Annotated in this window: 435 protein-coding genes, 4 tRNA genes and 6 pseudogenes (2 of these 445 cut by a window edge); 168 read left to right on the forward strand and 277 right to left on the reverse strand. The window is 69.0% G+C overall.

Annotated elements, in window-relative coordinates; translation table 11 throughout:
* The 3 genes in view from U0R18_RS04310 to U0R18_RS04320 are tightly spaced (at most 45 nt apart) and all read right to left on the reverse strand, a layout consistent with a single transcriptional unit that may run on beyond the window.
* A protein-coding gene (locus tag U0R18_RS04310) for a LutC/YkgG family protein (RefSeq protein ID WP_526366269.1) crosses the window boundary here: on the reverse strand, positions 1-531 show its 5' portion. 99 nt of this gene lie to the left of the window's left edge; the window shows 531 of its 630 coding nt (coding positions 1-531); its start codon is at positions 529-531; the stop codon falls past the left edge of the window.
* Positions 532-576: 45 nt separating this feature from the next.
* Complete coding sequence (locus U0R18_RS04315) at positions 577-2073, reverse strand: lactate utilization protein B (RefSeq protein ID WP_526366271.1); 1497 nt, start codon at positions 2071-2073, stop codon at positions 577-579.
* A complete protein-coding gene (locus U0R18_RS04320) occupies positions 2070-2810 on the reverse strand; it encodes a (Fe-S)-binding protein (RefSeq protein ID WP_526367421.1) in 741 nt (246 codons plus the stop codon). Before U0R18_RS04320 ends, U0R18_RS04315 begins: the two co-directional genes overlap by 4 nt.
* Before the next feature lie 113 nt (positions 2811-2923).
* Here U0R18_RS04320 and U0R18_RS04325 point away from each other — a divergent pair, with 113 nt between their 5' ends.
* Both U0R18_RS04325 and U0R18_RS04330 read left to right on the forward strand, forming a co-directional pair.
* A complete protein-coding gene (locus tag U0R18_RS04325) occupies positions 2924-3298 on the forward strand; it encodes an ATPase (RefSeq protein ID WP_526366273.1) in 375 nt (124 codons plus the stop codon).
* 51 nt (positions 3299-3349) lie between these two features.
* A complete protein-coding gene (locus tag U0R18_RS04330; RefSeq protein ID WP_526366275.1) occupies positions 3350-3841 on the forward strand; it encodes a hypothetical protein in 492 nt (163 codons plus the stop codon).
* On the opposite strand, the gene U0R18_RS04335 is transcribed toward U0R18_RS04330, so the two are convergent.
* Positions 3838-5100 (reverse strand): sulfotransferase, encoded by a 1263-nt coding sequence (locus U0R18_RS04335; protein ID WP_526366277.1) that lies wholly within the window; start codon positions 5098-5100, stop codon positions 3838-3840. The genes U0R18_RS04330 and U0R18_RS04335 overlap by 4 nt on opposite strands.
* Positions 5101-5179: 79 nt before the next feature.
* Between U0R18_RS04335 and U0R18_RS04340 the strand changes: the two genes are divergently transcribed.
* Positions 5180-6325 (forward strand): DUF1214 domain-containing protein, encoded by a 1146-nt coding sequence (locus U0R18_RS04340; protein WP_526366279.1) that lies wholly within the window; start codon positions 5180-5182, stop codon positions 6323-6325.
* Here the strand turns inward: U0R18_RS04340 and U0R18_RS04345 are convergent.
* From U0R18_RS04345 to U0R18_RS04420, 16 genes are all read right to left on the reverse strand, one after another.
* The gene (locus U0R18_RS04345) at positions 6318-6944 is read right to left on the reverse strand and encodes a TetR/AcrR family transcriptional regulator (RefSeq protein ID WP_526366281.1); all 627 of its coding nucleotides are present in this window, start codon (positions 6942-6944) and stop codon (positions 6318-6320) included. The genes U0R18_RS04340 and U0R18_RS04345 overlap by 8 nt on opposite strands.
* Positions 6945-6957: 13 nt before the next feature.
* Positions 6958-9753, reverse strand: a complete 2796-nt coding sequence (ppc, locus tag U0R18_RS04350) for a phosphoenolpyruvate carboxylase (protein WP_526366283.1) — start codon at positions 9751-9753, stop codon at positions 6958-6960.
* 50 nt (positions 9754-9803) lie between these two features.
* Positions 9804-10166, reverse strand: coding sequence for a hypothetical protein (locus U0R18_RS04355; RefSeq protein ID WP_526366285.1), 363 nt, complete (start codon positions 10164-10166; stop codon positions 9804-9806).
* A 10-nt stretch (positions 10167-10176) separates the two neighbouring features.
* Positions 10177-10413, reverse strand: a complete 237-nt coding sequence (gene secG / locus U0R18_RS04360) for a preprotein translocase subunit SecG (protein ID WP_526366287.1) — start codon at positions 10411-10413, stop codon at positions 10177-10179.
* A gap of 114 nt (positions 10414-10527) precedes the next feature.
* Positions 10528-11313, reverse strand: a complete 786-nt coding sequence (gene tpiA / locus U0R18_RS04365; protein WP_526366289.1) for a triose-phosphate isomerase — start codon at positions 11311-11313, stop codon at positions 10528-10530.
* Between the two features lie 9 nt (positions 11314-11322).
* Positions 11323-12534 carry a phosphoglycerate kinase gene (locus U0R18_RS04370; RefSeq protein ID WP_526366291.1) on the reverse strand — a complete coding sequence of 404 codons (1212 nt, stop codon included), beginning with the start codon at positions 12532-12534 and terminating at the stop codon, positions 11323-11325.
* A gap of 33 nt (positions 12535-12567) precedes the next feature.
* On the reverse strand, positions 12568-13590 hold the full coding sequence (gene gap / locus U0R18_RS04375) for a type I glyceraldehyde-3-phosphate dehydrogenase (protein ID WP_526366293.1): 1023 nt from the start codon (positions 13588-13590) through the stop codon (positions 12568-12570).
* A gap of 82 nt (positions 13591-13672) precedes the next feature.
* Positions 13673-16456 carry a winged helix-turn-helix domain-containing protein gene (locus U0R18_RS04380; protein WP_526366295.1) on the reverse strand — a complete coding sequence of 928 codons (2784 nt, stop codon included), beginning with the start codon at positions 16454-16456 and terminating at the stop codon, positions 13673-13675.
* 177 nt (positions 16457-16633) lie between these two features.
* On the reverse strand, positions 16634-17617 hold the full coding sequence (gene whiA, locus U0R18_RS04385) for a DNA-binding protein WhiA (RefSeq protein WP_526366297.1): 984 nt from the start codon (positions 17615-17617) through the stop codon (positions 16634-16636).
* On the reverse strand, positions 17608-18642 hold the full coding sequence (yvcK, locus tag U0R18_RS04390; RefSeq protein ID WP_526366299.1) for a uridine diphosphate-N-acetylglucosamine-binding protein YvcK: 1035 nt from the start codon (positions 18640-18642) through the stop codon (positions 17608-17610). Before yvcK ends, whiA begins: the two co-directional genes overlap by 10 nt.
* A gap of 16 nt (positions 18643-18658) precedes the next feature.
* Positions 18659-19579, reverse strand: a complete 921-nt coding sequence (gene rapZ, locus U0R18_RS04395) for an RNase adapter RapZ (RefSeq protein WP_526366301.1) — start codon at positions 19577-19579, stop codon at positions 18659-18661.
* Complete coding sequence (gene uvrC / locus U0R18_RS04400; RefSeq protein ID WP_526366303.1) at positions 19576-21612, reverse strand: excinuclease ABC subunit UvrC; 2037 nt, start codon at positions 21610-21612, stop codon at positions 19576-19578. The genes rapZ and uvrC overlap by 4 nt, the downstream gene beginning before the upstream one ends.
* A gap of 72 nt (positions 21613-21684) precedes the next feature.
* Positions 21685-22146, reverse strand: coding sequence for a PH domain-containing protein (locus U0R18_RS04405; RefSeq protein WP_526366305.1), 462 nt, complete (start codon positions 22144-22146; stop codon positions 21685-21687).
* On the reverse strand, positions 22143-22631 hold the full coding sequence (ribH, locus tag U0R18_RS04410) for a 6,7-dimethyl-8-ribityllumazine synthase (protein WP_526366307.1): 489 nt from the start codon (positions 22629-22631) through the stop codon (positions 22143-22145). The genes U0R18_RS04405 and ribH overlap by 4 nt, the downstream gene beginning before the upstream one ends.
* On the reverse strand, positions 22628-23941 hold the full coding sequence (locus U0R18_RS04415) for a bifunctional 3,4-dihydroxy-2-butanone-4-phosphate synthase/GTP cyclohydrolase II (RefSeq protein ID WP_526366309.1): 1314 nt from the start codon (positions 23939-23941) through the stop codon (positions 22628-22630). Before U0R18_RS04415 ends, ribH begins: the two co-directional genes overlap by 4 nt.
* 72 nt (positions 23942-24013) lie before the next feature.
* Positions 24014-24619 (reverse strand): riboflavin synthase, encoded by a 606-nt coding sequence (locus tag U0R18_RS04420; protein WP_526366311.1) that lies wholly within the window; start codon positions 24617-24619, stop codon positions 24014-24016.
* Positions 24620-24663: 44 nt separating this feature from the next.
* On the opposite strand from U0R18_RS04420, the gene U0R18_RS04425 reads away from it, so the two are divergent.
* Genes U0R18_RS04425 through U0R18_RS04435 form a run of 3 tightly spaced genes read left to right on the forward strand, consistent with a single transcriptional unit; the run spans position 24664 to position 27492 of the window.
* Positions 24664-25383, forward strand: a complete 720-nt coding sequence (locus U0R18_RS04425; protein ID WP_526366313.1) for an LppX_LprAFG lipoprotein — start codon at positions 24664-24666, stop codon at positions 25381-25383.
* Positions 25383-26930, forward strand: a complete 1548-nt coding sequence (locus U0R18_RS04430) for an MFS transporter (RefSeq protein ID WP_526366315.1) — start codon at positions 25383-25385, stop codon at positions 26928-26930. Before U0R18_RS04425 ends, U0R18_RS04430 begins: the two co-directional genes overlap by 1 nt.
* Positions 26920-27492 (forward strand): type 1 glutamine amidotransferase domain-containing protein, encoded by a 573-nt coding sequence (locus U0R18_RS04435; protein ID WP_526366317.1) that lies wholly within the window; start codon positions 26920-26922, stop codon positions 27490-27492. Before U0R18_RS04430 ends, U0R18_RS04435 begins: the two co-directional genes overlap by 11 nt.
* 98 nt (positions 27493-27590) lie before the next feature.
* On the opposite strand, the gene ribD is transcribed toward U0R18_RS04435, so the two are convergent.
* The 8 genes from ribD to U0R18_RS04475 are packed head-to-tail and all read right to left on the reverse strand — an operon-like array spanning position 27591 to position 36777.
* The gene (gene ribD, locus U0R18_RS04440) at positions 27591-28604 is read right to left on the reverse strand and encodes a bifunctional diaminohydroxyphosphoribosylaminopyrimidine deaminase/5-amino-6-(5-phosphoribosylamino)uracil reductase RibD (RefSeq protein ID WP_526366319.1); all 1014 of its coding nucleotides are present in this window, start codon (positions 28602-28604) and stop codon (positions 27591-27593) included.
* On the reverse strand, positions 28601-29287 hold the full coding sequence (gene rpe / locus U0R18_RS04445; protein WP_526366321.1) for a ribulose-phosphate 3-epimerase: 687 nt from the start codon (positions 29285-29287) through the stop codon (positions 28601-28603). The genes ribD and rpe overlap by 4 nt, the downstream gene beginning before the upstream one ends.
* 47 nt (positions 29288-29334) lie before the next feature.
* Positions 29335-30732, reverse strand: a complete 1398-nt coding sequence (locus U0R18_RS04450; protein WP_526366323.1) for a transcription antitermination factor NusB — start codon at positions 30730-30732, stop codon at positions 29335-29337.
* Positions 30729-31652 carry a methionyl-tRNA formyltransferase gene (gene fmt / locus U0R18_RS04455; RefSeq protein WP_526366325.1) on the reverse strand — a complete coding sequence of 308 codons (924 nt, stop codon included), beginning with the start codon at positions 31650-31652 and terminating at the stop codon, positions 30729-30731. The genes U0R18_RS04450 and fmt overlap by 4 nt, the downstream gene beginning before the upstream one ends.
* A 53-nt stretch (positions 31653-31705) precedes the next feature.
* A complete protein-coding gene (locus U0R18_RS04460) occupies positions 31706-32242 on the reverse strand; it encodes a LemA family protein (protein ID WP_526367423.1) in 537 nt (178 codons plus the stop codon).
* 7 nt (positions 32243-32249) lie between these two features.
* On the reverse strand, positions 32250-34082 hold the full coding sequence (locus U0R18_RS04465) for a DUF2207 family protein (protein ID WP_526366327.1): 1833 nt from the start codon (positions 34080-34082) through the stop codon (positions 32250-32252).
* A gap of 5 nt (positions 34083-34087) precedes the next feature.
* Positions 34088-36085 carry a primosomal protein N' gene (locus tag U0R18_RS04470; protein WP_526366329.1) on the reverse strand — a complete coding sequence of 666 codons (1998 nt, stop codon included), beginning with the start codon at positions 36083-36085 and terminating at the stop codon, positions 34088-34090.
* Positions 36082-36777: a lysoplasmalogenase family protein gene (locus U0R18_RS04475; protein ID WP_526366331.1), complete on the reverse strand. Its 696-nt coding sequence runs from the start codon at positions 36775-36777 to the stop codon at positions 36082-36084. Before U0R18_RS04475 ends, U0R18_RS04470 begins: the two co-directional genes overlap by 4 nt.
* Positions 36778-36837: 60 nt before the next feature.
* Here U0R18_RS04475 and U0R18_RS04480 point away from each other — a divergent pair, with 60 nt between their 5' ends.
* The 3 genes from U0R18_RS04480 (at position 36838) to U0R18_RS04490 (ending at position 40938) form a co-directional block, all read left to right on the forward strand.
* Positions 36838-37794, forward strand: coding sequence for an alpha/beta hydrolase (locus U0R18_RS04480; RefSeq protein ID WP_526366333.1), 957 nt, complete (start codon positions 36838-36840; stop codon positions 37792-37794).
* Positions 37795-37869: 75 nt separating this feature from the next.
* Entirely contained in the window at positions 37870-40494 is a 2625-nt protein-coding gene (locus U0R18_RS04485; RefSeq protein ID WP_526366335.1) for a helix-turn-helix transcriptional regulator, read from the forward strand.
* 273 nt (positions 40495-40767) lie between these two features.
* Entirely contained in the window at positions 40768-40938 is a 171-nt protein-coding gene (locus U0R18_RS04490; protein ID WP_526366337.1) for a hypothetical protein, read from the forward strand.
* A gap of 148 nt (positions 40939-41086) precedes the next feature.
* Here the strand turns inward: U0R18_RS04490 and metK are convergent, their stop codons facing one another.
* The 5 genes from metK to mihF all read right to left on the reverse strand — a co-directional run bounded on the left by metK (position 41087) and on the right by mihF (position 44943).
* Positions 41087-42292, reverse strand: a complete 1206-nt coding sequence (metK, locus tag U0R18_RS04495) for a methionine adenosyltransferase (RefSeq protein WP_526366339.1) — start codon at positions 42290-42292, stop codon at positions 41087-41089.
* Between the two features lie 67 nt (positions 42293-42359).
* Positions 42360-43598 carry a bifunctional phosphopantothenoylcysteine decarboxylase/phosphopantothenate--cysteine ligase CoaBC gene (coaBC, locus tag U0R18_RS04500; RefSeq protein ID WP_526366341.1) on the reverse strand — a complete coding sequence of 413 codons (1239 nt, stop codon included), beginning with the start codon at positions 43596-43598 and terminating at the stop codon, positions 42360-42362.
* Positions 43599-43616: 18 nt separating this feature from the next.
* Entirely contained in the window at positions 43617-43925 is a 309-nt protein-coding gene (gene rpoZ, locus U0R18_RS04505; protein WP_526366343.1) for a DNA-directed RNA polymerase subunit omega, read from the reverse strand.
* Positions 43926-44019: 94 nt separating this feature from the next.
* On the reverse strand, positions 44020-44613 hold the full coding sequence (gene gmk / locus U0R18_RS04510; RefSeq protein ID WP_526367425.1) for a guanylate kinase: 594 nt from the start codon (positions 44611-44613) through the stop codon (positions 44020-44022).
* Between the two features lie 12 nt (positions 44614-44625).
* Entirely contained in the window at positions 44626-44943 is a 318-nt protein-coding gene (gene mihF, locus U0R18_RS04515; protein ID WP_099022083.1) for an integration host factor, actinobacterial type, read from the reverse strand.
* An 813-nt stretch (positions 44944-45756) separates the two neighbouring features.
* Here mihF and U0R18_RS04520 point away from each other — a divergent pair.
* On the forward strand, positions 45757-46107 hold the full coding sequence (locus U0R18_RS04520) for a hypothetical protein (RefSeq protein WP_526366346.1): 351 nt from the start codon (positions 45757-45759) through the stop codon (positions 46105-46107).
* A 15-nt stretch (positions 46108-46122) separates the two neighbouring features.
* On the opposite strand, the gene pyrF is transcribed toward U0R18_RS04520, so the two are convergent.
* The 7 genes from pyrF to pyrR form a co-directional block, all read right to left on the reverse strand.
* A complete protein-coding gene (gene pyrF, locus U0R18_RS04525) occupies positions 46123-46935 on the reverse strand; it encodes an orotidine-5'-phosphate decarboxylase (protein ID WP_526366348.1) in 813 nt (270 codons plus the stop codon).
* On the reverse strand, positions 46932-50276 hold the full coding sequence (gene carB, locus U0R18_RS04530) for a carbamoyl-phosphate synthase large subunit (protein ID WP_526366350.1): 3345 nt from the start codon (positions 50274-50276) through the stop codon (positions 46932-46934). The genes pyrF and carB overlap by 4 nt, the downstream gene beginning before the upstream one ends.
* Before the next feature lie 79 nt (positions 50277-50355).
* A complete protein-coding gene (gene carA / locus U0R18_RS04535) occupies positions 50356-51477 on the reverse strand; it encodes a glutamine-hydrolyzing carbamoyl-phosphate synthase small subunit (protein ID WP_526366352.1) in 1122 nt (373 codons plus the stop codon).
* Positions 51474-51998 carry a PH-like domain-containing protein gene (locus U0R18_RS04540; protein WP_526366354.1) on the reverse strand — a complete coding sequence of 175 codons (525 nt, stop codon included), beginning with the start codon at positions 51996-51998 and terminating at the stop codon, positions 51474-51476. The genes carA and U0R18_RS04540 overlap by 4 nt, the downstream gene beginning before the upstream one ends.
* A 13-nt stretch (positions 51999-52011) precedes the next feature.
* Entirely contained in the window at positions 52012-53322 is a 1311-nt protein-coding gene (locus tag U0R18_RS04545) for a dihydroorotase (protein ID WP_526366356.1), read from the reverse strand.
* Positions 53319-54275, reverse strand: a complete 957-nt coding sequence (locus U0R18_RS04550) for an aspartate carbamoyltransferase catalytic subunit (RefSeq protein ID WP_526366358.1) — start codon at positions 54273-54275, stop codon at positions 53319-53321. The genes U0R18_RS04545 and U0R18_RS04550 overlap by 4 nt, the downstream gene beginning before the upstream one ends.
* The gene (pyrR, locus tag U0R18_RS04555; RefSeq protein ID WP_526366360.1) at positions 54272-54847 is read right to left on the reverse strand and encodes a bifunctional pyr operon transcriptional regulator/uracil phosphoribosyltransferase PyrR; all 576 of its coding nucleotides are present in this window, start codon (positions 54845-54847) and stop codon (positions 54272-54274) included. Before pyrR ends, U0R18_RS04550 begins: the two co-directional genes overlap by 4 nt.
* 118 nt (positions 54848-54965) lie before the next feature.
* On the opposite strand from pyrR, the gene U0R18_RS04560 reads away from it, so the two are divergent.
* Entirely contained in the window at positions 54966-56180 is a 1215-nt protein-coding gene (locus tag U0R18_RS04560; RefSeq protein WP_526366362.1) for a serine hydrolase domain-containing protein, read from the forward strand.
* A 32-nt stretch (positions 56181-56212) separates the two neighbouring features.
* On the opposite strand, the gene U0R18_RS04565 is transcribed toward U0R18_RS04560, so the two are convergent.
* The 4 genes from U0R18_RS04565 to U0R18_RS04580 are packed head-to-tail and all read right to left on the reverse strand — an operon-like array spanning position 56213 to position 58609.
* A complete protein-coding gene (locus tag U0R18_RS04565) occupies positions 56213-56428 on the reverse strand; it encodes an Rv1893 family protein (RefSeq protein WP_526366364.1) in 216 nt (71 codons plus the stop codon).
* A gap of 21 nt (positions 56429-56449) precedes the next feature.
* Positions 56450-56953, reverse strand: a complete 504-nt coding sequence (gene nusB, locus U0R18_RS04570; protein ID WP_526366366.1) for a transcription antitermination factor NusB — start codon at positions 56951-56953, stop codon at positions 56450-56452.
* Positions 56946-57509, reverse strand: a complete 564-nt coding sequence (gene efp, locus U0R18_RS04575) for an elongation factor P (RefSeq protein WP_526366368.1) — start codon at positions 57507-57509, stop codon at positions 56946-56948. Before efp ends, nusB begins: the two co-directional genes overlap by 8 nt.
* 11 nt (positions 57510-57520) lie before the next feature.
* On the reverse strand, positions 57521-58609 hold the full coding sequence (locus U0R18_RS04580; RefSeq protein WP_526366370.1) for a M24 family metallopeptidase: 1089 nt from the start codon (positions 58607-58609) through the stop codon (positions 57521-57523).
* Positions 58610-58642: 33 nt separating this feature from the next.
* On the opposite strand from U0R18_RS04580, the gene U0R18_RS04585 reads away from it, so the two are divergent.
* On the forward strand, positions 58643-59185 hold the full coding sequence (locus U0R18_RS04585; protein ID WP_526366372.1) for a B-4DMT family transporter: 543 nt from the start codon (positions 58643-58645) through the stop codon (positions 59183-59185).
* On the opposite strand, the gene aroB is transcribed toward U0R18_RS04585, so the two are convergent.
* The 9 genes and pseudogenes from aroB to U0R18_RS04630 all read right to left on the reverse strand — a co-directional run bounded on the left by aroB (position 59186) and on the right by U0R18_RS04630 (position 68300).
* Positions 59186-60271, reverse strand: a complete 1086-nt coding sequence (gene aroB, locus U0R18_RS04590; protein WP_526366374.1) for a 3-dehydroquinate synthase — start codon at positions 60269-60271, stop codon at positions 59186-59188.
* 131 nt (positions 60272-60402) lie between these two features.
* A pseudogene (locus tag U0R18_RS04595) lies at positions 60403-60915 on the reverse strand (shikimate kinase); the annotation flags it as partial.
* 2 nt (positions 60916-60917) lie between these two features.
* Positions 60918-62123, reverse strand: a complete 1206-nt coding sequence (gene aroC, locus U0R18_RS04600; RefSeq protein WP_526366376.1) for a chorismate synthase — start codon at positions 62121-62123, stop codon at positions 60918-60920.
* Positions 62098-62592: a prepilin peptidase gene (locus U0R18_RS04605; RefSeq protein WP_526366378.1), complete on the reverse strand. Its 495-nt coding sequence runs from the start codon at positions 62590-62592 to the stop codon at positions 62098-62100. Before U0R18_RS04605 ends, aroC begins: the two co-directional genes overlap by 26 nt.
* Positions 62593-62601: 9 nt before the next feature.
* Positions 62602-63414 carry a shikimate dehydrogenase gene (locus U0R18_RS04610; RefSeq protein WP_526366380.1) on the reverse strand — a complete coding sequence of 271 codons (813 nt, stop codon included), beginning with the start codon at positions 63412-63414 and terminating at the stop codon, positions 62602-62604.
* The gene (gene mltG, locus U0R18_RS04615) at positions 63404-64642 is read right to left on the reverse strand and encodes an endolytic transglycosylase MltG (RefSeq protein WP_526366382.1); all 1239 of its coding nucleotides are present in this window, start codon (positions 64640-64642) and stop codon (positions 63404-63406) included. Before mltG ends, U0R18_RS04610 begins: the two co-directional genes overlap by 11 nt.
* The gene (ruvX, locus tag U0R18_RS04620; RefSeq protein ID WP_526366384.1) at positions 64635-65141 is read right to left on the reverse strand and encodes a Holliday junction resolvase RuvX; all 507 of its coding nucleotides are present in this window, start codon (positions 65139-65141) and stop codon (positions 64635-64637) included. The genes mltG and ruvX overlap by 8 nt, the downstream gene beginning before the upstream one ends.
* Positions 65142-65145: 4 nt before the next feature.
* Entirely contained in the window at positions 65146-67836 is a 2691-nt protein-coding gene (gene alaS, locus U0R18_RS04625) for an alanine--tRNA ligase (protein WP_526366386.1), read from the reverse strand.
* A 62-nt stretch (positions 67837-67898) separates the two neighbouring features.
* Positions 67899-68300, reverse strand: coding sequence for a secondary thiamine-phosphate synthase enzyme YjbQ (locus U0R18_RS04630; RefSeq protein ID WP_526366388.1), 402 nt, complete (start codon positions 68298-68300; stop codon positions 67899-67901).
* A gap of 39 nt (positions 68301-68339) precedes the next feature.
* Here U0R18_RS04630 and U0R18_RS04635 point away from each other — a divergent pair, with 39 nt between their 5' ends.
* Entirely contained in the window at positions 68340-68990 is a 651-nt protein-coding gene (locus U0R18_RS04635; RefSeq protein WP_526366390.1) for a hypothetical protein, read from the forward strand.
* Positions 68991-69063: 73 nt separating this feature from the next.
* Here the strand turns inward: U0R18_RS04635 and U0R18_RS04640 are convergent, their stop codons facing one another.
* Positions 69064-70596 carry an HNH endonuclease signature motif containing protein gene (locus tag U0R18_RS04640; protein WP_526366392.1) on the reverse strand — a complete coding sequence of 511 codons (1533 nt, stop codon included), beginning with the start codon at positions 70594-70596 and terminating at the stop codon, positions 69064-69066.
* Positions 70597-70674: 78 nt separating this feature from the next.
* On the opposite strand from U0R18_RS04640, the gene U0R18_RS04645 reads away from it, so the two are divergent.
* On the forward strand, positions 70675-71343 hold the full coding sequence (locus U0R18_RS04645; RefSeq protein ID WP_526366394.1) for a LysM peptidoglycan-binding domain-containing protein: 669 nt from the start codon (positions 70675-70677) through the stop codon (positions 71341-71343).
* Between the two features lie 9 nt (positions 71344-71352).
* On the opposite strand, the gene U0R18_RS04650 is transcribed toward U0R18_RS04645, so the two are convergent.
* Positions 71353-72675 carry a replication-associated recombination protein A gene (locus tag U0R18_RS04650; RefSeq protein ID WP_526366396.1) on the reverse strand — a complete coding sequence of 441 codons (1323 nt, stop codon included), beginning with the start codon at positions 72673-72675 and terminating at the stop codon, positions 71353-71355.
* Between the two features lie 71 nt (positions 72676-72746).
* Here U0R18_RS04650 and U0R18_RS04655 point away from each other — a divergent pair, with 71 nt between their 5' ends.
* A complete protein-coding gene (locus tag U0R18_RS04655; RefSeq protein WP_526366398.1) occupies positions 72747-73337 on the forward strand; it encodes a hypothetical protein in 591 nt (196 codons plus the stop codon).
* Here the strand turns inward: U0R18_RS04655 and U0R18_RS04660 are convergent.
* The 5 genes from U0R18_RS04660 to U0R18_RS04680 all read right to left on the reverse strand — a co-directional run bounded on the left by U0R18_RS04660 (position 73334) and on the right by U0R18_RS04680 (position 82308).
* Positions 73334-74182, reverse strand: coding sequence for a DUF3097 family protein (locus U0R18_RS04660; protein ID WP_526366400.1), 849 nt, complete (start codon positions 74180-74182; stop codon positions 73334-73336). The two genes, U0R18_RS04655 and U0R18_RS04660, sit on opposite strands and share 4 nt — an antisense overlap.
* A gap of 55 nt (positions 74183-74237) precedes the next feature.
* Complete coding sequence (locus tag U0R18_RS04665; protein ID WP_526366402.1) at positions 74238-75305, reverse strand: zinc-binding metallopeptidase family protein; 1068 nt, start codon at positions 75303-75305, stop codon at positions 74238-74240.
* Positions 75298-76206 (reverse strand): transglutaminase-like domain-containing protein, encoded by a 909-nt coding sequence (locus U0R18_RS04670; RefSeq protein WP_526366404.1) that lies wholly within the window; start codon positions 76204-76206, stop codon positions 75298-75300. The genes U0R18_RS04665 and U0R18_RS04670 overlap by 8 nt, the downstream gene beginning before the upstream one ends.
* Positions 76203-78884 carry a circularly permuted type 2 ATP-grasp protein gene (locus tag U0R18_RS04675; protein WP_526366406.1) on the reverse strand — a complete coding sequence of 894 codons (2682 nt, stop codon included), beginning with the start codon at positions 78882-78884 and terminating at the stop codon, positions 76203-76205. Before U0R18_RS04675 ends, U0R18_RS04670 begins: the two co-directional genes overlap by 4 nt.
* 100 nt (positions 78885-78984) lie before the next feature.
* Positions 78985-82308, reverse strand: coding sequence for a transglutaminase family protein (locus U0R18_RS04680; RefSeq protein WP_526366408.1), 3324 nt, complete (start codon positions 82306-82308; stop codon positions 78985-78987).
* A gap of 93 nt (positions 82309-82401) precedes the next feature.
* On the opposite strand from U0R18_RS04680, the gene U0R18_RS04685 reads away from it, so the two are divergent.
* On the forward strand, positions 82402-84969 hold the full coding sequence (locus U0R18_RS04685) for an alpha/beta hydrolase fold domain-containing protein (protein WP_526366410.1): 2568 nt from the start codon (positions 82402-82404) through the stop codon (positions 84967-84969).
* Here U0R18_RS04685 and U0R18_RS04690 read toward each other — a convergent pair.
* Together U0R18_RS04690 and aspS are read right to left on the reverse strand one after the other, a co-directional pair.
* Positions 84966-85376 carry a nitroreductase family deazaflavin-dependent oxidoreductase gene (locus U0R18_RS04690; RefSeq protein WP_526366412.1) on the reverse strand — a complete coding sequence of 137 codons (411 nt, stop codon included), beginning with the start codon at positions 85374-85376 and terminating at the stop codon, positions 84966-84968. The two genes, U0R18_RS04685 and U0R18_RS04690, sit on opposite strands and share 4 nt — an antisense overlap.
* Positions 85373-87151 (reverse strand): aspartate--tRNA ligase, encoded by a 1779-nt coding sequence (gene aspS / locus U0R18_RS04695; protein ID WP_526366414.1) that lies wholly within the window; start codon positions 87149-87151, stop codon positions 85373-85375. The genes U0R18_RS04690 and aspS overlap by 4 nt, the downstream gene beginning before the upstream one ends.
* Positions 87152-87211: 60 nt before the next feature.
* On the opposite strand from aspS, the gene U0R18_RS04700 reads away from it, so the two are divergent.
* The gene (locus tag U0R18_RS04700; protein WP_526366416.1) at positions 87212-87721 is read left to right on the forward strand and encodes an SRPBCC family protein; all 510 of its coding nucleotides are present in this window, start codon (positions 87212-87214) and stop codon (positions 87719-87721) included.
* On the opposite strand, the gene U0R18_RS04705 is transcribed toward U0R18_RS04700, so the two are convergent.
* Positions 87711-89234, reverse strand: coding sequence for a carboxylesterase/lipase family protein (locus U0R18_RS04705; RefSeq protein ID WP_526366418.1), 1524 nt, complete (start codon positions 89232-89234; stop codon positions 87711-87713). The two genes, U0R18_RS04700 and U0R18_RS04705, sit on opposite strands and share 11 nt — an antisense overlap.
* A 64-nt stretch (positions 89235-89298) precedes the next feature.
* Between U0R18_RS04705 and ypfJ the strand changes: the two genes are divergently transcribed.
* The gene (gene ypfJ, locus U0R18_RS04710; protein WP_526366420.1) at positions 89299-90204 is read left to right on the forward strand and encodes a KPN_02809 family neutral zinc metallopeptidase; all 906 of its coding nucleotides are present in this window, start codon (positions 89299-89301) and stop codon (positions 90202-90204) included.
* 190 nt (positions 90205-90394) lie between these two features.
* On the opposite strand, the gene U0R18_RS04715 is transcribed toward ypfJ, so the two are convergent.
* A complete protein-coding gene (locus U0R18_RS04715; protein ID WP_526366422.1) occupies positions 90395-91288 on the reverse strand; it encodes an acyl-CoA thioesterase in 894 nt (297 codons plus the stop codon).
* A gap of 234 nt (positions 91289-91522) precedes the next feature.
* Between U0R18_RS04715 and U0R18_RS04720 the strand changes: the two genes are divergently transcribed.
* From U0R18_RS04720 to U0R18_RS04745, 6 genes are all read left to right on the forward strand, one after another.
* Positions 91523-92140 (forward strand): TetR/AcrR family transcriptional regulator, encoded by a 618-nt coding sequence (locus U0R18_RS04720; protein ID WP_526366424.1) that lies wholly within the window; start codon positions 91523-91525, stop codon positions 92138-92140.
* A 139-nt stretch (positions 92141-92279) separates the two neighbouring features.
* Positions 92280-93512, forward strand: a complete 1233-nt coding sequence (locus U0R18_RS04725; protein WP_526366426.1) for an amidohydrolase family protein — start codon at positions 92280-92282, stop codon at positions 93510-93512.
* A gap of 90 nt (positions 93513-93602) precedes the next feature.
* Positions 93603-94742 carry an acyl-CoA dehydrogenase family protein gene (locus U0R18_RS04730; protein ID WP_526366428.1) on the forward strand — a complete coding sequence of 380 codons (1140 nt, stop codon included), beginning with the start codon at positions 93603-93605 and terminating at the stop codon, positions 94740-94742.
* The gene (locus U0R18_RS04735; protein ID WP_526366430.1) at positions 94739-96010 is read left to right on the forward strand and encodes an acyl-CoA dehydrogenase family protein; all 1272 of its coding nucleotides are present in this window, start codon (positions 94739-94741) and stop codon (positions 96008-96010) included. The genes U0R18_RS04730 and U0R18_RS04735 overlap by 4 nt, the downstream gene beginning before the upstream one ends.
* Before the next feature lie 97 nt (positions 96011-96107).
* Positions 96108-96536, forward strand: a complete 429-nt coding sequence (locus U0R18_RS04740; RefSeq protein WP_526366432.1) for a nuclear transport factor 2 family protein — start codon at positions 96108-96110, stop codon at positions 96534-96536.
* A gap of 32 nt (positions 96537-96568) precedes the next feature.
* Positions 96569-97033, forward strand: a complete 465-nt coding sequence (locus tag U0R18_RS04745; RefSeq protein WP_526366434.1) for a hemerythrin domain-containing protein — start codon at positions 96569-96571, stop codon at positions 97031-97033.
* On the opposite strand, the gene U0R18_RS04750 is transcribed toward U0R18_RS04745, so the two are convergent.
* The 3 genes from U0R18_RS04750 to U0R18_RS04760 form a co-directional block, all read right to left on the reverse strand.
* On the reverse strand, positions 97030-98028 hold the full coding sequence (locus U0R18_RS04750; RefSeq protein WP_526366436.1) for an Rv2578c family radical SAM protein: 999 nt from the start codon (positions 98026-98028) through the stop codon (positions 97030-97032). The genes U0R18_RS04745 and U0R18_RS04750 overlap by 4 nt on opposite strands.
* 37 nt (positions 98029-98065) lie before the next feature.
* Positions 98066-99130 (reverse strand): class I SAM-dependent methyltransferase, encoded by a 1065-nt coding sequence (locus U0R18_RS04755; protein ID WP_526366438.1) that lies wholly within the window; start codon positions 99128-99130, stop codon positions 98066-98068.
* A gap of 85 nt (positions 99131-99215) precedes the next feature.
* The gene (locus U0R18_RS04760; protein ID WP_526366440.1) at positions 99216-99686 is read right to left on the reverse strand and encodes an Rv2576c family protein; all 471 of its coding nucleotides are present in this window, start codon (positions 99684-99686) and stop codon (positions 99216-99218) included.
* A gap of 188 nt (positions 99687-99874) precedes the next feature.
* On the opposite strand from U0R18_RS04760, the gene urtA reads away from it, so the two are divergent.
* From urtA to U0R18_RS04790, 6 genes are all read left to right on the forward strand, one after another.
* Positions 99875-101146: an urea ABC transporter substrate-binding protein gene (urtA, locus tag U0R18_RS04765; RefSeq protein WP_526366442.1), complete on the forward strand. Its 1272-nt coding sequence runs from the start codon at positions 99875-99877 to the stop codon at positions 101144-101146.
* Between the two features lie 62 nt (positions 101147-101208).
* The gene (gene urtB, locus U0R18_RS04770) at positions 101209-102093 is read left to right on the forward strand and encodes an urea ABC transporter permease subunit UrtB (protein ID WP_526367427.1); all 885 of its coding nucleotides are present in this window, start codon (positions 101209-101211) and stop codon (positions 102091-102093) included.
* On the forward strand, positions 102090-103193 hold the full coding sequence (gene urtC / locus U0R18_RS04775) for an urea ABC transporter permease subunit UrtC (protein WP_526366444.1): 1104 nt from the start codon (positions 102090-102092) through the stop codon (positions 103191-103193). Before urtB ends, urtC begins: the two co-directional genes overlap by 4 nt.
* Before the next feature lie 38 nt (positions 103194-103231).
* Positions 103232-103993: an urea ABC transporter ATP-binding protein UrtD gene (gene urtD, locus U0R18_RS04780; protein ID WP_526367429.1), complete on the forward strand. Its 762-nt coding sequence runs from the start codon at positions 103232-103234 to the stop codon at positions 103991-103993.
* Positions 103994-104686 carry an urea ABC transporter ATP-binding subunit UrtE gene (gene urtE / locus U0R18_RS04785; protein ID WP_526366446.1) on the forward strand — a complete coding sequence of 231 codons (693 nt, stop codon included), beginning with the start codon at positions 103994-103996 and terminating at the stop codon, positions 104684-104686.
* A gap of 87 nt (positions 104687-104773) precedes the next feature.
* The gene (locus U0R18_RS04790) at positions 104774-105301 is read left to right on the forward strand and encodes a hypothetical protein (RefSeq protein WP_526366448.1); all 528 of its coding nucleotides are present in this window, start codon (positions 104774-104776) and stop codon (positions 105299-105301) included.
* 3 nt (positions 105302-105304) lie between these two features.
* On the opposite strand, the gene U0R18_RS04795 is transcribed toward U0R18_RS04790, so the two are convergent.
* Positions 105305-106096: a maleylpyruvate isomerase mycothiol-dependent enzyme family protein gene (locus tag U0R18_RS04795; RefSeq protein WP_526366450.1), complete on the reverse strand. Its 792-nt coding sequence runs from the start codon at positions 106094-106096 to the stop codon at positions 105305-105307.
* Between the two features lie 83 nt (positions 106097-106179).
* Here U0R18_RS04795 and U0R18_RS04800 point away from each other — a divergent pair, with 83 nt between their 5' ends.
* Positions 106180-106839, forward strand: coding sequence for a PadR family transcriptional regulator (locus tag U0R18_RS04800; RefSeq protein WP_526366452.1), 660 nt, complete (start codon positions 106180-106182; stop codon positions 106837-106839).
* Here the strand turns inward: U0R18_RS04800 and U0R18_RS04805 are convergent.
* Genes U0R18_RS04805 through U0R18_RS04815 form a run of 3 tightly spaced genes read right to left on the reverse strand, consistent with a single transcriptional unit; the run spans position 106836 to position 109504 of the window.
* A complete protein-coding gene (locus U0R18_RS04805; RefSeq protein ID WP_526366454.1) occupies positions 106836-107609 on the reverse strand; it encodes a bestrophin-like domain in 774 nt (257 codons plus the stop codon). The genes U0R18_RS04800 and U0R18_RS04805 overlap by 4 nt on opposite strands.
* 13 nt (positions 107610-107622) lie before the next feature.
* Positions 107623-108894 (reverse strand): histidine--tRNA ligase, encoded by a 1272-nt coding sequence (hisS, locus tag U0R18_RS04810; RefSeq protein WP_526366456.1) that lies wholly within the window; start codon positions 108892-108894, stop codon positions 107623-107625.
* The gene (locus U0R18_RS04815) at positions 108887-109504 is read right to left on the reverse strand and encodes an MBL fold metallo-hydrolase (protein WP_526366458.1); all 618 of its coding nucleotides are present in this window, start codon (positions 109502-109504) and stop codon (positions 108887-108889) included. The genes hisS and U0R18_RS04815 overlap by 8 nt, the downstream gene beginning before the upstream one ends.
* A gap of 91 nt (positions 109505-109595) precedes the next feature.
* Between U0R18_RS04815 and U0R18_RS04820 the strand changes: the two genes are divergently transcribed.
* Complete coding sequence (locus U0R18_RS04820; protein ID WP_526366460.1) at positions 109596-110492, forward strand: peptidylprolyl isomerase; 897 nt, start codon at positions 109596-109598, stop codon at positions 110490-110492.
* A gap of 1 nt (position 110493) precedes the next feature.
* Here U0R18_RS04820 and U0R18_RS04825 read toward each other — a convergent pair whose 3' ends face one another.
* Positions 110494-111060: a TetR/AcrR family transcriptional regulator gene (locus U0R18_RS04825; protein ID WP_526366462.1), complete on the reverse strand. Its 567-nt coding sequence runs from the start codon at positions 111058-111060 to the stop codon at positions 110494-110496.
* A gap of 67 nt (positions 111061-111127) precedes the next feature.
* On the opposite strand from U0R18_RS04825, the gene U0R18_RS04830 reads away from it, so the two are divergent.
* Positions 111128-112012: a lysophospholipid acyltransferase family protein gene (locus U0R18_RS04830; protein WP_526366464.1), complete on the forward strand. Its 885-nt coding sequence runs from the start codon at positions 111128-111130 to the stop codon at positions 112010-112012.
* A gap of 94 nt (positions 112013-112106) precedes the next feature.
* Here the strand turns inward: U0R18_RS04830 and U0R18_RS04835 are convergent, their stop codons facing one another.
* The 6 genes from U0R18_RS04835 to yajC form a co-directional block, all read right to left on the reverse strand.
* Positions 112107-114419 (reverse strand): RelA/SpoT family protein, encoded by a 2313-nt coding sequence (locus U0R18_RS04835; RefSeq protein ID WP_526367431.1) that lies wholly within the window; start codon positions 114417-114419, stop codon positions 112107-112109.
* A gap of 128 nt (positions 114420-114547) precedes the next feature.
* Positions 114548-115090 carry an adenine phosphoribosyltransferase gene (locus U0R18_RS04840; RefSeq protein ID WP_526366466.1) on the reverse strand — a complete coding sequence of 181 codons (543 nt, stop codon included), beginning with the start codon at positions 115088-115090 and terminating at the stop codon, positions 114548-114550.
* 8 nt (positions 115091-115098) lie between these two features.
* Positions 115099-116757: an ABC transporter substrate-binding protein gene (locus tag U0R18_RS04845; RefSeq protein ID WP_526366468.1), complete on the reverse strand. Its 1659-nt coding sequence runs from the start codon at positions 116755-116757 to the stop codon at positions 115099-115101.
* A gap of 10 nt (positions 116758-116767) precedes the next feature.
* Positions 116768-118012 carry a protein translocase subunit SecF gene (gene secF / locus U0R18_RS04850; RefSeq protein ID WP_526366475.1) on the reverse strand — a complete coding sequence of 415 codons (1245 nt, stop codon included), beginning with the start codon at positions 118010-118012 and terminating at the stop codon, positions 116768-116770.
* A 3-nt stretch (positions 118013-118015) separates the two neighbouring features.
* Positions 118016-119869: a protein translocase subunit SecD gene (gene secD / locus U0R18_RS04855; RefSeq protein WP_526366478.1), complete on the reverse strand. Its 1854-nt coding sequence runs from the start codon at positions 119867-119869 to the stop codon at positions 118016-118018.
* A gap of 104 nt (positions 119870-119973) precedes the next feature.
* Positions 119974-120336 carry a preprotein translocase subunit YajC gene (yajC, locus tag U0R18_RS04860; protein ID WP_526366480.1) on the reverse strand — a complete coding sequence of 121 codons (363 nt, stop codon included), beginning with the start codon at positions 120334-120336 and terminating at the stop codon, positions 119974-119976.
* A 158-nt stretch (positions 120337-120494) separates the two neighbouring features.
* On the opposite strand from yajC, the gene U0R18_RS04865 reads away from it, so the two are divergent.
* Both U0R18_RS04865 and U0R18_RS04870 read left to right on the forward strand, forming a co-directional pair.
* Positions 120495-121187, forward strand: a complete 693-nt coding sequence (locus U0R18_RS04865) for a nitroreductase family protein (RefSeq protein WP_526366482.1) — start codon at positions 120495-120497, stop codon at positions 121185-121187.
* Positions 121184-121609: a serine/threonine protein kinase gene (locus U0R18_RS04870; RefSeq protein ID WP_526366484.1), complete on the forward strand. Its 426-nt coding sequence runs from the start codon at positions 121184-121186 to the stop codon at positions 121607-121609. The genes U0R18_RS04865 and U0R18_RS04870 overlap by 4 nt, the downstream gene beginning before the upstream one ends.
* A gap of 6 nt (positions 121610-121615) precedes the next feature.
* On the opposite strand, the gene U0R18_RS04875 is transcribed toward U0R18_RS04870, so the two are convergent.
* Positions 121616-125887, reverse strand: coding sequence for a WD40 repeat domain-containing protein (locus U0R18_RS04875; protein WP_526366486.1), 4272 nt, complete (start codon positions 125885-125887; stop codon positions 121616-121618).
* Positions 125888-126015: 128 nt separating this feature from the next.
* Between U0R18_RS04875 and gabT the strand changes: the two genes are divergently transcribed.
* Entirely contained in the window at positions 126016-127356 is a 1341-nt protein-coding gene (gabT, locus tag U0R18_RS04880) for a 4-aminobutyrate--2-oxoglutarate transaminase (RefSeq protein WP_526366488.1), read from the forward strand.
* 70 nt (positions 127357-127426) lie between these two features.
* On the opposite strand, the gene U0R18_RS04885 is transcribed toward gabT, so the two are convergent.
* The gene (locus U0R18_RS04885; protein ID WP_526366490.1) at positions 127427-128245 is read right to left on the reverse strand and encodes an alpha/beta fold hydrolase; all 819 of its coding nucleotides are present in this window, start codon (positions 128243-128245) and stop codon (positions 127427-127429) included.
* Positions 128246-128355: 110 nt separating this feature from the next.
* Between U0R18_RS04885 and U0R18_RS04890 the strand changes: the two genes are divergently transcribed.
* The 3 genes from U0R18_RS04890 (at position 128356) to U0R18_RS04900 (ending at position 133345) form a co-directional block, all read left to right on the forward strand.
* Positions 128356-128766: a MarR family winged helix-turn-helix transcriptional regulator gene (locus tag U0R18_RS04890; RefSeq protein ID WP_526367433.1), complete on the forward strand. Its 411-nt coding sequence runs from the start codon at positions 128356-128358 to the stop codon at positions 128764-128766.
* Positions 128767-128883: 117 nt separating this feature from the next.
* Entirely contained in the window at positions 128884-132381 is a 3498-nt protein-coding gene (car, locus tag U0R18_RS04895) for a carboxylic acid reductase (RefSeq protein WP_526366492.1), read from the forward strand.
* Between the two features lie 58 nt (positions 132382-132439).
* Positions 132440-133345, forward strand: a complete 906-nt coding sequence (locus U0R18_RS04900) for a lytic transglycosylase domain-containing protein (protein WP_526367435.1) — start codon at positions 132440-132442, stop codon at positions 133343-133345.
* Positions 133346-133348: 3 nt separating this feature from the next.
* Here U0R18_RS04900 and U0R18_RS04905 read toward each other — a convergent pair whose 3' ends face one another.
* The 4 genes from U0R18_RS04905 to ruvC all read right to left on the reverse strand — a co-directional run bounded on the left by U0R18_RS04905 (position 133349) and on the right by ruvC (position 136054).
* Positions 133349-133735, reverse strand: coding sequence for a DUF1304 domain-containing protein (locus U0R18_RS04905; RefSeq protein WP_526367437.1), 387 nt, complete (start codon positions 133733-133735; stop codon positions 133349-133351).
* 113 nt (positions 133736-133848) lie between these two features.
* Positions 133849-134913 carry a Holliday junction branch migration DNA helicase RuvB gene (gene ruvB, locus U0R18_RS04910; RefSeq protein WP_526366494.1) on the reverse strand — a complete coding sequence of 355 codons (1065 nt, stop codon included), beginning with the start codon at positions 134911-134913 and terminating at the stop codon, positions 133849-133851.
* On the reverse strand, positions 134910-135503 hold the full coding sequence (ruvA, locus tag U0R18_RS04915) for a Holliday junction branch migration protein RuvA (protein WP_526366496.1): 594 nt from the start codon (positions 135501-135503) through the stop codon (positions 134910-134912). The genes ruvB and ruvA overlap by 4 nt, the downstream gene beginning before the upstream one ends.
* Positions 135500-136054: a crossover junction endodeoxyribonuclease RuvC gene (gene ruvC / locus U0R18_RS04920; RefSeq protein WP_526366498.1), complete on the reverse strand. Its 555-nt coding sequence runs from the start codon at positions 136052-136054 to the stop codon at positions 135500-135502. The genes ruvA and ruvC overlap by 4 nt, the downstream gene beginning before the upstream one ends.
* A 96-nt stretch (positions 136055-136150) precedes the next feature.
* Here ruvC and U0R18_RS04925 point away from each other — a divergent pair, with 96 nt between their 5' ends.
* Complete coding sequence (locus U0R18_RS04925) at positions 136151-136549, forward strand: nuclear transport factor 2 family protein (RefSeq protein WP_526366500.1); 399 nt, start codon at positions 136151-136153, stop codon at positions 136547-136549.
* 63 nt (positions 136550-136612) lie between these two features.
* Here U0R18_RS04925 and U0R18_RS04930 read toward each other — a convergent pair.
* From U0R18_RS04930 to U0R18_RS04940, 3 genes and pseudogenes are all read right to left on the reverse strand, one after another.
* Positions 136613-141650, reverse strand: a pseudogene (locus tag U0R18_RS04930) (ATP-binding protein); the annotation flags it as partial.
* A 179-nt stretch (positions 141651-141829) separates the two neighbouring features.
* Positions 141830-142585: a YebC/PmpR family DNA-binding transcriptional regulator gene (locus U0R18_RS04935; protein WP_526366502.1), complete on the reverse strand. Its 756-nt coding sequence runs from the start codon at positions 142583-142585 to the stop codon at positions 141830-141832.
* Positions 142586-142628: 43 nt separating this feature from the next.
* Positions 142629-143225: a TetR/AcrR family transcriptional regulator gene (locus U0R18_RS04940; RefSeq protein ID WP_526366504.1), complete on the reverse strand. Its 597-nt coding sequence runs from the start codon at positions 143223-143225 to the stop codon at positions 142629-142631.
* A 98-nt stretch (positions 143226-143323) separates the two neighbouring features.
* On the opposite strand from U0R18_RS04940, the gene U0R18_RS04945 reads away from it, so the two are divergent.
* Positions 143324-145057, forward strand: a complete 1734-nt coding sequence (locus tag U0R18_RS04945) for a CocE/NonD family hydrolase (protein ID WP_526366506.1) — start codon at positions 143324-143326, stop codon at positions 145055-145057.
* Here U0R18_RS04945 and U0R18_RS04950 read toward each other — a convergent pair.
* Positions 145051-145806: a hypothetical protein gene (locus tag U0R18_RS04950; protein WP_526366508.1), complete on the reverse strand. Its 756-nt coding sequence runs from the start codon at positions 145804-145806 to the stop codon at positions 145051-145053. The genes U0R18_RS04945 and U0R18_RS04950 overlap by 7 nt on opposite strands.
* Positions 145807-145842: 36 nt before the next feature.
* On the opposite strand from U0R18_RS04950, the gene U0R18_RS04955 reads away from it, so the two are divergent.
* Positions 145843-147477, forward strand: a complete 1635-nt coding sequence (locus U0R18_RS04955; RefSeq protein ID WP_526366510.1) for an amidohydrolase — start codon at positions 145843-145845, stop codon at positions 147475-147477.
* A 79-nt stretch (positions 147478-147556) separates the two neighbouring features.
* Here U0R18_RS04955 and pdxT read toward each other — a convergent pair whose 3' ends face one another.
* The 11 genes from pdxT to U0R18_RS05010 all read right to left on the reverse strand — a co-directional run bounded on the left by pdxT (position 147557) and on the right by U0R18_RS05010 (position 157579).
* Positions 147557-148141 (reverse strand): pyridoxal 5'-phosphate synthase glutaminase subunit PdxT, encoded by a 585-nt coding sequence (gene pdxT / locus U0R18_RS04960; protein WP_526366512.1) that lies wholly within the window; start codon positions 148139-148141, stop codon positions 147557-147559.
* Positions 148138-148986 (reverse strand): acyl-CoA thioesterase II, encoded by an 849-nt coding sequence (gene tesB / locus U0R18_RS04965; protein ID WP_526366514.1) that lies wholly within the window; start codon positions 148984-148986, stop codon positions 148138-148140. Before tesB ends, pdxT begins: the two co-directional genes overlap by 4 nt.
* 3 nt (positions 148987-148989) lie before the next feature.
* A complete protein-coding gene (pdxS, locus tag U0R18_RS04970; protein ID WP_526366516.1) occupies positions 148990-149898 on the reverse strand; it encodes a pyridoxal 5'-phosphate synthase lyase subunit PdxS in 909 nt (302 codons plus the stop codon).
* A gap of 156 nt (positions 149899-150054) precedes the next feature.
* The gene (locus U0R18_RS04975) at positions 150055-151044 is read right to left on the reverse strand and encodes an NUDIX hydrolase (protein ID WP_526367439.1); all 990 of its coding nucleotides are present in this window, start codon (positions 151042-151044) and stop codon (positions 150055-150057) included.
* Between the two features lie 56 nt (positions 151045-151100).
* A complete protein-coding gene (locus U0R18_RS04980; RefSeq protein ID WP_526366518.1) occupies positions 151101-152231 on the reverse strand; it encodes a glycosyltransferase family 4 protein in 1131 nt (376 codons plus the stop codon).
* Positions 152231-153193 (reverse strand): phosphatidylinositol mannoside acyltransferase, encoded by a 963-nt coding sequence (locus tag U0R18_RS04985; RefSeq protein ID WP_526367441.1) that lies wholly within the window; start codon positions 153191-153193, stop codon positions 152231-152233. Before U0R18_RS04985 ends, U0R18_RS04980 begins: the two co-directional genes overlap by 1 nt.
* Before the next feature lie 5 nt (positions 153194-153198).
* A complete protein-coding gene (pgsA, locus tag U0R18_RS04990) occupies positions 153199-153852 on the reverse strand; it encodes a phosphatidylinositol phosphate synthase (protein WP_526366520.1) in 654 nt (217 codons plus the stop codon).
* Positions 153849-154463: an ATP adenylyltransferase gene (locus U0R18_RS04995; protein ID WP_526366522.1), complete on the reverse strand. Its 615-nt coding sequence runs from the start codon at positions 154461-154463 to the stop codon at positions 153849-153851. The genes pgsA (U0R18_RS04990) and U0R18_RS04995 overlap by 4 nt, the downstream gene beginning before the upstream one ends.
* Positions 154400-156505, reverse strand: a complete 2106-nt coding sequence (gene thrS, locus U0R18_RS05000) for a threonine--tRNA ligase (protein ID WP_526366524.1) — start codon at positions 156503-156505, stop codon at positions 154400-154402. The genes U0R18_RS04995 and thrS overlap by 64 nt, the downstream gene beginning before the upstream one ends.
* Positions 156506-156563: 58 nt before the next feature.
* A complete protein-coding gene (locus tag U0R18_RS05005; protein WP_526366526.1) occupies positions 156564-156968 on the reverse strand; it encodes a TIGR02611 family protein in 405 nt (134 codons plus the stop codon).
* The gene (locus U0R18_RS05010) at positions 156965-157579 is read right to left on the reverse strand and encodes a PaaI family thioesterase (RefSeq protein WP_526366528.1); all 615 of its coding nucleotides are present in this window, start codon (positions 157577-157579) and stop codon (positions 156965-156967) included. Before U0R18_RS05010 ends, U0R18_RS05005 begins: the two co-directional genes overlap by 4 nt.
* A gap of 94 nt (positions 157580-157673) precedes the next feature.
* Here U0R18_RS05010 and U0R18_RS05015 point away from each other — a divergent pair, with 94 nt between their 5' ends.
* The 3 genes from U0R18_RS05015 to U0R18_RS05025 are packed head-to-tail and all read left to right on the forward strand — an operon-like array spanning position 157674 to position 159733.
* Complete coding sequence (locus U0R18_RS05015) at positions 157674-158327, forward strand: GAP family protein (protein ID WP_526366530.1); 654 nt, start codon at positions 157674-157676, stop codon at positions 158325-158327.
* A 5-nt stretch (positions 158328-158332) separates the two neighbouring features.
* Entirely contained in the window at positions 158333-158833 is a 501-nt protein-coding gene (locus U0R18_RS05020) for a DUF1990 domain-containing protein (RefSeq protein WP_526366532.1), read from the forward strand.
* Positions 158834-158842: 9 nt separating this feature from the next.
* Complete coding sequence (locus U0R18_RS05025; protein ID WP_526366534.1) at positions 158843-159733, forward strand: hypothetical protein; 891 nt, start codon at positions 158843-158845, stop codon at positions 159731-159733.
* Here the strand turns inward: U0R18_RS05025 and U0R18_RS05030 are convergent.
* Positions 159730-161373, reverse strand: a complete 1644-nt coding sequence (locus U0R18_RS05030) for an AMP-binding protein (protein WP_526366536.1) — start codon at positions 161371-161373, stop codon at positions 159730-159732. The two genes, U0R18_RS05025 and U0R18_RS05030, sit on opposite strands and share 4 nt — an antisense overlap.
* A 25-nt stretch (positions 161374-161398) precedes the next feature.
* Positions 161399-163633 carry a molybdopterin-dependent oxidoreductase gene (locus U0R18_RS05035; protein WP_526366538.1) on the reverse strand — a complete coding sequence of 745 codons (2235 nt, stop codon included), beginning with the start codon at positions 163631-163633 and terminating at the stop codon, positions 161399-161401.
* A gap of 61 nt (positions 163634-163694) precedes the next feature.
* On the opposite strand from U0R18_RS05035, the gene U0R18_RS05040 reads away from it, so the two are divergent.
* From U0R18_RS05040 to U0R18_RS05050, 3 genes are all read left to right on the forward strand, one after another.
* Positions 163695-164477, forward strand: a complete 783-nt coding sequence (locus tag U0R18_RS05040; RefSeq protein ID WP_526366540.1) for an SDR family oxidoreductase — start codon at positions 163695-163697, stop codon at positions 164475-164477.
* Between the two features lie 50 nt (positions 164478-164527).
* Positions 164528-165052 (forward strand): hypothetical protein, encoded by a 525-nt coding sequence (locus U0R18_RS05045; RefSeq protein WP_526366542.1) that lies wholly within the window; start codon positions 164528-164530, stop codon positions 165050-165052.
* Positions 165053-165624: 572 nt separating this feature from the next.
* Positions 165625-166674 carry a hypothetical protein gene (locus U0R18_RS05050; protein WP_526367443.1) on the forward strand — a complete coding sequence of 350 codons (1050 nt, stop codon included), beginning with the start codon at positions 165625-165627 and terminating at the stop codon, positions 166672-166674.
* A gap of 158 nt (positions 166675-166832) precedes the next feature.
* Here U0R18_RS05050 and U0R18_RS05055 read toward each other — a convergent pair whose 3' ends face one another.
* The 3 genes from U0R18_RS05055 to U0R18_RS05065 form a co-directional block, all read right to left on the reverse strand.
* The gene (locus tag U0R18_RS05055) at positions 166833-167525 is read right to left on the reverse strand and encodes a hypothetical protein (RefSeq protein WP_526366544.1); all 693 of its coding nucleotides are present in this window, start codon (positions 167523-167525) and stop codon (positions 166833-166835) included.
* Positions 167526-167531: 6 nt separating this feature from the next.
* Complete coding sequence (locus U0R18_RS05060; protein ID WP_526366546.1) at positions 167532-168239, reverse strand: MspA family porin; 708 nt, start codon at positions 168237-168239, stop codon at positions 167532-167534.
* A gap of 63 nt (positions 168240-168302) precedes the next feature.
* Positions 168303-169031 (reverse strand): MspA family porin, encoded by a 729-nt coding sequence (locus U0R18_RS05065; RefSeq protein WP_526366548.1) that lies wholly within the window; start codon positions 169029-169031, stop codon positions 168303-168305.
* 396 nt (positions 169032-169427) lie between these two features.
* Between U0R18_RS05065 and U0R18_RS05070 the strand changes: the two genes are divergently transcribed.
* Entirely contained in the window at positions 169428-169985 is a 558-nt protein-coding gene (locus U0R18_RS05070; protein WP_526366550.1) for an Rv2240c family protein, read from the forward strand.
* A gap of 7 nt (positions 169986-169992) precedes the next feature.
* On the opposite strand, the gene U0R18_RS05075 is transcribed toward U0R18_RS05070, so the two are convergent.
* Positions 169993-171012: a phosphotransferase gene (locus U0R18_RS05075; RefSeq protein WP_526367445.1), complete on the reverse strand. Its 1020-nt coding sequence runs from the start codon at positions 171010-171012 to the stop codon at positions 169993-169995.
* A gap of 149 nt (positions 171013-171161) precedes the next feature.
* On the opposite strand from U0R18_RS05075, the gene U0R18_RS05080 reads away from it, so the two are divergent.
* On the forward strand, positions 171162-172355 hold the full coding sequence (locus U0R18_RS05080; protein WP_526366552.1) for a sensor histidine kinase: 1194 nt from the start codon (positions 171162-171164) through the stop codon (positions 172353-172355).
* An 11-nt stretch (positions 172356-172366) separates the two neighbouring features.
* Here the strand turns inward: U0R18_RS05080 and U0R18_RS05085 are convergent, their stop codons facing one another.
* Positions 172367-173002 (reverse strand): VldE C-terminal domain-containing protein, encoded by a 636-nt coding sequence (locus tag U0R18_RS05085; protein WP_526366554.1) that lies wholly within the window; start codon positions 173000-173002, stop codon positions 172367-172369.
* A gap of 531 nt (positions 173003-173533) precedes the next feature.
* Between U0R18_RS05085 and U0R18_RS05090 the strand changes: the two genes are divergently transcribed.
* Positions 173534-173977 (forward strand): XRE family transcriptional regulator, encoded by a 444-nt coding sequence (locus U0R18_RS05090; protein ID WP_526366556.1) that lies wholly within the window; start codon positions 173534-173536, stop codon positions 173975-173977.
* An 88-nt stretch (positions 173978-174065) separates the two neighbouring features.
* On the opposite strand, the gene U0R18_RS05095 is transcribed toward U0R18_RS05090, so the two are convergent.
* Entirely contained in the window at positions 174066-175307 is a 1242-nt protein-coding gene (locus U0R18_RS05095; protein ID WP_526366558.1) for a PE-PPE domain-containing protein, read from the reverse strand.
* Between the two features lie 493 nt (positions 175308-175800).
* Here U0R18_RS05095 and U0R18_RS05100 point away from each other — a divergent pair, with 493 nt between their 5' ends.
* Positions 175801-176970 carry a Fic family protein gene (locus tag U0R18_RS05100; RefSeq protein ID WP_526366560.1) on the forward strand — a complete coding sequence of 390 codons (1170 nt, stop codon included), beginning with the start codon at positions 175801-175803 and terminating at the stop codon, positions 176968-176970.
* A gap of 16 nt (positions 176971-176986) precedes the next feature.
* On the opposite strand, the gene U0R18_RS05105 is transcribed toward U0R18_RS05100, so the two are convergent.
* The gene (locus U0R18_RS05105) at positions 176987-177109 is read right to left on the reverse strand and encodes a hypothetical protein (RefSeq protein WP_526366562.1); all 123 of its coding nucleotides are present in this window, start codon (positions 177107-177109) and stop codon (positions 176987-176989) included.
* Between the two features lie 134 nt (positions 177110-177243).
* A tRNA-Val gene (locus tag U0R18_RS05110) sits at positions 177244-177315 on the reverse strand.
* 136 nt (positions 177316-177451) lie between these two features.
* Here U0R18_RS05110 and U0R18_RS05115 point away from each other — a divergent pair.
* The 6 genes from U0R18_RS05115 to U0R18_RS05140 all read left to right on the forward strand — a co-directional run bounded on the left by U0R18_RS05115 (position 177452) and on the right by U0R18_RS05140 (position 179755).
* Positions 177452-177862, forward strand: coding sequence for a DUF6636 domain-containing protein (locus U0R18_RS05115; RefSeq protein ID WP_526366564.1), 411 nt, complete (start codon positions 177452-177454; stop codon positions 177860-177862).
* Positions 177863-177971: 109 nt separating this feature from the next.
* Positions 177972-178044, forward strand: a tRNA-Gly gene (locus tag U0R18_RS05120).
* A 28-nt stretch (positions 178045-178072) separates the two neighbouring features.
* Positions 178073-178146 (forward strand) — tRNA-Cys (locus U0R18_RS05125).
* Between the two features lie 12 nt (positions 178147-178158).
* Positions 178159-178230 (forward strand) — tRNA-Val (locus U0R18_RS05130).
* Positions 178231-178592: 362 nt separating this feature from the next.
* Positions 178593-178856: a hypothetical protein gene (locus U0R18_RS05135; protein ID WP_526366566.1), complete on the forward strand. Its 264-nt coding sequence runs from the start codon at positions 178593-178595 to the stop codon at positions 178854-178856.
* Positions 178853-179755, forward strand: a complete 903-nt coding sequence (locus tag U0R18_RS05140) for a site-specific integrase (RefSeq protein ID WP_526366568.1) — start codon at positions 178853-178855, stop codon at positions 179753-179755. Before U0R18_RS05135 ends, U0R18_RS05140 begins: the two co-directional genes overlap by 4 nt.
* A 702-nt stretch (positions 179756-180457) precedes the next feature.
* On the opposite strand, the gene U0R18_RS05145 is transcribed toward U0R18_RS05140, so the two are convergent.
* From U0R18_RS05145 to U0R18_RS05170, 6 genes are all read right to left on the reverse strand, one after another.
* Positions 180458-180778 carry a hypothetical protein gene (locus U0R18_RS05145; RefSeq protein WP_526366570.1) on the reverse strand — a complete coding sequence of 107 codons (321 nt, stop codon included), beginning with the start codon at positions 180776-180778 and terminating at the stop codon, positions 180458-180460.
* The gene (locus tag U0R18_RS05150) at positions 180775-184119 is read right to left on the reverse strand and encodes a tape measure protein (RefSeq protein ID WP_526366572.1); all 3345 of its coding nucleotides are present in this window, start codon (positions 184117-184119) and stop codon (positions 180775-180777) included. The genes U0R18_RS05145 and U0R18_RS05150 overlap by 4 nt, the downstream gene beginning before the upstream one ends.
* A 359-nt stretch (positions 184120-184478) precedes the next feature.
* A complete protein-coding gene (locus tag U0R18_RS05155; RefSeq protein WP_526366574.1) occupies positions 184479-185249 on the reverse strand; it encodes a hypothetical protein in 771 nt (256 codons plus the stop codon).
* A 10-nt stretch (positions 185250-185259) separates the two neighbouring features.
* A complete protein-coding gene (locus U0R18_RS05160; RefSeq protein WP_526366576.1) occupies positions 185260-185484 on the reverse strand; it encodes a hypothetical protein in 225 nt (74 codons plus the stop codon).
* 1229 nt (positions 185485-186713) lie between these two features.
* Entirely contained in the window at positions 186714-186893 is a 180-nt protein-coding gene (locus tag U0R18_RS05165) for an excisionase family DNA-binding protein (protein ID WP_526366578.1), read from the reverse strand.
* Positions 186894-187271: 378 nt separating this feature from the next.
* The gene (locus U0R18_RS05170) at positions 187272-188450 is read right to left on the reverse strand and encodes a site-specific integrase (RefSeq protein ID WP_526367447.1); all 1179 of its coding nucleotides are present in this window, start codon (positions 188448-188450) and stop codon (positions 187272-187274) included.
* 235 nt (positions 188451-188685) lie between these two features.
* Between U0R18_RS05170 and U0R18_RS05175 the strand changes: the two genes are divergently transcribed.
* Positions 188686-188916 carry a hypothetical protein gene (locus U0R18_RS05175; RefSeq protein WP_526366580.1) on the forward strand — a complete coding sequence of 77 codons (231 nt, stop codon included), beginning with the start codon at positions 188686-188688 and terminating at the stop codon, positions 188914-188916.
* Positions 188917-189072: 156 nt separating this feature from the next.
* On the opposite strand, the gene U0R18_RS05180 is transcribed toward U0R18_RS05175, so the two are convergent.
* Positions 189073-189576, reverse strand: a complete 504-nt coding sequence (locus U0R18_RS05180; RefSeq protein WP_526366582.1) for a GNAT family N-acetyltransferase — start codon at positions 189574-189576, stop codon at positions 189073-189075.
* Positions 189573-189845 carry a type II toxin-antitoxin system TacA family antitoxin gene (locus tag U0R18_RS05185; RefSeq protein ID WP_526366584.1) on the reverse strand — a complete coding sequence of 91 codons (273 nt, stop codon included), beginning with the start codon at positions 189843-189845 and terminating at the stop codon, positions 189573-189575. Before U0R18_RS05185 ends, U0R18_RS05180 begins: the two co-directional genes overlap by 4 nt.
* A gap of 292 nt (positions 189846-190137) precedes the next feature.
* On the opposite strand from U0R18_RS05185, the gene U0R18_RS05190 reads away from it, so the two are divergent.
* The 4 genes from U0R18_RS05190 to U0R18_RS05205 all read left to right on the forward strand — a co-directional run bounded on the left by U0R18_RS05190 (position 190138) and on the right by U0R18_RS05205 (position 191984).
* Positions 190138-190449, forward strand: a complete 312-nt coding sequence (locus tag U0R18_RS05190) for a hypothetical protein (RefSeq protein WP_526366586.1) — start codon at positions 190138-190140, stop codon at positions 190447-190449.
* A gap of 216 nt (positions 190450-190665) precedes the next feature.
* Positions 190666-190914, forward strand: a complete 249-nt coding sequence (locus U0R18_RS05195; protein ID WP_526366588.1) for a hypothetical protein — start codon at positions 190666-190668, stop codon at positions 190912-190914.
* A gap of 48 nt (positions 190915-190962) precedes the next feature.
* Entirely contained in the window at positions 190963-191469 is a 507-nt protein-coding gene (locus U0R18_RS05200; protein ID WP_526366590.1) for a DUF1942 domain-containing protein, read from the forward strand.
* Positions 191457-191984, forward strand: coding sequence for a GNAT family N-acetyltransferase (locus U0R18_RS05205; RefSeq protein WP_526366592.1), 528 nt, complete (start codon positions 191457-191459; stop codon positions 191982-191984). Before U0R18_RS05200 ends, U0R18_RS05205 begins: the two co-directional genes overlap by 13 nt.
* Here U0R18_RS05205 and zapE read toward each other — a convergent pair.
* On the reverse strand, positions 191966-193003 hold the full coding sequence (gene zapE / locus U0R18_RS05210; protein WP_526366594.1) for a cell division protein ZapE: 1038 nt from the start codon (positions 193001-193003) through the stop codon (positions 191966-191968). The genes U0R18_RS05205 and zapE overlap by 19 nt on opposite strands.
* Positions 193004-193038: 35 nt before the next feature.
* Between zapE and U0R18_RS05215 the strand changes: the two genes are divergently transcribed.
* The 4 genes from U0R18_RS05215 to msrB all read left to right on the forward strand — a co-directional run bounded on the left by U0R18_RS05215 (position 193039) and on the right by msrB (position 197132).
* A complete protein-coding gene (locus U0R18_RS05215; protein ID WP_526366596.1) occupies positions 193039-193809 on the forward strand; it encodes a pyrimidine reductase family protein in 771 nt (256 codons plus the stop codon).
* A gap of 31 nt (positions 193810-193840) precedes the next feature.
* On the forward strand, positions 193841-195403 hold the full coding sequence (locus U0R18_RS05220; RefSeq protein WP_526366598.1) for an alpha/beta hydrolase: 1563 nt from the start codon (positions 193841-193843) through the stop codon (positions 195401-195403).
* A 77-nt stretch (positions 195404-195480) separates the two neighbouring features.
* Complete coding sequence (aftC, locus tag U0R18_RS05225) at positions 195481-196701, forward strand: arabinofuranan 3-O-arabinosyltransferase (protein WP_526367449.1); 1221 nt, start codon at positions 195481-195483, stop codon at positions 196699-196701.
* Positions 196701-197132 carry a peptide-methionine (R)-S-oxide reductase MsrB gene (gene msrB, locus U0R18_RS05230; protein WP_526366600.1) on the forward strand — a complete coding sequence of 144 codons (432 nt, stop codon included), beginning with the start codon at positions 196701-196703 and terminating at the stop codon, positions 197130-197132. The genes aftC and msrB overlap by 1 nt, the downstream gene beginning before the upstream one ends.
* 6 nt (positions 197133-197138) lie before the next feature.
* Here msrB and hemQ read toward each other — a convergent pair whose 3' ends face one another.
* From hemQ to hemE, 3 genes are read right to left on the reverse strand one after another with little or no spacing between them, the layout of a single operon-like run.
* Entirely contained in the window at positions 197139-197831 is a 693-nt protein-coding gene (gene hemQ, locus U0R18_RS05235) for a hydrogen peroxide-dependent heme synthase (RefSeq protein ID WP_526366602.1), read from the reverse strand.
* 4 nt (positions 197832-197835) lie between these two features.
* Positions 197836-199197 carry a protoporphyrinogen oxidase gene (locus U0R18_RS05240; protein WP_526366604.1) on the reverse strand — a complete coding sequence of 454 codons (1362 nt, stop codon included), beginning with the start codon at positions 199195-199197 and terminating at the stop codon, positions 197836-197838.
* The gene (gene hemE / locus U0R18_RS05245) at positions 199194-200279 is read right to left on the reverse strand and encodes a uroporphyrinogen decarboxylase (RefSeq protein WP_526366606.1); all 1086 of its coding nucleotides are present in this window, start codon (positions 200277-200279) and stop codon (positions 199194-199196) included. Before hemE ends, U0R18_RS05240 begins: the two co-directional genes overlap by 4 nt.
* 132 nt (positions 200280-200411) lie before the next feature.
* Between hemE and U0R18_RS05250 the strand changes: the two genes are divergently transcribed.
* Together U0R18_RS05250 and U0R18_RS05255 are read left to right on the forward strand one after the other, a co-directional pair.
* Entirely contained in the window at positions 200412-200960 is a 549-nt protein-coding gene (locus tag U0R18_RS05250) for a DUF3000 family protein (RefSeq protein ID WP_526367451.1), read from the forward strand.
* 2 nt (positions 200961-200962) lie between these two features.
* Positions 200963-202231: an HRDC domain-containing protein gene (locus U0R18_RS05255; protein ID WP_526366608.1), complete on the forward strand. Its 1269-nt coding sequence runs from the start codon at positions 200963-200965 to the stop codon at positions 202229-202231.
* On the opposite strand, the gene U0R18_RS05260 is transcribed toward U0R18_RS05255, so the two are convergent.
* The 6 genes from U0R18_RS05260 to U0R18_RS05285 form a co-directional block, all read right to left on the reverse strand.
* Positions 202228-203136, reverse strand: a complete 909-nt coding sequence (locus tag U0R18_RS05260; RefSeq protein WP_526366610.1) for an alpha/beta fold hydrolase — start codon at positions 203134-203136, stop codon at positions 202228-202230. The two genes, U0R18_RS05255 and U0R18_RS05260, sit on opposite strands and share 4 nt — an antisense overlap.
* Positions 203137-203145: 9 nt before the next feature.
* A complete protein-coding gene (locus tag U0R18_RS05265) occupies positions 203146-204258 on the reverse strand; it encodes an alpha/beta hydrolase family protein (protein WP_526366612.1) in 1113 nt (370 codons plus the stop codon).
* Between the two features lie 97 nt (positions 204259-204355).
* Entirely contained in the window at positions 204356-206272 is a 1917-nt protein-coding gene (dxs, locus tag U0R18_RS05270) for a 1-deoxy-D-xylulose-5-phosphate synthase (RefSeq protein WP_526366614.1), read from the reverse strand.
* A gap of 28 nt (positions 206273-206300) precedes the next feature.
* Positions 206301-207596 (reverse strand): Na+/H+ antiporter NhaA, encoded by a 1296-nt coding sequence (gene nhaA / locus U0R18_RS05275; RefSeq protein ID WP_526366616.1) that lies wholly within the window; start codon positions 207594-207596, stop codon positions 206301-206303.
* A gap of 24 nt (positions 207597-207620) precedes the next feature.
* Positions 207621-208802: a class I SAM-dependent RNA methyltransferase gene (locus U0R18_RS05280; protein WP_526366618.1), complete on the reverse strand. Its 1182-nt coding sequence runs from the start codon at positions 208800-208802 to the stop codon at positions 207621-207623.
* Positions 208799-210793 carry an amino acid permease gene (locus U0R18_RS05285; RefSeq protein WP_526366620.1) on the reverse strand — a complete coding sequence of 665 codons (1995 nt, stop codon included), beginning with the start codon at positions 210791-210793 and terminating at the stop codon, positions 208799-208801. The genes U0R18_RS05280 and U0R18_RS05285 overlap by 4 nt, the downstream gene beginning before the upstream one ends.
* Positions 210794-210883: 90 nt before the next feature.
* Here U0R18_RS05285 and U0R18_RS05290 point away from each other — a divergent pair, with 90 nt between their 5' ends.
* Both U0R18_RS05290 and U0R18_RS05295 read left to right on the forward strand, forming a co-directional pair.
* Positions 210884-211564, forward strand: a complete 681-nt coding sequence (locus tag U0R18_RS05290; RefSeq protein WP_526366622.1) for a potassium channel family protein — start codon at positions 210884-210886, stop codon at positions 211562-211564.
* Positions 211565-211658: 94 nt separating this feature from the next.
* On the forward strand, positions 211659-212321 hold the full coding sequence (locus tag U0R18_RS05295; protein WP_526366624.1) for a potassium channel family protein: 663 nt from the start codon (positions 211659-211661) through the stop codon (positions 212319-212321).
* On the opposite strand, the gene U0R18_RS05300 is transcribed toward U0R18_RS05295, so the two are convergent.
* Positions 212318-212899, reverse strand: a complete 582-nt coding sequence (locus U0R18_RS05300; protein WP_526367453.1) for a DUF3159 domain-containing protein — start codon at positions 212897-212899, stop codon at positions 212318-212320. The genes U0R18_RS05295 and U0R18_RS05300 overlap by 4 nt on opposite strands.
* A gap of 44 nt (positions 212900-212943) precedes the next feature.
* The gene (locus U0R18_RS05305) at positions 212944-213315 is read right to left on the reverse strand and encodes an OB-fold nucleic acid binding domain-containing protein (protein ID WP_526366626.1); all 372 of its coding nucleotides are present in this window, start codon (positions 213313-213315) and stop codon (positions 212944-212946) included.
* Positions 213316-213431: 116 nt separating this feature from the next.
* On the opposite strand from U0R18_RS05305, the gene U0R18_RS05310 reads away from it, so the two are divergent.
* Positions 213432-214130, forward strand: coding sequence for a serine aminopeptidase domain-containing protein (locus tag U0R18_RS05310; RefSeq protein ID WP_526366629.1), 699 nt, complete (start codon positions 213432-213434; stop codon positions 214128-214130).
* A 15-nt stretch (positions 214131-214145) separates the two neighbouring features.
* Here the strand turns inward: U0R18_RS05310 and U0R18_RS05315 are convergent, their stop codons facing one another.
* Both U0R18_RS05315 and dut read right to left on the reverse strand, forming a co-directional pair.
* Positions 214146-214955: a DUF3710 domain-containing protein gene (locus U0R18_RS05315; RefSeq protein ID WP_526367455.1), complete on the reverse strand. Its 810-nt coding sequence runs from the start codon at positions 214953-214955 to the stop codon at positions 214146-214148.
* Complete coding sequence (dut, locus tag U0R18_RS05320; RefSeq protein WP_526366631.1) at positions 214952-215416, reverse strand: dUTP diphosphatase; 465 nt, start codon at positions 215414-215416, stop codon at positions 214952-214954. The genes U0R18_RS05315 and dut overlap by 4 nt, the downstream gene beginning before the upstream one ends.
* Before the next feature lie 25 nt (positions 215417-215441).
* Between dut and U0R18_RS05325 the strand changes: the two genes are divergently transcribed.
* Positions 215442-215918 (forward strand): DUF3093 family protein, encoded by a 477-nt coding sequence (locus tag U0R18_RS05325; protein WP_526366633.1) that lies wholly within the window; start codon positions 215442-215444, stop codon positions 215916-215918.
* A gap of 161 nt (positions 215919-216079) precedes the next feature.
* Here U0R18_RS05325 and U0R18_RS05330 read toward each other — a convergent pair whose 3' ends face one another.
* Complete coding sequence (locus U0R18_RS05330; protein ID WP_526366635.1) at positions 216080-216382, reverse strand: DUF4193 family protein; 303 nt, start codon at positions 216380-216382, stop codon at positions 216080-216082.
* Between the two features lie 179 nt (positions 216383-216561).
* On the opposite strand from U0R18_RS05330, the gene cei reads away from it, so the two are divergent.
* Positions 216562-217212, forward strand: coding sequence for an envelope integrity protein Cei (gene cei, locus U0R18_RS05335; protein WP_526366637.1), 651 nt, complete (start codon positions 216562-216564; stop codon positions 217210-217212).
* Here the strand turns inward: cei and U0R18_RS05340 are convergent.
* Positions 217209-218084 carry an inositol monophosphatase family protein gene (locus U0R18_RS05340; protein ID WP_526366639.1) on the reverse strand — a complete coding sequence of 292 codons (876 nt, stop codon included), beginning with the start codon at positions 218082-218084 and terminating at the stop codon, positions 217209-217211. The two genes, cei and U0R18_RS05340, sit on opposite strands and share 4 nt — an antisense overlap.
* A gap of 125 nt (positions 218085-218209) precedes the next feature.
* Between U0R18_RS05340 and ppgK the strand changes: the two genes are divergently transcribed.
* From ppgK to U0R18_RS05365, 5 genes are all read left to right on the forward strand, one after another.
* Positions 218210-218974, forward strand: coding sequence for a polyphosphate--glucose phosphotransferase (ppgK, locus tag U0R18_RS05345; protein WP_526366641.1), 765 nt, complete (start codon positions 218210-218212; stop codon positions 218972-218974).
* A 196-nt stretch (positions 218975-219170) separates the two neighbouring features.
* Positions 219171-220724: an RNA polymerase sigma factor gene (locus U0R18_RS05350; protein ID WP_526366643.1), complete on the forward strand. Its 1554-nt coding sequence runs from the start codon at positions 219171-219173 to the stop codon at positions 220722-220724.
* Positions 220725-220734: 10 nt separating this feature from the next.
* Positions 220735-221826 (forward strand): methyltransferase, encoded by a 1092-nt coding sequence (locus U0R18_RS05355; protein ID WP_526366645.1) that lies wholly within the window; start codon positions 220735-220737, stop codon positions 221824-221826.
* Positions 221827-221854: 28 nt separating this feature from the next.
* Positions 221855-222517 carry a VTT domain-containing protein gene (locus U0R18_RS05360; RefSeq protein WP_526366647.1) on the forward strand — a complete coding sequence of 221 codons (663 nt, stop codon included), beginning with the start codon at positions 221855-221857 and terminating at the stop codon, positions 222515-222517.
* Positions 222514-222912: a RidA family protein gene (locus U0R18_RS05365; RefSeq protein WP_526366649.1), complete on the forward strand. Its 399-nt coding sequence runs from the start codon at positions 222514-222516 to the stop codon at positions 222910-222912. The genes U0R18_RS05360 and U0R18_RS05365 overlap by 4 nt, the downstream gene beginning before the upstream one ends.
* On the opposite strand, the gene U0R18_RS05370 is transcribed toward U0R18_RS05365, so the two are convergent.
* On the reverse strand, positions 222864-223226 hold the full coding sequence (locus U0R18_RS05370) for a DUF952 domain-containing protein (protein WP_526366651.1): 363 nt from the start codon (positions 223224-223226) through the stop codon (positions 222864-222866). The two genes, U0R18_RS05365 and U0R18_RS05370, sit on opposite strands and share 49 nt — an antisense overlap.
* Positions 223227-223354: 128 nt before the next feature.
* Between U0R18_RS05370 and U0R18_RS05375 the strand changes: the two genes are divergently transcribed.
* Together U0R18_RS05375 and U0R18_RS05380 are read left to right on the forward strand one after the other, a co-directional pair.
* Positions 223355-223546, forward strand: coding sequence for a DUF7455 domain-containing protein (locus U0R18_RS05375; RefSeq protein WP_526366653.1), 192 nt, complete (start codon positions 223355-223357; stop codon positions 223544-223546).
* A 67-nt stretch (positions 223547-223613) separates the two neighbouring features.
* Positions 223614-224576: a YhjD/YihY/BrkB family envelope integrity protein gene (locus tag U0R18_RS05380; RefSeq protein ID WP_526366655.1), complete on the forward strand. Its 963-nt coding sequence runs from the start codon at positions 223614-223616 to the stop codon at positions 224574-224576.
* On the opposite strand, the gene U0R18_RS05385 is transcribed toward U0R18_RS05380, so the two are convergent.
* Positions 224563-224802, reverse strand: coding sequence for a DUF3039 domain-containing protein (locus U0R18_RS05385; protein WP_526366657.1), 240 nt, complete (start codon positions 224800-224802; stop codon positions 224563-224565). The two genes, U0R18_RS05380 and U0R18_RS05385, sit on opposite strands and share 14 nt — an antisense overlap.
* 146 nt (positions 224803-224948) lie before the next feature.
* Between U0R18_RS05385 and U0R18_RS05390 the strand changes: the two genes are divergently transcribed.
* The 3 genes from U0R18_RS05390 to U0R18_RS05400 all read left to right on the forward strand — a co-directional run bounded on the left by U0R18_RS05390 (position 224949) and on the right by U0R18_RS05400 (position 227298).
* Positions 224949-225362 carry a DUF3099 domain-containing protein gene (locus tag U0R18_RS05390; RefSeq protein ID WP_526366659.1) on the forward strand — a complete coding sequence of 138 codons (414 nt, stop codon included), beginning with the start codon at positions 224949-224951 and terminating at the stop codon, positions 225360-225362.
* Positions 225363-225479: 117 nt separating this feature from the next.
* Positions 225480-226469 carry a sigma-70 family RNA polymerase sigma factor gene (locus tag U0R18_RS05395; RefSeq protein ID WP_526366661.1) on the forward strand — a complete coding sequence of 330 codons (990 nt, stop codon included), beginning with the start codon at positions 225480-225482 and terminating at the stop codon, positions 226467-226469.
* Between the two features lie 136 nt (positions 226470-226605).
* Positions 226606-227298, forward strand: coding sequence for an iron-dependent transcriptional repressor DtxR (locus U0R18_RS05400; protein WP_526366663.1), 693 nt, complete (start codon positions 226606-226608; stop codon positions 227296-227298).
* A 1-nt stretch (position 227299) separates the two neighbouring features.
* Here U0R18_RS05400 and U0R18_RS05405 read toward each other — a convergent pair whose 3' ends face one another.
* Positions 227300-228352 (reverse strand): DUF4192 family protein, encoded by a 1053-nt coding sequence (locus U0R18_RS05405; protein ID WP_526366665.1) that lies wholly within the window; start codon positions 228350-228352, stop codon positions 227300-227302.
* Here U0R18_RS05405 and U0R18_RS05410 point away from each other — a divergent pair.
* From U0R18_RS05410 to U0R18_RS05425, 4 genes are read left to right on the forward strand one after another with little or no spacing between them, the layout of a single operon-like run.
* On the forward strand, positions 228351-228623 hold the full coding sequence (locus tag U0R18_RS05410) for a hypothetical protein (protein WP_526366667.1): 273 nt from the start codon (positions 228351-228353) through the stop codon (positions 228621-228623). The two genes, U0R18_RS05405 and U0R18_RS05410, sit on opposite strands and share 2 nt — an antisense overlap.
* 43 nt (positions 228624-228666) lie before the next feature.
* Positions 228667-229641 (forward strand): proteasome assembly chaperone family protein, encoded by a 975-nt coding sequence (locus U0R18_RS05415; RefSeq protein WP_526366669.1) that lies wholly within the window; start codon positions 228667-228669, stop codon positions 229639-229641.
* A 55-nt stretch (positions 229642-229696) separates the two neighbouring features.
* Positions 229697-230719 carry an alpha/beta fold hydrolase gene (locus tag U0R18_RS05420; RefSeq protein WP_526366671.1) on the forward strand — a complete coding sequence of 341 codons (1023 nt, stop codon included), beginning with the start codon at positions 229697-229699 and terminating at the stop codon, positions 230717-230719.
* Between the two features lie 26 nt (positions 230720-230745).
* Positions 230746-231453, forward strand: a complete 708-nt coding sequence (locus tag U0R18_RS05425; protein ID WP_526366673.1) for a PhzF family protein — start codon at positions 230746-230748, stop codon at positions 231451-231453.
* On the opposite strand, the gene nrdR is transcribed toward U0R18_RS05425, so the two are convergent.
* Positions 231436-231903, reverse strand: coding sequence for a transcriptional regulator NrdR (nrdR, locus tag U0R18_RS05430; protein ID WP_526366675.1), 468 nt, complete (start codon positions 231901-231903; stop codon positions 231436-231438). The two genes, U0R18_RS05425 and nrdR, sit on opposite strands and share 18 nt — an antisense overlap.
* 107 nt (positions 231904-232010) lie before the next feature.
* Positions 232011-232547 (reverse strand): LysM peptidoglycan-binding domain-containing protein, encoded by a 537-nt coding sequence (locus U0R18_RS05435; RefSeq protein ID WP_526366677.1) that lies wholly within the window; start codon positions 232545-232547, stop codon positions 232011-232013.
* Positions 232548-232748: 201 nt separating this feature from the next.
* Here U0R18_RS05435 and lexA point away from each other — a divergent pair, with 201 nt between their 5' ends.
* On the forward strand, positions 232749-233438 hold the full coding sequence (gene lexA, locus U0R18_RS05440; RefSeq protein ID WP_526366679.1) for a transcriptional repressor LexA: 690 nt from the start codon (positions 232749-232751) through the stop codon (positions 233436-233438).
* 26 nt (positions 233439-233464) lie between these two features.
* Here the strand turns inward: lexA and U0R18_RS05445 are convergent, their stop codons facing one another.
* The 13 genes from U0R18_RS05445 to U0R18_RS05505 all read right to left on the reverse strand — a co-directional run bounded on the left by U0R18_RS05445 (position 233465) and on the right by U0R18_RS05505 (position 248536).
* Positions 233465-233692: a hypothetical protein gene (locus tag U0R18_RS05445; RefSeq protein WP_526366681.1), complete on the reverse strand. Its 228-nt coding sequence runs from the start codon at positions 233690-233692 to the stop codon at positions 233465-233467.
* A gap of 154 nt (positions 233693-233846) precedes the next feature.
* The gene (locus tag U0R18_RS05450; protein WP_526366683.1) at positions 233847-236045 is read right to left on the reverse strand and encodes an LGFP repeat-containing protein; all 2199 of its coding nucleotides are present in this window, start codon (positions 236043-236045) and stop codon (positions 233847-233849) included.
* A gap of 158 nt (positions 236046-236203) precedes the next feature.
* The gene (locus U0R18_RS05455) at positions 236204-237376 is read right to left on the reverse strand and encodes an acyl-CoA dehydrogenase family protein (protein WP_526366685.1); all 1173 of its coding nucleotides are present in this window, start codon (positions 237374-237376) and stop codon (positions 236204-236206) included.
* A gap of 112 nt (positions 237377-237488) precedes the next feature.
* Positions 237489-238079, reverse strand: coding sequence for a TetR/AcrR family transcriptional regulator (locus U0R18_RS05460; RefSeq protein ID WP_526366687.1), 591 nt, complete (start codon positions 238077-238079; stop codon positions 237489-237491).
* A complete protein-coding gene (locus U0R18_RS05465; RefSeq protein WP_526366689.1) occupies positions 238076-240304 on the reverse strand; it encodes an acyl-CoA dehydrogenase family protein in 2229 nt (742 codons plus the stop codon). Before U0R18_RS05465 ends, U0R18_RS05460 begins: the two co-directional genes overlap by 4 nt.
* A gap of 10 nt (positions 240305-240314) precedes the next feature.
* Complete coding sequence (locus tag U0R18_RS05470) at positions 240315-240725, reverse strand: Zn-ribbon domain-containing OB-fold protein (RefSeq protein WP_526366691.1); 411 nt, start codon at positions 240723-240725, stop codon at positions 240315-240317.
* Between the two features lie 4 nt (positions 240726-240729).
* On the reverse strand, positions 240730-241935 hold the full coding sequence (locus U0R18_RS05475) for a thiolase family protein (protein WP_526366693.1): 1206 nt from the start codon (positions 241933-241935) through the stop codon (positions 240730-240732).
* Between the two features lie 105 nt (positions 241936-242040).
* Positions 242041-242637 (reverse strand): TetR/AcrR family transcriptional regulator, encoded by a 597-nt coding sequence (locus U0R18_RS05480; protein ID WP_526366695.1) that lies wholly within the window; start codon positions 242635-242637, stop codon positions 242041-242043.
* 55 nt (positions 242638-242692) lie between these two features.
* Entirely contained in the window at positions 242693-244846 is a 2154-nt protein-coding gene (locus U0R18_RS05485) for a CocE/NonD family hydrolase (protein ID WP_526366697.1), read from the reverse strand.
* Positions 244847-244919: 73 nt separating this feature from the next.
* The gene (locus tag U0R18_RS05490) at positions 244920-245837 is read right to left on the reverse strand and encodes a 1-acyl-sn-glycerol-3-phosphate acyltransferase (protein WP_526366699.1); all 918 of its coding nucleotides are present in this window, start codon (positions 245835-245837) and stop codon (positions 244920-244922) included.
* 7 nt (positions 245838-245844) lie between these two features.
* Positions 245845-246483: a TetR/AcrR family transcriptional regulator gene (locus tag U0R18_RS05495; RefSeq protein ID WP_526366701.1), complete on the reverse strand. Its 639-nt coding sequence runs from the start codon at positions 246481-246483 to the stop codon at positions 245845-245847.
* A gap of 71 nt (positions 246484-246554) precedes the next feature.
* Positions 246555-247574, reverse strand: coding sequence for a 4-hydroxy-2-oxovalerate aldolase (gene dmpG / locus U0R18_RS05500; RefSeq protein ID WP_526366703.1), 1020 nt, complete (start codon positions 247572-247574; stop codon positions 246555-246557).
* Entirely contained in the window at positions 247571-248536 is a 966-nt protein-coding gene (locus tag U0R18_RS05505; protein ID WP_526366705.1) for an acetaldehyde dehydrogenase (acetylating), read from the reverse strand. Before U0R18_RS05505 ends, dmpG begins: the two co-directional genes overlap by 4 nt.
* 113 nt (positions 248537-248649) lie before the next feature.
* On the opposite strand from U0R18_RS05505, the gene U0R18_RS05510 reads away from it, so the two are divergent.
* Genes U0R18_RS05510 through U0R18_RS05525 form a run of 4 tightly spaced genes read left to right on the forward strand, consistent with a single transcriptional unit; the run spans position 248650 to position 253121 of the window.
* Entirely contained in the window at positions 248650-250212 is a 1563-nt protein-coding gene (locus tag U0R18_RS05510; RefSeq protein ID WP_526367457.1) for an FAD-dependent oxidoreductase, read from the forward strand.
* The gene (locus tag U0R18_RS05515) at positions 250209-251087 is read left to right on the forward strand and encodes an alpha/beta fold hydrolase (RefSeq protein ID WP_526366707.1); all 879 of its coding nucleotides are present in this window, start codon (positions 250209-250211) and stop codon (positions 251085-251087) included. The genes U0R18_RS05510 and U0R18_RS05515 overlap by 4 nt, the downstream gene beginning before the upstream one ends.
* On the forward strand, positions 251080-252081 hold the full coding sequence (locus tag U0R18_RS05520) for a VOC family protein (protein ID WP_526366709.1): 1002 nt from the start codon (positions 251080-251082) through the stop codon (positions 252079-252081). Before U0R18_RS05515 ends, U0R18_RS05520 begins: the two co-directional genes overlap by 8 nt.
* An 11-nt stretch (positions 252082-252092) precedes the next feature.
* A complete protein-coding gene (locus tag U0R18_RS05525; protein WP_526366711.1) occupies positions 252093-253121 on the forward strand; it encodes an amidohydrolase family protein in 1029 nt (342 codons plus the stop codon).
* Positions 253122-253271: 150 nt separating this feature from the next.
* Here U0R18_RS05525 and hflX read toward each other — a convergent pair whose 3' ends face one another.
* Genes hflX through U0R18_RS05550 form a run of 5 tightly spaced genes read right to left on the reverse strand, consistent with a single transcriptional unit; the run spans position 253272 to position 258075 of the window.
* On the reverse strand, positions 253272-254684 hold the full coding sequence (gene hflX, locus U0R18_RS05530) for a GTPase HflX (protein ID WP_526366713.1): 1413 nt from the start codon (positions 254682-254684) through the stop codon (positions 253272-253274).
* A gap of 46 nt (positions 254685-254730) precedes the next feature.
* Positions 254731-255600, reverse strand: a complete 870-nt coding sequence (dapF, locus tag U0R18_RS05535) for a diaminopimelate epimerase (RefSeq protein WP_526366715.1) — start codon at positions 255598-255600, stop codon at positions 254731-254733.
* A gap of 4 nt (positions 255601-255604) precedes the next feature.
* Positions 255605-256519: a tRNA (adenosine(37)-N6)-dimethylallyltransferase MiaA gene (gene miaA / locus U0R18_RS05540; RefSeq protein WP_526366717.1), complete on the reverse strand. Its 915-nt coding sequence runs from the start codon at positions 256517-256519 to the stop codon at positions 255605-255607.
* On the reverse strand, positions 256516-257199 hold the full coding sequence (locus U0R18_RS05545; RefSeq protein WP_526366719.1) for a class III extradiol ring-cleavage dioxygenase family protein: 684 nt from the start codon (positions 257197-257199) through the stop codon (positions 256516-256518). The genes miaA and U0R18_RS05545 overlap by 4 nt, the downstream gene beginning before the upstream one ends.
* Before the next feature lie 21 nt (positions 257200-257220).
* Entirely contained in the window at positions 257221-258075 is an 855-nt protein-coding gene (locus U0R18_RS05550; protein WP_526366721.1) for a DMT family transporter, read from the reverse strand.
* Positions 258076-258251: 176 nt separating this feature from the next.
* Between U0R18_RS05550 and U0R18_RS05555 the strand changes: the two genes are divergently transcribed.
* From U0R18_RS05555 to U0R18_RS05565, 3 genes are all read left to right on the forward strand, one after another.
* Entirely contained in the window at positions 258252-259586 is a 1335-nt protein-coding gene (locus tag U0R18_RS05555) for a DUF349 domain-containing protein (protein WP_526366723.1), read from the forward strand.
* A gap of 238 nt (positions 259587-259824) precedes the next feature.
* On the forward strand, positions 259825-261168 hold the full coding sequence (locus U0R18_RS05560; RefSeq protein ID WP_526366725.1) for a hypothetical protein: 1344 nt from the start codon (positions 259825-259827) through the stop codon (positions 261166-261168).
* A gap of 125 nt (positions 261169-261293) precedes the next feature.
* The gene (locus U0R18_RS05565) at positions 261294-263573 is read left to right on the forward strand and encodes a PGRS repeat-containing protein (RefSeq protein ID WP_526366727.1); all 2280 of its coding nucleotides are present in this window, start codon (positions 261294-261296) and stop codon (positions 263571-263573) included.
* A gap of 54 nt (positions 263574-263627) precedes the next feature.
* Here U0R18_RS05565 and U0R18_RS05570 read toward each other — a convergent pair whose 3' ends face one another.
* Both U0R18_RS05570 and miaB read right to left on the reverse strand, forming a co-directional pair.
* On the reverse strand, positions 263628-264221 hold the full coding sequence (locus U0R18_RS05570) for an Rv2732c family membrane protein (RefSeq protein WP_526366729.1): 594 nt from the start codon (positions 264219-264221) through the stop codon (positions 263628-263630).
* A complete protein-coding gene (gene miaB / locus U0R18_RS05575; RefSeq protein WP_526366731.1) occupies positions 264218-265723 on the reverse strand; it encodes a tRNA (N6-isopentenyl adenosine(37)-C2)-methylthiotransferase MiaB in 1506 nt (501 codons plus the stop codon). The genes U0R18_RS05570 and miaB overlap by 4 nt, the downstream gene beginning before the upstream one ends.
* Positions 265724-265835: 112 nt before the next feature.
* Here miaB and U0R18_RS05580 point away from each other — a divergent pair, with 112 nt between their 5' ends.
* The 4 genes from U0R18_RS05580 to U0R18_RS05595 are packed head-to-tail and all read left to right on the forward strand — an operon-like array spanning position 265836 to position 268987.
* Positions 265836-266564, forward strand: coding sequence for an amino acid ABC transporter ATP-binding protein (locus U0R18_RS05580; RefSeq protein WP_526367459.1), 729 nt, complete (start codon positions 265836-265838; stop codon positions 266562-266564).
* 21 nt (positions 266565-266585) lie between these two features.
* Positions 266586-267407, forward strand: coding sequence for a glutamate ABC transporter substrate-binding protein (locus U0R18_RS05585; RefSeq protein ID WP_526366733.1), 822 nt, complete (start codon positions 266586-266588; stop codon positions 267405-267407).
* Between the two features lie 21 nt (positions 267408-267428).
* Positions 267429-268109: an amino acid ABC transporter permease gene (locus U0R18_RS05590; protein ID WP_526366735.1), complete on the forward strand. Its 681-nt coding sequence runs from the start codon at positions 267429-267431 to the stop codon at positions 268107-268109.
* Complete coding sequence (locus U0R18_RS05595; protein WP_526366737.1) at positions 268106-268987, forward strand: amino acid ABC transporter permease; 882 nt, start codon at positions 268106-268108, stop codon at positions 268985-268987. The genes U0R18_RS05590 and U0R18_RS05595 overlap by 4 nt, the downstream gene beginning before the upstream one ends.
* A gap of 72 nt (positions 268988-269059) precedes the next feature.
* Here the strand turns inward: U0R18_RS05595 and U0R18_RS05600 are convergent, their stop codons facing one another.
* The 5 genes from U0R18_RS05600 to U0R18_RS05620 all read right to left on the reverse strand — a co-directional run bounded on the left by U0R18_RS05600 (position 269060) and on the right by U0R18_RS05620 (position 274429).
* Entirely contained in the window at positions 269060-269884 is an 825-nt protein-coding gene (locus tag U0R18_RS05600) for a TIGR03560 family F420-dependent LLM class oxidoreductase (protein ID WP_526366739.1), read from the reverse strand.
* A gap of 337 nt (positions 269885-270221) precedes the next feature.
* Positions 270222-270770 carry a recombination regulator RecX gene (recX, locus tag U0R18_RS05605; RefSeq protein WP_526366741.1) on the reverse strand — a complete coding sequence of 183 codons (549 nt, stop codon included), beginning with the start codon at positions 270768-270770 and terminating at the stop codon, positions 270222-270224.
* Positions 270739-272880, reverse strand: a complete 2142-nt coding sequence (gene recA / locus U0R18_RS05610; protein WP_526366743.1) for an intein-containing recombinase RecA — start codon at positions 272878-272880, stop codon at positions 270739-270741. The genes recX and recA overlap by 32 nt, the downstream gene beginning before the upstream one ends.
* A 180-nt stretch (positions 272881-273060) precedes the next feature.
* Positions 273061-273255 carry a DUF3046 domain-containing protein gene (locus tag U0R18_RS05615; protein ID WP_526366745.1) on the reverse strand — a complete coding sequence of 65 codons (195 nt, stop codon included), beginning with the start codon at positions 273253-273255 and terminating at the stop codon, positions 273061-273063.
* 10 nt (positions 273256-273265) lie between these two features.
* Positions 273266-274429 carry a glycosyltransferase gene (locus tag U0R18_RS05620; protein WP_526366747.1) on the reverse strand — a complete coding sequence of 388 codons (1164 nt, stop codon included), beginning with the start codon at positions 274427-274429 and terminating at the stop codon, positions 273266-273268.
* Positions 274430-274470: 41 nt separating this feature from the next.
* Here U0R18_RS05620 and U0R18_RS05625 point away from each other — a divergent pair, with 41 nt between their 5' ends.
* Together U0R18_RS05625 and U0R18_RS05630 are read left to right on the forward strand one after the other, a co-directional pair.
* On the forward strand, positions 274471-274899 hold the full coding sequence (locus U0R18_RS05625) for a limonene-1,2-epoxide hydrolase family protein (RefSeq protein ID WP_526366749.1): 429 nt from the start codon (positions 274471-274473) through the stop codon (positions 274897-274899).
* Entirely contained in the window at positions 274899-275315 is a 417-nt protein-coding gene (locus tag U0R18_RS05630) for a DUF5313 family protein (protein WP_526366751.1), read from the forward strand. Before U0R18_RS05625 ends, U0R18_RS05630 begins: the two co-directional genes overlap by 1 nt.
* Before the next feature lie 34 nt (positions 275316-275349).
* Here U0R18_RS05630 and U0R18_RS05635 read toward each other — a convergent pair whose 3' ends face one another.
* A complete protein-coding gene (locus U0R18_RS05635; RefSeq protein ID WP_526366753.1) occupies positions 275350-276651 on the reverse strand; it encodes an amidohydrolase family protein in 1302 nt (433 codons plus the stop codon).
* 230 nt (positions 276652-276881) lie between these two features.
* Between U0R18_RS05635 and U0R18_RS05640 the strand changes: the two genes are divergently transcribed.
* A complete protein-coding gene (locus U0R18_RS05640; protein ID WP_526366755.1) occupies positions 276882-277679 on the forward strand; it encodes a FadR/GntR family transcriptional regulator in 798 nt (265 codons plus the stop codon).
* 63 nt (positions 277680-277742) lie between these two features.
* On the forward strand, positions 277743-279086 hold the full coding sequence (locus U0R18_RS05645) for a lipocalin-like domain-containing protein (RefSeq protein ID WP_526366757.1): 1344 nt from the start codon (positions 277743-277745) through the stop codon (positions 279084-279086).
* A 187-nt stretch (positions 279087-279273) separates the two neighbouring features.
* On the opposite strand, the gene U0R18_RS05650 is transcribed toward U0R18_RS05645, so the two are convergent.
* Entirely contained in the window at positions 279274-280461 is a 1188-nt protein-coding gene (locus U0R18_RS05650) for a thiolase family protein (RefSeq protein ID WP_526366759.1), read from the reverse strand.
* Between the two features lie 126 nt (positions 280462-280587).
* Here U0R18_RS05650 and U0R18_RS05655 point away from each other — a divergent pair, with 126 nt between their 5' ends.
* Positions 280588-281013, forward strand: coding sequence for a Zn-ribbon domain-containing OB-fold protein (locus tag U0R18_RS05655; RefSeq protein WP_526367461.1), 426 nt, complete (start codon positions 280588-280590; stop codon positions 281011-281013).
* On the opposite strand, the gene U0R18_RS05660 is transcribed toward U0R18_RS05655, so the two are convergent.
* The gene (locus U0R18_RS05660; RefSeq protein WP_526366761.1) at positions 280970-281926 is read right to left on the reverse strand and encodes a Rieske 2Fe-2S domain-containing protein; all 957 of its coding nucleotides are present in this window, start codon (positions 281924-281926) and stop codon (positions 280970-280972) included. The two genes, U0R18_RS05655 and U0R18_RS05660, sit on opposite strands and share 44 nt — an antisense overlap.
* Before the next feature lie 297 nt (positions 281927-282223).
* Here U0R18_RS05660 and U0R18_RS05665 point away from each other — a divergent pair, with 297 nt between their 5' ends.
* The 7 genes from U0R18_RS05665 to U0R18_RS05695 all read left to right on the forward strand — a co-directional run bounded on the left by U0R18_RS05665 (position 282224) and on the right by U0R18_RS05695 (position 290985).
* Entirely contained in the window at positions 282224-283414 is a 1191-nt protein-coding gene (locus U0R18_RS05665) for an MCE family protein (RefSeq protein WP_526366763.1), read from the forward strand.
* Positions 283411-284436 carry an MCE family protein gene (locus tag U0R18_RS05670; RefSeq protein WP_526366765.1) on the forward strand — a complete coding sequence of 342 codons (1026 nt, stop codon included), beginning with the start codon at positions 283411-283413 and terminating at the stop codon, positions 284434-284436. Before U0R18_RS05665 ends, U0R18_RS05670 begins: the two co-directional genes overlap by 4 nt.
* Positions 284436-285518, forward strand: a complete 1083-nt coding sequence (locus U0R18_RS05675; protein WP_526366767.1) for an MCE family protein — start codon at positions 284436-284438, stop codon at positions 285516-285518. The genes U0R18_RS05670 and U0R18_RS05675 overlap by 1 nt, the downstream gene beginning before the upstream one ends.
* Positions 285515-286897, forward strand: a complete 1383-nt coding sequence (locus U0R18_RS05680; RefSeq protein WP_526366769.1) for an MCE family protein — start codon at positions 285515-285517, stop codon at positions 286895-286897. The genes U0R18_RS05675 and U0R18_RS05680 overlap by 4 nt, the downstream gene beginning before the upstream one ends.
* Positions 286894-288189, forward strand: coding sequence for an MCE family protein (locus tag U0R18_RS05685; protein WP_526366771.1), 1296 nt, complete (start codon positions 286894-286896; stop codon positions 288187-288189). The genes U0R18_RS05680 and U0R18_RS05685 overlap by 4 nt, the downstream gene beginning before the upstream one ends.
* On the forward strand, positions 288189-289712 hold the full coding sequence (locus tag U0R18_RS05690; RefSeq protein WP_526366773.1) for an MCE family protein: 1524 nt from the start codon (positions 288189-288191) through the stop codon (positions 289710-289712). Before U0R18_RS05685 ends, U0R18_RS05690 begins: the two co-directional genes overlap by 1 nt.
* 70 nt (positions 289713-289782) lie before the next feature.
* Positions 289783-290985 (forward strand): cytochrome P450, encoded by a 1203-nt coding sequence (locus tag U0R18_RS05695; RefSeq protein WP_526366775.1) that lies wholly within the window; start codon positions 289783-289785, stop codon positions 290983-290985.
* On the opposite strand, the gene U0R18_RS05700 is transcribed toward U0R18_RS05695, so the two are convergent.
* Genes U0R18_RS05700 through U0R18_RS05730 form a run of 7 tightly spaced genes read right to left on the reverse strand, consistent with a single transcriptional unit; the run spans position 290982 to position 296827 of the window.
* Complete coding sequence (locus tag U0R18_RS05700; RefSeq protein ID WP_526366777.1) at positions 290982-292490, reverse strand: AMP-binding protein; 1509 nt, start codon at positions 292488-292490, stop codon at positions 290982-290984. The genes U0R18_RS05695 and U0R18_RS05700 overlap by 4 nt on opposite strands.
* 2 nt (positions 292491-292492) lie before the next feature.
* The gene (locus U0R18_RS05705) at positions 292493-293362 is read right to left on the reverse strand and encodes an enoyl-CoA hydratase/isomerase family protein (protein ID WP_526366779.1); all 870 of its coding nucleotides are present in this window, start codon (positions 293360-293362) and stop codon (positions 292493-292495) included.
* A gap of 32 nt (positions 293363-293394) precedes the next feature.
* Positions 293395-293631, reverse strand: a complete 237-nt coding sequence (locus U0R18_RS05710) for a lipoyl domain-containing protein (protein WP_526366781.1) — start codon at positions 293629-293631, stop codon at positions 293395-293397.
* The gene (locus U0R18_RS05715) at positions 293624-294631 is read right to left on the reverse strand and encodes an alpha-ketoacid dehydrogenase subunit beta (RefSeq protein WP_526366783.1); all 1008 of its coding nucleotides are present in this window, start codon (positions 294629-294631) and stop codon (positions 293624-293626) included. Before U0R18_RS05715 ends, U0R18_RS05710 begins: the two co-directional genes overlap by 8 nt.
* A complete protein-coding gene (locus U0R18_RS05720) occupies positions 294628-295623 on the reverse strand; it encodes a thiamine pyrophosphate-dependent dehydrogenase E1 component subunit alpha (protein ID WP_526366785.1) in 996 nt (331 codons plus the stop codon). Before U0R18_RS05720 ends, U0R18_RS05715 begins: the two co-directional genes overlap by 4 nt.
* On the reverse strand, positions 295623-295952 hold the full coding sequence (locus U0R18_RS05725) for a hypothetical protein (protein ID WP_526366787.1): 330 nt from the start codon (positions 295950-295952) through the stop codon (positions 295623-295625). The genes U0R18_RS05720 and U0R18_RS05725 overlap by 1 nt, the downstream gene beginning before the upstream one ends.
* An 11-nt stretch (positions 295953-295963) precedes the next feature.
* Positions 295964-296827 carry a mycofactocin-coupled SDR family oxidoreductase gene (locus U0R18_RS05730; protein WP_526366789.1) on the reverse strand — a complete coding sequence of 288 codons (864 nt, stop codon included), beginning with the start codon at positions 296825-296827 and terminating at the stop codon, positions 295964-295966.
* 102 nt (positions 296828-296929) lie between these two features.
* Between U0R18_RS05730 and U0R18_RS05735 the strand changes: the two genes are divergently transcribed.
* From U0R18_RS05735 to U0R18_RS05750, 4 genes are read left to right on the forward strand one after another with little or no spacing between them, the layout of a single operon-like run.
* Entirely contained in the window at positions 296930-298087 is a 1158-nt protein-coding gene (locus tag U0R18_RS05735) for an acyl-CoA dehydrogenase family protein (protein WP_526366791.1), read from the forward strand.
* Positions 298088-298103: 16 nt separating this feature from the next.
* A complete protein-coding gene (locus U0R18_RS05740; RefSeq protein ID WP_526366793.1) occupies positions 298104-299189 on the forward strand; it encodes an acyl-CoA dehydrogenase family protein in 1086 nt (361 codons plus the stop codon).
* 1 nt (position 299190) lies between these two features.
* On the forward strand, positions 299191-300411 hold the full coding sequence (locus tag U0R18_RS05745; protein ID WP_526366795.1) for a CaiB/BaiF CoA transferase family protein: 1221 nt from the start codon (positions 299191-299193) through the stop codon (positions 300409-300411).
* Positions 300408-301262: an enoyl-CoA hydratase/isomerase family protein gene (locus U0R18_RS05750; protein ID WP_526366797.1), complete on the forward strand. Its 855-nt coding sequence runs from the start codon at positions 300408-300410 to the stop codon at positions 301260-301262. The genes U0R18_RS05745 and U0R18_RS05750 overlap by 4 nt, the downstream gene beginning before the upstream one ends.
* On the opposite strand, the gene U0R18_RS05755 is transcribed toward U0R18_RS05750, so the two are convergent.
* Together U0R18_RS05755 and U0R18_RS05760 are read right to left on the reverse strand one after the other, a co-directional pair.
* Positions 301225-303006, reverse strand: coding sequence for an FAD-dependent oxidoreductase (locus tag U0R18_RS05755; protein WP_526366799.1), 1782 nt, complete (start codon positions 303004-303006; stop codon positions 301225-301227). The two genes, U0R18_RS05750 and U0R18_RS05755, sit on opposite strands and share 38 nt — an antisense overlap.
* A complete protein-coding gene (locus U0R18_RS05760; protein ID WP_526366801.1) occupies positions 303003-304379 on the reverse strand; it encodes an aromatic ring-hydroxylating oxygenase subunit alpha in 1377 nt (458 codons plus the stop codon). Before U0R18_RS05760 ends, U0R18_RS05755 begins: the two co-directional genes overlap by 4 nt.
* A gap of 162 nt (positions 304380-304541) precedes the next feature.
* Between U0R18_RS05760 and U0R18_RS05765 the strand changes: the two genes are divergently transcribed.
* The 5 genes from U0R18_RS05765 to U0R18_RS05785 are packed head-to-tail and all read left to right on the forward strand — an operon-like array spanning position 304542 to position 309848.
* A complete protein-coding gene (locus U0R18_RS05765) occupies positions 304542-306350 on the forward strand; it encodes a flavin-containing monooxygenase (RefSeq protein ID WP_526366803.1) in 1809 nt (602 codons plus the stop codon).
* The gene (locus tag U0R18_RS05770; RefSeq protein ID WP_526366805.1) at positions 306347-307939 is read left to right on the forward strand and encodes an SDR family NAD(P)-dependent oxidoreductase; all 1593 of its coding nucleotides are present in this window, start codon (positions 306347-306349) and stop codon (positions 307937-307939) included. The genes U0R18_RS05765 and U0R18_RS05770 overlap by 4 nt, the downstream gene beginning before the upstream one ends.
* Positions 307936-308823 (forward strand): amidohydrolase family protein, encoded by an 888-nt coding sequence (locus U0R18_RS05775; protein WP_526366807.1) that lies wholly within the window; start codon positions 307936-307938, stop codon positions 308821-308823. The genes U0R18_RS05770 and U0R18_RS05775 overlap by 4 nt, the downstream gene beginning before the upstream one ends.
* Positions 308824-308826: 3 nt before the next feature.
* Positions 308827-309321 (forward strand): hypothetical protein, encoded by a 495-nt coding sequence (locus U0R18_RS05780; protein ID WP_526366809.1) that lies wholly within the window; start codon positions 308827-308829, stop codon positions 309319-309321.
* A gap of 11 nt (positions 309322-309332) precedes the next feature.
* Entirely contained in the window at positions 309333-309848 is a 516-nt protein-coding gene (locus U0R18_RS05785) for an Rv2253/PknI dimerization domain-containing protein (protein WP_526366811.1), read from the forward strand.
* 1 nt (position 309849) lies between these two features.
* Here U0R18_RS05785 and pspM read toward each other — a convergent pair whose 3' ends face one another.
* The 4 genes from pspM to pgsA (U0R18_RS05805) form a co-directional block, all read right to left on the reverse strand.
* The gene (gene pspM / locus U0R18_RS05790; protein ID WP_526366813.1) at positions 309850-310671 is read right to left on the reverse strand and encodes a phage shock envelope stress response protein PspM; all 822 of its coding nucleotides are present in this window, start codon (positions 310669-310671) and stop codon (positions 309850-309852) included.
* A 15-nt stretch (positions 310672-310686) separates the two neighbouring features.
* A complete protein-coding gene (pspA, locus tag U0R18_RS05795) occupies positions 310687-311496 on the reverse strand; it encodes a phage shock protein PspA (protein WP_526366815.1) in 810 nt (269 codons plus the stop codon).
* Between the two features lie 134 nt (positions 311497-311630).
* A complete protein-coding gene (gene clgR, locus U0R18_RS05800) occupies positions 311631-311963 on the reverse strand; it encodes a transcriptional regulator ClgR (RefSeq protein WP_526366817.1) in 333 nt (110 codons plus the stop codon).
* Between the two features lie 82 nt (positions 311964-312045).
* Positions 312046-312552, reverse strand: coding sequence for a CDP-diacylglycerol--glycerol-3-phosphate 3-phosphatidyltransferase (pgsA, locus tag U0R18_RS05805; protein WP_526367463.1), 507 nt, complete (start codon positions 312550-312552; stop codon positions 312046-312048).
* Between the two features lie 135 nt (positions 312553-312687).
* Between pgsA (U0R18_RS05805) and U0R18_RS05810 the strand changes: the two genes are divergently transcribed.
* Both U0R18_RS05810 and U0R18_RS05815 read left to right on the forward strand, forming a co-directional pair.
* A complete protein-coding gene (locus U0R18_RS05810; RefSeq protein WP_526366819.1) occupies positions 312688-313197 on the forward strand; it encodes an amino-acid N-acetyltransferase in 510 nt (169 codons plus the stop codon).
* 16 nt (positions 313198-313213) lie between these two features.
* On the forward strand, positions 313214-313462 hold the full coding sequence (locus U0R18_RS05815; protein WP_526366821.1) for a hypothetical protein: 249 nt from the start codon (positions 313214-313216) through the stop codon (positions 313460-313462).
* Between the two features lie 2 nt (positions 313463-313464).
* On the opposite strand, the pseudogene U0R18_RS05820 reads toward U0R18_RS05815, so the two are convergent.
* Positions 313465-316085 (reverse strand): annotated as a pseudogene (locus U0R18_RS05820) (DNA translocase FtsK 4TM domain-containing protein).
* Positions 316086-316193: 108 nt separating this feature from the next.
* On the opposite strand from U0R18_RS05820, the gene U0R18_RS05825 reads away from it, so the two are divergent.
* The 3 genes from U0R18_RS05825 to U0R18_RS05835 are packed head-to-tail and all read left to right on the forward strand — an operon-like array spanning position 316194 to position 318536.
* Positions 316194-316517, forward strand: a complete 324-nt coding sequence (locus tag U0R18_RS05825) for a putative quinol monooxygenase (RefSeq protein ID WP_526366823.1) — start codon at positions 316194-316196, stop codon at positions 316515-316517.
* A 1-nt stretch (position 316518) separates the two neighbouring features.
* Entirely contained in the window at positions 316519-317337 is an 819-nt protein-coding gene (locus U0R18_RS05830) for a mycofactocin-coupled SDR family oxidoreductase (RefSeq protein ID WP_526366825.1), read from the forward strand.
* Between the two features lie 47 nt (positions 317338-317384).
* Positions 317385-318536, forward strand: coding sequence for an LLM class flavin-dependent oxidoreductase (locus U0R18_RS05835; RefSeq protein ID WP_526366827.1), 1152 nt, complete (start codon positions 317385-317387; stop codon positions 318534-318536).
* Here U0R18_RS05835 and U0R18_RS05840 read toward each other — a convergent pair whose 3' ends face one another.
* From U0R18_RS05840 to U0R18_RS05865, 6 genes are read right to left on the reverse strand one after another with little or no spacing between them, the layout of a single operon-like run.
* Positions 318537-320213: a ribonuclease J gene (locus tag U0R18_RS05840; RefSeq protein ID WP_526366829.1), complete on the reverse strand. Its 1677-nt coding sequence runs from the start codon at positions 320211-320213 to the stop codon at positions 318537-318539. It lies immediately after the preceding gene.
* Positions 320214-320222: 9 nt separating this feature from the next.
* Entirely contained in the window at positions 320223-321125 is a 903-nt protein-coding gene (gene dapA, locus U0R18_RS05845; RefSeq protein WP_526366831.1) for a 4-hydroxy-tetrahydrodipicolinate synthase, read from the reverse strand.
* 35 nt (positions 321126-321160) lie between these two features.
* Entirely contained in the window at positions 321161-321913 is a 753-nt protein-coding gene (gene thyX / locus U0R18_RS05850) for an FAD-dependent thymidylate synthase (protein ID WP_526366833.1), read from the reverse strand.
* Positions 321914-321946: 33 nt separating this feature from the next.
* Positions 321947-323146, reverse strand: coding sequence for a winged helix-turn-helix domain-containing protein (locus U0R18_RS05855; RefSeq protein WP_526366835.1), 1200 nt, complete (start codon positions 323144-323146; stop codon positions 321947-321949).
* Positions 323143-323622 carry a dihydrofolate reductase gene (locus U0R18_RS05860; protein ID WP_526366837.1) on the reverse strand — a complete coding sequence of 160 codons (480 nt, stop codon included), beginning with the start codon at positions 323620-323622 and terminating at the stop codon, positions 323143-323145. The genes U0R18_RS05855 and U0R18_RS05860 overlap by 4 nt, the downstream gene beginning before the upstream one ends.
* Positions 323619-324419, reverse strand: coding sequence for a thymidylate synthase (locus tag U0R18_RS05865; protein ID WP_526366839.1), 801 nt, complete (start codon positions 324417-324419; stop codon positions 323619-323621). Before U0R18_RS05865 ends, U0R18_RS05860 begins: the two co-directional genes overlap by 4 nt.
* A 42-nt stretch (positions 324420-324461) precedes the next feature.
* Between U0R18_RS05865 and U0R18_RS05870 the strand changes: the two genes are divergently transcribed.
* On the forward strand, positions 324462-325199 hold the full coding sequence (locus tag U0R18_RS05870) for a dienelactone hydrolase family protein (protein ID WP_526366841.1): 738 nt from the start codon (positions 324462-324464) through the stop codon (positions 325197-325199).
* 5 nt (positions 325200-325204) lie between these two features.
* On the opposite strand, the gene U0R18_RS05875 is transcribed toward U0R18_RS05870, so the two are convergent.
* The 5 genes from U0R18_RS05875 to dapB are packed head-to-tail and all read right to left on the reverse strand — an operon-like array spanning position 325205 to position 328070.
* Entirely contained in the window at positions 325205-325660 is a 456-nt protein-coding gene (locus U0R18_RS05875) for a hypothetical protein (protein ID WP_526366843.1), read from the reverse strand.
* A 28-nt stretch (positions 325661-325688) separates the two neighbouring features.
* Entirely contained in the window at positions 325689-326435 is a 747-nt protein-coding gene (locus U0R18_RS05880) for an alpha/beta fold hydrolase (RefSeq protein WP_526366845.1), read from the reverse strand.
* Between the two features lie 8 nt (positions 326436-326443).
* A complete protein-coding gene (locus tag U0R18_RS05885; protein WP_526366847.1) occupies positions 326444-326896 on the reverse strand; it encodes a flavodoxin family protein in 453 nt (150 codons plus the stop codon).
* The gene (locus tag U0R18_RS05890; RefSeq protein ID WP_526366849.1) at positions 326893-327336 is read right to left on the reverse strand and encodes a hypothetical protein; all 444 of its coding nucleotides are present in this window, start codon (positions 327334-327336) and stop codon (positions 326893-326895) included. Before U0R18_RS05890 ends, U0R18_RS05885 begins: the two co-directional genes overlap by 4 nt.
* Entirely contained in the window at positions 327333-328070 is a 738-nt protein-coding gene (gene dapB, locus U0R18_RS05895) for a 4-hydroxy-tetrahydrodipicolinate reductase (protein ID WP_526366851.1), read from the reverse strand. The genes U0R18_RS05890 and dapB overlap by 4 nt, the downstream gene beginning before the upstream one ends.
* Before the next feature lie 131 nt (positions 328071-328201).
* On the opposite strand from dapB, the gene U0R18_RS05900 reads away from it, so the two are divergent.
* On the forward strand, positions 328202-329806 hold the full coding sequence (locus U0R18_RS05900; RefSeq protein ID WP_526366853.1) for an HNH endonuclease signature motif containing protein: 1605 nt from the start codon (positions 328202-328204) through the stop codon (positions 329804-329806).
* 12 nt (positions 329807-329818) lie between these two features.
* Here U0R18_RS05900 and aldR read toward each other — a convergent pair whose 3' ends face one another.
* Entirely contained in the window at positions 329819-330331 is a 513-nt protein-coding gene (gene aldR, locus U0R18_RS05905; RefSeq protein ID WP_526366855.1) for an HTH-type transcriptional regulator AldR, read from the reverse strand.
* A gap of 67 nt (positions 330332-330398) precedes the next feature.
* On the opposite strand from aldR, the gene ald reads away from it, so the two are divergent.
* On the forward strand, positions 330399-331514 hold the full coding sequence (ald, locus tag U0R18_RS05910) for an alanine dehydrogenase (RefSeq protein WP_526366857.1): 1116 nt from the start codon (positions 330399-330401) through the stop codon (positions 331512-331514).
* Between the two features lie 132 nt (positions 331515-331646).
* Entirely contained in the window at positions 331647-332336 is a 690-nt protein-coding gene (locus U0R18_RS05915) for a maleylpyruvate isomerase family mycothiol-dependent enzyme (protein WP_526366859.1), read from the forward strand.
* Between the two features lie 8 nt (positions 332337-332344).
* Here U0R18_RS05915 and U0R18_RS05920 read toward each other — a convergent pair whose 3' ends face one another.
* The 5 genes from U0R18_RS05920 to U0R18_RS05940 form a co-directional block, all read right to left on the reverse strand.
* Entirely contained in the window at positions 332345-333358 is a 1014-nt protein-coding gene (locus U0R18_RS05920) for a nitronate monooxygenase (RefSeq protein WP_526366861.1), read from the reverse strand.
* A gap of 3 nt (positions 333359-333361) precedes the next feature.
* Positions 333362-334720 carry a M16 family metallopeptidase gene (locus U0R18_RS05925; protein ID WP_526366863.1) on the reverse strand — a complete coding sequence of 453 codons (1359 nt, stop codon included), beginning with the start codon at positions 334718-334720 and terminating at the stop codon, positions 333362-333364.
* Positions 334662-336911 (reverse strand): polyribonucleotide nucleotidyltransferase, encoded by a 2250-nt coding sequence (locus U0R18_RS05930; RefSeq protein WP_526366865.1) that lies wholly within the window; start codon positions 336909-336911, stop codon positions 334662-334664. The genes U0R18_RS05925 and U0R18_RS05930 overlap by 59 nt, the downstream gene beginning before the upstream one ends.
* A gap of 302 nt (positions 336912-337213) precedes the next feature.
* Positions 337214-337483 carry a 30S ribosomal protein S15 gene (gene rpsO / locus U0R18_RS05935; protein WP_526366867.1) on the reverse strand — a complete coding sequence of 90 codons (270 nt, stop codon included), beginning with the start codon at positions 337481-337483 and terminating at the stop codon, positions 337214-337216.
* Positions 337484-337584: 101 nt separating this feature from the next.
* Positions 337585-338559: a bifunctional riboflavin kinase/FAD synthetase gene (locus U0R18_RS05940; RefSeq protein WP_526366869.1), complete on the reverse strand. Its 975-nt coding sequence runs from the start codon at positions 338557-338559 to the stop codon at positions 337585-337587.
* 93 nt (positions 338560-338652) lie between these two features.
* Here U0R18_RS05940 and mntR point away from each other — a divergent pair, with 93 nt between their 5' ends.
* On the forward strand, positions 338653-339348 hold the full coding sequence (gene mntR / locus U0R18_RS05945) for a manganese-binding transcriptional regulator MntR (protein ID WP_526366871.1): 696 nt from the start codon (positions 338653-338655) through the stop codon (positions 339346-339348).
* A 110-nt stretch (positions 339349-339458) separates the two neighbouring features.
* Positions 339459-340151 carry a cutinase family protein gene (locus tag U0R18_RS05950; protein WP_526366873.1) on the forward strand — a complete coding sequence of 231 codons (693 nt, stop codon included), beginning with the start codon at positions 339459-339461 and terminating at the stop codon, positions 340149-340151.
* A gap of 57 nt (positions 340152-340208) precedes the next feature.
* Here the strand turns inward: U0R18_RS05950 and U0R18_RS05955 are convergent.
* The 6 genes and pseudogenes from U0R18_RS05955 to U0R18_RS05980 form a co-directional block, all read right to left on the reverse strand.
* Positions 340209-340568, reverse strand: a pseudogene (locus tag U0R18_RS05955) (AMP-binding enzyme); the annotation flags it as partial.
* Positions 340569-340655: 87 nt separating this feature from the next.
* Entirely contained in the window at positions 340656-341573 is a 918-nt protein-coding gene (locus U0R18_RS05960; RefSeq protein WP_526366875.1) for an alpha/beta hydrolase, read from the reverse strand.
* The gene (locus tag U0R18_RS05965; RefSeq protein ID WP_526366877.1) at positions 341573-343069 is read right to left on the reverse strand and encodes a flavin-containing monooxygenase; all 1497 of its coding nucleotides are present in this window, start codon (positions 343067-343069) and stop codon (positions 341573-341575) included. Before U0R18_RS05965 ends, U0R18_RS05960 begins: the two co-directional genes overlap by 1 nt.
* Positions 343056-343553, reverse strand: a pseudogene (locus U0R18_RS05970) (SDR family NAD(P)-dependent oxidoreductase); the annotation flags it as partial. The gene U0R18_RS05965 and the pseudogene U0R18_RS05970, both read right to left, overlap by 14 nt.
* Positions 343511-343681, reverse strand: coding sequence for an SDR family NAD(P)-dependent oxidoreductase (locus U0R18_RS05975; RefSeq protein ID WP_526366879.1), 171 nt, complete (start codon positions 343679-343681; stop codon positions 343511-343513). The pseudogene U0R18_RS05970 and the gene U0R18_RS05975, both read right to left, overlap by 43 nt.
* 83 nt (positions 343682-343764) lie before the next feature.
* Positions 343765-344853, reverse strand: coding sequence for a helix-turn-helix transcriptional regulator (locus U0R18_RS05980; RefSeq protein WP_526366881.1), 1089 nt, complete (start codon positions 344851-344853; stop codon positions 343765-343767).
* Between the two features lie 36 nt (positions 344854-344889).
* Between U0R18_RS05980 and U0R18_RS05985 the strand changes: the two genes are divergently transcribed.
* Positions 344890-345750, forward strand: coding sequence for an SDR family oxidoreductase (locus U0R18_RS05985; protein ID WP_526366883.1), 861 nt, complete (start codon positions 344890-344892; stop codon positions 345748-345750).
* A 56-nt stretch (positions 345751-345806) separates the two neighbouring features.
* Here U0R18_RS05985 and U0R18_RS05990 read toward each other — a convergent pair whose 3' ends face one another.
* Positions 345807-346232 carry a CBS domain-containing protein gene (locus tag U0R18_RS05990; protein ID WP_526366885.1) on the reverse strand — a complete coding sequence of 142 codons (426 nt, stop codon included), beginning with the start codon at positions 346230-346232 and terminating at the stop codon, positions 345807-345809.
* Between the two features lie 122 nt (positions 346233-346354).
* Entirely contained in the window at positions 346355-347941 is a 1587-nt protein-coding gene (locus tag U0R18_RS05995) for a hypothetical protein (protein WP_526366887.1), read from the reverse strand.
* Positions 347942-348411: 470 nt separating this feature from the next.
* Between U0R18_RS05995 and U0R18_RS06000 the strand changes: the two genes are divergently transcribed.
* Positions 348412-349656 (forward strand): hypothetical protein, encoded by a 1245-nt coding sequence (locus U0R18_RS06000; protein ID WP_526366889.1) that lies wholly within the window; start codon positions 348412-348414, stop codon positions 349654-349656.
* Between the two features lie 3 nt (positions 349657-349659).
* On the opposite strand, the gene truB is transcribed toward U0R18_RS06000, so the two are convergent.
* Genes truB through pptH form a run of 3 tightly spaced genes read right to left on the reverse strand, consistent with a single transcriptional unit; the run spans position 349660 to position 352207 of the window.
* Positions 349660-350592 (reverse strand): tRNA pseudouridine(55) synthase TruB, encoded by a 933-nt coding sequence (gene truB, locus U0R18_RS06005; protein ID WP_526366891.1) that lies wholly within the window; start codon positions 350590-350592, stop codon positions 349660-349662.
* Complete coding sequence (pptT, locus tag U0R18_RS06010; protein ID WP_526366893.1) at positions 350589-351251, reverse strand: 4'-phosphopantetheinyl transferase PptT; 663 nt, start codon at positions 351249-351251, stop codon at positions 350589-350591. The genes truB and pptT overlap by 4 nt, the downstream gene beginning before the upstream one ends.
* Entirely contained in the window at positions 351248-352207 is a 960-nt protein-coding gene (gene pptH, locus U0R18_RS06015; protein WP_526366895.1) for an ACP phosphodiesterase PptH, read from the reverse strand. The genes pptT and pptH overlap by 4 nt, the downstream gene beginning before the upstream one ends.
* Positions 352208-352330: 123 nt before the next feature.
* On the opposite strand from pptH, the gene U0R18_RS06020 reads away from it, so the two are divergent.
* A complete protein-coding gene (locus U0R18_RS06020; RefSeq protein WP_526366897.1) occupies positions 352331-352912 on the forward strand; it encodes a DUF3558 domain-containing protein in 582 nt (193 codons plus the stop codon).
* Between the two features lie 12 nt (positions 352913-352924).
* On the opposite strand, the gene U0R18_RS06025 is transcribed toward U0R18_RS06020, so the two are convergent.
* Genes U0R18_RS06025 through U0R18_RS06035 form a run of 3 tightly spaced genes read right to left on the reverse strand, consistent with a single transcriptional unit; the run spans position 352925 to position 355639 of the window.
* Positions 352925-353365, reverse strand: a complete 441-nt coding sequence (locus U0R18_RS06025; protein ID WP_526366899.1) for a TIGR03618 family F420-dependent PPOX class oxidoreductase — start codon at positions 353363-353365, stop codon at positions 352925-352927.
* A gap of 29 nt (positions 353366-353394) precedes the next feature.
* On the reverse strand, positions 353395-354468 hold the full coding sequence (locus U0R18_RS06030) for a DUF7064 domain-containing protein (RefSeq protein ID WP_526366902.1): 1074 nt from the start codon (positions 354466-354468) through the stop codon (positions 353395-353397).
* On the reverse strand, positions 354458-355639 hold the full coding sequence (locus tag U0R18_RS06035) for a sulfotransferase (protein WP_526366904.1): 1182 nt from the start codon (positions 355637-355639) through the stop codon (positions 354458-354460). Before U0R18_RS06035 ends, U0R18_RS06030 begins: the two co-directional genes overlap by 11 nt.
* Before the next feature lie 4 nt (positions 355640-355643).
* Between U0R18_RS06035 and U0R18_RS06040 the strand changes: the two genes are divergently transcribed.
* Both U0R18_RS06040 and U0R18_RS06045 read left to right on the forward strand, forming a co-directional pair.
* Positions 355644-356267 carry a TetR/AcrR family transcriptional regulator gene (locus tag U0R18_RS06040; RefSeq protein WP_526366906.1) on the forward strand — a complete coding sequence of 208 codons (624 nt, stop codon included), beginning with the start codon at positions 355644-355646 and terminating at the stop codon, positions 356265-356267.
* Between the two features lie 9 nt (positions 356268-356276).
* Positions 356277-357947: a CocE/NonD family hydrolase gene (locus U0R18_RS06045; RefSeq protein WP_526366908.1), complete on the forward strand. Its 1671-nt coding sequence runs from the start codon at positions 356277-356279 to the stop codon at positions 357945-357947.
* On the opposite strand, the gene U0R18_RS06050 is transcribed toward U0R18_RS06045, so the two are convergent.
* The gene (locus U0R18_RS06050) at positions 357897-358442 is read right to left on the reverse strand and encodes a DUF1802 family protein (protein ID WP_526366910.1); all 546 of its coding nucleotides are present in this window, start codon (positions 358440-358442) and stop codon (positions 357897-357899) included. The genes U0R18_RS06045 and U0R18_RS06050 overlap by 51 nt on opposite strands.
* Complete coding sequence (locus U0R18_RS06055) at positions 358439-358705, reverse strand: DUF2277 domain-containing protein (RefSeq protein ID WP_526366912.1); 267 nt, start codon at positions 358703-358705, stop codon at positions 358439-358441. Before U0R18_RS06055 ends, U0R18_RS06050 begins: the two co-directional genes overlap by 4 nt.
* 46 nt (positions 358706-358751) lie before the next feature.
* On the opposite strand from U0R18_RS06055, the gene U0R18_RS06060 reads away from it, so the two are divergent.
* Genes U0R18_RS06060 through U0R18_RS06070 form a run of 3 tightly spaced genes read left to right on the forward strand, consistent with a single transcriptional unit; the run spans position 358752 to position 360455 of the window.
* Entirely contained in the window at positions 358752-359510 is a 759-nt protein-coding gene (locus U0R18_RS06060) for an enoyl-CoA hydratase (RefSeq protein WP_526366914.1), read from the forward strand.
* 4 nt (positions 359511-359514) lie between these two features.
* A complete protein-coding gene (locus U0R18_RS06065; RefSeq protein ID WP_526366916.1) occupies positions 359515-359898 on the forward strand; it encodes a hypothetical protein in 384 nt (127 codons plus the stop codon).
* Positions 359895-360455, forward strand: coding sequence for a methyltransferase domain-containing protein (locus tag U0R18_RS06070; protein ID WP_526366918.1), 561 nt, complete (start codon positions 359895-359897; stop codon positions 360453-360455). Before U0R18_RS06065 ends, U0R18_RS06070 begins: the two co-directional genes overlap by 4 nt.
* A gap of 94 nt (positions 360456-360549) precedes the next feature.
* On the opposite strand, the gene U0R18_RS06075 is transcribed toward U0R18_RS06070, so the two are convergent.
* Together U0R18_RS06075 and U0R18_RS06080 are read right to left on the reverse strand one after the other, a co-directional pair.
* Positions 360550-361878: an MATE family efflux transporter gene (locus U0R18_RS06075; protein WP_526366920.1), complete on the reverse strand. Its 1329-nt coding sequence runs from the start codon at positions 361876-361878 to the stop codon at positions 360550-360552.
* Positions 361871-362860, reverse strand: coding sequence for a DHH family phosphoesterase (locus U0R18_RS06080; RefSeq protein ID WP_526366922.1), 990 nt, complete (start codon positions 362858-362860; stop codon positions 361871-361873). The genes U0R18_RS06075 and U0R18_RS06080 overlap by 8 nt, the downstream gene beginning before the upstream one ends.
* Before the next feature lie 144 nt (positions 362861-363004).
* Between U0R18_RS06080 and U0R18_RS06085 the strand changes: the two genes are divergently transcribed.
* Positions 363005-363814 carry a sulfotransferase gene (locus U0R18_RS06085; protein ID WP_526366924.1) on the forward strand — a complete coding sequence of 270 codons (810 nt, stop codon included), beginning with the start codon at positions 363005-363007 and terminating at the stop codon, positions 363812-363814.
* A gap of 54 nt (positions 363815-363868) precedes the next feature.
* Here the strand turns inward: U0R18_RS06085 and U0R18_RS06090 are convergent, their stop codons facing one another.
* The 6 genes from U0R18_RS06090 to rimP form a co-directional block, all read right to left on the reverse strand.
* A complete protein-coding gene (locus U0R18_RS06090) occupies positions 363869-371194 on the reverse strand; it encodes a beta strand repeat-containing protein (protein WP_526366926.1) in 7326 nt (2441 codons plus the stop codon).
* 280 nt (positions 371195-371474) lie between these two features.
* Complete coding sequence (rbfA, locus tag U0R18_RS06095) at positions 371475-371960, reverse strand: 30S ribosome-binding factor RbfA (protein ID WP_526366928.1); 486 nt, start codon at positions 371958-371960, stop codon at positions 371475-371477.
* Positions 371961-371990: 30 nt separating this feature from the next.
* A complete protein-coding gene (infB, locus tag U0R18_RS06100; RefSeq protein ID WP_526367465.1) occupies positions 371991-374744 on the reverse strand; it encodes a translation initiation factor IF-2 in 2754 nt (917 codons plus the stop codon).
* 104 nt (positions 374745-374848) lie between these two features.
* On the reverse strand, positions 374849-375085 hold the full coding sequence (locus U0R18_RS06105) for a DUF448 domain-containing protein (RefSeq protein WP_526366930.1): 237 nt from the start codon (positions 375083-375085) through the stop codon (positions 374849-374851).
* 185 nt (positions 375086-375270) lie between these two features.
* Positions 375271-376326 (reverse strand): transcription termination factor NusA, encoded by a 1056-nt coding sequence (gene nusA, locus U0R18_RS06110; RefSeq protein WP_526366933.1) that lies wholly within the window; start codon positions 376324-376326, stop codon positions 375271-375273.
* 2 nt (positions 376327-376328) lie between these two features.
* The gene (gene rimP / locus U0R18_RS06115) at positions 376329-376835 is read right to left on the reverse strand and encodes a ribosome maturation factor RimP (protein WP_526367467.1); all 507 of its coding nucleotides are present in this window, start codon (positions 376833-376835) and stop codon (positions 376329-376331) included.
* Positions 376836-376961: 126 nt separating this feature from the next.
* Here rimP and U0R18_RS06120 point away from each other — a divergent pair, with 126 nt between their 5' ends.
* A complete protein-coding gene (locus U0R18_RS06120) occupies positions 376962-377489 on the forward strand; it encodes a hypothetical protein (protein WP_526366935.1) in 528 nt (175 codons plus the stop codon).
* The gene (locus U0R18_RS06125; RefSeq protein WP_526366937.1) at positions 377486-377965 is read left to right on the forward strand and encodes a ferritin-like domain-containing protein; all 480 of its coding nucleotides are present in this window, start codon (positions 377486-377488) and stop codon (positions 377963-377965) included. The genes U0R18_RS06120 and U0R18_RS06125 overlap by 4 nt, the downstream gene beginning before the upstream one ends.
* A gap of 17 nt (positions 377966-377982) precedes the next feature.
* Here the strand turns inward: U0R18_RS06125 and U0R18_RS06130 are convergent, their stop codons facing one another.
* The 11 genes from U0R18_RS06130 to mqo form a co-directional block, all read right to left on the reverse strand.
* Positions 377983-379728: a proline--tRNA ligase gene (locus U0R18_RS06130; RefSeq protein WP_526366939.1), complete on the reverse strand. Its 1746-nt coding sequence runs from the start codon at positions 379726-379728 to the stop codon at positions 377983-377985.
* 6 nt (positions 379729-379734) lie between these two features.
* Entirely contained in the window at positions 379735-381288 is a 1554-nt protein-coding gene (locus tag U0R18_RS06135; protein ID WP_526366941.1) for a PE-PPE domain-containing protein, read from the reverse strand.
* A gap of 131 nt (positions 381289-381419) precedes the next feature.
* Positions 381420-382139 (reverse strand): TetR/AcrR family transcriptional regulator, encoded by a 720-nt coding sequence (locus U0R18_RS06140; RefSeq protein WP_526366943.1) that lies wholly within the window; start codon positions 382137-382139, stop codon positions 381420-381422.
* A gap of 23 nt (positions 382140-382162) precedes the next feature.
* Positions 382163-383647 (reverse strand): MFS transporter, encoded by a 1485-nt coding sequence (locus U0R18_RS06145; RefSeq protein WP_526366945.1) that lies wholly within the window; start codon positions 383645-383647, stop codon positions 382163-382165.
* 61 nt (positions 383648-383708) lie between these two features.
* On the reverse strand, positions 383709-385286 hold the full coding sequence (locus tag U0R18_RS06150; RefSeq protein ID WP_526366947.1) for an MFS transporter: 1578 nt from the start codon (positions 385284-385286) through the stop codon (positions 383709-383711).
* Between the two features lie 60 nt (positions 385287-385346).
* The gene (cobA, locus tag U0R18_RS06155; protein ID WP_526366949.1) at positions 385347-386555 is read right to left on the reverse strand and encodes a uroporphyrinogen-III C-methyltransferase; all 1209 of its coding nucleotides are present in this window, start codon (positions 386553-386555) and stop codon (positions 385347-385349) included.
* Entirely contained in the window at positions 386552-387919 is a 1368-nt protein-coding gene (locus tag U0R18_RS06160; RefSeq protein ID WP_526366951.1) for a cobyrinic acid a,c-diamide synthase CobB, read from the reverse strand. Before U0R18_RS06160 ends, cobA begins: the two co-directional genes overlap by 4 nt.
* A gap of 88 nt (positions 387920-388007) precedes the next feature.
* Entirely contained in the window at positions 388008-388622 is a 615-nt protein-coding gene (gene cobO, locus U0R18_RS06165; protein WP_526366953.1) for a cob(I)yrinic acid a,c-diamide adenosyltransferase, read from the reverse strand.
* Between the two features lie 14 nt (positions 388623-388636).
* Positions 388637-390523 (reverse strand): magnesium chelatase subunit D family protein, encoded by a 1887-nt coding sequence (locus U0R18_RS06170; protein ID WP_526366955.1) that lies wholly within the window; start codon positions 390521-390523, stop codon positions 388637-388639.
* The gene (locus U0R18_RS06175) at positions 390520-390990 is read right to left on the reverse strand and encodes a GNAT family N-acetyltransferase (RefSeq protein WP_526366957.1); all 471 of its coding nucleotides are present in this window, start codon (positions 390988-390990) and stop codon (positions 390520-390522) included. Before U0R18_RS06175 ends, U0R18_RS06170 begins: the two co-directional genes overlap by 4 nt.
* A complete protein-coding gene (gene mqo, locus U0R18_RS06180; protein ID WP_526367469.1) occupies positions 390987-392417 on the reverse strand; it encodes a malate dehydrogenase (quinone) in 1431 nt (476 codons plus the stop codon). The genes U0R18_RS06175 and mqo overlap by 4 nt, the downstream gene beginning before the upstream one ends.
* Positions 392418-392568: 151 nt before the next feature.
* Here mqo and U0R18_RS06185 point away from each other — a divergent pair, with 151 nt between their 5' ends.
* The gene (locus U0R18_RS06185; protein ID WP_526366959.1) at positions 392569-393564 is read left to right on the forward strand and encodes an alpha/beta hydrolase; all 996 of its coding nucleotides are present in this window, start codon (positions 392569-392571) and stop codon (positions 393562-393564) included.
* 12 nt (positions 393565-393576) lie between these two features.
* Entirely contained in the window at positions 393577-394980 is a 1404-nt protein-coding gene (gene mtr / locus U0R18_RS06190; RefSeq protein WP_526366961.1) for a mycothione reductase, read from the forward strand.
* A 234-nt stretch (positions 394981-395214) separates the two neighbouring features.
* Here the strand turns inward: mtr and nicT are convergent, their stop codons facing one another.
* Positions 395215-396285: a Nickel transporter NicT gene (nicT, locus tag U0R18_RS06195; RefSeq protein ID WP_526366963.1), complete on the reverse strand. Its 1071-nt coding sequence runs from the start codon at positions 396283-396285 to the stop codon at positions 395215-395217.
* A gap of 101 nt (positions 396286-396386) precedes the next feature.
* On the opposite strand from nicT, the gene U0R18_RS06200 reads away from it, so the two are divergent.
* Both U0R18_RS06200 and U0R18_RS06205 read left to right on the forward strand, forming a co-directional pair.
* Positions 396387-396920 carry a hypothetical protein gene (locus U0R18_RS06200; RefSeq protein WP_526366965.1) on the forward strand — a complete coding sequence of 178 codons (534 nt, stop codon included), beginning with the start codon at positions 396387-396389 and terminating at the stop codon, positions 396918-396920.
* A gap of 126 nt (positions 396921-397046) precedes the next feature.
* A complete protein-coding gene (locus tag U0R18_RS06205; protein ID WP_526366967.1) occupies positions 397047-398408 on the forward strand; it encodes a PepSY domain-containing protein in 1362 nt (453 codons plus the stop codon).
* Between the two features lie 3 nt (positions 398409-398411).
* On the opposite strand, the gene U0R18_RS06210 is transcribed toward U0R18_RS06205, so the two are convergent.
* The 6 genes from U0R18_RS06210 to U0R18_RS06235 all read right to left on the reverse strand — a co-directional run bounded on the left by U0R18_RS06210 (position 398412) and on the right by U0R18_RS06235 (position 403784).
* Complete coding sequence (locus U0R18_RS06210; RefSeq protein ID WP_526366969.1) at positions 398412-398735, reverse strand: ArsR/SmtB family transcription factor; 324 nt, start codon at positions 398733-398735, stop codon at positions 398412-398414.
* Positions 398736-398744: 9 nt separating this feature from the next.
* Positions 398745-399467, reverse strand: coding sequence for a FadR/GntR family transcriptional regulator (locus U0R18_RS06215; protein WP_526366971.1), 723 nt, complete (start codon positions 399465-399467; stop codon positions 398745-398747).
* An 11-nt stretch (positions 399468-399478) separates the two neighbouring features.
* A complete protein-coding gene (locus U0R18_RS06220; RefSeq protein ID WP_526366973.1) occupies positions 399479-400252 on the reverse strand; it encodes a 3-oxoacyl-ACP reductase in 774 nt (257 codons plus the stop codon).
* The gene (locus tag U0R18_RS06225; protein WP_526367471.1) at positions 400253-401614 is read right to left on the reverse strand and encodes an aldehyde dehydrogenase family protein; all 1362 of its coding nucleotides are present in this window, start codon (positions 401612-401614) and stop codon (positions 400253-400255) included.
* A 15-nt stretch (positions 401615-401629) separates the two neighbouring features.
* Positions 401630-402355: a gamma-glutamyl-gamma-aminobutyrate hydrolase family protein gene (locus tag U0R18_RS06230; protein ID WP_526366975.1), complete on the reverse strand. Its 726-nt coding sequence runs from the start codon at positions 402353-402355 to the stop codon at positions 401630-401632.
* Between the two features lie 79 nt (positions 402356-402434).
* The gene (locus U0R18_RS06235) at positions 402435-403784 is read right to left on the reverse strand and encodes a glutamine synthetase family protein (protein WP_526366977.1); all 1350 of its coding nucleotides are present in this window, start codon (positions 403782-403784) and stop codon (positions 402435-402437) included.
* A gap of 181 nt (positions 403785-403965) precedes the next feature.
* Between U0R18_RS06235 and U0R18_RS06240 the strand changes: the two genes are divergently transcribed.
* The 3 genes from U0R18_RS06240 to ngg all read left to right on the forward strand — a co-directional run bounded on the left by U0R18_RS06240 (position 403966) and on the right by ngg (position 409260).
* The gene (locus tag U0R18_RS06240; protein ID WP_526366979.1) at positions 403966-405534 is read left to right on the forward strand and encodes an amino acid permease; all 1569 of its coding nucleotides are present in this window, start codon (positions 403966-403968) and stop codon (positions 405532-405534) included.
* A gap of 142 nt (positions 405535-405676) precedes the next feature.
* Positions 405677-407482: an N-acetylglutaminylglutamine amidotransferase gene (locus U0R18_RS06245; protein WP_526366981.1), complete on the forward strand. Its 1806-nt coding sequence runs from the start codon at positions 405677-405679 to the stop codon at positions 407480-407482.
* Positions 407479-409260: an N-acetylglutaminylglutamine synthetase gene (ngg, locus tag U0R18_RS06250; RefSeq protein WP_526366983.1), complete on the forward strand. Its 1782-nt coding sequence runs from the start codon at positions 407479-407481 to the stop codon at positions 409258-409260. Before U0R18_RS06245 ends, ngg begins: the two co-directional genes overlap by 4 nt.
* Positions 409261-409265: 5 nt before the next feature.
* On the opposite strand, the gene U0R18_RS06255 is transcribed toward ngg, so the two are convergent.
* The 4 genes from U0R18_RS06255 to map form a co-directional block, all read right to left on the reverse strand.
* Positions 409266-409817 carry an alpha/beta hydrolase gene (locus U0R18_RS06255; protein WP_526367473.1) on the reverse strand — a complete coding sequence of 184 codons (552 nt, stop codon included), beginning with the start codon at positions 409815-409817 and terminating at the stop codon, positions 409266-409268.
* Between the two features lie 52 nt (positions 409818-409869).
* A complete protein-coding gene (locus U0R18_RS06260; RefSeq protein ID WP_526366985.1) occupies positions 409870-410484 on the reverse strand; it encodes a hypothetical protein in 615 nt (204 codons plus the stop codon).
* Positions 410485-410710: 226 nt separating this feature from the next.
* Positions 410711-412207 (reverse strand): cobyric acid synthase, encoded by a 1497-nt coding sequence (locus tag U0R18_RS06265; RefSeq protein ID WP_526366987.1) that lies wholly within the window; start codon positions 412205-412207, stop codon positions 410711-410713.
* A gap of 79 nt (positions 412208-412286) precedes the next feature.
* A complete protein-coding gene (gene map, locus U0R18_RS06270) occupies positions 412287-413144 on the reverse strand; it encodes a type I methionyl aminopeptidase (protein ID WP_526366989.1) in 858 nt (285 codons plus the stop codon).
* 94 nt (positions 413145-413238) lie between these two features.
* Here map and U0R18_RS06275 point away from each other — a divergent pair, with 94 nt between their 5' ends.
* Together U0R18_RS06275 and U0R18_RS06280 are read left to right on the forward strand one after the other, a co-directional pair.
* A complete protein-coding gene (locus tag U0R18_RS06275; RefSeq protein WP_526366991.1) occupies positions 413239-413628 on the forward strand; it encodes a PaaI family thioesterase in 390 nt (129 codons plus the stop codon).
* A 126-nt stretch (positions 413629-413754) separates the two neighbouring features.
* Complete coding sequence (locus U0R18_RS06280) at positions 413755-414924, forward strand: sulfotransferase (protein ID WP_526366993.1); 1170 nt, start codon at positions 413755-413757, stop codon at positions 414922-414924.
* 9 nt (positions 414925-414933) lie between these two features.
* Here U0R18_RS06280 and U0R18_RS06285 read toward each other — a convergent pair whose 3' ends face one another.
* From U0R18_RS06285 to dxr, 6 genes are all read right to left on the reverse strand, one after another.
* Positions 414934-415536 carry a DUF1707 domain-containing protein gene (locus U0R18_RS06285; RefSeq protein WP_526366995.1) on the reverse strand — a complete coding sequence of 201 codons (603 nt, stop codon included), beginning with the start codon at positions 415534-415536 and terminating at the stop codon, positions 414934-414936.
* 42 nt (positions 415537-415578) lie between these two features.
* Entirely contained in the window at positions 415579-417357 is a 1779-nt protein-coding gene (locus U0R18_RS06290) for a penicillin-binding transpeptidase domain-containing protein (protein WP_526366997.1), read from the reverse strand.
* 170 nt (positions 417358-417527) lie between these two features.
* Positions 417528-418382, reverse strand: a complete 855-nt coding sequence (locus tag U0R18_RS06295; RefSeq protein WP_526366999.1) for a GNAT family N-acetyltransferase — start codon at positions 418380-418382, stop codon at positions 417528-417530.
* A gap of 35 nt (positions 418383-418417) precedes the next feature.
* Positions 418418-419581: a flavodoxin-dependent (E)-4-hydroxy-3-methylbut-2-enyl-diphosphate synthase gene (gene ispG / locus U0R18_RS06300; RefSeq protein ID WP_526367001.1), complete on the reverse strand. Its 1164-nt coding sequence runs from the start codon at positions 419579-419581 to the stop codon at positions 418418-418420.
* Positions 419582-419591: 10 nt separating this feature from the next.
* Positions 419592-420836 (reverse strand): M50 family metallopeptidase, encoded by a 1245-nt coding sequence (locus tag U0R18_RS06305; protein ID WP_526367003.1) that lies wholly within the window; start codon positions 420834-420836, stop codon positions 419592-419594.
* A complete protein-coding gene (dxr, locus tag U0R18_RS06310) occupies positions 420833-422011 on the reverse strand; it encodes a 1-deoxy-D-xylulose-5-phosphate reductoisomerase (protein ID WP_526367005.1) in 1179 nt (392 codons plus the stop codon). Before dxr ends, U0R18_RS06305 begins: the two co-directional genes overlap by 4 nt.
* Positions 422012-422075: 64 nt before the next feature.
* On the opposite strand from dxr, the gene U0R18_RS06315 reads away from it, so the two are divergent.
* Genes U0R18_RS06315 through U0R18_RS06330 form a run of 4 tightly spaced genes read left to right on the forward strand, consistent with a single transcriptional unit; the run spans position 422076 to position 425458 of the window.
* Entirely contained in the window at positions 422076-423185 is a 1110-nt protein-coding gene (locus U0R18_RS06315) for an oxygenase MpaB family protein (protein WP_526367007.1), read from the forward strand.
* A complete protein-coding gene (locus U0R18_RS06320; protein WP_526367009.1) occupies positions 423182-423799 on the forward strand; it encodes a TetR/AcrR family transcriptional regulator in 618 nt (205 codons plus the stop codon). The genes U0R18_RS06315 and U0R18_RS06320 overlap by 4 nt, the downstream gene beginning before the upstream one ends.
* 38 nt (positions 423800-423837) lie before the next feature.
* Positions 423838-425169: a cryptochrome/photolyase family protein gene (locus tag U0R18_RS06325; protein WP_526367011.1), complete on the forward strand. Its 1332-nt coding sequence runs from the start codon at positions 423838-423840 to the stop codon at positions 425167-425169.
* A gap of 34 nt (positions 425170-425203) precedes the next feature.
* Positions 425204-425458 carry a DUF2631 domain-containing protein gene (locus U0R18_RS06330; protein ID WP_526367013.1) on the forward strand — a complete coding sequence of 85 codons (255 nt, stop codon included), beginning with the start codon at positions 425204-425206 and terminating at the stop codon, positions 425456-425458.
* A gap of 179 nt (positions 425459-425637) precedes the next feature.
* Here the strand turns inward: U0R18_RS06330 and rlmN are convergent, their stop codons facing one another.
* The 9 genes from rlmN to rpsB all read right to left on the reverse strand — a co-directional run bounded on the left by rlmN (position 425638) and on the right by rpsB (position 434158).
* A complete protein-coding gene (gene rlmN / locus U0R18_RS06335) occupies positions 425638-426732 on the reverse strand; it encodes a dual-specificity RNA methyltransferase RlmN (RefSeq protein ID WP_526367015.1) in 1095 nt (364 codons plus the stop codon).
* Between the two features lie 35 nt (positions 426733-426767).
* Entirely contained in the window at positions 426768-427622 is an 855-nt protein-coding gene (locus U0R18_RS06340; protein ID WP_526367017.1) for a phosphatidate cytidylyltransferase, read from the reverse strand.
* A gap of 18 nt (positions 427623-427640) precedes the next feature.
* The gene (gene frr, locus U0R18_RS06345) at positions 427641-428198 is read right to left on the reverse strand and encodes a ribosome recycling factor (RefSeq protein WP_526367019.1); all 558 of its coding nucleotides are present in this window, start codon (positions 428196-428198) and stop codon (positions 427641-427643) included.
* Entirely contained in the window at positions 428195-428968 is a 774-nt protein-coding gene (gene pyrH / locus U0R18_RS06350; RefSeq protein ID WP_526367021.1) for a UMP kinase, read from the reverse strand. Before pyrH ends, frr begins: the two co-directional genes overlap by 4 nt.
* A gap of 101 nt (positions 428969-429069) precedes the next feature.
* The gene (locus U0R18_RS06355) at positions 429070-430011 is read right to left on the reverse strand and encodes a membrane protease subunit, stomatin/prohibitin (protein ID WP_526367023.1); all 942 of its coding nucleotides are present in this window, start codon (positions 430009-430011) and stop codon (positions 429070-429072) included.
* Between the two features lie 62 nt (positions 430012-430073).
* Positions 430074-431474, reverse strand: coding sequence for an amidase (locus tag U0R18_RS06360; RefSeq protein WP_526367025.1), 1401 nt, complete (start codon positions 431472-431474; stop codon positions 430074-430076).
* 21 nt (positions 431475-431495) lie between these two features.
* Positions 431496-432347 (reverse strand): LLM class F420-dependent oxidoreductase, encoded by an 852-nt coding sequence (locus U0R18_RS06365; RefSeq protein WP_526367027.1) that lies wholly within the window; start codon positions 432345-432347, stop codon positions 431496-431498.
* A gap of 176 nt (positions 432348-432523) precedes the next feature.
* Positions 432524-433339: a translation elongation factor Ts gene (gene tsf, locus U0R18_RS06370; protein ID WP_526367029.1), complete on the reverse strand. Its 816-nt coding sequence runs from the start codon at positions 433337-433339 to the stop codon at positions 432524-432526.
* A 12-nt stretch (positions 433340-433351) separates the two neighbouring features.
* Complete coding sequence (gene rpsB, locus U0R18_RS06375) at positions 433352-434158, reverse strand: 30S ribosomal protein S2 (protein WP_526367031.1); 807 nt, start codon at positions 434156-434158, stop codon at positions 433352-433354.
* 346 nt (positions 434159-434504) lie between these two features.
* Between rpsB and U0R18_RS06380 the strand changes: the two are divergent.
* A pseudogene (locus tag U0R18_RS06380) lies at positions 434505-434948 on the forward strand (M23 family metallopeptidase); the annotation flags it as partial.
* A gap of 125 nt (positions 434949-435073) precedes the next feature.
* Here U0R18_RS06380 and U0R18_RS06385 read toward each other — a convergent pair.
* A complete protein-coding gene (locus U0R18_RS06385) occupies positions 435074-435976 on the reverse strand; it encodes a tyrosine recombinase (RefSeq protein ID WP_526367475.1) in 903 nt (300 codons plus the stop codon).
* 75 nt (positions 435977-436051) lie between these two features.
* Positions 436052-436912, reverse strand: coding sequence for a siderophore-interacting protein (locus U0R18_RS06390; protein ID WP_526367033.1), 861 nt, complete (start codon positions 436910-436912; stop codon positions 436052-436054).
* Positions 436913-436972: 60 nt separating this feature from the next.
* On the opposite strand from U0R18_RS06390, the gene U0R18_RS06395 reads away from it, so the two are divergent.
* Positions 436973-438013, forward strand: a complete 1041-nt coding sequence (locus U0R18_RS06395) for a CobW family GTP-binding protein (protein WP_526367035.1) — start codon at positions 436973-436975, stop codon at positions 438011-438013.
* On the opposite strand, the gene U0R18_RS06400 is transcribed toward U0R18_RS06395, so the two are convergent.
* Complete coding sequence (locus U0R18_RS06400; protein WP_526367037.1) at positions 438010-438678, reverse strand: class I SAM-dependent methyltransferase; 669 nt, start codon at positions 438676-438678, stop codon at positions 438010-438012. The two genes, U0R18_RS06395 and U0R18_RS06400, sit on opposite strands and share 4 nt — an antisense overlap.
* A 46-nt stretch (positions 438679-438724) precedes the next feature.
* On the opposite strand from U0R18_RS06400, the gene U0R18_RS06405 reads away from it, so the two are divergent.
* Positions 438725-439303 carry a helix-turn-helix domain-containing protein gene (locus tag U0R18_RS06405; protein WP_526367039.1) on the forward strand — a complete coding sequence of 193 codons (579 nt, stop codon included), beginning with the start codon at positions 438725-438727 and terminating at the stop codon, positions 439301-439303.
* Here the strand turns inward: U0R18_RS06405 and dprA are convergent.
* From dprA to U0R18_RS06420, 3 genes are read right to left on the reverse strand one after another with little or no spacing between them, the layout of a single operon-like run.
* Positions 439300-440445, reverse strand: coding sequence for a DNA-processing protein DprA (dprA, locus tag U0R18_RS06410; RefSeq protein WP_526367041.1), 1146 nt, complete (start codon positions 440443-440445; stop codon positions 439300-439302). The genes U0R18_RS06405 and dprA overlap by 4 nt on opposite strands.
* Entirely contained in the window at positions 440442-441956 is a 1515-nt protein-coding gene (locus tag U0R18_RS06415; protein ID WP_526367043.1) for a YifB family Mg chelatase-like AAA ATPase, read from the reverse strand. Before U0R18_RS06415 ends, dprA begins: the two co-directional genes overlap by 4 nt.
* Positions 441956-442333, reverse strand: coding sequence for a YraN family protein (locus U0R18_RS06420; protein ID WP_526367045.1), 378 nt, complete (start codon positions 442331-442333; stop codon positions 441956-441958). The genes U0R18_RS06415 and U0R18_RS06420 overlap by 1 nt, the downstream gene beginning before the upstream one ends.
* A gap of 117 nt (positions 442334-442450) precedes the next feature.
* Between U0R18_RS06420 and U0R18_RS06425 the strand changes: the two genes are divergently transcribed.
* From U0R18_RS06425 to U0R18_RS06440, 4 genes are read left to right on the forward strand one after another with little or no spacing between them, the layout of a single operon-like run.
* Positions 442451-443194, forward strand: a complete 744-nt coding sequence (locus tag U0R18_RS06425; protein WP_526367047.1) for an SDR family oxidoreductase — start codon at positions 442451-442453, stop codon at positions 443192-443194.
* Positions 443195-443197: 3 nt separating this feature from the next.
* Complete coding sequence (locus U0R18_RS06430) at positions 443198-444016, forward strand: hydroxypyruvate isomerase family protein (RefSeq protein ID WP_526367049.1); 819 nt, start codon at positions 443198-443200, stop codon at positions 444014-444016.
* 34 nt (positions 444017-444050) lie between these two features.
* Positions 444051-444833: a hypothetical protein gene (locus U0R18_RS06435; protein WP_526367051.1), complete on the forward strand. Its 783-nt coding sequence runs from the start codon at positions 444051-444053 to the stop codon at positions 444831-444833.
* 51 nt (positions 444834-444884) lie between these two features.
* Positions 444885-445142 carry a hypothetical protein gene (locus tag U0R18_RS06440; RefSeq protein WP_526367053.1) on the forward strand — a complete coding sequence of 86 codons (258 nt, stop codon included), beginning with the start codon at positions 444885-444887 and terminating at the stop codon, positions 445140-445142.
* A gap of 124 nt (positions 445143-445266) precedes the next feature.
* Here the strand turns inward: U0R18_RS06440 and U0R18_RS06445 are convergent, their stop codons facing one another.
* The 4 genes from U0R18_RS06445 to rplS form a co-directional block, all read right to left on the reverse strand.
* On the reverse strand, positions 445267-445572 hold the full coding sequence (locus U0R18_RS06445; RefSeq protein WP_526367055.1) for a DUF2469 family protein: 306 nt from the start codon (positions 445570-445572) through the stop codon (positions 445267-445269).
* 47 nt (positions 445573-445619) lie between these two features.
* A complete protein-coding gene (locus U0R18_RS06450) occupies positions 445620-446288 on the reverse strand; it encodes a ribonuclease HII (protein ID WP_526367477.1) in 669 nt (222 codons plus the stop codon).
* A complete protein-coding gene (gene lepB, locus U0R18_RS06455) occupies positions 446285-447085 on the reverse strand; it encodes a signal peptidase I (protein WP_526367057.1) in 801 nt (266 codons plus the stop codon). Before lepB ends, U0R18_RS06450 begins: the two co-directional genes overlap by 4 nt.
* A 61-nt stretch (positions 447086-447146) precedes the next feature.
* Entirely contained in the window at positions 447147-447488 is a 342-nt protein-coding gene (gene rplS / locus U0R18_RS06460) for a 50S ribosomal protein L19 (protein ID WP_526367479.1), read from the reverse strand.
* Positions 447489-447770: 282 nt separating this feature from the next.
* Here rplS and U0R18_RS06465 point away from each other — a divergent pair, with 282 nt between their 5' ends.
* Positions 447771-448718 (forward strand): serine hydrolase, encoded by a 948-nt coding sequence (locus U0R18_RS06465; protein WP_526367059.1) that lies wholly within the window; start codon positions 447771-447773, stop codon positions 448716-448718.
* On the opposite strand, the gene trmD is transcribed toward U0R18_RS06465, so the two are convergent.
* The 5 genes from trmD to U0R18_RS06490 form a co-directional block, all read right to left on the reverse strand.
* Positions 448715-449422, reverse strand: a complete 708-nt coding sequence (gene trmD, locus U0R18_RS06470) for a tRNA (guanosine(37)-N1)-methyltransferase TrmD (RefSeq protein WP_526367061.1) — start codon at positions 449420-449422, stop codon at positions 448715-448717. The two genes, U0R18_RS06465 and trmD, sit on opposite strands and share 4 nt — an antisense overlap.
* A 13-nt stretch (positions 449423-449435) precedes the next feature.
* Positions 449436-449975 carry a ribosome maturation factor RimM gene (rimM, locus tag U0R18_RS06475; protein ID WP_526367063.1) on the reverse strand — a complete coding sequence of 180 codons (540 nt, stop codon included), beginning with the start codon at positions 449973-449975 and terminating at the stop codon, positions 449436-449438.
* Positions 449976-449981: 6 nt separating this feature from the next.
* The gene (locus U0R18_RS06480; RefSeq protein WP_056548932.1) at positions 449982-450224 is read right to left on the reverse strand and encodes an RNA-binding protein; all 243 of its coding nucleotides are present in this window, start codon (positions 450222-450224) and stop codon (positions 449982-449984) included.
* Positions 450221-450730 carry a 30S ribosomal protein S16 gene (gene rpsP, locus U0R18_RS06485; protein ID WP_526367065.1) on the reverse strand — a complete coding sequence of 170 codons (510 nt, stop codon included), beginning with the start codon at positions 450728-450730 and terminating at the stop codon, positions 450221-450223. The genes U0R18_RS06480 and rpsP overlap by 4 nt, the downstream gene beginning before the upstream one ends.
* Before the next feature lie 239 nt (positions 450731-450969).
* Positions 450970-451407, reverse strand: coding sequence for a nuclear transport factor 2 family protein (locus U0R18_RS06490; protein WP_526367067.1), 438 nt, complete (start codon positions 451405-451407; stop codon positions 450970-450972).
* A gap of 79 nt (positions 451408-451486) precedes the next feature.
* Between U0R18_RS06490 and U0R18_RS06495 the strand changes: the two genes are divergently transcribed.
* The 3 genes from U0R18_RS06495 (at position 451487) to U0R18_RS06505 (ending at position 455065) form a co-directional block, all read left to right on the forward strand.
* The gene (locus U0R18_RS06495) at positions 451487-453079 is read left to right on the forward strand and encodes a diflavin oxidoreductase (RefSeq protein ID WP_526367069.1); all 1593 of its coding nucleotides are present in this window, start codon (positions 451487-451489) and stop codon (positions 453077-453079) included.
* Between the two features lie 200 nt (positions 453080-453279).
* Positions 453280-454149: a D-alanyl-D-alanine carboxypeptidase family protein gene (locus tag U0R18_RS06500; protein ID WP_526367071.1), complete on the forward strand. Its 870-nt coding sequence runs from the start codon at positions 453280-453282 to the stop codon at positions 454147-454149.
* A 70-nt stretch (positions 454150-454219) separates the two neighbouring features.
* Complete coding sequence (locus U0R18_RS06505) at positions 454220-455065, forward strand: D-alanyl-D-alanine carboxypeptidase family protein (protein WP_526367481.1); 846 nt, start codon at positions 454220-454222, stop codon at positions 455063-455065.
* A gap of 84 nt (positions 455066-455149) precedes the next feature.
* Here the strand turns inward: U0R18_RS06505 and U0R18_RS06510 are convergent, their stop codons facing one another.
* Genes U0R18_RS06510 through ffh form a run of 3 tightly spaced genes read right to left on the reverse strand, consistent with a single transcriptional unit; the run spans position 455150 to position 458445 of the window.
* On the reverse strand, positions 455150-455803 hold the full coding sequence (locus U0R18_RS06510) for a cyclase family protein (RefSeq protein WP_526367073.1): 654 nt from the start codon (positions 455801-455803) through the stop codon (positions 455150-455152).
* Positions 455800-456885: an amidohydrolase family protein gene (locus U0R18_RS06515; RefSeq protein ID WP_526367075.1), complete on the reverse strand. Its 1086-nt coding sequence runs from the start codon at positions 456883-456885 to the stop codon at positions 455800-455802. The genes U0R18_RS06510 and U0R18_RS06515 overlap by 4 nt, the downstream gene beginning before the upstream one ends.
* A complete protein-coding gene (ffh, locus tag U0R18_RS06520; RefSeq protein ID WP_526367077.1) occupies positions 456886-458445 on the reverse strand; it encodes a signal recognition particle protein in 1560 nt (519 codons plus the stop codon).
* A gap of 124 nt (positions 458446-458569) precedes the next feature.
* Between ffh and U0R18_RS06525 the strand changes: the two genes are divergently transcribed.
* Positions 458570-459019 carry a hypothetical protein gene (locus U0R18_RS06525; protein ID WP_526367079.1) on the forward strand — a complete coding sequence of 150 codons (450 nt, stop codon included), beginning with the start codon at positions 458570-458572 and terminating at the stop codon, positions 459017-459019.
* Between the two features lie 77 nt (positions 459020-459096).
* Here U0R18_RS06525 and U0R18_RS06530 read toward each other — a convergent pair whose 3' ends face one another.
* Positions 459097-459286 carry the final stretch of a [protein-PII] uridylyltransferase gene (locus U0R18_RS06530; RefSeq protein ID WP_526367081.1) on the reverse strand. It continues 2309 nt past the right edge of the window, so only the last 190 of its 2499 coding nucleotides appear in the window; its start codon lies beyond the right edge, outside the window; it ends in the stop codon at positions 459097-459099.

The following is a 459286-nucleotide window of genomic DNA, read 5'->3' on the forward strand; positions in this document are numbered from 1 at the left end:
CAACGGCCTGATGTTGCTGCCGGCTTGGATCAGCCGTGACACGGCCTGCGGGACGTCGCTGACGATGTGACCGGTTTCGATCACGCACACATGGACGTCGGGTACCAGGCTGAGCGCTCGCCGCCCCTGGCCCGGTCCGTGGTCGAGAATGATGGTTCCGGTATTGGCGATGCCGACCGTGGCGGTGGTCACCACAGCGTCGATCCCGTCCAATTCGGCTGCCCCGAGCCCCGTTTCGGCCACCCAGGCAACGTCGGCGCCCGAGGCCCACCGACCCTGCACGACGTCGTCGGCGACGACGGTGACCGCCCCCGCAGCGGCCAGTGCCGCACCGATCGCCGCGGCCGCACCATCGGAGGGCACACGCTCGACGACGGCGTGGTAGTCGGCAGTTCGTTCGATGAACCGCTCGACGAGGTCGAGGTCGCCGGTGCTCACCGGCTGCCCGTAGGTCCACGGCACCGGCGGCGGCTCCGGTCGGTCGGCCAGCGCGGTACGGATGCGGGCCAGGATCTCCTCACGGGCACTCATTGCTCGCTCCTCCTCGGCGCTCCTGCCTCGCGCCGCATCGTCGACTCACGGGCGCTCATCGGCGCCGCCGTTCGTCCGCTCCCACCACGACCGGAACGACTCGGCCGGCGGCACCGGGACATCGCGCGAACCCGACCACACACTCGCCGGCCACGGCAACCATCGCATCACCTTCTTGCTGCCGAACAGCTTGCTGCGCAACGTCTTCCCGCCAGCACCGGCCACCGACTCGGCGGCCTCGAATCGGCGATGGTCGGCGAACATCCAACTGGCCCCCTTCATCGCCAGTTCCTCCGCGGACGGCAGGCCGCCGCGGTGCTCGTCAACGACCCGGGTCCGCAGATGCACCAGCAGCGAGGGGATGTCGATGCGCACGGGGCATACGTCGAAACAGGCGCCGCACAAGCTGGACGCGTACGGCAGCGACTTGTCGACATCGCTTGCCGTGCCCCGCAATTGCGGCGTCAGCACTGCCCCGATCGGTCCGGGATACACCGACCCGTACGAGTGGCCGCCGGCCCGTTCGTAGACCGGACACACATTCAGGCAGGCCGAACACCGGATGCAGCGCAACGCCTGCCGGCCCACCGTGTCGCCCAGCGCGTTCGTGCGACCGTTGTCGAGCAGCACGATGTGCATCTCGGCGGGCCCGTCACCCGCCGAGGGACCGGTCCAGATCGAGGTGTACGGGTTCTCCCGCTCCCCGGTGCTCGATCGCGGCAGCACCTGCAGGAAGACTTCCAGGTCGCGCCACGAGGGCAGCAACTTCTCTATGCCCACCACGGAGATCAGGGTCTCCGGCAGGGTCAGGCACATCCGCCCGTTACCCTCCGACTCCACCACCACCAGGCTGCCCGTGTCGGCGATGGCGAAGTTGGCCCCCGAGACCGCGACCTTGGCGCGCAAGAACTTCTCCCGCAGGTGCAGCCGGGCGGCCTCGGCGAGCCGTCGCGGCTCGTCGGTCAGGTCCGCCGGCGCCGCACGGCCGACCTTGCCCATCTCGCGAAGGAAGATCTCGCGCACCTCGGCCCGGTTGCGGTGGATCGCCGGCACCAGGATGTGGCTGGGCCAGTCGTCACCGAGCTGGACGATCAACTCCGCCAGATCCGTTTCCCAGGCGTCGATCCCCGCGGCGGCCAGCGCCTCGTTGAGTTCGATCTCCTGCGTCGCCATCGATTTGACCTTGACGACCTCCGTCGCGCCCTTCGCGGCGACCAGATCCACCACAATGCGGTTGGCCTCGGCGGCGTCGCGCGCCCAGTGCACCGTGGCGCCGGCCGCGGTGGCGTTGGCCTCGAACTCCAGGAGGTACTGGTCGAGGTGCGCCAGCGCGCGATTCTTGATCGCTTCGGCGGCCAGTCGTAGTTGCTCCCAATTGTCCAGTTCGCCAACCACATCCGCGCGTTTGGTGCGGATGATCCCGGTCGCGTGGGCGAGGTTGCGCCGTTGGACCGAGTTGCTCAGGGCCTCGCGTGCGGCGACCTGGAACTTGGGCATGCCGATGAACTCGTCGGTCACGCCGACGTGCGGATGCCCGGTCATGTGGGATGCCCCTCGGTGGATGCCAGGATCTCCGCCAAGTGCAATACCCGCATGCCGCTGCGCTGCCGGGACAGCATCCCGCCGATGTGCGCCAGGCACGAATTGTCGCTGGCGACAAGGACTTCAGCACCGGTTTCGCGGACGTGGCGGACCTTGTCCGAGCCCATCGCCACCGAGGTGTCGGCGTTCTTCATCGCGAAGGTTCCGCCGAACCCGCAGCATTGGTCGGCGCCGGGCAGCTCGACCAGGTCCAGGCCGCGCACCGCGCGCAGCAGCTGCAGGGGCCGGTCCCCCACCCGCAGCATTCGCAACGAGTGGCAGGTGGGGTGATACGTCACGCGGTGCGGGAAGTACGCCCCGACGTCGATGACGCCGAGGACGTCGACCAGGAATTCCGAGAGCTCGTAGACCCGCGGTGCGAGCGCGTCGACGGCGGCGCGCAGATCGGGATCCCCGGCGCGGGCGGCCACGTCGTGGTGCTGGTGGCGCACCGATCCGACGCACGAGCCCGACGGGGCAACGATCGCGTCGTAGCCGGCGAAGGCCTCGACGAAGGTACGCACCGCGGGGACCGCTTCGGCGGCATAGCCGGTGTTGGTGAACATCTGCCCGCAGCACGTCTGCGCCACTGGGAATTCGACGGCACACCCGAGTCGGCGCAGCAACCGCACCACCGACTTGGGGGTTTCGGGCCACATGATGTCGTTGAAACAGGTCGCAAACAGGGCGACCTTCAACTCGGCGCGGGCTGGTGCGCTCACTCCCGAAGCATCCCCGACACCGGGGTCGGCCGCAGCGCAATGCGCTGAACCCGCCGACCGTGCCTGTGCCACCCCGCTAGTCTCGTCCCATGGTTGACAAGAGCGACTATCGGCCCACGCGCCCCGCCAAGAAGCGCCTCCAGACCCTGGCGCAGGCGGCGCTGAACGCCGACGTCACGGTCGGCCAGGTCGAGGAAGTCCTCGGCGGCCTCGGCGAGACGCTGACCGACCTGAACCGCTCCACCGACGGCCTGGACGCCACCCTGGCGCGGTTCAACGAGACGATCACCAGGATCGACGAACTGGCACCGCGACTGATCGGTGTGGTGGAGCGGCTCGAGAAGATCGTCGACCGCGTGGAACGGATCGTCGACGTCGGCGAGACCGTCGTGTCCCCCCTTTCTGCCACCGAGAACGCGGTTCGCGGAGTGATCTCCGCAGTGCGCAGCAGGACCGGGATGTAGGCCTGTGGATAACTGGGCGCCGAGTCTGGCGCCCGCCGGTAATCTGCACACATGGCCGACGACGAAGACCTCGAATCTCGCGTGACGGCGCTCGAGGGCCAGGTGCGGGATCTGTCCGTTCGTACCAATGCGAATTCGCATGACGCTGCGGCGGCACGCATCCTCGCGGGGGCCGCGGACCGCGCCGTGAGTGAAACCCGTGCCGAGATTCGTGAGTTCCGCGCAGACGTCCGCCAGGAGTTCGAAGCCGTGCGTACAGAGGTCAGCCAGGAATTCGCCGACATGCGCACAGAGGTCAGCCAGGAATTCGCCGACATGCGGTCCGAGTTCGGAGAATTCCGGGCGGCCACGACCGCGACCTTCAACGCCCAGCGCCAGGACTTCATCGACCTGCGTCAGGACTTCATCGATCTGCGAAACCACGTGAACGACGGCTTCGCACGGATGGACAACGGATTCAGCGAGATTCGCGGCCGGCTGGACGGTACGGCCGCGGGGCTGCAGCGGATCGCCGACACGCTGCAGGCGATGAACCAGGGTTAGCCCGAGCCGGTCACGAACCGTTCGACGTAGGGGGCAAATCGCCGGCGCAGATCGTCGCGATCGAGGCCGAGATCCTCGGCGCGGTAGTCGACCGTGCCCAACCGGCCCCGCGTGTGCCCGGTCAGATACGCGGCGACGGCCCGGCGAGACTCGTCGGACGGGGCGTACCCGGCGACGTCCCACACGCGTTGCACCATGGCCAGATCGTCGGCCATGAATTCGTCGAACCGAACGTCGATGGTCCGCTCGGGGGGCAGCTTGTCGTGGTCGCGCAGACAGCAATTCAACATTTCCTCGATGCGGCCGATCCAGTAGTTCGCCACCGTCGGCACGTCAACCTCGTCGACGCTCATGCGCATCGTGTACGTCATCATCGTGGCCATCGAGACCGCGACGTCGACGGGGTCTCGATGGGTGACGATCATCGTCGCATCGGGGAAGACATCCATGATCGGCACGAACTGTTCGAGGTGCTGCGGGCTCTTGAGCACCCAGCGCCGGCCCTGGAGGTTCGGGCCGTCCTGGTGCTGCAAAACCTGCAGCATCATCCGCAGGAACTGATAGCCCGGCGTCTGATCGTGGTCGCGCAGATAGTCCGACCAGCGGGGCAGGTGCGTCAGCGTGGTGAAGAACCCGCTGGCGAAGTCCTGCACCATCAGACCGATGTCCTCGTGGATGTGGTCGATCGTCATCTCGTGCATCAACTGGAAGTAGGGCATCAGGGTGCTGGAGATGTTCAGCGCGTCGCCGGTCCGTTGCCGGCGCGGTTCGATGGTTCCTTCCTCCCCCGGCGGCGGCAGCGGCTCCTGGGCCTCCCAATACGGCAGCGACCGCAGGGCGGGGTCGGCGGCGAGCAGACTGTGCAGGTGCGTCGTCCCGGTACGGGGCAGCCCCGCGATCACCAGCGGCGCGTCGATCTCGACGTCGAAGACCTCGGGGTGCCGCTTCAGGTGGTCGATCACCCGCAGCCGGCCGTTGAGGAAGGTCAGCATCAGCGAGAACGCGTACGTGCGGCCGAACTTGGTGAAATGGGGAAGTTCGTCGAAAGCCTGAAGCAGGACTGCCATCCGCTCGCGGTAGTCCTGCGCCCCGAAATCGGTCAATCCGGTTTGCGCCGAGGCCTGTTCGTGCAGCCCCTCGACCGTCAGCGGGCAGTAGTCGGCCATCGCGGCCATCCCGTCGATGATCGCCTGTGCGTCCGGGGTGAACGTCGGCCGGGCCAGATCGCTGATGTGGATCGCGGAGGTGTCTGATGCCATGGCCGGGACGCTACGCCGACGTTACATATTTTACAATAACTGTTGCGTTGTAAGTTGACTGGCGCCTATGCTTCGCACCATGTCTACACCCGAGAGCTCGGCAGCCTGGCACGAATTGCTCACCGCCTTCGCCGATTTCGACAAGCTCTTCCTCGAAGGTGATCGTGCGGTCCGTGGCGAGACCGCGGTGTCCGAGGGCTACCGATGGTTGGCCGCACTGCTGGGGCAATCGCTGGACATGACGCTGTTCGCCGATCCGGTTGCCCCGCGGTTCGCGGATCTGACCACACCGTTCCGCCAGGATCGCCGTCTCGGCGGTGACAATACGGACTGCTATTACAGCTACGCGGTGATCGATCCCCGGCGCACCTATCGGGTCAGCGGTGCACCCAACGATTCCGATATGTATTCGCTGACCGTCTACAACGAACCCGAACCCGGCGCGTGGCCCAACAAGACGGTGGGCCTGCTCTACGACCAGGACATGCCGCTGGCCGACGGTCGATTCTCGTGCCTGCTGGGACCCCAGCGACCGCACGGCTACGACGGGCCCTTCATCGAGCTCTCCGAGGACGCGCACGGGATCCTGACGCGCGACTACCACCGCAATCCGGCCGCCGGCCGTCGGGTGGACTGGGACATCGACGTGGTCGACCACGCGGGCCTGCCCGAGGGCCCGGACAAATCCGACGACCGCGTGGCCGCGGCCCTGCGGGCCGCGCTGCGTGGCGCGCAGGCGACGCTGGCGATCGCCCCACTCGTCCTACAAGAGCGAAAGCCGGCCGAACTCGCTGACGGACAAGCGCTTTCGCACAATGTGCTCGCAGCCCCGTACCGCACCGGCGGCGCCACCTATGGCTATTCGATGCAGGACGCGGTCTACTGCCTGGGCGCGTTCGCTCTCGACGCCGACGAAGCGCTGATCGTCACGGTGCGACATCCGCAGTGCCGGTTCTGGAACCTGACCCTATGGAATCAGTTCATGGCCGCCTTCGACAGCGAGTACGGCCGCAGCGGTATCAATGGCGGATCGGCGGTCACCAACAGTGACGGGTCGACGACCATCGTCATTGCCCGGGAACTCCTGGATCACCCGAATGCATTGTCGACCAAGGACCACCCCGAAGGGCTGATGGCCTTCCGCTGGTTCTTCGCCGAGGACATGCCCGAACAGCCTGCCACCGTCGTGGTCCCCGTGGAACAGGCGCCACGCACCGTCAGCTGACGTCGGGCTCCGCCCTGTCCGACGCATCGCGCAGAACCGGTGCGATCCACTGCCGCAGATAGTCCCGCAGCGCCGCGGGTGAGCGCGGGGGGTCCGACGGCGCAATCACCATGGACTGGATCATCCGCAGCAGATACTCCACGAGGTCGTTCATTGCCGCGCCACGGAAACCCATTGCCGTCCAGTTGATCCCGGAATGCTCCAGCATGATGCGCGAACGCGCAATCGCGTCCGGCAACACCATCCGGCGGCTGACCAACCGGCCGCGGTCGGTGTCCAGCAGCAGCGCGAGCAACGGCTCGTCGGGAAGGCGCTCCACCAGATGGGCGACGGCCTGCACCAACAGCTCCACCGGATCATCGATGCCCGCGGTCAGCTCCCCGATCCGGGCCGTCCAGCCGCCGAGCGCCGATTCCGCTGCGGCGTCGAGCAATTCATCGATCGACGGGAAGTAACGGTAGATGGTCGGGCGGGTGACACCAAGGTCGCCGGCAATCTCCGACAGTGTGGTGTTCTGCAGTCCGCGCCGTTCGATGCTGCGGGTCGCCGCGGCGACGATCCGCGACCTCGCGTCGTTGTCGTCGGCCGGTGGTGACCCGCGCCAGCCCTTGCGTCCCATAGCAACTGCTAGTCTAACCGCTGTTGCGCAGCGCGGTCGCGAGCCCGCTCATGGTGAGCAGGATGCCCCGCTGGGTCTTCTCGTCGGTGGCACCGGCCCGATACTGCCGCAGCAATTCGACCTGTAGGTGGTTCAGCGGCTCGAGGTACGGGAACCGGTTGAACACCGAACGCGCCAGCGCCGGGTTGTCCGCGAGCAGATCATCCTGTCCGGTGATCAGCTTGTGCATCGCGATGGTGCGCTGGTGTTCGGCGAGGATCTTGTCGAACACCCGGGCCCGCAGTTCGGCATCCTCGACCAGCTCCGAGTACTGGGCCGCCAGGCCCATGTCCGACTTCGCCAGCACCTGGGCCATGTTCGAGAGCACGGTGCGGAAGAACGGCCAGCGCTTGTAGAGGTCCTGCAGGACGGCCAGCCGGCCCTCGCCGGCGGCGATCCACTCCTCGAACGCGGTTCCCGTGCCGTACCAGCCCGGCAGCATCACCCGCGACTGACTCCAGGCCAGGACCCACGGGATCGCCCGCAGATCGGAGATCGACGTCGTCGGCTTCCGCGACGTCGGCCGGCTGCCGATGTTCAGCGAACCGATCTCGCTCAGTGGTGTGGACGCCTTGAAGTAGTCGACGAAACCCGGTGTGTCGTGGACCAATTCGGAGTACGCGCGTTGCGCGCGAGCGGCCAGATCATCGAGGACCTCGTACGCGGATTCGGCCAGACCGCCCAGTCCTTCGGTGTCCAGCAGTGTCGACTCCAGGGTGGCGGCCACCAGGGTCTCCAGATTGCGATGGGCCATCAGGGGTTCGGCGTACTTGGCCGCGATGATCTCGCCCTGTTCGGTCAACCGCAGCGATCCGTTGACGGCCCCGGGCGGTTGCGCCAGGATCGCGTCGTAACTCGGGCCGCCGCCACGGCCGACCGTCCCGCCACGACCGTGGAAGAGCCGCAACCGGATTCCCGTCCTGGCAGCCATCTCGACGAGGTCCAGTTCGGCCCGGTACAGCGCCCAGTTGGCGGCCAGATATCCGCCGTCCTTGTTGGAATCGGAGTAGCCGAGCATGATCTCCTGGCTGTCCCCGCGCGCGGTGACGATACCGCGATACAGCGGCAGACCCAGGACCGACTCCATGATCGCCGCCCCACTCTGCAGGTCGTCGATCGTCTCGAACAGCGGCACCACCCCGACCGGGCAGTAGGGCGTCGCGCCGGAGGCGTCCAGCAGGCCGGCCTCCTTGAGCAACAGCGCGGCCTCGAGCATGTCCGACACCGATTGGCACATCGAGATGATGTAGTTCGGCACGGCCAACGGCCCGTACAGATCGACGGCGCGCGCGGCCGCCCGGACGATGTCGAGTTCCTTGTGGGCCAGTTCGGACAACTCGGCGTCCGCGGTGGTCAGCGGCCGGCGGGTGGACAGTTCGCGCACCAGGATCTCGACGCGCTGATCCTCGGGCAGCGAGGCGTAATCGGGATGCACGCCGGCCCACGCCAACAGCTCGGCGACCACCTGTTCGTGCATCTCCGAGTTCTGCCGCAGGTCCAGGCCGCACAGGTGAAAACCGAAGACGCGCACGGCTTCTCGTAGCCGGGCCAACCGGTCATCGGCCAGCAGGGTGCTCCCGTTCGCACGCAACGATGCGTCGACGACATCAAGATCGGCCAAGAACTCGCCCGGCGTGTCATAGCGCGGGAGCCCGCGATCCAGTTCATGTTCGGGCTGGCGATCCAGGATCGCCAGCGCGGTGGCGGTCAGCCGGGCGTGAATGCCGCGCAGCGCACGACGATAGGGCTCGTCGGCGCGCGCCGGCTCGTCGAGTGCGTCGGCCAGGGTGTCCAATTGGGCGCTGACATGCACCAGCCGGACCGACATCGACAGCTCCTCCTCGAGCGCGGTGAGCTCGCGGAAGTAATGTGCGAACGCGGTGTGCGCGGCGCTACCGCTGGCCAGTCGCACCACCTCGGCCGTCACGTTCGGATTGCCGTCGCGGTCGCCGCCGATCCACGATCCGGGGCGCAGGATCGGCTCGCTCAGCAGTTGCGCATCGGGCCAGCGCGCCGCCAGCGCGTCGCGGACCTCGGCGTTGACCTGCGGGATGACCTCGAAGAAGGCCGCCGGGTAGTAGCGCAGTCCGGTCTCGATCTCGTCCTGGATCTTCAACCGGGACAACCGGATCAGCGCGGTCTGCCACAGGGTCAGGATCTGGCGGCGCAACTCGGCCTCGATGCTGCGCCCGTCGTCGGTGTGCGTGTGGCCGCGTGCGTGCAGCCGCATCAGCTGGGTGATGTGATGCTGGGTGTCGAACACGGTCCGTCGCCGCGTCTCGGTCGGATGCGCGGTGATGACCGGGGCGACCAGCGCGCCGCGCAGCGCGGCGGCCACGGTCTGGGCGTCCAGGCCGGCGCCGTCGAGCTTCAGGTAGGTGGCGTCCAGGGTGCTTTCCTGCGGCGGTTCCCCCGCTGCGACGTGAACGGCGCGGCGGCGCTCCCGGTGGATGTCCTCGGCGACGTTGGCCAACAGCGCGAAGGTGGTGAAGGCGCGGATGACGGGAATCGCGGTGGCGGCGTCGATCCCGTCGAACATCGCGGCAAGGTCGGCCCGGTCGATCTCGGAACGACGGACCCGGAACGATTCGACCCGGGCGCGCTCCACCAGGTCGAAGATCTCCGCCCCGTTCTGCTCCCGGACGGTGTCGCCGAGGATCCCGCCGAGCAACCGGATGTCCTCGCGCATCGGTTCGGTGGCTTCGCGGCCGACCTTCGTTCGCAGGACGGCGCCGATCGGTTCCAGGGCGGTGTCGGGGGCTTCTGCCATTTCTCCAGTATCCCGGCACCGCCAGGTGACCGCATGACGAGAGCCGCTGATCAGCCCGAGTTGCGAGGTCCCACCCAGCCCGGCGCGGAGCCGCCACGCGGCGCGCGGTACCCCAGTTCGGTGAATGTGCCCGCCGTCACCGTGGCGGTACATTCGGCAGCGCCGACGCGACGGGTTCCGAACAGCGGGATATCCACCTGGATGTGGTGTTCTCCGGGCGCCGCCGGGATGATCACCCGGCCCCAGCCGACCACCGGCACCGGGCACCCGTCGACCAGGATGTTCGGCGTGCACAGCGCATAGCCGAACATCAACGGGTGGTAGCGCGTGGTGACGGCGACACCTTCGGGGGCGGGAACCACGTCGTCGTCGAGGTCGTCGTCCTCGTCGTCCCCGGGCAGGCCCAGACGCACGGGCCGGGCGCTAGGCGCCGTACTTGATCTGCAGGCCCATCGCGATGATGGAGACCAGCCAGATACCGGTGATGAACAGGGTCAACCGGTCGAGGTTCTTCTCCACGACGGTGGAGCCGGACAGGCTGGACTGCACACCGCCGCCGAACAGGGTCGACAGACCGCCGCCCTTGGCGCGGTGCAGAAGAACGAGCAGAACCACCAGGAGACTGGTGATCACCAGCACGATCCGCAGGGCCAATTCCATGCCGGCCAGCCTACACGGAGGTGATTTGGGGCTCTAAATCCACCGCGAAGGTGCACCCATATGCGAATACAGGGCCGTATTCGCATATGGGTGCACGCTCGCGGCAAGAACCGGTCAGGGCAGCGGTCCGCCCGCGGCGATGGCGCTCAGGGTGGCGAACTGCTCGCCGTCCAGCGACGCCCCGCCGACCAGTGCGCCGTCGACGTCGGCCTGCCCGACGATCTCGCCGACATTCTTGGCGTTCACGGATCCGCCGTAGAGCACCCGCACCGTCGCGGCGATCTCCGGGGTGGCCAACTGCGCGAGCTCGGCACGGATCGCCGCACACACCTCCTGCGCATCGGCCGCACTGGCCACCCGGCCGGTGCCGATGGCCCAGACCGGCTCGTAGGCGATGACGATGGTGCCGATCTGCTCGGCGCTCAGCCCGGCCAGGGACCCACGCAGCTGTTCGACGTTGTACTCGACGTGGTTGCCCGCCTCACGGATCTCGAGACCCTCGCCGATGCAGACGATCGGCGTGAGGCCGTTCGCCAGTGCCGCGGCGGTCTTCGCGGCCACCAGTTCGTTGCTCTCGCCGTGGTAGGTGCGCCGTTCGGAGTGCCCGATGACGACGAACGTGCAGCCCAGCTTGGCCAGGAACGCACCGCTGATCTCGCCGGTGTAGGCGCCGGACTCGTGCTGCGAGAGATCCTGCGCGCCATAGGTGAGACGCAGTTTGTCACCGTCGACCAGGGTCTGCACGCTGCGCAGATCGGTGAACGGCGGGATGACGGTGACGTCGACCTTGTCGAAGTACTTGTCGGGCAACGAGAAAGCGATCTTCTGTACCAGGGCGATGGCCTCGAAGTGATTGAGGTTCATCTTCCAGTTACCGGCGATGAGCGGCTTACGGGACACGTTCAGCTCCTAGGTTTCCAATACCGCGATACCGGGAAGTTCCTTGCCCTCCAGGTATTCCAGCGACGCGCCGCCACCGGTGGAGATGTGACTGAAGCCATCCTCGGGCAGGCCCAGGGTGCGTACCGCGGCCGCCGAGTCGCCGCCACCGACCACGCTGAAGGCGCCCTTGGCGGTGGCACCGATGATGGCCTCGGCCACCCCCTTGGTGCCTGCGGAGTACGACGGGAATTCGAACACGCCCATGGGGCCGTTCCAGAAGATGGTCCTGGCGTTCGACAACAGCACCGTGAATCGCTTGACCGATTCGGGTCCGATGTCCAGGCCCATCTTGCCCTCCGGAATGCTGTCGGCGGCAACGGTTTCCGGTGGTGAGTCGGCCGCAAACTTCTCGGTGACCACGAAGTCCACCGGCAGGTGGATGACGTCGCCGTAGTCCTCGAGCAGCTTCTTGCAGGTGTCGACCATGTCCTTCTCGAGCAGCGAGGTGCCCACCGGAAGTCCTTGCGCGGCAAGGAAGGTGAAGCACATTCCGCCGCCGATCACCAGACTGTCGGCCTTGGTGGCGAGATTCTCGATGACCTTGAGCTTGTCGGACACCTTGGAGCCGCCGAGCACCACGGCGTACGGCCGTTCGTGCGACTCGGTCAGCTGGCGCAGCACGCCGACCTCGGTGGCCACCAGCGTGCCGGCGTAGTGCGGCAGCAGCTTGGCCACGTCGTAGACCGAGGCCTGCTTGCGGTGCACCACACCGAACCCATCGGACACGAATGCCGCATCATCACCGACCAGTTCGACCAGAGCCTTGGCCAGGGAGTCCCGCTCGGCCTCGTCCTTGGACGTCTCCCGCGGGTCGAAGCGGATGTTCTCCAGCAGCAGGATGTCGCCGTCGGTGAGGCCTTCCGCGCGAGCCAGCGCGTCGGTGCCCACCACGTCGCCGGCCAACTGAACGTGCCTGCCGAGGCGCTCACCCAGATCCTTGGCCACCGGGGCCAGCGAGTACTTCGGGTCCGGCGCCCCGTCGGGCCGGCCGAGGTGAGCGGTGATGATGACCTTGGCGCCCGCGTCCGAGAGCGCCTTCAGGGTGGGCAGCGAGGCGATGATCCGCCCCGGATCGGTGATCTTCGTGCCGTCCAGGGGGACGTTGAAGTCGGAGCGCACCAGCACGCCCCGACCTTCAACACCCTCGGTCAGCAGATCGTCAAGTGTCTTGACGCTCATGACGTTTCGTATCTCCCGTCGCTGCGCTCGCCCCTACAGCGACTTGCCGACCAGACCGACCAGGTCGACCAGGCGGTTCGAGTAGCCCCATTCGTTGTCGTACCACGAGACGGCCTTGGCCTGGTTGTCGATCACCTTGGTCAGGCCCGCGTCGAAGATCGAGCTGTGCGGGTCGGTGACGATGTCGCTGGACACGATCGGGGCGTCGTAGTACTTCAGGATGCCCTTCAGGGGGCCCTCGGCGGCGGCCTTCATCGCGGCGTTGATCTCGGCGGCGGTGGCGGCCTTCTTCAGCTCGACGGTGAGGTCGGTGCAGGAGCCCGTGGGGATCGGCACCCGCAGCGCGTATCCGTCGAGCTTGCCCTTCAGTTCGGGGAGCACCAGACCGATGGCCTTGGCCGCACCCGTAGAGGTGGGCACGATGTTCAGCGCGGCGGCGCGGGCGCGACGCAGATCGCTGTGGGGGCCGTCCTGCAGGTTCTGATCCTGGGTGTAGGCGTGCACGGTGGTCATCAGACCCTTGACGATGCCGAATTCGTCGTTGAGCACCTTGGCGAACGGCCCGAGGCAGTTCGTGGTGCACGACGCGTTGGAGATGATGTTCTGGCTGCCGTCGTACTTGTCGTCGTTGACGCCCATCACGATGGTGATGTCCTCGTCGGTGGCCGGCGCGGAGATGATGACCTTCTTGGCCCCGGCGGCCAGGTGGCCCTTGGCCTTCTCGGCCTTGGTGAAGATGCCGGTCGACTCGACCACGACGTCGACGCCGAGGTCACCCCACGGCAGGGCCGCCGGGCCTTCCTTGACCTCGAGCGCCTTGATCTTGGTGTTGCCCACGACGATGGTGTCGTCACCCTCCAGGCTGACGTCGTAGGGCAGCCGGCCCAGGATCGAGTCGAACTTCAACAGGTGCGCGAGCGACGCGTTGTCGGTCAGGTCGTTGACCGCGACGATCTCGATGTCCTTGGCCTTGCCCGCGGCCTGCTGCGCGTCCAGAGCGCGGAAGAAGTTGCGCCCGATACGCCCGAATCCGTTGACGCCTACCCGGATGGTCACTTGTGTCTCCTTGGTCGATTCCAGTGCTCGCCGATCAGCCTAGTGCGGTCGCCTTGTCGCTGTGCTGTTTGGTCGTCAAACGTCAACCATTGGTCAGCGCGTAGGACACCGCCTCGTCCATCGACAACGCGGCGCCCTCGATCCGCAGTTCGCGTTGACGCTCCCGGCCCAACGCAGCGGTGACGATCTCGCCGGTCTCCCGCAGGGCTTCGAGCACGAAGTTGAAATGCGCTGTGTCCGCGGCCGGTGATGCGTTGGGCGCATCGATCGGGCTGGCTGCGTGATATGCGGCGTAGGCGGCCCCGCGCAGCACGCCGGCTACCTCGGCGTGTTCCTCGGCCAGCGCCCGTGCACACAGGGACAGGCACGGCGCGGTCTGCATCAGGGCGGCACTCCAGCGCCAGAGCCGCATGGTCTGGGTCGCCAGCGCAAGGGTGAGCTCCCAATCCCGCAAGCGGGCCGCCACCATGGTCGCGGTCAGCAGGCCCGAGGACACCTCTTCGCCCGGGCAACTGCCGAGGGCCAGGCTCTCGGTCAGCAACTCCCGCGCGAGCGGTGGATCCTGAGCGGCGAGAGCGAACGCCCGAGCGTTGAGTCCGAGCACGATGGCGCTCGGCATTCCGGAGCGCCGGGCCAGCCGGACCGACCGCTCGGCAGTCTGGATCGCCCGTTGCTCGTCGCCGCCCAGCACCGCGCAGCTGACCCCGTAGGCGAGGAAGATGGCGGCCAGTCCGACATATCCCGCGGCGCGGGCCAGATCAGCAGAACGCATATAGGCCTCGAGACCCGCGACGTAGTTGCCCCCGGCCAGGTAAGCCTGGGCCTGCAGGCTGCACACATCCATCTCGACGCGGTCGCTGCGCTGCGCCACGGGCAGCCGCCGGTCGGCTTCGACGGCGCGATCGCAGAATTCGTTCACCGCGTCCCAATCACCGGTGTGCTGAGCGACATACGCGGCCATCACCAGCACTTGCGGATATCCCGGTTCCCGTTCTGCGCCGGGCAGATCCAACACCTGCGATACCGGCACGTTGACGACCTCCCCGGTCGGGCCTTCGGCCCGCTCCTGATGGGGTTGGTTGGCGACGAGTTCGACGGCGAGCTCAGCGTCACCGGCGTCGATGGCATTCGCCAGTGCCGCGCGCAGATTGTCGCGTTCGGCGTTGACCTGCCGCGCCCACACGAGTTGTTCGGGACCGTAGAAGTTCTCATTGGCCCGCGCGCACAGCGCGGCGTAACACCGCGCGTGGCGGGTGCGCAGCACCTGGAGGTCCCCCGCGCCGGCCAGGCGTTCCTCGGCGTACTGCCGGATCGTCTCGAGCAAGCGATAGCGCGTTCCCAGGATCGTGTCCTCGGCGACCACCAGCGAACGCGCCACCAGTCCCGTGACGCCGTCGAGCACCTCTGCGGGTTCGACGCCGTCTCCACTGCACACATCCTCGATCGCGTTCAGCGTGCAGCCCCCGCTGAAGATTGCCATCCGTGCCAGCAATCGCTGTTCGGCGGGGCTGAGCAACTCATAGGACCAGTCGATCGCGGCGCGCAGTGTCGCGTGTCGATCGACCGCCCCGCGGCGCCCGCCGGCGAGGACCTGGAATCGCCGATCCAGCCGTTGCGCGAGTTCGGTTGGGCTCAAGGCGATCACGCGCGCGGCGGCCAGCTCGATCGCCAGCGGCACACCGTCGAGTCGCTGGCAGATCTCCACCACTGCTGCGGCGTTGTTGGACGTCATCGTGAAGTCGGCGCGCCCTTGGCGGGCACGTTCGACGAACAGCGTCACCGCATCGGTGCGCACGAGTTCCTCGATCGCCTCCCCCGGCTCGCCGGTCCGCAGCGGTGGCAGGGCGATCAGTTGCTCCCCGTCGATCGCCATGCCCTCGCGGCTGGTCGCCAACACGACGACGCCCGGGCACCGACGCTCGATACGACCGGCCAGCCGCGCCACCGCCCCCAGCAGGTGTTCACAGTTGTCCAGCAGCAGCAGGAGTTGCTTGCCGGTCAACTGATCGATCAGCGAATCCTCGATGGATCGACCGGCGCGCGGAGTGAGGCGGAATGCCTCGGCCACGACGTCGGCCAGACCGTCCGGATCGCGCGTGGCGGCCAGTTCGATCAACCACACACCGTCCGGGTAGCGCGGCAGCCGTCCGGCAGCCACCTGGATCGCCAATCGGGTCTTACCGACACCTCCGACGCCGGTGATCGTGACGATCCGCGAATCATCCAGTGCCGCATGAACTCTCGCTACATCTGCGGTCCGTCCGACGAACGAGTTCACCTGCGCCGGCAGATTACCGGCGAAGGAGTCCAGACTGCGTAGCGGCGGGAACTCCTCGCGCGGCCCGGCATGACCGAGCTGGAAAATCCTGACCGGACGGCCGAGATCCCGGAGCCGATGCTCCCCGAGGTCGATCAGTTCCAGGCCATCTGGAAGTTCGTCGCGCACCAGGACCTCGGTTGCGCCCGAGATGACGACCTGGCCACCGTGCGCGGCCGTCATCAGCCGGGAACAGCGGTTGACCGGCTGGCTGGCGTAGGTGTCGTTGACGACGACGCCCTCGTCGGTGTGCAGCCCGACCCTCGCCCGCAACGGGCCCGTCGTCGGCCAACGTTCGCCGGCCAGCGCCGTGCGGATGCCCGCGGCGGCCGCGATCGCGTCGCCCGCGGTAGCGAAGGCCGCGGCCATCCCGTCGCCCATGCGCGCAAAGACATAGCCACGGTTGGCGGCGATGGCGGATTCCACCAGCACGTCGTGGCGGACCATCGCCGCCTTCATCGCCTCGGGGTCCTGTTCCCACAGGCGCGTCGATCCCTCGAGGTCGGTGATCAGGAACGTCACCGTGCCCGTCGGTGGCCTCACCGCCATGCCCCACCCTCCCCTGAGCGGACGCTATCCGGGGATTCTCGCGGATGTTCGAGCCGGAGGCGGCGGGTTCGGCGAATCGGGTCGACCGCGAAAGTGCACTCAGGAACGTCGCGCCGCGGCGTGTTGCGTACCGACACGCACACTCGCGGAGGAAGGGTGGTGGTTCTCCGCCGGCCGCTACGCCTCGTCGAGCAGTTCCGGGGTCACCGCCGACTCGGTGTCGGGGATCCCGTCTTGTTTGGCCTTGCGGTCAGCCATCGACAGCAACCGCCGGATGCGCCCTGCCACAGCATCTTTCGTCATCGGCGGTTCGGCGAGCCGGCCGAGCTCCTCCAGCGAGGCCTGCCGGTGCTCGACGCGCAGCTTGCCGGCCGCGGCCAGATGGTCGGGCACGCCATCGCCGAGGATGTGCAGCGCCCGCTCCACCCGTGCGGCCGCCGCCACCGCCGCCCGGGCCGAACGCCGCAGATTGGCATCGTCGAAGTTGGCCAGCCGGTTGGCCGTCGCCCGGACCTCCCGGCGCATCCGGCGCTCCTCCCAGGTCAGCCGGGTGTCCTGGGCGCCCATCCGGGTCAGCAGCGCGCCGATGGCCTCACCATCGCGCACCACCACCCGGTCGGCGCCGCGGACCTCGCGCGCCTTGGCGCTCACGCCGAGCCGGCGGGCCGCACCGACCAGCGCCAGCGCCGCCTCGGGACCGGGGCAGCTGACCTCGAGCGCCGAGGAGCGGCCCGGTTCGGTCAGCGAACCGTGCGCCAGGAACGCCCCGCGCCAGGCGGCCTCGGCGTCGGCGACGCTGCCGCCGACCACCTGGGCCGGGAGGCCGCGCACCGGGCGACCACGCAGATCCAGCAGTCCCGTCTGGCGCGCCAGCGCTTCGCCGTCCTTGGCGACGCGTACGACATACCGCGTGCTCTTTCGGATTCCGCTGGCGGACAGCACATGCACGACGGCGTTGTAGCCGTACAGATCGAAGATGTCCTTACGCAGCCGGCGCGCGATGATGCCCAGATCCACCTCGGCTTCGACAACCACCCGGCCGGCGACGATGTGCAGGCCCCCGGCGAAGCGCAGCAGGGCTGCCACCTCGGCGCGGCGTGCGCTGACGGAATTGACCACCAGCCGGCTCAGCTCGTCCTTGACCTCGGCCGTCATCGCCACGGATCGTCACCTCTCGGTCGGCTAGGGCTCGGTACGTCAGCGCCCGGCGCGGGCGTCGGGATGGTGGGTGCCGCGGGCACGGAGCCGGGCGCACGGACACCGTCGAGCGCCGCCGCCAGCTTCGCGGGGTCATGTAATGGTGTACCAGGTCTCGAGACGTCGGCAAACCTGACGTCGGCCTGGAGTATCGCGGCCGCTCGGCGCAACTGCTCACGTTCACGCTCGCCGGCCACCCGGCCCGCGTCGATGATCACGTCGTGGACGGTGAAGTCCGGGGCGTGCTGGGCAAGCACGTGCAGGTGCCGTTCCGCGGAGAATCCCGCCGTCTCCCCCGGCTCGTCGGCCAGGTTGAGCACGATCGCCCGGCGCGCCGACGTGGCCGCCAGGGCGTTGGCCAGCCCGGGCACCAATACGTGCGGGATCACACTGGTGAACCATGAGCCCGGCCCCAGCACGACGAGGTCGGCGTCCATGATGGCGTCGACGGCCTGGCGGGTGGCCGGCGGATTGCCGGGCAGCAGACGCACCCGGCGGACCTTGCCCGGGGTGGTCGCGATGGCAACCTGCCCGCGGATCGCCCTGCTCATCCTCGGGTCCGATTCCAGCCCGGCCACATCGGCCTCGATCTGCAGGGCGATGGGGCACATCGGCAGCACGCGGCCGCGGACCCCGAGGATGCGGCCCACCTCGTCGAGCGCGGCCACCGGATCACCGAGGACCTCGCTGATGCCGGCCAGCAGCAGATTCCCGATGGGGTGGCCGGCGAGGGCCCCGTTGCCGCCGAAGCGATGCTGCATGATGGTGGCCCACAGCCGACCGTGCGGACTGTCGGATGCCAACGCCGCCAACGCCATTCGCAGATCGCCGGGCGGCACGACGTCGAGTTCGCTGCGCAGCCGGCCCGACGAACCGCCGTCGTCGGCGACCGTCACCACCGCGGTGACGTGCGGGGTCAACCGGCGGGCGGCCGACAACGTGGCGTACAGGCCGTGCCCACCCCCGAGCGCGACGATGCGGCGACTCAACGCTCGACTCCGAAGCTCATTCGCGACCCAGATCCCGGTGCAGGGCCCGCACCGCGAGATTGGGGTCGGCCGACAGCAACCCGGTCAGCGCCTCGGCCATCGCGACACTGCGGTGCTTGCCGCCGGTGCAGCCGATGGCAACCGTCATGTACCGCTTTCCCTCCCGCCGATACCCGTCCACCACTAGTCCCAGCAGCTCATGGTAGGTCGACAGGAAGCGCTGCGCGCCGGGTTGACCGAGCACGTAATCCCGCACGGCCGGATGCTGACCCGAGTGCGGTCGCAGCTCGTCCACCCAGTGCGGGTTCGGCAGGAACCGGACGTCCATGACCATGTCGGCATCCATCGGCAGGCCGTACTTGAAGCCGAACGACTCCACGGTGACGCTGGTGGTCGGTGCCGACTCGGCGCCGAAGGACCGTTCGACGATCTCGCGCAACGCCGGTACCGACAGCGCCGAGGTATCGATCACCAGGTCCGCGGCCGCGCGCACCGGCGCCAGCAGGGCGCGTTCGGCCGCGATGCCCTCGGCCAGCGTCGTCTCCCCCTGCATGGGGTGGCTGCGCCGGTTCTGTTCGTAACGCCGGACCAGGATCTGGTCGGAGGCCTCCAGGAACAGCACCCGTGGGCGGATGCCGCGGGTGGCCAGCTCCGAGCGCACCGAGTCCAGGTCGCCGGAGAATCCCCGCGACCGCACGTCCATGACGACGGCCAGCTGGGTGATGCGCGATCCGGCGGCCAGACCCAGATCGACCATGCGGGTGATCAACTCCGGCGGCAGATTGTCCGCCACGTACCAGCCCAGGTCCTCGAGCACCTTGGCGGCCGTTCCGCGGCCGGCACCCGAAAGTCCGGTCACCAGAACGACATCGATACCCGAACCCGGTTCCAGTGCCCCGAATTCGTCGTAGGTCACTTCGTCTGCTCTGTCTGTCATCGCGTCACCTGTTCCGCAACGTCATCATTGCCGAGCGTCGGCTCGCCTGCCGCCGATCCCGCAGAATCCGCGGCCGACGGCCCGGCGCCGAGCGCGGTCAGGACTGCCGTCGCGGTGGCCACGCCGATACCGGGAACCGAGGTGATCTCCTCCACCGAGGCGTCGCGCAGCCGCGCCACCGATCCGAAATGCGTCACCAGCGCCTTGCGCCGGTGCTCGCCCAGACCCGGGACGGCATCCAGCGCCGACGCGGTCATCCGCTTCGAGCGCTTGCTCCGGTGGAAGGTGATGGCGAATCGGTGCGCCTCGTCCCGGATGCGTTGCAGCAGATAGAGACCTTCGCTGTTGCGCGGCATGATGACCGGGTCCGGCTCGCCCGGCACCCAGACCTCCTCGAGCCGTTTGGCCAATCCGATCACCGCCACATCGGTGACCCCGAGGTCGGCCAGCGCCGCCGCGGCCGCGTTCACCTGGGGCGCGCCGCCGTCGACGACGTAGAGGTTGGGCGGGTAGGCGAATTTGCGTGACCTGCCCTCCGGCGCCAGTTCGCCGGGATCCTTGGCGTCCTGCACGTGCCGCCAGAACCGGCGGCGGGTGACCTCGGCGATAGAGGCGACGTCGTCGGAGCGCCCGTCGCCGGCTGCCTCCCGGATCGAGTAGTGCCGGTAGTCGGATTTGCGCGGCAGACCGTCCTCGAAAACCACCAGCGAGGCCACGACGTCGGTGCCCTGCACGTGGCTGATGTCCACGCATTCGATGCGCAGCGGTGCATCGGCCAGCCCGAGGCAGTCCTGAATACTCTGCAGCGCAGCGGATCTGGCGTTGAAGTCACCAGCCCGGCGCATCTTGTGTTGCTGCAGCGCTTCGGCCGCGTTGCGCTGCACGGTTTCGGCCAGCGCCCGCTTGTCGCCGCGGCGCGGGACCCGGAGAACCACGCGCGACCCCCGCAGCCCCGACAGCCACGCGGCGAGCTCGTCGGAGTTCGGCGGCAGGCAGGGCACCAGCACCTCACGCGGGACCGGGTTGGTGGCCTCGTCGCCGGTGAAGCCGCCCTCATCGGCAGCGCCGCCCAGTTCGGCCTGTTCGCCATAGAACTGGGTGAGGAACTGCTCGACCAGCTGCGCCTCGACGGACTCATCCGGATCACTTGGCCCACTGGGCTTTTCGACCACCCAACCGCGCTGACCCCGGACCCGGCCGCCGCGTACGTGGAACACCTGAACGGCGGCCTCGAGCGCGTCCTCGGCAAAGGCCACCACGTCGGCGTCGGTGCCGTCGCCGAGGACCACCGCCTGCTTCTCGAGCGCCCGGCGCAACGCCGACAGGTCGTCGCGCAGCCGGGCGGCGCGCTCGAAGTCGAGCGCCTCGGCGGCCTCCGTCATCTGCTGCTCGAGCTCGCGGGCGTAGCGGTCGGTCTTGCCCGACAGGAAGTCGCAGAAGTCCTCGACGATCCTGCGGTGCTCGTCGGCACTGACCCGTCCCACGCACGGCGCCGCGCACTTGTCGATGTAGCCGAGCAGGCAGGGCCGGCCGATCTGGTTGTGCCGCTTGAAAACTCCGGCCGAACAGGTACGGGCCGGGAAGACGCGGGTGAGCAGGTCCACCGTCTCGCGGATCGCCCAGGCATGCGAGTACGGACCGAAGTACCGCACCCCCTTGCGCCGGGCACCGCGGTAGACGAACAGGCGCGGGTACTCTTCGCCGACGGTGACGGCCAGCACGGGGTAGGACTTGTCGTCGCGGTAGCGGACGTTGAACCGCGGGTCGAACTCCTTGATCCAGTTGTATTCGAGCTGGAGCGCCTCGACCTCGGTGGTGACCACCGTCCACTGCACGTTCGCCGCCGTGGTAACCATCTGGCGGGTCCGCGGATGCAGTCCGGCGATGTCGGCGAAGTACGACGTCAGCCGGCTGCGCAGATTCTTGGCCTTGCCCACGTAGATGACGCGGCCGTGCTGATCGGAGAACCGGTAGACGCCCGGCTCCACCGGGATGGAACCGGGTGCCGGACGGTACGTCGCGGGATCAGGCACGCGTTCCAGCCTAGTGGAGAGGGCAGACACGACCGCCGCGCCGGAGTGGCCGACGCCGTCGTGGACCGGACCTCACGCAGGAGCCGGCGGCTGATACTCGGCCATCAGCGCGCGCACGGTGTCCATCGCGTGCACCGCGCGACCCTTGTCGACCGCCTGGATCGCCATCAGCGGGACGTATTCGTCGTGCGGCAGGTCGACGCGGGCCCACCGCGCTCCCGCCGGGAACGACACGTCCACCACGGCCGCCCAGGGAACCAGCTTGTCGCCCAGCAGATTACGCACCGACAACCCGGCCGGCCCGACGCGCAGCCGGGGCCGGGTGAACAGCAGCACCACGCCGGCCAGCACGACGCCGAGCAGACCCATCGCCACCTGGTCGGCGGTCTGGAAGACCACGCCGGTGGAACCGATCTTCAGCAGGAACCCGACGGCCACATGGGCGGCCGCGATGACGAACGCGGCGCCGTAGGCGAAATACGGTGTCAGGCGGGGGCGCAGCGTGACATCCCAGCCCGGCTCGGACGGGCTCATTCGGCCGCGCGCAGAACCCGCAAGGTCAGCGCGGTGCTCAGCGCGGCTGCCGCGGCCTGTTCGCCCTTGTCCTCCGCCGAGCCCGGCAGCCCGGCCCGGTCGAGCGCCTGTTCCTCGGTGTTGGTGGTCAGCACCCCGTTGGCGACCGGGGTCGCCGCGTCCAGCGACACGCGCGTCAAACCCTGGGTCACCGCATCGCAGACATAGTCGAAATGCGGTGTCCCGCCGCGGATCACCACGCCCAGGGCGACGACGGCGTCGTGGGTGCGCGCCAGCTCCTGGGCCACCACCGGGATCTCGATGGCACCCAGCACCCGGACGACGGTCGGTTCGGCGACACCGGCGGACTTGGCCACCCGCAGCGCGCCGTCGAGCAGCGCGTCGCAGATCGTGGAGTGCCAGGTGCTCGCGACGATGGCCAATGACAGGTCCGCTGCGTCGTCGGCAAACTCGGGCATCTCCGGGATGCCGGCGCCACCACTCATTCGCTCACTCCCGGGCGGTGCCGCTCACCCAACAGGTACGCCGCCTCGTCGTAGCTCTCCATCGTGTTGGACTCGTGGTACTCGTCCAGCCCGGTCAGCTCATGGCCCATCCGGTCACGCTTGGTCATCAGGTACTTGATGTTCTCGGCGTTGGCCCGCACCGGCAGCGGAACCCGCTCGATGATGTGCAGGCCGTAACCGTCCAGGCCGACCCGCTTGGCCGGGTTGTTGGTCAGCAGGCGCATCGACCGGACGCCCAGATCGACCAGGATCTGCGCACCGATCCCGTAGTCGCGGGCATCGGCGGGCAGTCCGAGCTCGAGGTTCGCGTCGACGGTGTCCGCTCCGGCGTCCTGCAGCTGATAGGCCTGCAGCTTGTGCATCAGCCCGATGCCACGGCCCTCGTGCCCACGCATGTAGAGCACCACGCCACGGCCCTCACGGGCCACCATCGCCATCGCCGCGTCCAGCTGCGGCCCGCAGTCGCAGCGCCGGGAACCGAAGACGTCGCCGGTCAGACATTCGGAGTGCACCCGGACCAGGACGTCCTCACCGTCGCTGTGCGGTCCCGCGATCTCGCCGCGGACCAGGGCGACGTGCTCGACGTCGTCGTAGACGCTCTTGTATCCGACCGCACGGAAATCGCCGTGCCGGGTCGGGATGCGCGCCTCGGCGATCCGCTCGATGTGCTTCTCGTGTTTGCGCCGCCACTCGATGAGGTCCGCGATGGAGATCAGCGCCAGATCGTGGTCGTCGGCGAAGACCCGCAGCTCGTCGGTCTGCGCCATCGCGCCCTCGTCCTTCTGGCTGACGATCTCGCAGATCGCGCCGGCCGGCTGCAGGCCGGCCAGCCGGGCCAGGTCGACGGCGGCCTCGGTATGCCCGGGGCGGCGCAGCACGCCGCCGTCCTTGGCGCGCAGCGGCACGACGTGCCCGGGTTTGGTGAAGTCCTGCGCCACGGCCCCGGGGTTGGCCAGCGCGCGCATCGTGGTGGCGCGGTCGGAGGCCGAGATACCGGTTCCCACACCGTTTTTCGCATCGACGGTGACGGTGTAGGCGGTGCCGTGCTTGTCCTGGTTCACCGCGTACATCGGAAGCAGTCCGAGCCGGTCGCAGATGTCTCCGTCCAGCGGCACACACAGATAGCCGGAGGTGTAGCGGACCATGAACGCCACCAGTTCGGGAGTGGCCATCTCGGCGGCGAAGATGAGGTCGCCCTCGTTCTCGCGGTCCTCATCGTCGACCACGACGACGGCCTTGCCCGCGGCAATGTCGGCCAGCGCCCGTTCGACGCTATCCAGCCTCGTCATTGGAGCCACCTTGTGCGTTAAGTGAACTGTGAGCCTTGGTGAAGGGTCCAACCAGTATGAACCACCGCGCCACTAACCTTGCTTCCCCTGTTCACCCAGCAGCCGCTCGACATATTTCGCGATGACGTCGACCTCGAGGTTGACCGTGGTCCCCACCGGCGCAGAACCCAGCGTCGTCATCGCCAGCGTGGTCGGGATCAGGGACACCTCGAACCAGTCCGAACCCAGGTCCGACACGGTCAGCGAGATGCCGTCGACGGTGATCGACCCCTTCTCCACCAGGTAGCGCGACAGTGGTTCCGGCAGGCCGATGCGCACCACCTCCCAGTGCTCCGAAGGTGTGCGGGAGATCACCGATCCGGTGCCGTCGACATGCCCCTGAACGATGTGACCGCCGAGCCGGCTGTTCAGCGCCGCGGCACGTTCGAGGTTGACGGGCGAACCGACCGACAGTCCGGCCAGGCTCGAGCGGTTGAGCGTCTCGGCCATCACGTCGGCGCTGAACCGGCCGTCGGGCAGCACCTCGACAACGGTCAGGCAGACCCCGTTGACGGCGATCGAGTCCCCGTGGCCGGCATCGGCGGTCACCACGGGGCCACGAATGACGAAGCGCGCGGCATCCACCAGCTCGTCCTTGCCGACGACCTCACCCAACTCTTCGACGATCCCGGTGAACACGCCTGTAAACCTAGCTGTCCGGCACGGCCACTACGATGCAGGGCATGCAGACACGCCAACGCAGGTATTCCGCCCTGACCCGCACGATCGGCGCGGCCGCGCTCTGCGCCGCCGTGGTCGCGGGATGTTCGGGCGGATCGTCCGGTGGCGGGTCGACAGCCTCGCTGCCGGATGCCGCGACGCTGTTGCAGCAGTCCGCCCAGACCACCAAGGGCCTCGAGAGCGCGCACGTGGAGATCACCGTCGAGGGCAAGATCGAGGGCCTACCGGTCAAGAGCCTGTCGGGTGACCTGACCAACGTGCCCGCCACCGCAGCATCCGCCAAGGCCACCATCACCATGGGCGGCTCCGATCTCGACGCCGATATCGTCGTCACCGACGGCACCCTGTTCGCCGCGCTGTCGCCGAACAACTGGCTGGACATGGGCCCGGCGGCCGACATCTACGACCCTTCGACCATCCTGCGTCCGGACACCGGCCTGGCCAATGTGCTGGGCAACTTCTCCGATCCCAAGTCGGAGACCACCGAGAAGATCAACGGCATCGACACCGTCAAGGTCACCGGCCAGGTCAGCGCCGAGGCCGCCAACCAGATCCTGCCGCAGCTCAAGGTCACCGGCCCGATTGCGGGCACCGCCTGGATCCAGCCGGACGGCGACCACAATCTGGTCCAGGCCCGGCTGCAGCCCAGCGGCGGGAGCGCGGTCCAGATGACGCTGTCGGATTGGAACAAGCCGGTCACCGTCGCCAAGCCCCAGCTCTGATGCGGGCAGAGACCAGGCGCTGGACCGCGATCAGCGCCGGCGGTCTGGCCGTCCTGCTCGGGGCCGTCGACACCTACGTCGTGGTGTCGATCATGACCGACATCATGAAAGACGTCGGCATCCCGATCAACAAGATCCAGCAGGTCGCGCCGATCATCACCGGCTACCTCCTGGGGTACATCGCGGCAATGCCGCTGCTCGGCCGGGCCTCCGACCGCTTCGGCCGCAAGCTGGTGCTCCAACTCGGGCTCGCCGGCTTCGCCGTGGGCTCGGTGGTCACCGCGCTGTCGGACGATCTGACGACGCTGGTGGTCGGCCGGGTCATCCAGGGCACGGCCAGCGGGGCGCTGCTGCCGGTGACACTGGCCCTGGCCGCCGATCTGTGGTCGGCCCGCAACCGGGCCGCGGTGCTCGGCGGGGTGGGTGCCGCGCAGGAACTCGGCAGTGTGCTGGGCCCCCTGTACGGCATCGCCGTCGTTGCGGTGCTCAACACCTGGCGCGACGTGTTCTGGATCAACCTGCCGCTCACCGCGATCGCCATGCTGATGATCCACTTCAGCGTGCCCGCCCACGACCGCGGCGCGGGACCGCGCGAGCGCGTCGACGTGATCGGCGGTGTGCTGCTTGCGATCACGCTCGGGCTGACGGTGGTCGGGCTGTACAACCCGGCGCCCGACGGCAAGCAGGTGCTGCCGCACTGGGGCCTGCCGGTGGTCGCGGCGGCGGTGGTCGCGGGCATCGCGTTCTTCGCCTGGGAGCGATACTCCCGCACCAAACTGATCGACCCGGCCGGCGTCGCGTTCCGGCCGTTCCTGGCGTCGCTGGGCACCTCGGTCTGCGCGGGCGCGGCGCTGATGGTCACCCTGGTCAACGTCGAACTGTTCGGGCAGGGCGTCCTCGGCCTGGACCAGGTGGACGCCGCGCTGAAACTGACCTGGTTCCTGGCGGCGCTGCCCGTCGGGGCGTTGATCGGCGGTGCGATCGCCACCCGCATCGGAGACCGCGCCGTGGTGTTCGTCGGGATGCTCATCGCGGCCCTCGCCTACTGGCTGGTGTCCCACTGGGGCGTCAATGTGCTTACCGCACAACATGATCTGGGTTTCATCACACTGCCGGCATTCAGCACCGATCTGGTGCTCGCCGGCTTCGGCCTGGGCCTGGTGATCGGCCCGCTGACATCCGCGGCGCTGCGGGTGGTGCCCGCCGTCCAGCACGGCATCGCGTCGTCGTTGGTGGTGGTGGCGCGGATGACCGGCATGCTCGTCGGCGTCGCGGCGCTGTCCGCCTGGGGCTTGTACCGCTTCAACCAGATCCTGGCCACCAAGCCGGCGCCGCACGCCGACTCACTGCCCGCGAAGATCGCGGCCGAGGCCACCCGCTACCGGGAGGCGTTCGCCGACCAGTACGGCGAGATGTTCGGGATCACCATGATCATCTGCATCGTCGGCGCGTTCGTCGGGCTACTGATCGCCGGCCGGCACACCCACGCCGAATCCCCCGACGTGTATTCACCCAGGCCGTGGGTACCCGTCGCGGATGACGAATGAGCTGAACAATGAGAAGGTCGCGTTCCTGGTGGCACCCGAGGGCGTCGAGCAGCGCGAACTGACGGATCCGTGGCAAGCCGTCGAGAGAGCCGGCGGAACGCCCATCCTGGTGTCCACGGTGGCGGGCAAGGTGCAGGCGTTCGAGCACCTTACGGCGGCCGACGTGTTCGATGCCGATATCGCCGCAGACGACGCCGACGTCACCGGTTTTATCGGCCTTGTGCTCCCCGGCGGAGTGGCCAATCCCGATCAGCTGCGCACCGACCGGGCCGCGGTCGGCTTCACCAAGGCGTTCTTCGACTCGGGCAAGCCGGTGGCGGCGATCTGCCACGCGCCGTGGACCCTGGTGGAGGCGGACGTGGTGCGCGGACGGATGTTGACCTCCTGGCCCAGCCTGCGCACCGACATCCTCAACGCCGGAGGAAACTGGGTCGACGAAGAGGTCGTGGTGTGTTCGGCCGGACCGAACACACTGATCTCCAGCCGAAATCCCGGCGATCTGCCGGCGTTCTGCCGCACCACCGTAGCGGTCATGGGCGCTCACCTGACGTCGTACGCCTGATCGACCGGAACGTCGCGATTTGGTTCGCGAAAATCGTTGATGGACTTCGTGATTCACTCGCCCAATGCAGGCGCACGGCGCGGTGGTTCCGGCACCCCTCAGCCCCGGGCGTCGGGAATGATCGACAGCAGCAGATCGGGGCCGACCTGCTCGACGCCGTCGAACCGCCACCGCAGCGCCCGCGCAATGCTGGTCACCCCGACGTCGTCGACGGCGGAGATCGGCCCGCCCAACAGGATCGGCGCGACGTAGGCCAGGATCCGGTCGACCACGCCGGCGCGCAGGAAGGCTCCGGCCAGTACCGGCCCGCCCTCGAGCAGGATGTCGGTCCGGTCGCGCAGCGACTGGATCACCTCGTGGGGGTCGTGCGTGCGGATCACCATGGTCCGCGAATCGTCATTGAGAATTCTTGATTCCGAGGAGATCTCACGCATGCCGACCACGACGCGCAGCGGCTGGCGGTCGGCCAGGCTGCCGTCGGGCAGCCGCGCGGTCAGCACCGGATCGTCGACGAAGACCGTGCCCGTTCCCACCACGATGGCGTCGGCGGCCCGGCGCCGGCGGTGGACGTCGACCCGGGCGGCCTCCGACGTGATCCACTGACTGGATCCGTCGGCGGCAGCGCTGCGGCCGTCGACGCTGGTGGCGTACTTCCAGGTGACATGCGGCAGACCGGTGCGCTGCTTGTGCAGCCATTCCCGCAGCGGACCGCCGGCGACCAGGTCGGCCTCGACGCCCGAGACGACCTCGATACCCCCGGCGCGCAGCCGGTCGGCGCCACCGGCCGCGATCGGGTTCGGGTCGGCGACGGCGAAGACCACGGTCGAGACGCCGGCCGCCAACAGCGCGTCCACACACGGCGGCGTGCGACCGTGATGGTTGCACGGTTCCAGGGTGCACACCGCGGTGCCGCCCGCAGCGCGGGTCCCGGCCCGGCGCAGGGCCACCAGCTCGGCGTGCGCGCCGCCCGGGGGTTCGGTGGCTCCCACGCCGGCGATCTGGCCGGCCGCATCCAGGATCACCGCTCCCACAGGGGGATTCGGGTAGGTGTCGCCCTTGACTCCGTCGGCCTGTTCGACGGCGAGCCGCATGGCGACCGCGAGGTCCGTCATACCGTCAGATGCGGCGACACCGCGGCGGCCCGATGACGCAGGGCCGTCACCGCCGCCGCCGGGTCCTGCGCACCATAGACCGCCGAACCGGCGACGAAGCAGTCCACCCCGGCCTCGGCGGCGGCCTCGATGGTGTCGGCGTTGATGCCGCCGTCGATCTCGACCAGGATGGTCAACTCCCCCGCGTCGACGAGTCGCCGCGCGGTGCGGACCTTGTCGAGCACGTCGGGGATGAACGACTGCCCGCCGAATCCCGGCTCCACCGACATCACCAGCAGGGTGTCGAAGTCGCGCAGGATCTCCAGGTAGGGATCCAGCGGTGTGCCCGGCTTGACCGACAGACCCGCCTTGGCGCCGGCGGCCCGGATGTCGCGGGCCACGCCCACCGGGTTGTCGGTCGCCTCGACGTGGAACGTGACATTGTGGGCGCCGGCTTCGGCGTACGGCGGTGCCCAGCGGTCGGGGTCGTCGATCATCAGGTGGCAGTCCATCGGGATGTCGGTGACCTTCAACAGGCTCTCCACCACCGGAAGGCCCAGCGTCAGGTTCGGCACGAAGTGGTTGTCCATCACATCGACGTGCAGCCAGTCGGCGCCTGCCGGACCTTCGACGGCGGCAACCTCCTCGGCGAGCCGCGCGAAGTCCGCGGCCAGGATCGACGGGGCGATCAGCGGGCGATTCATGCGCTCACCTTAATCATTTTCGCCCGCCGCGAGTCCCACCCCGCCAGTCATTGCTCCCTGCGCAGGGCCGCGGCGAACATCGCGTCGGTGCCGTGCCGGTGTGGCCACAACTGGGTGTATGACCCGTCGCCGGCCGCCAGGTCGGCCGCCGGCGCGAACAGCGGACCGGTCGGCAACGCCGTCACCGGGTGGCGGCGCAGGGCGTCGGCCACCACCCCGACGGTCTCGGCGAGGTGCGGGGAACAGGTGGCGTAGACGATGACGCCGCCGGGACGGGTCAGCTCGATCGCCGCGGTCAGCAGCTCGCGCTGGAGCCGGGTCAGCTCGGGCACATCGGTGGGCTGCCGGCGCCAGCGGGCCTCCGGCCGGCGGCGCAACGCGCCGAGGCCGGTGCAGGGTGCGTCGACCAGGACACGGTCGAAACCCGGCTGCAGTCCCGAGTCGCGGCCGTCGACCCGGACCACGTCGACCGGTAGTCCGGCGGTGTTCTGTTCCACCAGGTCGGCGCGGCGCGGCGCGGGCTCCACCGCGGTGACGCGGGCGCCCTGCCCGGCGCCGATGCCGGCCAGGGTGGCCGTCTTGCCGCCCGGGCCCGCGCACAGGTCAAGCCAGCGTCCACCGTCGGCACCGACCAGCGGCGCCTCGGTGAGCGCCCGGGCCACTAGTTGGCTGCCCTCGTCCTGCACCAGCGCGGCGCCGTCGCGCACCGGCGCCAGTCGGCCGGGATCCCCGCCCGGCAGGTACACCGCGAACGGGGAATACCTGCCCAGCTCGCCCCCGACCGCCTCGGCGAGTTCGGCCGCGGTCAGCACGCCCGGGCGGGCGGCCAGGTGCACGAGCGGACGCTCGTCGTCGCTGCGCAGCAACGCCTCCAGCTCACCCGCGCGCCCGCCCAGCGCGTCGGCGAATGCCTGCGCGATCCAGCGGGGATGTGCGTGGGTGAACGCCAGGTGTCCGACGGGATCCCCGGCCGTCGGGGGCGCCAGTTCGGCGACCCAGGAGGCTTCGTCGCGCCCGGCGATGGTGCGCAGCACGCCGTTGACGAAACCGGCTCGCGCCGAATCGAATTCGATGGCCGCCTGCTCGACGGTGGTGGACACCGCGGCATGTTGTTCGACGCGGGTGCGCAGCAGCTGATAGGTCCCCAGCCGCAGCAGGTCGAGCAGGACGGGGTCGATGCGCTCGACGGGCCGGCCGGCGGCGGCCACAATGACCGCATCCAGCAGGCCGCGGGTGCGGCAGGCGCCGTAGGTCAGCTCCGTGGCGAATGCCGCGTCCCGCCCGGCGATCCCGCGTTCCCTCAGCAGTGCCGGCAGCGCCAGGTTCGCGTAGGAATCGCGTTCGCTCACCGCGCGCAGCACGTCGAATGCGGCCCGCCGGGCCGGGTCCAGCGGTGTGCGCTGCGGACGCCGGCCCGGCCCGCGGGTGGGCCGCCGATCGCTCACGAGGCCCTCGGCACGTCGAGGCGGGCACCGCGCGCCCAGTCGGCCGCATTCATCGGCTTCTTCCCCGGCGGTTGAACTGTGCCCAATTGCACTGCGCCCGAACCGGTTCCGATCAGTACCCGGTTGCGTTCGACCCGGATCTCCCCCGCCGCCAGGTCGGCCTCCTCGGCCAGGGTCACCGGACCGAGCTTGATCCGGGTGTCACCGATCATCGTCCACGCACCCGGGTTCGGGGTGACCGCGCGCAGCCGCCGCTCGACGACGTGCGCGGGCAGCTCCCAGCGCACCCGCGCCCCGTCGACGGTGAGCTTCGGCGCCACACTGATGCCCTCGGCGGGTTGCGGCGCCGGGGTCAACGAACCGTCCTCGATCCCGTCGAGCGTCGCCTCGAGCAGACCCGCACCCGATTCGGCGAGCCGGCCCAGCAGATCGCCCGCGGTGTCATCGGGCCTGACCGTCTCGGTCACCACGCCGTACACCGGCCCACTGTCCAGACTGCGCTCGATCTGGAACGTGGTGGCCCCCGTGACGGTGTCCCCGGCCGCGATCGCGGCCTGCACCGGCGCGGCACCCCGCCACGCCGGCAGCAGCGAGAAGTGCAGGTTCACCCAGCCGTGGCGGGGCACCGCGAGCAATTCGTCGCCCAGCAGCGCGCCGTAGGCCACCACGGGACAGCAGTCGGGGGCCAGCGCGGCCAGTTCGGCGACGAATTCGGCGGTGTTCGGCCGCGGCGGCTTGAGTACCGGGATCCCGTGCTCGGCCGCCAGTGCCGCCACCGGCGACGGGGCCGGTTTACCGCGCCGGCCGGCGGCCGCGTCCGGTCGGCTCAGCACGGCGACGATGTCGTGGTGCGGGGAGGCGATCAGGCGGTGCAACGACGGCAGTGCGGGTTCGGGGGTACCGGCGAACACCAAACGCATCCGGCCAGTCTAGGGGTGCGTCGCGCACCGTCCTCGCACGCCGCGACCGCCGGTCAGCTCGGGACCTTGTAGTACTCGCGTTCCCTGCCCCCGGCCATGCCGGCGGCGAACATCCACGGGATGGTGGTGACCAGCCGGTTCAGCGTGGCGACCGCATCGTTGTAGTACTGCCGGGCGAACGCCAGCTTGTCCTCGGTGTCGGCGAGGTTGCGCTGCAGGTCCAGGAAGTTGTTCGACGAGTTCAGTTGCGGGTAGCTCTGGCCGAGCGCCATCACCTGTCCGACTGCGTTGTCGAACTGCTGCTCGGCGGCGCTGCGCTGCGCGACGGATTTCCCGGCGGTAGCCGACGTCAGCGCTGCCCGGGCATCCGACACGTGATCCAGGATCGCCTTCTCGTGCGCCGCGAAAGTGCCCACGGTGCTGATCAGTGCCGGGATCAGTGACGCCCGCCGGGTCAACTGCACGTCGATGCCGCCCAGCGCTTCGTCCACCCGGACGTCTGCCGACCGGATCTTGTTGTAGCCCAACACGAATCCGACCGCGATGGCCACCACCACCAGCAGCGCCAGCACCAACACGAATCTCATCATGAGCACCTCACCAGGAACCTCCTCCTCCGCCGCCGCCACCACCGCCACCGCCGCCACCCCCGCCGCCACCGCCGCCACCACCACTGGAGGACGACGACTGCGACGCGGTGTAGGCGCCGATGGACGACGACAACGCCGACTCGAAACTGTCGAAACTCACCGAACCGGACGAATCCCCGCCGAACCACGACGAGGACCTATCCGACGAGTGGTACCAATCCGGTTGCGGGGCAGGCGTTCCCATCATCGCCTGGTACTTCTTGGCCCACAGGGCGGCGGCGCCGGCAGCCAGCGCGAACGGCAGGTAGGCGGCATAGAGATCCTTGCGGGCGGCGAAATCGAACCGCGCCTCCGCCGAATCGGTGACCAGCATGCGATGGAAACCGCCTGCCCGCGACCACAATTCGCGCCCCGCAGGGGTGCGCCGAGTGCCCACCCCCGAACGCCACGACAGTGCCGAACACAGGAAGAAGGCCGCAAACGGCAGCACCCACATGGTGGCCGGGAACAGCCAGCGGATCGCCGCGGTGACCGCCAGTACCAGGGCGACCAGATTTGCGACCCGGACCCAGTGCTCCACCCGGTGCGGCGCGGTGAACCCACCCGAGCGGGCCCAGGTGTGCACCGTCGCACCGATGGTGCCCTTCGCCTCGGTAAGGCGTTCACCGGCCTTGACACCGCCGCCGGCGTTGAACTCCCCACCGGGTCGCTCGATGCCGAGGGTGGCAGCCACGGCGCCGGCGACCGGGTCGACCGACGCCCACTCCGGGCTCGGCAGATAGCGCAGCGTCCACTTCTTCTTGCTCGTCTGGCGCAGGTCGATCAGCTGCCGGTCGGCCAGGTGGAACAGCGTGGCCGTCAGCGCCTGCGGGCCAACCGATTCGGTCCGGATGTACTCGCTCTGCACCGGACCGATGCCCGCCGGCGGCTCGTACTGCAGCGGGAACGGGGGCGGCTTCTCCACGGTCGAGCGGTACATCAGGAGCCCGGCGGCCGCGCCGGCCAGCGTCAGCGCCGCCACCCAGATGACGCCGCGCATCGACCGGCCCAGGATCCGGTCCCACTTGTACGACCACGGCAACTCCACCCGCGCCGGGGTGGCCATGTCGACGCCGGCGCGAACGGTGACCGGGGTCCGCGGCGCGAGGTCGGTCGCGCTGACCGTCAACGTCCGTCCGGCGTCGCCGCCGATCGTCAGGTCCGTGCACGCACGCCCGACCCCGCTGCCGACCGAGCACTGGGCCCCGGTGATCGGCGCGGGCAGGGTGACGGTGATATCGGCGTGCTCGATCTGGTTGTTCCACGACGGTGCGATGACGTTCCAATAGAAGACCGAGGGAGACTGCCGCCCGGTGTCGCCGGTCGAACCGGCGAACTCCTTGTGCTCCCCGGTGGTACCGGGATCGATGACGCCGGGAATGGTGTAGCGGATCTCGAAGACGTGTGTGCCGTAGTCGAGGTAGCTGCCCGGATCGCCGATCTTGGCGACCCGGAACCGATCCCCGTCCTCCCACAGCATCTTGTACTGCATCGGCGCTCCGTCCATCAGCACCGAGATGACGTTCGGTTCCTGCCGGACCCCGGAATCGTTGGGGTTGGCGACATCCCAGTACCGGAAGATGCCGTGCCGGTCGCCGGGGAACTCACCGGTGATGGTTTCGACGGCATCCAGGTTGCCGGCCGCATCGATGCGGAAGTCGGCCTGGAAATCGGAGATGGTGACCGGATCGCTGGCCGGCCCGGCCTGCGACAAACCGGAGAACGGCAACGGCCACAACACCCCGACGACGACGAACAGCGCCGCGATCGTCAACCAGATCGCCCTGCGGACCCCCGACATGCCCATCACCCTATGTGCAGCGGGTCGATCTGGACGCGCACCGGCACATTCTCCCGACGCGCGCTGAGGACGGCCGTCGCGCGGCGCAGGGCGGCGGCCAGCGCCAGGCCCTGCCCCCGCGGAACCCGGACCAGCATCCGAACCACCTCGAGCTGCGCATCGACGCCGGCGGGCCGGCGCACCCCGACCGGCAGGTCCACCGGCCCGAGCACCTCGACATCCCCGGCGAAGCGGCACTCCCGCAGCAACCCGTCGGTGGCCGCGGCCGGTCCGTCCAGCACCGCCAGATGCACGGCGGGTGGCAGACCGACCTCGGCCCGGGCATCCAGTTCGGCCTCGGCGTGCCCGACCGGATCCCACCGGATGAGTGCCTGCACGGTCGGGATGGCCGACTCCGCGACCACGGCGACGACTCCGCCGTCGGCGCGACTGCGCACCAGGGCGGCCGCCGACAGCCAGCGCCGCAACGTGTCCTCGGCGGCGCGCAGATCCTGCCGGCCCAACAACGCCCAGCTGTCGAGCAGCAGTGCCGCGCCATATCCCGACGGTGCCCGCGGCTCGGCGCCGGGCGTCGCCACCACCAGCGCCGGGCCCGCACCGATCTCACCGACCATCGACTCACCCGACGACGTGACAACCTGCGCCCCGGCGAACGCGCGACCGAGTTCTTCGGCCGTGCGCCGGGCGCCGGTCACCACCGCGCGCACCTCGGCCGAACCGCAGCGCGCACACCGTAGGGCGGCGTCGGCCCGCCCGCACCACCGGCACTGCGCCGAACTACCGGCCGCGCTCAGCGCCAGCGGCCCTGTGCAATGCCGGCAGCGGGCAATGTTCCGGCACCGGTTGCAGGCCAGCGACGGCACGTAGCCGCGGCGCGGTACCTGGACCAGCACCGGATGGCCGTCGGCCAGGGCCTGCCGGGCCGCCCGCAACGCCACCGACGGCAGCCGGGCGGTGCGCGCCGCGGGGTCCCGCTCGTCGGCGTAGCCACCGTCGTCCAGCGGTACGACACGCGGCGCGCGGGCCCGCACGGTCTGCCGGGTGGCCACCACGTCGTGCGCCCAGCCGCTGCGGACCAGCGCCTGTGCCTCCGCGGTGCGGGCGTACCCGCCGATCAGCGCCGCGCAGCGCAATTGGTGCGCGCGCAGCATCGCCACTTCGCGGGCGTGCGGGTAGGGGGCCCGCGGTTCGGCCAGCGTGTCGTCGCCGTCGTCCCAGACGATCACCAGGCCCAGGTTCTGCACCGGTGCGAAAACCGCACTGCGGGTGCCGATCACCAGGCGCGCCTGCCCCCGCAGCACGGAGAGCCAGCGCCGGTAGCGTGCCGCGGGCCCCAGCCCGGCCGAGAGCGCGACGACGCCGTCGGGGCCGCAGCGCGGCAGCGCACTGGCCGACAGCGCGTCGACGTCCCGCTGATCGGGAACCACGACGAGCACGCTGCGCCCGCCGCTGATGGTGGCGGCGGCCGCCTCGGCCAGCCGATCCGTCCATCGCTCACCGGGCAGGGCCTGCCAGATGGCCCGGGCCGCCCGCCCGGAGTGCAGCGCGTCGAGCAGCTGGCCGCCTCGGGCATACGAATCCCAGCCCGACACGTCCGGCATCGGAAGATCGGCAAGTATTGGTGGCGAAACACTTTCACGTTCCACCTTGGCGTGCCGCGGTGGCACGGCCAACCGCAGCACATCGGCGCGGGTACCCGCGTACCGGGCCGCCACGGCGTCGACCAGGCGGCGCACATCCCCGGTGAGCACCGGCTCCGGCGACACCACCCGGTCCAGCCAGCCCAGCCGACCGTCGTGGTCGGTGTCGTTGCGCCGTTCCAGCACGAACGCGTCCACCAGTCGGCCGTGGAACCGCACCCGGACCCGCACCCCCGGCTGGGCGTCGTCGGACTGCTCGGCGCTCACCAGGTAGTCGAACTCGCGATCCAGGTGCGGCACACCGAGCATCGGCAGCACCCGCACGATCGGCTCGTGCTCGGCCGCCTGCCGCTCGGTGGTCACGTGGACGGTGTAGCAGAACCGACCGACGAACGCCGGAAGATCAGGCCCGCGACGATCAGCACCATCGCGGCCGCGTACGCCCACCAGATCGGCACCGCCAGCGCCTGGTCCCGCCGGATGAACTCGCTGATCCCGATCATCGCGTCCGAAACGGCGAAGCACAGCGCCCCCAGCGCCGTCCACGGCGTGGGCAGGCGCGCCAGCAGCGCGGAACCGACCATCGCGGCCAGCACCAGCATGTAGACGGTGACCGGAACGGTCAGGCCGTCAGCGGCCAGATGGGGCCAGAACCACACCAGCAGGCCGACACACGCCGCCACCACGACGGCACCCAGGACCACCCGCGGCCGGGTCGGCGCGGCCAGCGGCAGCAGCGCACCCAGGAAGCACAGGTGCGCCAGCAGGAACGCCGACAACCCGCCGACGAACGACGGCGGCCACCACGGGATCGCCAGCAGGAAATCGCCGGCCGCGGAGAACAGCAGCGCGGGCAGCAGCCAGCGACGCTCCCGGGCGATGGGATGGGCCAGGACGGCGACCGCCAGCAACACCGCCATCGCCGACTTCAGCGCGGGCTGGGCCCAGAACTGACCCGTCAGCGCAGCGCCCGGGGCCACCCTGGACCAGATGGCGACCAGCACGACCCCGTACACCGCGCCGACGACGGCCGCGGCCAGCCACCACCTGTGCATCTGCCGAAGGTACTGCACGCGCGCGCCCGCGCCGGCGGGCGCCGCACCTATGGTGAATGCATGACACGCCCGGGCATCGATCCCGTCATCAAGAAGGTCATGGACGCCGTACCGCTGGAATTCTCCATCGACGACGGTGCCGTGGTGGCACGCGAACGGCTGCGGGCCGTCAAACCGCCGGCCGAATTGCTACCGCAGATGCGCATCGAGGAACGCGTCGTCGGCCACGGCGACATCGACGACATTCCGGTCCGGATCTACTGGCCGCCGATCGAGCAGCACAGCGACCTGCCAGTGGTGGTCTTCTACCACGGGGGCGGCTGGTGCATCGGCGACCTGGACACCCATGACCACGTCGCACGCGCCCATGCCGTCGGCGCCGAGGCCATCGTGGTGTCCGTCGACTACCGGCTGGCTCCCGAACATCCGTATCCGCAGGGCGTGCAGGACGCCTGGGCTGCCCTGCAGTGGGTCGGCGAGAACGTGACCGACCTCGGCGGCGACCCGAAACGCATTGCCGTTGCCGGTGATTCGGCCGGCGGCAACCTGTCGGCGGTGATGGCGCTACGGGCCCGGGACAACGGCGGGCCACCGCTGATCTTCCAACTGCTGTGGTACCCCGTGGCCGTCGGCGACCTGTCCCTGCCGTCGTTCACCGAGAACGCCGGCGCGCCGATGCTCGGCGAGGACGTCAGCGCCGCGTTCCTGCACTGGTACGTACCGGACTTCGATTTCGCCGACCCGGGGTCGCTGCCCACCGACCTGGCACCGGCCAACGCGGAATCCCTGGCCGGGTTGCCGCCCGCCTACATCGGCACCGCCGAACACGACCCGTTGCGCGACGACGGCGCCAAGTACGCCGAAATGCTCACCGCCGCAGGCGTTCCCGTCACACTGAGCAACGAGCCGACGATGATCCACGGCTACATCAGCCTGGCACTGGTCTCGCCCGTCGCCGCCGAGGCGTTCGACCGCGGCCTGGCCGCCCTGAACCGCGCTCTGCACCCCGGTGTGTAGACTTTGCTGACCAACCATCGTGCGAGTGCCGATGGGGACATCACCCGAGGGCGAGCTGTGTCGGAGTGGCCTTTCGTGGCACGGTCCGAGGAGTTTCGGGTTGCGTTGGGGGCGCTGGTAACTCACTCGGAGCACAGTGGTGTCATCCTGCGGGGCGATGGCGGTGTCGGCAAGACCACCCTGGCTCACCTGTTGGCCGAGCGGCTGGTCGCCGACGGCTGGAACAAACGGACCGTGCTCGGCACCAAGACCGGCCGCGCCGTGCCCCTCGGCGCATTCAACCCGGTGGTCTTCATCGAGGACGCCCGCGAGCCCGCCGTTATGCTGTCCACGGCATACCGCGAACTGGCCGCCGGCGAGAAGACGCTGCTCGTCGTCGACGACGCCCAGTACCTCGACCCCCTGTCGGCCCTGCTCGTCTCACAGCTCGCGATGGGCGGCCGGCTGCGGCTGATCGTCACCTGCCGCTCGGGGGAACCCGTGCATGACGCCATCGCCGCGCTGTGGAAGGAAGACCTGCTACAGCGCGTCGACCTCGAGCCCTTCAGCCGGTCGGAGACCGCCGAACTGGTGTCGTCGGTGGTGGACGGCGAGGTCGACGACCTGGCCGTGGACCGGCTGCAGCACCTGTCCTCGGGCAGCCCGCTGATCCTGCGCGGGCTGGTCACCGCCGCCCTGTCCGACGGCGCCCTGGCCCAGCGCGACGGCCGGTGGGCCATGAATTCCGAGTTCCACTTCGACCCCGACCTGACCGAGGTCGTCGAGTCACAGCTCAACACGCTGACTCCGGCACAGCGCGAGGTGGCCGAGATCGTCGCGACCGCCGAGGTATTGGACTGGCGGATCCTGCGCGAGCTGTGCGACAGCGAGGACATCGCCGGCGCCGAGCGCGCGGGTGCGGTGCAGGTGGTCAGCGACGGCACCCAGACCCTGGTCCAGATCGCCAACCCCATCCTGGGCGAGGTCATCCGCCAGCGGTGCGGGCTCGCGCGCACCCGGGTGCTCAATACGATGCTGGCGCAGAGCTTTTCGAAGCACCTCGAGCGCACCCGGGCGGTATCGGGCACGGAGCGCACCGACGTGCGCACCACCATCCAGCTCGCGCAGTTCACCATCCACAGCGACAACCCGGCCGACCTCGGACTGGTGGTCAGCACCGCCGCGAGTGCGGTCACGATGGCCAACCTCACCCTCGGCGAGGAACTCGCCCGGTTCGCCTGGGACCAGGGTGGTTCCATCGACGCCGCCATCGTGCTGGCCGACTCGCTGGCCTGGCAGGGCCGCGGCCCCGAGGCCGAGGCGATCCTGGCCGCCCTGGACCCCGACGGCACCGACATCTGGGCCACCCTGCGGTGGGGCGGCGTACGCGCGGCGAATCTCTTCTTCGGTTGTGGCCGACCCGACGCGGCGCGTGAGGTCCTGGCGACGGTGAACCGGCGCGTTCCCCCGGGCCAGGACATGTATGCGATGGCCGCCATCGAGGCGGCGTTCGCCTTCTTCGGCCGGGATCTGCCGACCGCCGTCGCCGTCGGTCAGGACGCCCTGGGTTCGGAGATCCTGCCCACCGCGGCGGTGTGGGCGGCCCTGGCCACCGGGGGCGCCCTGGCCCTGTCCGGCAGGTTCGCCGAGGGCATCGACGTCGCCGAAATCGGTTCCCGCGCAGCCGAATCCTGCGAGTCCGGGCCACAGCGCTACGCGCTCGGCTTCATCGAGATCTTCGCCCTGACCGGCAGCGGCGACCTGGCGGCGGCCGAACAGGTGTGCCAGCACTACACCGCGATGACGTCCGGGGTGCCGCAGGCCGAGGCCATCGTCGCCGCGCTCAACGGGCGGCTCCAGCTCGCCCAGGGCATGCTCGCATCGGCGTGCGAACAGCTGCAGCGCTCGCTGTGGGCGATGTCCGGCTCGCTGCCACCGACCTGGGTGATGCTGGTGGCCGCCTGGCTGGCCCAGGCCGAAGGAGCGCGCGGCGACGCCGAAGCCGCCGCCGCGGGACTGGCCAAGGCCGAGGAGGCCAACGGACCGCACGTCGCCGTCTTCGAGCCCGAGCTCGCCCTCGCACGGGCCTGGGTGTGCGCCGCCGGCGGTCAGACCACCACGGCACGTGAGCACGCGGTGTCGGCGGCACGCATCGCCCGGGCCGCCCAGATGCACACCATGGAGATCGCCGCCCTGCACTGCGCCATCCGGCTGGGCGACCGCTCACAGGCCGCGCGGCTGGGCCAGTTGAGCCGGCTCGCACCCAGCCTCATGACGACGGCCGTGGCGGCCCACGCCCGCGGTCTGGGCGACCGCGACGGCGATGTCCTCGACGACGCGTCCCGGCAGTTCGAAGGATTCGGCGCCCTCGGGCTCGCCGCCGACGCCGCCGCGCACGCCGCGGGCGAGCACGACCGGGCCGGAGCGCGTGCGAAGGCGTTCGAGTCGTCGTCCCGGGCACAGCGGCTGGCCACCCGCGGCAGTGTCCACACGCCCGCCCTGGATGCGCTCGACACGCCGCTGCCGATCACCGAACGGGAACGGGAGATCGCGACACTCGTCGGTGACGGCCTGACCAACCGGCAGGTCGCCGACCGGCTCGGGGTCTCCGTCCGGACCATCGACGGGCACCTGTACCGGATCTTCGGCAAGCTCGGGATCGACGACCGCGACCAGCTGGCCCAGCTGATCCGCGCCGGCCGGCACCCGGATGGTCGTTGAGGTAGGTACCTACCCCAACGCGGCGCGCTGACCGGGGTAGGACGCCCGAAAGCCCAGACAGCGATGCGAAAGCGCTGAGAAACACCTGATAACGGGACCCGGAGCGGCGATTTCAAGGCTCGACGGGCGACTTCCGGGTGCGCCGGCCGCCGCCGACCACGCCCTTTTCGGGTAGTCGCCTACCCTAGCCGCGCTTGCGTCGACCTCCGGATACTGGATACCAACAGCGGCCCTCACCGAGGCGGGCCGAGAAAGAGAAAGGCAGGCCACCCGATGGCTACCACCACCCTGAACCGGACCGTCATCGCCGCACTCCACGCGGACGCCGAAGCCCATCCACACGAGATCGCGGAGTCGGCGCTGTTCGACATGATCCTGCGCGCCGAAGGGCTGCAGATCGACGGCTTCGAAACCGATACCGTCACCATCGCCCACGCGGCATAACCGCGTCACGCGCATCGCGCGCGAACAGACGGAAAGGGCCCCTACTCCATCCCGGAGAGGGGCCCTTTCCGTCTGTTCGTCAGGTCGGTCAGACCGATCCCCATTGTCCGACTCCTCAACGGCGCTCGTCCCTCGCGCCGCATCGTCGTCAGACCGACGCCTTGAGCTCCTCGACCTTGTTCAGCTGCTCCCACGGCAGATCCACATCCGTGCGTCCGAAGTGGCCATACGCCGCGGTCTGCGCGTAGATGGGGCGCAGCAGGTCCAGATCGCGCACGATCGCACCGGGGCGCAGATCGAAGACGCTGGTGATGGCCTTCTCGATGCGGGCCGGGTCGACGGTCTCGGAGCCGAAGGTCTCGACGAACAACCCGACCGGGGCGGCCTTGCCGATGGCGTAGGCGACCTGCACCTCGACCCGCTCGGCCAGGCCGGCGGCGACGACGTTCTTGGCCACCCAGCGCATCGCGTACGCAGCCGAGCGGTCCACCTTCGACGGATCCTTGCCGGAGAACGCACCGCCGCCGTGGCGCGCCCAGCCGCCATAGGTGTCGACGATGATCTTTCGCCCGGTCAGGCCGGCGTCACCCATCGGGCCGCCGACGACGAACGTGCCGGTCGGGTTCACCAGCAGGCGGAAGTCCGAGGTGTCCATCGTGTCGTGGCCCAGGTCGGCCAGCACGGTGTTGACGACCTTCTCGCGGATGTCGGGGGCCAGCGTCGCCTCCAGGTCGATGTCGGCGGCGTGCTGGGTGGACAGCACCACGGTGTCCAGCCGCACCGGCGTATTGCCCGAGTATTCGATGGTGACCTGGGTCTTGCCGTCCGGCCGCAGGTAACCAAGGATGCCGTCCTTGCGGACCTTGGTCAGCTGCCGGGACAGCCGGTGCGCCAGCGCGATGGGCAGCGGCATCAACTCCGGGGTGTCGTTGATGGCGTACCCGAACATCAGGCCCTGGTCGCCGGCACCCTGCGAGTCCAGCGGGTCCTTCTCGCCCTCGACCCGCGCCTCGTAGGCCGTGTCGACACCGACCGCGATATCCGGGGACTGCGCGCCGATGCCGATGTTGACACCGCAGGTCGCGTAGTCGAAGCCCTTGTCGGAGTGGTCGTAGCCGATCTCCTTGATGCGGTCCCGGACGATCAGCGGGATGTCGGCGAACGCTTCCTTGGCCGACGTGGTGACCTCACCGATGACGTGCACCTGGCCGGTGGTCACCGCCGTCTCGACCGCGACGCGCGACTTCGGGTCACCCGCGAGCAGCGCATCCAGGATGGAGTCGCTGATGGCGTCACAGATCTTGTCGGGATGTCCTTCGGTCACCGACTCACTGGTGAACAGCCGACCACTCACGTTGCAGTTTCCTTCCGGATAAGAGGCAAATCTTCGTTCATCGAAGCACAGGGCAGAACACGGGACGTCAATCGCCCCGGACGATGCTCGCGATCGCATCCACAATACGGCTGGCCATCAATGTCTTCGACCCGAGCTCCAGCGCAGCCTCGGTACCGTCGGCCGACAGCAACCAGCCGGCATTGTTGTCGACCTCGAACGCGCGGCCCTCGCCCACCGCGTTGACCACCAGCAGATCGCAGCCCTTGCGGCGCAGTTTCGCCCGGGCGTGGAACAGGACATCGCCGTTGGCGTCGCCCGTTTCGGCCGCGAAGCCGACGATCGCGCGCATGTCGGGCAGCTGACCGGCCGCCCGGGACCGCACCGCCCCGGCCAGCACGTCGTCGTTGCGCAGCAGGTCGATGGTGCTGGGTTCGCTGTCGGCACCCTTTTTCATCTTCGTGGTTGCAACGTGGGCGGGCCGGAAGTCGGCCACGGCGGCGGCCATCACGAGGACGTCGGCGTCCGGGGCATGCTTGGAGACCGCGTCGGCCAGCTGGGCGGCCGATCCGATGTGCACCACCTCGACGCCGGCCGGATCGGCCAGCGCAGCGGTGTTGCCCGCGATCAGGGTCACCTCGGCGCCGCGCTGGGCGGCCACCCGGGCCACCGCGTAACCCTGTTTGCCCGAGCTGCGGTTACCGATGAACCGGACCGGATCGAGGGGTTCGCGGGTGCCGCCGGCGCTCACCAGCAGCCGGATTCCGGACAGGTCGTACGGCAGGGCGTCGCCGCGCTCGAGCAGCAGCTCGGCGAAGGCGGTGATCTCCTCGGGCTCGGGCAGCCGGCCCGGACCGGTGTCGGCGCCGGTCAGCCGGCCGGACGCCGGTTCGAGGACCACCGCGCCGCGGCTGCGCAAGGTGGCCACGTTGGCGCAGGTGGCCGGATGCTGCCACATCTCGGTGTGCATCGCGGGCGCGAACAGCACCGGGCAGCGCGCGGTCAGCAGTGTCGCGGTCAGCAGGTCGTCGGCACGGCCGGCGGCGGCACGGGCCAGCACGTCGGCGGTGGCCGGCGCGACGATGACGAGATCGGCCTCCTGGCCGATCCGGACGTGCGGAACCTCATGGACGTCGTTGAAGACCCCGGTATGGACGGGGAAACCGGACAGCGCCTCGAACGTGGCGGCGCCGACGAACTTCAGCGCCGATTCGGTGGGAACCACCCGCACCTGGTGGCCCGCCTCGGTCAATTGGCGGACGACCGAGCAGGCCTTGTAGGCGGCAATGCCGCCGGCGACGCCGACGACGATGCGCTTACCGGTCATGGGCGGCGCGGTTCCCGGCTACTCGCCCTCGGTGTGCTCGAGGAGGTCGCCGTGGATCTCGCGCATCGCGATCGACAGCGGCTTCTCCTGCAGGCCCGGCTCGACCAGGGGACCGACGTACTCGAGGATGCCGTCACCGAGCTGGTTGTAGTAGTCGTTGATCTGGCGGGCGCGCTTGGCGGCATAGATGACCAGCGCGTACTTGCTGGACGCGCGGTCGAGCAGCTCGTCGATCGGCGGGTTGGTGATGCCCAGCGGAGTGTCGTAGGAACCGATGCCATCGGCTGCCGAATCGGCGGGCAGGGTGTCGGCGTGCGAGTTGGTCACAGTGCGGTTCTCCGGGGTCTCTCGAATTTCGTGGGGGTCTCAGGGGCAGTTCTGGTGGGCCGTCTCAGGGCCTGGGCGGCGGTTCCGGACGCCATCAGGGCGCGTCGGGCGTAGTTCCCACCAGCAAGGATACCAATTCAGCGCAGGCAGACTCCAATTGGCTGTTCACGACGACCACGTCGAAGTCATCCTGGGATGCCAATTCGGCGCGGGCGGTGGCCAGCCGGCGTTCACGCACCTCAGCGGTCTCGGTACCGCGGCCGAGCAGGCGCGCTTCCAGGGCTTCCCAGCTCGGCGGTGCCAGGAACACCGCCACCACCTCCGGCAGGGCCGCCTTGACCGCCCTGGCCCCGGCGAGGTCCACCTCGATGAGAACGGGGCGACCGGCGGCCATGGCCTGCCGAACCGGCTGCGCAGGGGTGCCCGAACGATGCAGACCGCCGTGAATTTCCGCCCATTCGAGCAGTTCACCGCGGTCGATCAGATGGGAGAAGGCGTCCGGCGTCACGAACTGGTAGTCGACACCATCGATCTCACCCGGGCGGGGTGCCCGGGTGGTCGCCGAGACGCTGAAGTACAGGTCGGGGACGCGTTCGCGCAGACAGCGAACGACCGTCGACTTCCCGACCGCGGAGGGACCGGCCAGCACAACCACCCGGCCGTGCCGGTCCGGTCCCCCGTCAGCGATCGCGGACCTCTCTCAGGAGGGGTCGAACTTTTCCAGCAGGGCCTTGCGCTGACGATCGCCCAGGCCGCGCAGGCGGCGGGTGGGAGCGATCTCCAGCTCGGTCATGATCTCCTGGGCCTTGACCTTGCCGACCTTGGGCAGGGCCTCCAGCAGAGCGGAGACCTTCATCTTGCCCAAGACCTCATCGGTCTCGGCATCCTTGAGGACCTGCTTGAGGTTGGTGCCGCCGCGCTTGAGCCGATCCTTGAGCTCAGCCCGTGCACGACGCGCGGCAGCAGCCTTCTCCAACGCAGCTGCACGCTGTTCGTCGGTCAACTGGGGAAGTGCCACGGTTCCTCCGTCTCATTGCGATTTTCGGTGCTTGTTGGGGTGTTCCCGCCGAAGGCTATCGGCTCCCTCGGACATTCCCACCGCAACGCTGCACCGATCTTTACTTGTCTCGGCCGGGGTACTCCAGCCAGCGACGACGACCGTACCCAGGCTGACGGACGAAATCTAACCCCACCCCCTGCTTTCCTCGGCGAAGACCCAGCGTGTAGGGCTCCGGGAAATCCGTCGGCACTCGCGCACCCGATTGCGCCAACAGGTCCCCCGCGACGCCGACCGCCACCGCCGGGCGCGCTGAACATGCAGTTCAGAGGCCGTTTAGCGGGTTGCCGGGCAACTCCGTCGAACGTCCCGGGTCGCCGTCGCGGACGCGTCGGGACGTCCCAGGATGGCCGCCGAATCGGCCCAAAGTCCCCGCGGCGTGTCGCGCGTGTCGGGATCGGCCGCAACACTGCTGGAAGTTCTCAGGTTGTCGATATGCCTGGCACAGGTTCGGTCCTTAGGTTGGGTATCGATGCGGCTGGTTCACCCGGCTCCCCCCAACCGGCAGCCAACCGCAGATGTGCGCCAACCCCCCGACCCGGCGCGCTGCAAGGGCCGACGGAGCATTACTCCGCCGGCCCTTTGCACGTCTGCCCCCGGGCGCATATCCAGGCCTGATCCTGTTGTTACCAAACGGTTTTCGTCTCGTAGTTGCCCCGTACCCGGATGCACAGCCGGCGCCCAGTGCGGGCACGGCGCCGACCCAGAACCGGCCCATAGCGTCGCTCGGTGTGGGGATCGACCCCACGAATTCGACCGAACGGAGTTGACCGGATGAATATCAGGCGCATCGCGTGCGCATCGACGCTCACCGCAGGAATCGGACTCGCCGGACTGCTCGGCGTCGGCATCGGCACCGCCGGCGCCGATCCCGGCCAGCCCTGCGGCGCCCCGAACGCCCCGCAGTGCCAGAACCATGATCCGCACGGTGATCAGGGCCGGCAGGGCAATCAGGGCCCGCAGTGGCAGCCCGACGCACCGGTCGACTGGCAGCACCGCGGCATTGACCAGGGCCGTCAGGATCACCAGCCGTTCACGTGGAACGGCCAGCGCGTCGAACCGCTGCGGGCCGGCAACGGCGATGGCTGGGGCTTCTGGTTCCTGGGGCAGTGGATCCGGCTCTGACGCCGGATTCCCACGTCAGGCGAGGTGAGCCACCGCATCGCGCAGCCGTTCGGCGGCTGCGCGCACGGCGGCCACCTCGGGTCCGGCCCGCAGCACCTCGCGGGATACCGCGGGCAATAGCTGGCCGGGGCGCGCGCCGCCCAGGCCGGCCAGGGTCTCGGGACGGCCGCCCTGGGCTCCCACTCCGGGCACCAGGACCGGCCCGCCCAGACCGCTGACGTCGGGCACCTCGGTCAGGGTGGCGCCGACGACGACGCCCACCAGCCCAGGATCGGCGGCGTTGACGGCGGCCGCGGCGTCCACGACGGACTGCGCGACGGTCCGGCCGTCCGCCCGGACGGCGCGCTGGACTCCGGCGCCCTCCGGGTTGGAGGTGGCGGCCAGCACGAACACACCGCGGTCGTGCGCCGCAGCGGTGTCCAGCAGCGGCTGTAGCGAGCCGAAGCCGAGGTACGGCGAGGCCGTCACCGCATCACACGCCAGCGGGCCATCGGCCGCCCATGCGGCGGCATAGGCGGCCATAGTGGTACCGATGTCGCCGCGTTTGGCGTCGGCGAGTACCAGGACGCCGTTGGCCCGCAGTTCGGCCATCGTGCGCTCGAGGACGGCGAAGCCGGCCGACCCGTAGGTCTCGAAGAACGCCACCTGGGGTTTGACGATCGCGAATCCGGCGAAGGCGGCCACGCACACATCACAGAAGGCGGCCAGACCATCGGCGTCGGCCGTCAGCCCCCACGCGGCGAGCAGTTCCGGATGCGGGTCGATCCCCGGGCACAGCGGCCCCCGGCCGGCGACCGCGGCCGTCAGCCGGGAACCGAATCCGCTCACGGCCGGCGGTCCAGCGCGTGATGCAGTTCCTGCAGCGACTGCACACCGATGTCACCACGGATGCCGGCCTCGATCCCCTGCACGGCCGCCGAAGCGCCCTGCACGGTGGTCACGCACGGGATGTTCATCTGCACGGCGGCCGAACGGATCTCGTAGCCGTCGATGCGCGGCCCGGAGTTGCCGTAGGGCGTGTTGATCACCATGTCGACCGCGCCGGCCCGGATCGCCTCGACCGCCGACATCTCCGGCCGGCCGCCGCCCGGCTGCTCGAAGTGCTTGCGCACCACCTCGACAGGAATCCCGTTGCGCCGCAGCATCTCCGCCGTACCGTCGGTGGCCAGCACCCGGAACCCGAGGTCGGCCAGGCGTTTGACCGGGAACACCAGGGAACGTTTGTCCCGGTTGGCCACCGACACGAAGATGGTGCCCGAAGCGGGCAGTGAACCGTAGGCGGCGGTCTGACTCTTGGCGAACGCACTGCCGAAGTTCGAGTCGATTCCCATGACCTCGCCGGTGGACTTCATCTCCGGACCCAGCAGCGAGTCGACGTTGGAACCGTCGGCGCGGCGGAACCGGTGGAAGGGCAGAACGGCTTCCTTGACCGCAATCGGCGCATTCGGGGCCGGGGTGGCACCGTCGCCCTCGGCGATCAGGATGCCCTCGGCGCGCAGCTGGGCGATGCTCTCCCCCAGCATGATCCGCGCGCAGGCCTTGGCCAGCGGCACCGCGGTGGCCTTGGACACGAACGGCACGGTCCGGCTGGCCCGCGGGTTGGCCTCGAGCACGTAGAGGACGTCGTCCTTCAGGGCGTACTGCACGTTCAGCAGTCCGACCACGCCGATACCGTGCGCAATGGCCTCGGTGGCCCGGCGCACCGCGGCAATGTCGCTGCGGCCCAACGTAACCGGTGGCAGCGCGCAGGCCGAGTCGCCGGAATGGATGCCGGCCTCCTCAATGTGCTCCATCACGCCGCCGATGTACACCTCGGTGCCATCGCAGAGCGCGTCGACGTCGATCTCGATGGCATCCTCGAGGAACCGGTCGACCAGGACCGGGTGTTCCGGGGACAGTTCGGTCGCGCGCTCGATGTAGCCCTTCAGATTCTCCTCGTCGTACACGATCTCCATGCCCCGGCCACCGAGCACGTAGGAGGGCCGCACCAGCACCGGATACCCGATGTCACCGGCGATCTTGCGGGCCTGCTCGAAACTGGTCGCGGTGCCGAACCGCGGAGCGGGCAGCCCCGCGCCGATCAGCACCTCACCGAACGCGCCGCGATCCTCGGCCAGGTCGATCGCCCGCGGACTGGTGCCGACGATCGGGACACCGGCCCGCTCGAGGCGTTCGGCCAGTCCCAGCGGGGTCTGCCCGCCCAGCTGCACGATCACACCCACCACACCGGGTCCGCCGGCCCCGGAGCCCTGTTCGGCGCGGTAGACCTCGAGCACGTCCTCGAACGTCAGCGGTTCGAAGTACAACCGGTCGGCGGTGTCGTAGTCGGTGGACACCGTCTCCGGATTGCAGTTGACCATGACGGTCTCGAATCCGGCCTGGCTCAACGTGGTTGCCGCGTGCACACAGCTGTAGTCGAACTCGATGCCCTGACCGATGCGGTTGGGCCCGGATCCCAGGATGAGCACCTTGGGCCGGTCGGTCTGCGGGGCCACCTCGGTCTCGGCGGCGGGATCGAGTTCGTAGCTCGAGTAGTGGTACGGAGTGCGGGCCTCGAACTCGGCCGCGCAGGTGTCGACCGTCTTGTACACCGGGTGGATGTTCAGCCGCTCGCGCAGTGTCCGCACTCCGGCCTCGCCGGCCAGTTCCGGTCGCAGCGCGGCGATCTGACGATCCGACAGGCCGCTGTGCTTGCACCGCCGCAGCAGGTCCTCGTCGAGAACCGCCGCCTGCAGCAGTTCGGCGCGCAGCGCCACCAAGGAGTTGATCTGGTCGACGAACCACGGGTCGACGCCGGAGGCCGCGGCCACCTGCTCGACGCCGGCGCCCAGGCGCAGCGCGTACTCGATGTCGTAGAGCCGGCCGTCCTTGGCCGTGCGCAGCCGGTGGAGAACGTCGTCGACGGAACCCTCGGGATCGGGCCCCGTCCAGAAGCCGGCCCGTTTGGTCTCCAGCGACCGCATGACCTTGCCGAGCGCCTCGATGAAGTTGCGGCCCAACGACATCGCCTCACCGACGGACTTCATGGTGGTGGTCAGGGTGTCGTCGGCGCCGGGGAACTTCTCGAATGCGAACCGTGGCGCCTTGACCACCACATAGTCCAGCGTCGGCTCGAAGCAGGCCGGGGTCTCCTTGGTGATGTCGTTGACGATCTCGTCGAGGGTGTAGCCGATGGCCAGCTTGGCGGCCATCTTGGCGATCGGGAAGCCGGTGGCCTTGGAGGCCAGGGCGCTCGACCGCGAGACCCGCGGGTTCATCTCGATGACGATCAGCCGGCCGTCGCGGGGATCGATGGCGAACTGGATGTTGCAGCCGCCCGTGTCGACGCCGACCTCGCGCAGGATCGCGATGCCCAGGTCGCGCATGTCCTGGTATTCGCGGTCGGTCAGCGTCATCGCGGGAGCCACGGTGACCGAGTCCCCGGTGTGCACGCCCATCGGGTCGAAGTTCTCGATCGAGCAGACCACCACCACGTTGTCGTGGTGGTCCCTCATGAGCTCGAGTTCGTATTCCTTCCAGCCGTAGATGGACTCCTCGATCAGCACGTTGGCGCTGGGCGATGCCGCCAGGCCGTCGCCGGCCATCCGTTCGACGTCCTCGACGGTGGCGGCCATGCCCGAGCCCAGGCCACCCATGGTGAAGCTGGGCCGCACGACCACCGGCAAGCCGAGTTCGGCCACTGTCTCGCGGACCTCGTCCATGGTGAAACACACACGGCTGCGGGCGGATTCGCCTCCCACCTTGGCGACGATGTCCTTGAAACGCTGCCGGTCCTCGCCGCGCTGGATGGCGTCGAAGTCGGCGCCGATCATCTCCACGCCGTAGCGTTCCAGCGCGCCGTTCTCGTGCAGCGCCACGGCGGTGTTCAGCGCCGTCTGCCCGCCGAGGGTGGCCAACAGCGCGTCGATCTTGTGGCCGTTGGCGGCCTGCTGGGCGATCACCTTCTCGACGAAGGCCGGGGTGATGGGCTCGACATAGGTGTGGTCGGCGTACTCCGGGTCGGTCATGATGGTCGCCGGATTCGAGTTGACCAGGCTGACCTCGATGCCCTCGGAGCGCAGGACGCGGCAGGCCTGGGTGCCCGAGTAGTCGAACTCGCAGGCCTGGCCGATGACGATGGGCCCGGACCCGATCACCAGAACGTGGTTGATGTCGGTGCGACGTGGCATTACTTCCCCACCTTGTGCGCGACCGTGCACCCTTGTGCATTTGTCAGGGGCAGATCTGCATATGGGTGCACGCTCGCGATCACTTGTCTCCCGCCATCAGGTCGACGAACTGGTCGAACAGGTACTCGGCGTCGTGCGGGCCGGCCGCCGCCTCGGGGTGGTACTGGACCGAGAAGGCCCGGCCATCGAGCAGTCGGATGCCTTCCACCACACCGTCATTGGCGCAGGTGTGGCTCACCACCGCCCGACCGAACGGTGTGTCGAACTCCTCGCCGGCCTCCCCCTCGAGGGCGAAGCCGTGGTTCTGCGCGGTGATCGCGACCCGCCCCGTCGCATGATCCATGACCGGGATGTTGATCCCGCGGTGGCCGAAGGTCATCTTGTAGGTGGACCGGCCCAGCGCGCGACCGAGGATCTGGTTGCCGAAACAGATTCCGAACAACGGGATCCCGGCACCCAGCACCTCACGGGTGACCGCGACCATCGCGTCGGCCGTCGCGGGATCGCCCGGCCCGTTGGACAGGAACACCCCGTCCGGCTTCAGGTCGGCGATCTGGGCGAAGGTGGCCGAACTGGGCAGCACGTGGCTGCGGATACCGCGCTCGGCGAAGTTGCGCGGTGTGTTGGTCTTGATGCCCAGGTCCAGCGCGGCGACGGTAAACCGATATGGCCCTTCGGGTTCCACCAGATACCCGGCATCCGTGCTGACCTGCCCGGCCAGATCGGCGCCCAGCATGGAGTCCTGCCCACGCACCCGGTCCAGTAGCTCGTCCTCGGTGGCCAGCGCCGGGCCCGAGAACACGCCGGCCTTCATCGAGCCGCGGGTGCGCAGGTGCCGCACCACCGCGCGGGTGTCGATCCCGGCGACGCCGACGACACCCTGGCGTACCAGTTCGTCGTCGAGCGTCCCGGTGGCCCGCCAGTTCGACGCCCGCGGCGACGGATCGCGCACCGCGTAGCCGGCCACCCAGATCTTGTCGTCGCGGCTCTCGCTGTCCTCACCGTTCCAGCCGGTGTTGCCGATCTGGGGCGCGGTGGCGATCACGATCTGGCGGTGATAGCTGGGATCGGTCAGCGTCTCCTGGTAGCCGGACATGCCGGTGGAGAACACCGCCTCGCCCAGAGTCTGGCCGACGGCTCCGAATTCACGGCCGGTGAACATCCGGCCGTCCTCGAGCACCAGTACCGCCTTGCCGGTCATGCCGCCCCTCCCTGTTCGGCGCCCTCGGACGCCGCGATCCATCTGTCGTGGTCCGCACGCTCGTCGGCGCGGAAGCCGGTGTCGATCTCGGTACCGCCGGGCAGTCGCCAGCGGATGGCCAGGATGCCGTCGTGCGTGAGCACCTTCCCGGCGATACCGCGTTCGGCCCGGATGGCCGTGACGGCGTCGGCCGGGATCCAGATCGGGCGACCGCCGCTGCGCTGCAGCATGATTCCCTCCGGATAGCGGGTCAGCACGCCCTTGGTGCGGTAGCCCAGATCGCCGACGGCGATCCGGTCCTGCCAGCTGGGCGCGATGGTGCTGCCGACGTAGAGGCCCTTGATGCCCGGAATCACCGCCTGGCCCACCGTATCCGGCAGCGGCGGGAGTTGCCCGATGGTCGAGATCTGGCGCTGGGCACGATGGCGCCAGCCGCGCAGCATGAGATGGATGACGAGGGCGATCACCACCACCAGGGTCCCCGCGAAGACCAGCGACCCGACCAGGGTTCCGGTGTTCATCCGCGTCCCGGGCTCACCGGGCGACCTTCCCGTCGCGCGTGGTGATCTTGCCGCGCAGCAGGGTGGCGGTCACCGTCGCCGGCAGGGTCATGGCCTCGTACGGGGTGTTCGCGGACGGCCCGGCGAGCTGATCGCCGGCCACCGTCCAGGAGCCGGCGGGATCGACCACGGTGAGATTCGCCGGCTCACCGACCTCGAGCGGCCGGCCCTGATCCGGCAGCCCGACGATGCGGGCCGGGTTCTCGCTCATCACCCGGGCCACGTCGCGCCAGGTGAACAGCCCGGAGGCGACCATCGCCTCGGCGACCACCGACAACGCGGTCTGCAGCCCCATCATGCCGGGGCGGGCATTCGCGAACTCCACACATTTCTCGTGTTCGGCGTGCGGGGCGTGATCGGTTGCCACACAGTCGATCACACCGTCGGCCAGGGCCTGCCGCAGCGCGGCGACGTCGGCGGCCTCCCGCAGCGGCGGGTTGACCCGGTTGACGCCGTCGTAGGTCTCCAGCCGGCCGTCGTCGAGCAGCAGGTGATGCGGGGTGACCTCGGCGGTGATCGAAATGCCTTGCGCCTTGGCCCATTTGAGGATCTCGACGGTGCCCGCGGTGGAGGCGTGGCAGATGTGCACCCGGGCGCCGGCATCCCTGGCCAGGATGGCGTCCCGGGCCACGATCGACTCCTCGGCCGAACGCGGCCAGCCGGCCAGGCCCAGCCGGGCCGCGTTGGGTCCTTCGTGCGCTACCGCGCCCACCGTCAGCCGGGGCTCCTCGGCATGCTGAGCGATCAGCACACCCAGCCCCGACGCGTACTCCAGTGCCCGGCGCATGATGAGCGGGTCGTCGACGCACTTGCCGTCGTCGGAGAACATCCGGACCTGCGCGGCGCCCTGGGCCATCAACCCCATCTCGGTGAGCTTCTTGCCCTCGAGGCCCACCGTGACCGCACCCACCGGGTGCACGTCGACCAGGCCGACATCGCGGCCGCGCTTCCAGACATGGTCGGTGACCACCGGCGAATCGGCCACCGGATCGGTGTTGGCCATCGCGAACACGGCGGTGAAACCGCCCAGAGCCGCTGCGGCCGAACCGGTTTCGATGGTCTCGGTGTACTCGCGGCCCGGCTCGCGCAGATGCGTGTGCAGATCGACGAAGCCGGGTAGCAGCACCTGCCCCTCGGCATCGATCACCTCGACCAGATCCAGATCGGCCACCAGGCCGGTACCGATCTCGGCGATCTGCCCGTCGGTGACCAGGACATCGACCTGATCGCCGTCGCCGTAGAGCCGGACGCCCTTGATCAGAATGCTGTTGCTGGATAGCTTCACGCGTCCACTCCCGTCTCGGCCGGCTGGGCCCCGATCAGCAGATGGAACAGCACCGCCATCCGCACGTGCACACCGTTGGTCACCTGCTGCAGGATCGCCGCCTGCGAAGAATCGGCCACCGACGACGCGATCTCCATGCCCCGCAGCATCGGCCCGGGGTGCATCACCACCGCGTGCTCGGGCAGCATCGCCTGCCGTTTGGCCGACAAACCGTAGGTGGCCGAGTACTCCCGTTCGGACGGGAAGAATCCGCCGTTCATCCGCTCGGCCTGTACCCGCAGCATCATCGCGGCGTCGGCGGCCGGCAGTTCGGCGTCCAGGTCGTTCGACACCCGCACCGGCCACTGCTCCACCCCCGCCGGCAGCAGCGTGCGCGGCGAGACCAGCACGACGTCGGCCCCGAGCGTCGAGAGCAGCAGCACGTTGGACCGCGCTACCCGGCTGTGCAGCACATCGCCGACGATCACGACGCGCTTACCCTCGAACCCGCCGAGCCGCTGCCGGATGGTCAGCGCGTCCAGCAGCGCCTGGGTGGGATGCTCGTGCGTGCCGTCACCGGCGTTGATGACGGCCGGTCCGGCACCGTCGGGCTCCCTGGTCCATTCGGCCAGCTGGTACGCCGACCCCGAGGCCGAGTGCCGGATAATCAGCGCATCGGCACCGGCCGCGCGCAGGGTCAGCGCGGTATCGCGCAACGACTCGCCCTTGGCCACCGAGGATCCCGACGCGCTGACGTTGATGGTGTCCGCGCTCATCCACTTGGCGGCCACCTCGAAGGACACCCGGGTCCGGGTGGAGTTCTCGTAGAACATCGTGATGACGGTGCGCCCGCGCAGGGTGGGCAGTTTCTTGACCTCGCGACCGGTCAGGGCCTGGGCGAACCGGTCGGCATTGTCCAGGATCGCGGTGGCATCCGCCCGGGTCAGATCGGCCGCGCTGAGCAGGTGTTTCACCGGGTGGGACCTCCGTGCGGGGCGATCTTGACGCTGTCGTGCCCGTCGGACTCGACCAGCCGGACCTTGACGTTCTCCGCGCGTGACGTCGGAACGTTCTTGCCGACGTAGTCGGCGCGGATCGGCAGTTCGCGGTGGCCGCGATCCACCAGGACCGCCAGCTGTACGGCCCGGGGCCGGCCCAGATCGCGCAGCGCGTCGAGGGCACCGCGGACCGAGCGGCCGGTGTAGAGCACATCGTCGACCAGGATCACCAGCGCCCCGTCGATGCCGCCCGCGGGGATGGTGGTGTCCTCGAGCGCGCGCGGCGGCTTGGTGTTCAGGTCGTCGCGGTAGAGCGTGATGTCCAGGGAGCCGTGACCGACGGCCACACCGGAGAACTCCTTGATGTTGGCGGCCAGCCGGGCCGCCAGGACGGGCCCGCGGGTGGGGATGCCGAGCAGAACGACGCGGGGCGCGTCGGGACCGTCCAGAGCGGTCTTCTCGATGATCTGATGCGCAATACGGGAGATGGTCCGGCCGACGTCCGCATCGGACATCAGTTCCCGGTCACTATCTGAGGCGCTCGTCACAGAGCCTGACCTCCTTCTCCGCCTCTCTGGACGGCTCGTTAAAGGATGTCGAACTGCCGGGCAGCTTAACAGGCCCACAGCCGGGAAGGCGAACACGGGCGCTGAGTACGCTGACCGGGTGAACCTCGACGGTAACCAGGCATCCATCCGGGAAGCGGTCGACAACGGCGTGCTGTCCGGAGCGGTGACGCTCGCCTGGCAGGCCGGAAAGGTGTTGCAGGTCAACGAGATCGGCTACCGCGACGTCGACGCCGGCCTGCCGATGCAGCGCGACACGATCTTCCGGATCGCCTCGATGACCAAACCGGTGACCGTCGCCGCCGCCATGACGCTGGTGGAACAGGGCCGGTTGGCACTGCGCGACCCGGTCACCCACTGGTTGCCGGAGCTGGCCGACCGGCAGGTGCTGGTGGACCCTCGCGGCGCCCTGGACTCGACGGTCCCGGCGATCCGCCCGATCACGGTCGAAGATCTGATGACCCACCGCAGCGGCCTGGCCTATGCGTTCTCGGTGCTGGGTCCGATCGCACGCGCCTACGCGGGCGTGTCGTTGCGCCAGGACGCCGACCACTGGCTGGCCGACATCGCCGGGCTGCCGCTGCTGCACCAGCCCGGTGAGCGACTGACCTACAGCCATTCCACCGAGCTGCTCGGGATCCTGCTCTCGCGGCTCGAGGGCAAACCGCTGCAGGACGTGCTCGCCGAGCGGATCCTCGGCCCACTGCAGATGACCGACACGGGCTTCTGGCTGACCCCCGAGCAGCGCCGGCGGGCCGCCACGATGTACAAGCTGGACGCCCACGGCCGGCTCAGTCACGACGTGATGGGTCCGGCGCCGATCTCCCCGCCGCGGTTCTCCCAGGGCGGCGGCGGATTGTGGTCCACCGCCGACGACTACCTGCGGTTCGCCCGAATGTTGTTGGCGGACGGGCAGATCGACGGTGTCCGGGTGCTGTCGGCCGAATCGGTCCGGCAGATGCGCACCGACCGGCTGACCGACGCCCAGAAGCGCATCCCGTTCCTGGGCATGCCCTACTGGCAGGGCCGGGGTTTCGGCCTGAACCTCGCGGTGGTCACCGATCCCACGCAGTCGACGCCGCTGTTCGGCCCCGGTGGGGTGGGTTCGTTCACCTGGCCCGGCGCGTTCGGCACCTGGTGGCAGGCCGATCCGACCGCCGACCTGATCCTGATCTACCTGATCCAGAACGCGCCCGACCTGGGCGCTCAGGCCGGTGAGGCCGCAGCAGCCATAGCGGGCAACACCTCGGTGGCCAAACTGCGTACCGCGCAACCGAAATTCGTCCGCCGGACGTATCAGGCGCTGGGCCTGTAGGTCGATGCCGAGCTTGTCCGACGGCTGGCCCGTCAGTCTTCGGAGTCGCGTCCCGTGGCGATCTCCTTGACCTTCTCCACGGTGTGGCTGGCGATGTCCATCGAGTCCTGGACGATGTTGCTGGCACCCTCGGCGACGTTGCCCTTGAGGATGTCCACGGCGTTGTCGACGATGTCGGCCGACATCTCGACCGCATAGGTGGCGATGTCACGAGCCGAGTCGATGGCGTCCTTCGGATTGAATCCCATGGGCAGTGAGTGTACGGCGATCTACTGCGACTGTTCCGGCCTCAGTGCATTTGCGGCGGCCCGGATCTGCGGGGTCACCAGCATGACCTGGCCCAGCACGCCGTTGACGAACCCGGGCGAATCGTCCGTGGACAGCTCCTTGGCCAGCTCGACGGCCTCGTCGACGGCCACCGGCTCGGGCACGTCGGTGGCGTGCAACAGCTCCCACACGGCGACCCGCAGGATGGCCCGGTCCACGGCCGGCAGCCGCTCGAGGGTCCAGCCCTGCAGGTGCGAACTGATCAGGTCGTCGATGTGGGCCGCGTTCTCGGTGACACCGCGCGCCACGGTCTCCGTGTACGGGTTCAGCGGTTCGATGCCGGCCTTCGAGTTGGCCAGCAGGGTGCGTGAATCGGCCACCTCGGCGGCGGTCAGACCCCGCGCCTCGGCCTCGAACAGCAGGTCGATGGCGCGTTTGCGGGCAGCGTGCCTGCCCCCCGACCTGCCGACCCGGCCTGGCTTCCCGTCCGCCCTGCCGTCAGGCATTCACGCGACCCAGGTAGCTTCCGTCGCGGGTGTCGATCTTGAGCTTGTCCCCGGTGTTGATGAACAGCGGCACCTGGATCTCCGCGCCGGTCTCCATGGTGGCCGGCTTGGTGCCCGCCGACGATCGGTCGCCCTGCAGGCCGGGCTCGGTGTGGCTGACCAGCAGTTCGACCGACACCGGCAGCTCGAGGTAGAGCGCCGCGCCGTTGTTGAAGGCGATCTGCACCGGCATCGACTCCAGCAGGAAGTTGGCGGCGTCACCGACCAGCGACTCGGACAGCGGATGCTGCTCGTAGTCCTCGGAGTCCATGAACACGAAGTCGCTGCCATCGCGGTAGAGGTAGGTGGCGTCGCGGCGGTCGACGGTTTCGACCTCCACCTTGACCCCGGCGTTGTAGGTCTTGTCGACGACCTTGCCCGAGACGACGTTCTTGAGCTTGGTCCGCACGAACGCCGGACCCTTACCGGGCTTGACGTGCTGGAACTCGACGATCTGCCACAACTGGCCATCGATGTTGAGGACGAGGCCGTTCTTGAAATCGGCAGTCGATGCCACGATAGGTACTCCTAGTTCAGGATCTGCAGTTCCTTGGGGAACCGGGTAAGCAGGTCTGGGCCGTGCTCGCCGATGACGAGCGTGTCCTCGATGCGGACTCCGCCGCGATCGGGCAAGTAGACGCCTGGCTCCACGGTGACCGCGGAGCCAGCAAGCAGTGTACCGGCGGCGGTGGCGTTGATTCCCGGCGCTTCGTGGATCTGCAACCCGACGCCGTGACCGAGTCCGTGGCTGAATGTCTCCCCGTAGCCGGCCTCGGCGATCACGCACCGCGCCGCATCGTCCACGCCGGCCAGCTCCACACCCGGGGCCAGCGCATCCCGGCCGGCCCGTTGCGCGGTGGCCACCAGCGAGTAGATCTCGCGCTGCCAGTCCTGCGCGGCGCCGAGCACGAAGGTGCGCGTCATGTCCGAGTGGTATCCGCCGACGAGTGCGCCGAAATCGATCTTGACGAAGTCGCCGTGGGCCAGCACGGCGTCGGTCGGCCGGTGGTGCGGGACCGCGGAATTGGGACCGGCGGCGACGATCGTCTCGAACGACGGGCCGTCGGCGCCCTGCGCGAGCATCAGCGCCTCGAGCTCGTTGCGGACCTCCTTCTCGGTGCGCCCCGGTCGCAGGCCGCCGTGCTCGATCAGGTCGGCCAGCGCGGCGTCGGCGGCCTCGCACGCCAGCCGCAGCAGGGCGACCTCGCCGGCATCCTTGACCTCGCGCAGTCCCTCCACCGTGCCCGATGCGCGGACCAGTCGGGCAGTCCCGCCGAGTTGCTTCTCGAGCGCGTCGAAGGCGTCCACCGTCACCACATGACCCTCGAAACCGATCCGGCCGGCGCCGGCCGTCACGGCGCGGGCCGTCAGCCGCGGACCGCAGGCGCGTTCGATGACCGTCTGCAGATCGGGCGCCTGGCGTGCCGCCTGCGTGAGGTATCGGCCGTCGGTGGCCAGCAGCGCGGGCCGGTCGTCCGCGAAAACCAGCAGTGCCGCGTTGGAACCGGTGAACCCCGACAGATAGCGCACGTTGTTGAGGTCGCTGACCAGCATCGCGTCCAGATCCGCGGCCTGCAGCCGGTGACTCAGAGCGTCACGTCGCTGGATATGTGTCACGGCCCACGACGCTACTCGCTACGCTGTGGCCCCATGGGTAAGTGGTTGCCGCGCGGCCTGGCGTTCGCGGCGTTGATGGTCGTCGTCCGCGTGGTGCAGGGCACCCTGATCAACCAGTTCGAGACGCACGCCGTGATGATCAGCGTCGCGCTGTGCGCGGTGCTCGTCGTCCTGGCGTTGGTGTGGGGCTGGGTCGACGGCCGCACCGACGCGCGGACCAATCCCGATCCGGACCGCCGCGAGGACTTCGCGATGACCTGGCTGCTGGCGGGTCTGGTGGCCGGCCTGTTGTCCGGGATCGTGTCGTGGGCCATCGCCATGGTGTACAAACCGCTCTACACGGCCGGCCTGATCAGTGAGCTCAGCACATTCGCGGCGTTCACCGCCCTGATGGTGTTCCTGCCCGCGGTCCTGGGCGTGGCGATCGGCCGGTGGCTGATCGATCGCAACGCGCCGGAGGTGACGCGGCACGGCAGCGCGCACGACGCCGCCGACCTGGACCGGGCCGACACCGATGTGTTCGCCGCGGTGCGTGACGACGCCACGGCGACGGCCGAGACCCCGCGCGCCGAGTAGCTACCCGGTGATCTCGGAGTAGGCCGCGGCGATCAGCGCCGGATCCGGACCCTCGAGGCGGCCCGGCTTGGCCAGACCGTCGAGCACCACGAAACGCAGCACGCCGGCGCGGTTCTTCTTGTCGCCGGCCATGTACTCCAGCAGCTGAGGCAGCGCGTCGGCCTCGTAGGTCACGGGCAGCCCGAGCGCGGTGAGCACGCTGCGATGCCGGTCCGCGGTCTCGTCGTCGAGCCGGCCGGCCAGCCGGCCCAGTTCGGCGGCGAACACCAGGCCCACCGACACGGCCGCGCCGTGCCGCCAGCGGTAGCGCTCGCGGCGCTCGATGGCGTGGGCCAGGGTGTGCCCGTAGTTGAGGATCTCCCGCAGTGCGGATTCCTTCTCGTCGGCGGCCACCACCTCGGCCTTGACGGCGATCGCGCGCCGGATGAGCTCCGGCAGCACGGCGCCCGACGGGTCCAGGGCGGCCTGCGGATCGGCCTCGATCAGATCGAGGATCACCGGATCGGCGATGAACCCGGCCTTGACGATCTCCGCCATCCCGGCGACCAGCTCGTTGCGCGGCAACGTCGCCAGCATCGCGAGGTCCACGAGCACCGCCCGCGGCTGGTGGAACGCGCCCACCAGATTCTTGCCGGCGTCGGTGTTGATCCCGGTCTTGCCGCCCACCGCGGCGTCCACCATGGCCAGCAGAGTGGTGGGCACGTGCACGATGTCGACGCCGCGCAGCCAGGTGGCGGCGATGAAACCGGCGACGTCGGTGGCGGCGCCGCCACCGAGGCTCACCACAACGTCCTTGCGGCCCAGCCCTATTCGGCCCAGCACCTCCCAGACATAGCCGACGACGGGCAGGTCCTTGCCGTTCTCGGCATCCGGGATCTCGATGCGATGCGCGTCGATGCCCTTGTCGGACAGGAACTTACGCACCGACTCGGCGGTCTGGGCCAGGGTCGGCTGATGGAGCACGGCCACCTTGTGGGTGCCGTCGAGCAGGTCGCCGAGCTCACCGAGCAGACCGGTGCCGATGATGACCGGATACGGCGGGTCGACGGCCACCTCCACGGTGACGGGTTCTGGGTGTTCGCTCACTGTCCTGCCTTGGAACGTTGTCCTGCCTTGGTGCGGCGCGCCGCCAGGGCGGCCGGGATCGCCGGGGTCGGTACGGACGAGCCGGGTAGCACGTTGGCGCGCCACGGCGGCCGGCGTCGGCGTCGCGGCGGCGGCCCCGGGTTCTCCAGCCGGTGGATCAGGTGGTGCACCACCGCGCCCGGGTTGCGCCGGTTGGTGTTCACCCGCATGGTGGCGACCTCCCGGTACAGCGGGACCCGCTGCCCCATCAGCTCGCGGTATTTCTCGGCCGGGTCGTCGCCGGCCAGCAACGGCCGCGGCGCACCCCCGGTGGTACGCCGAACCCCTTCGGCCGCACTGATTTCCAGATACACCACGGTGTGTCCGGCCAGCGCCTCGCGGACACCGGGACTGGTGATGGCGCCGCCGCCCAGCGACACGATCCCCTCGTGGGAGGACAGGGCCGCCTTGACGACCTCCTCCTCGATCCGCCGGAACTCCTGCTCGCCGTCGTTGGCGAAGATGTCGGCGATGGTGCGGCCGGTGGTCTCGACGATTGCGGCGTCGGTGTCCAGCAACGGCAGGTCCATGGCCTTGGCCAGCCGACGCCCGATGGTGGACTTACCCGATCCGGGCATCCCGACGAGAACCGCCTTGGGCGCCATGGCTATCCCGACACCCGGGCCGGTTCGCGCTGCGCCACCGACTCCAGATACGCCTGGACGTTGCGACGCGTCTCGGCCAGGGAGTCACCGCCGAACTTCTGCAGGGTGGCGCGCGCCAGTACCAGGGCGACCATGGCCTCCACCACCACCGCGGCGGCCGGAACGGCACACACGTCGGAGCGCTGGTGGATGGCCACCGCTTCCTCACCGGTGGCCATGTCCACCGTCGAGAGTGCCCGCGGCACAGTCGAAATGGGCTTCATGGCGGCGCGTACCCGCAGCGGTTGTCCGTTGGTCATCCCACCCTCGAGGCCACCGGCCCGGTTGGTGGAGCGCACGATTCCATCAGCACTCGGGTACATCTCGTCGTGGGCCTGGCTGCCCCGGCGCCGCGCGGTCTCGAAGCCGTCGCCGATCTCGACGCCCTTGATCGCCTGGATGCCCATGACGGCGGCGGCGAGCTGGCTGTCGAGCCGGTTGTCGCCGCTGGTGAACGATCCCAGCCCGATCGGCAGGCCGTGCACGACGACCTCGACGACGCCGCCGAGGGTGTCGCCGTCCTTCTTGGCGGCCTCGATCTCGGCGATCATGGCGGACTCGGCCGCCTGGTCGAAGGCGCGCACCGGACTGTCGTCGATGGCGGCCAGATCCGCGGCGACCGGCGGCGGTCCGGCGTAGGGCTGCGAGGCGCCGATCGACACGACGTGCGAGACGACGTCGACGCCGAGCGCCTGCGCGAGGAACTGGCGGGCGATGGTGGCGGCGGCCACCCGGGCCGCGGTCTCCCGCGCACTGGCGCGCTCGAGCACCGGGCGGGCGTCGTCGAAACCGTACTTGAGCATGCCGGCGTAGTCGGCGTGCCCGGGGCGCGGCCGGGTCAGCGGCGCGTTGCGCGCTGCGTCCTTTTCGGCAAGTACCCGCTCCGGAACCGGATCGGAGGCCATCACGGTCTCCCACTTGGGCCACTCGGTATTGCCGATCTCCACGGCGATCGGGCCACCCAGCGTCAGCCCGTGCCGGACACCGCCGAGGATGGTCACCTGGTCCTGCTCGAACTTCATCCGCGCGCCGCGGCCGTAGCCCAGCCGACGGCGGCGTAGTTGTTCGGCGATGTCTTCGGAGCTCACGGCGACGCCGGCGACCATGCCCTCGACAAGGGCCACCAGAGCGCGGCCGTGGGATTCACCGGCAGTGGTCCAACGCAACACGTGTCCCATCCTCCCACGCACCGGTTGTCCTGCCGAAATCCGGCACCGCACCCTGAACCGGCGCCAGCGCCATCACCAGCGCGGTCGCCGCGCACATCGCCGGGCCGTGCGGGAGGGTCCGGCGCCTCGACGCGATCGCGAACAGCACCGTCAGTACGGGTGCGCCGATGGCGGCCACCATCCAGGGCAGGGGCCCCAATGCTCCCGTCAGCGCGCCGGTGCCCAGTGCGAGTTTGACGTCGCCCGCGCCCATCCCGGCCGGCGACAACAGGTGGATCAGCAGATAGCAGCCCGCCAGCGCGGCAGCACCGGCCAGCGCGGGCAGCCCGCGTCCGCAACCGGCGGCAATGGTCAGGACGACGGCCGCGCCGGGCAACGTCAGCGCATTGGGGAGCCGCATCTCACGCAGGTCGACGACCGTCAGCGCGACGAGCCACAGCGCCACCAGAACCCCAGCACAGGCCACCATCGGCGCAGGCTAACCGAGCGCGGCCGCCATCTGTGCGCGCGGAGCGGGCCGGCCTGTGAATTGTTCGACCTGTGCGTAGGCCTGGTGCAGCAACATCTGCAGGCCGCTGATGACGCGACCGCCCGCCGCCTCGACCGCCGCCGCCAGCGGTGTCGGCCACGGATCGTAGATCGCGTCGAGCAGCACGGGGATCGGCGCGACCGCGGGCGCGAACGGCGCCGCGGCATCGGCGGGCACCGTGTTGATCAGCACGGCGGCCCCGGCCACCGCGGCCGACAGCGGTCCCAGTTCGAGATCGACGTGGCTGGCCGGCACCCCGAGCGCGTCGGCCAGCTCGAGCAGCTCGGCCGCCCGGGCGGAGTTGCGGGCCGCGACGACGACCTCGGTGATCGAGCCGCCGCCGAGCGCGGCCAGACCAGCGACCACCGCCGGCGCGGTACCGCCGGACCCCAACACGATCGCGCGACCCGACACCGCACCCAGGGCGCCCACCACACCGTCGATGTCGGTGTTGTCGGCCCGCCAGCCCGTCGCCGTCCGCACCAGGGTGTTGGCCGAACCGACTTGTTCGGCGCGGGCGGTGCGCTCGTCGGCCAGTGCCAGTGCCGCGAACTTGCCCGGCATCGTCACCGACAGGCCGACCCACTCCGGGCCGAGACCCTCGACCAGTGCCGGCAGCTCCTCGGCGCCGCAGTCGATGCGGTCATAGGTCCAGGTGTCCAGCCCCAGTGCGCGGTAGGCCGCCAGATGCAGTTGCGGAGAACGGGAATGAGCGATCGGCCGGCCCACCACAGCGGCGCGGCGGACGCCGTTATCTGACACTGTCCAGGACGCCGTTGTGCTTGGCGAGTTCGATGTTCGCCAGATGCTGCTGGTAGTCATGGGTGAACAGGGTGGTGCCGTCCATGTCGATGGTGACGAAATACAACCAGTCACCGGCCTCGGGATGTTCGGCCGCGTTCAGGGCCTGCTCACCCGGTGAGCCGACGGGCGTCGCCGGCAGCCCGTCGGAGGCATAGGTGTTCCACGGGGTGACCCGGGCGCGGTCCCCGTCGGTGGTCGCCACCTCCTGGCGATCCAGCGGATAGTTGACCGTCGAGTCGAACTCGAGCCGCTGCGGCTGGTTCAGCCTGTTGTAGATGACCCGCGCGACCTTCGCGAAATCGGTTGGCTTGGCTTCCTTCTGGAGCAGCGAGGCCACCGTGACGATCTCATAGGGCGACATGTTGGCGGTCTGCGCGGCCTGCACGAGACCGTTGCTCGCATAGTGGTCGGCACTGGTGCCGATCAACGAAGCCAGGATCTCCTGCGGCGTGCCCGTCGGGTCGAAACTCCAGGTGCCCGCCTCGATGAGACCTTCGAGGCGGCGGTGGTCGTTGCCCATCTTGGTGACCGGCTCCAGTGCCCACTCCGGCACATTGAGGTCCTGGGGGCTGGCGGTGGCGGCGGTGTTCTTCAGATCCGTTGCGGAGACGCACTTCTTGTCGCCGTTGAGGGTGACGCAACTCGCCTGTGCGATCAGGGTGAAGACGCCCTCGGTGACCTTGTTGTTGCGCAGATCGGTGATGTCGTCGAGCTGGCGGCCCTCGGGGACGGTCAGTTTGCCCATCCGGTTGGCCGGATCGTTGAGCTTCTCGATGGCGCTGTCGGCCGAGATCTCGGTGCGCAGTTTGTAGAAGCCGGGCTGGATGGCCTGAATACCCGAGTTCTTCAACCCGGCTGTGACGAACGGCTTGGCCTCGGCGATCACGTGCTGTTCGACCAGCGTCTGGCCGATCGCCCCCGTGGTGTCACCGGGGTGCACCTCGATGAGCACATCGCTCTTGCCGTCACCGGCGAAGTCCGCCGACTTTCCGCCGAACAGCTTGCCGCCCAGCATCACGATCCCGGCGATGACCACGCCGAGGACCATCAGTGTCAGCAGACCCATGGTGCGGCGGCGCCGCCGGAGGCGGACCGCACGCGCCCGGGCGGTCCGGTCCATCCGGCGCCGGGGCGGGCGCTCGACGGGTTCGGACCCTCGGTCGTACTCGTCGTCGAACTCAACCATCGCCTGTCTCCCGGTACTGCGGCAGCTGCGCACGCCGCTGATCGAGCCAGCCCTGCAGTATTGCGACCGCGGCCGCCTGATCGACGACGGCGCGCTGCCCCTTCGCCCGCACGCCGGCGTCCCGCAGCGAACGCTGCGCGGTCACCGTGGTGAGACGTTCGTCGGCCAGCCGGACCGGCACGGGCGCAATGCGTCCGGCCAATCGGTCGGCGAGTTCGACGGCATCGGCGGCCGACGAGCCGGCGCGGTTGGCCAGGGTGCGCGGCAGCCCGACGACCACCTCGACCGCCTCGTACTCACCGATCAGGTTTACCAGCCGGCGCAGGTGCCCGTTGTCCTTGGCCCGGCGCACGGTTTCGACCGGTGTGGCGAGCACGGCGTCCGGGTCGCTGACGGCCACCCCGATGCGAACCGTGCCGACGTCGATTCCGATCCTGCGGCCCCGGCCGGGGTCATCGGGGCCGGGGCGGTCCGGCACCCGCGCTTCGCAAGAGGTCACGCGGTCAGCTCCGGGCGACCTCGGCGCGCAGGGCGTCGAGTGCGGCGTCGATCCCCGAAGCGTTCTTACCCGAGCCCTGCGCCAGATCCGGCTTGCCGCCGCCTCGACCATCCACAGCCGTCGACACCGCGCGAACCAGATCGCCGGCCGACAGACCGAGCTCGCGCGCAGCGTCGTTGACGGCGACGACGTAGGGCACCGAACCGTTGTCGCCCTCGGCAATCAGCGCGACCACACCGGGTTCGGCGCCGAGCTTGCCCTTGATATCCCCCACCAGCGAGCGCAGGTCGTTCGCCGACATCTCGCCCGACATCCGCTGCGCCACCAGGCGGACATTACCGACCCGCTCGGCTCCGGCGGCCGCATTCACCGCAGCCGCGCGCGCCGTCGCCAGCCGCACCCGTTCGAGTTCCTTCTCGGCGACCTTGAGCCGCTCCACCAGGTTCGCCACCCGGGCCGGCACCTCTTCGGACGGCACCTTGAGCGACGAGGCCAGACCGGCCATCAGCGCGCGTTCCCTGGACAAGTGCCGGAACGAGTCCAGCCCCACGTAGGCCTCGACGCGCCGCACACCGGAACCGACCGACGACTCGCCGAGGATGGTCACCGGACCGATCTGGGCCGAGTTGTGCACGTGGGTGCCACCGCACAGTTCCAGCGAGAACGGTCCACCGATCTCGACGACGCGGACCTCGTCGGGGTAGGACTCGCCGAACATCGCCATGGCTCCCATCGCCTTGGCCTTCTCCAGCTTCTCGTTGAAGGTGTGGACCTCGAAGTCGGCCTGCACAGCCTCGTTGGCGACTTCCTCGACCTGTGCGCGCTGCTCGTCGCTCAACGCGCCCTGGTAGTTGAAGTCGAAGCGCAGGTAGCCCGGACGGTTCAGCGAACCGGCCTGGACAGCGTTGGGCCCCAACACCTGTCGCAGCGCGGCGTGCACCATGTGCGTGCCGGAATGGCCCTGCGTGGCGCCGTGGCGCCAGTTCGCGTCGACGGCGGCGGTGACGGTGTCCCCCTCGACGAATTCGCCGGACTCGACGTTGACCCGGTGCACGAAGAGCGTCTTGGCGATCTTCTGCACATCGGTGACCTGCGCCCTGGCAGCGCCACTGGCTCCGGTCAGCGTTCCGATGTCGGCGATCTGACCGCCCGATTCGGCATACAGCGGGGTGCGGTCGAGCACGATCTCGACCCGGTCGGCGGCCTGATCGCGACCACCGTGCGCCACCACCGGCACCCGCTTGCCGTCCACGAAGATGCCGAGAATCCTTGCCTGCGAGGTCAATTCGTCGAAGCCGGTGAACTCCGTCGGTCCGGCATCGACCAGCTCGCGGTAGGCAGTCAGGTCGGCGTGGGCATGCTTGCGCGCGGCCGCGTCGGCCTTGGCCCGGCGCCGTTGCTCGGCCATCAGCTCGCGGAAGCCGAGTTCGTCGACGGAAAGCCCTGCCTCCGAAGCCATTTCGAGAGTGAGGTCGATCGGAAAGCCGTAGGTGTCGTGCAGCGCGAACGCGTCGCTGCCGCTCAGCATCGACTTCCCGGAAGCCTTGGTGGCCTGCGCGGCGTCGTCGAACAGTTTCGAGCCGGCGACCAGTGTGCGGTTGAACGCCGTCTCCTCGGCCACCGCGATGCGATTGATCCGGTCGAAGTCGTTGACCAGCTCGGGATAGGACGGGCCCATCGCGTCGCGGACCGTTGCCATCAGATCGGCCATGACGGGGCGTTCGACGCCGAGCAACTTGGCGGCCCGGATGATGCGGCGCAGCAGCCGGCGCAGCACGTAGCCGCGGCCCTCGTTGCCGGGGGTGACGCCGTCGCCGATGATGATGGCCGCCGTGCGGCTGTGGTCGGCGATGATGCGGTAGCGCACGTCATCGGCGTGATTGCCCTGGTTGTAACCGCGCGGCGCGATCCCGGCGATCAGGTCGATCGCGGGCCGGACCAGGTCCGTCTCGTAGACGTTGTCGACGTTCTGGAGCAGGCAGGCGATGCGCTCGACACCCATGCCGGTGTCGATGTTCTTGCGCGGCAGCGGTCCGAGGATCTCGAAATCGTCCTTGGAGGTGCCCTCGCCGCGCTCGTTCTGCATGAACACGAGATTCCAGATCTCGATGTAGCGGTTCTCGTCGGCCTCCGGGCCGCCCTCGACCCCGTAATCGGGCCCGCGGTCGTAGTAGATCTCCGAGCACGGGCCGCACGGCCCGGGGATGCCCATGGACCAGTAGTTGTCTGCCATTCCGCGGCGCTGGATCCGTTCGGGCGGCAGGCCGGCGACCTCCTGCCAGAGCTGGGCGGCCTCGTCATCGTCGTAGAAGACTGTGGCCCAGAGCTTTTCGGGATCGAAGCCGTAGCCGCCGTCGGCGACCGGTTTGGTCAACAGCGCCCATGCCAGCTCGATGGCGCCGCGCTTGAAATAGTCGCCGAAGCTGAAGTTGCCCGCCATCTGGAAGAAGGTGTTGTGCCGGGTGGTGATGCCCACCTCGTCGATGTCAGGGGTGCGGATGCACTTCTGCACGCTGGTGGCGGTGTCGTACGGCGGGGTCCGCTGACCCAGGAAGAACGGCACGAACTGAACCATGCCGGCGTTGACGAACAACAGGTTGGGATCGTCGAGGATCACCGATGCGCTGGGCACCTCGGTGTGGCCCGCGTTCACGAAATGATCGAGGAACCGTTTCCTGATCTCGTGTGTCTGCACTTGGTTTCCTGGTCTCTTCCTGGATCTTGTTGATCGACCGCCCCACCCTACCGGTCTGCTGGTCAGCCCTTCACAAAGCTCAGGCGTACCGAGCGGCGTGGGTTGTCGCTGTTCAGATCAACGAGCACGATCGACTGCCAGGTTCCCAGCAGCAGCCCGCCCGCCTGCACGGGAACGGTGATCGACGGGGCGACGATCGCCGGCAGCACATGGTCGGCGCCGTGCCCGTAGGAGCCGTGGGCGTGGCGGTAGCGGTCGTCGCGCGGCAGCAGTCGTTCCAGCGCGTCGAGCAGGTCTTCTTCCGAGCCCGCACCGGTCTCGAAGATCGCCACGCCGGCGGTGGCATGGGGCACGAACACGTTGCACAGGCCGTCCCCCTGCCCGGTGCAGAAGCCTTGGACGTCGCGGGTCAGATCGACCAGGCGGCGACGGCTGGTGTCGATGTCGAGGGTGTCGGAGCGCACCCATCCAGCCTAGGAGCCGCTGCGCTTATTGTCGGTGGCGTGCGAATCGCCTGCTGGGGTTGCGCCGGAGCGGGGCTCGCCGCTGTCGGCGTCGTTGCCTGGAGGTGGCGTCTCCGCCGCTGGGCTTACACCTGGGGGGCGACCGTCGACGAGGTCCGTGCCGTCCTGCCAGGCGACGAGCTCGTCGATCACGCCGACACTGCGGCCCGCACCACCCGCGCGGTGACGATCGCGGCGCCGCCGGAACGGGTGTGGCCCTGGCTGGCGCAGATCGGTGAGGACCGCGCGGGCTTCTACAGCTACGACATCCTGGAACGGGCGGTCGGTGCCCGGATCCACAACGCAGACCGGGTGCACCCGGAATGGCAGGAGCTTGCGCCCGGAGACACCGTCTGGCTGGCGCGGCGGTTCGGGGAGGTGGCCCGCCAAGTGGTGACCGCCGTTGAACCTGGCGCCGACCTGGTGCTGATGTCAGCGGCCGACCATGCGCGGTGGCGGGCCGGCCGACCGGCACACGGGGTGTGGTCGTTTCATCTGCGCGGCGACGGGGACGGAACTCGGCTGCTGGCCCGCGGTGTTGGCGGCTCGGCAGGCGGATTGGCATTCGACGTGGCGCACTTCGTAATGGAGCGCGCCATGCTCCTCGGAATCCGCAATCGCGTGCTGGCCGACCTCGCCACCGGCGGATGACGGCCCGCGGCTCATCAGTGAATACTGTTACGCTGCAATGTCTCCCAGCGCGTATGTACACGCCGGCGCGCGCTCAGCTCGAATCGTTGTGGGCGCGGCGGTTCTTGATGCGGGCCGCAAGGTCGGCGGCGCGGGTGCGGCGGCGTTTGGGCATCTGCAGGCCACGGTTGGCCGGTACGGGGGTATCGGCGGGTGGTTCGGGCAACGGCGCAGTGGTGATGTCCCAGCCGGGGAAGGCCACCCTCGCCCCGGGATGGGTGGTGTAGGTCCGCCCGGTCGGCGCCGTCCACACGATCCGCCCATCCGGATACTGCCGATCCGACCAGCCATCATCGCCGACGTGGAACGTCTTGAGCAAGTGATGCTTTCGGCATAGGCAGCGTAGGTTCGACGGATGCGTCGGACCGGCCGGGTAGGCGATCGCATGATCGATATCGCACACCTCGGCCGGCGCGCTGCAACCCGGAAACCGGCACGTCATGTCCCGGCACCGCACGAACCGCGCCAGCCCCACCGAGGGCCGATACCGGTCCTCGGCCTCCTGGCACGGGGTCTTCAACGGGACCAACGTGGCGCCGTTGCGGATCAAATGCGCCAACAACGGCGTCGGGATGATCCCTCCAACGGTCAGCTGCGCCGGCGCAACCCGCTTCGAGTTGGCCGGTGCCGATGAAGGTTCCTCGGTGCCGGACTCGGCCGGCGCTTTGGCGGGTGGCGCCGCCTCCGCAGCCCCAGCAACGCTCTGGGCATCGCGATCCGCCCCTGGGCCGCCCACACCGGCCGCCTCGACGGTGGCCTGCTCAGCGACCACTGTGATCACCACCGTGGCGGCCAGCGCAGTGTTGGTCGGGTTCGGACAATCCGGCGCCCCACACTCACAGGCAATCCGATCCGCCCCGGAGAACACCGCCCCCACCGCCGCCGAACGACGTTGCCCCACCGTGCGCGGATCCGCATCACACACCGACCGGGCGATCTGGGTCAACCGCCGCTCGGCCAACTCCGCATGCACCTTGAGCAACCGACCCCACACCGAACACGTCCCCGTCGCATCATCCGGTTTGCCGAACTGCACATCCACCCCACGCGCGGCCGCCTCGAACCACTCCTTGGCCTTCGGGTCGTGCTTTTCCACCAACGCATCGATCGCGTCGTCCACCTTGGCATCCGAGAGCACCCCCCACTTCTCGGCCGCCTCCGCGATCCCCGCATCAATGGCCGCCATCGCCGCATCGTCGACCACCAGATGCGTCCGCCACGAAATCGTCGACACCAACCGCGCCGCCACCCGACCCGCCAAGAACAACGCATTCACCCGCGGCAGCCGCTCCCGCAACGACCGCGCCAAGAACATCTGCGACGACGCCCGGCGCATCGACATGTTCAACGCCGCCCCCACCTCCGCAGCCGTGGCATCCCACACATCACACGTCCAGAACTCCCGCTCATCGCCATCCGGAGCACACCGACGCTCCACCAACTCCCCGATTGCCGCCAACCGCCGCGCCGCCCCCGCCGCCTCCGCCCGCGCCCAACCCTCCACCGCACCCACCACACCACCGTCATCAGCAGCAGCCAGATCCGACGGACCAAGGTGATCGAACATGTGTTCTAGTCTGCCACCACCCACCGACAAGCCCGCCAGTCCAGTTCAGGACCCTTCAACTGGATGAAACGTGCCTGGATGGGACGCAACCAGCGGTTCGGTTCGAGTAGCGGCCTACCCGCGCCGTGCCGTGTCGGCGTCCCTACCATCAGCTCACCACCAGCGGATGGAGGAGTGATGGCACGGAAGTACACGATCAAGACCGGCGGCACTTTGTCGGGAATCGCACAGCTCTTCTACGGCGACAGCTCGCTGTTCCCATTGATCGCCGGCGCCAACGGAATCACCAACCCCAACGTGGTCGCAGTCGGGCAGGTGATCGCGATACCCGACCTGCCGCAGCATTGGGAGCCGTTCACCACGTTCGGTGAATTCGACGACAATGGCGAGAGCATCGGGCGGTTCAAATTCCCGAACAGGGTCCCGCCGGGAAAGCGGCTTGTAATCGAGACCGTCACTGGGTGTTACTACGGCGACGGCGCCGTATTGGGTCCGGCCGTTCTCAGCGTCGAGCAGAGCGACGACCGGCTGGCCAATTATTCGTTTTCGTGGGTCGAGGGTGGGGCGATGAGCGACCTAGAGCAGGACCGGCGCTTCTTCGGTTTCAACCACTATGTGCGGATTTACGTCAATGGCCCGAATTCAATACAGTTCGATGCGTTCGGCGGCTCCTTCTACGGAGGCGACAGCAGCTTCTCCGGTCGCTACACCGTGTCAGGATTCTTGGAGGCACTCCCGGTCGGCTGACGCTCGCCCCTACCGCCGCCGCCGGATGATCGCCCGCAGCTTCTCGAGCCGCCCGCCGATCTCCCGTTCACCTCCGTGGGGTGTGGGCGTGTAGTAATCGACTCCGACCAACTCATCGGGCGGATATTGTTGCGCCGCAACGCCTCCCGGTTGGTCGTGCGCATAGAGGTACTCCTGGGCGTTGCCCAGCGCGGCCGCGCCCGAATAGTGGCCGTCGCGCAGATGTGCCGGCACCATCCCGGCCTTACCGGCCTTGATGTCGGCCATGGCCGCGCCCAGCGCCATGGTGACCGCGTTGGACTTGGGCGCCGTGGCCAGGTGCACGGTGGCGTGCGCCAGGGTCAGCTGCGCCTCGGGCAACCCGATCAGCTGCACGGTCTGGGCGGCCGCCACCGCCAGCGGGAGTGCCGAAGGGTCCGCCATCCCGATGTCCTCGCTGGCCAGGATCATCAGCCGGCGGGCGATGAACCGGGGATCCTCCCCCGCGGTCAGCATCCGCGCCAGGTAGTGCAGCGCCGCGTCGACGTCGGACCCCCGGACCGACTTGATGAAGGCACTGATGACGTCGTAGTGCTGATCGCCGTCGCGGTCGTAGCGCACCGCGGCCTTGTCCAGGGACTGTTCGACCACCTCGACGGTGACCCGATCACCCGCCTCCGCGGACACCTCCAGTGCGGTCAGGGCCCGGCGGGCGTCGCCGGCGGACAGTCGCACCAGCAGATCCAGCGCGTCGTCGTCCACCGTCACGGCGCCGTCCAGCCCGCGCGGGTCGGCCACCGCCCGCTGCAGGACGGTCTTGATACCGTCGGCGCTCAACGGCTGCAGCTGCAGGATCAGCGAGCGCGACAGCAGCGGAGCCACGACCGAGAATGACGGGTTCTCCGTGGTGGCCGCCACCAACAGCACCACCCGGTTCTCCACGGCGGCCAGCAGCGCGTCCTGCTGCGTCTTGGAAAAGCGGTGCACCTCATCGATGAACAGCACCGTCTGGTCGCCGTACGCGGCGGCCGTCCGGGCGCCCTCGATCACGGCGCGAACCTCTTTGACACCGGCCGACAGCGCCGAGAGCGCCTCGAAACGGCGGCCCGTGGCGCCGGAGATCAGCGAGGCCAGCGTGGTCTTGCCGGTGCCGGGCGGGCCGTACAGGATGACCGACGCCGCGCCGGAACCGTCAACGAGACGGCGCAGTGGTGACCCCGGGCCGAGCAGATGTTCCTGGCCGACCACCTCGTCGAGCGATTCCGGCCGCATCCGGACGGCCAGGGGTGAGCCAGCGGGCGGCGCCCCGCCGGGCGTGGCACCGCTGGACAGGTCGAACAGACCGTCGGACACGGTTCAGGCTTACCACGGCGGCCGGACACATACGATGCTGGAGTATCCCGATCAACGATGAGGAGTTCACCGTGCGACGTCTGGTCGTGATGATGCTGGGAATCGTCCTGACCGCCATCGCACTCGCGGCGCCGGCGGGAGCGATCCTGCCGCCCGTCGACGGGTACTACACGTTCAACCAGCCCGGGGTGCCGTCCGCCAACTGGGAGCTGCAGAGCATCTGCATCCAGCCCAACGGCACCCGCGCCCAGGCCGACTACACCGACGAGACGATCCAGACCCTGGGCTGCACGGTCCTCGTCACCGCCAGCACGCCGTCGTTGGTCACCCGCGAGGAGAAGCTGGTGAACTTCTCCGGTCGGGCACGGCTGACCGGTGGCCTGTGGACCTTCCAGGTCGAGCAGCCCGAAGGGCTGACCTGCCCCGACGGTAGCTACGCGGCCCGCACCGAAACCTTCGCGTTCACCGCGCCCGATCCGAACGGTCCGCCGAACCTGACCGGCACCCGCACGTCGGTCAACGCCGCGGCGTGCGGCATTCCGGCCGCCGTGACGAAGACCCCGTTCACCCTGACCTTCAACGACGTGCTCGATCCGGGGGTGATCGCCCGGTTCCCGGCGATCTGCAACTACCTGGCCGGTCGGCCCAGCATCTGCAGCTAGGCCTGACCGGGCTCGGTCACGAAGTCGATCAGCTCCTCGACCCGGCCGATCAGCGCGGGCTCCAGGTCGGTCCAGTCCCGCACGCGCGAGCGGATCTTCTGCCAGGCCCGAGCGATGTCGGCCTGCGAACCGTGCGGCCAGTCCAGGGCGTCACAGATGCCGTGCTTCCACTCGATGTTGCGCGGGATGACGGGCCACCGCTCGAGGCCCAGCCGCTCGGGTTTGACGGCCTGCCAGATGTCGACGTAGGGATGACCGACCACCAGCGTGTGCGCGCCGGCCGGTGAGCGCCGGACCTGCTCGGCGATCCGGGCCTCCTTGGACCCGGCGACCAGATGGTCGACGAGCACGCCGAGACGGCGCTGCGGTCCCGGTGCGAACTCGGCCACGATGCCGGGCAGATCGTCGACACCGCCGAGGTACTCGACGACGACGCCCTCGATCCGCAGATCGTCGCCCCATACCTGCTCGACGAGCTCGGCGTCGTGGCGGCCCTCGACGTAGATGCGGCCGGCCAGCGCGACCCGAGCGCGGGCGCCGGGCACCGCGACCGAACCCGAGGCCGTGCGCGCCGGGCCCTTGGCAGCGGGCTGCAGCGGCGGCGCGGTCAGGATGACGGGCTTGCCGTCGATCAGGAAGCCGGGGCCCAGCGGGAAGCCCTTCACCCGGCCGTTGCGGTCCTCGAGGTCGACGCGGCCGAGTTCGATGCGCACCACCGCGCCGACCCAGCCGCTCTGGGCATCCTCGACCACCAGGCCCGGTTTGGCGGCATGCTCGGTCGACCGAGTTCGCCGGTCGCCGTGCGGGTTTCGGGCCAGAATGTCGGAGCCGTAGCGATCATCCACCCGGGAGATCCTAGGGATGCCGGTGCGTCGGCGCGGGCACGCCACGCCGGGGGCGTCAGAGGGTCGCCGCGTCCGGCTTGGCCAGTTTCGCGGTCACCTCATCGATCACGGTGTGGATGAAGCGCATCTTGTCCAGCACCGGCCCAGGCAGCACGAACGGGTACAGGTCGTCGCGGCCCATCGACCGGTTCACCATGTTCAGCGACCACGCCAGCGGCAGCCACATCTCGATGATCGAGTCAAAGCCACTGGGGCCCAACGCCCGTCGGTCGAACGTCGCTCCCGCCGGGGCCAGGCCGAACGCCGCCGAAGTGTCCAGGGTGTCGCGGATGTGCAGGTAGTGCGCGAACGTCTCGGCCCAGTCCTCGGCCGGGTGCATGGTGGCGTAGGAGGAGACATAGTTCTGCTCCCAGCCCTCGGGCGGGCCGTCGTTGTAATGCCGGTCCAGGGCCGCCTGGTAGTCGGCGTTCGGATCGCCGAACAGCTGCTGGAACTGCTCCCGGTAGGCCGGCGACGGATCCACCAGGCGGTAGTAGTAATAGTGGCCGATCTCATGGCGGAAGTGCCCGAGCAGCGTGCGGTAGGGCTCGTCCATGGCCTTGCGCAGCTGCTCCCGGTGGACGTCGTCACCCTCGGCGAGATCCAGGGTGATCACACCGTCCTCATGGCCGGTGAACACCTGGTCGAACTCACTCGAGAGTAGATCGAACGCCAGCCCGTACTGTGGGTCGGCGTCCCGCCCGGTGATCGGCAGGTCGAGTTCGGCCAGCTCGGCGATCAGCCGGCGCTTTGCCTTCTCGGCCACGGCGAACGCGGCCAGGGCCGTGGTGTCCGCGTCGTTGGGCCGGGTGCGCGTCAGGCGGCACGACGCGCACAGCTCGCCCTGCACGGTACTGGCGGGGTCCAGCTTGACCAGCCAATTGCATTCGGCCAGATGCAGATTCGCGCACAACCGATACTGGCTGGCATCCACCGCGCCGCCGTGTTCGCTGTCGGGACCGGAGGCGATCACCAGCATCGCCGCGTCGGGCAGCGAGAAGCCGACCGGGCTGCCGCACGACAGGCAGACCGAGTTCTCGAACGTCAGATGCTGGCCGCAGTTGGGGCACAGGAAGTCACGCATGGAGGATTCCCCCTTCGAAGGGTGCAACGTCGACCGACACGTCGATCACGCTGCTTTCCGAGTCCGTATAGATGATCCCGCGCAGCGGCGGAACATCCGCATAGTCTCTACCCCATCCCACGACGATGTAACGCTCGTCGATCATCTGATCGTTGGTCGGATCCAGTGCCAGCCACTGGTTCTGCGGCGTCCACACGGCTGCCCACGCGTGCGTGGCGTCCACCCCGAACATCCGTTCCTTACCCGGGGGCGGGTCGGTGGCCAGGTATCCGGACACATAGCTGGCGGCCAGGCCGTTGGCCCGCAGGCATGCGATGGCCAGCCGGGCGAAGTCCTGGCAGACCCCTTCGCGCGCGGCCAGCACCTCCGACACCAGGGTCGACACCGTCGTCGATCCCGACCGGTAGGTGAAGTCGTCGAAGATGCGGTGGTTCAGGTCGTTGAGCACCTCGATCAGGGGCCGGCCCGGCACGAAGCTGGGTGCGGCGTACTCCCGCACGGCGTCGGTGATCTCGGGGAACTCGAGGTCCAGGGTGAACTCGACGGCCAGCGCGCCGGCGGAGCCGGCCGGCCGGGCGATCTCCCAGGGCGCCACCGCCGATCCGGACCGGTAGAGATCCGCCGGCGGCGGATCCACCTCGACGACGGACGAGCTGATGACGGTCAGCTCCCGGTGCGGGTGCGTGACGTGGAAGTACGAGCTGATGTTGCCGTAGGCGTCGCGACTGGTGGACTGGTCGGCCGGGGCCGGATCGATGTCGACGGTGTACGACAGGCAGCGCTGGACCGGGGAGTCCCGCGGCGTGAGGAAGCCCCGGCCGTACGAACTGGTGACGACGTCGGAGTAGCGGTAGTCGGTGCGATGCGTGATCCGGTAGCTGCGAGCGGTTTCCAGGTTCACGGCAGCACCCGCAACTGATCCGGGCCCCACAGCGGTTGCATGCCGCCGGGCAGCGAGAGCTGGGTGTCGGTGATGACGGTGGACAGCTCCCGCAGACCCGAGTGCACTCCGTCGAGCAGGCCGCCCAGCTCGGCGCGCCGGCCGTCGTCGTCGACGTGTTCGAGATCCTGCGGGTCCAGCCGCCGCACCCGGGTCATCATCTCCTCGGCGAGGCGCTCAGGCCGCGACGAACCCGACGCGCCGGGCATGGCGCGCAGATTGGCGCGCAAGCGGTCGAGCTGGAACACCAGGGACCGCGGATTCTCGGCGTCGAAGAGCAACAGGTCGGCCACCGCAGCGATGCTGACCTTGCCCAGGTTGCGCCGCCGGTAGATGACCGACGATTCGCAGGCCACCAGGACGGCCTCGGTGATGGCCTGCTCGGCCTCGGGGCTGCGGACGGTGGTCATCGTCGCGCGCAGCAGGGCCGACAGCCACAGGCCGCGCTCGATCCGCTTGCCCGAGTCCATCGTGATCCAGCCGACGTCTCGGACCATCGATTCCCCCGCCACCCCGGCCAGCGCCAGCATCCCGGACAGGGTGCGGGCGTGCGCGGAGGCCATCAGCGCGTCGGCGCGCACCAGGGATTCCGGCGGCCGGGCCGGCTGGTTGAGCACGGCGCGGTCGACCGCGGCCAGCACCATCCAGGTGTCGTTGGACATCTGGTCGCGCACGGCGCGCGCGGCCAGGCCCAGGCGTTCGACGGATTGGGCCAGTGAGCCGGACCGGGTCCGGTCGGCGGTCAGCGCCCACAGCGTGGTCGGGGCCACCGCGATGGTTTCGGCGTGGTCCGCTGCGTTGTCGGGGGCACCCACGCCCGTGTCGGTGCCGGTGATCCCGCCCAGGGCAGCCAGCAGCACCGGCACGCATTCACTGGCGTCCAGATACTGCCGGTGCCGATATTCGTGATAACGCTCGCGGGTGATGGTGAGCAGCCGGGCCATGCCCTCGGCGCGCTCGGCGTAGCGGCCGGTCCAGAACAGATCGGACAGCACACGGGGTGAACTGACGGCGCGGGTGCCGCTGGCCGTGATCACCGGCAGGTCGATCGGCACCGGTGCCACGGCCCGTGCCCGGGTCAGTGGCTGCACCCAAACATCTTTGGCGGCAATCGTTTTCATCGAATAGGCGTCGACGCCGGGAGCCAGCACGTAGCCCAGGCCGCCGATCATGGGCGCGTAGCCGCCCCGCTGCGACACCGTGAACAGACGCATGCCGACGCTGCCGGCCCGCAGGCCGCCGCTGTAATGGTCGGTGGGAGCGACCGAGAACTGCGGCAGTTCCTGGCCGACGAACTGCCATGGCCTCGCCTCGATACGGGCCGCCAGGTCCGACCGCTGCTCCGAGGACAGCATCGGACCGACCATCGGTGCCGCCCCGACCGCGGACCGGATCAACAGTGAGTCCAGGTGACTCAACAGGTGCGAGCGTTCGGTGCCGATACCGCCCCAGTACATCGGCGCCGTCGCCAGCAGCGGGGTCTCGCCGAGCAGTCGTTGGGCCAGCTCCGGCAGGAACCGGGCCAGTCCGGGACTCTCCAGGATGCCGCTACCCAGGCTGTTGACCACCGTGACGGCGCCGCGCCGCTGCGCCTCGACCAGGCCGACCACCCCGAGCCGGGACTCGGCCCGCAGGTCGAGCGGATCGGCGTACTCGGCGTCGACACGACGTAGCACCACGTCGACGCGCTTGAAGGTACCCAGCGAGCGCATCCAGAGTTTGCCGTCGCGCACCACCAGGTCGGCGCTCTCGACCAGCGGGAAGCCCAGCAGCGACGCCAGGTAGGCCTGGTCGAAGGCCGTCTCGGAGTGGCTACCGGGTGAGAGCACCACCACGACGGGATCCTCGGCGGTCTCGGGTGCGGCCTCGATCAGCGACAGCCGCAGCGCCTGGGCGAACGGCGATGTCGCGCGCGGGGCGATGCGCTCGTAGATGTCGGGGATGGTGTGTGCGACGACGCGGCGGTCGGCCAGCGCGTAACCGGCCCCGGACGGGGCCTGGGTCCAGTCGGCGTTGACGGCGAAGCTGCCGTCGGCGACCCGGCTGACGTCGCAGCCGTGCATGAAGAGCTGATGCCGGCCGGGCACCGTGATCCCGCGTGCCGCCCGGATGTAGCCGGGGTGGGCGAACACCAGTTCCGGGGGCAGCACCCCACCGGTGATCGACTGGCGCGGCCCGTACAGATCCGTCAGCACCGCGTCGAGCAAGCGGGACCGCTGCACGAGGCCGGATTCGAGCGCCTCCCAATCGGCCGCCGAGACCATCAACGGCATCGCGTCCAGGTGCCAGACGCCGGGTGCCGTGCCGTAACGGTCGGCCTTGGCCCTGTCGTCCACCGGGATGTAGGTGATGCCGTCGTTGTCGACGAGGCCGCGAACGTCGGCGCGCAACCGGTCCAGGCCGGCCAGGCCCCGTTCACCGACCCCCTCGGCCAGCGACCGCCAGGCGGGGCGGACCCGGCCGGTGGCGTCGACGAATTCGTCGTAGGCCCCCGCTCGGCCCGCCTGGCCGGTGTGGTCGTCGAACAGGTCGGCCTGGGTGCGGGCGGCGCGGTAGCCCGCCAGCAACTGGTCGGGGTCGTACGGGCCGGGGTCCGCCGGGCCCAGGTCGGGATCCGAGGCAGGCAGCGGCGCGGACAACGGGCTACCTCCTGTCTCGGGCCTGCCGGCACTGGATCATCCGGACACGGCAGTTTGCCGCACCCCGTGCCCGGCGGGCAATGTGCGACGGCTCACGCCGTCAGTGCAGCACGGTACGCACCCGGCGCAGATCGAGGATCCCCGGTGCGCCGACGTCGGTGGACTGCCGCGCCTGCTTCTCCCTGATATCCGACAGATCCAGCGCGCCCGCGGTGAACCCGGTGGCCTCGAACCGGCGGCCCCGGCGGGACTCGGCCTCGACGGCGTTGACCGGCGGCGCGTCGTAGGACCGGCCACCGGGATGCGAGACGTGGTACGTGCAGCCGCCGCGGGACGTGCCGGTGGCCATGTCGACGAGCTCGAACCGCAGCGGGCCGTCAACGGTGATGGTCGGGTGCAGCGCGCTCGGCGGTTGCCAGGCCCGGTACCGCACCCCGCCGACCTGGATGTCGGGATTGCCGGTGGCCAGCATCGGAATCGGATGGTCGTTGCAGGTGACCACGTAGCGCTGCCGGTCGGCGCCGATCAGCCGGACCTGGATCCGTTCCACCGACGAGTCGACGTAGCGCGCGGTGCCGCCGGCCGTCGACTCCTCGCCCAGTACGTTCCACGGTTCGATCGCCCCGCGCAGCTCCAGTTCCACGCCGTCGAACACCGCCGTGCCGATCCGCGGGAACCGGAACTCGGTGAACGGGTCCAGCCAGCTGGTCTCGAAGTCGACGCCGTGCGCACGCAGATCGGCCGCGACATCGGCGATATCGTGAATCAGGAAGTGCGGCAACAAATATCGGCCATGCAGGTTGGCGCCATGCCGGATCAGCGGAGCCCGCAGCGGCTCCTCCCAGAACCACGCCACCAGTGAGCGCACCAGCAGCGACTGCACCATGGCCATCTGGTAGTGCGGCGGCATCTCGAACCCGCGCAGCTCCAACAGCCCGAGCCGGCCGCGGTTGCTGTCGGGGCTGTAGAGCTTGTCGATGCAGAACTCGGCGCGGTGGGTGTTGCCGGTGATGTCGGTCAGCAGGTGCCGCAGGGCCCGGTCGGTGACCCACGGCTGCGATGCCTTGCCCTCGGACAGCCGGGCGATCTCGGCGAACGCGATCTCCAGTTCATAGAGCGCCTCGGCGCGGCCCTCGTCCACGCGCGGTGCCTGCGAGGTGGTCCCGATGAACCGGCCCGCGAACAGGTACGACAACGCCGGATGCCGCTGCCAGTACGTCAGCAGCGAGACCAGCAGGTCCGGCCGGCGCAGCAGTGGCGAGTCGGCCGGGGTGATCCCGCCCAGCGTGATGTGGTTGCCGCCGCCGGTGCCACCGTGGGTGCCGTCCACGTCGAACGACTCGGTGGACAGCCGGGCCAGCCGGGCCTGTTCGTAGAGGATCTCGAGCTGCGCACGCTGTTCGGCGAAACTGGCCGTAGGTGCGACGTTGACCTCGATGACACCCGGGTCCGGGGTGATCGTCATGGACTGCAGGCGCGCGTCGCCGGGCGGGCCGTAACCCTCGATGATCACCGGACAACCCGTGGCCGCCACCGCCGATTCCAGCCGGGCGATCAGGTCCACGAAGTGGTCGGCCTCCTCGGTGGGCGGCATGAAGACGTACAAGAACTCCCCGCCGCCGTCGCTGCGGATCTCGGCGACCATCGCGGTGGTCGGGGCGTCGGGCGTGTCATCGATCTCGGCCGGGTTCTCCTCCTCGATGCCGAGTTCACCCTTGACGGCCAGCGGGTCGCCCTCGGGAGTCGGGCGCGCCGGCCGCCAGTTGATCGAGTTCAGCGGCAGCCGCAGACCGGCCGGGGAATCGCCGTCCAGCAGCACGATCCGGCCGCGCCGCAGCCGCCAGTCGGCGCTCGCCCAGCCGGTGCCGTCCTCGCGGCGGTGCAGCGGCAGCACGTAGGCCCGCGGTTCGGTGACCACCGCGTCGAGGCGGGCCAGCAGCTCCGCGCGTGCGTCGGTGGAGTCCGCGGCCAGATCGTCGTCGTCGGACACCGGGTCGCCGGCCGGCAATCGGACGGCGGCGCCGAGCCTGCTCAGTGGATCCTCGTGGGCCGGGCGCACCTGGGTGGGCGGCAGGCCCAGGCTCTCGGCGATGCCGGCAAGCACCGCCCGGGGCACGTCGGGGTCCACCGCACGCGGCTGCGGATGCTCGGGCCACGGATCGGCCAGCAGGCTCGGATCACGCCACAACGGTTGACCGTCGGTGCGCCACAGCAGCCCGATCTGCCAGCGCGGCAACGGTTCTCCGGGATACCACTTGCCCTGGCTGCGTTGCACCAGCCCGCGCGGTGCCCATATCTTCTTGCAGCGCGCGGCCAGCACGGAGGCGCGGACCCGCTTGTCCGGGCCGTCGGCGTCGGTGGTCCACTCCGGGTCCACCTGGTTGTCGATCGACACGAAGGTGGGCTCGCCGCCCACCGTCAGTCGGACGTCGCCCTCGGCGAGTCGTTTGTCGACGCGCTCGCCGAGTTCGACGATGGTCGCCCAGGCCGCGTCGGTGTAGGGCAGCGTGACGCGGGGGTCCTCGTGGATGCGGGTGACGGTGTTGGAGAACTCGAGCGTGGCCTCGGCGACCCCGGTGGAACCGGTGATGGGCGCCGACGAGGCGGGGTGCGGCGTGGCCGACAACGGGATGTGGCCCTCGCCGGCGAACAGACCCGACGTCGCGTCCAGCCCGATCCAGCCGGCCCCGGGGATGTAGACCTCGGCCCAGGCATGCAGATCGGTGACGTCCGCCGCGACCCCGGACGGGCCGTCGAGCGCCTCGACGTCGGAGGTCAACTGCACCGAGTAGCCCGACACGAACCGGGCCGCCAAACCCAGTTGCCGCAGCACGGACACCAGTAGCCAGGTCATGTCACGGCAGGATCCGACTCCGGTGCGCAGCGTGAAGTCCGGGGTCTGGACGCCGGGTTCCATCCGGAGGCTGTACCCGACGGCGGCGTTCACCGCCTGGTTGAGCGACACCAGGAAGTCGATGGTCCGGGTGCCGGGGATGACGGCGAAGTTGCGCACCCATTCTCCGACGAGCGGGCCCGGCCCACTGCCTTCCTCGCCCTCGTCGACCGGACGCAGGTAGGGCTCGAGGTCGTCGAGGAGCGCCTTGGGGTATTCGAACGGAATCGCTTCCGCGTATTCCTCGATGAAGAAGTCGAACGGATTGATCACCTTCAGGTCGGCGATCAGACCGACCGTGATGCTCAGCCGGCGGGCACGGTTGGGAAACACGAGTCGGGCCACGAAGTTGCCGAACGCATCCTGCTGCCAGTTGATGAAGTGGTCCGCCGGTTCCACCTCGAGGGAGTACGCCTCGATCGGGGTGCGCGAATGTGGCGCCGGACGCAGCCGGATGACGTGCGGGTACACCTCCACCAGACGGTCGAAGGTGTAGCTGGTGCGGTGCTCCAGCGCCACTTTGATTCCCATGCGTCTCATCCCAGCACACGGCGCCGGACCGCGCATCGCGCGCGGAATCGGGAAAGCACCCTGAGGTGCTCCACGACACGGAATACTCGCTGCATGGACGCTGTGGGGGCCGTCGACGTCGTGGTGGTGGGGGCCGGTTTCGCCGGGCTCGGGACGTTGCACCGGCTGCGGGAGCTCGGGCTGACGGCGTGCGCCTTCGAGGCCGGCGCGGACGTCGGCGGCACGTGGTACTGGAACCGGTATCCGGGTGCGCGGGTGGACATCCCGAGTGTCGACTACATGTTCAGCTTCGACCCGGACTGGCGCAGCGACTGGCAGTGGTCGGAGAAGTACGCCACCCAACCGGAGATCCTTCGTTACCTCGAACACGTCGCCGACAAGTTCGGGCTGCGCCGCGACATCCGGTTCAACACCCGGGTCACCAGCGTCGCCTGGGACGACGCGACGTCGACGTGGCGGGTGCACACCGACCGCGGTGACGAGGTGACCTGCCGGCACCTGGTGATGGCGACCGGCTGCCTGTCGATGCCCAAGGATCCCGACGTCGAGGGGCTCGACAGGTTCGGCGGTGAGGTCTATCTCACCGGCCGCTGGCCGCACGAGCCACCGGACTTCACCGGTGAGCGCGTCGCGGTGATCGGTACGGGATCGTCCGGCATTCAATCGATTCCGTTGATCGCCCAGCAGGCCCGGGAGGTGCTGGTGTTCCAGCGCACCCCGTGCTTCTCCATCCCGGCGCACAACGGACCGCTGTCGGAGAACAAGATCGCCGCGCTCGAGGACGAGCCGGCCTACCGCGCCGCCGCCCGCGAATCCTTCGGCGGTGTGCCTGTCGAGCGCACCCAGACGTTCGCGTTCATGGCCACACCGGACGAACGCCGGGCCCGATACGAGCGGGCCTGGCAGCTGGGCGAACTGCTCGAGGTCTTCAACATCTACGCCGACCTGATGACCAACCCGAGGACCAACGACGAACTCGCCGACTTCTTGCGCGCCAAGATCCGTGCGGCCGTGCAGGATCCCAGGACCGCTGACGCGCTGAGCCCCACCGGGTATCCGGTCGGGGCCAAGAGACTCGCCCTGAACACCGACTACTTCGAGACGTTCAACGCACCACACGTGCGACTGGTCGACCTGCGCGCGCAGCCGCTGCGGACCGTGACCGAGACCGGGATCGACACGGCCGGTGAGTCATTCGAGGTGGACGCGATCGTGCTGGCCACCGGCTTCGATGCGATGACCGGTGCAGTGCTGGCCGTGGACATCACCGGCCGCAACGGCCTGACCCTGAAAGACAAATGGGCACAAGGTCCTTCGACGTATCTGGGGCTGACGGTGGCCGGGTTCCCGAACCTGTTCCTGATCGCCGGACCGGGCAGCCCGTCGGTGCTGTCCAACATGGCCGTTTCCATCGAACAGCACATCGACGTCGTCGCCGACGTCCTGGCCCACCTGCGCACACAGGGCCTGGACACCATCGAGCCCACCGCTACCGCGGAAACCGGCTGGATGCGGCACCTCGCCGACGGCGCCGCGATAACCCTTTTCCCCCAGGCGAATTCGTGGTACATGGGCGCCAACGTCCCCGGCAAACCACAGGTCTTCATGCCGTACACCCCGGGGGTCGACGCCTACGCCGCAGTGTGCGCCGACGTCGTCGAACAGGGCTACCTCGGGTTCCGGCTGACCGGTCCGGACCGGACGGTGTGCAACGATGGCCTGGTGCGACGCTTGCAACCCGACATCCAGGCCGTGCTCGAGCAGATGGCCGAGCTGAACCTGCCGCCCATGGAATCGCTGCCCGTCGACGACGCCCGCGGGCTGTGGGCACTGTCCGTCGCCGCCTACCCACCGGGCCCCGAGGTCGGCGAGGTGCTCGACGGAAAGCTCCCGGGCCCCGCCGGTGAACTGGCCTACCGGCTGTACCGGCCCGCCACGCCCGGCCCGCATCCGGTGATCGTCTACTGGCACGGCGGCGGTTGGGTGCTGGGCGACGAGACTTCCGACGACTCGCTGTGCCGGGACCTGTGTGTGCGCACCGACGCGCTGGTCGTCTCGGTGAACTACCGGCACGGCCCGGAACACCCGTTCCCCGCCGCGGTCGACGACGGTTACGCGGCACTGCGCTGGGTCGCCGAGCACGCCGCCGAACTGGGCGGGGTTTCCGACCGGCTGGCCGTGGCCGGCTGGAGTGCGGGCGCCAACATGGCGACCGTGATGTGCCACCTGGCCCGCGAGCAGGATGGCCCGCGGATCGCCGGGCAGGCGCTGCTGACCCCGCCGACCGACACCCGGCGCTACCCGTCGCACACCGAGAACGCCGTCGGTTACGGGCTGACCACCGGGGTGATGGACTGGTTCCGGCTGCACTACTGTGCCGGCGACGATCCAGCCGATCCGGACGACCCACGGCTGGCGCCGTTGCGCGCCGCCGATCTGTCCGGCCTGCCGCCGGCTGTGGTGATCACCGCCGAGTTCGACCCGCTGCGCGACGAGGGCGACGCCTACGCCGAGGCGCTGGCCGCCGCCGGCGTACCGACGCGGCACGTCCAGGCGCGCGGCCACACCCACCTGTCGCCCACCATGGTCGACCTGGTGGTCTCCGGTGCGCCGATCCGGGCCGAGATGGCCGAGGCGTTGCGCGGGTTCCTGTCGAGTTAGCCGAGTTCGAAGATCGGGATGACCCGGGAGGTCTTCGACTGGTAGTCCGCGAAATTCGGTGCCTGCGCGATGACTGCCGGGTACACCGTGTCCCGTTCGTCGGGGGGCAGTTCGCGGGCGAGCACCTCCCGCTCGACGATTCCGTCCGGCGTGGCGGCCTCGATCCGCGCCCTCGGCTGGGCCCGCAGGTTGTGCGCCCAGGCCGGATCGCTGGGGGCACCGGCGTAGGACGCGATGATCAGCATCCGCCCGTCGACGGTGACGTACACCAGCGGTGACAGCCGGGGCTCACCCGAGCGGGCACCCGTGGTGTGCAGCAGCAGCATCGTGCGGCCCGCGAACGGTCCGCCGACCACGCCACGGTTGGCGCGGAACTCCTCGACGACGTTGGCGTTGAAATCGGTCACGGCGCGGCCGGTTCCGGTTTCGCGTCGATGCCGGATTCCTTGCGCTGCTGGGCGGTGATCGGCGCCGGTGCTTCCGTCAGCGGGTCGACACCGCCGCCGGTCTTCGGGAAGGCGATCACCTCACGGATCGAGTCCTCGCCGGCCAGCAGCGCGGTGATCCGGTCCCAGCCGAACGCGATGCCGCCGTGCGGCGGGGCGCCGAACGTGAAGGCCTCCAACAGGAATCCGAACTTGTCCTGGGCTTCGTTGTGATCGATGCCCATCATCGCGAACACCCGCTCCTGCACGTCGCGGCGGTGGATACGGATGGACCCGCCGCCGATCTCGTTGCCGTTGCACACGATGTCGTACGCATTGGCCAGCGCGCTGCCGGGGTCGGTGTCGAAGGTGGCCTCCGAGCCGGGCTGGGGTGAGGTGAACGCGTGGTGCACCGCCGTCCACGCGCCGGAGCCGACGGCGACGTCGCCGGATGCGGTGGCGTCGTCGGTGGCCTCGAACAGCGGCCAGTCCACCACCCAGGTGAACGCCCAGGCGGCGGGGTCGATCAGGTCCAGCCGCTTGGCGATCTCGATGCGGGTGGCACCCAGCAGTGCGCGGGCATTCTTTGCGGTGCCGGCGGCGAAGAAGACACAGTCGCCCGGCGCGGCGCCGACGTGGGCGGCCAGCCCGGCGCGCTCGGCGTCGGACAGGTTCTTGGCCACCGGGCCGGTCAGCTCGCCATCCTCACCGATCAACACATAGGCCAGGCCCTTGTGGCCGCGCTGCTTGGCGAACTCCTGCCAGCCGTCCAGCGTGCGGCGCGGCTGCGACGCCCCGCCGGGCATGACCACGGCCCCCACGTAGGGCGCCTGGAACACCCGGAACGGCGTGTCGGTGAAGTAATCGGTGCATTCGACCAGTTCGACGGCGAACCGCAGGTCGGGCTTGTCGCTGCCGAAGCGGCGCATGGCGTCGGCGTAGCTGATCCGCGGTAACGGCAGGGGCAGGTCGTAGCCGATCAGGGACCACAGTGCCCGCAGCACTTCTTCGGAAACGGCGATCACGTCGTCGGGTTCGACGAAGCTCATCTCCATGTCCAGCTGGGTGAACTCCGGCTGCCGGTCGGCGCGGAAATCCTCGTCGCGGTAGCAGCGGGCGATCTGGTAGTAGCGCTCCATCCCGGCAACCATCAGCAGCTGTTTGAACAGCTGCGGGCTCTGCGGCAGCGCGTAGAAGCTGCCGGGTTGCAGGCGCGCGGGCACCAGGAAGTCCCGGGCGCCTTCGGGCGTCGACCGCGTCAGCGTCGGCGTCTCGATCTCCACGAAATCGTGGTCGGCCAGCACCGCGCGTGCGGCGGCATTCACCTTGGAGCGCAACCGGATTGCGTTGCCCGGCCCCTCGCGGCGAAGATCCAGGTAGCGGTATCGCAGGCGGGCTTCCTCGCCGGCGGTCTCGTCGAGCTGGAACGGCAACGGCGCGCTCTCCCCCAGCACCGTCAGCGCCGTCGCATTGACCTCGATCTCACCGGTGGCAATCTCGGCGTTGGCGTTGCCCTCCGGCCGGATCTCGACGACGCCGGTGACGGCGACGCAGAACTCGGCGCGCAGCCGGTGCGCCTGCGCCAGCACACCCTCGTCGCGGAACACCACCTGGGCAACGCCGCTGACGTCGCGCAGATCGATGAAGATGACGCCACCGTGGTCACGCCGTCGGGCCACCCAGCCCGCCAGCGTCACCGTCTTTCCGGCGTCGGCGGCCCGCAACGACCCGGCATCGTGACTGCGCAGCACAAACACTCCTAGAGCTCTGGGGAAGACGACTGCCCAGTCTAGAGGGGTCCCAGTAGGCTGGCGCCCATGCCCAAGCGCTATCCCTGCCAGCGGGTCGGCCTCGACTTCACCGAGACGGCGCCGTTCCGGTTCGTCAGCACGGTCGACCTGGCGATCACGCCCGAGCAGTTGTTCGACGTGCTGGCCGACGCCGAATCCTGGCCGCACTGGGCATCGGCGATCACCAGGGTCACCTGGACCTCGCCCGAACCCCGCGGCGTGGGCACCACCCGCACCGTGGACATGCGCGGCGGCATCACCGGCGATGAGGAGTTCCTGGCCTGGGAGCCGTTCACGCACATGGCTTTCCGGTTCAACGAGTCCACCACCCGGGCGATCACCGCGTTCGCCGAGGACTACCGGGTGGTCCGGACGCCCACTGGCTGCCACCTGACCTGGGTGATGGCCATGAAACCGAACGGTCTGGCCGGCCGGCTCGGGATGACGCTGGGCCGGCCGGTGATGGGCTGGCTGTTCCAGCGATTCCTGTACAACCTGCGCAGCTACGGCGCCGCCCGGTTCGCCGTCAACCGCTGACGCCCAGAGGCTGAAAACCCTCAAACCCGTTGCCGTGCAGGCCCTCCCAGGCGAGGCGGCGCACCGCGTCGGGATCGTCGACGGTGGCGTCGCGCGTCGTGCCGATGATCCGGACAGCCCGGCGCGGAACCCGATACTGCGGCCAGTCCGGGCCGGGCGGGTTGCCGCCGACGAACTCCAGCCAGTACCGCTGCATGCGCCGCCCCACCGCTGGCGGCACGTGCCGGCCCAGCGGGTGCAGCTTGCGGCCGAGGTAGGAGCCGTAGCTGTGGTGCACGTGCACGATCTCACTGCCGTGCGTGGCGCCCAGGCCCAGCGCCCGCAGCGTCGACGTGACGTGGTCGAAGCGATAGACAAAAGTCGGCGCGCACGCGCTGTAGGCGTCGGCGAACGCCCATGTCGGGGCACCGAACATGACGTCGGAGCCGAACGTCACCAGCGCGCGCCGGCGCGGATAGCCCGGGTACGCCGCCAGCATCCGCTCGCGGTCGTCGGGAGCCACCCGGGCGAAGTAGTCGTCGACCAGCGGTGCGGTGGTGGGCAACATCGGCGGGCGCGACCAGGCGAACATCGAGGCCTCATGACTGTTGGTGCCGACGATCAGCGGCAAGGGTGCCATGGCGCCGGCGCGTGCCGCCGGGACCGGATGGTGCGGCAGCAGCTCGGTGCCGTGGGTGAGCCCGTAGGCCAGCGTCGGCGAGGTCCCGACGCTGCGCAGCTGTTGGCGCCCGGCCGCCCGGCGCAGGTCGCGCTGCGGCAGCTCCTTGAGTTCGGCCGGCGCCACGCCCAGGTCGGCGACGAATCGCTGCGCCTGTTCAGCCCGGGTGTCGTGGTCGGCGATCAACGGCAGGGCCGGAGACTGCGCGATGGCGCGGCCGAACAGTCCCTGGGCCGCGGGGCTGGCCAGCAACGCCAGCACCGACGTCGCACCCGCCGACTCCCCGAACACCGTCACCCGGTCGGGGTCACCGCCGAACGCGGCGATGTTGTCGCGCACCCACTCCAGTGCCGCGATCTGGTCACGCAGGCACAGGTTGTCGTCGAAACCCTCTCCGAGGGAACCGAGTTCGAACCCACCGAACACGCCGATCCGGTACGTCACATTGACCACCACGACGTTGCCGTTGGCTGCCAGCCGCGACCCGTTGTACAGCTGGAACTGACCGGCCCCGAACACGAACGCACCGCCGGGGATCCACACCATGACGGGCAGCGCGGCGCCCGGATCGGGCGACCACACCGTCAGCGTCAGGCACGCCTCGTCGCGATGTTTGGGATCGTCGCGGCCGGCGCCGACGAATGTCTTGCCCTGCGGTGGCAGCGGACCGTGCCGGGTGGCGTCGCGAACGCCCTCCCACGACGGCAGTGGGCCGGGCGCCATGAAACGCCGGGCACCGACGGGCTGCTGTGCGTACGGCACGCCGCGCCACACCGCGACCGCCCCTTCCCGCGTCCCGCGGACCGCACCGGTCCGGGTGACGACGGTGGTCTCAACTCGAGCAACGACGGCCACGGCAAAATCGTAGTGTGCAAAGCTGTACGGCAAAGCGATGCAGCGTGACCTCGAAGGGGCCAGCATGACCTTCAACGAAGGTGTCCGGATCGACACCAGCCGCACCTCGACCAGCGGGGGCGGTGGCGGCTTCCCGGGGGGTGGCGGCGGTATCGCTGTCGGCGGCGGCATGGTCGGGCTGGTGATCCTGCTGCTCACGCTGTTCCTGGGCGGCGATCCCGGTTCGGTGCTCAGCCAGCAGGCCATCGAACCGCAGGGCGGCGTCGACGCACCCGGTTTCGACCTCAACCAGTGCCGAACCGGCAAGGACGCCAACGAGAAGATCGAGTGCCGGATGATCGCTACCGGCAACTCCGTCGACGGCGTGTGGAGTCAGCTGATGAAGGGCTACACGCCTCCCCACATGAAACTGTTCAAGGGCCAGACCAATACCGCGTGCGGGGCGGCCACCTCCGACGTCGGCCCGTTCTACTGCCCCGCCGACCAAGTGGCGTATTTCGACACCGACTTCTTCGATGTGCTCACCAAGCAGTTCGGTTCCAGTGGTGGCCCGTTGGCCCAGGAGTACGTGGTGGCCCACGAATACGGCCATCACGTCCAGAACCTGCTGGGCGACATCGGAAAGGCGCAGCAGGGTCCGCAGGGCGCCGAGGGCAACAGCGTGCGCACCGAGTTGCAGGCCGACTGCTACGCCGGGGTGTGGGCGCACTACGCCGCCATCACCAAGCAGCCCGGCACCGACGTGACCTTCCTGCAGCCGTTGAGCGACAAGGACATTGCCGATGCGCTGTCGGCGGCGTCATCGGTGGGCGACGACCGGATCCAGAAGCAGGCCACCGGCCGGGTCAACCCGGAGTCCTGGACGCACGGCTCGTCGTCCGAACGTCAGGCGTGGTTCACCGTCGGCTACCAGACCGGTAACCCGAACAAGTGCGACACCTACAACGCCCGCGACCTCGACCACCCGTAGGGCTGACTTTTTTCCGTGAGCGTGCGTGTCGGTACGCGACACGCCGCCCCGCCGCGAACTTTTCGGCACCCTCGCACCGCGCCCGACGCGAACGATGCACCCGCCCGTCCGGCTACGAGGGTGCACAGAAGTACAGGTATCCCCGGCGAGTCGCGGACCTACACGCACACTCGCCGGGGAGATCGACCACCTACAGGCGGGACTGCGCCTTGATCGCGTTGTCGGTGGTGCGCAACGGGCGGATCAGCGCGTCCTGCGTGAACGACGCGAGCAGCCGGCCGTCCTCGGTGTGCACGGTGCCGCGCACGTAGGACATCCCGCCACCCACCTGGGTGCTCTCATGGGTGTAGAGCAGCCAGCCGTCCCAGTGGAACGGTTCGTGGAACGACACAGTGACGGTCATCGGTGCGGTGGAGACCGTCAGGTGTGCCTGCGCGGTTCCGATGCCCTCGTGAGCCCGCATCGTCGTCGAAATACCAAGGTGCCCGGTGAAATACGCGACCAGCGCTTTGGCCAGATCGTCGCGGGCCGGCACCGGGTCGTAGTGCAGCCAGGCGTACAGCTCGGGCGGGCCGACCTCGTCGGGGCTGTTGACGTCGACCACGTCGACCAGCCGCAGCTGGCGCCCCGTCATCGGCATCTCGGAGACGTTCGCCTGGTCCGGGCCGGCCACGGCCGGCTTCGGCAGCTCGTGACGGATCACGTCTTCGGACGGCACATCGGCGAGCACCGTGACGGTGATGCAGCGCTTCCCGTTCTGGGTGGCGGTCACCAGCGCCGTGGCGGTGGAGCGGCCTTCATGGAACACGTCGATCCCGAGTTCGACCGGCGCACCGACCATCACCGCGCGGCTGAACACCGCCGTAGCCGTGCGGACCGACTTGTCCGGAAAGCGTTTGGCCACAGCCACGATCGCCTGCGCCAGTACCTGGGTGCCCTCGACCACCTGCCGGTCGTCCTGGCCCGCCAGGCCGGTCTCGGCGAGCACGACATCATCGCCGTCGCTCCTCCCGCTGAACGGCACATCGAACAGGTCGAGCAAACCCTGCAGCGTCCACACCGCGCTGCCCGATTCGGTTGTCATTCTGCTTTCGCCCTTCTCCCACGATTCATGTTGGTACACAACGGATCACACACAGCAGTCAGATGCCGGCGGGTCAGGGTGCGCCATCGCGCGAGGCCTGCGGCCCGCCTTGGGTTCCACACAGTAGTCCGCGGCGCACGTCGCGGCCAACCCTCCACACCCGGGCGTCCGAGCTGTACCCTCGTGCTCCAACGGCGCGGACATCTGCACCGCGCACGACCTTCAGGGGACGCCATGGCCAAGCCCAACGGCTCCGGCGCGAACTCGCCGGTGGCGGAGTCGCGCGCCGAGAGCTTCATGCGCTCGGCCCTGGACATCCTGGGCGAGACGGGCGGCACCGACTTCACCGTGCTGGACGTCGTGCAGCGCTCGAAGACCTCCCTGCGGGCCTTCTACCAGCACTTTGCCACCAAGGACGAACTGCTGCTGGCGCTGGTCGAGCGGATCATGATCGACGCGACGACGCGCTGGCGTGCCGAGACCGCGGAGATGTCCGCCACCGACGCATTGCGGCGGCTCGTCGAACGGATCAGCGCCCCAGCGCATTCGAGCACCCAGGACAGCATCAACCGGGGCCTGAGCTACTACAACGACCACCTGCTGCAGACCCGGCCGCGCGAGTTCGCGCTGGTCCTGCGGCCATTGCACGAGCTGGTGGTAGAGATCCTGCGCCGCGGCGTGACCGAGGGCGCCTTCCGCGCCGACCTGGATCTCGACGCCGACGCGGCGGTCCTGACGCAGAGCATCCTGGGCGCCCTGCGGCTACGCGGCCTCGGCACCGACCTGACCGGAACGGTCATTGAGAGCGATCACGTCTTCACGTTCTGCCTGCGCGGCCTGACGGCCGTCTGAGCTGCGAAAACAACCGCACCGAACCGCCCCTGGCCCCGCACCGGCCTCTCATGGTAATCTTGTTACCACCGAGCGGTAATGCCATTACCAGCGCCGCCCACCCAATGCCCACAGTCAGCCATCCCAGGAGTTCGTCACCATGCCGTCACGCATCCTCGACTATCCGGTCTTCGACGCCGACAACCACTTCTACGAGCCCAAAGAGGCGCTCACCAAGTTCCTGCCGGCCAAGCACAAGGGCGTCATCGACTACATCGACGTGCACGGCCGCACCAAGATCGTGGTGCGCAACCACATCAGCGACTACATCCCGAATCCCACCTTCGAGGTGGTCGCGCGACCGGGCGCCCAGGAGGAGTACTTCCGGCACGGTAGCGGCGGCAAGAGCTACCGCGAGGTCATGGGCAAGCCGATGAAATCCATTCCGGCGTTTCGTGATCCGGCCGCCCGGCTCGAGGTGATGGACGGGCTGGGCCTGGACTACACGCTGATGTTCCCGACGCTGGCCAGCCTGGTCGAGGAGCGCCTCAAGGACGATCCGAACCTGATCCACGACATCATCCACGCCCTCAACGAGTGGATGTACGAGACCTGGCAGTTCAACTACGAGGACCGCATCTTCTCCACCCCGGTCATCACGCTGCCGATCGTCGACCGCGCACTCGAGGAGCTCGAGTGGTGTCTCGAGCGCGGCGCGAAGACCGTGCTGGTGCGCCCGGCCCCGGTACCCGGCTTCCGGGGAACACGCTCCTTCGGCACCGAGGAGTTCGATCCGTTCTGGCAGGCCTGCGTGAAGGCCGGCATCCCCGTCGCAATGCACGCCTCGGACTCCGGCTACGCGCAGTACCTCAACGACTGGGAGCCGGCCGACGAGTTCCTGCCGTTCAAGCCCACCTCGTTCCGGATGGTGGCGATGGGCAAGCGGCCCATCGAGGACACCATGGCCGCGCTGGTCTGCCACGGCACGTTCACCCGCAACCCCGACCTGCGCATCCTGTCCGTCGAGAACGGTGCATCCTGGGTGCCCTACCTCTTCTACCAGTTCAAGGACGTCTTCTCGAAGATGCCGAACGAGTTCCCCGAGGATCCGGTGGAGGCCTTCCGGCGCTGCGTGTACGTCGCTCCGTTCTGGGAGGACGACTTCAAGAAGATGGCCGAGCTGTGCGGCATCGACCGCGTGATCTTCGGTTCGGACTGGCCGCACCCCGAGGGTCTGGCCGACCCGATCAACCTGGTCGACGACCTGGTGGCGCACGGCCTCGACGACGAGGGCGTGAAAAAGGTGATGGGACGCAATATGGTCGACCTGTTCAAGGTCGACAACAAGGTGGTCTACAAGCCGGACGTCCCGGCGCTCGTCCTCCCCGCCTGAGATCGCCCGACGCTCCGGCGCGAGCGTGCGCACAAGTGTGCGGCACGCCGCGCGGGAGCGGACCAACACGCACACTCACCGAGGACCACGATGACCGACGTCGCCAATCCCGAACAGATGCTGTTCGCGTCGACCACGCAGGCTTTCCTGGACAAGGAAGCCCCGCTGACGCGGGTACGCGAGCTGCACGCCGCCGACGAATCGTACGACCCCGGCTGGTGGCAACGCGCCGCCGAGCTGGGCTGGGCCAGCCTGCTGGTCCCCGAAGAACTTGGCGGAGGCAGTGTTTCGGGTGACGGCGTGGCCGATCTGGCGCTCGTCGCCGAGCAGGTGGGGCGCTCGGTGGCACCCGGGCCGTTGCATCCGGTGAGCGTGGTGCTCGCCGGTCTGGTCGAGGCGCCCGAGGGCCACGGCGACACCATCGAGGCCCTGGTGGCCGGTGAACTCGTGGCGTCCTGGGCGGTCTACGAACCCGGCCGGCCCTTCGACCCGACCGCGTCGGCAACAACGGCCACCCAGACGGCGTCCGGCTACCGCATCGACGGCGTCAAGGACCGTGTCGAGGCCGGCGACCGGGCGGGCGCGCTACTGGTCACTGCCAACTGCGACGGCACGCTGCGTCAGTTCGTGGTGCCGGCCGACACCGCCGGCGTCACCGTCACCCCGCAGCGCTCACTGGACATGGTCAAGATTTACGCCCGAGTGCAGTTCGACGGTGTCGAGATCGGCAGCGACGCCGTCGTCGGCAGCGCCGAGCAGACGCCGGCCATCATCGAGCGACAGCGCCAGGTCGCACTGATACTGCAGTGCGCCGAACTCGTCGGCATCCTGGACACCGTGCTCGGCTTCACCACCCAGTGGCTCACCGACCGGCACAGCTTCGGCCGACCGCTCTCGTCCTACCAGGCGCTCAAGCACCGCTTTGCGAACGACAAGATGTGGTTCGAGGCGGCCCGGGCCACCACCGCCGGTGCGGTGGCCGCGGTGGCCGGCCGCTCGCCCGACGCCCCCAAACTGGTCAGCATCGCGAAAGCCTATGTGGCCGAACGAACCCCGGTGATCCTGCAGGACTGCGTGCAGCTGCACGGCGGCATCGGCGTCACCTGGGAGCACGACCTACATCTGTTCCTGCGCCGCGCGGCGCTGTACCGGGCGATGTTCGGCTCCCCCGAGGACCACTACCGCACCGTGTACGAACTCAGCCGGAAGCAGGAGGACGTCCACGCATGACCGAGACCGTGACAACGGCCACCGAGGTTGGCGAAATGCCGGAATCCGTAACAGAATTCGCGGCCCGGGCCCGAACCTGGCTGGCCGAGAACATGACCCGCATCGACCCGGACAACCCGCCGTTCTTCGTGCGGGCCGAGCAGTCGTCGTGGGACCGCGCCACCGAAATGCAACGCAAGCTGCACGCCGGCGGCTTCGCCGGCATCTGCTTCCCCCGCGAATACGGCGGCCTGGGGCTGGACCTCGCGTACCAGCAGGCCTTCGACGCCGAATGCCGCACCTACGAAATGCCGCTGATCCTCAACGTCCCGAGCTTCACCATCTGCGCGGCAACCATCCTCGACATGGGCAGCGAACAGCAGAAGCGCGACCGCATCTCGGCCGCCATCCGCGGCGAGGAGATCCTCTGCCAGCTGCTCAGCGAGCCCAGCGGCGGCTCGGACCTGGCCGGCGTCATCACGCGCGCCGACCGCCAGGGCGACAAGTGGATCATCAACGGCGCCAAGACCTGGAGCACCAGCGCCTTCGCCGCCGACTATGGCCTGATGCTGGCCCGCACCGACTGGAACGTGCCCAAGCACGAGGGCCTGACCATGTTCTTGGTCCCGCTGAACTCCCCCGGCATCACGATGCGCCGGATCAAGGAGGTCAACGGCAACGAGGAGTTCTGCGAGGAGTTCTTCGACGGCCTCGAGCTCGGTGACGACGCCGTGGTGGGCGAGGTCAACGGCGGCTGGGCCGTGGCATCGCGGCAGCTGCACCATGAGCGGCGCGCGGTCGGCGGCGGTTCGGAGTTCGCCAGCGGACGCGGCGCCGAGAACGCGTCCGAGATGCCGCCGGACTATGTGGCGATCGCCGAGGCCACCGGTCAGTCCGACGAGCCACGGGTCCAGGAGCTCGCCGGGCGGGCGCTGGTGCACCGCGAGGTCAAGGAGCAACTGATCCAACACGTGTCGACGTCGATCGCGACCGGAGCGCTGCCGCCCAACGCCGGCACCCTGATCCGGTTGTTCCACGCCGACACCACCGAACTCGAGGTCGACACCGCGCTGGCCATCGCCGGAACCGCGGGCGTCATCGACGAGACCGGCGACGGCGGAGTGTTCGACGTGGGCGTGCGCTACCTGTCCCGGCAGACGGGCTCGTTGGGTGGCGGCAGTTCCGAGATGGCCCGCAACGTGATCGCCGAGCGCATCCTCGGCTTCCCCCGCGAGTTGGCCGCCGACCGCGGAGTCCCCTTCAACCAGGTCAAACGCGGCCGCCAGTAACCCCGAAACGTCCGTTTGGGCGAAAAAGTGCGAGAGCCCGCCACCATTTCGTCGGTCTCGGCGAAGGCAGAGTGAACACTCTGGCTAAGGTGTCCACATGACGAGCCAACCCGCCATCGACACCTCCCCCGCCCTCGCCGCTTCACGGGCGTCCTGGGCCGCCGTCAACGCCGGCGACAAGGCGGCCTGGCTGGCCCTGATGGCCGACGACGTGCTCATCGAGGATCCGATCGGCGAGGCCCCCACCAACGCCGACGGCACCGGCATCCGCGGCAAGGCCGCGGTCGGCGTCTTCTACGACGACACCATCGGCAAGACCACGGTGCGCAGCGTCAAGGCCGAGGAAACCTTCCCGTCCAGCTCGCCCGACGAGATCGCCCACATCCTCAATCTGCACTTCGAGTTCGACGGCGGATTCACCACCGACGTCCGCGGGATCTTCACCTACAAGGTCGACGCGGCCGGGCTGCTGACCAACCTGCGCGGCTACTGGAACATGGATTCCATGACGTTCGGCCAGGCCTAGGAACCACTGCGGCGGGCGGGGACAATGGACCCGTGTGCCACTACTGCGGCTGTCGCGAGATTCCACTGCTTCGGGATTACATCGCCGAGCACGAGCGGGTGATCAACCACGGCGGTGCCGCCGTGCGGGCTCTCGACCAGGGCGACCCCGCACGGGCCCACGCCGAGGTCGCGTCGATGTACGACGAGCTCCGCGCGCACTGGCAGGGCGAGGAAGACGGTCTGTTCGCGGTGATGATGTCCGACGAGCTGTTCGCCGAGCACATCACGCCGCTCATCGCCGAGCACCGCGAACTGGCCACCCTGCTGGAGTCCGTCGACCTGACCTTCGCCGCGGATCAGGACCGGTTCCGGGCAGCGTTCGACGAACTCTACGAGCACATCGCCAAGGAGGAGGACGGGCTGTTCCCGGCGTCGCTCACCGCACTGGACGGCGACGCGTGGGACACCGCGATCCTGGCCTGGCGGCGGGCACATCCAGGTGCCGAGCCGCTCTAGAAAAGCGTGGGCTGCAACAGTTCTGGAGCCGCCAACGGCGGCTCCAGCCGGCGCTGCCGACCGCTCAACCCGTACCGGGCGATCAACGGGGCGGCCCGTTCCCGCAGCGTCCGCCGGTACTCCTCCGGCAGATATGCGCCCCGCCGGTACAACCGCCGGTAGGGCCCGACCAGGTCGGGCCGGGCGCGCGCCAGCCACTCCATGAACCACGGCCGCGTCGCACCCCGCAGATGCAGCCCGAACACGGTGACGCCCGTTGCCCCCGCGGCACTGATCCGGGCCAGCAGATCGTCGAGGTGCGCAACCGAATCCGTCAGATACGGCAGCACGGGAGCGACCATGACGTGGCAGTCCAGGCCGGCGTCGCGGATCGCGGTGATCAGCTCGAGCCGGGCAGCGGGTGTGGGCGTGCCCGGTTCCAGATCACGGTGCAGATCGGCGTCGCCGACCGCCAGGGAAACCGCCACCGAGACCGGAACCTCCGCGTCGACCAGCAGGGGCAGGTCGCGTCGCAGCAGCGTCCCCTTGGTCAGTATCGACATCCCGGTTCCCGAATCACGCAGCGCCGCAATGATTCCCGGCATCAGTGCATACCGACCCTCGGCCCGCTGATAGGGGTCGGTGTTGGTGCCGAGCGCAACGGTCTCGCGACCCCACGACGGCCGGTGCAGTTCGCGGCGCAGAACGTCGACCACGTTGGTCTTGACCACGATCTGGGCGTCGAAGTCGGCCCCGGCGTCCAGATCGAGGTACTCGTGGGTGGGCCGCGCGAAGCAGTATCGGCAGGCGTGCGAGCATCCGCGGTAGGCGTTGACGGTGAACCGGAAGGGCAGGACGGCACTGTCGGGCACCTTGTTCAGCGCCGATTTGCACAGCACTTCATGGAACGTGATGCCCTCGAACTGCGGGGTGCGCACGGTGCGCACGAATCCGATCCGAGCGAGGCCGGGCAGGGCGCCGTCGTCCACCCCGATCCGTTGAGCTTCCCAGCGCATGACCTATGCGAACATGTGTTCGATCCGGTGTCAAGTGTCAGGGGCGGGCTTCGAAGACGAGGTTGAACGGCGTCTCCGCCACTCGGCCGAACCGGCTGAAGCCACCCTGGGCGACCATCACCTCGGCGAGCCGGTGTTCGCCGGCCTGCGCGCCCAGCGCCGGTCCCTGCCGCGCGAGCGATACCGGAACGCAGATCATCGTGGAGGCGCCGTAGAAGATCCGGCCCACCGGGTTGAGATTGTCCGCGACGCTGTCACCGGCTGCCGGTTCGACCAGCAGGCAGTGGCCGTCCGGTTTCAGCGCCGCCCTGGCGTGCCGGGCCGCACCGGCTGGATCGGCCATATCGTGCAGGCAGTCGAAGAACGCGATCAGGTCGTAGCCGTCGCCGGAATAGGACCCAGAATAGGAAACGGCGTCCGCGACCTCGAAGCTCGCGTTGGTCACCCCCAGTGCGGCCGCGTGCTCGCGTGCGGTGACCACCGATGGTTCGTGATAGTCGATGCCCACGAACTCCGAACGCGGAAACGCCTGTGCCATCAGGATTGTCGTCACCCCGTGTCCGCATCCGACATCGGCGACGGACCCGCCGGCGGCCAGTTTGTCCACCACTCCGTCCATGGCCGGCAGCCATTCGGCGAGCAGGCTGGCGTTGTAACCGGCCCGGAAGAACCGCTCGGCGGCCCGGAACAGACAGGGGTGATGCTCGCCCCATTCCATTCCGGCGCCGCTGCGGAAATTTGCGACGGCCCGATCCCTGACGTGGAACAGGTCCTCGACGATGGAGTAGGCCGCCGGCAGATCGATGGGGCCCGAATCGTCGGCGAGACAGAGCGCCTGCTCGGCGTTCAGGTAATAGACGTCGCGCTCGGCGTCGTATTCGACGTAGCCGCCCGCGGCCTGATTCGCCAGCCACTCCCGGACATATCGTTCGTTCGTTCCGGTGTTCGCGGCCAGCTCAGCGGAGGTCGACGACCCGGCCGCCAGCGCGCGGTACAACCCGAGCTCGTCACCGATGAGCACCAGCGCGGCGCCCACCGCGGCGCCCAAGTCTCCCAATGCCTTGCCGATGAAGGCATTCAGCTTGTCTTCGTCCAGGGCCATTGCTCACTTCACCCCGAATCACGCCTGACCGAGCAACTCCCTCGAAACTACACCTCGACGCAAGGGGTGACGGTGACGACGAAGGTCACCAGTTGGACAGCTGGCACCGCGGGTTGTACGGCTGCTGATCGTGGGCCACCGAGTGCCCGTCGACAGCGATGTCGCACGAGACGTTGGGGGCGGCCTGACCGCCGTGCGTGGTGCTGCTGACGGTCAGGATCGCCCACTGCGGATCGGCCAGGTTCGCCGAGAATGTCCAGGGCACGCCCGGGGCCAGTGCCACGGGAACCCGCTGGACGAATGAATAGGCGTCCGCGTTGTAGGCGGCCTTGCTCGGCGGCTGGTTCACCAGGTAGAAGAGCTCGACCTGGCCGGGACCGTCGGCGGTCACCGTGTAGACGACATTGCCGCCGGGGGCCGGAGCCGGCGCGGGGGCGGGCTGCTCGGGAGCCGGGGCGGGCGCCGGCTCGGGATCGGCATATGCCGTGCCCTGACCGAGTACGACGGCGGTGGCGGTCAGCGCGAGGGCAGCCGCAAGTCGGTGTGTGGTGGCCATGTACCTCATATCTGCCCACGCTACCGAAGCGTTACGGCACCGCGCCGTTCCGATTCGCCGGAATACCGATCGAGCGGCAGGTTTACCGGGACGTGACACACAGATATTTCCCAGAAACACGAACGCCCTAGCGTCCGCCTTGGCGCCCATGGTTGCGCGCCCGATCCCACCTCCACGAAAGGCTGTCGATGCCCAGTTCTGCGTGTCCCCCACTGAGAAGGCCGGCCCTGGCGGCAGGCAGCGTCCTCGCCACGGCGGCGCTCCTGCTCGCCGGCTGCGGCAGCAAGGCCACCGAGGAGTCCACCGGCGCCGCCGGATCCGAGTCCTGCGTCGACACTTCCGGCTCGAAGATCAAGGTGGGATCGCTGAACTCGCTGTCGGGCACCATGGCCATCTCCGAGGTCACCGTGCGCGACGCCATCAAGCTGGCCGTCGACCAGATCAACGAAAAGGGCGGCGTGCTGGGCAAGCAGATCGAACTGGTCGGCGAGGACGGCGCATCCGATCCCGCGGTCTTCGCACAGAAGGCCGAGAAGCTGATCAAGGACGACTGCGTGGCCGCGGTGTTCGGCGGGTGGACGTCCTCGAGCCGCAAGGCGATGCTGCCGGTCTTCGAGTCGAACGACTCGCTGCTGTACTACCCGGTGCAGTACGAGGGCCTCGAGGCGTCGAAGAACATCTTCTACACCGGTGCCACCACCAACCAGCAGATCGTGCCGGCGCTGGACTACCTCGAGCAGAAGGGCGTCAAGTCGCTCTACCTGGTGGGCAGCGACTACGTGTTCCCGCAGACCGCCAACCGCATCATCAAGGCCTACGCCGCGGCCAACGGGATCGAGATCAAGGGAGAGGACTACACCCCGCTGGGCTCCACCGACTTCTCCACGATCGTCAACAAGGTCCGCGCCTCCAATGCCGGGGCGGTGTTCAACACCCTCAACGGCGACTCCAACGTGGCGTTCTTCAAGGAGTACACGAATGCGGGCCTGACGCCGGAGAAGATGCCGGTGGTGTCGGTGTCCATCGCCGAGGAGGAGGTCACCGGCATCGGCGCGGACAACATCAAGGGCCAGCTGACCGCGTGGAACTACTACCAGACCGTGGACAACCCGGTGAACAAGGCGTTCGTCGACGCCTACAAGGCCAAGTACGGCGCCGACAAGCCGACGTCGGACCCGATGGAGGCCGCCTACGTATCGGTGTACCTGTGGAAGAACACCGTCGAGAAGGCGAAAGCCTTTGACACCAAGGCAATTCAGGACAACGCCGGCGGTGTCACGTTCGACGCACCCGAGGGTCTGGTCACCATCGACGGCGAGAACCACCACATCACCAAGACTGCGCGGATCGGCGAGATCCATCCCGACGGCCTGATCTACACGATCTGGGAATCACCCGGGCCGATCGAGCCGGACCCCTTCCTGAAGTCCTACCCGTGGGCCGCCGGGCTGTCCGGCTGACGTATGCCCGACTGCCTCGCTCCTCCTCACCCGCCTACGGCGGCCGCATCGTCGGCTCGGCGATGGAAATACTGATCGGACAGCTGGCAACGGGATTGAGCCTCGGCTCGATCCTGTTGCTGGCCGCCCTCGGTCTGGCCCTGACCTTCGGCCAGATGGGCGTCATCAACATGGCGCACGGCGAGTTCATCATGGCCGGCTGCTACACGGCCTTCGTGGTGCAGAAGTTCATCGCCAATGCCGGTGTCTCCCTGCTGGTTTCGCTGGCCCTGGGATTCCTGGTCGGCGGACTGCTCGGCGCGCTGCTCGAGGTGACGCTGATCCGGCGGATGTACCACCGGCCACTGGACACCCTGCTGGTGACCTTCGGCGTCGGGCTGATCCTGCAGCAGGTCGCCCGTGACGTCTTCGGCGCGCCGGCGGTGAACGTCACCGCACCGGCCTGGCTGTCCGGCGGGGTGGAGATCCTGGGCGCGGTGGTGCCCAGGACCCGCATCTTCATCCTGGTGCTGGCCATCGTCTGCGTGACGGTGCTGGCGGCGGCGCTGAAGCACTCCCCCATGGGACGGCGTATCCGCGCGGTGGTCCAGAACCGCGACCTCGCCGAGACCAGCGGCATCTCGTCGCGCCGGACCGACATCACCACGTTCTTCATCGGGTCCGGCCTGGCCAGTGTCGCCGGTGTGGCGCTCACGTTGATCGGCTCGACCAGTTCGACCACCGGTCAGGCCTACCTGATCGACGCATTCCTGGTGGTGGTAGTCGGGGGCCTCGGTCAGATCAAAGGCACCGTCATCGCGGCCTTCGCGCTGGGCATCCTGAATTCGTTCATCGAGTACAGCACCACCGCGTCACTGGCCAAGGTGATCGTCTTCGTCATCATCGTGATCTTCCTGCAGGTCCGTCCGCAGGGGTTGTTCACCGTGCGCACAAGGAGTCTCGTATGAGAACGTTCGTGGGGCGATGGCAGACCTGGGCGGGTTTCGCGGTCGCGGCCGTCCTGCTGTTCGGGGTGGCACCGGCCGTCCTGAGCAGCTTCCGCCTCGGACTGCTGGGCCAGTATCTGTGCTACGCGATCGTCGCCGCCGGCATCGGGCTGGCCTGGGGCCGCGGCGGCATGCTCGTGCTGGGTCAGGGCGTTTTCTTCGGGCTGGGCGCCTACATGATGGGCATGCACCTCAAGATCGCCGACGCGGAGGTCCGCAAGCAGGCGGTACCGGATTTCATGCAGATCGCCGGCACCACGAAACTGCCCGCGTTCTGGGAGCCGTTCAGTTCGGTGGCGTTCACACTGCTGGCCATCGTCGCGTTACCCACGGTGATCGCCGTCCTGCTGGGCCTGGGCGTGTTCAAGCGCCGCGTCAAGGGCGCCTACTTCGCGATCCTGTCGCAGGCGCTGGCGGCGGCGCTGGCGATCCTGCTCGTCAACCCGTCGTTCCATCTCGGTGGCAGCAACGGCCTCAACGGTTTTCGGACGTTCTTCGGTTTCCGGCTGTCGGATCCGGTGAACCGGCAGATGCTGTACTTCATCGCCGCAGGAATGCTGCTGATCGCGGTGGCGGTGGTGCGGCAGTTGATGCAGAGCCGGTACGGCGAACTTCTGGTGGCGGTCCGCGACGGCGAGGAGCGGGTGCGCTTCCTGGGTTACGACCCGGCCAACGTGAAAGTGGTGGCCTACACCGCGGCCGCACTGTTCGCCAGTGTCGCCGGCGCGCTCTTTGCGCCCATCATCGGCTTCATCACGCCCGCGCAGGTGGGCGTCGTGCCGTCGATCATGTTCCTGATCGGCGTGGCGATCGGCGGGCGCACCACGTTGCTGGGCCCGGTCCTCGGCGCGATCGCGGTCGCCTGGGCGCAGACCACGTTCTCCGAGCGTTTCCCGTCGGGGTGGACCTACGCCCAGGGGTTGCTGTTCATCGTGGTGGTGGGCTTCCTCCCGGCCGGCCTCGCCGGCCTCGGCACGCTGCTGAAGCGCTGGCGCCGACGTGACACCGAACCTGCTCCGGCACCCGAACCTGAACCCGAGAAAGTGGGGGCGAGCACGTGAGTACCGACGTCGAGCCCGTCGCCGGCGGCAATGTCGGCATGGGCAGCGAGTATCTCGAAGTGCGTGGCCTGACAGTCGATTTCGACGGATTCAAGGCGGTCAGCGAGGTCGACCTGACCCTCTTCCAGGGCGATCTGCGCTTCCTGATCGGCCCCAACGGCGCCGGCAAGACCACCGTGATCGACGCCATCACCGGCCTGGTGGGGGCCACGGGTTCGGTCAACAAGTCCGGGGTCGAACTGCTGGGCAAGAAGGTGCACCAGATCGCCCGATTCGGGGTGGGCCGCACCTTCCAGACCGCCTCGGTGTTCGAACAGCTCACCGTGCTGCAGAACCTGGACATCGCCGCCGGGGCCGGCCGGTCGTGGTGGACCCTGCTGCGACGGCGGCACGGCGTGCTGCCGGCCATCGAAGAAGCACTGGAGACGATCGGGCTGGCCGGGCTGGCCGACAAACCTGCCGGTGTGCTGGCGCACGGGCAGAAGCAGTGGTTGGAGATCGGGATGCTGCTCGTGCAGAACGCCGATGTGCTGCTGCTCGACGAGCCGGTGGCCGGGATGAGCGCCGAGGAACGCGAGGAGACGGGAAACCTGTTGCGCCGCATCGGTGCCGAGCGCACCGTGGTGGTCGTCGAACACGACATGGACTTCATGCGGGCGTTCGCGACGTCGGTGACGGTGCTCGCGCGGGGCCGGGTGATCGCCGAGGGCACCGTGGCCGACGTCCAGGCCAATCCGAAGGTGCAGGAGGTCTACCTCGGTACGGCGGCGGCGGGAACCGAAGATCTGGAGGCGTCCTAGATGCTGCAACTCGCGGATGTCCGCACCGGCTACGGCCGCTCCGAAGTGATCCACGGGGCGAGCATCGAAGTGCCGTCCGACGGGGTGGCCGCCGTGATGGGCCACAACGGGGCAGGCAAGACCACTTTGCTGCGGGCGGCGGTCGGATTGCTCAAATGTTCTTCCGGCGCAGTGCTTTTCGACGGCGAGGACATCACCCGGCTGCGCCCGTCCGCGCGCGTGAGGCGTGGGCTGGCATACGTGCCGCAGGGCCAGCAGTCCTTCGGGCAGCTGACCACGATGGAGAATCTGCAGGTAGTGGCCGACGGCCGGCGGGGCGGTGCCGCGCTGATCGACGAACAGCTCGACCTGTTCCCGGCCCTCAGGGAACTGCTGACCCGCCGGGCCGGTCTGCTGTCGGGCGGCCAGCGCCAGCAGCTCGCGATCGCGCGGGCCCTGATCACCTCCCCGAAGGTGCTGATCCTCGACGAGCCGACAGAGGGCATCCAGCCGTCGGTGGTCGCCGAGATCGAGGCCACCATCACGGAGTTGACCCGCCGGGGCGATCTGGGCGTGCTGCTGGTCGAGCAGCACATCGGCTTCGCACTGGAGGCCGCGCAGCGCTACTACATCCTGGAAGCCGGCCGGGTAACCCATTCCGGCGCAGGCGGTTCCGCCTCGGAATCCGATGTTCGTGCGGCCATGGCGATCTAGATCCCATCCCCGGTGACCGTGCGTGTCGGTCCGCATTCGCACGGCGTGTCGTGCACTTTTGCGCACCCTCGCGGGCAGACTCACCTCATGACCGAGGCGCACCCTCCACGCATCCTCGCCGACACCGGTGGTCTGCTGGTCACCGACGACGGCCGTCGTGTCGTGGTCATCGACCGGCGCACCGGCGCGCTGTCGACGCTGGCGTTCGTGCTCGGTGTCATCACACTGGTTGTGGCGGGCTTCGGATTGGTCGCGACGCTGACCGACATGCCATCCCGACCGCTCGGCATCGCGTTCCTGGGTGCCGGACTGCTCGCGGCGGTGCTGACCTTCCTGACGGTTCGTGCGATCCGCGCGCGCCGGGCCCGGCCACCGGGCGAGTGCCGCCCGGTGGCGGTGCTGGACCGAAAGCTCGGCCTGTTCAGCTATCCGAACAGCCCGCTGCTCCCCCTGGACCAGGTTCGCTTCGAGCGCCGGATCCAGATCGGTTCCAGCTCACCGAAACTCATCGCGGTCAGCCCGGCCGGCACCTATGTGATCAAACGCGGTAACCCGTTCGACGGTGGGATCGGGCGGATCGACGAGATGCTCGACACTGTGGCGCGAGGCGGCTAGGGGTCAGACACGCTCGATGCACGATTGCACCTTGAGCGCGCGCCACGGCCGGCGGCCACCGACGATCAGCAGGCCGCGGCGAGCCGCCGTCAGCGGGCCGATGCGTTGATAGAGCATGCGCGTGAAGGTCGACGCGGGCAACCGCAGCACCGCATCGGCACGATCGTCGGACCGGCGCGCCCGCGCGTCGACCGTATCGTCGTGCAGGTGCATGAAATACGGCCGCGCCCCGGGCACCAGGAAGATGGTCCGGATGCCGTCGCCCGGGCAGCTGCCGGGACGGACGAAGCCCGGGGCAATCTGCATGAGCCCCCTTGCGACCAACAGCATGTCACGCTCGCTGATCTCCCAGGGGCGCCCCACCGCGCGGGCGATGTCTTCACCGTGCAGGAGCAGCTCGCCCAGCCAGTTGGTCTGCGTGGTGATGCCGTCGATACTGACACCCCCGTGGAACGGCAATACCTGGCCGTGGCCGGACACGGTGTCGAAGAAATCACTCATCTCTGGCTCCAGTTCGCGGATGCGGTCCGCGATCTCGGGTAGCGATCCTGAGACTGATTGCAGCTCATCATCATTGAGACTTGGAATGCCCGACCGATCCGCCATGCGGAATCCGCCGGTCCGAGCGATCGAACTGTATCGCTGGACGATGGTCACCATATGCGCACCGACCTGTGCGACGGTCCAGTCCATGCCGCGCGGACGATCGTGCGGACTGGCTGTCCTGATCAACTGGTCGAACCGATCCTGGGCCTCTGCGATCCGCTCGCGAAGTTCGTCGCGATCGGTGTCCACCAGACCGACGTATTCTGTCACCACCCCAACCCCCTTGCTCCAATGTGGAGTAACATTACTCCACATTGGAGTAGAGTCAAGGGGTGGCTTCCACTCCGAGCGCCTCCTCCTTCGCCGTGCTGGGCCTCCTGGCCGTCCAACCGTGGTCGGCGTATGAACTTGTCGCACAATCCAAACGCAGCCTGCACTACTTCTGGCCGCGCTCGGAGGCGCATCTCTACGCCGAACTCAAGAAGATCGTCGAACGGGGGCATGCGACCGTCGAGGTGGTCGAGAACGGAAACCGCCAGCGCTCGCGCTACTCGATCACCGACGCCGGGCGCGCCGCACTGGCCGACTGGCTGGGGACCGCTCCTGCCCCACCGACCGTCGAGGCCGAGATGCTCGTGCGCACGCTGCTCGCCGACCAGGGCACGATCACGGACTTCCGTACGGCCCTGGAGAACACGACCGACCGAACTCTCGAAACACTCAGCGCCGCTGTGGCACTGGGTGAGGATCTACTCGAGACCGGCGGACCGTTCCCCCAACGCCTACACCTGACGGAGCGTGCGGTCGCTTTCTATGGCGAGTTCCTGAAGCTGGTGATCGATTGGTGCGATGAGACCATGGCGGTGACATCCACCTGGCCCGACACCCAATGCATCGGCCTCGACGACGCCGCGCGGCGACGGATGGCGACGCTGGTCGCCGAGGGACACGAGCGGATCGGGCGTGCTCAGCGGCACGCCCGCGCCGACTAGGTGCCGTTGTCGACGGAGTCGAACACCTGCACCGACTGTTCGAACGGCGCCGGGGTGACGCCGACCTGGTAACCGAACGGGTGGTCCAGCCAGTAGACGATGTAGAGCAGCAGGCAGAGCAGGGTCGCGACGGCAGTGGTCAGCACCAGGTGGCCGCGCCGGCTCTCCATGGGCGTGAACCCCGTCAGGCCGATCAAAACGATCCCCCCGAACACCAGCCCGGTCCACAACAACCCGGGGATACGCGGACGCGCATCCAGGACCCGGATGTTGCGCTGCGACGTCAACGTGGTGACCTGGGCCAGGATCTCACCCTCGATCGGGCTGGCCCCTTCGTCGGTGGGCCGGCTGCCCAGGACGCGGTACAGATCGGTGATGGTCGTCCGCGCGGTGGCGCTGGCGTCGTCCCGGCCCTGAGCGGTCCACTCCCCCTTGGTTGCCGTCGTGTAGGTGCGCAGCATTTCCCGAACCCTGGCCTGCTCCGGCGCAGGCAGCGCCACGGTCTGCCGGTACATCGTCGCCAGCGTGGACGCCTCGTTGGCGACGTTGGCCTCGGCGGACGAGAACTGTTCCCAGGCAACGACGACGGTAAAACCCAATAGCGCTCCGTATACCAGTGCGACGGTGGTGATGAACGGAGCCAGCGGAGATTTCAGTTCACTGCCCCTGGACCGCTTGAATCTGTGGGCCAGCCAGATGCTCACCACCGACAGGCCCGCTGCCACCGCGACCACCAGCACAACGGACAACCAGAGCGCTGTCACTCCCATCGACGCCATCGGGCTACCGATCCGCTCCGGCCAACCGCGAAAGAACCTCTGCGACAACCGAATCAGCTGCCACATCGACCTGCTCACCGGTCGCCAGATCCTTTACGCCCACGGTGCCGGCCTCGATGTCGCGATCACCGGCCACCAAGGCCAGCGCCGCGCCGGAGCGGTCGGCCGCCTTCATCGCGCCCTTCATGCCGCGATCGCCGTAGGCCAGATCCACCCGAACACCGGCCGAGCGCAGCTGCGCGCCCAGCACCGCCAACGACCGTTTTGCCTCGTCCCCCAACGGAACACCGAAGACCTCGACCCGCGAGCCGGGACCGGCCGTCACACCCTCGGCCTTCAGGGCCAGCAGGGTGCGGTCGACGCCCAGGCCGAAACCGATACCGGAGAGGTCCTGACCGCCCAGTTCGCGCATCAGGCCGTCGTAGCGGCCGCCGCCGCCGATCCCGGACTGCGCTCCCAGCCCGTCGTGCACGAACTCGAAGGTGGTCTTGGTGTAGTAGTCCAGTCCGCGCACCATGCGTGGATTGATCACGTACGGCACCCCGAGCGCATCCAGATGCGTCAGCACGGTGTCGAAATGGGTGCGCGACTCCGGGGACAGGTGATCGAGCATGACCGGCGCGTCGGCGGTCAGCTCCCGGACCTCCGGGCGCTTGTCGTCGAGCACCCGCAGCGGGTTGATCTCGGCGCGCTGACGGGTGGCTCCATCGAGATCGAGCCGAAACAGATACTCCTGCAACAACTCCCGATAGGCCGGGCGGCAGGTGTCATCGCCCAGCGAGGTGATCTCCAGCCGGAACCCGGTCAGCCCCAGGGACCGGAACCCGGCGTCGGCGATCGCGATCACCTCGGCGTCCAGCGCCGGATCGTCGACGCCGATCGCCTCGACCCCGACCTGCTGCAGCTGCCGGTAGCGCCCGGCCTGCGGGCGCTCGTACCGGAAGAACGGGCCCGAGTAGCACAGCTTGACCGGCAGTGCGCCGCGGTCCAGACCGTGCTCGATCACCGCGCGCATCACCCCGGCGGTGCCCTCCGGGCGCAGCGTCACCGATCGATCCCCACGGTCGGCGAACGTGTACATCTCCTTGGACACCACGTCGGTGGACTCGCCGACGCCCCGGGCGAACAGCGCGGTGTCCTCGAAGATGGGCAGCTCGACGTCGCCGTAGCCGGCGCGCCGCGCCGTGGCCAGCAGACCGTCCCGCACCGCGACGAACTGGGCCGACTCCGGCGGCAGGTAGTCGGGCACGCCCTTGGGCGCTCTGAACTCAGTCACGGGACAGATCCTTGCAGTACGGGTTGAATCGGCGTTCGCCGCCGATGGTCGTCGAGGTGCCGTGCCCCGGTAGTACCACGGTGGCGTCCCCGAGCACCAACAGTTTTGCACCGACGGACCTCAGCAACGCCGCCCGGTCGGCGTCCGGCGCGCCGCGGCCCACCCAGCGGAAGCCCAGGGTGTCACCCGTGAACGCCACCTCCGCCGGGCCCTCGTCGGTGTCCGCGGTGACGCGGTAGGTGACCGAGCCCGGCGTATGCCCCGGCGTGTGGTCGACCGCCACGTCGATCCCCGCGACCGACAGCACGGCCCCGTCGGCCACCGCGCGGACGTCCGTGGGCGGCTCGTCGAGCAGGTCGACGTCGGCGGGATGCAGGTAGACCGGGACGTCCCAGCCCGTACACAGGTCGAATACGGCGCCGCTGTGACCGGGGTGGCCGTGGGTCAGCAGGACCGCCGCCGGAGTGAGGTCGTTGACGGTGAAGTAGTACTCGAGCGTGCCGACTGCTTCGTCGCCCGGGTCGATCACGATCGCCGGACCCGACGCCCGAGCGGCCACCAGATAGCAGTTGGTCTCGTGCGGGCCGACGGCAAAACCGGTTATCAGCACGCCGACCAGTGTCCACCCCGCTCAGATTCACCTCAGAATCGGCTGGCAGACTCCTTGCGGACCGCACTACCGACCGTGGAGGACAGCACCGGTGCCCACCAACGAACAACGGCGCGAGACCGCCAAGCGCAAGCTGGAGCGTCAGCTGGAACGCCGGGCGGAGAAGGCCCGCCGGCAGCGGCTCGCGGCGATCATCGGATCCGTGCTCGCCGCGCTGGTGGCCGTGGCCGTGGTGGTCGGCCTGGTGTGGATGAACAAGAGCAAGGACGACAAGGGCGGCGCGGGCACCGCGACGGCCTCGGCCGCCCCCGAGACCACCGCCAACGCCGGCCCCAGCACCGCGCCGGCCGCCGACGGCAAGCTACCGCCGTTCACCGCGTCGGCCAATCTCGGCGCCAACTGCCAGTACCCGGCAGAGGGCACCGCGTCCAAGCCGGCCACACCGCCGAAGGCCGGCAAGGTGCCGACCGATCCCGCGCAGGTCAGCGTCAGCATGTCCACCAGCCAGGGCAATATCGGGTTGCAGCTGGACAACGCCAAGTCGCCCTGCACGGTGAACAGCTTCGCCAGCCTGGCTCAGCAGGGGTACTTCAACGACACCCCGTGCCACCGGCTCACCACCGCACCCGGTCTGGGGGTGCTGCAGTGCGGCGACCCGACCGGGCTGGGCACCGGGGGCCCCGGCTACAAGTTCGACAACGAATACCCGACCGACCAGTACCCCGCGGACGCCCCGGAGGCCCAGCAGCCGGTGACCTATCCGCGCGGCACCCTGGCGATGGCCAACGCCGGCCCGGGCACCAACGGCAGCCAGTTCTTCCTGGTGTACAAGGAGTCCCAGCTGCCGCCGCAGTACACGGTGTTCGGCACGATCGACGAGACCGGTCTGGCCACCCTGGACAAGATCGCCGGCGCCGGGGTCAAGGGCGGCGGCGACGACGGCGCCCCGAACGTCGACGTCCGGGTGAAGTCGATCCAGCTGGACTGAGTCAGCGCGCCGCGACGACGCGGGCGGCGGCCTCGACGGCAGCGGCCCGGCGCGCGGCGAGAAGTTCCGCGTCGTCGGTGACGGCATCCGGGTGCGGGGACTGCGCCCAGGCCAGCCCGATCCCGAACAGCAGGGCCAGCAGATCGAGCGGTGACCACATCGGGTCGACCAGCCCGACGGCCTGCGCGCTCTCGATCGCCGCGACGGCGTGTGCGGGCGGCGCGTCGGCCTCGAACTGCGGTTCGGTCAGCGCCAGCCCCTCCAGCCGGGCCCAGGTGATCATCCGCAGCAGCGCGGGGTGCTCGATGGCGAGATCGTGGACCTCGCCGGCGAACTCGGCGATGTTCTCCGGGACCAGGCGGACGGACGCGAAGTAGGCCTGCCCATCGGCGGCCACCACCTCGCGGAACAGCGACTCCTTGTCGCCGAAGTGGGCGTACAGGCGTTCCTTGCTGGCGTGCGCCGCACGGGCGATTCGGTCGATCCGGGATCCGGCGAGCCCGTACTGCGCGAACTCGGCCCGGGCGGCGTCCAGGATCTCGTCACGTAGCTGGGTCGTCGATCTCACAGCGTCATCATAGCCAGACGAACTAGTTCGTTCGGTATGGTGGGGGAACCGTTGAAAGGACAACACCATGAGGTTCGGACCGCCGGAACCGCGGCCGCTCACCCCGGCGGACATCGACGCGATCATGGCTCCGCCCGACCGGATAAAGACGTTGCGGGCCGTCGCCGGCGCGGCCGGTGATGCCCTCGACCCTGTCGTCGACCTCGCCAAACCGTATGTCGACGGACTCGAGCATCTCCCCCGGGATGGCCGATTCCTGTTGGTGGGCAACCACACTCAGTTCGGCACCGAGACCCTGCTGATCCCGTACTACGTGCGTCGCGAACTCGGTCGCTGGATCCGTCCGCTCGCCGACCGCGGATTCGGGCAGCTGCCCGGCCCGGCCGGCGACCTGCTGGCGGCAATGGGTGCGGTGGTTGGTCACCCGGATACCGCGCGAGAACTCATGCGGCACGACGAAACCGTCCTGGTGTTCCCGGGCGGCGGGCGGGAGATCCCGAAGTTCAAGGGCGAGGAATACCAGCTGCGCTGGGACGGTCGCAGCGGGTTCGCCCGGGTCGCCATTGCGCACGACTATCGCATCGTGCCGGTCGGGCTCGTCGGCGGCGACGACGTGTACCGGCCGATCATGCAACGCGACGGCGTCTGGGGCCGGCTCAGCACGTCCTTCGGCGAGCGGTTCGGTGGCCGCAGGGAGATGGCCATGCCGCTGGTCCGCGGCATCGGCCCGACACTGATCCCACGTCCGCAGCGGATGTACCTGCGGTTCGGGCCGCCGATCGACACCGGCAAGCCGTCCCGTGTCCGAGCGATGGCCTGGGAGCAGCAGGTCAAGAGCGCCACCCAGGACGCCCTCGAACAGATCCTCGCCGACCTGCGGGAACTGCGCACCGAGGATCCGTTCCGCAACCTCAATCCGCTGGCGTGGCGGGCGGCGGTGCAGCCGGCCTGACGGCGTTAGGCCCCTCATCCCGTTCGCGAGGGTGCATCCTTGTGTGCTTTCCGGCTGCCGAAATGCACAAGGGTGCACCCTCGCGAAAGGGTCGTCAGGCGGCGGACGTCACGCGGTAGACGTCGTACACGCCCTCGACGTTGCGGACCACGTTGAGCACATGACCCAGATGCTTGGGGTCGCCCATCTCGAAGGTGAAGCGGCTCACCGCAACCCGATCATCCGAGGTGGTCACCTGCGCCGACAGGATGTTCACCTTTTCGTCGGCGAGCACCCGGGTGACATCGGAGAGCAACCGGTGCCGGTCGAGCGCCTCGACCTGGATGGCCACCAGGAACACCGACGACGGCGACGGCGCCCACTTGACCTCGATGATTCGTTCGGCCTGCTGCTGCAGTGAGGACGCGTTGGTGCAGTCGGTGCGGTGCACGCTGACCCCGCCGCCGCGGGTGACGAACCCCATGATCGCGTCGCCGGGCACCGGCGTGCAGCACTTGGCCAGCTTGGTCAGCGTCCCCGGCGCCCCGGGCACCGATACCCCGACGTCCTCGTTACTGCGTTGGCGCACCGGGATGTTCGACGGCGTCGACCGCTCGGCGATCTCGTCCTCGGCATCCTCGGCGCCACCTAGCTGAGCGATCAGCCGCTGCACCACGTGCCGCGCCGAGATGTGGCCCTCGCCGACCGCGGTGTAGAGCGCCGACACGTCGGCGTAGCGCAGTTCACGCGCCAGGGCGCCCATGGAGTCCGCACTCATCAAGCGCTGCAACGGAAGTCCGCCACGACGCACCTCGCGGGCAATGCTGTCCTTGCCGGCTTCGAGGGCCTCCTCGCGGCGCTCCTTGGCGAACCATTGCCGGATCTTGGCCTTGGCCCGCGGTGAGACGACAAAGGTCTGCCAGTCGCGTGACGGCCCGGCATTGGCGGCCTTGGAGGTGAAAACCTCCACCACTTCACCGTTCTCGAGCTTGCGCTCCAGCGCCACCAGCCGGCCGTTGACCCGGGCACCGATGCAGCGGTGGCCCACCTCCGTGTGCACGGCGTAGGCGAAGTCGACCGGCGTTGAGCCGGCGGGCAGCGTGATCACGTCACCCTTCGGCGTGAACACGAAGATCTCGGCGACGGCCAGGTCGTAGCGCAGCGACTCCAGGAACTCGCCCGGATCGGCGGCCTCCCGCTGCCAGTCGAGCAGCTGGCGCATCCACGCCATGTCGTCGATCTCGGCGGCCGCGTAGTTCGCCGGGACGCGGCCCTTGCCCTCCTTGTAGCGCCAGTGCGCCGCGATGCCGTACTCGGCGGTGCGGTGCATATCGCGGGTGCGGATCTGCACCTCCAGCGGCTTGCCCTCCGGGCCGACGACGGTGGTGTGCAGTGACTGGTAGACCCCGAACCGGGGCTGGGCGATGTAGTCCTTGAACCGGCCGGCCATCGGCTGCCACAGCGAATGCACAACGCCCACAGCGGCATAGCAATCGCGGATCTCGTCGCAGAGAATGCGGACCCCGACCAGGTCGTGGATATCGTCGAAGTCACGGCCCTTGACGATCATCTTCTGATAGATCGACCAGTAGTGCTTGGGCCGGCCCTCGACCACCGCGTTGATGCGCGAAGCGTTCAGGGTGGCCGTGATCTCGGCCCGCACCTTGGCCAGGTAGGTGTCGCGCGACGGGGCCCGGTCGGCCACCAGCCGGACGATCTCCTCGTATTTCTTGGGATGCAGGATGGCGAACGACAGATCCTCGAGCTCCCACTTGACCGTCGCCATACCCAGCCGATGTGCAAGGGGCGCAATCACTTCCAGCGTCTCGCGGGCCTTGCGGGCCTGCTTCTCCGGGGGCAGGAACCGCATGGTGCGCATGTTGTGCAATCGGTCGGCCACCTTGATCACCAGCACGCGCGGATCGCGCGCCATTGCGGTGATCATCTTGCGGATGGTCTCGGCCTCGGCCGCGCTGCCGAGCACCACGCGGTCGAGCTTGGTCACCCCGTCGACCAGGTGGCCGACCTCCTCACCGAAATCGGCGGTCAGCGCCTCGAGGGTGTAGCCGGTGTCCTCGACCGTGTCGTGCAGCAGCGCGGCCACCAGGGTGGTGGTGTCCATCCCCAGCTCCGCCAGGATGCTGGCGACGGCCAGCGGATGGGTGATGTAGGGATCGCCGGACTTGCGCATCTGTGTGGCGTGGCGTTCCTCGGCGACCGCGTAGGCGCGCTGTAGCAATGCCAGGTCCGCCTTGGGATGGATCTCGCGGTGCACCGCCACCAGCGGCTCGAGCACCGGGTTGAGGGCGCCGCGCTGCGACGTCATCCGCCGCGCCAGCCGGGCCCGGACCCGCCGGGAGGCGCTGGTGGCGGCCGCTGTGGTCACGGCGGCCGCCGCCTTCGTCTGATCGGGCGCGTCGCTGTGCACCGTGTCGAGCGGCGGCACCGTGGATGCCGGCGCGACCGCGCCCTGCTCGTCCGCCACGTCCGTCACCTCCCGATGTGCCGCCGTCCCAGGAACTCCAAGGGTATCGCCGAGTATTGCCGATCGTCCGGTCAGATGGAACGCAGGCTGGTCACCGCCAGCGGGGCCACGACGTCCCGCCCGCCCAGGTCGGTCAGCTCGAGAACCACCGCGCCGACGGTCACATGCGCCCCGCCGTCGACGAGCAGCTTGCGGGCCGCCGCCATGGTGCCTCCGGTGGCCAGCACGTCGTCGATGAGGGCGATGCGCAGCCCGGTCAGGTCGATGCCCTCGGCGGGGATCTCGAGAACCGCCGTGCCGTACTCGAGGGCATACTCCTCGCGGCGCACCGGCGGCGGCAGTTTGCCGCCCTTGCGGATCGCCAGCACTCCGGTCCCGAGTTTGGTGGCCACGGCGGCGCCAAGCAGGAAGCCGCGGGCATCGATCCCGGCGATCAGGTCGGATCCCTCGGCGATGTCGGCCAATGCGCCGGTGACGACGGTGAGGCCGCGCCGATCGGCCAGCAGCGGCGTCAGATCCTTGAACTGCACGCCCGGTTCGGGGAAATCCGGCACCTCTCGGGTCAGTTCCACAACCAGTTCGGTGACCTCGGGGTCGACCGCAGGGTGGGCCACGTATTCCCTCACTTCCCCCGCTGCCAGCGGTCCATGTTCCAGCCCGCGCCCCAGCGCGCCGGGCCGGCATCCACCGCCTGCATCTCCGTGGATGTCAGCAGGGTGCGCTGTTGACGGTAGAGCGGCAGCGTCGGAACGTCGGCCCACAGCACCGGTGCGCCGGCGGCAATCTGCCGGGTCTGCTCCTTGGGATCGACCGTCACCGCCAGGGCGCTGATGATGCCGTCGATCTGACCGTTGCCGTAGTTGGGCAGGTTGTTGCCGTTGCCGGTGAACAGCGAATAGGCGTCCAGGGCCGACGATCCCGTCGAGCCGCTGCCGGTGGCACCGCCGGTGCTGGCCAGCAGCACGTCGATGATGCCGTCCCGCAACGCCTGCGGACCGATGGTGTCCGAGGCGGCATCGGACACCGTGATGCCGGCCGGGGCGCAGGCCTTGGCGATCGCGCCGACGGCGGCGGCCAGCCGCGGGTTCGGAGTCTGATAGCCGATGCGCACCGAAAGCGGCGCCCCGGCCAGCGCGGCGCGCGCCGCGTCGGGGTTGGACACGGCGAACTGCCCGGCCTCGGCCACCACCTCGGCCTGGCCGAACGAATTGTCGGCCGCCGGGTTGAGCCGGGCGTCGCTCACCGGGACCTCGGCGTTGCGGGCGATGACGTCGCGCGGCGTGCACAGTGCCACCGCCCGGCGCGCCGGCGGCGCCGCGAGGGGTCCCCCCGGGGCGAAGATGAGCTGCTCGATCCCGGCCGACGGGTAGTCCGTGCGGGTGTAGCCGTCGGGTGTGGTCAGGGTGCCCGACGACCCCGTCGCGATGTCGACGACGTTGAACGTGCCGGCGTTGATCCGGTCCTGCACGTCGACCCCGCGCGGCCACACGGTGATCCGGTCCGTCACCGGCTTGGCGCCCCACCAGCGGTCGTTGGCGACCAGTTCGACCGCGCCGTCGGCGCGGACCGAGGCGATCTTGTACGGGCCCGACGACGGGAACCGCTTGGCGTCGAGGCCGGGGTGCAGGTCCCAGGTGGTGTTCCACACCTGGGCGATCTGGGCCAGCTTCTGCGGATCGTTCTGCTGGACCGCGACGGTGGTGCCGCCCTCGCCCAGCCCGAGCTCATCGGAGATCACGTGCGACGGCATCAGCGAGGTGGCCGTGAACAGCTGTGGGTAGTCGGCGATCGACCGGCCCGGCGCGAAGGACACCCGGGCCTTCTTCTGACCGGGTTGGCAGTCGATCCCGGTGATGTCGATGTAGCCGGCCTTGCTGGCGGCGTCGAAGCCGGGGAATCGCCCGGATTGGGCGGCCCAGGCGAGCACCATGTCGTCACAGGTGATCGGTTTGCCGTCGGAGTACACCGCGTTGTCGGCGATCTGGTAGTCCAGCACCAGCGGTTCCCGGCCGACCACGGCGACCGACCCGAAATCATGGTCGCCGACCACCTGGCCGTCCGGGCCGTGATAGCCGAATCCGGTCAGCACCCGCGCGAAGGCCTGCGGCCCGCTGGATGCGGCCCCCGCGACGGTGTTGGTGTTGTAGGTGAGCAGCGTGCCGTCGACGGCGTAGTCGATGTGGTCGGCCGCACCATGCCCGCACGACGTGACCGCGAAACTCGCGGCGGTCAGCACGGCGGCGCCGACCACGGTGGCCCGGCGGCGGATGGCGGGACGCATCAGTCGACCTCTAATGCCGGCGTTTACCCGTGGGGCGGCCGGTGCGGCTGGCGGTGGGCCGGAGCGGCTTGGCCCCCGGGGCGGGCTTGCTGCCCGCGACGGTGGTCAGTGCCTCGGGCCCGGCGCCCTCGGTCACATCGCTGATGTCCGACGCCCCGGCGCCCGATCCGTCGCCGGCCGACGCCGCTTCGGCGCCGCCGGCCCGGGCCCGCCGCTTGAGGACGCGGCGGGTGTGGGTGCGCACCAGTTCGGTGCGTTCGCGCAGGGTGACCAGCAGCGGGGTGGCGAAGAAGATCGACGAGTAGGTACCGACGATGATGCCGACCAGCTGGACCAGCGCGAGGTCCTTCAGCGTGCCCACACCCAGCAGCCAGACCGCGACGACGATCAGCGCGATGATCGGCAGCAGCGAGATGAGGCTGGTGTTGATCGATCGCATGAAGGTCTGGTTGACCGCCAGGTTGGCCTGCTCGGCGAAGGTGCGCCGGGTGGTGTGCTCGAAGCCGTGGGTGTTCTCCTCGACCTTGTCGAACACGATGACCGTGTCGTAGAGCGAGAAGCCCAGGATGGTCAACAGACCGATCACGGTGGCCGGGGTGACCTCGAAGCCGACCAGCGCGTAGACCCCCGCGGTCACCAGGAGGTCGAAGAACATGGTGGCCAGGGCGGCGATCGCCATGTAGCGCTCGTAGCGGACGCCGATGTAGATGGCGACGATCACGACGAACACCAGGAGCGCGACCAGTGCCTTCTTGGTGATCTGCCCGCCCCAGGTCTCCGAGACGGCCGAGTCGCTGATCGCCTGTGCGCTGGGCTGGCCGTCCGATCCGCGGGGCGAGAACTTGGCGAACAGCGCCTCGCGGAGTTTGGCGGTCTCACCGCTGTCCAGCGTCTCCGAACGGATCTGCACGGTGGCCGCCGAGCCGTTGCCGACGATCACCACCGATTCGGGCGCCTTGCCGAGCGTCTGGCTGAAGACGTCCTCGACCTGTTGCGAGGTGGCCTCGCCGGCGGGCATGGAAACCTTGGTGCCGCCCTCGAAGTCGATACCGAAGGTGAAGCCGCGCAACAGGATCGCGGCGATCGAGATGAGCAGAATGGCACCGCTGATGGCGAACCACAGCTTGCGCTTGCCAATGACCTCGAACGCCCCGGTGCCGGTGTAGAGCCGGTTGAGGAAGCCGTGCTTGGGCAGTGTCGCCTCGCCGGCTTCGAGAGCCTCGGTGGTCACGGTCAGATCGGGAGTGTCAGTCATGGCCTATCCCCGTCCCGTCGAAGTTGCGGCGGCGCGACGCTCCCGGGCCACCTGCTGGACCGCGCCGAGACCGTTGTAGGCCGGTTTGGCCAGCGTGGTCGACTTGCTGGCGAGGTACACCAGCGGCCACGTCACCAGGAACACCACGACGACGTCGAGGATGGTGGTCAGGCCGAGGGTGAACGCGAAGCCCTTGACCTGTCCGACCGCCAGCAGATACAGCACCAGCGCGGCGATGAAGGTCACGGCGTTGCCGGACAGGATGGTCTTGCGGGCGCGGGCCCAACCGCGAGGCACCGCGGAGCGGAACGACCGACCCTCACGGATCTCGTCCTTGATTCGTTCGAAGAACACCACGAAGGAGTCCGCGGTGGTGCCGATGCCGATGATCAGACCGGCGATGCCGGCCAGGTCCAGGGTGTAGCCCATGTACCTGCCGAGCAGCACCAGGATGGCGTAGACCATCGCGCCGGAGGCGACCAGGGACAGCGCCACCAGCAGACCGAGGACCCGGTAATAGAGCAGTGAGTACAGCAGCACCAGCGCCAGGCCGATCGCACCGGCGATCAGGCCGGCCCGCAGCGAGGTCAATCCCAGTGTGGCCGAAACGGTTTCGGCCTCCGACGACTCGAACGACAGCGGCAGCGAGCCGTACTTGAGCGAGTTGGCCAGTTCCTTCGCCGAGTCGGCGGTGAACTGCCCGGTGATCTGCGTGCGGCCGCCCGGGATGGCCTCCTGGATGGCCGGCGCCGAGACCACCTGCGAGTCCAGCGTGAAGGCGGTCTGGGTGCCGATGTTGGCGGCGGTGAAGTTGGCCCAGGTGTCGGCCGCGTCGCCCTTGAACTGCAGATCGACCACGTAGCGCGAGCCCTGCTGGTCGAAGCCGGAGGTGGCGTTCTCGATCTGATCACCGCTGATGATCGACTTGTCCAGCAGGTAGACCGACTTGCCGTCCTGCGAGCACGTCACCAGGGGCAGGTTCGGGTCGTCGTTACCGGCCAGGACGTCCTTGTCGCCGCAGCGGCCGGCCTGGTACTGCAGGGCCAGGATCTGGATGTTCTGGTTGGGGCTCTGCCGTAGCTGCTTCTCGAACGCGATGCGGTCGGCGAGATCCTTCTTCGGGTCCGGCGGCTTGGGGGCGCCCGGCGGTGCGGGCGCCGGGGCCGGGCTCGGGGCCGGCGCGGGCGTGGGCGCTGGGGTGGGCTCGAGCGGAAAGGGCCGGGGCTGGGCGGGTGGGGGCGAACCCGGCTGGGCGGGTGGGGGCGAACCCGGCTGGGCGGGTGGGGCGCCCGGTTCGGGCTGATCGCCCGGAGCCCCACCGAGCATGGGCGGCAAGGGCATTCCGGGCATTCCCGGGGCGGGCGCTCCCGGGTTTCCTCCCGGTGCGGGGGCTCCGGGCGCACCCGGCGCTCCCGGGCCACCGGGGCCTCCCGGCGCACCGGCCTCGGCACCCTGCGGGGCGCCCTGCTGGGACGCCATGGCGTGGATGACGGGACGAACATAGAGGCGCGCCGTCTGGCCCAGGTTGCGGGCCTCGCTCCCGTCGTTGCCCGGGACCGTGATCACCAGGTTGTCGCCGTCGATCACTACCTCGGAACCCGACACACCGAGGCCGTCGACGCGCGAGGTGATGATCTCCTTGGCCTTCTCCAGCGACTCGCGGGTCGGTGACGAGCCATCGGGTGTGCGCGCGGTCAGGGTCACGCGCGTTCCACCCTGCAGGTCGATACCGAGCTTGGGCTTGGCCTGCTTGTCACCGGTCAGGAAGACCAGCAGGTAGGCGCCGATCAGCAGGACCAGGAACAGCGTCAGGTAGCGGTACGGATGCACTACATTCCTGGCCGTAGGCGATGCCACGTTGGTGTTTCTCCTCGGAAGTTCTCAACCGCGCCGTCGCGCCTGTCTCGTGAAATATCTCGAAAAGGGTACGTGCCGGACCTGGGAGCCGGACCGGCGGGCGGTCAGGGCCGATCAGGGTTGGCGGCGTCGATGATGCCGGTGGATTCGGTGATCTCGCCGGGCGTCGAGGAGGTCGCCGGGGCGTCCGAGGAACCCGGCTCGTCCAACGCGGGCTCGATGCGGTCGCGGATCGCCAACTTCATCCAGGTGGTGACCACGCCGGGGGCGATCTCCAGGTCAACGGTGTCGTCGGCGAGGGCGACGATGGTCGCCTGCAACCCGGCCGTGGTGTGGACGCGATCGCCGACCCGCAGGGAGTCGTGCAGGTCGATCGTGGCCTGCATGGCTTTGCGCTGACGCCTTGACGCGAAGAACATGAACGCGCCGAGGATGATCAGCATCGGCAGGAATGCGACTAGATCCATGACAGTTCCTAACGTCGAGGCAGGTTGCGCAGGCGCCGGGGACGGCGGGCCGACCGCGCTTCATCGGGCTCCAGTGTGCCAGTTCGCCCAGACACACTGGTCGCCACACCGCACGCAACCCGATTGCCAGCATCTGGGTACGGGCCCAAGATGAGCGTGTGGAGCTGATCGACGCGCTGCGATCAACCGGCGCCGTGCGCGAGTTCACCGCCCAGCCGGTGCCCGACGAGACGCTGGCCCGGATCCTGGACGCCGCCCGATTCGCCCCCAACGGCGGCAACGCACAGTCCTGGCATGTCGTCGTCGTGCGCGACCCGGACCGCCGACGCCGGATGGCCGAGCTCTACCAGCGGGGCTGGTACGACTATGTCGCGATGCGCGAGGCCGGCCTGCGCCCCTGGGCCCCCACCAACGACCGCGCCGACGAGCGTGCCGCCGTCACGGTCGCGGACCAGGTGGCGGCGCGGGGACGGGCCGACCCCGGGTTCGCCGAGAACTTCGCCGACGTGCCCGTGATGCTGGCACTGTTCGCCGACGTGTCGTTGTTCGCGGCCGTCGACCGCGATCTGGACCGCTACACCTATGCGGGCGGGGCCTCGATCTACCCGTTCGCGTGGAGCATCCTGCTGGCGGCGCACGCCGAAGGGCTCGGCGGCGTCCTGACCACCATGTCCGTACACGCGGAGGACGCCGTACAGGAACTGCTCGGCGCTCCCCCGCAGTTGACCCTGGCCGCCGTCATCACCCTCGGTCATCCGGTGCACCGGGCCCGGCGGCTGCGCCGGGATCCGGTCGACCGGTTCACCACGATCGACACGGTCGACGGGCCGACGCTGAACGGACCGCGGTGAACCGCCCGTCCGCGCAGGGCGTGCTGCGCTCGGTGGCCGCGGCGGCCTGCGCAGCCGGCGTCGCCGGCGGGACGTATGTGTTGGTGGCGCCGGAGTCGACCGGCGCGCAGGCTGCCGGTACCGCGGCCGGGGCCGCACCGACGGTGCCGGGGTTGCCCCCGGGGGCCACTCGGTGCCCTCAGGTCTATCAGGGCATTCCACCGCTGACGGCCTCGGCCATCGGGACACCATTCACCTCGTGCGGATTCGCCGAGGAGGTCCGCCGCGCCTACGGCGCGCCGTCCGGTGATCCCCGGCGCGTGGTGCAGGCGGCCAGCACCGTCACCCGCAAGTCGTACGAGATGTACTGCATCCCGACCGACGGCTTCATCACCTGCTCGGGCGGCGGCGACGCGGTCGTCTACCTGTTCGGCGACCGCTGAGCCCACTCACCCGCCGGCCACCGGCAATCCCGGGCAGGACGGCACGTAGTCGACGAATTGGACACGGCGTCGCCACTCGGCCGGATCCATGTTCTCGGTGAGCTTGTCGCACAGCAATCTGGACAGATCCGACGCCGCGGGCACCGTCCACAACCGCAGGGTGCCGTCCGAGCTGCTGGACACCAGATGGTCACCGCGGGAGCTGAACGCGACGCTGGCCACCCCGGAGTCGTGGCCGGGCAGCGGATCGCCGATCGGATCGATGGCCGTCCGGCCCGGTGCGACACGCCACAGGGTGACGAACCGGTCGAACCCTCCGGTGGCCAGCCGCCCGCCGTCCGGGCTGACGGCCACCGCCGCCAACAGCCCCGAGTGGGTGGTGTGCTCGGCCAGCACCCGGCGCCCGGCCACATCCCAGAGCCGCACCACACCGACCGGTTTACCGTCGGCGCCTGCCTGCGTACCGGCGGTGGCCAGCGTGCCATCGGGGCCGAACGCGACGCCGGTGATCACCCCGGGCCGTCCGATCAGCGGCGGCCGGCCGGGCGCTTCGCCGTCGACGTCCCAGATTCGCAGCTGCCCGTCGACGCCGCCGGAGGCGATCTGGTCGCCGTCCGGACTGAACGCGACGGTGAACACCACGCCCCGGTGGGCGTTCGGCCAGTGCCGGATCAGCTCGAGGGTGTCGGCGTCCCAGACCCACACCGAACCGTCGGCGGTCGCCGCGGCCAGCCGGTCCCCGCGCGCGCTGAACGCCACCGCCAGGACCGCCGCGCCGTCGGTGTGCAGCAGGGCGGGTTGTGTGCCCAGCCCCGGAGAACCGTCGGGTGAGTGCACGACGGGCCAGATCCCGACCGTGCCGTCGGCGCTGCCGGCACCGACGCGATCACCCGCCGGACTGAACGCCGTCGCATTGACCACCCCGGGCAGCAGTGCCGGGTCGCCGAGTGGCTGCCCGGTGTCGGTGTCCCACATCCGGACCGCGTGGTCGCTGCCACCGGACACGACAGCGCCGCCATCGGGGCTGAACGCGGCACCGGTGAACCGTTCGCCGTTGCCGACCACCGGGCGTGAAACAGGTTGCGGCGTATCGGCATTCCAGATTCGTATCGACTTGTCGTCGATCCCGGCGCCGCTGACCACCGTGTGCCCGTCGGGGCTGAACGCCACTCCCCAGACAGTGTCGTGGTGACCGGTCATCGGGTCGCCGATCGGCCGGCCGGCACCGACGTTCCACAGCCGAACCGTCTGGTCCACACCGCCGGAAACCAGTCGGTCACCGGCGGGATCGAAGGCCAGACTCATGACAGCGTCGGTATGACCGGCGAAGTCGACAACCGGGCCGCCCGGGCCGGGTGCCAGACTCCACATCCGGACGACGCCACGGGCGTCGCCGGCCGCGATCCGCCCGGCACCCCCGGGGCCGGCCGCGCTGATCGCGACACTCATCGCACTTCCGTTGGGCACCTTGAATTCCCGCGTCAGGCGGTGAGCGTCGAAGTCCCACAGCCGCACCACCCCATCAGCACCGGCGGACGCGATGAACCGGCCGGCGGGGTCGACGGCGAGGCCGAACACCTGACTGCCCGTGTCGATATCGGCGACCTGCCGGCCGGTACGCGCGTTCCAGACTCGCACGGTCCGGTCTGCTCCGGCCGACACGATCCGGTCGCGGGAGACCGCGACCCCGACCACGGTGCCCCGATGCCCATACATCTCCGGCAGCAGTCGGGCCCCGCTGTCGGCATCGAACAGCAACACCCGGCCGTCCCGCCGCCCGACCACCAGTCGCGAACCGTCCGGATCGTAGGCAACCGCGCTGTAGTCCGCCGCTGGCGTGGCCGGCACATCGAGCGGGGTGGCGATCGGGGTTCGATCCGAATTCCATTGCCGCACTGTTCCATTCGCGAGCGCAGCCGCGAAGCGACGGCCGTCGGGAGTGTACGCGACCGCCGATACGCCGGCCGCGGTCGGCATGATCTTCAACGTCCGGGGGCGCTCCAACAGAGCCTCCAACAGCGGCGCGTCGTCGTGGTGACCGCTGAGCGCAGCAGCCGCCAGCAACCCCTGGAACGCGGCCACGTCGCTGCCCGGCAGCGTCCCGCTGAGCATCGCCCTGGCCTCCTGAACCAGCTGCAGCGCGCGCGCCTCGCGCGTGCGTTCCTGGGCCTGCCCGCGGGCCACCATGGCGTAGACGAATCCGGCCGCCGCAACCAGGGCGACCACCACCGCGACGGCCACCGCCACGCGCAGGACCCGGGAGCGGCGGCGCAGCACCCGGGCATATTCCTCGGCCGTCTTCTGCTTCTCCCGGGCCGCTGCGGCTCGTTCACGGGCGGCCTGCAATTCGGCCTCGTGATGTTGGCGTTCGAGTTCCACCCGCTCCTGGTCGTAGGCCCGCGAGGCGGCCAGATAGTCAGCGGCGGGAGTCAGCCGCTGGGCGAAACCCGGTGCCGTGGTGAGCTTCTCGGCCTCCGCCAGGCGTGTTCCGGCCAGCAGCCAGGACTCGTCGCGGCCACTGGAGCGCCAGCCCTCGGCGTTACGCTCGACGTTGTCGGCGGCCTTGAGGTCATCGCGGTGCTCACGCAGCCAGCCCGCCAGGTCGGCCCACTGCCGGAACAAACTCTCCAGGGCAACCTCGACCACCCGTTCACCGTCGCGAACATCGCTCACGAGCAGCCGTCGACCGACCAGGCGCTCGACCAGCGGACGGCTCGGCAGCGGCAGATCGGCCCACCGGGCGACCCGGCGCAACGGCTGGTCGTTGATCGGGTTCACCGTTGCCAGCCACGGGACGAAAGCACTTCGCAGCAGCGCCAATTCACCTGCCCGGACGTCGGGATCCCCGGACAGTAGATCGTCGATCTCGGTCTGCACGATGCTGGCCATCCCACCGCCGGCGTCGTACGGCGCCAACGTGATTCGTCCCGTGGAGCCGTAGTCGTGATAGAGCCGGGCCAGTGTCAGCGAGAGCAGGGGCAGTGCGTCACCACCGTCGGCGCCCCCACCGGCGTCGGACAGCAGCCGCTCCACCAGGTCGTCGTCCAGGGTGAATCGGTGCCGGCTCCGGGCCGACCGTGCCGCCGGCCCGGTGATCACCTCCTTGAACTGGGTCGGCCGCATCGGCTTCAGCTGATCGAAGACCACACTGCCGACACCGGCCAACTCCGGCGCCGTCTGCATCACCTCGTAGCGGTCGGTCCGGATCGTGACCGTGACGATCAGCGCGATCCCGGCATCGGCCAGATCGCGCAGCATCGTCATGAACACCGTCGCCTGGTCGCCGGCTTCCGTCGAGAACAACTCCTCGGCCTGATCCAGTGGCAGCAGCAGGGTCGGCGGCTCACCATGTGGGCCGTCGAGCATGCGCGTCGTCGCGGCGTCCTGGCAGTCCCGCAGCCAGCCGCCGACGCTCCGGGCGTCGCCGGCCATGCAGGCCGCCCGGATATCGCCGAGCGACGGCCCGGTGAGGTCCAGCCGGGTGCGGCTGTCCCAGATCGCTTGGGCCAGACCGGACTCACCGGTGAGCACGTTGCGCTCCGGGCGGACCACGTCGAGCACCACGTAGGACCGGTCGTCCTTGCGCAGTCGCGGCAGCACCCCGGCACGCAGGAACGACGACTTGCCCGCGCCGGACGGGCCGAGCACGACGAAGAGCATGCTGGTGCGCAGGATCCTCATCTCCCGCAGGGCTTCGGTGGCGCGCAGAATCTGGGTGTCCCGGCCGAAGAACACCCCGGCGTCGACCGGCTCGAACGGCTCCCAGCCCCGGTACGGCGCCCGATCCGGTTCATCCGCAGGTGGCCACGGAAACGACTGCGCCCCGATACCCGCCGCCCACAGGCCGTCGCGCAACCGGCGCAGTCCCGATGCGATGAAGGAGATCGGCGGGCCGTCGTCGCCGATGTCGATATCGATCTGCGGGCCAGACCCGAAGAGGTCGACGTGCTGCCAGTCGGAGGTCGGGTCGGAATCGCTGATGTCCTCCAGTCGGGCGGCGAAGATCTGTTTCTTGTGCAGTTCGGCGGCCCGGAACTCACCGACGCACCAGGACGAGTTGCGCCAGTTCTTCGAAAGCAGACACACCACGGCCTCGCACCGGTCGCTGGCCTGGATCAGGGCGTCCTTCCAGCGCACACCCGCGCCGATGCCGGTGTCAGGGTCCAGGTCGAGAAAGATGTCGTCATCGAGCGACGGATCCTGCCCGACGAGCCACTGTTTGACCGCCACCGCCGCGCGCGAGTCGGCGCTGGAGTGGCTCAGGAAGATGCGCGACATATCTGCATCACCCCGCCTGCCCCGCGTACCTCTGCTGCGCAGCGTAACCCCCGCGATGTCGCGCCGTCGCCCATTCGCGTGCCCGCAGAAACGGGGTGACGGACCGCACCGCGGACTACGCTCACCGTGTGACCGACCTGGAACAGAGCCGCCTGCTCGCCACCGACATCCCCGGCCCCCGCTCGAAGGAACTGGCCGCGCGCAAGTCGGCCGCGGTGTCCAGCGGCGTGGGCGTGACGATGCCCGTCTACTGTCAGCGGGCCTTCGGCGGGATCGTCGAGGACGTCGACGGGAACCGGCTGATCGACCTGGGTTCGGGGATCGCGGTGACCACCATCGGCAACTCGTCGCCGCTGGTGGTGGAGGCGGTGCGCGAACAGGTGGCCGAGTTCACCCACACCTGCTTCATGGTGACCCCGTATGAGGAATACGTCACCGTCGCCGAGCACCTCAACAGGCTGACGCCGGGTACCGGGCAGAAGCGGACCGCGCTGTTCAACTCCGGCGCCGAGGCCGTCGAGAACGCCGTCAAGATCGCGCGCTCCTACACGAAGAAGACCGCCGTGGTGGCGTTCGACCACGCCTATCACGGCCGCACGAACATGACGATGGCCCTGACAGCCAAGTCGATGCCGTACAAGAGCGGGTTCGGACCGTTCTCCCCGGAGATCTACCGCGCGCCCATGTCCTACCCGTACCGCGACGGCCTGATCGACAAGGAGATGGGCACCAACGGCGAGCTGGCCGCCGAGCGGGCGTTGAGCATCATCGACAAGCAGATCGGCGCCGCCAACCTGGCGGCCCTCATCATCGAACCGATCCAGGGTGAGGGCGGATTCATCGTTCCCGCACCGGGTTTCCTGCCCGCGCTGCTGCAGTGGTGCCGGGACAACAATGTGGTGTTCATCGCCGACGAGGTGCAGAGCGGCATCGCCCGGACCGGTGCGATGTTCGCCTGCGAGCACGAGGGCATCGAGCCCGACCTGATCGTGATCGCCAAGGGCGTGGCCGACGGACTGCCGCTGTCGGCGGTGACCGGGCGCGCGGAGATCATGGACGCGCCGCACGTGTCGGGCCTGGGCGGCACCTACGGCGGCAACCCGATCGCCTGCGCGGCCGCGCTGGCCACCCTCGAGACCATCGAGACCACGAACCTGATCGACCGGGCGGGCGAGATCGAACGCCTCATGAAGGACCGGCTGGGCCGGCTGCAGGCCGACGACGACCGCATCGGTGACGTCCGCGGCCGTGGTGCGATGATTGCCGTCGAGTTGGTGAAATCGGGCACGGCAGAACCGGATTCCGAGCTGACGAAGAAGCTCTGCGCCGCCGCACATGCCGCCGGGGTGATCGTGCTGAGCTGCGGCACCTACGGGAACATCCTGCGGTTCCTGCCGCCGTTGACCATCAGTGACGAGTTGTTGCTCGAGGGCCTCGATGTGCTGGCGCTGATCCTGGCGGACCTGTAGGTCCCGGTGCCGAGCGTCGACTCATGCTACGGCGCAGACGATTTCGCGTGACATACGGCAACGCTCGGCGCTATCTCCAGAACGCCTGCAGCTGATCGAACACGGTGCCGGGGTCGATCAGCAGCGGAGCCAGGTGCCCCTGACCGGCGACCTCGGCGACGCGGGCGTCGGACATGGTGTCCGCCACGGCCCGGATGTCCGCCGGGCTGGAACCCATGCCATCGCCGTGCACGGGCATCATCAGCACCGGCAGCCGCAGTCCCGCCGCGTCGCCGGCCATTCCCGGACGGTTCAGCATCATCGATCGCATGGCGCTGTGCATGGCTGCACGCGGCGCGGAACTGAACGACTCCATCAGCTGTGCCGCCGGACCTGGTTGGGCGGCGATGGCTGCGGGCCCGATGAGGATGTCCGCCAGGATCTTGCGCAGCCATGGCTGCGGCCCGGCCAGTCGGTAGATCTGCACCAGGGGCCAACACATGGTCCAGTGTTCACGGGCGGTCAATCCGCGCACCGGCGTGCCGACGGCGGCCAGTGTGCGCAGCCGGTCGGGATGGCGGGCAGCGACCTGAATCCCGACGTGGCCACCCCAGGCGTTGCCCACCCAGTCGACCGGTGTGTCCAGTCCCAACCGGTCGAGCACCGTCACCGCCGCGTCGGCCACCTCATCGAAGCCGAAGTGGCGCAACACCGCACCGCTGCGACCGTGGCACGGGCCGTCGACGGCGATGACACTGCGCCGTTCGGCCAATCGGTCGAAGAGCGATCCCCACGAACGCGAGTCGACGAACAGGCTGTGCCAGAGCAGCACCGGCGGACCGGAACCGGCGCGACGGACATGAATGCGGCACAAGTCGGTGCTGATGGACTCGGAACTCTCGGTGATCATCGGCCGGCCTCATTTGCTTCGGAATCCGAAATTTCGGTATCCGTAGTATTCTCTGGGCGCATGGCGGCTCAAGACCATCCCCCGATCGACAGGCCGTCGGGCAGTTGCTGATCAGACTGCTGAGCGAGTTCCGCATCGAACTGGCCGCCCCGCGGGCCGAACTCGGCTACGGCGACATCCGCAACCCACACCTGCAGATCCTCGGCAATCTGCGCATGGGCGGCATCCGCCTGACCGACCTGGCCGGCCGGGCGCAGCTGAGCCTGGCGGCCACTTCGGAACTGGTCAACGATCTGGTTGACCTCGGATACCTCGTGCGACGGCCCGACCCCGCCGACGGGCGCGCCAAACTCATCGACCTGACAACCCGCGGCAACGCGCTCATGACGGCAGCCGGCGCGCGCGTCATCGACATCGAGAGGCGCTGGGCCGACATGGTCGGCGCCAGGAATTTCGCAGTGATGTGCGACACCATGCAGCGCCTGCTCGACGAGCTCAACCCGGACGACTCCCGGGCCTGATTCACAGCGATCCGGCAGAGGCGGAGTTGGCGGGAATATAATTAGTTTTGCTAACGTAGTTTTCGGATGGTGGCGCTGTGCCGCCGGAACTTGCATAACGCTCAAAGGATTTGCCCCATGCTCACCGATACCCGCGACCAACGGCTGCAACGCCGGATCGCCTCGCTCTACGACACCGATCCCCAGTTCGCCGCGGCGGCTCCCGACCCGATCGTGAGCGCGGCCGCCGACGATCCGGCGCTGTCACTGCCCGAGATCATCCGCACCGTCATGACCGGCTACGCCGACCGGCCTGCCGTCGGACAGCGGGTTGTCACCTACCGCCGGGATCCGGACACCGGCCGCACCACCGCGGTGCTGCAACCGCAGTTTGAAACGCTGACCTACGGCCAACTCTGGGATCGCGTGCAGGCGGTGACGGCCGCGCTCGCCGATACGGTGCACCGCGGCGACCGGGTGGCGATCCTCGGATTCACCAGCGTCGACTACACCACCATCGACATCGCACTCACGCAGTTGGCCGCGGTGGCCGTACCCCTGCAGACCAGCGCGCCGCTGTCCGTGCTGTCCCCCATCATCACCGAGACCGAACCCACGGTGATCGCCACCAGCATCGACTTCCTCGACGACGCGGTTGCGGTGATCGAAACCGGCCCGTCGCCGGCGCGTCTGGTGGTCTTCGACGTGTACGACGGCGACGACGACCACCGCGACGCCCTGGCCGCCGCAACCGCACGACTGGCCGGCAGCGCCATCGAACTGACACGCCTCACCGAACTGATCGCCGCGGGTACGGATTCCGTTGTGCCACTGCGGGTTCCGCAGAGTGAGGACGACCTGGCCCTGCTGGTGTACACCTCCGGCAGCACCGGGGCGCCCAAGGGTGCGATCTATCCGGCGCCCAAGGTCGCCGACCACTGGCGGGTGGCGACGGCTGCCCACTGGAACGAGCAGCAAGGGTTGTTGCCCTCGATCGTGCTGAGCTTCCTGCCGATGAGCCACGTGATGGGGCGAGGGATCCTCTACGGCGCACTGTCCACCGGCGGCACGGCGTATTTCGCCGCACGCAGCGATCTGTCGACCCTGATCGAGGATCTCGCCCTGGTGCACCCCACCCAACTGAACTTGGTGCCCCGGATCTGGGACATGCTCCACCAGGAGTACCTCGGTGAACTCGACCGCACCGACGGCTCCCCCACCGATGTGATGGCCGCCGTCCGGCGCCGCACCCTCGGCGACCGCTATGTCGCCGCGCTGACGGGGTCGGCCCCCATCTCGGGCGAGTTGCGGTCCTGGGTCGAGGATTTCCTCGGCATGCACCTGCAGGAGGGCTACGGGTCGACCGAGGCCGGGGCGGTATTCGTCGACGGCGTGATCCGGCGACCGCCGGTGCTCGACTACAAGCTGGTGGACGTCCCCGAACTCGGCTACCTCCGCAGCGACCAGCCGTATCCGCGGGGCGAACTGCTGCTGCGCTCCACGCAGGTGTTCCCGGGCTACTACGAGCGGCCCGAGCTGACCGCCGAGATGTTCGACGCCGACGGGTTCTACCGCACGGGTGACATCGTGGCCGAGCTCGGACCCGACCGGGTGGAGTACATCGATCGTCGCAACAACGTGCTCAAGCTCTCCCAGGGTGAATTCGTAACGGTGTCCAAGCTCGAAGCCGCCTTCACCGCCAGTCCGCTGGTGCACCAGATCTACCTGTACGCCAACAGCACCCGGCCCTACCTGCTGGCCGTGATCGTGCCGACCGAACATGCTCTGGCCCAACATGATCCGGATGCGCTGCGCAGTGCGCTCGCCGACTCCCTGAAGAGGGCCGCGCGGACCGCCGACCTGCAGTCGTACGAGGTCCCGCGCGACTTCCTGGTCGAGACCACCCCGTTCAGCGTGGAGAACGGTCTGCTGACCGGCATCCGCAAGCTCGCCTGGCCCAAGCTCAAGGAGCGTTACGGCGCGCAGCTGGAAGACCTCTACACCGAACTGGCCGGCGCGCAGGCCGGTGAATTGCGCCGATTGCGCCGGACCGGGTCCGCCGGCCCGGTGCTGCCGACCGTCGTCCAGACTGCCGCCGCGCTTCTGGGCGTTTCGGCCGCCGAGGTGTCCGGCACCGACCACTTCACCGATCTCGGCGGAGATTCGTTGTCCGCGTTGACCTTCGCCAACCTACTGCGGGAGATCCTCGAGGTCGACGTTCCCGTCGGGATCATCGTCAGCCCGGCGACCGATCTGTCTGCCATCGCCGACCGCATCGAGGCCGAACGCTGCGAGGACACCGGTCGCCCGACGTACGCCGCCGTGCACGGCCGGGACGCCGCCGAGGTGCGCGCCGCCGATCTGACCCTGGACAAGTTCATCGACGCGCCGACACTGGCCGCCGCACCGTCGCTGCCCGGACCGCGATCCGAGATCCGCACCGTATTACTCACCGGCGCAACCGGCTTCCTCGGTCGATACCTGCTGCTGGAGTGGCTCGAGCGGATGGCACTTGTCGACGGCACGGTCATCTGTCTGGTTCGGGCGAAGTCCGACGACCAGGCCCGGACCCGGCTCGACGCCACCTTCGATACCGGTGATGCGGCCCTGATCGCCCACTACCGGGAACTGGCGCCGCACCTGGTCGTCATCGCCGGCGACAAGGGTGAGCGCAACCTCGGACTGGACCCCGCTACCTGGCAGCGACTGGCCGACGAGGTCGATTTCATCGTCGACCCCGCGGCCCTGGTCAACCATGTGCTGCCGTACCGGGAGCTGTTCGGGCCCAACGCGGTGGGCACCGCCGAACTGATCCGGATCGCACTGACCACCCGCATCAAACCGTTCGCCTATGTCTCGACGATCGGCGTCGGCGCGGGTATCGAGCCCGGGAGGTTCAGCGAGACCGGGGACATCCGCGCCATCAGCCCGGCGCGCCGCGTCGACGACACCTATGCCAACGGTTACGGCAACAGCAAGTGGGCCGGCGAGGTCCTGCTACGCGAGGCCCACGACCTGTGTGGTCTGCCCGTTTCGGTGTTCCGCTGCGACATGATCCTGGCCGACACCAGCTATGCCGGCCAGCTCAACCTGCCCGACATGTTCACCAGGATGATGCTGTCGCTGGTGGCCACCGGGATCGCGCCGGGGTCGTTCTATGTGCTCGACGCCGACGGCGCCCGGCAACGCGCACACTACGACGGCCTGCCGGTGGAGTTCATCGCCGAGGCGATCTCGACGCTGGGTGAGCGCGTTGCGTTGGAGTCGGGCGGAAGTTTTGAGACCTACCACGTGATGAACCCCCATGACGACGGCCTCGGGATGGACGAGTTCGTCGACTGGCTGGTCGCGGCGGGATACCCGATCACCCGGGTGGCCCGCTACGACGAATGGCTGGGCCGGTTCGAGACCGCGCTGCACGCACTACCCGATCGGCAGCGACAGGCGTCACTGTTGCCGCTGCTGCACAACTACCAGCAGCCCGGGGTGCCGATGAACGGCTCGATGGCGCCCACCGACGCCTTCCGCGCCGCCGTCCAGGACGCGAAAATCGGCCCCGACAAGGACATTCCGCACATCTCCCGCGCAATGATCGTCAAGTACATAACCGATCTGAAGCTACTGGGTCTGCTGTAGCGTTGGCGCCGTGATCCGGGGCGTGGTTCAGGGCGCAATGCGCGGCGGAGCGCCGCTGATGCTGGCCGCCGGTCTGCTCGGCATGATCGGCTGCACCGACTCGACCGCGGCACCGGGCCCGGTGACGGTGATCGCGGAGTCCCCTCCGGTGCTCGCCCCGGTCCCGGCTGCTCCCCCGCGGCCCGTACCCACCGGCATCCAGCCCGTCCTGGCCACCGACCCGGCTGCGCTGGCCGATGATCTGGTGGCCGACGAACGCGTCGTGCGTGACCCGGCCACGCCGCCGGGCGAACTGGCGACGGCCGCGAAGCGTCAGCAGGCGGCCTACCGCGCGCTCGGCAATCACCCCGAGTGGGATTCGGTCGTCCGTCCGCGCATACCACCGGAACTGCTGGACGGCTACGATCACAACGTCGCCGCGCGCCGCGCGCTCAATGCGCTGGCGCCGATCCGGGATACGTTGCCCGCGTGGCGGATTCAGCCGCCGGCACCCGCCGGAGAGCTGCTGGGCTACTACCACGAGGCCGAAGCCGCCACCGGTGTCGCGTGGAACTACCTGGCCGCGATCAACCTGATCGAGACCCGGCTGGGCAGCATCAACGGGGACAGCACGGCGGGGGCGCAGGGTCCGATGCAGTTCCTGCCGGAGACGTTCGGCGCCTACGGCCAGGGTGACATCCACGCGCCGCGGGACGCGATCATGGCGGCCGGCCTGATGCTGGCCGCCAACGGTTTTGCCGGCGATCCGTACCGGGCGGTGTTCGCGTACAACCATTCCGACGCCTACGTGCGGGCTGTCCAGGAGTACGCCGCCGTGCTCGCTGCCGACCCGACCGCATTCGGCGGGTACTACAACTGGGACGTCTACTGCAAGACCACCGCCGGCGATGTGCTGCTGCCCATCGGGTACGCCGCGACGGCGCCCGTGCCCGCCGCCGAGTACGTGGCCGGCCACCCGCAGTAACAGCTAGCCGCGTAACCCGATGAGCAGCAGGATGATCCCGATCACCGGCAGGGTGCCCTGCACCACCGCGGCCCGCAGCTTGTCGCGCGCCGAGGCCATCAGGACCAGCGCGGCGGCGGCCATCGACCCGATGCCCGCGAGGATCAGCGCGGTCCCGACCCCGGTGTGCCCCAGGGCCAGGGCGACGATTCCGACACCGGTGACGATCGCCAGGAACAGGTTGTAGAAGCCCTGGTTGAACGCCAGCAGTTTGGTGGTCTCGGCCTCCTCGGCCGTGGTGCCGAAAGTCGCCCGGGTGCGCGGCGACGTCCATGTCAGCGATTCCATCGTGAAGATGTAGACGTGCAGCAGCGCGGCCAGCGCTGCGATGATCAAGGCGGCGGTCAGCATCACGCGACCAGGTTATAGATCAACAGCCCGATCATGATCGCAACCACCACAACCGAAACGACCCACCGAATTCTTCCTGATACCCCAGACACTTTGGCATCCTCCCACGAGAGCTATTCGAAGAGACCCTGCTGGCCCAGCCCAGTGACCTGCGGTGGGGTCAGACCCAGATGCGTCCAGGCCGCCCGAGTGGCGACGCGGCCGCGCGGGGTGCGCGCGATCATCCCGGCCCGCACCAGGAACGGCTCGCAGACCTCCTCGACCGTGGTGGCCTCCTCGCCGACCGCGACCGCCAGCGTCGACACCCCCACGGGCCCGCCGCCGAAGCTCCGGGTGAGCGCGGACAGCACCGCGCGGTCCAGCCGGTCCAGCCCGAGTTCATCGACGTCGTACACCGCGAGTGCGGCCTTGGCGATGTCGCGGGTGATGACACCGTCCGCGCGCACCTCGGCGTAGTCGCGGACCCGGCGCAGCAGCCGGTTGGCGATGCGCGGCGTGCCCCGCGAACGTCGCGCGATCTCGGCGCCCGCCTCCTGGCCGAGTTCGATGCCCAGGATGCCGGCCGAGCGCGACAGCACCAGTTCCAGTTCGAGGGGCTCGTAGAAGTCCATGTGCGCGGTGAACCCGAACCGGTCGCGCAGCGGCCCGGTCAGCGCGCCGGACCGGGTGGTCGCCCCGACCAGCGTGAACGGCGCCACCTCCAGCGGGATGGATGTCGCACCGGGGCCCTTCCCGACGACGACGTCGACGCGGAAGTCCTCCATCGCCAGGTACAGCATCTCCTCGGCCGGCCGGGCAATCCGGTGGATCTCGTCGATGAAGAGGACGTCGCCCTCGACGAGGTTGGACAGCATCGCGGCCAGGTCGCCCGCGCGTTCCAGCGCGGGTCCCGAGGTGACCCGCAACGCGGAGCCCAGCTCGGCGGCGATGATCATCGCCAGCGAGGTCTTGCCCAGGCCCGGCGGCCCGGACAGCAGGATGTGATCCGGTGTCCCGCCGCGGTTCTTGGCCCCCTCGATCACCAGCTGCAGCTGCTCGCGCACCCGCGGCTGGCCGATGAACTCCTGCAGCGAGCGCGGCCGCAGGCTGGCGTCGATGTCGCCCTCGCCGACCGTCAGTGCGGGCGAGACGTCCCGCTCGTCCTCAACCTCGGGATCGTCCCCGTCGAAGCGGCTCACTTGTTCTTGCCCAGCAGGTTCAGGGCGGCCCGCAGCACGGCGGAGGTGCTGGCGTCCGGGTCGCCGGCGAGCACCTTGTCGCAGGCGTCCTCGGCCTGCTTCTGGGCGAAGCCGAGGCCGACCAGGGCTTCGACCACCGGGCCGCGGACCCCGTGGCCGCCGGCCACGCCCGTCCCACCGGCGGCCGGGGTGGCGCCGATCTTGTCCCGCAGTTCGAGCACCATCCGCTCGGCGCCGCGCTTGCCGATACCGGGCACCCGCGTCAGGGCGGTGACATCGCCGTCGGCCAGGGCCTGCCGCAGCGTCGGGGCGTCGTACACGGCGAGGGTGGCCAGCGCGATCTTGGGCCCGACCCCGGACACCCCGAGCAGCGTGCCGAACAGGTCGCGGGCGTCGGCGTCGGCGAAGCCGTAGAGGGTCTGGGAGTCCTCGCGCACGATCATCGCGGTGACCAACCGCGCTTCGGTGCCGCGGCGCAGGGTGGCCAGGGTGGCCGGGGTGCACATGACCTTGTAGCCCACGCCGCCCGCTTCGACGACCGTGTGGTCCAGCGCGACGTCGAGGACCTCACCGCGCACCGAGGCGATCACCGGACGGCCTTGAGCCGGGCCTGGTACTTGCGGCGCTGCTCGGCGGCCATCGCCTCGGCAGCGGCCATCCGGGCGATCATCGGCGCCCGCCAGCAGTGACAGATCGCCAGCGCCAGCGCATCAGCAGCATCAGCCGGCGTCGGCTTGGCCTGCAGCGCAAGGATTTTGGTGACCATGGTGGTGACCTGAGCCTTGTCGGCCCGGCCGTTTCCGGTGACGGCGGCCTTGACCTCGCTGGGGGTGTGGAAGTGCACGTCGATGTCGCGGCGGGCGGCAGCAAGCGCGATGACGCCGGCGGCCTGCGCGGTGCCCATGGCGGTGTTGGCGTTCTGGTTGGAGAACACCCGCTCGATGGCGATGACGTCCGGCACGTGGGTGTCGAGCCAGTGCTCGACGGTGTCGCTGATGGTCAACAGCCGCTTGGCCAGGGGTTGGTCGGCCGGGGTGCGCACCACGTCGACGTCCAGGGCGGTGACGTGACGGCCCTTGCCGGTCTCGATCACCGACAGGCCGCAGCGCGTCAACCCGGGGTCGACTCCCATCACGCGCACGCCCCAACCCTTCCGTCTACGAACAGCTGTTCGATACCTTAGCCGCGGACGGCGACAATCCGACGCAGGACACACCCCGACCGTACGATCGCCCGCATGGCCTTCTCCGGACCCGCCGAGGACCGTGAACTGATCCGTGAACTCCTGGCGGGCTACGCCGATGCGGTCACCAGGCAGGATCTCGACGGCTACCTGTCCTGCTGGACCGAGGACGCCATCCGCACCGGACCCGGGGGTGACTGCCACGGCAAGGACGAACTACGCGCGCAATGGCACGGCGTCTTCGAGGCCGTCGCGCAGATGGCGTTCTTCGCACAGGCCGGCGCGATCGAGGTCGACGGCGACGCGGCCGACGTGCGGTCGCACTGCCTGGAATACATCGGCCTGCGCGACGGAACCAGCCGGCGGGTCGTCGGCGAGTACACCGACCGGTTGGTACGGATGGGCGGGCGCTGGCTCTTCGCCGAGCGGCACTATCGCGTGCTGATGAGCTAACCCGCACCCGCCAGGCCGCTAATTCTCGGCGCGTTCGGCGGCAGCGCCGGAACCGTCGAGGTGAAGTTCGTCGAAGCGGGCGAGCGCGGCGTCCAGGTCTGTCTCATCGAAGACTTCACAACGGCTGACCATCTTCTCTGCAACGGTCAGGACAGCGATGCCCCGCCATTCGGCGTCGAAGCCTTCTCGTAAGGTCTCGTTCGCCGCGTATGTGACGACGGCTCCGCGGCGGTCGAGCCGATGCACGGCCTCGATGTACGTCGTCGTGGCCTGGTCACCATCACGCCCGGCGCGCAGATATGCGGACAACTCGTCCGGTCCGAACGCCAGCTCGCCTCGGTGGTCGACAGTCACGCAGTCCGGCGTCATCAGCGGCATCTGGAGCCGGTTGATCGCGGTGTAGGCAGATGCGACAGCCGACCACGTCTGCGCGTGGGCGGCTGCCTCTCCCCCGCGATACCGGGAGTCGAGTTCGGCGATGGCGGCGTCGAAGTCCTCGACGTCGTACACCACGTTCGCCCCACTCCGCCCCGTGGTATCGGTCTCGACGGCAACGATGAAGTCACTTTGGAACGCTTCGAACCGCTGATCGTGACTCGAGAAGTGGATATGAACGAGGGCAAGGCGCTCGCCGCGGGTCGCGATGGTCGTCTGCGATACATGCGCGACGCCCGTATCGGCCCCCACCCTGAGACTTTCGACGACTGAATCCCGGCCCTGCATCAGGCCGTAATTCACCACGGGACGACGATCCTCGACGGTCGCATCGTCGGCCAGGATCTCGGCCAACGCTTCCCAGTCGCGGGCCAAGAAACACGTCCAGAAGCGCTGGCTCACTCCGCTCGCCGCATTCTCGAGGCGTCGCGCCGGTGGATGCGCCTCCGCGGATCGAGCGTGGAGCGCGTCGAGTTCGGCGAGCGCGGCAGCCATGTCGTCGAGGTCGAACCACACCTGCAGCGCTATTCGCCCCTCGTCGTTGACGCCGTACACCTGCAGAAATTCGTCGCGCGGCGCCCCAGGGGTCGAGTCGGCGGTGCTCAGCACCACGCGGGCGAGCGCGAGCCGCTCGCCTCGCACAGCGATAACGACGTGGTCGGCCCGCATGGCCCCGTTCTCCAGGTCGCACCTCGTCTGATGTATCACGTCGTGCGCGGCGAATTCGTTCGGTTCGAAGCCGACGACCTTCCGCCGACTCTCGATGGATGCTTCCGGCGGTACGCACAGCCGCTCGAGCTCGTCCCAGTCCCCGTGGTCGATAGCGGCCACCACACACTTACTTGCCCGGACGGCCGCGGTGTCATACTCGACGCTCGGGGGTGCGGGTGGTGCCGGGGCGGGCGATGGCTTTGCACCGACAACACGGAACGCGTTGTCGGCAAGTGCCGCAGCGCCTTTGGTGTCATACAGACCCACCGCGCGCTGGGCGGCGGCGCGCGCCCCGGCGACATCGCCGGCGGCGTCCAACACCACCGCCAATGCGAGGCACGCGTCGCCGTGATCGACCAACAAGTCGGTGGTCTCGGCCAGGCCGACAGCGGCCTCGGCGATACGCCGCGCCTCGACATGATCACCACCGCGCCCCAGCAGCTGGGCTCGTACCGTGCGCCAGGCGATCGACGCCTTGAGCGCATGTCCCGCGAGACGTTCGCTCTCCGAACATAATTCGTCGGCCTCGGCATCCCGGCCGAGTTCGAGGCAGGTACGCGCCAACAACGCCGCCGTCTCGGCGATGTCGGCGTCGAGGTGCATGCGACGAAAGCCGTTGTACGCCTGGCGCAGATGGGGCTCGGCCGCGGCGGGATCGCCGCACACCAGTTCGACGATGCCGGCAAAGTGCTCGACCTCGAGAAGCGCATGACGCAAGCCGAGCTCGGTGACCACCCGCCTAGCGGATTCGATCATTCGCCGGGCGGCCGCTGCACGGCCACGAAAAGCCTCCAACACCGCCTGACACCGCGTCGACGTCGCCTCGACCGCGGGTGAGTCGGTGGTGATACGAAGGAGCCGCACGACGTCGAGACACCGCCCCCCGGCCCGCGATACCGGGCTCGGGCCCCACAGCGCCGCTAGTGGCGCGCCGGCGAGAACCGCATTCACCCGCCGGTGTTCGCGCGCACGCCGTGCCGCGGTGAGAGCATTGTCCAGCGTGATCTCACAGTCGCCGATTCGGCCGAGTCGGGCGAGGCACGCGGCACGGACGGTGTGCGCCTTGGCTTCTCCCGCGGCATCGTGCAATTTGGCGAGCTTCTCTGCGGCCACCGCAACAGCGGTTTCGACGTCGTCCAGCCGCTCGGGATGGACGAGCATCGACAGCTGGCCGTCGAAGCACGTGGCCCACGCCGCGAGACGGACAGAATCCCGCGCGGCCCCTTGCAGTTGCGTCACCGCATCCACCGCGGACGCCACGTCGCCGGCGGCCAACAGAGCCTCGCAGCGCGCCACCAGGAGTTCGGCGGCCTGGTCGGCGCGGTCGGGCAATTCGTCGTCGAGTTCCTCCAATGCATGCAGGGCGCGGTCGTAGAGTTCGGCCGCTCCTTCGTAGGCGAGGCGGGTCATCGCCTGGTCCGCCGCGCGCCGGCAGTATTCGACGGCCTTGGCCGCGTTACCGGCCCAGGCACATTCGAAGTAGTGGTGAGCCAGTTCGTCCAAGAGCTCATCGTCGGCACCGGGCGCGTTCTCGAGCGTCGTGGCGATGCGCTGGTGCAGCCGCATCCGCCGCACGGACGCCAACTCGGCGAGCAGCGACTGTCGGACGATGGCATGGTTGAACCGGTATCGACCCCCGGGCTCTTCGACCACGATGCCGGCTTGGCACGCATCGTCGAACGCGTCGACGAGATCTTGGTCGACCACCCGCTCGACGAGATCCAGCGCGAACCGGCTGCCGACAACCGCGGCTGCCGCGAGGGCCTTGTTGGTCGCCGCCGGAAGCCGGGAAAGCCTGCGGCTCACGGCTTCCCGAACTCCCTGCGGCAGGGTGCCCGCATCCCAGTGGCCGCCGCTCTCTGCCACATGGCGCAGTGCCTCGATGAGGAAGAACGGATTGCCACCGGTGACGGATGCCAGTGCGCGAGCCAACTCTTCGTCCTCGTAGCCGGCCTCGGTGACATACGCCGTCACGTCGCTCTCGTTCAGGCCGCTGAGCGCAATCCGGCCGGCGGTGCCGTCACGGTGCAGGTCGGCGAGCATCGCCGCCAGCGGATGCGATCGGTCGAGGTCGGTGCTGCGGTACGTGCCGACGATCTGCACCCGGGCGTGCTCGCCGAAGCGCAGCAGATGACGCAACAGGAGCAGCGTAGGTTTCGCGGCCCATTGCAGATCGTCGAGAATCAGCACGACGGGTGCGTTCGCCGAAGCCATTCCCAGCACGGCGACCACGGCGTCGAAGAGCGCATACCGTTCGGTGTCCGGGTCGGCGCGCGTCGGGGCGGCGATGTCAGGTACGACATCGGCCAGCCCGGGAACGAGCGGAAGCAACGCTTCGACGCCGCGCATCCCCCGGAGCCGGTCGGCACCGAGGCTGGGCACGAGCGATCGCAGGGCTTCCGTGAACGCCTGATAGGGCGCCCCGAGGTCCTCGTCGCAGCGGCCGTAGATCACTACGGCCCCGTGCCGGTACGCCTGCCGGGACCATTCGCCCGCCAGCCGGGTCTTGCCCACACCGGGTTCACCGGCGATCAACACGGCATGCATGCCATCGGTGAGCGCGGTCTGCCACGTGGTCAGGAGCGCCTCCAACTCGCGCCCGCGCCCGACGAATGGGCCGGGACCGGCCAGCACCGTGGGCAGGGGCGGCCGTTCCATCGGTGGCTCAGCTGTCGGCTGTCGGAGAATGTCATCGGCGTCTTCCAGGCGCAACGCGAAAACGTGCTCCGGGCGCGCCAGGTTCTTCAGCTGGCGCAGTCCCAGGTCGGCGAGCACGACGTCGTCGGGCAACGAGTCGATGACGAGTTCGGCCGTCGCACCGGAGCACAGAATCTGGCCACCCTCGGCCAGCGACCGCAGCCGCGCGGCGCGGTTCACGCCCGGCCGAAATAGTCGCCGTCGCGAAGCTCGACCTCGCCCGTGTGCAACGCCACGCGGATTCGCATGGGCTGCATCAGTTCCCACGGCTCATGCCGGATCGCGTCCTGCACCTCGATGGCAGCAGCGGCCGCCGCAGAAGGCCGCTCGAAAACCGAGAACGTGGCATCGCCCTCGCCGCGGGTCTTGATCAGCCGTCCACCGCGGGACGTGACGATCTGCTCGATGACCTCGTCGTGACGCGCGAGCGCAACGGCCATGGCGTCGGCTTCGGCCTCCCACGCGGCGGTCGATCCCTCGATGTCGGTGAGCAGGAAGGTCACTGCACGCATCACCGTCGCAAGTTGTTGTGTCGCAGGTATTTCCAATGTCACATCCTGCGCGACGATCGCGGCCTCGAGCCGTCGAAGATCCGGCCCCGGGTCGACGCCGAGCTGGTCGGCGAGCAGCGACCGGGCGCGTTGATAGGCGCCGAGCGCCTCGCCCTGCCTGCCGGCGCGGTACAGGGCGAGCATCAGCTGGCCCCAACGCCTCTCGCGCAGCGGTGCGTCGGCCACCGCGGCCTCGAGCTCGCCGACGATCTCTGCCGCACGGCCCGTCGCGAGCAGTGCGTCGGCGCGGTCCTCGACCAGCGCGGCATGGCCCTCCGCCCAGCGGGTCTTCTCCGACGCCCCCCGGGCGGTGTCGGGCAGTTCGGGGATTCCGCGCCACAGGGCCAGCGCCTCGTCGAACCGGGCCACCGCCGCGCTGGTGTCGCCGGCGGCACGCCCCGTCCTGGCGGCCAGTTCGTAACGCGCCGCATCGATCTCGGTGGTGCTCAGGGTCCAGCCGGTTCCCTCGGTCACCACGAAACCGTCACCCAGGGTGCGGCGGAGCGACGATATGTGGGTCTGTAGGGCCTTGTCGGCGGTGCGCGGCGGGTCGTCACCCCAGAGCAACTCGACCAGCGTGCCGGCCGCGACGATCGATCCATGATGCAGGCCGAGCATCGTGAGGATGGCGCGCGGTTTCGCGCCCGGTATCGCGACGGGCGCGCCGTCCATCCGAACCTGGAGCGGCCCAGAACCCCCAGCTCCACCGAAAGAAGCGTAGTCACATGATCGATACTCGGTGGGACGATTCAACACGCGGTCAAAGGCGAGTAAAGGCACCGACGCACGGCTGGACCTCATCGACGAGGGTGCACAAAATCCAGTCGCCGGCGGGCGTGTCGCCGTACCGACGCGCACGCCCGCATAGAAACGGAGGAACCGAGAACTACTCGGCGTCGAGTTGTGCGGCGACGTCGTCGGGAATGTCGATATTCGTGTAGACGTCCTGCACGTCGTCGCTGTCCTCGAGCGCGTCGATCAGCTTGAGCACCTTGCGGGCACCCTCGAGATCCACCGGCACGGTGACCGACGGCTGGAAGCTCGCCTCGGCGGAGTCGTAGTCGATTCCGGCGTCCTGCAATGCGGTGCGCACGGCCACCAGATCGGTCGGCTCGCAGATGACCTCGAAGGCCTCGTCGAGGTCGTTGACCTCCTCGGCACCGGCCTCGAGGACGGCCAACAGCACGTCGTCCTCGGTCAGACCGTTCTTCTCCAGGGTGATGACACCCTTGCGGGAGAACAGGTAGGACACCGAACCGGGATCGGCCATGTTGCCGCCGTTGCGGGTCATCGCGACGCGGACCTCACCGGCGGCGCGGTTGCGGTTGTCGGTCAGACACTCGATCAACACCGCGACACCGTTGGGCCCGTAACCCTCATAGGTGATGTTCTGCCAGTCCGCGCCGCCGGCCTCTTCGCCGCCGCCGCGTTTGCGCGCCCGCTCGATGTTGTCGTTGGGCACCGAGGACTTCTTGGCCTTCTGGATGGCGTCGTACAAGGTGGGGTTGCCGGCCGGGTCACCACCGCCGACACGCGCCGCGACCTCGATATTCTTGATCAGCTTGGCGAACATCTTGCCGCGCTTGGCATCGATGACGGCCTTCTTGTGCTTGGTGGTGGCCCACTTGGAATGGCCGCTCATGCAGGTACTACCTCTTGTTCTCGCCGTATCTGACCCGACGAGTCTACTGGTCCAGGTTTCCGCTGACGTAGCGCTGGAGATTCGGCGCCACCGCGGCGACCAGTTCGTCGTCGGTCATGGACGCCACGGGTTCGATCTTCCAGACATACCGCATCATGGCCAGACCCATGATCTGCGACGCGATCAGGCCACTGCGCACCGAACGTTCATCGTCGGTAAGCGAGGACACCCCGATCAGCTGGCCCTCCACCACCCGGCGCAGCTTCTCGCGGGTGGCCGGTTCGTGCGCCGCCGTCTGCAGCACGGCCCGCAGCACGCGTCCGGTCTCCTCGTCGGCCCACGCACCGAGCATCAGGCGCAACAGCGCCTCACCCAGATCGTCCACCGGGGCGGTCCACGTCCTGGCGACGTTCTCGAGCCAGCGCGCCGGCGGGTTGGTGGCGGCGTCGAGCAGCCCCTCCTTGGAGTCGAAGTAGTGATAGACCAGGGCCGGATCGACGTCGGCGGCCCGCGCGACGGCTCGGATGGTGGTGCCCGCCCAGCCCGTCTCCGCGAAGGCCTGGCGAGCCGCATCCAGGATCCGGCCGGCCAGCACGCCGCGTTCGTCCCGCGGTCCCGGAGTTGTCGGCTTCCTCGACATGAGATTCATCCTCGCACGAATTTCCTCTTGCGTTGAGACTTGTCTCATCGTAGCGTGAGACTAGTTTCAACAGACCGTGAATTACTTGAGGAATCGCCATGCCCGCACTCAGTTCCCATCTCAATGGCCCCCAGACCACCGGCCGGCAGTACCGCAACCTCACCGAACCCACGCACTCCGTTCGGCACGACGTCAACGTGGGTGTCCCGGTCCGCGACGGCACCACCCTGCTGGCCGACGTGCACCGGCCCGACGCCGACGGGCGTTTTCCCGCGCTGATCGCGGCCTCGCCCTACCCGCGCCAGATCCAGGACCTCGGCGCGCCGATGGGCTTCATCGAGGCCGGCAACACCGAGTTCTGGGTCTCCCGCGGCTACGTGCACGTCATCGCCAACGTCCGCGGCACCGGCGGGTCGGGCGGCACGTTCGGTTTCTTCGACGCCCAGGAACGCCACGACATGTACGACCTGGTCGAGTGGGCCGCCGCCCAGCCCTGGTGTGACGGCACCGTCGGGATGATCGGCATCAGCTACTTCGCCATGACGCAACTGGAGGCCGCCGTCGAGAAGCCCCCGCACCTGAAGGCCATCTTCCCCGTGGCCGTCACCGCCGACCTGTTCGAGGCGGCCAGCCACCACGGCCTGGTGAGTTCGTCGTTCCTGACGCCCTTCCTGTCGATGATGGGCCTGACGTCGGGACGCAGCGACGAGTTCTGGCGCAGCCTGCCGCTACAGATCGCCCGAAAGGTGCTGAACACCGGCCCGCTGCATCGCAAGTTCGGCACCATGAACGGCGAGGCCGCCGTCACCGTCATGCGCCAGGTGCTGAAGCTCCCCCACGATCCGCATCCGTGGGACGAGCTGTGGCTGGACGCGTTCGTGAGACATCCACTGCGCGATTCCTGGTGGGAAGAAAGGGATCTCACTCCCCTGCTATCCGATATCGACATCCCGGTCTACCTGGGCTGCGACTGGGAGAACGTCCCACTGCACCTGCCGTCGACATTCGCGTGCTGGAAAGCGCTGGCGCACAATCCAAATGTCCGGATGGGCCTGCTCGGCCAGTACGGATTGACCTGGCCGTGGGAGAGCCTGCACACCGAGGCGCTGGCCTGGTTCGACCACTGGCTCAAGGGTGCCGACACCGGGATCCTGGACGGCCCGCCCATCCGGTACGTGCTGCCCGGCGCCGAGGGTTGGCACACCGCCGAGCAGTGGCCGCCGGCCGGCACCGCGCACCGGGAGCTGGCGCTACGCGCCGACGGAGCACTGGCCGCCGACGAGGGCGACCCGGGATCCCGGTCGTTGATAACCCTGGGATCGGGCACCGGCCGCGTCAGGGCCAGCGCGATCGACCCGCCCGCGCTGCTCGACTGGACCTCTGCCCCAATGGAACACGACCTGGACGTGGTCGGCGACATCGAACTGCGGCTGACAGCCTCGGCGACCGCGACGGACACCGCGTGGCTGGCCACACTGCAGGACATCGCCCCCGACGGCACCGCGGCCGACGTCACCGCCGGCTATCTGCGGGCCGGACTGCGCACGGTGGACGATGCCGCCAGCACCCCCGGGGCCCCGGTGTTGCCCTGCCGCACGGCGGTGGCAGTTCCGGTCGGCCAGCCGATCGAATACCGAATCCCGTTGGTGCCCAACGCCCGCCGATTCGCCGCCGGGCATCGCATTCGCGTCGTGCTGACGAGTGACGACCAGAACCCGGAGACACCGGCCATCATGAACTTCCGGCACGCGTCGGTGGGCACCAGCAGCATCAACACGGTGTTCTCGTCGTCGCGGCTGCTGCTGCCCGTGCTCCCGGGCCAGAACTACTGAGCCGGGTCCGGCACCGACGGCGTCCCGCCGATGAGGTCGTCCCAGTGCCGCCGGATCGGCGCCCAACGCTCGTCGAAGTCGTCGGCGCGGGTCCGGGCGCTCTCCAGCTTCTTCTGGTCGTACCACTTGCGCGCCCAGGGGGAGGTCGGGCGGGCCAGCCGGATGGCGGCCACCCAGGCGACCGGTGAGACAAACAGGCTGATCAACGCCGTCGGGTACTTGCCCTTCAACGCCACGACGGCCACCACCAGGAAGTGCAGCAGCAGGGCCACCACGGCCGCGTAGCGCCAGGCCGCGACGCCCGCGGGCAGATCGTCGGTGTGGATCGGCGAAACTCCGGCGGCGGCCAGGCCGACGCACGCGCCGGCCAGCGTCACGATGTTGACCGACAGCTGGCCCTCCTGGGTCCAGTAGACGTCCTGCAATCGGAAGATCATCGCGAACTCGTCGAGCACCAACGACGAGCCGACCCCGACCAGCAGCGCCGCCAGGTACGACCACACCGACAGCGGCGGGCAGCCCACGGCGGTGAACGCGCCCGCGATCAGCAGGATGATGCCCGGCGTCGAGTGGTGCATGTGCACTCCCCCGGCGCTGACGTTGTGGAACGGCCCCTTGCCCGCCCGGATCATCCGGGTGATGGTGCGGGTGGTCAGGAAGGTCACCACGAACGCGACGAAGCTCAGCAGCAGCGGCCCCTTGTAGCCGTCCACGACGTCGTGCTGCCACCATTGCGAAACCCATTCCACGGCCCGGAGTCTAACGGCGAACCTAGACTCGGTCGGGTGTCAGCAGCGGCCACCATCTATGTCGGCGCAAATGTCATCACCATGGACGACGCACACCCGACCGGCGAGGCCGTCGCGGTGTACGACGGCCGGATCACCGCCGTCGGGACGCGCACGGACGTGCTGGCCGACCAGCGTGGCCCCACGACCGCCGTCGTCGAGCTGGACGGCGCCACCCTGGCGCCGGGATTCGTCGACCCGCACAGCCATTACATCAACGCACTGAGCGTGGCAAACCAGGTCAACGTGTTCGCCCCGCCGGCCGGCCCGGGTGCCGATGTCCCCGCGATCATCAACGCGCTCGAGCGCTTTCGAGACGCACACCCGATCACGCCGGGCGAGATGCTGGTGGCCTACGGCTACGACGACACCCTGATGCCCGGTGGCCGCACGCTGTCCAGGGCCGACCTGGACGTCGACTTCCCCGACACTCCCGTGCTCGTGGGCCATGTGTCGATGCACGGCGCCGTCCTCAACGGCGCCGCCATGCGCAAGTTCGGGATCACCGCGGACACGCCGACGCCACCGGGTGGGGTGATCGTGCGCCAACCGGGCAGCAACGAGCCCGACGGCCTGGTGATGGAAACCGCGTTCCTGCCGATCTTCGCGGCGATGCCCAAACCCACTGCCGCCCAGGAGGTCGACTGGAGCAGGGCGGGGCAGCTGCTCTACGCCGCGGCCGGGATCACCACGGCCCACGAGGGCGCCTCGCACGCCTCCGACGTCGCGTTGATGCAGCGCGCCGCGGCGGGCGGGGCCGCGCTGATCGACATCGTCGCCTATCCGTTCATCCTCGATCTCGCCGAGGTGCTGGCGGACAATCCGCCGGAGACCTTCGGCCGCTACGTCAACCGGCTCAAACTGGGCGGGGTCAAGGTGACCCTGGACGGTTCACCGCAGGGCCGCACCGCGTACTTCACCACGCCGTATCTCACCGAAGGACCTGACGGACAACAGAATTGGTGCGGCGAGTTGCCGTTCACCCAGGACACCGTCAACGGCTGGTTCAAGACGGTGTACGACCTCGGGCTGCCGCTGGACATCCACGCCAACGGCGACGCGGCCATCGACGTCGCGCTGACCGCACACGAATTCGCCGCCGCCGGCGATCTGTCCCGGCCGCGGCGCACCGTCATGGTGCACTCGCAGTTTGTTCGCCGGGATCAGTTGCGGCGGTACGTCGAATACAACATCATCCCGTCGTTCTTCACCGAGCACACCTTCTATTTCGGCGACGCGCACGTCGCGCTGCGCGGCAGACAGCAGGCCGACTTCCTGTCCCCCATGCGCGCGGCGCTCGACCTCGGGCTACAGCCCACCAATCACACCGATTTCGTGGTCACCCCGCTGGATCAGATGTTCCTGATGTGGACGGCGGTCAACCGGGTATCGCGCAGCGGCGCGGTGCTCGGCGCCGATCAGTGCATCACGCCGGCCGAGGCGCTTCGGACCATCACGATCAACGCGGCCGCCCAATACGGCGAGGCCGACCAGAAGGGCTCACTGACCCCCGGCAAATTGGCCGATCTGGTTGTGCTGGATGGCAATCCGCTGACCGTCGATCCGATGGCGATCAAGGACATCAGGGTCCTGGAGACCATCAAGGAGGGCCAGAGCGTCTACCGGGCGTGAGGGTTCCCCGCCGAACGTGCGCAGAAGTACGCTCCACCGCGGCGTGTCGGGTACCGACACGCACACTCGCCGTGGAAGGTCAGAGCCCGTCGACGAACAGCTGGTGCACCCGGCGGTCCCCGGTGACCTCGGGATGGAAGGCCGTTGCCAGCGCGCTGCCCTGCCGCACGGCGACAGGATGACCGGCCGCGGTGGCCAGCACCTCCACCAACGGCCCCACCCGCTCGACCCACGGCGCCCGGATGAAGACGGCGTGCACGGGCTCGGCGAGTCCGGCGAAGTCCAGGTCGTCCTCGAACGAATCCACCTGTCGCCCGAAAGCGTTGCGCCGCACCGTCATATCGATGGTGCCCAGCGGTACGGCCTCGCGGCCCTGATTACCGGCATCCAGGATCTCCGACGCCAGCAGGATCATCCCGGCGCACGATCCGTACACCGGCAGCCCACCGGCCAGCGCGGTCCGCAGCGGCTCGAGCAGCTCGAAGACCCGCAGCAGGTGACTGATCGCGGTGGACTCCCCGCCCGGGATCACCAGTCCGTCAACCGAATCCAGTTCGCCGGCGCGGCGCACGGTCACGGCCTCGGCGCCGCACGCATGCAACGCGGCCAGATGTTCGCGGGTGTCGCCCTGCAACGCGAGTACACCGACGCGCGGGGCGTTCACTTCCCCGGGCCCGAGTAGTCCCGCTGATAGCGGGTCAGCCCCTCCTGCATGACGGCCGCGACCATCTCGCCGTACTGGTTGTAGATCTTGCCCTGGGTGAGTGACCGGCCGCCGCACGCCGACGGTGAGGACTGGTCGTAGAGCAGCCACTCGTCGGCCCGGAACGGCCGCATGAACCACAGCGCGTGGTCCAGGGACGCCACCATCAGGTGCTTGCGCTCCTCGATGTGGTTGACCTGCGCCGAACCGAGCAGGGTCAGATCGCTCATGTAGGCCAGCGCGCAGATGTGCAACACGTGGTCGTCGGGCAGCGGATCACGGTGCCTGAACCAGACCTGCTGCTGGGAGGCCTTGCCGGGGGTCAGTTGCAGCTGTTCGCGGGGCACCATCCGGACGTCCCACTCGGCGAACTGGGAGAAACTCGCGTCGTCGAACACCCCGCCCTTCTTGATGAAGCTGGGCAGGTCGTCGGGCGCCGGCGCCGGCGGCATCGCGTCCTGGTGCTCGATGCCGCTCTGATCACTCTGGAACGACGCCGACATGCTGAAGATGGTCTTGCCGTGCTGGACCGCGCTGACCCGGCGGGTGCAGAACGACCCGCCGTCGCGGATCCGGTCCACCAGGTACACCGTCGGGGCGCGGGCATCACCGGGACGCAGGAAATAACCGTGCAGCGAATGCACCTGGAACTGCGGTTCGACGGTCCGAACCGCCGAGACCAGTGACTGACCCGCCACGTGCCCGCCGAAAGTCCTTTGCAGGAACCCCGATTCGGGACTGAACACGCCACCGCGGTAGATATTGACCTCGAGCTGTTCCAGATCGAGGATCTCTTCGATGGCCAAGGGTTACCAGCCGCGCGAGGCGAGGCGGTGCGGCTGCGCGATGTCCTCGACGTTGATCCCGACCATGGCCTCACCCAGCCCGCGGGACACCTTGGCCAGCACGTCGGGGTCGTCGTAGAACGTGGTGGCCTTGACGATCGCGGCCGCCCGCTGCGCCGGGTCGCCGGACTTGAAGATCCCCGACCCGACGAACACACCCTCGGCGCCGAGCTGCATCATCATCGCCGCATCTGCCGGGGTGGCGATGCCGCCCGCGGTGAACAGCGTCACCGGCAGCTTGCCGGCCTGCGCCACCTCCGCCACCAGTTCGTAGGGCGCCTGCAGTTCCTTGGCGGCCACGAACAACTCGTCCTCGGACAGCGATGTCAGGCGCCGGATCTCGGCACCGATCTTGCGCATGTGGGTGGTGGCGTTCGAGACGTCACCGGTGCCGGCCTCACCCTTGGAACGGATCATGGCCGCGCCCTCGGTGATGCGCCGCAGCGCTTCGCCCAGGTTGGTGGCGCCGCAGACGAACGGCACGGTGAAACGCCACTTGTCGATGTGGTTCTCGTAGTCAGCCGGGGTGAGCACCTCGGACTCGTCGACGTAGTCCACCCCGAGGCTCTGCAGGATCTGCGCCTCGACGAAATGACCGATGCGGGCCTTGGCCATCACCGGAATGGTGACGGCTTCGATGATGCCCTCGATCATGTCCGGATCGCTCATCCGCGACACCCCGCCCTGGGCGCGGATGTCGGCGGGTACGCGTTCGAGCGCCATGACGGCGACGGCCCCCGCTGCCTCGGCGATGCGGGCCTGTTCGGGGGTGACGACGTCCATGATGACGCCGCCCTTGAGCATTTCGGCCATGCCGCGCTTGACGCGCGCGGTTCCGGTCCGGGGGGCCGTCCCGTTGGTCTGGGCGTCCACAGTTATCTCTCCTTGGCTGGTTACCCGCCCATTCTAAGGGTGCGCACCAAACCGATTGTCCAGGCGATCAGCGCACGACCATCACGAATGTGCAGCCATACGCATTTGCGGTGATCGGAATTACATACGGCTGCACGCTCGCGCGAAAGAACAGTGTCAGCGGATGGCCTGCGGCTCCGCGGGGGCCGCCCAGGTCTCCGGGGCGCCCGTCAACCGCTGAGCGGTATCCAGCAGCTCCCCCAGCTGCAGCGGATACACGGTCTGCCCGGCCCGGGCCAGATTCGCGATGTCTGCCGCGTCACACCAGCGGTGCCCGTGGATGTAGCGGCGTTCCAGCGCCGTGCGGCCGGCCTCCGACGGATCGAACCGGGTGGTGCGGTGGACGAAGAAGAACTCGCGGCTGCGCATCACCGACCCGTTGAAGTCGATCATCGCGTCACGCCGCCAGACCGGGCCGAGGAGTTCGTCGGGATGCACCCGCAACCCCGTCTCCTCGGCCAGCTCCCGGACGGCGGCCTGCACCAGCCGCTCCCCGGCCAGCGCCTGACCACCGACGGTGAACCACCACTTGCGTGCCGGCCCGGCGGAATCTTTGGCCGGATCGGATCCGCAGAACAGCAGCACCGCCCCGGTCTCGTCGAGCAGCACCACCCGCGCCGACGTCCGCAGCAGGGGCTCGTCGGTCTCGGTGTCCGGATTCGTCACCCGTTCGGCGATCTCGAAGTACGTCGGCAACGGTGCGTGCCCGCCGAGACGCAGCAATCGGACGATGGGACGCTCCCGCAGGGACAGCGTGTCCCGGACGGCGTCGTTGTGGAACCGCCGGGCCAGCACCACCCGGGCCTCGGCGTCGGCAAGTTCGGCCACCAGCGGGGTGGGCAACCTGGTCATGTCGACCCGCGCCAATGCCGTCGACAGTTCGTTCTCGGCGGTCTCGCGGCCCGCGCGCGGCGAGCGCTCAGCGGCGTCGGCCAGCGCGACGAGACGGCGGCCGACAGCCAGGTCGCCGTAGCTGTCGGCGGCCACCGCGCGGGCCACCACCGCGCGGCGGGCCAGCGCGCTGTCCAGCGCCTGCCAGGACAGGTCGTAACGGACGTGCAGGCGATCCAGCCGGTTGGCGGTGCCGAACGCCCACACCGCGCCCATCGCCAGCACGAAGGCCACCAGCGTGCCCAGGGCGAGCAGCACCGTCAACCCGGCGCTCACGGGACCACCTGGACCTTCACCCCGGCGCCGGCCACCGTCTCGTACACCCGGATGATCTGATCGGCCACCACCGACCAGTCGTAGCGCTGCACGGCCTCGGCGGCCGCGGCGACGTAGCGCTGCCGAGCCGCGGGGTTGTCCAGCACGCCGATCAGCGCGACCGCGAGCGCATCGGAGTCACCGACCGGCACCAGCCGTCCCGCGGCGCCGTCGGCCAGCACCCGGCGGAATGCGTCGAGGTCACTGGCCACCACCGGGGTGCCGGCGGCCATCGCTTCCACGAGCACGATGCCGAAACTCTCGCCGCCCAGATTCGGCGCGCAGTACACGTCGGCGCTGCGCAGCGCCGACGCCTTCTCGGCATCGTCCACCTGACCGAGGAACCGCAGATGACCGGCGAGTTCGCCTGCCGCACTGCGTAATTCGTCCTCGTCGCCACGGCCGACGATCAACACCTCGAGATCCGGGAAGTGCGCGACCAGCGCGGGCAGCGCCCCCAGTAGCACGCTCATGCCCTTGCGGGGCTCGTCGTAGCGGCCCAGGAACAGGACCGACCGTCCCGCGCGCGGATAGCCCGGCAGCGTCGGCGCGGACGCGAATGCCGCGACGTCGACACCGTTGGGGATCTCCACCGCATCCGACCCCAGGGCTTCCATCTGCCAGCGCCGCGCCAGGTCGGAGACGGCGATGCGGCCGACGATCTTCTCGTGGGACGGCCGCAGGATTCCCTGGAAAACACTGAGCGTCAACGACTTCGTGGTCGAGGTGTGGAACGTCGCCACGATCGGACCCTCGGCGGCCTGCAACGCCAGCATCGACAGGCTGGGCGCGTTGGGCTCGTGCAGGTGCAGCACGTCGAAATCGCCCTTCAGCAGCCACTTCTTGACCTTGCGCAGTGTCGCGGGCCCGAACCGCAGCCGCGCCACCGACCCGTTGTACGGGATCGGCACGGCCTTGCCGCCGGACACCACGAAGTCGGGCAGGTGCGCGTGCGCGTCGGCGGAGGCGGGCGCCAGCACGCTGACATGGTGCCCGCGTTCACGCATCACCTCGGCCAGTTGCAGCACGTGTGCCTGGACCCCGCCAGCGACGTCCAGCGAGTAGGGGCACACCATGCCGATACGCATCAGGTCCCCCGGTGCAATCGGGCCCGTTTCTCCGCGCTCAGATCGGCAATCCACTGGGGCTGCAACATGTGCCAGTCCTCGGGGTGCTCGGCGATGGCCCCGGCGAACACGTCCGCGAGCGCCTGCGTGATGACCCCGACGTCACCGGAATCCGTGTCGAGGGCATCGAAGATGTGCACCACACAGTCGGCGCCGTCGTAGTGCACGTGGGCCGGATGCAGCGGCGCCCCGGTCTGCAGCGCCAGTTTGGCCGGGCCGGCCGGCAGCCGGGTGGCTTCGCCGAAGAACTCGACCTCCACGCCGCGTGAGGTCAGGTCGCGGTCCGACATCAGACAAACGATTCCGTTGCCGCGCAACCGATCCGCGAGCACCTCGAACGGTGGCTGGGCGCCGCCGGTGAGCGGGATGATCTCGAAGCCCAGCGACTCCCGGTATTCGACGAAGCGCCGGTAGAGCGACTCCGGCTTCAGCCGCTCGGCGACGGTGGCGAACCGGCCGTAGTGCTGTACCACCCACACGCCCGCCAGGTCCCAGTTCCCGCTGTGCGGCAACGCGATGATGGCGCCGCGACCGGCCGCCTTGGCGTTGGCGAAATGCTCGGCACCGATGAACACCTCATCGAGGCGGCGGGCGACCTCGGGCAGATTCATCGACGGCAGCCGGAACGCTTCCCGCCAGTACCGCGCATAGGACTCCAGCGACGCGCGGATCAGGTCGCCGGGGACATCCCTCGGCGCCACCCCGATCACCCGCGCCAGGTTGCGGCGCAATTGGTCCGGGCCGCCGCCCAGTGAGGCATACCAGGCGCCGGCGTCAAAGGTGTTGCGGGCGACGAATTCCGGCATGGCCCGCACCAGCCGCCAGCCCGTCGCGTAGCCCAGGTCCGAGACCCGGCCGGTCAGCGGCACCCGCAGGCCGCCGAGCGCCGGAACGTTGGGAACCCCGCCGGGCGTGGACATCATTGACATCACTGGCCCTCGGGCACGTCCGGGCGCAACGGGTCGATGGCACCCGGCGAGCACCGGACCGAATGCAGCCGCTGCGCAACGGTGAGCAGGCTCAGCGCCGCCAGGACCCACATCGCCGCGGGCAGCAGCCACGGCAGCGGGAAACCCGGGATGTCGGAGAGGCCGGCGCCGGCCAGCACGAGGATCAGCCGTTCCGGGCGTTCGATCAGGCCACCGTCGCCGCTGAGGCCGTTGGCCTCGGCCCGCGCCTTGATGTAGGAGATCACCTGCGAGGTGACCAGGCAGATCAGGGTCGCGACCGCCAACGTGGCGTCGTGCAGCCCGAACGCGGCCCACCACAGCAGGCCGCAGAAGATCGCCCCGTCGGCGATCCGGTCACAGGTGGCGTCGAGCACTCCGCCGAACTTCGTGCCGTAGCCGCGTTCTCGCGCCATCGCGCCGTCGAGCATGTCGGCGAGCACGAAGAACCAGATCACCAGGAATCCCGCGAACAGCCGGCCCGTCGGGAACAGTGCCAGCGCACCGAGCACCGTTCCGGCCGTTCCCACGATGGTGATGGCGTCCGGAGTCAACCCGGCGCGCAGCGCCACCCGGGCCACCGGCGCCGACAGCTTGGCGTAGGCCGCACGGGTGAGCAGGTAGAAGTTGCTCACGGGAGATCCCGGGCCCACTCCGTGGCCAGCAGTGCGCGGGTGTCGCTGAGCAGTTGCGGGACCACCTTGGTGTCGCCGATCACGGTGATGAAGTTCGCGTCCCCGCTCCAGCGCGGCACGACGTGCATGTGCAGATGTTCGGCCAGCGAGCCGCCGGCGCTGCGACCCAGGTTCAGCCCGACGTTGAAGCCGTCCGGGTTGGACACGCCCTTCATCACCCGGATCGCCTTCTGCGTGAACGCCATCAGCTCGGCGGTCTCGGCCGCGGTCAGGTCCTCGAGTTCGGACACCTGCCGGTAGGGCACCACCATCAGGTGACCCGGGTTGTACGGGTACAGGTTGAGCACGGCGTACACCAGCTCACCGCGGGCCACCACCAGACCGTCCTCGTCGGACAGGTTCGGAATGTCGGTGAACGGCCGCTTGGAGCCGGCCGACCCCCGTTGATCCTCCGTGGGATCGCTTCGGTTCTCCTTGACCTCGCCGATGATGTAGCTCATCCGGTACGGCGTCCACAGCCGCTGCAACCGGTCCCCCGTGTCCTCCGTCACGCCGAGCTCACCTCCATGAGTTCGGCTGTGGGCGTTGCGTTCTGGCGTTGGCCAATCCATTCGGCGATGGCGGCGACGGCCGCGTCCCGCGGCACCCCGTTGATCTGGGTGCGGTCGCCGAACCGGAAGGACACCGCCCCGGCCTCGACGTCCCGGTCACCCGCCAACAGCATGAACGGCACCTTGAGGTTTGTCTGGTTGACGATCTTCTTGGCCATCCGGTCGTCACTGGCATCGACCTCGGCCCGGATCCCGGCCGAACGCAGTTGCGCGGCAACATCTTCCAGATACGGAACATGCCCGTCGGCGACCGGGATACCGACCACCTGTACCGGCGCCAGCCACGCCGGGAACGCCCCGGCGTAGTGCTCGGTGAGCACGCCGATGAACCGCTCGATCGAACCGAACAACGCACGGTGGATCAGCACCGGGCGCTGCCGGGTGCCATCGGGCGCGGTGTACTCCAGCTCGAACCGGTCGGGCATGTTGAAGTCGAGCTGGATGGTCGACATCTGCCAGTTCCGGCCCAGGGCGTCCTTGACCTGGACGGAGATCTTGGGCCCGTAGAACGCCGCCCCGCCCGGATCCGGAACCAGTTGCAGGCCAGAAGATTCCGCCACCTCGCGTAGCGTCTCGGTGGCCTCCTCCCACAGCTCGTCGGAGCCGACGTACTTCTCGGGGTCCTTGGTGGACAACTCCAGGTAGTAGTCGTCGAGGCCGTAGTCGGACAACAGGTCGAGGACGAACTGCAGCAGCGAGGTCAGCTCGTCGCGCATCTGCTCGCGCGTGGTGTAGATGTGCGAGTCGTCCTGGGTCATCCCGCGCACCCGGGTCAGGCCGTGGATCACGCCCGACTTCTCGTAGCGGTACACCGAGCCGAATTCGAAGAGCCGCAAGGGCAATTCGCGGTAGGACCGGCCACGGGAACGGTAGATCAGATGATGCATGGGGCAGTTCATCGGCTTGAGGTAGTAGTTCTGCCCCGGCTTGCGCAGCGCGCCGTCGTCGGTGTACTCGGCGTCGATGTGCATCGGCGGGAACATGCCGTCGGCGTACCACTCCAGGTGCCCGGAGGTGACGTACAGCTGTTCCTTCGTGATGTGCGGGGTGTTGACGAACTGGTAGCCCGCCTCGACGTGCTTGCGCCGCGAGTAGTCCTCGAGCTCCTTGCGCAGGATCCCACCGCGCGGATGGAAAACCGGTAGGCCCGAACCCAATTCGTCGGGAAAGCTGAACAGGTCCAGTTCGACACCGAGCTTGCGGTGGTCGCGGCGCAGGGCCTCCTCGATCAGCTCGAGGTGCCGGTCCAGGGCCTCCTGCGACTCCCACGCGGTGCCGTAGATGCGTTGCAGGCTCGCGTTGTTCTGGTCACCGCGCCAATACGCCGCCGACGAACGGGTCAGCTTGAACGCCGGGATGTACTTGGTGGTCGGAATGTGCGGACCCCGGCAGAGATCGCCCCAGATACGTTCGCGGGTCCGGGGATTGAGGTTGTCGTAGGCGGTCAGCTCGTCGCCGCCCACTTCCATCACATCCGGGTCGCCGGACTTGTCGTCGATGAGTTCGAGCTTGAACGGTTCGGTCGCCAACTCCACGCGCGCCTGTTCCACGGACTCGAACACCCGGCGGTCGAAGAGCTGACCGTCCTTGACGATCTTGGCCATCCGCTTCTCGAGCTTCTCGAGATCCTCCGGCGTGAACGGCTCGGCGACGGAGAAGTCGTAGTAGAAGCCATCGGTGATCGGCGGGCCGATACCGAGCTTGGCGGCCGGGAAGAGCTCCTGCACGGCCTGCGCGAGCACGTGGGCGGCGCTGTGCCGGATGACACTGCGCCCCTCCTCGGTGTCGGCGGACACGGGACGCACCTCGGTGTCGGCGGCCGCCACCCAGCTCAGGTCGCGCAGCTTGCCGTCCGGGTCGGCCACCACGACGACAGCGTTCGACTCCCCGCGCCCGGGCAGGCCCGCTTCGCGAACCGCCGCACCCGCCGTGGTGCCCGCGGGGACCCTGATCAGGGCGCGCGGCGATCGCAAGCCCGGCGTAGCCGGATGCTGCGGGTCGCCGCCGTCATGCCCGGATGCGGGCTGTGCGGCGGTGGTCATCGGGATTCTCCTCGAACGGGCAGGTGCTTGGTCGCGACCATGCTATCGGGGTGGGCGGTCAGGACCCGAGACCGATCGGGCTTTGCAGCCAGGGCCGGTCGACACCCACCCAACCGGCCATCAGGTCCATCGCGCCGATCATCCACAGCGTGCCGAGCACCACCACCGTCGTCAGCACCATGCCGGCGCCGCGCAGCCACGGCGACTGCCGACCGAACCACTCCATGAAACCGTCGTAGCGGCCCTTCACGAACCGCAGGGTGTGATGGGCCCAGGCGAACTCGCTGGCCAGGATGGCCAGGCCGATGAACACGATGGCCCAGCCCGGACCCGGATAGGGAATGGCGACGATGCCGCCGGCCAGCACGACGGCACCGGTGATGCCGACCATCGTCCGGTACACCAGATTGGTGGTGCGCCGGCTGCGCAGGCGCTCCCGCCACCGGGTCAGCCGGCGCTTCACGGCTGACCCGGTTTGAGCTTGACGAACAGGGCGTGCGCCTCGGTGAGCAGGGTGTCGCCGTCCCAGATACTTCCCTGCACCGTGATCTTGCGGCCCTCCTCGCCGGTCAGCTCGCCGGTGACGCGCAGGGTCTTCTCGATGGGCACGATCGCGCGGTAGTCGATGTGCAGGAATGCCGTGCGCTGCGCGCGCTGTCCCGACAGGACGAAGGCGCTGTAGCCCAGCAGCGAGTCGAAGAACAACCCGATGGCCCCGCCGTGTACGGCGCCGTTGCGGCCCAGGTGGAAGCGGGCGAATCGGACGGTGCCCTCGATCCGGTCATCGGGGGTGCGGGCCAGGTCGGACGGCACGCCCAGCACGTTGCCGCGGTTGGGCAGATCGAAGCGCCGGCCGGACGGCGAATGCCATTCGTCGGCGTCGTAGGGGGCCAGCAGTGTGCCGACCTTCTCCAGCAGATCGGCGGCCTCGGTGATCACCCTGTCGGGGGCGTCGACGGCCCGCGCGTGGTCCTGCAGCTCGCGCACCGCCGCGATGAACCGCCCGTAATCGGGGCCGCCCTTGCTGGTCGGTTCGACCGGGTTGAAGCCGCCGCCGCGGTGAGTACTGCTCACCACGACACCGTAGCGGCTGTGCCAGACTGCGATTTCGGTGCGGTGACCGTCGCCTGACGACGGCGGATGCACCGAAATCGCCTGAAGGAGGAGAGTGCTCGGCGAAATCACGGCGCTGGCGATGGTGGTCGCGCTCTCACCGTTCACAGTGCTGCCCGCGATCGCACTGGTGGTGCACAGCGACCGGCCCCGCGCCACCGGACTGGCGTTCATCAGCGGCTGGCTGGTGGCCAAGGCCGCCATCACCACGCTGTTCGTCGGGGTACCGCGCCTGATGGGCGGACTGCAGGCCACCCCGCCGCACTGGACGGCCTGGCTGCGGGTGGCGGCCGGGGTGGCGTTCATCCTGGCCGCGCTCTGGTACTGGCGCCGGCCCGGCGCGGCCGCAGCGGAGGCGACCTGGGTCGATCGACTCGAGCACATCACGCCGGCGGCCGCCGCCTTCGTCGGCGTGGCGCTGACCTTCCTGAATCCAAAGCTGGTGTTCGCTTGCGCCGCAGCAGGATTCGCGATCGGATCGGCCAACCTGGGCGCGCCGGCGACCGGCGCGGCGATCGCCTACTTCACCCTGCTGGGCGGGTCGACGGCGGTGCTGCCGATCCTGGCGTACATGATCTGGTCGCACCGGGTGGACGCGGTCCTGGCCCGGTTCGCCGACTGGGTGCGCCGTCACCAGGTGGCCATCACCGTCGCCGTACTGCTCCTGCTCGGCGTCGCGCTGTTGACGAACGGATTGCGCGCACTGTGATCGGAATGTCCCTGGCGGATCTCGAGGGCCGTCCGCTGACCTATTCGGAGGTCGGCGCGACGGCCGACGACCCACTGCCGCCGGGCTACCACCACGTCCGCGTCAGCGCGCGCATCGGAACGGGCCGCGAGCGCTTCGAGGAGGCCGCCGAGCGCGTCATGCGCTACGGCATGCTGCGCGGCGCCGGTGTCCGCGTCGACGCGACCACCGAGGTCGCGCGGGTGGGCACCCTGGTGCTCGGCCGACTCGGGCCGATCCCGGCGCCGTGCCGGGTGGTCTACACCGTCGACGAGCCCGACCAACGTGGCTTTGCCTACGGCACCCTGCCCGGGCACGCCGAGTCCGGCGAGGAACGGTTCGCGGTGCGTTACGACCCCGCCGACGGGTCGGTGCACGCCGAGGTGGTGGCGTTCTCCCGGCATGCGACCTGGTGGAGTCGGCTCGGCAGCCCGGTGACCGCGTTTGTCCAGCGTGTCGTCACGAAGCGATACCTGCACGCGGTCTAGATTCGCGCTGTGGCGCCCCGACTGTCGCTGACCCGAGCCCGCTCGGTGCTGCGCGCCGAGGTCGCCTCGATCCGGCGCCACGATCCCGACGTCGACGCCGGTGAGATCGCCGGATTCACGCTGCCCCTGCTGCTGCGGGTGGTCGGCGTGGGCGCGATCGGCGTGGTGCCACTACTAGTGGTGCGCAACGGGTCCGACGACAACGCCGAACTGATCCCGATCCTCGGCTCGTTGGCGCTGGTGCTGATCTGCGCGGCGGTGGTGTCGTGGTTGCTGTCGGTGGTGATCTCGGGGCTGGTGGTGATGGTGCTCTATCAGACCCGGCCGGCGGCGTCGTCGAAGCTGGTCACCCGCATCCTTACCGAATCGTTCATGCGGGTCGACGACATCGTCTCGGCGTTGATGCTGCTGGCCCTGCTCGCCGGGCTGGTGTCGCTGGCGTTCGGCCTGCCGATCCGCTCGGGTGACGAGCAGGCCAACCCGGTGATCGACGATCTGCTGACGGCGCAGGTCGGCGTGTTCATCGTGACGCTGGGCATCATGTTCATCGGCGAGTCGATCCGCTCGGCCGCCGACATCGTCGACGACCAGTCCCTGCTGTTGGCCTGGCCGTGGGCACTGCTGATCGGTTGTGCCAGTTGGGTACTGGCCACTGTCGCCGGGCCGTTCGAGGCCACCCGGATGCTGACGCTGCTGCTGCACGACTGGCTGCCGGCCTACGTCGACGGCACGTCCCGCGACGAGGTGATCCGCGGGCTGGTGCCGCCCGGCGCACGGTGGTGGGTGGCCTTCGGCGCGCTGCCGGTGATCACCCTGATCTGGGCGTACCAGGCCTGGCGGCACGAGGGCTTCAGCTACCTTCGCGGTTTCGTCCAGGACGAGAAGCCCGCGACCGATTAGCTCACTTCCGCCCTGGCCCACCGGTAGTCGGCCTTGCCGGACGGCGAGCGCAGCACCCTATCCCGGAACAACACATCCTTGGGCAGCTTGTAGCGCGCGATGTGCCGTCCCGCCTCGGCGATGATCGACGCCGCGACCTCCGGGCCGGCCGCGGTGCCCTCGGCCAGCTGGACCAGTGCCACCACCTCGCTGCCCCACCGGGCGCTGGGCCGCCCGACCACCACCACGTCGTAGACCGCGGGATGGTGGCCGACGGCGGCCTCGACCTCCTCGGCGAAGATCTTCTCGCCACCGGAGTTGATGGTCACCGAGTCCCGGCCCAGCAGTTCGATGCTGCCGTCGGCATCCCAGCGGGCGCGGTCCCCCGGGATCGAGTGTCGGACGCCGTCGACCAGCGGGAAGGTCCGCGCGCTCTTGTCGGGGTCGTCGAGGTAGCCCAGCGGTACCAGGCCCCGCTGCGCCAGCCAGCCGATCTCGTCGTCACCCGGCGCCAGGATGCGGGTCATGGTGGCATCGACGACGACGGCGCCGGGGTTGGGCGCGAACCGGCCCGTACCGGAGCCGCCCGCGGTGGAGATCTGACCCATCTGCGACCCGGTCTCCGAGGATCCCCCGGCGTCGAGGATGCGCAGCTGCGGCAGCGCGGCCAGGAGTCGCTGCTTGACGCCGGCGCTGAACAGCGCCCCGCCGCTGCCGATGGTCTGCAACCCACTGAGATCCCAGCGCCCCGGATTGGCCTCCAGCGCATCGGCCAGCGGGCGGGCGAACGCGTCACCCACGATCAGGATCATCGCCACCCGCTCCCGGGCCGCCAGTTCCCAGATATCGATGGGATCGAAATGGCTTGTGACAGAGGACATCACGCACGGACGCCCGGCGAGGATGCAGCTGAACGCCGACCACTGCGCGGCGCCGTGCATCAGCGGTGCGCACGTCAGCGACCCCGCGCCGCCCAATTTCGCGCGGGCCACGATCTGCTCGAGGCTGGTCATCTGATCGGTGCTGCCGAACAACCGACCGCCCATGGCGTTGAGATAGATATCGTTCTGGCGCCACAGCACCCCCTTGGGCATCCCGGTCGTGCCGCCGGTGTAGAGGATGTAGAGATCATCCGGCGACAACGCCAGGTCCAACGGCTCGGGCGAGGCAACCGACCTGAGCAGGTTCTCGTACCGCAGCGCACCCGGGAGCGGCGGCACCCCGGATCCGTCGTCGACGTGGATGAGGTGCATGTCGGGTGCCGGGCCCAGCGCCTCGGCCAGCGTCGGACCGAACTGCGCGTCGTACATCACCGCAGACGCCCCGGCATTGTCCAGCACGTAGGCCAGTTCCTCGGCGACGTAGCGGTAGTTGACGTTGAACGGGGCCACCCGGGCCTTGTAGGCGCCGATCATGCCTTCCAGATACGGGTTGCCGTTGGTCATGTAGAGCGCGAGGTGGCTCTGCCCGGACTGGTGCCCGGCCAGCGCGGCGCGTTCGGTGTGCGCGCCCAGCCCCCAGTCCCGCAGCACCCGGGCGAGCCGGTTGGTCCGGTCGTCGACCTGCCGGTAGGTGAAGTGGCGCCGCCCGGCCACGATGCAGTCGGCGTCGGGCACGGCGGCGGCCACCGCGGCGAAAATCTCGGCCAGGTTGAACTCCACCCGGCCACGCTACGTCAGTCGACGTTCAGACCGAGAGCGCCTCGATACGCGCCGGGACGTGCTTGTGCCATGGGGTACCGGCGAATTCGTCCCGCCAGTCCGAGGAGGTGAGCGTGTTGGGGGCAACCCCCGGAACCAGCGTCGCGCCGTCGACGTCGCGGTAGTCCAGGCCGTATCCGTTGGGCAGCGCCGCGTGGCCGGCCTGCATGGCGTCGCTGACCTCGACGGTGGCCTCCACGCTGCCGGCCCGGGTGGTGATCCGCGCCCGACCGCCGTCCACCAGGCCCAGCGTCTGCGCATCGTCGACACTGACCCGCAGGGCACCGTCGGCGTCCCGTTTGCGCCAGCTCGGATCGCGGAAGATGTCGTTGGCGGTGTAGGCCCGGCGTTCCCCGGCGGCCAGCACGATGGGGAATTCGGCGGTGGTCAGCTGGGCCGCCGTATCGGGCAGCGCTCGGACGGCGTCGATCATCTCGGGCAGGTCCAGGTGGATCTTGTGATCCTGATGGCCGATCAACGCGAAATCGTCCGGATAGTCGTGCACGGTGAACGTGACTCCGGACGGGCTGGCCAGGATGGCCTCGAACAGCGCATTGCCGCTGGCGTGGCCGGCCCGGGTGACGGCCTCGGGATAGGTCAGGAACGCCTTCTGGGCCAGGCCCCACAGCGCCGCAGCGCCGGCCAGCCCGTCGGGCAATGTCGGGCCGAGCGTCTCGTAGAGCACGTATGGCAGCGTCTTGGCGATCATCGGGCTGGTGGCCGCCGAGGTGAAGAATTGTTCGGCGTAGGCGTCGAGCCCCTCGGCGGCGGCCCGGCGCAACGGGGCCAGGTCGGCCTCGTCGACCACGCCCAGTGCGCGGACCAGCCGGGACCAGATCTCGGGTTCGTCCAACGTGCCCTCGACCGGCTCGAACAGCGGGTGCCGCAGCTGAAAGGTGTTGTGCGGGAACTCCAGATTGAAGAACGTCGCCTCGGGCTTCTCGAACTGAGAGGCGGCGGGCAGCACGTAGTGCGCCAGCCGCGCGGTCTCCGTCATCGCGACGTCGACCACCACCAGCAGCTCGAGTTGCTCGAACGCCGCCCGGCAGGCGGCCGAATCCGCCAGTGAGTGCGCCGGATTGCTGCTCTCGACGATCATCGCCCGGAACCGGTCCGGGTGGTCGGTCGCGATCTCCTGCGGGACGGCATTGCCGGGGATCAGCCCGGAGATGATCGGCGCGCCGGTGACCGGGGTGCGCCCGACGCCGCCGGTGTAGCGCATCAACGGCGCGAATGCCGAATGCAGATGCTGCGCACCACGTTTGGCGAAGTTGCCGGTGAGGATCCACAGCAGCTTGTTCAGATAGGAACACACCGTGCTGTTGGGTGCCTGCTGCACGCCGAGATCCTCGAACACGGCCACGCTGTCCGCGCCGGCGATCCGGCGCGCGGCACGGCGCAGCAGGTCGGCGTCGACACCGCACCGGATCGCGTAGTCGTCGACCGGCACCTGTGCCAGCACCTGCCGCACGGTGTCGGCGCCCGTCACATGCTGGGCCAAAAATGTTTCATCGCAAAGGTTTTCCTGCACCAGCACGGCGGCCAGGGCGGCCAGGCACCAGGCATCGGTACCGGGCCGCACGCGCAGGTGGAAGTCGGCCATCTTCGCGGTGTCGGTGATCACGGGGTCGATCACGAGCATCGAGCGGGCCGGGTCGCGGGCGATCTCGTTGAGCACGGTGCGGGCCCGCGGGAAGCTCTGCGACATCCATGGGTTCTTGCCGACGAACACCGAAACCTCGGCGTGCTCGAACTCGCCACGGGTGTGCCCGGCGTAGAGGTGGGCGTCGACCCAGGCCTCGCCCGTCTTCTCCTGGGCGAGTGCGCTGGACCGGTAGCGGGACCCGATGACCTTGAGGAATGCGCCGCTGTAGGCGCCGCCGAGATGGTTGCCCTGGCCGCCGCCGCCGTAATAGAAGATCTTGTCGCCGCCGTGCGCGTCGCGGATCGCCGCGAGGCCCTCGGCGATCTCGGCGATCGCGGTGTCCCAGTCGATCTCCTCATAGGTGCCGTCCGGGCGCCGGCGCATCGGGCTGGTCAGCCGGGTCCGGTTGTTCTGATAGTGGTCCAGCCGCAAGGCCTTGTTGCAGGTGTAGCCGCGGGTGCCGGGATGATTCTTGTCGCCGCGGATCCGGGCCAGTGTGCGGTCCTCGGTCTGGACGACGATGCCGCAATTGCATTCGCAGAGGATGCAGGCCGTGGGCTGCCAGTCATCGGTCATCCTACGTACACTAATCGGTTTACTTCGATGCGGTCAACGGCGCGTGGTCTACATTCGGCCCATGGGACCCGACCTGTTCTCCATCGCCGGCAAGACCGCCCTGATCACCGGCGGCACCAGCGGCATCGGCCTGATGATCGCCGAGGGCTACCTGCGTGCCGGCGCGCGGATCATCGTCTCGTCGCGCAAGGCCGACGCGTGTGCCGCGACCCGAGAGGCGTTGACCGAGTTCGGCGAGGTGCACGCCATCCCCGCCGACGTCAGCCGCGAGGACCAGTGCGCCGAACTGATCGACGCCGTCGGCACACACACCGACCGGCTCGACATCCTGGTCAACAACGCCGGAGCGACCTGGGGAGCACCGTTCGACGACTTTCCCGCGGCGGCGTTCGACAAGGTGCTCACCCTGAACGTCAAGGCGCCGTTCCTGCTGACCCAGCTGGCCCGCCCGCTGCTGGAGGCCGCCTCCACCGCCGACGACCCGGCCCGCGTCATCAACATCGGCTCGATCGATGGCATCGTGGTACCCCGCATGGGCACCTACTCCTACTCGTCGTCGAAGGCCGCGGTGCACCAGCTGACCCGGCACATGGCCCACGCGCTGGCACCCACGATCCTGGTGAATGCCATTGCGCCCGGGCCCTTTCCGTCCAAGATGATGGCTGCCACGCTGGACGCCGTCGGCGACCGGCTGGCAGCCGGCACCCCGGTCGGACGGCTGGGCCGCGGTGAGGACATGGCCGGCGCGGCGATCTATCTGGCCTCGCGCGCGGCCAACTACGTGACCGGCGCCGTGATCCCCGTCGACGGCGGGCTGAGCACCACGGTGGGCCTGAGCATCTGATTCGGTTGCGCTCCAACGGTGTTCCGGCGGGGCTGGTTAGAATCGCCGCCATGGCCAAGCCCACTGAGAACCCGACCTCCCCCGCCGCCAGAACCCGGGGCGGACTGGTCGCCCCGGTCGCCCTCGCGGTGGCACTCGTCGGCACCGGTCTGGCCGGCGTGGCGCTGCACCGCTCCGGGGCACCCGACAGCGCGGCGCGCAGCACCGCCACCACCGCTCCGGCTCCCGCCGCCGACGCGGCCGCCGCGAAGGCCCGTGCCTGCGCGGCGTTCAAGACCGTGCGGGATGCGGTGACGAGGCAGACCCACGCCGACCTGGGCAACAACCCGGTTGCCGTGCAGGCGGTCTCCGCCAACGCCCGCCTGGCGATGATCGGTGGCGCCGACTACCTGCTGAGCCTGACCGATCCGGCAGTACCCGCCGATCTCACCGCCACCATCCACACGTTCACCGACGGACTGCGGGCGATCGCCATGAACCTGCTCGCCGGTGTCGGCGACGACGACAACGCCCAGACCGGCCGACTCCGCGACACCCAGGCCGCGGGCGACCACATCACCGAACTCTGCAAATAGCACTCCGCCGGCAATTCATTCAAACCGATTCAAATTGCCGTTCGCCCATTCTTCACATACCGTGAACACTCGAATAACGGTCATCGGTCCACCACCACGAAAAGGCCGGATAACCGGCTCCAACAGGCCTATTCCCCGGGCACTGGGCAGCAAATACTGTGCTACGTTTCTGATGCCAAATGGCCCAATTCTTTTCAGGGGAAGGTATTCACGTGTCCAAACACCGCAAATTCCCGGATCGCGCGCCACATCTGCGCGTCGGCATCGCGGGCGCCGCACTGTTCGGGAGCGGCCTGTTCGTCGCACTCACGGAGGCCACGACGGCATCCGCGGCACCCGCCGAATCCAGCCCCGGCTGCGTCACCGATGCGCTCGGCACCTGCACGACCGGCGATCTGTTCGGTGCGGGTGCGGCCGCCGCACCGGCCGTTCGGTTGGCGGCCGACGAACCATTCAACATCTTCTTCGGCAACGGCACGGCCGCCCACCCCGACGCGGGCTGGTTCGGCGGCAACGGCTTCAGCTATGACGCCGCCACCTGCGCCAGCACCTGCAAGGGCGGCAACGCCGGCCTGTTCGGCAACGGCGGCAACGGCTGGGGCGGCGGCGACGGCGGCAACGCCAGCCTCTACGGCAACGGCGGCGCCGGCGGTGCCGGCACGGCGGCGCATCCCGACGGCGGCAACGGCGGCAAGGGCGGCGACTGGGGCGGCACCAGCAGCACCGGCACCCTGGCCGGCACCGGTGGCGCCGGCGGCGCGGGCTACAGCGTGACCGCGGCCTCCCCGGCCGGGGCCACCGCCGGCAACGGCGGCGACGGCGGCAGCGCCGGGCTGAACGCCGGTTCCGGCGGGGCCGGCGGCGCCGGCGGCAATAGCTCCACCGGCAATGCCGGCAACGGCGGCAACGGCGGCAACGGCGCCCAACTGCCCACATTGGCCCAGGGTGGCGGTGGTGCCGGCGGCGTGGGCGGTTCGTCCACCGCGGCCGGCGGCAAGGGCGGCAACGGCGGTGACGGCGGCAACGGCGGCCTGACCGGTTCGGCCAACGGCGGCGCCGGTGGCGCGGGCGGATCCGGTGGCGCCGGTGGCGCCGGCGGTGAAGGCGGCGACGGCGGCAACTCGGGCACCTTCGGCGGCAACGGCGGAAACGCGGGCGCCGGTGGCGCCGGCGGGACCAACGCTGCGGGTGCCGGCGGCGCGGGCGGCAACGGTGGCGAGGGCGGCAACGGCGGCCTGTTCGGCGGCGGGAGCGGCGCCGGCGGTGCCGGTGGCCTCGGCGGCGATGGTTCGACCAGCGGCGGCAAGGGCGGCTCGGGCGGATCCGGCGGCTCGGGCGGCGCACTGGGTGGCGGCGGCGGCACCGGTGGAGCCGGTGGCGCGGGCGCGACCACCGGGGCCGGTGGCGGCACCGGTGGCGACGGCGGCAACGGCTCGCAGATCGGCGGCAAGGGCGGCAACGGCGGCAAGGGTGGCAACGGCACCGCACCCGGTACCGGTGGCAACGGCGGCAAGGGCGGCAACGGCGGCTTCGGCTCCGGCTCGACCGGCGGCACCGGTTCCGCGGGCTCCGGCACGACCGGCGGCGCCGGCGGCACCGGTGGCGCCGCGGGCGGTTTCTGACCCGCTGCCGATATCAGGACGGAGGGGTTGCCCGGAATATCCGGGCAGCCCCTCCGTTTGCTTTCCCGAATGGCTCCGTTATTTCGATGGCGTCGGCGTCGACGCACAAATTCGTCCACCCGCCCGAGCGGGTGGACGAATTTGAATTGAATGCGACGCTATCCGGTCGGCGGAATCAATGGTTGCGGGACGGCTGGCGGAATTGCCGGATCAATTTCCGGCGGGGGCGGGGGCAGCACGAGGCCGGGCAGCGCGCCGGGAATGTCCGGCAGGTTCTGCACCGGACCGGCCGGCAGCACCGTGCCCACCGGCGGGGCCGTCCCCGGCAGCGGCTGGCTGAGGTCGCCGATCGGCATCCGGCCCAGCGCGCCGTGCAGGATTGCGTGCTGGCCCTTCATCGCCTCGACCCTCGCGAAGGGGCCCGGATCCGTCGCCGGCGCCAGCTGATACGGCGAGACCTGGTCCGGCACCCGTTCCGGCGTCGGCACCCGGTAGTTCAGCGGATTGAGGAACTGACCGGCGTTCAGCACGTTGACATCCGGCGCTACCGCGGGCCCCGCCCCCGGCAGCGACGGAGTCTGGTACTGACCCAGCAGGAAATCGGTGATGCCGATCGGCGTCGCGCCACTGGTGGCACCCAACGGGCCCAGTGCCAATGGCGCCGGTGCCGGCGGTGGACCGGCGACGACGGGCGCCCCCGGCTCCACCGGTACGGCCGGATCGACCGGCGGCGCCGCGGGGTCGGCCGACGCGGTTGCCGCCAGACAGAGTGCTGTCCCGACGGCGACCACGCCGAACGCGGCGGCTGCGCGAATCTCCGAACCCGGTCGGAATGCTATGCGGGGCAGCATCTTCGCTCAGAAGACCTTCGCGACGCCGTAGTAGGCGACGATGTCGTCCGCGTCGGTGCCGGAGCTGGTCAGCACCGCGTAGGAGCGCAACGACGATGCGCCGACGCAGTTGTCGACCTTGATGTGCACGTCCTTCACGGTCACCCGGGTCGCGTCACCCTTGAACGACTTCTTGTCCACCGCGACGTTGGTGATGGTGCCCGGCCGGGGCTCGACCTCGATCTGGCCCTGGATCGGAACCGTCAGCGAGCCCAGGCCGACGGGGGCCGCGGCGGTCGGGTTGAGGCTCAGGGAACCGGCTCCGATACCGATCGAGCCGTTGAGCTTGATCTTGTCCATCTCGATGCCGCAGCCGATCTGGTAGCCGACCTCGAGGGTGCCGCCCTTGACCTCGCCCATGCCCGAACCGGTGAACGTCCCCCCGACGAGCCACTCCCGCGAGGACAACGAGGTGGTCAGCGGCGCGACGGGCAGCTGGGTCTCGTTCTTGGCCGCGACGGTCAGGGTGCGGCCGTCGGGGGTGTGTGCGATACCCGGGACCTCCGAGGCCACCACGCCCGTGTCGACCGGCGGTGGCGGCGGCGCCGCGTCGGCGGCAGGAACGGCGGGCGCGGCGGCGGGGTCGGCCGGCGCAGGGTCGGCGAACGCGGTGGGTGCGGCGCTCAGCGGTGCGAGCACGCACACGGCGGCCAGGGTGGCGAATCGATGCATCATGTCGTACTAAGACCTTTCGAGTCTCGGGGAACGTGTGGGCGTAACCGGTCCGCAGCGTCCGGCTCAGACGGCCTTGGTGACGCCGAGGTAGGTGACCACGTCGTCGGTGTTGTCGGTGGAGCTGGTCAACGTCGCGTACGACCGGATGAAGGACTGACCGGCGCAACCGTCGATCTTGATGCGGAATCCGGTGATCGAGACCCGCGGGTTGGTGCCCTTGAAGGACTTCTTGCCCACCGGGACGATGTTCACGGTGCCGGGCTTCAGCGCGATCTTGATCTGCTGGCTCAGCGACGGGGACAGCGTCACCGGGAAGATCGATCCGTTGATGATCGGAATGCCGATACCGGGAGTGATGCCGGCCGAGGTGATCGACTCGATGTCGTCCTGCGTGATGCCGCAACCGATCTGGTATCCGGCCTCGAGGGTCCCGCCGGCGAGCTTGGTGCTGCCCTTGCCGGTGACGCCGCCGATGAAGGTTCCGTCCACCAGGTACTCACGGGAGGTCGGAGCGCCGGTGAGGGAGGCGACGGGCTCCATCGACTCGTCCTTGCCGGACACGATCACCTGCCAACCGTCCGGGGTGGTCAGCACGCCGGGGGCTGCTGAGGGAACCGGGCCGGCGGGACCACCGGGGACCGGCGGAGCAGCCGCGTCCGGCGCGGGCGGGGCCGCGTTCGCGACCGGAACGACGGCGGGGTCGGCCGGCGGATCAGCCAGCGCAATCGGCGACGACCCCAGCACTGGGAGCAACACGCATACAGAAGCCACGGTGGCAATACGATGCAACATGGAAGGGGTTGTGCCTCTCGTTGTTGTGACCCCGGCGGGATCTGTCCCGTCGAACTATTGAGGGACCGGGTGTCCAAACGGTAAACGCAGCAACAACTTTGGCGGCGAATTGTTATCAGGGTGATTCTTGGGGCGCGTATCCTTCGCGCAACGCGGGCGCACAGCGGTTTGGCAGGATTCAATCTCTTCCGCATTCGCCGAGCCTCCGATAAGCTGTCCGGCCCGGTGCTGGCCAATGGTGATTTATTCAGTCGGAGTTCAACTTTCGGCAACCCAACTGACCTGTTGATTCAAGGTTCCGGTGCGAGTTTCGAGCGACCTGCGTGTCGCGAACACCGGTAGAGTCCTGCCACTGCGGCCGTTCTGGCTGGTGATCGAGTGAATGAGAGGGATCGGATGAACCCCATCGTCATGCGTCGGATGATCGCGTCGTCGGTCATGTCGGCCGGTGTGATGCTTCTCACCGCCACCGGCGCGGGCGCCGAGCCCGATGTCGCCCCCGCTCCTGCACCACCCGGCCCCAGCGCGGACACGACCATCGTCGCGGCGGATCCGGCGGCCCCGGTCGATACCGACAGCCCGTCCTCCGTTGCCTGCAAACAGTTCTCGGCCGCGCTGAGTTATGCGGCCACCAACTACGAGGACTTCGCCTACGCCACCGCCGGCGGCGGTAACTATGTCGACTACGGCAACCCCGAGGTGCAGAACTCCAACGTCGTGGGCCGCACCGCACTGCGCGAGGCCGCGTCCACCGCATGGGGCGCCGCGGCGACACCCGGGCTGGCCGGCGACATCTCGGCACCCATGCAGTCCTGGTCGCTGCGGGCCACCAAACTGCTCCTGGTGATGGGAGTGCACGGCGGCGGGAACACCCTCAATGACACCGCGGACGGGATGAACACCGACGCGCACAACGCGCAGATGGCCTGCGCACTGGCCGGCACGCCGGCCTGAGTCCGCTTCAGCCGCAGTCGATCTCCGCGATCGCCTGGGCGGTTTGCAGATCTCCGTACGCCATCGAATAACGTTGCGCCAGGGCCAGGGCGATGTCGGGTCGCTGCCACAACTCCCCCGCGCTGGCGGTCGCCAGCCAGGTGCACAGCCCGTGCGCCACCGATGCCCGGTAGCGCAGCCGGATCTCGTCCAGGTCCGGCAGTTCGGCCGCCGGCAAACCGAGTGCGTCGCGGTACTCCACGAGCAGCGCATCCTCGTGCACGCGACGGTCCGCGGTGGTCAGCGCGCCCTGCAGGAAATAGCCGAGGTCCAGTGACCAGTTGCCGCGCCGCAGCACCTGCCAGTCCAGGAATCCGACCTCGCCGTCGGGCAACAGGTAGGTGTTGCCAATGTGCGGATCGCCGTGCAACAGCGTCTGCGGGGCCCGGATCAGACTCCGGATGTAGGGCTTCCAGATGTCGTCGACCAGTTGGTCGATGGTCAGTGCGAGCACTTCGGCCGGGGTGTCCGCCGAGAGCCTTTCCTGGGCCGCCGGCAACGGTGCGTACTGCATTCCGTCCCATGGCAGGAACGGCACGACCCAGTCGAGCTCCGGGCTACTGGAAAGCCTTTCACCCCAGTACTTTCCATGCATGCGGGCCAATCCCCGAACCGCACTGGCAGCCTGTTGCGGCGTGAGCGGGCGGGTGGCGTCCCGCGGATCGGCACCGCGAGCCGTCAGGTCCTCCATCACGATGACGAAGTCCTCGGCGGCCTCGTCGATGGCCGTCGCGTAGACCACCGGATGCTCGAGAGGCAGCTCGATCCCGGCGGCGAAGAGCCGGGGCTCATGGAACAGGCCGCTGGTCATCTTGATCAGTTCGCGGTGGTCGGGATCAACGCCCTTGACGAAAACCGTTGCCGGACCGGTTCCTTCGGCATAGGTCAGCGCCAACCGGGCGCGGCGGTTGGTGCCGTCGTCGCGCATCTGCACCGTCACCGCGTCGATGACCACCCCGGCCCGGCCGACCGACAGGGCGGCCGTCATCCACTCCGGAGTGATGTCGTCCCAGGTGGCGGGAGGTGCGAGCGACGGTGAGGGCTGGGTCACGATCGTGAGCCTAGCGTGGCGTTTCCCACAGTCGGCGACGCACCTACTCCTATACTCGGACCACGCCGAGCCGACGGGAGACACCGATGTCCGATGCCGACGGGCACCTGATGGGCATCGCTCTGCAGTGCGTCCTGCGGGTCGTGTTGGTGATCTTCATCGCGATCACGCTGCTCCTCGAGCCACCCAACGCCCAACGGTGGGTTTGCCTGGCGGTGCTGGCCGTCTACGCGGTGGCGGTGACGGTCTGGTGCAGCGTGGCGCTGCACCCTCGGTCACGGGCCGGTGTCAGCAGGGGGCGCGCCCTGGCCCTGCTGATGCTGGGGGCGGATCTGACTGTGGTGGCGACACTTTCGGTGCTGACCGGATTGGCGTCGCCGATGAGCTGGACCTCGGACGTGTTGAGCACCGGGCTCTTCCTCATCCCCCTGATCGCTGCGGCGCAACTGGATCCGTATGTCAGCGGGTTCATCGCCGTACCGACACTGGCGACCTACCTGGCGGTGTCCCTGATCAATCAGTCCGCCAACGAGGAGCCGTGGGGCTCGATCCTCATGCGGCTGGTGGCACTGGCCGGCGTGGCCGGCGGCTCGGTGGCCCTGTCCCGGATCCAGCGGTCCAAGGTGGAGGCCATCGCGGAGCTGGCGTCGCAGCGCAGCCACCTGCTCGACGAGCTGAGGAATCTGGAAACACAGGAGCGTCAGGCACTTTCGGAACGCCTGCACGACGGCGCCCTGCAGTATGTCATCGTCGCGCGCCAAGATCTCGATGATGTCCGCACCGGTTCGGCCGGGGCCGCCGACCGGGCCGACTCCGCGCTGACCGAAGCCACCCATCTGCTGCGCGACGTCGTCCGCGAACTGCACCCCGCGGTGCTGGCCTCGGCCGGCCTGCCGGCCGCGCTGGCTGCACTGGTCGAGGGTATCGGCTCCCGGTCGGGAATGGCGGTCCACTTCGACGCCGGCATCTGGGGGGATTCCGGCCCCACCCCCGCCGACGGACTGCTCTACGGCGCGGCGCGTGAGATCACCACCAACGCGGTCAAACACGCACGCGCGCAGAACCTTTGGATCGAACTCGGACGCTCCGATGACGATGCCTGGGTGCGGATCTCCGATGATGGAGTGGGCATCGATCCCGATGCAGTGGCGCGCAGCGTGCGGGGCGGTCATATCGGGATGGCGTCGACGCGTGCCAAGGTGCAGGCCGCCGGTGGCACGTTCGCGGTGCGCCCCACCACGCCCGGCACGGAGGTGGAGATCTCGGTACCCGTGGGTTGACCGCCCCCGGGTCAGCGGTAGTAGACCTCGGAACCGTCCGGATAGCCGCCGCCGGTGGTGGTGACATGTACGTGGTCGTAGTGACCGTAGCCGGACCCGCTGGGGCCGCTGGGCGTGTAGTAGGTGCCGCGCCAGATGGCGTCCTGGATGCCGATCCGGTCGGCATTACGCAGTACATACGCCACGATCCGGTCGCCCAGTGCGATCCCCGCCGAGCTCGACGCGTTCGGGATCATGACGTCGAGCGCCAGTCCGTTCGGATGCCAGCGCAGCGCGTCGGGCCGGACACCGCCGATGTTCTGGATCTCCGGGAACACCGCGCTGATGATGCGCGAGGCCAGGATCGTCCTGACCTGCAGGCCCCGCTCGGGCGCCCGGCCGATCGGCAGCACCTGCGGATTGGGCACCACCCGCAACCGGGCCGCCGCCAGAACCTCGGCGGCAGGCGGATTCGCGTCGTTCTGGACGATGGTGCGCACCGCCGGAGCGCCGGGCAGCAACGCGATGAGCTGCGCGCCGGATTCATTCACCATCGGACCAGCGGCGGCGGGTGCAGCGGTGGACGGTTCGGCGTCGGCGCCGACCGCCACGACCGTCGCGAGCGCGCCGATCAGCACCGCGGCAACCCGAGAGCCACGTCGGCTCATGTGCGACCCCTCGAACACCATCCGGGGTGGAAATCCACCGTTATCAGACCGTGATTTTAGCGGGCCACTCGGCGGCCTCGACCAAGACCAACTCATTCGTCCACGTCATGAGGGGAATCGGCGGGACGACCGCCGTGCGACGCCGATTGCCGTGGCACCCCGTGTAGATCCCTGCAACGACTGACAATTCTTTGCTGAATTTAAACCGCGGGGCACATCAGTTCGGTCAGTTGATTGCTGACGATCCTTCAGGGCATCCCCTGAGCGCACCTCGGCACCGTGGGCGGAGCGGCGCAGAGGGATACGACGAGGCCGTTCGATGGCGAACATCGGGATCATTCGAACAGGGAATTCGCAAGCCGCCATGGTTTTTTGCAAGTCCGACGCCTCTCGGCCGGTCGTTACCGCAGGTAAGGACAGACGCGAGACGCCCAGTCTTCGACGCATACGTCAAATAGCGCCCTGCCGTTTGCCTCACGCTAAACTGACAACTCATGTCGCGGTCATTTAATTTGCCATCGGGGATGTGAAATGGGACGACGAGCCGCCGCGCCACTGGCATTCGACGCCAACGAAACCTTCGCGATGCGCCTCAACAGGCTCTTCGACACCATCCGCGCCCCCGGGGCCGACCGCCCGTACTACAGCAGCGAACTGTTGGACTTCCTGGCGGCTCGCGGTTTCAAGTTCTCCGCGCCCTATCTCTCGCAACTGCGCAGCGGGGTGCGGGCACGGCCCTCCACCCGATCGCTGGAGCTGATCGGCGAGTTCTTCGGCGTCGACCCCAACTATCTGGCCGGCACCGCCGACATCGCCTACACCAAACTGCTCGACGACGACCTCGACTGGCTGGCACTGACGCACAACTCACGGGTGCGCAGGATCACCACCGCGCTGATCGGCCTGCCCGAACCGGTCCGCGAGCAGCTACTGCACGCCGCGACCCAATCCCCATCGGCAACCGGTGACAGGTAGCTGCCCGATCACCCTCTGCGAGGACAACTCTCGCTCCTCGAGCCAGATCTGATCGCCGTCGACCCTGCGATCCGACGCGCCTCTGGCGTTAGGAGCTCGCCGCCGACGTGCTCGTGCCACTCGCGGCGGAGTCGGAGGAACTGTTGGACCTGGCGCCGGCGGTGGTGTCCGTTGCTTTCGCCGGTTCGACATCCGCCCGCGACGGCGTCGCGGTATCGCTCTTGACGTCGGAGTCTGACTCGGCAGCATCGGCCTTGGAATCAGCCTCTGATGCGGCGGATGTATCGGCCACGGCGTCGGTCTCGATGGCCTGTGCCACAGTAGTTTTCGGCTCCACCACATCGTCGCTGTCGGCCGCTGACTCAGTCGGGGCGGCAGCGTCGGCCGGCTCCGGCGACCTCGTGCTACTAGCGGTGGTGACCAGTGCCGCGGCTGTCTTGGCGGCGGCCGCGGCCAACGTCGTCGTAGCCGTGGCGGGCGCCGTCGATTTGGTAGCGGCCGGGCCGCGCAGCGCGTCGTCGACCGCCTGCTGCGCTGCGGTGGGATCGGTGATGACGCCGGGATAGTCGCGGTGGTAGGCCGAATCGACGATGTTCTTCAGCGGTGCGTTGAGGGCATCGGCCACAAAGCCCAGCCCGATGTACCGCAGTGGATCCAGCAGCGGCAGGTTCGCGGTGCGCACCAGCACGTAGGTGGTGTTGCCTTCCGTCCACACCAGCTTGTCGTCGTTGACGAGGTCAATGTTCGAGTAACTGGTGTGCACGAAGAAGTAGCCGGCGAGCGAATTGAGCACGGCGAGAAGGTTCGTCGGATCGTCGGGGACGTCGGACACCCCGTCGTATTCGCGGCTGATGTCCAGGACGGTGTACTGGGTGTTGGGCGTCGTCGGGGTACTGGTGTACTCCGTGGTCGACCCGCCGTACTTGCGCTTGGGATTCCCGATGAAGATGAACGACACATTGTCGGCCGACGGGGCATCTGCGTCCGAAGCGTGCTCGGAAAGCCATCGCGACGCCACGACCGCGCCCGCGGAGTAGCCGAAGACGATCTGCGGTGTCGAGGCGGCGTCCAGTGCCTTGTCGAGGAGGTTCTCACCCACGATGACCCCAATGTCACCGGTCACCTCCGGGTACTGGAGGTTGGTGCAGGTGTTGCCGCTGGCTGCGCCGCACACCGCGCCGTTGAGCGTCGCGTCGATCGACCACGGCACCGAACCCTTGAGAGTGCGAACCTCGGTGGCCAGCGAGACGGCTGCTCGGCGAGCAGCGTGGTCGTCGGCCGTTCCGGCGCACACTCCGGCAATCGTCGAGCTGGCGACTATGGCACTCACCGTCAAAACTTTGCCCATCCGGGGCAGGCGATCGGCTTCAGTGTGGTCGTTAGCACGCAGATGAGCACGATTAGTTGCACGATTCATGCTTGGTCTCCCCCATCGTTCGACTTGGAGGCGACCCTAAGCAAGACGTTGCTGAAGTTCTAGTTGACTGAATCTGGCAAACATTCGCGAGGGACGTTGTCTCTGCTCAGAGCAGGTGACCTGCCCGAAAAGAGGGAGCAACGCAGTTTCCGCTACCCGCTTCGGAATCGAACAGCGCCGGCCCAGCGGACTGCATCCGCCGGTTGATCAAGAACCCCACCGCGCTGGTTGCCGACACATCGGCTCCGGCGGGCGGCGGGAATTTCTGTTCCCGCAGCGCGGCCGGTCAAGGTACGGGTAAGCGCGTTCAGGCAGGGTCCCCACGCATCTGCGGTGCCGACATCACGTGTCGCTATCCCTGAACAATAGCGACACTTATGTCGATAAGTGTCGCTATCGTAGGATCGTGACGACACTTGCGCCCCTGTCCTACGAGACTCTGCAATGGGCGCCGCACTACGACGGTCCACACTCCCGCGCGTCGAGCAGTGGCGGCCCGTACCAGGCGGCGATCCCGGCCTCCATCACCGGCTTGGAGCTCACCGTGGACCCGACGATCCGCGCGCACGCCGAAGATGCGAGCCATGAGATCGCCCGCTTCGACGCCGAACTGGGAGCTGAGATCGCGCCGTTCGCCGCGGTGCTGTTGCGCTCGGAATCGGCCGCCAGCTCGCAGATCGAGAACCTGTCCGCTTCGGCGCGATCGATCGCCGAAGCCGAACTGCCCGGCGGCAAGGGCAAACCCAATGCCAAAGCGATCGTCGCCAACACCGCGGCGATGACCGCGGCGGTCGAGCTGTCGCGGCGCATCGACGTCGCGGCGATCCTGGCCATGCACGCCGCACTGATGACCGGCCAGTCGCGCCACACCCCCGGGCAGTGGCGCACCGAGCCGGTGTGGATCGGCGGAAACTCTCCACGCTCAGCGGTGTTCGTGGCACCCGAACATACCCGGGTGCCTGCGGCCATCGACGACCTTCTTGCCTTCGCCGCTCGTGACGATGTGGCACTGCTCCCCCAGATCGCCGTCACCCATGCACAATTCGAAACGATCCACCCGTTCACCGACGGCAACGGCCGCACCGGCCGGGCACTCGTGCAAGCGATGTTGCGAAACAAAGGCCTCACCCGGCAGGTGACAGTGCCGGTGTCCGCAGGGCTGCTGGCCGACACTAACGGCTATTTCGCCGCACTGACCGCCTACCGCAATGGAGATGCCGCCCCGATCATCGCGGCGTTCGCCGCGGCGGGAATGCGGGCGGTCACCAATGGGCGCGCCCTGGTCAAAGAGCTCCGAGACATCCGCGCGGACTGGAACCAGCGAATCACCGCACGCTCGGACTCGGCGATATGGCGAGTGGCCGACCTACTGACTCGGCGCCCCGTCGTCAACGGTGTGCTGCTGAGGCAGGAACTGGGCATCCCGACCGACCATCCCCGCCGCTACATGGATCCGTTGACAGAGGCAGGGATCGTCGTCGAGTTCACCGACAAGTCACGCAACCGTGCGTGGCGGGCACCGCAGGTGCTGGCCGCTCTCGACGATTTCGCCGAACGAGCCGGCCGGCGGAACTGACCGCGACCGTTGCGGCTCACCGGCGGCGCGTCGGCGGGTCGGCGCGTCGTCGAGTCAGTCCGCGGTCTTCGAGGAACTCGATCTCGAGGATGCCCCACGCCGACAACGCTGCGGTGTCCCACGTTTCGGTGAACGGCATGACGCACTGGATCCAGACCGTTGAGTCCGGTTTGTCGCGGGTGGCCCTACCTCTTGGAAAATCCCGATGTGTCAACCCGGTGCCAAGCCCGTTTTTCGCTCTAACGCAAAAAGCCCCTGATCAGGGCTTTCTTGTGGTCCCGGCTGGGTTCGAACCAGCGACCTTCCGCGTGTGAGGCGGACGCTCTTCCACTGAGCTACGAGACCGTCGCGACGTGTTCGACCCCGGTTCAACGACATCGAACGAGGTCGAACACTAACACGGCGACCCCGACGGACTGGAATCCGTCTCGCCCACCCACTTGCCCCACGAGCGACGTCGTCAGGGAGTAGCTTCGGCCGGATGAGGCCTCTCTCGTTGCTGGTCGGCTCGGCTGCGCTCGGGGTGTTCGCCGCACCGGTCGCGGCCGCGGATCTGGAGTCGTTCACCTCACCGAGCGGCAACATCGGCTGCATCATGGACGCCGAATACCTGCGCTGCGACATCGCGGAACGCGAATGGTCGCCGCCACCGCGACCGACGGACTGCCCGAGCTTCACGGGCTACGGCCAGGGCATCTCGATGGATCCACACGGGCCGGCGGCGTTCGTGTGCGCCGGAGACACCACGCTGCACGCCGGGCCGGCCCTGGGTTACGGACAGACGCAACGAGCCGGTGGATTCACCTGCGCGAGCGACGAGGCCGGGGTGCGTTGCGCCAACGCCGACGGGCACGGTTTCCGGCTGTCCCGACAGAGCTACAGCATCTTCTAGACCTCGTCGGAGCTTTTCCAGTCCGCTTGCGCGACCAGGGATTTGTGCACGCCAGCCCGCGTGGACTATCGTCGTGCATCGCGACGGGCGACGATCTCGCCCGTGGCACGCGGATGTAGCGCAGTTGGTAGCGCATCACCTTGCCAAGGTGAGGGTCGCGGGTTCGAATCCCGTCATCCGCTCGAAGGTGCGATTCGCATCAACCCCAGCGGTGGAGTGGCCGAGTGGTGAGGCAACGGCCTGCAAAGCCGTGCACACGGGTTCGATTCCCGTCTCCACCTCCAAGTTCTAACCCGGCGCGATTAGCTCAGCGGGAGAGCGCTTCCCTGACACGGAAGAGGTCACTGGTTCAATCCCAGTATCGCGCACAGACTGTATAAGCAGGTCAGGCCCGGTTTTCGAACCGGGCCTTTTCTGTTGTTTGCGGAATGTTTACGGAATGCAGCTCAGGCGGGACCGAATGAAGTCGGCCCCGCCTGGTGCTCACAACACCCGCGGGGCCTCGACCCACGGAGGCGACCGTGAACCGTTCCGAAACCATACCGCCGCACCCTGACGCCGCGCCGCTGCGCACAGGTCAGCGAGTCCGGTACGTCGGCATCACGGGTTGTGCCGACGGCCCTGTGGGCCGCGTGTCACGGGTGTGCAAGGCGTATGTGCGGGTCCGTTGGGATGACGGCCGGATCGACCAGGTGCATTCCGAGGACCTTCGTGTAATCGAGGCCGGACGGTGAGCCGTCTCGCCCGTGTCGCCGACCTTGAGTTCGAGCGGGCGCTGCGCCGGTGTGCAGTGGCCGCGGGTTGCCGGCGGCGGGCCACGGCGCTGCTTGCGTTGGCGTGCGGGTGCGAGATGGGTGCGGTGTGCGGCCTGCACTTGTTGGCCTGGCTGGACGCGGGCGCCGCTCGGGAGTTAGCCGACGAGGTGCCGCGGTGCGCGTCCTGCGGGCATGTGTTCGGATCTTTCGGTGAGTCGCACGTGGTGGTTTCGCTGTGACCGCGCCGGGCGCGGTGTTGGTCCTGGGCCTTGAGGACTGGGAGTTGTGGCAGCACGCTCAGCGGTTGTCGGTAAACACGATCAGCGAACGGGTGCGAGTGTTGGCCCAGTTCCACGCCGAAACCGGTGTGCAGCCGGTGCGTGCCGCACCAATCGACATCGTGCGCTGGATCGCCGGCCACGACGCTGATTGGTCGGATTCGACAGCAGCGACGTACCGCAGCTATCTGGCGGCATGGTTCAAGTGGTTGCAGATCACCGACCGGCGCACCGATGATCCGATGATCAAGGTCGGTCGGGTGAAGGTGCCCGAGCGGGTTCCGCGGCCGATTGCCGACGTCGATGTGCCCAAGTTGTTGTCTGCGCGGATGTGGTCGAGCACGCGGGCGATGATCCTCCTCGCACTGTTGGCAGGCTTGCGGGTCCACGAGATCGCAAAGGTACGTGGTGAGGACGTGGACCTGGCGGCTCGGCTGCTGTGGGTGAAGGGCAAAGGCCGGCGGTTGAAGTCGGTGCCACTTCATCCGCTGCTGATCGAACTCGCCGCGACGATGCCAGCAACCGGCTGGTGGTTCCCGATGCGCGGCTACCCGAGTGAACACGTATTGAGCAAGTCAGTCTCCGACATCGTTGGCCGCACGATGCGCCGGGCCGGGGTGGCTGGCACGCCGCACAGTCTGCGGCATTGGTATGCCACGAGCCTGCTCGACGACGGCAACGATTTGCGAACAGTGCAGGAATTGTTGCGCCACAAGTCAATTCAATCGACCCAGATCTACACGCGTGTCTCAGACAGTCGGCAGCGTGACGCCATCACGGCACTGAACCTGGGTCGCTGGCGGCAGCAGCACGCCGAGCGTCGAGTCCTCGCCCTTCGGGGCTACGCAAAGCAGAAGTAGCAACAAAGGAGAGGTCCCAAGCGCTGACGTCGCTATTGCCAGGGTCCGACGTGAACCGACCAGGCGGCACGTAGCCCAATCCCCCACCGTGCCTGGGGGTCACGGCCCGATCGTTTGATCACCGGCGGGCCGTGCCCATAGCTCAGACTGGCCGAAAACCGGCCGGTCTACAAGTCGTGGGCCCGATCCGGTGAGGGGCGTTTGGACCGGGGGTTGCTTGGGGAGGGGTCAGACAAGCCCGCACCCCGTAGGGGTTCCGCACTCGCGTCAGGGCAGCAGCCCGAACGGCACGCCCCCCGGTACGATCTGGGGATCGTGAATTTGAATGAACTCGGTAGCCGCCTACTGCACTTTGTTCCGGCATGAGCTGAGCACTCCGGCGGTCAACACCCTTCGAGAACAAATCTCGCTGCCGGAGAAGCCTGGCTGGCCGTTTATGACCTGATCAACTGGGCCATCGACACCAATCGCGGCGTGCCGGCTGATTACCTCCAGGTCGCCCTGGACGCCACTGAACGCCGCGCCTACGGGGAAGCGCTCACCGAGCCGTTCCGAGCAACGCTGCTCACCCACAGCTCGATGCCGCGAGTTTAAGTTATGGTGGGTCGGGGGGCGCCCCTCCGTCTCACGGAGGCATTGCGCCCCCACCCCCAGTTTCAATCACAAATCACGGTGTGCCGTCAACGAGGGGTTGACGCTGGATCAATCGGACGGCGGCTTTTGCGCGCCGGCCTCGATCGCTGCGAGTTCCAGTTCGTAGGCCATCAGGATGTCCGGGTTGTGCGCTTGCATGGACGCGGTGGCGATGCCGGCCATTGTGCCGACGAGGGCCACGGTGCACTTAAAGCAGCAGCCACCGCTTTGTTCGATATCCTCTACCGTTGCGGCCGTGATGATTTCGCTGAAGTCAGACAGCCATCCGCCGTCGTTCTTCAGCACGCCGATGAGTAATCGGAGGACGCGCGAGTAGGTGACGGTGCCGCCCCTGGGGTCTGGGTCAGGATCGCATTGATGGGTCGTCATTTTCCGGGCCTGACCGCGGACATGTTGCGGCGCCACGCTTGGTTGTGCGCGGAGTCGAATCGTTGTGTCAGTGCGCGGGGATCCATGCCCACGTTCCCCTGGACCACATAGGTGGGTCCGCCGGCCGGGCCGGGTGCTGCGCCGCTGCCTGGGTGCGGTTCGTCGGGCCGGCTGATCGGGGTGAGCGCTTGCGGGGGTTCGATTGGGTTGATGAAGTCGCCGACGCCGCCCCCACTCCCGGCGCCGGCGCTCTCAGCCGCCATAGCGTTCTGGAGTCGCCCACCGGCCCAGTTCGCCACTGCAAGAACGGATTTCATGTTTGGCCAGTCGAAGAGATTGGAGAACACTGATCCGTCGAGGCCTACGCCTTGGAACAGGCCGGCAACGAGGGACTGCCCGAAGGAGGACGCATCGTTGCCACCACCGCTGTCCTTGATCTGTTGGAGTGCGGTTTCCTTGCCCTTGGTCTTGAGGTCGGCTTCGTCCTGCTGTGCGGTGGTGAGCTTGTCGGTGGCGTTGGTCTGGCGGTCGCGGGCGTCGGCGAGTTCGCGGTTGGCGACGTCGAGGCTGTGCTGGGCGTCGGTGGTGTCCTTGCCGGCCGCGGCGGCGTCGTCGAGGCGCTGCTGAGCCTTGTCCCGGCGATAGGTCGCGTCGTCGACGCCTTGGTCAGCGTTGCGTTTCGATGTGGCCGCACTGCTGGTGCGTCCGGCGGCGGCGGTGAGTTCCTTACTGGTGGCGGCGCGGTAGCCGCCGGTGAAGCTCGAGGAGGCTGACGGGTCGTCGCCGCCGGCCAGGGCGATCCAGGCGCGGCTGGGGAAGTCGGCGGCGCCGGCGGCGCCGGATCCGTATTGTCCGGACCCGCCGCGGCCGCCCATCTCGACGTTGACGTTGCCGCCGAGCGGGTCGACGATCGTGCCGGCGGTGTGGCCGCCGCCGGGGCCGCCGTTGCGCCAGCCGACCCAGTAGGCGGCGATGCCGGCGGGCGGGTCGCCCTGCTGGAAGCCGCGGGACAGCAGGGCCGTCGCTTCGTCGGCGGTGCCGAACCGGCCCTGGCCGCCGGTGATGAAGTTCGCGACGGTGGATTGCGCCCCGGAGCAGTCGGTGTCGAAGGTGTCGCCGTTGCCGGCCCCCCAGCTGTAGGTGCGTCCCCCGAGGCCGGAGGCGAACTCTTTGAGTGCCTCGACGGTGATGCCGCCGTCGGCCATGACGGTCATCCCGAACAATCGGGCCACCTCGGCCAGGATCCGGCGGGAGCGACCGCGCTTCCCGGGGGCCAGCGGAATGTAGGCCTCCCCGCCGGTCTCCTCCTCGGCGAAGATGGTGCCCGCGCCGCGGCCGGCGAAGATGTCTGCGACGGTCGGCTTTCGGATCTGCCGAAGTCCGCCGTCGACCATCGGAACGATCGCGCCGGCCGCGCGGTAGGGCACCAATAGCGGGTTGCCAGACGCCGGGGGCGTAGCCGGCCCGGCCGAGGGCGTGACGTTGGTGTTGATCTGCGCGAGCATTGAGATGGTCTTCGGTGCATCGGCCACCAGGCGATCGAGTGCTTCGCGGGCGCGCTGCGTTTGGATGTCGAGCGGGATCTCCAGCGGGGTGCCGCCCTGCTTGGCGCGCCACGCGTTGGCTTTGCGTTCGGCTTCCTCGGTGAGCGCGGTGATAGTGACGGTGCCGTCTTCGAGGTGATCGATGCGGTATTGGGTCGTGTCGATGCGGTCGATGACTTCGGGGCTGTTGTCGGTGAGGACGATGGTCTTCTTATCCGGCAGCAGCTCGATACTGTCGCCGAGGTCTTTGGTGAATTGCATTGCATCGGAGGCACGTTGACCCCAGGCGATGACGTCACCGGCAGCGTTGTGGAGGTTCTCGCCGGCCTTGTCCACGGTGGTCGAAAAGTTCCGTAGGCCGTTGATGACGTCGTCACTGGCCATGGTGTCGCCGATCGTCTGCAGCGCTTTGCCGGCGTCTCCGATCTCGGGGAACAACTTGCCCACGATCGGCATGCCGCCGATCTTTGTGAGCACGCCCCCGAATCGGGCGACCATCGGGCCGGCCTTCTCGAGCACATTGGCGAAGCCGCGAAGCAACGACGCGAATGCTTCGGCGGCGGTGCCGGCCATGTCGGTCAGCTTTGAGGCGATAACGCTTGCGACGCTAACGATTTCGGGCTGGTGCTCTTTGACCGCGGCGGTGAGTTTGTCGATGTATTCGGTGGCCTTGCCGAGTGCGTCTCCGCTGAGACCGAAGAACGGTTCGAGGATCGATGCGCCGAGCCTGCTGATCCCTGCGCTCAGGTTCTTTATCGAGCCGCTGAGCGATTGACCCATGCCTTTGGCGGCGCCGCCGATGTTGGCGGCGACGACACGTTGGAAGGTGGCGGCATCGACTTTGCCGTTCTCGACCATTTTCGACAGCTCGGCGCCGGAAACCTTGTATTCGTTCTGCAGCCAGGTGAAGATCGGCAACCCACGGTCGGCGAGCATTTGCAGGTCGTCGGTCATGGCTTTGCCGTTGGTCTGGACCTTGTTGAAGATCGAGCCCATGTCCGCGAGGGACGTCTGACCGATAGCAGCGGCGTCGGCGACCTCCGTCAGATACTTCGTCAGGTCCTGGCCGGGTTTGATGCCGGCGGCCACCGCCGTGGCAGCCGTGTTGGCGGCTTCGTCCATGCCGAAGGCGGTGCCCTTTACCGATTCGAGCGCCGATTTCATGATCTGGTCAACAGTTCTGGTGTCGTTGCCCAGTGACCGGAGTTTGAATCTCGCGTCGTCAATCGCCTGGAGGCGGTCGAACCCGGCCGAGAGCACCTTGAAGGCGCCGGCGGCGGCGATCACCGGCGGCGCGATCTTCGCGACGTCGGCGATGACCCCGGTGATCATTCCCCCCTTGCCACCGAGGCTCGTCAGACTGTCCAGTGCGCCTGTGAGCACCCCACCCTTGCCGCCGGAACCGCCGCTCAGCACTGCGGCGGCGGTGGGCGGGGTGCGGACCTTGGCGGTCGCTTCGAATCGGCGAGAGAAGCTTCTGCCGGCATCAGCGCCGGCCTTGTCCATCAGTGCGACGACACCGCGGATCGCGGGCGAGAGAGGCCGGACGACGCCGACAGCGATCGCAGATCCGACGGCCGTGCCGACCTTGGCGCCCAGCCGTTCTGACAGTTTGCCCTCGACCTCGCGGACGGCCGTTGTCGCCGACTTGCCCACGGCACGTTCGAGCTGCTGGCCGATGCGCCGGCCAACGCCGCCGGCGGTTCGGTCGAGGTGGTCGAACTCGCGGGTGATGTCGCGGCGCATGTCGTCGGCGCTGACGGCCAGGGTGATCCACGCGGTGAGAAGTTCTGGCATGGCTATGATCCCTTCGTTAGTGGACGCCGGGCAACGGGCTGACGGTCGCCGTCCGAAATGCATTGCGGTGTAACGTCATATGGCCCCTGAGCTGTCCGCGCCGCTGCAGGCGACCAGCTACCCCGATCTCTCCCCGGAAGCGACCTGTTACCCCCCGAAACGCACGGCCTCGGACCCCCGAGCTGGGAAAACAGTCCACTTTGCGTTGCATTACTCGGTGCATTTCTGTCCTGTGTGTGAAAAAGAAGCTTGGGGAGAGAAGGCCCGCCTATGCCCTGAGGGGCGGCGGCGAGGGGGTGCCGGAGACCTCCCCCAGGGGGAGGTTGGTCGCAACCGCGCGGGACACGAGTGAGAACCAACTATCGCCGGTAGCTATCGCTGAGCGCCTGTTCGTTCCGTGCTTCCTGTTCACTGCGCAGTCGGGCGTATTCCGCTTCGAGCGTTCTGACACGCTGCCGGTACTGCGCGAAGGTGGCCAGTTGCAGTGGTTCGTCGGTGAGTCTGGTCAACATCCATGCGTCGGGCTTGTCGACGCTGTTGATTTCGGTCAGGGTGAGTGAGGCAAGGATGAGCGGTTCGGTACCGGCACCACGCTGAACCCCCGCGACGACGGCCAGCATGTTCCAGCCTTCGGTTGCGATGTGGAAGCGCTCGACTGCGGTTCGCGCGTCGGCCCACACGTCGACGAGGCCGCGCCGGGCCAGCGCGAGGGTGTCCGCTCCGTCGAGGTCATCGATATGGAGTTTGTCGTAGCCGGCGGTCAGTGCCGCAGCATCGTCGGCCAGGACGGCGCGCCATGCTTCGACGATGCCGTCGGCGTTCTCGATAAGTGCTGCCTTGACGATGATTTCAGCTTCGGCGGCTGCGGCTTCTCGAATTCCGTTGGCCGCGACCACGCGGTCGAGCACGAGCGCCTGGAGTTGCTTGTCGGTATGCCAATCGACACCCCGTTTGAGGCAGTCGATGATGCGGGCGTTGACGGCTTCAGCACTGCCTTCGATCCTGTCGGCGGCCTCACGGAGGCCAGAAGCGGCAGTGAACGCGGTGTCAAGCGCTGGCGGCAGTGCTGCCCCGAGCTGGCTCGTCACCCGATTGATGACCGCCATGTAGGCGCGTGCGGCGATTTGCATTGCTTACTCCTTAGTCTTTGATCGGGGTGTCACCGAAGAGGCGTTGCCTCAGGTCTGTGAGGTCGTCCTGTTCCTGTTGCTCATTGGGTTCGTCCTCGGTGCTCGGGCCGTCACCGAGGAGTTGGCCGTCGTCATTGGGTTCGCCGAACCGGTCGAACAGGCGGCCCCTGAGTTGCCGTAGTTCGTCTTCGGTGCTGCTCATCACGATGTCGATCTGTCTGTCCCTGGTGTTCATTGCTTTGATCCTTCGATGTGTTCGCGTACGGCCGCACTGTCGAGAAGCCAACGGCCGCCGATCTTTTGGCCACCGAGCCGCCGGGCAAGGCGACGAGTTTGTCGTTCACTGAGCCCTAGCTCGCGGGCCGCCTCGGCGAGTGGCATGTCTGGTGACAGTTGCACGGGTGCAGCATCGCAAGTTCCGGGTTGGCGGCCGTCCGATTGTCCGGTTGCGGACATTGCGCCGGCGAGCTGATCGGCGAGAGCCTGATAGCTTCGGGTGGGTTGGCCGTTCCGTTGACGAGTTCTGATCGCGATGACAGCGCAGTCCAGGGCCGCGCGAAGCGCGTCACCGCTGAGGACCACGACTCCACTAACGGCGAGGAGTCCGGCCGGCGCGGGTTTCATGGTCACGCTTCCCCCATCCCGTCCTTGCCGTCTTTGGAGGCGAGTCGGTGCAAAACTTTTGCGGCCCAACTCTTGTCGGCATCCCTCATGGGTCGCCGGGTGCCATCGTGGAGGCACACGTACGGACCTCGCGCCGGGGCTCCGTCGGTGCTTAGGACGATGTCGGTATCTCGACACGTCAGGCATCGCCACGGTGGGCGAGGCGGTCTCGCGTGCCGCGCAGCCTCCGCGCGAGCCGTCTCCCAGCGTTTGTGGACATCCCTATGCCAACCGCACGCGGGGCAACGCTTCGGCGTGCCGTCCGGCATGTGCTCGTTGCAATACCGCTGCGGTTCAACGCTCGGATCGATTTGCAGGGCGGGTCCGTTTGCCGAATCGGGGACGCCGGCCAAGGCGGCGGGCCGGTCGGTCTGGCCCGCGCCTTCTCCCTCCTTCTCTACTTTCTCTATAAGAGGTACTGAGCACGTTTCGGTGCTGACCTCCGCACGTTTCGGTGCAGGGGTCGGCACCGTTTCGTGCTCAGCTTCCACGGCCGAGCACATATCGGTGCTCGGCCGGTATGCCCGGGATGGGTTTGCTAGCGGCTTGAAATGTTCTGCCACGACGGCATCGCCAAGTCGGTCTAGCGCCGTTTGGACGGCGCGCCGGGATAGGCCAATCTCGTGCCCGAGATCAGCCATAGACACCCGCCACCACCGCAAGCCATCGACCACGATGCAGTCAGGGGCGTCCGACCCGCACCGATAGCGGATATGCGCGAGAACATCCGCGGCAGCGGGTCCGTACCGCTCGTTGTCGTCCGGTGTTTTCTGCATGAACTTCGGTCGCCGCATTTTGGCCCTACACCGCGCCGCCGAATGGCTTCATCTGAGCGTCGATCTCGTCCAGGTCGACGCGCATCAGGCGGGACCCGTTGCGATAGCCAGTCAGCCGGCCAGCAGCTATGAGCCTGCGTATCGTGCGTGGGTGAACGCCGAGGTAGTCGGCAGCTTGTTGAAAAGTCGCGTAACGACGCGCCATGTCGTGCAGTCCTTCCAAACCCGTGGTCAGTCGTCAGAAGCCAAGGGCCTGAGAGGTATTGGGACGATCTGGGCGTTTCGCCCGAACGATTCCGAAAACCCCGTAAGCCCATGCTTGGACTGCTCCAGCGGGCCAGGGACATTGCGTCCCCGCAAAGCTCATGGGACCCGAGATTTCCTCGGGACCGAGGGTGCCTCGGTGTGCCCAGTCACTGCTTTGGTGGCTGCGACACTAGCCCAGTCAGGGGCGGGGGTGCCTCATGTTGTGGCCCCCCGGCGTGTCACTCGGTAGCATGAGTGGACAGAGCAGGGCGCGTCCCCGTGCCAGCGGTTAAATGATCCGCCGTCAGAAAGCGGGGGATTGGCGCGCCCTGCTCTACTAGTCGCGGTAGGCCTGGGCCAGCGCGGAGAGTTGTTCGGCGATTTTGCGGTCGCGCCCTTGAGCGGCCCACTGGTATCGCATCGCGGCCTCGGGGGTTGAATGCCCAAGGCGCGCCATGAGTTCGGCGAGGGTGGCTCCCGACTGCGCTGCGAGAACCGCGCCGGTATGTCGTAAGTCGTGGAACCGCAAGTCTTTTCGGTTCGAGGCAGCGCGCGCTTTGTAGTAGTTGCGGGTGAACGCCGATGGTTGGAGGTGGGCGGTGGGGTCGGTGATTGCTGGGAACAGCAGTGCGGTGGTCGGTTTTCCGACGTGCTGGTCGAGGTGGGATTTGAGCATCGGGACGAGGTGGGGCGGGACTGTCACGTCGCGGATGCCAGCGTCGCTTTTGGGCGGTCCGACGTGGTAGGTGCCGCCGACGCGGACGGCTTGGCGCGTGATGTGGATGATTGCACCGTCGCCGTCGTCAGTTGTGTAGAAGGCGATATCGCCGCGGCGCAGCTCGACCAGTTCGCCGAATCGGACTGCGCACCAGGCGGCGAGCCAGATCATGGGGCGGAGCTGCGGGGGTTCCATCGCGGCGGCGATTGCTTCCAGTTCGGGGATAGACGCGGGTTTGGTTTTGGTCGCCCGTCTGGCCACGGACGCCCCGACGATCTTGCAGGGGTTGGCTGCGATCACCTCCTGCCGGACCGCCTCGTTGAGGATCGTGCGAAGCAGGCTGTATGTGTGGGCCCGCATTGTGTCCTTGTGGGGAAGGAGTTTCGCGTACCAGAGCCGCACGGCGTCTGCGCTGATCGCATCGAGTCGGGCGGCGCCGAACGCTGGGATCAGGTAGGCGTCGAGGATCATCTGGTAGTGCGCGCGAGTTCTGGGCCGGATGGGATTGCCTCGGACAGTTCGCGTTTCCAGCCAGGTCTTGGCGTAGTCCTCGAATAGCGGTGCGGGTTCGCTGTCGTTCTCGATGTGCGGACTCCATAGGCCGCGGTCGATTTCACGCCGACGATCGGTCAGCCACGCCTCGGCATCGATCTTGTCGGCGAACGTCCGTGGGGCCTTATGAATGTTTCCGTCCGGACCGGTGTAGTTCGCCTGCCAGCGACCCGCCCGGCCGGGCACACGTGTTGGGAGCTGGCGTAGGCCGCCGAAGCTGCGTTTCCCCTTGCCTGCCATGCTCAGTACCCAATCTTTGCGGGATATTTGCGGAATGAGTGTATCCGCGTGCCGCCATGAGTCACTGAATTCGTCTGGTACTGTCTGGCTTGCCACCGGCTGAACAGTAGTTTTTGCAGGTGGACGCCTGAACTGCCGACCGTCGCGATAGATAGTTCAATCCCAGTATCGCGCACCAGCATCACTGCAGTTCAGAGCAGTTTCTCACTCCGAGAACGGCCTCTGCACCACATTTGCACACATGGTCGGCAACCTAGTCATACATCCGGTGATTGCTGTCGTTGCCGATGGGGACCTGCTGACGCTGGCCGTTTCCATCGACACCGAGGCATCTATTGCCGATGTGCCCGCGCAGGTCGTGGGCATTCGCGCTGCTATCCATTGCCTCGGTCATGGCACGCCGGGGTGGCCCGAGCCCGTCACCATCGATGACATCCGGCAAATCAAGGTGCTTGCGCCCGCGCACTGCTGACCGACGTGCCGCGATGAGCGGCGGTCGCGGCGGCTCCCTTGCCTGTAGAAGGGGGAACTGGGCGAAACACCGAGGTGTCGTCGTCTCTACCTGCGTGTTTGGCCACTGCCTGTAGCGCGATGCGCGACTGCTAGAGGCCAAGCGGGGCAACAGACCTCAGGCAATTCCGAGCCCGACTCGTGCAGTCTCGACTTTCATGTACAGCCGGTTAGGCGTGTTCTCTACCGGTATGAAATCCAGCCTTTGGTAAACGCCGGCGGTCGCCTGATCGATCGCGTCGACAACAATCAGGCGACCGCCGCCAAGCTGAGCCGCTCCTACGATGCGGGTAATGGCATCGAACACCAAATCCATACCAGCACCCTGACCCTGTATCGATTTATCAACCGCCAGCTTCGCAATCATGAACGCCGGGACCCGATCGAGTTTGGCAGCGGATTTACTGATCCCGTCCTCATGCCGGTCAACCGTGGTCGGGGTTATCGCAAAATAGGCCAGGACCTTGCTCTGGCCGCGCTCGGTCCACACATACACACGAGCCGTGTCCTGCTTGTTTGCTCGTCGCGCGTTGTTGGTCAGCCACTGATTCATGGACTCGACGCCGCAGTCGAACGTGTCGAGCTCGTGGTGATCGGCCAGCCCGCCCGTGACCCAGGTCATTGACGAGAAAACAGCCTTGGCTGTGCAGCGAGCTTCTCCAGGTTGGGTGCGTGATCGGGAACGTCCAGTGCCTTGATCATCGAGTCAAACTGGTCCGCAGGCATAAGCGTTCGACTGGACAGCGCCAAGATCTTGTCGGCACGATCCAGCGCTGCGTTCCGCATGAACTCAGAGGTGGACTCGTTTACGACCTCGGCTGCGGCGCTAATCTGCTCGTGGGTCTGTCGAGCCACGCGGACCTCTACACGGTCCGTCTTGGTCGTAGCCATCGTTTTTCTCTCCCGTGTCGACCTACGTCAACGTATGTCATCACTGTACGGCGTTTGTACGGGATGGCAATAATGATTTCGATCACGTCACCATGAAGTCTTGAACACGCGACATGGAACATGTCCTGACCTGCGCCGATCCAACTGGAGCTGTTCGACCAGAACAGCCCTCGTGCAGCACGCGAAGCCTCTGGGCGCGGGCCGCATATCCAGTAGCGCGCCGCCCGGGATTCGACCCGATCGCAAACGTTCCCCTGGCACAATTGCGGTGTCACCTCGTGAGGGGGATCCCGTGAGCCAACGCCGTCGATACGGTCGCTGCGGGGCAGCGATCGGCGTGCTGGCGTTGCTCTTGCTCATCGGACTGCTCACCGAACACCTCTGGTGGGCCGTCGGCGCCGTCGCGGTGCTGGTCACGGCCTGGCTGGTGATCGCGACCGTCCGGACCAGTCGCGACCTGGACGCCGAACTCGAGCGCAGCAACGCTCGGGTCTCCGCCGCCGAACCGAAGAAGACCGCCCGGATCAGCACCGAGCCGCATTCCGGCGATGCTCCGGAGCATGGTCGCGGACCGTTCGGAACGGCGACCACCGGCGAGGAGTGACCAGGACTCAGGCTTTGCCCGGCCGCCATACCGCGAAGATTGCGACGCCACGGCGAATCCACGCCCGTGCGCGGTCGGAGCACCTTTTCTGCCCGGATTTGACTACCGCTGTGTCACAGATAACAATTTCACAGCCAAGCCAGTGTTTGTTGCCAGCAGCGCATGGCTATAGGTGAACAATGGAGTTCGCCCCGCGTTGAGGATGTGATGACAACGATGTCAACCACCATGATGGTCGTTCTGTACCTGGCCTGCGGCCTGGTCTGCACCACGCTGGCAGTCGACGCGGCCGATCATTTCTCCCAGCGCCGGCCCGTCCCACATCGCACGACGTATGCCGTCGTCTTCGGACTGCTCTGGCCGGTCGTCCTGATCGGGCTGGTTCAGCTCGGCGTGATCGTCGCCGTAGCGCGCCAGATCAGCCGCAGCCGCCTGCGCACCGCACGCACCCTGATCCCCTCCTGACACCGGCAACCCGCCGATCCCCGAACCGTCGTGTGCCATCATGCGAACATGCGCCGTTGGCTGATGATCCTGATCGCGGTCCTCCCGATACTGGCCCTGGCCACCACACCGGCCAGCGCGGCCCCCGCCCAGACCGCCGTCGAAACGCCCATCGGCCGCCTCGGTGACACCCTGCGCATCCACGACGGCAACGTGATCGCCGACGTCACCGTCGTCAACGTGACGCCGTCGGAGATCCCGGCCGGCTGGGGCTATCCGCCCCGCCCACCGCGTGAGCAGGTCTGGCGCGCCAACGTCGTCATCCATGCGGTCAGTGCGCCGACACCGGGGGCCATTCCCGTCAGCTTCCAGTTCCGCGGGGTGACGCCCACCGGTGATGCCTACGAGCCCCGCGCCACCGACGACCCCGCCGACCTCAGGGCGGCGATGGCCAACGCGACGCCCGGGGCCACGGTGGCGGGCGCGGTGTTCTGGGACTGCTACCGCGACCTCGTGTCGCACGTGGTGCTCATCAACAAGAGGACCGGGATCCACCTGGCCCAGTGGAACCTGTAGTCGTCAGCGCGGCCGCTCCCACGGATCTGCCCGAGCTGGCCGCCGTCGCTGCCGCGACCTTCCCACTCGCCTGCCCGCCGTCGTCCACCGCCGAGAACATCGCCGCGTTCGTCGCCGAGAACCTGTCCGCGGCGCGGTTCGCCGAATACCTCGCCGACCCGGACCGTGCGGTGTTCGTCGCCCGCGACGGCACTCGAATCCTGGGCTACGCCATGCTGATTCACGCCAGACCGACCGATCCCGACGTACTCGCGGCGCTGCCCGAGGGTCCGATGACCGAACTGTCCAAGATCTACGTCGCACCCGAGGCGCACGGTGGCCCGGTCGCGGCCGCCCTGATGCGCGCGGCCATCGACGACGCCCGGGACCGCGGCACCGGCACGTTGTGGCTCGGGGTCAACCAGCAGAACGAGCGGGCCCAACGGTTCTATCGCAAGCACGGTTTCACGATCGGCGGCACCAAGACGTTCCGGCTCGGCGACACCCTCGAGAACGACTACGTGATGACGCGCTGACCCGCGTCGATACCGGCGGCGGTCAGCGCCAACAACCGTGAGGTGGCCCGCAGGTACTTCTTGCGGTAGCCCCCGGCGAGCATCTCGTCGGTGAACACGGTGTCGAGCTTGTCCCCGGACGCCACCACCGGCACGCCCGCGTCGTAGAGCCGGTCGGTCAGCGACACCAGCCGCAGCGCGACCGCCTGATCATCCAGCGCGTGCACCCCGGTCAGGAACACTTCGCGCACACCTTCGATCAGCGTCAGGTACCGCGACGGATGCATCGTGGCCAGGTGCGCGCACAGCTCGTCGAAGTTGTCGAGGGTGGCTCCGGGCACGGCAGCGGCCGCCGCAGTCACCTGCTCGTCGGTCATCGGTTCGGGCGCCGGCGGTAACCCGCGGTGCCGGTAGTCCGGTCCCTCGATCCGCACCGTGGTGAAAATCGCTGCGAGCGTGTTGATCTCGCGCAGGAAGTCCTGCGCCGCGAAACGGCCCTCACCGAGTTGTTCGGGCAGCGTGTTCGACGTGGCCGCAATCGACACACCCCGCTGGACCAGGGCCGACAGCAGGCGCGAGACCAGCGTGGTGTTACCCGGGTCGTCGAGCTCGAACTCGTCGATGCAGACCACCACGTATTCGGCCAGCAGGTCGATGCACTCGGTGAACCCGAACACCCCGGCCAGCTGGGTCAGTTCGCCGAACGTCGCGAACGCCGCCGGCCCGGCACCGGCGCCGGCCAATGAGTAGTAGGCGGACGCCAACAGGTGCGTCTTGCCCACGCCGAACCCGCCGTCCAGGTAGAGCCCGACCCCCGGCAGCGTCTCGCGTTTCCCGAGCATCTTGCGTTTGCCCTGCTTGCGCTTGACCGCTTCCGCGCAGAACCGCCGGCAGAACTCCACCGCCGCGCCCTGGGTGGGCTCGCCGGAGTCGGGCCGGTAGTTGTCGAAGCTGACGTCGGCGAACGTCGGCGGCGGCACGAGCTGGGCGATCAGCCGCTCGGGCGACACCGTCGGATGACGGTCCACGAGACGTTGCATGCGCAGAACTGTAGCGACGTGTTGCAATCGAACTCATGGGCCAAGCCGACGCTGGGATACAACTCACACTGCTCGACACCGCTGAGGTTGTTCCCGAATCCCGATTACCCGAGCTCTACTCCTACCCCGCCGACCTGACGCGGTGCTGGGTGCGGTCCAACTTCATCGCCAGCCTCGATGGCGGCGCGACCGCCGACGGCAAGTCCGGCGGCCTGGCCGGACCCGGCGACAAGGCGCTGTTCGGATTGATGCGCGAACTGGCCGACGTGATCGTCGTCGGCGCCGGCACCGTCCGCGTCGAGAACTACGGCGGCGCCCAGATGTCCGCCGCGGCCCGTCAGGCCCGCCGCGACCGCGGGCAGTCGGAGGTCCCGCCGATCGCGATCGTCACCCAGTCCGGACTCCTCGACCGCGACATGAAGGTGTTCACCCACACCGAGGTCCCCCCGCTCGTGCTGACCACCGCGGCCGGAGCGGACGACGCCGCCGAGCGACTCGGGCCGGCGGCCGAGGTGCTGGCCTGTTCGGCGACGGACTCCGCCGGCGTGGACATCGCGACCGTCCTGCGCGTGCTGGCCGACCGCGGGCTGCGCCGGGTGCTCACCGAGGGTGGCCCGAGCCTGCATTCCACCTTCATCGATGCCGGCCTGCTCGATGAGCTGTGCCTGACGCTGGCGCCGATGCTGGTGGGCGGGCAGGCGCGCCGGATCTCCACCGGCGCGGGCCAGGTGCAGACCGGGATGCGGCGCGCGCACCTGCTGGCCGACGAGACCGGCTATCTGTACGCGCGCTACGTGCGCGGGTGAGCAGTCGGCCCGGCTCGCTACTGTGGTCTGCGTGAAACGGTCCGTCCCGTTCGTGGCGACTCTGGTCGCGGCCACCGCCCTGCTCTCGGGTTGCGTGCCGTTGTTGGGCGCGAACCCGCGCTACGCATCCGACTCCGGGCACTCGGGCGGGTCCGGGCCCAGCCCGACCACCGCGCCACCCGAGGGACCACCGGAGATCGCGGCACCCAAGAAGGACTTGGCCTGGAGCCCGTGCACCACGCAGGTCTTCGGCGACGCCGGGGTGCCCGCCCCGGCCGGGGTCCTGCTGGACTGCGCAACCTACGACGCCGACCTCGACCCGATCAGCGGCGCCAGCGGAACAGTGTCGATCGGTGTCGTCCGCGCCAGGACGGCCGCCACCCCGGCCGACGCCGGTCCGCTGGTGATCACCACCGGCTCGGACATTCCGACCTCGGTGCAGCTGCCACAGTGGCTGTCCCGCTCCGGCGCTGATGTGCTGAAGGCCCGGCCCATCGTCGCCGTCGACCGCCGCGGCATGGGCCGCTCCAGCGCCGTGGACTGCCGCGACCTGTTCGACCGGCAGGAGATGCAGAACCAGGCCCAGTTCGAGTCGGGCGACGACCCGGTGGCCAATCTGGGCGCCATCACGCTGACCGCCACCACCAGTTGCACCGACGCGCTGGCGCCCGGCGATTCGGCCTACGACAACGCCCGCGCGGCCGAGGACCTCGAACGTCTGCGCAGCAGCTGGGATGTGCCGCGGCTGGCCGTCCTGGGCATCGGCAACGGCGCCCAGGTGGCGCTGGCGTTCGCCGGCTCGCATCCGGACAAGGTCGCCCGGCTGGTGCTCGACTCCCCCATCCCGTACGGCATCGGCGCCGAGATGGCGGCCGACCAACAGGCCAAGGGCCAGCAGGCCGCGCTCGACGCGTTCGCCACCCAGTGCGCGGCGACCAATTGCCCGCTCGGGCCGGATCCCAAGGGCGCCGTGAACGCCCTGCTGGCCGATGCGCGGGCCGGCCGTGGGCCCGGGGGCGCCTCGCTGGCCGCCCTGGCCAACGGATTGATCACCGCCCTGGGCTTCCCCGTCGGCGATCGGGTGGCCAGCACCAACCGGCTGGCCCAGATCCTGGCCTCGGCCCGCTCCGGCGACAGCGGACCGATCATGGACCTCATCACGCAGTCGGACTCGCTGCGCGAAACCGACGGCCAGTTCATCAACCGGTGCAGCGACGCACTCAACCGGCCGACCCCCGACCGGGTCCGTGAACTCGTCGTCGCTTGGAACAAGACCTACCCGCAGTTCGGCACCGTCGCCGCCCTCAACCTGGTCAAGTGCCTGAACTGGCCCAGCGGCACCGCACCGCAGGACCCGAAGAACCTCAAGGTCGGCGTGCTGTTGATGGGCGTGCAGAACGATCCCATCGCCGGCAACGAGGGGGTGGCGGCCACCGCGGCGACGGTCATCAACGCGAACGCGGCCAGCAAACGGGTCATCTGGCAGGGCATCGGCCACGGCGCCTCGATCTACTCGAGCTGTGCGCTGGCCCCGCTGATCGCCTACGTCGACTCCGGCAAGACGCCGGAGACGGACACGTACTGCCCCGCCTGAGCCATGCGCTCTCGTCCACGGGGTACGGTTCCGGCGTGACGGCTGTCCTTCGCGCCTTCCGGCCCCGATCCGCCCCCATGACCACCGCCGAGGTGTTTCGCGTGGCGCTGTGGCCGATCGCCATCATGTCGATCATCCACCGCAGTTGGGTGCTCACCAGCAACGGTTACATCACCGATGACTGGGCCCCGGTGTACCGCGCGGTCCGCAACTTCCGCGCCGGCGTCGACATCTACAACGAACACCTGGACTACGTCGACCCGCACTACCTGTACCCACCGGGCGGCACCCTGCTGATGGCCCCGTTCGGCTACATCAACACGATCTTCGCCTCGCACAACTGGTTCGTCGCACTGAACACCGTCGCGATCATCGCCGCGGCCTGCCTGCTGGTGCGCATGTTCGGGTTCGCGCTGACCTCAGTGGCCCTGCCCGCCGTGCTGGCGGCCATGTTCGTCACCGAATCCGTCACCAACACACTGGTTTTCACCAACATCAACGGCTGCATCCTGCTCGCCGAGGTGGTGTTCCTGAAGTTCCTGCTGTCCGGCAAGGTCGGCCATCAGTGGTGGGCCGGCATTGCGATCGGCCTGTCGCTGGTGGTCAAACCGGTGCTCGGGGTGCTGCTGCTGATCCCGCTGCTCAACCGGCAGTGGCGCACGCTGGCCGCGGCGTTCGCGGTGCCGATCGCCGTCAACGCCGCGGCCTGGCCGCTGGTCTCCGACGCCGGCAGCTTCGTGCACAACACGCTGCCCTACATCCTGGGCACCCGGGACTACTTCAACTCCTCCATCCTGGGCAACGGCACCTACTACGGTCTGCCGCTGTGGCTGATCATGGCGCTGCGGGCGCTGTTCGTGGCGCTCGCGGCCGCCAGCCTGTGGCTGCTGTACCGGTACTACCGCGAGCGCGATCAGCGGTTCTGGATGCTCACGTCGTCGGGCGTACTGCTGGTGACGTCCTGGCTGGTGCTGTCCCTGGCGCAGGGCTACTACTCGATGATGCTGTTCCCGTTCCTCATGACGGTGGTGCTGCCGAATTCCGTGCTGCGCAACTGGCCGGCCTGGCTGGCCACCTACGGCTTCCTGACGATGGACCGCTGGCTGATGTGGCGCTGGCCCACCACCGGACGTTTCCTCGAGTACATGAAGATCACCTACGGCTGGTCGCTGATCCTGATCGTGGTGGTCTGCGTGCTCTACTTCCGCTACCTCGACGCCCGATCGGAGGATCGTCTGGCCGGGGGAATCGACCCGCCCTGGATGACGCCGCCGCCCGACCGCGCTAGCGTGTGCTGATGACGACCCGCAGCCAACGGGAGCTCCCCCCGGCCAAGGTGCAGTTGACCGATGACGAGTGGCGTTCGAAGCTGACACCGGAGGAGTTCGCGGTCCTGCGCCGGGCCGGCACGGAACGCCCGGGTGTCGGCGAGTACACCGACACGCGTACCGAAGGTGTGTACAACTGCCGCGCCTGCGGAGCCGAATTGTTCCGCAGCACAGAGAAATTCGACTCGCACTGCGGATGGCCGTCGTTCTTCAACCCGAGCCAGTCCGAAGCGGTCCTGCTCCGGCCCGACGACACGCACGGCATGCGGCGGGTCGAGGTGCTGTGCGCCAGCTGCCACAGCCATCTGGGCCACGTGTTCTCCGGCGAGGGCTATCCGACCCCGACGGATCAGCGGTACTGCATCAATTCGATCTCCCTGAAGCTGGCACCCAACTCCTAGGCGGGCCTACGGCAGCGCGGCGATCAGATCCTCGACGCTGCGACGCGGCCCGGTGAAGAACGGCGTCTCCTCGCGGGCGTGCCGGCGGGCGCCGGTGTAGCGCAGCTTCCACATGAGTTCGACGATGCGGCCCAGATCGGGCCCCTCGAAGGCGAGGATCCACTCGTAATCACCGAGTGCGAAGGCGGGCACGGTGTTGGCCCGGACATCGGCGTATTCGCGGCCGGCCATGCCGTGCTCGACGAGCAGGTGGCGGCGCTCGTCGTCGGGCAGCAGGTACCACTCGAGGGACCGCACGAACGGGTACACGCACACGTAGTCACCGGCGGGTTCGCCGGCGATGAACGCCGGGACGTGACTCTTGTTGAACTCGGCGGGACGGTGCAACGCGGCGGCGCTCCACACCGGCTCGGACACCCGGCCCAGCCGGGTGCGGCGGAAACCGGTGTAGGCGGCCTGCAGGTCCTCGATGCGCTCGGCGTGCGTCCAGGTCATGAAGTCCGCGTCGGCGCGCATCCCCGCCACGTCGTAGAGCCCGCGCAGTACGACGCCTCTCTCCTCCTGCTGTTTGAAGAAGGTGGCGACGTCGTCGACCACATCGGCACGATCGTCGTCCAGCTCGCCCGGGTTCACCGCGAACGCCGTGATCATCATGTAGCGGGTGGTGGAGTTGAGTTTGTCGTAGTCCAGCTTGGCCATGCCTCTATCGTCCCACGGCACCCGACAGCGCCTGCACGGCCAGTCCGGCCGCACCCACACAGGCCGGCACCCCGATGCCGTCGAGATAGTTGCCCGCCACCGCCAGGCCCGGCGGCAGCCCGGCCCGCAGTTCGGCAACCAGGCGGCCGTGGCCGGGCGCGTACTGCGGCATGGCGTCCAGCCAGCGGTGCACCCGGACGTCCACCGGCTCGACGTCGATGCCGAAAACCGTGCGCAGGTCCTCCAGCGACCAGGCCAGCAGCGTGTCGTCAGAGGTATCGCGCGCGATCGTGTCGCCGGACCGGCCGAACGACAACCGCAGCAGCTCCGCGTTACCCCGCGACCCCCACTTGCGTCCGGACAGCGTGATCGCCTTGGCGTGCAACGGTTCTCCGGTGGCCACCAGCACGCCGGAGTTCTGCGGCAACGGCGTTCCGCCGGGCACCGCCAGCGCCACCACCACCGACGACGCGACCTCGATGCGCCGCGCAGCGGCCGCGGTGCGCGGCGCCGGCCCGGCCGTCAGCGCGGCCAGCCGCGGCGCGGGCAGCGCCAGGATCACCCCGTCGGCGGGCCAGCAGGTGCCTTCGTCGTCGTAGACGTTCCAGCCGCCGCCGTCGCGCAGGAGTTCCACCACCGCGGTGCCCTGCCAGCGCAGCCCGCTCTGGGCCACCAGCGCATCCAGCACCACCTGGTAACCGCCGTCGACCGCCCCGAACACCGGACCGGCGGGACCCGGCGGCAACACCGCCCGCACGGCCTCGGTCAGGTTCGGCGCGCCGCGGTCCAGGGCCGCGGCCACCGTCGGCACCGCCGAACGCAGACCGATGCCGGTGGCCGTACCGGCGTACACCCCCGAGAGCATCGGATCCACCGAGCGGGCCACCACCTGCGCGCCGAACCGGTCCGCGACGAGGTCACCGACCGAGGGATCGGCCCCGGCGTGCCAGGACAGCGGGCGCGACGGTTCGGCGCCCATGTGCGCCAGCGTCGCCGCGTCCACCAGATCCGTCATCGGGGCGGCGGCGCTGGGGATGCCGTTGACCGTCCCGGCCGGCAGCGGATGCAGCCGCGCGCCGGCGTAGATCAGCGGCCTGGCGCCCGTCGGGGAGATTCGCCGCCCGGCCAGGCCGAGGTCGGCGAGCAGTCCGGGCATCTCGGGCCGGCGGGCCACGAACGCTTCGGCGCCGATGTCCATCGACTGGCCGCCGACCCGTTCGGTCCGCAGGATTCCGCCGAGCCGGTCAGCCGGGTCGAAAACGGTGATGGTGGCGTCGGGACCCACTGCGCGGCGCAGCCGGTAGGCCGCCGCCAGGCCCGAAATGCCGCCCCCCACAACACAATACGACGGACCCCTGGGCATCACAACGAATGCACCAACGCCACCAGGTCGGTCAGCACAGCGGGATCGGTGGCCGGCATCACGCCGTGGCCGAGGTTGAAGATGTGCCCGGCCGCACCCGCGGCGACGGCGGCCCGGCCGTCCTCGACAACGGCCCGCGCCCGGGCTTCCACGATGTCCCAGCCGGCCATCAGCACGACGGGATCGAGGTTGCCCTGCAGGGCCGTGCCCGGCCGGACGCGGGTGGCCGCATCCGACAGCGTGGTGCGCCAGTCCACCCCGACGACGGTGGCGCCCGCCTCGCCCATGGCCCCGAGCAGCTCCGCGGTGCCCACCCCGAAGTGGGTCATCGGGATGCCCGCGCCGGCCATCGCCTGGAACACCCGCGTCGAATGCGGCAGCACCAGCTCGCGGTAGTCGGCCAGGGACAGCGTGCCCGCCCAGGAGTCGAACACCTGGATCGCGTCCACTCCGGCGTCGACCTGCAGGCGCAGGAACGCGATGGTGATGTCGGTCAGCGCGGTCATCAGCGCGTGCCACGTCGATGGATCGGCCAGCATCATCGCCTTGGTGCGCTCATGATGCTTGCTCGGGCCGCCCTCGACCAGATACGACGCCAGGGTGAACGGCGCGCCGGCGAACCCGATCAGCGGTACCTCGCCCAGGGCGTCGACCAGCAGGGAGACCGCCTCGGAGACGGGTTGTACGGCCGCCGGATCCAGCACGCCGATGCGGGCGACGTCGGCGGCGGTCCGGACGGGCGAGGCGATCACCGGACCGACGTCGGGCACGATGTCCAGGTCGATGCCCGCGCCGCGCAGCGGCACCACGATGTCGGAGAACAGGATCGCCGCGTCCACATGGTGGCGCCGGATCGGCTGCAGGGTGATCTCGCAGACCAGGTCGGCGTCGAAGCACGCGTCGAGCATGCGGTGGTTGGCGCGCAGCGCGCGGTATTCGGGCAGGCTGCGGCCGGCCTGCCGCATGAACCACACCGGCGTCCGGGCGGGCGTGCGACCGGCCGCGGCGGCCAGATAGGACGAGTCGGGCAGGTCACGACGGGTGTTCGGGCGCGCGTCCTGGGGGACGTCCTGGGGCACGTTCATCGGCGTCCATGCTGCCATCACCGGCACCCGGGCCAAAAAACGGCGCGCCTGCGCCCGTCGCTGCTCAGATGGGGCTAGCGTCGATTCGTGACCTCCGCCGAACCGGCCGAATTCCACGATGCCGTGGAGGCGATGAACGCCGCGACGGTCCGGCCGGAGATCGAACTCGGCCCGATCCGCCCGCCACAGCGGCTGGCGCCCTTCAGCTACGCGATCGGCGCCGAGGTCAAACATCCCGAGCTGGTCTCCGATCTCGCGGTGGTGCCCGAGCAGTCCGACGGTGACGCGTTCGGCCGGCTGATCCTGCTGCACGACCCCGAGGGCTCCGAGGCGTGGGACGGCACCATGCGGCTGGTGGCCTACATCCAGGCCGATCTGGATTCCACCGAAGCCGTCGACCCGCTGCTGCCCGAGGTGGCCTGGAGCTGGCTGGTCGACGCGCTCGAGACACGGTCCGAGCACGTCACGGCCCTCGGCGGCACCGTCACCGCCACCACGTCAGTGCGCTACGGCGACATCTCCGGTCCGCCGCGCGCACACCAGCTCGAACTGCGGGCGTCCTGGACGGCCACCACACCGGAACTCGGGGTGCATGTGCAGGCGTTCTGCGAGGTGCTCGAACATGCCGCGGGCCTGCCGCCGGTGGGGGTGACCGACCTCGGTTCACGGTCGCGCGCCTGACTATGAGCCAGACCGACGACCAGGTCGCCGCCAGCGAGGAGGCCGCCCCCGAACCGGAGCCGCTTCCGCTCCTCGAACCCGCCGACGGGGTTCCGCCGCTGTCGGTCTACACGCGCGAGATCGCCGCGGCGGCCGACCTCCTGGCGTCGGGGACCGGCCCGTTCGCGGTGGACGCCGAGCGCGCGTCGGGCTTTCGGTACTCCAACCGGGCCTATCTGATCCAGATCCGCCGCGCCGGCGCGGGCACCGTGCTGATCGACCCGGTCAGCCACGGCGGTGATCCGCTGACCGTGCTCGCACCGGTGGCCGAGGTACTGGCCACCGACGAGTGGATCCTGCACGCCGCGGACCAGGATCTGCCGTGTCTGGCCGAGGTCGGCATGCACCCGCCCAGCCTCTACGACACCGAGTTGGCCGGTCGGCTGGCGGGATTCGACCGGGTCAACCTGGCCGCGATGGTGCAGCGGATGCTGGGCCTGGGACTGGCCAAGGGACACGGGGCCGCGGACTGGTCCAAACGGCCGCTGCCGCCCGCGTGGCTCAACTACGCCGCACTGGACGTCGAGGTGCTGCTCGAACTGCGCGAGGCCATCTCGGTCCTGCTCACCGAACAGGGCAAAACCGATTGGGCCGCACAGGAATTCGAGTTCGTCCGCACTTCCGAGGCCACCCCGACGCGTCGGGACCGGTGGCGGCGCACCTCCGGCATCCACAAGGTTCGCAACCGGCGCGCGCTGGCCGAGGTACGCGAACTGTGGAACACCCGCGACCATATCGCCCAGCGCCGCGACATCGCGCCGGGCCGGATCCTGCCCGATTCGGCGATCATCGACGCCGCCCAGGCCGACCCGAAGACCGTCGAAGAACTACTGGCGCTGCCCGTGTTCGGCGGGCCCAAACAGCGCCGCAGCGCCAAGATCTGGCTGGATGCGCTGGCCGCCGGCCGGGCCGACCCCGATCCCCCGCATGCGTCCGAACCGCAGAACGGGCCGCCCCCGGCCGTGCGCTGGAGCAGGCGCAAACCCGAGGCGGCCGCGCGCCTCGAGGCCGCGCGCAACGCACTGAGCGAGGTGTCCGAACGCGTGCATGTGCCCACCGAGAACCTGGTGTCACCGGAACTGGTCCGGCGCCTGTGCTGGGACTGGGCGCCGACAACCGACAGCGCCACGGCGGTGGCCACCGTCGAAGCGGTGCTGCGCGACGGCGGCGCACGGACCTGGCAGCGCGAGTTGGCGGTGCCCGCCCTCGCCGCGGCGCTGACCGGCGGCTAGATCAGCGTCGTCACGAATTCGAGGAAGTGCGCCGACACCTGTTCGGGCGCTTCGATCTGCGGCCAGTGACCAATGTCGTCGCCGAGCATCACCACGTCCGCGTTCGGGATGACGTCGCGGTACCGCGCGGCCATATGGGCACCCGAGTTGGGGTCGACGGGGCCGTCGATCAGCCGCATCGGCACGGCGGTCTCCCGCATCGCCCGCACCCACCTGTTGCGGTGCCGGTACCGGTCGTCGAGGAAGCGGCCGACCTTGTGCAGCACCCGCTTTCCGTCGTTGTACTCCAGAATCTGATGGAACTTCGCCATCAGCTCCGAGTCCGGTTTGGTGTGCGGCCCGAACATCTCGGCCAGCGTGGGTTCCAGCAGCCTCCGCGACAACGGGCTGCCCTGCAGCGGACTCATCAAGTCGCCCATGGGAGTTCGCGACATGAGCTTCTGCATCGCACGCGGGGTATACGCCTCGTTGAACAGGCCGCCGTTGAGCCAGGTGATCGAGTCGATGCACCAGTCGCCGTAGCTCTGTTCACCGAAATGCATGCGCGCCAACAGTTCCTGACCCACCGAGTCACCCAGATCGTGGGCCAGGATGTGCGCGTGCTCGACACCGAGGTGCCTCAGCAGCGCCTCGTGCATATCGGCGTGGTCGGCCACCGAATACTCGTACGCGCGCGGCTTGTCGGAGAAACCCATACCGATCATGTCGGGGGCGATCACCGTGAACCGCTGCGTGATCGCCGGCCAGATCAGCGACCAGTCCCACGAATTGAACGGGTAGCCGTGGATCGCCAGCAGATAGGGACCCGAGCCGGCGGGCGGACCGTCGACGCGGTAGAAGATGTCGAAACCCAGGTAGTCGAAGACCTGCCCGGCGGCTTTCCATCCCTCCAGTTCGGCGTCCATGGGCGCACCCTACCCGGCGAACCGGGCGGCCAGGAATGGTGTCGAATCCGCCATCGACGCGAGGACGGTACTGCTGTGATCGTCGTCGGGATACACCTTCAGGACCACCGGTTGACCGTTGGCCACCAGCCGGTCGTGGAAACGCAGCGTCAGATCCGGGGGCACGTCCCGGTCCTGCAGTCCGACACCCAGGAAGATCGGCCGGTCGAAACCGGCATCGGGGATGCCCATGAACTGGTCGACCGCTTCGAGATAGCCGGGGATGCCGGCCAGTGGGCCCGAGAAGAAACCGGGCACCGTCATATCGGCCAGTGCCGCGGCCAGTTCATGGACGCACACCGACTCGGCCCGGTCGGCCGCGGCACGCCCGGCCGGGGTCAGCGCCGAGTCGAGGTTCAGGTCGGGACGGGCCTCGCGCAGCGCGGCCACGATGTAGGCGGCGTAGGCGTTGGCGATCGGATCCAGGTTGGGCGGCACCGTCATCTGCGGGCCGGCCTGGCCCACCATTGCTTCGACGCCGGCCGGTGTCCCGGTGGCGACGACGCCGCGGTAGTCCAGCCCGGACCCGGCGCTGAACTCCGTGGCCCAGCGGGCGGTGGCCACGGCTGCACCCCCGCCCTGCGACTGCCCGACGACCGCCCACCTGGGCGACAGCGGCAAATCCATGTGGTGTGCCGCGATCACCGCGTCGACGATGCCGTGCGCGGTGGTCCGGGCGTTGAGGTAACTCATCAGCCCGGGGGTGCCCAGGCCGACATAGTCGGCGGCGACGACGGCGTAGCCCTGGTCGAGCCAGTGGCTCAAGTACTCGTTGTCGCGTGGACTGCGCGCGTTCGCGGACGGGGTGCAGTCGTCGCCGAGTCCGACGGTGCCGTGCGCCCAGGCGATCACCGGCCAGCCACCCTGTGGCGCTGCGGTTCTCGGTGTGAACACCGCGGCCGTGCCGACGGCGGGCCGGTCGTGCTGATCGATGCTCGCGTAGAGGATGCGATACGCCGCGGACGCGCCGCGCACCGACAGCGCGGGGTCCAGCGGCACCGTCTCGATCAGAGTGCCGGGAGGTCCGATGGGTCCGGCGTAGACCGTGGCATTCAACCCGGACCAGCTCGGCGGTGTGGCCATCGCCACACCCGTCGTCGCCAGAGCGACCAACAGGCAGATCAGCAGGGCACCAATACGTTTCAGAGGTCCTCCTGATGCCGTCGAACCGATTCGACCGTCAGTCGAGGCGTTCGCTGATCTCGGGCTCGGCCGCCGCAGCGCCCTGCGCGGCAACCCATCCGGTGATCCGCCGCGCCACATTCTGGTCGGTGAGCCCGATCTCGGCGAAGATCTCGCCGCGCGAGGCGTGCGCCAGGAACCGCTGCGGTACGCCGATGTCTCGACAGGGCACATCGATCTCGGCACGCCGCAGCGCCGCCGACACCGCCGACCCGATCCCGCCGGCCACGCCGTTGTCCTCCAGCGTCACCACCAGCTTGTGGGCGGCCGCCAGTTCCACGAGGCCGTCCGAGACGGGCAGCACCCAGCGCGGGTCGACGACCGTCACCCCGATCCCCTGGTTACGCAGCCGCTCGGCGCTGCCCAGCGCCATGCCGGCCAGCGCGCCGACGGCCACCAGCAGTACGTCGTTGCCCAGTCCGTCGGCCGGGGTGGCCAGCACATCGAGGCCGCCGGCCACACGATGCAACGCCGGAATATCCTCGCCCACATCACCTTTGGGGAAACGCAACGCGGTGGGGCCGTCGCCGACGGCGAGCGCCTCGGCCAGTTCCTCACGCAGCCGGGTGGCATCGCGCGGTGCGGCGACCCGCATGTCGGGCACGATGCCCAGCATCGCCAGGTCCCACATCCCGTTATGGCTGGCGCCGTCGGGGCCGGTGACGCCGGCCCGGTCGAGCACGATCGTGACCGGCAGCCTGTGCAGCGCGACGTCCATCATCACCTGGTCGAAGGCCCGGTTGAGGAAGGTCGAGTAGATGGCCACCACCGGGTGCAGTCCACCCATGGCCAGGCCCGCGGCCGAGGTCAGCGCGTGCTGTTCGGCGATGCCGACGTCGAACACGCGATCCGGGAACCGCTTTCCGAATTCGGCCAGACCGGTCGGTCCCGGCATCGCGGCGGTGATCCCGACGACGTCGCGGCGCTTGCCGGCGATGCGGATCAGCTCGTCGGAGAAGACGGTGGTCCAGCCCAGCGCGGCCTCGGAGGTGGCCAGGCCCGTTGCCGGGTCGATGACGCCGCAAGCGTGCATCTGCTCGTCCTCGTCGGCCTCGGCCGGACCGTAACCCATGCCCTTGCGGGTGACCACGTGCACGATCACCGGGGCGTTGAAGTCCCGCGCGCTGCGCAGCGCCGACTCGACGGCGTGCTCGTCGTGGCCGTCGATGGGCCCGACGTACTTCAGGCCCAGGTCGGTGAACATCGCCTGGGGCGACAGGGCATCCTTGAGTCCCGCCTTGACGCTGTGCATGCAGTGGTAGCAGAACTCGCCGACCATCGGAACGCCGCGGACGAGATCCCGGCCCTTCTCCAGCAGCTTCTCGTAGCCCGGCTGCAGGCGCAGGGTGGCCAGGTGGTCGGCCAGCCCGCCGATGGTGGGTGCGTAGCTGCGGCCGTTGTCGTTGACGACGATCACCACGGGACGGTTGGCGGCGGCGATGTTGTTCAGCGCTTCCCAGCACATGCCACCGGTCAGGGCGCCATCGCCGACGACGGCCACCACGTGCCGGTTGCGATGCCCGGTCAGCTCGAACGCCTTGGCCAGACCGTCGGCATAGGACAGCGCCGTCGAGGCGTGGCTGGACTCGACCCAGTCGTGGTCGCTCTCCGCGCGCGACGGATATCCGGACAGACCACCCTTGCGGCGCAGCGAGTCGAAATCGCCCATCCGCCCCGTCAGCATCTTGTGCACGTAGGCCTGATGGCCGGTGTCGAAGATGATCGGGTCGTGCGGCGAGTCGAACACCCGGTGCAGAGCCAGCGTCAGTTCGACCACACCCAGGTTGGGACCGAGGTGCCCGCCGCTGGCAGCCACCTTGTGAATCAGGAAATCCCTGATCTCGTGAGCCAGATCATCGAGCTGGGATTGGGAAAGGTGCTGCAGATCTGCGGGTCCGCGGATCTGTTCAAGCATCCGACCAGTGTACTCGAGCAACCTGGGTTCAGCCGGATGGCGGCCCGTGCGTCCCGTAGACATCGGGGATGCCGTCGTTGTCTGTGTCGGCGGTCTCGGCGGCGTGTATCCGCCGGTACGCGGCGTTGCGGCCGAGCAGAACGAGCGCGGCCAACAGCCCCGCGGCCAGCGACCCGAGCAGCACGGCGACCTTGACGTCCTCGCCCTCCGGCGTGCCGTGGCCGAACGCCAATTCGCCGATCAGCAGTGAGACGGTGAAGCCGATCCCCGCCAGCAGCGCGACCCCGAGCACGTCGCGCCAGGCCAGGTCGTCGTCGAGGCGGGCGTGGGTGAACCGGGCCGCCAGATACGTGGTGAGGAACACGCCCACCGGTTTGCCCACCACCAGTCCCGCCAGCACCCCGAGGGTCACGGGATCACCCATCGCGGCCAGCAATCCCGCCCAACCGCTGACGGTCACACCGGCGGCGAAGAAGGCGAACACGGGAACCGCGACGCCGGCCGACAGCGGCCGCATCCGGTGCTCGAAGTGTTCGGCGGCGGCGTGCGGACCCAGCACCGGTACGGCGAAACCCAACAGCACCCCGGCGACCGTCGAATGCACGCCGCTGGCGTGCATGAGCGCCCACGCGACGACGGCCAGTGGAACCAGGACCCACCACATTCGGACCCCGCGCCGCACGGCCAGTCCGAAGACGGCGATCAGCGCCAGCGCGCCGATCAGTGGCAGCGGCGCCAGATGGTCGGTGTAGAACACCGCGATCACGATGATCGCAAGGAGGTCGTCGACCACCGCGAGGGTGAGCAGGAAGGTCCGCAGCGCCGCCGGCAGGTGGGTGGAGATGACCGCGAGCACCGCCAGCGCGAACGCGATGTCGGTGGCCGTCGGGACCGCCCATCCGTCCAACGTGTCCGGGGAACCGGCCGCCAGGTTGACCGCGACGTAGACCGCCGCGGGAACGACCATGCCGCCGACCGCGGCCAGGATCGGCAGCGCCGCGCGGGCGGGGTCGCGCAGATCCCCGGCAACGAACTCGCGCTTGAGCTCCAGCCCGACCACGAAGAAGAAGATGGCCAGCAGACCGTCGGCCACCCATGCCGACACCGACAGGTCCAGGTGCAGCGCACGCGGACCGATCACGGTCTCCGAGACCCGGTGGTAGGCAGCCGAATACGGGGAGTTGGCCCACAGCAGGGCCGCACCCGCCGCGATCAGCAGCAGGATGCCGCCCACCGTCTCCTTGCGCAGGATGTCGGTGACGCGGCGGGTCTCCGGCCAGGATTCCCGGGTGAGCAGGCGCCCACCGAAGATCGGTCGTGCCATCGATCGAACCTAACAGGGCTGCGGTCAGCGGGTGAGCAGGGCGATGCACTCGACGTGGTGCGTCAGCGGGAAGGCGTCGAACACCCGCAGGCGCTCCACGGTGTAGCCCTGCCCGAGGTAGAGCCCGATGTCCCGCGCGAAGGACGCTGCCTCACAACCGATGTGGATCACTCGCGGCACGCCGGCCGACGCCACCTGCTCGACAACCTCGCGGCCGGCGCCCGCGCGCGGCGGGTCCAGCACGGCGACCTCTATTTTCGCGGCTGCACCGGTCAGCGCCGGCAGCGCCTTGCGGACCGAATCGGTGACGAAACGCACCTGCGGCAGATCGGCCAGTGCCGCCCGGCCCGCCCTGGCGCCGGACCGCGAGGTGTCCACGCTGACCACCTGCCCGGCGGGTCCGGCGCGCTCGGCCAGGGCCGCCGCGAACAACCCGGCTCCGCCGTAGAGGTCCCATGCGGTTGCGCCGGGTTCGATTGCGGCCCAGTCGGTCACGAGTTGGCTGTAGACACCGGCGGCGTCGCGGTGCGACTGCCAGAACGCGGTCACCGGAAGCGTCCAGCGTCGATCCCCGACCCGCTGTACCGCGGCGTACTCGCCGGCCAGCACCCGCGGCCGGCGCTCCCCGCCGCTGGCCACGACATGCCGCGCACCATCGTCGTCGAGCACCACGTGCAGCTGGTCTCCCACCCGCGCGCCGTCGACGGGCAGATCATCGAGCATGCCGGCGGACAGCTGGGCACAACGCAGGTCGGTCACCAGTTCAGCGCTGTGGTAGCGGTGGAAGCCGGGCCGGCCGTCGGCACCGACCTCGAGACGCACCCGGGTCCGCCAGCCGGTTGCCCCGCCGGGGCCGACGGGCTCGGCCGCGCCGGTCCAGGCGAACCCGCCGAGGCGCTGCAGCTGATTGGCCACCACCTCGCCCTTGATCGTGCGCAACGCGACGGGATCCGCGAACGCCATGTCGCAGCAGCCCGCACCGTCGACGCCGGCGATCGGGCACAGCGATTCGATGCGCTCGGACGCGGGTTCCAGGATCTCCACCGCTACGGCGTGCCAATAGGATCCGCGTTGATCGACGACCCGGGCCCGCACCGTCTCGCCCGGCAGCGCGTAGCGCACGAACACCACTCGGCCGTCGTCCCCGCGCGCCACGCAGCTGCCGCCGTTGGCGGGCGCACCGGCGGTCAGTGTCAGCAGACTCAATCCAGGATTCCCCGTCTGGCATCGCCCGGCGCCGACTGGGGCTGCAACGTCTTCAGTCGCTCGGACGAATTCAATTGCCACGGAACGGAAGTCACCATGACGTTGGGCTCGAACAGCAGCCGGCCCTTGAGCCGCAGTGCGCTCTGATTGTGCAGGATGCCCTCCCACCAGTGCCCCACCACGTATTCGGGGATGAACACCGTCACCACCGTGCGCGGTGAGTCCTTGGTGATGCGCTTGACGTAATCCAGTACGGGGCGGGTGATTTCGCGGTACGGCGAGGCGACCACCTTGAGCGGCACACTGATGTCGCTCTCCTGCCATCTGTGCACCAGTTGTTTGGTCTCACCGTCGTCGACGCTGACCGTGATGGCCTCCAGGACGTCGGGCCGGGTGGCCCGCGCGTAGGCCAGCGCCCGCAGCGTCGGCAGGTGCAGCTTGGACACCAGCACCACGGCGTGGTTGCGGCTGGGCAGCACGATGTCGTCGACCTCGGACTCCTGGTTCGCCAACTCCCGGCTCACGGCGGCGTAGTGCCGGTGGATGAGCTTCATGATGACGAACAGTGCGGTCATCGCCACGATCGCGATCCACGCCCCGGCGAGGAACTTGGTGACCAGCACCACCAGCAGAACCGTTCCCGTGCAGAGGAATCCGATGGTATTGACCACCCGCGAGCGAATCATCTGTCGGCGCACCGCCGGGTCGGTCTCGGTCTTCAGGTGGCGGGTCCAGTGCCGCACCATGCCGATCTGGCTGAGCGTGAACGACACGAACACCCCGACGATGTACAGCTGGATCAGCGCGGTGACCTCGGCCTTGAACGCGACCACGAACGCGATGGCGGCGAACGCCAGGAACAGGATGCCGTTGGAGAACGCCAGCCGGTCACCGCGGGTGTGCAGCTGCCGGGGCAGATAGCTGTCCTGGGCCAGGATCGACCCCAGCACCGGGAAACCGTTGAACGCGGTGTTGGCGGCCAGCACCAGGATCAGCGCGGTCACGACGGTGATCAAGATGAATCCGAGATGGAAGCTGCCGAACACGGCCTGCGCCAGCTGGGCCACCAGCGTCTTCTGGTGATAGCCGGCCGGCGCACCCTCCAGCTGGGTCGCGGGGTCGTCGACGATCTGCACACCGAGTTTCTCGGCCAGCACGATGATGCCCATCAGCAGCGCCACCGCGATGGAGCCCAGCATCAGCAGCGTCGTCGCGGCGTTCTTGGACTTCGGCTTCTGGAAGGCCGGGACGCCGTTGCTGATCGCCTCCACGCCGGTCAGCGCCGCGCAGCCCGACGAGAACGACCGGGCGACCAGGAAGACCAACGCGAAGCCGAGCACGTCGCCGTGCTCGGCGTGCATCGTGAAGCCGGCCGACTCCGCGCGGATCGGATCGCCCAGCACGTAGATCCGGAACATCCCGTAGCCCAGCATGATGAACATGCCGACGATGAAGGCGTAGGTCGGGATGGCGAACGCGGTGCCCGATTCGCGGATACCACGCAGGTTCATCGACATCAGCAGCAGGATCGCCACCACCGCGAACCACATCTTGTGCTGCGCGATGTACGGTACCGCCGAACCGATGTTGGACATCGCGGAAGCCATCGAAACCGCAACGGTCAGAACGTAATCCACCATCAGCGCACTGGCCACCGTCAACCCGGCCGTCGGCCCCAGGTTGGTGGTCACCACTTCGTAGTCACCGCCGCCGGACGGGTAGGCGTGCACGTTCTGCCGGTAGCTGGCCACCACCACCAGCATCACGAAGGCGACCGCCAGCCCGATCCACGGCGTCAGTGCGTAGGCCGACAGCCCCGCCACCGAGAGCACCAGGAAGATCTCCTCGGGCGCGTAGGCCACCGAGGACATCGCATCGGAGGCGAACACGGGCAGGGCGATGCGCTTGGGCAGCAACGTGTGGCCCAATTTGTCGCTGCGGAACGGCTGTCCCAGAACAAGGCGTCGAGCGGCCGTCGATAATTTGGACACGAGGACCAAGGGTATGCCTAAGCCATCACGCCTGTAGCGTTCCGCGTACGGTCTTCATACGAGCGAGCGGCCGAGCCGAAAGGACACCTGGTGCGCGTAGTGGTGATGGGGTGCGGTCGGGTCGGCGCGTCGCTGGCCGGCGCCCTGGACCGGATCGGCCATGAGGTCGCCGTCATCGACCGTGACAGCAGCGCATTCCAGCGCCTGAGCCCCGATTTCACCGGCGAGCGGGTGCTGGGCATGGGCTTCGATCGCGACGTGCTCCTGCGGGCCGGCATCGAGGGCGCGGGCGCGTTCGCGGCGGTTTCCTCGGGCGACAATTCCAACATCATCTCGGCCCGGGTGGCGCGCGAGACGTTCGGCGTACAACGCGTGGTGGCGCGCATCTACGACGCCGGCCGCGCACAGGTCTACGAACGGCTGGGCATCCCCACCGTGGCCACCGTGCCGTGGACCACCGACCGTCTGCTCAACGCCCTCGTGCAGGAATCCGAGACCGCCAAATGGCGGGATCCGACCGGGAATGTCGCAGTCGCCGAGGTGGTGCTGCACGACGACTGGTTCGGCCACCGCGTCACCGACCTCGAGACGACCACCGGGGCGCGGGTCGCGTTCCTGATCCGGTTCGGCGCGGGGGTGCTGCCCGAGGCCAAGACCGTCATCCAGGCCAGCGATCAGGTGTACATCGCCGCGGTGTCCGGGCACGTCGCCGAGGCGGTGGCGATCGCCGCGATGCCGCCCCCGGCGGACCTCGGCGAGGAGGCCCACTGATGCCCATCGTTTTCTCCGCGAGCGTCCGTGTTCGTACGCGACACGCCGGGCTCCCGTGTACAAAGCCGGACACTCGGGCCGTAGGAGTGCGCTCATGAAGGTCGCCATCGCCGGAGCCGGAGCGGTCGGGCGATCCATCGCCCGCGAACTGATCGAGAGCGACCACGACGTGTCGCTCATCGAACGCAACGCCGATCACATCGACGTCGACGCCATCCCCGGCGCGCACTGGCGCCTGGGCGACGCGTGCGAACTCAGCCTGCTCGAGTCGGTCAAACTCGAGGAGTTCGACGTGGTCATCGCCGCCACGGGCGACGACAAGGCCAACGTGGTGCTGTCGCTGCTGGCCAAGACCGAGTTCGCCGTGTCGCGGGTGGTGGCCCGGGTCAACGACCCGCGCAACGAGTGGCTGTTCGACGAATCCTGGGGCGTCGACGTCGCGGTGTCGACACCGCGCATGCTGGCCTCGCTGGTCGAGGAGGCGGTGTCGATCGGCGACCTCGTGCGCATCATGGAGTTCCGCAAGGGTGCGGCCAACCTGGTGGAGATCACGCTGCCCGACGACACCCCCTGGGGTGGGCGTCCTGTCCGCAAGCTCGAATTGCCCAGGGACGCAGCGCTGGTGACCATCCTGCGCGGCAACCGGGTGATCGTGCCCGAGCCCGACGAGCCCCTCGAGGGCGGCGATGAACTGCTGCTCGTCGCCGCCGCGGAGGTCGAGGACGAATTGCGGGCGATCCTGCTGCCGACGGTCTAGTCCGGAAAGGCGGCGTGCACGGCGCGCTGCGCCGACTTGATCGCGAAATACGTTGCCAGTGCTGCCACTCCGGTCAGCGGCCAGCCCATCGCGATGCGGGCGGCGGCCAGCCAGCCCGTCCGGTCCATGTCATACAACTGGTGCTGGACCAGGAACCGCGCGGCGAACACGACCACCCAGGTGAAGGTCGCCACGTCGAAGGCCGTGACGGCGCGGCGGACCGATCGCCAGCGGTAGCCGTGTCCGTTGACCCAGCTCCAGACGTAGCCGACGACCGGCCGGCGGATCAGGATCGACAGCCCGAACACCGCCGCCCAGAACAGCGACATCCAGATCCCCAGCAGGAAATAGCCCTTGGCCGCCCCGACGTACCAGGCGATCAGCGCGCAGAAGCCGACCCCGATGAAGCCCGATACGGCGGGCTGGACGGACTCATGCCGGACCAGCCGCCAGGCCAGGATCAGCGCGGCGACGATCAGCGCGGTGATGATCGCCGGCAGCAGACCGAACATGGAAGAAACGGGAACGAACACCACCACGGGCAGTGACGAGTAGATCAGTCCGGCGACGCCGCCCATCTGAGCCAGCAGGGCCTGCCCGCCGGTTTGGTCGTCCGCCAAGATCAGCGCTGAATTTCGTAGTGCGGGTTGTAGATCGCCTTGGCGCCGTTCTCCAGCTTGCCCAGCCGGCCGCGCACCCGCAGCGTGCGTCCGGACTCGATGCCGGGGATCCGGCGCTGACCCAGCCAGACGAGCATCACCGCGTCGGTGCCGTCGAACAACTCGGCGCGCACGCCGCCCGCACACCCCTTGGCGTTGGCCTCCACGCTGCGCAGCGTGCCGACCATCGTGACCTCCTGGCCGCGCTCGCAGTCGATGGCCCGGTGGGCGCCGGTACAGGCGGCCTTGTCGGTCAGTTCCTCGACATCACGCTGTTCAGGATCCTCCGTCAGGCGACGGGTGAGCCGGCGCAGATAACCTTCGGCCGTGGCCATGGCTTCTCCTGAAAAACTCAACGGATCCCGGGTTAGCGGATCACCGCTTTCCGCGATGACGTTAGCCACGGTAGACCCGTTCGTTCCGGAATGCACATGCGGTGCACGATCGTCCTATGAGTGTTGAACTTCGCGGGGTGCCGACCGTTCTGCTGCCGGGCACCGGCTCCGATGACGACTACGTCTACCGGGCGTTCGCGCCGGCGTTGCACTCCGTCGGCGCGGTGGTGATCCCGCACACACCGCAGCCGGCCGGACTGATCGCCGGTTATCACCGGGCGCTCGACGACGCGTCCCGCGACGGCCCGATCGCCGTCGCCGGCGTGTCATTGGGAGCCGCCGTGGCCGTCGCCTGGGCGATCGCGCATCCGTCGCGCACGGTGGCCGTGCTGGCCGCGCTGCCCGCCTGGACGGGGAAACCCGACGCCGCCCCGGCGGCGCTGGCCGCGCTCCACACGGCCGGCGAATTGCGGCGCGACGGCCTGGTGGCCACCACGACGCGGATGCGCGAATCCAGCCCGCCCTGGCTGGCCGACGAGCTGACCCGGTCATGGCTGGGTCAGTGGCCGGATCTGCCGGACGCCATGACGGAGGCGGCGGGGTTCGTCGCACCGACCACCGCGGAGCTGTCCGCCATGACCACACCGATGGGGGTCGTATCGGCCTCCGACGACCCGGTGCATCCGCTGGAGGTAGGGGTCGAGTGGGTGGCCGCGGCCCCGAATGCATCGCTGCGGACGGTCACGCTCGACGACATCGGCGCGGACGCCGGCGCGCTGGGTGCGGCCTGCCTGGCCGCCCTGGCCGACGTGTGACGGCGCGGGCCTCGGTCAGCCCCCGGTCACACCGCGGAACTGCTGCATGGCCGAACCCTGGCTGCGCCGTGCGACCGGTTCGGAAGCGGGTTCGGTCGGCACCGGCGGAACTGGCGGACCGGCCGGCGCAGCGGTGGGTGGCTGGCCCTGCTGCGCCTGGGCGGCGGCTTGTGCGGCGGCGGCCCGCAACTGCTCGAGCATGGGCTCGGGCAACTGCACCGGCAGCGGCGTACGCACCGGAAGTGGCGTGCTGTCGCGCCGAACGACGGTGTCCACCAACGTCTTCCGCGCTTCGGCGGCCAGCGCGTTGAACGTCTCCCGCGGACCGTTGACCACGCACCTGATCATCCAGCGGTAGCCGTCGACGCCGATGAACCGCACCGCACCCTCGCTCAGGCCGACGACCTCACGGCCCCACGGTCCGGTTTCGATCGAGACGTTGGGCGTGTCCTTGCGCAACGCATCCGCGAGCTCGGACGCCACCTCCCGCCACAGCCCGGCGCTCTTGGGCGCCGCGTAGGCGGCCACCGTGAACCGGCCGTTGGGGGTGATCACCCACACCGCACTGGGTGCGCCCGTCTCGTTCAGCTCGACCTGCACCTGGCCGGCGTCGGGCATCGGGATGAGCACCGATCCCAGATCCAGCCGCCCGACGGCCGCGGTTTCCGGGTCGTCGAAGTCCTCGAGGTCGAAGGGGCCCTCGAGCTCCCCGCCGGCGGCGGGCTCGTCGCCCTGGACGTCCCCGCGGCCGACCGGAACGACGGCGTCCGTGCCGTCGGCCTCGTTGTCCTGCTTCGAATGTTTCTGCTTACCGAACGCCATCAGAGACTCGCATGTCCTCCCGATGAGCCGTGGCCTCCGTCGCCACGGGTCGTGCCGCCCAGCCCGGCCTCGTCGAAGGATTGCACCTCGACAAGTTCCGGAAGTTCGACACGCTGAACCAATAATTGTGCGATCCGATCCCCCCGGCTGATCCGGATGGGCTGGGTCGGATCGAGATTGATCAACGACACCTTGATCTCGCCGCGATAGCCGGCATCGATGGTGCCGGGACTGTTCACGATCGAAAGTCCCACGCGCGCCGCGAGTCCCGACCGCGGGTGCACCAGGCCCACCATTCCCTCGGGAATCGCCACCGCGAGTCCCGTCGGCACCAGCTCCCGGTGACCCGGGCCCAGTTCGACGTCGACGGCACTGAACAGATCGACACCGGCGTCGCCCGGATGGGCGCGCGCCGGCAACGGCAGCTCCTGGTCGAGGCGGACGACCGCGAGACGGGTGGACACGAGGCCACAGACTACCCTTGGCCGCGTGCCCGATTCGCGTGTCGCCCCGCAGACCGTGCGGTACCGCGAGCGGCTGTGGGTGCCGTGGTGGTGGTGGCCGGCCGGATTCGGCGTGGCAGCGGTGATCGCCGCCGAAGTGAACATGGGTGTGCGCACGCTGCCCGACTGGCTGCCCTACGCCATCCTGTTCGCGGTCGCCACCGGCGTGTTGCTCTGGCTGGGCCGCTCGGAGGTGCGCGTCACCATCGGCGCCGACGACACCGAGTTGTGGGCCGGGCAGGCGCACCTGCCCGCCTCGGTGATCACCCGGTCCGCCTCGGTGCCCGCATCGGCGAAATCAGCGGCGTTGGGCCGTCAGCTCGACCCGGCAGCTTTCGTGGCGCACCGCGCCTGGGTGGGGCCGCTGGTGTTGGTGGTGCTCGACGATCCCGATGACCCGACGCCGTACTGGCTGCTCAGCACCCGACATCCGGACCGGGTGCTCTCCGCGCTGCGGAGCTGACCCAGCTCCTCCGCGCCTCGTACCTCGGCGCTGCGTCGACGCGACTCAGCCCGAATCGTCTCGCTCCTCCGCGCCTCGTACCTCGGCGCTGCGTCGACGCGACTCAGCCCGAATCGTCTCGCTCCTCCGCGCCTCGTACCTCGGCGCTGCGTCGACTCGACTCAGGCCGCGCAGTCGGTGCAGATCATCACGCCGTTCTTCTCGGTGGCGAGTCTGCTGCGGTGTTGGACCAGGAAACAGCTCGAACAGGTGAACTCGTCGGCCTGCTTCGGGACCACCCGCACGGAAAGCTCTTCACCGGACAGATCAGCACCGGGTAGTTCGAAGTTCTCGGCGGATTCGGACTCGTCGACATCGACGACGGCGGACTGCGCTTCGTTGCGGCGGGCCTTCAGTTCTTCGAGTGAATCCTCGGAAACATCGTCGGTCTCGGAGCGCCGTGGGGCGTCATAGTCGGTAGCCATCTCGTCTTCCCCTCTGGAATCCCCGCGCGCAAGTCCTTGCGACAGAGCTTTGTACCAGTGCCGAACGTCATCACCAAACGATTCGTGCCCGGAACCTGCGGTCTTCAAGTGTGATTTACGTCACATATGGAGACATTTCGCAATCCCCCAGTTCAGGACGGGTGCTCTAGAGTGCAGGCGTGGTTGCGCACATCACAGAAGGCACGGCCTTCGACAAGCGGGGATTGCCGTTCCGGCGGCGGAACATCTGGCCGGGCGTCATTGCTGCGGTGGCACTCACCGTCGTCACAGGGATCATCTGGCTGATCGCCCTGACCCGGCCGGCCGAGGTCCATCAGGCCGCGGTGTGCAACGAGCCGCCGCCTGCCGCCGACGCCAACGCCCCAACCCTGGGCAAGCAGGTGTCGCCCACCACCATGGCCTCGGTGACCCCCGCCAAACTCGCCTCCACCAAGATCCGCGTCCTCAACGCCAGCGGTCATGGCGGCCAGGCCGCCGAGGTCTCCTCGGCGCTCCGCGATCTCGGCTTCGCTCAGCCGACAGCGGCCAACGACCCCGTCTACAACAACACCAAGCTGAGCTGCCAGGGACAGATCCGCTTCGGCGACAACGGCAAGGCCGCCGCGGCCGCGCTTTGGCTGGTCGCCCCGTGTACCGAACTGTTCTCCGACGGGCGCGACGACGATTCCGTCGACCTGGCCGTGGGCACCGACTTCACCACGCTCACCCACAACGACGACATCGACGCGGTACTGGCCGGCCTGCGGCCCGACGCCACCGAGCCCGCCGACCCCGCGCTGATCGCGAAGATCCACGGGGCCAGCTGCTAGCTGCCGGCCACTCCCGGCAGCGGCCCCAGGGCGCCGCAGCGCGCCAGCGCCGCGCACAGCGCGTCGGCGACCCCCGGCGCGGCGGCCAGCGTCAGACCGAGCGGTTCACCGGGCGCGGGCAGCCGGACCACCGCACCCGCCTCGGCCGCGATCAGCGCGCCGGCGGCCCAGTCCCACACGTTGAGTCCGTGCTCGTAGTGCGCATCCAGGCGGCCCGCGGCCACCATGCACAGATCCAGCGCCGCCGAGCCCAGCCGCCGCACGTCGCGCACCTGCGGCAGCAGCTGCGCCAGCAGTCGGCCCTGGGCCGTGCGGCGGGCGGGTGCATACCCGAATCCGGTGCCCAGCAATGTCATTCCCAGATCGGTCGCCCCGGTGCAGGACAGTCGCCGGCGGCCCGCGGGGCCCCGGACGTGGGCACCGCCGCCCAGTGCGGCCGAGTAGATCTCACCGGTGCTCACGTCGGCGACCGCGCCGGCCAGCGACACCCCGTCGACCTGAGCGGCCACCGACACCGCGAAGACCGGGATCCCGTACACGAAGTTGACGGTGCCGTCGACCGGGTCGACCACCCAGGTGACGGTTCCGGCGCCGATGGCGCCCGGGCCACCGCGCTCCTCCCCCAGCACCACGTCGCCGGGCCGCAGTTCGGCGACCCGGCGGCGCAGCAGTTCCTCGGTCTCGGTGTCGACCACGGTGACCGGGTCCGTCGGGGTGCTCTTGGCGGATACCGCACCGCTCACCCCGGGACCGTCGGGCGACTCCGCCCCGAACACCTCCCGGCGGCGGGTCGCCACATAGCCGGCCGCCTCGGCGGCCAGCTGTTCGGCAGTGATGCGCAGGGTCTCCGGTTGTCCGGTGGGGGCGGTCACCGCACCATCGCACCACAGATCGGCGCCCGAATCGCCCGGCAGCCCACCAAGATTGCGGCCACGCACTAGGGTTTTGTCGCACTCAGGTTTCAGTCGCTGACCACCCGCCCCGCCGAGGAGCCACCATGACCGAATCCAGCCCGATGAACCGCAGCTTCGGGATCGACGTCGGCGGCAGCGGCGTCAAGGGCGGCATCGTGGATCTGGACACCGGCCAGCTGATCGGCGACCGGTTCAAGCTGCCCACCCCCCAGCCCTCGACCCCCGACGCGGTCGCCGCGACGATCGCCAAGGTGGTCGAGCACTTCGACTGGACCGGCCCGCTGGGCGTGACCTACCCCGGCGTCATCACCCACGGCGTCGTCCGGACCGCCGCCAACGTCGACAAGACCTGGATCGGGACCGACGTCAACGCCGTCTACAGCCGAGCGCTGGGGGGCCGTCCGGTGACGGTCCTCAACGACGCCGACGCCGCCGGCCTGGCCGAGCAGCGGTTCGGCGCCGGCAAGGACGTCGACGGTGTGATCGCGCTGCTGACCTTCGGAACCGGCATCGGCTCGGCGGTCATCCACCACGGATTGCTGCTGCCCAACACCGAATTCGGCCATATCGAGGTCGGCGGCAAGGAAGCCGAACACCGCGCCGCGTCCTCGGTCAAGGAGAACAAGGACTGGAGCTACGAGCGCTGGACCCGGGAGGTCACCAAGGTGCTGGTAGCGGTGGAGAACGCGATCTGGCCGGATCTCATCATCGTCGGCGGCGGCATCAGCCGGAAGGCCGACAAGTGGGTCCCGCTGTTGAAGAACCGCACACCGGTGGTCGCCGCGGCCCTGCAGAACTCGGCGGGCATCGTCGGTGCGGCGATGGCCGCCGTGGACGCCGGCCACTGAGCCGACCGGATTCCCGCGCCGAATCGACCAGCTTGGCGCGGAGCGGGCTGTTTCTGTCGTTACAATGGTCGAGGCGGCCGCAACACGGATAGCGGCGAAGCTCCCCGCAGAGATCACCCGCCGACAGTCCACATAGCCGACCCTGTGGTGGCGCGCGCCCATGCCCACTGCAGCCCCGCAGACCGAAAGGGTGTACGTGGCAGCCACGAAGGCAAGCCCGGCGACCGAAGAGCCGGTGAAGCGCACCGCCACCAGAGCAACCCCCGCCAAGCGGGCCAGTGCAGAACCGAAGGCAGCGGCCAAGGCCCCGGCCGCGCCGGCCAAGCGCGCCACCAAGGCCGCCGCCGCAACCGCTGGCAAGGCCCCGGCCAAGGCCCCCGCGAAGCGCGCCACCAAGGCAGCCGCCAAGGCCCCGGCCAAGGACGGCGCCGCACCCCGGACACGTGCGAAGAAGGCCACCGCCGCCGATGGCGCCGCCGAAGGTGTCGTCGAGGAAGATCTCGACAACGACGTCGAGGATCTGGACTCCGAGCCCACCGAGCTCGAGGACGATGCCGATCTCGACGTCGAGGACGATCTGGAAGACCTCGAGGACGACGCCGAGGAGGCCGGCGCCGGATCCGACGACGAGGAATCCGACGATGCGGGCGATTCCGACGAGGCCCCCGAGGCCGGCGCGGCCGCCAATGGCAAGCCGGCCGGCGCGGCAGCCGGCGACGAGGAGGAGATCGCCGAGCCGTCCGAGAAGGACAAGGCCTCGGGCGATTTCGTCTGGGACGAGGAAGAATCCGAGGCGCTGCGCCAAGCCCGCAAGGACGCCGAGCTGACGGCCTCGGCCGACTCGGTACGCGCCTACCTCAAGCAGATCGGCAAGGTGGCGCTCCTCAACGCCGAGGAGGAGGTCGAGCTCGCCAAACGCATCGAGGCCGGCCTGTACGCCACCCAGCTGATGGGCGAACTCACGGAGAAGGGCGAGAAGCTGCCCGCCGCCCAGCGCCGGGACATGATGTGGATCTGCCGCGACGGCGACCGCGCCAAGAATCACCTGCTCGAGGCCAACCTGCGCCTGGTGGTGTCCCTGGCCAAGCGCTACACCGGCCGCGGCATGGCGTTCCTGGACCTGATCCAGGAGGGCAATCTCGGCCTGATCCGCGCCGTCGAGAAGTTCGACTACACCAAGGGCTACAAGTTCTCCACCTATGCGACCTGGTGGATCCGCCAGGCCATCACCCGCGCGATGGCCGACCAGGCCCGCACCATCCGCATCCCGGTGCACATGGTCGAGGTCATCAACAAGCTCGGCCGCATCCAGCGCGAGCTGCTCCAGGACCTGGGTCGCGAGCCCACGCCCGAAGAGCTGGCCAAGGAAATGGACATCACGCCGGAGAAGGTGCTGGAGATCCAGCAGTACGCGCGTGAGCCGATCTCACTGGACCAGACCATCGGCGACGAGGGCGACAGCCAGCTCGGCGATTTCATCGAGGACAGCGAAGCCGTGGTGGCCGTCGACGCCGTCAGCTTCACGCTCCTGCAGGACCAGCTCCAGTCGGTGCTCGAGACGCTGTCCGAACGTGAGGCGGGTGTGGTCCGGCTGCGGTTCGGTCTGACCGACGGTCAGCCGCGCACCCTGGACGAGATCGGCCAGGTCTACGGGGTCACCCGTGAACGGATCCGCCAGATCGAGTCGAAGACGATGTCGAAGCTGCGGCACCCCAGCCGGTCGCAGGTCCTGCGCGACTACCTCGACTAGCGGCGCCGACGTGGCCAAGACACCACCGCCGGCGCTCATCGCCGCCGTCAACGCGTTCCGGGCCGGGCTCGACCGGCTGCACAAGGCGACCGTTCCCAACAGCGTCGCGGCCATGGAGTTGGGATTCGGCGCGTGGCTGACCCAGGCGCTGAACGCCGCCGTGCGGCTGGGCATCCCCGATGAACTCGCGAACGGTCCGCTGACCGCGGACGAGGTGGCGCGCCGGGTGGGCGCGGATCCGGATGCCACCTACCGGCTGATGCGCGCACTCGCCAGTCGCTCGGTGTTCAAACTGCGGCGCGACGGCCGATTCGCACTGACCCGGATCGGCCGTGCCCTGGTCTCCGGCGAGGCGACCAGCATGGCGCCGATGATCGCGTTCATCGGCAGCCGGCCGCACTGGGAGCACTGGGGCGATCTGGAGCACTCGGTGCGCACCGGCCAGACGGCGGTGTCGCGGGTGCGCGGGATGGAGTTCTTCGACTATCTGGACACCGAACCCGACTTCGCCCGGGTGTTCAACGACGCGATGACCGGAACGTCCACCGTCGCGATCGAAAATGCCGTTCCCGCATACGATTTCAGTAACTTTCGCCGGATCGTCGACGTTGGTGGCGGACATGGCGCGCTGCTGTCGGCGGTGCTGCGGGCCGCGCCCGCCGCCCGCGGAGTGCTGTTCGACCTGCCGTCGGTCGTGGCCGACGCCTCCGACACCGACGGTCCGCTGACGGTCGCCGGTGTCGCGCAGCGATGCGATGTCGAGGGCGGGTCGTTCTTCGAGTCGGTGCCCGCCGACGGCGACGCGTACCTGCTCAAGACGATCATCCACGACTGGGACGACGAACGCGCCCTCGAGATCCTGCGGAAGATCCGCGGCGCCATCGCCCCCGGCGGCAAGGTGCTGCTGTTCGAGATGGTGCTGCCCGAGGGCGCGCCCGGCCATCTGGGTCTGCTGCTGGATCTGGAGATGCTGGTGTCCGCCGGCGGCAAGGAGCGCACCCAGCGCGAGTACGCCGACCTGCTGGCACGCGCGGGCTTCCGGCTCAACCGGGTGCTGCCCACCCCGACCCCGCTGGCGATCATCGAAGCAATCCCGGCCTGACATTCCCCGATAGGGCAAGCTGAGCGGCGTGAACGTCGATGCGCTGCTGCAGACGATCCCGCCGGTTGCGGTGTATCTGGTCGTCGGGCTGGTGATCGGGCTGGAAAGCCTCGGCATCCCGCTGCCCGGCGAGATCGCGTTGGTCAGCGCCGCGCTGCTGGCATCGCGTCACACGCTCGACATCAGCCCGGTCGCGGTGGGAGCGGCCGCGACGGTGGGCGCGATCGTCGGCGACACCATCGGATATTCGATCGGCCATCGCTACGGGCTGGGATTGTTCGAACGTCTCGGACGCCGGTTCCCGAAACACTTCGGGCCCGGGCACGTCGCGCTGGCCAAGCAGCTGTTCGCCCGCTGGGGCGGGTGGGCGGTGTTCTTCGGCCGCTTCGTCGCGCTGCTGCGGATCCTGGCGGGGCCGCTGGCCGGCGCGCTGAAGATGCCCTATCCGAGGTTCCTGGTCGCCAACGCCTCCGGCGCGGTGCTGTGGGCCGGCGGCACCACGGCCGTCGTGTACTACCTGGGCCTGGCCGCCGAACGCTGGCTGGCGCGGTTCTCCTGGATCGCCCTCGTGGTGGCCGTGCTGGTCGGCGTCGCGGGGACGTTGCTGCTGCGCGAACGCACGCGAAACCTGATCGCGGAGCTCGAAGCCGAGCACGACTGGGACTCACTGCGGCGGCAGCACCACGAATGACCGTGCGGAGGGTCTCGTCGGGTTCGGAGTACGAAGACATTGTCGGCTATTCACGGGCGGTGCGTCAGGGACCTTTCGTCGCGGTGGCCGGCACCACCGCACCGGGCCCCGACGTGGCGGCCCAGACCCGAGAGGTGTTGCGGCGCATCGGATCAGCACTGCAGGAGGTCGGGGCGGAGCTGTCCGACGTGGTTCGCACCCGCATCTTCGTGACCGACATCGGCCAGTGGGCGGCGGTCGGATCGGCACACCGCGAGGTGTTCGGCGACATTCGTCCCGCGGCGACCATGGTCCAGGTGGCGGCGTTGATCTCCCCCGATCTGCTGGTCGAGATCGAGGCCGATGCCTATGTCGCCGACAGCGGCGAGAAGGTCCCGTCGGGCCCCGAAACGTAGTCTGTGACAGCAATCACAGCGGCCGTCGGCAGCGGTCCGTAGAGATGTGGGAAGAGCATCCCGGACGGGTCCGTGGGCACGCCGGGCTCCCAGCGCAGCGGCGCATTCAGCGCATCGGGATTCAGGTACAGCAGTACCAGATCCCGTCGGCCGGCAAACAGCCGGTTGGCCGGCAGGTGTACCTGCTCAACGGTCGAAAGATGAACGAAACCGACGTCGGACAGTGATGCCGGACGGTGCTCCCCAGCAGACGAGGCGGCCTGCCATTCGGCACGGCCGCACAGGTGCACCAGCGTGGGTGGAGAAGCTGCCATAGGACCAGCGTGCCCGATCCGCAAATTGTGCTCTCGGTGAAACACGACACACCCGAGAACGGATGGGGAACAACGCCGAAACGCCGAACGTCTGACACAGTAGTAACCACCCGAGGAACGGAGGCGCCATGACCGCAACTCTGATTAGTCCCGAACTGACCCGGGCTGATCGCTGCGACCGCTGCGGTGCCGCCGCCCGCGTGCGCGCGAAGCTCCCCTCGGGAGCCGAACTGCTGTTCTGCCAACATCATGCGAACGAGCACGAGGCCAAGCTGGTCGAACTGGCCGCCGTGTTGGAGGTCAGCCCGGCGGACGCCTGAGCGGCGCCGCCACGCCGGGCCTGCGAAACTGGGCACATCGCTCCGTTTCGGGGATGCTGGTTAGGCCATGACCGACCAGCCCGTGAAGCCCACCCGCCATCACGCCTGGCGAATCTTCAAGCGAACCCTGTCCAAGGCGTGGGATGACTCGATCTTCTCCGAGTCCGCGCAAGCGGGTTTCTGGTCGGTGCTGTCGCTGCCGCCACTGCTGCTCGGCATGCTCGGCAGCCTGGCGTTCATCGCCCCGCTGTTCGGGCCCGACACGCTGCCGACCATCCAGGCCCGGCTGATCTCCACGGCAAACAGCTTCTTCTCCAAGAACATCGTCACCGAGATCATCGAACCGACGGTGCACGACATCGTGATCGGGGCCCGCGGCGAAGTCGTCTCCATCGGGTTCATCATTTCGCTGTGGGCGGGCTCGTCGGCCATCTCCGCGTTCGTCGACTCGATCGTCGAGGCACACGATCAGACGCCGCTGCGCCATCCCGTGCGGCAGCGGTTCTATGCCCTGGGGCTGTACGTCGTCGGACTGGTGATCATCATCGCCAGCGCGCCCTTCATCGCATTGGGCCCGCGCAAGATCGCCGAATATCTCCCGGACAGCTGGGACAACATCCTGCAGTACGGCTACTACCCGCTCATGGTGTGCTCGCTGGTGCTCACGATCACGGTGCTCTACCGGCTGTCGCTGCCCAAACCGCTGCCCACCCACCGGCTGGTGATCGGCGCGGTCCTTGCTTCGGTTTTCTTCGTGGTGGCCACGGGTGGACTGCGCGTCTACCTGACCTACATCACCCGCACCGGCTACACCTACGGCGCACTGGCCACGCCCATCGCGTTCCTGCTGTTCGCCTTCTTCCTCGGCTTCGCCATCATGCTCGGCGCCGAGTTGAACAACGCCATCCAAGAGGAATTCCCGGCGCCGGACACCCACGCCGACCAGCTGCGGTCGTGGCTGGAATCACGAAATGACGGGCCGGACAACGAAACTGCGGAATCCGAGCCGCAGGGCGTCAGCCCTTCTTGAGCGTCTCGTAGATCTTCTTGCAGTCCGGGCACACCGGTGAGCCGGGTTTGGGTGAGCGAGTGACCGGGAAGACCTCCCCGCACAACGCCACCACATGGGTTCCCATGACCGCGCTCTCGGCGATCTTGTCCTTCTTGACGTAGTGGAAGAACTTCGGGGTGTCGCTGTCGGTGCCGTCGTCGGCCCGAACGTCGGCGTCGGTGCGCTCGAGGGTGTCGGTCTGCATGGCGTCCATTGTGCCGGGTGGATCGACCGACCGAGCCCGACGGGGTCGACATAGTGGATCGCCCGATCCCGACGGGCTCGACATAGTGGATCGCCCGAGCCCGAAGGGGTCGACATAGTGGATCGCCCGATCCCGAAGGGGTCGACATGTGGAAGAGTGGTGCCATGAAGCACAGCCAGGAGCTGGGTTTCGACGACGAGGGCCGGCCCGTACTGATCACCAGAGCGGCGCTGCCCTACGAGGAGGAGCACCGGCAGCGGGTCCGCAAGTATCTGACCCTGATGTCGTTCCGAATTCCCGCGCTCATCTTCGCGGCAGTGGCCTACAACATCTGGCACAACGGCTGGATCTCCCTGGCGATCATCGCGGTGTCGATACCGCTGCCCTGGATGGCCGTGCTGATCGCCAATGACCGCCCCCCGCGCCGGGCCGAGGAGCCCCGCCGATTCGACGACGCCCGGCGGCGCACTCCCCTGTTCCCCACGGCCGATCGGCCGGTGCTGGAAGCGCATCGGGCGACGCCCGAATCGGAACACGACCCCCGCCGTCACGACGGCTGAGCAACGTCTTTCCCGATTCTCAGGCCATTCTCAGGTCAACGGCCTATTTCTGCACGTCAGAGTGTGTGAAGTGACGGAATCCCGGGAACTCTTCGGCGCAATGGAGCGTTGTACGCCGTGAACGCTCGAGCCAACGAGGAGGCCGAAATGGCGAATGCCACCGCATACCGGGTCGACAGCGATCTGGACGCTCAAAGTCCTGCCGCAGACCTGGTGCGGGTGTACCTGAACGGCATCGGTAAGACGGCGTTGCTGACGGCCGCGGACGAGGTCGAACTCGCCAAGCGCATCGAGGCGGGCCTGTACGCCCAGCATCTGCTCGACACCCGCAAGCGTCTCGGTGATGCCCGCAAGCGGGATCTGGCGACCGTGGCCCGCGATGGCCGGGCCGCCCGGAGCCACCTGCTGGAGGCGAATCTTCGCCTGGTCGTGTCGCTGGCCAAGCGCTACACCGGTCGCGGCATGCCGCTGCTGGACCTGATCCAGGAGGGCAACCTGGGCCTGATCCGCGCGATGGAGAAGTTCGACTACACCAAGGGATTCAAGTTCTCCACCTATGCCACGTGGTGGATCCGGCAGGCCATCACCCGCGGTATGGCCGACCAGAGTCGCACCATCCGGCTGCCCGTCCATCTCGTCGAGCAGGTCAACAAGCTCGCCCGGATCAAGCGCGAGATGCACCAGACGATGGGCCGCGAGGCCACCGATGAGGAACTGGCCGAGGAGTCCGGTATTCCGGCCGAGAAGATCGCCGATCTGCTCGAGCACAGCCGGGACCCGGTGAGCCTCGACATGCCGGTCGGCAGCGACGAGGAGGCTCCCCTGGGCGACTTCATCGAGGACGCCGAGGCACTGTCTGCGGAGAACACCGTCATCGCCGAGCTGTTGCACACCGACATCCGGTACGTGCTGGCCACCCTCGACGAGCGCGAACAGCAGGTGATCCGCCTTCGCTTCGGTCTCGACGACGGCCAGCCCCGCACCCTCGACCAGATCGGCAAGCTGTTCGGTCTGTCCCGTGAGCGGGTCCGTCAGATCGAGCGCGAGGTCATGGTCAAGCTGCGCCACGGCGACCGGGCGGATCGGCTGCGCTCGTACGCCAGTTGACCTGGAAATACGTGATTCATGAGTGTGCCCGCCGTCCCCCTCCGGCGGGCACACTGCTGTGCGCGCAACGCCGGGAACGTTGGGCGACCGTAAGCACCACCCGCCAAGTAGACTCGGACCGGATGGAGGGCACCCTATGAACGACCTGGTCGATACCACCGAAATGTACCTACGGACGATCTACGACCTCGAAGAAGAGGGCGTGGTTCCGCTGCGGGCGCGCATCGCCGAACGCCTCGAGCAGAGCGGTCCGACGGTCAGCCAGACCGTCTCGCGCATGGAACGCGATGGGTTGCTCCACGTTGCGGGTGATCGCCATCTGGAACTCACCGACAAGGGTCGCACCCTGGCCGTCGCCGTGATGCGCAAGCACCGGTTGGCCGAGCGGCTGCTGGTGGATGTCATCGGTCTGCCCTGGGAAGACGTCCACGCCGAGGCCTGCAAGTGGGAACACGTGATGAGCGAAGAGGTCGAGCGCCGCCTGGTGGCCGTCCTCGCCGACCCGACGGTGTCCCCGTTCGGCAATCCCATCCCCGGCTTGTCCGAGCTGGGCCTTGACCCGCAGCGGTCCGCCGAGGAGGCCCCGTTGGTGCGGCTGACCGAGCTGCCTCCGGGGTCGCCGGTCGCCGTGGTGGTCCGGCAGCTCACCGAACACGTTCAGGGCGACGTCACATTGATCGCTCGACTCAAGGACGCGGGCGTGGTGCCCAATGCGCGCGTCACCGCCGAGATCAACCAGTTGGGCGGCGTGACGATCGTGATGCCCGGCCACGAGAACGTCGATCTGCCGCACGAGATGGCCCACGCGGTCAAGGTCGAGAAGATCTGACTCACCCGGCCCGCCGGCCCGATCCCTGGTAGGGCGGCAACTCGACGCCGACCCGGTCGGCCACCCGGTAACCGCTGAGTGCGAGCTCCCGAATCTGGGCGGGCCGCATCCCGGACAACAGCGCCTCGTCGAGCATCCGGGCCATTCGATGTGCCGGTTCGCACTCCAGGGCTTCGGCCAGGGCGATCCCGGCCAACGGCCCGTCGCTGCGGACGTAGGCCGAAAATGCCAGCAGCACAAGGGCTTCCAGTCGCCATGGTTTTGGGAGGCGACGGGCCAGGAGCGTCCACAGCGCTTCGGCGCGGGCCGCGTGGAACCCGACGGCCAGGGCATAGAGCGCATCCCGGGCAGCAGAGTCGGTGAGGTGGTGGGCCAGGCCGGCCAACGCGGCATCGGAGAGTTGCCGGCCGGCCTCGAGGCGTTTGGCGGCGTCGATCGCGGCGAGGACGCCACGGCGGGTGTGGCCATCGGGGTCGGCTTCCTGTTCGGGCCGGCTGTCATCGGCGACGGCACGGATGCGGTCCACCAGCGCCTCGGAGCCGTCCTCGGCCGCGATCACCTGCGTCAGGTCCGCCCGGCTGCTGTAGAGCCGTCGACCATCCACCACGGCCTCGACCGCCAGCGGCGAGACATCCGGATCGTCGATCATGCCGTGCTGCCCGCAACCATCCGCGCAATGCCAACGACCGCCGGCCTGCACTCGGTCCACCACGTAGAGCGCGCAGAGGTCGATGCCCTGCTCGTCCAGCGCCCCGGCCAGGTCCAGACCGAGCAGCCGGTAGTCCTCGTTGCACTCCGAACAATCGGCGCAATCGGCCTGCACGACGACGGCGATGATCCCCTCGGGCGACGCGGCGGCCAGGATGTGCGCGATCTGCTCGAGGCCGCCCTCGAGCGCATGGCACAGATCGACGCGCATGACCGCGCCGAGCTGGCCGTTCTCGATCGAGGCCAGGACGAGAGAATCCGCCGGGGTGAATCCCAGGACGGCGGGCAGCGCGGCGATGAGCGCACCCGGCCGGTTGAGGCTGAAGACGATTCGGTGGTGTGTCATGGCGCAGACGCTCCCCGGCGAGTCCGTCATCGCGTCGCCGCCGGCGGCGCTCGACGGCCCCGGCTGTGGATGGGGATGCGACTGTGGATGGAATCAGCAGTCGTGCGCCCCGGCCGGACCCAAGTCGGCCGCGGCCTGCACGAAGGTGCTGCCGCTGAGCGCCCGACAGACAGTGGGCCGCGGCGAGGACAAGATCGCCGGTGCGCAATTGCAGCACCGACGCCGTGCACGCGTCATCCTGCCCGAGCGCCCTGGGAATCGCCGGTCGTGAGTCGGACGTTCGGGCTAGTGGGACACTGGTGGGCGAAGGAGGTATGGCGATGGCTGATCATCACCAGCACTACGAGCCCGATCACAGCGGGATGTACGAACTGGAGTTCCCCGGTCCGCAGCTGGCGTCGGCGGACGGCCGGGGCCCGGTGTTGGTGCACGCCCTGGAGGGATTCTCGGACGCCGGACATGCCGTCAAGCTGGCCGCCGCCCACCTCCGCGACTCGCTGGACACCGAGCTGGTCGCGTCCTTCGCGATCGACGACCTGCTCGACTACCGCTCACGGCGCCCCACCATGACGTTCAAGACCGACCGCTTCACCGGTTACGAGGACCCCCAGCTGGGCCTCTACGCCCTGCACGACACCGTCGGCACACCATTCCTGCTCCTGGCCGGGATGGAGCCGGACCTCAAATGGGAGCGGTTCGTGACGGCGGTACGGCTGCTGGCCGAACGGCTGGGTGTGCGCCGGACGATCGGCCTGGGCGCCATCCCGATGGCTGTCCCCCACACCCGGCCGATCACGCTGACGGCGCACTCGAGCGACCGCGAGCTGATCTCCGATCACACCCCGTGGGTCGGCGAGGTCCAGGTTCCGGGCAGCGCGTCGAGTCTGCTCGAGTACCGGCTGGCCCAGCACGGCCACGAGGTCGTTGGCTACACCGTGCACATCCCGCACTACCTGGCGCAGACCGACTATCCGGCGGCCGCGCAGGCGCTGCTCGAGCAACTCGCCAGGATCGGTTCGTTGGAGCTCCCGATGACCGCCCTGACCGACGCGGCGGTGTCGATCCGGAACCGGATCGACGAACAGGTCGAAGGCAGTGCGGAGATCGCCCAAGTGGTGACGGCGCTGGAGCGACAGTACGATGCGTTTGTCACTGCCCAGGAGAACCGCGCCCTGCTCAGCGACGAGGATCTCCCCAGCGGGGACGAACTCGGGGCCGAGTTCGAGCGTTTCCTCGCCCAGCAGACCGACGAGAAGGGCGACCTGCGCGACGACAACGGCGGTGGTTGACGGCAATACCGGATAGCGCCCCGCCGGGACATCGCACTACGACGGGAGTTGGCCAATGGCGGTACGTCAGACCAGATTGCGTCCGGTGCGCGAGATCGTGCCCAGGCTCGAGTTCCAGATGATCCACGGCTACCGGCGTGCTTACCGGATAGCCGGGTCGGGGCCGGTGGTATTACTGATCCACGGCATCGGCGACAACTCGGCCACGTGGAGCACGGTGCACTCGAAGCTGGCGCAGCGGTTCACGGTGATCGCGCCGGATCTGCTGGGCCACGGTCAGTCCGACAAGCCCCGGGCCGATTACTCGGTTGCCGCCTACGCCAACGGCATGCGCGACCTGCTCAGCGTGCTCGACATCGAGAAGGTGACGGTCGTCGGGCACTCTCTGGGCGGCGGCGTCGCCATGCAGTTCGCCTATCAGTTCCCCCAGCTCGTCGAACGGTTGATCCTGGTCGGCTCCGGAGGTGTCACCAAGGACGTGCACGTCGCGCTGCGGGTGGCCTCACTGCCGATGGGCGGCGAGGCGCTCGCGCTGCTGCGCCTGCCCATGGTGCTCCCGGCGGTGCAGTTGGCCGGACAGGTCGTCGGCGCCGTGCTCGGCTCGCGGGGGCTCGGCCGCGACCTGCCCGACGTGCTGCGCATCCTGCGCGACCTTCCCGAGCCGACCGCTTCCTCGGCCTTCACCCGGACACTTCGCGCTGTGGTGGACTGGCGCGGCCAGGTGGTCACCATGCTGGACCGCTGTTATTTGACCGAATCCGTTCCGGTGCAACTCATCTGGGGCGAGAACGACGTGGTGATCCCCGTCGCGCATGCCCAGATGGCGCACGCCGCGATGCCCGGCTCGCAATTGGAGATCTTCGAGCGGTCCGGCCATTTCCCGTTCCATGACGACCCGGACCGTTTTGTCGAGGTGGTCCAGCAGTTCGTCGATTCGACCCGCCCGGCCGAATACGATCACGTGGCACTGCGCCAGCTGCTGCGTGCCGGCATCAGCGAGGGCGCCCTGTCCGGTTCGGTCGATACGCGGGTCGCGGTGCTCGACGCCATGGGCGCCGACGAACGCAGCGCCACCTGAGGCACCGCCCGACGTAAGGTCGGGTCATGGCTGTCGACGTCACGGTGCTCCGGGTGTTCACCGACCCCGCGGGCAATTTCGGAAATCCATTGGGCGTGGTGGACGCGGGCGCGGTTGCACCGGAGCGCCGCCAGCAGCTGGCCACCCGATTGGGTTACAGCGAAACGGTTTTCGTGGAGCCGCCGGGACCCGGCGCGACATCCACTGCCGCGCACATCTTCACACCGGCCGTGGAGTTGCCGTTTGCCGGTCACCCCACGGTCGGCGCTGCCTGGCACCTGGCGTCGGCCGGCACGCCGGTGCGCACGCTGTCCGTTCCGGCGGGAATCGTCGCGGTCAGCAGTGACGGACCGTTGACGACCATCACCGCGCGAGCCGAGTGGGCGCCTGAATTCGCCATCCACCAATTGGGCTCCGTCGACGAACTGCTGGCCGCCGATCCCGACGATTACGCCGACGGTGACGAGGTCTACCTGTGGGCCTGGATCGACGAATCCGCGGGCGCGATCCGATCCCGGAGTTTTGCCCCGCACCTCGGCATCCGGGAGGACGAGGCGACCGGTGCCGCCGCGGTGCGGATGACCGATTACCTGAGCCGAGATCTGGTCATCATCCAGGGCCGTGGATCGCAGCTCGAGACCAAGTGGAACGCGGACGGTTGGGTTCGGGTGGCCGGCCGCGTGGTCAGCGACGGAACCACACCGGTCGAACTCGAATCAGCCGCCGGGGGTTGAGATCTCGCGGTGTTCGCGCAGTGCCCGGATCTCGCGTTCGAAATCATCGGCCGAGGTGAACGACCGGTACACGGACGCGAATCGCAGATATGCCACCTCGTCGAGTTCGCGGAGCGGGCCCAGGATCGCCAGCCCGACCTCGTTACTGGGCACCTCCGGCGATCCGGCGGCGCGCACGGAGTCCTCGACCTGCTGAGCGAGCAGATTCAGCGCGTCATCGTCGACCTGCCGGCCCTGACAGGCGCGACGGACACCGCTGATCACCTTCTCGCGACTGAACGGCTCGGTGACGCCACTTCGCTTGACGACCGCCAGGATCGCCGTCTCGACGGTGGTGAACCGCCGGCCACACTCGGGACAGGAGCGCCGGCGTCGAATCGCCTGGCCCTCATCTGTCTCGCGCGAGTCGACCACGCGGGAGTCCGGATGCCGGCAGAAAGGACAATGCATGACCTCTCCTTCGCGGCGGATGCGACCCGAGCCGAACGACACCGAGCCTACCTGCGCGATCGGCGCACGGACCAGCACGCCCGCCGGTGCGCCGCAACGGGGCATCGTCAGTTCACCGGCGCGATGAGCGTCTGCCCGGCCTCGATCGAGTTCGAGCCGAGGGTGTTCAGCTGCCGGATCTGGTCGACCACCTGGCCGACGGGCAGGTCCGGCGCCACCCGGGCGGCCACGTGCGCCAGCGTTTCGCCGGAATGCACCTGAACGACCGCGAGCCGGCCGGGTACCGCCGAGGCGTCACTCGCGGAGCCACCCAGGTGACCGAGCACCCCCAGCCACAGCGTGACGAGCCCGGCCAGCAGGGCCAGTCCGACGGTGGCCGCGGTGGTGGTCACCGTGTGGCGCCGGTTGGTACCCGCCGCGCGGGAGAACCGGACTCCGGTGCCGGCGTGGGTCAGCGGAGCTCCACCGGGCCGGGCCGGACCGCGCTGCGCACGCACCCGCTGCGGGCGGGCCGAGCGGCGCTGCCGTTCGGACGGTGCGGTCATCAGCTGCTCCCAGAGCACCAGGTCCTCGAGGTCCCAGGCGTGCAGGGCGGTGCTTTCAGAGATACCGGTGCCGGCCATGTCGATCCCTTTCGTCGTCATTGTGGTTCGCTCCTATGTTCGAAACCATATCGATCACTTGTTCGATCGTATAGCCCAATCCGAACATGTGATCGATTCGTAGCCGAAGGATAGATCCGGCCACCGACAAGTTCGGGCCGGCCGCCCGCGCCATCCACGCGAGCGACACGCAGATCGAACACATGTTTGATTCTTGTCGGCCCGCGGACTACATTCGGCTGCATGGCCGCTACCAAGGATCCCGACGCCGCACCGTCATCCGGACCGTCGGACAACGCACTGACCGAACGTCAACGGACCATCCTCGAGGTCATCCGGGCGTCGGTGACGTCCCGCGGCTACCCGCCCAGCATCCGCGAGATCGGGGATGCAGTGGGGCTGACCTCGACGTCGTCGGTGGCACACCAGCTGCGCACTCTCGAACGCAAGGGCTATCTGCGCCGCGACCCCAACCGCCCCCGCGCGGTCGACGTCCGCGGGGCCGACGATGCGGTCAATCCCGTGCTGACCGACGTCTCCGGATCCGACGCGCTGCCCGAGCCCACGTTCGTGCCGGTGCTCGGCAGGATCGCCGCCGGCGGCCCGATCCTGGCCGAGGAGGCCGTCGAGGACGTCTTCCCGCTGCCGCGCGAACTGGTCGGTGAAGGCTCGCTGTTCCTGCTGAAGGTGGTCGGCGAATCAATGGTCGACGCGGCGATCTGCGACGGCGACTGGGTGGTGGTGCGTCAGCAGAACGTCGCCGACAACGGTGACATCGTCGCCGCGATGATCGACGGTGAAGCCACCGTGAAGACGTTCAAGCGCACTAGTGGACAGGTCTGGCTGATGCCGCACAACCCCGCGTTCGACCCCATCCCGGGCAATGATGCGGTGATCCTCGGCAAGGTCGTCACCGTCATTCGCAAGATCTGATCACGCACCCGACCGGTGGGAACGCGTCAGCGGACGTAGTGGTGGCCACGGTTGGGGTGCTGGAAGTGCTCCGGGGTACCGGGGGTGGACGGGGTCCAGCGCGGCGCGGCGTGCTCGGCGGGCGCGCTGATCGAGGGGCCGTGATGCTCCGGGGTGGCCGACGCATTGCCGGCAGTGGCGGTGGCGACGGCGATGATGGCCGGGGCGATGGCCAGGGTGGCTCCGGCGGCGATGCGGCGGGCGATGATGTTCATGTGAATCTCCTTGTGTGAGTGCGCTCTTCGGCGATGACTCAACAATGCCGCGGCACAGGGAGATTCAGTATCGGGTGACCGGCGGATGCACCGGACGAACCGGTGGTCCCCCGATCGGAGGACGCCCGGACTCGCCGGAGACCGGTCGGTGGGGTCAGTACGCCCGGACGAAGCCGTTCGCCTCGGCGTGCTCCGCATCGGCGAACCAGATCTCGGCGACCACATCGCCATAGTTCGGGCTATCCGGGGTGTAGTAGACGCCGGCCGTGATGCTGCCCTTGACCGGGTAGCCCTCCGGCATCGCCGCGGGATCTTCGAGCGGCAGATGGATCGCCGGCGGCGTCGGTTGGACGGCGGGCTCGACGTGTTCGGACTCGGCGGGCTCGACGGACTCGACCGGTTCCGGCTCGACGTACTCCTGCTGCAGATAGGACTCGTCATCGACGGCGTCCTCCACGTCGGCATCCAGCCATTCGGCCGGTTCCGGCTCGGCATCGACGGCGAAATCCTCGGCGGCTGCGGCTGCAGGAGCGGGCTCGGGCCCGGGATGGTCGTCGCCGTACACGTCGGCGACATGCTCGACGCCCTGGTACCGGGGTTCGAACAGCGAGGCCTGTGCGGACGCCCAGGGATCCTCGGGATACGGGCTCCACGCCGGGCGGTCGATCGCCGCGTGCCGCCCGGTCGGGCTATCGACGGCATCGCCGTCGGCGTGCACCCGGGTGGGCGCCGTGTCCACCGCGTCCTGATCGTCGGCGGCCTGGTGCGCGCCGCGGTGGGTGAACAGTTCGTGGTCGGCCGAGATGGGCTCGGCGATGCCGGATACCCCGGCCTCGGGAACCTTCGGGACGTCCCAGTGGCTCGCCGGTGCGGCGGGTGCCTCCGGCTCCGTCCATACGGGCGCGGGGACCCCCGGCTGGTCGGTGTCGACCGCGCGCCAGCGGGCGTCGTCGGCCACCGCATCGGCGGGCTCGGGGGTCGCCCGCCGGCGCCGGCCGGACAACAGCGCGAGCAGGGAGCCCAGGAGCAGCAGGGCCAGCGGAATGATCCACCACAGCCACCAGGTGTGGAAGCTGAATGCGTTGTCCTTCGGCGGGTTTGGCATCTTCGGCGCCTCGGACGTCGGCGGCACGGTGGCGGCCGGCGGGGCGGCGGGCACTTCGAGACCGCCGAGGGAGTCGGCGAGGTTGGCCGGATCACTGGTGAACGAATTGTTCTTGGAGTCCCACGTCAGCTGCCCAGCGCTGAATTTCTGCGTGACCTTGTCGCCGTCGGTGCTCTGGTCGGAGACCGGCACACCGAGCGAGCCGGCGGCACCGCCGAGTTTGTCCCAGGCCGCCTTCATCGCGCCGCGAACAATCACCGCGCCGTGCTCGGTGGTGGCAAAGATGACGGGATTATCTTGTGCGGCAAACGAACTCACCCGGCTGCCGGGAACTCCCCCGTCTGCCTCCGGTGCATTCGGCAGCCCCAGATCGCCGGTCGGTCCGCCCGCCGCCTCGTATTTCTCCAGGATCGCGCCGGTGACCGCGTGCGCGCCGGTACCCGGACCGTAGAAGATCTTGCCGCCGGCGAACGCCTGACCGGCGCCGTCGGGCGGGATCGCGAACTGGTCGCCCGCGCGCGCGCCGAGCGGGCCGGCGACGCCGCCGGCCGCCCGCAGGGCGGCGTTGATGGCCGAGGTGGCGTCGCCGGGGATGGTCAGATCACCCAGCTGGCCCGCCAGGTCCGGCGGGTCAGTGGTGAACGTCTTGGTGCGCCCGTCGAAGCTGAGCTGGCCGCCGGTGAACTTCTGCGTCACCACCGCGCCGTCGTAGGTCTCGTCGGCGGTCGGCACCCCCAGGACGCCGGCCGAGCCACCGAGCCGGTCCCATGCCGCATTGATGGCACCGCGAACCACCCACGCGCCGGTGTCGGGCGTCCAGAAGATCACGGGCTGGTCGGCCGCACTGAACGTGGAGTTGCGGCTGTCGGGGCTGACCCGGCCGGGGCCTTCGTCGATGGTCGGAAATCCGAGATCGCTATCGGCGGGGCCGCCCAGCGCACGGTATTTGTCCAGGATCGCGCCGTACATGATCTTCGCGCCGGTGTCCGGCGTGTAGAAAATTGCGCCACCGGCGAAGTTCTGGCCGAAGCCGGGGCCGGCCGGGTAGAGATCGCCGTCCTTTGCACCCAGCGACGACGCGTCGCCGCCGGCCGCTGTCCAGGCTGCCGTGATCGCGTCCGTCGCATCGCTGTCGGGGCTGGCCGTCGCAACGGGAGCCGTCAGCGTCAGCGCCGCGGCCACTGCCACGACGGCGCCGCCAATCAGGCCAGAGGCCCAGTGGCGCGTCGCATGTCGCCGTATTCTCATGCACCCTCCCGCAATTCCAACCCGTTGCGCAATGCGAACATGCCGGAGCCAACACACACTCGATTTCGGACAATACAGATCCGCTACCGAAATGACGTGTAGCCGCGACGGGCACGGCGCATATTCATTTCCGCGCGCGGCCCGCCGAATACCGTGGATCAGATGCCCAGGGAGCGTCCGATGATCTCCTTCATGATCTCGGTGGTGCCGCCGTAAATGGTCTGCACGCGGGCATCCAGATACGCCCGGGCAACCGGATATTCGCGCATATATCCGTAGCCGCCGTGCAATTGGAGGCAACGGTCGATGAGGTGAACCTGCTTCTCCGTGCTGTACCACTTGGCCATTGCGGCCTGTTCGACGGTGAGCTTCTCGTCGAGATGGAGCCTGAGGAACTCGTCGATCATCATCCGGACCGCCGTGGCTTCGGTGGACAGTTCGGCCAGCAGGAATCGGGTGTTCTGGAAACTGCCGATCGGCTTACCGAATGCCTTGCGCTCCTTGGTGTATTGCACGGTCTGCTCGAGCACCGTCTCCATCGCCGCGGCCGCCACACTCGCGATGCTGATTCGCTCCTGCGGCAGGTTCTGCATCAGGTACACGAATCCCTGCCCCTCCTCGCCGAGGAGGTTCTCCACCGGAACCTTGACGTCGGTGAACGAGAGTTCGGCGGTGTCCTGGGCGTCCAGGCCGATCTTGTCGAGGTGGCGTCCGCGTTCGAAGCCCGGCATGCCGCGCTCGACCACCAGCAACGAAAAGCCCAGTGCCCCCTTGTCGGGATCGGTTTGCGCCACCACGATCACCAGGTCGGAATGGATGCCATTGGTGATGAACGTCTTGGCGCCGTTGAGGATGTAGTGGTCACCGTGTTTGACCGCGCGGGTCTTGATTCCCTGCAGGTCGCTGCCAGTGCCGGGCTCGGTCATCGCGATGGCGGTGATCAGTTCGCCGCTGCAGAATCCCGGCAGCCAGCGTTGCTTCTGCTCGTCGGTGGCCAATCTGAGCAGGTAGGGCGCGACGACGTCGTTGTGCAGGATGAAACCCAGCCCGCCGAACCGGGCCGCGGTGGTCTCCTCGTTGAGGATGACGTTGTACCGGAAATCCGGGTTGCCACCGCCGCCGTACTCCTCGGGCACCGCCATGCCGAGGAATCCCTGCTTTCCGGCTTCCAGCCAGATCCCCCGGTCGACGATCTTGTCCTTCTCCCACTGCTCGTGGAAGGGCGCGACGTGTTTGTCCAGGAATGCGCGGTAGGACTCCCGGAACAAGTCGTGTTCCGGTTCGAACAGTGTGCGGTTGTACTTCACCACCGAGGTCGCTGCTGCGGCCATCGTCACCTCCATGTCGTGGGTTGTGGCCCCGACGATAACCGACCGAGCGGTTGGTCGATACCCCCGGTATCGGGTAAATCCGCCGCCGGCTCGCCGAGCGCCGGTCAGACCTCTAGCGCCGCGGGGCCGCCGATCTCACCACCAGGTCGATGAAGGCGTCGACGATGCGGTAGGCATCGGCCATCGGATGCCCGTGCAGCACATGCCCGCTCAGCATCGTGTTGATGATCCCCCACAACATGACGGCCACATCGTCGGGCGCCGTGATGCCCAGGGCCGCAAAGTCCCCGGCCAGGGTCTGCTGCGCGGTGTCGGCGAACTGCCGCATGATCTGTCCGGCGTTGGGATCGGTGGTGTTCTGCAGCATGATGCAGGCCTTGAAGAACGCCGGCCGGCGCTCGAAGCTGTCGATGATGCCGCGGACCTTGTCGCGCAGGCCTTGTTCGTCCAGGCGCGAATCAGCCTGCCCCGCAATGAAGACCGGTTGCGCCCACTCCATCAGGACCGCCGCGTACACGTGCTCCTTGGAGCTGAAGTACCGGTACAGAGTGCCGAGGGCGACGTCGGCGGCCTCGGCGACATCGCGCATCTGGATCTGCTCGTACTCGCCGCGCTTGAGTGCGTCCATGGCGGCGCGGACGATCTGCGCCCGCCGCACCCGCTTGTAGTCGGGCAGGTCCGCAGGCGCACCGGTGGTGGTCATCGGCGGGGCAACCCGAGGATCATCGTCGCGATGATGTTGAGCTGGATCTCCATCGTGCCGCCACCGATCACCTCCGCGGGCATGAAGAGACTCTGCTGGACCGCCGGTTGGTCGGGGCCGCCGACCATGGCCGCACGGCCGGACAGTTCGAGCGCGGCGGCGGTCACCCGGCGCGTCAGTAGCGCGGTGGCCACCTTGCCGACGCTCGACGCCGGACCCGGGCCGTGTCCGGCCAGCCGGCCCAATGTGTCCCGAACCGCCAGAGCACCAATGGCATTGGAATGCGCGCGAACCTCCCCGAGTGCCCGCCGGATGTCGCCACCCTCGGCCCCGGCCCGCTCGGCCAGAGCGCGCAGCTCACGCTCCTTGTCCAGCTTGACGTAGGCGCCGATGGCCACCCGCTCGTTGGCCATGGTCGACAACGCGTGCGACCAGCCCGCGGTCGGTTCACCCACCAGCATGGCGTCCGGCACGAAGACGTCGTCGAAGAAGACCTCGTTGAAATGCGCGTCACCACTGGCGGTCCGCAGGGGCCGGATCCGGATGCCCGGGGTGTTCATGTCCACCAGGAAGTAGCCGATGCCCTTGTGCTTGGGGGCGTCCGGGTCGGTGCGGGCCAGCAGCGCGCCCCAGTCGGCGAGCTGCGCCGAGGACGTCCACACCTTCTGGCCCCGGATGGTCCATCCGCCGTCGACCTTGGTGGCCCGGGTGGACAGTGACGCCAGGTCCGAGCCCGCGCCGGGCTCGGAAAAGAGCTGGCACCAACAGGTTTCACCGCGCAGCGTCGACTCGGCGAAGCGCGCCCGCTGCTCCGGCGATCCCCCGTTCAGGATCGCCGGCAGGATCCATTCGGCAATGCCCAGCGACGGCCGGATCAGGAATGGACGCTTGTCGAATTCCTCGTCGATGATCAGCTGCTGCGCCGGGGAGGCCGCCAGCCCCCAGGGCTCCGCGAAATGGGGTGCCACCAGACCGGCTTCGGCCAGTTGGGTGCGCTGCGGCCCGGTCCGGAACTTCGGGTACTCCGGGTTCTGCTTGCCGGGGTGTTCGTTGTGCAGCGCCGCCGCGGCGTCCAGCGCGGCGGCGATCCGGCCGCGGAACTCGGCATCCTCCAGTTCGCCGAGGTCGATGCCGAAATCGCGGGCCGGGCTGTCGAGGTCGCCCAGGCCCCGCGACCACCCGGCGGTGGGCCCGGTGGCCGCAGCCAGGCTGATGGCCCGCTTCCAGTACAGATGCAGGTCGTGCTCCCACGTGTAACCGATGGCGCCGAACATGGTCATGGTGTCGACGACGAGTTCGGGAAGTGGCCCCAGTGCGACGATCGCGGCTCCTGCCGCGGCGACCCGCTGCTGGGCCGGGGCCTGCGACATCGCCCGCACGGCGTCCCAGGCCGCGGCGGTCGCCAGTTCGCTGTGCACGAACAGTTGCGCGGCCTTGTGCTGCAGCGCCTGGAACGACCCGATCGGGCGGCCGAACTGCTCCCGGACCTTGAGGTAGGAGACCACGGATTCCACGCACCAGCGCAGCATTCCGGCGGCTTCGGCAGCCCTGAGCGCGATCGTGATGCATTGTGCACCAACGATATCCAGCCCAGTGATCTCGTCGGCGTCGGAGACCGCCGCACCGTCGACGCGCAGGGTGCCCGCCGCGCGGGTCAGGTCGGTCGGGGTGTCGGCGACTACCTGCACACCGGGGCGGTCGCCGGCCAGCGCGAACCAGCGCACCCGGCCGTCCTGCTCGCGGGCACTGATCAGAATCTGACCGGCCCCCGGCAGACCGATCTCGGGCCCGGCCGAGCCGTCGAGGATCCAGCCGGAGTCCGTTGCCGTGCAGCGCAATTGACCGGCGTCGGGGGCCACGGTGACCGCCGGCCGACCCTCGGCGATCGAGCGGAGCAGCCGGTGCGCCGCTGGGCCCGGGTCGGCGGCGGCGGCGACCGCACCGGTGATGAGGGTGGGCAGCAGCGGCCCGGCGAGCAGCCCGTAACCCGCGGCGTCGAGCACGCAGGCGGCGTCGGCGAGCTCGCCGCCCTGTCCGCCGAATTCCTCGGGCACCTGTACGGCCTGCCAGCCCTGCGCGACCAGCTCGGTCCAGAACGGCGGCAACTCCCCTGCCGCGCACGCCTCCAAGTGCGGTCGCAGCTGTTCCAGGGTGGCGTGCCGTTCGATGAATCGTGTTACCGCGTCGGTGATCTGGATCTGTTCGTCGCTCAGCGCCATAACCATGCGCGTGGTCCTATCGCTGTGCGGTGTAGCGCAGCAGCGTCACACCGGCCTCGGGGTGGTCGGTGAATACCGGCGCCACGGGCATGCCGACCAGCAGCTCGGCAGGGTCGACGTCCACCAGCTCGGTGGCGAAACGGGGGCCTTCGGCCCACTCGACCACCGCGGGGATCTGCGGGACGGTGTCGGCGAACTGCGGCGCCACCGGGCGCTCGGCGACGGTGAAGCTGACGAGCGTGCCGGCCCCGGAGATCTGGCGCCACTCCAGATCGTCGGCCAGCGTTCCGGGTGCCAGCACCCGCGGGTAGAACACATAGCGGCCGAGCGACGGGGAGAACTGGATCCAGACCTCGTGACGGCTCAGGCGGTCCCAGTAGGGCTGGGTGGTCGGTGTCGGCAACGGAAGCGGCCGGGTCATGTTCATGTCTCTAGTCCCCCACCAGGATCAGGGCTTCTTGTTCACTGAGCACACCGCCGTTGCCAGAGACGAACGCGCGGTTGCAGTCGGGAACCTGGGTCTGGCCCGCGCGGCCCATGAGCTGACGGGTGGCGTCGCACACGTGATGCATGCCGCCGGCGTTGCCCGGCTGGCCGTAGCCCAGCTGCCCGCCGGCGGTGTTCATCGGGAAGTCGCCGCGGAACGTCAGGTCGTGGCCCGAGACGAACTGCATGCCCTTGCCCTTCTCGCAGAAGCCGGCGTCCTCGAGCGTGAGCAGCGCGGTGATGGTGTAGCAGTCGTAGATCGAGACCATGTCGACCTCCGCGGGCGTCAGTCCGGCCATCCCGAAAGCCTTGGGCGCGATGTCGGACATCGGTGTACGCAGTGGATCCGGCGCGTACACCGGCGACTTGTAGGGCACCTGTTCGCCGAAGCCGCGGATCCAGACCGGGCGGTTGCGGGCCCGCCGGGCCAGCCGCTCGCTGGTGACCAGCACCGCCGATCCACCCATGCAGGGCATGACGATCTCGAGCATGTGCAGCGGTGACGCGATGACCGGGCTGGCGAGTACGTCGGCGATGGTGATCGCCTTGTCATGGAACACCGCGCCCGGGGTGTGGTTGGCGTTGACCCGCTGGTCGACAGCGATCTTGGCCATCGCGCGTTCGTCGTAACCGTAAGCGGCGCCGTACATCTGGGCGACCTGCGCATAGGGCCCGTTCTGCCCGAGGTAGCCGTAGGGAATCTCGAATTCGGCCTGCGGCGAGCCGAAGCGGATGCTCGATGCACCGAAATACATGGCCTCGGTCATGTCCAGCGGCCTGTCGGGATGCGTCGGGGTCAGGAAATTGGCCGGGATGGCGCAGAGCACGGCCTCGCAGATCCCCAGTTCGATCGCGGCCGCGGCGCGCCAGATCATCGCCGCGGCACTGGCCCCGCCGAGGTCGACATATTCGGCGAAGTTGACCTTCAGGCCCAGGTACTCGACCACCGTCGACGGCACGAAGATGTTCGACTCGAAGACCCCCGTCGTGACCAGTCCGTCGACGTCCTCGACGGACAGGCCGGCATCGGCCACCGCGGCGGCCGCCAGCCGCGCCCACTGTTCGATGGTGAATTCCGGCGTGCCCGTCGGCATCCGCACGCACGGCAGTTCATGGAAGCCGACGATCGCGGCTTCGCCTCTGAGACCCATGCCCGGCACATTACAAGAATTAGATCCTAATTTCTATTTTAGCCCCGCCCCGCCCCGCCCCTGCCACCGTCGGGTCACCGACCCCCGCCGGCTGGCGCAACAGCGCTACGGCAACGAATCATGTTGCCGCGCAACACCCGCGACGATGCCCGCGAGAATGCGATCCAGCTCGGCTGCCGTGCGCACCCCGTCCCCGCCGCTGGAACGGGTCAGCATCACCCCGCTGATGAACATCATCACCGCATAGGTCTGCGCGTCGACCACCGTCGGGCTGATCTCACCGCCCGCCGGTTGCAGCCGCAGCACGTCGGCCCGGATCAGCTCGAAGAACCTCTCGGTATTGGCACGCAGGGCGTTCGCGAGGGCCGGATCACGGGCGGCCTCCAGCGCGAGTTCGGTGCGGGCCTTCGTCCTGGTCCGGCGCCGACCGGTGGCCGAGCGGGCCACGAGGTCGGCCAGTCCGGAGGGCACCGACGTCGCGGCGGTCAGATCCTTCAGGTCCAGCTCGGCGACACGCTCGGCGACGGCCCGGAGCAGCGCCGCGCGAGTGCGGAAATAGAACGACGTGGTGCCCTCGGGCACGCCGGCGCCGCGGTCCACCTTCAGATGACTGACGCCCTTGAGCCCGTCGCCGGCGATCAGTCGAATCGCCGTGTCGCAGAGTTCGCGACGTCGTTGCTGCGGGTTCGGCTTCCGTCGCACGAGCCGGAAGTCTAGTCCCGGCGCTCTCTACATCCGTAGTGAACGCGGCGCGCGCTCACCGCAGGGGGTCGCTGAGCGGGATACTCACCCAACTCGGTGCGGCCGGGTCGATATCGAGATGTTCCGGATAGAACGTGTTGCCCGGTGTGAACAGCAGGACCGCGTCGCGGACATCGTAGGGCGGCGGGGTGAGCCCGGCCCCGATCATCATCGGCATTGGCGGCAACGCCGACGGGTAGTTGCTGCTGTAGAGGCTGACCCGCAGCCGGTGCCCCGGTTGCAGCACCGCGTCCAACGGGTACGTCCCGAAGTCCATGACCGTCGGCCGGCCGGGCGTCACCGGCTGATAGCCGCCTGCCAGATCCAGGGCCTGGATCGGATCGACGTAGTCGCCGTTGGGGCCCCGCTTGCTACGGGCTTCATCGACCTTGCGCATCGAGGAGACCACCCAGCCACTGCTGAGCGGCAGCGAGTTGCCGGAGTCCGGATCGACGTCGCTGACCGTGGCCATCCAGAAGCCATCGGTCCCCTCGTGGTGCGTGTTCAGGTGCACGGCAACGGGTCCCGAGATCACCGTCGGCACGGTGACCGGCGCGCTGGTGAAGGTCAGGCCGTCGATCTCGTGCGGCCGCTCGTCCTGCGCGCACGCCATCAGGATCGCGCTGATCCCGAGATACTGGGTGTTGGTCATGTCGGAACACAGGCTGGCAACCCCGACCCGGACGGTCAATTGGTCGGGCTGGACCGGTGGCGCCGCCGACAGCGAACCGTCGTGCTGCGTCCGGAACGCCGTTCCGCTGATATCGCTGCTGAAATACATCCGCTGGTTGGTCATCCCGGGCCGCGGCAATTGTGAGATTCGTTGCCAGCCCTGCGCTCCGGGCATCTGCTCGAGAACCGGGCCCAGGTTCTCGACACCGTTGTCGATCCCCTTGAGCCAGTGGTCGAACCACGCTTTCTGCAGCACGTCCAGTCGCGGCGGGGCGTCGCGCTTCCCGAACCCACCGGCCGCCGTGATGTGGTAGCCCGGTCCGAGGATCAGTTGCTTCTTACCCGGCTCCAGGCCGGTCAGATCCTGATAGGACCGAAACTCCGCGTTGCGGAACAGATCTCCCCACGCACCGGTGATCATGGTCGGGACGTTGATGTTGGCCATGTCGGTGCGCGTCGCCCGCCGCCACGGCCCGTCGGCGTCCAGGAGCATCGACGCCCCGGGCGAGGCACGCAGTTCGTCGACGGTCCGGGCGTTCAACGCCGTATAGAGCGCCTCGGACATCGTCGTGGGGTCCGCGGCGCGGTCATCGATCCACTGCCGGTAGACCTGCTCGTAGTTGCCCTGCAACATCGCCTGCACATCGGGAATTCGCTTGGTCCCGTTGACAACCCACAACCAGAACGGCAGGAACCCGATGTTCAGCGCACCACCGCGGCCGGCCACGTCCTGGACCAGGTCGGTGGCCGGGCTACCCGCGAATACCGCGCCGAGTGCCGGCGGCCGGTGCGAGGCGGCCTGCAGCGCGCTGATCGCGTCGTAGGAGTATCCGGTGAGCCCCACCTTGCCGTTGCTGAAGTCCTGCTTGCTGATCCAATCGATGACCTCGAGCGCATCCTGCTGTTCGCGCGGTCCGGTCAGCTGCCACATCCCGTCGGAGAACCCCGTGCCACGGACGTCGACGTCGATCCAGACGTAACCGCTGCGCACCAACCGCTTGTCGGCCCCCACGAGTTGCACCAGGCCGCTGTCCAGCGTCTGCAGCAGTTGCATGAGGTTCTTCAGCGCCGGGTCCGAGCTCTCCAGGCTGCCGATGCCGCGCAGGATGCCGTCCTGGATCCCGGGGGCGTTGACCACCTTGGCGGCCACGGCCATCAACCACTTGGTGTACGGCGTGATGTTGAGGATGACGGGGAGCCGATCCGTGACCACCGTGCCGCCGCCCGCGGCCCGCTCGGCGGGGCCGGCTACGTCCATCGGGCGATAGACGTTCGCCTTCAGGACGGTGCCGTCGCTCATCGTGATCGGCACATCCCAGTCGATGTGCACCTCGTTGTGCGGGAGCGGGCCATCCTTCTCGGCGGTCCAGGCGCCCTCCATGCCGGTGAAATCATTGACATACGGCTGGTAGTAGCCGGCGCTGCCGGGCGGGGGCGGCTCCGCGTGGGTGACGGGCGAGCCGACGACCATGATCAGCAAACACAACACCGACGTCACCGCCATCATGCGACGGCGAAGCCGACCCCCCGGGCAAACGCGCATCGCCAGAAAGTAACAGACGGCCCGCGGCTCAGCCGATGAGTGGCTTTCGGTTCACGGTCATTTCGGTGAGTGCGCGTTGCATGGCCGTCTCGACCCGCGCCGCGAAGTCCGTGGCGTCCTCACCGTCGCCGGCCACCTGCGCCGGCAGTACCCGGGTGACGATCTTGGACGGCAACGGCAGGTAGGGCAGCAGGCCGACGGCGCCGACGTTGATCCCCCACGGCAGCGACACGCTGATCGGGGCCGCCTTGAGGCGCAGGAGTTTGTCGATGCGGGTGGCGCGGGCCAATCGTTCCCCGCTGGAGATGACGAACAGTGACTCGCCGGCGCCCGCGGTCACGATGGGCACGATGGGCACGCCGTTGTCGATGGCGAGGCGGGCGTAGCCGTGGCGTCCGCCGAACATGATGCGGTTGCGGTCATCCCATGCCTTCGCCGCGTCGAGGTCACCCCCGGGGTACACCACCACGTGCTCGCCGCGGGCGAACGCCTCCTCTGCGGATCGGCGGCTGGCCACCCGCGCACCGACGGGTTCGATCAGGGGCCCGATTCCCATCGTCCATGCCAGCTGGTGGGTCAGGATGGTCACCGGACGGTCGAGCTGCATCTGTTCCATCGCGGCGCCCGTGGCGAACACGTTCAGGTCGAAGATGCCCCCGAACCCATGATTGGCCACGAAAAGGACTGGCCCCGAGAGGGTTTCGGGCTCGACGGTGACCTCCAACCGGTTGTACCGGCGCATGAAGTCGATGCCGAGGCGCCGCAGCGCGAATGCCGCGTTGCGCCAGACCTCGGAGACCACCTCGCCGGGCCCGGGGTCGTTGGTGGCGCTGTCCTCGGCGGCGGCCAGCAGAGCGTCGGCGAGTTGCTCGACGTCGGCCTGGTCGTCGTTGTCGTTGTCGTTGCTGTCCGGTCCGGTCATGGCAACCCCATGATCGCGCAGCATCGGGTGATCATGTGCCGTCTTGGGCGTTCATCCGCTGCGCCAGCCCGTAGACGGCCCGGGCATGCAGCTCGAACATGGCCACCAGGTCGACCGCGTCGCCGCCGATCTCCTTGGCCACCATCAGTCCGTCGGCTCCGGCGATCGCGTAGGTCGCCAACTGATGCACGTCGGCCTCGGTCAACCCGGGTGCCAACTGGCGAACCGCTCCGAGCAGCCGCTGATTGACCCGGTCGCGCACCTGCACGAACATCTCCCGCCCGCGGGGCTCCACGGGGCGTCGTTCCAGCGCCAGCATCAGGCCGATCCGGATGAAGTCGGGAGAATCCAGGAACGCCTTGGCGATCCGCGCGGCCATCTCGGCGAAGGCCTCTTCGGGATTCGTCAGATCCGTCGGCAGCTCCCACGCGGCCAACCACGAACCGAAGCTCCGCTCGATCACCGCGGCGATCAGGTCGTCCTTGTCCTTGAAGTGCCAGTAGATGGAACTGGCGGGCAGACCGCACTTGGCGCTCACGGCCCCGATGCTGGTGCCCTCGTAGCCACGTTCGGCAGCAATCTCGGTGGCCGCGTCCAGGATGCGCTGACGGGACAGTTCGCCGTCCGGGCGGCGCCGCCGGCCGGCCTGCGTGGTCTTGTCGGCGCTCACGTCCACTCCCTTTCTCCGTGCCGATCACTATTGCCCAGGATTCCAGTACACCGCCATCGGACGCCGCCGGGTCAGTTCGGGCGGGCGGCGGCCGCGGTCAGGTCGAGCGCGATGGCGACCAGCATGTCCTCCTGACCGCCGACCATGCCGCGCCGGCCGGCCTCCTCGAGCAGGCTGCGGGCGTCGACGTCGTAGCGGGCAGCGGCGGCTTCGGCGTGGCGCAGGAAGCTGGAGTAGACACCGGCATATCCCAGCGTCAGCGTTTCGCGGTCCACCCGCACGGGCCGGTCCTGCAGCGGCCGGACCAGGTCGTCGGCGGCATCCTCGAGCGCATGCAGATCGCAGCGGTGCCGCCAGCCGAGTTTGGTGGCCGCCGCGATGAACACCTCGAGCGGGGCGTTGCCCGCCCCGGCGCCCATCCCGGTCAACGACGCGTCGACGCGGGTTGCGCCGTGCTCCACGGCGACGATCGAGTTGGCCACGCCCAGCGACAGATTGTGGTGCGCATGGATCCCGATATCGGTTGTTGCCGTAAGGGTTTGGCGGAGCGCATCGACACGTTCGGCAATGTCACGCATCGTCATCGCGCCGCCGGAGTCCACCACGTAGACGCAGGTGGCGCCGTAGCTCTCCATGAGTTTGGCCTGGGCGGCCAGCGCATCCGGGGTTGTCATGTGACTCATCATCAGGAAGCCCACGGTGTCCATGCCGAGCTCGCGGGCCGCCTCGATGTGCTGGGCGGAGATGTCGGCCTCGGTGCAGTGGGTGGCGACCCGGACCACCCGAGCCCCCGCCCGGTAGGCCTCCGTCAGGTTGTGCACCGTGCCGATGCCGGGCAGCAGCAGGGTGGCGACCTTTGCGCGACGCACCGCTCCCGCGACGGCCTCGATCCACTCGAGGTCGGTGTGCGCACCGAAGCCGTAGATGCAGCTGGAGCCCGCCAGGCCGTCGCCGTGCGCGACCTCGATGGAATCCACGCCCGCCTCATCGAGTGCGGTGGCGATCGCCACAGCCTGCCCGACCGAGTACTGGTGCCGGATCGCGTGCATGCCGTCGCGCAGCGTGACATCGCTGACATACAGATCAATCATCGTGCGACTCCGAGCTTTTCGGTTTCGTGTACGGCGATGCGTTCGGCGGTCGCCTTGGCCGCCGAGGTCATGATGTCCAGGTTCCCGGCGTAGGCGGGCAGGTAGTGCGCGGCGCCGGTGACCTCCAGCATCACGGTCACCCGGGTGCCGGTGAACTTCCCGGTCTCGGGGATGTAGAGCGGCGCGTCGGCGGTGAAGGTCTCGAACTGGACGCGCTGCTCGAGCCGGTAGCCCGGCACGTAGGCGCTGACCCGGTCGACCATGTCCAGGATCGAGGACTCGATGGCGCCAGGGTCGGGATCGCCGCCGGAGTCCGGGACCAGACAGTAGACCGTGTTGCGCATCATGATCGGCGGATCGGCCGGATTGAGGATCATGACGGCCTTGCCGCGCTGCGCTCCGCCGACGGTTTGCAGTGCGGCCGAGGTGGTTTCGGTGAATTCGTCGATGTTGGCCCGGGTTCCGGGCCCGGCCGACCGCGCCGAGATGGAGGAGACCATCTCGGCGTAGGAGACGATCCCGGCTTCCGACACCGCGGCGACGATCGGAACGGTGGCCTGGCCGCCGCAGGTGACCATGTTGAGGTTCGGCGCGTCGAGGCATTCCTCGACGTTGACCACCGGCACGCAGTAGGGCCCGATCGCGGCGGGGGTGAGGTCGAGCATCCGCACCCCGGTCGGTGCCAGCTTCGCCCAGTTGGCCCGGTGCGCGCCGGCGGAGGTGGCGTCGAAGACCAGCTTGATGTCGGCGAACTCCGGCATCGCGAGCAGTCCGTCGACGCCGCCGGCGGTGGTGGGGACCCCCAGACGCGTGGCCCGGGCCAACCCGTCGGAGTTCGGGTCGATGCCGACCATGGCGGCGACGCGCAGGGGCCCGTCGCTGCGCCGGATCTTGATCATCAGGTCGGTGCCGATGTTGCCGGAGCCGATGATGGCCACCGGGTAATCGCCGGGATCGGTCATTGATTCTTCCTCACTGGCATGAGTTCGAGCCGGACTATTGACTCTGTAGCGATCGCTACATTACCGTATTGATCACTACAGAACAACCCCACGCCGGCACCGGCGCCGAACGAATGGATGAAGAAGTGAGCGATACGACCTATGACGTCGCGATCGTTGGCTACGGCCCGACCGGCGCCACCGCGGCCAATCTCCTGGGCCAGTTGGGCCTGCGGGTGCTGGTGATCGAGCGCGATCCCGACATCTACGGCCGCGCCCGCGCGATCTCCACCGACGAGGAGGTGATGCGGATCTGGCAGTCCGTCGGCCTGGCCGACCGGCTGCAGCAGGACATGCTGCCGGACCGGCCGGTCGCGTGGGTCGGCGCCGACGGCAATGCGTTCTACGAGACCACCATCGCGGGCCGCGGGTGCGGGCATCCGCCCCAGCAGTTCATCTACCAACCGGCGATCGATCAGGTGCTGCGCGAAGGGGTCGCCCGGTTCGGCAATGTGGAGATCCTGCTCGAGCACGAATCACTGCGGGCGGCCAACAAGGCCGATCACGTCGAACTGCTGTTGGCCGACCTGCGCGCCGACACCGTCCGCAAGGTCCGGGCGTCGTATGTGATCGCGGCCGACGGCGGCTCCTCCCCCACCCGCGGCCTGCTCGGCGTCGGCTACTCCGGCAAGACCTACAGCGAACGCTGGGTGGTGATCGACACCAAGGTGCTGCAAGAGTGGGATGCCCACGACCGCTTGCGTTTTCACTGCGATCCCGCACAGCCGGTGGTCGACTGCCCGACTCCGTTGGGGCACCACCGCTGGGAGTTCCCGGCGCCGGCGGGCATCGACGACAAGACCCTCGTCAGCGACGAATCCGTGTGGAAGGTGTTGCACGGCCAGGGCATCACCGAGGACAACGTGAAGGTCCTGCGGGCGGTGGTCTACAGCCACCACGTCCGGACCGCCGACCGGTGGCGGGTGGGCCGGGTCTTCCTGGCCGGCGATGCCGCCCACGCCATGCCGCCCTGGATCGGGCAGGGCATGTCGGCCGGTGTGCGCGACGCGGCCAACCTGTGCTGGAAACTGGCCGCGGTGCTCACCGGCCGGGCACCCGAGACCCTGCTGGATTCCTATGAGGCCGAACGCAAACCACACGTCACCGAGGTCACCCGGCGCGCGGTGCTGGTCGGTCGGGTGATCACCGAACGGCGCCGGGCCGTCGCCGCGGTACGCAACTTCGTACTCGGCACCGTCACCCGGATCCCCGGCTCCGCCGTGGCGGGTCAGAAGGTGTTCTGGATTCCCGACGCTCGGTACGGTGACGGCTTCTTCGCCCGCGCGCGCCGTACGGACCGCGCCGTGGGCTGGCTCATCCCGCAGCCCTGGGTCACCGCCGACGGCCGGCGCGAACGGCTCGACGACGTCCTCGATCGGCAGTGGACCATCCTGCACATCGGTGCCGCCCCCGCGGGCGCAGCAGCCTGGGCCGGTGCTCCGATCATCGAGATCGGTCGCGACGTCGACGATCACACCGGTGCGCTGACCGCCTGGCTGCGCAGCAAGAACGCCAGGGCCGTCGTCGTCCGTCCGGACGGATTCATCTACGCCGCAGCAGATTCCGGCCAACTCCTACCCGCTCCGCCCGCAGGAGTGAGCATCCCCACCCCCGCCCGAAATGGAGTTCCCGCATGAGTAGCACCACCACCCTGAGCGAACACACCGTCACCGTCGACGGCCGGCCCATCTTCTACGCCGAGGCCGGCACCGGGCCAGCGGTGGTGCTCCTGCACGGCGGCGGCCCCGGCGCCTCCGGCGTGAGCAACTACTCCCGCAACATCGGCGCGCTGGCCGCGCACTTCCGGGTGATCGTTCCCGACATGCCCGGCTACGGCCGATCCACCAAGAAGCTCGACCAGTCCGATCCCTTCGGCGGTCTCGCCGACACCATCCGCGGCCTGCTCGACGTCCTGGGCATCGACACCGCCCACCTGATCGGTAATTCCTACGGCGGCGCCGCCGCTCTGCGCCTGGCGCTGGACAGCCCGCACCGCGTCGGGCGGCTGGTCCTGATGGGCCCCGGCGGCATCGGCACCACCCGCGGTCTGCCGACCGCAGGCCTCAACAGCCTGTTCGGCTATTACGGCGGCGACGGGCCCAGCCGCGCCAAGCTGGAGGCGTTCATCCGGACCTACCTGGTGTACGACGGCGCCGCGGTGCCCGATGATCTGATCGACGTGCGCTATCAGGCGTCCATCGATCCCGACGTCGTGGCCAATCCACCGCTGCGCCGCCCGTCCGGACCGCTGGCGCTGCGCACCCTCTGGCGGATGGACCTCACCCGGGACCCGCGCCTGAAGGCTCTGCCGAACCCGACGCTGGTCCTGTGGGGCCGTGACGACAAGGTCAACAAGCCCGCCGGCGGTCCGCTGCTGCTGAACACGATGCCCAACGCGGAACTGGTGATGACCTCTCACACCGGGCACTGGATGCAGTGGGAGCGCGCCGAACTGTTCAACCAACTCGTCCTGGACTTCCTGGGATCGGACTCGAGGCTGGCCCATGCCTGACATCTTCGGCCGCACGCGCCTGGGCTACGTCGTCATCGAGACCGAGAAGTTCGCCGACTGGCGCCGGTTCGGCCGCGACGCCATCGGTATGCACTACGACGACGCGCTGCCCGACGTCACCCGGTTCCGGCTCGACGACCACCGGTGCCGGTTCCTGCTGCAGCGCGGACCCGCCGAGGACGTCACCGCACTCGGGTGGCAACTCGACGACCACACCACCTTCGACGACGTCCTGGCCCGGGTGACCGGTCACGGCGTCCCGGTGACCACCGGGACCGCCGAGGAAGCCGCGCTGCGCGGTGTCGAACGCCTCGCCCGATTCCCGGGGCCCAACGGCCTGAACCAGGAGATCTTCGTCCGGGCCGAGATCGCCGACGCCCCACTCGACATGGTCAGCCGGGGCGGATTCGTCACCGGCGCTTCGGGAATGGGCCACGTGGCGCTGACCACCAAGAAGCCGCACCAGGTCCGCGGCTATTTCAACACCGTCTTCGACGCCCGGTTGAGCGACTTCATCGACGAGACCATCAGTGGACTGAAGTTCAAGATCAGGTTCCTGCGGGTCAACGAACGGCACCATTCGGTGGCCATCGCGGCGGTGAACCGGTTGCCGCTCAACCCGATTCGCACCCGCGTCCAGCACCTCAACATCCAGGTCGCCGAACTCGACGACATGACCACGTCGTATCAGCGGGTCCGCGAACTCGGCTTCGAGATGGCGCTCGGCGTCGGGCAGCACACCAACGACAAGGAGCTGTCGTATTACGCGATGACGCCGTCCGGTTTCGAATGGGAGGTCGGGTGGAACCCGATCGTCGTCGACGAGACCACCTGGGAGCCCACCACCCATCAGGGGATCAGCATCTGGGGGCACACCAGGGAGGGGCAGACCGTCATCGCCAAGCTGGAACAATTCAAGACCGGCGCCGCGTCCCTGCTGCACCGGGAGGACGTCGTGCCCGCGCTGGCCGGGACCGGTATCCCCGACAACTGAAAGGCACCCACGTGTCCCGAATCGATACCCATCACCACGCGATCCCCGCCGACTATCGCGCAGCCCTCCGCAGGGCCGGCGTCGACGCGGCCGGCGGGCGCGAGCTGCCCGACTGGAGTCCGGAGGCATCCCTGGCCGCGATGGACGCCCTGGAAGTCAGCACCGCGATCCTGTCGGTGTCGACGCCGGGCACCACCTTCCTGCCCGCGGCCGCCGACGCCGCCGCACTGGCCCGCGACGTCAACGACCAGCTGGCCGGTGTGGTGTCCGAGAACCCGGACAGGTTCGGCCTTTTCGCGACGGTTCCACTCCCGCACGTCGACCGCGCGGTGGCCGAAGCCGTCCGCGCACTCGATGATCTGCAGGCCGACGGTGTGGTGCTGCTGGCCAACAACGCCGGGACCTACCTCGGCCAGGACGGCCAGGACGACCTGTTCGCCGCCCTGGACGCACGCGCAGCCGTGGTGTTCATCCACCCCGCCGAACTGCCCGGTCCGGTGGTTCCCGGCGTGCTGCCGTTCGCCGCCGATTTCCTGCTCGACACCACACGTGCGGCATACCTGTTGGTGCGCAACGGGATCCGGCGCCGGTACCCGAACATCAGGTTCATCCTGAGTCATGCCGGCGGCTTCGTGCCGTATGCCAGCCACCGGATGGCACTGTCGATCTTCGGCGACACCGGCGCCAGCCTGACCGACAATCTCGACGACTTCGCCTCGTTCTACTTCGACACCGCACTGTCGTCGAGCCCGGCCGCGCTGCCGTCGCTGCTGGCGTTCGCCCGACCCGGGCACGTCACCTTCGGCTCCGACTTCCCCTTCGCACCTCTTCCGGCGTCCCAATTGTTCGCCGGGGAACTCGAGAACTACTCGCTGGACAGCGCCACCCGCGCCGCGATCGACCGCAACAACGCCCTGGCGTTGTTCCCCCGCCTCGGCACCGCTGCAGCACCGCCGAAGCCGTCGCGGGTCGATGCGGCCAAGCACACCGTCAGCCGGATCGTGATGCGCGGCGTCGCGAAGCTGGTCTCTGTTCGGTAGCCACCTCGACCGCGAGCGTCCGCATTTGTACAGCACACCACGGCGTGTCGCGTACAGACACGGCCGCTCGCGGAGGGGTGAGCTCGCGGAGGGGTGAGCTCGCGAGCGGGTGAGCTCGCGAGCGGGTGAGCTCGCGAGGGGGTGAGCGGGTTACGAGGTGAACTCGCGCAGCGCGGCGGCCATCGCGACGGGCACCTGCGCCTTGATCCGGGTACCACCCTCGGTGTGTTCGGTGGCATCCACCCGGCCCACCTCGTGCACGCGCGCCACCAGGTCTCCCCGGTCGTAGGGAATGGTGACGTCGACGGCGACGTCGGTGGGCTCGACCATCTCGCCGAGCCGCTGGCGCAGCCGCTCCAGACCCTCACCCGTGCGCGCCGAGACGAATACCGCACCGGGGAGTGCCCGCCGGAGCTTCGCCAGCGCCAGATCCCCGGCCGCGTCGATCTTGTTGACCACCAACAACTCCGGCGCGGGCTTGGTGTCATGGGTGGCGATGACGTCGTTGACGACCTCGCGCACGGCGTTGATCTGGCCCAGCGGATCCACATCGGAGCCGTCCACCACATGCACCAGCAGGTCGGCGTCGACGACCTCCTCCAGGGTGGACTGGAACGCCTCGACCAGTTGGGTCGGCAGGTGCCGCACGAAACCCACCGTGTCGGTGAGCACGAAGGGCCGGCCGTCGTCGAACTGCCCACGGCGCGTGGTGGGTTCGAGCGTGGCGAACAACGCGTTCTCCACCAGCACCCCGGCCCCGGTCAGCGCGTTGAGCAGACTGGACTTGCCGGCATTGGTGTAGCCGACGATCGCGATCGACGGGACCTCGCTGCGCCGGCGGCCGCTGCGCTGGGTGTCACGGATCTTCTTCATGTCGCGAATCTCACGGCGCAGCTTGGCCATTCGCTCACGGATGCGCCGGCGGTCGGTCTCGATCTTGGTCTCGCCCGGCCCGCGGGTACCCACTCCGCCGCCCGCACCGCCGGCCCGGCCACCGGCCTGCCGCGACATCGACTCACCCCAGCCACGAAGCCGCGGCAGCATGTATTCCATCTGGGCCAGCGATACCTGGGCCTTGCCCTCGGCACTGGTCGCGTGCTGGGCGAAGATGTCCAGGATCAGCGCGGTCCGGTCGATGACCTTGACCTTGACCGCCTTCTCCAGCGCCGTCAGCTGGGCCGGTGACAGTTCGCCGTCGCAGATCACGGTGTCGGCGCCGGTGGCCAGCACCACCTCACGCAACTCCTGGGCCTTGCCGGACCCGATGTAGGTCGACGGATCCGGCTTGTCGCGCCGCTGGATCAGGCCCTCGAGCACCTCCGAGCCGGCCGTCTTGGCCAGCGCGGCCAGCTCGGCCAGGCTCGCATCCGCGTCAGCGGCGCTGCCCTGGGTCCAAATACCCACCAGCACAACGCGTTCCAGCCGAAGCTGTCGGTATTCGACTTCGGAGATGTCTTCGAGTTCGGTGGACAGCCCGGCGACGCGGCGCAGCGCGGCGCGATCTTCCAGGGCCAGTTCACCGAGCGTCGGGTCTTTGTAGGTGGGATCCGAGTAATCAGTCATGCGGTTTCCGATGGTGTCACGGCCGCCGCGCCGGCGCGAACGAATTTCACGCCTGGGACCGCCACCAGCCGTCGTCGATGTCACCGTGGGCCAGGATCACCGACGGTCCACGCAGATAGCTGGTGGCCTCGGTCACGGTGACCTCGACCTGCCCGCCCGGGATCCGCACCGTCAGGGCGCCCGTGTCGGCATCCAGCGAGTGCAGGGCGGCCACCGCGGCCGCCACCGTGCCGGTGCCGCACGACCGCGTCTCCCCCACGCCGCGTTCGTGCACCCGCATGTCCACCGAACCGTTGCGGGGAGCCGTCAGCACCTCGACGTTGACGCCGTGCGGGAACTGGGCGGGGTCGAACTCCACCGGAGCCGCGACATCGAGGGCGGCCAGCGCTTCGACCGTCAGGCCGGGATCCACGCAGGCCAGGTGCGGGTTGCCGACATCAACGGCCAGTCCGCTGAACCGCCTGCCGCCGACCGTCGCGACCCCGTCGCCGAGCCGGGCGGCCTTGCCCATATCGACGGTGACCTCGGCCTCGACGGGCTCGTAGTGCTCCATGACCACGGGGCGCGCCCCGGCCCGGGTGCCGACGACGAATTCCGTGCGCCGCTCCAGGCCCGCGGCCCACAGATAGTGCGCGAACACCCGGACCCCGTTACCGCACATCTCGGCAACCGAGCCGTCGGCGTTGCGGTAGTCCATGAACCAGTCGTCGGCGCCGACCCCCTCGGGCAGGGTGTCGAACACCCCGGCGTCGAGGGCCGCTCCGGCGACGGTGACGCGCAGCACCCCGTCGGCGCCCAGGCCGCGGCGCCGGTCGCACAGGGCCGCCACTGCCGCCGGCGTCAGGTCGACCCCGGCGGGTGTGTCGAGCAGCAGGACGAAATCGTTCTGCGTGCCGTGGCCCTTGGCGAACTTCACCTGATCAGGATACGTGCCGCCACGCGGCGACGGTCGCGCTCAGCAGGTCGCCGGCCGCGCCGTCGAGCCAGCGGACGCGGTGGTCGCGGCGGAACCAGGACCGCTGCCGGCGCACGTAGCGCCGGGTCCCGACGAACGTGGGCTCCTCGGCCTCACGGCCGTCCGAACCGGCGTCGAGGGCCTCGAGCACCTGCGCGTACCCCAGCGCCCGCGCGGCCGTCACCCCCCTGCGCAGGCCGGCCATCTCGAGGGTGCGGACCTCGTCGACCAGGCCGTGGCCGAACATCGCCTCGGTACGGCGCCGCAGCCGGTCGTCGAGAATCGCAGTGTCCCAATCCAATCCGACGATCAGGGTGTCCCAGCGCGGGGCCGCGCCGATCACCGGGGCCGAGGCCGCGAACGGCGCGCCGGTCAGTTCGATCACTTCGAGAGCGCGCACGACGCGGCGGCCGTCGGTCGACAGGATGGTCGCGGCCGCGTCGGGATCCCGGCGGGACAGCTCGGCGTGCAGGGCCGCCACCCCGACCTCGCCCAGCCGGGCCTCCCAGCGGGCCCGCACATCCGGATCGGTCGCCGGGAACGCCCAATCGTCCAGCAGGGACTGCACGTAGAGCATCGATCCGCCGACGATCACCGGGACCGCGCCCCGCGCCGCGATCGACTCGACGTCGGCCGCGGCGGCCTGCTGATAACGCGCCACCGTCGCCGTCTCGGTCACGTCGAGGACGTCGAGCTGATGATGCGGGATGCCGCGGCGTTCGGCGGGAGCCAGCTTGGCGGTGCCGATGTCCATGCCGCGGTAGAGCTGCATGGCGTCGGCGTTGACGATCTCGCCGCCGAGGTGTTCGGCCAGCTCGAGCGCCAGCGCCGACTTCCCGGTGCCGGTGGGCCCGATGACGGCGATCGGCCGGGTGCTCACGGCTGCCAGACGCCGACGAAGTAGCCGACGCCGTACGGCGCGCCCCGGTAGAGCTCACGCGCCGCCGCCGGGCCGTTTCCGGCCAGGCCGGCCAGCACCGCGAACGCGACCCGGCCGATCACCCCGGCCGGCAACCCGGCCAGGGCCCCGGTGTCGCCGGTGGCCAGGGCGTCGTCCAGCGCGGTCTGCACGGCGACCGAGTCGGGATCGTGGCCGCCCGGCGCGGACGGAGTCAACGTGTTCGCCCCGTCGGCCACCACCAGCACACCCACCGGTTCGCCGCACTCGTCGATCTCCGCGCGCAGCGCCCGTCCGCACGCCATCGCCAACGGCAGCTCCAATGATATTGGATAACAACGTGTTTCGGATACCGCTCGCGGAGCGATCTCTCCGCGCAGCCAGCCGGTGATCAGCGCGCACAGCGGCATCGCCGTCGTGGTGTGCGCATCGGGCGACATCGCGACGGGTACGTCGGTGCCGTATCCCGCAAAAGTGCCCACCGCGTCGGGACCCACCCGATCCTCGGCCCGGTCGGCGCCGATGCCGATCCACCGCTGCGGGAGCGTCGCACCGGCGGCGCGCACCGCGGCATACAGGTCGGTCAATTCGGCAGCGGCCGCCCCGGCCAGTCCGGGCACCAGGACCGGCGCCGACGGAATGATCGCAACGGCGCTCAACACGCAGGACACGCTAGCCCACGGTCAGGCCGCCACGGCCTCCGTGCGCGCCAGCCCGACCACCGAGGCCACCAGCGCGACGACGGCCACCGTCAACACCGCCCAACCCGCGTCCCCGGGGCGCAGGGTCTCCCCGAGCACCACCACCCCGAGTACGGAGGCCACCACGGGTTCGGCGATCGCCATCGTCGGCAGCGAGGCGGTCAGGGCGCCGGCCCGGAAGGACGACTGCTGCCAGGCGGTGCCGGCGACGGCGACCGCGGCCCAGGCGTAGAGCTCCGGGGAGCGCAGCAGCGGCCCGATGCCGTCGCCGAGCAGGTGCACCACACCCTTGGTCAGCACCGCGAACACTCCCCACAGCGCACCCGACACCATCGCCAGCAGAACCGCACTGAGCGGGCCGCCGACGGCGTTGGCAGCCGCCACACACACCACCAGCACGATGCCCAGCACGCCGGTCACCACCGCCCAAGTCGCCAGCGACGCCCGCGAATGACCGGCGGTGGGATTGCCGACCGTGACGACCACCAGCACCGATGCCGCCAGCAGCATCGCCCACGTCCACTCCGCGCGGGTCAGCCGCCGGTGTTGCTGGTGCGCGTTGATCGGCAGCGCGAACAGCAGCGAGGTCACCAGCAGGGCCTGCACCAGCAGCACCGAACCCAGTCCGAGGGCCGCCGCCTGCAACCCGAAGCCGATGGCGGACACCGCCGAGCCCAACCACCACCGCCGGTCGCGCAGCAGCCGGAGGAACAGCTCGACGTGCCCGACGGGTTCGTCCGTCACCTCATGGGCCTGGCGCTGGTGCATCACATCGCCGATCGCGATGAACACGGCCGCGCCCAGGGCGAGCACTGCGGCGATGCCGGCTGATCCCATGACTGCAGACCTTCTCATCCATCCGGCGGTGCCTGTGATCGACCCCGGACAGAACCAGGGACATGGCCGCGTGCGGACGCCCGACCTGTTTGAATACTCTCGAGACTGCAATCGACAGGCGCCGCGTCGCGCGGCAGGTGCGGGAGGGCGACCTCCGCGTGGAGGGTAGGTGTTTCATGACAACGCAAGATCCCGCTCCCGGCGAGGTGCCCCTCCCCTCCGCGGTACCCCGGCCCGGGCCTCGTCCCGGCCCACACCCCGGCCCCAGCGCCGCCGCCCCTCCGGTCGCCCCCGCCGCCCCGGCGTCGGATCCGCACCGGTTCGGCCGGGTGGACGACGACGGCACGGTGTGGTTGATCAGCAGCGCGGGTGAGCGCGTCATCGGATCCTGGCAGGCCGGCGATGCCGAGGCCGCCTACGCCCACTTCGGCCGCCGGTTCGACGACCTGTCGACCGAGATCGCGCTGATGGAGCGGCGACTGCAATCAGGCACGGGCGATGCGCGCAAGATCAAGGCCGCGGCGGCAACGCTGGCCGAAACCCTGCCCACCGCAAGTGTTCTCGGTGATATCGATGCCCTGGCCACCCGGCTGTCGGCCATCGCCGACCATGCCGAGACGGCGGCCGCCGAGGAGAAGGCCCGGCGCGATGAGCACCGCGCCGCCCAGATCGCACGCAAGGAGGCGCTGGCCGCCGAGGCCGAAGATCTTGCCGCCAACGCCACGCAATGGAAGTCCGCCGGCGACCGGATGCGCGCGATCCTCGACGAGTGGAAGACCGTCAGCGGTCTGGACCGCAAGACCGACGATGCGTTGTGGAAGCGCTATTCGGCGGCGCGCGAGACGTTCAACCGCCGCCGCGGCTCCCATTTCGCCGACCTGGACCGTGAGCGGGCCGGCGCGCGCGCCGCCAAGGAACGGCTCTGCGAGCGGGCCGAGGAGCTGACCGGATCCACCGACTGGGCGGCCACCAGCGCGGCCTTCCGTGCCCTGCTGGCCGAGTGGAAGACCGTGGGCCGGGCCGCCAAGGACGTCGACGACAAACTGTGGCACCGGTTCAAGGCCGCCCAGGACGCCTTCTTCTCGGCACGCAACGCCGTCAGCGCCGAGCGGGATGCCGAGCTGACCGCCAACGCCACCGCGAAGGAGGCACTGCTGGTCGAGGCCGAGCGGATCGACACGACCGACCACGACGCGGCCCGCGCCGCGCTGCGTGCCCTCACCGACAAGTGGGACGCGCTGGGGAAGGTCCCGCGCGAACGCACGGACCTCGAGCGCCGACTGCGTGCGGTCGAGAAGAAGGTGCGCGACGCCGCCGACGCGGACCGCACCGACCCGGAGGCGGCCGCCCGCGCCCAGCAGTTCGTGACCCGTGCCGAGCAGTTCGAGAGCCAGGCCGCCAAGGCCGAGGCGGCCGGCCGCACGAAGGAGGCCGCCGAGGCCCGCGCCAGCGCGGCGCAGTGGCGGGAATGGGCCCAGGCCGCGGCCGGGGCCCTGGAGAAAAAGCGCTGACGGCCGGTTCCCCAGCCGTTCGGCACCACGTCGGGTAGCCCACTACTCGGGCGTTCGAAATCATCATCCGGCATGCTGTACGGATGAAGCGAGGGAATTCACCCGAGATTGCTGGAAAAGAACGGGTGCGTCGTAGATCGCACCTCCAGGCTGTGCCCGCCCATTCCGACGATATTGCTATCTTCGATCAGGGCGAACCGGTCGACGAGCCAACGGACACCGGACCCATTCTCCTGGCGTGGTGATGCGCCGGTTCGCGCACCTCGCTCATGCGGCCTGCGCGCCGGACGCGGCGTCGGAGGCGGTGATCCGGCGAGCGCACCAGCTGCTCCTGACGCAGCGCAACGCCGAGGCCGAAGAACTGCTGCGTGACGTCGACGGCGACGCGTTGCCCGTCCCGGCCCGGTCGCAGGTGCTCAGCATGCGCGCGACGAACCTGTTCTGGCCGTTGGCCAACCCGGCCGCCGCCGCCGAACTCGTCGACAACGCGCTGCACGCCACCGATCCGGTGATGGCCCACCCGGCCCGGGCGAACAAGGCGTTACAGCTGGCGCTGTCCGGCCGGCCGCGCAAGGCGCTGCACGTGCTCGAGCGTGCCGACCCCACCCTGCTCGACGACATTTCCGCCGTCTGCCGTTGCCGGGCGGCCGCGGCGGCCCTCGGCGATCGCGGGCAGGTCGATGCGGCGATCACCGCATCCCGGGACGCGGCACGGATCGCCGCCCGCAATCCCCGGGCCGCCGCGCACGCGATGGGCGTGGCCGAGCACGCCGTCACGGCGGCCGTCGCCGTGGGCCGCCTCGCCGATGCACACACCATCGCGGCCGAGCTACTCGAACAGACCCGGGACTCGCCGGGAATCGCGCATTCGGTGGCGCTGGCGGTCAGCGCCATGGCCGACCTCGGATCGGGGCGGGCCGCCACCGCCCGGCACCGGCTCACGGCCACGCTGGACCGGCTCGAGGAGTTCCGGGACAACTTCGGCGTGAGCTATCGATTCCGGATCGTCGCAACCCAGGCGCTCGCCCGTTCCGGAGACCTGGCGGCCGCCCGTACCACCGAGGCCCGGATGCGCCGGACCAGACATCCCGCCTACGGGTTCACCGACCCGGATGCGGTGCTCGCGAGCGCGGCCATCGCCGCCGCCGGCGGCCGGTTGGAGCGGGCGCGCATCCTGAGCCGAACCGCGGCCCACGTTGCGCACGGCCGCGGTCAGCTCGCGCGCGAGGTCGTCTGCCTCCAGGCGGCCGCCCAGTTCGGTGATCGCGAGGTGGCCGCCGCCCTCGGCGCGCTGACCGGTCAGGTCGAGGGACCGCGTATCGCTGCGGCCACCACGATGGCAAGGGCCGTAGCCGCCGATGATGCTCACCAGTTACTCGCTGCAGCAACACAATTCGAAGATTTCGGCGATACCATTGCGGCAACTGACTGCCTGACCCGGGCCGCGCGGCTGTTCCGCGGGACGGGTCAACGGACCCGGAGCGTGATGCCGCTGCGCGGGCCCGTGAACTGCGCGCCGCATCCGGCGCCGTGGCGCTGCCCCCGCAAGCGGGTGCGTAGGCCGGCGACCGGCTTCGAGTAGTCACTACGCAGGAGTGGTGCACCGCCAGGCCCCTAGCGTCGGGATCGACCCCCCACCTCATTGTTCGGCCTTCACATCCGGGGCGCCGCGACGGGGGTTCGGTGCCCTCCGAGGGGAGTAGGAACATGTCCACCCGAAATTCAGCACGAGGTCGTCGCGGCAACACGCACCGCGCCGGCCGGCAGCCGAGCTGGTACACCCGAACGACCGTCGCGGGCAGCGTGCTCGCGCTCGCCACGACCGGCCAGCTGTTGTTCAGCTCGCCGATCACGTCCACGCTGTCCGCGACGCATCCGACTCCGATTCGCCTGGCGCTCAGCACGATCGGCGCAGGCATCCAGCCGGCCCCGGTTCGGCCGGCGGCCGCCGAGTCCTCCGGCGCCCTGGTGCCGACCGGCAACCAGGTGGCCGCCGCCCAGAGCACACTGCAGCAGATTCTGCGCCAGCATGGGATCGACGTCAGCCAGGCCGTCGGCCCTGCGGGCACCTCCCAGCGCGCGGCGGCGGAGGCAGAGGCGGCAGAGCAGAGCATGGATGCCGCATCGGCACAGGATCTTCTGAACCAGGCGATGGGGATTCGCTCCAGCACGGGACACTCGCGGGCAGTTACCGGGGCAACCTCGGAGGCGACGCTGCTGGCCACGTCCGCGGACGCCTCGACGGGTCTGCTGACCACCACGGCGACCGGCTTCACGATCCACTTCTTCTTCACCCTGACCGTCGACAGCAAGACGGGCCTGACGTTCATCGATCCGCTCGGGTTGATGTGGGTGGGCAACGGCGCCGACGGCGCCGCCGGTGAGAACGGTCAGAACGGCGGAATCCTCTGGGGCAATGGCGGTAAGGGCGGCGACGGCACGGCCGCCGGAATGGCCGGCGGCAAGGGCGGCACCGGTGGCATCTTCCTCGGTGACGGCGGTGACGGCGGCAAGGGCGGCGCCGGGGCCACCGGCGGTGACGGCGGCGACGTCGGCTTCTTCTCGTTGATCGGCAGCGGTGGCGACGGCGGTGCCGGCGGCAACGGTATCGCCGGCGTCACGGGCGTCAACGGGGTCGACGGCTCAAAGGGCGCTCAGGGCGTCGCCGGCGCCAAGGGTGCCGACGGCGCCAACGGGGCGGCCGGTGCGAACGGTCTCGACGGGCGCGACGGTGTGAACACCGGAACGGCCAGCAGCTCCACGGCGGCCAACGGCAGCGGGACCACCACCAGCACCACGTCCGACGGTGTGCTGGTACTGCACGGCAATCCGGGCGACAACGGAACGCTCGGTGCGGCCGGCGGTGATGGTGTCCCGGTGGTGATCACCCAGAAGAAGGACGACAGCTGGCTCGACGACGTGCTGGCCAACCCGTTCCTGCAGAATCCGCTGAACCCGATCTGGGCGGCCGAGATCAAGCTGATCACCTCGGTGCTCAAGACCGACGACCCGACATTCGCCTACGGCGGCGCCGGCGGCAACGGCGGCGACGGCGTGGGCACCGGAGCCCCCGGCGGCGACGGCGGTGACGGCGGGTTCGCCATGAACACCGGCGGCACCTACGCCTTCGGCAGCATCGGCGGCCAGGGCGGTAAGGGCGCGGCGGGCGCGGCCGGCGATGCGGGCACCGACGGCACCGCGGGCGCGGCCGGAGCGGCCGGCTCGAAGGGTGGCACCGGCGGAGCCGGGCAGGCCGGCACCGCGGGCAGCGCCGGTGGCCAGGGCCTGGCGGGCGCTCCGGCGGGCAACGGCGGAAAGGGCGGCCGTGGCGGCCTGATCGGCGATGGCGGGAAGGGCGGCGACGGCGGAACCGGCGGTGCCGGCGGCGACGGGGGAACCGGGGGCAGCGGCGGGGCCGGCGGAACCGGCGGGACCGGCGGGACCGGGGGCACCGGCGGCACGGGCGGTGTCGGTGGCAACGGCGGCAACGGCGGGGCCGGCGCGCAGGGCGGCACCGGCGGCCGGGGCGGCAACGGTGGCCACGCGCAGGCGAAGACCGCCGAGGGGACCTATCAGGGCATCGGCGGTTCCGGCGGCCTGGGCGGCGCCGGCGGAGCCGGTGGTGCAGCCGGCGACGGCGCCGATGGTGGCGCCGCTGGCGCCGCTGGCGCGGGCGGCGACGGTGGGTCGGGCGGCATCGGCGGTTCCGGTGGCGACGGTGGCGACGGCGGGGCCGGCGGCCTCGGCGGTAAGGCCGGCGCGGCAGGATCCGGCGGTCTGCTGGGCAAGAAGGGCGCTGCCGGGTCGGATGGCGCCGACGGGGCCACGGGCAAGACCGGCGCGGCCGGCGACGACGGGGCCGACGGGGCCAAGGGAGCCACCGGCGCCAGCGGGAACGCCGGCAAGACCGGGAACAGCGGCTCCGACGGCAGCAAGGGTAAGACCGGGGCCAACGGCGCTCAGGGCGCCGACGGCGCCGACGGCTGACACCCCCCATCGAGCGGTCGTCGCGGACTCATCCGCGGCGGCCGCTCTCCCCTGTTATCGGGCGTCCGACTCCGGCTCGTCGGGAGCGGGCGGGTCCAGGGTTTCCAGCAGACCCTTGGACTGCTGGTCACCGGCCAGTCGCCGGCGGTGTTCCTCGGCGGCCAGTTGCGCCGCGGTTCTCGTCCAGACCACGCGTGCCCAGTGGAACGCCAGCGCAACCACCGTTATCCAGGCGAGCACCAGGCCCACCCCGGGTCCGGGATGCCCCACCGACGTGGTCTGGCGCGACCACACCGCCAGTAGACCGGTGGCGCCGGCCAGCCAGGAGCCCGCCAGCGCCAGCCAGGCCACGGCCCACCGCCGGGTCAGCAGCGCCAGCATCGAGAATCCGATCGTGAGCAGGGTGACCCAGCAGAAGACCCGCGACGGGAGCGCGATCGCGGCGTCGCGGGCGGCCGGATCGTAGGTCAGCACGTCGACGCCCCGGGCGTGCCCGGTGTGCGGCAGCACGAACGTCAGCAGCAGCACGAATACCAGGATCGCGACCACCAGCGCCCGGGGACCGGGATCGATCTCCCGCGCGACGCGGCGTTCGGCGGACTCGATCTCGTCTCGGTAGGCGCCGAATTCGTCTTCCGGAGTGCTCACCGAGCGCACCCGGCGGTCACCGGCACCGTCGCGGGCGTGCCGACACCCGGCATGCCGAGGCCGACCGTGAGCGGCCGCCGCCCCGCCTCGTGGGCGTCGCCGGCACGGGTGCGCCGGTGCGTCAGCGGAGCACCATCGGCAATCAGGTGATGCGGCGCGGCGCCCGTGACCACCGTGGTCACGATGTCTCCGGGTCGTGCGCCCATGGTGCCCGGCGCGAAGTGCACCAGGCGACCGTCGCGGGCGCGTCCGCTCATCCGCGCGGTCGCGCTGTCCTTGCGGCCCTCGCCGACGGCGACCAGCAATTCCACCGTCCGGCCGATCTGGTCCTGGTTCTCCGCCAGTGAGATGTCCTCCTGCAGCGCCAGCAATCGCATATAGCGTTCCTGCACAACCTGTTTGGGCAGCTGGTCGGGAAGCTCCGCCGCCGGGGTGCCCGGCCGCTGGGAGTACTGGAACGTGAACGCCGAAGAAAATCGCGCGGAGCGAACCACATCCAGGGTGGCCTGGAAGTCCGCTTCGGTCTCGCCCGGGAATCCGACGATGATGTCGGTGGTGATGGCGGCATGCGGCATGGCGGCACGCACCCGGTCGATGATGCCGAGGTATTTCTCGGCGCGGTAGGAGCGCCGCATCGCCCGCAGGATCCGGTCCGACCCGGACTGCAGCGGCATGTGCAGGTTCGGGCACACATTGGGCGTCCCCGCCATCGCGTCGATGACGTCGTCGGTGAACTCCGCGGGGTGCGGCGAGGTGAACCGGACCCGTTCCAGGCCGTCGATACGCCCGCAGGCGCGCAACAGACCCGCAAAAGCCCCTCTGTCACGCGGGATCTCGGGATCGACGAATGAGACGCCGTAGGCGTTGACGTTCTGGCCCAGCAGGGTGACCTCCAGGACGCCCTGGTCCACCAGGGACTGCACCTCGGCCAGGATGTCGCCGGGACGCCGGTCCACCTCCCTGCCCCGCAACGACGGAACGATGCAGAACGTGCAGGTGTTGTTGCACCCCACCGAGATGGAAACCCATGCGGCGTAAGCGGATTCGCGCGCAGCCGGCAGCGCTGACGGGAACTCCTCGAGCGCCTCGACGATCTCGACCTGGGCCTCGCGGTTGTGCCGGGCCCGGTCCAGTAGCGCAGGCAGCGACCCGATGTTGTGGGTGCCGAACACGACGTCGACATAGGGCGCGCGGCTCAGCACCGCGGCGCGGTCCTTCTGCGCCAGGCAGCCGCCCACCGCGATCTGCATCCCCGGGTCGGCGTTCTTGCGGGGCGCGAGATGGCTCAGGTTGCCGTAGAGCTTGTTGTCGGCGTTCTCGCGAACGGCGCAGGTGTTGAACACCACCACGTCGGCGTCGGCACCCTCCTCGGCGCGCCGGTAACCGGCCGCCTCGAGCAGCCCGGCGAGGCGCTCGGAATCGTGCACGTTCATCTGGCAGCCGTACGTCCGGACCTGGTACGTCCTGGGCGGCCGTACCGTGGTGGAAGAACTGCGACTCACCCGACCATGGTACGGACGGCATCGGTGCTCACCCAATTCGCGGATCGGAGTTCCCGGCAGGCTGTGCAATTACTGGGTAAGGTCAGGCCGTATGGCCGCCCCCGAAGTGCCCATGGTCGCGATGCGCGGGGTCAACAAGCATTTCGGCGATCTGCACGTGCTGCGCGATATCAACCTCGAGGTGGCCCGCGGCGAGGTGATCGTGGTGCTCGGGCCGTCCGGCTCGGGCAAGTCGACGCTGTGCCGCACCATCAACCGGCTCGAGACCGTCGACTCGGGCAGCATCAGCATCGACGGCCAGGAGCTGCCCGCCGAGGGCCGCAAGCTCGCCGAACTGCGGTCCGACGTCGGCATGGTGTTCCAGTCGTTCAACCTGTTCGCCCACAAGACCATCCTGGAGAACGTCACACTGGCGCCGGTCAAGGTGCGCAAGGTGGCCGCCGACAAGGCCCGGGCGGATGGGCTCGCCCTGCTCGAACGGGTGGGCGTGGCCAATCAGGCCGACAAGTATCCGGCCCAGCTCTCCGGCGGCCAGCAGCAGCGGGTGGCCATCGCCCGGTCGCTGGCGATGAACCCGAAGGTCATGCTGTTCGACGAACCGACCAGTGCCCTGGATCCCGAGATGATCAACGAGGTGCTGGCCGTGATGACCTCGCTGGCCGAGGGCGGCATGACGATGATCGTGGTCACCCACGAGATGGGGTTCGCCCGCCGCGCCGCACACCGGGTCGTGTTCATGGCCGACGGCGCCGTCGTCGAGGACGCCGAACCGCCCGAATTCTTCGACAACCCGCGCTCGGACCGGGCCAGGGACTTTCTCAGCAAGATCCTCGAGCACTGACCTAGTGAAAGGAAACACCCGGTGAGCATCCCGAAGTTGCGCATCCTGGCTGCCGTCGCACTGGCCGCCGTCCTACCCCTGTCAGCGACCGCCTGCGGCGGTGGCGGCGGCAGCAGCTCGGCCGACAAGATCGTCATCGGGACCAAGTTCGATCAGCCCGGGCTCGGGATGAAGAACCCCGACGGCACGATGAGCGGCTTCGACGTCGACGTGGCCACCTACGTCGCCAAGGAACTCGGCTACTCCCCCGACAAGATCGAGTGGAAGGAATCGCCGTCGGCCCAGCGGGAAACGCTGATCCAGAACGATCAGGTGAAATTCATCGCGGCCACCTATTCGATCACCGACTCCCGCAAGGAGAAGGTCGATTTCGCCGGCCCGTACCTGATCACCGGGCAGAGCCTGCTGGTGCGCAGCGACAACACCGACATCACCGGCGCCGATTCGCTGCAGAACAACAAGAAGCTGTGCTCGGTCTCGGGTTCCACTCCCGCACAACGCATCAAGGACAAGTACCCCGGCGTTCAGCTGCAGCAGTACGACACCTACTCCGCGTGCGTCGAGGCGCTGAAGAACGGCGCCATCGACGCCGTCACCACCGATGAGGTCATCCTGGCCGGCTACGCCGCGCAGAGTCCCGGCACGTTCAAGATCGTCGGCAAGCCGTTCTCGGAGGAGAAGTACGGCATCGGCCTGAAGAAGGGCGACTCCGAGTTGCGCACCAAGATCAACGACGCCCTCGAGAAGATGGCCAAGGACGGCGCGTGGAAGGCAGCCTTCGAGAAGAACCTCGGCAAGGCCGGTATCGCCACGCCGAATCCGCCTGCGGTGGACCGGTACTGACCGAACGTCACGTAGACCGTCATGCAGATCCTCACCGAGCACAGCGCGGAGATCCTGGCCGCGTTCTGGGTGACCATCAAGCTGACGGTCTACGCGGCGGTGGGCGCGCTGATCCTCGGCACCGGCCTGGCCGCGATGCGGCTGTCTCCGGTGCCGATGCTGAACTGGATCGGCGCGACGTACGTCAACATCGTGCGCAACACGCCGTTGACGCTGATCATCCTGTTCTGCTCCTTCGGTCTGTCGCAGACCCTGGGCATCACCCTGGCCGATCCCAACTCGCCCACGTCGATCGACGACAGCAACTTCCGGCTCGCGGCGCTCGGGCTGACGGTCTACACCGCCGCGTTCGTCTGCGAGACGGTGCGGTCCGGAGTGAACACCGTTCCGCTGGGCCAGGCCGAAGCGGCCCGGTCGCTGGGCTTCACCTTCGGTCAGAATCTGCGAATGGTCCTGCTGCCGCAGGCTTTCCGGGCGGTGATCATCCCGCTGGGCTCGGTGTTGATCGCCCTGACCAAGAACACCACCATCGCCTCGGCCATCGGTGTGGCCGAGGCCGCGCTGCTGATGAAGGAGCTGATCGAGAACACCGCGGCCCTGCTGGTGGTCGGGTCGATATTCGCCGCCGGATTCGTGATCCTGACGCTGCCGCTGGGGCTGCTGTTCGGCTGGCTGGGTAAGCGGTTGGCGGTGGCGCGATGAGCTCGGTACTGTTCGACGCCCCGGGCCCGCGCGCCCGGCTGCGTAACCATGTCATCTCCGCGGTCACCGTCGTCGTGGTGGTGCTGGCGGCGTGGCTGGTGTATTCGAAGCTCTCGGCCAGGGGCCAGCTGACCGCGGCCAAGTGGGAGCCGTTCCTGACCGCCAATCTCTGGAAAACCTATGTGCTGCCCGGCATTCAGGGCACGCTGACGGCCGCCGCGATATCGATCGGGCTGGCCGGGATCCTCGGTGTGATACTCGGGGTTGGCCGGATGATCCCCAATGCCGCTGTGCGATGGGCGTGTTCAACGTTCGTCGAGTTCTTCCGGGCCGTGCCGGTGCTGATCATGATGATCTTCGCCTACTTCCTCTACGCCCAGTACGACCTGTTCCCGCCGAAGCATCTGGCCCTCGCCGGTGTGGTGACCGGCCTGACGCTCTACAACAGCGCGGTGATCGCCGAGATCCTGCGCGCGGGCATCACCGCGCTGCCGCGCGGCCAGTCCGAGGCGGCGGCATCGCTGGGCCTGCGTTGGGGGCAGACGATGCGCAGCATCCTGCTGCCGCAGGCGATCACGTCGATGCTGCCGGTGCTGATCTCGCAGTTGGTGGTGGTGCTCAAGGACACCGCGATCGGATACCAGATCACCTACGTCGAGATGGTCCGTCAGGGCACCGTCGTCGGCTCGTCCTACGGCAACTACATTCCCGCGCTGATCGTGATCGCGCTGTTGATGATCGCCGTGAACTTCACCCTGTCCTCGTTGGCGGTGCGGTTGGAGCGCCGGTTGCGGCGCTCGCAGCGGGCCCCCAGACCGCTGGATGCCCAGGCGATCGAGCAGGAGGGTGCGCCGGGCGCGAGGGTCATCGGTACGTAATCTGTTCAGCCCTGGCTGCGACGTTGTTCGAGTAGGTCTCGCACGGGCCGCTGAACAGATCCCGCATTGCCGCTATGCCAGCACCGCGCAGCGCTGCAGCAGTTCGGCATCCGGCGGCTGGTAGAACGACAGCACGACGTGCTGACAGCCGACCTTCCCGTACGCGGCCAGGGTGTCCAATTCCTTGTCGATCTGCTCGGATTGCTTTGGATGCAGGAACAATTGGACACCGCGGCGGATCTCTTCGCGGGGTCGTCTGACCTCGGCGCAGGCCGCGTCCAGGTCGGCGTTCACCTTGGCCCACTCGTCCGGGGTCTGGCCGCCGGCCATGTTCCATTCGTCGGCGTGCCGCGCGATGACGCGCAGCATCCTGGGCTTGGATCCGCCGATCACGATCGGCGGGTGCGGGTGCTGTAGCGGCTTGGGGTTGGCCACCGCGTCCCGCAAGGTGAAGAAGCGCCCGCTGTGGGTGACCGAATCCTCGCTCCACAGCCGCTTGATGACGGTCAGTGCCTCGTCGAGCATCTCGACCCGCGCCCCCGGGGCCGGAAAGTCGATGCCGTAGCCGAGGTGCTCGGGTTCGTGCCAGCCGGCGCCGAGCCCGAATTCGGCTCGGCCGCCGCTGATGTGATCGATGGTGACGGCCATCTTCGCCAGGAGTGCCGGATTGTGGTAGGTCACCGACCCGACCAGGCAGCCCACCCGGCTGTTGGTGGTCTGCGCCGCCATGGCGGCCAGCGTCGTCCAGCCCTCGTAGGTGGGTTGTTGCGGGTCGACCAGACCGTAGAAGTGGTCGTAGTCCCAGATGCCGTGGAAGCCGAGCTGATCGGCGGTGCGCCAGAATTCGGCGAGCACCGGGTAGTCATAGGTGGGCGCAAGCTTGACCGAGATCAGCATGGCCGCAATCTACTCGCCGCCAGGCGGTCGGCTATCCCGGGTCCGGCAGCACCAGGACGTTCGCTCCGGGCCGGGCGGGTGTCTCGGGATGGCTCACACCCCAGCACGACGGATGGCGGCGCATCGCGGCGGCGATGTCATTCGACCGACGACGATTGGCCCGCCATGTGGGGTGGGATTCCAGGGAAACAACCGTCGCCGTAGTGGGCGTCATCCTCATCGCGTCCTCCCGCTGATCTCAGCGTTGTTCACCGTTGAGTGTGGTTCACCGACATGAGCTGCACCGATGCCGAAGCCATGAATTAGCTGAGAAATCTATGCCCAGGTCGGGGGCCTGCTAGACGCGGCGCCGCTCGCGTTCGGCGCCCAGTTCCACCGTGACCACGTCGAAGGCCATGCCCCGGCCGTAGCCGCGGCGGGCCAGCATGGCGACGAGTCTGCGTAGTACCTTCTGGTCGTCCCCGTCGTCGAGGCGTTCGCGCCGCAGCTTGGCCCGGACGAGTTCTTCGGCCCGCTGCCGCTCGGCCCCGGCGTCAATGCCGGCCAGCGCCTGGTCGATGACGGTGTTGTCCAGGCCCTTGTTACGCAGCTCTACGGCCAACGCGCGCTTTCCCTTTCCGGCGTTGACGCGGCGGCTGTGTACCCACTGCTCGGCGAAGTCGGCGTCGTCGAGCAGACCGACCTGGGTCAGACGGTCGAGCACCTGCGTGCTCACCTCGCCGGGGTAGCCCCGCTTGTCGAGGTGTGTCTGCAACTCCGAGCGGGTCCGGGCCCGAGCGGTGAGCAGGCGCAGGCATAGCGCCCGCGCCTGCTCCTCGCGCTTGACCGGATCGACCGACTCGGCCTCAGCGGGCTCAGAAATCGACGGGCGCCGGGAGCGGCTCATTGGGTGCCTCATCGGTCATCACCGCGCCGATACCGAGCTTCTCCTTGATCTTCTTCTCGATCTCGTTGGCCACGTCGATGTTCTCCATCAGGAAGTTACGGGCGTTCTCCTTGCCCTGACCCAACTGCTCGCCCTCGTAGGTGAACCACGAACCGGACTTGCGGATGAAGCCCTGATCGACGCCCATATCGATCAGCGAACCCTCCTTGGAGATGCCCTTGCCATACAGGATGTCGAACTCGGCCTGCTTGAATGGCGGGCTGACCTTGTTCTTGACCACCTTGACACGGGTGCGGTTACCGACTGCGTCGGTGCCGTCTTTCAGGGTTTCAATTCGCCTGACATCCAACCGAACCGATGCGTAGAACTTCAATGCCTTTCCACCCGTGGTGGTTTCAGGCGAGTTGTGCACCATCACACCGTCGACAAAATAGTTGTGCGAACCCTCGATCTCGATGTCGAAGCGGTTCATCGACCGAGTCTGCGGCTTGACATGAACATCGAGCACCCGGGCTGGCACCAGCCGCGAAGTGGGCTCGACGAACTCCGGCACCACCGTGCCAAGGCCGCGGAACCGGGGCAGCAGCTTGTACTCCATCGACGGTGCCATGTAGGGCGCCACTAATTCCTGGAACTTGGCCGTGGCTGCAGTGGAGAACACCAGCACCGACTTGCCGGCGGTACCGGCGGAGCGCAGGCGCACATCCAGACCGTGGGTGTCGCGCAGGTAGCCGCTCAGACGCTCCCGCGATCCCTCGCTCATGGCTTCGACGCAGATCTCGATGCGGCCGCTGCCGCCCTGGGTGCGCTGCTGCAGACCCTTGGACCGCACGGTGAAGGAACCGTCGTCCATGTACCAGATGGCCAATGCCAGCGGGGTGAGCGCCTTCAGATAGTCCTCGGAGAGGAACTTCTTGCCATCGCCGAGGTAGACCGCTTGGCGCAGCTCACCGAGCTCCGGCAGCGGGGTGAAGTCGACGAACTCAGCGCCCTCGTCGTTCTTGCGAACCGTGTGCTTGATGTTGCCCAGCAGATCGGTCTTCCACTGCAGGTAATCGACCTGCTTGGCGCCGTGACCCAGCCGGAACCGAACACCGTTGCGGTCGCGCCGATTCGGTGACAGATTGCCATCACCCATCAGCGAACCGAGCACCACCTGGAACTGCTGTTCGCTGAGCAGGTGCGGCTCGGAGGCCATCACGCGATCACCGGCGATGATGTCGCCGGCCTCGGTCCAGCCCGCCGGGGTGCGGATCAGGTGGTTGGGCGTGGCGGCGAACTGCGAGCGGCCGTTGCCGCCGGACTTCTCGACCGTGAATTGCAGGAACTGCTCGGCCGGACCGTTGTTGAACCAGTTCACCACCTTGCGAGGTGCGATCTGATCGCTCACGGGGTCGTAGGACAGCACCTCAACGTCCATCTTCTGGTTGACGATCTTGCCGATCTTCTCGGTGCTGCCGTCGGCCAGCTGGACCCGGGTGTCGTAGGAAAAGCACCCGAACATGACTCCGATCTTCTCGCGCAACTGGTTGATGAAGATCGCGGTGGTGCCCGAATTGTTCAGTGCGCCGGTCATTTTCCGCAGCGCCTGGCTCATCAGCCGGGCCTGCAGGCCGACATGGCTGTCGCCCATCTCGCCCTCGATCTCGGCGCGCGGCACCAGCGCGGCCACCGAGTCGATGACCAGGATGTCCAGCGCGCCCGACCGGATCAGCATGTCGGCGATCTCGAGGGCCTGCTCCCCGGTGTCGGGCTGGGACACCAGCAGCGCGTCGGTGTCCACACCGAGCGACTTGGCGTACTCGGGATCCAGCGCGTGCTCGGCGTCGATGAACGCCGCGATGCCACCGGCGGCCTGCGCGTTGGCCACCGCGTGCAGCGCGACCGTGGTCTTGCCCGAGGATTCCGGGCCGTAGATCTCGACGACGCGGCCGCGCGGCAGACCCCCGATGCCCAGCGCCACGTCCAGGGCGATGGATCCGGTGGGGATGACCGAGATGGGCTGGCGAACCTCTTCGCCGAGGCGCATCACCGAGCCCTTGCCGAAATTCTTCTCGATCTGGGCCATCGCCAGGTCGAGGGCCTTCTCGCGATCGGGAGCCTGAGCCATGCTGATACCTCTTCCGGGTAGTCGGTGACCGGGATTCCGGTCGGTTGGCCCGACGGTAAACCAGGGGTGTGACAAGTCCGAGCCAAGTTGGCGCGGTCGAACGATCACCACAGTAGCGAACAGATGTTCGAACGCAAGGAGGCGCGCCGCCCGCGTGTCGAGCGTGTCAGCAGCGAATGCTCACCATTGGTCGCGGGGTACATCGAAGTCGGCGCACAGTGCCCGCCATACCTCGCGGGGCTCCACACCCTCCTCGATGGCCTGCGCGGCGGTCCGCCCGCCGAACCCGGTCAGCACGTGGTCGACGAGCATGGAACGGCCCCGCATCACGCCGAACCGGCCGTCGACGAGTTCGTGGAATTCGGTCAGCCGCACGGGCACCAACCTACCCAATCGCGTCGTGGCACACCTGTACCGGATCGGTCACCCCGGACACCGACTCCCCGGCCGCCCGGGCCGCCGCCCGGTACCGCGGCGACGACAGCACCTCGGTGACGGCGGACACCAGAGCGTCACCACCGAGCGGCCGGATCAATCGGCCGGAGCCTTGGCGCACAACACGATTCGCGATCTCCCACTGATCGCCGCCGCCGGGCACCAGCACCAGCGGCACGCCGGCCAGCAAGGTCTTCGACACGATGCCGTGCCCGCTGCCGCAGATCATCAGATCCGCCCCGCGCAGCAGCACGTCCTGGCGCCCCAGGGCGGCCACCGCGTACGGCGGCAACGTCAACGCCGGCCCACCCAGCCGGGACACCGCCAGCCGGGCGCCCGCGGGCAGCGTCTCCCCCGGCACCAGGCTCTGCAGCGCCACCTCGGCCAGCCCAGCGGTTCCGGTGGTGGCCGTCGAGGGTGCCACCACCACCAGCGGGCCCGGTCCCGGTGGCACCTCGAGCACCGCGGTCGTCGGTTCGAAATGCAGGGGGCCCACGACGACCGCCTCGGCCGGCCAGTCGGGCCGCGGCACCTCGAGGGCGGGCAGTGTGGCGATCAGCCGGCGCCGCGGTCCCGGATCATCGGGGGGCAAGCCGATGCCCAGCCGGGCCTGGGCGCGCTGCCGGTCGCCCTGGCGGATCGACCGGTCCGTCAGTGTCCGCATCAGTGAGTCCCGCAGCCGCCCACGAAGACCCGTCCCCGGCGCCAGCCCGCTGCCGACCGGCGGCAGTCCCCGCGACGGCCGATACAGCGGATGCGGGCAGAGTTCGACCCAGGGCAGCCCCAGCAGTTCGGCCGCCAGCCCACCGCACACCGTGATGACGTCGGACACCACCAGATCCGGCGCCAGCTCCCGGATGACGGGCACGTTGAGCACCGCCATGCGCGCCGCGCGCCGGTGCAGCTTGGCGCCGTCGTCGGCGTCGTCGTCGGAGTCATCGGGGTCCAGGCCCAGTAACTCGGCGGCATCGACCCCCGCCGCGCGGGCGGTGTCCAGCCATTCGACGCCGGTCAGCAGGGTGGGCCGGTCGCCGGCCGCGAGCAGGCGCAGGCACAGGGCGATGGCCGGGAAGGCGTGGCCGGGATCGGGACCGGCGACCACGGTGACGCGCATCGGGTCAGCGTGCCACAGGTCACGAGGTCTAGGCTGGCCGCATGACGGAGCAAGTCACCCACCTCAACACGGCAATCGTGGAGAAGTTCCTCTACGCGCTTCGCGACAAGGACTTCGACACCGTGGAATCCATGCTGGCCGACGACGCGGTCTACGAGAACTACGGCTACACCCACGCGCGCGGGAGCCGCCGGATCGCCAACATGTTGCGCGGTATGGAACGGCCCAGCATCGGATTCGACGTCAAGTTCCACCGCAACGTGGCCGAGGGCGACAACGTCCTCAACGAGCGGACGGACGTCATCAGGGTCGGCCGGGTGCGCGTCCTGATCGGCGTGTGCGGCGTGTTCGAGGTGCGCGACGGCCGGATCGTGTTGTGGCGCGATTACTTCGACGCCTTCGACGCCGTCAAGGGTTTGGTGCGCGCACTGGCCGGGGCCGTGGTCCCGTCGCTCAACCGGAAGTTCTAGTGGCCAACCAGAATCGCCCGCGGCCGAATCCCTGGCAGTACCTGAGGTACTGCTACGGCGGCCGACTGCCGGCTTCGATGCGCGACTGGGTGGTCGAGGACGTCACCGGCAAGGGCGCCATCGCCCGGTTGATGGTCCGCATGGTCATCCCGGCATTCCTGATCCTGCTGCCGTTCTGGTTCATCCCCGCCAGCTTCGTGGTCCACCTGAGCATGACGGTGCCGATCCTGATCCCGTTCATCTATTTCTCGCACTCCCAGAACAAGGTCTGGCGCCGGCATGTGCTGCGCAAGCACGGCCTGGACCCGGGCCTGGTCGACCAGCGGGACCGGGAGAAGAGGGCCCACGTCCACGACTCCTATGTCGCGCGGTTCGGACCCCGGGACCCGAATTCGACGGGCACACACGACATCTGAGCGGAACTGCACCGCTCGCCGAACCCGCCTGGCGCTACGTGCCCGAGCCCGATCGGGCCGCCATCTTCACCAGATCGGCGGCGGCGGTGGCGGCGCTGCCGCCCCCCTGGCCCGCGCGCTTCTGCGATCTGATGGTGACGTCGTGGCCCTCGACCTGGACACGCAGCGCGCCCACGGTGCAGTTGTCCCGCCCGCCGAGGATCGGGAACGGGTCGTACTGGAAGTGCCGCATCGCGTTGAGGTGGCCGACCTTGTCGATCTCGAGGTCGCTGAGACCGCTCACCGATGCCGCGAAGATCTCGGGTGACTCGGGCCAGTTCGAGTCGGAGTGGGGGTAGTCGCACTCCCAGGTCACCATGTCCATGTCCAGCGAATCCTTGCTGAGCATTCCGAACTTGTCGTCGATGAAGCAGGTCAGCACATGTTCGTTGAACACCTCGCTGGGCAGCCGGTCGCCGAAATCCTGTCCGGTCCAGGCGTGGTGGCGGTCGTAGTTGTAGTCGATACGCTCCAGAAAGTAAGGGATCCAGCCGATTCCACCCTCGGACAGCGCGAACCTCAGATCCGGGAACCTGCGCAGGGTGGTCGACCACACCAGGTCGGCGGCCGCCTGCACGATGTTCATCGGCTGCAGCGTGATCATCACATCCATGGGCGCATCGGGCGAGGTGATGGTGAGCTGCGAGGAGGATCCGATGTGCATGCACACCACGACGGATTCCTCGCTGCAGGCCCGCCACACCGGGTCCCAGTGCTCCGAATGGATCGACGGCCAACCGAGTTTCGACGGGTTCTCGCTGAATGTCAGTGCATGACAGCCCTTCTGGGCGACCCGGCGGATCTCGGCGGCCATCACCTCGGGGTCCCAGATCGCCGGGATCGCGCACGGGATGAACCGCCCGGGGTGACTGCCGCACCACTCGTCGATGTGCCAGTCGTTGTAGGCCTGCACCATCGCCAGGGCGATGTCCTTGTCCGCGGTGCGGGCGAAGAGCTGACCGCAGAACTGCGGGAACGACGGGAAGCACAACGAGCCGAGGACGCCGTTGGCGCTCATGTCCTTGACCCGTTCGTTGTGGTCGTACGTGCCGGGCCGCAGCTGCGTGAAGGATGTCGGCTCGATCCCGTATTCCTCCTTGGGACGCCCGGCCACCGCGTTGAGCGCCACGTTGCCGACCGTTTCGCCGTTGTACTCCCACACGTTGGTGCCGTCGTCCCGGGTGATGAATCGGGGTGCGTGCTCGCGGTATTTCGCCGCGACGCGGCCCTCGAAGACGTCGGGTGGCTCCACGACGTGGTCGTCGACGCTGACCAGAACCATGTCGTTGACATTCATCGCGGGGGCTGCCTCTCGAGGAGCGGCGCCCAGGGTCGACCCCGGGTCGCCATTGTTGCCACTATAGCTATTTATATAAAAACAGAGCTACATATCGGCGGGCTCCCGACGGCAGTGCTGGACCACCGCCGAGGGGTCTATCAGTGTTAAAATTGCCACTCACAACCAAGTGCGTACGGCCGGCAGCGCCCCGAAGCACTCACCGCGTCAGCTGCAGAAGGCACGGGACCATGCTCGGGATCGGGACTGAGGCACATCGTCGGCTGTCGTCACGCAGGACCGCGGAGATCGTCGCCGACGAATTACGTCAGCAGATCGTCGACGGCAGCCTCCGCGACGGCGACCTCCTGCCCGGTCAGAAGCAACTCGTCGAGTACTTCAACGTCAGCCTGGTCTCCGTCCGCGAGGCCCTGCGCATCCTGGAGACCGAGGGGCTGGTGTCGGTGCGCCGGGGCAATCGGGGCGGGGCCGTCGTGCACGCACCCGCCAAGAACAGTGCCGCCTACATGTTGGGGCTGGTGCTGCAGAGCGATTCGGTTCCCGTCACCGACCTGCGGACCGCGCTCGCCGAACTCGAGCCGTCGTGCGCGGCGCTGGCCGCGCGCCGCCCGGACCGCGCCAAGACCCTTGTTCCGCAACTGATCAGCAGCAACGAGGCCCTCGCCGAGAACCTGGCGGATCCCGACAAGTTCTCCGAGATCGGCCGCGAATTCCACCACATCCTGGCGCTCGGCTGCGGCAACCACACCATGCTCGTGGTGATGGGCAGCCTCGAGGCACTGTGGACCAGCCAGGAGGGCCAGTGGTTCGAATCGGCCAAGGAGGCCAACATCTACCCCACCCTGGCCAAGCGCCGGTCCGCGCTCAACGCCCACATCAAGCTCACCGAGGCGATCGCCGACGGCGACGTGGACCGGGCCCGCCGCTTGGCCCACAAGCACATCGCCGAGGCCCACACGCATGCCTCGACGGACTCCGATCAGCGCATCCGGGCGCACTCGCCGCAGGTCCTGACCCGCCGCAAGTGAACCCTCGCCACTGAATCAGTTGCGGCAGAACACTTCTCACTCAACGACGAGAGCAGGAGCACGGTGGTCGAATTGCAGTACCCCTTCGAACTGGTACCCGGGGATCCCGAATTCGACTTCCCCGCCGCGGAGGGAGTGCACCCGCACTGCCAGTCCGACACCTGGTTCCTGGCCGGCGAACTGACCGCGACGTCCGGGCGGCGCTTCGCGTTCCTGACCATCTTCAACCAGAACCGACCGGGTGGCGATCTGGTCGCCGACTTCCACACGCTGGCCTTCTTCGACCTCGACGACGGCACGTACGGCACCTTCACGGACTACGACATGCCGCCGAAGAACATGGCCGCGGGGACGATTCACAAGATGTCCGCGGAAACCGGGCTGATGGACCTCGCTTTCGACAGCCGCGCCGGACGGTCCTCGTGGACGGCCCGTCGGGACGCCGAGGGTGCGCTGGTCCCGTTCGGCTATGACGTCACATTGATGGGTGTCGACCAGTCGGGCGCGGAGATGGAACTGCGGTTGACGGTATCGGCCAGTCGCCCACCGGTGCCGGTCGGCGCCTCGACCTACAACGGCCGGTTCTGCTGCCTGGCCCAGCCCGAGACGTTCTCCTACTTCCAGACCGGAATGCACATGCACGGATCCCTGCGGTGGGGCGCCGAGACCGAGGAGGTATCGGGGTCGGGCGGACACATCGACCGGCAGTGGTTCCCGCTACCCGCCGGTGGCGGCGGAACCGATGGCGACGCCCGGGCAGTCTCCTATGAATGGCGCACGATCCACCTCGACAACGGTGCCGACGTGGTGGCGTGGCGGCAGTTCGACCGACGGCACCGCAACGCGCAGCGGGGATTCACCGGCGCAACGGTCGCCTACGCCGATGGCCGGGAACCGGTGTGCGTGGAGGACATCGAGGTCGACACCGAGAACTACGTGCGCTGGCCCGAGGAGGTACGCCAACTCATCAAACCCCCGGTCAGCGCGCGCTACCTGCCGGACCGGCACGTCTTCCGGTCGAAATCCCTGGGCCTCGAACTCGCCGGCACGCCACTGGTGCCCGTGCCGGCGCACGCGCTGCCGGTGGAGTACATGGAGGGGCCGTTCCACTTCGTCGGCACCATGCACGGACAACCGGTTCAGGGTTTCGGTATCTCCGAGAAATCCTTTGCGCTGTACCGGGATTGGGAGCTCGTCGATGTGCTGTCCACCATGCTGGAGGATCGCGGCGCCGACCATGAGGCGGGGCTGGTGGAGGCCCTGCGCCCGGTCGTGGACGACGGCCGCACCGGCGAGGCGCTGACCTACCTGGCGGGCACGGTGCGGCCCGCGGTCACGGCGCTGGGCGACACGGACCTGGTTCAGATCGTCGACGACCTGACTGTGTCCCTGTCCGCCGGCGGCTGACCCCTCGCCAACCACGCCGAAACGTACGTTTCGGCGTGGTTGGCGAGTTGCCCACACCATTGCGTTGATCTCGGCACAGGACCGTCGATGCGGTCGGACACGATACTTCGGACGCGGCCGAGCGCGAGATCGACGAAGTGGTGACACGCTCTCGACCTTCTCCGCCCAAACGTGCGTCTCGGCGTCTTTACCGAGTGAGCAGCAGGCAGCCCGCGATGGGGCCGCCGCCGGCGGCCACCAGCGCGGTCCGCGGCTGCCGCGCGAGCTGACGGTCACCCGCTTCACCCCGCAGTTGCAGGCATGCTTCGTGCAGCGTCCAGTACCCGTGCATGCGGCCTGCCGACAGCTGGCCCCCGTAGGTGTTCAGCGGCAGCTCACCGTCCCGCGCGATGCGCGCCGCCCCCTCCACGAACGGGCCACCCTCCCCCGGCCCGCACACCCCGAGGGCTTCCAGCCAGGCGATGGTCAGGAAGGTGAACCCGTCGTAGAGTTCGGCGACGTCCACGTCGCCGGGCGTCAGATCGGTGCGCGACCACATCTGCGCGGCCGCCTCCGTGGACGCCATCTTCGGGAAGTCGGGCCGATGGAACCAGCCGCCCGTCCCGTAGGCCCCGCCCACCGCCTCGATGCCCACCGGTGCCGTCGGACAGTCCGGCGCATGGTCGCGGTGTGACACCACGACGGCGATCGAGCCGTCCACCGGCACGTCGCAGTCGTTGAGCCCCAGCGGCGAAGAGATGGGCCGGGCAGCCAGATAGTCCGCCATGGTCAATGGATCCCGGTATGCGGCAAGGGGATTGAGCGCCGCGTTCGCACGGCTGTTGATGGCCAGCCAGCCCAGTTGTTCCTTCGTGGTGCCGTAGAGTTCCATGTGCCGGCGGCAGTGCATCGCCACCCAGTTGGACGCCGAGTAGGCGTGCGCGGCCATCAGTTCGCCGACGTCATCGTTGGCGCCGATGCCGTGTGACCGGGGTTCCAGCGGCGGTGCGGTCAGCGCGTTGGGCTCCGGCGGCAGGTTGGCCGAGGAGTCGATCATCGAGCCACCGAGCATCGCGACGGTGCGGTAGACCAGGACGTGACGCGAACGTCCCTCGGCGACCGCGAGAATGGCCGAGGTCAACGGGCTGAAGATGCCCGCGGTGTCGAACCCGGTGCTGCGATCCGTGGCGTGCAGGCCCAGCGCTTCGATCACCTGCTGGCGCGGGGTGTCCCCGAGGGTCGCGATGCCGTCGATGTCGGACGGCTCGAGACCGGCGTCGGCGATCGCCGCCCGGGTGGCGTCCAGGGTCAGCTCGAGCCCGGGGATCCCGGTTCGCCGGCCGATGTGCGAAATGCCGATCCCACTGAGGATCGCGTCCTTCTCGAAGTACGACACACCCGGTCTCCGTTCCGTATCGTCATGCCCGCCCTATCATTACAAAAACAGCCCAGCTGGCTGCGCAGCAGATCCCGTGAGGAGAGAACACGCACCATGTCAGGTGACCCCGGCGCTCCGGCGCGGATGCTGCCCGAGATCACCGAGCGCAATCGCGCGTTCTGGACCGGCGGCGCCGACGGGCAGTTGCACATCCCCTACTGCCGGTCCTGCGCCCGGTGGGTGTTGCCGGCCGAATCACGCTGTCCCGCCTGCGATACCGCACTGATCAGCCGCCCGGTGTCCGGCGCCGGCACGGTGTTCACCTTCACCGTCAACGGGCACCCGTTCAATCCTGCGGTACCGCCCCCGTACGTCATCGCGATCGTGGAACTGGCCGAGCAGGCCGATCTGCGGTTGGCGGCTAACATCGTCGATTGCGATCCCGATTCGGTGGCCGTCGGCCTGCCGGTCACCGTTCGGTTCGAACGACAGACGTCCGGGCAGGAGGCGGTCTTCGTGCCGGTGTTCACGCCGGATACGACTGCTGTGCCCAGTCGCGGAAGTTCGTGACGGCCCCCTCCCCGCCGGCCAGTTGCGGCCTCCCGCAATAAATTCTTGTTCGGCTGGGTATGTCCTGGGTGATCTGCTTCATGAAGTCCTTCATCATCCCCACCCCCAGCCGTGACATCCCGCCCGCGCCGCCGTCCCGGTCGCGCTGCACCAGGAACGTGTAACGGGCGTCGACGTATTCACCGTCCACCGGGGTGGCCGCCAACAGGGTGCAGGACGCCCCCAGTCCGCGATGCCGCACGATGTCGACACCCAGTCCCCACAGTTCGGAGTCGACCGCGCCCGGCACCGGCCCACGCGGGGTGGCGAAGCTGACCTCGGAGACCGCCCGGAACATGGGGCCGTCACGGGTGACCTCGACCGCGCCGAAGTTCGACACCCCGTGCACGGTCGCGAAATGAGCTGCGTCCACGGTGTTCTCGTAGATCTCCTGAACGTGGGTGCGAATCTGCCAGCGCGCACCGTCGGGCACGTGCCAGACGAATCCCGGGTCATCGAATTCCGGCACCAGGGGCAACTCCCAGGCCGGCGCACCACCGGCCGCCGAGTGCCAGACGAAGATGCAGCCGGCGCGTTCGACGGTCGGCCAGCGCCGCAGGCGGGCCGTGCGGTTGACCGAGCGGGCATACGGGATCTCGACGTTGGCACCAGTACGGTCGAACAGCCAACCGTGGAACGGGCACTTCACACAGTCGCCCTCCACCGTCCCGCCGACGCCGATGTCGGCGCCCTGGTGCGGGCAGTAGGCGTCGAGCACGATCGCCTCGCCGGTCGAGTCGCGGTAGCAGATCAGCTGCTCACCGAAGTAGTGCAGCGACACGACCGCACCTGCCGCGACCTCATGGCCGTAAGCGACCTGGAACCAGCCGTCGGGAAAAGCCGGCATGGGAAACCGGTCGCTCGCCAGGGCCATCACTGCACCGCCACCTCGATCTGACACGCACGCAAATTTTCTATCAGCACAATAATAGATAGTTGAACAGCACCCAGCATGACACCTGATTCGTGCCGGTGGCCAGGTCAAGCCAGTTGCCAACCCGCGCAACGAGTCCGGACGCGTCGGAGCCCTAGGTTTGCTAACCAATCTCCATCACGCCAACTAGTGACTTCGGTCACGGTAAGGCGTACGGTAACGATCGTCGCTAATTTTGCAATGAAAGACATTTAGCTCGGCGCACCGGTTAGCGCGGCAGCCCACGAGGAGACGATCTTGCCGAAGCCCACCGCGCTTCGCGTTCTCCTCGGCATCGCGGCCGTCGCCGTCGCCCTGGCCATCGTGATCCTGGCGCTGAGTGCCTACCGTGGATCTTTCACCCGCACCGTGGGGCTGACGGTCATGTCCCCACGTGCCGGCCTGGTGATGGACAACGGCGCCAAGGTCAATCTGCTCGGTGTGCCGGTCGGTCGGGTCTCCTCGATCGAGGACCGGCCCGACGGACAGGCTGCGATCCACCTCGAGGCGGACCCGGATCAGCTGGCCCAGATTCCCGACAATGTCGTCGTCGACATCTCGTCGCCGACGGTGTTCGGCGCCAAGTCGGTGAACCTGGTGCCACCCGCCGACCTATCCGGGCACGCACTGCGGCCCGGCCAGGTGCTCGACACCGACCACGTCACCGTCGAGTTCAACACGATCTTCGAACAGCTCTCGTCGGTGCTGTCGCAGATCCAGCCCGACAAACTCAACGAGACACTCAGCGCAATCGCACAGGCCGTCGACGGCCGCGGGCGCCAGTTCGGTGCGACGATGGATCAACTCGATCGGTACCTGGCGAAGCTCGAGCCGACGTTGCCCAGCCTGCGCCGCGACCTGTCGGACACCCCCGTGGTGGCCGACGCCTACGCCGACGCCGCCCCGGATCTCATCGCGATCACCAACAACGCCACGACCATTAGCGACACCGTGTTCGAGGAACGCCAGAACCTGGATGCCCTGCTGGTCAGCACCATCGGGCTGGCCGACATCGGCACCGACGTCATCGGCGGGAATCGCCAGGGTCTGGCGGACCTGGTCCACCTGCTGGTCCCCACCCTGGATCTGACCGAGCGCTACCACCAATCCATCAACTGCGGTCTGGCCGGCCTGCTGCCCCTGGCACTCTCGCCCCCGCTGGACAAGCCCGGCATCGTGGACTCCATCGCCTTCCAGTACGGCCGGGAGCGCTATCGCTACCCGTCCAACCTGCCGAAGGTCGCCGCCACCGGCGGACCGCACTGTCTGTCACTGCCCACCGTCCCATACAACTCGCGTCCGCCGTTCGTCGTGGCCGACGTCGGCTCCGACCCCTCGCAGTACGGCAACCAGGGCCTGCTGCTCAACTCCGACGGGCTCAAGCAGCTGCTGTTCGGTCCGATCGACGGGCCGCCGCGCAACAGCGCCCAGATCGGGCAACCCGGGTGAGGCGGGGCGGCCGCCGGACCTACCTCGAGTTCGGCATCTTCGCCGTGGTGATGTCGATGCTGACGGCATTCCTGCTGCTGATCTTCGGCCAGTTCCAGATCGGCAGCGCCAGTCGGTACTCGGCGGTCTTCACCGACATCTCGGGCCTGCGCACGGGCGACTCCGTGCGCGCCGGCGGACTTCGGGTCGGCACGGTCGGCAATCTGTCGATACAACGTGACCACAGCGTCGTGGTGACATTCGACGTCGACCGCGCCGTCTCGATCAGCGGGGGCACCAAGCTCGCGGTCCGCTACCTGAATCTGGTCGGTGACCGTTACCTCGAACTGATCGACGGCCCCGGCGCCACAGCGCTGTTGCCGGAGGGTTCGCGCATCCCGGTCGACCACACCACACCGGGGCTCGATCTGGACACGCTGCTGGGTGGCCTCAAACCCGTGATCCAGGGCCTGAACCCGCGGGATGTCAACGCGTTGTCCGCGGCCCTGGTACAGGTGTTCCAGGGGCAGGGCGGCACGGTGGATTCCCTACTCTCCCAGACCTCTTCGTTCACCACCGGGCTGGCGGACAACAGCCAGGTCATCGAGGACCTGATCGACAACCTCGGCAAGGTGGTGGACATCCTCGCGGACAATGGCACGCAGTTCTCCGCGACCCTCGACCGACTCGAGAAACTGGTCACCCAGCTCTCGGCGGACCGCGATCCGATCGGCTCCGCGATCGAATCGCTGGACCGGGGCACCGCGTCATTGACCGACCTGCTCGGCCACACCCGCGCTCCGCTGACCGCCGACATCAGCCAACTGGGCCGGCTGGCTCCCCTGCTCGACGACGACAAAGCGCTGCTCGACGGTGCGCTGCAGCGCGCACCCGGCAACTACAAGAAGCTGATTCGGCTGGGCTCCTACGGCAGCTGGCTCAACATCTACATCTGCGGACTGTCCGTCCGCATCAGTGACCAGTCGGGGAACACCGCGGTGTTCCCGTGGTTCGAACAACACACCGGCAGGTGTTCCGAATAATGTTGAGATACCACGGATCCCACCTCGTCCGGCCCGGCTTCATCGGTGTCGTCATCACGCTGCTGATCATCGCCGTGGGCCTGCAACCCACCGTGATCACCCAGTCGGCCAACACCGTGGGATACCAGGCGCTGTTCACCGAGGCCGGCGGTCTGGTCACGGGCAACGACGTTCGGCTCTCCGGCATGAAAGTAGGCTCGGTGACCGGGGTTTCACTGGACAAGGGCAAGGCGCACGTGAGGTTCCGGGTGGACAGCGCCATCGCGCTCGGGTCGCAGACCACCGCGCACATCCGCACCGCGACGCTGCTCGGTCAGCGCATCCTGACGCTGGAATCGGCGGGCGGCACGGCGCTGCACCCGAACGACGTCATCCCCGTTTCGCGCACCTCCTCGCCGTACTCGCTCACCGAAGCCGTCAGCGACCTCACCACCAACACCGCCGGCACCGACACCGCCGGCGTCAATGAGGCGCTCGACTCGCTCTCGGAGACCATCGACCGGATCGCACCGCAGCTGGGGCCGACCTTCGACGGCGTCACCCGACTGTCGCGTGCCCTGAACAACCGCAATGACGCGCTGCGCGGCCTGCTGGAGAACGCCGGCCGGGCCAGCGGCGTACTGGCGCAACGCAGTAGCCAGCTCAACGCACTGCTGCTCGGCGCCGACGACCTGATCGGGATGCTCAACGATCGGCGCCAGGCGATCGTCAACGTCCTGACCAGTGTCTCGGCCCTGTCCAAGGAACTGTCGGCGCTGGTCGCCCACAACGAGAAGACCCTCGCGCCGGCCCTGCAGAAACTCAACTCGGTGATCGCCATGCTGGAGCGCAACCGCGACAACATCGGCCAGGCGCTGCCGGGTCTGGCCAAGTACCAGATCACCCAGGGCGAGGCCGTGGCCAACGGATTCTTCTACGAGGCGTTCGTCGCCAATCTGCTGCCCGGAACCCTGGCCCAGCCCTTCTACGACTACGCGTTCGGGTTCCGCCGCGGAAACAACTCGGGGCAACCGCCGGACACCGCCGGACCGCGGGCCGAACTCCCGTTGCCCTACAACGGGATTCCGGGGGGACGGCGATGAGGGGCCGGCGCACCGCGGTGCTGCTGGCGGCAGCGCTGGTCGCACTGCTGATCGGCGGGGTGGCCGTCGTGGTGCGCAACACCCTGTCCGCACCGGCCACCATCACCGCCCACTTCGTCAGCGCGACCGGGATCTATCCCGGCGACGAGGTCCGGGTGGCGGGCGTCAAGGTCGGCACCATCGGCGCCATCGAACCTCGCGGCGGACAGGTCACGATGACACTGCGCATCGACAACGGCGTCCCGATCCCGGCCGACGCCAAGGCGGTGATCGTCGCCCAGAGTCTGGTCGCCGCACGCTACGTACAACTCGCGCCCGCGTACGAAACCAGCGGACCGACGATGCACGACGGCGCCGTGATCCCGGTGGAGCGGACCGCGATCCCGGTCGAATGGGATGAAGTCAAGGCCCAATTGACCAAGCTGGCAACCGATCTCGGCCCGCGCAGCGGAGTATCGGGCACCTCGCTGTCCAGGTTCATCGACAGCGCGGCGGCCGCGATGGACGGCAACGGCGACAAGCTGCGCCGGACCCTGACCGAACTGTCCGGGGTGGGACGGATCCTGGCCGACGGCAGCGGCGACCTGGTCGACGTCATCAAGAATCTCCAGACCGTGGTCACCGCACTGCGCGACAGCAACCAGCAGGTCGTGGAGTTCCAGGACCGGTTCGCCACCCTGACCGCGGTCCTCAACGACCGGACCGACGTGGGGACGGCGCTGTCGGACCTGTCCTCGGCGATCGGCGACGTCCAGCGGTTCGTGGCGGGCAGCCGCGACCAGACCTCCGAACAGGTCCAGCGCCTCGCCAACGTCACGCAGAACCTGGTCGATCACCAGCTCGACATCGAGAATCTGCTGCACGCCGCGCCCAACGCGGTGTCCAACGGCTATTCGATCTACGACCCCGACTCCGGCAGCCAGATCGGCCGGTTCACGCTGAGCAACTTCTCCAACCCGGTCGGCCTGCTGTGCGGCGCGGTCGCGGCGATCTCCGACATCACCTCGGCGGAGTCGGCGAAGCTGTGCGCCCAGTACCTGGGGCCGGGGCTGAACACCGCCACCTTCAACGAGGTTCCGTTTCCCGTCGACCCCTACCTGCAGAAGTCGGTCAACCCCGACCGGCTGATCTACACCGAGCCGCGACTGGCCCCCGGTGGCAGCGGTCCCACCCCCGCACCGCCGGATGATCCCCCGTCGGTCTCCGCATACACCGGCTTCCAGGGCGACCAGGCGCCACCACCCGGTTTCGGCCAGCCGCCCGCGGTCGCACCGGGCCCGTCGGCACCCGATCACCTCCCGGCGGTCCCGTCACCCGCGCTGTATCCGGGAGCGCCACTGCCCAACCTGCTGTTGCCGGCCCAGGGGCCGCCGTCATGACCATCCACGGCCGATGGCGCGCAGTGGGCGCGCTGATGCTGAGCACCGCACTGGCCGTGTCCGGCTGCGGGTTCGGCGGGGTCAACTCGCTGCCGCTGCCCGGCGCGGTCGGACGCGGGCCCGGCGCCAGCACCTATCACCTCCAATTCACGAATATCGGTACCCTGGAACAGAATTCGACGGTGCTGATCGACGACGTGGTGGTGGGCAGCGTCGGGAAGATGTCGTTCGACAACTGGCACATCAATATGGACGTATCGCTGCGGCCCGACGTGGTCGTGCCCGCCAACGCCGTCGCCACCATCGGGCAGACCAGCCTGCTGGGCTCGATGCATGTCGCGCTGGATCCGCCCCTGGGCCAACAGCCGCACGGCCGGCTCACCCCAGGGTCCACCGTCGGCGTCGCCGACACCAGGACCTCGCCGTCCACCGAGCAGACGCTGTCGTCGTTGGCCGCCGTGATCAACGGCGGAGGCCTCGGCCAGATCGGCGACATCATCCACAACCTCAGCACCGGCCTGTCGGCCAATCCGCAGGCGGTCCGCGACGTGCTGTCCAGGCTGGACACCCTGGTCGGCACGCTGGACCAGCAGCGCGACGACATCCTGGCGTCCATCCAGACCCTGAACCGGCTCTCGATCACGTTCGCCGGGCAGCGCGACACCCTGACGCGGGCCCTGATCAGCGTCCCACGGGCACTGGACGTGCTGATCGCCGAACGGCCGAGGTTCACCATGGCGCTGGACAAATTGCGGGTATTCAGCGACACGGCAACGGAATTGGTGAACGACACCCAGGCCGATCTGGTGCGCGACCTGCAGAACCTGGAACCCACCCTGAAGTCGCTGGCCGACGTCGGGAAGGGACTCGACACCGCACTGGCGTACACCACCGTGTTCCCGTTCGGCCAGACCATCATCGATCGCGGCGTCCGCGGCGATTACATCAACTTCTACGGCGAACTGGATTTCACCGTTCCCCGTCTGAAGCGCTCACTGCTGCTGGGTACCCGCTGGGGCGATGAGAACGCCACACTGGTGCCCGCCCCCGGTGAGCCCTACACCCAGCGCTACACCTACGACCCGCTCGGCATGCCGCTCGCGCCGCCACCGACGGGCGGACCGCTCGGGGCGGTGCCGGGCAACCCGGGCATGCCGCAACTGAACGCCCTGCCGCCCGGAATTCCGATCCCGCCGGAGAATCCGCCGCAGCCCAGCGGTTCGCAGCAGGTGTTCGCCGGCCCCTACGGGTCCCCGGTGAGCCCACCACCCGCAGTGCAGGGAGGCGGCTGATGCTGACGCGCATGATCCGAATCCAGTTGGTGCTGTTCGTCGTCGCCGCGCTGGTCGGCATCGCCGCCATGGCGCTGGTCTATCTGCAGGCCCCCACGATGCTGGGAATCGGCCGCATCAACGTCAAGCTCGAACTGCCCGCGTCCGGCGGTCTCTACAAGTACAGCAACGTCACCTACCGCGGCGTCCAGGTCGGCAAGGTCACCGATCTGCAGGTGGTCGACGGCCGCCGCGTCGTGGCGACCATGTCCCTGCCGACGTCGCCGAGGATCCCCGCCGATCTGGTCGCCAAGGTGCGCAGCGTCTCGGCCGTCGGTGAGCAGTACGTCGACCTGCAACCGGCGGCGGGCACCCCGCCGTACCTGCACGACGGATCGGTCATCGATGCCGCGCGGGCCGCCATCCCCGAACCCGTCGGCCCGATGCTCGACCAGCTCGACGCCCTGGTCGGGTCCATCCCGAAGGAGAAGCTCGGGCCGTTGCTCGACGAGACGTCGAAGGCGTTCGGCGGCGCCGGCTACGACATCGGGTCACTGCTGGATTCCTCGTCGACGGTGCTGCAGCGTCTCGACGAGGTGGCCGACCAGAACCGCGCACTGGTCACCGACAGCGTCCCGCTGCTGGACGCACAGGCCGCCGGCACCGACTCCCTGCGGCAGTGGGCGCACGGGCTGGCGGGGGTCACCGGCGACCTGGCCCAGCACGACGCGGGGCTGCGGACCTTGCTGCAGACCGGTCCCGGTGCCGCCCAGGAGGTTTCGCGACTGCTCGAACAGGTGAAGCCGACGCTGCCGGTCCTGCTGGCCAACCTCACCTCGCTGGGCCAGGTGTTCGTGACCTACAACAAGTCGATGGAACAACTTCTCGTGCTGTTCCCGCCCTACGTCGCCGGGATCCAGTCGGTCGCGCCGATCAACAATCCGACCGGCAAACCCATGGGCGACTTCGCCGTGTCCGTGTCCGACCCGCCCTCGTGCACGGTGGGCTTCCTGCCGCCCTCGCAGTGGCGCTCACCCGAGGACACCACCGACATGGACACCCCCGACGGCCTCTACTGCAAGCTGCCGCAGGACTCCCCCATCGACGTGCGCGGCGCGCGGAACTTCCCGTGCGTCGAACATCCCGGCAAGCGGGCCGCCACCGTGCAGGACTGCAACAGCGACAAGCCGTTCCAGCCGCTGGCGATGCGCCAGCACGCCCTGGGACCGTATCCACTCGATCCCAACCTGATCGCCCAGGGTATCCCCACCGACAGTCGGGTCGACGCGAACGACCGGATCTTCGGGCCGACGCAGGGTTCCCCCCTGCCGGGCCCGCCGCAGCAAGCACCACCTGTGGCACCGGACGGCATCGTGGCGCCGAGTTCGTTCAGCGGCCCGACAGCCGGACCTTCGGTCGCCACGGCGACCTACAACCCCCGCACGGGGGCCTACCTCGGGAGCGACGGCCGACTGTGGCGACAGTCGAATCTCGCCGCCGAGCCGGCCGGCTCGTGGACGGACCTGATGCCGGTGACGGGATAGTGATAGCAATGATGGATCGACGGCCGCAGCCGCTGCACCAGGCCGTCCACCAGCCGTGCAGGAGGCACCGGTGACCACAGATCTCGACCCGCAGGATCAGCCGGGTGCACCCGACCTGGCCGCCGACCCGTACGGCTTCTTCGCCCACATGCGCCGAACCGCGCCCGTCTGGCGTGGCGGCATCATGGATATGTCCTCGGCCCCGCCCGAGTTCGTCCCGGACGACGAGTGGACCTTCTTCGACTTCGCCAGTGTGTTCGCCGCGTTCCGCGACGACCAGACATTCAACTCCGACTTCCACAACAGGACCATCGGTCTGGTGTTCGGCCCGACCATCCTGGGCATGCACGGCAAACAACATCATGACCACCGCTCACTGGTGTCAAAGGCGTTCCGGCAGAGCGCACTCACGGCCTGGGAGCCCGCCGTCATCGACCCGATCTGCAACGCGCTCGTCGACGAGATCGCCAACGACGGTGCGGCCGACCTCATCCAGGCGCTCACGTTCGAGTTCCCCACCCGGATCACCGCCGCCCTGCTGGGTCTGCCCCAGGAGGACCTCGACATGTTCCGGCGGCTGTCGCTGGACCTGATCTCCATCCAGACGGACATCGAGGCCGGCCTCCTGGCGTCGGTCGAACTGGGCACCTACTTCCAGAACCAGGTCGACCTGCGCCGCGACCACCCGACCGACGACATCATCGGCGATCTGGTGACCGCGGAGATCGATGGCGAGAAGCTGACCGACGAGGCCATCATCTCGTTCCTGCGTCTGCTGCTCCCGGCCGGCCTGGAGACCACCTACCGCTCCTCCAGCAACCTGCTGTACCTGCTGCTGACGCATCCCGAGCAGCTCACGGCCGTGCAACGCGATCGTGGCCTGATCCCGGCGGCCATCGAGGAGGCCCTGCGGTTCGAGACGCCGCTGGTCATGGTGCCGCGGACCGCCAGCTACGACGTCGAGGTCCAGGGCATCACCATCCCGGCCGGTGCGCAGATCAACCTCTGCATCGGTTCGGCCAACCGGGACGAGGCCCGGTGGGAGAACCCCGAAGTGTTCGACATCGGCCGGCCGCGACACTCCCATGTCTCGTTCGCCGGCGGCATCCACAGCTGTCTGGGCATGCACCTGGCCCGCGTCGAGACCACGGCCATGCTGAACGCGCTGTTCGACCGACTCACCGACCTCACGCTGGTGGATGCGGGCGACGGGATCGTCGGCATGCCGTTCCGCTCGCCCGCCACCCTGCCGGTGACGTTCCGTACTTCTTAGAGCACGCGCGAGTCGCGCCCGGCCCAATAACGTTCTCGGACAATCCTCTTGTACAACTTCCCGTTCGGATCGCGGGGCAGCTCGGGGTCGAAGTCCACGGACCGCGGGCACTTGTAGGCGGCCAGGTTGGCGCGGCAGTACGCGATCAGTTCGGCCTCCAGTCCGGCGCCGGTCGCCACTCCGTCGGCCGGTTGCACCACCGCCTTGACCTCCTCACCGAACTCGGCATTGGGCACACCGAAGACCGCGGCATCGACCAGCTTCGGGTGCATCAGCAACAGGTTCTCCGCTTCCTGCGGATAGATATTCACCCCGCCGGAGACGATCATGAAGTTGGCCCGGTCGGTCAGGTAGAGGTAGCCGTCCGCGTCGACGTAGCCGACGTCACCCAGTGAGCGCCAACCCCGCTCGTTGGCGACGGAGGCCGTCTTCTGCGGATCCTTGAAGTACTCGAACGACGGTCCGCCCTCGAAGAACAGCTCACCGGCCTGCCCCGGCGGTAGCTCGATGCCGTCCTCGGCCAGCACGTGCACCGGATGCAGGGGCCGGCCGACCGAGCCGGGATGCGCGAGCCACTCGTCCGGCCCGATGACGGTGCCCGCGAAACCCTCGGTGCCACCGTAGTATTCGTGGATGATCGGGCCGAACCAGTTCATCATCCGGTGCTTGACCTCCACCGGGCACGGGGCGGCGGCGTGCAGCACGCACCGCAGGCTGGACAGGTCATACGCAGTGCGAACGTGTTCGGGCAGTTTCAGCATCCGGACGAACATCGTCGGCACGAACTGCGCATGGGTCACCCGGTGCTCGGCGATCAGTCGCAGCACGTCCTCCGGATCGAACCTGCGCATCAGCACCGCGGCCGCACCCACCCGGTGCACGGCCATCGTGTAGTTGATCCCGGCCGCGTGGTAGAGCGGCGCCGGTGAGAGGTACACATCGTCCGGGGTCATCCCGTAACGCACGACGAGTGCCTGCTCGAGTACCGACTGCGCCCACGACCCGTTCCCGTCGGCGGGCAGGGGGCGGCGCACCGCCTTGGGCCGTCCGGTGGTGCCCGAGGAATACAGCATCTCGGTGCCGTCCGCCCGCGGCGGTGCGTCACCGGCGTCGGCCACCGCCTGTTCGTAGGGGCGCCAGCCCGGGAGTTGGCCGGGCCCGATCGCCACCCGGATCGGCGCATCGATCCGTTGCCCCAACTCCGTCATCGACGTGTCGACGAACACCGCCGCGGCATCGGAGTCGTCGACCACGTACCGCACTTCGTCCGCGGTGAAATGGGTGTTCATCGCGCTGTAGTACAGCCCGGAAAGCTGGCAACCCCAGGCGATCTCGAAGAACTCGGGGCAATTGGGCAGGACCAGCGCGACCCCGTCGCCGGGTCGCAGGCCGGCGTCGTGCAGCAGGGCCGCCACCCGCTGGCTGCGCCGGTACAGCGTGACGTAGGAGATCACCGCGCCGTCGGCGAGGATCAGCGCCGGCGATGGCCCTCGGTCGGCGAGCATCCTCAGGGCGTGGCGGCGCCGTCGCTCGCGGCCGCGGCCTGCCGGGCCGCCATCTCCGCGGGCTTGATCCGTCCGGCCAGCACCTGCCCGATCAGTTCCTGCACGTCGCTGCTCATCGACGCCAGGACCACCAGATCGTTGGACGTCTGCCAGTGCACCCGCATCCCCATCATCTCCCAGGCCCGCTTGATGTTGGCCTTGGTCGCCATCAGGGTGGTCAGCGGGGCCTGCGCGATGTGCCGGGCGATCGATTCGACCCGGTCCTCCAGCTGGTCGCGGGGCACGACCTCGTTGACCAATCCGTACTCGAGCGCCTTGGGGGCATTCACCACCTCGGCGGTGTACAGATAGTAGGAGGCCCGCCGCCAGTTCATGAAAACCCATGGCTCGATGGAACATTCACCCGACGGCATACCGAAGCCCTGCAGCGGAGGGTAGGAGAAGTAGGCGTCGTCGGCCGCGATCACGATGTCGGTGGTCAGTCCGTAGTGGGTGCCGCCACCGAGGCAGTAGCCGTGTACCTGGGCGATGGTCGGCTTGGAGAACTCCCACAGATTCAGGGTGGGCTTCACGAACAGATCCGTCTGCGCCTTCCACGGCGTGCCGGTCCGCTGGGCGCCCTCGGCGAAACTCGGGTAGTCGCGGGCGTTGTTCCCGATGGCGTGCCCCGAACAGAAGCCCTTGCCGTTCGCGCGCAGGATCAGGACCTTGACGTCGTAGTCACGATCGGCGTCGAGCAGGGCGGCATCGACCTCCTCGGCCAGCTTCTGGTCCTGCGCGTTGGCCTTCTCCGGCCAGTTCAGGGTGATGCGGGCGATGGGGCCCGACTTCTCGTAGATGATGCGTTCGCGGGTGTCCGGTCCGAAATCCACTGCTTCTCCCTACTGACTGACTGTTACGCGGATCAATGTGTGATGACGCCGATTTCGGCGCCGATCTCGTAGGTCTCGCCAACCTGCCCGGTCCACCGCACGGTGCCCGATGCGCCGGCCTCGATCTCCTGTTCCACCTTCTCGGTGGCGATGACGTAGATCGGCGCGCCCTCGTCCACCTGATCCCCGGCGTCCACCAGGAACGCGACGAGTTCGGCCTCCGACACCGCCACCGAGACGCGGGGAATGCGAATGACGAAGTCAGCCACGGGAACTCGATTCCGCCGGACGCAGCGTCCGCAGAGCCGCGTCCACCACGCGCTGCGGCGTCGGCAACGCAGCAGCTTCCAGTTCCGCGGCGGCCGGCGTCGGGACGAAGCTGCCGCCCACCCGCTCGACCGGCGCCTCGAGGCGTCCGAACAGTTGCGCGTGCAGGATGGCCGCAACCTCCGCGCCCGGTCCCGCGAACTGCACGGCGTGGTGCGCGATCACCGCCCGCCGGGTGCGTCCGACGCTCTCCACCAGGCCGTCGACGTCGAGCGGAACCAGCGTGCGCAGATCGACCACCTCGGCGCTGACGCCGTGCTCGGCCGCCAGGGTCTCGGCCGCGGCCAGCGCGTCATGCACACCGCGCCCGTAGGCGATCAGGCTGACGTCCGTTCCGGGCCGCTTGATGTCGATCCGGCCCAGCGGGATCGAGAAGCCGGGATCGGCCGGGACGGGACCCTTGATCCCCTGCAGTCGGATGGTCTCGATGAACAGGCACGGATCCGGGTCGAAGATCGCCGACGTCAACAGGCCCTTGGCATCCCGCGGGGTGGACGGCACGATCACCTTCAGTCCCGGCACGTGCATGAACCACGCCTCCAGGGACTGGGAGTGGGTGGCGCCGGTGGCCAGCCCGCCGTACACCTGGGTCCGAATGGTCAGGGGCGCAGTGGTTCTGCCCGCCGTCATGAACCGCAGCTTCGCGGCGTTGTTGATCAGCTGGTCGGCCGCGAGGCCGATGAAGTCCATGATCATGATCTCGGCGACCGGCAGCATGCCCTCGATGGCCGCACCGACCGCGGCACCCACGATCGCGGCCTCGGAGATCGGGGTGTCGAGCACGCGGTCGTGGCCGTGCTTGCTCGACAGTCCGGCCGTCGGCCCGGTGGCGCCCGGATCCGCGATGTCCTCACCGAGCAGGAAAACCCGCGGATCGGTTTCCAGCGCGTGATCGAGTGCGAGGTTCAGCGCCTCCCGCATCGACATCCGCTGCTCGGTCATGGGTGACCCGCCGTGCTCGGATATCCGATGGGGACGGCGTACACCTCACGGTCCAGTTCGTCGAGGCCGGCCGGCGGCGCCGCCAGCACCGCCCGGAGCGCGGATTCGACTGCGGCCTCGGCGGATTCATCCATGGCGTCGAGCTCTGCGGCCGAACACACCCCGGTATCGGCCAACCGCTGCCGGAACACGGGGACCGGATCGGCAGCCAGCGCCGCCTCGAGTTGCTCCTTCGGGATGTACTTCATCCGGTCGCCGAAGTAGTGCCCGCGGAATCGGAAGGTGACGCACTCGAGCAGGGTGGGGCCGCCGCCGCCGCGAGCCCGGTCCACCGCCTCGCCGAGCGCCGTCGTGACGGCCAGCGGGTCGTTGCCGTCGACGCGGACACCGGGCATCCCGTACCCCGCGGCGCGCTGCGCGACGTGTTCGATCTTCATGGTGTCGGAGGTCGGCGTCATCTCGGCGTACTGGTTGTTCTGGCAGACGAACACCACCGGCAGATCCCACAGCGCCGCCATGTTGGCGGCCTCGTGGAACGATCCGGTGTTGGTGGCGCCGTCACCGAAGCTGACCACCGTGACGCGATCGGCGCCCTGGCGCTGGGCCGCCATCGCCAGACCCACCGCCACGGGGGGCCCCGCCCCCACGATGCCGGTCGACAGCATCACTCCCACTTCGGGATTGGCGATATGCATGGTGCCGCCCTTGCCGCGGCTCGCGCCGACGGTGCGGCCCATCATCTCGCCGTAGATCTCCTCGAGCGGCACGCCCTTGCCGATCAGGTCGTGCAGTCCGCGGTAGGTGGTGACGAGCCGGTCGTCGGGACGCAGCGTGACCCCGATACCGGCCGCCACCGCCTCCTGCCCACGCGACGGCCAGTACACACAGAGGAATTCGCCGGTTCCGATGCCCTTGCTCAGCCGGTCGTCGGCGGCCTTCATCAGAACCATCAAACTGTAGAGGCGCTTCTGGAGATCGGGCGTCGCCGTCATTACCGGGCTGATCTTCGATAGGACCCGATCTCGCGGTACACCTTCGGGACGGGCGGCGGATCCATGCTCAGGTATCGCAGCGACGACATCTTGCCGCTGGCGCCGAATTCCTGTAGCCGGCCGACCACGGCATCGAGGTCGTCGCAGTCGAGTTCATAGATGGCGATGAAGGGTCCCTGGCCATCGATCGGCGCGAATCGCCGTGCGGCGGTGATGCCCTCGACCGAGCAGATCTCCGCGAGGTGGGTGTCGTTGTACCAGTCGTGGTATTCGGCCTCGCAGTCCGCCGAGGACGGTCGGGTCTCGAGATAGATGATGCCCCTGGCCATGCCGGCTCCTCTCACAGTCCCCGGAAGGCCCGGGCCTTGACCCCGCATCCCGCGTCGACTGCGATCTGCTGTCCCGTGACGTACCGGGCCGCATCGGAGGCCAGGAAGAGCACCAGCTCGCTGATGTCCTCGGGCTCCACGAATGGGATCGGCATGGCCTGCAGCACCGGGAAGACCAGCTCGGCATCCTCGCGGGTCGGTTCGGTCAGGTCCGGCCGGAACGCCCGGTACATCGGCGGGCTGTGCAGCATGTCGGTGTTGACGTTGGTGGGATGGACGGCGTTGACGCGGATGTTCTTCGGCGCCATCTGCAGCGCCAGATCGTTGACATAGTGTGCGACAACCTGTTTGGCGAACCCGTAGCCCGCTCCCCCGGCGCCCGCGTCGATGCCGCCGCTGTTGGCGGCGCTGAGCGCCGCGGCCATCGAGCCGGTGACGACGATCGACGCACCGGGGCCCAGATGTTTGACGCTGCAGTGGACCAGGTTGAGCACGCCCACCAGGTCGACGTCGACGGCGTCCACGAATGCCTCGATGCCCGAACCCGCCGTCAACGGCGCGATGCCCGCGTTGGCGACCACCACGTCGAGACGACCGAGCTCGGCCACCCCGCGGTCGATCGCCGCGGACAATGCCGCCCGATCCCGGACGTCGGCGATCTCCGTGTAGGCGCGCCGGCCTTCCTTCTCCACCAGCCGGGCGGTCTCGTCGAGATCCTCGGGCCGCGACAGCGGGTACTCGTTGGTGTCGATGTCCGCGCAGATGTCCACCGCGATGATGTCGGCACCCTCGGCCGCGAGCAGCTGTGCGTGTGATCGGCCCTGGCCGCGGGCGGCTCCACTGATCAGGACCACCTTGTCGGCTACTCGACCCATGACCGCCCTCTCGGAGTACGTTGTTGCTACCGTATCGCCTACGGTAACTATAGTTCCTAAAATAACAAAGATACCGATCCAGCCCGCCCGACAGGACGCACAGTGGACTTCTCGTACCCGCCACACGTGGAGCAACTCCGCGGCGAACTGCGCGCATGGCTGGGCGCGAACCTGACCGACGAGATCGTGCGGGCCGGTCGCGGCCGCGACATGTCCGATGCCGAGTTCGAGGTCCGTCGCGCCTGGGATGCCACGGTGGCCGACGCGGGCTGGGGGGCGATGTCCTGGCCGCAGGAATACGGCGGACGTGGGGCGTCGGCACTCGAACAGCTGGTGCACGCCGAGGAGATCACCCGGGCCCGGACTCCGTTGCCGCTGAACGTGATCGGGATCAACAACATCGGCCCGGCGATCATGCAGTACGGCACCGAAGCCCAGAAGCGTGAGCTGCTGCCGCGGATGGTCCGTGCCGACGACATCTGGTGCCAGGGCATGTCGGAGCCCGAGGCCGGGTCCGACCTGGCGTCGCTGCGCACCAGGGCAGTGCGGGAAGGCGACCACTTCATCGTCAACGGCCAGAAGGTCTGGACCTCACTGGGCCACCGGGCCGACTGGTGCCAACTCTATGTCCGCACCGACCCGGACGTCCCGAAGCACAAGGGCATCTCCTGCCTGATCGTCGACATGCGCCTGCCCGGCATCGAGGCCCGTCCCCTGCTGACCCTCAACGGTGCGGCCGATTTCGCGGAGGTGTTCCTGCACGAAGTCCGCGTTCCGGCGGACGCCCTGCTGGGTCCGCTCGACGGCGGCTGGCAGGTCGCTACCACTACGCTGAGCCATGAACGTGCCGGAGCGGCAAGGCTTTACGCCGCCCAGCAGCTACAGTTGGCCGACCTGGTCGCCGATCTGGCCGGGCACCGGATCGATGGGCGTCCCGCGCTCGAGGACACCGCGACGTTACGCCGACTCGGTGAGCTCGCCGTGCAGGTCGACTACCTGGAGCTGCTCTGCAAGCGTTCGATCTCGGCGGCCATCCACGGCGGCGACGCACTCGGCTCGTCCAGCCTGGCCAAGAGCGTGTGGGCCGAGGTCGGTCAGGCGATGGCCGAGTTCGCCTTCGACGTCCTGGGCCCGCGGCAGGTGACCGACCGATGGAGCCGGCAACGCCTGGCCTCGCGATCCCTCACCATCGCCGGTGGCACCACCCAGATCAACAAGGGCGTCACCGCCACCCGGGTGCTGGGGCTGCCGAGAAAATGAGAACCGCAGGCGGACAATGAATCTCGAACTGAGTGCGGAACAGACGCAGCTGCGGGACACGGTGCGGCACTGGTGCGCCGAGCGGGCCGGCATCGCCGAGCACGTCCGCCCGCTGCTCGACGACCCGACCGGCACCACCGCAGCGGTGTGGCAGGAGTTGGCGGGGCTGGGCGCCACCGGGGTGCTGGTCGCCGAGGAGCACGGTGGCGCCGGGCTGGGCATGGTGGAGGCCGGCGTCGTCGCCGAAGAACTCGGAGCGGGTCTGCACCCCGGCCCGTGGCTGTCGACCGCTGTCACCGCCCCCCGGACCCTGGCCCGACTGGGGGCCGCGGATCGGGCCTACGTCGACAAGCTGCTCGCCGGGATCGCCGACGGGACCACCATCACGACGGTCGGCCCGTTGCGGGGAGACCGGCCACGCGCCGACGGCGCGACGCTGCACGGCACGATCACCGCGCTGCCGGACGCGGCGGCCAGCGGCGTCCTGCTGGTCCTGGCCGACACGAATGACGAAATCGGTTTGTTCACCGTCGATCCCACCGCGGCCGGCGTCACCGTCTCCCCCCGACCGCACATCGACCCGACGCACAAGTTGTTCGACGTCGAACTGGACGGCGTGGCCGCCCAGCGCCTCGGCACGCTGTCGGCAGCCGATCTCGAAGCGGTCGTGGCCGACGTGCTCATCGTCTCGGGCGCCGACGCGCTCGGGGCCGCGCGGGCCGTGCAGGACTCCGCCGTCGAGTACGCCAAGGTGCGCCGGCAGTTCGGTGCGCCCATCGGCAGCTTCCAGGCTGTCGCCCACCTGTGCGTCGACATGTACGAGACCGTCGAACTCGCCCGCGGCGGGGTGATCCACGCACTCTGGGCCGCCGACGGTGGTGCCCCCGCCGACGCGCGATTGGCCGCGCAGCGAATCCGGGCGTTCGCCGGCCGGCTGGCCACGGTCGGCGACACCGCGATCCAGGTGTTCGGCGGCATCGGTTTCACCTGGGAGCACGACGCGCACCTCTACCTCGAGCGCCTGCTCGGCTTCAGTGCGCTGTTCGGCGCGACCGATCACTATCTGGAGGCCGTCGGCCGACAGCTCGCGGAAGGGAACTGACGTGTCGGAGGTACTTCGCGGTGTGCGCGTCGTCGAACTCGCATCCTGGACCTACGTACCCTCTGCGGGCGCGGCACTGGCGGACTGGGGGGCCGACGTCATCAAGGTGGAGCCGGTCCAGGGCGGTGACCCCGGCCGTGCGCTGGTGGTCGGCGGTTTCACCAAGGAGGCGGCGCGGGCCAAGATCGACTTCATCCTCGAGATCGGCAACCGCGGCAAGCGCAGCATCGCCATCGACGTGAAATCACCCACCGGCCGTGAGTATTTCGGCAAACTCCTCGCCACCGCCGATGTGTTCCTGACCAACTGGCTGCCCGGTCCCCTGGAACGCGCCCGGTTGACCGTCGACGATATTCGCGGGTTCAACCCGAACATCATCATCGCCCGCGGCACGGCCACCGGCGTCCGCGGACCCGACCGCGACCGGGGCGGTTTCGACGCCGCGACGTATCTGTCCCGCGGCGGTGTGTCGTACACGATGACCCCGTTCGGCACCGAGACCCCGGCAGTACAGGGCCCCGGGTTCGGTGACCTGCAGGGCGGGATCACCCTGGCCGGCGGCGTGTGCGCCGCGCTGTTCCACCGGGAACGCACCGGCGAACCGACCATCGTCGACTCCTCGCTGCTGGCGCAGGCCATGTGGACCATCGCGCCGTCCATCTCCGTCGCCGACCTGTTCGACATGGACGGCATCCCCGGCGCCCCGCCCGGTCTGGCGATCAATCCCCTGGTGAACCGGTACCGGACGAAGGACGGCCGCTGGCTGCAACTGGTCTTCCTGCAGCCGGACCGGTTCTGGGCCGGATTCTGCGAGCGGATCGGCGTGCCCGCACTGGCCACCGACCAGCGGTTCGTGCCGTCGAGCAACCTGATCGCCAACGCGGCCGAGGCCACCGCCCTGGTCGGCGAGGCCATCGCCGCACACGACCTGGCGCACTGGCACGATGTGCTCGCCGACGAACCCGGCGTGTGGGCAGCCCTGGCCACCCCCCGCGAAACCCTCAACGACCCGCAGGTCCGGCCCAACGGGTACGTCGTACCCAACGTCGACGATCACGGCAACGAATACCAGATCGTGGCCGCCCCAGTGCAATTCGACGAAACCCCGCCGGCGGCCGCCCGCGCGCCCGAACACGGCCAGCACACCGAGGAGATCCTGCTCGAGCTCGACCTGGACTGGGATGACATCTCGGCGGCCAAGGACGCGGGGGCAATCCTATGAGTGCCGAGCGCCGCGTCCTGAATGCCGTGATCTACGAACGGGAACCGCCGATCGCGCGGATCATCCTCAACCGTCCCGACAAGGCCAACACCAAGGACGCCCAACTGGTCGAGGAGGTCGACGCCTGCCTGCACGAGGCTGACCGGGACCGCGAGATCAAGGTGGTCATCCTCAAGGCCAACGGCAAGGGATTCTGCGGCGGCCATGTGGCCCGCTGGGGTCCCGACGAGAATCCGTACCCCGACTTCGGCGACACCTTCGAGGACCTCTACAAGGGCACCGCCGACCTGTTCCTGTGGCCGACGCTGTATCTGTGGGAGTTCCCCAAGCCGACCATCTCGGCCATCCACGGCTACTGCATGGGCGGCGGGATCTATCTGGGCCTGCTGACCGATTTCTGCGTGGCCTCCGAGGACGCCCAGTTCCAGATGCCGCTGGCGCAGAGCCTGGGCGAACCCGGCGGGCACACCATGATCGAGCCCTGGTTGCTGATGAACTGGCACCGCACCATGGACTGGCTGCTGCTGGCGCCGACGCTGTCGGCGCAGGAGGCCCTGGACTGGGGACTGCTGAACAAGGTGGTGCCGCGGGAGGATCTCGAGTCGACGGTCGAGGACATGGCCCAGCGCATCGCCCAGATCCCCCTGACCACCCTGATGGCCGTGAAGAACAACGTCAAACGGGCCTACGAACTGATGGGGATGCGGGTGCACCTGCAGGTCAGCCACATCCTGACGAATATGGTGGGTGCGGCCACCGACGTTCAGGCGCGCCGGGCCGAGCTGATCCAATCAGGGCTCAAGCCAAGGCATTTCACCGAGCGGGCGGCCGGCGAACAGCCTCCACCGTAGCGGAGCCCACCGGCCGACCCGCGGCGTGCAACGCGGCGACGTAGCCGAAGATCATGGTGTTGGCGATGCTGCCGCCGGCGCCCAGGTACGTGCGGCCCATCACCGTCGCGGTGATGTTGCCCGTGGCGTACAGCCCGTCGATCACCTTGCCCTGCTGATCGAGCACCTGGGCGAACTCGTCGGTGATCAGGCCGCCGCACGTCCCCACGTCACCCGGGAACACCCGGGTGGCGTAGAACGGCGCCCGGTCCAGCGGCCCGAGCGCGGCGTTCGGCCGGTATCCGGGATCGCCCAGGCAGGCGTTGTACGCCGACTGGCCCCGGCCGAAGTCGGGGTCGAGCCCGCGCGCCGCGAATTCGTTGAACCGCGCCACCGTACGCTCCAATTCGGTTGCCGGAACTCCGATCTGGCCCGCCAGCTCGGCCACCGTCCCGGCACGCTTCACCGGCCCCTTACCGGTCCCGGGGTCGATCAGCGACTCCGGCAGGCGGCGCTTCCTCAGCGGGTTGGCACCGGAGACGTACCGGCGCAGGTAGCCCTCGTCGAAGATCTGCCAGCACGGCACCGCGTGATCGGCGTACATGGCCTTGCCGACCTCGACGTACGAGTTGGACTCGTTGCAGAACCGCCTGCCGTTGCCGTCGACGTAGATGGCGCCGGGCCGCTGCCGCCCCGAACCGATCGACACCGCCACCGGGTCGTTGATGAACGCCATCGGCAACCACCAGGCCTCGTCGAGCAGGTCGGTTGCCGCACCGAGGTCCATGGCCGTCTGCAGCACCTCACCGGTGTCGCCCGCATTGGCGATGGACCACTTGGCCTCGTTGGGCTGATCGCCGCTGTAGCACCGCCGCATCTCGGGATTGCGGCCGAAACCGCCGGCGGCCAACAGCACGCCCCGGCGGGCCCGCACGTTCAGCGCCCGGCCGTCGCGCAGCACCCGCGCGCCGACGACTCGGTCATCCTCGACGATCAGGTCGTCCATCGCCGAGTCGAGCCAGATCGGTGGCTTACCAACAGCTTTGCCGTCGGGCCTCATGCTCGCGGAACTACTCCGCTCGCCGAACCCGCCGGCGGAGTTCATCAGGGCGCACAGGATCTGTCCGATCAGCGACGCGCCGTTGGTCAACACCTCCCGGCGGCGGGCCCGGGCCAGGAGCGTGCGGGCGAACACCCGGGTGGCGACGGCGAAGGCGCGGGCCGACCGGTTGAAGTACTGCACCGACCGCAGTTCGTTGGTGGCCAGCACGAACCCGTAGTTCTTGGCCATGGCCGGCTGGAGCTTGTCGCTCCAGACGCCGAGCGCGGCCGCGTCGAAGGGCACGCCCTCGACGGCGCGGCCCGCGACGTTGCCGCCGGGATGATTCGGGTAGTAGTCGGCCCACCCCGGGCAGCGCACCAGCCGAACGCCCATGCGCTGCAGGAAGGTGATCATCTCCGAACCGGCGGCCAGGAACATCTCCCGGCGCGCGGGTGACGACCCCGGCCCGCCGTGCTCGCCGACCACGGCGTCGAAGTAGGCCAATGCCTCCTCGCGCGAGTCCGCGATCCCGGCCGACCGCATGAGCGGGTTGTCGGGCAACCAGATCATGCCGCCGGACAGTCCCGTGGAGCCGCCGAGCAGACCCTGCTTCTCGATCACCAACGGTTGCAGGCCCGCATCGACCGCGGCCAGCGCGGCGACCATCCCGCCACCGCCGCTGCCCGCGATCAGCAGGTCGACGGATTCGTCCCAGTCGGTCATGTCGGGGCGTCCGTCCCGACCCGGACGCCCGGGCCCAGATCGGCGATCGGGACATCGATGGTGGTGTTGGTCTGCTGGATGGCCGGCACCAGCCGGTCGGCCGGAACCCCGGCCAGGAACCCGTCGATCACCCGCTCGAAGTTGGAGATCAGACCCTCCACCCGTTCGGAGAGCCGCATGAACTCGAAGCCGCGGGCGTGCAGCCCCCGCTGCTGCCGGGGCAGGTTGGAGAAATCCTGCGCCGGGATCATCGGCCAACTCGGGTCGTCGGGCGGCAGCGGTACCGGCGGGATGGGCCGCCCCGGCGAGCGGTCGCCCGGGAACCGGGTCAGCGACCAGATCTCGAACAACGTGCTCTCGGGGCCCAGTGGGCGGATCCGGTACGACGACGCGCTGCTGTACTGCGGCAGCAGGAAGTAGTGCGGGAAGCCGAACCCGATCGGGTCGATGACCTTGCGGCGGTCCAGGTCGTTGAGGTCGGGGAAGTCGCATCCGCGGGCCCGGTGCCATGCCGTGACGGCGTCGTTGACGGCGACCTGCCAGGCCTTCATCGCCTCCCTCGGATCATCGGGCAGTGAGAGATGTTGCAGCCCTTCGGCAATCCGCACATCGTTCTCGTGGGTCATGCCGCCCATCCCGGAGCCCAGGGTGCGCATGTAGTGCAGGCTGGTCTCGATCACCGGATGCACCCCGGTGCGTTCGGCGGCGCGCGTCATCAATTGTGGATGCGTCTGCGGCACGTGGTAGCCCTCCATGAAGGCGGCCGCGGCGAGCTTCCAGTTCACCGGCAGCACGCAGGACTTCCACCATTCGGTGCGCAGCGCGCCGACGTTCCACTCGTCATGTCTGGACGCGAACGGTTCGAGTTGGTCGCGCAGGGGCGGCGCATCGTCGTCCAGATTGATCCACGCACACCCGCCCCACAGTTCACATCGGACGGGTGTCAGGCGCAGGTCACCGGCATCCAGGTTGGCCTCGCCGAACAGTTCCGGACGCAGCACGAAGGTGTTCGTACCGTCGAGGTCCCAGCACCAGCCGTGGAACGGGCACACGAACGAGCGTCGCGAGCCCTGGCCCTCGACGAGCTTCATCCCGCGGTGCCGACAGGAATTGTGGTATGCGCGAACATGATCGGCGTCCACCCGGACCACGATGACCGACTGATCCAGGATCTCGTATTCGACGAAGTCGCCGGGGTTGGGCAGTTCCTCCAACCGGCACGCCATCTGCCACACCCGCGGCCACAGCAGCTCGGCCTCGAGCGCGTAGAACTCCGGATCGTAATAGCGCTGCTTGGGTATCCGGTCGGCCGTGCGGACCGCCCACGGCACGGCGCGCGGAGTCGGGTGGTCGGGGTGCGCGCGACTGACCAACGGGGCGATCCTTCCGGCTCGACACTGAGCACCTGCAGATGCCGGTATCTTAGCAATAATAGCTATTTTTGTCCTGGGCCGATGCGGACCAATACCGTGACATTTCGGTCGGAACTTGTAACACTGGCAGGGCTGCCCGCCGACTGCCCCGAACGGAGGACCTTGAGTACCCAGAGGGCCTTTGACCCCGATGTCGTACACGCCAAATATCGTGCCGAGCGCGATCGACGGCTGGTCGCCGGCCGGACCGCGCTGCGCGACATGGCCCACGACCGGAAGGTCGCCGACTACCTCACCGATCCGTTCACCCCGTACACCGAACGTCCACCGGTCATCGACGATCCCGATGTGGTGATCCTCGGTGGCGGCATCGCCGGCCTGCTGGCCGGCGCGCAGCTGCGCCGGGCCGGCGTCCAGCGGATCCGGATCGTCGACCATGCCGGCGGCGTCGGCGGAACGTGGTACTGGAACCGGTATCCGGGCGTGATGTGCGACGTCGAGTCCTACCAGTACCTGCCGCTGCTCGAAGAGCTCGACTACCTGCCCACCGAACGGTACGCGTCCGGCGAGGAGATCCGCCTGCATCTGCAGGCCGTCGCCGACCGGTTCGACCTGGTGTCCGACGCGCTGTTCCACACCGGGGTCACCCGCGCCGTGTGGGACGAGGGCGCCGGCCGCTGGACGGTGCACACCGATCGCGGCGATCAGCTGTCCTGCCGGTACTACATCCTGGCGGTCGGAATCCTCAATCTGCTGAAACTGCCGGCGATTCCGGGGATGGACGACTTCGCGGGCCGGGCGTTCCACACCGCCCGCTGGGACTACGCCCACACCGGCGGCGGCCCCGGCCAACCGATGACGAACCTGGGCGACAAGGCGGTCGCCCTGATCGGGACGGGCGCCAGCGGCCTGCAGTGCCTGCCGCCGCTGGCCCGCGACGCCAAGCACGTCTACGTGTTCCAGCGCACCCCGTCGGCCATCGGTGTGCGCGGCAACCGCCGGACCGATCCCGACTTCGGCGCGAGCCTGCAGCCCGGTTGGCAGAAGGCCCGGATGGACAATTTCCAGGCCATCATGCTCGGCAAGCAGGTCGACGCCGACCTGACCGACGACGGCTGGACGCACCACTACGCCGCGGTCCAGAACCCGCCGCGGCGAGACAAGGACGGCCAGGCTCTGGCCATTGCGGAGTTCATGCGGAACGCCGAGGAACTCGACTACGCGATCATGGAGGAGCACCGCCGCCGCGTCGACGAACTGGTGAGCGACCCCGCGGTCGCGGCGATCCTCAAGCCCTACTACCGGTACCTGTGCAAGCGACCCTGCTTCCACGACGAGTACTACGGCGCGTTCAACTCGCCCAACGTGACGCTGGTGGACTGCCCGGCCGGGATCGATCGGATCACCGCCGCGGGGCCCGTCGTCGGGGGCACGCAGTACGAGGTCGACTGCATCGTCTACGGCACCGGCTTCGAGGCCGAGGTCACCCCGCTGCAGCGTCGCGCCGGGCATGAGATCGTGGGCCGCGGCGGCGTCACACTGGCCGAGAAATGGGCGGACGGCGCGGCCAGCCTCTTCGGCATGACCAGCAGCGGCTTCCCGAACATGTTCGTGATGCCCGCGCCGGGACAACAGTCCGTGGTCACCGTGAACTACACCCAGATCGCGGTGCTGGGAGCCGAATTCGTCGCCGGCACCATCGCGGCGCTCGAGGACAAGGGCGTCCGGGTCTTCGATGTCGACGCCGGTGCGGAGGCCGACTGGATCCAGCAGATCGTCGACACGTACGTCGACCCCAGTGCCGTCATGTCCGCCTGCACACCGTCGCGGCTCAACAACGAGGGCGACCCCGGCGCCATCCGCGCCCGCGACACCAACTACGGCCGCGGGTTCGGCGACTACTTCGGTTACCGCGATCTGCTCGAAAAGTGGCTCGCCTCAGGCGAATTCGAAGGGCTAACCCTGCAATGAACGACCGGCAGCGGGTTGCCGTGGTCACCGGTGGTGGCGGCGGCATCGGTGCCGCGATCGCCGAATCACTCGGCCGGACCGGAACTTTCGTCGTCACGGTCGACCCGCTGGTCTCGGTCGACGGGTCCGAGCGGCTGCCCGAGCCCGAGCAGACCACCGCCGGCCGGATCGTGGCGGCCGGCGGCCGGGCGCGCGCATCCGGGACGTCGGTCACCGACGGCGCCGGCGTGCGCCGACTCTTCACCGACCTCGCCGACGAATTCGGCGGACTCGACGCCGTGGTCAACATCGCCGGCATCACGCGGCCCACCAGTTTCGGGAAGGGCTCGGACGACGACTGGCGCGACATTCTGTCCGTGCACCTCGACGGCTACCTGAACGTGCTCACCGCGGCCCTGCCGCTGATGGCCGCGGCCGGTCACGGCCATATCCTCGGCGTCACGTCGGGATCGGGGTGGCGCTCGGCCGACGCCGGTGCCTACGGCTGCGCGAAACGCGCGGTGGCGGCACTGACATGGCAACTGGGCCGGCATGCGCCGCCCGGGGTGGTCGTCAACGCCATCTCCCCCATCGCCGCCACCCGCATGGTGACGGCGGCGCTGGGCCGCGCACCGGTGCGCGCACAGGGTCCGGCCGGGCCGGCGACCGGCGGGCTGTCCCTGGACGCGATGCCCGCCCCCGAGGACCTCGGTCCGCTCGGTGCCCACTTGGTCGGCAGCTCATTCGCGGCGTGCCGCGGACGGGTGCTCTTCGGCGGCGGGTCGGAGGTCGCCGTCGTCGACGAGCCCCGGCTGCTGGAGGTGATCCGCGGCGATGACGTCGCCTCACCGGCTCATGTGCTGGAGTCCACCACCTCGGCGCTGAGCGGCGTCGAGGCCCGCCAGGCGACCGGGGGCGGGAGCAATGCCCGGTTCGGCAGGCTCTTCGACGCGAAACCTGATGCGGCCCTGCCGGACCCGGCGATCCGGCGCTGTGTCATCGCGACCGACCGCGCAGATTTCTCCGCCGCGCTCGGCTCGGCCCTGGCGGCCCGCGGCGTCACCGCGCAGGTCGTCGCCTCCCCCGCCGAACTGGCCGCCCTGGACGCACCCGATGCGGTGGTGGTCGCCCTGACGGGCTCGTCGGCAGCCGGCGCGGCGGGCACGGAGTGGGAGCGCATTCTGGCCGAACACGACGGACTCGCCGAGAAGATCCATGCTGACGCCACCTGGACCCGGACCGTCACCGACCTGGCCAGGTCGGCGGACCGGGCGCTACGCCTGGTGACGGTGACCGCGGCCGGGTCCGCCGGTGGGCGCAGCCGCGCGCAGGCCGCGGCGCAACTGGCCCGGGCCGGCCGCCGGGCGACCGGGGATCTGGTCACCCCGTTCGCCGTCAGCACGGAAACCGACTGTCTGCCAATAGAACTCGTCAGACATCTGGTGTGCAGCCCCGCGGCGGCCGATCTGGCCGGTGCCGAACTGGTGGCCGGTTCCGGGTGGTTCGGGCTGCGCGCCCACCCCCACCCCATCGGCAGCATCAGCTTCGGCGGACCGGCCATACCGGCCTGGTTCGACGATGTGCTCACGGAAATGGTTGCACCGCAATGACGTCGAGCAGCGCAGCCCGGCCGTCGCGGGTGGTGGATGCCCACGTGCACCTGTGGGATCCCGCCCGCACCGACTGGTATCCCTACCTGTCCAGCGGCCAGGCGGGCCTGAACATGGGTGACGTGACGGGCATGTCCCGCCGGTTCGACGTCCCCACCTACCGGTCGGAGGCCGCGGGCTGGAACGTCGAGAAGCTGGTGAACGTGGCCGCCGCGACGGGCCGGCACTCCGTCGAGGAGACCCTCGAGCTCGATGGGCGAGCCGCGACCGACGGACATCCCGATGCCATCATCGGCGGGCTGCCACCGGGATCGACGGCGGACGTGATCGCGGCCATCGACCGCCAGTGTGCGGCCGCCCGCTTCCGCGGCGTCCGGCCGATGGGCGCCGCGGAGGCCGGTCTGCCCGCCCCCGACATCCTGCGCGCGCTGCAGGACCGCGGGCTGGTGTTCGAACTGATGGCGCACCCCGATCAGCTGGTCGAGGCCGCCGGCGGCCTCGAAGGGCACCCCGACCTGGTTGTCGTCGTCGAACACACCGGCTGGCCGCGCAACGACGGTGCCGATGAACAGGAACTCTGGCGTCACGGTATCGATGCGCTCGCCGGCGTCGGGGAGAACGTGCTGTGCAAGCTCTCCGGCCTGGCCATGCCCCTGCACTCGATGGCGGCCGACGTGCTGGCGCCGTGGGTGGAGTACGCGATGGAGGCGTTCGGCGTCGACCGCTGCCTGTTCGCCAGCAACTTTCCGGTCGACGGCCTGCACGGCAGCTTCGACCAGCTGTACACCGCGTACGCGGACATCACCGCCGGCCTCGACGACGACGTCCGCGACAAGCTCTTCGCCGCCAACGCCGAGCGCGTCTACCGACTGTCGGAGAACTGACCCATGAGGACCGCATCCGCCGTCGCACCGGCAGTGGCGCTGGGGCTGCTGTGTGCCGCCGTCACCGCGGCACCCGCAGCCTCCGCCGCCGGGATGAGCATCGGCAACTACCAGGTCCACAGCGACCGCTGGAACGACGTCGCCTGGGTCTGGCTGGTGAACCATTCCTGCGGCGGCGGCGATCCGCGTTGCGGCACCCCGTTCTCCGATCCAACGGTGACCACACCGACCGACGACCTCAGCGTCACCGCCGTGCCACGGCCCAGCCGCAACGGCACGACATTCCAGAACACCGCGTACTACGCCGACGGCCGGTACACGTTGAGCGTCGACGTGGTCGACGGCGTCCGCTGCTTCGGCCAGGCGCTGCCGTCGCACGATGTCTACTCCTGGGACGCCATGTCGCTGCAGGGCACGGTCACGTCGACGTTCGAGACGGGCTGTTTCGGCGCCCCGGGCGGTACCAACGTGTTCAACTTCGCATTGGAGCCGATGTGAAGGAGCGGCACATGCGTAGCGGCATGACGACACTGGGGACCACCGTCGCCGCGGTGGCGCTCGCGACCGCCGCCGGCGCCCCGGTGGCCGGCGCCCAGTTCGACGAATACGCGATGAACGGCACCTTCTCGGTCGTGTCGAACGGCGAATGGGCCCAGATGAACGAGCGCTACCAGGACCAGCCGACGGTGCGCAGCACGTGGACGGTGGACACCGTGTGCTCATCGGCCCTGGCCTGCTCCGGCACGGTGACCAGCAGCCTGGGCTGGACCGCGAACATATACACCGTCAACGGCGGCATGTGGTACGTCAAACACGATGTCCCCGAATGGATTCCGTGCGACGACGGCACCCGGGCCCCGGGTCTGCAGGTGTACTCGTTCTATTCCGCCGCACCCGACGGCACGTCGCAGCGGTTCTCCGACCTGTGGCTCGGCAAGGACGAGACCACCGGCGCCAGCGGGAACTGCGGCCGAAACCTGCCGCTGGTGCTGACGATGCCGGTGAAGATCAGCCGGACCGGCTGAGTCAGATCCGGATGGGCGGGCCCAGTTCGTCGAAGGCCTGCGCCCACCCCAGCAACCGATCGGTGGCCGAGGTCAGCTCGCTCCGGTAGTGATGCTGCGGCAGCGGTACCGGCGCTCCTCCGGTGCCATTGGCGGCCGAGACCAGATGCGCTGCGGCAGTGACCATTTCGTTGTACTGCCGAACCCCGGCCGACAGCTGCGCGGTGAACGCGTTGATGGTGGGGGCCAGATGTGCGCGCGCCTGCGGCGAGGCGCCCGCCGCGCGTTCCATGGACACCACTTCGTCGGCGGTCGCGGCCATGGCCGCCGCCGACCGGTGCGCCGCCGCGCCGACCTCACCGACCTCGTCGGCCGGGAGCAACTCGCCGCGCTCGATCACCCCGATCAACGACACCAGTCCGCGCTCGGAGGCGCCCAGCGCGGACATCGCCGGCCGCGCGGCCGACCCGGGTGGCGGGAGCCGGCGGCCGCTGGTCACCCGCTCGTGCGGCAGCGGCTCGGCCCGCAGCCAGCGGTAACGCAGGAACAGCAGCGCGGCCGGGAAAGCCGCGCCCGCACCGATCAGCCCGGTGATCAGCAGCGCCCAGACCGGGGTGTTCCAGGTGGCCAGCAGGCCGGTCACCAGTACCCAGAAGACGGTCGCGAAGCCGAAGAACCCGGCCAGCCGCAGCGCCCACCTACGTTTGCGCAGCAGCCGGGCCCGCGGGTCCGCCGCGGCCGCCAGGCGGCTGGCCACCACGTCGACCGCGGCACTGGCCGCGTCGACGCCGCGCTGCAGCGCACCTCGGCGGGCGGCGCGGGCCGCGGACCTGACTGCTGACATGGGACTCCCTCGGACCTACTGGCTCAGCGGCTCGTCGGGCGCGGCCGTGACCTCGGGAGCCGCCGCGGCCGGGGTGACCGTGGCGCCGCCGGCCGGCAGCGCGTCCCCGCGCATCGAGGCCTTGATCTGCTCGAGGCGGTCGTGGCCGGCCATCTGCACGCTGGCCTGCTGGACCTCGAGCATGCGGCCCTGCACCGAGTTCTGTGCCAGCTCGGCCGAGCCCATCGCATTGGCGTAACGGCGCTCGATCTTGTCGCGGATCTCTTCCAGGCTCGGGGTGTTCCCCGGTGCCGCGATCTCGCTCATCGACCGGAGCGAGGCGCTGACCTGTTCCTGCATCTTGGCCTGCTCGAGCTGGGACAGCAGCTTGGTGCGCTCGGCGATCTTCTGCTGCAGCATCATGGCGTTCTGTTCGACCGCCTTCTTGGCCTGTTCGGCGGCCTGCAGCGCCTGATCGTGCAGCGTCTTGAGATCCTCGACGCTCTGCTCGGCGGTGACCAGCTGGGCGGCGAACGCCTCGGCGGCGTTGTTGTAGTCGGTGGCCTTGGCCGCATCGCCGGCGGCGGTGGCCTGGTCGGCCAGCGTGAGTGCCTGGCGCACGTTGGCCTGCAGCTTCTCGATGTCGGCGAGCTGACGGTTCAACCGCATCTCGAGCTGACGCTGGTTACCGATGACCTGCGCCGCCTGCTGGCTGAGCGCCTGATGCTGGCGCTGCGCGTCCTCGATGGCCTGCTGGATCTGGATCTTCGGGTCGGCGTTCTCGTCGATCTTGGAGTTGAACAGCGCCATCAGGTAGCGCCATGCCTTGACGAACGGGTTGGCCATGAGTTGATTCCGCCTTACGTCGTTGAAGTCCCTGTTGATGTCTCGGTCTTGTCCGTGCGTGGCACGTGCCGCCGCCCAATTTATCGGGCCGCCTCCGGATGTACACCCGGTCCGGGCCGGAGACCGAGATTTCCCTAGGCGACCGCCATCGCGGTGACCGGCGGGATGACGACCTTGGTGCTCATGTCGATGTTGGCGGTGCCCACGGCCTGCTTCTGGCCGACGGGCTGTTCGGCACGGGCCAGTTGGCCACCGGCGTCGATCAGCACCCGGGACAGCGGGATGTCCAGGGCTCCGCAGATCGAGCCGAGCAGCTCGCTGGACGGTTCCTTGCGGCCACGTTCGACCTCGGAGAGGTAACCCAGGCTCACGCGCGCCGAATCGGACACTTCGCGCAGTGTGCGGCCCTGGTCGATGCGGGCGCGGCGCAGGACGTCACCGATCACCTCGCGCATCAGTACCGTCATCGGTTCTCCTTTGGAATGTCGCGAAAGCTCGTGTTGAGTGTCAACGTCACCGGGCCGTCGGAAGGTTCCCGAACCCCGCGGGTCACTCTGCCGGGCGGGAGTTCCGGATCGCCGACACCACGTAGTCGATCCCGGTCAGCACGGTCAGCACGACGGCCATCCACATGATCACCCAGGCCACGGTGTGCCACCCGCCCGTCAGCGGCAGGATGAACAACCCGATCGCCACGGCCTGGACCAGGGTCTTGAGCTTGCCGCCGCGGCTGGCCGGGATGACACCGCGGCGCAGCACCGCGAACCGCAGCACCGTCACGCCGACCTCACGAACCAGGATCAGCACCGTCACCCACCACGGCAGGTCGCCGAGGATCGACAACCCGATCAGGGCCGCGCCCACCAGCGCCTTGTCGGCGATCGGGTCGGCGAGCTTGCCGAACTCGGTCACCTCGCCACGGCGGCGGGCCAACTGGCCGTCGACCCGGTCGGTGAGGACCGCGACGGCGAAGATGCCGAACGCGACGATGCGGGCCACGTTGTCGTGCCCGCCCCCGGCGAAGAGCGCCACGACGAACACCGGGACCAGCAACATGCGCAACCCGGTGAGCAGATTGGCGATGTTCAGCACGGGTGGATGGGGGGCTGCTGGTTGATGAATATCCGGCCCCGACACCGGGACAGGATAAGCCAGGCGGTGTCCGGCGCCTGCAACCGATACTGTGCTCCCGTGAACGCGGGTGCCCAGGAGCCGACGGTACGACGCGCCCGGACCACGGACGTGCCCGCGATCAAGCGCCTCGTCGACACCTACTCCGGCAAGATTCTGCTGGAGAAGAACCTCGTCACGCTCTACGAGGCGGTCCAGGAGACGTGGGTGGCCGAGCTGGACGGCGAGGTCGTCGGGTGCGGCGCACTGCACGTGCTCTGGTCGGATCTGGGCGAGGTGCGCACCGTCGCGGTGGATCCGGTGGTCAAGGGCCGCGGCATCGGCCATGCCGTCGTCGAACGGCTCATCGAGGTGGCCCGCGATCTCCAGCTGCAGCGGCTGTTCGTGCTGACCTTCGAGACCGAATTCTTCGGCAGCCACGGCTTCACCGAGATCGAGGGCACCCCCGTCACCGCCGAGGTGTACGAGGAGATGTGCCGGTCCTACGACATCGGCGTGGCCGAATTCCTCGACCTGTCATACGTGAAGCCGAACATCCTCGGCAACACCCGGATGTTGCTCGTCCTGTAGTCGTAGGGTCGACGCCATGGCACGCGCGATCGCCATGCTCGCGGCGCTGTTGGGCGCCGGTGTCATGGTCGCCGCACCGGCCGGCGCCACCCCGCAGTGCCGCTTCGGCCCGCAGGCCACCGCCGACTGCCCGAACGGCTGCCCCGACGACCCGGCCGGGCAGGCCGCAACGTGCACCGGACCGCTGTTGGAGCCGATGTGGCCCGAGCCGCTCACCCCGTTCGAGATCGAGCTGGGCGGCGGTTCCGGGAGCGGCGGGATCTGACGTCAGAAGTCCGGTTCGTCGTCGTCGGGATCGCCCGAGCCGCCCGATGCATCCGAACCGCCGCGGATCAGGGTCAGCGTCGCGGCCAGCTCGTCGGGCTTGACCAGAACCTCGCGCGCCTTCGAGCCCTCGGACGGCCCGACGATGTTGCGGGTCTCCATCAGATCCATCAGGCGGCCGGCCTTGGCGAAGCCCACGCGCAGTTTGCGCTGCAGCATCGAGGTCGACCCGAACTGACTCGACACCACCAATTCGACGGCCTGCAGGAAGACGTCCATGTCGTCGCCGATGTCGGGGTCGACGTCGGTGCGCTCGCCGGTGGGCTTGGCCGTGGTGACACCGTCGGTGTACTCCGGTTCGGCCTGATCCTTGCAGGCTTCGACGATGGCGTGGATCTCTTCGTCGGTGATGAACGCGCCCTGCAACCGCAGCGGCTTGGACGCACCCATCGGCAGGAACAGTCCGTCGCCCATGCCGATGAGCTTCTCGGCACCGGGCTGATCCAGGATGACGCGGCTGTCGGTCAGCGATGACGTCGCGAACGCCAGCCGGGACGGCACGTTGGTCTTGATCAGGCCGGTGACGACGTCGACCGACGGGCGCTGGGTGGCCAGCACCAGATGGATGCCGGCGGCACGGGCCTTCTGGGTGATCCGCACGATGGCGTCCTCGACGTCGCGCGGCGCGGTCATCATCAGGTCGGCGAGCTCATCGACGATGGCCAGGATGTAGGGATACGGCTTGTACTCCCGGTTGCTGCCCAGGGGCGCGGTGATGTCCCCGGAACGCACCTTCTCGTTGAACACGTCGATGTGCCGGACCCGGGATGCCTGCATGTCCTGATAGCGCTGTTCCATCTCCTCGACCAGCCAGGCCAGCGCGGCGGCGGCCTTCTTGGGCTGGGTGATGATGGGGGTGATCAGGTGCGGAATGCCTTCGTAGGGCGTCAGTTCCACCATCTTGGGGTCGATCAGGATCATCCTGACCTCTTCCGGGGTGGCCCGGGCCAGCAGCGACACCAGCATCGAGTTGACGAAGCTGGACTTGCCCGAACCGGTCGAGCCGGCCACCAGCAGGTGCGGCATCTTGGCCAGATTGGCCGAGATGAAGTCGCCCTCGATGTCCTTGCCCAGCCCGATCACCAACGGGTGGTGATCCTTTCGGGTCTCCGGTGCGGTGAGCACATCGGCCAGCCGGACCATCTCACGATCGGTGTTGGGCACCTCGATCCCGACCGCGGACTTACCGGGGATCGGCGCGAGCATGCGCACGCTCTCGGTGGCCACCGCGTAGGCGATATTGCGTTGCAGCGCAGTGATCTTCTCGACCTTGACGCCGGGGCCGAGCTCGACCTCGTAGCGCGTGACGGTCGGCCCGCGGGTGCAGCCGGTGACCGCGGCGTCCACCTTGAACTGTTGCAGCACCGAGGAAATGGCATCGGCCATCTGCTCGTTGGCGGGGCTGCGGCGCTTGGGCGGGTCACCGGCGACCAGCAGCTCCAGCGACGGAAGCACATACGGGCCCTCGATCACCCGGTCCAGAACCTTGGTGTCGGTCTTCGGTTTTGCCGGGCTCTTGCGTGGCTTGCGCGCCGGTCGGGCCGCCGGCTCGGGGACCGTCGGGGCGTCCGCGAGGCCCTCGGTGAGCGGATAGTTCTCGTAGGGGCTGCCGCCCGGCCAGGCCGGCAGCCCGTCGTCGTCGGCAACGGCGTTGTCGTAATAGCCGTCCGAGAAATCGTCCTGGTAACCCTGTGCGGCAACAGGATTCGTGTCGTGTTCGCCGCGCTCGTCGTAGTCGTCATCGCCGTCGTAGTCGCGCCGGAACATTGCCGTGCCGAACATGGCGTTCAGGGTCTCGGGCACCTCGCGGATGGTGGTCCCGGTCATCAGCAGCACCCCGAAGAGCACGCCGATGAACAGCAGCGGCACCGCGATCCAGGCGCTCAGCCCGTCGGCCAGCGGTCCGCCCAGCACATGACCGACGAACCCGCCGGCATGCCGGCGACCCGCGGGCGTATCGGGCGAGCCCGACCACAGGTGCCACAATCCCAGGGCCGGAAGCGTGATCATGGCCGCGCCGAGGATCAACCGGGGCCGGGCCTCCGGGTTGGGTGCGGTCCGCATCAGGGTGACGGCGATGGCCACCAGGGCGATCGGCAGCAGCACGACCGCGCCACCGATCACGGTGCGCAGCATCTCGTCGATCCAGGCTCCCACCGGGCGGGCCGCGTCGAACCATGAGCTGGCGGCGACGACAACCGCCACGCCCAGCAGCGCCAGGGCGATCCCGTCGCGGCGGTGGCCGGGATCGATGTCGTGGGCCCGGCCGACCGACCGTGCGGTTCCCCCGACGCCGCGGGCGACCATCAGCCAGGTTGCCCGCGCCGCGCGTCCCGCTCCGGCACCGGCCGAGGCCACCAGGGACGGATTGTTGCGGCGGGCCGCGGGGCTGCTCGGCTTCTTGGCCGGCTTGCGGGCCGGCTGTCGCGAACCCGCTCGTGACCTGCTGGTTTTGGCTGCGCCGGAACGCGTCGCGGTCTTCGGAGGCATGCGGCAAGCCTAATCGCATCAACCCCAGCTGCACCATCCGCCACACCAGCCACACAGCCCCTGAACTGGCCCATTGGCCCGGGCCGTGGCCGAATTGTTACGCCGCGAAGGCCGCGCGAAGCCGGAACGCCGCCGTCGTTAGGGTGAATGGCGTCACACGAACGTCCCCCGAGGGAGAGCAGATGCCCCAGAACGCTGTCGTCGTCGTCGCCACCATGACCGCCAAACCCGAGTCCGTCGACGCCGTTCGCGACGCGTGCACGGCCGCCATCGAAGAGGTGCACGGCGAGCCCGGCTGCCAGCTGTACTCGCTGCACGAAACCGGCAACACCTTCGTGTTCGTCGAGCAGTGGGCCGACGAGGAGGCGCTCACGGCGCACAGCACCTCTCCGGCGATCGGCAAGCTGTTCGGGGCGGTCGGCGAGCACCTCGACGGCGCACCCGACATCAAGATGCTGAAGCCGATCGTCGCCGGCGATCCCGCCAAGGGTCAGCTGCGCGGCTGAGATGGGTGCGCTGACCGGCAGGACCGCGTTCATTACCGGTGCGGCGCGCGGTCAGGGCCGCGCGCACGCGCTGAAACTCGCCTCCGAGGGCGCCGACATCATCGCCGTCGACCTGTGCGACCAGATCGCGTCGGTGCCCTATCCGATGGCCACCCCCGACGACCTGGCCGCCACGGTCAAATTGGTCGAGGAGACCGGCGCTCGGATCTTCGCGACGGAAGCTGATGTGCGCGAACGGGATTCACTGAAGTCCGCGTTGCGCGCCGGCACCGAGGCGCTGGGTGACCGACTCGACATCGTGGTCGCGAACGCCGGGATCGCACCGATGGCCGACGCCGGCGCGTGGCAGGACGTCCTCGACGTCAACCTGACCGGCGTCTACCACACCGTCGACGTGGCCATGAAGCCGATGATCAAGTTCGGCAACGGCGGCGCGATGGTGCTGACCAGTTCGGTCATGGGCCTGGTCGGGGTGGGCACACCGATCGCCGGGTCGGTGGGCTACGCGGCGGCCAAACACGGCGTCGTCGGGTTGATGCGGACCTACGCGAATCTGTTGGCCCAGTTCAACATCCGGGTGAACTCGATCCATCCGGCCGGGGTCAACACCCCGATGATCGACAACGACTTCACCCGGTCGTGGCTCGAGGGCATTGCGCAGGAGACCCAGGGGGGTCCGGACATGGGGAACGCGTTGCCGGTGCAGACCCTGGAACCCGAGGACATCGCCAACGCGGTGTTCTACCTGGTGTCCGACGCCGGGCGCTACGTCACCGGGGTCGCGCTGCCCGTCGACGCCGGCTACGTCAACAAGCGCTGATTCCCGAATCCAATCCGCCCGATGGGGTTTGGGCCCAGACTGGTCCGATGCGCTTCGGAAACTTCTTGGCACCGTTCCACCCCACCGGGCAGAACCCGACGCTGGCCATCGAACGCGATCTCGACCTGATCGTCGCGATGGACCGGCTCGGCTTCCACGAGGCATGGATCGGCGAGCATCATTCGGCCGGCTTCGAGCTCATCGCCTCCCCGGAAGTGGTGATCGCTGTGGCCGCCGAACGCACCAAGCACATCAAGCTGGGTACCGGAGTGAATTCCCTGCCGTATCACAACCCGTTGATGCTGGCCGACCGCATGGTTCTGCTCGACCACCTGACCCGCGGCCGCGTGATGCTCGGCTGCGGTCCCGGCCAGCTGACGTCCGACGCACACATGCTCGGGATTCCCGCCGACGACCAGCGACCGCGGATGGAGCAGTGTCTGGACGCGATCATGCGCCTGCTGCGCGGCGAGACGGTCACCATGCATACCGACGGCTTCACCCTGCAGGATGCGCGGCTGCAACTGGCGCCCTACACCGATCCCTGTTTCGACGTCGCGGTGGCCGCCTCGTTCTCCCCGACCGGTCCGCGCGGCGCGGGCCGGCACGGCGTCGGGATGCTGTCCATCGCGGCCACCGCCCGACAGGGCATGGACCTGCTGGCCCAGCACTGGTCGACGTGGGAAGAGGTCGCCGCCGAGCACGGTCACGTCGCGGACCGGTCCAAGTGGCGCCTCGTCGGCCCGATGCACCTGGCCGAGACCCGCGAGCAGGCGGAGCGGGACGTCGAATACGGAATCGTCGAGTTCTCACAGTATTTCAGCCATCTGCTGCCGGGCGGACCGGTGCAGGGCGACACCGTCGAAGAGATTCTGGCCAACAACAACCAGTCCGGCTTCGCCGTGATCGGCACGCCCGCGGACGCCATCGCCAAGATCGAGGAGCTCGTCGAGGCGAGCAACGGCGGGTTCGGCGCGTTCCTGCTGCTGGACCACAACTGGGCCCGGCCGGCGGCCAAGATGCACAGCTACGAACTGTTCGCCCAGTACGTCATGCCGCACTTCACCGGCCAACTCGCGGGCCCGGCCGCCTCCTGCGACTGGGTGCGCGGCAGCGGGACCATGTTCATGGAGCGTGCCGCGCACGCCATCGGAAAGGCGATCGAGGACCACGCGGCGGAGCGGGCCGGACGTTCCTGATCAGACCTCGAGCACGGTGGGCACGATCATCGGTTGGCGCCGGTAGGTCTCGCCGACCCACTTACCGACCGTGCGCCGGACCGCCTGGGCGATCCGTCCCGGGTCGGTGACATTGCCCGCCGCCAGCGTCTCCAACTCCTCCTGCACCTTCAACGCGACGGGCTCGAGCGCCTTGGGATCCTCGCTGAACCCCCGGGAGTGCAGGTGCGCCGGTGCGATCGGACGGCCGGTGCCGCGCTGCACGACGACGGTGACCGCGACGAAACCCGAAGAGAGGATGAGCCTTTCCCCCAGCGTGGCATCGCCCACGTCGCCGGTGATGAGACCGTCGACGAACATCTTGCCCACCGGCACGGCCCCGGCGATGGTCGCGACACCGTTCACCAGATCCACGCTGACGCCGTTCTCGGCCAGCAGGATGTTATCCGGTGGCACGCCGGTGCCGGCGGCCAGCTTGGCGTTGGCCCGCAGGTGCCGCCAGGTGCCGTGCACCGGCATCACGTTGCGGGGCCGCACGCCGTTGTACAGGAAGAGCAGCTCCCCGGCGTAGGCGTGACCCGAAACATGCACGCGCACTTGAGCGTTGGTCACGACCCGGGCACCGATCTTGGCGAGCGAATCGATGACGCCGTAGACCGCTTCCTCGTTGCCGGGGATCAGCGAACTGGACAGGATGATCAGGTCGCCCGCGGTCAGGGTGATGCTGCGGTGCTCCCCCCTCGACATCCGGCTCAGCGCCGCCATCGGCTCGCCCTGGGTGCCCGTCGTCACCAGCACGACCCGGTCGGGCGGCAGCATCTCGGCCGCGCCGATGTCCAGGACATCGTCCTCGGCCACCGTCAGGAATCCCAGCTCGCGCGCGATGCCCATGTTGCGGACCATCGACCGGCCGACGAAGGACACCTTGCGGCCCAACGCAACGGCGGCGTCGATGATCTGTTGCACGCGATCGACATTGGACGCGAAGCAGGCGACGATGACGCGGCCGTCAGCACCGCGGATCAACCGGTGCAGGTTCGGCCCCACCTCGCTCTCCGACGGGCTGACCCCGGGATGTTCGGAGTTGGTCGAATCGCACAGGAACAGATCGACGCCGGCGTCACCGAGCCGGGACATGCCGGGCAGATCGGTCGGCCGGCCGTCCAGCGGCGTCTGGTCCAGCTTGATGTCACCGGTGTGCAGGACCGTTCCCGCACCGGTGTGGATGGCGATGGCCAGCGCGTCGGGAATGGAATGATTGACCGCGAAATACTGGCATTCGAACACACCGTGCGTACTGCGTTGTCCCTCAGCGACTTCGGTGAACTTCGGTTTGATCCGGTGTTCGCGGCACTTGGCGGCGACCAGCGCCAGGGTGAACCGCGATCCCACGACGGGGATGTCGGGCCGCAGTTTGAGCAGGAACGGGATGGCGCCGATGTGGTCCTCGTGCGCGTGGGTGAGCACCAGCGCCTCGATGTCCTCGAGCCGGTCCTCGATGTGCCGCAGATCCGGCAGGATGAGGTCGACGCCGGGTTCGTCGTGGGTGGGGAACAGCACGCCGCAGTCCACGATCAGCAGACGGCCCAGATGCTCGAAAACCGTCATGTTGCGGCCGATTTCGCCGATCCCGCCCAGCGCGGTGACCCGCAGCCCACCGGGGGCCAGCGGCCCGGGCGGTGCGAGTTCGGTATCCATCGGCAAGGCCTACCCCAGAACGCCGGCGGCGCGAAGATCCGCGGCCAGCGCATCGACCTGCTCGGGCGTTGCCGGCACCTGCGGCAGTCGGGGATCGCCGGCGTCGAAGCCCTGCAGCCGCAGCGCGGCCTTCGACATGGTCACGCCGCCGAGCCGGGACTGGGCGGCATCCAGCGGGGCCAGCCCCACCGTGATCTTGCGGGCCGTCGCGATGTCGCCGGAGTTGAACGACGACACCAGGTCGCGCAGCTGGCCGGCGGCGACGTGGCCCCACACGCTGACGACGCCGGTCGCGCCGACCGCCAGCCACGGCAGATTCAGCGAATCGTCACCGGAGTAGTACGCCAGGCCGGTCTCGGCCATGATCTGTGCGCCGCCGTGCAGGTCGCCCTTGGCATCCTTGACCGCGACGATGTTCGGGTGCCGCGCCAGCTCACGCAGGGTGTCCCAGGCGATCGGGATCGACGAGCGCGGCGGGATGTCGTAGAGCACGTTCGGCAGCTCGGTGGCGTTGGCGACCGCGCGGAAGTGCGCGAGCAGACCGGCCTGCGGCGGCCGGGAGTAGTACGGCGTCACCACCAGCAGGCCGTGCGCGCCCTCGGCGGCACACGCCTTCGCCAGGTGCACGCTGTGAGCGGTGTCATAGGTGCCGGCGCCCGCGATGATCCGGGCCCGGTCGCCCACCGCCTCGAGCACGGCGCCCAGCAGCGCGATCTTCTCGTCGTCGGTGGTGGTGGGTGATTCCCCGGTGGTCCCGGACACCACCAGGCCGTCACACCCAGCGTCGACCAGCCGGGTGGCGAGCTTCTTGGCGGTGGCCAGATCCAGCGAGCCGTCCGGGCCGAACGGCGTCACCATGGCAGTCAGCACGGTGCCCACACGTGCGCTGACGTCGAATCCGCTGGTGCTCACGGCGCTAAGGTTACCGTGCCGGGCGAACCGGTTTCTCAAACGTCCGTCGCCAGCGGACTGGTCGCGACCTCGCTGCCGTCGGCCAGGGTGGCGATCTCGAAATCGGCGAACACCGCGGGTGCCGCCGCGGCCAGTTGGCGCAGGCAGGCGATCGCCAGCCGGCGCATCTCCACGTCGGCGTGCTCACTGGCCCGCATCGCGATGAAGTGCCGCCAGGCCCGGTAGTTGCCGGTCACCACGATCCGGCTCTCGGTGGCGTTCGGCAGGATCGCGCGGGCGGCCTGGCGCGCCTGCTTGCGGCGCAGCGTCTGACCGGGTGCGTCGTCGAGCTTGGACTCCAGGCCGCCCAGTAGCTCGTCGAAGGCCACTCGGCTGGCATCGACCGCGTGCAGGAAGACCCGTTCGAGCTCGGGATCGGCGGCGATCTCCGGCGGCACCACCACCTCGGCCGCGTCGGCGGGCACGTAGCGCTGGGACAGCTGACTGTAGGAGAAGTGCCGGTGCCGGGTCAGCTCATGGGTGCACGACCGGGACACGCCGGTGATGTAGAAGGTGGCGCTGGCATGTTCGAGCGCCGCGAAATGCCCGACGTCGATGATGTGCTTGACGTACGCGGCGTTCGTGGCGGTCCTCGGGTTCGGCTTGTCCCAGGTCTGATAGCAGGCCCGGCCCGCGAACTCGACCAGCGCCTGGCCGCCGTCGGCGTCGGTGCTCCACGGGACGTCCACCGGCGGCGCGAACTCCGTCTTGGCGATCAGCTGTACGTGCAGCGGGGCGGTCTCGGCCACGGGGTGAGCCTAGTCCGGCCGCGCGGCGGTAGGTCAACAGCAGGCTGCCAGTGCCCCGGCGAGGTCGCCTCGGTCCCCGACCCGAACCCCTTGCAGGCCGAGCCATTCCGCCATCGAGGCGAGTTCGGCGGCCAGCGCGGCGGCGATGCGGCGACGGTCCCGGCCGCCCTCGGTGAACGCGCCGGGGACGTGCAGCACGCCCGCCGCGCGGTCGGCCTTGAGATCGACCCGGCCGACGAGTTCGCCGTCGAGCAGGAACGGCCACACGTAGTAGCCGTACTGCCGCTTTGCCGCCGGCGTGTAGATCTCGATCCGGTAGTGGAATCCGAACAGCCGCTCGACCCGCGGCCGGAAGAAGATCAGCGGATCGAACGGGCACAGCAGCGCGGTCCCGCGATCGGCCCGCGGAATCTTCTGCCCGGCAAGGAGATACGCGGGCACACCATCGATGGTCACGCGCTCCAACTCCCCCGCGGCGACGAGAGCGGCCAGTGCCGGTTTGACCTGAGCGGCACCCAGCCGGAAATAGTCCCGGAGGTCGGCCTCGGTGCCCACACCCAGCGCACCGGCGGCCTTGAGGATCAGCTCGCGCACCGCCTGGCCGTCGTCCACCTGCCGGGCCAGCACCTCCGGCGGGAGCACCCGCTCGGTCAGGTCGTAGTGCCGCGCGAATCCGGTGCGGTGCGCCGTCGTCAGCACCCCCGACGACCACAGCGCCTCGGCCACCCACTTGGTCTCACTGCGATCCCACCAGGGACCCTTACGCCCGCGCGGTTCCGCTTCCAGGTGCGACTCGATCTGCCCCGCCGTCGACGGGCCCCGGTCCGCAACGGCACTGACGATGTCATCGGCCAGCCGCCGATTCTTCCGGACGATCTCCCGGCCCCACCGGCCGTCGGCGTACTCGCGCATCCGCCAGCGCAGCAGCGGCCAGTCCTCGACCGCCATCAGCGCGGCCTCGTGCGCCCAGTACTCGATGAGCAGGCGCGGAGAGCGGGCGCTGTGACTCCAGGCCGCCCGGTCCAGCAGGTCGCGGTCGTAGCCGCCGAGCCGGCTGAACACCGGGGCGTAGTGCGCTCGCACCGCGACCGACACCGAGTCCAGTTGCAGCACCTGGATGCGGGCGATGAGCCGCTTCAGCTGCGCCCGCGTCACCGGACCGCTCGGCTTCCGCTCATGAAAACCCTGTGCCGCCAGGGCAATTCGTCGCGCCTGTGCAACCGAGAGGTTCATCGCCGGTAGCTGACGAACCGGTAGCGCAACCCCGAGGTGCTGATCTGCCAGTCCCCCGCGGTGCGCACCCAACCGTCGTCGAGCACCGGTGCCAGTGCGTCGCCGTCCTCGCGTCCCAGGTCCACGTCCACCTCGGTGACCTCGCAACGCGCGGCCAACGGCAGCGCCAGCGCATACACCTGCGCCCCGCCGATCACCCATGCGTCGGCCGACGGCGCGTCGTCCAGCGCCGCGATCACCTCGGCACCGTCGGCAACGAAGTGCGGGTCACGAGTGAGCACGAGGTTGCGCCGGCCTGGCAGGGGCCGGAACCTGGCCGGCAGCGAATCCCAGGTGAGCCGGCCCATGATCACGGGATGCCCAAGAGTGAGCTCCTTGAAGTGCGCCAGATCCTCGGGAATGTGCCACGGGATGCCGCCATCACGGCCGATCACCCCAGCTGTCGACTGCGCCCAAACCAGGGCGGGACCGGTCATACCGCGACGGGTGCCTTGATCGCCGGATGCGGATGGTAGTCCCGGATCTCGATGTCCTCGTAGGTGTAATCGAAGATCGAATCACGCTGTGCCAGAACGAGCTCCGGATAGGGCCGCGGGTCGCGGGAGAGCTGTTCGTTGACCTGGTCCACGTGGTTGTCGTAGATGTGGCAGTCGCCGCCGGTCCAGACGAACTCGCCGACCCCGAGGCCGGTCTGCGCGGCCACCATGTGGGTCAGCAGCGCGTAGCTGGCGATGTTGAACGGCACCCCGAGAAACAGATCCGCGCTGCGCTGGTACAGCTGGCAGCTGAGCTTGCCGTCCGCCACGTAGAACTGGAAGAACGCGTGACACGGCGGTAGGGCCATCTGCGGGATCTCTCCCACGTTCCAGGCCGAGACGATGTTGCGGCGCGAGTCCGGGTCCCGCTCGAGCAGTTCGATGGCGGCGGTGATCTGGTCGATGTGCGCACCGGACGGCGTGGGCCACGACCGCCACTGCACCCCGTAGACGGGTCCGAGTTCACCTGTGGGAGAAGCCCATTCGTCCCAGATTGTCACGCCGTGCTCCTGGAGCCAGCGTACGTTGGAGTCGCCGCGCAGGAACCACAGCAGTTCGTAGATCACCGACTTGGTGTGGACTTTCTTGGTGGTGATCAGCGGAAAACCGGCGGACAGGTCATAGCGCATCTGATGCCCGAACAGGCTGCGGGTGCCGGTGCCGGTGCGATCGGATTTGGGAACTCCCTCGGCGAGCACCAGGCGAAGCAGGTCCTCGTACGGGGTTGGAATCGGCACATCCGCAGTTTACGTGCCGACGGCTCCGGTAGAACGGATGGCATGCCCACCATTACCGACGTCATCACCACTTCCGACGGCTCCTGCCCCGTCACCCTGGCTCTTCCCGAGGGCGAGGGTCCATGGCCCGGCGTGGTCATGTATCCCGATGCCGGTGGGGCGCGGCCCGCATTCACCGAGATGGCGCAGCGACTGGCCGGCTACGGGTATGCCGTCCTGGTGCCCGACGTGTACTACCGGGATCCCGGCTGGGCGCCGTTCGACATGGCCAGCGTGTTCGGCGATGCCGCCGAGCGCGCGCGACTGTTCGGCATGATCTCCAAGGTCACCCCCGACATCATGGCCACCGACGCGGCGGCGTTCTTCGATTATCTGGCCGGGCGACCGGAGGTGCGCGGCGGGTCGTTCGGCACCACCGGCTACTGCATGGGCGGCCGGACCTCGCTGGTGGTGGCCGGCCGGGTACCCGAACGAGTCGCGGCGGCAATGAGTTTCCACGGCGGCGGCCTGGCGGCCGACGATCCGGGCAGCCCGCACCTGCTGGCCGACAAGATGCGGGCGGCGGTCTACGTGGGCGCAGCCGAGAACGACGCCTCGTTCACCCCCGAACAGGCCGAGACGCTGGACGGCGCGCTGACCGCGGCCGGGGTGGAGCACACCATCGAGTTCTACGCCGCCGCCCACGGGTTCGCCGTGCCGGACAACGCGCCCTATGACCCGGCAGCCGCCGAGCGGCACTGGGCCGCGATGCGCGAGGTCTTCGGCGCGAAATTGACCTGACCTGATCAGTCGTCCTTGCTGCTGCCGACCAGGGAACGCAACGCGCGCCAGATGCCGCGGCCGGCGTAGGCGGCGGTGACGACGCACAGCAGGATCATCGCCAGGAACATCGCCAACCAGTTCGCCCGGTTGTGGCTGACATTCCACCAGATGATGGTGAACAGCAACGCGCAGATGAACACGACGATGTCGCGCCAGTTGCCGCGATAGGACATTGCGATCTCGCGCAGGGACTGCGCCTTGTCGACGCCGTTGATCAGGTCGTCGACGCGCTGGTCGATGACCCGCTGCAGGTTGGCCCGCCGCTCGACCTGCTCGGCCGGCAACCGATCGAGCAGGTCCATGTCTTGTTTGATCAGCGCCCGGACATCGGGCGACTTGATATTCCCAGCCGCCAGACCGAGTAGCGCGCCACCGGCCAGCGGCGCCCCCGCGAGCGCGATCTCAGCGATTCCGGGCATCTGATCCTCCGTCGTATCGGTGTCGTCCCTATCGAACCCGGTCGTTGCCGGCTTCCGTCAACAACAGGTCGGCAAGCGCGCCGGGTTGGGTGTTCATCGCCTGGTGTCCGGCATCGATTCGGACAGTGCGACCGACTTGCAGAGTATCCGCGAAGCGCTCCTGCCAAGGTGCCGGCAGGCTCTGGTCCTGCTCGCAGATCACGTAGGTCGAGAACGCCGAGGCAAGGTGGTCATAGCGCCAGTCGCGGTAGGTGTAGGAACTCAACGGCCAGTTGTCCTGCCCCAGCTTGGCAAGGAACGCATCCTGGTCGGTCGACGACATGTCGTTGCAGAACATGGCACGGAACTGGTCGCCGAGCGGCGTCGTCGCCGGATCGAGCGGGAAGCCCACCTGGTCGTTCCCGTCCCCGCGACGTTGGTTTCCGATGAGCTCGAGGATCGATCGGCCGGGCGGCGCCGCCGAGCACGTGACGTAGATCAGCCGACGGAACAGCCCTGGCGCTAAGTCGGCCATTCGCGGGATCAGCTGCCCGGCTTGCGAATGCCCGACGAGAATCGGGTCAGCCAGGCCGGCAGATTCGACATCAGCGATGAGTTCGGTTGCAATGTCATCGAATTCGACCGCGGAGATGTCGCGTCCGCGCTTCGTGCCGCAACCGGGCACATCGAGGGTCAGGCAGTCTGCGGACTGCGCAGTGAGGGCGTCGATCAGCTGGCGCCACACCCAGCTGCCCTGACCGCCACCGTGCAGAAGGATGAAGTTCGGCCCCTGCATCGCGCCCCCTACCCCATCAACTGCGCCGCTACCGTCGCACCCAGATTCCAGCACGCTTCGAGCTCCGCCTTGGCCGGTTTGCCCGAGGCGATCACCGTCGCCGCCGCCCGCTCCCAGCCCAACCCGGCGGTGATGCCGTCGATGGCCCGCTCGGCACCCTCGGTGCCCTCGTTGCCGTGCAGCCAGACGCCGAAGGGTCTGCCCCGCGTCGCGTCGAGCAACTGGTAGTAGGCACAGTCGAACGCATGCTTGAGCGCCCCACTGATATAGCCGAGGTTGGCGGGAGTGCCGAGCAGATACCCGTCGGCCTCCAACCACTCGACCGGGGCGACGGTCAGCGCGGGGCGCCGGATGACCTCGACAGCTTCGATCTCGGGATCGGTCGCGCCGGCGACCACCGCCTCGAACATCTCCTGACAGTGCGGGCTCGGCGTGTGGTGGACGATCAGCAGTCGCGTCACCGTCGCTCCTCGAGCAGGACGGCTCTCTTCATCGCTTCCCGGGCTCGGCTGCGGTCCCCGGCATAGTCGTAGGCCCGCGCCACCCGGTACCAGCGCACCCAGTTGTCCGGATCGTCATCCAGTTCGGCGCGGACGGTGTCGAACAGCTGATCGGCGGCGCCACGTTCGATACGGCCCGACGCCCGCCGGGGTAGGTCGCTGACGTCGAGTTCCATGCCCTGGGCCGCGGCCAGCCGGGCCAGCTTCTGGTGCGCGAAGCCGGCCCGCAGAGTGGCGACCATCGCCCAGCCGCCGATGACCGGGAAGGCCAGCAGCGCGATCCCGAGCCCCACCGCCGCCGGGCGCCCGTCGGTGATCATCGCGACGGCCACGCGCCCCAGCAGCACGAAGTAGACGACGAGCGCCAGGCACAGGAAGCCGATCAGCAGCCTGGTCTTCATTGCAGGTTCAGCAGTGGCTCGATCCCCACGGTCAGTCCCGGATGCTCGTTGATCTTGCGGACGGCGAGCAGCACGCCCGGGACGAACGACGTGCGGTCCAGACTGTCGTGCCGAATGGTCAGCGTCTCGCCCAGGGTCCCCAGCAGCACCTCCTGATGGGCCACCAGACCGGTCAGCCGTACCGAGTGCACCGGGATGCCGTCGACGTCGGCGCCACGCGCGCCCTCGAGCCCGGTGCTGGTGGCATCGGGGTTGGGCGGCAGGCCCTTTCGGGCTTCAGCGACCAGCTTCGCGGTGCGTGTCGCGGTGCCCGACGGCGCGTCGGCCTTGTGCGGGTGGTGCAGTTCGATGATCTCCACCGACTCGAAATACGGTGCGGCCTGCTTGGCGAAATGCATGCTGAGCACCGCTCCGATCGCGAAGTTCGGTGCGATCAGCACCGCAGCTCCCGGCTTGTCGTCGACCCAGCTCTGCACCTGATCGAGGCGTTCCTGCGTGAAGCCGGTGGTGCCGACCACCGCGTGAATCCCGTTGTCGATCAAGAACTTCAGGTTGTCCATCACGACGTCGGGGTGGGTGAAGTCGATGACGGCCTCGGTGCCGCTGTCGGTGAGCAGGCTCAGGTCATCCCCCGCGTCGACCCCGGCGGTGAAGGTGAGATCGTCGGCGTCCCGCACCGCCGCCACCATCGTCGCTCCGACCTTGCCCTTGGCTCCCAAGACTCCGACTCGCATGGATGCAGCGTAGTCGGCGATGTGCGCCCGATCCCGGCCCGTTGTCCACAGTTCGGATTTCATCCACAACTGGGCGCGGTGACGGCCATGGACGGCCGTTACCTGGCCGAATGCCGAATAGGATCGCAAGCATGTTCGAAAGCAAGTTGCCGGATCCCGCCGACGTGCGCAGGCTCGGAGATGCTGCCCTGGCGGCGGCCATCACCGAGAGTGCCCGCGTGGCAGCGGCCGCCGAGGCCCGCACCGCGGTGGCCGTCGCGGAGCTGGTGCGGCGACGGGTGGTCGACGAACACCCCGACTGGTCCTGCGACGACTGGGACGCCTGCGCGGCAGAGGTGGCATGCGCTCTGTCGGTGTCGCACGGCAGGGCTTCGGGACTCATGGACGACGCGATCACCCTGCGTGACAGGCTGCCCACGGTCGGCGCCCACTACCTGGCGGGCCACCTCAGCGAGCGCGCCGTCAGCACCATCTGCAACCGGACCGGACTGGTCACCGACGCGGCCGCATTGACCGCCATCGATGCGGACATCGCCGACTCCGCTTCACGCTTCGGGCCGTTGTCGAAGTACAAGCTCGAGAAAGCTGTCGACGCGATCGTGGAGCGCCGCGACCCCGGGGCGGTGAGACGGTCCCGGAACTCGTTGCAGGGTCGCGATTTCACGATCGGCGACCCGTGCGACCCCTCGGGCACCGTCAGCGTGTCCGGCCGCCTGTCGGCGGCGGATGGTGCACTGCTGCACCAGGCCGTCGGTTCACTGATCCACAGCGTGTGCGACGACGACCCCCGCACCCTGGCACAGCGTCGGTCCGATGCCATGGGGGCGCTTGCCGTTCGAGCCACCCGCTTGCCCTGCCGGTGCGACAACCCCGACTGCCCCGCCGCTGCCGGTGAGGACGAGGTCGCGGCTCGGTTCGTCGTGCACATCCTGGCCGACGCGTCGGCCTTGTCCGACGAACCCGACGGGGATCCCGGCGACGACGATCCGACGGGCCCGACCCGACCCGGACCAACCCCACCGCCCGACGACGACGGGCCGCACGGACCGGCGACGCCAACCCCACCTGCGACCCCCGAACCGACGTCAGCTCCGCCCTCGCCGCCCCCGCCCGCGTCTGATGACGGACCAGCTCCGCGCCCCGCCGCCGTCGTCGTCGATCTGCCTCGCGGCGGGGTGCTGCCCGCCACACTGCTGGCGGACCTGATCGCCCGCGGTGCGGCCGTCCGATGGCTCACCACGCCCGGCCCCGCCCCGGCCAGCAGCTACCGGTTGCCCGCCGACCACTCCCGATTCGTCCGCTACCGCGATCTCACGTGCCGCTTCCCCGGCTGCGACAGGCCGGCCACCACCGCCGACATCGACCACAGCATTCCATGGCCGGTCGGTGCGACTCATCCGTCGAACACCAACTGCAAATGCCGAAAACATCACCTGCTCAAGACATTCTGGCCGGGATGGTCCGAACGACAGGATCCTGACGGCACCGTCACCGTCACCACCCCGTCCGGAGTGACCTACGCGACGAAGCCCTTTGCCGCGCTGCTATTTCCGAGCTTCGACCCATCCAGCGCGCCGCTGCCCGCCGTTACCGCCACGCCGTCCTCACCGTCACGAGGGCTCGCGATGCCGAAACGAAGAAGACCCAGGGTGAAGGCACGTGCGGCCCGGATCCGGGCCGAGCGTGCCCTCAATGCCGATCGGGTCGCCGAACGCAACATCGCGCCCCCGTTCTGAGGCGCAGCGGGTTCACAATGGCGACGCGCCCCGCAGATGCTCGAAGATCAGCGAGGTCTGGGTGCCGGCAACGTCATGGTCGGCGTTGAGGTTCTCCACGACGAACGCACGAAGATCCTCGGTGTCGCGGGCGGCGACGTGCAGGATGAAATCGTCGGCTCCCGCCAGGAAGTACACGTCCATCACCTGGGGCTTGCGCCGGATCTGCTGGATGAACTTGCGAATCTTGCCGCGCGCGCCGGACTGCAGGCTCACCGAGATCATCGCCTGCATCGAGAGCCCGATGGCCGCCGGATCGATGTCGGTGTAGAAGCCGCGGATCACCCCGACCTCCTGCAGTCGGCGCACCCGCCCATGACAGGTCGACGGCGCGACCCCGACGATCTCGGCGAGGGCGCTGTTGGAAATGCGGGCGTCGCTGTGCAGGGTTGTGAGGATGCGGCGATCGACGTCGTCCAGAGTGGGCCGAAGATCCTTCGACGTGGACCCGCGACCCGCCGTTGACGCCGCCTGTTGTTCGGCCATGGCGGAATCCTAGTGAATCTTCTTCATAATGTTTGTGATCATGTCGCACTTTCTTCACACTTGACGGATGCATATCGGCGTTCCTACCGAAATCAAGAACAACGAATACCGGGTCGCGCTCACCCCGGCCGGCGTGGCCGAACTGACCCGGCGCGGTCACAACGTCGTCGTCCAGGCCGGTGCCGGCCTGGGCTCGGCGATCGACGACCGCGACTTCAAGGCGGCCGGTGCGGAGATCGTCAGCACCGCCGAACAGGTGTGGTCGCAGGCGGATCTGCTGCTGAAGGTCAAGGAGCCCATCGAGGCCGAGTACGCCCGGATGCGCAAGGATCAGACGCTGTTCACGTACCTGCACCTGGCCGCGTCCAGGCCGTGCACGGACGCGCTGCTCGCCTCCGGTACCACGTCGATCGCCTACGAGACGGTGCAGACCGCCGATGGCGCACTGCCACTGCTGGCCCCCATGAGCGAGGTCGCGGGCCGGCTCGCGGCCCAGGTGGGCGCCTACCACCTGATGCGGACCCAGGGCGGCCGCGGTGTCCTGATGGGCGGCGTCCCCGGTGTCGCCCCGGCCAAGGTCGTCGTGATCGGCGGCGGAATGGCCGGCGACAACGCCGCCGCCGTCGCCTGGGGCATGGGCGCTCACGTCACGGTGTTCGACCTCAACATCAACATCCTGCGCAAGATCGACGCCGAGTACGGCGGTGCCATCGAGACCCGCTATTCCGCGCGGCTGGAACTCGAGGACGCGGTCAAGCAGGCCGACCTGGTGATCGGCGCGGTCCTGGTGCCGGGCGCCAAGGCCCCCAAGCTGGTCACCAATGACACTGTCGCACATATGAAAACGGGTTCGGTGCTGGTGGACATCGCGATCGACCAGGGTGGGTGCTTCGAGGACTCGCGGCCGACCACCCACGACGACCCGACGTTCACCGTGCACGACAGCGTGTTCTACTGCGTCGCGAACATGCCGGGCTCGGTTCCGCGCACGTCCACGTTCGCCCTGACGAACGCCACCATGCCCTACGTGCTGAAGCTGGCCGACCGGGGCTGGAAGGCGGCCTGCGCCGCGAATCCCGCTCTGGCCAAAGGTCTTTCGACACACGACGGTGCGCTGCTGTCCCAGCAGGTCGCCGACGACCTCGGCCTGCCGTTCACCGACCCGGCGCCGCTGTTCGCCTGATATCCCCACAAACCTGGCCGCCATCGCCCGGTCGGCGCATTCTTGCGTCGGCCGGGCGATGAATTCCGGCCGGGCACATCGCGCCAGCGCCCTTTCTTAGAGTCTTCTCACTATTGGAGTAGGGTCTGCGGGATGACGCTCCCGCCGCTCGACGAGACCTATCGCAACGCCTGGCTGCGAATCACCGACGTCGCCGGCCAACTCGACGAGGCTCAGCTCGGGCTGACCGTGCCCGCGACACCGGAGTGGACGGTGCACGATGTCCTCGCGCACCTGGTAGGGGTGGCCGCCGACGGCGTGGGCGGACGCCTCGAAGGCGCCGGCGGTGACGACTGGACCGCACGTCAGGTCGCCGAACGCCGCGATCGATCAGTGCAGGACCTCCTCGCCGAGTGGCAGGAGTTTGCGCCGGCCGTCGCGTCGAGCCTTGCCGGACAACGGTTCACCGGCCCCAACGCGGCCGCCGATGTGATCTGTCACGAATCGGACCTGCGGGAAGCGCTGGGGCTGCGCAGCGTCGACCGGGAGCACTGGGAAGAGCCGTTCCTCTCCACGATGATGGGACTTCTCGGGGCACGGCTGAACGACGTTGCGACCGTCGCGGTCACCGACGAGCGGGACGGCACCTGGCACTGCGGGTCGGGCGAACACCAGACCGCGTTGCGCGCCACCGGCTACGAACTGTTCCGGGCGATGTTCAGCCGCCGCTCGCGGCGCCAGATCGCTGGGTGGGACTGGGCGTCGGCACCGACGGACACGATGGTCGATTGCTTCGGGGTCTTCGGCCCACGCGACGACGACCAGCCGATCCCGGCTGTGTGACCCGATCGTCAGCCGTCGACGAGCCCGCTGACGATCTCGGCGACGGATGCCGCGCGCGCCGAGCGGAATTGGGTCCCGGCCCACAGGTTCGTTCCATGCGGGTCGCCGGCGGCCACGGCGGCCCGTCGGATCGGCGAGGTCAGGTAGTGCACCTCGGGATATCCCAGCGGTGCCAGCGGGTCGAAGTGCCGGGTGAACTCGTTCTCCAGCCCTCGCGCGTACCGCCCCGAGAAGGACCGGGTGACAACGGTTTTCGTGAATCCGGGATCGCGCAGCGCCGCGCGGTGCACGGGATTTGTGCCGGCCTCGTCGGCCAGCAGGAGTGCGGTGCCGGCCTGCACCGCGGATGCCCCGGCACGCATCGCGACCGCAACGGCGCCGGCGTCGGTGAGGCCGCCGGCCGCCACCACCGGCACGTCGACGGCGGCGACCACGGCGGTCAGCAATTCGGGCAATGGCCGGCGGGACGGTTCGACGGCAGGATCCAGGGTTCCGCGATGCCCGCCGGCTTCCGGACCCTGGACCACCAGAGCATCGAAACCCGTTGCTGCCCGCGCCTCTTCGACGGTGGTGACCGTCATCGCGGTCGCGATCCCGGCGGCCCGCAGCCGGGCCGTCACCGCCGGATCGGGCAGCGCGAAGGTGAACGAGACAACCTCGGGCCGGACGTCCAGCAGCAGCTCGACCTTCGCGTCCCAGCCGTCGTCGTCCCAGCGGGGGTCACCGGGTTCGACACCGTAACGGTCGGCCAACTCTCGCAGGGCGGCCCGGTAGCGCTCGAGCTCGACCGGGTCGGCGACGCCGGCCTGCGGGACGAACAGATTCACTCCCAGCGGTCCGGAGGTGGACGACCGCGCGGCGGCGATGTTCCCCGCCAGCTGTTGCGCGTCGAGGTAGCCGCCGGGCAGGAAGCCCAAGCCGCCGGCCGAGGATACCGAGGCCGCCAATTGCGGAGTTCCCGGGCCGCCGGCCATCGGAGCGCCGAGCACCGGCACATCCAGATCGCGCAGCGCGAACAACACGAGCTAGCCCGCGACTGCCCGAAGCTGTTTGGGCAGTGAACGTTTCGACCGATACGGTCCGAGGACGGCCGCCCCGAACGGTCGGGACAGCAGTTTGCGCGCCAGTGCGTTGACCTCGTCGACCTCGACCGCGTCGATATGGGCCAGGCTCTCCGACAGTCCGCGGTGCTCACCGTAGTTGAGCTCGCTGCGGCCCAGCCGGTTCATCCGTGACGCGGAATCCTCGGTGCCCAGCACCAGCCCGCCGCGCAGCGAGCCCTTCGCAATCCGGCATTCCTGCTCGGTGATGCCTTCACGCGCAACGGTTTCCAGCACATCGAAGGTCACGGCCGACACCTCGGCGAACCGCTCCGGCAGGCAGGCCGAATACACCGACAGCGCCCCGGCGTCGGAGAACATGTCCACCGTCGAATACACGGAGTAGGCCAGTCCCCGGGATTCCCGGATCTGCTGGAACAGCCGTGAACTCAGTCCGCCGCCCAATGCGGTGTTGAGTACCGACAGGGCCCAACGGTCCTTCCAGTGCCGACCCGGGGTACGCACACCCAACAGCATGTGGGTCTGCTCGGCTTCCCGGTTCACCAGCTGCAGGGTCGGCCGGCCGGGAACCCGACCGGTCCCGCCGCGGGGACGTTGCGCCGTGGCGCCGGGAACCATGTGGCGGCCGAAATGCTCGCGCACCAGCGCGACGACCTCGTCATGGTCGATATTGCCGGCAACGGCGACCACCATGCGTTCGGGGGTGTACCGCCGGATGTGGAACGAATGCAGTTGATCGCGGGTCATCGACTCGATCGAGTCCATACTGCCGATGACGGGGCGCCCCACCGGATGTGACCCGAACATCGCCGAGAGGAACACGTCACCCAGGGCGTCCTCGGGATCGTCGTCGCGCATGGCGATTTCCTCGAGCACCACGTCGCGCTCGACCTCGACATCCGGTTCGGCACACTCCCCGCGCAGGACGACATCGGCCACCAGATCGACGGCGAGCGCCAGGTCGGCGTCGAGGACGTGCGCGTAGTAGCAGGTGTGTTCCTTGGCCGTGAAGGCGTTCAGTTCGCCGCCCACGGCGTCGATCGACTGGGCGATCTCGACGGCCGTGCGCGTCGGCGTCGACTTGAACAACAGGTGTTCGAGGAAGTGCGCCGCCCCCGCCACCGTCGGGCCCTCGTCGCGCGAACCGACACCGACCCAGACGCCGACCGAGGCGGACCGCACCGACGGAACGTACTCGGTGACAACCCGCAGACCGCCCGGCAGCAGAGTGCGCCGGACGGTCTGATCGGTTGCCGCTGAGCGATTACGCGTCGGCGGTCGCAACGTCGGCAGGAGCCGCCTCCGGAGTCTCTGCTGCGTCATCTTCGGCGACCAGCACCAGCGAGATCTTGCCGCGATTGTCGATGTCGGCGATCTCGACGCGGAGCTTGTCGCCCACCTTCGCGACATCCTCGACCTTGTTGATCCGCTTGCCGCGACCCAACTTCGAGATGTGCACCAGGCCGTCGCGACCCGGCAACAGCGACACGAACGCTCCAAAGTCAGTGGTCTTCACCACTGTGCCGAGGAACCGCTCCCCGACCTTGGGCAGCTGCGGGTTGGCGATCGCGTTGATCTTGTCGATCGCGGCCTGCGCGGCCTCGCCGTTGGAGGCGCCGACGAACACCGTGCCGTCGTCCTCGATGGAGATCGAAGCGCCGGTCTCCTCGGTGATCGAGTTGATCATCTTGCCCTTGGGGCCGATGACCTCACCGATCTTGTCCACCGGGACCTTGATGGTGGTGATACGCGGCGCGTACGGGCTCATCTCGTCGGGCGCGTCGATGGCCTCGGCCATCACCTCCAGGATGGTCGCGCGCGCATCCTTGGCCTGGGCCAGCGCGCCAGCGAGCACCGCGGACGGGATGCCGTCGAGCTTCGTGTCCAACTGGAGGGCGGTGACGAAATCCTTGGTGCCGGCGACCTTGAAGTCCATGTCGCCGAAGGCATCTTCGGCGCCCAGGATGTCGGTCAGCGCGACGAAGCGACGCTCGGTCTTGCCGTCGACTTCGACGTCGTCGGAGACCAGGCCCATCGCGATACCGGCGACCGGAGCCTTCAGCGGCACACCGGCGTTCAGCAGCGACAGGGTGGACGCACACACCGAACCCATCGAGGTGGAACCGTTGGAGCCCAACGCTTCCGAGACCTGGCGGATGGCGTACGGGAACTCCTCGACGCTCGGCAGCACCGGCATCAGGGCCCGCTCGGCCAACGCACCGTGGCCGATCTCGCGGCGCTTCGGCGAACCGACGCGACCGGTCTCACCGGTCGAATACGGCGGGAAGTTGTAGTGGTGCATGTAGCGCTTGCTGGTTTCGGGCCCGAGCGAGTCGATCTGCTGGGCCATCTTGACCATGTCGAGCGTGGTGACACCCATGATCTGGGTCTCGCCGCGCTCGAACAGGGCGCTGCCGTGCGCCCGCGGGATCACGGCGACCTCGGCGCTCAGGGCGCGGATATCGGTGATGCCGCGGCCGTCGATGCGGAAGTGGTCGGTCAGGATGCGTTGGCGGACAAGCTTCTTGGTCAGCGAACGGTAGGCCGCACCGATCTCCTTCTCGCGACCGGCATACGTATCGGCCAGGCGGTCGAGCACCTGGCCCTTGATCTCGTCGGTGCGCGCGTCGCGCTCCGCCTTGCCCGCGATGCTCAGCGCCTTGGCCAGCTCGTCGGTGGCCACCGAGGCGACCGAGTAGTAGACGTCGTCCTGGTAGTCCGGGAACACCGGGTACTCGGCGGTCGCTTTACCGGCGGCCTCGTGCAGCTCCTGCTGCGCCCGGCACAACTCGGCGATGAAGGGCTTGGCGGCTTCCAGGCCTTCGGCCACAACGGATTCCGTGGGCGCACCGGCACCGCCGGCGATCAGATCGATGACATTGTCGGTGGCCTCGGCCTCGACCATCATGATCGCGACATCGTCACCCGCGATGCGGCCCGCGACGACCATGTCGAAGACGGCCTTCTCGAGCTGCTCGACGGTGGGGAACGCGACCCACTGGTCCTCGATGAGAGCGACACGCACACCGCCGACCGGGCCGGCGAACGGCAGGCCCGAGATCTGGGTGGAGGCCGACGCGGCATTGATGGCCAGCACATCGTAGAGATCCTTGGGATCCAGGCTCAGGATGGTGACGACCACCTGGATCTCGTTGCGCAGACCGCTGACGAAGGTCGGGCGCAGCGGCCGGTCGATCAGCCGGCAGGTCAGGATCGCGTCGGTGGACGGGCGACCCTCACGGCGGAAGAACGAACCGGGAATCCGGCCCGCGGCGTACATCCGCTCCTCGACGTCGATGGTCAACGGGAAGAAGTCGAAATGATCCTTGGGAGTCTTGCTGGCGGTGGTCGCGCTCAGCAGCATGGTCTCGTCGTCGAGGTAGGCCACGACCGAACCGGCGGCCTGCCGGGCCAGCCGGCCCGTCTCGAAACGGATGGTGCGGGAGCCGAAGCGCCCGTTGTCGATGGTGGCGGTCGACTCGAACACGCCTTCGTCGATCTCGGCTACAGACATTGGTGTCCGCTAACCCTCTCTGGTATTCAACTGTTTCGCTCGCCCACATGTACGGCACGCCGTACCTAGACCCAAGATGCGGCTACGGCCGTCGATCGAAGCGGCCGGACGACGATGTGGTCCGGCAGCCACTACCGAAGACCGGCCCACAAATGGGAAGGCTCCTGCGGTGACGCGCTGGAACGGTGCGCGCGGATATACACGCACCGCACCACTGTTCGTGAGCCGACAGGCTCGAAGAACAGCCTCACTCTACACTGCGGGCTGCCGGTCCCCGGCAAACTCCATGGCCCGGTGGCGACTCAGCGGCGCAGGCCGAGACGCTCGATCAGCGAGCGGTAGCGCTCGACGTCGACCTGCGCGACGTACTTGAGCAGCCGGCGGCGGCGGCCGACCAGCAGGAGCAGGCCACGACGCGAGTGGTGGTCGTGCTTGTGCTGCTTGAGGTGCTCGGTCAGATCGGCGATGCGCTTGGTCAGCAACGCCACCTGGGCCTCGGGCGAGCCGGTGTCGGTCCCGTGCAGACCGTAGGTACCCAGGATTTCTTTTTTCTGCTCGGCGGTAAGCGCCACGAAATTCACTCCATCAATCGGTCCGCGAACTGGATTCACACAAAAAGACGGGCCGCCGCGAACCGCAGCACCGTCCTGGTCGTCGAGAAGTCTAGCAGTGATCAGCCGTGGGACAGAATCGCCCGGGCCCTGACCACGTCGCGTTCCATCGCCTTGACCAGCTCATCGACGTGGTCGAACTTCTCCTGACCGCGGATGCGGGCCACGAAGTCGACGGCCACGTGCTGACCGTAGAGATCGGCGGCGGTGTCCAGGACGAATGCCTCCACCGTGCGGGTGCGTCCCGAGAAGGTGGGATTGGTGCCGACCGAGACGGCTGCCTGATAGCGCTCCCCCGGCACCACGCTGCCCACCACCGGACCGTGTCCGAGCACCGTGAACCAGGCCGCGTAGACCCCGTCGGCGGGGATCGCCGAATGCATCGGCGGAGCGACATTGGCCGTCGGGAAACCGAGGACCCGACCACGGCCGTCACCACGGACCACCACTCCCTCGACCCGATGCGGGCGTCCCAGGGCCTCGGCGGCGGCCACCACGTCGCCGGCGTCCACGCAGGCACGGACGTACGTGGCCGAGAAGGTGACCGAATCGGACTGGTGATGCTCGGCGACCAACGACATGGATTCGACCGCGAAGCCGAACTTCTCGCCGGCCTTGCGCAGGAAGGCCACGTTCCCCGCGGCCTTCTTGCCGAACGTGAAGTTCTCGCCGACCACCACCTCGACCACGTGCAGGCGCTCGACGAGCAGCTCATGCACGTAGCGATCGGGGGTGAGCTTCATGAAGTCGGCGGTGAACGGCATCACCAGGAAAACGTCGATGCCCAGGTCCTCGGCCAGCTCGGCGCGCCGCGTGAGTGTGGTCAGCTGGGCGGGATGGTTGCCCGGGAAGACGACCTCCATCGGATGCGGATCGAAGGTCATCAGCACCACCGGAACCCCGCGGGCCCGTCCGCTCTTGACGGCGTGCGCGATCAACTCGGCATGTCCGCGGTGCACACCGTCGAACACACCGATGGTCAGGACGCATCTACCCCAGTCCGTGGGGATGTCGTCCTGTCCCCGCCACCGCTGCACGGTGTCAGCCTACGGTGCCCGGGCGGCATTGCCACCGCCAGATCCCCAGCGTGAGGTGTCCGTAGGAAGAAAAGATTGCCTAAACTTCGTTCCGTGAGTCCGCGACCGAACCCCGAAGGTGAGCTGTCGTCGGTCGCGCAGGACTATCTGAAGACCATCTGGACCGCTCAGGAGTGGTCGCACGAGAAGGTCAGCACCAAGATGCTCGCCGAACGGATCGGGGTGTCGGCCAGCACGGCGTCCGAATCGATCCGCAAACTGGCCGATCAGGGCCTCGTGCACCATGAGAAATACGGCGCGGTGACACTGAGCGAAACGGGCCGCTCCGCCGCCCTGGCGATGGTGCGCCGACACCGTCTGCTCGAGACGTTCCTGGTCAACGAGCTCGGCTACAGCTGGGATGAAGTGCACGACGAGGCCGAGATCCTCGAGCACGCGGTGTCCGACCGGATGCTCGACCGGATGGATGCCAAGTTGGGTTACCCGACCCGGGATCCGCACGGCGATCCCATCCCGGCCGCCGACGGCCGGGTGCCGACTCCCCCGGCCCGCCAGCTCTCCGACTGTGCGGACGGCGAGAGCGGCACGGTGGCACGCATCTCCGATGCGGACCCGGAGATGCTCCGGTACTTCGACAGCGTGGGCATCAGCCTGGACTCGCGGGTGCAGGTGCTGGCCCGCCGCGACTTCGCCGGGATGATCTCGGTCCGGATCGAGAACGCCGGCGAGCCGGCCACCGTCGAACTGGGAAGCCCCGCCGCTCAGGCAATCTGGATCGTCGCGAGCTGACCCGACGGCCGTACCTCCGCCGCGGAATCGGCACCGGGAAATCGGCGCAAGGTTTGTTCCGATTTGGGTACCCGCTACATCGACGTGAGGGACGCGAGGAAGGTCCGGACATGCATCAGCTGACTGCCGCATCGGCAGCATTGTGCGCAGTGGCGGCCGCCGTCGTGGCGCCCACGGCCCGACCGGCCGTCGCGGCCGCCGAGCCGTGCCCCGCCGTCGAGGTGATCTTCGCGCGCGGCACCACCGAGCCAGCCGGTGTCGGGTTCACCGGGCAGACGTTCGTCGATGCCCTCGAGGCCCGCCTACCCGGCAAGGCCGTCGACGTCTATCCGGTGAACTATCCCGCTTCGCTGGACTTCCCGCGCGCCGCCGATGGGGTGGCCGATGCGGCCGCCAGGATCCAGGCCCTCGCGTCGTCGTGCCCCGCGACCAAGATCGTGCTCGGCGGCTTCTCGCAGGGCGCGGCGGTAGCGGCCTATACCACCGCCGACACCGTTCCCACGGGATTCGAACTCCCGACCGGCATCTCCGGACCCATGTCGGCGGACGTGGCCCAGCACGTCGCCGCCGTCGCACTGTTCGGCAAGCCCAGCGCGCAGTTCGTGCAGATGCTCGACCTCGATGCGCCGCCGATCACCATCGGGCATCTGTACGCGGCGAAGACGATCGAACTGTGTGCGCCCGCAGACCCGGTCTGCTCCCCCGCCGGCAACGACCAATCCGCGCACAATTCGTACACCGCCAACGGGATGACCGATCAGGCGGCCGATTTCGCGGCCCGCGCAGTGACCGCGTCCGCCTGACCCTGGGTCACGGCCTCGGTTCGAGGCCGGCGTCGGACGGCTGAACGGCGACCGGTCTCACCCCGTCCGGTCCCGCGCCAATTGGCCCTCGAGCAGTTTTCCCGTCTCGTTGCGCGGCAGCGTGGGCACGAAGACGACATCGCGAGGAACCTTGTGCCGCGCCAGATTCGCGCGCACAAAGGTTCTGAGGTCGTCCGCCTCGAGATCAGTGTCCGGTGCGGTGACGACGAACGCGCGCAACCGTTTTCCGAACTCCGCATCATCGACGCCGATCACTGCGACGTCCAGCACACCCGGATGCCCGATGAGCAGGTTCTCCACTTCGAGCGGAAAGACATTCTCGCCGCCGGAGACGATCATCTCGTCGTCGCGGCCGTCGACGAACCACAACCCGTCGGCGTCGAAGTGGCCGGTGTCCCATTGGACATGTGTGCCTGCCGCTCAATGCCTCACCGCAGGAACACTATTGCCGCGGACACGAAGTGTTGCGGCGACGACGCCGCCTCACCGCGCCGTCCCGGCCGTGCTCGACAACGCCACCAACGCCGCGGCAACCTCGTCGAGCGCCCGGTCCGCCTGACCCAGCAGGCCCGCACCGGAGTGAAAGCCATGCGGCATCTTCGCGCGCTCGCGGTATTGCACGGTGACCCCGGCATTTCTCGCCTTATCGACCAACTGTTGCGACTGCTCCAGCAACGTGTCGTTACCGGCGGCGTCGACGACAAGTGGCGGCAACCCGGCAAGATCTGCAAGAAGCGGGGACACCGCGGGGTGCGCCCGATCGTCGGCATCCAGATACGCGTCGCAGAAACGGCGCAACAGGTCGGGCGTCAGCATCGGTTCACGGCCGTCGCGCGGGACCCGGTGCATGGCTTCGAGCGTCCAATCGATTGCGGGACAGAGCAACCCGATCGCGGCGGGCAACGGCAAGCCGCGCTGCACAGCCGCCACACCGAGCGCCAGCGCCAGTCCCCCGCCGGCGGAATCACCGGCCACGAACACCTTCTCGTCGTTCTGTGCGCGCTCCAGTACTGCCAGATAGGCCCCCAGCGAATCCTCGAATGCAGCCGGGAACCGGTGCTCCGGCGCCAGCCGGTAGTCGGGCACATAGGTCACTGCCCGCAGCGCAAACGCGAGTCGTCCGGCCAGCGCACGATGACTCCGTGGCGACCCGACGGTGTAACCACCACCGTGTACGTACAGCAGTACCCGGTTCCCGGGTTGCTCAGGAGCCAGAACTTCGGTGGGTACGCCACCGAGATCGTCACGCGTGACGGTCAATTCGCGCGGTGCGCCAGGCCAGGTGAACGCAAGATCGAGCGCCCGGCGCTGCACGGTCCACGGCGATTGCGGCAGGAAGATGAGGCGCCCGAGCGGGCGGACCACAGAACGTAGGACCACCGGTGCGACGGTGACCGACATCAGCGCGACACCTTCTCACCGTCGGTCGGACGCACATGCCGAAGTTCGTATCGGTCCAGCGCGGGTGGCTCGCCCAGACGCTCACCATAGCGCGCCGGGGTCCACGGCCAGAGCTCGGGCAGGCCGTCGGCGCCGAGGTACCAGCTGGTGCAACCCGTGGTCCAGACGGTGCCAGGCATCGCCGCGCGCATCTCGGCATAGAACGCATCTGTGGCCGCCTGGGTCGGCGCGACCGAATCGAACTGTCCGGCGCGCCAGCGATCGATCCAGCCGAGAATGTGATCGGCCTGGGTCTCGGCGACGGCGATCAGCGAATAGTTGCCCAATGGGCTGTGCGGGCCCATCAGCATGAACATGTTCGGGAAATTCGGCATGGCCACGCCAAGGTAGGCCTTGGGTCCCTCAGCCCATGCCTCGTCGACGCTGACGCCGTCGCACCCAGTCAGGCGCATCGGGCGCATATAGGCGTGCGCGTCGAAACCGGTGGCCAGGGCGATGACATCGACCTCGTGCAGTACACCGTCGGCCGTGACGATGCCGCGCGGCTCGACGTGATCGATGGCCTCGGTGACCAGATCCACGTTGTCGCGTTGCAGCGCCCGGTAGAAGCCGTCCGAGAGGATCAGGCGACGACACATCGGCTCGTAGTCAGGTGTGAGCTTGCGACGCAATTCGGGGTCGCGCACCGTGCGCAGGTTGGCCCGGCACAGGTTGCCGAGAAGCGTTCGCTGCCAGCCGGGTTCCACCATGGCCCGCAACAGGATCTCGTAGACCACTTGGTAGGTACGGTAGGCAAGGCGGCCCGACGCCGGCAAGTGCCTTCGCAGCACATCGGTCCGCCGCGAGTACGGCAGGTTGGGGAACGGAACAACCCACTGCGGGCTGCGCTGGAACATCTCGAGCCGCGCCGAGGTCTGTGCCAGCCCGCATACGATCTGCACGCCGGTCGACCCGGTACCGATGACAGCCACTCGCTCACCCGTCGTCGGTACCGAATGGTCCCATCGGGCCGAGTGCATCACCGGGCCGCGAAAATCGTTGAGGCCATTGATGTCAGGGTAACGCGGTTCCCGCAGGACCCCGGCCGCCGAGATCAGGAAGTCAACCTCCTGCTGCTCGCCGCCAGCGGTCCGGATCCGCCACTTGTGTTCGGCGAACACGGCCTCGACGACCTCCGTATCGAACCGGATCAGGCCGCGCAGCCCGAAGTCGTCGGCAACCTGGGTGAAATAGGACTGGATCTCCGCTCCCGGCGAGAAGAAGCGGGTCCACGTCGGGTTCGGGAAGAACGTGTACTGGTAGAACCGGGAGGCGACGTCGCAACTCAGTCCGGGGTACGTGTTGTCCCGCCACGTTCCGCCAACCTCGGACGCCTTCTCGTAGACCGTGACGTCACTGATTCCCGCCCTCAGCAACGTGATCGCCATGCACATTCCAGACATGCCGGCACCGATGATCGCAACCGACGGCGTGCGCCTGCGGCTATCGGTACTCATGACCGGCCCCTTCTGCGTGCAGCACAGGAAGTGCATCGGCTTGCCGAATGATGTTGGCGAGATCACGATTTCGCGCGACCAGCCGATCGCCCACACCCAGCACGGTGCGCAAGCTCAGCAGCAGGCGAACGTAGCGGGCGGCGAATACCCGGCTCTTCCGGTGCGCAATGCCGGCGACCATGACCGAACCGGCCTGTGCGACCGGCGCGGGACGGCCGAATAACCCAGGCAACTTGGCCAGCGCGGCCCCGAATCCCGTGCTGGAAACGACATCACGCACCATCCCGGTGTCGATCAAACCGAAGTAGGCCAGCCCCACCCGAACATCCTTGTCGGCCAGTTCTATTCGCAGTGTCCGTCCGAACGCCTCGACTCCGGTCTTCGTCGCACCGTAACCCGCAGCAGTCGGACTGGGGATCAGCGCCATGATCGAGGACACCATCAAGACATAGCCTCGCAGCGCAGTGACGTACGGCAGTGCAGCACGTGAGCACCGGCCGCCGTCAACTGTCGGGCAGTTTCGGCGCCAATTCCGTTGGCGGAACCCGTAACTAGGACGACATTGCCGGACAGATCAAGCGCACGCCGGGACAGCGGTGACCTCGTTGCCATGCGACCACGTTAAGGGGGGCCGGAGCGGGCTCGGAATGTGCGAATCGGTCAGGTATTTGATACAACCGGACATCGCGTACGCGCTATCGCCCATGCAGCCTACTGGGCGGATGGCCCCGCCAACGCTTGAATGCCTGGGTGAACGCCGCGGTTTCGGAGTAGCCCAGCCGACGTGCGACCTCTTCGACCGTGAGGTTGTTTCCGAGTAGCTCGACGGCGAGCGTCTCGCGGACCTCGTCCACCAGCGCACGAAAACTGGTGTGTTCCGCGGCAAGTTGTCGGTGCAGAGTCCGTTCGGCCACCGCGAGTTCACGCGCCACCTGCCCCATCGACGGCATCCGGGCAGGATCCTCCAACAGTCTGCTGCGTAGCGTCGCCGCCATTCCCCCGCGGTGGCGACGACGTTCGAGCAACTCCTCGCATTGCGCGATACAACTGGCCGCCGTGTCGGGGTCCGCGGCGGGCATCGGTTGATCCAGCAGCTCGTGCGGGATGGTTATCGACGAGAGCGAGGCACCCTCGTCGACGGTGACCTCCAGTCCAGTTTCGCCCAACAGCTCCAGCGGCAGATACGCCAGCTCCAGCGGCAGATCCGCCAGCCCCAGCTCGACTGTCAGATCCGCGTCGAAGACGCCGGCAACGAGCAGCGGAGCGATCTGGCTGATGGCCACAAGATCGCGTACCACCAGAAATCGCCGGACATCCGCGGGAATCTGGACGGTATCGAGTTCCAGGACGAGACCGTCCTCGGATTCACGTGTGGAGATGTCCAGAAACGTCGAACTCAAGGCGGCGAAACGACGGCCGATGGTGATTGCATCACGCACGGTCGGGCTGGTGAGGAATGCATATCCGAGGATCCCCGTGCTGACGAGGCTGTACCGCAGCCCGGTTTCCACGCCGAGACTGGTGGGTTCGTCGACCTCATGCAACAGGTTGCGCGCGATCGTCAGCTCTTGGGTGGCCTGAACCTCGGTCGACGGATCGGCGACCTGTGCGACGGTCAGCCCCGTTCCAGCCAGAACCGTTGCGGCGTCGAGCCCGTGCGCCTCGGCCGTCTCCAGCAGATGACGACTTGCGATCGGCGAACGCGGGAAGTCCCAACTCGCACCATTGCGAGCACCCGCAGTGACCATGCGTCTGAAAATATCAAATACCGGTCCGGTTCCCACATTCCGATTCGCACCGCGGATTCATAACGTGACGTCATGATCTTGGGACGTCTGCGCCGCTCGAATCCACGGAAACTGAACGGCAAGGTTGTGGTGATCACCGGCGCCGCGGCCGGCATCGGCGAAGCCACCGCCCGGCTCCTGGTCGCCGACGGCGCCCAGGTCGCCCTGATCGATCGCGACGAGGGCGGGGTGCGCGCCGTGGCCGAATCGCTGGGCTCGCGCGCCGAAGCATTCGTCGCCGATGTCTGCGACGCAGCCGCGCTCGAACGTACGATGGCCGAGGTGATCAACCGGTTCGGCGGCATCGACATGCTGATTGCCAACGCCGGAATCATCGGTCCCGTAAAGACTTTCGCCGCGGTCGACCCGGACGCGTTCGAGCGGGTGATCGAGGTGAACATCCTTGGTGTGTCCCGCACCGTTCGTGCCGCGCTGCCGTCGATCCTGAACCGAAAAGGCTACGTCCTGGTCATCGCGTCAGCCGCCGCCGCGATTCCGACGCCGACCATCGCCGCGTACGGCGTGAGCAAGGCCGGGGCCGAAGCCTTCGGCCGGTCGCTGCGGATGGAACTCACCGAAACCGGCGCCACCGCCGGCGTCGCCTATTTCGGACTGATCGACACGGGAATGGTGCGCAACGACCTCCTGGACGGCACCGGACTCGAAGTGGTCCTGGCGCCACTACCCAAGTGGTTCCGCAAGCCGGCGCCGGTTGACGACGCGGCCCGCGCCCTCGTCCGTGGGATCACGGCGCGGGCACGTTGGGTGTACGCGCCGGGTTACCTGCCGGTGCTGCTGGCGTTGCGAACGACCATCGCTCTGGCGGAACCACTACTGGCCCGCAGTACCCGGCTGCGCGCGGCGATTCGACAGGCCGACGCCGCCACTGGATAATGAACAGGCGCGCCGAACATTGAATGCGTTGCACCAGAACAGTTTTCGCGCGCGGCCTAGAGCGTCGGCTCCAGATCGGCATCCGAGGCGTACACCCCGAGCAGGTCGCGCGCGGAGACAATGCCCACCGTGGCCGCGCCGTCCTCCACCAGAATGTGGCGAATGTGGCGGTCGGTCATCTTCATCGCCACAGTGTCGACGGTGTCACTGGCCTCGCACCACACCAGATCCTTGCTGGCCACCTCTGCCGCCGACACCCGTGACGGATCGCGGCCGGCGGCCACGATCAGGGCGACGTCACGTTCACTCAGCAGTGCGGCCGGACGGTCGTCCTCGCCGACAATGACGGCGCCGACACCAGCCTTGATGATCGCCTGAGCGGCCGCCAGCACCGTCGCGTCGACAGGAATTCGCACCACTGGATCCCCGATGAGGTCGGACACCGCGATCGACCCGGCTGCAGGCACATCGATACCACTCATGGCTTCCATGTTCTCACCGCCGCCGGTCGGGAGTTAGGGACTTCGGTCTTCTGTCGGTGGCATTGGTCCTCCGTCCTACGCCGTCGAGAATCCGCCGATCACCTACGACGCGCACCCCACGCTCACTTCGCGGTGTCCTTCCCGCTGCCACTGTCGCTGTCCTTGTCGGTGTGCGTAACGCTGGCGGTGCCTGCGCTGTCGGCATCCTCGCTGCCCGCGGTGTCCGCGCTCTCAGCGCTGTCGGCCTGCTTGGCACTGGCGGTGCCGGGATCGGCGCTCTTGTCATCATCGGCAGTTTGACCGCGCGTCGCCGTCGAGTCGCTGTCGGTGTCGATGTCGGTGTCGGCATCGGCGCCGTTGGATTCATCGGCACTCGCGCTGGTAGCCGCCAGCGTCGCCTCGGTGGCATCCGCGGCGCCGGTGCCCGTCTCCGCCGCGTCAGTAGCACTGGTATCCACATCGTTGTTCGAAGTCGACACCGCAGCCAACGATTCCGTGCTCGTCGACAACGTGTCGACCGTCGACTCATCCGTATGGAGGGGATCCGGGTTCAGCCCGAGGGACTTCCACAATTCGTAGAACGAAGAGGCCAACGAGCTCGGGTTGACGCCGATATTGACGAGATCGTCCGAGAGGGTGGGATTGCTGAAGTCCCAGAATGACGACGATTTCCACAGTTTGTTGCTGTTGTCGACATTGTCCTGCGTGGGCACGTTGGCGATGCCGTCCTCGTAGGACTGCAGCCAGGACTCGAGGGTCTCGTTGCCCGGCCAGAGATCGGAGATCGCCTGCACGATCGTCGGAATCGAATCGGCCTGGGAGGCACAGGAACCCACGCACAGCGGACTGCCGGGCGTGAACGGGTCGAACGCGACGATGATGCCTGCGAGGGCGGTCTGGAGAGTCCTGCCGATCTCGCCCAGATCGGGAAGCTCGATCGCGTTCTCCGAGGGATCCTCCATCAGGTGGTTGATGTAGTTCTCGATGGGCGCGATCAGGTCCAAGGTGAATGTCGTGTTCGACCAGGGCATCAGGTCGCTGTCCGTCGTTCCGGAGATACCCAACCCCGTATAGACGGTGCCACTCGGATCGACGACCTCACCGAAGTCGTAACCGCTGAGCAGGTCGGCCAGCGAGACCTTGAACAGGTTCTTGATGACCGGAATGTCGACCGCGCCAGTGAGCATCAGCGCCGTCCAGATGGCCTGATCGACGGCGGTGATCCCCGTGATGGGACTTTCCGGGGAGTTCGGCGCGCAGCTCTCGGCGTCGCACGAGGGGTCGACAGGGAACTCGGCAGCCATGAATTTCGCGAACTGCTGGGCCAGGCCGGTCCCGGTGTAGAGGTCGTCGTCGGCTCCCGACAGCGCCGTGATCGGGACGAGTATTTCGACCAGGGACGCGAACCGCGCGTAGTCCGCGGGATCCACGCCCCAGATGTTCGACGCGGTGCTCACCCACCACGTGCCGCCATAGATCTGCGCAGTGGAGAACGAGTCGATGGCCTCGATTTCATTTCCGGGGATATTGATGATGTCGATCAGCAGGTTTATCGGGATGTTGAGAATCGAGGATGAGGCAAGTCGGACCTCTTTTTGAACACTTCGGTACTCGGTCGACGAATTAGCCGGCCCGTGCGCCATGAGCATCGGAGCGGCCTCGACAACGCCGAGTGCGGTCACCGTCGCCAGCGCGAAGCCAGCCGACAACCGACGGACCCGCGAAGGCTCGGCGCTTCGTGCTCCACCGCGAAACTGACGGACGCCGGGCGCCACCGGAAGTCTGGCCGGTGATCCCCCTGCGGCGCCGCTGTTGTGGCGACGTTTTGGTTCCCGGTGTTGTCCCCCAAGGCTTCCAGTAGCCATTCGCGCTCCCTCATGTCGATCGCACCCAGCAGGTCTGCGTCAACAAATATCCGAGTAGGGGTAGCTGGCCGCTAGAGCAACTACATACCTCAATTCCGGTCGGCGAGGCCCCATGAGGTTGTCGGCGACGGGCGGCACTGTCGCGCACGTGGCCCCGATCGACCGCCCGACATCGCGCCTTTCCGACCCGTTGCCCGCCCACCGACACGGCCTTATTCCGAGGAACCATCGACCGGGATCCGGGAATTGACCCGCTATGGTGATGCGAAATCAATGACCCGTTCGCGGATCATGCTCTCCGGGGGGATAATTTCGTGCCGAAACACCGCAGCTCATCGGATCGCGCGCCGCAATTGCGGGTCGGACTGGCAGGCGCCGCCCTCTTCGGGAGCGGTCTTCTCGTCACCCTCGCCGAGGCCGGAACCGCCGCAGCGGCCCCCGCCGACCAGGCGACGTCGGGTTGTTCCGTCGACGAACCGAGCTTCTGCCCCACGGCTGACGCCCCGAAGCTCGGAACCATCGGCCTGGCGGCCGCCACCGAACCGTTCAACATTTTCTGGGGCGACGGCACTGCCGAGCACCCGAACGCCGGCATCTTCTTCGGCAACGGCTTCAGCTACGACGCCACCACCTGCACGGACACCTGCAACGGCGGCAAGGGCGGCTGGCTGAGCGGCAACGGCGGCAACGGCTGGGGTGGCGGCGACGGCGGCGACGCCGGGATGTTCGGCAACGGTGGTGACGGTGCCGCCGGCACTGCGTATCACCCCGACGGCGGCAACGGCGGCAAGGGCGGCGACTGGGGCGGCACCCGCAGCACCGGAATATTTGCCGGTGCCGGCGGTGCGGGCTACAGCGTGACCGCGCCGTCGGACCGCCTGATCCGGGCCGGCGATGGCGGCAGAGGTGGGGCCGCCGGCCAGTGGGCCGGTTCCGGCGCAGACGGCGGCGCGGGCGGCGACTCCGTCTACGGCAACGCCGGCGACGGCGGCGACGGCGGCAGCGCCGCGCTGATGAACATCACCGGGCCGGCCAGGGGCGGCACCGGCGGCGACGGCGGCGATTCCGCAACGGGCAACGCCGGCGACGGCGGCGACGGCGGTGGCGGCGGCGTCCTCGGTTGGAGCGACGGCGGCCAAGGCGGCACCGGCGGATCCGCCGGCCCCGATGGCGGCCGCGGCGGCAACGGCGGCGACGGCGGCAGCGCCGGCACATTCGGCACCAAGGGCGGTGACGGCGGCAACGGCGGCGATGGCGCCGACATCTCCAAGGGTTACGGCGAATGGGGCGGGCTCGGCGGCAACGGCGGCAACGGCGGCTTTCTCACCGGCGTCGGCGGCACCGGCGGTAAGGGCGGCCAGGGTGGTGACGGCAGCCTGGGCGGCGGCAACGGTGGCACGGGTGGCTACGGCGGCAATGGCGCCACCCCCGGCAGCGGTGGCGCCGGCGGCACGGGCGGAAACGGCCCTACTGCTGCTGGATCACCCGGCGGTGCCGGATCTACTGGCTCCGGCACGTCCGGCGGTGCGGGCGGCACCGGCGGCGACGGCGGCAACTGACCCTCAGGACGTCCCGTACTGCATCGTCCCGTCCTGCATCGTCGCTGGGCGCACGACGACCACCGATTTCGTTCGCGTGGGCCCGTCCTCCAACAGCGCCATCACTCGGCCTTCCGGCGCGACTGCCGCGTAGACACCCGGGATACCGGCAGGGTCGAGGGGCCGACCATGGCCGACGTCCACCACCTGGGCATCGGTCAGGTCCCGGCGCGCGAACCCCAACAGGCACGCCTCGTCGAGGGTGTAACTCAACCGCGGCTCCTCGGCCAGTTGCTCGAGTTGGTGCGCCTGGTCGAGGCCGAAACCACCAACCCTGGTGCGGCGCAACGCCGTCAGATGACCACCCACCCCGAGGGCGCTGCCAAGGTCGCGGGCCAGTGCGCGGATGTAGGTGCCGGACGAACAATCCACCGTCACGTCCAGGTCCACCACGTCCGGGAGCTCACCGGCCCGCCGGATCGCGAGAACGTCGAACCGGTCGATACGGACCCGGCGGGCCGCCAGTTCGACCTCCTGCCCCTCGCGGGCAAGCTGATAGGCCCTCTTGCCGCCGATCTTGACCGCGCTGACCTTCGACGGGATCTGGTCGATATCGCCGCGCAGCGGAGCCACCGCGTCGTCGATGGCGGAATCGGTAACCGAGTGAGCCGAAACAGACTGCAGCAGTTGGCCTTCGGCGTCATCGGTCGATGTCGTCTGGCCCAGCCGGATGGTCGCGTCGTACGACTTCGACGTACCGGAGATCAGCCCGAGGATCTTGGTGGCCCGCTCGATCCCGACCACCAGCACACCGGTGGCCATCGGGTCCAGCGTGCCGGCATGACCGACCTTGCGGGTACCGAAGATGCGCCGGCACCGCCCGACCACGTCGTGGCTCGTCATCCCGCCCGGCTTGTCGACGACGACGATCCCGGGCGCGGGACCACCGGCATTCACAACACGATCGCCGTCAGCGCCAGTCCGTCGGTCACCGTCCAGCGCCCGTCGAGCACCGTCAACGGCGCCCCGCTCTCGGCAGCGGGATCGATCAGGATTCTCGACGAGAACGTGCCCGACGTCCCGTCGGCATCGACCTCGAACGCGATGTGGGCGTCCTCGAAACCCAACCAGCGGTGTGTCAGCGGGAACCACGCCTTGTAGGTTGCCTCCTTGGCGCAGAACAGGATTCGGTCCCAGTGCAGCCCATCCGGCAGCACCTGCAACTGCTGACGTTCGACCGGCAGGCTGATCGAGTCGAGCACCCCGCGCGGCAGTACGTCGTGCGGTTCGGCGTCGATGCCCAGTGAGCGGACGTCGGCCCGGTGGGCCACCACGGCTCCGCGGTAACCCTCACAGTGCGTCAGACTGCCGACGACGCCGTCGGGCCAGCACGGTTCGCCCTTGTCCCCCTTGAGGATCGGGGCGGGCTCCACACCGAGTTGAGCCAGCGCGATCCGGGCGCAATGGCGCACCGCGACGAACTCGTTGCGGCGCTTGGCAACCGACTTCGCGATCAGCGGCTCCTCTTCGGGCAGCGGCGCCAGACCGGGTAGGTCGGAGTAGATCTCCGCGGCGGCCACATCGGCGGGCAGCAACGGGTCGATCAGCCGCGTCATGACCGCCGCGACCGTAGCCGGTCCCGGAACTGCGCGGACTGCGCCTGCATCTCCGGGGTGATGACGAAATGGCCGCCGAAGTCGTTGAGATAACCCGGGGCGTAATTCGGGTCCGGCAGCACCTGCCGGAGCCAGCGATAGGGCTTGCGTCGGCGCCACTCCCGCGGATAGCCCACCGAGACCTCTTCGAAGCGCACCCCGTCGTACCACGTGGTGCGCGGAATGTGCAGGTGCCCGTAGACCGAACACACCGCGTTGTAGCGGGTGTGCCAGTCCCTGGTGGCCGTCGTGCCGCACCACAGGGAGAACTCCGGGTAGAACATCACGTCGCAGGGTTCACGAACCATCGGGAAGTGGTTGACCAACACCGTCGGCATCATCCAGTCGAGGTCTTCCAGCCGTTTGCGGGTGTGCACCAATCGGTCGTGGCACCAGGCGTCCTTGGTGGCGTAGGGCTCGCTGGAGAGCAGGTACTCGTCGGTGGCGACCACGCCGTTGTCCTTGGCGATCGCCAGACCCTCGCTCTTGGTGCCGGCCCCGGCCGGCAGGAACGAGTAGTCGTACAGCAGGAACATCGGCACGATCGTGGCCGGGCCGCCCTCCTCGGTCCAGATCGGGAAGGGGTGCTCCGGAGTGACGATGCCCATCTCGTCGCACATGTTGACCAGGTAGTCGTAGCGGGACCGGCCGAACACCTGGACCGGGTCCTTGCCGGTGGTCCACAGCTCATGGTTCCCCGGCACCCAGATCACCTTGGCGAAGCGCTTACGCAGCAGGTCGAGCGCCCAGCGGATCTCGTCGGTCCGCTCGGCGACGTCGCCCGCCACGATCAGCCAGTCGTCCGGCGTGGACGGATACAGCTCCTCGGTGACCGGCTTGTTGCCGCTGTGCCCGGTGTGCAGGTCGCTGATCGCCCACAGCGTGGGGCGCAGTCTGCCCTGCGGTTGATGCGACACAACCCGAGAGCCTACTGCCGGTACTCACCACAGGTCGCACCGCAGCACAGGAAACTAGAACACGTTCTCGCCCAGGCTTGTAGACTCCCGGCTCAGGTCGGTTCCGAACACGAGAGGGGTGTCATGGTCGCCAGGATGCGGCTCTGTGCTGCATTGGGCGCTTTGCTGGCCGCGGTCGTCATTGTTCTTCAGGCGCCGGCGCCGCCCACGGGACCGTCCATGGCGGTCGACCTGCGTGCCACCGGAATGCCACTGGCGCCCGAGACCACGATCAAATCGCCCGTGCTCAACCTGACCGACCCGGATCCGTTCGATCCGTGCCGCGACATCCCGCTGGACGTGATCAACAACCTGGGCCTCGGCTTCACGCCGCCGGAGCCCCAGGACGGCCTGCGCTGTCAGCTGGACGCCGGGAATTACCAGATGGCCGTCGAGGCGTTCGTGTGGCGGACCTACGAGGACACCCTGCCGCCCGACGCCGTCGAGACCGACATCGCCGGGCACCGCGCGGCGACGTTCTGGGTGATGAAGCCCACCGACTGGAACAACCGCTGGTGGTTCTCCTGCATGATCGCGTTCAAGACCGGCTACGGGCTGATCCAGCAGTCGCTGTTCTACTCCCCGATATATTCACCCAACGCCCCGGACTGCATGGCCGAGAACATGCGCCGCGCCAACGAACTCGTGCCGTACTACAAGTTCTGAACCGGCCGGGCACTAGGCGCCGAACGGCGCCCACGGGCCGACGCCGCCCACCTTGTCGATGCGAACGCGGGTGAGCACTCCCGGTGGTGAGCCCGCGGGTGGGAACTTCCCGACGAACTCGGGGGCACGCACCGCGGTCAGCTCGGTGAGCAGATCGGGCGCACCGCCCTCGTCGAGGTGTGCCGTCCCGGTCACCACCAAATAGGGCGTCACCGGTTCATCGGCCCGGCGCTGCCCGACGACGGTCACCACTACCCGAGGATCGCGCCGGATGTTGCGCAACTTCTGATAGTTGTGGCTGAGGTGGGCGCTGACCAGCTCGTCGCCGTCGGGGGTCGAACGCAGCGCCATCCACACCAGCGACGCCTGCGGACTGCCGTCCGCGTTGAGGGTCACCAACGTCGCGTCGACGCCGCTCCCGATGAATTCGCGCACACTGTCATCAACGTTCATGCCCGATATCGACAAGCGCGATCGCTGACCTATTCCTCATGCAGGTCGAAGACAAATTCGGGCATGTTCGACCGCTCCAGCATTCCGATCGCCTGCTCGCCGTCCCAGGTGTAGCGGACGCCGGCCTGCTGCAGCGGCGGGAAGCTCCAGTTCGCGGTCTTCACTGCGTCGTCGCCCGGCGCTGCTCCGCGCTGGACGTTGTGGGTGGACAGGACTGTCACCCCGTCGATGCGCTCGACGCCGCCAGCGGTCTCCAGCACCACTGGCACCTCGGCTCCCAGCGCCGGGCGCAGCCTGGTCAGCCACGGTGCCTGCACCACACGTGCCGGTTCGAGTTCCCCGTCGCCGCGGAATACAAATCCCTCGTTGTACTGCGGCTCACCGTCCGGCCGGGGCGGATACGCGATGTAGCCGAAGCCTTTCCCGCTGGGGAACAACGCCGACTGCCAGCAGTGCCCCCAGAACCCTTCCAACCGGCGCACGCCCTGCCGCCGGATCCGCAGACCGGTGCCGGTGAACGTCTGCTCGGTTCCGTCGACGCGCAGCGAACCGGTGGCCCGGAACAGTTGTTCGTAGCGGGGACCACCCATCAGGTCACCGACGATGGATGTCGCGAGACTCTCGCCGGCCTCGGGCCGCATGGTGCCCTGGATCCACGGCGGTGCCGCCATGGTGGCCCAGACCCGGAACGCCAGATCGACCAGCGGACCGTCCCCGGGACCGGAGACCAGCGCCGCCGAGGACGTCGCGACGGCCCGGCCGTCGAACTCGAGCACCCAGGACTGGAACGGCCGAATACACCGGAACACCAGCGGTCCGGCGCCGAGCACGGTCGGGCGGCCGTCAGGACCCTCGGCCGGCCAGGCGGCACCCTCGTCGCGCAACCGGAACACCCGGCCGTCGGCCAGGGCCACGTTGACCTGGGTCTGGTGGGCGTTCCAACTGGAAGCGACGGCCTCGATCCCGATCCGGGGCAACCCGAACTCGCCCCGGTCGTCGAGCACCCAGAAGCTCGCCGAATCACGCATCTCCGGGTCGTCGGGGCGACTCGCGAACATCAGCTCGCGGTCCGGGTCGAGCCCGCCGGTAAGGTCAATTCCCATGGCTCTCTCCACTTTTCGTCCAGTCGGCGGATAGTGCCAGATACTCGGCGAACAACGGACGGATGGCGTCGAAGTCCATCCCGAAATCCGCCGGATCGGCCTTGGGGTGCGGCTCCCGGTCGGCCGCGTTCTGCGCCCACCAGTGCGCCATGCCGGCCTCGAATTCATCGCTCACCGGTCGACCCAGCCAGGCGTACAGGCGCCGGACCTCGCCGAGGGGATCCGCCGCCATCGCGGTGAAGTCGATATCGAAGAAGCGGGCGCCGGCCGGGCCCGCGCGGAACCGGCACACCCGTTGCGTCCCGGTCGCCCACTGGGCGACATTGAGTTCACCGAGATACCGGCGGTCCAGGTGATCGGTGAATCCACCCACGATGTCGGCGTACACATCAGCGACCGACAGCAGCACATCGGACGGATCGCGGTGGGTCATCACGAACCGGGCATCGGGGAACACCTCGTCGAGGTAGGTCAGCGACAACACATGAGCCGGGGTCTTCAGGCGCCACGGGCGCACCGGTTCACCCCACGCCAGAAGCGCGAGCACCCGGCGCTGGTAGCGGTAGGTGGAGGTGAAATCCGCCCGCTCCACCAGCCACTGCGAGTAGGTGGGAATCTGCGCGAACGCCTGGAAGATCTGCGATTTGAAGTCCAGGGCCATCAGGTCGAGGCACTCCATCGGCCCGCGCGCGTCGACCGGAACGTGAGAACGGCTGCCCGCCAGCACTTTCGGCGTGTCCCGCGGAATGCGGGGGTCAACGCCGACGACGGTGGACGGCGGTGGACAGGGCGTGGCCGACTCCCAGCTGCGCAGGTACCGGATGCCGGGATCCTGGGCGAGCAGGAAACTCAGAGCGGTCGACCCGGTGCGCGGCAGGCCGAGCCCGAAGAGCGGCTCGGCCACCGGCACCTCATCGATCTCCGGATGCCGGGCGTACCAGTCCTCGACCTGCAGGCGCTGGGACAGATGCCCGACGATGCGCGGGTAGATGTAGGCCTCGCCGCGCGCGTTGAGGCGGGCCTCGGACCGCAGCGCAGCGGTCAGGATTTCGAGACCCTCCAGGAACGCGTCGTCACCGAAGTCCTGCAGGCCGGTCTCGGCCCGGGCGCGGTCGAGCAGATCTCGCACGTGTCCTCCACCATTCGGCAATTCGAGACAGTACACTGCCATCAATATGAGCGAAGCGTCAAGCAATTCCCGGCGGCGATACGACAGCTCCACCCGTCGGGCCCAAGCAGCCCAGACCCGGGAGCGCATCATCGCCGCCGCCGTCGAACTGGTGCACGACTTCGCCAGCTGGAACTGGGAGGAACTGACCTTCCGGGCGGTAGCCGCACGGGCCGGTGTGGGCGAACGCACCGTGTACCGACACTTCCCCACCGAGCGGCACCTGCACGACGCGGTGATGGCGCGGCTCGAGGAGCACGCCGGCATTACCTACGAAGACGTCACGCTGGACAACCTCGCCGAGGTGACGGCACGGGTTTTTGGTTCCCTGCAACGTTTTTCGGTCGGCGAATCCGTCAACACACCACAGGATCCGACCTTCGCCGACGTCGATCGGCGGCGCCGTGACGCATTGCGGTGCGCCGTGGCCGACGCCGCGCCGCAATGGACGGAGCCGCAGCAGCGGGCCACCGCCGGGCTGCTCGACGTGCTCTGGAACCTGCCCACCTACGAACGCCTGGTCGGCACCTGGAACCTGCCCGAGGAGGACGCGACACAGGCCGTCGGCTGGCTGCTGAACAAGGTGGCCGCACTGATCACCTCCGACGATCCCCCGTTGGGCATTGCGTAACCTGGCCGGGTGAGCCTGCGAGTCCGCGCCGACCGGGCGCTGAGCAAGGCGCTTCGCCTGCCGGCGCCCACCAATGAGTACCGCGTGGACAACGGCGTCACCGTCCCGATGCGCGACGGCGTCGAACTGATCGCGGACCACTACATTCCCCAGTGCTCCGCCCCGGTCGGCACCCTGCTGGTGCGTACCCCCTACGGCCGCGGCTTCCCGCTGTCGGCGGTCTTCGGCGGCATGTTCGCCGCGCGCGGCTATCAGGTGCTGGTGCAGAGCGTCCGGGGCACCTTCGGGTCCGGCGGCGAGTTCAACCCGACCGTCAACGAGGCCGCCGACGGCGCCGACACCGTCGCGTGGATGCGCCAACAACCTTGGTACACGGGAAGATTCGTCACCGCCGGAATCTCCTACCTCGGCACCGCGCAGTGGGCCCTGCTGACCGATCCGCCCGCGGACATGGCCGGTGCGGTCATCATCGTCGGCAACCACGACTTCCCCCTGGCGAGTTGGGGCAGCGGCGCGTTCGCCGTCAACGACTACCTGCTGTGGAGCTACGCCGTCACCCACCAGGAAGACCCCCGGCGGCTGCGTGACATCCCGCGCCGCCGGCGCCTGCCCGCGGTGCTCGAGCGCACTGCCGCCCGGGTGCCGCTGGTGGCCGCCGGCCGTTCGCTGTTGGGCGACGGCGCATCGTGGTGGGAGGGCTGGTTCGAGCATCCCGACGTCGACGATCCCTACTGGGACAGGCACAAGTTCTACGCCGCACTCGACGGCGCCACCGTGCCGGTGCTGCTGGTCGGCGGCTGGCAGGACGTATTCCTGGCCCAGACGATCGAGCAATACCACCGGTTGCACAGCCGTGGTGTCGACGTCGCGCTGACCATCGGGCCGTGGACCCACGGCCACATGTCGACCAAGGCCGCCCCGCGGATCCTGCGGGAGGCGCTGGCCTTCCTCGACCAGCGCCTGACCGGACGGCCCGCACCACCCCGCAGTCCGGTGCACGTCTTCGTCACCGGCGGCGGTGGCTGGCGCCGACTCCCGGAGTGGCCGCCGGCCACCACGACGCGCACCTGGTTCCTGCAGCCGGGCGCACTGGTGCTCGAACCACCGCCGGGTCCCCCGGCCCGGTCGAGATTCACCTTCGATCCGCACCACCCCACCCCGACGGTCGGCGGCGCGTTGTTGTCGAACGACGGCGGCTACCTGCGCGACGAGCGGCTCGCCGAGCGCGGCGACGTGCTGACGTTCACCAGCCAACCGCTGGCCGAGGACGTCTATGTGTACGGCCCTGCGGTGGTCGAGCTGGATCACGAGACCGACAACCCCTACGTCGACCTGTTCGTGCGGGTGTCCGAGGTCGACCGAAAGGGCCGGTCCCGCAACGTCAGTGACGGCTACCGCCGCCTGATCCGGGACGGTCGGGAGCCGATACGACTGGAACTCGACGAGATCGCCCACCGGTTCCGGGCCGGCTCCCGGATCCGGGTGCTGGTGGCCGGTGGATCCCATCCGCGCTTCACCCGCAACCTGGGCACCGGCGAGAATCAGGGCAGCGGTCACCAGATGCGCCCCGCCACCCACACCATCCACCACGGCGGCTCGTCGCGGCTCACCCTGCCGCTCGGGACCCCGTCAGCCCACCAGCCGCCGGACCCGATCGGCGACCCCGGTCAGAGTGGCTGAATCATGAACGGGCGCAGCAACTTCGGACTCCACCGGTAACTCGACCCAACTCCGGCAACCGGCGTAGTCGTCGAGCCGCGGCAGCGCGGCCGGCGTGATCAACGGACGGGCTTGCACCACCAGCACGGTGAGCCGATGCCGGGGCCGGAAATCCAGCCGCTCGGCGCGCACCGACCGGTCGGTCCAGATGTGCAGATCGGCCAGCTCGTCGATGCGCTCGGGCCGGTGGACCTCGACGGCCGCGACCACCCGGGCGGCCGCACGGATCACCAGCTGGGTCTCGGTGCTGTCGGTGGCCGCGGCGGCAAGCAGGTCGCGATGCTCGGGTCGCACCCGCTCGGCGTGACCGTGCGCGAACGTCGGGAACAGGACGAACTCACGGGCGGTGACGCCGAATCGCTTCTCGTGGATTCCGCCCTTGCGCAGCAGCACCGTCTGGCGCCCGTCGAGCAGCGCCAGCACCGCCGCAGCCCACTCCTTGAGGGCGGGTGTCATCGGGCGTTCAGGCGCGCCAGCACCTCGGGCCGGCGCAGCGGCGGGACGGATCTGGGCGGCTGACGGCGCGGCGGCAGGGTTTCGAGCAGGCGCGCGGTGACGGCCGCGACCTCGGCGACGGCCGCCTCGAACGCTGCGCCGTTGGCCTCCGACGGGCGGGTGATGCCGCTGACCTTGCGGACGTACTGGCGAGCGGCGGCCTCGACCTCGATGGTGGTGGCGGGCGGCTCCAGGCCACGGAGTTCGGTGATGTTCCGGCACATGGCCTCCAAGGTAGGCGCGTCCGTTGCGGCTGGCTATCGTGCCCTTGTGACCGAAGACGCCCTGTTGACCGACACCACCGACCGCATCCGCACGCTGACACTGAACCGGCCGGCGTCGCGCAACGCGCTGTCCGCCGAACTACGCCGCCGGTTCTTCCGCGCCCTGGCGGACGCCGAGGCCGACGACGCCGTCGACGTCGTCATCGTCACCGGCGCCGACCCGGTGTTCTGCGCCGGACTGGACCTCAAGGAACTGGGCGACACCACCGAGCTGCCCGACATCTCGCCGAAATGGCCCGACATGTCCAAGCCGGTGATCGGCGCCATCAACGGCGCTGCGGTCACGGGCGGCCTCGAACTGGCGCTGTACTGCGACGTCCTGATCGCGTCGGAGAACGCGGCGTTCGCCGACACCCACGCCCGCGTGGGCTTGTTGCCCACCTGGGGACTGTCGGTCCGGCTGCCGCAGAAGGTGGGCGTCGGGCTGGCCCGGCGGATGAGCCTGACCGGTGACTACCTGTCGGCCGACGAGGCACTGCGGGCCGGCTTGGTCACCGAGGTGGTGGCCCACGACGAGCTGCTGCCCGCCGCCCGCCGGGTGGCCGCCACCATCGCGGGCAACAATCAGAAGGCCGTGCGGTCGCTGCTGGCGTCCTATCACCGCATCGACGCCGACCAGACCAGTTCGGCGCTGTGGCTCGAGGCGGAGGCGGCGCGGGCGTGGATGCGATCCACGACCGGTGACGACATCGCGGCCAGCCGATCCGGCGTGATGGCCCGCGGCCGCGCACAGGTGCGGCCATAGAACCATGAAGCCCGCATCGACAGCCGACACCGTCGCCACCGTTCTGCTCTGGATCACGCTGGTCCTCGTCGGCGGCGTCGGCGGGTTCTTCTCCCTGTTCGCGGTGATGGCCACCGATGGGTGTTCCAGCGGACCCGATAACCGGTGCAACTTCACCACCATCAACGCCGCGTTCCTGGTGGCGTGGGGCGGACTGGCGCTGGCCGCGGCCGTCGCCATCGGCGGCACCATCTGGGCCGTGCGGAAACGGACCGCCACCTTCGTCTGGCCGCTGATCGGGCTCGTCCTGGTGGTCGCGGCCCTGGGTGTGGGAGCCGCATTGCTCAACGCGGGCGTCGGGATGGACTTCGCCGCCGGAGCGCACAACCCGCTAACGTCGAGGACGTGAACGAAGCACATGAGATGTGCGGCAGCGACGAATGGCGCCAGGCGATCCGCGACATCATCCTGCCGTGGGCGCTCGGTGAGGTCGAGCTCGGCGACGACGTCCTCGAGGTCGGCCCGGGTTACGGCGCCACCACCGACGTGCTGTCCGGGCTGACCCCGCAACTGACGTCGGTGGAGATCGACCCCGCCCTGGCGGCGATGCTGCGCGACCGCTTCGCGGGCGCCCCGTCGGTCCAGATCGTCGACGGCGATGCCACCGCGCTCGATTTCCCCGACGAGAAGTTCACCGGCGCAGCATGTTTCACGATGCTGCACCACGTCCCCACGGCCGAGCTCCAGGACCGGCTGTTCGCCGAAGTGGCACGGGTGTTGACGCCGGGCGCTGCACTGGTCGCCAGTGACAGCCTGGCCAGCGACGGGCTGGCCGGCATGCACGAGGACGACACCTACAACCCGGTGGATCCGGCGACGCTGCCCGACCGGTTGGCCGCAGCGGGCTTCGGTGATGTTCAGGTGCGCACCAACGAGTTCGGCTGGGCCGCGGTGGCTCGCCGCTGACCCGCGCACCGACTGTTCTGCGGTGGCTGCGACAAAGCCCGAGTAGATCTCGCAGAGGATGCAGAACAGATCGTCCACGGGTGTTGCTGCGACGTCAGACCAGCCAGCGACCCGAGAACGCCCGCCACCCGACGAACAGCAGCCGCAGCACCATGAAGGCCGACAGACCCGCCCAGATGCCGGCCAGCCCCCAGCCGTGGACCAGCGACAACCAGATCGGCGGCAGGAAGCCGACGAGCGCACTGAACAAGGTGGCATTGCGCATGAACTTCGCGTCACCGGCGCCCAGTAGCACCCCGTCGAGCGCGAAAACGAGTCCGGCAATCGGCAATTGGGCCACCATGAACCACCACGGCACGCCGATGGCGCCGAGCACCGCGCGATCGCCGGTGAAGAGCCTGGGCAGGGCATCAGAACCGAGCGCGAAGATCAGCGCCAGCACCGCCGCGGCGGCCGTCGAGAACACCGTCACCCGCCAGGCCACCGACCTGGCCCGGCTCGGATCGCCCGCACCCAGCGCGGCCCCCACCAATGACTGTGCGGCAATGGCCAGCGAATCCAGCACCAGCGCAAGGAAACTCCACAACTGCAGCACCACCTGGTGCGCGGCGACCGCTGCCGCGCCGAACCGCGCGGCGACCGCCGCGGCCGAGACGAAACATGCCTGGAACGCCAATGAGCGGGCCAACAGATCGCGACCCATCACCGCCTGCGCCCGCAGCACCGCCGGATCGGGCCGCCACGGCGCCCGCTCGGCAACCAGTGCCCGGCAGAACAGTGCCGCGGCCACCCACTGGCCCACCAGGTTCGCCAGCGCCGAGCCGGCCAGCTCCAGCCGCGGCAGGCCCAGCCAGCCGTACACCAGCACCGGACACAGCAGCGCGCAGACCACGAATCCGGTGACGACGTAGCGCAGTGGGCGCGCGGTGTCCTGCACACCACGCATCCAGCCGTTGCCGGCCAACGAGATCAGGATCGCCGGCGCGCCCAGGATCGCGACCCGCAGCCACGGCAGGGCGGCGCCGGCGATCTCACGGGAGCCCGCGATGGTCGCGACGATCGGGCCGGCGGCCAGCTCGACCACCATCACGATCACGAAACCCACGCCGACAGCCAGCCAGGTGGCCTGTACGCCCTCGCCGACGGCCGCCCGGCGGTCACCGGCACCGTAGTGCCGGGCCGATCGCGCCGTCGTGCCGTAGGACAGGAATGTGCCCTGCGAGGACACCAGGCCCAGGACCAGTGCACCGATCGCGAGGCCGGCCAGGGCCAACGCACCCAGCCGACCGACCACGGCCAGGTCGAACAACAGGTACAGAGGTTCGGCAGCCAGCACCCCCAGTGCCGGCAGCGCCAGGCCGGCGATGGACCGGTTCGTCGGGCCGCCGGCCGGCGCTCCGGTCCCCGGATCCGCGTCAGCCAAGCGCGCGCCGCAGCGCGGTCACGACCTCGTCGATCGGTCCGTTCACGTTGAATCCGGCGGCGAACCGGTGGCCGCCTCCCCCGAACGACGCCGCCACGGGTGTCAGATTGAACGCCTTGGCACGCATCGACACCGACCAATGCTCCGGTTCTATCTCCTTGAACACCGCGGCCACCTCGGCCTGCGCGGTGGTGCGGACGATATCGACGATGCTCTCGACCTCCTCGGCGCGGGCCCGCCGCCATTCGTCGTGCGGAACGATGGTGTACACGAAACCGCAGCCACCGACGTCGGCCGGCAGCAGTTGTGCCGACGCCAGGACCCGCGACAGCATCGGCAGCCAGGCGAATGGATGGGTGTCCATGAGGGTCCGGCTGATGCCGGCATTGTCGATCCCGGCTTCGACCAACCGGGCCGCCAACCGGTGGGCGCGGGCGGTGGCCCAGCGGAACGATCCGGTGTCGGTGGTCAGTCCCGCGTACAGGCAGTGCGCGACGGACACGTCGATCGGCTGACTCCATGCATCGAGCAGATCGGCCACCAGGAGGGTGGTCGAATCCGCCATCACCTCGACGAAATTGGCCGTGCCGAACAATTCGTTCGACGCGTGGTGGTCGATCACCAGCACCTGCGGGGCCCTCTCGGCGAACCGGCGCAACCCCCCGAGCCGGTTGACGCTGGGAATGTCGACGGTGACCAGTAGGTCGACGTCCTCGTACACCTCCTGCGGTGCGACCAGCAGCCGGCCGCCGGGCAGCGTCTGCAGCGACTCCGGCAGCATGGCGGGTGCGGCAAAGCTGACCTGGACGTCCTTCCCGATCCGGTCGAGCACCTGGGCGAGTGCCAGGCCCGCGCCGATGGTGTCGGCGTCGGGAAACACGTGACAGACGATGAGCACGGTCCGGGCCGCCGAGAGCACCTCGACGGCACCGTTGGCATCCACCCGCCGGCCGGTGTCGGTCCTGGGTTCGATCGTCGTCATCGCTTCTCTCGGATTCGGTGCGTGCGGGGGTCCACCACGTCCACCTCAGTGAACACGGTACGGGTCAAAGCTGCATCGTGTTGGGGGCACCCTGACTCGGCCGTTTGCTTGCGGTCCAGACGATCTGGTTGCAGACTCTGCGCCGTGACGGCGCTGCACTTCATCTCTGGTCTGCCCCGGTCGGGATCGACACTGCTGGCGGCGCTGCTGCGGCAGAACCCGCGCGCCGAGGCCGGGATGTCCGGCCCCCTGGCCGGCCTGTTCGACGCCCTGCTGTCCCAGATGAGCGCCCGCAACGAGTTCTCGGTGTTCCTGGACGACACCAAACGCCGTCGGATCCTGCACGGGCTGTTCGAGAGCTACTACGCGGATTGCACCGCCGAACTCATCTTCGATACCAACCGCACCTGGTGCGCGCGGATGCCGGCGCTCGCCCAGCTCTTTCCCGAGGCCAAGGTCATCGCCTGTGTGCGGGACCTGCCGTGGGTGATCGACAGCATCGAGCGGCTGGTGCAGCGCAATGTCTTCAGCCCGTCGTCGATCTTCAACTACAGCCCCGGCGGAACCGTCTACACCAGAGCGAGCCAGGTCTCCGGGCAGGACGGCATGGTCGGCGGTCCCTATGACGCGCTCAAGCAGGCCTGCTACGGCGCTCAACGGGACCGCCTGCTGTTGGTGCAGTACGAGACGCTGACCACCGAACCGGCCAGGGCAATGCACGCCATCTACGAGTTCATCGACGAGCCGGCCTTCGACCACAATTTCAACCACGTCGACTATGACGTCACCGAATTCGACGACCGGGCCGGCACCCCTGGGTTGCACACCGTCAACGGCCAGGTGAAAGCGGAACCGCGCGATACCGTGCTCCCGCCCGACCTCTTCGAACGCTTCGTCAACGACGCCTTCTGGCGCGATCCGGACAAGATCCCGGACGGGCTGCGGGTCGTATGAGCGACGGCAGGCAGGCCCGCCGGAGCGGGCCTGCCTGACTGATGCCGTCACCGGCTACGGGTTGTTGGTCCCGTTGGCTCCGGTCACGATCTGGTTGGTCGCCGGGCCGTTGAGGGTGACGGTCCCACCGGCACCGCCGGTCTTCCCGCTACCCGTCCCGGTTCCGCCGGCGCCGCCGGTCGCCGTCGAGTCGGTGACCGAATTCGCCAGCGAGCTCGAATTGACGGTCGCCGCGCCACCGGCGCCGCCCTTGCCACCGGTGCTGCCGGTGCCACCGTCACCACCCGTCGCGCCGCCGCCACTGACCACGCCGCCACCCGAGGCGCTCACGGTGGCGGCTCCACCGGCGCCGCCGAGGCCGCCGTTGGCGTCTCCCGCACCGGCATCGCCGCCGGTAGCCGTCGCGCCCACGGCGGAGCTTCCGGCACCACCGCTGACGTTGATGGTGGCGGCACCGCCGACTGCTCCGGTCGCACCGGCACCGCCGATCACAGTGCCGTTGGTGACGGAGTCGTTGTTGCCCCGGGAGTTGATCGAGGCAGCTCCACCGGCGCCGCCGTTGACGCCGTTCTGGCCGGCTCCACCGGCACCGCCGGTGACGGTGCCACTGGAGTGGGTGTTGAAGCCGACACCGCTGCTCAACTGACCCGATCCGATCGTGGCCCCGCCGCCGGCACCACCGGTGACACCGGAACCCGTGCCGCTGCCCCCGGAACCGGCGGTGACAGTTCCACTGGCCGTGGAGTTGTCGGCACCGGAGGAGTTGCCGCCCGAGGTGATCTGCGCCCGGCCGCCCGCCGCGCCGGTTCCGCTGCTGGAACCGGTACCGCCGGCACCACCGTAGGCGTAGCCGCTGGCCGACGACCCGGTTCCGGACGCGATGAGAGTGCCCACGCCGCCGACGCCGCCCTTGCCGCCGGTGGTCGCATTGCCACCGGCGCCGCCGATCGCCGTGCCGCTGGCGGTGCTGTCGTCACCTCGACCGCTGTACAGACCGGTGTTGATGTAACCGCCGGCGCCATTACCGCCAACGCTGCCGGTGCCGTCGCCGAACCCGCCGGCACCGCCGATCGCCGTGCCGCTGGCATGGCTACCGGTGCGCTGAGCAGCGATCTGGCCGAAGGAACCGGCACCACCGGTGCCGCCATTGAGGCCGGCGCCACCCGCACCACCGGTAGCAGTGCCGTTGGCGATGGCGTTAGCCGCCGTCGCGGTGATCACACCATTGCCACCGGCCTTGCCGGTACCACCGGTGCTGCCGGCACCACCGGCACCGCCGGTGGCGTCGCCGCTGGCCGAGCTGCCGGCTGCCGAAGCGCTGATGGTCGCGGTGCCGCCGGCGCCGCCGATGCCGGTGTCGCCCGCACCGCCCGTCCCGCCGGTGGCGGTGCCGGTGGCCGAGCTGCTGGCGACGGTCGCGGTGACGGTGGCAAGACCACCGGCACCACCCTTGCCGCCACTGCCGCTTCCGGCGCCGCCGTCACCACCGGTCGCCGTGGCGCCGGCGCTGGTGCCGCTGGTCACCGTGATGTTGCCGTTGGCCCCGGCGCCACCGATGCCGCCCGTGGTGCCGACGCCACCGACGCCACCGACGGCCGTGCCGTCGGTGATGTTGCCGCCGAGGCTCGCGGTCAGGTTTCCGTTGCCGCCTGCGCCACCGACGCCACCGTTGACGTCGCCCGCCCCGGCGTCGCCGCCGGTCGCGGTCGAACCGGTGACGAGGGTGCCCGCGTCCGAGGCCGTGATCGTGGCCTTGCCACCAACAGCGGTGTCGGAGCCCTTGCCGCCCGTCGCGGTGCTGTCCTTGACGGTCGCACCGGCGGTGACGGTCACCGTCGCGCTGCCGCCGGCCTTGCCCGACCCGGCGTCACCACCGATGGCGTCGGTGCCGCTGACGATCGAGTTCCCGGTCAGGCTGATGCTGGCGCCGCCACCGGCCGCACCCGCGGTGTTGGCCCCGGCGACCGCCGAACTGTTGGTCACCGTGCCGCCGTTGGTGCTGATCTGCGCGGTGCCGCCGGCCGCCCCGGTAACGGCGTCCGTCCCCGTCGCGGTGCTGCCGGTGACGGAGTCACCCACACCCTTGAGCGTGATCTTGCCCGAGCCGCCGACACCGCCGTTGACCCCGTTCTGGCCTGCGCCACCGGCACCACCGGTCACGGTTCCACTGGCTGTGGCGTCGATGACCGCACCGGAGGACGCTCCGACACTGATCACGGCCTGACCGCCGTTGCCGCCCGTCACGCCCGCGCCGGTGCCGCTGCCGCCGTCGCCGCCGGTGGCAGTGCCGCTCGCGGAGGTGGAGCCGAATGTCGAGCCGGCGCCCATCGTGACGATCTGGCCGAGCGCGCCCGCGCCGCCCTTACCGCCATTGGAGCCATCACCGCCGGCACCGCCGTAGGTGGAGCCGCTGGCCTTGGAGTTATCCCCGGTGGCGAGCACGACGGACCCGCCGCCGACGCCGCCGGTGCCACCGGACGTCGCGTTGCCACCGGCGCCACCGAGGGCATATCCGCTGGCACTGCTGCCGGCACCACCGGCGTAGTAGCCGGTCTGGATCCAGCCGCCGCCGCCCTTGGCGCCGGTGCTCCCGGCGCCGTCGCCGAACCCGCCGGCACCGCCGATACCCGTGCCGGTCGCCGAGCTGTTGACCCGCTGGGCGAAGATGCCGCCCTGCGCTCCGGCCCCACCGGCACCGCCGTTGCTGCCCGCGCCGCCGGCACCACCGACGCCGGATCCGCTGGCGGTCGAGCCGGACGCGGTGGCCGAAACCTTGCCCTCGCCACCGGCACCGCCGGTTCCGCCCGTGCTGCCGTTGCCACCGGCACCGCCGACCGCGCCGTCATCGGTGGCCGAGGCATGTCCACCGGCCTGGGCCAGCACATAACCCCGACCACCGGCACCGCCGGTGCCCGTTCCGACCGAGTCGCCGCCAGCGCCACCGGTAGCGGTGCCGTCGGCACCGCTGCCGACACCACCGGCCCAGATCTCGGCGTAGCCGCCCGCACCACCGGTTCCGCCGGCTCCGGCCGCCGAGCCGTCGCCGCCGACACCTCCGGCGCCCGCGGTCGACGTCGCTCCATCGACCGCACCGCCACCGTCAGCGCCGACCAACGCCTGGCCTCCAATGCCGCCGGTGCCACCACGCGTGTTGTCCACCTCGTCGTTGAGGCCGCCGTCGCCGCCGTCGCCACCCACCGCTGTGCCATTGGCGACCGTGCTGCCGGCCGGTCCGGCGTAGTCGTACACCCCGACCCAGCCCTGGTTGCCGGCCCCGCCGTCGCCACCGTTACCGGCGCCGCCGGCACCACCGGTCGCACTACCCGAGGTGGTCTGGCCGTTGAAGCCGGTGACCTGGGCCGAACCGCCGGCACCACCGGTTGCGCCAGCCGCGCTGGCATCGCCCCCGGCACCGCCGGTGGCCGTGCCCGACGCGGTCGCCGCACCGGTCGTGGCTGTCCCCACGGCCATCACCAATCCGTAGGCGCCGTCGCCGCCGGTACCGCCGTTCGTGGCGTCGCCACCCTTGCCACCCTCGGCAGACCCGGTCGCAACACCACCGGATCCACCGTCGTAACCGGCCTGCACCCAGGCACCGCCACCGTCGCCACCAACGCTGCCGACCCCGGTTCCCGAACCACCAGAACCTCCCGTGCTGGTGCCATCCGCGTGACCGTCGAGGTAGGCGTTGGTGATGCCTTCGCCGCCACTGCCACCGACGCCGCCGTTCAGGCCGGCACCACCGGCACCACCGAGGCCGGTACCGCCGGCATAGCTGTTGGCACCCAGGGCCTCGATGCCACCTTCGCCGCCGCTACCACCGACGCCGCCGTTGACGCCGCCGGCGCCACCTGCACCACCGGTCGCATCTCCGTCGGCAACGCTGCCCGCGCCATCCGACTGCACCGTCGCAGCGCCACCTGCACCACCGGAACCACCGGCGCCGGTGGCCGACCCGGCCCCGCCTTCGCCGCCGGCACCGCCGGTGGCGGTGCTGCCGGCCGCCGAACCGCCGTTGGTCGTGGTGATCGTCGCGACACCGCCGGCCGCACCCGAGCCGCCCTTGTGGCCGTCGCCACCGGCGCCGCCGGCACCGCCCGCGCCGCCCGTCGCGGTCCCACCGCTGCCCGGGGTCGCGGTCGCCTGGCCGCCGGCACCACCGACACCGCCAGCGCCACCGTTGGTGCCACCGACGCCACCAGCGCCACCGTCACCGCCGGCACCCACACCGATCCCGATGGCACCACCGATACCGCCGGCACCACCGGCGCCACCGTCGGAGCCCGCACCGTCGCCGCCCGCACCGCCGACGCCGCCGTCGCCGCCCGAGTTGGATTCACCGGTCGAAATCTGACCGCTGTTGAGCCAGAACGTGCTGTTGCCGCCCGCACCTCCGGCACCGCCGGCCGCTCCGTTGGTGCCATTGGCACCGCCGGCTCCGCCAGCGCCGCCCACCGACGTGCCGTCGGAGATCGAGGTGCCCGAGTCGTAGCCCTGGATCCAGCCAGCGCCGCCGGCACCGCCCGCGCCGCCGTTACCGGTTCCGCCGGCGCCGCCGGTGGCGGTCCCGCCGGAGATATTCGCACCCGTCAGGGCCGCGATGTTGGCCGAACCGCCGTCGCCGCCGGAAACCCCTGTGGCACTGGATGATCCACCAGCACCGCCCGTGGCGTCGCCATCCGCGGTCGACGTTCCCGCCGACAGCACCACCGCGTAGCCGCCGTCACCGCCGGACCCTCCGTCACTGGCCGTACCGCCGGCACCGCCGGTGGCCGAGCCGGACGAGACACCACCGGGGCCGCCGCCGTAACCGGCCTGCACCCAGGCACCGCCGCCGTCGCCACCGACGCTGCCGGCCCCGGTCGCCGACCCACCGGCACCGCCGGTACTCGGACCGTTGGCCAAGCCGCTCTCGTTGGCATTGGTGATGCCCTCACCGCCGGCACCACCGGTACCGCCGTCGCTGCCGTTGCCGCCGGCACCGCCCTTTCCGATGCCGAGTGCGGAACTGTTGGCCCCAATGGCCTGGACGCCGCCCGCACCGCCGGCGCCACCGGTACCGCCGTTGTTGCCACCATTGCCACCAGCACCGCCGTAGGCCGAACCAGCCGCAGCGCTGCCGGCGCCATCGGCCAGCACGCTCGCGCCACCACCGGTGCCGCCCGTACCGCCGACGCCCGTCGCCGAGCCGGCCCCACCGGTGCCACCGGCACCACCGGTGGCCGTGCTGCCGCTGGACACCGTGCCGCCGTTGATGCCTTCGACGCGGGCGCCACCGCCACCGCCACCGCCACCGCCACCGACGCCACCCGCGGTCGGGGTGGCCGCCGAGCCGGCGCCACCGGCGCCGCCGAGTCCGGCGGTCGCACCGACACCCAGGCTCGCGCCGGCGCCGCCATGGCCACCGGCGCCGCCTTCGCCGTTGAAGCCGCTGACGCTGCCGAGGCCGCCCGAACCGCCGGCACCGCCCGCACTGCCGCTTCCGGAATCCGTCACATCGAAGTCGCCAGCGGCGCCATTGCCGCCCTCACCGCCGACACCGCCGTTGCCGACCGGGCCCGCGTTGCCGCCGTCGCCGCCATTGCCGCCGGCGCGCGTCGGATCGTCGCTGTCCCAGCCATCACCGCCGCGACCACCGTCGCCGCCACCGGCAGCGCCGCCGGCCGCACCGGTCGCACCGGTGGAGCCGCCGGAGCCATGCGAGCCGGCGGCACCACCTGCGCCGCCGAGCGCCGCGTTACCGCGGGTGCCGCCGTCCCCACCACGGCCGCCGTCTGGGTCGGCCGATGTGCCTGCAATGCCCACTCCGCCGTTGCCGGCGTCCCCGGCGTCGCCGCCGGCGCCGCCCTTGCCGCCGCTGCCGTTGGCGCCGGTGGTGACGATCACGAACCAGGTGTGGGCCTGACCGCCATTGCCGCCGGTACCACCCTGACCGCCCTGGGCGCCGTCACCGCCGTCACCGCCGTCACCGCCATTGCCGCCGTCGACACCGTCGAGGCCGTCGTAACCGTTGCCGCCGTGACCGCCGACGCCGCCGGTACCGCCCGAGCCGGCGCTGCCGAAGATCCAGCCACCGTCACCGCCGTCACCGCCGGTGCCGCCCGTGCCACCGATCGTTGCGGCAAGGCTCTGCGTGCCGTCGTCGCCGTCCGCACCGGTAGCTCCGGTGCCGCCGTCACCACCGCGGCCGCTGATCAGGCCGCCGGTGCCGCCCTTACCGCCCGTTCCGTTGTTGATCCACAACACGCCGACGCCGCCGCGGCCGCCATCGCCGAACCAACCGGCCGAGCCGCCGGCGCCACCGTTGTAGCCACTACCGCCGCTGCCGAGCAAGCCACCGTTGCCGCCGATGCAGGCCAGTCCGGCGTTGCACGAGTCACCCGTCCAGCTGTAGCCATTGCCGATCAGGATGCCGCCGTTGGGGTGCTCCGCGGTGCCGTCTCCGATCAGCAGCAGGGTGCCGAACCAGATCTCGAAGGGCGCTGCCGGCGCGGCTGCGGTCAGGGTCGCGGCCACCGCGGCCACGCTGACCTCGACCGTCTGGTCCTCTTCCGCCTCGCGGCGGGCAGCTCCCAGCGCAGTGGCCACCAGCAGTGATTCGGCGAGCGGAGAACCCGACGGGGCCTCGCTGGCACCGTCCGGGTCGGCCTTCACCACGACGGCCACGACGGGGATACCCGAATCCGGGATCGCACCGGCCGGCAGGTCTGCCACGGGCACGGTCACGATGGGCAGGACGGTGCCCGTCGACGGCTCCTGCGCGGCTGGCTCAGTGCTGTCCTCCTCCTTCGAAGCGGACTTCTCGTCGGCATCCGTCGACGAATCGGCCTTCGCTGACTCGGACGGTTCGGCCGCCGGCTCCGGATCGCTCTCGGTGCGCGTCTCCTTCGACCCGCCGGAACGCGATGATCCGGTGCTGTCATCGTCGGTCGCGGCGGCGTCCTTCGGCGTATCGCTGTCGGTCGGGTCGGTGGTGCTCGGAGCCCCCGAGTCGTCATCACCCGTGGCGTCATCACCCGTGGCGTCATCACCAGAAGCGTCGTCGCCGGAAGCGTCATCACCAGAAGCGTCATCGCCGGATGCGTCGCTGCCGGATGCGTCACCACCGTCGGCATCGGTGTTGGTCGCCGAACCACTGTCCTGGTCGGCCGAATCGGAATCTTTTGCGTTGTCCGAACCCGCTGCGCTCGCGGACGGGCCCGCATCCGTCTTCTGGGGTGCCGACGCGGTGCCCGCCGAATCAGCTGACGTACCCGACTCGGAGGTTTGGGCAAAACCGAGCGGCATCCAGGCCGTCACCGCAGCGCCGACACCGAGCGCCACGGCCAGCGCACCGACGCGACCGACGTAATTGGACGCGTTGGCGTTCACCTTCGCCATCGCGTGCCTGGGCGAACTCTTCGCCAGAGCGTGTTTTGGCATGGCGTGCTTGGCTTTTCCAGAATTCCGCGCAGCATTCATGTACAAGATCCCCGTCCCGGATGTCATCAACCCCGCCGCGCCAACACCATGCGACCGGTGCGACCCCGCGGAACAAATCGAATTTCGCGGCGTACGTTAACACCCAATTAACGGGTTGGCGGCAAAATTGACACATCTGCTGAGAATTTGCTGATAGAGCCACCAATCGGCCCACTTGGCGTGGCGGATCTGCCAGCGCTCAGGCTCGATCGACGGCCTCGTCGGTGTCGTCCTCGGTGTCGTCGTCCTCGGCAGCGCCGCTCACCCGGTACGGGTCGGCCTCACCGGCCGGAACGGCTCCCTGCCGAATCCGGGCCACATCGGCATCGGCCGCCCGGGCGCGGGCGAGCAGCTCCTCCATCCGGTTCGCCGCATCGGGCACGGTGTCGCGCACGAAACTCAGCGTCGGGGTGAACCGGACACCGGTGCCGGCGCCCACCCTGGTGCGCAGGGTGCCCTTGGCGCTCTCGAGCGCCGCGGCGGCGCCGGCATAGTCCGGCTCCTCGTCGAGGCTGCGGCCCAGCACGGTGTAGTACAGCGTGGCATCGTGCAGATCACCGGTCACCTTGGCATCGGTGATCGTCACCCCGGCCAGCCGCGGATCCTTGATCTCGTACTCGATGGCCGAGGCGACGATGGTGGAGATCCGCTTGGCCAGACGTCTGGCCCGTGCGGGATCAGCCATCAGCGTCGGCTCCTCGCGCGAGCGTCATCGCTAGACCCGCTCTTTCTCGACGAGCTCGTAGGTCTCGATCACATCGCCTTCCTTGATGTCGCTGTAGGTCAGAGTCAGACCGCACTCGTAACCCTCACGCACCTCGGTGGCGTCGTCCTTCTCCCGCTTGAGCGACGAGACCGTGAGGTTCTCGGCGACCACGACGTTGTCGCGGAGCAACCGGGCCTTGGCGTTGCGGCGCATGATGCCCGACTGCACCAGGCAGCCCGCGATGTTACCGACCTTGGACGACCGGAAGATGGCGCGGATCTCGGCGCGGCCGAGCTCCTTCTCCTCGTAGATCGGCTTGAGCATGCCCTTGAGCGCACTCTCGATCTCGTCGATGGCCTGGTAGATCACCGAGTAGTACCGGATCTCCACACCTTCGCGGTTGGCCAGCTCGGTGGCCTTGCCCTCGGCCCGCACGTTGAAGCCGATGATGATCGCATCCGATGCCGACGCCAGGTTGACGTTGGTCTCGGTGACGCCACCGACACCGCGGTCGATGACCCGCAGCTCGACCTCGTCGTCGACCTGGATGCCCAGCAGGGCCTCCTCGAGCGCCTCGACCGTACCGGCGTTGTCGCCCTTGAGGATCAGGTTCAGCTGGCTGGTTTCCTTCAGCGCCGAATCCAGATCTTCCAGACTGATCCGCTTGCGCGAGCGGGCGGCCAGTGCGTTGCGCTTGCGCGCGCTGCGCCGGTCGGCGATCTGCCGGGCGATCCGGTCCTCGTCGACGACGAGGAAGTTGTCGCCCGCACCCGGCACCGACGTGAAGCCGATGACCTGGACCGGCCGCGACGGCAGCGCCTCTTCGACGTCCTCGCCGTGCTCGTCGACCATCCGGCGCACGCGACCGTAGGCGTCGCCGGCGACCACCGAATCGCCGACCCGCAGCGTGCCGCGCTGGATGAGCACCGTCGCAACCGGGCCGCGACCGCGGTCCAGGTGCGCCTCGATCGCCACACCCTGGGCCTCCATGTCGGGGTTGGCCCGCAGGTCCAGGGCCGCGTCGGCGGTCAGCACGACCGCCTCGAGCAGCTGATCGATGTTGGTGCCCTGCTTGGCCGAGATGTCGACGAACATGGTGTCGCCGCCGTAGTCCTCGGCCACCAGGTTGTACTCGGTGAGCTGCGCCCGGATCTTGGCCGGGTCGGCGCCCTCCTTGTCGATCTTGTTGACCGCCACCACAATTGGCACGTCGGCGGCCTGCGCGTGGTTGATGGCCTCCACCGTCTGCGGCATGACGCCGTCGTCGGCCGCGACCACCAGGATGGCGATGTCGGTGGCCTTCGCGCCGCGGGCACGCATGGCGGTGAACGCCTCGTGACCCGGGGTGTCGATGAAGGTGATCGGACGCTCGGCGCCGTCGTGTTCGACCTCGACCTGGTAGGCGCCGATGTGCTGGGTGATGCCGCCGGCCTCGCCCTCGCGCACGCTGGCATTCCGGATGGTGTCCAGCAGTCGGGTCTTGCCGTGGTCGACGTGGCCCATGACGGTGACGACGGGAGGTCGGACCTCCAGATCGCCCTCGTCGCCCGAGTCTTCTCCGTAGGAGAGGTCGAAGGACTCCAGCAGCTCGCGGTCCTCGTCCTCGGGCGAGACCACCTGCACGACGTAGTTCATCTCGCTGCCGAGCAGTTCCAGGGTCTCGTCACCCACGGACTGCGTGGCGGTCACCATCTCGCCGAGGTTGAACAGCGCCTGGACCAGCGAGGCCGGGTTGGCGTTGATCTTCTCGGCGAAGTCGGACAGGGAGGCGCCGCGCGCCAACCGGATGGTCTCGCCGTTGCCGTGCGGCAACCGCACGCCGCCGACGACCGGCGCCTGCATGTTCTCGTATTCGGCGCGTTTGGCCCGCTTCGACTTGCGGCCACGCTTGGGTGCGCCGCCGGGACGGCCGAACGCACCGGCCGCGCCACCGCGCTGGCCCGGCCGACCGCCGCCACCGCCACCGCCGGGACGACCCCGGAAACCGCCTGCGGCGGCGCCACCACCGGCACCCGCGCCGGCTCCGGCACCACCACCGCGGTAGTTACCGCCACCGCCACCGGGCCGAGCTCCCTGACCGGGGCCGGGCCGCGGGCCGCCACCGGGACGGGGCGCGCCCGGGCGTGCCGGACGACCGGCCGCACCGGCGCCGGGCGGGCGCGGCGGCATGTTGCCGGGAGTGGGCCGCGGGCCGCCACCGGGGCGGGGGCCACCGGCACCGGGACCTGGGCGGGGACCGCCGGGCCCCGGGGCTCCCATCGGCCGGGGCATCGGCCGCTCGACGGGCTGCTGCGAGGAGAACGGGTTGTTGCCGACGCGCGGGGGCCGCGGCGCGGCGGGCTTCGGCCCGGGCCGCGGGCCGGGGGCACCGGGTGCCGCCGGCGGGGCCGCAGGTGCGGGCGCGGCCGCCGCAGGGGCAGCCGGTTGCGCGGGAGCGGGCGGCTTCGGCGCGGCCGGCTTGGGGCCGGGGATCGACGAACCCGGAGCCGGGCCCGGAGCCGCTGCCGCGGGTGCGGCGGCCGGCGCGCTGGGCGCGGGGCTCGGAGCCTGCGCCGCCGGAGCCGCCGACGTGGCGGGCGCCTTCTCAGCGACGGGCTTGTTCCCACCGAATGATTCACGCAGGCGTCGCGCGACGGGAGCTTCCACCGTCGACGACGCCGATTTCACGAACTCGCCCTGCTCACTGAGCCGCGCGAGGACTTCCTTACTGGTGACACCGAGTTCCTTGGCCAACTCGTGCACGCGGGCCTTGCCTGCTGCCACTGACATCTCCATCTCTAGAGGCGACAGCGGTCGGCGCCGCGCCTCGGGTTTAGCTATGACGCATGGTCATCGGGACTTCACGGTGTGCTCATGTTCTTCGCTACCTAACTACTTCTCGTGCTGCTGCCGGCCGACGCGGCGAGCGACTGCCAGTGCTCGACGACCCCGGTGGTGTCCGGTGAACCGGTGATCCGCAACGCCCTGGTGAACGCACGCCGCCGGATCGCTTCGGACAGACACTGCTGGTCGGGATGCAGCCACGCACCCCGACCCGGAAGGTTACCGGCCGTGTCAACGACCAATGAATCGGCCACCTGACCGATTCCGGCACCGTCCGACACAGCCACTATCCGCAGCAGTTCGGCGGCCAACTCTCGCTTCCGGCATCCCACGCACGTCCGCACCGGTCCTTCGGGGCTCCCAGGGCTTCTGTGCGCGCGAGCCGAACCCTCGCGCTGGATCACGGCTCAGTCTACCTTCACGCGAGGGGTGTTCCGAACCACGTCAATCGGCGGTATCGACTGGTCTAGTGGTCATCCGGCGCGCGGTGCGCCGCGGCACCCCCGGGCCCGGGTCCGGCCTGATCAGCAGCATCGACGGCGGCATCGCTGCGGATGTCGATGCGCCACCCGGTCAACCGGGCCGCCAGCCGGGCGTTCTGCCCCTCCTTGCCGATGGCCAGGGACAGCTGGAAGTCCGGCACCACGACGCGGGCCGCCCGCGCCTGCGGGTCGATCACGGTCACCGAGATGACCTTGGCCGGCGAGAGCGCGTTGGCGACGAACCGTGCCGGGTCCTCGTCGTAGTCGATGATGTCGATCTTCTCGTCGGACAGTTCGCGCATGACGTTGCGCACCCGCTGGCCCATCGGGCCGATGCAGGCGCCCTTGGCGTTGAGTCCCGAGACCTTGGAGGCGACGGCGATCTTGGATCGGTGCCCGGCCTCGCGGGCGACGGCGACGATCTCCACCGAACCCTCGGCGATCTCGGGGACCTCGAGCGCGAACAGCTTGCGCACCAGATTGGGATGGGTGCGCGACAGCCGGATCTTGGGTTCCCGGATCCCGCGCGTCACCCCGAGCACGTAGCAACGCAGCCGGTCGCCGTGGTCGTACCTCTCGCCGGGCACCTGTTCGGAGGACGGGATGACGCCCTCGGAGAACTTGGTCTCGCTGCCCATCCGCAGCACCACCTCGCCGAGCGCATTGGCGCGGGCGTTCTGCTGGATGACACCGGCGACGATGTCGCCCTCGCGGGCGGCGAATTCGCCGTAGATCTTCTCGTTCTCGGCGTCGCGGAACCGCTGCAGCATGACCTGGCGCGCCGTGGTGGCCGCGACCCGGCCGAATCCCTCAGGGGTGTCGTCCCATTCGGTGACCAGGTTGCCGTCCTCGTCGAGTTCACGCGCCATCACCTTGACCTCGCCGGTCTTGGCGTCGATGTCGATGGCGGCCTCGGCCTGATGACCCGCGGTGTGCCGGTAGGCGGTCAGCAGCGCTGACTTGATGGTGTCGAGGAGTTCTCCCGCGGGGATCCCCCGGTCGACCTCGATGGCGTGCAATGCGGCCATGTCGATATTCATGCTCAGGCCTCCGTTCCGGTTTGACCCAACAGTTCCAGCTCACGTGCACCTGGAGTTGAAAACTCGACCTGCACAACAGCTTTGGCAATATCAGCCAGCGGGATCTGGCGAACCGCCCAGTCCGACCGGACCCGGGTGATCAGTCTCAACGCGCCCCCGTCGACATCGCCGATGCGGCCCGTCAGGCCGGTGCCGTCGGCCAGCTGCAGCTCCACCTTCCGGCCGCGCGCCCGGCGGAAGTGCTTCTCGGTGGTCAACGGACGGTCGACCCCGGGCGAGCTGACCTCGAGCACGTAGCTGTCCACGACGCCGGGCAGGGCGTCGAGTCGCTCCGACGCGGCGCGGGACAATTCGGCGACGGTGTCCAGATCCAGGGCGGTGTCGCCGTCGGCGACGATGACGATCCGGGGCGGCCGGGCCGCGGTGTCGATGGTGACGTTGTCGATCTCGAAACCCGCGCGGGCGAAATCCGCGCCGAGCAGCTCGACCACCTCGGACGGAGAGGGCATTCCCCGAGACCGTTCAGTCACGACGAGCTCCTCATCTTGAATTGTCACCTGCACCTGGCCAGCCACCCACGATACGCCAGCCAAACGGGCGACCAGCCGCAAACGCAGCCGTGGCAGGATGTTGCTGTGCTGCGCCCCCGTCCCGAAACGGCCACTCTACGCAGGCGGGACGTCCTGGTCGGAGCCGCCGGACTCGCGCTGTTGACGGTCACCGCTTCGGCATGTGGCTCGTCGGAGCCGAAGGTCGATCCACTGCAGGCCGTACAGGACCAGGCCGTTGCCGACGCCGAACAGGCCCGGGCCGCCGCGGCGGCGTCCCCGCCGCCGGCTCCCCCGCTGGTGCGGGCGCTGAACCAGATCGCCGGCGAGCGCACCGAGCACGCCCGGGCCCTCGGCGTCGAGATCGCGCGGGCGGCCGGGCAGTCCGCCCCCACCGCCACGACGACCACCGCCACCACGGCCGCCACCGGGACCGGCGCCACGCCGCCGCCAACCGTCAAGGATGTCGTCGCCGCGCTACGCCGCGCCGCCGACGGCGCCGGCCAGCTGGCCGCCAGCCAGGCCGGCTACCGGGCGGGGTTGCTCGGTTCGATCGCCGCATCCTGCACCGCGTCGGCCACCGTCACGCTGAACGCACCGGCGGCCGCCCAATGACGTCCACCGAGCCGATGCCCAGCCGGCCCGACGCCGCCGATGCGGCCGCGCTGTACGACGCGCTGACCGTCGAGCACGCCACGATCTACGGCTACGGGATCGTGTCGGCGCACTCCACCGCGGACGACAACGACCTGGTGGCCGAGGCGATGAAGGTCCACCGCGCCCAGCGCGAACGGACCATCGAGTTGTTGCGGTCGCAATCGGTCACGCCGCCGCTGCCGGCGGCCGGCTACCAGCTCCCCATGGAGGTCAACGATCCGACCGACGCGGCGAACCTGGCCGTGCGGATGGAGAGCGACGCCGCGGTCGCGTGGCGTGCCGTCCTCGAACAGGCGCGCGCGGGCTCGGACGGCGACGCGGTGCGCGCCTTCGCGGTGTCGGCGTTGACGCAGTCGGCGGTGCTCACCGCGCGCTGGAAGCGCATCCTGAAGGTCTGGCCGTTGACCCAGTCCTTCCCCGGCGGCAAGGACTAGCCGAAGCCCCCCGGGGGTCAGCTCCGGACGGCGGCCTCGATCGCCGCGGCAGCCTCGTCCACGGCGATCTCGCGGTTGTCGCCGGTGAACCGATTCCGCAGCTCGACCACGCCGTTGGCCCAGCCCCGGCCCACCACGACGATCCACGGCACACCGAGCAGTTCGGCATCCTTGAACTTCACCCCTGGCGACGCGGTGCGGTCGTCGAACAACACATCCAGACCACGACGATCCAGGGCCGCAACCAATTCGGTTGCGCCCGTTCGTGCTTCGTCGTCCTTGTTGGCGATCACCAGGTGCACGTCGAACGGGGCGACGCTGGCCGGCCAGCGCAGGCCCAGCTGGTCGTGGTGCTGCTCGGCGATCACGGCCACCAGCCGGGACACACCGACACCGTAGGAGCCCATGGTCAGCCGCACCGGCTTGCCGTCCTCGCCGAGCACGTCGGCGGTGAAGGCGTCGGTGTACTTGCGCCCCAGCTGGAAGATGTGGCCGATCTCGATGCCGCGCGCACTGACCAGCGGACCGGCGCCGTCGGGCGAGGGATCGCCGTCGCGGACCTCGGCGGCCTCGATGGTGCCGTCCGGGGTGAAATCCCGCCCGGCGACCAGGCCGACGACATGCTTACCGGCTGCGTCCGCACCGGTGATCCAGCTGGTGCCGTCCACCACCCGGGGATCGACCAGATAGCGAACTCCGTTGTCCTGCAATCCCTTCGGCCCGATGTAGCCCTTGACCAGGAACGGGTTGCGGGCGAAGTCGGCGTCGTCGAGCATCGCGTACTCGGCGGGGTCCAGGGCCGCGCCCAGGCGTTTGTCGTCCACCTCGCGGTCGCCGGGGACGCCGACGGCGAGCAACTCCCAGTCCTCGGCGCCCGGTTCGCGGACCTTCAGCAGGACGTTCTTCAACGTGTCGGCGGCGGTCACCGGTCGGCCCAGGGCGCCATTGGCCCAGTCGACCAGCTTGGCGATGGTCTCGGTGCCCGGGGTGTCGTGCACCACCGCGGCCGGCAGGCCGTCCGTCGGCCGCGACTCCGGGACCCGGGTCAGCACGGCCTCGACGTTGGCGGCGTAGCCGGATTCGACGCAACGCACGAAGGTGTCCTCGCCGACCTCGCTCTCGGCCAGGAACTCTTCGGAGGCGCTGCCGCCCATCGCACCCGAAACCGCCGACACGATCACGTATTTCACGTGCAGGCGGTCGAAGATCTTCTGATAGGCCTCGCGGTGGGCGTGGTAGGCGTTCTTCAGACCACCCTCGTCGATGTCGAACGAGTACGAGTCCTTCATGATGAACTCACGGCCGCGCAGGATGCCGGCGCGCGGACGCGCCTCGTCGCGGTACTTGGTCTGGATCTGGAATAGGATCAGCGGGAAGTCCTTGTAGGAGCTGTACTCCCCCTTGACCGTCAGGGTGAACAACTCTTCGTGGGTGGGGCCCAGCAGCATGTCGTTGTCGCGACGGTCGGTCAGCCGGAACAGGTTGTCGCCGTACTCCGTCCAACGGCCCGTGGTCTCGTACGGCCCGCGCGGCAGCAGCGCCGGGAACAGGATCTCCTGCGCGCCGATCGCGACCATCTCGTCGCGGACCACGGACTCGATCTTGCGTAACACCTTCAGCCCCAGCGGCAGCCAGCTGTACAGGCCGGGCGCGATCGGCCGGACATAGCCCGCCCGGATCAGCAGCTTGTGGCTGGGGACTTCGGCGTCGGCGGGGTCGTCGCGGAGCGTGCGCAGGAACAGCTCCGACATGCGGGTGATCACAGGCGGCTAGCCTACCGGCGCGGCGGCACTCCGATCATCCGACTTCGTCTCCGGCCCCGTTGTCGGCTCGGGGTCCTTGGTCGACTCGGGGTCCTTCGTGACGTCGCCGGTCGCCTCGGGTTCCTTGGTCGATTCGGGGTCCTTCGTGACGTCCTCGGTCGCCTCGGGCTCCGTCGTCGCCTCGGGTTCGGGTTCATCGGCCGGTTGAGCCGTACGGTTCTGCGACCGGGTCGCTGCGACGTCGCGCTGCCCGACGGAAGTCTCATCGGCGGCCGCGGCTCCCGAATCGGCCGCGCCCTCCTCGAGCGGCTCCTTGCCGCTGATCGTGCGCAGCGCCCAGGCCACCGTCTGGGACCCGGCGCCCAACACGTTGGCAACTCCGCTGACCGTGTCGTGGACCGCCTGCGCCGCGGGCGAGTTGTCCACCGGAATGGCCGGGTGTTCGGTCACGGGTGTCGCGGGCTGTTCGGAGGCGACCACCGGGACCGGCACCGTCGGGGTGTAGATCGCGCCGCCGAGGATCGCCATCGACTGCGCGAACGCGGCCGGCAGCGCGTCATGCGCCTCGCGGACCTTCTCCTCCGGTATCGACCAGGCGAACTCCTTGACCTGACTGGGATCGGCCGTGCGGTCGTAGCCCATCTCGACGAAGACCCGCACGATCGGATCCAGCGCATCGACCAGGCGCTGCGCGCCCACCAGCGAGGCGGCCAGGCGCAAGGGCGCCAGCAGCGGCAGCAGGTGCGGGATGGTCACGTAGGTGGTGTTGCCCACCGTGGTGGAAACGACGTTGGATTCGGTGGGATCGTCGAACACATACCCCGGCACGACGTGTTCGAACAGGATCCCCACCAACGCGTTGGTCACCGATAGCAGGCTGAAATACGCTGGGAAATCAGCAAATCCGTCGTACTGGTTCTGGTAATACGTAGTGCGGAACGGACTGTCGGACGGACCCGGGCGGCCGAACGGGAACAGATCGCCGATCCCCTGCGCCTCACTCCACGACGTGAACCGCGACAAGATCCCGCCGTTGGGCTGATAGGGATCCCCCACCAGGACGAAGTGGTACTTGTCGGCGTTGGCGACGTACGCCGGGTCCTTCGCCATGTCGGCCCGGGCGATCTCGGCGACCTGGGTGCCCTGCGAATAGCCGATGACGGTCACCTGCGACGTGGCCGGCGTGCGCGCGAGGTCCTGTTCGAGCAGGCCCGCGCCGATCCGCTCGGACTGCTTCAGTGAATGCGGCCAGTACGGCAGATCCGAGAGCAGCGGCAGGTCCGAGATGAACGGATAGTCGAGATTGATCTGCGCGGGATACGGCACGGTGTGGAAGGTGTCCCCCGCCGGAATGACGGTGCCGTTGAACAACAGTGGGATGCTCAGGCCGAACCCGTCGAACGACGGGCCCACGCCGATCGTCGTGGCCAGCAGCCGGATCGCGCCGTGGTAGACAGGTTTCAGTGCGCCCGCCAGGCCGCCGACGAGGACGGCCACCACCACACCGACGATGAGAACCGTCTGCTGACAGCGCGGCACCACTCGACCAAGACCGTTCATCGTCCCTGCTTCCGACCCAGATGTGTCCTGCGCCACACGACGCGTCCATCGGAACGCAAAGGTACCAGCCATGCTTGGTAGTGACAAGAATCACTTCTCAGAACAAGCCTTCTTGTTCGAATTTGCGACCGTCAGCGTGCCGAGGCTGCGATACCCGCGCGGACCACCGACATGAAGCCGGCCATGTTGCCGATCAGGTCATCGACGTCGGGAGCGCCGTCCCCGGTCTCACGCTGGTGCAACCAGTCGGCGACACTCTCGAACAGTCCGCCCACGACCGACACCGCGAGCGCGTGATAGTCCACCGAATCGGTTGACACACAATTGAATTCCCGTCTCCAGAACTCCTCGATGAAACCGGCGGTCCAGCGCCGGTTCTCGCGACGCTGGCGTTCGACACGGGGGGATATGCCGGCACATTCACCGAAGGCCACGACCGCCACCCGCGGGTCGTCGACCAGTGCGTGCGCGAACACCGACAGCAACCGGTGCACCGCTTCGTCGGCATTGCCCGGAGCCTGGCTCAGCGCCTCGACCGCGCGTGTTTCGATCCGTTCGGCGATCTGCGTGAGCAATGCCAGATAGCAGTCTTCCTTGCTGTCGAACACCTCGTAGAAGGCCTTGTTGCCGACATAGGCCGTCTGGCAGATCTGCTCGATCGAGGTGTTGGCATATCCGTCGCGCGCGATCAGTTCGAACGCGGCGGTCAGGAGTTGTTCGCGGCGATGCGCCCGACGCTGCGCGGCGTCGAGCCCGCGGATGACACGTGACGACCGGCGGGCCGTCTCGCCCGATACGGCCGGCCGGTCCGGATCGGATCCGGCTGGGAGTTCAGCTGGGGATCTGGGCACGACCCGCAGTGTATCGACGCGGCTCACAGTTCCCCCGCATCGACGGCCTCGCGGGTGTGCTGGGCGCGGGCGATGTCACGGGCGGAGAACCCGATGAACAGCGCGACGACACCCACCAGCACCGCGATGGCGGCAACCCACAGCAGCGAGTACGTATAGCCGTGGCCCAGCGCGTCGAGCTGCGCCGGCGTCATGTCCTTGACCGGGCCGGTGGTGCCGCCCAGGTACAGCGTGCGGGAGGTCTGCACGGCCTGGATGACCACCAGCATCAGCGGCCCGCCCAGGTTGTAGACCATCAACGTGATCGACGAGACCGGTCCGATGTCGCGCGGATCCACCTGCGCGATGGCGCACAGCGGCAGGATCACCGAGATCAGCCCGATCCCCAGACCGCCGACGACCAGCGGGGTGACGAGGTCCGGGAAGTACGGGATGCCACGGCTGAGCGTCGAGCCGAACAGCATGGCCGCCAGCACCAGTACGCCACCGCCGAGGATCAGCCAGCGCGGTGCAATGATCGGCGCCAACCGGGTGGCCAGGATGTTGCCGACCACGAACGCCAGGGCGAACGGCATGAAGCACAGACCGGCCCGCAGCGGCGAGTAGCCCAGCACGTCCTGCACCAGCAGGCCGATCATGACGCTGAGGGTCAGCATCACCCCGCCGGCCAGGAAGTAGGCCGCGAAGGACGCGACGCGGTTGCGGTTGTCGAACACCGTCGGGGGGACCAATGGGTTGTCGGCCCGGCGTTCGATGGACCAGAACGCCAGCAGGCACACCAGCGCTGCCAGCCCGGCGCCGATCACCCACGGGTCGATCCAGCCGCGCGGGGGACCCTGCGTGAACACCAGCACTGCCGCACTGCAGCCCAGTGTCGCCAGCAGGGCGCCGGTGATGTCGAGTTTGAATCGTTCGTGCTGGGTTTCGGCGATCCGGGTGACCGCGATCCAGATGATGAGCAGGCCGATCGGCACATTCACCAGGAACGCCAGTCGCCAGGAGACGGCGGTCAGGGCACCGCCCAGCACCAGGCCGAGCACCGAACCCAGGCCCTGCATCGCGGCCGACACCGCCAGCGCCTGATTACGTGCGTGGCCGACGGCGTAGGTGGTGGCGATCAGCGCCAGGCCGGTGGGGGCGGCGACGGCGGCACCGGCGCCCTGTACGGCGCGCGCGGCGATCAACGTCCACTGGTCGTGCGCCAGACCGCAGACCAGGGACGAAATGGTGAACACCCCAACGCCGGACAGGAACGCCCGCTTGCGGCCGATGGCGTCACCGATGCGCCCGCCGAGCAGCAGCAGCCCCCCGAAGGTCAGCGCATATCCGGTGATGATCCAGCTCTTGGACGCGTCGGAGAGATCCAGGTCGGCCTGCATCCGCGGCAGCGCGACGATGGCGATGGTGCCGTCGAGGGTCGACATCAACTGCATGCCGGTGATCGCCAGGATCGCGATGCCGACGACGCTCTCCGACAGCCGGGCGCTGGCTCTCGATCCGGCGGGCATGAGACCCGACCCTACCGATCAGCGCCGACGGTCGGGCTGAGGACGCGGCGAGTCGAGGGGCCTAGAGTTCGCCGGCGTCGATCGCGTCCTTGACTTCCTGCGCGTGCGCGACCTGCTTGGCGGTGTAGCCGATGAACAACGCGGCGCCGCCGACGAGGACGGCCACCGCCGCCACCCACAGCAGGCCGTACGTGTAGCCCGCGTCCAGCGCCGCGATCTGCGCGTCGTTCATGTTCTTGACCGGGCCGGTGGTGCCGCCCAGGTACAGGGTGCGCGAGGTGATGACGGCCTGGATGACGGCCAGTACCACCGGGCCGCCGAGGTTCTGCAGCATCAGGGCGATGGCCGAAACGGGTCCGATCTGGTCGAAGCCGACACCGGCGATGGCCGATACCGTCAGCGGGACCACGATCATGCCGATGCCGAAGCCGCCGACCACGATCGGGATGACCAGGTTCGGGAAGTACGGGATGCCACGGTTGAGCGTCGAGCCGTAGATCATCGCCGCCAGCACCATGATGCCGCCGCCGATCACCAGCACCCGGGGCGAGAAGATCGACACCAGGTGCGAGGACAGGCCCAGGCCGACGCCGAGTGCGATGACGAACGGGATGAACGAGATGCCGGCGCGTAGCGCGGTGTAGCCCATGATGTCCTGCACGTACAGGCCGATGAGCACCGTCAGGGTGAACATGACGCCGCCGGCCAGGAAGATCGCCGAGAAGGTGGCCAGCCGGTTGCGGTCCTTGAACAGGGCGAACGGCACGACGGGGTTCTCGGCGGTGCGTTCGACGATCACGAACGCGACGCCAGCGGCCAGCGCCACCGCCGCGGAGACCAGGGTGAGCGGGGCCAGCCAGCCGTTCTCCGGGCCCTGGGTGAACCCGAACACGGCGGCCGTGCAGCCCAGCGTCGCCAGCAGTGCGCCGGCGGCGTCGAGCTTCATCCGCTCCTTGTGGGTCTCGCGCAGCGTGGTGCGGGCCAGGTAGATCATCACCAGGCCGATCGGGATGTTCACCAGGAAGGCCAGTCGCCAGGACACCTCGACCAGCGCGCCGCCGACCACCAGGCCCATCACCGAACCGATGCCGGTCATGGCCGCGAACACGGCCGTCGCCGCGTTGCGCGCCGGGCCCTTGGGGAATGTGGTGGCCACCAGCGCCAGGCCGGCCGGGCTGGCGATCGCGGCGCCGACGCCCTGCAGCAGCCGGGCGATGACCAGGGTGGCCTCGTCCCAGGCGACGCCGCAGAGCACGGAGGCGATGGTGAACAGCGCGACACCGACGATGAAGGTCCGCTTGCGGCCGATGGTGTCGCCGAGCCGCCCGCCGAGCAGCATCAGGCCGCCGAAGGTGAGCACGTAGGCCGTGATGACCCAGCTGCGGCCGGCGTCGGACAGGGAGAGCTCGTCCTGGATCTTCGGCAGCGCCACGATCGCGACGGTGCTGTCCATGGTCGCCAGCAGCTGCATGCCGCCGATGGCGACCACCGCGGCGATGAACCGGTAGGACGGCAGCCACGCCGGGTAGAACCGGCCCAGCTGGGATCCAGGCTCCTGAGTTGGCACGGGCAGGTCACGGTCGCGCGGTGCGGTCCGGGCGGCAGCCGCCACCCGCTCTGCATCGTTGAGAGCCGTCATAGCGGGCTACCCTACAGTAATCTTAAGAGAAGTTTAAAGACTCGCAGGTGGGACCGAGTCCTAACCGAGACCCGCCCCGACGTCCACAACAGGGCCGATCACGATGATCGCCGGCGGTCGGATTCCCTGCGCCACCATCTCCTCGGCCGCCCCGGCCAGCGTCGTCCGCAGCACCCGCTGCCGGGTGGTCGCGCCGTGCTGGACCACCAGCACCGGGGTCTCCCCGGGCCGGCCGCCGTCCATCAGCGCCGTCGCGAACAGGCCGATCCGTTCGACGGCCATGAGCAGCACGATCGTGCCCGACAGCGCCGCCAGGGCCGGCCAGTTCACCAGTGAATCCGGGTGGTCGGGCGCGAGGTGTCCGCTGACCACGACGAACTCGTGGTTGACGGCGCGGTGGGTGACGGGGACGCCGGCCAGTGCCGGCACCCCGATCGCGCTCGTGACGCCGGGAACCACTGTGACGGGGATCCCGGCTTCGGCGCACGCGAGGACTTCCTCATATCCGCGGGCGAACACGAACGGATCGCCGCCCTTGAGCCGCACGACGAACTTGCCGGCCCGGGCGCGGTCGATCAGGACGTCGTTGATGGCCTCCTGGGCCATCGCGCGGCCATAGGGCACCTTCGCGGCGTCGATCACCTCGACGTCCGGCGGCAGTTCGGCCAGCAGTTCCGGCGGCGCCAGGCGGTCGGCCACCACCACGTCGGCGTGCGCGAGCAGGCGCCGGCCGCGCACGGTGATCAGTTCGGGGTCGCCGGGCCCGCCGCCGACGAGCGCGATGCTGCCCTTCAGGTCGGCCAACTCCGCCCCGGGGGTGATGAGTCCCTGCTGCAGCGCCTCGTGGATGGCGGTGCGGATGGCCGCGCTGCGGCGGTGCTCACCGCCGGCCAGCACCCCGACCGAGAGCCCGTCGTGGTCGAAGGTGGCGGGCGTGACCGCGCTGCCCTCACGGGCGATGTCGGCGCGGACGCAGAAGATCTGGCGGCGATCCGCCTCGGCCACCACGGCAGCGTTGACGGCCGGGTCGTCGGTGGCGGCGATCGCGTACCAGGCGTCGGCCAGGTCGCCGTCGCGGTAGTCCCGCAGCACCAGGGTGATGCCGGCCATCGACTCGACGGCGGGCGTCGCGGCCCGCGTGACGACGTGCACGTCGGCGCCGGTGGACACCAACAGCCCGAGCCGGCGCTGCGCCACCGTGCCGCCGCCGACCACGACGACCTTCTTACCGGCCAGTCGCAGCCCGACGAGGTAGGCGTTCTCGATCACCCGGCGAGCTTAGATGCCGCGGCGTGTGCGACGAACCGGCGCACCGCGCCGGCGTCGGCGGCCGGATGGGTGTGCAGGTACGACGCGTGTATGCCCGCGTGCACGGCGCCCTCCTGCACCGATTCGGAACCGGCGCCGCGAAACGCCCACGCCGACGGGTATTCCTGCGTGAAATCGACTGTGGTGCGGTGGAATTCGTGTCCGTTCACCCGCTGCCCCACGGTGTGCACCGAGGACTCGGTGACGGCGACGGCGTCGCGGTAGCCCAGGGTCAACCGGTCGGTGAACCGGGCCGAACCGTGCAGTACGTCACACATGGGATGGCCGTCGAGGTCGGTCATCAGATACGTCAGCCCGGCGCACTCGGCGTGTATCGGGGCCCGGCGGGCCAATGCGCCGATGTCGGCTCGCAGTGCGTCGTTGCCGGACAGTTCGCCGGGATACTGCTCGGGGAAACCGCCCGGCAGCACGAGGGCCGCGGTGCCGTCGGGAAGGCGTTCGGTCATCGGATCGAATTCGACGACGCGCGCCCCCGCCGCGCGCAATAGTTCGGGGTGTTCGGCGTAGCCGAAGCTGAAGGCGGGTCCGGCGGCGACCGCCACCACGGGTGCACCGCTGACCGGTTCGCCGACCACGCCGGGGTGCCACGGCGCGGCGGGCACCCGCGCGCCGGCCAGGGCCGCGACGGCGGCGAGGTCGACGTGCCGGGTGATCAGGCCGGTCATCGCGGCCACCGCGGCGGTGGCCCGGCGGCCGTGTTCGACGGCGGTGATCAGGCCCAGGTGGCGGGACGGCACGGCGATCTCGTCGACGCGCGGCACGGCGCCGAGCACCGCGATCCCGGCGGACTCACAGGCCTGCCGCAGCACCTGTTCGTGCCGCGGCGATCCGACCCGGTTGAGGATCACGCCGCCGACGCGGGTCGCCGTGTCGAACGTCGAGAACCCGTGCAGCAGTGCGGCGATGCTGTGGCTCTGGCCGCGCGCATCCACCACCAGGACCACCGGAGCACCGATCAGGCCGGCGACATGGGCGGTGGATCCTGTTGCCACCGTTGCTGTTCCGGCCTCGATACGGCCGTCGAACAACCCCATCACACCTTCGACCACGGCGATGTCGGCGTCGTCGCTGCCGTGCCGGTAGAGCGGGCCGACCAGCTCCTGGCCGACCAGCACGGGGTCCAGATTGCGGCCCGGCCGGCCGGTGGCCAGCGCGTGGTAGCCGGGGTCGATGAAGTCGGGGCCCACCTTGAAGCCGGCCACCGTATGTCCGGCGGCGCGCAGCGCACCCATGAGACCCGTTGCGATGGTGGTCTTCCCGCTGCCGGACGCCGGGGCGGCGATCACGACGGCCGGGGTGGTCACCGGCCGTCTCGATTCCGCGAGCGTCCGCATTTGTACGCGGCGGCCGGCGTGTCGGTGTACAGACACGGCCGCTCGCGGGAGAAAGAGCTCACCATTCGATGCCCTTCTGGCCCTTGCGGCCGGCATCCATGGGGTGCTTGATCTTGGTCATCTCGGTCACCAGGTCGGCGGCCTCGAGCAATTCCGGCGGCGCGTCCCGGCCGGTGATCACGACGTGCTGGTTGCCCGGACGGTTGCGCAGAACCTCGACCACTTCCGCGGTGTCCACCCACCCCCACTTCAGCGGGTAGGTGAATTCGTCGAGCACATAGAACCCGTGCTGCTGTCCGGCGAGCCGCCGGGCGATCTCCGCCCAGCCCTCGACGGCCGCGGCGGCGTGGTCGGCCTCGTCGCCGGGCTTACGGGACCACGACCAGCCGGCGCCCATCTTGTGCCACTCGACGGGCGCGCCGGCGCCGTACTCCTCGTGCAACCGGTCCAGGGCGCGAAAAGCGTTCTCCTCGCCCACTTTCCACTTCGCACTCTTGACGAACTGGAACACCGCGACCGAGAGGCCGGCGTTCCAGGCGCGCAGGGCCATCCCGAACGCGGCCGTCGATTTGCCCTTGCCGGCGCCGGTGTGCACCGCGAGCAGCGGCGCGTTGCGGCGGGCCCGGGTGGTCAGCCCGTCGTCGGGGATCTCGCTTGGGCGGCCCTGTGGCATGTGGGTACCTCCGCTCAGGCGACGGCTCGGACGGCGTGACTCAGGTGGTCGGCCCGCAGCTGCTCGAGCCGCAGCACCGGCGCACCCAGCCAGCCGGCGAGTTCGCCGGCCAGGCCGAGCCGGATGTAGGACGTCTCGCAGTCGACCACCACTGCCGCGGCCCCTTCGGCCAGCAGGCGAGCGGCAGCAATTCGGCTGCGGCCCAACGGATCCGGACCGCCGGTCGCCCGACCGTCGGTGAGCACCACCACCAGGGCGCGCCGCGAGGGGTCACGGACCTTCTGCCGGGCCACCAGATCGCGCGCGGCCAGCAGTCCGGCCGCCAGTGGCGTCCTGCCGCCGGTGTCGAAACGGGCCAGCCGGCGTCCGGCGATGTGCGCCGACGATGTCGGCGGCAGCAGCACGCCGGCCTCGCTGCCCCGAAAGGTGATGACCGCCACCTGATCCCGGCGCTGATAGGCGTCGCGCAACAGGGACAGCGCCGCTCCGCTGACCGCGGACATCCGGTCGCGGGCGGCCATCGACCCCGAGGCGTCGACGACGAAGACCACCAGGTTGCCCTCGCGGCCCTCGCGCAGGGCGCGCCGGACATCCTGCACGGCCGGACGCACCGCGCCGCGCGCCGGCGATCGGCCGGCGGCGGCCAGCAGGGTCGCGAACAGGTGCAGACCGTCACCGGAGTCGTCGGGGCTGACGGCCACCACCGCTCCGGCGCGGTTGCGGGCCCGCGAACGCCGGCCGGGTGCCCCCTCTCCCACGCCCGGGATCCGCAGCGCGCGGGTCTTGAACACCGCGGACGGTGGCGCGCTGGGCCGCGCGGCCGCCGGTGCCGATGCAGCCGAATTCCCCTCGGGTGCTTGGGTTTCCGGGTCCCGCTGACCACCGCCGGGCGGATCGGGATCCGGGTCGGGATCGGGTTCCGGCGCTGCGCCGGCGTCGGCCAGCGCCTGATCCAGCGTGTCGCGATCCAGCCCGGGCTCGTCGAAGGGGTCGCGGCGGCGGCGGTGCGGCAGCGCGAACTCGGCGGCCACCCGGATGTCGTCCACGCTCACGGCATCGGCGCCGCGCCAGGCGGCGTGCGCGACTGCCGTGCGGGCCACCACCAGATCCGCGCGCATCCCGTCGACGTCGAACGCGGCACACAGCGCGGCGATCTGGCGCAGCTCGTCGTCGCCCAGGACCACATCAGCCACCCGCTCCCGCGCGGCCGCGATGCGTTCGGCCAGTGCGGCCTCCTCGTCGGCGTAGCGGGCGCCGAACGCGGCCGGATCAGCCTCGTAGGACATCCGCGCGCGGATGACCGAGGTGCGTACGTCGACGTCGCGGGACGCCCGGACGTCGACGGTCAGACCGAACCGGTCCAGCAATTGCGGGCGCAGCTCCCCCTCTTCGGGATTCATCGTGCCGATCAGCAAGAAACGCGCGTCGTGCGAATGGGATACGCCGTCGCGCTCGATGTGCACCCGGCCCATCGCGGCGGCGTCGAGCAGGACGTCCACCAGATGGTCGTGCAGCAGGTTGACCTCGTCGACGTAGAGGACGCCGCCGTGGGCCCGGGCCAGCAGGCCCGGCGAGAAGGCGTGCTCGCCCGCGGCGAGCACCTTCTGCAGATCCAGCGATCCGATGACCCGGTCCTCGGTGGCGCCGATGGGCAGCTCGACCAGCCCGGAGTCCCCGATGGCCGCCAGCAGCCCGGCCAGACCGCGCACGGCGGTGGACTTGGCGGTGCCCTTCTCGCCGCGGATCAGCACACCGCCGATCTCCGGGCGGATGGCGCACAGGATCAGCGCGAGCCGGAGCTCGTCGTGGCCGACGATGGCGGTGAACGGGTACGCCGGGTTCGGCGAGCGGCGTTGTTCCGCGAGCACGAGGCCCGGCGAATTCGGATCGGCGGGGTTCATGACTGGCGCCCGGGCCGGACCATCGCGATGTGCGGGATGCCGTCCTCGAGGAACTCCGCGCCGTCGGTGACGAATCCGTGCCGGCCGTACATCTCGGCGAGGTAGGTCTGCGCATCGATCCGGCACTCGTAGGCGCCGACCTCGGCCAGCGCCGCGGCCAGCAACCGGTGGGTGTGCCCGTGGCCACGGTGCTCCCGCTTGGTGCAGACGCGGCCGATCCGGAACGCCTTGTCGCCGCCGGTGTGCTCCTCCATCAGCCGCAGGGTGCTGACCACCGTCGCCGTTCCGGCCGCCGCCGGCTCCTCGAGCCAGAAATGCCGGGTCTCGGCCAGCAGATCACGCCCGTCGAGTTCGGGATACGGGCAGGCCTGTTCGACGACGAAGACCTCGACCCGCAGTTTGAGCAGTTCGTACAGGGTGGCGGCATCCACATCGGGAGCCCGCAGGCGGCGCAGGGCGACCGTCACAGGCCGAGCACCCGGGTGCCCCAATCCCATACCTCGGTGAACAGGCCCGGCTCGTCGGACAGTTTGGCGCCCAGCGACGGGATCATCTCCTTGAGCCGGGGCTGCCAGGCGGTGGCGTACCGGTCGGCGAAGCAACGTTCCAGCACGTCCAACATGGCCGGGACCGCGGTGGAGGCGCCCGGCGAGGCACCGAGCAGGCCGGCGATGCTGCCGTCGGCCGCACTGAGCACGGTGGTCCCGAACTCGAGCGTGCCGCCCAGCCCGGATTCCTTCGGCTTGATCACCTGCACGCGCTGACCGGCCACCGACAGGTCCCAGTCGGAGTCGACGGCGCTGGGCGCGAATTCGCGCAACGTGTCCACCCGGGCCCCGGGCGACAGCGTCAGCTGGCCGAGCAGGTAGTTGACCAGGCTCATCTGGGTCAGCCCGACCCCGATCATGGAGGCCAGGTTGTCGGGCTTCACGCTGCCCGGCAGATCGGTGATGTGTCCCTGCTTGAGGAACTTGGGCGACCAGCCGGCGAACGGCCCGAACAGCAGCCAGGATTTGCCGTTGATGATGCGGGTGTCCAGGTGCGGCGCCGACATCGGCGGTGCGCCCAGCGGCGGGAAGCCATACACCTTGGCGACGTGCTGGGCGGTCAGTGCCGGGTTGGAGGTCCGCAGGAACTGGCCGCCGACGGGGAACCCGCCGTAACCCTTGGACTCCTTGATGCCCGACTTCTGCAGGAGGTGCAGCGCGTCGCCGCCGGCGCCGACGAACACGAAGCGGGCGTTGATCCGCTGGGTCTCACCGGTGCGGCGATTGCGGACCTTCAGCGTCCAGGTGCCGTCGGACTCGCGGGACAGGTCGCGAACCTCGTTGCCGAACAGCGCGGTGGTGCCGTTGCGCACGCCGTAGCCGATCAGCTGCTTGGACAGCGACCCGAAGTCGATGTCGGTGCCGTCGGTGGTCCAGTTCAGGGCGACGGGGTCGGAGAAGTCGCGCCCGGCAGCCATGAACGGCAGCCGGCGGGCGAACTCGTCGGCGCCGTCGATGAACTCCATGCCCGCGAACAACGGGTTGGACACCAGCGCGTCACGGCGGCGGCGCAGGTAGTCCACGCGGTCGGCGCCGTGCACGAACGACACGTGCGGCACCGGGTTGAGGAAGCTGCGCACATCGGTGAGCACCCCGTTCTCCACGGCGTGCGCCCAGAACTGCCGCGACACCTGGAACTGCTCGTTGACGTTGACGGCCTTGGCGATGTCGATGGAACCGTCGGCGTTCTCGGGGGTGTAGTTGAGCTCGCACAGCGCCGAGTGCCCGGTGCCGGCGTTGTTCCAGGGGTCGCTGCTCTCGGCCGCGGCGCCGTCGAGGCGCTCGATCATGGTGATGGACCAGTCCGGTTCCACCAGGCGGAGCAGGGCACCGAGGGTCGAGCTCATGATGCCCGCGCCGATGAGAACGACGTCGGTCTTGGCAACAGAAGTCACGATTGCCAGGTTATCCCGCGACGTGCCGAGAATCCCAGGCAGCCGCCCTGAGTCATCGACCACAGCAGCTCCCGCCGGTTGCCGAATCGATAGAGTGACCGGTGTGACGGCATGGGAACCCGATCTCCTGGACGGCTACCACCAACACACCGTCGAACTCGGCGCCGACCCGCTGGGCGAGGGTGACCTGCTGGCCACCGTGGTCCGCCGGGGGCCGGCCCGGCCGGCGCGCCGAGCGGTCCTCGCGGTGCACGGATACACTGACTATTTCTTCAACATCGAACTGGCCGACCGGTTCGCCGCCCACGATCTCGCGTTCTACGCGCTGGACCTGCACAAGTGCGGCCGGTCCTGGCGCGAGGGCCAGACCCCGCACTTCGCCACGGACCTCGCGGAGTACCACCGCGAGCTGGAGCGCGCGGTGGCGATCATCGCCAGCGAGACCGACGGCGCCGACATCTGGGTCTACGGGCATTCCGCCGGCGGCCTGATCGTGACGTTGTGGCTGGACCGGCTGCGCGAGCGCGGGCTGACCGCGGCGCTGGGCGTTGCCGGGCTGATCCTCAACAGCCCGTTCCTCGACCTGCACGGCCCGGCCATCCTTCGGACCGCGCCGACGGCGGCCGCGCTGATCGCGCTGGCCAAGGTGCGCCGAACCTCGGTGGTCCGCAAGCCGACCGAGGGCGGGTACGGCACGACCCTGCACCGCGACTACGGCGGCGAGTTCGACTACGACCTGACGCTCAAGCCGCTCGGCGGGTTTCCCGTCACGTTCGGCTGGATCAATGCCGTCCGGCGCGGCCAGGCCAGGTTGCATCGCGGCCTGGATGTCGGGGTGCCCAATCTGATCCTGCGTTCAGATCACAGCGTGGCCGAGACCAGCATCAAGCCGGGCGCGGCCCCGGATGCGATCCAGCGCGGGGACGCCGTGCTGGACGTGACGCAGATCGCGCGGTGGGCGGGCTGCATCGGGGGTACGCACACCACTGTGGCACCGGTGCCGGACGCCAAGCACGACGTCTTCCTGTCGCTGGCGGGGCCGCGCACGGCCGCCTACCTCGAACTCGACCGGTGGCTGGACCGCTTCCTGGACCGCTAGAAGGGATCTGCTGTGCAGCATTTCGATCTGACCATCATCGGAACCGGTTCGGGCAACAGCATTCTCGACGATCGGTATGCCGGCATGCGCGTGGCGATCTGCGAGCAGGGCACCTTCGGCGGCACCTGCCTGAACGTGGGCTGTATCCCGACGAAGATGTTCGTCTACGCCGCCGAGGTGGCTGCGACGGTGCGCGACGCCGCCCGGTTCGGTGTCGACGCGCACGTCGACGGGGTGCGTTGGGGTGACATCGTCTCGCGGGTGTTCGGCCGGATCGACCCGATCGCGCTGGGCGGCGAGCGCTACCGCCGGTCCTCCCCCGACGTCACGGTGTTCGACGTGCACACCCGGTTCGGCCCGACGCGTCCCGATGGCCGCTACCTGTTGCGCACCGAGGACGGGACGGAGTTCACGTCGGACAAGGTGGTGCTGGCCGCCGGCGCCCGGTCGGTGATCCCGCCGGCAATTGCGCAGAGCGACATCACCTTTCATACCAGCGACACCATCATGCGGCTGCCGGAACTGCCCGCGCACCTGGTGATCGTCGGGGGCGGCTTCGTCGCCGCGGAGTTCGCGCACGTGTTCGCGGCGCTGGGTTCGAAGGTGACCCTGGTATTGCGCGGTTCGACGCTGCTGTCGCACTGCGACGACGACATCGGGGAACGGTTCACCGATATCGCCGCGCGCAAGTGGGGAGTGCACAGCCACCGCACGGTGGTCGGAGGTACCGGTACCACCCTGGAACTCGACGGCGGTTCGACGCTGCACGGCGACGCGATCCTGGTCGCCACCGGCCGCACCCCCAACGGCGACCTGCTGGACGCACAACTGGCCGGCGTCGAGGTCACCGACGGCGGGCAGGTCGTGGTCGACGAATACCAACGCACCGCGGCGCGAGGCGTTTTCGCGCTCGGCGACGTCAGCTCGGACTACCAGCTCAAGCACGTCGCCAACCACGAGGCCCGGGTGGTGCGGCACAATCTGCTGCAGGACTGGGACGACACGGACGCGTTGATGTCCTCCGATCACCGGTTCGTGCCGGCCGCGGTGTTCACCGATCCTCAGATCGCCTGGGTCGGGATGACCGAGAATGAGGCCCGCGCAAAGGGTTTGGACATCAAGGTCAAGATCCAGGATTTCGGCGACGTGGCCTACGGCTGGGCGATGGAGGACACCACGGGCATCTGCAAGATCATCGTCGAGGCCGGCAGTGGCGGGCTCGTGGGCGCGCACATCATGGGCCATCAGGCGTCGACCCTGATCCAGCCGCTGATCCAGGCGATGAGTTTCGGGCTGGACGGCCAGACCATGGCCCGCGGACAGTACTGGATCCACCCGGCACTGCCCGAGGTGATCGAGAACGCGCTGCTGGACCTGTGCGGCGAACCGCAGTGGCCACCGGCGCGGCGGCACTGAATCAGCCGACGAGATCGCCGAGGTTGTCCCGGAGCCAAATCGGGGGCGCCCACCTCGCGCGCCACCGCCAGGCGGCGCAGCTGCAGCAGCGCGATGCGCGGGTGGTCGACGGCGTAGCCACGCGGCGCGGTGCGCAGCGCGTCGTCACGCCACGTTCTCGTCGTAGCGGCGCTTGTTGGCCGTCCACCACTGCTTGGTGTTGTTCTCTGCGGATCGTACGAGATGGCGCTCGGCCTACCCGGCGGGAACGGTCCAGCGCTCCTCGATGCGGCCGAACCGCCAGACCAGGGCGGCGATCAACCAGGTCACCGCGAACAACCCGACTATCGCAAACCCGACGAATTCCAGATTCGCCGAACCGAGTACCGCCAGCGGACCCGATTCGATCCCGAGCCGGTCGGCCAACAGGCCGGCCAGCACGATCACGCCGATCACCAGGGCCACCACCACCGAGAGCACCGTCACGGTGAGGTTGTAGAACACCTTGCGGATCGGCCGCAGGAATGCCCATCCATAGGCGCGGGCCATGAAGATGCCGTCGGCGGCGTCGAACAGGCTCATCCCGGCCGCGAACAGCACCGGCAATACCAGCACCGCATACCAGGGCAGGGTGAACGCCGCGGTCCCCGCCGCCAGCACCAGCAGTGCGACCTGGGTGGCCGTGTCGAAGCCCAGCCCCATGAGCAGGCCGACCGGGTACAGGTGCCAGGGCTTGTCGACCCGGCGCATCACCCTGGACAGCAGCCGGGCCATGAAGCCGCGGTTGTCCAGCTGGCGCTCCAGTTCGGCCTCGTCCAGCTCGCCGTTACGCATCGCACGGAACACCTTGGCGATCCCGACGACGGCGAACAGGTTGGTCAGGCCGATCAGGATCAGGAACGTCCCGGCCACCACCGACCCGATCAGGCCGAGCGTCTGCAGCATCGGTGAACCGTCGTCCTGCACCGGGCCGACCAGCGCGCGCACACCGATGGCCAATAGGAACGCCAGCGCGAAGACGACGCTGGAGTGGCCCAGCGAGAACCAGAACCCGGCCGACAGCGACCGTTTACCCTCGCCGACGAGCTTGCGGGTGGTGTTGTCGATCACGGCGATGTGATCGGCGTCGAACGCGTGCCGGACACCCAGCAGATAGGCCGTCACTCCGAGGCCGATCCCGAAGACTCCGGCCGAACCGAGCGTGATGTGTTGGGGCGCAACGCCGAACACCAGAACACCCCAGCCGAACACGTGCAGGGCCAGCACCACCGCCCCCATCGAGGCCATCGTCGTCCAGTCCGTACGGTCGAATCGGGGGGCGCTCATGGGTCGACCCTATGAGGCCGGTGAATATATGTCTAGCTGTTCACATGTTCAGGTTGGCGCCTGGCCGATCGGGCGGCTCCGGCCGCGATAGGGTGCTGCACGTGAGCGGGCGGCCAGTCGGGAAGCGGCGTGCGGGCGGCGCGCTCGTTGCCGCATCCTCGGCAGCACTCGTGACGGTGGCCCATACCGCCGCCGGTGGCGTCGTCCCCCGCGGTGGTGCCCTCAGCCTGGCGATCCTGCTCTGCGCATCGGTGGGCACCTTGTTCAGCGGGATCCGGCCGACCTCAGCCGGCAACCGGGCGCTGACCCTAGTGGCCGCGATGGCCGTCACCCAGCTGGTCGGCCACCTGGCGCTGACGATCACCGACCACCACCACGGCGGCCCGGCGTTCACCCCACAGATGATCGCGGCCCACGCGGCAGCAGCGGTGTTGCTCGGCCTCGCGATCGCGGCGGTAGAGCATCTGACAGCGGTCGCCGGCTCGATCCTGTGCTGGCTGCGCCTGGTACTCAACAGATCGCCGCAACCGGTCCCGCGCTCGATCATCTTCTGGGCCAAGGGCATTGCCGCACGAGCTGTCCTACGGTGCCAGGGCCTGGGGATGCGGGCACCGCCGAGACCCGTCGCCGGCTAACTCTCCGACCCGCCGACCACTGTCGGCGTCACCGATCACCTTCCGCGCTCGCCGCTACCCATGCGCCGAGCGCCGTCCGCGTGTGTGACGCCGTCGTCCCCAATCCGAACCAAAGGTGCTGCACCCATGACCCTGTCCGAGAACACCCATAACGCCACCGAACCGATGTCACCGGCTCCACGTGCGTGGCGCCCGTTGATCGCCCGACTCCACTTCTATGCCGGCGTCCTGGTGGCGCCGTTCATCCTGGTCGCCGCCGTCACCGGCGGTCTCTACGCGCTGAGCCCGACCATCGAACGGTTCGTCCACGCCGACGAACTTCACGTCGAACCATCCGGAACTCCCCTGCCCATCCACGACCAGGTGGCTGCGGCGGCCGCCGCGTTCCCTGGTCTGACGGTCACCGGCCTACGGCCCGCGGCCAACGGCACCGATTCGACCAGGGTCTACATCTCCGATCCAGCCCTGGACGACGAACACCGGCGCGCCGTGTTCGTGGACCCGTACACCGGCCGGGTACTCGGCGACGAGGTCACCTGGTTCGGCTACCTGCCGCTGAGCACCTGGCTCGATGGGCTGCATCGCCACCTGAATCTTGGTGAGCCGGGTCGCATCTACAGCGAGATCGCGGCGTCCTGGCTGTGGGTGGTCGCACTCGGCGGGCTCTACCTATGGGTGGCTCGTGCCGCCCGGCAACGCGTCCGCACCGGGCGGGTCCGGCTGCTGACGGTCGACCGCCGCGCCGCCGGCCGATCCCGCACGCTCAACTGGCACGGCGCGACCGGCGTGTGGCTGCTGGCCGCGCTGCTGTTCCTGTCGGCCACCGGGATCACCTGGTCCACATACGCCGGGGCGCACGTGACCGAACTCCGCTCGGCACTGAATTGGGAACGCCCACAGCTTGATTCGGCGTTGCCCACCGCCGGAACCGAGATCCCGGACTCCGCTATCGATCATGACGCGGTGGTGCGAGCGGCGCAGTGGGCCGGCGTGCATTTCCCGGTCGAGATCACGCTGCCCAGCGCGCCCGGCGAGGGCGTCGCCGTCACCGAGATCGACAAGCCCTACCGATTGACCACCAATGCCGCGACGGTCGACCCGGCCGATCTGACGGTCACCAGCACCGTCGACTACTGGCGCGACTACTCGCTGATGGCCAAGTTGGCCGACTGGGGCATCCGCGCCCATATGGGCTTCTTGTTCGGGCTTCTCAACCAGCTACTTCTGTTCGGCGTCGCGGTCGGCCTGGTCGCGGTCATCGTTCACGGCTACCGAATGTGGTGGCAACGCCGGCCGACACGTGGCACCGACTGGGCGGTGGGCCGGCCACCCAGTCGTGGCGCGCTGCGCCGGTTGCATCCCGCGGGGATCGCGTTACTGGCCGCCGGCACGTTGGCGGTCGGCTGGTTCCTACCGCTGCTGGGCATCCCGCTGGCGGGATTCCTGGTCGCAGACATCGCGATCGGCATGATGCGGCGCCGGAGATGACCGTCAGCTGTGCCGGGCGCCGATCCAGTGCAGCAGATCGTGCACGGTCTCGTCCTCGAGCCGGTAGCAGACCTGCCGCCCGACGCGCTCGCTGCCGACCCAGCCCTGCTGACGCAGCACCCGCAGCGCCTGCGAGACCGCATTCTCCGAACGGTTCAGCGCGGCCGCCAGATCGCTGACGCAGATACCGGGTGCGCGGTGCAGGCTGAGCAGGATCTCCAGGCGATGCGGATCGGACAGCAGGTCGAAGCGCTGCGCCCACCCGGCCGTGTCGACGTCGGTCAGCGCTGTGGTGGCCCTGTGCACCTGGTCCGCGCCGGCGTTCATGGTCCGAATCTAGTCCAGGAACCCGTGCAACAGGGCAGCCGAACCGCCGACGTGGCTGCACATCGCCGAACCGGCCGCCTCGGCGTCCCCGGCCAGGATGGCGATGACGATGGCCTCGTGCTGCTCGTTGGAGTGCGCGATGTTGCGCGCCAGCAGCGGGATCTGGTCCAGCAGCGCGTTCAGGCGCATCCGGTTCTCGGCCACCAGCGGCACCAGCGAGGGCGACCCGGCGGCCTCGGCGACGGCCAGGTGCAGCCGGGAGTCCAGCCGCCGGTAGTCGTCGAGGCCCGCGTCGCGGACATCGGCCAGCCGCGACCACAGCCCCTCCCGTTCGGCGGCGGTCAGGGTCCGGGTGGCCGCCATCCGCGCGGCACCCACCTCGAGGATCTCGCGTAGCCGCAGGGCGTCGTCGATCTCCGCCCGGGTGAACCGCGGGGTGTCGGCCGACAGCGCGGGGATCTGCTCGGCCAGGAAGGTGCCGCCGTAGCGGCCGCGTTTGGACACCAGGTAACCCGCATCGGCCAGGCTCTTGATCGCCTCGCGGACCGTGTCGCGCGAAACCCCCAGCCGCGCGGCCAGTTCGCGCTCGGGCGGCAGCGACTCTCCGGGAGCCAGGACACCGAGCCGGATCGTCTGCAGCAGCCGCCCCACGGTCTCCTCGAACGCGTTGCCGAGCCGCACCGGGCGCAGCAGCGCCCCACCGGCGGGTGCGGGATCGTGGGCGGCGGTCATGGTCGGCGGTTCTACAGCGGCGTGACGTAGGCCGAGCTGATGCCGCCGTCGACCAGGAACGTCGAACCGGTGATGAACGACGAGTCGTCGGAGGCCAGGAACGCGACCGCGGCCGCCAACTCCTCCGGTTCGGCGAAGCGGCCGAGCGGGATGTGCACCAGCCGGCGCGCCGCGCGTTCGGGATCCTTGGCGAACAGTTCCTGCAGCAGCGGCGTGTTCACCGGGCCCGGGCACAGCGCATTGACCCGGATACCCTGCCGGGCGAACTGCACCCCGAGCTCCCGCGACATCGCCAGCACGCCGCCCTTGGATGCGGTGTAGGAGATCTGCGAGGTGGCCGAACCCATCACCGCGACGAACGACGCGGTGTTGATGATCGAGCCGCGCTGCGCGGGAACCATGTGCCGCAGCGCGGCGCGGCAGCACAGGTACACGCTCTTGAGGTTGATGTCCTGGACCTTCTGCCAGGCGGGCAGTTCGGTGTTCTCGATCAGGTCGTCATCCGGCGGGCTGATACCGGCGTTGTTGAAGGCGATGTCGACTCCGCCGTGCACCTTGAAAGCGGTGTCGAACAGGTTGTTCACCGCGTCCTCGTCGGCAACGTCGACCTGGACGAACGTCACGTTCAGTTCGTCGGCGACGGCCTTGCCCGTCGTCGGGTCGATGTCGCCGATGACGACGACCGCGCCCTCGGCCCGCATCCGCTTCACCGCGGCCAGGCCGATGCCGCTGGCACCGCCGGTCACGACGGCGACCTTGTCCTTGAGCCGCTGCGTCAGATCCATCTACTGCTCTCCCATCGCGAAGAAGACGTTCTTGGTCTCGGTGAAGTGTTCCGGGGCGTCCGGTCCGAGTTCGCGGCCGAGCCCGGACTGCTTGAACCCGCCGAACGGGGTGTTGTACCGGACCGACGAGTGCGAGTTGACGCTGAGGTTGCCGGCCTCGACGGCCCGCGACACCCGCAGCGCCCGGGACAGGTTGTCGGTCCAGATCGACCCGGACAGACCGTATTCGGTGGCATTGGCCAGGGCGATGGCATCGGCCTCGTCGTCGAACGGCAGCACGGCGACCACCGGCCCGAAGATCTCCTCGCTGACGGTGCGGTCGGTGCGCTGCGGGGTCAGCACGGTGGGCGCGAACCAGTAGCCGGGCCCGCTCGGGGCGGAACCCCGGAATGCAACGGGGGCGTCGTCGGGCACATAGGCGGCCACCGACTCCCAGTGCGGTCTGGACACCAGCGGGCCCATTTCGGTGTCCCGCGCGGCCGGATCCCCCACCACGACGCCCTTGACGGCCGGCTCGAGCAATTCCATGAACCGGTCATAGACGTTGCGCTGCACCAGGATCCGGCTGCGCGCGCAGCAGTCCTGCCCCGCGTTGTCGAACACGCCGTAGGGCGCCGTGGCGGCCGCCTTCTCCAGATCGCAGTCGTCGAAGACGATGTTGGCGCTCTTGCCGCCCAGTTCCAGCGTGACCCGCTTGATCTGCTTGGCCGCCCCCGCCATGACCTGCGTGCCGACCTCGGTGGATCCGGTGAACACCACCTTGCGGACGTCGGGGTGAGTGACGAAGCGGTCCCCGATCACCGATCCGCGGCCCGGCAGCACCTGGAAGAGGTCCGGGTCCAGGCCGGCCTCGACGGCGAGCTCGCCGATGCGCAGCGTGGTCAGCGGGGTCCATTCGGCGGGTTTGACCAGCACGGCATTACCGGCCGCCAGGGCAGGCGCGAACCCCCATGACGCGATCGGCATCGGGAAGTTCCACGGCGTGATGATCCCGACCACCCCGAGCGGCTCGTGGATGGTCACGTCGAGGCCACCGGACACCGGAATCTGCTTGCCGCTCAACCGTTCCGGGGCCGCCGCGTAATACTGGAGCACATCGCGTACGTGGCCGGCCTCCCATTCGGCGGCGCTGATGGGGTGCCCGGAATTGGCCACTTCCAGCTCGGCCAACTCGTCGACGTGGGCGTCGACGACGGCCGCGAACGACCGCAGCGCGGCGGCCCGCTCGGCGGGTGCCGCCGCGGCCCAGCGCTTCTGGGCCGCCGTGGCGCGGGCCACCGCGTCGTCGACGGCGTCGAGACCGAGACGGTCGACGGTGCGCAGCACCTCCTCGGTGGCCGGATTGATCACCTCGGTGACCATGCTGGACGTGCTCACTCAGATCCTTTCCGTCGTGTGGTCGCGCGCCGCGGCCACCAGGCCGGCGAACAGCCGCAGATCGTCGAGGCGTTCCTCCGGATGCCATTGCACCGCAACGCAGAAGCCGTCCCCGGACTGCGGATCTGCCTCGATGGCTTCCACCACCTCGTCGGCCGCATCCGTGGCGGCCACGATCAGCCCGTGCCCGAGGCCCGCGATGGCCTGGTGGTGGTAGCACTGCGCCTGCGTCGACTCCCCCACCAGGGCGGCGAGCCGGGTGCCGGGCACGGTGCGGATGGTGGACGTGCTGAACACCGCGTTGCCCGCGTGGTGTCCGGTGTGGCCGAGGCCGTCGGGCAGGTGCTGATGCAGCGTGCCGCCGAGTGCCACGTTGAGCACCTGGGCCCCGCGGCAGATGCCCAGCACCGGCAGCCGGCGTGCCAGGGCCCCGCGCAGCAGGGCGAACTCCCAGGCGTCCCGAACCCGGTCGGGCTCATCGGTTTTGCGGTGTTTGACGTGGCCGTAGGCGGCGGGGTCGACGTCGCGCCCGCCGGTCAGGATCAGTCCGTCGAGCCCGTCCAGAACGCGTTCGACGATCTCGTCGTCGACCGGCTGGGGCGGCAGCAGCGTCGCGATGCCGCCGGCCAGGGTCACCCCCTCGAGGTAGATCGCGGGCAGGAACGCCGCCGGGACATCCCACACCCCGGACCGGGCCTGCTGCAGGTAGGTGGTCACACCGATCACCGGACGACCCCCGCGAGCAGACGCAAATAGCCCGGAATCGGCCTCGTTCGAGGGGCCTTTGCGTCTGCTCGCGGCAGGGTCAGAGGCGTTCAAAGCCGCGCACCCTCTCCCAGTCGGTCACCGCGGAATTGAACGCGTCGAGTTCCACGCGGGCGTTGTTCAGATAGTGGTCGACGACGTCGTCGCCGAACGCGGCGCGGGCCACTGCCGACCCGTCGAACAACGCGGCCGCCTCGGCCAGCGTGGTCGGAAGTCGTTGCGCCGAACCGGTATACGCGTTCCCGACGCACGGCTCCCCGAGCTCGAGACCGTTCTCGATGCCGTGCAGGCCACCGGCGATCAACGCCGCGACAGCCAGGTAGGGGTTGACGTCGCCGCCGGGGGCGCGGCACTCCATCCGCATCCCGTGGCCGTGGCCGACCACCCGCAGCGAGCAGGTCCGGTTGTCCATACCCCAGGCAATCGCGGTGGGCGCGAAGCTGCCGTCGACGAATCGCTTGTAGGAGTTGATGTTCGGCGCGTAGAACAGGGTCAGCTCACGCAACGTCGCGATCTGGCCGGCCACGAAGCTGCGGAACATGGCCGACATCCCGAACGCGTCGTCGCCATCGGCAAAGACAGCCGAACCGTCGATTCCCCGAAATGAGATGTGCACGTGGCAGCTGTTGCCTTCGCGCTCATCGTATTTCGCCATGAAGGTCAGCGACTGGCCGTGCTGATCGGCGATCTCCTTGGCACCGTTCTTGTAGATGGTGTGGTTGTCACAGGTCACCAGGGCGTCGTCGTAGCGGAACGCGATCTCCTGCTGGCCGAGGTTGCATTCGCCCTTGACGCCCTCGCAGTACATGCCGGCGCCCTCCATGCCGCGCCGGATGTCGCGCAGCAGCGGTTCCATCCGCGTCGATGCGAGCATCGCGTAGTCCACGTTGTAGTCGCTGGCCGGGGTCAGATCCCGGTACCGGGCCCGCCACGCGTCCCGGTAGGTGTCGTCGAACACCATGAACTCCAGCTCGGTGCCGACAAAGGCACGCAACCCCGCCCGGTCGAGGCGATCCAGCTGGGCGCGCAGGATGGTCCGCGGCGCGGGCCGGACCGGCACACCGCCGTGGAACGACAGGTCGGCCATCACCAACGCGGTGCCCGGCAACCACGGCAGCAGCCGCAGGGTGGCGAAGTCGGGGGTCATCACCATGTCGCCGTAGCCGGTCTCCCAGCTGCTGATGGCGTAGCCGTCGACGGTGTTCATGTCCACGTCCACGGCCAGCAGGTAGTTGCAGCATTCGGCGCCGTGGGCGGCGACGTCCTCGACGAACAGCCGGGCCGACACCCGCTTGCCGGTCAGCCGGCCCTGCATGTCGGCGAACGCGACGATGACGGTGTCGACCTGACCCGCCGCGACCAGGGAATGCAGATCGGACAACGTCAGCATCGCGGTTCTCTTCCCATCCGTTCCCACCCGTCCTTCCCCCGCCGAGTCAACCATTGGACGGCCGCCGCTCGCCGGCGTCCCTGCACAGATTTACACAACCGTCACTCCAAAGGTAGGACAGCCGACCAATAGCGTCCTATTCTGCCCTGAGACCCACCCATGGATCAGGCAGGAGAACGCTGTGCCCGAAGGCCACGAACTGCTCGACGAGGACGAACAGCACCTCGCCAAACTCGGCTACGCCCAGGAACTGCACCGCTCCTGGTCGGGCTTCTCGAACTTCGCCATCTCGTTCTCGATCATCTCGATCCTGGCCGGCTGCTTCACGTCCTTCGGCCTCGGCTGGAACAACGGCGGGCCCGCCGCCATCGCGTGGGGCTGGCCGTTGGTCTCGATCTTCATCCTGGTCATCGGGCTCTGTATGTCCGAGCTGGTGTCGGCGTTCCCGACCTCGGGCGGAATCTACTGGTGGGCAGCCAAACTCGGCGGGCCGAAGGCCGGCTACTACACCGGCTGGCTCAACCTGATCGGCCTGATCGCGATCCTGGCCTCGGTGGCCTACGGCTGCGCCACCTTCCTGGACCTCACCCTCGGCACGTTCAGCGAGACCTGGCTGGCCGGCTACAGCCTCACCCGGACCTTCCTGCTGTTCGTCGCGATCCTGGTGATCTCGGCGACCATCAACATCTTCTCGAGCCATCTGCTGGCGGTGCTCAACAACATCTCGGTGTGGTGGCACGTCGCCGGCGCGGCCGCGGTGATCCTGATCCTGTTCCTGGTGCCCGCACAGCACGCGAGCTTCTCCGACGTGTTCGCCAAGACGATCAACAACAGCGGGATGTTCGGCGGCTCGACGTCCGGGTGGGGTTGGCTGCTGTTCGTGCTGCCGATCGCGGCGATCCTGACGCAGTACACGATCACGGGCTACGACGCGTCGGCGCATCTGTCGGAGGAGACCAAGAGCGCGGCGGACGCGGCCGCCAAGGGCATCTGGCGGTCCATCTTCTACTCGGCGCTCGGCGGCTGGATCCTGCTGCTGAGCTTCCTGTTCGCGGTACAGGACCCTGACGGGGTGTCGACGGGCGGCGGCGCGGTGGTCACGATCTTCAACCAGGCCCTGCCGCAGAACATGGTGGTGCTGGTGTTGTTCATCTCGACCGCCGGCCAGTTCTTCTGCACCACGGCCTGCCAGACCAGCGCGTCGCGCATGCTCTTCGCATTCAGCCGCGACCGCGCCGTGCCCGGCCATCAGCTGTGGTCGAAGATCAACGCCAACCGCGTTCCGGCGCCGGCCGTGATCGTCACCGCGGCGCTGGCCGCCCTCATCACACTGCCCGCCCTGGTCAAGGTGGACATCAACGGTGCACCCGTCCCGGTGGCGTTCTTCGCTGTGGTGTCGATCGGTGTGGTCGGGCTGTACCTGTGCTTCGCGGTGCCGATCTTCCTGCGCTGGCGGATGGGCGACTCATTCACCGTCGGCAAGTGGAACCTGCGCGGGCACCACCGGTGGATGGCCCCGGTGGCCGTCATCGAGATCGTCATCACCTCGGCCATCGCGATGTTCCCCACCTCCTCCGGCGGCGTTCCGTGGGGCGACGCGTTCGAATGGAAGTACGTGAACTACACCCCGCTGCTGGTGGGCGGCGTGTTGATCCTGCTCTACATCTACTGGCACGTCTCGGTGAAGAAGTGGTTCAAGGGCCCGATCAAGCAGGTCGAACTGGCCGGTGACCAGCTGAAACCCGGATAGACCCCCGCAATAGGCCCACCCGCGGGTGGGCCCCGCGCCCCTCGTGCTGCTGCCGGGGGGCGCGGTCTTGTCGGCGCCCCTCGCATGTGACCCGTCTCTCGGCGACGTTTGAGCAGGCCACGGGGGTGGTACAAGGCCACACATGTGTGGAGCCTGCGGGGAGCTCCGGCTCGATGGCCGAGTACCCGACGTCAGTGCCGTGGCCACGATGGCCGAGACGATGGTGGACCGCGGTCCCGACGGAGCCGGGGTGTGGTCGGCCGGGCGGGTGGCCCTCGGACATCGCCGGCTCAAGATCATCGACCTGTCCGAGGCGGGCGCGCAGCCCATGGTCGATCCCGAGCTGGGCCTGGCTATCGCCTGGAACGGCTGCATCTACAACTACCCACTGCTGCGGGCGGAGCTGAGCGGCCACGGCTACCGGTTCTTCTCGCACAGCGACACCGAGGTCCTGCTCAAGGCCTACCACCACTGGGGCGATAAGTTCGTCGATCACCTGGCCGGCATGTTCGCCTTCGCGATCGTCGAGCGCGACAGCGGGCGGGTCCTGCTGGGCCGCGACCGGCTCGGGATCAAGCCCCTGTACCTGAGCGAGGACGCCCGCCGGGTGCGCTTCGCCTCCTCCCTGCCGGCCCTGCTCGACGGCGGCGACGTGGACACCCGCATCGACACGGCCGCGCTGCACCACTACCTGAGCTTCCATTCCGTGGTGCCACCACCGCGCACCATCCTGCGCGGCGTGACCAAGGTGCCCCCGGCGACCCTGATCGCGTTCGAGCCGGACGGCCGGCGCGTGCAGACCACCTACTGGGCCCCCGACTTCACCCGCCGCGCCGAACATGCCGACTGGTCCGAAAAGGATTGGGAGGAAGCGATTCTCGGCGCACTGCGGGTGGCGGTGCAGCGCCGGCTGGTCGCCGACGTGCCGGTGGGCTGCCTGCTGTCGGGCGGGGTGGATTCCAGTCTGATCGTCGGCCTGCTCGCCGAAGCCGGCCAGCACGGGCTGCAGACGTTCTCGATCGGCTTCGAATCGGTGGGCGACGTCGCCGGTGACGAGTTCGTCTACTCCGACATCGTCGCCAAGCACTTCGGCACCGACCACCACCAGATCCGGATCGACACCGCACGCATGCTGCCCGCGCTCGACGGCGCCATCGGCGCCATGAGCGAACCGATGGTCAGCCACGACTGCGTGGCGTTCTACCTGCTGTCCCAGGAGGTCTCCAAGCACGTCAAGGTGGTCCAATCGGGTCAGGGCGCCGACGAGGTGTTCGCCGGCTATCACTGGTACCCCCCGCTCGCCGAACCCGGTGCCGCGAGCCTCGCGGGTGCCGTCGCCGCCTACCGCGCGGCCTTCTTCGACCGCGACGACGCCGGCGTGCACGGGTTGCTGAACCCGGCGTTCCAACACGAGGGCGACCCGAGCGGCGAGCTGCTCACCGAACACTTCGGGCGCCCCGGCGCGGCCACCGGTGTCGACCGCGGACTGCGGCTGGACACCGCCGTGATGCTGATCGACGACCCGGTCAAACGGGTGGACAACATGACGATGGCCTGGGGACTCGAGGGCCGGGTGCCGTTCCTCGATCACGAACTCGTGGAACTGGCCGCCACCTGCCCGCCGGAGCTCAAGATCGCCCACGGCGGCAAGGGGGTGCTCAAAGAGGCTGCGCGACAGGTGATTCCCCATGACGTGATCGACCGGCCCAAGGGATACTTCCCGGTACCGGCGCTGACCCATCTGCAGGGACCGTACCTGGACCTGGTCCGCGAGGCGCTCTACGCGCCGGCCGCCAAGGAGCGTGGGCTGTTCTCCGCCAGCGCCGTCGAGCATCTGCTGGCCGACCCGAACGGCCGGCTGACGCCGCTGCGCGGCAACGAGCTGTGGCAGATCGCGCTGCTCGAGTTGTGGCTGCAGAAGCACGACATCACCGGGCCGGCGGCATGACCACCGAGCACCACACCGAGGCCATCACCCTCGCCCTGCACGAGGATTCACCCGCGCACCTGGTGGCCGCGATGGCCGACGACGTGATCCTCGAACTCGGCTGGGGCCGACTGGTTTTCGGCCAGACCTTCGCCGACCCGCAGAAGCTGGCCGACGTGCTGGCGGCCGAGGGCCCGGGCCGTCGCGACATTTGCATGTACGCCCGCGAGGCCCACGTCCTGGTGGCGCGCGCCCCGCAGGAGCTCTTCATCGACCCGAGTTACACCTACCGGTTGCGCTTCAACGACCAGGAGGACGCCGACGCTGCCGTCCCGGGTCCGGCCGGCTTCCGGGTGCGCAGCCTGACCGCAGCTCCTGACGCCGACGAGATCAACCGGGTCTACGTGCGGTGCGGCATGGTGCCCGCCCCCACCGCCGTCATCTGGGACAACCACCGGAACAACGATGCCGTGGAGTATCTGATCGCCGAGCGCGACGACCCCGACGGCGGCGGCGCGGTCCTCGGGGTCGTCACCGGCGTGGACCACGAGCGACTGTTCGGCGACCCCGAGGGCGGCTCGAGCCTGTGGACGCTGGCCGTCGACCCCGCCGCCGGCGCGCCCGGCGTCGGGGCCGCACTGACCCACGCGCTGGCGGCCATCTTCCGCGAACGCGGCCGGGCCTATCTGGATCTGTCTGTGGCACACGACAATACGGCGGCCATCGGGCTCTACGAGAAGCTCGGCTTCAGCCGGGTGCCGGTCCTGGCCGTCAAGCGCAAGAACGCGATCAACGAACCGCTGTTCACCACCGCACCCGAAACCGTCGACGATCTCAATCCGTACGCGCGGATCATCGCCGACGAAGCGCTGCGCCGCGGCATCCGCGTCGAGGTGCTCGACGCGGAGACCGGTGAGATGCTCCTGTCGCACGGCGGCCGCAGCGTGATCACCCGCGAATCGCTGTCGGAATTCACCTCGGCGGTGGCCATGAGTCGCTGCGACGACAAGCGGCTGACCCGCCGCATCGTCAGCGGTGCCGGCGTGACCGTACCGCGCGGCCGGCTGGCCACCTTCGACTCCGCCGACCACGATTTCCTGGCCGACGTCGGCGAGGCCGGTGTGGTCGTCAAACCGACCCGGGGTGAACAGGGCAAGGGCATCACCGTCGGCGTGCGCTCGGGGCCGGATCTGGACGACGCGCTGGCCCGCGCCCGCGCCGAGCACCCGGAAGTGCTGATCGAACAGCGCTGCGACGGCGACGACCTGCGGCTGGTGGTCATCGACGGCCACGTGGTGGCGGCCGCGCTGCGGATGCCCGCCGAGGTGACGGGCACCGGCTCGCACTCGGTGGCCGAGCTGATCGAGGCGCAGAGCCGGCGCCGGGCCGCGGCCACCGGCGGCGAGTCCCGGATCCCGCTGGACGACGTGACCGAGGCGACCGTCCGCGAGGCCGGCTGGGCACTGGACGACATGCTGCCCGAGGGTCGCCGGCTGCGGGTCCGCCGGACCGCGAACCTGCACCAGGGCGGCACCATCCACGATGTCACCGCCCAGGTGAACCCCGAGCTGCGCCGGGTGGCCGTCACCGCCGCCGAGGCCATCGGCATCCCGGTGACGGGGATCGACCTGCTGGTGCCCGACGTCACCGGCGAGGAGTACGTGTTCATCGAGGCCAACGAGCGGCCCGGACTGGCCAATCACGAACCGCAGCCGACGGCCGCGGCGTTCGTCGACTTCCTGTTCCCCGGGCGTCCCGGGCTGCCGCAGGCCTGGACGCCGGAGCAGCCACCGCTCTGACGGCGTCACCAGGTGCTGGTGCGCATGACCACCTCGGCGGCGAACTGCGCCGTCGACTCGGCGGCGTTGCGCCGGCCCAGCATGTCGACCACCCGGAAATCGCCGTACACGTAGCGCTGGCTGGCCATCGCGATCGCCCGGGCCGCCGGGGTGCTGACCAGGGCGGTGGTGTTCATCTCGACCGGCGGGCAGTTCGGGTCCCGGATCCTGCCCTCGTGGTCGGGCACCGCGGGGTGGCCGCGGTCGATGGCCACCAGCGCGGTGAACCGGTCCAGCCGGTGGGCGGCCAGCTGCCAGGCCAGTTCGGCTCCGGCGCGGTCACCGACGATCACCGCCCAGCGCACCCCGACCGTGTCGAGCATGCCGAGCACCGCCTCGGGCGACAGCCGCGGGTCCGCCCCGATGACGACCGTGCGCAGCGACGCGGTGTGCAGGCGGTCGCAGACCGCGTCGTAGGCGGCCACGGCCTGTTCGGCCGCACCCAGGAGCAACACCGCCGGGCTGTGTTCCGGGCCTGTCACACCGACGGGGACCGGATAACCATCAACGGTCATCATCGTCGAGACCACCGGGCCACGCTACCGCCCGCCATCGCGGTGCGGAGCCGTTTCAGGCGGCCCGCATCCGTTGCACCTGCCGGCCGACCACGTCGGTAAAGGTTTGCGGCAGCGTCGCTTTGACCGGGATGGCCGGATCCTCGGTAGGGAAGACGACGCCGAACACCGCGTACCGGCCGACGTTGGCGAACGCCATGTAGACGCTGCTCTGCCGGCCGGCCAGGTCCATCGTCTGCCGATAGATCAGGGTCCCGTCGTTCGACGGCAACAAGGTGGTGGTGATGGGGATGCCGGCGGATTGCGCGTCGAAGAAGGTCTCGAAGTGCTCGCACCGGGTGGCGGTGGCCGCCAGCGCGTCGAGGTCCAGCGACCACGACAGCACCGCCATCTGCAGGTGTGCGCCGTCGTAGGACACCGCGTATTTCGCGGCGCTGCCCGGACCGCGTTCAGCCGACTTCGCGATCACGTCGGTCAGGGCGTTCGCGCAGCCCGGCGGTTTGGACAGCATCGACGGTGGGGAGCCGGCACCGTCCGGGGCACCGGGATCCTCCCGGATCTGGTCGAATTGCACGCCGGCCGGGAAGTCGGCCTCGGTCAGCAGCATCTTCTGCAGGACGGCGCCCGGCCAGGTGGGGGTGCCGGGTACCACGGTGCCGCAACCGATCATGACGGACAGGGCCCCGGTGACCGCGCACCACGCCAACCACCGCCGGGTTCGGCGAGCGGTTCGGTTCCGCGAGCACGAGGCCCGGCGATGCGTCCGTGGCCGGGTTCGGCGAGCGGTTCGGTTCCGCGAGCACGAGGCCCGGCGATGCGTCCGTGGCCGGGTTCGGCGAGCGGTTCGGTTCCGCGAGCACGAGGCCCGGCGATGCGTCCGTGGCCGGATCATGGCCTCAGGTTAGGCGATCCAGCGCCGTGGTGATCGTCGGCCGCGGTGGGGCGCCGCTGTCGATCAGGCCCATGATCGCCCCGACGTCGACGTGGGTGTCCAGCAGGTCGGCCAGGATGTCCAGCTGCGCGTCGCGGCGGCCCGGTACGTCGGTGTCGGTGGCGACGGCGAAGGCCGTCCGGCCGGCGGCGACCGCGGCGGCCATCAGCCAGTCCCGGCGCAGCGCGTTGTTGTCCAGCAGGCCGTGCCAGTGCGTGCCGAACACCGGCCCGCACCGCAGCCCGATCCCCAGCCAGTCGTCGGCGCCGGCCCGGGTGAGTTGGCCGTGGTGGATCTCGTAACCGATGAGCGCCCCGGTGTGCCGGACCAGTGTCTTCTCCGGCGCGAAAGTGATGTCGGCATCGAGCAGGCCCAGTCCGTCGACGGTGCCGATCCCCGACTCCACGTCATCGTCGATGCGTCGGCACAGCATCTGGAACCCGCCGCAGACGCCGAGCACGGTGCGCCCCGCCGCGGCATGCGCGGCGACGGCGGCGTCCAGCCCACGCGCCCGCAGCCACGCCAGGTCCGACACCGTGGCCCTGGTGCCCGGCAGCACGACGATGTCGGCGTTCGCCAGGTCGGCGGCATGGTGCACCCACCGGACCGTCACACCCGGTTCGCAGGCCAGGGCCTCCACATCGGTGGTGTTGGACAACCGGGGCAGCCGGATCACCGCGACGTCGAGCCCGGCCCGTCCGCGTGGCGGCTGCGGCACCCCGACCGCGCGCCCGACGGCCACCGACAGCGAGTCCTCGGTGTCCAACCACAGGTCGTCGCGGTAGGGCACGACGCCGTAGGTGGGACGCCCGGTCAGTTCCTCGAGCCGGCGCAGACCCGGTGCCAGCAGGGCGGGGTCGCCGCGGAACTTGTTCACCAGAAAGCCGGCGATCAGCGCCTGATCGGCCGGCTCGAGCACGGCGACGGTGCCGAAGAAGTGCGCCAGCACACCGCCGCGGTCGATGTCGCCGACGATCAGCACCGGCAGATCGGCGGCGCGGGCCAGGCCCATGTTTGCCAGATCCGTTGCGCGCAGGTTGATCTCGGCCGGCGAACCAGCGCCCTCGCAGATGACGACGTCGAATTCGCTTCGCAGCGAGGACAATTCGTCGGCAATGAGGGACGATAGGTACTCCCGATGGGTGATGTAGTCCGCGGCGCGCACCTGCCCCACCGCCCGCCCGCGCACCACCAGCTGCGAGGTCCGGTCACTGCCCGGCTTGAGCAACACCGGGTTGAAGCGGGTGTGCGGCGCCAGCCCGGCGGCGGCGGCCTGCATCGCCTGCGCCCGGCCGATCTCACCGCCGTCGACGGTCACCGCCGAGTTGTTGGACATGTTCTGCGCCTTGAACGGCGCCACCCGGATTCCCTTGCGCGCCAACAGCCGGCACAGGCCGGCCGCCACCATCGACTTGCCGGCGTCGGAAGTGGTTCCCGCGACCAGCAGCGCGCCGCTCACCATTGCCCCGCGAGCAGACGCAAACGCCCCTCATTTCCGCGCGAAACCTCCACCTTTGCGTCTGCTCGCGGAGGGAGGAGGGTCACGGCAGGGTCAGGATCTCGGCGCCGTCGTCGGTGACCACCAGCGTGTGCTCGAACTGCGCGGTCCACTTCTTGTCCCGGGTGGCCACGGTCCAGCCGTCGTCCCAGATCTCGTAGTCCAGCGAGCCCAGGTTGATCATCGGCTCGATGGTGAACGTCATCCCGGGTTCGATCACGGTGTCCACCGACGGCTGGTCATAGTGCAGCACCACCAGGCCGTTGTGGAAGGTGGTGCCGATGCCGTGCCCGGTGAAATCGCGAACCACGTTGTAGCCGAACCGGTTTGCGTAGGCCTCGATCACCCTTCCGATGACCGACAGCTGCCGTCCGGGCTTGACGGCCTTGATGGCCCGCATGGTGGCCTCGTGCGTGCGCTCGACCAGCAGCCGGTGTTCCTCGGAGACGTTGCCGGCCAGGAAGGTGGCGTTGGTGTCGCCGTGCACCCCGTCGAGGTAGGCGGTGACGTCGATGTTGACGATGTCGCCGTCCTCGATCACCGTCGAGTCCGGGATGCCGTGGCAGATGATCTCGTTGAGCGACGTGCAGCAGGATTTCGGAAATCCTTTGTAACCCAGCGTCGACGGGTAGGCCCCGTGGTCGAGCATGTACTCGTGGGCCACGCGGTCCAGGTGATCGGTGGTGACGCCCGGGGCCACCGCCCGGCCGGCCTCGGCCAGCGCGCGGGCGGCGATCCGGCCGGCGACGCGCATCTTCTCGATCACCTCGGGTGACTGCACCCAGGGCTCGGTGCCCTCCTTGACGGTGGGCTGCCACGCGTATTCGGGCCGGGGTATCGCCTTGGGCACCGGCAGCGTCGGGGACAGCTCTCCGGGAGCCAGGGCGGTGCGAACGGACATGCCCACCAGCGTAACTTCCCGCCGGGCTCGGCATGCGGGCCGTCACGGCGGTCGGAGAATCCCAATCTCACTACGGGAGAGGACTGCTACCGTCATGCCGGTGACCGAGTCGATCCACCTGTTGCACCAGCTCAACTACCGCACGGTCGTGGAGACCGACGACCGGGTGGTCATGGAGATGGACAACCGGCCGGACCTGGTCAACGTGCGCGGGGCCATCCAGGGTGGGCTGCTGGCCACCCTCATCGACATTGCCGCCGGCATCCTGGCGGGACGCCACGTCGGCGCGGACCGGGACGTCACCACCGCCGACCTGCACATCAACTATCTGGCCCCGGTGGTCGTGGGGCCCGCCCGCGCGGAGGCGACCATCGTGCGGGCCGGCCGGCGGCTGATCGTGACCGCCGTCGACGTCACGGACGTCGGGCGGGACCGGCTGGCGTGCCGCGCCACCCTGAGCTTCGCGGTTCTCGATCGGCGCTGAGCCCGTGACGGACCTCGACCCGGCGCCCCAATCCCGACCCCCTTCTTCCGCGAGCGGCCGTGTCTGTACGCGACACGCCGGGGCGGACCGTACAAACCCGGACGCTCGCGAAGAAAGCCGGGGCGCATGAACCGCTTCGACCCCGCCACCCTGATCGCCCAGGCCCAGGACGCGGCCGGCAGCGACGACTTCGGCGATTTCGGTTGCGGCACCTCATGGCAGGACGGGCTCGGGTTGCTCACCGACGGCCTGGCGCACCAGGCGCGGCTGTCGCCGCTGGGCGTCGAGATCGCCTGCGGCGACATCCAGCGGGCTCTGGTGAACCGGCTGCAGATCGTCGCCCACCGGACCGCGAACCCCGCGGTGGCCGACGGTCCCATCACGCAGCCCATCGTCATCGTCGGGCAGCCCCGCACCGGGACCACCATTCTCTACGACCTGCTGGCCCAGGACCCCGACCTGCGGCCGCCGCTGACGTGGGAGGTCGACCACCCTTGTCCCCCACCGCAACCCGAGACCTACCACGGCGATCCGCGGATCGCCGAGACCCAGGCCACCCTGGAGGCCTCCGAGCTGATCATCCCCGGCTTCCTGAAGTTCCACCCGATGGGTGCGCTGGTGGGCCAGGAGTGCGTGCGGATATTCGCCAGCGAGTTCACCTCGATGATCTTCGGCGTGCAGTACCGGTTGCCGGACTACTACCGCTGGCTGCTGCACGACGCCGACCATGCCGGCGCCTACCGGTTCCACCGAATCTTCCTGCAGCACCTGCAATCCGGGGTGCCCGGGCAGTGGCTGCTGAAGTCGCCGGCACATCTGTGGCAGCTCGACGCCCTGCTGGCCGAGTACCCGGACGCCCTGATCGTCCAGACCCACCGCGACCCGCTCAACGTCATCTCCTCCATCACCGCGCTGACCGCGTTGCTGCGCCGGATGGCCTCCGACGACGTCGATCCGGCCGAGTGTGCGGCGCAGTCCTACGAGGAGATCACCGTCGGTCTGGACCGCTCGATGTCGTTGCGGGACAAGCTTTCCGACGACCGGGTGATCGACGTGCTGTTCTCCGACTTCATGCGCGACCCGTTCGCCACCATCGCGGCGGTGTACCGGCGGCTGGGCCGCGAGCTGAGCCCCGAAACCGAGGCGCGGATGCGCGACTTCCTGGCCGGCCACCCCGGCGACGGCGGGGGCGGCCGCTACACGTGGGCCGACACCGGCCTCGATGCCGGCGAGGTGCGTGAGCGGGTCAGCGCCTATCAGCAGCGCTACGGGGTGCCGACGGAGGAACTGCGCTGAGGATGCCGCTCAGTTCAAGCGGCGCAGCGCCCGTTCGGCGATCCGCCGGCCGAGCCGGGACCGCCGCGGACCTCGGATGTCGACCGATCCCCAGGTGACCTTGCCGGTGAGCACGACGTGCGGCCTGCCCTCGGGGGGCTGGATGATCCGGTGGTCGCGCGCGCTGCCGACGATCACCTCGACGTCGTCGATGGATGCGCTGGCGCCGTCGGGCAACCGCAGATCCAGGGAGCCGAACTTGAGGTCCAGCTCGATGACGACGATCGGGCCCGCAAACCGCGCGCGGGTCAGGTCGAGATCCACCGAACCCATCCGGCGCACCAGCGTCAGCCGGGTGGGAACCATCCACTCGCCCCGGCGCTCCAGGGAACCCAGGACGCCGCGCAGCTCGAGGTGGTCGGTGGCCGACGTCACGATGGCGCCCGGACCGGGCAGGTCGTCGACCAGTGCGTCGAGTTCGTCGCGCATCCTGGCCGTGGCCACCCGGATGGACCGGTCCTCGAACTCACCGATGTCGAGCAGCCCGAGGGCGACGGCGTTGTGCAACCGGCGCAGGGTGCCGTTGCGGTCGGCGTCCGAGACGCGCATGGGGACGGGTTCGAGGCTGGACATGGCGCGGTCCAGTCTACGGCCGCGGTCGCGGCACTCGACCCGTCAGGCCAGGTAGCCGGGGGGCAGTGCGTCGAACATCACCTTGGTCATCCGCACCGCGTACTCCGAGCTGCCGCCGCCGACGATCAGCGAAGCGAACGCCAGATCCCCGCGGTAGCCGGCGAACCAGGCGTGCGATCCGCCGGGGAACTCCGCCTCGCCGGTCTTGCCGCGGACGTCGCCGCAGTCACCGATCTCCTTGGCCGTGCCGCTGGTGACCACCATGCGCATCATCGAGCGCAGTCCGTCGAGCATGTCCGCGGCGATGGGCGCCTGCTGCTGGGCCTTGACCTCGGTGGTCCGCCCGACGATCAGGTGCGGCACCGGCGTCCGGCCGGCCGCGATGGTGGCGGCCGCCAGCGCCATCCCGAACGGGCTGGCCAGCACCTTGCCCTGGCCGAAGCCGTCCTCGGTGCGTTCGGCCAGGTCGACCGTCGGCGGGACCGATCCGGTCACCGTCGGCAGCCCGTCGATGGTGTAGTCGGCGCCGATGCCGTACTGGGCCGCGGTCTGGTTCAGTGCCCGCGGCGGCATCCGGCTGGCCAGTTCGGCGAAGGTGGTGTTGCAGGAGTTCGCGAACGCCTTGGCCATCGGTACGGTGCCCAGGTCGAACTTGTTGTAGTTCGGCACGATGCGGTGGCCGATCTCGGCCTCGCCCGGGCAGCCCAGCGGAGTGTCCGGGGTGGCCATATCGCGTTCGATCGCCGCGCCGGCGGTGACCATCTTGAAGGTCGAACCAGGCGGGTACAGGCCCATGGTCGCGGTGGGCCCGTCGGTGTCGGCGGCGGCGTTCTGCGCGACCGCCAGGATCTCCCCCGTCGACGGCTTGATGACCACCAGCATCGCCTTGCGCCACTGCCAGTCGACGGCCCGCTGGGCCGCGTCCTGCACGACGCGATCCAGCGTGATCGACACCGAGGGCGCGGCTGCGGGCTGGACATCGTTGAGGACGTCGACGTCCAGGCCGTTCTGGTTGACGCTGACCACTTCCCAGCCGGCCGCGCCGTCGAGCTGGTCGATGACGGCCTTCTTGACCTCGCCGACGATGGCGGGCGCGAAGGCCGGGTCGGTGGGCAACAGGTCGGCAATCGGGGTGACCACGACGCCGGGCCGCTGCGCGATGAGCGGCGCGATGCGGTCGTTGTCGCCCTTGTTCAGGGTGATCAGGTCCATGCGGGCGGCGGCGCTGGTCTGCTCGGCCAGCCGCTGCGGGTTGTCCAGGGTGTTGTCGAAGGGGTGCAGGGCGTCGATGACCGCGCGTGCGCTCGACATCAGCTCCGGCCCGGCGAGTTTGGCGTCCAGGCTGTAGCGATACAGGTTGCCCGGCCGCAGCACGTCGGTGCCGCCCAACTCGTTGACCGAGGCCCGTTTCGGCGCGTCGCCGCGCAGCTCCAGGGTCTGGTGGTCACCCAGCTTCGGATGCAAACCCGTTGCGGCCCAACGGACTTCCCAACGCCCCTCGTTGCGCACCATGTTCAGCTGGCCGTCGTAGGTCCAGGTCCGGTCCTTCGGCAGGTGCCAGGTGTAGCGGTAGTCGACGGTTCCGGTGTCCTCGGTGAATCCGGAGCCGAGCACCTGGGCGTCCAGGTGGGTGGCCTGCAGCCCGGCCCAGGAGGCGTTGAGCGTGTTGCGGGCGTCGTCGGGCCGGTCGGTCAGTTGCGCCGCGGCGGTGGTGTCGCCGGTGGCCAGTCGCGCGAAGAACTGTTGGGCGGTCGGGGCCGGGCCGTCGGGCCTGGGCGTGCATGCCGAGACGCCGCTGCCGATCAGGACCGCGACGGCCATGACCGAAACGTGTGTGACTGTTGATCTTATTGTGACCATTGAGGCTGATGTTAAGTCTGCGCGGGCGCCATGGCCCGCAGCGACACCCCCACACCCGATCTGTTCAGCGGTGACTGCGACCTCCACTCGGGCGATGCCGCAGTTTTCGCTGAGTCGATGGAGGCAGAGGCTCAGTCCAGCAGCACGGTGGCGAACGTGCCGACCTGGCTGAAGCCGATCCTGGCGTACGACGCTCGGGCCACGGTGTTGAAGCTGTTCACGTACAGACTGGCGATGCGTCCGCCCGCCACCACCGCGGCGGCCAGTGCGGCCGTCCCCGCCGTGCCCAGCCCGTGCCCGCGCCGGTCGGGGTGCACCCAGACGCCCTGGATCTGGCCGACGGCCGGCGATTCCGAGCCGACCTCGGCCTTGAAGATCACCTGCCCGTGTTCGAAACGCGCCCAGGCGCGGCCCGCCGCGATCAGCCCGGCCACCCGGCGCCGGTAACCCCGTCCGCCGTCGCCGAGCCGCGGGTCGATGCCCACCTCACCGATGAACATGTCGACGGCGGCCACCAGATACGCGTCGAGCTCATCGATCCGCACCCGGCGCACCGCCGGGTCGACGGCACACGCCGGCGCCGCCGACAGCGCCAGCAGCGGCTGGTTGTCCCGGACATCGCGTGCCGGACCCCAGGTGGTCTGCAGCCGCTCCCACATCGGCAGCACCAGTTCGGCACGACCGACCACCGACGAGCACCGGCGCGCCGAGCCCATTGCCTTGTCCGCGAACGCATTCAGGTCGGAGCCGCCCCCGCGCAGCGGAATGAGGTTCGCGCCGGCGTAGCACAGCGACTCGTCGGCATGCCGGCGCGTCCACAGCTCGCCGCCGATGGCGGCGGGCTCCACACCGTGATCGGCCACCCGGGCGGCCACCATGCAGGATCCGACGGGGTCGGCGTCGAGTACCCGGTTGATCGCGTCCACGTCGCGCACCAGCGACACCCGTCGTTCGTCGACAAGGCGGAACAGTGGCGGAGCCGACATGGGGAACCGATCCGTTACGTCCTGGGAGGTCGTCCTCAGCTTACGGTCACGACCGGCGCGCCGCTGGGACTTCCCCCACCATCAGCGCCCATGCCCTCCGCCAGTCGCAGGGCTTCCTCGATCAGGGTCTCCACGATCTGCGCCTCGGGGACGGTCTTGATGACCTCACCTTTGACGAAGATCTGGCCCTTGCCGTTGCCCGAGGCGACACCGAGGTCCGCCTCCCGGGCCTCGCCGGGCCCGTTGACCACGCAGCCCATGACGGCCACGCGCAGCGGAACGTCCATGCCCTCGAGGCCCGCGGTGACCTCGTTGGCCAGCGTGTACACATCGACCTGCGCGCGGCCGCACGACGGGCAGGACACGATCTCGAGACCGCGCGGGCGCAGGTTCAGCGACTCCAGGATCTGGTTGCCCACCTTGACCTCTTCGGCGGGTGGGGCACTGAGCGACACCCGGATGGTGTCGCCGATGCCGCGCGACAGCAGCGCTCCGAAGGCGACCGCCGATTTGATGGTCCCCTGGAACGCCGGGCCGGCCTCGGTGACGCCGAGGTGCAACGGATAGTCGCACTGCGCGGCCAGCAGCTCGTAGGCCGCGACCATGATGACGGGGTCGTTGTGCTTGACGCTGATCTTGATGTCGCCAAAGCCGTGCTCCTCGAACAGCGAGGCCTCCCACAGCGCGGACTCGACGAGCGCCTCGGGCGTGGCCTTGCCGTATTTCTGGAGCAGCCGGGGATCCAGCGAACCGGCGTTCACACCGATGCGGATCGGGATCCCGGCGGCGCCGGCGGCCTTGGCCACCTCGGCGACGCGGCCGTCGAATTCCTTGATATTGCCCGGGTTGACCCGCACGGCGGCGCAGCCCGCGTCGATCGCGGCGAAGATGTATTTCGGCTGGAAGTGGATGTCGGCGATCACCGGGATCTTCGACTTCTTGGCGATGATGGGCAGCGCGTCGGCGTCCTCCTGGCGCGGGCACGCCACGCGCACGATGTCGCAGCCCGAGGCCGTCAGCTCCGCGATCTGCTGCAGGGTGGCGTTGATGTCGTGGGTCTTGGTGGTGCACATGGACTGCACCGAGATGGGTGAGTCACTGCCGACGCCGACATCGCCGACCCGCAGCTGGCGGGTGGGGCGTCGGGGCGCCAGCACGGGAACCGGCGGTGCCGGCATCCCGAGGCCGATGGACGTCATGATGAAATCCTTACTGGAACAAGCGAATCGGGTTGACCACGTCGGCGGTGACGGTCAGCAGCATGTACCCGATCACGACGAACAGCACGACGTAGGTGGCGGGCATCAGCTTGAGGTAGTTGACCGGTGCGGCGGCGACCAGTCCACGGGCCCGGCGGAACATGTCGCGGACCTTCTCGTAGCAGGCGATGGCGATGTGCCCGCCGTCGAACGGCAGCAGCGGGACCAGGTTGACCGCCCCGAGCACGAAGTTCAGCTGGGCCAGGAAGAACCAGAACGCCACCCACAGGCCGTGGTCGACGGTGTCCCCGCCGATGATGGATGCACCCACCACGGAGATCGGCGTCTCGGGGTCCCGCTCGCCGCCACCGATGGCGTGCACCAGCGCGCCCACCTTGGTGGGGATCTTGGCCAGCGACTTGCCCAGTTCGACGGCCAGGTCGCCGGTGAACGCGAAGGTGGCCGGGACGGCGGTCACCGGGTTGTACTGCGTGGGCCCCGGCGGTTCGGCGGCGCTGATGCCGATGGCGCCGACGGTGGCCGGCGCGGCGGCGTCGGCCGTGGTGAAGCGCTGGGTCTGCGCGACGTCGACGGTGACGACGTGCGTCGCGCCATCCCTTTCAAAGGTGATGGGTACCGGGCCGTGCAGCGGGCGGATGGCCGCGGCCATGTCGGTGAACGTCGCGACGTCGGTGTCGCCGACCTTGACGATGGTGTCGCCGGACCGGATGCCGGCCAGCGCCGCCGGACCCGGCCCCGGCTCCGGGCACGGCCCGAACGGGTCCTGGCCCTCCTGGACGTCCTTGGTGACCTGCGGTGCGACACAAGCGGTTTGGCCGACGACGGCCGTGGTGTTGGGGTGCAGGTCGGGCAGGCCCCAGCTGATCGCGATGACGTAGAGGATCACCAGGCCGAGTACGAAGTTCATCCCGGGGCCCGCGAACAGCACCGCGACGCGCTTCCAGGTCTTCTGCTTGTACATGGCGTAGCGCTCTTCGCCGGGCTCGAGTTCCTCGACGGAGGTCATTCCGGCGATGTCGCAGAAGCCGCCCAGCGGGATGGCCTTGACGCCGTACTCCGTGCTGCCGATCTGGTTGGGCCGGTGGGTGGACCACAGAGTGGGGCCGAAACCGACGAAGTACCGTCGCACCTTCATGCCGGTGGCGCGCGCCACCCACATGTGGCCGCATTCGTGCAGCGCGACGGAGATCAGGATGCACAGCGCGAACAGCGCGATGCCGAGAGCGAACATCATCGGGCCGGGACTACCTCCTGTGAAACCGCCTGGCGAGCCCGCTGGCGGGCCCAGTCCTGCGCGTCGAGTACGTCTTCCACGGTAGCCGGTTGCGCGGCCCACCGGTCCGCAGCGTGCAACACCTCGGCGACGGTTCGGACAATGGCGGGGAACGAGATGCGGCCCTGCAGGAAGGCCTCTGCGGCTTCTTCGTTGGCGGCGTTGTAGACCGCGGTCATGCAGCCGCCCGTCGTGCCGGCCTGCCGGGCCAGGTCGACCGCGGGGAACACGTCGTCGTCCAGGGGCTCGAACTCCCAGGTGGACGCGGTGCTGAAGTCGCAGGCCACCGCGGCGCCGGGGACCCGGTCCGGCCAGCCGAGGGCCAGGGCGATGGGCAGTTTCATGTCCGGCGGGCTGGCCTGGGCAATGGTCGACCCGTCGGCGAACGTGACCATCGAGTGCACGATCGACTGGGGGTGCACCACCACGTCGATGCGGTCGTACGGGATCCCGAACAGCAGGTGCGTCTCGATCAGCTCGAGGCCTTTGTTCATCAGCGAGGCCGAGTTCAGGGTGTTCATCGGCCCCATGGACCAGGTGGGGTGCGCGCCGGCTTGTTCGGGGGTGACCGATTCCAGGGCCTGCGCGGTCCAGCCGCGGAACGGGCCGCCGGATGCGGTCAGGACCAGCCGGGCGACCTCGTCGGCGCTGCCGGAGCGCAGGCACTGGGCCAGCGCGGAGTGTTCGGAGTCGACGGGGACGATCTGGCCGGGGGCCGCGGCGGCGAGCACCAGCGGGCCGCCCGCGACCAGCGATTCCTTGTTGGCCAGCGCCAGCCGGGCCCCGCTGTGCAGGGCCGCGAGGGTGGGCTCCAGCCCCAGTGCGCCGACCAGGGCGTTGAGGACGACATCTACTCCCGCGGTCTCTTCCACGATCCGGGTGGCCGCGTCCGGGCCCGCGTGCGTCACGTCGCCGAGCCGGGCGGCGGCGTCCTGGTCGGCGACGGCGATGTTGGTCACCCCGGTGGCGGCCCGCTGGGCGGCCAGCACGTCGATATTGCCGCCGCCGGCGGCCAGGCCGACCAGCTCGAAGCGGTCCGGGTTGGCCGCGATGACCTCCAGCGCCTGGGTGCCGATCGACCCGGTGCTGCCGAGGATCAGGACCTTGCGGCGTCGTTCGGCCAGCGCGTTGGTCACTGGACCATTGTGCCGCGTATCGGGGCTTGACCGGAAAACGTGCGTTGGGGCAAAATCCTACGCCATGTCGGAAATTCCTACACAGCGTCGGAATGTGGTTCGCGAGTGGCTGCACATTCCCACCCCCGCCCCCGCCGAGGACTACGGGTTCTTCGGACCCGATTCGGTCACCTGGAAGGTGTGGAGCTATCCCACCTCGCTGTCGATCGGCTTCCAGCGTGCGGTCGTGATCGAGGAACTCGATCCCGGCCTGGTCGCCGCCGTCGACAAGACCCACGACATCTACAAGCGGCCACGCACCCGCTACGACCGGACGCTGCGCTACTTCGCGATGGTCGCCTTCGACGGCAGCGCGGCCACCGCCAAGGCCGCCGATGTCCTGGTCAAGGTGCACTCCAAGGCCATCGGCGAGGACCCCGTGACCGGCCGGCACTACGACGCCAACGACCCGGACTCCCAGCTCTGGATCCACCTGACCGCCTGGCACTCGATCCTCAAGGCCTACGAGACCTTCGGCCCGGGCCGGCTCTCCGAGGCCGAGGAACGCCAGTACTGGGCCGAGTGCGCGGTCGCGGCCGAACTGCAGACATGCGATCCCGCCGACGTCCCCCGCACCCGAGCGGGCATCCAGGCGTATTTCGAGCAGATGCGGCCGCAGCTGCTCGGGTCCGACATCGCGCGCCAGGCGATGAACCACCTGCTGCGCGCCGAGGTGATGCTGCCGCCGATGCCGCGGGTGCTGCGCCCGGCCACGCTGGTGGCCACCGCGATGATCCGGCGCGGCACCCTGGCCACCATGCCGGTCTGGATGCGCGAGATGTCCGGGCTCTACAACCGGCCGGTCGTCGAGAAAGCGCTCGACCGCGCCGTGACGCTGCCGCTGAAGGTGTCCTACCGGGTGCTCGCGATGAACACTCGGCTGCAGCTATTACTGCTGAAGCTGTTGTCGCCCAACACCGTCGAGGTCGCCGGCCGGGCCCTGCTGGGTATCGCGCCACTGGACCCGGCGACCACCACGCCGCAGGAGGCCCAGACCCGGCTCGGGTTCGACACCCCGCGCGACGCGCACCGGGAGCTGCGCGCCAAACAGCACGCCCGGGTCTTCGGCCAGGGCATCGCCCCCAGCGACGAGGGACTCGTCGAGTCGCAGCCGATCCTGGGCGCCGTTCGGTGAACCGGGCCGCCCCGACCGGGCGGGCCAAGCACCTGGGCCCGGAGCGTCGCCGCCCCCAGGTGCTCGACGCCGCGCTGGACATCGCGGCCGAACGCGGCCTGGGCGCGGTGACCATGGCGGCGATCTCCGAGCGCATGGGGGTCAGCCGGCCGGTGGTCTACGACTGCTACCCCGGCCGCGGCGAGGTGCTGGCCGCGCTGCTCGACCGTGAGAGCCAGGTGGCGATGGAGCGACTGCTGGCGATCCTGCCGCCCCTGAAGACCGGCTCGGTGGAGCAGATGTTCGTCGACGGCTTCACCTCGCTGCTCGACGACGTCGTCGACCGGCCCGCGTCCTGGCGGATCATCTTTGCCAACGATCCCGAACCGATTCTGGCGCAGGCGATTTCGCACGGCCGAGCGCGGCTGCTCACCCAGGTGGCGCAGGTCATGCACCCACTGTTCGAACGCTGGGAGGTTGCCGACCCGGACCGGGTCGGGCCCGTGCTGACCGAGATCTTCCTCGGGATCTGTGAAGTGGCCGTGCGCAGGCAACTCGACGCCGGCGGGCGGCCGGAGGACCTCGCCCGCGTCGTCGGTCCGGCCGCATACCGGGCGTTGCGCGCCCGCACCTGAGGTTCAACCGCGCGGGCAGCGGGCACAATCACTTCACGATGTCCACCACTTCCAAGAGGGTTCCGCTCCGCCTGCTCTGGTTCCGCCGCGACCTGCGGCTGGCCGATCTGCCCGCGCTGGCCGAGGCGGGCGCCGACGGCGCGGACGTCCTGGCCTGTTACGTGCTCGATCCCCGGTTGGCCGGCGCCGGCGAGCGCCGGCTGCAGTTCCTCTACGACTCGTTGCGCGAACTCTCCGCCGCCCTCGACGGCCGGTTGCTGGTGACACGCGGCCGGCCCGAGACCCGGATCCCCAACCTGGCCAGACAGATCGGTGCGTCGTCGGTGCACGTGTCGGCGGAGTTCACCCCGTTCGGGGTGCGCCGCGACACCGCGGTGCGCGCCGCGCTCGGTGACGTCGAACTGGTGGAAACCGGCTCGCCATACCTGGTATCCCCCGGCCGAGTGACGAAACCCGACGGCACGCCGTATCAGGTCTTCACGCCCTACTACCGGCGCTGGGTCGAACACGGCTGGCGGGCGCCGCCGCGTACCGGGCCGGCCGCGGCCCGGTGGATCGACCCCGCCGACATCGACGCCAAGAACATCGCGATCCCGGACCCGGGCACCGAGCTCGAGCTGCCGGCCGGCGAGAAGGCCGCCCGGCGGCGCTGGAAACGCTTCGCCGAGGCGGCCGTCGACGGCTACGACACCGACCGCGACCGGCCCGACCTCGACAACACCAGCCGGATGTCGGCCTACCTGCACTTCGGCAACATCCACCCGCGAACCATGGCCGCCGACCTCGACGCCCGCGCGGCCGGGCCGCGGGCGTACCTGCGCGAGTTGGCCTTTCGCGATTTCTACGCCACCGTGCTGGCGCAGTGGCCCCGCAGTGCGTGGTGGAACTTCAACGCCGGCTTCGACGCCATCGAGGTCGACGACGGGCCGGACGCGCGCGCCGCGTTCGCCGCCTGGCAGGAGGGCCGGACGGGCTTCCCGATCGTCGACGCCGGCATGCGTCAGTTGCGCCAGACCGGATTCATGCCGAACCGGGTGCGGATGATCGCCGCGTCGTTCCTGGTCAAGGATCTGCACCTGCCCTGGCAGTGGGGTGCCCGCTGGTTCCTGGACCAGTTGGTGGACGGCGACGTCGCCAGCAACAACCACGGCTGGCAGTGGGCCGCCGGCAGCGGCACCGACGCGGCGCCGTACTTCCGGGTGTTCAACCCGCAGACCCAGGCCGGCAAGTTCGACCCCGACGGCACCTACGTGCGGCGCTGGATCCCGGAGCTGGGCGACAGCGAGCATCCCGGGGCCTACCCCGAGCCCATCGTCGACCACGGCCGCGAACGGGCCGAGGCCCTGCGCCGGTACCAGCGGATCCGCTGAGTCCGGCGCCGTCCGGTATGCCAGAATGACAGCCATGGTCAGCACCGAGGTTGAGCGGCACGACGGGGTGGACGAGGCCGATGTGCCCTCCGCCAAATGGGGTTGGAGCAAGATCAACCACCGCACCTGGTACGGCGTCGGCGTGTTCGCCATCGGCTTCCTGCTGCTGATGATGCACGGCAACCACGTCGGCAAGGTCGAGGACGTCTTCCTGGTCTCGTTCGCCGTGGTGATCGCGGTCATCCTGATCCGCGACATCTGGGGCCGCCGCCGCGGCTGGCTCCGCTAGCCCCCGCCCCGACCCCGCCGAAACGTACGCACGGGCGGGAAAGTTCGAGTAACCCGCACCATTTCGTAGGTCTCGGCCACTCGCTGCCGCCGGCACGGCCTTCTGCGTCTCGTCACCCAGATCTACGAAATGGCGGGCACTCCTCGCAAGATTCCCCCAAACGCACGTTTGGGCGTATGTCAGGCGCCGTCGGCGGCGAGTTGGCCGCAGGCGGCCGCGATCTCGCGGCCCCGGGTGTCCCGCACGGTGCATGACACGCCCCTGGCCCGCACCCGCCGGACGAACTCGCGTTCGACGGCCTTCGGGCTGGCGTCCCAAGCGCTCCCCGGCGTCGGGTTCAGTGGAATCAGGTTGACGTGCACCAGCGGACCGAACGCGCCGTGCAGCTTGCGGCCCAGCAGGTCCGCCCGCCACGGCTGATCGTTGATATCCCGGATCAGCGCGTACTCCACGGACACCCGCCGGCCGGTCACATCGGCGTAGTACCGCGCGGCGTCCAGCGCTTCGGAGATCGACCACCGGTTGTTGACCGGCACCAGGGTGTCGCGCAGCTCGTCATCGGGCGCGTGCAGCGACAGCGCCAGCGTCACCCCCAGGCCCTCGTCGGCGAGCCGGCGGATCGCCGGGGCGAGCCCGACCGTCGACACCGTGACCGATCGCGCGGAGATGCCGAACCCGTCCGGCGGGGCCTCGACGATGCGGCGGACCGCGGCGATCACCCGGTTGTAGTTGGCCAGCGGCTCCCCCATGCCCATGAACACGACATTGGACAGGCGGCCCGAGAATTCGTCGCGCGTCGCCACGGCAGCGGCACGTACCTGCTCGACGATCTCGGCGGTCGACAGGTTGCGCGTCAGCCCGCCCTGACCGGTCGCGCAGAACGGGCACGCCATGCCGCAGCCCGCCTGCGACGAGATACACACCGTCGCGCGGTCCGGATAGCGCATCAGCACCGACTCGAAGGTGGTGCCGTCCCCGGCGCGCCACAACGTCTTTCGCGTCTCGCCGCGGTCGCACTGGATCTGGCGCGCCGCGGTCAGCAGGTCGGGGAACAACGCACCGGCGACCTGGTCCCGGACCGCGGCCGGTAGGTCCGTCATCTGGCGTGGATCGCCGGTCAGCCGGCCGTAGTACTGCGTGGCCAACTGCTTGGCCCGGAATGCCGGCAGCCCGAGTTCGGCGACGGCCCCGGCGCGCGCAGCGGGGTCGAGGTCGGCGAAATGCCGCGGCGGCATGCCCCGCTTGGGCGCTTCGAATACCAGTTCCTGCTTCATGACGCCCTCCAGTATGGCGGCTGAACGCGCGCAACTCAGGTGAGCGCGGTCAGCACGATCCAGGTGGCCGCCGCCGACGGCAGGATCGAGTCGATGCGGTCCATGATGCCGCCGTGGCCCGGTAGCAGCGTGCCCATGTCCTTGATCCCCAGATCACGCTTGACCTGCGATTCGACCAGGTCGCCGAGCGTGCCCGTGACGACCAGGAAGATGCCCAGGCAGATGCCGATCCACCACGGGCGGTGCAGCAGGAAGATCACCAGCAGGACCGCCGCCACGGTCGCGAACACCAGCGATCCGATGAACCCTTCCCAGGATTTCTTCGGGCTGATCGCCGGCACCATGGGGTGCTTACCGAACAGCACCCCGGCGGTGTAGCCACCGACGTCGGAGCAGACGACCACCAGCAGCATCGAGAACACCCGCGCCCAGCCGTCGTCCGGATAGATCAGCAGTGCGCCGAACGCCCCGAACAGCGGGATCCAGCACGCCAGGAAGACCGTCACCGACACGTCGCGCAGATAGTTCTGCGGGACGCTGTTGAGCCCCCCGGCCAGCAGCCGCCACACGAAACACACCAGCACCGTCGCGCCGAACGCGCCCAGCGCGCCCGTCGTACCGAACGGCCAGGTCAGCCAGATCATCGCCTGACCGCCGATCAGCAGCGGCCAGACCGGGATGACGAAACCGCCCTCCCGCAGGCGACTCACCACCTCGTGGGTTGCCACCGCCATCGCCACTGCAACGACGGCCACCCACACCCGCGGCGCCCACAACAGGATCGCGATCAGCCCCGCCCCGAGCGTCACACCCACCGCGATGGCGGCGGGCAGGTTGCGTCCGGCGCGGGAGGTCTTGGCGGGAGGCGCTGGGGGCGCGGGTTCTGCCACGGCTCGGGCTGCTGGAGGTCAGACCTCCAGCAGTTCGCCTTCCTTGTGCTTGACCAGGTCGTCGACCTGAGCGGTGTAGGTGTGCGTGCTCTTGTCGAGGTCCTTCTCCGCGCGCGCGACGTCGTCCTCGCCGGCGTCGCCGTCCTTCTTGATCCGGGCCAGCTCCTCCATCGCCTTGCGGCGGATGTTGCGGATGGACACCTTGGCGTCCTCGCCCTTGCCCTTGGCCTGCTTCACCAGATCGCGGCGACGCTCCTCGGTGAGCTGCGGAACGGACACCCGGATGACATTGCCGTCGTTGCTCGGGTTCACGCCGAGGTCGGAGTTGCGGATCGCGTCCTCGATGCTGCGCAGCTGGGACGCCTCGTAGGGTTTGATGACGACCAGGCGCGCCTCGGGCACGTTGATGCTCGACAGCTGGGTGATGGGGGTCATCGAGCCGTAGTACTCGATGTTGATCCGGTTGAACATGCCCGGGTTGGCGCGGCCGGTCCGGATGGACGCCAGGTCGTCCCGGGCCACCGACACGGCCTTCTCCATCTTCTCCTCGGCGTCGAAGAGCGCCTCGTCAATCACGCTGGTTCTTCTCCCATCCCGGTCTGTGTGCTGACCAGTGTTCCGATCTTCTCACCCGCGACCGCCCGAGCGATATTGCCATCGGTGAGCAGGTTGAACACCAGGATCGGCATGCCGTTGTCCATGCACAGGCTGAATGCGGTGGCATCGGCGACGGCCAGGCCGCGGTCGATCACCTCGCGGTGCGTGACGGCGGTGAGCAGCTGGGCGTCGGGATGGGTCCGCGGGTCGGCGGTGAACACGCCGTCGACGGCCTTGGCCATCAGCACCACGTCGGCGCCGATCTCGAGCGCCCGCTGCGCGGCGGTGGTGTCGGTGGAGAAGTACGGCAGCCCCATACCCGCACCGAAGATCACCACGCGGCCCTTCTCCAGGTGCCGGCGGGCCCGCAGCGGGATGTAGGGTTCGGCCACCTGCCCCATGGCGATGGCCGTCTGGACCCGGGTCTGGATGCCTTCCTTCTCCAGGAAGTCTTGCAGCGCAAGGCTGTTCATGACGGTGCCGAGCATGCCCATGTAGTCGCTGCGGGTGCGTTCCATACCCCGCTGCTGCAACTGCGCGCCGCGGAAGAAGTTGCCGCCGCCGATCACCACCGCGACCTGCACGCCGTCGCGGACCACCTCGGCGATCTGGCGGGCCACCAGCGCCACCACATCCGGGTCCAGACCGACCGCGCCGCCGCCGAACATCTCACCGCCGAGTTTGAGCAGTACCCGGTGATAGCCGGGGCCCGGTGCGGATTGCGCGCCGTCGGTGGTGATTTCCGCCATCAGACTCCTCAGACTGTTCGCGCCGGGACGGACCGCCGCCGACGGTCCGCGGACCATCCTGCCAAACGGCGGGCGGGCCGGGACCGGGGGGCGCGCGCTATTCAGCCACCCTGTGGCACCACGTAGGTCGGCTGGTAGGGGTTCTGCCCGTTCTCGATGGCCTTGGCCTTCAGGTAATCGTCGGCGCTGGGATAGCCGGCGATCTCCGCCTGCTTCTGCAGCGCCTGCTGCCGGGCCAGTTCGGTCTGCGCCTGCGCGGTGGCCTTGTCGGCCTCGGCCTTGGCACGCGCGGCGTTCGCGTCGGCCACGCCCTTGGCCTCGGCCGCCCGGGCGTCGGCGATCGCCTTCTGCTCGGCGATGATCGCCTCCTTGAGGCCTTCGTCCACCGGGTCGGGCTTCATGACGGTCACCTGGAAGTTGGTGAAGAACTCCAGCCCGTCGGTACGCGCCTTCGAGGCGCCGGGCAGGGCGTCGCGCAGCGCGTTCTGGAACTCGATACGCACCTTCTCGTCGTTCCAGATCTCACGCCACGGGTACTTCTGGGCGACGCTGATGAGGACCTGCTCGGCGGGCTGGGCGACCACGTAGCGCAACAGGTTCACCCAACCGGTGGTGACCTGCCCGTTGTCGTCGAGCCAGCCCTGATACTTGGTGCCGAAGTCCCGGTGGAAATCCATCAGCATGTTGCAGTCGGTGGTCAGGTCGAACGTGATCACCACCGGCACCCGCAGTTCGGCCGGTGCCGACGCATTGGAGACGACGATGGTGGATGGCGCCTCGGCATCGGGTCCCCCGGTGGCGTCCCAGCTGATCTGCCGCGACGGATACCGGAACACCTTGAATCCGCCCGGCGGATTGAACTCCGAGGTCTCGGGATTGATGCACCCCTCCACCTTCGGGTCGGTGGGGATGACGATGTAGTCGTCGACCTTGACCGCCGTCTGCCCGGGACCCACCTGCGTCGAGCAACTCGACAGGATCACCCCGAAGATGACCAGGGCGATGACGCCCAGGACCACCGGGACCACAGCCTTGCGCTTCATGACCCTCCCCACGACTGCGTTGATGATCCCCCACCCGGGCCGGTGCTGTCCTGCGGGGGCGGTCAGCCGACGATCCCCTGGAACGGCCGGGCGGCCTCGAGTTCGAAGGCCAGCTCGAGCAGCCGGGCCTCGCGACCCGCCGCGGCGCTGAACATGATCCCGATCGGCAGCCCGGTCGACGAGTGGGCCAGCGGCAGCGAGATGGCCGGATCGCCGGTCACGTTCTGCAGTGGGGTGAAGGCGGCCCAATCGATCAGCCGGGCGACGATCTGGTCGTAGTCGCCCATCGGATCGATGTGCCCGACCGGCGGGGTCTCATCGGCCAGCGTCGGGGTGAGCACCACGTCGTAGCGCTGGGTCAGGGCGCGGGTCCGGCGCCGGGTGGTGGCCAGTCGCGTCAGGGCCGCCGGCATCCGGTGCAGGTTGCGGGTGGCCCGCCGGTTGAGTCCCAGCGTCAGGTTGTCCAGCCGCCCCGGATCGAAGCTGGGCCCGAAGCGCCGGCGGCCGCCGCGCACCAGCGCCATCGCCAGCAGCGCCCAGTACAGCAGGAAGTCGTCGACGAACGAATCGGGCACCGGCATCTCGTCGATGGTCTCGACGTGGTGACCGAGGCTCTCCAGGAGCGCGGCGGTGTCCAGCGTCGCCGCCTGGACCTCGGGGCTGCTCTCCCGACGGATCGAGCGGGTCAGCACCCCGACGCGCAACCGCTGGGCGCCGGGTCCGCTCACATCGCCGATGGCGGGGAGTTTCGGGCTGCGCCAAGCCTTTTCGGCCTCCCGGAAGAACGCGGCGGTGTCCCGGACCGAGCGGGTCACGACCCCGTTGGCGACGAGCTTGATCGGCATCTCGGCGTGCTCGAGCTCGAGGGGCAGCCGGCCCCGGGTCGGCTTGAGCCCCACCAGGCCGTTGCAGGCCGCCGGGATCCGGATGGAGCCACCGCCATCGTTGGCGTGCGCGATCGGCACGACGCCGGCCGCGACGAAGGCCGCCGAACCAGAGGACGACGCCCCGGCGGTGTGGTCGGTGTTCCACGGATTGCGAACCGCACCCAGTCGCGGGTGCTCGGCGACGCCGCTGAAACCGAACTCCGACATCTGGGTCTTGCCCAGGATGTTCAGTCCGGTCGACAGGAACGTGCGGGAGAAGGGGCCGTCGGCGGCCTTGGGCCGGGGATCCCAGGCGTCGCTGCCCTCCATGGTGGGCATCCCCGCGACGTCGGCGTTGTCCTTGATGAACGACGGGACGCCGTCGAAGAACCCGCCGTAGGAGGACTGGGCCCGGGTCCGGGCCCGGTCGAACGCTTCGAAGGCCAGGCCGTTGAGCTCGGGATTGACCTTCTCCGTGCGCGCGATGGCCGCTTCGACGGCCTCGGCGCGGGAGATCTTGCCGGCCCGGATCGCCTCGGCCACACCGGTGGCATCGAGGTCCCCGAGGGCGTCGTCGGTGAACGCGGAAACGACCATGGCTGCCGACGGTACCAGCCGTTACCGCTGCGCGAGGCGCTCCAGGACAGCGAGATGTTCGTCGACGCCATCCAGTCCGGCGCCCATCGTGTTGATCGAGACGTGGCTGGCACCGGCGGCGCGCCACGCCGCGATCTCCGCGAGCGCCCGGTCCGGGTCGCCGGCCCAGGTGACCCGGCCCTCCATCCCGATGGTCGCCGGATCGCGCCCGGCCGCCGTCGCGGCGTCGTGCACCCGCTCGCGCGCCCACTCCAGACCGGAGCCAATCTCCATCATCGGGAACCAGCCGTCGGCCAGCCGGCCGGCCCGCTCGAGCGCCCGCTCGGTCGCCGCACCGAACCACACCGGGATGGGCCGCTGCACCGGCAGCGGGGCCAGGCCCGCGCCGGTGATGGTGTGATGGGTGCCGTCGAACGTCACCGTCGGCTCGGTCCACAGCCGGCGCAGCACCTCGACCTGTTCCTCGGAGCGTCGGCCCCGATTCCTGAAGTTCTCGCCGAGCGCCTCGTATTCGACTGCGTTCCAACCCAATCCGATGCCGAGCCGGAACCGGCCACCGGTGAGCAGGTCGACCTCGGCGGCCTGCTTGGCCACCAGCGCGGTCTGCCGTTGCGGCAGGATGATCACCCCGGTGACCAGTTCGAGGTCCGTCAGCCCGGCAAGGAATCCGAACAGGACGAACGGTTCGTGGAAGGTGGTGTGGACGTCATACGGTCCCTGCCAACCCTGGTGCACGTCGGGGTCGGCGCCGAGCACATGGTCGTAGATCAGGATGTGGGTGTAGCCGAGTTCTTCGACGCGTTGCCCGTACGCCTTGACGGCTCCACGGTCGCCGCCGAGTTCGGTCTGCGGGAATGTCACTCCGATGCGCATGGCGTCTGCAACCTCGCGGGCAGCCCGGAACTTCCCGACAGCAGAACCCCGCGCCGCCGGGATCGCCGGCACTGACGCGGGGTTCTGAATGAGCGGTTGGTGCGCCGCTCAGGCTTCTGTTGAATTGCCTCGCTCCTCACCGGCCGCGTTACTCGGCCGGATCGTCGACTCGGCGGTTACTGCTGGCCGACCTCGAAGCGGACGAACCGGGTGATGGTCACGCCGGCCTCGTCCAGCAGGGCCTTGACGGTTTTCTTGTTGTCGGACACCGACGGCTGGTCGAGCAGCACGACGTCCTTGTAGAAACCGTTGACCCGGCCCTCGACGATCTTGGGCAGCGCGGCCTCGGGCTTGCCCTCTTCCTTGGCCGTCTCCTCGGCGATCCGACGCTCACCGGCGACGATCTCCTCGGGCACGTCCTCGCGGGTGAGGTACTTCGCCTTCAGCGCGGCGATCTGCAGCGCAGCCGCGTGCGCGGCATTTTTGTCCGAACCTTCGAACTCGACCAGCACGCCCACGGCCGGCGGCAGATCCGCGGCCCGCTTGTGCAGGTACGGCTCGACCTGACCGTCGAAGTAGGCGACCCGGCGCAGTTCCAGCTTCTCGCCGATCTTGGCGCTCAGGTCGGCGACGGCCTGCTCGACGGTGGAGTCACCGAGCTTGGCCGCCTTGAGGGCGTCCAGGTCGGTGGCCTTGGCGTCCAGCGCGGCGTCGACGATCTTGGCCGCGAGTTCCTGGAACTCCGCGTTCTTGGCGACGAAGTCGGTCTCGGAGTTGAGCTCGATCAGCGCGCCGTCCTTGGCGGCCACCAGGCCCTCGGCGGTGGCGCGCTCGGCGCGCTTACCGACGTCCTTGGCGCCCTTGATCCGCAGCACCTCGACGGCCTTGTCGAAGTCACCACCGGTCTCGGTGAGGGCGTTCTTGCAATCGAGCATGCCGGCGCCGGTCAGCTCCCGCAGGCGCTTGACGTCGGCAGCGGTGTAGTCAGCCATGTGTGTACTTCCTCAGGATGCGTCGGTGGTCTCGGCGGTTTCGGTCCCGGTGGTGGCGGACGCGAGCAGCTCCTGCTCCCACTCGGCCAGGGGCTCACCGGCTTCGGGCTTGCCGTCGCCGGCGGCCACGCCGGAGCGGGCCTGCAGGCCCTCGGCGACCGCGGACGCGACCACCTTGGTCAGCAGGGCAGCCGAGCGGATGGCGTCGTCGTTGCCCGGGATCGGGTAGTTGACCTGGTCGGGATCGCAGTTGGTGTCCAGGATCGCGATGACCGGGATGTTCAGCTTGATCGCCTCACTGACGGCCAGGTGCTCCTTGTTGGTGTCGACGACCCAGATGGCCGAAGGCACCTTCTGCATGTCCCGGATACCGCCGAGGCTGCGCTCGAGCTTGTTCTTCTCGCGGGTCAGCATCAGGATTTCCTTCTTGGTGCGACCCTCGAAGCCACCGGTCTGCTCCATGGACTCGAGTTCCTTGAGCCGCTGCAGGCGCTTGTGCACGGTGGAGAAGTTGGTGAGCATGCCGCCCAGCCAGCGCTGGTTGACATAGGGCATGCCGACGCGGGTGGCCTCGTCGGCGATGGACTCCTGCGCCTGCTTCTTGGTGCCGACGAACAGGATGGTCCCGCCGTGGGCGACGGTCTCCTTGACGAACTCGTAGGCTTTGTCGATGTAGGTCAGGGTCTGCTGCAGGTCGATGATGTAGATGCCGTTGCGGTCGGTGAAGATGAACCGCTTCATCTTGGGGTTCCAGCGTCGGGTCTGATGCCCGAAGTGCGTGCCGCTGTCGAGCAGCTGCTTCATTGTTACGACAGCCATGATGGCCATACCTCTTATGTTGTGTCGGTTGTCGTCCGGCGACGGGGTGTCACCGGACCCTGGCGACTGCTTCGATGCCGGACCCTGGCGTCGTTCGACGTTCGGGACCGCCCGGCATACGAGGTCACGAACCTCCATCGAGGGAAGCTCGTTCGCAGACGCGCGAAGTCAGCCCGCGCGAGCGAGCTGCGGGAATGAGTTTACCGCACCGAAACGGGTGCTCCGTCCACAGTGCGTAGCGCATCCCCAGACACCGGCCTTGCGACTTTCCGGGCCGCCGAGAACGCGGTGAACTGGGCCAATGCGCTGGCCCGTCATCACGATACTCATCCTGTGGGGGCTGCCGGCGGTATCGGCGACCGCCGACGCCGTCCGGCTGCAGTGGCCGTTGCGACCACCCCCGGCGGTGACACGGATGTTCGACGCGCCCTCACCCAACTGGAACCGGGGCCATCGCGGCGTGGATCTGGCCGGTGCGGTCGATCAGCCCGTCTACGCGGCCGGTTCCGCGACGGTCGTGTTCGCCGGGATATTGGCCGGCCGTCCGGTGGTATCGCTGGCGCATCCGGGTGGCCTGCACACCAGCTACGAACCGGTTCGCGCGCTGGTTCGCGCCGGGCAGACGGTCGACGCCAACACTCCGCTCGGGCGGTTGCAGGCGGGCCACCCCGGCTGCCCGGCTCCGGCGTGCCTGCACTGGGGCGCGATGTGGGGGCCGGCGTCGCGCGCCGACTACGTCGACCCGCTCGGTCTGTTGGCCGGCACCCGGGTGCGGCTGAAACCGCTCGCGGGGTAGCCCCGTTCCCCCCGCCCCTTTCCCCCCGCCCCTTTCCCCCCGCGAGCGGCCGTGTCTGTACACATCCGATCGGCGTGTCCCGTACAAGGGCGGACGCTCGGCACTGATTCGTGCGCCAGTTAGGCCCGCGGGTGGGCCTGATCGTGCACAGCCCGTAACCGCGCCACGGTGACATGGGTGTAGAGCTGGGTGGTGGCCAGCGTCGAGTGGCCCAGCAGTTCCTGCACGATCCGCAGATCCGCACCGCCCTCCAGCAGATGCGTGGCGGCGCTGTGCCGCAGCCCGTGCGGGCCCATGTCGGGGGCGCCGTCGACCGCCGACACCGTCTGGTGCACCACGGTGCGGGCCTGCCGCGGATCCAGCCGCTTGCCGCGGCTGCCGAGCAGCAGCGCCGGCCCGGAGTCCGGCGTCGCCAACTCGGGGCGGCCGTCGACCAGCCAGACCCGCAGCGCCTCTGCGGCCGGTTCACCGAACGGAGCGGTGCGCTGCTTGTTGCCCTTGCCCAGCACGCGCAGCAGCCGCCCACCAAGGTGGATGTCGTCGACGTCCAGACCGCACAACTCGCTGACCCGGATTCCGGTGGCGTACAGCAGCTCGACGATCAGCCGATCCCGCAGTGCCAGCGGATCGCCCTCAGCCGCACCGGATTTCGCGGCCGCCAAGGCGTCCAGTGCCTGATCGGTGCGCAGCACCGCCGGCAATGTGCGATGCGCCCGTGGCGTCTGCAGCCGGGCCGAGGGATCGGCGTCGACCAGCCCCCGGCGCAGCGCCCAGGCGAAGAACGTCTTGGCCGACGACGTGCGGCGGGCCAGCGTGGTGCGTGCCGCTCCGCCGGCGGCCTGCGCGGCCAACCACGACCGCAGCACCGGAAGCGTGACCGCACCCAGGTCCGCGCCGGGGGCCCGCTCGGAGACGAATTCGAACAACGAACGCAAGTCACCCAGGTAGGCCCGCCGGGTGTGCGCCGAGCGTCCGCGTTCGAGCGCCAGGTACTCGGCGAAGTCGCCGAGGATTACCTGCAGGGACGGGTGCACGTGCTCACCGTGGCAGACGGGCCGGTGCCGCCGTGAGGTTGGCGTCCGCGTGTCGCGGCGTCGTTACGCGGTTGTGCCTTCGGCCGCCTCGGCCTCGGCGAGTTCGCGCTTCCACTGCCGGAAGGTTTCCTCGGTGCGGCCGCGGCGCCAGTAACCGGAGATCGACGACGCCCATTTCGCGTCGACACCGCGTTCCTTGCGGATGTAGGGCCGCAGGTTGTGCATGACGGTCTGGGCCTCGCCGTGGATGAACACCTGCACCTGACCGGGTAGCCAGGGTGCCGTGGTGACGGCGGCGATCAACGGGGCGTGGTCGCCGGCCAGATCGTCGGGCACCGCGTCGGCCCGGCCACCGCGATGCACCCAACTGACCGTCACCCCCGCCGGCGCGTTCAGCTCGACCTCATCCTCCGGCGTGGCGACCTCGAGGAACACCTGGCCCACCGCATCGGCCGGCAACGCTTCCAGAGCCACACTGATGGCCGGGATGGCCGCCTCGTCGCCGGCGAACAGGTGCCAGTCGGCGGCCGGGTCGGGCGAATAGGCGCCACTGGGACCCATCAGGTAGGCCGGATCTCCCGGCTGCGCCTTTGCGGCCCAGGGGGCGGCGAACCCGTCGTCACCGTGGACGACGAAATCGATGCTCACCTCACGGCGCTGGGCGTCGGCGCGGCGCACCGTATAGGTGCGTACCGTGGGCCGCTGGTTCTCGGGCAGCCCGTCGAAACTGTCCAGGGTCAGCGGCCTGGGCAGTCCGGTGACGTCCACCCCGCTGGGCACGATCACCACCTTGACGTACGAGTCGGCGAACGAGCTGGGCTCGAAGGTGTCAAAACCGTTGCCGCCCAACACCACGCGCACGATATGTGGGGCGATCTGATCGGTGGCGACGACGGTGAAACTGTGGATGGGGCGACCTGCCATTGAACCGACTATACGAGGGCTAACTACACTGCAGGGCCGTACGCGACCGGGAGGAGCGCAATGGCACCGCAGAGCCGCGCGGTCCCCGTGATCGCGCTGACCGGCTTCCTGGGCGCCGGCAAGACGACCCTGCTCAACCACGTGTTGCGCACGCCCGGCGCGCGGATCGGCGTCGTGATCAACGACTTCGGCGACCTGAACGTCGATGCCGCCCTGGTGACCGGACAGATCGACGAGCCGGCATCGATCGCCGGCGGCTGCCTGTGCTGCCTGACCGACGACGACGCACTGGACGAGGCGCTGACCAAGCTCGCCGACCCCGCACTCGGGTTGGACGCGATCATCGTGGAGGCCAGCGGGCTGGCCGATCCGGTCGCGATCTCCCGGATCATCCGTTACAGCGGAGCGGACAACGTCCGCTGGGGCGGCGTGGTCGACGTCATCGATGCGCGCGCGCATTTCGACACCGTCGACCGCGGCAGCGTTCCACCGGCCCGCTACGCCGCGGCCTCACTGGTGGTCGTCAACAAGCTCGACCAGGTACCGGACGCCGAGCGCGAGTCAGCCCTGGCCCGGATCCAGGCCCGGATCCGCGAGCTCAACACCGACGCCCACATCGTCGGGGTGACCGCCGGGCGGATCGACCCGGCGCTGCTCTACGACGTCGGCGCGCGCAGCGAGGAACCCGGGCAACTGTCGTTGCGGGATCTGCTGCTCGAGGCCCCGGCGCACAGCGGCGACCACGGGCACGATCATGACCTCGACCACGCCGATTCCGTCACGGTGACCTCAGCGGGCGGTATCGACCCCGACGCGTTGTTCGACCTGCTCGAGAATCCGCCGCCGGGCGTCTACCGCCTCAAGGGCGTGATCGAGGTCAATTCCCGTGCGGCCGCGCGCCGTTACGTCGTCAACCTGGTGGGCACGACGATCCACCTCGCCAAGGCCCCCGAATCGGCGAGCGCAAATCACCTGGTGGCCATCGGCATGCACCTGGCCGCCGACGACGTCCGCGCACAACTGGTGCACGCACTGCAGCCGGGCTCGGCCTCGGCCGGCGGACTGCGCCGGCTGCAGCGCTACCGGCGGCTGAGCATCTAACGCCGGCGCAGCACGATCAGGTTGTCGATGAGTGCGCCGTGACTACCGTCCGGCCCGACGGCCTCGCGTTCGGCGGGCCCGACCGCCACCTCGTCCCACTGACCGGGGTCCAGCATCATTCCGTCGAGAACCTCGGTGGCGCTGGGGAACACATGATCGTGATGTCCTTCGGCCCACGGCGGGGCCGCGCCGTGATCGACGATCAGCAGCATGCCGCCGGGGGCGACGGCGGCTGCGGCCCGGCGCATCACCACGTTGCGGTCCCAGTCGTGCCACGAATGCAGGAAGTGCGCCGACACCAGATCGAACTCGCCGTCGGGGAAGGACTCGGTCAGATCATGCTGCTGGAAGTCGATGCGGTCGGCGAATTCTGCGGCGGTCTCGGCGGCCCGGCGCAGTGCGTTGACGGCGATGTCGGTGGCGACCACATGCCACCCGCGCTGGGCCAGCCACGCGGTGTCCCCACCTTCACCACAGCCGAGATCCAGCGCGCGGCCCGGGGCGAGGTCGGTGACGAACTCGACCAGCCGCGCGTTGGGCCGGCCGCTCCAGATCCGGTCCGGGCCGGCGTAGCGGTCCTCCCACATCTGCTGCGGGTCAGCATCTTCGGCAACGTCTTCGGAACCATGTTCGGGCATCCGGGCACCTCCTGCGTTCTGGGTCATCGCCAATGCTTGTCGATGTGTTCGCATTTTGGCAAGCTAGTTTGCCATGCAGGCAAATGAGGACGATGCCGACGTCGATCTGCGGGTGCGTCGCCGACTCCGCGAACTGCGACTACGCCAGGGTCTGACGCTCGAGGAGGTCGCGTCCGTGGCACGACTCGACGTCTCGACCCTGAGCCGGCTGGAATCGGGCAAGCGCCGGCTCGCGCTGGACCACCTACCCCGGCTGGCCGCCGCCCTGTCGGTGAGTACCGACGATCTGCTGCGCGAGCCCGAACAGGCCGACCCGCGGGTGCACGGCAAATCGCACACCCAGCACGGCATTACCTTCTGGCCATTGACCCGGCACGGGCCGGCGGCCGGACTACACGCCTTCCGGATCCGGATCAGCGCCCGGCGGCGCCGCCCGCCGGACACCCTTCCGGTACACGAGGGCCAGGATTGGATGTACGTGCTCTCCGGCCGGCTGCGGTTGATCCTCGGCGACCGGGACTTCGTCATCGAGCCCGGCGAAGCCGTCGAATTCAGCACCTGGACCCCGCATTGGTTCGGTTGCGCCGACGGACCGGTGGAGGCCATCATGCTGCTCGGGCCGCACGGCGAACGACTCCATCTGCAGGACTAGGGTTCTCGCCGCCCAGAGGGAACCAGTCGCCACCTCCCGTCGATCTTCTCGACCAGGCCGGCAACCTCCAGCATCGCCAGCGGCCCGAGAATCTGTTGCACCGGCAGTGCGGCTTCCAGTGCCAAGTCCTCGGCGCTGCGCAGTCCGCGCGCCGGGAAGGCCTCGTGGACGCGACGTTCCTCGTCGCTCAGCCCGTCCAGCGGTGTCGATGGATGCTCGGGTTCATCCGCGAATTCGCCCATCCGGCCCATGATTTCGACGATCTCGCCAGCGCGGGTCACCAGGGTGCTGGTGCCCCGCCGCAACAGTTGATGGCAACCTGCCGAGGCCGAGGACGTCACCGGTCCCGGCACCGCGCACACCGGCCGGCCCATCGCATGCGCCCACGACGCCGTGCTGGCGGCTCCGCTGCGCAGTCCCGCTTCCACGACCACCGTGGCCCCGCTCAGTGCCGCGACCAGACGATTACGGGTCAGGAAGCGGTGTCGGGCCGGGCGGATCCCCGGCGCATACTCGGTGAGCAGCAGTCCGCTGGTCGAGATCCGGTGCAGCAGTGCGGAGTGCCCACTCGGGTAGGGAACGTCGATCCCGCCGGCAAGCACCGCGACGGTGGTCCCGTCGGAGGCCAGCGCCGCGCGATGGGCGGCACCGTCGATGCCGTACGCACCGCCGGAGACCACTGCGACCTCACGCTCGACCAGACCCGCGGCCAGATCGGCGGTGACGTGTTCCCCGTAGGCGGTGGCCGCCCGGGTGCCCACCAGAGCGACCGAGCGTTCGGCGACCTCGTCGAGGCGTGCCGGACCGATCGCCCACAGCACCAGCGGTGGATCGCTGCGCTCCTTCTTGCGGACGTCCGTACCGCCGAACGCGACGAGTGCCAGCAGCGGCCACTCGTCGTCGCCCGGGGTGATCAGCCGACCGCCCCGGGCCTGCAGCATGGCCACATCGGTTGCCGCGCAGTCCTGTTCGCGGCGCGCATCGACGAACGGAGTAAGTTCTTCCTCTTCATCTCCGCGCCGGATCCGGGCCGCCGCCTCGACCGGTCCGACAACGGCGACGTAAGCGGCCAGCGCGGCACAGGGCGGCTCGACGACCCGCGACAGGTAGGCCCAGGCCAGCAACGTCCGCTGGTCGTTCATCGGGCCGCCCCGTGCTCGCGGAAGCTCAACGCCGTGGCGACGTCGACCTTGTCGGGCGAGGTGCGGCCCTGCAGATCCGCGATGGACCACGCCACCCGCAGACAACGATCCGCACCGCGCACGCTCAACGTGCCCCGGTCCATCGCCCCGCGCAGCGGCGCCATCGCCGCGGGGCCCGGCCGGAACCCGCGGCGCAACACCGGCCCGGGCACCTCGGCGTTGGTGCGCACGCCCAGGACGCTCCATCGTTCGGCCGCGGCGGCCCGCGCCTGGGCGACCCGGGCCTGCACCTGCGCACTGGACTCCCCCGCGGCACCGTCGCGAAACGCCCCCGCGCCCACGGGATTCATCTGCACCCGCAGATCGACCCGGTCCAGCAGTGGACCCGACAGCCGGCCCAGGTAGCGGCGTTTGACCGCGCCCGGGCAGATGCAGTCTCGCGGATCGGCGGGTGCACAGGGGCACAGGTTGGCAGCCAGCACCAACTGGAAGCGCGCCGGGTAGCGAGCCACGCCGTCGCGGCGAGCCAGGCGAATCTCCCCGTCCTCCAACGGAGTTCGCAGGGCTTCGAGCACGCTGGTGCCGATCTCCGCGACTTCGTCGAGGAACAGCACGCCGCGGTGGGCCCGGCTGACAGCCCCCGGGCGGGCCATCCCGGTGCCACCGCCGACCAGTGCGGCGACGGTCGAGCTGTGGTGCGGCGCCACGAACGGCGGGGTGGTGATCAGCGGCCTGTCGTCGGCCAGCAGCCCGGCCACCGAATGGATGGCGGTGACCTCCAGGGCCTCGGTCTCGGTGAGTGCGGGCAGCAGACCCGGAAGCCGTTGCGCCAACATGGTTTTCCCGATGCCCGGGGGCCCGGTCATCATCAGATGGTGTGCGCCGGCGGCAGCGACCTCGAGGGCGTAGCGGGCCTGATCCTGGCCCACCACATCGGCGAGGTCGGCGTAGCCGTCGTCATCCGGCGCGGTGATGGGCACCCGCTCGGCCAGTTGCCCCGCCCCTTCGAACCAGGACTTCAGCTGCGTCAGCGTGGCCACGCCGAGCACCTCGATCCCGTCCACCAGGCTGGCCTCGGCGAGGTTCTCCATCGGTACCACCACCGTCGGCCGGCCCTCGCGCTGCGCGGCCAGCACCGCGGGCAGCACCCCACGGACCGGACGAACCCGGCCGTCGAGCGCCAATTCGCCCAGCAGCACGGTCTTCTCCAGGCGCGGCCAGGTCTTCTTGCCCGCGGCCGAGAGGACGGCGCACGCCAGGGCGACGTCGTAGACGGACCCCACCTTGGGCAGGGTCGCCGGGGACAGTGCCAACGTCAGCCGCGACATCGGCCAGTCGTTCCCGCTGTTGGTGATGGCCGAGCGGACCCGGTCGCGCGACTCCTGCAGCGCCGCGTCGGGTAGGCCGACCAGATGCACACCGGGCAGACCCGAGGTGATGTCGGCCTCGATCTCCACGATCTCACCGTGCAACCCGTTGACCGCGACCGAATATGCCCGCCCCAGCGCCATCAACCCACTCCCTTCAGATGTGAGATCTCGTACCGCCGGGTGCCCCCCAGTCGCACCCCGACCACATCGATGCGCAATGCCCCGAACCGACGATCCTGCTGCGCGAGCCACAGCGCGGCCAGCCGGCGGATCCGGCGGACCTTCTCGGGTGTCACCGCTTCGGCCAGCCCACCGAATCCATCGCCGGTACGGGTCTTGACCTCAACGAACACCACGGTCCCGCCCGATGCGTCGGTGGCGACGACATCGAGTTCGCCGTACCGGCACCGCCAGTTGCGCACCAGGATCCGCATCCCCAGCGCCTCGAGATGGTCGACGGCCAATTGCTCACCGCGTGCGCCGATCTCGGCGCGGGTCAGGTTCTCCGGAACGGTCATGGCATCAGACTGCGCATCCCCGCCGACAGCGGTGCACCACCGAATGCCGAAACACCGGCCAGAGCACCGGGTTGTGCACAGTTGCGCATTGATCCACAGGCTGGAGACGATGACGGGGTGCAGACCGTCGGAAAGATCGTCGTCATCACCGGAGCGGGCAGCGGCCTGGGCCGCGCCACCGCTCGGGTCCTCCTCGACCGGGGCCACCGCGTGGTGCTGGCCGGCCGCCGCCCCGACGCCCTGACCGAAACCGCCGGTGGACACCCCAACGCCCGCGTCACCCCCACCGACGTCACCGACCCGGCCTCGACCAAGGCCCTGTTCGACGACACCGTCGCGACGTTCGGCCGCGTCGACGTGTTGTTCAACAACGCCGGGGTGTTCGGACCGCCGGCGTCCGTCGCACAGATCGACGACGACGGCTGGCGCCAGACTTGGCGGGCCAACGTCGACGGCAGCGTGTTCTGCGCCCGCGAAGCGGTCCGCGCCATGACGGCTCAACTCCCCCGTGGCGGCCGGATCATCAACAACGGCTCACTGTCCGCGCACCGGCCACGCCCGAACAACGTGGCCTACACCGTCACCAAGCACGCGATCACCGGACTGACGGCCTCGATGCTGCTCGATCTGCGTGACCTCGACATCTCGGTCACCCAGATCGACATCGGAAACGCCGCCACCGCAATGACTTCTGGATTCAGCCAGACACTGCAGGCCAATGGGACGCTGGCCGCCGAACCGACCTTCGACGCCGTTCACGTTGCCACGTCGATCGCCCATCTGATCGATCTGCCGCTGGAGGTGTCGGTCCCACAACTGACCATCATGGCCCGCGGCATGCCGTTCCACGGCCGGGGCTGAGTCGTGCGGTTCACCGTCAACTGTTCCATACTTCTGACGAATCTCCCTGTGCCGCAACGTGTATCAGCCGCACGCTCGGCGGGGTTCGACGCCGTGGAGTTCTGGTGGCCGTTCGACGCCGCGATTCCCACCCAGCGGGAGGTCGATGCGTTCGTTCGGAGCATCGCCGACGCGGGGGTCACCCTGAGCGGGCTGAACTTCGCCGCCGGCGACCTGGCCGCCGGTGAACGCGGCCTGCTCAGCGATCCGCGGCGGACCATCCTCTTCCGCGACAGCGTCGAGATCGCCCTGGCCATCGGAGATCAGTTGGGCACCAAGGTGTTCAACGCGTTGTACGGCAACCGCCGCGACGGCCTCGATCCCGCCGCCCAGGACGCCGTGGCAATCGAGAACCTTGCCCACGCGGCCGGACTCGCCGAACGACAGGGCGCAGCGGTGGTGCTGGAACCGCTCAGTGCCATCCCCGCCTACCCGCTGCGGACGGCGGCCGACGCCCTCGCGGTGATGGACCGGGTGCAGGCGCAAACGGGGGTGTCGTCACTGCGGCTGCTGGCCGACCTCTACCACCTGACCGTCAACGGCGACGACGTCCCCGCCGTCATCGACACCCACGTCGACCGCATCGGGCACGTCCAGATCGCCGACGCCCCCGGCCGGGGTGCGCCGGGCACGGGACGCGTCGATCTGGAGGGGCACCTTCGGCGACTGGCCGACGGCGGGTACGGCGGATACGTCGGGCTCGAATACCACGCTCCGGACGACCCATTCGGGTGGCTCGCGCGGAACGAGATCGGCCTGTTCGACTCCGGTGAACCGCAGTAGGCTCCAACCAGGCACACGCAGAGGGGGCTCGGTCGTGTTGGTTTCCAGTTTCGACATCAGCAGCATGAGTTACGGATCGAGTGCCATGCGCGCCACGTACTCCGCCTACTGGCTGGAGTTGACGAACCTGAGTGGCGCGAACATCTCGTTCGAGGTTGCCGCCCATGTCACGCGCTACTCGTCGTATCCCTACGGTCAGCCGACCGATCCCAATGTGCAACTGGCGGAACTGAAGGATTTCGTCGGCGGCGCACTGGCCGGCGACTATTACACCTGGTACGCCGGCGGCTGGGCCCTCGAGGGCGGCCACCCGGTGCTGCGCCTCACGGTGCCGGTGCCGGCCAACTCGTCCCAGCCGGTCCGGCTGTCGGCATTCTCGGTGAACAGATTCCCCCGCGCCGAGGGATACGTCGAGCTCACGGTTCCCGTAATACGTTCGGACAAGCCACCTTTCAACTGGATCCCGCAGTCCGACCGGCCCGTCCCGGTCCTGCTGTATCCCGCCACCGAAGAACACGCGACACAGGGCGGCGGTGAAATCTCGTCGGCCCGCCAACCGTTGCCGCTGGCCAGCGGACAGCCCTACAACGAGATCCCACCGAAGACGGAACTGCGGGTCCAGCGGATCCCGATCCGTGATCTGCTGATCCGCAACCCCGCCTTCGTCGCCAAGGCGGCAGGCGCCGGGCCGGCCGACGAGGACGACGTGAGATCGGTGGTCGACCTGCTCACCTCGCTCGGCGCCGACGACCGTGCGGCACTCAACGAACTTCTGCAGACCATGGAGAGCCCGATTCGGGTCGAGAGCCGCGACTGAACCCGGGCGCGCCTTCCGGACAACTCTCAACCTCAGCTTTACCCTGAGCATGTGACGGTAGTGACAGATGTGCTCGATGATTCGCTGACAGCGCTCGACTTCGACGCCGCCATCCCCTGCGCCTGCAAGGGCTCCTGCAGCCACCAGGAACACGACGCCACCTGGTGGATCACCCTGTCGTGCGGGTGCTGCTACCCGTTCTGCGAGTCGGCGCTCAAATTGGCCAACCTGCGGTTGAAGGTGCGTCGGCTGGACTGCCGGCTGTGCGGCGCGGACCGCATCACCGTGCGGTCCGTCGTGAGGATCTGAACCAGCGGCTATTCAGTCGTAGCCGGGCCTCTCGCTCGCGGAAAAGCACCGCTCGCCGAACCCGGCTATTCAGTCGTAGCCGGGCCTCTCGCTCGCGGAAAAGCACCGCTCGCCGAACCAGCGGCTATTCGGGCAGCCGCAGCTCGGGCTTCTCCACCTCTTCGACGTTCACGTCCTTGAACGTGATCACTCGGACCTGCTTGACGAAGCGCGCCGGCCGGTACATGTCCCACACCCAGGCATCGGCCAGGCGCAGCTCGAAGTACACCTCACCGTCGGCGTTGTGCGGGATCAGCTCGACGTTGTTGGCCAGATAGAAGCGCCGCTCGGTCTCCACCACATAGCTGAACTGCCCGACGATGTCCTTGTACTCGCGGTACAGCGAGAGCTCCATCTCGGTTTCGTACTTCTCGAGATCTTCAGCGCTCATCGTTGTCTGTTGTCCCTCATGTTCGGTGGATACCCGTCCATCTTTCCCTACGCCTGACGAACCTGTCCTGCGACCCGGCGCACATTGATGAACGAGTACCGGTGCTGATCCGACGGGCCCAGCGCCGAGAGTGCGGTGGTATGGGCCAGCGTGCTGTACCCCTTGTGCTCGGCGAACCCGTAGCCGGGATACTGGGCGTCCAGCTCGACCATGAGCCGGTCCCGGCTGACCTTGGCCAGCACACTGGCCGCGGCGATGCACGCGGCCGCCCCGTCACCGCCGATCACCGGCAGCGACGGCACCGCCAGGCCGGGCACCCGGAATCCGTCGGAGAGCACATATCCGGGCCGCATCGCCAGCCCCGCAACGGCGCGGCGCATGCCCTCGATGTTGGCGACGTGCACGCCGCGGCGATCCACCTCGGCCGACGGGATGAATACCACGTGATACGCCAGGGCATACCGCTTGATCAGGGGAAACAGCCGCTCGCGTTCACGTTCGCCGAGCTTCTTGGAGTCGTCCAGGGCCGCCAGGCTGCCCAACCGGTTGGGGCCCAGCACGCAGGCCGCCACCACCAGCGGACCCGCACACGCGCCGCGGCCCACCTCGTCGACCCCGGCCACCGGACCCAGACCGCCGCGATAGAGCGCCGATTCGAGGGTGCGCAGCCCCGCCGACCGCCGGATGACGGTCCGCGGCGGCCAGTTCATGGTCAGCCGCCCTGCTGCGGGTCGATCGCGTGCACGGCACCCCAGCGGCCGGGCGGCCAGGCGATGAAACGCGCCTTGCCGATCACGTTGCCCACCGGGACGGTGCCCTGCTCCGGGTCGCCCGTGCAGATCAGACCGTTCTGGAAATCCGCCGGGTTGCTCGCGCAGTGACCACGCGAATCCAGCGAATGGGTGCGGTTGTCGCCCATCACCCACAATCGACCGTCGGGCACCTTCACCGGTCCGAACTCGCTGCCCAGGCAGGGGAATTCGGCGGGGTCGGCGGACATGGTCTCGGGGTCCAGGTACGGCTCGGTCAGGCGCTTGCCGTCGACGGTCAGACCGGTGGCAACGCGGCACTGCACCGTCTGGCCGCCCACCGCGATAACGCGCTTGACCAGGTCGTTCTCGTCGGGAGGAATGAGATTGACGAACGACAGCGCGTTCTGGATCGCCCGGATGACGGTGTTGGTCGAACGGTTCGACTTGTAGCCGGCGTTCCAGGCCGACGGGCCCTTGAAGACGACGACGTCGCCGGGTTCGGGCTGGGAGAAGTGGTAGACCATCTTGTCGACCACCACGCGGTCACCGACGCAGCCCGAGCAGCCGTGCAGCGTCGGCTCCATCGACTCCGAGGGAATCAGGTAGGGACGTGCGATGAACGTCATCACGCCGACGTAGAACACCAGCGCGATGGACACCAGGATGACGAATTCGCGTAGCGCAGAACGCTTCTTGGGTGGCTCCGCGGACGTTTCGTCGGGCGCCGCCGTGGAATCGGCCGAGTCAGAGGTGTCGGTCACGGCAACAGCGTAGCCACGAAACCTGCGAGCTCAGCGCCCGGGCGCGCCGCCCTGGGCGCGTTCAGCGCTTCTCTTTGATCTTGGCCTTCTTGCCACGCAGTTCGCGCAGGTAGTACAGCTTGGCGCGGCGCACGTCACCGCGGGTCACGACCTCGATGTGGTCGACATTGGGCGAGTGCACGGGGAACGTGCGCTCCACGCCCACGCCGTAGCTCTCCTTGCGGACGGTGAAGGTCTCGCGCACACCGCCACCCTGGCGCCGGAGGACGACACCCTTGAAGACCTGGATGCGCTCCTTGCTGCCCTCGATGACCTTCACGTGCACGTTCACGGTGTCGCCGGGGCCGAAAGCCGGGATGTCGTCGCGAAGCGACGCCTGGTCGACGAAGTCCAGCGTGTTCATCGGTGACTCTTCCTTGCGGTCGCGGCCCAAGGGCGGCGGCTCGGGAACGAGCGCGGCCGACCCATCGAGCCGATGGTTGGGGCTTGCGGGTTGTTCGCCCGGCGGCGGCGCGTGAGCGGCCCGGCGCGGACAACTGCTCAATTGTGCCAGATGACGGGCACGCAGCGAAATCGCGACCGCCGGATCGGCGTCCGGCACACGCCCGCTCGCGAAGTGCGCGATTGGCACCGCCGCCGATTACCCTATCCAGCAATCCCCCGCACGCGCCCCTGAAGGAGCCCCATGCCACGCCGCCCGTTCCCGCTGACCCGGGCGGTCGCGGCGGTTGGTTGCGTGGCCCTGCTGGGCAGCCTCGCCGGGTGCGAGGCCAAGGTCTACGGCGCTCCGCCGGTGGGCCCCACCGGTTCCGACGTTCACGCGCTGCTGCCGGGGGCGCCGGCCGACAACACGCCGGCCGCGCCGCCCAGCATGCTCCCCGCCTTCGACGGCTTGCCGGCCCGCGCCCAGCAGGCGACGGCCGACGCGTCCCGCGCCGGGGCCGACATCAACGTCGCGGTGCTCGACCGCGACACCGGCGAGTTGGTCACCAACGGGCGCGACGGCACCATCGCCATTGCGTCGGTGGTGAAGCTGTTCATCGCCGACGATCTGTTGTTGCAGGTGGCCAAGGGCCAGACCGAACTGACACCGGCAGACCAGCAGCTGCTCGACCTGATGCTGCGTTCCTCGGACGACAGCGCCGCCGAGACGTTCTGGAACCGCAGCGGCGGCTCCGCGATCATCACCCGGGTGGTGGGCCGCTACGGGCTGACCGCCACCCGTACCCCCGGAAACGGCCGCTGGTACAACACCATCAGCACGGTCACCGACCTGGTGCACTACTACGACATGCTGCTGTCCGGTGCCGGCGGACTGCCGCCCGAGCAGGCCAACATCATCGTGGGCGACCTGGCGCAGTCGACGCCCACCGCGCCCGATGGAATGGTGCCCGGTGGGGTGTACCCGCAGCGGTTCGGCATCCCCGAAGGCCTCTACGCCGAGCCCGTCGCCGTCAAGCAGGGCTGGATGTGCTGCATCGGCGCCGACTGGATGCACCTGTCGACCGGGGTGATCGGGATGGATCGCCGCTACGTGATGGCGATCAGTTCGATGCAGGCCGCCGACGCGGACGATGCCCGCGCCACCATCACCGACGCGGTGAAGACGATGTTCCCCGGCGGTCGGATCTAGGCGTCGGTGTCCGGCAGGTCATCGAGCAGATCCGGACGGCGCTCGCGCGTGCGGCGCAACGATTCCGCGCGTCGCCATGCCGCCACCCGGGCATGGTCACCGGAGAGCAGGACGTCGGGCACGTCCAGCCCGCGCCAGCTCGGCGGCCGGGTGTAGCTGGGGCTCTCCAGCATTCCGCCGAGCGACGACGCGTGCGAATCCTGTTGGTGTGAAGCAGGATTGCCCAGCACATTGGGCAACAGCCGCAGCACCGCCTCGACCATCACCAGGGTGGCCGCCTCGCCGCCGTTGAGCACATAGTCGCCGATCGAGACCTCCTCGACCCGCATCCGGCGCGCCGCGTCCTCGGCCACCCGCTGATCGATGCCCTCGTAGCGGCCGCAGGCGAACACCAGGTGCTCCTCGCCGCTCCAGCGTGCCGCGGTGGCCTGGTCGAACAACCGGCCGGCCGGTGTCGGAATCACCAGCAGCGAACGCTCCGAACAGATTTCGTCGAGCGCCTGCCCCCAGATCGGGGCGCGCATCACCATTCCCGGGCCGCCACCGTACGGTGCGTCGTCGACCGATCGATGCACATCCTGCGTCCAGTTCCGTAGGTCGTGGACGCCGAGCTCCACCAGGCCGGACTGAATGGCCTTGCCCGGCAGCGACTCCCGCAGCGGCTCGAGATACGCCGGGAAGATCGTGACAATGTCGATCCTCATCGACTGCTGCCCGTCACAGCTCGTCCAGGTTCAGCAGGCCGTCGGGCGGGTCGATCTCGATATAGCCCGCCCCGGGCCGGTCAGACACTGCAACCGTCGGCACGATCGCGGTCACGAACGGAACCAGCACCTCGGTGCCGTCGGGCCGCGTCACACTCAGCAGCTCCCCCGCCGCGGTGTGCAACACCTCGGCCACGACGCCGACGTCGGCGCCGCCAACCGTGCGGACCCGCAGTCCTTCGAGCTGATGGTCGTAGTACTCGTCGGGTTCGGTAATGGGCGGCAGTTCGCCGGAGTCGACCACGAACAGGGTCCCGCGCAGGGCATCGGCGCTGTCGCGGTCGTTGACGCCGGCCAGTCGCACCAGCAGCCGCCCGCCGTGCGCGCGGGCCGACTCGATGGTGTAACTGCCGTCCGGCCGACCACGGAATCCCTTGGCCCGCAAAGTGTTACCGCGGGCGAAGCGGATTTCCGGGTCGTCTGTCCGAACATCGACGACCACCTCGCCGGTGATGCCGTGCGCCTTGGCCACGCGCCCGACGACCAGCTCCACGAGCGGCTACTGGTCGGTGTCCACCACGTCGACACGGATGCCGCGACCGCCGATGCCGGCGACCAGGGTGCGCAGGGCGGTCGCGGTGCGACCACCGCGACCGATCACCTTGCCCAGGTCGTCGGGGTGGACGTGCACCTCGACGGTGCGGCCACGGCGGTTGGTCACCAGATCGACGCGGACGTCGTCAGGGTTGTCGACGATTCCGCGAACCAGATGCTCGACGGCGTCGACGACGACGGTGCTCATTCGGCAGGCGTCTCGGCTTCGGCGGCCGAGGCTTCAGCAGCCGGGGCCTCGGCTTCGACAGCCGGCGCCTCTTCAGCGGCAGGAGCCTCGTCGGCGGCCTCCTCGACCTTCTTCGCGGGCGCCTTCTTCTTCTTCAGCTGGGTGGCCTCACCGCTGGGAGCGCCATCGGCGCTGGCCAGAGCGGCGTTGAACAGGTCCAGCTTGGACGGCTTCGGCTCCTTGACCTTCAGGGTGCCCTCGGCTCCCGGCAGGCCCTTGAACTTCTGCCAGTCGCCGGTGATCTTCAGCAGCGCCAGAACGGGTTCGGTGGGCTGGGCGCCGACACCGAGCCAGTACTGCGCGCGCTCCGAATCGATCTCGATCAGGCTCGGCTCTTCCTTGGGGTGGTAGCGGCCGATGACCTCGATGGCGCGACCATCGCGGCGGGTGCGCGCGTCGGCGACGGCGATGCGGTACTGGGGATTGCGGATCTTGCCAAGCCGGGTGAGCTTGATCTTGACAGCCATGATGAAACGTCTCCTGTGGTTGCCACGCTGCAATTCAGCGATGCCGGGCAGGTGGCCCGGATCCGGTTTTGCCTCACGTGTGTGACCGCGCACGGCCGGAGTCGCGCGACAGACAGCCGCTGATTCTGCCAGAACCGCCAGGCCGGACAAAAATCCCGCCAACCCCGCCGAGACTGCGCTGGGAGCGACCGCCCGTCCGATTCTTCGCTCTGACCGCAGACTGACCGCCGTCAGATGACTCAGAGGAGCTTGTCGAAGCACTTCTCCTCGACGCGCCGGGTCATCCGCCAGCCGTCGGCGGTCCGGATCAGTTCGTCGACGTACCAGATACCGACGAACAGGATCTGGCTCGGCTTGTCGCCCTCCGCGGCCTTGAACACCATCGGGTTGAAGCAGATGGTGCGCACGGACGCATTGTCGGCGTCGGCGGAGAAGCGGATGTCGACATTGCCCAGCATGTGCGAGTAGGCCGGGAAGTTCGGTAGCACGTCGGCGAGCCACCTCTTGACCTCGGGATAGTGCCCGTCGATGCCGCCCGTGACGCGGTAGTCGATGTAGGCATCCGGGGTGAACACCGCATCGAGGTCGTCGAACCGGCGCTGGTCGAGCGCGGTCGAATAGTCGACGAGCAGTTGCTGGATCTCCAGCCGGTCGGATATCTCCTGCAGGCTCAGCACACCGTGAAAGGTAGGCCGCACATCCACCCGCGTCGCAAGTAAGGTCACCCTAACTACTAAGCGACCGAGTGGGGTGGGTGTGCAGGACCGTCCGGAGTTCTCGCTGATCGTGGGCTACGCCAGCGATATGGGCGCCGCCGAGTACATCGCGATGCAGCTGGCCGACGCCTGCAAGGAACGCGGAATCCTCGCTGTCGACGTCGCCGAGACCGAGCTCAACGACATCCCGTTGGCCGATCTGCAGGCCGCGACGCACTTCGTCGCGGTGTCCTCGACCTTCGGCGACGGCGAATTCCCCGACAACGGCACCGTGTTCTGGGAGGAACTCAGCGCCGAGGGCGCCGCCCGGCTCGACCACCTGTCGTTCGCGGTGCTGGCACTCGGCGATCAGTCCTATCCCCTGTTCTGCCAGGCCGGCCGCGACCTCGACGAGCGCCTGCAGGCCCTCGGGGCGACCCGCATCGCCGACCGGGTGGACTGCGACTGCTACTACGAGAAGGACGCGGCCGCCTGGAGCGCCGACGTGATCAAGCTGCTCGAGGCGGCGTCGACGGGCACCCGAACCGCACCGGTGCCCGCGCCGGCAACGACGGTCCGCGCGGCCCCGTGGGACCGCAACCACCCGTTCGAAGCCCGGGTCACGGTCAATCGCCTGCTGACCGCGCCGGAATCCGACAAGGAGGTCCGGCACGTCGAGATCGACCTGGGCGACTCCGGGATCGACTACGCCGCCGGGGACTCGATCGCGGTTCATCCCGTCAACGATCCGGAGCTGGTGGCGGCGGTGCTGGCGCGCCTGGGCGTCGCGGCCGATTACATTCTCGACGGTCATGAGCAGCCCCTCGGCGAGCTGCTGGCCGACCAGTTGGAGATCCGGACCCCGTCGCGCGACCTCGTCGACCTGGTGGCGGCCCGCGCCGGCGGGCCCGGGGCGGCGCAGATCCTCGGCGCCGGCGACCACGATGTGCTGGACCTGCTCGAGCTCGCCGACCTGGGTGTCGACGAGGTGGTGGAGGCGCTGCGGCCGCTGCAGTTCCGCGACTACTCGATCGCGTCGAGCCCGCTGGTCGACGGGCGGCGGGTCCACCTGACCGTCGCCACCGTGCGGCACACCGCCCGCGGCCGCCTGCGCGGGGGCGTGGCCTCGACCTTCCTGGCCGACCGGTGCGCCTCGGTGCGGGTGCATCCGCGGCCCAATCACGGCTTCCGGCTGCCGGCGCCCGACGTCCCCATCATCATGGTCGGCCCGGGCACCGGAATCGCCCCGTTCCGGGCATTCCTGCGGGAACGGCAGGCGCAGAGCGCCACCGGGCAGTCCTGGTTGTTCTTCGACGACCGTCGGCGCGCCACCGACTTCCTGTACGGCCCGGAGCTCACCGCGTTCGCAGAGTCCGGCGTCCTGACGCGCCTGGACCTGGCCTTCTCCCGGGAGACCGACAGCCCGAAAGTCTATGTGCAGCAACGCATGAAGGAGAACGGCGCCGAACTGTTCGACTGGTTGCAGCGTGGCGCGCACCTCTACGTGTGCGGGGACGCCGAGGCCATGGCCAAGGACGTCGACGTCGCACTGCACGAGATCGTGGCCGGGGCGGGCGGCATGGATGCGGCCGCCGCGCACTCCTACGTCAACGAGCTCATCAAGGCGCATCGCTACCTGCGCGATGTGTACTGATCGCCACCGGTTTCGTTTCCGCCGGGCCTCCTGCTCGCGGAACTACACCGCTCGCCGAACCCGGCGGTGCCCTCGCCGCCGGGCCTCCTGCTCGCGGAACTACACCGCTCGCCGAACCCGGCGGTGCCCTCGCCGCCGGGCCTCCTGCTCGCGGAACTACACCGCTCGCCGAACCCGGCGGCGGGTTAGGCTCGGAGGCCATGCGCCGGATTCTGACCTGCCTTGCCGTCCTGCTGTCCCTGGTCGCCGCCCCAGTGGCGATGGCCGATCCCCTCGACGTGCAGCCGGCCGGTTCGGCCCCGATCCCCGGCGGGCCGGCGGCATCGTGGATCATTGCCGACATGGACACGGGCCAGGTCCTGGCCGGCCGCAACGAGGACGCTCCGTCGCCGCCGGCCAGCACGATCAAAACCCTTCTGGCGCAGGTGATCCTGGACGAGGTGCCGCTGGATTCGACCATCGTCGCCACCGAGGCGGACACCCACGTGGAATGCAACTGCGCCGGGGTGGCCCCCGGAGTCACCTACACCGCCCGCCAACTGCTCGAGGGGCTGCTGCTGGTGTCCGGCAACGACGCGGCCAACACCCTGGCCCGGATGGTCGGCGGCGCCGACGAAGCCGTGGCCAAGATGAACGCCAAGGCCGCCCTGCTGGGCGCCTACGGCACCAACACCGGCAGCCCATCGGGTATCGACGCACCCGGCATGGCGATGTGGAGTACGCCGCACGATCTGGCCGTCATCTTCCGCAACGCCATGAGCTATCCGGTGTTCGCCCAGATCACCAGCCAACCGTCGGCGGTGTTCCCCACCAAGACCGGCGACAAGGTGCTGGTCAACCAGGACGAGATGCTGCACCGCTATCCCGGCTTCCTCGGCGGCAAGACCGGCTACACCGACCTGGCCCGCAAGACGTTCGTCGGCGCGGCCGAGCGCAACGGGCGGCGCCTGGTGGTCGCGATGATGTACGGGTTGGTCCACGAGGGCGGGCCCAGCTACTGGGATCAGGCCGCCAGCCTGCTCGACTGGGGGTTCGCCCTGGATCGCAGCTCCAGCGTCGGCGCGCTGTAGCCGCAACCCGTTCGAGATCTCAGCGCGTCCTGGAGTAGACGCCGGCCGCCTACTGTCGTCGCTCGTGGCCCTGCGACGTGCGTTGACGATCGCGGCGACGACGCTTGTCGTGGCGGCGGTGCCACTGTCGCTGTGCCCGTCCGTTGCCGCCGAACCCGTCGTCGGGCCTGCCGCCGCGGTCACCGCGCCAGAGGGACCGGCGCAGGCCTGGCTGGTGGCAGACATCGACAGCGGAAAGATCCTGGCCGGCAAGGACCCCTACGGCGTGCACGCGCCGGCGAGCACCATCAAGGCGCTACTGGCCATGGTGGTGCTCGACAACCTCGCGCCGAACGCCGCGGTGCGCGCCACTACGGCGCACACCCAGGTCGAATGTTCTTGTGTGGGACTGGTTCCGGGGCAGGTGTACACCGCCCGGCAGCTGCTCGACGGGCTGTTGATGGTGTCGGGGAACGACGCCGCGAATCTGTTGGGTGACATGCTCGGCGGCTACCGCGCGGCCATCGCCCGGATGACGGCGAAGGCCGCCAGCCTGGGCGCCCGGCGCACCCGGGCGATGTCGCCGTCCGGCCTGGACGGCCCGGGCTGGGAAACCCTGACCAGCCCGCACGACCTCGCGTTGATCTACCGGGCCGCGTTGAGTTACCCGATCATCGCCCAGATCTTCCGGCAGCCCTCGGCCCAGTTCCCCGACCGCGGCGGCTACAAGACGCTTACCGCACAGAACAAGCTGCTGGCGCGCTATCCCGGCGATCTGGCCGGCAAGACCGGCTACACCGATCTGGCCGGAGACACCTTCGTCACCGTGGCCCAGCGCGACGGCCGGCGGTTGGTGGCGGTGCTGATGAAGGGCGACGGTCCGCTATGGGATCAGGCCGTGGGCCTGCTGGACTGGGGTTTCGCCCAGCCGCGTTGAGCCGCTCTGCGCCGAGCGTGGGCCTCACGCACGCAAATCTTGATTCCGCCAACCATGAGCCCCACACTCGGCGCGAATACGCGCTCACAGATCGGCGAAGGCCCGCACCGGGAACGTCCCGAAGCCCTCGATGGCCGGCGGCGCGGCGGTGAACCGCGCCCCCGACGATGGCAGGGCACCCAGGTTGGTCAGGTGCTCCACGACGTGCACGCCGGCGCCGAGCAGCAGTGTGTGGGCGGGGCGCTCACCGCCGGACTCGGTGTCGTCGATGTTGACCGAGTCGATGCCGACCAGTACGGCACCGGCGTCGATCAGGTACTGCGCCCCCTGAGCGGTCAAATACGGTGCGCCCGAACCGTATTCGGCCGACCCGAAGTGCCGGTCCCAGCCGGTGTGCAACAGGACCGCCGTACCCTGCAGATCGCGGCCGGCCAGCGCGGCCACATCGATACCGCGTTCGGTCGAGTCCAGGTCGAACACCTCGGCCGGCAGCCCGACCAGGGTGGCCAGATCCAGTCCGGCCAGGTCGGCGCCGTCGGCGTAGCGGTGGAACGGCGAATCGAGATAGGTGCCGGTGTTCCCGATCATCGTGATGACGTCCATCGCGAATTCGGTTCCCGGCGCGTACTTCTCCCGCGACTGCGCCCGGGTCAGATGCGGTGTGATGACGGGCGCGGGCAGCCCCGGATAGGTGTTCAGCCCGGCCCGGATGCGGTGGCTCAGATCAACAACGGTCACGGGTACACCACTCCTGCCAGGATCACCAGATCGGGATGGTTCAACACTCCGGGTCGGCGCGGATCGGACCGGAAGCACAACAGGTCTGCGCGGGCGCCGTGTTCGATCCCACTGCGGCCCAACCAGTTCCGCGCATCCCACGATGCTGCGCCCAGCGCGTCGTGCGGACTCATCCCGACGCCGTGCAGCGCCTGCACCTCGTCGGCGATCCGGCCGTGGGCCACCATGCTGCCGGCGTCGGTGCCCGCGTAGATGGCCACCCCGGCCTCCCGCGCGGCACCGACCCGGGCCCGGCACGACGCATAGAGGTCGCGCATGTGCTTGGCGTAGGTGGGGTATTTCGTTGCGGCATCGGCGATTCCGGGAAAATTGTCGATGTTGATCAGGGTGGGTACCAGGGCGGTGCCACGGGCGGCCATCATCGCGATGGTGTCGTCGGTCAGTCCGGTGCCGTGCTCGATGCAGTCGATGCCGGCGTTGATCAGACCGGGCAGCGCGTCCTCGCCGAACACGTGGGCGGTCACCCGGGCGCCGTTGGCGTGCGCGGCCTCGATGGCGGCGGTGAGCACGTCGTCCGACCACAGCGGGGCCAGGTCCCCCACCGCGCGGTCGATCCAGTCGCCGACCAGCTTGACCCAGCCGTCGCCGAACCGGGCCTGCTCGGCGACCACGTCGGGCAGCTGCGATTCGTCCTCGATGTCGATGGGCAGCCCGGGGCTGTACCGCTTGGGACGAGCGATGTGCCGGCCGGCCCGGATGATGCGCGGCAGGTCTTCGCGGTCGTCGAGGCTGCGGGTGTCCACCGGGGAACCGGCATCGCGCAGCAGCAGCGCGCCGGCGGCCCGCTCGGTCTCGGCCTGTTCGACCGCCTCGTCGAGCGACGTGGCGCCGTGCACCCCCAGACCGACATGACAGTGCGCGTCGACCAGACCGGGGATGATCCAGCCGTCATACCCGTCGGCACCGAACACCGTCGTCGCATCCGCGATCGGCTCGGCCGACAACAGTCCGTCGCGCACCCACCAGTCCGCGGGCTCGCCGTCCGGCAGGACCGTGCCCCGGATGTGCAGCGGGCCGCACACCTACTTCTGGCCCGGGAACTTCAGCTTGGACAGGTCGAAATCGGCCAGTCCGGGCGGCAATTCATCGAGACCGGGTGGCATCTGGGACAGGTCGGGGAAGCCACCGGGCATCCCGGCGACCAACGGGTTACGCGCCTTCGGCGGCGTCGGCCCCCGGCCACCCTTCTTGCCCTTGCCCTTGGCGTTCTTCTTGCGGTTCTTCGACGACTTCCGCGCGCCGGGGAAGCCGAAGCTACCGGCCATCTGCGACATCATCTTCCGGGCTTCGAAGAACCGATCGACCAGCTGGTTCACCTCAGACACCGAGACGCCGGACCCGTTGGCGATCCGCAGCCGACGGGAGGCGTTGATGATCTTGGGGTCGGCGCGCTCCTGCGGCGTCATGCCGCGGATGATGGCCTGCACCCGGTCGAGGTGACTGTCGTCGACGGCGGCCAGCGCGTCCTTCATCTGTCCCGCACCGGGCAGCATGCCGAGCAGGTTGCCGATCGGCCCCATCTTGCGGATGGCCAGCATCTGCTCGAGGAAATCCTCCAGGGTCAGCTCGCCGGAGCCGATCTTGGCGGCGGCCTCCTCGGCCTTCTGCTGGTCGAAGACCTGCTCGGCCTGCTCGATGAGGCTCAGCACATCGCCCATGCCCAGGATTCGCGACGCCATCCGGTCCGGGTGGAAGACGTCGAAGTCCTCGAGCTTCTCCCCGGTGGACGCGAACATGATGGGGACGCCGGTGATCTCGCGGACCGACAGCGCGGCGCCGCCGCGGGCGTCGCCGTCCAGCTTGGTCAGCACCACGCCGGTGAACCCGACACCGGCGCCGAAGGCCTCGGCGGTGGCGACGGCGTCCTGACCGATCATCGCGTCCAGCACGAAGAACGTCTCGTCGGGGCGGACCGCGTCGCGGATGGCCGCCGCCTGCGCCATCAGGACGTCGTCGATACCCAGCCGGCCCGCGGTGTCGACGATGACGACGTCGAACATGTGCGACTTCGCGTGCTCGAGGCCGGCCGCGGCCACCGCAACCGGGTCTCCGGCCCCCGCACCGCCGGTGTCCGCGGATTGCGCCGAGGTACCCGGGTGGGGGGCGAAGGTGACGACGCCGGCGCGCTCGCCGACGATCTTCAGCTGGTCGACGGCGCCCGGGCGCTGCAGATCGCAGGCGACCAGCAGCGGGGTGTGGCCCTGCCCCTTCAACCATTTGGCCAGCTTGCCGGCCAGGGTGGTCTTACCGGCGCCCTGCAGGCCGGCCAGCATGATGACCGTCGGCGGATTCTTGGCGAACTGCAGCTGCCGGGTCTGACCGCCGAGGATCGCGACGAGTTCCTCGTTGACGATCTTGACGACCTGCTGGGCCGGGTTCAGCGCGCCGGACACCTCGGCGCCCTTGGCGCGCTCCTTGATGCGGCCGATGAAGTTCCGCACCACTGGCAGCGACACGTCGGCCTCGAGCAGCGCCAGGCGGATCTCCCGGGCGGTGGCATCGATATCCGCGTCGGTCAGCCGGCCCTTGCCGCGCAGACCCGACAGCGCTCCGGTCAACCGGTCGGAGAGGGATTCAAACACAAGGCCAGCCTAATGGGTCGGTGCGATCCGGTAACGCCCGTCACCCGCCTGCCGAATACTCGACCAGAAGCAGCTCAACCTGGCAGGGGGCGATATGGGGCGTCGGCGCATCACTTCGGCAGCTGTGAGCGCGGCAGCAGTCCCGGCGCTGCTGTTCGCCACCCCGACGTCGGCTGCCCCACCGCCCGCCCCGGACCCGTCGGCCAAGGCCGACGCCGCTCTCGCCCGAGCCGACAGCATGGTCGGGTCCGACTTCGGCGGCGACTTCGGCTGCGGCGTATTCGTGGCGGCGGCCTTCGGCGTCCCCGGCATCGGCTACGAGACCGCCAAGCTGTTCCACGACGCGCTGGCCGCCCAGAACAAGATCAACATGACGCCCGACCCGCCGCGGGGCGCCCTGGTGTTCTCGGAGAGTTCGTGGGACCGCGGCGCCGGCCACGTCGACATCGCGCACGGGGACGGGACCTTCGTGTCCGGCGGCGTGGGCGGCGGCGGACCGACCGTCCAGGTGCTCCGGACCTGGAATCCGTCCCCCGGAGCGCGTTACCTGGGCTGGGCATACGCGCCCTGGTGACCTTTCTCGCATCGAGTCAGCCCTCACCGCGACGTCGTTCGAGTGGGCCTCGCACAAGACGCTGACTCGGCGCGGCTTCAGCCCGCCACTTCGGCGTCGGCGGGTTTGGCCGGCGGCGGGGTCGGCAGCACCGCGAACAGATCACGCTCGAGCGACTCCCGGATGTCGGCCTGGGACAGCGCCGGTACCACGATGCCGAACGCGTCCACCACCGTCGAACCCAGCGTGGTGACCTTCGCCCAGGAGATGTCGACCCCGGCCCGCTCG

Origin of the sequence: Mycobacterium sp. (assembly GCF_046330795.1) — a bacterium.
Lineage (GTDB): Bacteria > Actinomycetota > Actinomycetes > Mycobacteriales > Mycobacteriaceae > Mycobacterium.

Coding starts and splice junctions, on each gene's coding strand:
- U0R18_RS06220 (WP_526366973.1), bottom strand. CDS start 400,252: ATGGATCTGACGCAGCGGCTCAAGGACAAGGTCGCCGTCGTGACCGGC.
- U0R18_RS05870 (WP_526366841.1), top strand. CDS start 324,462: ATGCCCACCATTACCGACGTCATCACCACTTCCGACGGCTCCTGCCCC.
- U0R18_RS06355 (WP_526367023.1), bottom strand. CDS start 430,011: ATGAAGCGCAAGGCTGTGGTCCCGGTGGTCCTGGGCGTCATCGCCCTG.
- U0R18_RS05385 (WP_526366657.1), bottom strand. CDS start 224,802: ATGCAGACCGACACCCTCGAGCGCACCGACGCCGACGTTCGGGCCGAC.
- U0R18_RS05390 (WP_526366659.1), top strand. CDS start 224,949: ATGTGGAAGAGTGGTGCCATGAAGCACAGCCAGGAGCTGGGTTTCGAC.
- U0R18_RS05555 (WP_526366723.1), top strand. CDS start 258,252: ATGACAACGCAAGATCCCGCTCCCGGCGAGGTGCCCCTCCCCTCCGCG.
- U0R18_RS05580 (WP_526367459.1), top strand. CDS start 265,836: ATGGTCGCGATGCGCGGGGTCAACAAGCATTTCGGCGATCTGCACGTG.
- U0R18_RS05740 (WP_526366793.1), top strand. CDS start 298,104: ATGAATCTCGAACTGAGTGCGGAACAGACGCAGCTGCGGGACACGGTG.
- U0R18_RS05250 (WP_526367451.1), top strand. CDS start 200,412: ATGAACGCCGCGACGGTCCGGCCGGAGATCGAACTCGGCCCGATCCGC.
- U0R18_RS05185 (WP_526366584.1), bottom strand. CDS start 189,845: ATGGCTACGACCAAGACGGACCGTGTAGAGGTCCGCGTGGCTCGACAG.
- U0R18_RS06420 (WP_526367045.1), bottom strand. CDS start 442,333: ATGACCGTTCCGGAGAACCTGACCCGCGCCGAGATCGGCGCACGCGGT.
- U0R18_RS05055 (WP_526366544.1), bottom strand. CDS start 167,525: ATGCTGCCCCGCATAGCATTCCGACCGGGTTCGGAGATTCGCGCAGCC.
- U0R18_RS04640 (WP_526366392.1), bottom strand. CDS start 70,596: ATGTTCGATCACCTTGGTCCGTCGGATCTGGCTGCTGCTGATGACGGT.
- U0R18_RS05620 (WP_526366747.1), bottom strand. CDS start 274,429: ATGCGCGTCACCGTGGTCGCCGGTCCCGATCCCGGCCACGCCTTCCCG.
- U0R18_RS04605 (WP_526366378.1), bottom strand. CDS start 62,592: ATGGTGGCCTGTGCTGGGGTTCTGGTGGCGCTGTGGCTCGTCGCGCTG.
- U0R18_RS04430 (WP_526366315.1), top strand. CDS start 25,383: ATGCGGGCAGAGACCAGGCGCTGGACCGCGATCAGCGCCGGCGGTCTG.
- U0R18_RS04325 (WP_526366273.1), top strand. CDS start 2,924: ATGGTTGACAAGAGCGACTATCGGCCCACGCGCCCCGCCAAGAAGCGC.
- U0R18_RS06080 (WP_526366922.1), bottom strand. CDS start 362,860: ATGACGACGATCGAACCCAGGACCGACACCGGCCGGCGGGTGGATGCC.
- U0R18_RS04925 (WP_526366500.1), top strand. CDS start 136,151: ATGGCCTTCTCCGGACCCGCCGAGGACCGTGAACTGATCCGTGAACTC.
- mltG (WP_526366382.1), bottom strand. CDS start 64,642: ATGGTTGAGTTCGACGACGAGTACGACCGAGGGTCCGAACCCGTCGAG.
- U0R18_RS04490 (WP_526366337.1), top strand. CDS start 40,768: ATGGCTACCACCACCCTGAACCGGACCGTCATCGCCGCACTCCACGCG.
- U0R18_RS06265 (WP_526366987.1), bottom strand. CDS start 412,207: ATGGTGAGCGGCGCGCTGCTGGTCGCGGGAACCACTTCCGACGCCGGC.
- pyrH (WP_526367021.1), bottom strand. CDS start 428,968: ATGGCGGAAATCACCACCGACGGCGCGCAATCCGCACCGGGCCCCGGC.
- U0R18_RS05840 (WP_526366829.1), bottom strand. CDS start 320,213: ATGGATACCGAACTCGCACCGCCCGGGCCGCTGGCCCCCGGTGGGCTG.
- rpe (WP_526366321.1), bottom strand. CDS start 29,287: ATGAATCGCCCGCTGATCGCCCCGTCGATCCTGGCCGCGGACTTCGCG.
- U0R18_RS04980 (WP_526366518.1), bottom strand. CDS start 152,231: ATGCGTATCGGCATGGTGTGCCCCTACTCGCTGGACGTCGCTGGCGGG.
- U0R18_RS06400 (WP_526367037.1), bottom strand. CDS start 438,678: ATGACCCAGAACGCAGGAGGTGCCCGGATGCCCGAACATGGTTCCGAA.
- U0R18_RS04985 (WP_526367441.1), bottom strand. CDS start 153,193: ATGATGTCCACGCCCGGCGGGGTTCCCAACGTTCCGGCGCTCGGCGGC.
- U0R18_RS06040 (WP_526366906.1), top strand. CDS start 355,644: ATGAGCGAAGCGTCAAGCAATTCCCGGCGGCGATACGACAGCTCCACC.
- U0R18_RS04685 (WP_526366410.1), top strand. CDS start 82,402: ATGGACGCTGTGGGGGCCGTCGACGTCGTGGTGGTGGGGGCCGGTTTC.
- U0R18_RS06260 (WP_526366985.1), bottom strand. CDS start 410,484: ATGATCGGTTGCGGCACCGTGGTACCCGGCACCCCCACCTGGCCGGGC.
- U0R18_RS05400 (WP_526366663.1), top strand. CDS start 226,606: ATGAACGACCTGGTCGATACCACCGAAATGTACCTACGGACGATCTAC.
- U0R18_RS04330 (WP_526366275.1), top strand. CDS start 3,350: ATGGCCGACGACGAAGACCTCGAATCTCGCGTGACGGCGCTCGAGGGC.
- U0R18_RS04830 (WP_526366464.1), top strand. CDS start 111,128: ATGAGGTTCGGACCGCCGGAACCGCGGCCGCTCACCCCGGCGGACATC.
- U0R18_RS04975 (WP_526367439.1), bottom strand. CDS start 151,044: ATGGGCGCGGTGTGGGCGTTCGGCACCGCCAACCGGCTGGATCGCCTG.
- U0R18_RS05780 (WP_526366809.1), top strand. CDS start 308,827: ATGAGGACCGCATCCGCCGTCGCACCGGCAGTGGCGCTGGGGCTGCTG.
- U0R18_RS05640 (WP_526366755.1), top strand. CDS start 276,882: ATGCTCGGGATCGGGACTGAGGCACATCGTCGGCTGTCGTCACGCAGG.
- urtB (WP_526367427.1), top strand. CDS start 101,209: ATGGAAATACTGATCGGACAGCTGGCAACGGGATTGAGCCTCGGCTCG.
- U0R18_RS05900 (WP_526366853.1), top strand. CDS start 328,202: ATGTTCGAAAGCAAGTTGCCGGATCCCGCCGACGTGCGCAGGCTCGGA.
- urtA (WP_526366442.1), top strand. CDS start 99,875: ATGCCCAGTTCTGCGTGTCCCCCACTGAGAAGGCCGGCCCTGGCGGCA.
- U0R18_RS06030 (WP_526366902.1), bottom strand. CDS start 354,468: ATGGGAATTGACCTTACCGGCGGGCTCGACCCGGACCGCGAGCTGATG.
- U0R18_RS04740 (WP_526366432.1), top strand. CDS start 96,108: ATGACGAGCCAACCCGCCATCGACACCTCCCCCGCCCTCGCCGCTTCA.
- U0R18_RS06465 (WP_526367059.1), top strand. CDS start 447,771: ATGCCACGCCGCCCGTTCCCGCTGACCCGGGCGGTCGCGGCGGTTGGT.
- U0R18_RS05825 (WP_526366823.1), top strand. CDS start 316,194: ATGCCCCAGAACGCTGTCGTCGTCGTCGCCACCATGACCGCCAAACCC.
- U0R18_RS06325 (WP_526367011.1), top strand. CDS start 423,838: ATGTCCACCACTTCCAAGAGGGTTCCGCTCCGCCTGCTCTGGTTCCGC.
- U0R18_RS06235 (WP_526366977.1), bottom strand. CDS start 403,784: ATGCTGACGTTGTCCGATCTGCATTCCCTGGTCGCGGCGGGTCAGGTC.
- recX (WP_526366741.1), bottom strand. CDS start 270,770: ATGAGCCGCTCCCGGCGCCCGTCGATTTCTGAGCCCGCTGAGGCCGAG.
- U0R18_RS05855 (WP_526366835.1), bottom strand. CDS start 323,146: ATGAACCTCTCGGTTGCACAGGCGCGACGAATTGCCCTGGCGGCACAG.
- U0R18_RS05370 (WP_526366651.1), bottom strand. CDS start 223,226: ATGGCAGCTTCTCCACCCACGCTGGTGCACCTGTGCGGCCGTGCCGAA.
- U0R18_RS05925 (WP_526366863.1), bottom strand. CDS start 334,720: ATGACGCAGCAGAGACTCCGGAGGCGGCTCCTGCCGACGTTGCGACCG.
- U0R18_RS06050 (WP_526366910.1), bottom strand. CDS start 358,442: ATGACACCCGCCCTCAAGGAGTGGGCTGCGGCGGTGCTGGCGCTGCTC.
- U0R18_RS06285 (WP_526366995.1), bottom strand. CDS start 415,536: ATGTCCAGCCTCGAACCCGTCCCCATGCGCGTCTCGGACGCCGACCGC.
- U0R18_RS05145 (WP_526366570.1), bottom strand. CDS start 180,778: ATGACGACCCATCAATGCGATCCTGACCCAGACCCCAGGGGCGGCACC.
- car (WP_526366492.1), top strand. CDS start 128,884: ATGCTCACCGATACCCGCGACCAACGGCTGCAACGCCGGATCGCCTCG.
- U0R18_RS05860 (WP_526366837.1), bottom strand. CDS start 323,622: ATGACCGGTCCCGCCCTGGTTTGGGCGCAGTCGACAGCTGGGGTGATC.
- U0R18_RS04520 (WP_526366346.1), top strand. CDS start 45,757: ATGAATATCAGGCGCATCGCGTGCGCATCGACGCTCACCGCAGGAATC.
- aftC (WP_526367449.1), top strand. CDS start 195,481: ATGACCACCGCCGAGGTGTTTCGCGTGGCGCTGTGGCCGATCGCCATC.
- U0R18_RS05985 (WP_526366883.1), top strand. CDS start 344,890: ATGATCTTGGGACGTCTGCGCCGCTCGAATCCACGGAAACTGAACGGC.
- U0R18_RS04700 (WP_526366416.1), top strand. CDS start 87,212: ATGCCCAAGCGCTATCCCTGCCAGCGGGTCGGCCTCGACTTCACCGAG.
- U0R18_RS05175 (WP_526366580.1), top strand. CDS start 188,686: ATGGTCGGCAACCTAGTCATACATCCGGTGATTGCTGTCGTTGCCGAT.
- U0R18_RS06035 (WP_526366904.1), bottom strand. CDS start 355,639: ATGGCAGTGTACTGTCTCGAATTGCCGAATGGTGGAGGACACGTGCGA.
- coaBC (WP_526366341.1), bottom strand. CDS start 43,598: ATGACCGGTAAGCGCATCGTCGTCGGCGTCGCCGGCGGCATTGCCGCC.
- U0R18_RS05775 (WP_526366807.1), top strand. CDS start 307,936: ATGACGTCGAGCAGCGCAGCCCGGCCGTCGCGGGTGGTGGATGCCCAC.
- U0R18_RS05635 (WP_526366753.1), bottom strand. CDS start 276,651: ATGAATGTCAACGACATGGTTCTGGTCAGCGTCGACGACCACGTCGTG.
- U0R18_RS06135 (WP_526366941.1), bottom strand. CDS start 381,288: ATGAACGGTCTTGGTCGAGTGGTGCCGCGCTGTCAGCAGACGGTTCTC.
- U0R18_RS06205 (WP_526366967.1), top strand. CDS start 397,047: ATGACCCTGTCCGAGAACACCCATAACGCCACCGAACCGATGTCACCG.
- U0R18_RS05150 (WP_526366572.1), bottom strand. CDS start 184,119: ATGCCAGAACTTCTCACCGCGTGGATCACCCTGGCCGTCAGCGCCGAC.
- U0R18_RS05815 (WP_526366821.1), top strand. CDS start 313,214: ATGGCACGCGCGATCGCCATGCTCGCGGCGCTGTTGGGCGCCGGTGTC.
- U0R18_RS06210 (WP_526366969.1), bottom strand. CDS start 398,735: ATGAACGCCGGCGCGGACCAGGTGCACAGGGCCACCACAGCGCTGACC.
- U0R18_RS04760 (WP_526366440.1), bottom strand. CDS start 99,686: ATGGCCACCACACACCGACTTGCGGCTGCCCTCGCGCTGACCGCCACC.
- U0R18_RS05330 (WP_526366635.1), bottom strand. CDS start 216,382: ATGGCTACCGACTATGACGCCCCACGGCGCTCCGAGACCGACGATGTT.
- nrdR (WP_526366675.1), bottom strand. CDS start 231,903: ATGCATTGTCCTTTCTGCCGGCATCCGGACTCCCGCGTGGTCGACTCG.
- trmD (WP_526367061.1), bottom strand. CDS start 449,422: ATGAGGATCGACATTGTCACGATCTTCCCGGCGTATCTCGAGCCGCTG.
- U0R18_RS05875 (WP_526366843.1), bottom strand. CDS start 325,660: ATGCCCGGAATCGCTGAGATCGCGCTCGCGGGGGCGCCGCTGGCCGGT.
- U0R18_RS06020 (WP_526366897.1), top strand. CDS start 352,331: ATGGTCGCCAGGATGCGGCTCTGTGCTGCATTGGGCGCTTTGCTGGCC.
- U0R18_RS05070 (WP_526366550.1), top strand. CDS start 169,428: ATGAACCCCATCGTCATGCGTCGGATGATCGCGTCGTCGGTCATGTCG.
- U0R18_RS05215 (WP_526366596.1), top strand. CDS start 193,039: ATGGGCCAAGCCGACGCTGGGATACAACTCACACTGCTCGACACCGCT.
- U0R18_RS04845 (WP_526366468.1), bottom strand. CDS start 116,757: ATGCGTCCCGCCATCCGCCGCCGGGCCACCGTGGTCGGCGCCGCCGTG.
- U0R18_RS05685 (WP_526366771.1), top strand. CDS start 286,894: ATGACCATCCACGGCCGATGGCGCGCAGTGGGCGCGCTGATGCTGAGC.
- rapZ (WP_526366301.1), bottom strand. CDS start 19,579: ATGACAGACAGAGCAGACGAAGTGACCTACGACGAATTCGGGGCACTG.
- U0R18_RS05600 (WP_526366739.1), bottom strand. CDS start 269,884: ATGCTGATCTCGGTCAAGCTTGCGCCCACCTATGACTACCCGGTGCTC.
- U0R18_RS06065 (WP_526366916.1), top strand. CDS start 359,515: ATGAAGCCCGCATCGACAGCCGACACCGTCGCCACCGTTCTGCTCTGG.
- hemE (WP_526366606.1), bottom strand. CDS start 200,279: ATGAACGTGCCCCAGGACGTCCCCCAGGACGCGCGCCCGAACACCCGT.
- U0R18_RS05675 (WP_526366767.1), top strand. CDS start 284,436: ATGTTGAGATACCACGGATCCCACCTCGTCCGGCCCGGCTTCATCGGT.
- U0R18_RS05930 (WP_526366865.1), bottom strand. CDS start 336,911: ATGTCTGTAGCCGAGATCGACGAAGGCGTGTTCGAGTCGACCGCCACC.
- thrS (WP_526366524.1), bottom strand. CDS start 156,505: ATGACCACCGCCGCACAGCCCGCATCCGGGCATGACGGCGGCGACCCG.
- U0R18_RS04380 (WP_526366295.1), bottom strand. CDS start 16,456: ATGGCGGTGAGGCCACCGACGGGCACGGTGACGTTCCTGATCACCGAC.
- U0R18_RS05730 (WP_526366789.1), bottom strand. CDS start 296,827: ATGGGTCGAGTAGCCGACAAGGTGGTCCTGATCAGTGGAGCCGCCCGC.
- U0R18_RS06480 (WP_056548932.1), bottom strand. CDS start 450,224: ATGAGCACCGTCGTCGTCGACGCCGTCGAGCATCTGGTTCGCGGAATC.
- zapE (WP_526366594.1), bottom strand. CDS start 193,003: ATGCAACGTCTCGTGGACCGTCATCCGACGGTGTCGCCCGAGCGGCTG.
- urtE (WP_526366446.1), top strand. CDS start 103,994: ATGCTGCAACTCGCGGATGTCCGCACCGGCTACGGCCGCTCCGAAGTG.
- pgsA (WP_526367463.1), bottom strand. CDS start 312,552: ATGTTGCTGGTCCCGGTGTTCGTCGTGGCGCTCTTCGCCGGGGGCGGG.
- U0R18_RS05680 (WP_526366769.1), top strand. CDS start 285,515: ATGAGGGGCCGGCGCACCGCGGTGCTGCTGGCGGCAGCGCTGGTCGCA.
- U0R18_RS05725 (WP_526366787.1), bottom strand. CDS start 295,952: ATGGCCAGGGGCATCATCTATCTCGAGACCCGACCGTCCTCGGCGGAC.
- U0R18_RS04335 (WP_526366277.1), bottom strand. CDS start 5,100: ATGGCATCAGACACCTCCGCGATCCACATCAGCGATCTGGCCCGGCCG.
- U0R18_RS04465 (WP_526366327.1), bottom strand. CDS start 34,082: ATGTCGGGGGTCCGCAGGGCGATCTGGTTGACGATCGCGGCGCTGTTC.
- U0R18_RS05040 (WP_526366540.1), top strand. CDS start 163,695: ATGGGACCCGACCTGTTCTCCATCGCCGGCAAGACCGCCCTGATCACC.
- rpsB (WP_526367031.1), bottom strand. CDS start 434,158: ATGGCTGTCGTAACAATGAAGCAGCTGCTCGACAGCGGCACGCACTTC.
- U0R18_RS05310 (WP_526366629.1), top strand. CDS start 213,432: ATGAGTGTTGAACTTCGCGGGGTGCCGACCGTTCTGCTGCCGGGCACC.
- U0R18_RS06170 (WP_526366955.1), bottom strand. CDS start 390,523: ATGAACCCCGCCGATCCGAATTCGCCGGGCCTCGTGCTCGCGGAACAA.
- U0R18_RS05200 (WP_526366590.1), top strand. CDS start 190,963: ATGCGCCGTTGGCTGATGATCCTGATCGCGGTCCTCCCGATACTGGCC.
- U0R18_RS05490 (WP_526366699.1), bottom strand. CDS start 245,837: ATGCTGCGCGATCATGGGGTTGCCATGACCGGACCGGACAGCAACGAC.
- hemQ (WP_526366602.1), bottom strand. CDS start 197,831: ATGGCCAAGCTGGACTACGACAAACTCAACTCCACCACCCGCTACATG.
- U0R18_RS05510 (WP_526367457.1), top strand. CDS start 248,650: ATGGATGAAGAAGTGAGCGATACGACCTATGACGTCGCGATCGTTGGC.
- U0R18_RS06275 (WP_526366991.1), top strand. CDS start 413,239: ATGCCGGTGACCGAGTCGATCCACCTGTTGCACCAGCTCAACTACCGC.
- U0R18_RS05090 (WP_526366556.1), top strand. CDS start 173,534: ATGGGACGACGAGCCGCCGCGCCACTGGCATTCGACGCCAACGAAACC.
- pspA (WP_526366815.1), bottom strand. CDS start 311,496: ATGGCCAACCCGTTCGTCAAGGCATGGCGCTACCTGATGGCGCTGTTC.
- U0R18_RS05260 (WP_526366610.1), bottom strand. CDS start 203,136: ATGGACGCCGAACTGGAGGGATGGAAAGCCGCCGGGCAGGTCTTCGAC.
- U0R18_RS05700 (WP_526366777.1), bottom strand. CDS start 292,490: ATGCTCGCCGACCGAGGGCCATCGCCGGCGCTGATCCTCGCCGACGGC.
- U0R18_RS06405 (WP_526367039.1), top strand. CDS start 438,725: ATGCAGGCAAATGAGGACGATGCCGACGTCGATCTGCGGGTGCGTCGC.
- rimP (WP_526367467.1), bottom strand. CDS start 376,835: ATGCCCTCTCCGTCCGAGGTGGTCGAGCTGCTCGGCGCGGATTTCGCC.
- map (WP_526366989.1), bottom strand. CDS start 413,144: ATGTCCGTTCGCACCGCCCTGGCTCCCGGAGAGCTGTCCCCGACGCTG.
- U0R18_RS05045 (WP_526366542.1), top strand. CDS start 164,528: ATGGCCAAGCCCACTGAGAACCCGACCTCCCCCGCCGCCAGAACCCGG.
- U0R18_RS05720 (WP_526366785.1), bottom strand. CDS start 295,623: ATGACGGCGACGCCCGATCTCCAGAAGCGCCTCTACAGTTTGATGGTT.
- U0R18_RS05365 (WP_526366649.1), top strand. CDS start 222,514: ATGACCGTGCGGAGGGTCTCGTCGGGTTCGGAGTACGAAGACATTGTC.
- U0R18_RS04340 (WP_526366279.1), top strand. CDS start 5,180: ATGTCTACACCCGAGAGCTCGGCAGCCTGGCACGAATTGCTCACCGCC.
- U0R18_RS05020 (WP_526366532.1), top strand. CDS start 158,333: ATGTCCCTGGCGGATCTCGAGGGCCGTCCGCTGACCTATTCGGAGGTC.
- U0R18_RS04405 (WP_526366305.1), bottom strand. CDS start 22,146: ATGAGCCCGTCCGAGCCGGGCTGGGATGTCACGCTGCGCCCCCGCCTG.
- U0R18_RS04585 (WP_526366372.1), top strand. CDS start 58,643: ATGGGTAAGTGGTTGCCGCGCGGCCTGGCGTTCGCGGCGTTGATGGTC.
- U0R18_RS05890 (WP_526366849.1), bottom strand. CDS start 327,336: ATGAAGACCAGGCTGCTGATCGGCTTCCTGTGCCTGGCGCTCGTCGTC.
- ngg (WP_526366983.1), top strand. CDS start 407,479: ATGACCACCGAGCACCACACCGAGGCCATCACCCTCGCCCTGCACGAG.
- U0R18_RS05590 (WP_526366735.1), top strand. CDS start 267,429: ATGCAGATCCTCACCGAGCACAGCGCGGAGATCCTGGCCGCGTTCTGG.
- rpsP (WP_526367065.1), bottom strand. CDS start 450,730: ATGGCTGTCAAGATCAAGCTCACCCGGCTTGGCAAGATCCGCAATCCC.
- U0R18_RS06360 (WP_526367025.1), bottom strand. CDS start 431,474: ATGGTCGTTTCCGCGTTCACCGACGACGCCCTCGGGGACCTCGATGCC.
- pptT (WP_526366893.1), bottom strand. CDS start 351,251: ATGACGCGGCTGATCGACCCGTTGCTGCCCGCCGATGTGGCCGCCGCG.
- carB (WP_526366350.1), bottom strand. CDS start 50,276: ATGCCACGTCGCACCGACATCAACCACGTTCTGGTGATCGGGTCCGGG.
- U0R18_RS04480 (WP_526366333.1), top strand. CDS start 36,838: ATGACACGCCCGGGCATCGATCCCGTCATCAAGAAGGTCATGGACGCC.
- U0R18_RS05165 (WP_526366578.1), bottom strand. CDS start 186,893: ATGGCGCGTCGTTACGCGACTTTTCAACAAGCTGCCGACTACCTCGGC.
- U0R18_RS05295 (WP_526366624.1), top strand. CDS start 211,659: ATGAAGGTCGCCATCGCCGGAGCCGGAGCGGTCGGGCGATCCATCGCC.
- ypfJ (WP_526366420.1), top strand. CDS start 89,299: ATGACCTTCAACGAAGGTGTCCGGATCGACACCAGCCGCACCTCGACC.
- U0R18_RS04725 (WP_526366426.1), top strand. CDS start 92,280: ATGCCGTCACGCATCCTCGACTATCCGGTCTTCGACGCCGACAACCAC.
- U0R18_RS05420 (WP_526366671.1), top strand. CDS start 229,697: ATGGCGGTACGTCAGACCAGATTGCGTCCGGTGCGCGAGATCGTGCCC.
- U0R18_RS05080 (WP_526366552.1), top strand. CDS start 171,162: ATGTCCGATGCCGACGGGCACCTGATGGGCATCGCTCTGCAGTGCGTC.
- U0R18_RS06090 (WP_526366926.1), bottom strand. CDS start 371,194: ATGGCGAAGGTGAACGCCAACGCGTCCAATTACGTCGGTCGCGTCGGT.
- dprA (WP_526367041.1), bottom strand. CDS start 440,445: ATGAACGACCAGCGGACGTTGCTGGCCTGGGCCTACCTGTCGCGGGTC.
- ppgK (WP_526366641.1), top strand. CDS start 218,210: ATGACCGAATCCAGCCCGATGAACCGCAGCTTCGGGATCGACGTCGGC.
- dmpG (WP_526366703.1), bottom strand. CDS start 247,574: ATGATTGATCTGTATGTCAGCGATGTCACGCTGCGCGACGGCATGCAC.
- U0R18_RS05785 (WP_526366811.1), top strand. CDS start 309,333: ATGCGTAGCGGCATGACGACACTGGGGACCACCGTCGCCGCGGTGGCG.
- mqo (WP_526367469.1), bottom strand. CDS start 392,417: ATGAGCTCGACCCTCGGTGCCCTGCTCCGCCTGGTGGAACCGGACTGG.
- U0R18_RS05690 (WP_526366773.1), top strand. CDS start 288,189: ATGCTGACGCGCATGATCCGAATCCAGTTGGTGCTGTTCGTCGTCGCC.
- U0R18_RS04565 (WP_526366364.1), bottom strand. CDS start 56,428: ATGGGATTCAATCCGAAGGACGCCATCGACTCGGCTCGTGACATCGCC.
- U0R18_RS05465 (WP_526366689.1), bottom strand. CDS start 240,304: ATGGTTATGGCGCTGAGCGACGAACAGATCCAGATCACCGACGCGGTA.
- U0R18_RS05505 (WP_526366705.1), bottom strand. CDS start 248,536: ATGACCGATCCCGGCGATTACCCGGTGGCCATCATCGGCTCCGGCAAC.
- U0R18_RS06415 (WP_526367043.1), bottom strand. CDS start 441,956: ATGGCGCTGGGGCGGGCATATTCGGTCGCGGTCAACGGGTTGCACGGT.
- yajC (WP_526366480.1), bottom strand. CDS start 120,336: ATGGATCTAGTCGCATTCCTGCCGATGCTGATCATCCTCGGCGCGTTC.
- lexA (WP_526366679.1), top strand. CDS start 232,749: ATGGCCGCTACCAAGGATCCCGACGCCGCACCGTCATCCGGACCGTCG.
- U0R18_RS05595 (WP_526366737.1), top strand. CDS start 268,106: ATGAGCTCGGTACTGTTCGACGCCCCGGGCCCGCGCGCCCGGCTGCGT.
- U0R18_RS06280 (WP_526366993.1), top strand. CDS start 413,755: ATGAACCGCTTCGACCCCGCCACCCTGATCGCCCAGGCCCAGGACGCG.
- msrB (WP_526366600.1), top strand. CDS start 196,701: ATGACGACCCGCAGCCAACGGGAGCTCCCCCCGGCCAAGGTGCAGTTG.
- U0R18_RS04540 (WP_526366354.1), bottom strand. CDS start 51,998: ATGAACACCGGAACCCTGGTCGGGTCGCTGGTCTTCGCGGGGACCCTG.
- U0R18_RS06145 (WP_526366945.1), bottom strand. CDS start 383,647: ATGCCCGCCGGATCGAGAGCCAGCGCCCGGCTGTCGGAGAGCGTCGTC.
- ribD (WP_526366319.1), bottom strand. CDS start 28,604: ATGACGGACCTCGCGGTCGCCATGCGGCTCGCCGTCGAACAGGCCGAC.
- U0R18_RS05460 (WP_526366687.1), bottom strand. CDS start 238,079: ATGACCACCACCGGTGCGCCTGCGGACCTGCCCGACTACAAGCGGGTG.
- U0R18_RS06295 (WP_526366999.1), bottom strand. CDS start 418,382: ATGTCGGCTCCGCCACTGTTCCGCCTTGTCGACGAACGACGGGTGTCG.
- U0R18_RS04995 (WP_526366522.1), bottom strand. CDS start 154,463: ATGGATTGGCCAACGCCAGAACGCAACGCCCACAGCCGAACTCATGGA.
- U0R18_RS05470 (WP_526366691.1), bottom strand. CDS start 240,725: ATGAACATGACCCGGCCGCTTCCGTTGCCGACACCGACCACCCAGCCC.
- U0R18_RS06055 (WP_526366912.1), bottom strand. CDS start 358,705: ATGTGCCGGAACATCACCGAACTCCGTGGCCTGGAGCCGCCCGCCACC.
- ald (WP_526366857.1), top strand. CDS start 330,399: ATGCATATCGGCGTTCCTACCGAAATCAAGAACAACGAATACCGGGTC.
- urtD (WP_526367429.1), top strand. CDS start 103,232: ATGGGCAGCGAGTATCTCGAAGTGCGTGGCCTGACAGTCGATTTCGAC.
- U0R18_RS04475 (WP_526366331.1), bottom strand. CDS start 36,777: ATGCACAGGTGGTGGCTGGCCGCGGCCGTCGTCGGCGCGGTGTACGGG.
- U0R18_RS06365 (WP_526367027.1), bottom strand. CDS start 432,347: ATGCGCATCGGAGTGACATTCCCGCAGACCGAACTCGGCGGCGACCGT.
- U0R18_RS04905 (WP_526367437.1), bottom strand. CDS start 133,735: ATGCTGACCGCCGCCTTGATCATCGCAGCGCTGGCCGCGCTGCTGCAC.
- U0R18_RS04730 (WP_526366428.1), top strand. CDS start 93,603: ATGACCGACGTCGCCAATCCCGAACAGATGCTGTTCGCGTCGACCACG.
- U0R18_RS05450 (WP_526366683.1), bottom strand. CDS start 236,045: ATGAGAATACGGCGACATGCGACGCGCCACTGGGCCTCTGGCCTGATT.
- U0R18_RS04715 (WP_526366422.1), bottom strand. CDS start 91,288: ATGACAACCGAATCGGGCAGCGCGGTGTGGACGCTGCAGGGTTTGCTC.
- U0R18_RS06225 (WP_526367471.1), bottom strand. CDS start 401,614: ATGGTCACCGAGGTGATCAATCCGGCCACCGAGGAGGTGCTGCGCACC.
- U0R18_RS04720 (WP_526366424.1), top strand. CDS start 91,523: ATGGCCAAGCCCAACGGCTCCGGCGCGAACTCGCCGGTGGCGGAGTCG.
- U0R18_RS05660 (WP_526366761.1), bottom strand. CDS start 281,926: ATGGCCCTGGCGAGCGACCGGTTTCCCATGCCGGCTTTTCCCGACGGC.
- U0R18_RS05075 (WP_526367445.1), bottom strand. CDS start 171,012: ATGACGGCCGCCCTGTCGGTCGGCCGGGCCGGGGTGGTCATCGACGCG.
- U0R18_RS05550 (WP_526366721.1), bottom strand. CDS start 258,075: ATGGGATCAGCCGGCATCGCCGCAGTGCTCGCCCTGGGCGCGGCCGTG.
- U0R18_RS04790 (WP_526366448.1), top strand. CDS start 104,774: ATGACCGAGGCGCACCCTCCACGCATCCTCGCCGACACCGGTGGTCTG.
- U0R18_RS06305 (WP_526367003.1), bottom strand. CDS start 420,836: ATGATGTTCGCTCTCGGCATCGCGCTGTTCGCGCTGTGCATCCTGATC.
- U0R18_RS05835 (WP_526366827.1), top strand. CDS start 317,385: ATGCGCTTCGGAAACTTCTTGGCACCGTTCCACCCCACCGGGCAGAAC.
- U0R18_RS06445 (WP_526367055.1), bottom strand. CDS start 445,572: ATGAGCGCTGAAGATCTCGAGAAGTACGAAACCGAGATGGAGCTCTCG.
- aldR (WP_526366855.1), bottom strand. CDS start 330,331: ATGGCCGAACAACAGGCGGCGTCAACGGCGGGTCGCGGGTCCACGTCG.
- U0R18_RS04750 (WP_526366436.1), bottom strand. CDS start 98,028: ATGCGCTGGGAAGCTCAACGGATCGGGGTGGACGACGGCGCCCTGCCC.
- U0R18_RS05520 (WP_526366709.1), top strand. CDS start 251,080: ATGCCTGACATCTTCGGCCGCACGCGCCTGGGCTACGTCGTCATCGAG.
- U0R18_RS05115 (WP_526366564.1), top strand. CDS start 177,452: ATGAGGCCTCTCTCGTTGCTGGTCGGCTCGGCTGCGCTCGGGGTGTTC.
- U0R18_RS05180 (WP_526366582.1), bottom strand. CDS start 189,576: ATGACCTGGGTCACGGGCGGGCTGGCCGATCACCACGAGCTCGACACG.
- U0R18_RS06150 (WP_526366947.1), bottom strand. CDS start 385,286: ATGACGGCTCTCAACGATGCAGAGCGGGTGGCGGCTGCCGCCCGGACC.
- U0R18_RS05475 (WP_526366693.1), bottom strand. CDS start 241,935: ATGGGTCTCAGAGGCGAAGCCGCGATCGTCGGCTTCCATGAACTGCCG.
- U0R18_RS05565 (WP_526366727.1), top strand. CDS start 261,294: ATGTCCACCCGAAATTCAGCACGAGGTCGTCGCGGCAACACGCACCGC.
- U0R18_RS06125 (WP_526366937.1), top strand. CDS start 377,486: ATGACGTCCACCGAGCCGATGCCCAGCCGGCCCGACGCCGCCGATGCG.
- U0R18_RS06330 (WP_526367013.1), top strand. CDS start 425,204: ATGGTCAGCACCGAGGTTGAGCGGCACGACGGGGTGGACGAGGCCGAT.
- U0R18_RS06255 (WP_526367473.1), bottom strand. CDS start 409,817: ATGATGACCGTTGATGGTTATCCGGTCCCCGTCGGTGTGACAGGCCCG.
- U0R18_RS04315 (WP_526366271.1), bottom strand. CDS start 2,073: ATGACCGGGCATCCGCACGTCGGCGTGACCGACGAGTTCATCGGCATG.
- U0R18_RS06290 (WP_526366997.1), bottom strand. CDS start 417,357: ATGGCCGTCGCGGTCCTGATCGGCAGCGGCGTCTCGGCATGCACGCCC.
- rlmN (WP_526367015.1), bottom strand. CDS start 426,732: ATGAAGCAGGAACTGGTATTCGAAGCGCCCAAGCGGGGCATGCCGCCG.
- U0R18_RS05375 (WP_526366653.1), top strand. CDS start 223,355: ATGACCGCAACTCTGATTAGTCCCGAACTGACCCGGGCTGATCGCTGC.
- U0R18_RS06025 (WP_526366899.1), bottom strand. CDS start 353,365: ATGAACGTTGATGACAGTGTGCGCGAATTCATCGGGAGCGGCGTCGAC.
- nhaA (WP_526366616.1), bottom strand. CDS start 207,596: ATGGCACGACCGATCTTCGGTGGGCGCCTGCTCACCCGGGAATCCTGG.
- pspM (WP_526366813.1), bottom strand. CDS start 310,671: ATGTCAGCAGTCAGGTCCGCGGCCCGCGCCGCCCGCCGAGGTGCGCTG.
- U0R18_RS06395 (WP_526367035.1), top strand. CDS start 436,973: ATGGCACCGCAGAGCCGCGCGGTCCCCGTGATCGCGCTGACCGGCTTC.
- U0R18_RS05830 (WP_526366825.1), top strand. CDS start 316,519: ATGGGTGCGCTGACCGGCAGGACCGCGTTCATTACCGGTGCGGCGCGC.
- U0R18_RS06500 (WP_526367071.1), top strand. CDS start 453,280: ATGCGCCGGATTCTGACCTGCCTTGCCGTCCTGCTGTCCCTGGTCGCC.
- U0R18_RS05065 (WP_526366548.1), bottom strand. CDS start 169,031: ATGTTGCATCGTATTGCCACCGTGGCTTCTGTATGCGTGTTGCTCCCA.
- tsf (WP_526367029.1), bottom strand. CDS start 433,339: ATGGCTGACTACACCGCTGCCGACGTCAAGCGCCTGCGGGAGCTGACC.
- U0R18_RS05435 (WP_526366677.1), bottom strand. CDS start 232,547: ATGACGACGAAAGGGATCGACATGGCCGGCACCGGTATCTCTGAAAGC.
- secF (WP_526366475.1), bottom strand. CDS start 118,012: ATGACTGACACTCCCGATCTGACCGTGACCACCGAGGCTCTCGAAGCC.
- U0R18_RS04885 (WP_526366490.1), bottom strand. CDS start 128,245: ATGATCACCGAGAGTTCCGAGTCCATCAGCACCGACTTGTGCCGCATT.
- U0R18_RS05255 (WP_526366608.1), top strand. CDS start 200,963: ATGAGCCAGACCGACGACCAGGTCGCCGCCAGCGAGGAGGCCGCCCCC.
- U0R18_RS04645 (WP_526366394.1), top strand. CDS start 70,675: ATGGGACGCAACCAGCGGTTCGGTTCGAGTAGCGGCCTACCCGCGCCG.
- U0R18_RS06390 (WP_526367033.1), bottom strand. CDS start 436,912: ATGGCAGGTCGCCCCATCCACAGTTTCACCGTCGTCGCCACCGATCAG.
- dapB (WP_526366851.1), bottom strand. CDS start 328,070: ATGCGAGTCGGAGTCTTGGGAGCCAAGGGCAAGGTCGGAGCGACGATG.
- secG (WP_526366287.1), bottom strand. CDS start 10,413: ATGGAATTGGCCCTGCGGATCGTGCTGGTGATCACCAGTCTCCTGGTG.
- U0R18_RS05035 (WP_526366538.1), bottom strand. CDS start 163,633: ATGACCGATGACTGGCAGCCCACGGCCTGCATCCTCTGCGAATGCAAT.
- fmt (WP_526366325.1), bottom strand. CDS start 31,652: ATGCGTTTGGTGTTCGCCGGTACCCCCGAACCCGCACTGCCGTCGTTG.
- U0R18_RS05155 (WP_526366574.1), bottom strand. CDS start 185,249: ATGCAAATCGCCGCACGCGCCTACATGGCGGTCATCAATCGGGTGACG.
- ppc (WP_526366283.1), bottom strand. CDS start 9,753: ATGGCAGAAGCCCCCGACACCGCCCTGGAACCGATCGGCGCCGTCCTG.
- U0R18_RS05455 (WP_526366685.1), bottom strand. CDS start 237,376: ATGGCCGCAGCAGCGACCTCGGTGGTGAAGTACAACCGCACACTGTTC.
- U0R18_RS05755 (WP_526366799.1), bottom strand. CDS start 303,006: ATGACCGACTGGGACGAATCCGTCGACCTGCTGATCGCGGGCAGCGGC.
- U0R18_RS05960 (WP_526366875.1), bottom strand. CDS start 341,573: ATGTCGGTCACCGTCGCACCGGTGGTCCTACGTTCTGTGGTCCGCCCG.
- U0R18_RS05300 (WP_526367453.1), bottom strand. CDS start 212,899: ATGGGCGGCGTCGCCGGACTGATCTACTCGTCACTGCCCGTGGTGGTG.
- U0R18_RS04370 (WP_526366291.1), bottom strand. CDS start 12,534: ATGAGCGTCAAGACACTTGACGATCTGCTGACCGAGGGTGTTGAAGGT.
- ispG (WP_526367001.1), bottom strand. CDS start 419,581: ATGACGTCCATCGGCCTCGGGATGCCGGCACCGCCGGTTCCCGTGCTG.
- clgR (WP_526366817.1), bottom strand. CDS start 311,963: ATGACGGTACTGATGCGCGAGGTGATCGGTGACGTCCTGCGCCGCGCC.
- U0R18_RS05625 (WP_526366749.1), top strand. CDS start 274,471: ATGACGGAGCAAGTCACCCACCTCAACACGGCAATCGTGGAGAAGTTC.
- U0R18_RS05880 (WP_526366845.1), bottom strand. CDS start 326,435: ATGCAGGGGCCGAACTTCATCCTTCTGCACGGTGGCGGTCAGGGCAGC.
- U0R18_RS04940 (WP_526366504.1), bottom strand. CDS start 143,225: ATGTCGAGGAAGCCGACAACTCCGGGACCGCGGGACGAACGCGGCGTG.
- U0R18_RS04435 (WP_526366317.1), top strand. CDS start 26,920: ATGACGAATGAGCTGAACAATGAGAAGGTCGCGTTCCTGGTGGCACCC.
- U0R18_RS04680 (WP_526366408.1), bottom strand. CDS start 82,308: ATGGGAATCAAAGTGGCGCTGGAGCACCGCACCAGCTACACCTTCGAC.
- U0R18_RS05085 (WP_526366554.1), bottom strand. CDS start 173,002: ATGAGCCGACGTGGCTCTCGGGTTGCCGCGGTGCTGATCGGCGCGCTC.
- U0R18_RS04875 (WP_526366486.1), bottom strand. CDS start 125,887: ATGTCGCGCATCTTCCTGAGCCACTCCAGCGCCGACTCGCGCGCGGCG.
- nusA (WP_526366933.1), bottom strand. CDS start 376,326: ATGAATATCGACATGGCCGCATTGCACGCCATCGAGGTCGACCGGGGG.
- U0R18_RS04945 (WP_526366506.1), top strand. CDS start 143,324: ATGCCCGCACTCAGTTCCCATCTCAATGGCCCCCAGACCACCGGCCGG.
- carA (WP_526366352.1), bottom strand. CDS start 51,477: ATGACCGGCAAGGCGGTACTGGTGCTCGAGGACGGCCGGATGTTCACC.
- U0R18_RS05750 (WP_526366797.1), top strand. CDS start 300,408: ATGAGTGCCGAGCGCCGCGTCCTGAATGCCGTGATCTACGAACGGGAA.
- recA (WP_526366743.1), bottom strand. CDS start 272,880: ATGGCTCAGGCTCCCGATCGCGAGAAGGCCCTCGACCTGGCGATGGCC.
- U0R18_RS05060 (WP_526366546.1), bottom strand. CDS start 168,239: ATGATGCATCGATTCGCCACCCTGGCCGCCGTGTGCGTGCTCGCACCG.
- U0R18_RS04900 (WP_526367435.1), top strand. CDS start 132,440: ATGCTGGCCGCCGGTCTGCTCGGCATGATCGGCTGCACCGACTCGACC.
- ribH (WP_526366307.1), bottom strand. CDS start 22,631: ATGAGTGGTGGCGCCGGCATCCCGGAGATGCCCGAGTTTGCCGACGAC.
- U0R18_RS06245 (WP_526366981.1), top strand. CDS start 405,677: ATGTGTGGAGCCTGCGGGGAGCTCCGGCTCGATGGCCGAGTACCCGAC.
- U0R18_RS04415 (WP_526366309.1), bottom strand. CDS start 23,941: ATGACGAGGCTGGATAGCGTCGAACGGGCGCTGGCCGACATTGCCGCG.
- U0R18_RS05410 (WP_526366667.1), top strand. CDS start 228,351: ATGGCGCAGACGCTCCCCGGCGAGTCCGTCATCGCGTCGCCGCCGGCG.
- U0R18_RS05415 (WP_526366669.1), top strand. CDS start 228,667: ATGGCGATGGCTGATCATCACCAGCACTACGAGCCCGATCACAGCGGG.
- dxs (WP_526366614.1), bottom strand. CDS start 206,272: ATGCTTGAACAGATCCGCGGACCCGCAGATCTGCAGCACCTTTCCCAA.
- U0R18_RS04755 (WP_526366438.1), bottom strand. CDS start 99,130: ATGGCCCTGGACGAAGACAAGCTGAATGCCTTCATCGGCAAGGCATTG.
- rplS (WP_526367479.1), bottom strand. CDS start 447,488: ATGAACACGCTGGACTTCGTCGACCAGGCGTCGCTTCGCGACGACATC.
- U0R18_RS04805 (WP_526366454.1), bottom strand. CDS start 107,609: ATGGGAGTGACAGCGCTCTGGTTGTCCGTTGTGCTGGTGGTCGCGGTG.
- U0R18_RS05425 (WP_526366673.1), top strand. CDS start 230,746: ATGGCTGTCGACGTCACGGTGCTCCGGGTGTTCACCGACCCCGCGGGC.
- U0R18_RS05305 (WP_526366626.1), bottom strand. CDS start 213,315: ATGGCCACGGCCGAAGGTTATCTGCGCCGGCTCACCCGTCGCCTGACG.
- U0R18_RS05965 (WP_526366877.1), bottom strand. CDS start 343,069: ATGAGTACCGATAGCCGCAGGCGCACGCCGTCGGTTGCGATCATCGGT.
- U0R18_RS05950 (WP_526366873.1), top strand. CDS start 339,459: ATGCATCAGCTGACTGCCGCATCGGCAGCATTGTGCGCAGTGGCGGCC.
- U0R18_RS05105 (WP_526366562.1), bottom strand. CDS start 177,109: ATGCCGTTCACCGAAACGTGGGACACCGCAGCGTTGTCGGCGTGGGGC.
- hflX (WP_526366713.1), bottom strand. CDS start 254,684: ATGACTGATTACTCGGATCCCACCTACAAAGACCCGACGCTCGGTGAA.
- cobO (WP_526366953.1), bottom strand. CDS start 388,622: ATGCCACAGGGCCGCCCAAGCGAGATCCCCGACGACGGGCTGACCACC.
- U0R18_RS05915 (WP_526366859.1), top strand. CDS start 331,647: ATGACGCTCCCGCCGCTCGACGAGACCTATCGCAACGCCTGGCTGCGA.
- urtC (WP_526366444.1), top strand. CDS start 102,090: ATGAGAACGTTCGTGGGGCGATGGCAGACCTGGGCGGGTTTCGCGGTC.
- U0R18_RS04460 (WP_526367423.1), bottom strand. CDS start 32,242: ATGATGAGATTCGTGTTGGTGCTGGCGCTGCTGGTGGTGGTGGCCATC.
- U0R18_RS05770 (WP_526366805.1), top strand. CDS start 306,347: ATGAACGACCGGCAGCGGGTTGCCGTGGTCACCGGTGGTGGCGGCGGC.
- U0R18_RS04935 (WP_526366502.1), bottom strand. CDS start 142,585: ATGAGCGGCCATTCCAAGTGGGCCACCACCAAGCACAAGAAGGCCGTC.
- nicT (WP_526366963.1), bottom strand. CDS start 396,285: ATGAGCGCCCCCCGATTCGACCGTACGGACTGGACGACGATGGCCTCG.
- U0R18_RS05515 (WP_526366707.1), top strand. CDS start 250,209: ATGAGTAGCACCACCACCCTGAGCGAACACACCGTCACCGTCGACGGC.
- U0R18_RS05990 (WP_526366885.1), bottom strand. CDS start 346,232: ATGAGTGGTATCGATGTGCCTGCAGCCGGGTCGATCGCGGTGTCCGAC.
- U0R18_RS04735 (WP_526366430.1), top strand. CDS start 94,739: ATGACCGAGACCGTGACAACGGCCACCGAGGTTGGCGAAATGCCGGAA.
- U0R18_RS05405 (WP_526366665.1), bottom strand. CDS start 228,352: ATGACACACCACCGAATCGTCTTCAGCCTCAACCGGCCGGGTGCGCTC.
- U0R18_RS05655 (WP_526367461.1), top strand. CDS start 280,588: ATGCTGCCCGAGATCACCGAGCGCAATCGCGCGTTCTGGACCGGCGGC.
- U0R18_RS05160 (WP_526366576.1), bottom strand. CDS start 185,484: ATGAACACCAGGGACAGACAGATCGACATCGTGATGAGCAGCACCGAA.
- U0R18_RS04345 (WP_526366281.1), bottom strand. CDS start 6,944: ATGGGACGCAAGGGCTGGCGCGGGTCACCACCGGCCGACGACAACGAC.
- nusB (WP_526366366.1), bottom strand. CDS start 56,953: ATGCCTGACGGCAGGGCGGACGGGAAGCCAGGCCGGGTCGGCAGGTCG.
- U0R18_RS05975 (WP_526366879.1), bottom strand. CDS start 343,681: ATGGCAACGAGGTCACCGCTGTCCCGGCGTGCGCTTGATCTGTCCGGC.
- U0R18_RS05380 (WP_526366655.1), top strand. CDS start 223,614: ATGACCGACCAGCCCGTGAAGCCCACCCGCCATCACGCCTGGCGAATC.
- U0R18_RS05195 (WP_526366588.1), top strand. CDS start 190,666: ATGTCAACCACCATGATGGTCGTTCTGTACCTGGCCTGCGGCCTGGTC.
- U0R18_RS04425 (WP_526366313.1), top strand. CDS start 24,664: ATGCAGACACGCCAACGCAGGTATTCCGCCCTGACCCGCACGATCGGC.
- U0R18_RS05445 (WP_526366681.1), bottom strand. CDS start 233,692: ATGAACATCATCGCCCGCCGCATCGCCGCCGGAGCCACCCTGGCCATC.
- U0R18_RS05715 (WP_526366783.1), bottom strand. CDS start 294,631: ATGACCGAGCAGCGGATGTCGATGCGGGAGGCGCTGAACCTCGCACTC.
- U0R18_RS05265 (WP_526366612.1), bottom strand. CDS start 204,258: ATGGCCACACCGCCGAGCTGGTCCGGGTTGAATGCCACGGTCTACGCC.
- U0R18_RS04665 (WP_526366402.1), bottom strand. CDS start 75,305: ATGCGTGACTTCCTGTGCCCCAACTGCGGCCAGCATCTGACGTTCGAG.
- U0R18_RS06215 (WP_526366971.1), bottom strand. CDS start 399,467: ATGACCGCCGCCCACGATCCCGCACCCGCCGGTGGGGCGCTGCTGCGC.
- rbfA (WP_526366928.1), bottom strand. CDS start 371,960: ATGGCTGATCCCGCACGGGCCAGACGTCTGGCCAAGCGGATCTCCACC.
- U0R18_RS06315 (WP_526367007.1), top strand. CDS start 422,076: ATGTCGGAAATTCCTACACAGCGTCGGAATGTGGTTCGCGAGTGGCTG.